Annotated in this window: 364 protein-coding genes, 1 tRNA gene, 19 other RNA genes, 5 pseudogenes and 1 riboswitch (2 of these 390 only partly in view); of the genes and pseudogenes, 197 read left to right on the top strand and 192 right to left on the bottom strand. The window is 64.7% G+C overall.

Annotated features, from left to right (window positions below; translation table 11 throughout):
• The 5 genes from ACCQ06_RS16550 to ACCQ06_RS16530 form a co-directional block, all read right to left on the bottom strand.
• Positions 1–74: the beginning of a hypothetical protein gene (locus tag ACCQ06_RS16550; RefSeq protein WP_316687718.1), read on the bottom strand. Its footprint begins 685 nt before the window's first position; the window shows 74 of its 759 coding nt (coding positions 1–74); the start codon lies at positions 72–74; its stop codon lies beyond the left edge, outside the window.
• Positions 75–231: 157 nt separating this feature from the next.
• Entirely contained in the window at positions 232–636 is a 405-nt protein-coding gene (locus ACCQ06_RS16545; RefSeq protein WP_104616104.1) for a response regulator, read from the bottom strand.
• Positions 637–714: 78 nt separating this feature from the next.
• Positions 715–1,197: a hypothetical protein gene (locus ACCQ06_RS16540; RefSeq protein WP_104616105.1), complete on the bottom strand. Its 483-nt coding sequence runs from the start codon at positions 1,195–1,197 to the stop codon at positions 715–717.
• A gap of 136 nt (positions 1,198–1,333) precedes the next feature.
• Positions 1,334–3,130 carry a DNA helicase RecQ gene (recQ, locus tag ACCQ06_RS16535; RefSeq protein WP_104616106.1) on the bottom strand — a complete coding sequence of 599 codons (1,797 nt, stop codon included), beginning with the start codon at positions 3,128–3,130 and terminating at the stop codon, positions 1,334–1,336.
• A 436-nt stretch (positions 3,131–3,566) separates the two neighbouring features.
• Complete coding sequence (locus ACCQ06_RS16530) at positions 3,567–4,115, bottom strand: Dps family protein (protein WP_104616107.1); 549 nt, start codon at positions 4,113–4,115, stop codon at positions 3,567–3,569.
• Between the two features lie 105 nt (positions 4,116–4,220).
• Between ACCQ06_RS16530 and hrpA the strand changes: the two genes are divergently transcribed.
• Complete coding sequence (gene hrpA / locus ACCQ06_RS16525; protein ID WP_316687711.1) at positions 4,221–8,336, top strand: ATP-dependent RNA helicase HrpA; 4,116 nt, start codon at positions 4,221–4,223, stop codon at positions 8,334–8,336.
• Positions 8,337–8,613: 277 nt separating this feature from the next.
• Here hrpA and ACCQ06_RS16520 read toward each other — a convergent pair whose 3' ends face one another.
• Positions 8,614–11,250: a TonB-dependent receptor gene (locus ACCQ06_RS16520; RefSeq protein ID WP_316687708.1), complete on the bottom strand. Its 2,637-nt coding sequence runs from the start codon at positions 11,248–11,250 to the stop codon at positions 8,614–8,616.
• 127 nt (positions 11,251–11,377) lie between these two features.
• Here ACCQ06_RS16520 and ACCQ06_RS16515 point away from each other — a divergent pair.
• A non-coding RNA gene (locus ACCQ06_RS16515) (sX9 sRNA) lies at positions 11,378–11,454 on the top strand.
• 43 nt (positions 11,455–11,497) lie between these two features.
• Here the strand turns inward: ACCQ06_RS16515 and ACCQ06_RS16510 are convergent.
• The 9 genes from ACCQ06_RS16510 to pqqA (ACCQ06_RS16470) form a co-directional block, all read right to left on the bottom strand.
• Positions 11,498–12,529, bottom strand: a complete 1,032-nt coding sequence (locus ACCQ06_RS16510) for a glucokinase family protein (RefSeq protein WP_316687706.1) — start codon at positions 12,527–12,529, stop codon at positions 11,498–11,500.
• Positions 12,530–13,028: 499 nt separating this feature from the next.
• Entirely contained in the window at positions 13,029–14,519 is a 1,491-nt protein-coding gene (locus ACCQ06_RS16505; protein WP_316687704.1) for a PhoPQ-activated pathogenicity-related family protein, read from the bottom strand.
• Between the two features lie 345 nt (positions 14,520–14,864).
• Positions 14,865–14,940, bottom strand: a non-coding RNA gene (locus tag ACCQ06_RS16500) — sX9 sRNA.
• Positions 14,941–15,008: 68 nt separating this feature from the next.
• Entirely contained in the window at positions 15,009–15,521 is a 513-nt protein-coding gene (locus ACCQ06_RS16495) for a hypothetical protein (protein ID WP_316687702.1), read from the bottom strand.
• A gap of 68 nt (positions 15,522–15,589) precedes the next feature.
• Positions 15,590–16,717 carry a pyrroloquinoline quinone biosynthesis protein PqqE gene (gene pqqE, locus ACCQ06_RS16490; RefSeq protein WP_211287700.1) on the bottom strand — a complete coding sequence of 376 codons (1,128 nt, stop codon included), beginning with the start codon at positions 16,715–16,717 and terminating at the stop codon, positions 15,590–15,592.
• A complete protein-coding gene (pqqD, locus tag ACCQ06_RS16485) occupies positions 16,714–17,103 on the bottom strand; it encodes a pyrroloquinoline quinone biosynthesis peptide chaperone PqqD (protein ID WP_503296794.1) in 390 nt (129 codons plus the stop codon). Before pqqD ends, pqqE begins: the two co-directional genes overlap by 4 nt.
• Positions 16,989–17,741 carry a pyrroloquinoline-quinone synthase PqqC gene (gene pqqC, locus ACCQ06_RS16480; RefSeq protein WP_316687695.1) on the bottom strand — a complete coding sequence of 251 codons (753 nt, stop codon included), beginning with the start codon at positions 17,739–17,741 and terminating at the stop codon, positions 16,989–16,991. The genes pqqD and pqqC overlap by 115 nt, the downstream gene beginning before the upstream one ends.
• Positions 17,738–18,637, bottom strand: coding sequence for a pyrroloquinoline quinone biosynthesis protein PqqB (gene pqqB, locus ACCQ06_RS16475; RefSeq protein ID WP_104616113.1), 900 nt, complete (start codon positions 18,635–18,637; stop codon positions 17,738–17,740). The genes pqqC and pqqB (ACCQ06_RS16475) overlap by 4 nt, the downstream gene beginning before the upstream one ends.
• A gap of 81 nt (positions 18,638–18,718) precedes the next feature.
• Complete coding sequence (gene pqqA / locus ACCQ06_RS16470) at positions 18,719–18,799, bottom strand: pyrroloquinoline quinone precursor peptide PqqA (RefSeq protein ID WP_002812057.1); 81 nt, start codon at positions 18,797–18,799, stop codon at positions 18,719–18,721.
• Between the two features lie 304 nt (positions 18,800–19,103).
• Between pqqA (ACCQ06_RS16470) and ACCQ06_RS16465 the strand changes: the two are divergent.
• Positions 19,104–20,081 (top strand): annotated as a pseudogene (locus ACCQ06_RS16465) (RelA/SpoT-related domain-containing protein); the annotation flags it as partial.
• Here ACCQ06_RS16465 and pqqB (ACCQ06_RS16460) read toward each other — a convergent pair.
• Both pqqB (ACCQ06_RS16460) and pqqA (ACCQ06_RS16455) read right to left on the bottom strand, forming a co-directional pair.
• Entirely contained in the window at positions 20,036–20,977 is a 942-nt protein-coding gene (gene pqqB / locus ACCQ06_RS16460) for a pyrroloquinoline quinone biosynthesis protein PqqB (protein WP_372364397.1), read from the bottom strand. The pseudogene ACCQ06_RS16465 and the gene pqqB (ACCQ06_RS16460) overlap by 46 nt on opposite strands.
• An 81-nt stretch (positions 20,978–21,058) precedes the next feature.
• The gene (pqqA, locus tag ACCQ06_RS16455; protein WP_002812057.1) at positions 21,059–21,139 is read right to left on the bottom strand and encodes a pyrroloquinoline quinone precursor peptide PqqA; all 81 of its coding nucleotides are present in this window, start codon (positions 21,137–21,139) and stop codon (positions 21,059–21,061) included.
• Between the two features lie 304 nt (positions 21,140–21,443).
• On the opposite strand from pqqA (ACCQ06_RS16455), the gene ACCQ06_RS16450 reads away from it, so the two are divergent.
• Both ACCQ06_RS16450 and ACCQ06_RS16445 read left to right on the top strand, forming a co-directional pair.
• Entirely contained in the window at positions 21,444–23,615 is a 2,172-nt protein-coding gene (locus ACCQ06_RS16450) for a RelA/SpoT family protein (RefSeq protein WP_316687691.1), read from the top strand.
• Between the two features lie 374 nt (positions 23,616–23,989).
• A complete protein-coding gene (locus ACCQ06_RS16445) occupies positions 23,990–25,504 on the top strand; it encodes a hypothetical protein (RefSeq protein WP_316687689.1) in 1,515 nt (504 codons plus the stop codon).
• Positions 25,505–25,907: 403 nt separating this feature from the next.
• Here the strand turns inward: ACCQ06_RS16445 and ACCQ06_RS16440 are convergent, their stop codons facing one another.
• On the bottom strand, positions 25,908–28,013 hold the full coding sequence (locus tag ACCQ06_RS16440; protein WP_316687687.1) for a glycosyltransferase: 2,106 nt from the start codon (positions 28,011–28,013) through the stop codon (positions 25,908–25,910).
• Positions 28,014–28,250: 237 nt separating this feature from the next.
• Here ACCQ06_RS16440 and mrcB point away from each other — a divergent pair, with 237 nt between their 5' ends.
• From mrcB to ACCQ06_RS16415, 5 genes are all read left to right on the top strand, one after another.
• Positions 28,251–30,695: a penicillin-binding protein 1B gene (gene mrcB / locus ACCQ06_RS16435; protein ID WP_228323954.1), complete on the top strand. Its 2,445-nt coding sequence runs from the start codon at positions 28,251–28,253 to the stop codon at positions 30,693–30,695.
• Between the two features lie 13 nt (positions 30,696–30,708).
• Positions 30,709–31,233, top strand: coding sequence for a tetratricopeptide repeat protein (locus ACCQ06_RS16430; protein WP_104616118.1), 525 nt, complete (start codon positions 30,709–30,711; stop codon positions 31,231–31,233).
• A 606-nt stretch (positions 31,234–31,839) separates the two neighbouring features.
• A complete protein-coding gene (yoaA, locus tag ACCQ06_RS16425; RefSeq protein ID WP_228323955.1) occupies positions 31,840–33,849 on the top strand; it encodes a DNA repair helicase YoaA in 2,010 nt (669 codons plus the stop codon).
• A 32-nt stretch (positions 33,850–33,881) separates the two neighbouring features.
• Positions 33,882–34,601 carry a tRNA (adenosine(37)-N6)-threonylcarbamoyltransferase complex dimerization subunit type 1 TsaB gene (gene tsaB, locus ACCQ06_RS16420; RefSeq protein ID WP_228323956.1) on the top strand — a complete coding sequence of 240 codons (720 nt, stop codon included), beginning with the start codon at positions 33,882–33,884 and terminating at the stop codon, positions 34,599–34,601.
• Complete coding sequence (locus tag ACCQ06_RS16415) at positions 34,598–35,515, top strand: ADP-ribosylglycohydrolase family protein (RefSeq protein WP_316687682.1); 918 nt, start codon at positions 34,598–34,600, stop codon at positions 35,513–35,515. Before tsaB ends, ACCQ06_RS16415 begins: the two co-directional genes overlap by 4 nt.
• Before the next feature lie 204 nt (positions 35,516–35,719).
• Here ACCQ06_RS16415 and ACCQ06_RS16410 read toward each other — a convergent pair whose 3' ends face one another.
• Both ACCQ06_RS16410 and gshB read right to left on the bottom strand, forming a co-directional pair.
• Positions 35,720–36,595, bottom strand: a complete 876-nt coding sequence (locus ACCQ06_RS16410) for an energy transducer TonB family protein (RefSeq protein ID WP_104616122.1) — start codon at positions 36,593–36,595, stop codon at positions 35,720–35,722.
• Positions 36,592–37,542 (bottom strand): glutathione synthase, encoded by a 951-nt coding sequence (gene gshB, locus ACCQ06_RS16405; protein WP_104616123.1) that lies wholly within the window; start codon positions 37,540–37,542, stop codon positions 36,592–36,594. The genes ACCQ06_RS16410 and gshB overlap by 4 nt, the downstream gene beginning before the upstream one ends.
• A 236-nt stretch (positions 37,543–37,778) precedes the next feature.
• On the opposite strand from gshB, the gene pilG reads away from it, so the two are divergent.
• The 9 genes from pilG (at position 37,779) to ACCQ06_RS16360 (ending at position 50,899) form a co-directional block, all read left to right on the top strand.
• Positions 37,779–38,180 (top strand): twitching motility response regulator PilG, encoded by a 402-nt coding sequence (gene pilG / locus ACCQ06_RS16400; protein WP_005913706.1) that lies wholly within the window; start codon positions 37,779–37,781, stop codon positions 38,178–38,180.
• A gap of 17 nt (positions 38,181–38,197) precedes the next feature.
• Positions 38,198–38,560: a response regulator gene (locus tag ACCQ06_RS16395; RefSeq protein ID WP_006450735.1), complete on the top strand. Its 363-nt coding sequence runs from the start codon at positions 38,198–38,200 to the stop codon at positions 38,558–38,560.
• Positions 38,560–39,090 (top strand): chemotaxis protein CheW, encoded by a 531-nt coding sequence (locus ACCQ06_RS16390; RefSeq protein WP_228323959.1) that lies wholly within the window; start codon positions 38,560–38,562, stop codon positions 39,088–39,090. Before ACCQ06_RS16395 ends, ACCQ06_RS16390 begins: the two co-directional genes overlap by 1 nt.
• Before the next feature lie 39 nt (positions 39,091–39,129).
• Positions 39,130–41,166 carry a methyl-accepting chemotaxis protein gene (locus ACCQ06_RS16385; protein ID WP_228323960.1) on the top strand — a complete coding sequence of 679 codons (2,037 nt, stop codon included), beginning with the start codon at positions 39,130–39,132 and terminating at the stop codon, positions 41,164–41,166.
• A 113-nt stretch (positions 41,167–41,279) separates the two neighbouring features.
• The gene (locus ACCQ06_RS16380) at positions 41,280–48,164 is read left to right on the top strand and encodes an Hpt domain-containing protein (RefSeq protein ID WP_316687318.1); all 6,885 of its coding nucleotides are present in this window, start codon (positions 41,280–41,282) and stop codon (positions 48,162–48,164) included.
• Between the two features lie 7 nt (positions 48,165–48,171).
• Positions 48,172–49,359, top strand: coding sequence for a chemotaxis protein CheB (locus ACCQ06_RS16375; protein WP_316692626.1), 1,188 nt, complete (start codon positions 48,172–48,174; stop codon positions 49,357–49,359).
• 34 nt (positions 49,360–49,393) lie between these two features.
• Entirely contained in the window at positions 49,394–49,873 is a 480-nt protein-coding gene (locus ACCQ06_RS16370) for a chemotaxis protein CheW (RefSeq protein WP_104616127.1), read from the top strand.
• 297 nt (positions 49,874–50,170) lie between these two features.
• Complete coding sequence (locus tag ACCQ06_RS16365) at positions 50,171–50,743, top strand: GNAT family N-acetyltransferase (protein ID WP_316687316.1); 573 nt, start codon at positions 50,171–50,173, stop codon at positions 50,741–50,743.
• A gap of 80 nt (positions 50,744–50,823) precedes the next feature.
• Positions 50,824–50,899, top strand: a non-coding RNA gene (locus ACCQ06_RS16360) — sX9 sRNA.
• A gap of 4 nt (positions 50,900–50,903) precedes the next feature.
• Here the strand turns inward: ACCQ06_RS16360 and ACCQ06_RS16355 are convergent.
• The 3 genes from ACCQ06_RS16355 to ACCQ06_RS16345 are packed head-to-tail and all read right to left on the bottom strand — an operon-like array spanning position 50,904 to position 55,065.
• Positions 50,904–52,682 (bottom strand): hypothetical protein, encoded by a 1,779-nt coding sequence (locus ACCQ06_RS16355; RefSeq protein ID WP_316687314.1) that lies wholly within the window; start codon positions 52,680–52,682, stop codon positions 50,904–50,906.
• Positions 52,679–53,251, bottom strand: coding sequence for a sigma-70 family RNA polymerase sigma factor (locus ACCQ06_RS16350; RefSeq protein WP_316687312.1), 573 nt, complete (start codon positions 53,249–53,251; stop codon positions 52,679–52,681). The genes ACCQ06_RS16355 and ACCQ06_RS16350 overlap by 4 nt, the downstream gene beginning before the upstream one ends.
• A 29-nt stretch (positions 53,252–53,280) precedes the next feature.
• Positions 53,281–55,065: a vWA domain-containing protein gene (locus tag ACCQ06_RS16345; protein WP_316687310.1), complete on the bottom strand. Its 1,785-nt coding sequence runs from the start codon at positions 55,063–55,065 to the stop codon at positions 53,281–53,283.
• 415 nt (positions 55,066–55,480) lie between these two features.
• On the opposite strand from ACCQ06_RS16345, the gene ACCQ06_RS16340 reads away from it, so the two are divergent.
• From ACCQ06_RS16340 to ACCQ06_RS16330, 3 genes are all read left to right on the top strand, one after another.
• Positions 55,481–55,555, top strand: a non-coding RNA gene (locus ACCQ06_RS16340) — sX9 sRNA.
• 139 nt (positions 55,556–55,694) lie between these two features.
• Positions 55,695–56,759, top strand: coding sequence for a glycosylasparaginase (locus tag ACCQ06_RS16335; protein ID WP_228323966.1), 1,065 nt, complete (start codon positions 55,695–55,697; stop codon positions 56,757–56,759).
• Positions 56,756–57,487 carry a copper homeostasis protein CutC gene (locus ACCQ06_RS16330; RefSeq protein WP_316687307.1) on the top strand — a complete coding sequence of 244 codons (732 nt, stop codon included), beginning with the start codon at positions 56,756–56,758 and terminating at the stop codon, positions 57,485–57,487. Before ACCQ06_RS16335 ends, ACCQ06_RS16330 begins: the two co-directional genes overlap by 4 nt.
• Before the next feature lie 134 nt (positions 57,488–57,621).
• Here ACCQ06_RS16330 and xopL read toward each other — a convergent pair whose 3' ends face one another.
• Together xopL and ACCQ06_RS16320 are read right to left on the bottom strand one after the other, a co-directional pair.
• Positions 57,622–59,304, bottom strand: coding sequence for a type III secretion system leucine-rich repeat domain-containing effector XopL (xopL, locus tag ACCQ06_RS16325; protein WP_316687305.1), 1,683 nt, complete (start codon positions 59,302–59,304; stop codon positions 57,622–57,624).
• A 351-nt stretch (positions 59,305–59,655) separates the two neighbouring features.
• Positions 59,656–60,795, bottom strand: coding sequence for a sialidase family protein (locus ACCQ06_RS16320; RefSeq protein WP_316687303.1), 1,140 nt, complete (start codon positions 60,793–60,795; stop codon positions 59,656–59,658).
• Positions 60,796–60,906: 111 nt separating this feature from the next.
• On the opposite strand from ACCQ06_RS16320, the gene ACCQ06_RS16315 reads away from it, so the two are divergent.
• Positions 60,907–62,286, top strand: a complete 1,380-nt coding sequence (locus ACCQ06_RS16315) for an alpha-L-fucosidase (RefSeq protein ID WP_228323969.1) — start codon at positions 60,907–60,909, stop codon at positions 62,284–62,286.
• A gap of 358 nt (positions 62,287–62,644) precedes the next feature.
• Here the strand turns inward: ACCQ06_RS16315 and ACCQ06_RS16310 are convergent, their stop codons facing one another.
• Positions 62,645–62,848 (bottom strand): hypothetical protein, encoded by a 204-nt coding sequence (locus ACCQ06_RS16310; RefSeq protein WP_104616136.1) that lies wholly within the window; start codon positions 62,846–62,848, stop codon positions 62,645–62,647.
• Positions 62,849–63,253: 405 nt separating this feature from the next.
• Here ACCQ06_RS16310 and ACCQ06_RS16305 point away from each other — a divergent pair, with 405 nt between their 5' ends.
• Positions 63,254–63,433 carry an XAC0095 family protein gene (locus tag ACCQ06_RS16305; protein ID WP_372365844.1) on the top strand — a complete coding sequence of 60 codons (180 nt, stop codon included), beginning with the start codon at positions 63,254–63,256 and terminating at the stop codon, positions 63,431–63,433.
• A 175-nt stretch (positions 63,434–63,608) separates the two neighbouring features.
• Here ACCQ06_RS16305 and xopAU read toward each other — a convergent pair whose 3' ends face one another.
• Positions 63,609–65,156, bottom strand: coding sequence for a XopAU family type III secretion system effector serine/threonine kinase (xopAU, locus tag ACCQ06_RS16300; protein ID WP_228323970.1), 1,548 nt, complete (start codon positions 65,154–65,156; stop codon positions 63,609–63,611).
• Positions 65,157–65,636: 480 nt separating this feature from the next.
• Between xopAU and xopK the strand changes: the two genes are divergently transcribed.
• Complete coding sequence (gene xopK / locus ACCQ06_RS16295) at positions 65,637–68,168, top strand: type III secretion system effector XopK (RefSeq protein ID WP_316687295.1); 2,532 nt, start codon at positions 65,637–65,639, stop codon at positions 68,166–68,168.
• Positions 68,169–68,248: 80 nt separating this feature from the next.
• A non-coding RNA gene (locus ACCQ06_RS16290) (sX9 sRNA) lies at positions 68,249–68,325 on the top strand.
• Between the two features lie 224 nt (positions 68,326–68,549).
• Here ACCQ06_RS16290 and ACCQ06_RS16285 read toward each other — a convergent pair.
• The 8 genes from ACCQ06_RS16285 to ACCQ06_RS16250 form a co-directional block, all read right to left on the bottom strand.
• Positions 68,550–70,391: a glycoside hydrolase family 35 protein gene (locus tag ACCQ06_RS16285; RefSeq protein ID WP_228323971.1), complete on the bottom strand. Its 1,842-nt coding sequence runs from the start codon at positions 70,389–70,391 to the stop codon at positions 68,550–68,552.
• A 265-nt stretch (positions 70,392–70,656) separates the two neighbouring features.
• Positions 70,657–72,999, bottom strand: a complete 2,343-nt coding sequence (locus ACCQ06_RS16280; protein ID WP_316687292.1) for a GH92 family glycosyl hydrolase — start codon at positions 72,997–72,999, stop codon at positions 70,657–70,659.
• A gap of 168 nt (positions 73,000–73,167) precedes the next feature.
• Positions 73,168–74,631: a glycoside hydrolase family 125 protein gene (locus ACCQ06_RS16275; RefSeq protein ID WP_316687290.1), complete on the bottom strand. Its 1,464-nt coding sequence runs from the start codon at positions 74,629–74,631 to the stop codon at positions 73,168–73,170.
• 422 nt (positions 74,632–75,053) lie between these two features.
• Complete coding sequence (locus ACCQ06_RS16270) at positions 75,054–76,478, bottom strand: 6-phospho-beta-glucosidase (RefSeq protein ID WP_316687288.1); 1,425 nt, start codon at positions 76,476–76,478, stop codon at positions 75,054–75,056.
• Positions 76,475–77,398 (bottom strand): carbohydrate kinase family protein, encoded by a 924-nt coding sequence (locus tag ACCQ06_RS16265; RefSeq protein WP_316687286.1) that lies wholly within the window; start codon positions 77,396–77,398, stop codon positions 76,475–76,477. The genes ACCQ06_RS16270 and ACCQ06_RS16265 overlap by 4 nt, the downstream gene beginning before the upstream one ends.
• Positions 77,395–78,762: an APC family permease gene (locus ACCQ06_RS16260; RefSeq protein WP_193552462.1), complete on the bottom strand. Its 1,368-nt coding sequence runs from the start codon at positions 78,760–78,762 to the stop codon at positions 77,395–77,397. The genes ACCQ06_RS16265 and ACCQ06_RS16260 overlap by 4 nt, the downstream gene beginning before the upstream one ends.
• Positions 78,756–80,681 carry a beta-galactosidase gene (locus tag ACCQ06_RS16255; RefSeq protein WP_316687282.1) on the bottom strand — a complete coding sequence of 642 codons (1,926 nt, stop codon included), beginning with the start codon at positions 80,679–80,681 and terminating at the stop codon, positions 78,756–78,758. Before ACCQ06_RS16255 ends, ACCQ06_RS16260 begins: the two co-directional genes overlap by 7 nt.
• Before the next feature lie 69 nt (positions 80,682–80,750).
• On the bottom strand, positions 80,751–83,660 hold the full coding sequence (locus ACCQ06_RS16250; RefSeq protein WP_316692624.1) for a TonB-dependent receptor: 2,910 nt from the start codon (positions 83,658–83,660) through the stop codon (positions 80,751–80,753).
• Positions 83,661–84,512: 852 nt separating this feature from the next.
• Here ACCQ06_RS16250 and ACCQ06_RS16245 point away from each other — a divergent pair.
• From ACCQ06_RS16245 to ACCQ06_RS16230, 4 genes are all read left to right on the top strand, one after another.
• A complete protein-coding gene (locus tag ACCQ06_RS16245) occupies positions 84,513–85,154 on the top strand; it encodes a DUF1629 domain-containing protein (RefSeq protein WP_316687280.1) in 642 nt (213 codons plus the stop codon).
• A 35-nt stretch (positions 85,155–85,189) separates the two neighbouring features.
• Positions 85,190–87,772: an XVIPCD domain-containing protein gene (locus ACCQ06_RS16240; RefSeq protein WP_316687277.1), complete on the top strand. Its 2,583-nt coding sequence runs from the start codon at positions 85,190–85,192 to the stop codon at positions 87,770–87,772.
• Between the two features lie 318 nt (positions 87,773–88,090).
• Entirely contained in the window at positions 88,091–89,632 is a 1,542-nt protein-coding gene (locus ACCQ06_RS16235; protein WP_316687275.1) for a DNA cytosine methyltransferase, read from the top strand.
• Between the two features lie 400 nt (positions 89,633–90,032).
• Positions 90,033–91,135 (top strand): IS3 family transposase gene (locus ACCQ06_RS16230; RefSeq protein ID WP_316687273.1). Its coding sequence is split into 2 segments (ribosomal slippage): positions 90,033–90,291 and positions 90,291–91,135, totalling 1,104 coding nucleotides; the frame shifts between segments, so codons are not numbered across the junction.
• Between the two features lie 13 nt (positions 91,136–91,148).
• Here ACCQ06_RS16230 and ACCQ06_RS16225 read toward each other — a convergent pair.
• The 7 genes from ACCQ06_RS16225 to ACCQ06_RS16195 form a co-directional block, all read right to left on the bottom strand.
• Positions 91,149–92,780 carry a hypothetical protein gene (locus ACCQ06_RS16225; protein ID WP_316687271.1) on the bottom strand — a complete coding sequence of 544 codons (1,632 nt, stop codon included), beginning with the start codon at positions 92,778–92,780 and terminating at the stop codon, positions 91,149–91,151.
• Positions 92,781–92,783: 3 nt separating this feature from the next.
• The gene (locus ACCQ06_RS16220) at positions 92,784–93,242 is read right to left on the bottom strand and encodes a very short patch repair endonuclease (RefSeq protein ID WP_316687269.1); all 459 of its coding nucleotides are present in this window, start codon (positions 93,240–93,242) and stop codon (positions 92,784–92,786) included.
• 50 nt (positions 93,243–93,292) lie between these two features.
• Positions 93,293–95,062, bottom strand: a complete 1,770-nt coding sequence (locus ACCQ06_RS16215) for an AIPR family protein (RefSeq protein WP_316687267.1) — start codon at positions 95,060–95,062, stop codon at positions 93,293–93,295.
• Positions 95,059–96,048 carry a PD-(D/E)XK motif protein gene (locus ACCQ06_RS16210; protein WP_316687265.1) on the bottom strand — a complete coding sequence of 330 codons (990 nt, stop codon included), beginning with the start codon at positions 96,046–96,048 and terminating at the stop codon, positions 95,059–95,061. Before ACCQ06_RS16210 ends, ACCQ06_RS16215 begins: the two co-directional genes overlap by 4 nt.
• Positions 96,049–96,058: 10 nt before the next feature.
• A complete protein-coding gene (locus ACCQ06_RS16205) occupies positions 96,059–98,977 on the bottom strand; it encodes a Z1 domain-containing protein (RefSeq protein ID WP_316687263.1) in 2,919 nt (972 codons plus the stop codon).
• Complete coding sequence (locus ACCQ06_RS16200; protein WP_316687261.1) at positions 98,974–100,380, bottom strand: ATP-binding protein; 1,407 nt, start codon at positions 100,378–100,380, stop codon at positions 98,974–98,976. The genes ACCQ06_RS16205 and ACCQ06_RS16200 overlap by 4 nt, the downstream gene beginning before the upstream one ends.
• 256 nt (positions 100,381–100,636) lie before the next feature.
• Positions 100,637–102,979 (bottom strand): sigma-70 family RNA polymerase sigma factor, encoded by a 2,343-nt coding sequence (locus ACCQ06_RS16195; protein ID WP_316687259.1) that lies wholly within the window; start codon positions 102,977–102,979, stop codon positions 100,637–100,639.
• 591 nt (positions 102,980–103,570) lie between these two features.
• Here ACCQ06_RS16195 and ACCQ06_RS16190 point away from each other — a divergent pair.
• A pseudogene (locus ACCQ06_RS16190) lies at positions 103,571–104,679 on the top strand (IS3 family transposase).
• Positions 104,680–104,939: 260 nt separating this feature from the next.
• On the opposite strand, the gene ACCQ06_RS16185 reads toward ACCQ06_RS16190, so the two are convergent.
• The 6 genes from ACCQ06_RS16185 to ACCQ06_RS16160 all read right to left on the bottom strand — a co-directional run bounded on the left by ACCQ06_RS16185 (position 104,940) and on the right by ACCQ06_RS16160 (position 119,030).
• Positions 104,940–107,600 (bottom strand): glycoside hydrolase family 3 C-terminal domain-containing protein, encoded by a 2,661-nt coding sequence (locus ACCQ06_RS16185; protein WP_316687257.1) that lies wholly within the window; start codon positions 107,598–107,600, stop codon positions 104,940–104,942.
• 373 nt (positions 107,601–107,973) lie between these two features.
• The gene (locus ACCQ06_RS16180) at positions 107,974–110,667 is read right to left on the bottom strand and encodes a beta-mannosidase (protein ID WP_316687255.1); all 2,694 of its coding nucleotides are present in this window, start codon (positions 110,665–110,667) and stop codon (positions 107,974–107,976) included.
• Positions 110,668–110,688: 21 nt separating this feature from the next.
• Complete coding sequence (locus tag ACCQ06_RS16175) at positions 110,689–113,178, bottom strand: family 20 glycosylhydrolase (RefSeq protein ID WP_372364395.1); 2,490 nt, start codon at positions 113,176–113,178, stop codon at positions 110,689–110,691.
• Between the two features lie 208 nt (positions 113,179–113,386).
• A complete protein-coding gene (locus tag ACCQ06_RS16170; RefSeq protein WP_228324216.1) occupies positions 113,387–114,454 on the bottom strand; it encodes a glycosyl hydrolase family 18 protein in 1,068 nt (355 codons plus the stop codon).
• A gap of 3 nt (positions 114,455–114,457) precedes the next feature.
• A complete protein-coding gene (locus ACCQ06_RS16165) occupies positions 114,458–116,140 on the bottom strand; it encodes an alpha-L-fucosidase (protein WP_316687251.1) in 1,683 nt (560 codons plus the stop codon).
• Between the two features lie 208 nt (positions 116,141–116,348).
• Positions 116,349–119,030, bottom strand: a complete 2,682-nt coding sequence (locus ACCQ06_RS16160) for a TonB-dependent receptor (RefSeq protein WP_104616717.1) — start codon at positions 119,028–119,030, stop codon at positions 116,349–116,351.
• 716 nt (positions 119,031–119,746) lie between these two features.
• On the opposite strand from ACCQ06_RS16160, the gene ACCQ06_RS16155 reads away from it, so the two are divergent.
• The gene (locus ACCQ06_RS16155; RefSeq protein WP_228324270.1) at positions 119,747–120,745 is read left to right on the top strand and encodes a glucokinase family protein; all 999 of its coding nucleotides are present in this window, start codon (positions 119,747–119,749) and stop codon (positions 120,743–120,745) included.
• A gap of 337 nt (positions 120,746–121,082) precedes the next feature.
• Here the strand turns inward: ACCQ06_RS16155 and ACCQ06_RS16150 are convergent, their stop codons facing one another.
• Together ACCQ06_RS16150 and bioA are read right to left on the bottom strand one after the other, a co-directional pair.
• The gene (locus ACCQ06_RS16150; RefSeq protein WP_228324218.1) at positions 121,083–121,817 is read right to left on the bottom strand and encodes a 16S rRNA (uracil(1498)-N(3))-methyltransferase; all 735 of its coding nucleotides are present in this window, start codon (positions 121,815–121,817) and stop codon (positions 121,083–121,085) included.
• Positions 121,808–123,226: an adenosylmethionine--8-amino-7-oxononanoate transaminase gene (gene bioA / locus ACCQ06_RS16145; RefSeq protein WP_228324219.1), complete on the bottom strand. Its 1,419-nt coding sequence runs from the start codon at positions 123,224–123,226 to the stop codon at positions 121,808–121,810. The genes ACCQ06_RS16150 and bioA overlap by 10 nt, the downstream gene beginning before the upstream one ends.
• Before the next feature lie 41 nt (positions 123,227–123,267).
• Between bioA and nudE the strand changes: the two genes are divergently transcribed.
• The 8 genes from nudE to gcvH all read left to right on the top strand — a co-directional run bounded on the left by nudE (position 123,268) and on the right by gcvH (position 129,357).
• Positions 123,268–123,816, top strand: coding sequence for an ADP compounds hydrolase NudE (gene nudE / locus ACCQ06_RS16140; protein ID WP_055849296.1), 549 nt, complete (start codon positions 123,268–123,270; stop codon positions 123,814–123,816).
• Positions 123,813–124,613, top strand: coding sequence for a 3'(2'),5'-bisphosphate nucleotidase CysQ (cysQ, locus tag ACCQ06_RS16135; RefSeq protein ID WP_104616722.1), 801 nt, complete (start codon positions 123,813–123,815; stop codon positions 124,611–124,613). The genes nudE and cysQ overlap by 4 nt, the downstream gene beginning before the upstream one ends.
• Positions 124,614–124,806: 193 nt before the next feature.
• Complete coding sequence (gene mazG, locus ACCQ06_RS16130; protein ID WP_316687242.1) at positions 124,807–125,661, top strand: nucleoside triphosphate pyrophosphohydrolase; 855 nt, start codon at positions 124,807–124,809, stop codon at positions 125,659–125,661.
• Positions 125,658–125,993, top strand: coding sequence for a YnfA family protein (locus ACCQ06_RS16125; RefSeq protein WP_104616724.1), 336 nt, complete (start codon positions 125,658–125,660; stop codon positions 125,991–125,993). The genes mazG and ACCQ06_RS16125 overlap by 4 nt, the downstream gene beginning before the upstream one ends.
• A gap of 156 nt (positions 125,994–126,149) precedes the next feature.
• Positions 126,150–127,115 (top strand): SPFH domain-containing protein, encoded by a 966-nt coding sequence (locus ACCQ06_RS16120; protein WP_316687239.1) that lies wholly within the window; start codon positions 126,150–126,152, stop codon positions 127,113–127,115.
• Positions 127,116–127,118: 3 nt separating this feature from the next.
• The gene (locus ACCQ06_RS16115; protein WP_104616725.1) at positions 127,119–127,553 is read left to right on the top strand and encodes an NfeD family protein; all 435 of its coding nucleotides are present in this window, start codon (positions 127,119–127,121) and stop codon (positions 127,551–127,553) included.
• 161 nt (positions 127,554–127,714) lie between these two features.
• Complete coding sequence (gene gcvT, locus ACCQ06_RS16110) at positions 127,715–128,824, top strand: glycine cleavage system aminomethyltransferase GcvT (protein ID WP_316687236.1); 1,110 nt, start codon at positions 127,715–127,717, stop codon at positions 128,822–128,824.
• Positions 128,825–128,961: 137 nt separating this feature from the next.
• Positions 128,962–129,357, top strand: a complete 396-nt coding sequence (gene gcvH / locus ACCQ06_RS16105; protein WP_104616727.1) for a glycine cleavage system protein GcvH — start codon at positions 128,962–128,964, stop codon at positions 129,355–129,357.
• Between the two features lie 527 nt (positions 129,358–129,884).
• On the opposite strand, the gene ACCQ06_RS16100 is transcribed toward gcvH, so the two are convergent.
• A complete protein-coding gene (locus ACCQ06_RS16100) occupies positions 129,885–130,142 on the bottom strand; it encodes a hypothetical protein (protein ID WP_316687233.1) in 258 nt (85 codons plus the stop codon).
• 223 nt (positions 130,143–130,365) lie between these two features.
• Between ACCQ06_RS16100 and ACCQ06_RS16095 the strand changes: the two genes are divergently transcribed.
• Positions 130,366–130,845, top strand: a complete 480-nt coding sequence (locus ACCQ06_RS16095) for a hypothetical protein (protein WP_316687231.1) — start codon at positions 130,366–130,368, stop codon at positions 130,843–130,845.
• Between the two features lie 505 nt (positions 130,846–131,350).
• A non-coding RNA gene (locus tag ACCQ06_RS16090) (sX9 sRNA) lies at positions 131,351–131,427 on the top strand.
• A 327-nt stretch (positions 131,428–131,754) separates the two neighbouring features.
• On the opposite strand, the gene ACCQ06_RS16085 is transcribed toward ACCQ06_RS16090, so the two are convergent.
• Positions 131,755–133,134 (bottom strand): serine hydrolase domain-containing protein, encoded by a 1,380-nt coding sequence (locus tag ACCQ06_RS16085; RefSeq protein ID WP_104616730.1) that lies wholly within the window; start codon positions 133,132–133,134, stop codon positions 131,755–131,757.
• A 334-nt stretch (positions 133,135–133,468) separates the two neighbouring features.
• Between ACCQ06_RS16085 and ACCQ06_RS16080 the strand changes: the two are divergent.
• Both ACCQ06_RS16080 and ACCQ06_RS16075 read left to right on the top strand, forming a co-directional pair.
• Positions 133,469–134,844: pseudogene (locus ACCQ06_RS16080) on the top strand (NTP/NDP exchange transporter).
• A 320-nt stretch (positions 134,845–135,164) separates the two neighbouring features.
• Positions 135,165–135,515: a DUF1304 domain-containing protein gene (locus ACCQ06_RS16075; protein WP_104616750.1), complete on the top strand. Its 351-nt coding sequence runs from the start codon at positions 135,165–135,167 to the stop codon at positions 135,513–135,515.
• Positions 135,516–135,749: 234 nt separating this feature from the next.
• Here the strand turns inward: ACCQ06_RS16075 and ACCQ06_RS16070 are convergent, their stop codons facing one another.
• Both ACCQ06_RS16070 and ACCQ06_RS16065 read right to left on the bottom strand, forming a co-directional pair.
• Positions 135,750–138,224, bottom strand: a complete 2,475-nt coding sequence (locus ACCQ06_RS16070; protein WP_104616732.1) for an acyl-CoA dehydrogenase — start codon at positions 138,222–138,224, stop codon at positions 135,750–135,752.
• Positions 138,221–139,144: an alpha/beta fold hydrolase gene (locus ACCQ06_RS16065; RefSeq protein WP_316687228.1), complete on the bottom strand. Its 924-nt coding sequence runs from the start codon at positions 139,142–139,144 to the stop codon at positions 138,221–138,223. The genes ACCQ06_RS16070 and ACCQ06_RS16065 overlap by 4 nt, the downstream gene beginning before the upstream one ends.
• A gap of 136 nt (positions 139,145–139,280) precedes the next feature.
• On the opposite strand from ACCQ06_RS16065, the gene ACCQ06_RS16060 reads away from it, so the two are divergent.
• Positions 139,281–139,889 (top strand): TetR/AcrR family transcriptional regulator, encoded by a 609-nt coding sequence (locus ACCQ06_RS16060; RefSeq protein ID WP_104616733.1) that lies wholly within the window; start codon positions 139,281–139,283, stop codon positions 139,887–139,889.
• A gap of 105 nt (positions 139,890–139,994) precedes the next feature.
• Here ACCQ06_RS16060 and ACCQ06_RS16055 read toward each other — a convergent pair whose 3' ends face one another.
• From ACCQ06_RS16055 to hslO, 3 genes are all read right to left on the bottom strand, one after another.
• Positions 139,995–142,847 carry a TonB-dependent receptor domain-containing protein gene (locus tag ACCQ06_RS16055; RefSeq protein ID WP_316687223.1) on the bottom strand — a complete coding sequence of 951 codons (2,853 nt, stop codon included), beginning with the start codon at positions 142,845–142,847 and terminating at the stop codon, positions 139,995–139,997.
• A 242-nt stretch (positions 142,848–143,089) separates the two neighbouring features.
• Positions 143,090–143,926 (bottom strand): XOO1806 family protein, encoded by an 837-nt coding sequence (locus tag ACCQ06_RS16050; RefSeq protein WP_046964878.1) that lies wholly within the window; start codon positions 143,924–143,926, stop codon positions 143,090–143,092.
• 152 nt (positions 143,927–144,078) lie between these two features.
• The gene (gene hslO / locus ACCQ06_RS16045) at positions 144,079–144,969 is read right to left on the bottom strand and encodes an Hsp33 family molecular chaperone HslO (protein WP_104616735.1); all 891 of its coding nucleotides are present in this window, start codon (positions 144,967–144,969) and stop codon (positions 144,079–144,081) included.
• Positions 144,970–145,044: 75 nt separating this feature from the next.
• On the opposite strand from hslO, the gene mtgA reads away from it, so the two are divergent.
• Genes mtgA through ACCQ06_RS16030 form a run of 3 tightly spaced genes read left to right on the top strand, consistent with a single transcriptional unit; the run spans position 145,045 to position 147,218 of the window.
• Entirely contained in the window at positions 145,045–145,782 is a 738-nt protein-coding gene (gene mtgA / locus ACCQ06_RS16040) for a monofunctional biosynthetic peptidoglycan transglycosylase (RefSeq protein ID WP_228324226.1), read from the top strand.
• Between the two features lies 1 nt (position 145,783).
• Positions 145,784–146,830, top strand: coding sequence for a glycosyltransferase family 2 protein (locus ACCQ06_RS16035; protein ID WP_316687217.1), 1,047 nt, complete (start codon positions 145,784–145,786; stop codon positions 146,828–146,830).
• Positions 146,790–147,218 carry a CBS domain-containing protein gene (locus ACCQ06_RS16030; RefSeq protein WP_104616738.1) on the top strand — a complete coding sequence of 143 codons (429 nt, stop codon included), beginning with the start codon at positions 146,790–146,792 and terminating at the stop codon, positions 147,216–147,218. Before ACCQ06_RS16035 ends, ACCQ06_RS16030 begins: the two co-directional genes overlap by 41 nt.
• Positions 147,219–147,317: 99 nt before the next feature.
• Here the strand turns inward: ACCQ06_RS16030 and ACCQ06_RS16025 are convergent.
• The 5 genes from ACCQ06_RS16025 to ACCQ06_RS16005 form a co-directional block, all read right to left on the bottom strand.
• Positions 147,318–147,392: non-coding RNA, sX9 sRNA (locus tag ACCQ06_RS16025), on the bottom strand.
• A gap of 88 nt (positions 147,393–147,480) precedes the next feature.
• Complete coding sequence (locus ACCQ06_RS16020) at positions 147,481–149,445, bottom strand: AsmA family protein (protein WP_372364393.1); 1,965 nt, start codon at positions 149,443–149,445, stop codon at positions 147,481–147,483.
• Positions 149,446–149,487: 42 nt separating this feature from the next.
• Positions 149,488–150,132, bottom strand: coding sequence for a PAQR family membrane homeostasis protein TrhA (gene trhA / locus ACCQ06_RS16015; RefSeq protein ID WP_005988548.1), 645 nt, complete (start codon positions 150,130–150,132; stop codon positions 149,488–149,490).
• Positions 150,133–150,205: 73 nt separating this feature from the next.
• Entirely contained in the window at positions 150,206–151,810 is a 1,605-nt protein-coding gene (locus ACCQ06_RS16010; RefSeq protein WP_316687207.1) for a peptide chain release factor 3, read from the bottom strand.
• A gap of 128 nt (positions 151,811–151,938) precedes the next feature.
• Positions 151,939–152,850 carry a M23 family metallopeptidase gene (locus ACCQ06_RS16005; RefSeq protein ID WP_372364392.1) on the bottom strand — a complete coding sequence of 304 codons (912 nt, stop codon included), beginning with the start codon at positions 152,848–152,850 and terminating at the stop codon, positions 151,939–151,941.
• 129 nt (positions 152,851–152,979) lie between these two features.
• Positions 152,980–153,099: riboswitch (SAM riboswitch) on the top strand.
• A gap of 71 nt (positions 153,100–153,170) precedes the next feature.
• Between ACCQ06_RS16005 and metX the strand changes: the two genes are divergently transcribed.
• The 3 genes from metX to ACCQ06_RS15990 are packed head-to-tail and all read left to right on the top strand — an operon-like array spanning position 153,171 to position 156,501.
• Entirely contained in the window at positions 153,171–154,202 is a 1,032-nt protein-coding gene (gene metX, locus ACCQ06_RS16000) for a homoserine O-succinyltransferase MetX (protein WP_104616743.1), read from the top strand.
• The gene (locus tag ACCQ06_RS15995; RefSeq protein ID WP_316687201.1) at positions 154,199–155,416 is read left to right on the top strand and encodes an O-succinylhomoserine (thiol)-lyase; all 1,218 of its coding nucleotides are present in this window, start codon (positions 154,199–154,201) and stop codon (positions 155,414–155,416) included. The genes metX and ACCQ06_RS15995 overlap by 4 nt, the downstream gene beginning before the upstream one ends.
• Positions 155,413–156,501 carry a homoserine dehydrogenase family protein gene (locus ACCQ06_RS15990; protein WP_316687198.1) on the top strand — a complete coding sequence of 363 codons (1,089 nt, stop codon included), beginning with the start codon at positions 155,413–155,415 and terminating at the stop codon, positions 156,499–156,501. The genes ACCQ06_RS15995 and ACCQ06_RS15990 overlap by 4 nt, the downstream gene beginning before the upstream one ends.
• A 332-nt stretch (positions 156,502–156,833) precedes the next feature.
• Here ACCQ06_RS15990 and ACCQ06_RS15985 read toward each other — a convergent pair whose 3' ends face one another.
• Together ACCQ06_RS15985 and ACCQ06_RS15980 are read right to left on the bottom strand one after the other, a co-directional pair.
• Positions 156,834–157,841 carry an alpha/beta fold hydrolase gene (locus ACCQ06_RS15985; protein ID WP_372364391.1) on the bottom strand — a complete coding sequence of 336 codons (1,008 nt, stop codon included), beginning with the start codon at positions 157,839–157,841 and terminating at the stop codon, positions 156,834–156,836.
• Between the two features lie 289 nt (positions 157,842–158,130).
• On the bottom strand, positions 158,131–159,513 hold the full coding sequence (locus tag ACCQ06_RS15980) for an L-serine ammonia-lyase (protein ID WP_104616746.1): 1,383 nt from the start codon (positions 159,511–159,513) through the stop codon (positions 158,131–158,133).
• Positions 159,514–159,599: 86 nt separating this feature from the next.
• Between ACCQ06_RS15980 and ACCQ06_RS15975 the strand changes: the two genes are divergently transcribed.
• The gene (locus tag ACCQ06_RS15975; RefSeq protein WP_104616747.1) at positions 159,600–159,833 is read left to right on the top strand and encodes a glutaredoxin family protein; all 234 of its coding nucleotides are present in this window, start codon (positions 159,600–159,602) and stop codon (positions 159,831–159,833) included.
• A 279-nt stretch (positions 159,834–160,112) separates the two neighbouring features.
• On the opposite strand, the gene ACCQ06_RS15970 is transcribed toward ACCQ06_RS15975, so the two are convergent.
• From ACCQ06_RS15970 to purM, 7 genes are all read right to left on the bottom strand, one after another.
• Positions 160,113–161,036 carry an IS110 family RNA-guided transposase gene (locus ACCQ06_RS15970; protein WP_316687192.1) on the bottom strand — a complete coding sequence of 308 codons (924 nt, stop codon included), beginning with the start codon at positions 161,034–161,036 and terminating at the stop codon, positions 160,113–160,115.
• A gap of 537 nt (positions 161,037–161,573) precedes the next feature.
• Complete coding sequence (locus tag ACCQ06_RS15965) at positions 161,574–162,257, bottom strand: DUF3108 domain-containing protein (RefSeq protein ID WP_228323194.1); 684 nt, start codon at positions 162,255–162,257, stop codon at positions 161,574–161,576.
• Between the two features lie 2 nt (positions 162,258–162,259).
• A complete protein-coding gene (locus ACCQ06_RS15960) occupies positions 162,260–163,090 on the bottom strand; it encodes a DUF3108 domain-containing protein (RefSeq protein WP_316687183.1) in 831 nt (276 codons plus the stop codon).
• A 65-nt stretch (positions 163,091–163,155) separates the two neighbouring features.
• Positions 163,156–163,827, bottom strand: coding sequence for a phosphoribosylglycinamide formyltransferase (gene purN, locus ACCQ06_RS15955; RefSeq protein WP_316687182.1), 672 nt, complete (start codon positions 163,825–163,827; stop codon positions 163,156–163,158).
• Positions 163,814–164,431, bottom strand: coding sequence for a DUF2238 domain-containing protein (locus tag ACCQ06_RS15950; protein ID WP_316692621.1), 618 nt, complete (start codon positions 164,429–164,431; stop codon positions 163,814–163,816). The genes purN and ACCQ06_RS15950 overlap by 14 nt, the downstream gene beginning before the upstream one ends.
• Before the next feature lie 22 nt (positions 164,432–164,453).
• Positions 164,454–164,912 (bottom strand): hypothetical protein, encoded by a 459-nt coding sequence (locus ACCQ06_RS15945; protein ID WP_228323191.1) that lies wholly within the window; start codon positions 164,910–164,912, stop codon positions 164,454–164,456.
• 15 nt (positions 164,913–164,927) lie between these two features.
• Positions 164,928–166,061 (bottom strand): phosphoribosylformylglycinamidine cyclo-ligase, encoded by a 1,134-nt coding sequence (purM, locus tag ACCQ06_RS15940; protein ID WP_316687180.1) that lies wholly within the window; start codon positions 166,059–166,061, stop codon positions 164,928–164,930.
• A 22-nt stretch (positions 166,062–166,083) separates the two neighbouring features.
• Between purM and ACCQ06_RS15935 the strand changes: the two genes are divergently transcribed.
• Genes ACCQ06_RS15935 through hda form a run of 3 tightly spaced genes read left to right on the top strand, consistent with a single transcriptional unit; the run spans position 166,084 to position 169,060 of the window.
• Positions 166,084–167,196, top strand: a complete 1,113-nt coding sequence (locus tag ACCQ06_RS15935; protein WP_228323189.1) for a DUF2066 domain-containing protein — start codon at positions 166,084–166,086, stop codon at positions 167,194–167,196.
• The gene (locus ACCQ06_RS15930; RefSeq protein ID WP_104614525.1) at positions 167,193–168,362 is read left to right on the top strand and encodes an AI-2E family transporter; all 1,170 of its coding nucleotides are present in this window, start codon (positions 167,193–167,195) and stop codon (positions 168,360–168,362) included. The genes ACCQ06_RS15935 and ACCQ06_RS15930 overlap by 4 nt, the downstream gene beginning before the upstream one ends.
• Positions 168,359–169,060: a DnaA regulatory inactivator Hda gene (gene hda, locus ACCQ06_RS15925; RefSeq protein ID WP_316687179.1), complete on the top strand. Its 702-nt coding sequence runs from the start codon at positions 168,359–168,361 to the stop codon at positions 169,058–169,060. The genes ACCQ06_RS15930 and hda overlap by 4 nt, the downstream gene beginning before the upstream one ends.
• 697 nt (positions 169,061–169,757) lie before the next feature.
• Here hda and murU read toward each other — a convergent pair.
• The 4 genes from murU to ACCQ06_RS15905 all read right to left on the bottom strand — a co-directional run bounded on the left by murU (position 169,758) and on the right by ACCQ06_RS15905 (position 173,624).
• Positions 169,758–170,468, bottom strand: a complete 711-nt coding sequence (gene murU / locus ACCQ06_RS15920) for an N-acetylmuramate alpha-1-phosphate uridylyltransferase MurU (RefSeq protein ID WP_228323187.1) — start codon at positions 170,466–170,468, stop codon at positions 169,758–169,760.
• Positions 170,465–171,484, bottom strand: coding sequence for an aminoglycoside phosphotransferase family protein (locus tag ACCQ06_RS15915; RefSeq protein WP_228323186.1), 1,020 nt, complete (start codon positions 171,482–171,484; stop codon positions 170,465–170,467). The genes murU and ACCQ06_RS15915 overlap by 4 nt, the downstream gene beginning before the upstream one ends.
• Before the next feature lie 48 nt (positions 171,485–171,532).
• On the bottom strand, positions 171,533–171,805 hold the full coding sequence (locus ACCQ06_RS15910; RefSeq protein WP_005993264.1) for a GlsB/YeaQ/YmgE family stress response membrane protein: 273 nt from the start codon (positions 171,803–171,805) through the stop codon (positions 171,533–171,535).
• Positions 171,806–172,130: 325 nt separating this feature from the next.
• Positions 172,131–173,624: a M20 family metallopeptidase gene (locus ACCQ06_RS15905; protein ID WP_316687178.1), complete on the bottom strand. Its 1,494-nt coding sequence runs from the start codon at positions 173,622–173,624 to the stop codon at positions 172,131–172,133.
• 157 nt (positions 173,625–173,781) lie between these two features.
• Here ACCQ06_RS15905 and ACCQ06_RS15900 point away from each other — a divergent pair, with 157 nt between their 5' ends.
• Together ACCQ06_RS15900 and ACCQ06_RS15895 are read left to right on the top strand one after the other, a co-directional pair.
• Positions 173,782–174,156, top strand: coding sequence for a ComEA family DNA-binding protein (locus tag ACCQ06_RS15900; RefSeq protein WP_005993268.1), 375 nt, complete (start codon positions 173,782–173,784; stop codon positions 174,154–174,156).
• Positions 174,157–174,369: 213 nt separating this feature from the next.
• On the top strand, positions 174,370–175,074 hold the full coding sequence (locus ACCQ06_RS15895; protein ID WP_228323184.1) for a HutD/Ves family protein: 705 nt from the start codon (positions 174,370–174,372) through the stop codon (positions 175,072–175,074).
• A gap of 149 nt (positions 175,075–175,223) precedes the next feature.
• Here ACCQ06_RS15895 and ACCQ06_RS15890 read toward each other — a convergent pair.
• From ACCQ06_RS15890 to ACCQ06_RS15815, 16 genes are all read right to left on the bottom strand, one after another.
• A non-coding RNA gene (locus ACCQ06_RS15890) (sX9 sRNA) lies at positions 175,224–175,299 on the bottom strand.
• 231 nt (positions 175,300–175,530) lie between these two features.
• On the bottom strand, positions 175,531–177,159 hold the full coding sequence (locus tag ACCQ06_RS15885) for a sulfite reductase subunit alpha (protein WP_228323183.1): 1,629 nt from the start codon (positions 177,157–177,159) through the stop codon (positions 175,531–175,533).
• On the bottom strand, positions 177,156–178,130 hold the full coding sequence (locus ACCQ06_RS15880) for an FAD:protein FMN transferase (RefSeq protein WP_228323182.1): 975 nt from the start codon (positions 178,128–178,130) through the stop codon (positions 177,156–177,158). The genes ACCQ06_RS15885 and ACCQ06_RS15880 overlap by 4 nt, the downstream gene beginning before the upstream one ends.
• A gap of 247 nt (positions 178,131–178,377) precedes the next feature.
• Positions 178,378–179,181, bottom strand: a complete 804-nt coding sequence (locus ACCQ06_RS15875) for a DUF4198 domain-containing protein (protein ID WP_228323181.1) — start codon at positions 179,179–179,181, stop codon at positions 178,378–178,380.
• A gap of 169 nt (positions 179,182–179,350) precedes the next feature.
• Positions 179,351–179,866, bottom strand: coding sequence for a DUF2271 domain-containing protein (locus tag ACCQ06_RS15870; protein ID WP_115562549.1), 516 nt, complete (start codon positions 179,864–179,866; stop codon positions 179,351–179,353).
• Positions 179,867–179,887: 21 nt separating this feature from the next.
• Positions 179,888–180,526: a PepSY-associated TM helix domain-containing protein gene (locus ACCQ06_RS15865; protein WP_228323180.1), complete on the bottom strand. Its 639-nt coding sequence runs from the start codon at positions 180,524–180,526 to the stop codon at positions 179,888–179,890.
• 6 nt (positions 180,527–180,532) lie between these two features.
• Positions 180,533–181,291: a tetratricopeptide repeat protein gene (locus ACCQ06_RS15860; protein WP_316687176.1), complete on the bottom strand. Its 759-nt coding sequence runs from the start codon at positions 181,289–181,291 to the stop codon at positions 180,533–180,535.
• Positions 181,284–181,970, bottom strand: coding sequence for a Fe2+-dependent dioxygenase (locus ACCQ06_RS15855; RefSeq protein WP_316687175.1), 687 nt, complete (start codon positions 181,968–181,970; stop codon positions 181,284–181,286). Before ACCQ06_RS15855 ends, ACCQ06_RS15860 begins: the two co-directional genes overlap by 8 nt.
• 48 nt (positions 181,971–182,018) lie before the next feature.
• A complete protein-coding gene (locus ACCQ06_RS15850; protein WP_228323178.1) occupies positions 182,019–184,337 on the bottom strand; it encodes a TonB-dependent receptor in 2,319 nt (772 codons plus the stop codon).
• A 337-nt stretch (positions 184,338–184,674) separates the two neighbouring features.
• A complete protein-coding gene (locus ACCQ06_RS15845; RefSeq protein WP_064632529.1) occupies positions 184,675–185,004 on the bottom strand; it encodes a non-heme iron oxygenase ferredoxin subunit in 330 nt (109 codons plus the stop codon).
• Positions 185,001–185,540 carry a GNAT family N-acetyltransferase gene (locus ACCQ06_RS15840; protein WP_228323177.1) on the bottom strand — a complete coding sequence of 180 codons (540 nt, stop codon included), beginning with the start codon at positions 185,538–185,540 and terminating at the stop codon, positions 185,001–185,003. The genes ACCQ06_RS15845 and ACCQ06_RS15840 overlap by 4 nt, the downstream gene beginning before the upstream one ends.
• Positions 185,541–185,732: 192 nt before the next feature.
• On the bottom strand, positions 185,733–186,977 hold the full coding sequence (locus ACCQ06_RS15835; RefSeq protein ID WP_316687173.1) for a cysteine desulfurase: 1,245 nt from the start codon (positions 186,975–186,977) through the stop codon (positions 185,733–185,735).
• Positions 186,974–188,236, bottom strand: a complete 1,263-nt coding sequence (gene sufD / locus ACCQ06_RS15830) for a Fe-S cluster assembly protein SufD (RefSeq protein WP_316687172.1) — start codon at positions 188,234–188,236, stop codon at positions 186,974–186,976. Before sufD ends, ACCQ06_RS15835 begins: the two co-directional genes overlap by 4 nt.
• The gene (sufC, locus tag ACCQ06_RS15825) at positions 188,236–189,000 is read right to left on the bottom strand and encodes a Fe-S cluster assembly ATPase SufC (protein ID WP_104614542.1); all 765 of its coding nucleotides are present in this window, start codon (positions 188,998–189,000) and stop codon (positions 188,236–188,238) included. Before sufC ends, sufD begins: the two co-directional genes overlap by 1 nt.
• Before the next feature lie 271 nt (positions 189,001–189,271).
• A complete protein-coding gene (gene sufB / locus ACCQ06_RS15820) occupies positions 189,272–190,729 on the bottom strand; it encodes a Fe-S cluster assembly protein SufB (protein WP_104614543.1) in 1,458 nt (485 codons plus the stop codon).
• Positions 190,730–190,744: 15 nt separating this feature from the next.
• Entirely contained in the window at positions 190,745–191,203 is a 459-nt protein-coding gene (locus ACCQ06_RS15815) for an SUF system Fe-S cluster assembly regulator (protein WP_005990420.1), read from the bottom strand.
• Between the two features lie 173 nt (positions 191,204–191,376).
• On the opposite strand from ACCQ06_RS15815, the gene ACCQ06_RS15810 reads away from it, so the two are divergent.
• Together ACCQ06_RS15810 and ACCQ06_RS15805 are read left to right on the top strand one after the other, a co-directional pair.
• Positions 191,377–191,844: an SET domain-containing protein gene (locus ACCQ06_RS15810; protein ID WP_039420039.1), complete on the top strand. Its 468-nt coding sequence runs from the start codon at positions 191,377–191,379 to the stop codon at positions 191,842–191,844.
• A 105-nt stretch (positions 191,845–191,949) separates the two neighbouring features.
• Positions 191,950–192,492: a type 1 glutamine amidotransferase domain-containing protein gene (locus ACCQ06_RS15805; protein ID WP_104614544.1), complete on the top strand. Its 543-nt coding sequence runs from the start codon at positions 191,950–191,952 to the stop codon at positions 192,490–192,492.
• A gap of 133 nt (positions 192,493–192,625) precedes the next feature.
• Here the strand turns inward: ACCQ06_RS15805 and ACCQ06_RS15800 are convergent, their stop codons facing one another.
• From ACCQ06_RS15800 to ACCQ06_RS15770, 7 genes are all read right to left on the bottom strand, one after another.
• A complete protein-coding gene (locus ACCQ06_RS15800) occupies positions 192,626–193,222 on the bottom strand; it encodes a YceB family lipoprotein (protein WP_104614545.1) in 597 nt (198 codons plus the stop codon).
• Between the two features lie 55 nt (positions 193,223–193,277).
• A complete protein-coding gene (locus tag ACCQ06_RS15795) occupies positions 193,278–193,664 on the bottom strand; it encodes a hypothetical protein (RefSeq protein WP_372365839.1) in 387 nt (128 codons plus the stop codon).
• 211 nt (positions 193,665–193,875) lie between these two features.
• Entirely contained in the window at positions 193,876–194,178 is a 303-nt protein-coding gene (locus tag ACCQ06_RS15790; RefSeq protein ID WP_170068505.1) for a DUF3861 family protein, read from the bottom strand.
• 91 nt (positions 194,179–194,269) lie between these two features.
• Positions 194,270–194,926: a M23 family metallopeptidase gene (locus ACCQ06_RS15785; RefSeq protein ID WP_372364389.1), complete on the bottom strand. Its 657-nt coding sequence runs from the start codon at positions 194,924–194,926 to the stop codon at positions 194,270–194,272.
• A 76-nt stretch (positions 194,927–195,002) separates the two neighbouring features.
• Positions 195,003–195,425: an HU family DNA-binding protein gene (locus tag ACCQ06_RS15780; RefSeq protein WP_104614547.1), complete on the bottom strand. Its 423-nt coding sequence runs from the start codon at positions 195,423–195,425 to the stop codon at positions 195,003–195,005.
• A gap of 527 nt (positions 195,426–195,952) precedes the next feature.
• Complete coding sequence (proC, locus tag ACCQ06_RS15775) at positions 195,953–196,807, bottom strand: pyrroline-5-carboxylate reductase (protein ID WP_316687168.1); 855 nt, start codon at positions 196,805–196,807, stop codon at positions 195,953–195,955.
• Between the two features lie 54 nt (positions 196,808–196,861).
• Positions 196,862–197,554 carry a YggS family pyridoxal phosphate-dependent enzyme gene (locus tag ACCQ06_RS15770; RefSeq protein WP_104614549.1) on the bottom strand — a complete coding sequence of 231 codons (693 nt, stop codon included), beginning with the start codon at positions 197,552–197,554 and terminating at the stop codon, positions 196,862–196,864.
• Positions 197,555–197,880: 326 nt separating this feature from the next.
• On the opposite strand from ACCQ06_RS15770, the gene ACCQ06_RS15765 reads away from it, so the two are divergent.
• The 3 genes from ACCQ06_RS15765 (at position 197,881) to ACCQ06_RS15755 (ending at position 201,122) form a co-directional block, all read left to right on the top strand.
• Complete coding sequence (locus ACCQ06_RS15765; protein ID WP_104614550.1) at positions 197,881–198,918, top strand: type IV pilus twitching motility protein PilT; 1,038 nt, start codon at positions 197,881–197,883, stop codon at positions 198,916–198,918.
• A 127-nt stretch (positions 198,919–199,045) separates the two neighbouring features.
• Complete coding sequence (locus ACCQ06_RS15760; RefSeq protein WP_104614551.1) at positions 199,046–200,176, top strand: PilT/PilU family type 4a pilus ATPase; 1,131 nt, start codon at positions 199,046–199,048, stop codon at positions 200,174–200,176.
• 271 nt (positions 200,177–200,447) lie between these two features.
• Positions 200,448–201,122 (top strand): YitT family protein, encoded by a 675-nt coding sequence (locus ACCQ06_RS15755; protein ID WP_228323207.1) that lies wholly within the window; start codon positions 200,448–200,450, stop codon positions 201,120–201,122.
• A gap of 429 nt (positions 201,123–201,551) precedes the next feature.
• On the opposite strand, the gene ACCQ06_RS15750 is transcribed toward ACCQ06_RS15755, so the two are convergent.
• From ACCQ06_RS15750 to ACCQ06_RS15740, 3 genes are all read right to left on the bottom strand, one after another.
• Positions 201,552–202,688 (bottom strand): hypothetical protein, encoded by a 1,137-nt coding sequence (locus ACCQ06_RS15750; protein WP_372364388.1) that lies wholly within the window; start codon positions 202,686–202,688, stop codon positions 201,552–201,554.
• 89 nt (positions 202,689–202,777) lie between these two features.
• Positions 202,778–203,317, bottom strand: a complete 540-nt coding sequence (locus tag ACCQ06_RS15745; protein WP_316687165.1) for a DNA-3-methyladenine glycosylase I — start codon at positions 203,315–203,317, stop codon at positions 202,778–202,780.
• Positions 203,314–205,158 (bottom strand): DUF4153 domain-containing protein, encoded by a 1,845-nt coding sequence (locus tag ACCQ06_RS15740; protein ID WP_316687163.1) that lies wholly within the window; start codon positions 205,156–205,158, stop codon positions 203,314–203,316. The genes ACCQ06_RS15745 and ACCQ06_RS15740 overlap by 4 nt, the downstream gene beginning before the upstream one ends.
• 79 nt (positions 205,159–205,237) lie before the next feature.
• Between ACCQ06_RS15740 and ACCQ06_RS15735 the strand changes: the two genes are divergently transcribed.
• The 6 genes from ACCQ06_RS15735 to ACCQ06_RS15710 all read left to right on the top strand — a co-directional run bounded on the left by ACCQ06_RS15735 (position 205,238) and on the right by ACCQ06_RS15710 (position 210,091).
• A complete protein-coding gene (locus ACCQ06_RS15735) occupies positions 205,238–205,804 on the top strand; it encodes a YqgE/AlgH family protein (RefSeq protein ID WP_046962721.1) in 567 nt (188 codons plus the stop codon).
• The gene (gene ruvX, locus ACCQ06_RS15730; RefSeq protein ID WP_316687160.1) at positions 205,797–206,264 is read left to right on the top strand and encodes a Holliday junction resolvase RuvX; all 468 of its coding nucleotides are present in this window, start codon (positions 205,797–205,799) and stop codon (positions 206,262–206,264) included. Before ACCQ06_RS15735 ends, ruvX begins: the two co-directional genes overlap by 8 nt.
• Positions 206,265–206,277: 13 nt before the next feature.
• A complete protein-coding gene (locus ACCQ06_RS15725; RefSeq protein ID WP_104614556.1) occupies positions 206,278–207,225 on the top strand; it encodes an aspartate carbamoyltransferase catalytic subunit in 948 nt (315 codons plus the stop codon).
• A gap of 426 nt (positions 207,226–207,651) precedes the next feature.
• Entirely contained in the window at positions 207,652–208,086 is a 435-nt protein-coding gene (locus ACCQ06_RS15720) for an OsmC family protein (protein ID WP_005992502.1), read from the top strand.
• A gap of 152 nt (positions 208,087–208,238) precedes the next feature.
• A complete protein-coding gene (locus tag ACCQ06_RS15715; protein ID WP_316687155.1) occupies positions 208,239–208,841 on the top strand; it encodes a glycine zipper 2TM domain-containing protein in 603 nt (200 codons plus the stop codon).
• A gap of 269 nt (positions 208,842–209,110) precedes the next feature.
• Positions 209,111–210,091, top strand: a complete 981-nt coding sequence (locus ACCQ06_RS15710) for an IS5 family transposase (RefSeq protein WP_316687153.1) — start codon at positions 209,111–209,113, stop codon at positions 210,089–210,091.
• Between the two features lie 189 nt (positions 210,092–210,280).
• Here the strand turns inward: ACCQ06_RS15710 and ACCQ06_RS15705 are convergent, their stop codons facing one another.
• Together ACCQ06_RS15705 and ACCQ06_RS15700 are read right to left on the bottom strand one after the other, a co-directional pair.
• Positions 210,281–211,162, bottom strand: coding sequence for a PhzF family phenazine biosynthesis protein (locus ACCQ06_RS15705; protein ID WP_316687152.1), 882 nt, complete (start codon positions 211,160–211,162; stop codon positions 210,281–210,283).
• 31 nt (positions 211,163–211,193) lie between these two features.
• Positions 211,194–212,072, bottom strand: a complete 879-nt coding sequence (locus tag ACCQ06_RS15700) for a PhzF family phenazine biosynthesis protein (protein ID WP_228323166.1) — start codon at positions 212,070–212,072, stop codon at positions 211,194–211,196.
• A gap of 180 nt (positions 212,073–212,252) precedes the next feature.
• Here ACCQ06_RS15700 and ACCQ06_RS15695 point away from each other — a divergent pair, with 180 nt between their 5' ends.
• The 5 genes from ACCQ06_RS15695 (at position 212,253) to ACCQ06_RS15675 (ending at position 219,058) form a co-directional block, all read left to right on the top strand.
• A complete protein-coding gene (locus ACCQ06_RS15695; protein ID WP_316687150.1) occupies positions 212,253–214,862 on the top strand; it encodes a bifunctional aspartate kinase/diaminopimelate decarboxylase in 2,610 nt (869 codons plus the stop codon).
• On the top strand, positions 214,846–215,310 hold the full coding sequence (locus ACCQ06_RS15690) for a hypothetical protein (RefSeq protein WP_228323164.1): 465 nt from the start codon (positions 214,846–214,848) through the stop codon (positions 215,308–215,310). Before ACCQ06_RS15695 ends, ACCQ06_RS15690 begins: the two co-directional genes overlap by 17 nt.
• Positions 215,307–216,662 carry a UDP-N-acetyl-alpha-D-muramoyl-L-alanyl-L-glutamate epimerase gene (murL, locus tag ACCQ06_RS15685; RefSeq protein WP_228323163.1) on the top strand — a complete coding sequence of 452 codons (1,356 nt, stop codon included), beginning with the start codon at positions 215,307–215,309 and terminating at the stop codon, positions 216,660–216,662. The genes ACCQ06_RS15690 and murL overlap by 4 nt, the downstream gene beginning before the upstream one ends.
• Positions 216,643–218,052, top strand: coding sequence for a UDP-N-acetylmuramoyl-L-alanine--D-glutamate ligase (gene murD, locus ACCQ06_RS15680; protein ID WP_316687147.1), 1,410 nt, complete (start codon positions 216,643–216,645; stop codon positions 218,050–218,052). The genes murL and murD overlap by 20 nt, the downstream gene beginning before the upstream one ends.
• Before the next feature lie 205 nt (positions 218,053–218,257).
• On the top strand, positions 218,258–219,058 hold the full coding sequence (locus tag ACCQ06_RS15675; protein WP_316687145.1) for a dienelactone hydrolase family protein: 801 nt from the start codon (positions 218,258–218,260) through the stop codon (positions 219,056–219,058).
• A gap of 204 nt (positions 219,059–219,262) precedes the next feature.
• Here ACCQ06_RS15675 and ACCQ06_RS15670 read toward each other — a convergent pair whose 3' ends face one another.
• The gene (locus ACCQ06_RS15670) at positions 219,263–220,261 is read right to left on the bottom strand and encodes a polyprenyl synthetase family protein (protein WP_228323160.1); all 999 of its coding nucleotides are present in this window, start codon (positions 220,259–220,261) and stop codon (positions 219,263–219,265) included.
• 273 nt (positions 220,262–220,534) lie between these two features.
• On the opposite strand from ACCQ06_RS15670, the gene ssb reads away from it, so the two are divergent.
• Entirely contained in the window at positions 220,535–221,056 is a 522-nt protein-coding gene (gene ssb / locus ACCQ06_RS15665; protein WP_228323159.1) for a single-stranded DNA-binding protein, read from the top strand.
• A gap of 160 nt (positions 221,057–221,216) precedes the next feature.
• Here the strand turns inward: ssb and ACCQ06_RS15660 are convergent, their stop codons facing one another.
• Entirely contained in the window at positions 221,217–222,701 is a 1,485-nt protein-coding gene (locus ACCQ06_RS15660) for a sensor domain-containing diguanylate cyclase (protein ID WP_316687142.1), read from the bottom strand.
• Between the two features lie 312 nt (positions 222,702–223,013).
• Between ACCQ06_RS15660 and ACCQ06_RS15655 the strand changes: the two genes are divergently transcribed.
• The 9 genes from ACCQ06_RS15655 (at position 223,014) to ACCQ06_RS15615 (ending at position 232,817) form a co-directional block, all read left to right on the top strand.
• Positions 223,014–224,021 (top strand): zinc-dependent alcohol dehydrogenase family protein, encoded by a 1,008-nt coding sequence (locus ACCQ06_RS15655; RefSeq protein ID WP_316687140.1) that lies wholly within the window; start codon positions 223,014–223,016, stop codon positions 224,019–224,021.
• Between the two features lie 404 nt (positions 224,022–224,425).
• On the top strand, positions 224,426–225,067 hold the full coding sequence (paoA, locus tag ACCQ06_RS15650) for an aldehyde dehydrogenase iron-sulfur subunit PaoA (RefSeq protein WP_316687138.1): 642 nt from the start codon (positions 224,426–224,428) through the stop codon (positions 225,065–225,067).
• Complete coding sequence (locus tag ACCQ06_RS15645) at positions 225,064–226,014, top strand: FAD binding domain-containing protein (protein WP_316687136.1); 951 nt, start codon at positions 225,064–225,066, stop codon at positions 226,012–226,014. The genes paoA and ACCQ06_RS15645 overlap by 4 nt, the downstream gene beginning before the upstream one ends.
• Before the next feature lies 1 nt (position 226,015).
• Positions 226,016–228,223 carry an aldehyde oxidoreductase molybdenum-binding subunit PaoC gene (gene paoC / locus ACCQ06_RS15640; protein ID WP_316687134.1) on the top strand — a complete coding sequence of 736 codons (2,208 nt, stop codon included), beginning with the start codon at positions 226,016–226,018 and terminating at the stop codon, positions 228,221–228,223.
• Entirely contained in the window at positions 228,220–229,233 is a 1,014-nt protein-coding gene (locus tag ACCQ06_RS15635) for an XdhC family protein (protein WP_316687132.1), read from the top strand. The genes paoC and ACCQ06_RS15635 overlap by 4 nt, the downstream gene beginning before the upstream one ends.
• Before the next feature lie 59 nt (positions 229,234–229,292).
• Positions 229,293–229,368, top strand: a non-coding RNA gene (locus ACCQ06_RS15630) — sX9 sRNA.
• Between the two features lie 504 nt (positions 229,369–229,872).
• The gene (locus ACCQ06_RS15625; RefSeq protein ID WP_316687130.1) at positions 229,873–230,481 is read left to right on the top strand and encodes a nucleotidyltransferase family protein; all 609 of its coding nucleotides are present in this window, start codon (positions 229,873–229,875) and stop codon (positions 230,479–230,481) included.
• Positions 230,482–231,004: 523 nt separating this feature from the next.
• On the top strand, positions 231,005–231,220 hold the full coding sequence (locus ACCQ06_RS15620; RefSeq protein ID WP_104614574.1) for a hypothetical protein: 216 nt from the start codon (positions 231,005–231,007) through the stop codon (positions 231,218–231,220).
• A gap of 346 nt (positions 231,221–231,566) precedes the next feature.
• On the top strand, positions 231,567–232,817 hold the full coding sequence (locus tag ACCQ06_RS15615; RefSeq protein WP_316687129.1) for a DUF819 family protein: 1,251 nt from the start codon (positions 231,567–231,569) through the stop codon (positions 232,815–232,817).
• A gap of 168 nt (positions 232,818–232,985) precedes the next feature.
• On the opposite strand, the gene ACCQ06_RS15610 is transcribed toward ACCQ06_RS15615, so the two are convergent.
• A complete protein-coding gene (locus ACCQ06_RS15610; protein WP_104614576.1) occupies positions 232,986–234,182 on the bottom strand; it encodes a Tle-like phospholipase domain-containing protein in 1,197 nt (398 codons plus the stop codon).
• A 36-nt stretch (positions 234,183–234,218) separates the two neighbouring features.
• Positions 234,219–235,028, bottom strand: a complete 810-nt coding sequence (locus ACCQ06_RS15605) for an ankyrin repeat domain-containing protein (protein ID WP_211287638.1) — start codon at positions 235,026–235,028, stop codon at positions 234,219–234,221.
• 190 nt (positions 235,029–235,218) lie between these two features.
• Between ACCQ06_RS15605 and ACCQ06_RS15600 the strand changes: the two genes are divergently transcribed.
• Entirely contained in the window at positions 235,219–235,923 is a 705-nt protein-coding gene (locus tag ACCQ06_RS15600; protein WP_316687123.1) for an HAD family hydrolase, read from the top strand.
• Positions 235,924–236,525: 602 nt separating this feature from the next.
• Here ACCQ06_RS15600 and ACCQ06_RS15595 read toward each other — a convergent pair.
• Positions 236,526–236,750, bottom strand: coding sequence for a YbdD/YjiX family protein (locus ACCQ06_RS15595; protein ID WP_316687122.1), 225 nt, complete (start codon positions 236,748–236,750; stop codon positions 236,526–236,528).
• The gene (locus ACCQ06_RS15590; RefSeq protein WP_228323148.1) at positions 236,750–238,822 is read right to left on the bottom strand and encodes a carbon starvation CstA family protein; all 2,073 of its coding nucleotides are present in this window, start codon (positions 238,820–238,822) and stop codon (positions 236,750–236,752) included. Before ACCQ06_RS15590 ends, ACCQ06_RS15595 begins: the two co-directional genes overlap by 1 nt.
• A 232-nt stretch (positions 238,823–239,054) precedes the next feature.
• Between ACCQ06_RS15590 and ACCQ06_RS15585 the strand changes: the two genes are divergently transcribed.
• On the top strand, positions 239,055–239,912 hold the full coding sequence (locus ACCQ06_RS15585; protein ID WP_055849776.1) for a pirin family protein: 858 nt from the start codon (positions 239,055–239,057) through the stop codon (positions 239,910–239,912).
• A 33-nt stretch (positions 239,913–239,945) separates the two neighbouring features.
• Positions 239,946–240,371 (top strand): OsmC family protein, encoded by a 426-nt coding sequence (locus tag ACCQ06_RS15580; protein WP_055849778.1) that lies wholly within the window; start codon positions 239,946–239,948, stop codon positions 240,369–240,371.
• A 143-nt stretch (positions 240,372–240,514) separates the two neighbouring features.
• Here ACCQ06_RS15580 and ACCQ06_RS15575 read toward each other — a convergent pair whose 3' ends face one another.
• From ACCQ06_RS15575 to nfi, 3 genes are all read right to left on the bottom strand, one after another.
• Positions 240,515–240,976 (bottom strand): hypothetical protein, encoded by a 462-nt coding sequence (locus tag ACCQ06_RS15575; RefSeq protein WP_104614579.1) that lies wholly within the window; start codon positions 240,974–240,976, stop codon positions 240,515–240,517.
• Positions 240,977–241,224: 248 nt separating this feature from the next.
• Positions 241,225–242,115, bottom strand: coding sequence for a pirin family protein (locus ACCQ06_RS15570; protein WP_316687119.1), 891 nt, complete (start codon positions 242,113–242,115; stop codon positions 241,225–241,227).
• A 152-nt stretch (positions 242,116–242,267) separates the two neighbouring features.
• A complete protein-coding gene (gene nfi / locus ACCQ06_RS15565; RefSeq protein WP_316687118.1) occupies positions 242,268–242,975 on the bottom strand; it encodes a deoxyribonuclease V in 708 nt (235 codons plus the stop codon).
• A gap of 103 nt (positions 242,976–243,078) precedes the next feature.
• Here nfi and gpmA point away from each other — a divergent pair, with 103 nt between their 5' ends.
• From gpmA to ACCQ06_RS15545, 4 genes are all read left to right on the top strand, one after another.
• Complete coding sequence (gene gpmA / locus ACCQ06_RS15560) at positions 243,079–243,828, top strand: 2,3-diphosphoglycerate-dependent phosphoglycerate mutase (RefSeq protein WP_316687116.1); 750 nt, start codon at positions 243,079–243,081, stop codon at positions 243,826–243,828.
• A 137-nt stretch (positions 243,829–243,965) separates the two neighbouring features.
• Complete coding sequence (locus ACCQ06_RS15555) at positions 243,966–244,283, top strand: hypothetical protein (RefSeq protein WP_104614582.1); 318 nt, start codon at positions 243,966–243,968, stop codon at positions 244,281–244,283.
• A gap of 269 nt (positions 244,284–244,552) precedes the next feature.
• Positions 244,553–246,655, top strand: coding sequence for a M13 family metallopeptidase (locus ACCQ06_RS15550; protein ID WP_316687113.1), 2,103 nt, complete (start codon positions 244,553–244,555; stop codon positions 246,653–246,655).
• Positions 246,656–246,959: 304 nt separating this feature from the next.
• A complete protein-coding gene (locus ACCQ06_RS15545; RefSeq protein ID WP_316692619.1) occupies positions 246,960–248,522 on the top strand; it encodes a phospholipase D family protein in 1,563 nt (520 codons plus the stop codon).
• A gap of 184 nt (positions 248,523–248,706) precedes the next feature.
• On the opposite strand, the gene ACCQ06_RS15540 is transcribed toward ACCQ06_RS15545, so the two are convergent.
• From ACCQ06_RS15540 to ACCQ06_RS15490, 11 genes are all read right to left on the bottom strand, one after another.
• Positions 248,707–249,027 (bottom strand): hypothetical protein, encoded by a 321-nt coding sequence (locus ACCQ06_RS15540; RefSeq protein ID WP_228323143.1) that lies wholly within the window; start codon positions 249,025–249,027, stop codon positions 248,707–248,709.
• 272 nt (positions 249,028–249,299) lie between these two features.
• Complete coding sequence (locus ACCQ06_RS15535; protein ID WP_316692618.1) at positions 249,300–250,427, bottom strand: protein-glutamate methylesterase/protein-glutamine glutaminase; 1,128 nt, start codon at positions 250,425–250,427, stop codon at positions 249,300–249,302.
• Complete coding sequence (locus ACCQ06_RS15530) at positions 250,424–251,230, bottom strand: CheR family methyltransferase (RefSeq protein ID WP_104614586.1); 807 nt, start codon at positions 251,228–251,230, stop codon at positions 250,424–250,426. Before ACCQ06_RS15530 ends, ACCQ06_RS15535 begins: the two co-directional genes overlap by 4 nt.
• A gap of 4 nt (positions 251,231–251,234) precedes the next feature.
• Entirely contained in the window at positions 251,235–252,518 is a 1,284-nt protein-coding gene (locus tag ACCQ06_RS15525; RefSeq protein ID WP_228323142.1) for an EAL domain-containing response regulator, read from the bottom strand.
• Between the two features lie 26 nt (positions 252,519–252,544).
• The gene (locus ACCQ06_RS15520; RefSeq protein ID WP_228323141.1) at positions 252,545–253,060 is read right to left on the bottom strand and encodes a chemotaxis protein CheW; all 516 of its coding nucleotides are present in this window, start codon (positions 253,058–253,060) and stop codon (positions 252,545–252,547) included.
• 10 nt (positions 253,061–253,070) lie between these two features.
• Positions 253,071–255,206: a methyl-accepting chemotaxis protein gene (locus ACCQ06_RS15515; protein ID WP_228323140.1), complete on the bottom strand. Its 2,136-nt coding sequence runs from the start codon at positions 255,204–255,206 to the stop codon at positions 253,071–253,073.
• A 66-nt stretch (positions 255,207–255,272) separates the two neighbouring features.
• Positions 255,273–257,291: a chemotaxis protein CheA gene (locus ACCQ06_RS15510; protein ID WP_316687105.1), complete on the bottom strand. Its 2,019-nt coding sequence runs from the start codon at positions 257,289–257,291 to the stop codon at positions 255,273–255,275.
• Between the two features lie 18 nt (positions 257,292–257,309).
• Positions 257,310–257,639, bottom strand: coding sequence for an STAS domain-containing protein (locus ACCQ06_RS15505; RefSeq protein WP_228323138.1), 330 nt, complete (start codon positions 257,637–257,639; stop codon positions 257,310–257,312).
• Between the two features lie 452 nt (positions 257,640–258,091).
• A complete protein-coding gene (gene mfd, locus ACCQ06_RS15500; protein ID WP_228323137.1) occupies positions 258,092–261,559 on the bottom strand; it encodes a transcription-repair coupling factor in 3,468 nt (1,155 codons plus the stop codon).
• 543 nt (positions 261,560–262,102) lie between these two features.
• Positions 262,103–262,645 (bottom strand): GNAT family N-acetyltransferase, encoded by a 543-nt coding sequence (locus tag ACCQ06_RS15495; RefSeq protein WP_055849802.1) that lies wholly within the window; start codon positions 262,643–262,645, stop codon positions 262,103–262,105.
• 400 nt (positions 262,646–263,045) lie between these two features.
• Positions 263,046–263,954 carry a 23S rRNA (adenine(2030)-N(6))-methyltransferase RlmJ gene (locus tag ACCQ06_RS15490; protein WP_316692616.1) on the bottom strand — a complete coding sequence of 303 codons (909 nt, stop codon included), beginning with the start codon at positions 263,952–263,954 and terminating at the stop codon, positions 263,046–263,048.
• A gap of 204 nt (positions 263,955–264,158) precedes the next feature.
• Between ACCQ06_RS15490 and creB the strand changes: the two genes are divergently transcribed.
• Together creB and creC are read left to right on the top strand one after the other, a co-directional pair.
• Entirely contained in the window at positions 264,159–264,863 is a 705-nt protein-coding gene (gene creB, locus ACCQ06_RS15485) for a two-component system response regulator CreB (protein ID WP_193552459.1), read from the top strand.
• A 49-nt stretch (positions 264,864–264,912) separates the two neighbouring features.
• Complete coding sequence (creC, locus tag ACCQ06_RS15480; RefSeq protein WP_316687098.1) at positions 264,913–266,361, top strand: two-component system sensor histidine kinase CreC; 1,449 nt, start codon at positions 264,913–264,915, stop codon at positions 266,359–266,361.
• A gap of 4 nt (positions 266,362–266,365) precedes the next feature.
• On the opposite strand, the gene ACCQ06_RS15475 is transcribed toward creC, so the two are convergent.
• Positions 266,366–266,436: non-coding RNA, sX9 sRNA (locus tag ACCQ06_RS15475), on the bottom strand.
• A gap of 194 nt (positions 266,437–266,630) precedes the next feature.
• On the opposite strand from ACCQ06_RS15475, the gene creD reads away from it, so the two are divergent.
• The 7 genes and pseudogenes from creD (at position 266,631) to ACCQ06_RS15440 (ending at position 273,427) form a co-directional block, all read left to right on the top strand.
• Positions 266,631–267,950 (top strand): cell envelope integrity protein CreD, encoded by a 1,320-nt coding sequence (gene creD, locus ACCQ06_RS15470; protein ID WP_316687096.1) that lies wholly within the window; start codon positions 266,631–266,633, stop codon positions 267,948–267,950.
• A 7-nt stretch (positions 267,951–267,957) separates the two neighbouring features.
• Positions 267,958–268,376 (top strand): annotated as a pseudogene (locus ACCQ06_RS15465) (hypothetical protein).
• A gap of 51 nt (positions 268,377–268,427) precedes the next feature.
• Positions 268,428–269,030 carry a GNAT family N-acetyltransferase gene (locus ACCQ06_RS15460; protein WP_316687094.1) on the top strand — a complete coding sequence of 201 codons (603 nt, stop codon included), beginning with the start codon at positions 268,428–268,430 and terminating at the stop codon, positions 269,028–269,030.
• Positions 269,031–269,100: 70 nt separating this feature from the next.
• Positions 269,101–269,997 (top strand): carbon-nitrogen hydrolase family protein, encoded by an 897-nt coding sequence (locus ACCQ06_RS15455; protein WP_316687092.1) that lies wholly within the window; start codon positions 269,101–269,103, stop codon positions 269,995–269,997.
• Positions 269,998–270,153: 156 nt separating this feature from the next.
• On the top strand, positions 270,154–271,245 hold the full coding sequence (locus tag ACCQ06_RS15450; RefSeq protein WP_316687090.1) for a DUF3616 domain-containing protein: 1,092 nt from the start codon (positions 270,154–270,156) through the stop codon (positions 271,243–271,245).
• 246 nt (positions 271,246–271,491) lie between these two features.
• A complete protein-coding gene (gltX, locus tag ACCQ06_RS15445; protein WP_228323131.1) occupies positions 271,492–272,895 on the top strand; it encodes a glutamate--tRNA ligase in 1,404 nt (467 codons plus the stop codon).
• Between the two features lie 13 nt (positions 272,896–272,908).
• Entirely contained in the window at positions 272,909–273,427 is a 519-nt protein-coding gene (locus ACCQ06_RS15440; RefSeq protein WP_104616814.1) for a transcriptional repressor, read from the top strand.
• 502 nt (positions 273,428–273,929) lie between these two features.
• Here the strand turns inward: ACCQ06_RS15440 and ACCQ06_RS15435 are convergent.
• Positions 273,930–274,550, bottom strand: coding sequence for a TetR/AcrR family transcriptional regulator (locus ACCQ06_RS15435; RefSeq protein ID WP_104616813.1), 621 nt, complete (start codon positions 274,548–274,550; stop codon positions 273,930–273,932).
• A gap of 125 nt (positions 274,551–274,675) precedes the next feature.
• On the opposite strand from ACCQ06_RS15435, the gene ACCQ06_RS15430 reads away from it, so the two are divergent.
• From ACCQ06_RS15430 to ACCQ06_RS15405, 6 genes are all read left to right on the top strand, one after another.
• The gene (locus ACCQ06_RS15430; RefSeq protein WP_316687083.1) at positions 274,676–275,875 is read left to right on the top strand and encodes an efflux RND transporter periplasmic adaptor subunit; all 1,200 of its coding nucleotides are present in this window, start codon (positions 274,676–274,678) and stop codon (positions 275,873–275,875) included.
• Positions 275,876–275,890: 15 nt separating this feature from the next.
• Positions 275,891–279,037 (top strand): efflux RND transporter permease subunit, encoded by a 3,147-nt coding sequence (locus tag ACCQ06_RS15425; protein ID WP_316687081.1) that lies wholly within the window; start codon positions 275,891–275,893, stop codon positions 279,035–279,037.
• A 1-nt stretch (position 279,038) separates the two neighbouring features.
• Positions 279,039–280,526 carry an efflux transporter outer membrane subunit gene (locus tag ACCQ06_RS15420; RefSeq protein WP_316687078.1) on the top strand — a complete coding sequence of 496 codons (1,488 nt, stop codon included), beginning with the start codon at positions 279,039–279,041 and terminating at the stop codon, positions 280,524–280,526.
• On the top strand, positions 280,519–281,205 hold the full coding sequence (locus ACCQ06_RS15415) for a TetR/AcrR family transcriptional regulator (protein ID WP_316687076.1): 687 nt from the start codon (positions 280,519–280,521) through the stop codon (positions 281,203–281,205). The genes ACCQ06_RS15420 and ACCQ06_RS15415 overlap by 8 nt, the downstream gene beginning before the upstream one ends.
• A 243-nt stretch (positions 281,206–281,448) precedes the next feature.
• Entirely contained in the window at positions 281,449–282,432 is a 984-nt protein-coding gene (locus ACCQ06_RS15410) for an aldo/keto reductase (RefSeq protein ID WP_316687074.1), read from the top strand.
• A 61-nt stretch (positions 282,433–282,493) separates the two neighbouring features.
• Positions 282,494–282,569: non-coding RNA, sX9 sRNA (locus tag ACCQ06_RS15405), on the top strand.
• A gap of 117 nt (positions 282,570–282,686) precedes the next feature.
• Here the strand turns inward: ACCQ06_RS15405 and ACCQ06_RS15400 are convergent.
• Positions 282,687–283,583 (bottom strand): LysR family transcriptional regulator, encoded by an 897-nt coding sequence (locus ACCQ06_RS15400; RefSeq protein WP_316687072.1) that lies wholly within the window; start codon positions 283,581–283,583, stop codon positions 282,687–282,689.
• Between the two features lie 342 nt (positions 283,584–283,925).
• On the opposite strand from ACCQ06_RS15400, the gene ACCQ06_RS15395 reads away from it, so the two are divergent.
• Complete coding sequence (locus ACCQ06_RS15395; RefSeq protein WP_170068700.1) at positions 283,926–284,417, top strand: (R)-mandelonitrile lyase; 492 nt, start codon at positions 283,926–283,928, stop codon at positions 284,415–284,417.
• 145 nt (positions 284,418–284,562) lie between these two features.
• On the opposite strand, the gene ACCQ06_RS15390 is transcribed toward ACCQ06_RS15395, so the two are convergent.
• Positions 284,563–285,474 carry an AraC family transcriptional regulator gene (locus ACCQ06_RS15390; protein ID WP_228323126.1) on the bottom strand — a complete coding sequence of 304 codons (912 nt, stop codon included), beginning with the start codon at positions 285,472–285,474 and terminating at the stop codon, positions 284,563–284,565.
• Positions 285,475–285,684: 210 nt separating this feature from the next.
• Between ACCQ06_RS15390 and ACCQ06_RS15385 the strand changes: the two genes are divergently transcribed.
• Positions 285,685–285,888 carry a hypothetical protein gene (locus ACCQ06_RS15385; protein WP_228323125.1) on the top strand — a complete coding sequence of 68 codons (204 nt, stop codon included), beginning with the start codon at positions 285,685–285,687 and terminating at the stop codon, positions 285,886–285,888.
• A 264-nt stretch (positions 285,889–286,152) separates the two neighbouring features.
• Here ACCQ06_RS15385 and ACCQ06_RS15380 read toward each other — a convergent pair whose 3' ends face one another.
• The gene (locus ACCQ06_RS15380; protein WP_316687069.1) at positions 286,153–287,073 is read right to left on the bottom strand and encodes a LysR family transcriptional regulator; all 921 of its coding nucleotides are present in this window, start codon (positions 287,071–287,073) and stop codon (positions 286,153–286,155) included.
• A 98-nt stretch (positions 287,074–287,171) separates the two neighbouring features.
• Here ACCQ06_RS15380 and ACCQ06_RS15375 point away from each other — a divergent pair, with 98 nt between their 5' ends.
• On the top strand, positions 287,172–288,380 hold the full coding sequence (locus tag ACCQ06_RS15375) for an MFS transporter (RefSeq protein WP_316687068.1): 1,209 nt from the start codon (positions 287,172–287,174) through the stop codon (positions 288,378–288,380).
• A gap of 156 nt (positions 288,381–288,536) precedes the next feature.
• Positions 288,537–289,568, top strand: a complete 1,032-nt coding sequence (locus ACCQ06_RS15370) for an aldo/keto reductase (protein WP_316687065.1) — start codon at positions 288,537–288,539, stop codon at positions 289,566–289,568.
• A gap of 111 nt (positions 289,569–289,679) precedes the next feature.
• Here ACCQ06_RS15370 and ACCQ06_RS15365 read toward each other — a convergent pair whose 3' ends face one another.
• From ACCQ06_RS15365 to ACCQ06_RS15320, 10 genes are all read right to left on the bottom strand, one after another.
• On the bottom strand, positions 289,680–290,276 hold the full coding sequence (locus ACCQ06_RS15365; protein ID WP_228323121.1) for a hypothetical protein: 597 nt from the start codon (positions 290,274–290,276) through the stop codon (positions 289,680–289,682).
• A gap of 1 nt (position 290,277) precedes the next feature.
• The gene (locus tag ACCQ06_RS15360) at positions 290,278–292,104 is read right to left on the bottom strand and encodes a S8 family serine peptidase (RefSeq protein ID WP_372364385.1); all 1,827 of its coding nucleotides are present in this window, start codon (positions 292,102–292,104) and stop codon (positions 290,278–290,280) included.
• A gap of 93 nt (positions 292,105–292,197) precedes the next feature.
• Positions 292,198–292,665, bottom strand: coding sequence for a hypothetical protein (locus ACCQ06_RS15355; RefSeq protein WP_316687061.1), 468 nt, complete (start codon positions 292,663–292,665; stop codon positions 292,198–292,200).
• Positions 292,666–292,810: 145 nt separating this feature from the next.
• On the bottom strand, positions 292,811–294,595 hold the full coding sequence (locus ACCQ06_RS15350; RefSeq protein WP_228323202.1) for a S8 family peptidase: 1,785 nt from the start codon (positions 294,593–294,595) through the stop codon (positions 292,811–292,813).
• 182 nt (positions 294,596–294,777) lie between these two features.
• Positions 294,778–295,404, bottom strand: a complete 627-nt coding sequence (locus ACCQ06_RS15345; protein ID WP_104617111.1) for a hypothetical protein — start codon at positions 295,402–295,404, stop codon at positions 294,778–294,780.
• Position 295,405: 1 nt separating this feature from the next.
• On the bottom strand, positions 295,406–297,190 hold the full coding sequence (locus ACCQ06_RS15340) for a S8 family serine peptidase (RefSeq protein WP_316687058.1): 1,785 nt from the start codon (positions 297,188–297,190) through the stop codon (positions 295,406–295,408).
• A gap of 796 nt (positions 297,191–297,986) precedes the next feature.
• Positions 297,987–300,365, bottom strand: a complete 2,379-nt coding sequence (locus ACCQ06_RS15335) for a TonB-dependent receptor (protein WP_316687055.1) — start codon at positions 300,363–300,365, stop codon at positions 297,987–297,989.
• A gap of 326 nt (positions 300,366–300,691) precedes the next feature.
• Positions 300,692–301,921: an MFS transporter gene (locus tag ACCQ06_RS15330; RefSeq protein ID WP_316687053.1), complete on the bottom strand. Its 1,230-nt coding sequence runs from the start codon at positions 301,919–301,921 to the stop codon at positions 300,692–300,694.
• Positions 301,918–302,340: a MarR family winged helix-turn-helix transcriptional regulator gene (locus ACCQ06_RS15325; RefSeq protein ID WP_104617115.1), complete on the bottom strand. Its 423-nt coding sequence runs from the start codon at positions 302,338–302,340 to the stop codon at positions 301,918–301,920. The genes ACCQ06_RS15330 and ACCQ06_RS15325 overlap by 4 nt, the downstream gene beginning before the upstream one ends.
• A 449-nt stretch (positions 302,341–302,789) precedes the next feature.
• Entirely contained in the window at positions 302,790–304,847 is a 2,058-nt protein-coding gene (locus tag ACCQ06_RS15320; RefSeq protein ID WP_316687048.1) for a TonB-dependent receptor, read from the bottom strand.
• 159 nt (positions 304,848–305,006) lie between these two features.
• Between ACCQ06_RS15320 and ACCQ06_RS15315 the strand changes: the two genes are divergently transcribed.
• Both ACCQ06_RS15315 and ACCQ06_RS15310 read left to right on the top strand, forming a co-directional pair.
• Positions 305,007–305,423 carry a MerC domain-containing protein gene (locus ACCQ06_RS15315; RefSeq protein ID WP_055849856.1) on the top strand — a complete coding sequence of 139 codons (417 nt, stop codon included), beginning with the start codon at positions 305,007–305,009 and terminating at the stop codon, positions 305,421–305,423.
• A gap of 287 nt (positions 305,424–305,710) precedes the next feature.
• On the top strand, positions 305,711–305,893 hold the full coding sequence (locus ACCQ06_RS15310) for a 30S ribosomal protein THX (RefSeq protein WP_003487537.1): 183 nt from the start codon (positions 305,711–305,713) through the stop codon (positions 305,891–305,893).
• Between the two features lie 262 nt (positions 305,894–306,155).
• Here the strand turns inward: ACCQ06_RS15310 and ACCQ06_RS15305 are convergent, their stop codons facing one another.
• The 4 genes from ACCQ06_RS15305 to ACCQ06_RS15290 are packed head-to-tail and all read right to left on the bottom strand — an operon-like array spanning position 306,156 to position 310,885.
• Positions 306,156–307,493: a chloride channel protein gene (locus ACCQ06_RS15305; RefSeq protein ID WP_316686980.1), complete on the bottom strand. Its 1,338-nt coding sequence runs from the start codon at positions 307,491–307,493 to the stop codon at positions 306,156–306,158.
• Between the two features lie 45 nt (positions 307,494–307,538).
• Positions 307,539–308,843, bottom strand: a complete 1,305-nt coding sequence (locus ACCQ06_RS15300; protein ID WP_316686978.1) for an alkaline phosphatase family protein — start codon at positions 308,841–308,843, stop codon at positions 307,539–307,541.
• A gap of 36 nt (positions 308,844–308,879) precedes the next feature.
• Entirely contained in the window at positions 308,880–309,425 is a 546-nt protein-coding gene (locus ACCQ06_RS15295; protein WP_316686976.1) for a methylated-DNA--[protein]-cysteine S-methyltransferase, read from the bottom strand.
• On the bottom strand, positions 309,422–310,885 hold the full coding sequence (locus ACCQ06_RS15290; protein WP_316686973.1) for an AlkA N-terminal domain-containing protein: 1,464 nt from the start codon (positions 310,883–310,885) through the stop codon (positions 309,422–309,424). The genes ACCQ06_RS15295 and ACCQ06_RS15290 overlap by 4 nt, the downstream gene beginning before the upstream one ends.
• Before the next feature lie 145 nt (positions 310,886–311,030).
• On the opposite strand from ACCQ06_RS15290, the gene ACCQ06_RS15285 reads away from it, so the two are divergent.
• The 4 genes from ACCQ06_RS15285 to ACCQ06_RS15270 all read left to right on the top strand — a co-directional run bounded on the left by ACCQ06_RS15285 (position 311,031) and on the right by ACCQ06_RS15270 (position 313,773).
• Positions 311,031–312,215: a COG3904 family protein gene (locus ACCQ06_RS15285; protein WP_316686970.1), complete on the top strand. Its 1,185-nt coding sequence runs from the start codon at positions 311,031–311,033 to the stop codon at positions 312,213–312,215.
• Positions 312,216–312,291: 76 nt separating this feature from the next.
• Complete coding sequence (locus tag ACCQ06_RS15280) at positions 312,292–312,546, top strand: hypothetical protein (protein ID WP_055849871.1); 255 nt, start codon at positions 312,292–312,294, stop codon at positions 312,544–312,546.
• 260 nt (positions 312,547–312,806) lie between these two features.
• Positions 312,807–313,346, top strand: coding sequence for a DUF4019 domain-containing protein (locus ACCQ06_RS15275; protein ID WP_316686967.1), 540 nt, complete (start codon positions 312,807–312,809; stop codon positions 313,344–313,346).
• A gap of 25 nt (positions 313,347–313,371) precedes the next feature.
• Entirely contained in the window at positions 313,372–313,773 is a 402-nt protein-coding gene (locus ACCQ06_RS15270; RefSeq protein WP_316686965.1) for an MAPEG family protein, read from the top strand.
• Positions 313,774–313,982: 209 nt separating this feature from the next.
• Here ACCQ06_RS15270 and ACCQ06_RS15265 read toward each other — a convergent pair whose 3' ends face one another.
• Positions 313,983–314,297 (bottom strand): hypothetical protein, encoded by a 315-nt coding sequence (locus tag ACCQ06_RS15265; RefSeq protein ID WP_316686964.1) that lies wholly within the window; start codon positions 314,295–314,297, stop codon positions 313,983–313,985.
• Positions 314,294–314,569 carry an RNA-binding S4 domain-containing protein gene (locus ACCQ06_RS15260; protein ID WP_228323109.1) on the bottom strand — a complete coding sequence of 92 codons (276 nt, stop codon included), beginning with the start codon at positions 314,567–314,569 and terminating at the stop codon, positions 314,294–314,296. Before ACCQ06_RS15260 ends, ACCQ06_RS15265 begins: the two co-directional genes overlap by 4 nt.
• A 429-nt stretch (positions 314,570–314,998) precedes the next feature.
• On the opposite strand from ACCQ06_RS15260, the gene ACCQ06_RS15255 reads away from it, so the two are divergent.
• The 3 genes from ACCQ06_RS15255 to ACCQ06_RS15245 all read left to right on the top strand — a co-directional run bounded on the left by ACCQ06_RS15255 (position 314,999) and on the right by ACCQ06_RS15245 (position 320,391).
• A complete protein-coding gene (locus tag ACCQ06_RS15255; protein WP_316686959.1) occupies positions 314,999–316,918 on the top strand; it encodes a DEAD/DEAH box helicase in 1,920 nt (639 codons plus the stop codon).
• Positions 316,919–317,182: 264 nt separating this feature from the next.
• Positions 317,183–319,588 carry a putative bifunctional diguanylate cyclase/phosphodiesterase gene (locus ACCQ06_RS15250; RefSeq protein WP_316686958.1) on the top strand — a complete coding sequence of 802 codons (2,406 nt, stop codon included), beginning with the start codon at positions 317,183–317,185 and terminating at the stop codon, positions 319,586–319,588.
• A gap of 80 nt (positions 319,589–319,668) precedes the next feature.
• Positions 319,669–320,391: a pseudouridine synthase gene (locus tag ACCQ06_RS15245; RefSeq protein WP_104617127.1), complete on the top strand. Its 723-nt coding sequence runs from the start codon at positions 319,669–319,671 to the stop codon at positions 320,389–320,391.
• Positions 320,392–320,659: 268 nt separating this feature from the next.
• Here the strand turns inward: ACCQ06_RS15245 and ACCQ06_RS15240 are convergent, their stop codons facing one another.
• From ACCQ06_RS15240 to ACCQ06_RS15230, 3 genes are all read right to left on the bottom strand, one after another.
• Complete coding sequence (locus tag ACCQ06_RS15240; protein ID WP_104617128.1) at positions 320,660–321,607, bottom strand: DMT family transporter; 948 nt, start codon at positions 321,605–321,607, stop codon at positions 320,660–320,662.
• A 57-nt stretch (positions 321,608–321,664) separates the two neighbouring features.
• Positions 321,665–321,741, bottom strand: a non-coding RNA gene (locus ACCQ06_RS15235) — sX9 sRNA.
• 142 nt (positions 321,742–321,883) lie between these two features.
• Positions 321,884–322,717, bottom strand: coding sequence for a DUF72 domain-containing protein (locus ACCQ06_RS15230; RefSeq protein ID WP_228323104.1), 834 nt, complete (start codon positions 322,715–322,717; stop codon positions 321,884–321,886).
• A gap of 268 nt (positions 322,718–322,985) precedes the next feature.
• Here ACCQ06_RS15230 and rraA point away from each other — a divergent pair, with 268 nt between their 5' ends.
• The 6 genes from rraA to ACCQ06_RS15200 all read left to right on the top strand — a co-directional run bounded on the left by rraA (position 322,986) and on the right by ACCQ06_RS15200 (position 329,611).
• Positions 322,986–323,480, top strand: a complete 495-nt coding sequence (gene rraA / locus ACCQ06_RS15225; protein ID WP_104616517.1) for a ribonuclease E activity regulator RraA — start codon at positions 322,986–322,988, stop codon at positions 323,478–323,480.
• A 23-nt stretch (positions 323,481–323,503) separates the two neighbouring features.
• On the top strand, positions 323,504–325,099 hold the full coding sequence (locus ACCQ06_RS15220) for a serine hydrolase (RefSeq protein WP_316692614.1): 1,596 nt from the start codon (positions 323,504–323,506) through the stop codon (positions 325,097–325,099).
• Between the two features lie 210 nt (positions 325,100–325,309).
• Entirely contained in the window at positions 325,310–326,575 is a 1,266-nt protein-coding gene (locus ACCQ06_RS15215) for a cation:proton antiporter (protein WP_228323102.1), read from the top strand.
• A gap of 288 nt (positions 326,576–326,863) precedes the next feature.
• Positions 326,864–327,460: a plasmid pRiA4b ORF-3 family protein gene (locus tag ACCQ06_RS15210; RefSeq protein ID WP_316686952.1), complete on the top strand. Its 597-nt coding sequence runs from the start codon at positions 326,864–326,866 to the stop codon at positions 327,458–327,460.
• A 68-nt stretch (positions 327,461–327,528) separates the two neighbouring features.
• Positions 327,529–327,604: non-coding RNA, sX9 sRNA (locus ACCQ06_RS15205), on the top strand.
• A 174-nt stretch (positions 327,605–327,778) separates the two neighbouring features.
• A complete protein-coding gene (locus ACCQ06_RS15200) occupies positions 327,779–329,611 on the top strand; it encodes an ABC transporter ATP-binding protein (protein WP_104616471.1) in 1,833 nt (610 codons plus the stop codon).
• Positions 329,612–329,876: 265 nt separating this feature from the next.
• On the opposite strand, the gene ACCQ06_RS15195 is transcribed toward ACCQ06_RS15200, so the two are convergent.
• Positions 329,877–331,685, bottom strand: a complete 1,809-nt coding sequence (locus ACCQ06_RS15195) for a DUF885 domain-containing protein (RefSeq protein ID WP_316686950.1) — start codon at positions 331,683–331,685, stop codon at positions 329,877–329,879.
• A 232-nt stretch (positions 331,686–331,917) separates the two neighbouring features.
• Between ACCQ06_RS15195 and ACCQ06_RS15190 the strand changes: the two genes are divergently transcribed.
• Both ACCQ06_RS15190 and ACCQ06_RS15185 read left to right on the top strand, forming a co-directional pair.
• Positions 331,918–332,274 carry a GFA family protein gene (locus tag ACCQ06_RS15190; protein ID WP_316686948.1) on the top strand — a complete coding sequence of 119 codons (357 nt, stop codon included), beginning with the start codon at positions 331,918–331,920 and terminating at the stop codon, positions 332,272–332,274.
• Positions 332,271–333,074: a DUF4349 domain-containing protein gene (locus tag ACCQ06_RS15185; RefSeq protein ID WP_316686945.1), complete on the top strand. Its 804-nt coding sequence runs from the start codon at positions 332,271–332,273 to the stop codon at positions 333,072–333,074. The genes ACCQ06_RS15190 and ACCQ06_RS15185 overlap by 4 nt, the downstream gene beginning before the upstream one ends.
• Before the next feature lie 305 nt (positions 333,075–333,379).
• Here ACCQ06_RS15185 and ACCQ06_RS15180 read toward each other — a convergent pair whose 3' ends face one another.
• From ACCQ06_RS15180 to ACCQ06_RS15165, 4 genes are all read right to left on the bottom strand, one after another.
• Positions 333,380–333,673: a hypothetical protein gene (locus ACCQ06_RS15180; protein WP_104616475.1), complete on the bottom strand. Its 294-nt coding sequence runs from the start codon at positions 333,671–333,673 to the stop codon at positions 333,380–333,382.
• 81 nt (positions 333,674–333,754) lie between these two features.
• On the bottom strand, positions 333,755–335,194 hold the full coding sequence (locus tag ACCQ06_RS15175; RefSeq protein WP_425611858.1) for a DUF2867 domain-containing protein: 1,440 nt from the start codon (positions 335,192–335,194) through the stop codon (positions 333,755–333,757).
• Between the two features lie 24 nt (positions 335,195–335,218).
• Complete coding sequence (locus tag ACCQ06_RS15170; protein WP_104616477.1) at positions 335,219–335,533, bottom strand: metalloregulator ArsR/SmtB family transcription factor; 315 nt, start codon at positions 335,531–335,533, stop codon at positions 335,219–335,221.
• Positions 335,534–335,875: 342 nt separating this feature from the next.
• A complete protein-coding gene (locus ACCQ06_RS15165) occupies positions 335,876–336,811 on the bottom strand; it encodes a LysR substrate-binding domain-containing protein (RefSeq protein ID WP_316686941.1) in 936 nt (311 codons plus the stop codon).
• A gap of 170 nt (positions 336,812–336,981) precedes the next feature.
• On the opposite strand from ACCQ06_RS15165, the gene ACCQ06_RS15160 reads away from it, so the two are divergent.
• A complete protein-coding gene (locus ACCQ06_RS15160; RefSeq protein ID WP_228323094.1) occupies positions 336,982–337,869 on the top strand; it encodes a DMT family transporter in 888 nt (295 codons plus the stop codon).
• A 38-nt stretch (positions 337,870–337,907) separates the two neighbouring features.
• Here ACCQ06_RS15160 and ACCQ06_RS15155 read toward each other — a convergent pair whose 3' ends face one another.
• The 3 genes from ACCQ06_RS15155 to trxA all read right to left on the bottom strand — a co-directional run bounded on the left by ACCQ06_RS15155 (position 337,908) and on the right by trxA (position 341,105).
• Positions 337,908–338,879 carry a peptidylprolyl isomerase gene (locus tag ACCQ06_RS15155; protein WP_316692613.1) on the bottom strand — a complete coding sequence of 324 codons (972 nt, stop codon included), beginning with the start codon at positions 338,877–338,879 and terminating at the stop codon, positions 337,908–337,910.
• Positions 338,880–339,051: 172 nt separating this feature from the next.
• Positions 339,052–339,501 (bottom strand): DUF4442 domain-containing protein, encoded by a 450-nt coding sequence (locus ACCQ06_RS15150; protein WP_316686939.1) that lies wholly within the window; start codon positions 339,499–339,501, stop codon positions 339,052–339,054.
• A 743-nt stretch (positions 339,502–340,244) separates the two neighbouring features.
• Complete coding sequence (trxA, locus tag ACCQ06_RS15145; RefSeq protein WP_228323092.1) at positions 340,245–341,105, bottom strand: thioredoxin; 861 nt, start codon at positions 341,103–341,105, stop codon at positions 340,245–340,247.
• Positions 341,106–341,265: 160 nt separating this feature from the next.
• Here trxA and ACCQ06_RS15140 point away from each other — a divergent pair, with 160 nt between their 5' ends.
• The 8 genes from ACCQ06_RS15140 (at position 341,266) to ACCQ06_RS15105 (ending at position 349,433) form a co-directional block, all read left to right on the top strand.
• Entirely contained in the window at positions 341,266–341,877 is a 612-nt protein-coding gene (locus ACCQ06_RS15140) for a DUF998 domain-containing protein (RefSeq protein WP_316686936.1), read from the top strand.
• Between the two features lie 72 nt (positions 341,878–341,949).
• Entirely contained in the window at positions 341,950–344,592 is a 2,643-nt protein-coding gene (gene leuS, locus ACCQ06_RS15135) for a leucine--tRNA ligase (protein ID WP_316686934.1), read from the top strand.
• A gap of 391 nt (positions 344,593–344,983) precedes the next feature.
• On the top strand, positions 344,984–345,631 hold the full coding sequence (locus ACCQ06_RS15130; RefSeq protein WP_316686932.1) for an LPS-assembly lipoprotein LptE: 648 nt from the start codon (positions 344,984–344,986) through the stop codon (positions 345,629–345,631).
• A 15-nt stretch (positions 345,632–345,646) separates the two neighbouring features.
• Complete coding sequence (gene holA, locus ACCQ06_RS15125; RefSeq protein ID WP_228323088.1) at positions 345,647–346,675, top strand: DNA polymerase III subunit delta; 1,029 nt, start codon at positions 345,647–345,649, stop codon at positions 346,673–346,675.
• The gene (gene nadD / locus ACCQ06_RS15120; protein ID WP_228323087.1) at positions 346,672–347,592 is read left to right on the top strand and encodes a nicotinate-nucleotide adenylyltransferase; all 921 of its coding nucleotides are present in this window, start codon (positions 346,672–346,674) and stop codon (positions 347,590–347,592) included. Before holA ends, nadD begins: the two co-directional genes overlap by 4 nt.
• 57 nt (positions 347,593–347,649) lie before the next feature.
• Positions 347,650–348,060 carry a ribosome silencing factor gene (gene rsfS / locus ACCQ06_RS15115; RefSeq protein WP_104616487.1) on the top strand — a complete coding sequence of 137 codons (411 nt, stop codon included), beginning with the start codon at positions 347,650–347,652 and terminating at the stop codon, positions 348,058–348,060.
• Positions 348,061–348,071: 11 nt separating this feature from the next.
• Positions 348,072–349,187 (top strand): J domain-containing protein, encoded by a 1,116-nt coding sequence (locus ACCQ06_RS15110; RefSeq protein ID WP_316686927.1) that lies wholly within the window; start codon positions 348,072–348,074, stop codon positions 349,185–349,187.
• A 169-nt stretch (positions 349,188–349,356) separates the two neighbouring features.
• Positions 349,357–349,433: non-coding RNA, sX9 sRNA (locus ACCQ06_RS15105), on the top strand.
• A 213-nt stretch (positions 349,434–349,646) separates the two neighbouring features.
• Here ACCQ06_RS15105 and ACCQ06_RS15100 read toward each other — a convergent pair.
• The gene (locus tag ACCQ06_RS15100; RefSeq protein WP_104616489.1) at positions 349,647–351,182 is read right to left on the bottom strand and encodes an alkaline phosphatase PhoX; all 1,536 of its coding nucleotides are present in this window, start codon (positions 351,180–351,182) and stop codon (positions 349,647–349,649) included.
• A 121-nt stretch (positions 351,183–351,303) separates the two neighbouring features.
• Between ACCQ06_RS15100 and rlmH the strand changes: the two genes are divergently transcribed.
• Together rlmH and ACCQ06_RS15090 are read left to right on the top strand one after the other, a co-directional pair.
• The gene (gene rlmH, locus ACCQ06_RS15095) at positions 351,304–351,774 is read left to right on the top strand and encodes a 23S rRNA (pseudouridine(1915)-N(3))-methyltransferase RlmH (protein ID WP_055849938.1); all 471 of its coding nucleotides are present in this window, start codon (positions 351,304–351,306) and stop codon (positions 351,772–351,774) included.
• A 104-nt stretch (positions 351,775–351,878) separates the two neighbouring features.
• Positions 351,879–351,983: pseudogene (locus tag ACCQ06_RS15090) on the top strand (23S rRNA (pseudouridine(1915)-N(3))-methyltransferase RlmH); the annotation flags it as partial.
• Between the two features lie 387 nt (positions 351,984–352,370).
• Here ACCQ06_RS15090 and ACCQ06_RS15085 read toward each other — a convergent pair.
• The 3 genes from ACCQ06_RS15085 to ACCQ06_RS15075 all read right to left on the bottom strand — a co-directional run bounded on the left by ACCQ06_RS15085 (position 352,371) and on the right by ACCQ06_RS15075 (position 357,540).
• Positions 352,371–353,045: an energy transducer TonB gene (locus ACCQ06_RS15085; RefSeq protein WP_228323084.1), complete on the bottom strand. Its 675-nt coding sequence runs from the start codon at positions 353,043–353,045 to the stop codon at positions 352,371–352,373.
• Between the two features lie 307 nt (positions 353,046–353,352).
• Positions 353,353–356,472: a TonB-dependent receptor domain-containing protein gene (locus ACCQ06_RS15080; RefSeq protein WP_316692611.1), complete on the bottom strand. Its 3,120-nt coding sequence runs from the start codon at positions 356,470–356,472 to the stop codon at positions 353,353–353,355.
• A 330-nt stretch (positions 356,473–356,802) separates the two neighbouring features.
• Positions 356,803–357,540 (bottom strand): SIMPL domain-containing protein, encoded by a 738-nt coding sequence (locus ACCQ06_RS15075; protein WP_228323083.1) that lies wholly within the window; start codon positions 357,538–357,540, stop codon positions 356,803–356,805.
• Positions 357,541–357,671: 131 nt separating this feature from the next.
• On the opposite strand from ACCQ06_RS15075, the gene ACCQ06_RS15070 reads away from it, so the two are divergent.
• The 3 genes from ACCQ06_RS15070 to ACCQ06_RS15060 all read left to right on the top strand — a co-directional run bounded on the left by ACCQ06_RS15070 (position 357,672) and on the right by ACCQ06_RS15060 (position 363,818).
• Positions 357,672–358,244: a Maf-like protein gene (locus ACCQ06_RS15070; protein ID WP_228323082.1), complete on the top strand. Its 573-nt coding sequence runs from the start codon at positions 357,672–357,674 to the stop codon at positions 358,242–358,244.
• Positions 358,244–359,743 carry a ribonuclease G gene (rng, locus tag ACCQ06_RS15065; protein ID WP_104616520.1) on the top strand — a complete coding sequence of 500 codons (1,500 nt, stop codon included), beginning with the start codon at positions 358,244–358,246 and terminating at the stop codon, positions 359,741–359,743. The genes ACCQ06_RS15070 and rng overlap by 1 nt, the downstream gene beginning before the upstream one ends.
• Positions 359,744–359,912: 169 nt before the next feature.
• Positions 359,913–363,818 carry a YhdP family protein gene (locus ACCQ06_RS15060; RefSeq protein ID WP_349810169.1) on the top strand — a complete coding sequence of 1,302 codons (3,906 nt, stop codon included), beginning with the start codon at positions 359,913–359,915 and terminating at the stop codon, positions 363,816–363,818.
• 5 nt (positions 363,819–363,823) lie between these two features.
• Here ACCQ06_RS15060 and ACCQ06_RS15055 read toward each other — a convergent pair whose 3' ends face one another.
• The gene (locus ACCQ06_RS15055; protein WP_316686919.1) at positions 363,824–364,579 is read right to left on the bottom strand and encodes a DUF6065 family protein; all 756 of its coding nucleotides are present in this window, start codon (positions 364,577–364,579) and stop codon (positions 363,824–363,826) included.
• Between the two features lie 99 nt (positions 364,580–364,678).
• On the opposite strand from ACCQ06_RS15055, the gene tldD reads away from it, so the two are divergent.
• Complete coding sequence (tldD, locus tag ACCQ06_RS15050) at positions 364,679–366,124, top strand: metalloprotease TldD (RefSeq protein WP_104616497.1); 1,446 nt, start codon at positions 364,679–364,681, stop codon at positions 366,122–366,124.
• A 107-nt stretch (positions 366,125–366,231) separates the two neighbouring features.
• Here tldD and yjgA read toward each other — a convergent pair whose 3' ends face one another.
• A complete protein-coding gene (gene yjgA / locus ACCQ06_RS15045) occupies positions 366,232–366,855 on the bottom strand; it encodes a ribosome biogenesis factor YjgA (protein ID WP_316686916.1) in 624 nt (207 codons plus the stop codon).
• Between the two features lie 199 nt (positions 366,856–367,054).
• On the opposite strand from yjgA, the gene pmbA reads away from it, so the two are divergent.
• Both pmbA and ACCQ06_RS15035 read left to right on the top strand, forming a co-directional pair.
• Complete coding sequence (gene pmbA, locus ACCQ06_RS15040) at positions 367,055–368,422, top strand: metalloprotease PmbA (RefSeq protein WP_316686913.1); 1,368 nt, start codon at positions 367,055–367,057, stop codon at positions 368,420–368,422.
• Positions 368,423–368,764: 342 nt separating this feature from the next.
• Complete coding sequence (locus ACCQ06_RS15035) at positions 368,765–369,154, top strand: DUF4870 domain-containing protein (RefSeq protein ID WP_228323076.1); 390 nt, start codon at positions 368,765–368,767, stop codon at positions 369,152–369,154.
• A 67-nt stretch (positions 369,155–369,221) separates the two neighbouring features.
• On the opposite strand, the gene ACCQ06_RS15030 is transcribed toward ACCQ06_RS15035, so the two are convergent.
• The 5 genes from ACCQ06_RS15030 to ACCQ06_RS15010 all read right to left on the bottom strand — a co-directional run bounded on the left by ACCQ06_RS15030 (position 369,222) and on the right by ACCQ06_RS15010 (position 375,694).
• Positions 369,222–370,310: a M35 family metalloendopeptidase gene (locus ACCQ06_RS15030; RefSeq protein WP_104616500.1), complete on the bottom strand. Its 1,089-nt coding sequence runs from the start codon at positions 370,308–370,310 to the stop codon at positions 369,222–369,224.
• Between the two features lie 883 nt (positions 370,311–371,193).
• A complete protein-coding gene (locus ACCQ06_RS15025; protein ID WP_316686909.1) occupies positions 371,194–372,069 on the bottom strand; it encodes a polyprenyl synthetase family protein in 876 nt (291 codons plus the stop codon).
• Between the two features lies 1 nt (position 372,070).
• Positions 372,071–372,334 (bottom strand): exodeoxyribonuclease VII small subunit, encoded by a 264-nt coding sequence (locus ACCQ06_RS15020; protein WP_005995187.1) that lies wholly within the window; start codon positions 372,332–372,334, stop codon positions 372,071–372,073.
• 31 nt (positions 372,335–372,365) lie between these two features.
• A complete protein-coding gene (tilS, locus tag ACCQ06_RS15015) occupies positions 372,366–373,667 on the bottom strand; it encodes a tRNA lysidine(34) synthetase TilS (RefSeq protein ID WP_316686906.1) in 1,302 nt (433 codons plus the stop codon).
• A 293-nt stretch (positions 373,668–373,960) separates the two neighbouring features.
• Positions 373,961–375,694 (bottom strand): alkaline phosphatase, encoded by a 1,734-nt coding sequence (locus ACCQ06_RS15010; protein WP_316686904.1) that lies wholly within the window; start codon positions 375,692–375,694, stop codon positions 373,961–373,963.
• Positions 375,695–375,809: 115 nt separating this feature from the next.
• On the opposite strand from ACCQ06_RS15010, the gene ACCQ06_RS15005 reads away from it, so the two are divergent.
• Positions 375,810–377,150 (top strand): dicarboxylate/amino acid:cation symporter, encoded by a 1,341-nt coding sequence (locus ACCQ06_RS15005; protein ID WP_316686902.1) that lies wholly within the window; start codon positions 375,810–375,812, stop codon positions 377,148–377,150.
• Positions 377,151–377,159: 9 nt separating this feature from the next.
• The gene (locus ACCQ06_RS15000; protein WP_316686900.1) at positions 377,160–377,999 is read left to right on the top strand and encodes a class I SAM-dependent methyltransferase; all 840 of its coding nucleotides are present in this window, start codon (positions 377,160–377,162) and stop codon (positions 377,997–377,999) included.
• Positions 378,000–378,009: 10 nt separating this feature from the next.
• On the opposite strand, the gene ACCQ06_RS14995 is transcribed toward ACCQ06_RS15000, so the two are convergent.
• Positions 378,010–378,666, bottom strand: a complete 657-nt coding sequence (locus ACCQ06_RS14995) for a hypothetical protein (RefSeq protein ID WP_316692610.1) — start codon at positions 378,664–378,666, stop codon at positions 378,010–378,012.
• A gap of 413 nt (positions 378,667–379,079) precedes the next feature.
• On the opposite strand from ACCQ06_RS14995, the gene ACCQ06_RS14990 reads away from it, so the two are divergent.
• Positions 379,080–379,571: an acyl-CoA thioesterase gene (locus ACCQ06_RS14990; protein ID WP_055849978.1), complete on the top strand. Its 492-nt coding sequence runs from the start codon at positions 379,080–379,082 to the stop codon at positions 379,569–379,571.
• Positions 379,572–379,916: 345 nt separating this feature from the next.
• Here ACCQ06_RS14990 and ACCQ06_RS14985 read toward each other — a convergent pair whose 3' ends face one another.
• Positions 379,917–380,666 (bottom strand): C40 family peptidase, encoded by a 750-nt coding sequence (locus ACCQ06_RS14985; protein ID WP_055849980.1) that lies wholly within the window; start codon positions 380,664–380,666, stop codon positions 379,917–379,919.
• A 109-nt stretch (positions 380,667–380,775) separates the two neighbouring features.
• Entirely contained in the window at positions 380,776–381,429 is a 654-nt protein-coding gene (locus ACCQ06_RS14980) for a C40 family peptidase (RefSeq protein WP_211287716.1), read from the bottom strand.
• Between ACCQ06_RS14980 and ACCQ06_RS14975 the strand changes: the two genes are divergently transcribed.
• From ACCQ06_RS14975 to gorA, 5 genes are all read left to right on the top strand, one after another.
• The gene (locus ACCQ06_RS14975) at positions 381,428–381,907 is read left to right on the top strand and encodes an FKBP-type peptidyl-prolyl cis-trans isomerase (RefSeq protein WP_104616508.1); all 480 of its coding nucleotides are present in this window, start codon (positions 381,428–381,430) and stop codon (positions 381,905–381,907) included. The genes ACCQ06_RS14980 and ACCQ06_RS14975 overlap by 2 nt on opposite strands.
• A 233-nt stretch (positions 381,908–382,140) precedes the next feature.
• Positions 382,141–383,385, top strand: a complete 1,245-nt coding sequence (locus ACCQ06_RS14970; protein ID WP_316686894.1) for a DUF418 domain-containing protein — start codon at positions 382,141–382,143, stop codon at positions 383,383–383,385.
• Positions 383,358–383,960 (top strand): hypothetical protein, encoded by a 603-nt coding sequence (locus ACCQ06_RS14965; RefSeq protein ID WP_316686892.1) that lies wholly within the window; start codon positions 383,358–383,360, stop codon positions 383,958–383,960. The genes ACCQ06_RS14970 and ACCQ06_RS14965 overlap by 28 nt, the downstream gene beginning before the upstream one ends.
• A 135-nt stretch (positions 383,961–384,095) precedes the next feature.
• Positions 384,096–384,248, top strand: a complete 153-nt coding sequence (locus ACCQ06_RS14960) for a hypothetical protein (RefSeq protein ID WP_316686890.1) — start codon at positions 384,096–384,098, stop codon at positions 384,246–384,248.
• Positions 384,249–384,369: 121 nt separating this feature from the next.
• Positions 384,370–385,740, top strand: a complete 1,371-nt coding sequence (gene gorA / locus ACCQ06_RS14955; RefSeq protein WP_316686887.1) for a glutathione-disulfide reductase — start codon at positions 384,370–384,372, stop codon at positions 385,738–385,740.
• 428 nt (positions 385,741–386,168) lie between these two features.
• Here gorA and ACCQ06_RS14950 read toward each other — a convergent pair.
• A non-coding RNA gene (locus ACCQ06_RS14950) (sX9 sRNA) lies at positions 386,169–386,246 on the bottom strand.
• A gap of 90 nt (positions 386,247–386,336) precedes the next feature.
• Here ACCQ06_RS14950 and ACCQ06_RS14945 point away from each other — a divergent pair.
• Positions 386,337–386,750, top strand: coding sequence for an MGMT family protein (locus ACCQ06_RS14945; RefSeq protein ID WP_228323065.1), 414 nt, complete (start codon positions 386,337–386,339; stop codon positions 386,748–386,750).
• 41 nt (positions 386,751–386,791) lie between these two features.
• Positions 386,792–387,493 (top strand): rhomboid family intramembrane serine protease, encoded by a 702-nt coding sequence (locus tag ACCQ06_RS14940; protein WP_104616514.1) that lies wholly within the window; start codon positions 386,792–386,794, stop codon positions 387,491–387,493.
• Between the two features lie 456 nt (positions 387,494–387,949).
• Here ACCQ06_RS14940 and ACCQ06_RS14935 read toward each other — a convergent pair whose 3' ends face one another.
• The 4 genes from ACCQ06_RS14935 to ACCQ06_RS14920 all read right to left on the bottom strand — a co-directional run bounded on the left by ACCQ06_RS14935 (position 387,950) and on the right by ACCQ06_RS14920 (position 397,128).
• On the bottom strand, positions 387,950–389,962 hold the full coding sequence (locus ACCQ06_RS14935) for a M13 family metallopeptidase (protein WP_316686883.1): 2,013 nt from the start codon (positions 389,960–389,962) through the stop codon (positions 387,950–387,952).
• 183 nt (positions 389,963–390,145) lie between these two features.
• Positions 390,146–392,248 carry a M13 family metallopeptidase gene (locus ACCQ06_RS14930; RefSeq protein WP_104616516.1) on the bottom strand — a complete coding sequence of 701 codons (2,103 nt, stop codon included), beginning with the start codon at positions 392,246–392,248 and terminating at the stop codon, positions 390,146–390,148.
• Between the two features lie 407 nt (positions 392,249–392,655).
• Complete coding sequence (locus ACCQ06_RS14925) at positions 392,656–394,761, bottom strand: M13 family metallopeptidase (protein WP_316686880.1); 2,106 nt, start codon at positions 394,759–394,761, stop codon at positions 392,656–392,658.
• Positions 394,762–395,025: 264 nt separating this feature from the next.
• On the bottom strand, positions 395,026–397,128 hold the full coding sequence (locus ACCQ06_RS14920) for a M13 family metallopeptidase (RefSeq protein WP_316692608.1): 2,103 nt from the start codon (positions 397,126–397,128) through the stop codon (positions 395,026–395,028).
• Positions 397,129–397,484: 356 nt separating this feature from the next.
• On the opposite strand from ACCQ06_RS14920, the gene ACCQ06_RS14915 reads away from it, so the two are divergent.
• On the top strand, positions 397,485–399,080 hold the full coding sequence (locus ACCQ06_RS14915) for a phytoene desaturase family protein (RefSeq protein WP_228323060.1): 1,596 nt from the start codon (positions 397,485–397,487) through the stop codon (positions 399,078–399,080).
• Between the two features lie 114 nt (positions 399,081–399,194).
• Here ACCQ06_RS14915 and ACCQ06_RS14910 read toward each other — a convergent pair whose 3' ends face one another.
• Both ACCQ06_RS14910 and ACCQ06_RS14905 read right to left on the bottom strand, forming a co-directional pair.
• On the bottom strand, positions 399,195–402,269 hold the full coding sequence (locus tag ACCQ06_RS14910; RefSeq protein ID WP_104615866.1) for a TonB-dependent receptor: 3,075 nt from the start codon (positions 402,267–402,269) through the stop codon (positions 399,195–399,197).
• A gap of 369 nt (positions 402,270–402,638) precedes the next feature.
• The gene (locus ACCQ06_RS14905) at positions 402,639–405,629 is read right to left on the bottom strand and encodes a TonB-dependent receptor plug domain-containing protein (RefSeq protein WP_316686872.1); all 2,991 of its coding nucleotides are present in this window, start codon (positions 405,627–405,629) and stop codon (positions 402,639–402,641) included.
• A 333-nt stretch (positions 405,630–405,962) separates the two neighbouring features.
• Between ACCQ06_RS14905 and apbC the strand changes: the two genes are divergently transcribed.
• Positions 405,963–406,814 carry an iron-sulfur cluster carrier protein ApbC gene (gene apbC / locus ACCQ06_RS14900; protein WP_055850004.1) on the top strand — a complete coding sequence of 284 codons (852 nt, stop codon included), beginning with the start codon at positions 405,963–405,965 and terminating at the stop codon, positions 406,812–406,814.
• A gap of 96 nt (positions 406,815–406,910) precedes the next feature.
• Positions 406,911–407,480, top strand: a complete 570-nt coding sequence (dcd, locus tag ACCQ06_RS14895; protein WP_055850006.1) for a dCTP deaminase — start codon at positions 406,911–406,913, stop codon at positions 407,478–407,480.
• Between the two features lie 161 nt (positions 407,481–407,641).
• Here the strand turns inward: dcd and ACCQ06_RS14890 are convergent, their stop codons facing one another.
• The 4 genes from ACCQ06_RS14890 to ACCQ06_RS14875 form a co-directional block, all read right to left on the bottom strand.
• Complete coding sequence (locus tag ACCQ06_RS14890; protein WP_055850008.1) at positions 407,642–407,827, bottom strand: LiaF transmembrane domain-containing protein; 186 nt, start codon at positions 407,825–407,827, stop codon at positions 407,642–407,644.
• A 395-nt stretch (positions 407,828–408,222) separates the two neighbouring features.
• Entirely contained in the window at positions 408,223–408,390 is a 168-nt protein-coding gene (locus ACCQ06_RS14885) for a LiaI-LiaF-like domain-containing protein (RefSeq protein ID WP_005994260.1), read from the bottom strand.
• A 28-nt stretch (positions 408,391–408,418) separates the two neighbouring features.
• Positions 408,419–408,856 (bottom strand): HIT domain-containing protein, encoded by a 438-nt coding sequence (locus tag ACCQ06_RS14880; protein ID WP_316686863.1) that lies wholly within the window; start codon positions 408,854–408,856, stop codon positions 408,419–408,421.
• On the bottom strand, positions 408,853–409,515 hold the full coding sequence (locus ACCQ06_RS14875) for a dienelactone hydrolase family protein (protein WP_055850012.1): 663 nt from the start codon (positions 409,513–409,515) through the stop codon (positions 408,853–408,855). The genes ACCQ06_RS14880 and ACCQ06_RS14875 overlap by 4 nt, the downstream gene beginning before the upstream one ends.
• 183 nt (positions 409,516–409,698) lie before the next feature.
• On the opposite strand from ACCQ06_RS14875, the gene rimO reads away from it, so the two are divergent.
• A complete protein-coding gene (gene rimO, locus ACCQ06_RS14870) occupies positions 409,699–411,072 on the top strand; it encodes a 30S ribosomal protein S12 methylthiotransferase RimO (RefSeq protein ID WP_316686859.1) in 1,374 nt (457 codons plus the stop codon).
• A 281-nt stretch (positions 411,073–411,353) separates the two neighbouring features.
• Here rimO and greB read toward each other — a convergent pair whose 3' ends face one another.
• Entirely contained in the window at positions 411,354–411,860 is a 507-nt protein-coding gene (gene greB, locus ACCQ06_RS14865; protein ID WP_228323056.1) for a transcription elongation factor GreB, read from the bottom strand.
• A gap of 111 nt (positions 411,861–411,971) precedes the next feature.
• Here greB and ACCQ06_RS14860 point away from each other — a divergent pair, with 111 nt between their 5' ends.
• Positions 411,972–413,438, top strand: a complete 1,467-nt coding sequence (locus ACCQ06_RS14860) for a rhomboid family intramembrane serine protease (RefSeq protein WP_316686856.1) — start codon at positions 411,972–411,974, stop codon at positions 413,436–413,438.
• A 260-nt stretch (positions 413,439–413,698) separates the two neighbouring features.
• On the opposite strand, the gene ACCQ06_RS14855 is transcribed toward ACCQ06_RS14860, so the two are convergent.
• Both ACCQ06_RS14855 and ACCQ06_RS14850 read right to left on the bottom strand, forming a co-directional pair.
• Positions 413,699–413,774, bottom strand: a non-coding RNA gene (locus ACCQ06_RS14855) — sX9 sRNA.
• 60 nt (positions 413,775–413,834) lie between these two features.
• Positions 413,835–415,109, bottom strand: coding sequence for a hypothetical protein (locus ACCQ06_RS14850; RefSeq protein WP_228323054.1), 1,275 nt, complete (start codon positions 415,107–415,109; stop codon positions 413,835–413,837).
• A gap of 433 nt (positions 415,110–415,542) precedes the next feature.
• On the opposite strand from ACCQ06_RS14850, the gene nudK reads away from it, so the two are divergent.
• Positions 415,543–416,142, top strand: a complete 600-nt coding sequence (gene nudK / locus ACCQ06_RS14845) for a GDP-mannose pyrophosphatase NudK (protein WP_316686853.1) — start codon at positions 415,543–415,545, stop codon at positions 416,140–416,142.
• 70 nt (positions 416,143–416,212) lie between these two features.
• Here nudK and ACCQ06_RS14840 read toward each other — a convergent pair whose 3' ends face one another.
• Together ACCQ06_RS14840 and ACCQ06_RS14835 are read right to left on the bottom strand one after the other, a co-directional pair.
• Positions 416,213–416,770: a hypothetical protein gene (locus tag ACCQ06_RS14840; protein ID WP_316686850.1), complete on the bottom strand. Its 558-nt coding sequence runs from the start codon at positions 416,768–416,770 to the stop codon at positions 416,213–416,215.
• Positions 416,771–416,800: 30 nt separating this feature from the next.
• Positions 416,801–418,306, bottom strand: coding sequence for a helicase HerA-like domain-containing protein (locus ACCQ06_RS14835; RefSeq protein ID WP_316686848.1), 1,506 nt, complete (start codon positions 418,304–418,306; stop codon positions 416,801–416,803).
• 283 nt (positions 418,307–418,589) lie between these two features.
• On the opposite strand from ACCQ06_RS14835, the gene ACCQ06_RS14830 reads away from it, so the two are divergent.
• Entirely contained in the window at positions 418,590–420,170 is a 1,581-nt protein-coding gene (locus ACCQ06_RS14830) for a transglycosylase SLT domain-containing protein (RefSeq protein ID WP_316686846.1), read from the top strand.
• A 44-nt stretch (positions 420,171–420,214) separates the two neighbouring features.
• Here ACCQ06_RS14830 and ACCQ06_RS14825 read toward each other — a convergent pair.
• From ACCQ06_RS14825 to ACCQ06_RS14810, 4 genes are all read right to left on the bottom strand, one after another.
• Positions 420,215–420,291: non-coding RNA, sX9 sRNA (locus ACCQ06_RS14825), on the bottom strand.
• A 59-nt stretch (positions 420,292–420,350) separates the two neighbouring features.
• Positions 420,351–421,334 (bottom strand): hypothetical protein, encoded by a 984-nt coding sequence (locus tag ACCQ06_RS14820; protein WP_316686844.1) that lies wholly within the window; start codon positions 421,332–421,334, stop codon positions 420,351–420,353.
• A gap of 160 nt (positions 421,335–421,494) precedes the next feature.
• On the bottom strand, positions 421,495–422,343 hold the full coding sequence (asd, locus tag ACCQ06_RS14815) for an archaetidylserine decarboxylase (RefSeq protein ID WP_316686842.1): 849 nt from the start codon (positions 422,341–422,343) through the stop codon (positions 421,495–421,497).
• Entirely contained in the window at positions 422,340–422,990 is a 651-nt protein-coding gene (locus ACCQ06_RS14810) for an SCO family protein (protein ID WP_104615879.1), read from the bottom strand. Before ACCQ06_RS14810 ends, asd begins: the two co-directional genes overlap by 4 nt.
• Positions 422,991–423,070: 80 nt before the next feature.
• Between ACCQ06_RS14810 and prmB the strand changes: the two genes are divergently transcribed.
• The 9 genes from prmB to ACCQ06_RS14765 all read left to right on the top strand — a co-directional run bounded on the left by prmB (position 423,071) and on the right by ACCQ06_RS14765 (position 432,441).
• Positions 423,071–423,997, top strand: coding sequence for a 50S ribosomal protein L3 N(5)-glutamine methyltransferase (prmB, locus tag ACCQ06_RS14805; RefSeq protein WP_316686839.1), 927 nt, complete (start codon positions 423,071–423,073; stop codon positions 423,995–423,997).
• A complete protein-coding gene (locus ACCQ06_RS14800; protein WP_316686838.1) occupies positions 423,987–424,475 on the top strand; it encodes a hypothetical protein in 489 nt (162 codons plus the stop codon). The genes prmB and ACCQ06_RS14800 overlap by 11 nt, the downstream gene beginning before the upstream one ends.
• A complete protein-coding gene (aroC, locus tag ACCQ06_RS14795; RefSeq protein WP_316686836.1) occupies positions 424,465–425,568 on the top strand; it encodes a chorismate synthase in 1,104 nt (367 codons plus the stop codon). Before ACCQ06_RS14800 ends, aroC begins: the two co-directional genes overlap by 11 nt.
• A complete protein-coding gene (locus tag ACCQ06_RS14790; RefSeq protein WP_316686834.1) occupies positions 425,561–426,619 on the top strand; it encodes a 2-hydroxyacid dehydrogenase in 1,059 nt (352 codons plus the stop codon). The genes aroC and ACCQ06_RS14790 overlap by 8 nt, the downstream gene beginning before the upstream one ends.
• Positions 426,620–426,703: 84 nt before the next feature.
• Positions 426,704–427,729: an aspartate-semialdehyde dehydrogenase gene (locus tag ACCQ06_RS14785; RefSeq protein ID WP_104615884.1), complete on the top strand. Its 1,026-nt coding sequence runs from the start codon at positions 426,704–426,706 to the stop codon at positions 427,727–427,729.
• Positions 427,730–428,465: 736 nt separating this feature from the next.
• Entirely contained in the window at positions 428,466–430,448 is a 1,983-nt protein-coding gene (locus ACCQ06_RS14780; RefSeq protein WP_316686831.1) for a motility hub landmark protein FimV, read from the top strand.
• Positions 430,449–430,456: 8 nt separating this feature from the next.
• On the top strand, positions 430,457–430,828 hold the full coding sequence (locus tag ACCQ06_RS14775; protein ID WP_372365825.1) for a VOC family protein: 372 nt from the start codon (positions 430,457–430,459) through the stop codon (positions 430,826–430,828).
• A gap of 174 nt (positions 430,829–431,002) precedes the next feature.
• Complete coding sequence (gene truA / locus ACCQ06_RS14770; RefSeq protein ID WP_316686827.1) at positions 431,003–431,776, top strand: tRNA pseudouridine(38-40) synthase TruA; 774 nt, start codon at positions 431,003–431,005, stop codon at positions 431,774–431,776.
• Positions 431,773–432,441: a phosphoribosylanthranilate isomerase gene (locus ACCQ06_RS14765; protein WP_104615888.1), complete on the top strand. Its 669-nt coding sequence runs from the start codon at positions 431,773–431,775 to the stop codon at positions 432,439–432,441. Before truA ends, ACCQ06_RS14765 begins: the two co-directional genes overlap by 4 nt.
• 400 nt (positions 432,442–432,841) lie before the next feature.
• On the opposite strand, the gene ACCQ06_RS14760 is transcribed toward ACCQ06_RS14765, so the two are convergent.
• Positions 432,842–433,768 (bottom strand): LysR family transcriptional regulator, encoded by a 927-nt coding sequence (locus tag ACCQ06_RS14760; protein WP_316686825.1) that lies wholly within the window; start codon positions 433,766–433,768, stop codon positions 432,842–432,844.
• Between the two features lie 108 nt (positions 433,769–433,876).
• Here ACCQ06_RS14760 and trpB point away from each other — a divergent pair, with 108 nt between their 5' ends.
• From trpB to trpA, 3 genes are read left to right on the top strand one after another with little or no spacing between them, the layout of a single operon-like run.
• Entirely contained in the window at positions 433,877–435,094 is a 1,218-nt protein-coding gene (trpB, locus tag ACCQ06_RS14755) for a tryptophan synthase subunit beta (RefSeq protein ID WP_104615890.1), read from the top strand.
• On the top strand, positions 435,091–435,609 hold the full coding sequence (locus tag ACCQ06_RS14750) for a hypothetical protein (protein WP_228323042.1): 519 nt from the start codon (positions 435,091–435,093) through the stop codon (positions 435,607–435,609). Before trpB ends, ACCQ06_RS14750 begins: the two co-directional genes overlap by 4 nt.
• The gene (gene trpA / locus ACCQ06_RS14745) at positions 435,606–436,421 is read left to right on the top strand and encodes a tryptophan synthase subunit alpha (protein WP_316686821.1); all 816 of its coding nucleotides are present in this window, start codon (positions 435,606–435,608) and stop codon (positions 436,419–436,421) included. Before ACCQ06_RS14750 ends, trpA begins: the two co-directional genes overlap by 4 nt.
• A gap of 12 nt (positions 436,422–436,433) precedes the next feature.
• Here the strand turns inward: trpA and ACCQ06_RS14740 are convergent, their stop codons facing one another.
• Positions 436,434–437,186, bottom strand: a complete 753-nt coding sequence (locus ACCQ06_RS14740; RefSeq protein ID WP_146091669.1) for a hypothetical protein — start codon at positions 437,184–437,186, stop codon at positions 436,434–436,436.
• 280 nt (positions 437,187–437,466) lie between these two features.
• Between ACCQ06_RS14740 and accD the strand changes: the two genes are divergently transcribed.
• From accD to ACCQ06_RS14695, 9 genes are all read left to right on the top strand, one after another.
• Complete coding sequence (accD, locus tag ACCQ06_RS14735) at positions 437,467–438,351, top strand: acetyl-CoA carboxylase, carboxyltransferase subunit beta (RefSeq protein ID WP_104615893.1); 885 nt, start codon at positions 437,467–437,469, stop codon at positions 438,349–438,351.
• A gap of 76 nt (positions 438,352–438,427) precedes the next feature.
• Positions 438,428–439,777: a phosphoglucosamine mutase gene (gene glmM / locus ACCQ06_RS14730; protein ID WP_104615894.1), complete on the top strand. Its 1,350-nt coding sequence runs from the start codon at positions 438,428–438,430 to the stop codon at positions 439,775–439,777.
• Between the two features lie 113 nt (positions 439,778–439,890).
• Positions 439,891–440,829, top strand: coding sequence for an isopenicillin N synthase family dioxygenase (locus ACCQ06_RS14725; RefSeq protein WP_104615895.1), 939 nt, complete (start codon positions 439,891–439,893; stop codon positions 440,827–440,829).
• A 133-nt stretch (positions 440,830–440,962) separates the two neighbouring features.
• A non-coding RNA gene (locus tag ACCQ06_RS14720) (sX9 sRNA) lies at positions 440,963–441,039 on the top strand.
• Positions 441,040–441,230: 191 nt separating this feature from the next.
• The gene (locus ACCQ06_RS14715) at positions 441,231–441,914 is read left to right on the top strand and encodes a methylamine utilization protein (protein WP_104615896.1); all 684 of its coding nucleotides are present in this window, start codon (positions 441,231–441,233) and stop codon (positions 441,912–441,914) included.
• A complete protein-coding gene (locus tag ACCQ06_RS14710) occupies positions 441,911–444,277 on the top strand; it encodes a putative bifunctional diguanylate cyclase/phosphodiesterase (protein ID WP_104615897.1) in 2,367 nt (788 codons plus the stop codon). Before ACCQ06_RS14715 ends, ACCQ06_RS14710 begins: the two co-directional genes overlap by 4 nt.
• Before the next feature lie 50 nt (positions 444,278–444,327).
• A complete protein-coding gene (locus tag ACCQ06_RS14705; protein ID WP_372365822.1) occupies positions 444,328–445,146 on the top strand; it encodes a DUF3034 family protein in 819 nt (272 codons plus the stop codon).
• A complete protein-coding gene (locus ACCQ06_RS14700) occupies positions 445,146–445,571 on the top strand; it encodes a group I truncated hemoglobin (RefSeq protein ID WP_104615899.1) in 426 nt (141 codons plus the stop codon). The genes ACCQ06_RS14705 and ACCQ06_RS14700 overlap by 1 nt, the downstream gene beginning before the upstream one ends.
• A gap of 61 nt (positions 445,572–445,632) precedes the next feature.
• Positions 445,633–445,709: non-coding RNA, sX9 sRNA (locus tag ACCQ06_RS14695), on the top strand.
• 87 nt (positions 445,710–445,796) lie between these two features.
• Here the strand turns inward: ACCQ06_RS14695 and ACCQ06_RS14690 are convergent.
• On the bottom strand, positions 445,797–446,597 hold the full coding sequence (locus tag ACCQ06_RS14690; protein WP_316686812.1) for an SDR family NAD(P)-dependent oxidoreductase: 801 nt from the start codon (positions 446,595–446,597) through the stop codon (positions 445,797–445,799).
• 112 nt (positions 446,598–446,709) lie between these two features.
• On the opposite strand from ACCQ06_RS14690, the gene tpiA reads away from it, so the two are divergent.
• From tpiA to ACCQ06_RS14610, 16 genes are all read left to right on the top strand, one after another.
• Positions 446,710–447,465 carry a triose-phosphate isomerase gene (gene tpiA, locus ACCQ06_RS14685; RefSeq protein WP_316686811.1) on the top strand — a complete coding sequence of 252 codons (756 nt, stop codon included), beginning with the start codon at positions 446,710–446,712 and terminating at the stop codon, positions 447,463–447,465.
• Between the two features lie 33 nt (positions 447,466–447,498).
• On the top strand, positions 447,499–447,972 hold the full coding sequence (secG, locus tag ACCQ06_RS14680) for a preprotein translocase subunit SecG (RefSeq protein ID WP_104615902.1): 474 nt from the start codon (positions 447,499–447,501) through the stop codon (positions 447,970–447,972).
• 49 nt (positions 447,973–448,021) lie between these two features.
• Positions 448,022–448,106: transfer RNA gene (locus tag ACCQ06_RS14675), tRNA-Leu, on the top strand.
• A gap of 105 nt (positions 448,107–448,211) precedes the next feature.
• Complete coding sequence (locus ACCQ06_RS14670) at positions 448,212–448,568, top strand: NADH-quinone oxidoreductase subunit A (protein WP_005991364.1); 357 nt, start codon at positions 448,212–448,214, stop codon at positions 448,566–448,568.
• A complete protein-coding gene (locus ACCQ06_RS14665; RefSeq protein ID WP_316686807.1) occupies positions 448,559–449,113 on the top strand; it encodes a NuoB/complex I 20 kDa subunit family protein in 555 nt (184 codons plus the stop codon). Before ACCQ06_RS14670 ends, ACCQ06_RS14665 begins: the two co-directional genes overlap by 10 nt.
• 36 nt (positions 449,114–449,149) lie before the next feature.
• Positions 449,150–449,902: an NADH-quinone oxidoreductase subunit C gene (locus ACCQ06_RS14660; RefSeq protein WP_316686804.1), complete on the top strand. Its 753-nt coding sequence runs from the start codon at positions 449,150–449,152 to the stop codon at positions 449,900–449,902.
• On the top strand, positions 449,899–451,206 hold the full coding sequence (locus tag ACCQ06_RS14655) for an NADH-quinone oxidoreductase subunit D (protein ID WP_104615904.1): 1,308 nt from the start codon (positions 449,899–449,901) through the stop codon (positions 451,204–451,206). The genes ACCQ06_RS14660 and ACCQ06_RS14655 overlap by 4 nt, the downstream gene beginning before the upstream one ends.
• The gene (gene nuoE, locus ACCQ06_RS14650) at positions 451,203–451,730 is read left to right on the top strand and encodes an NADH-quinone oxidoreductase subunit NuoE (protein WP_005991372.1); all 528 of its coding nucleotides are present in this window, start codon (positions 451,203–451,205) and stop codon (positions 451,728–451,730) included. Before ACCQ06_RS14655 ends, nuoE begins: the two co-directional genes overlap by 4 nt.
• A 3-nt stretch (positions 451,731–451,733) precedes the next feature.
• Positions 451,734–453,068 (top strand): NADH-quinone oxidoreductase subunit NuoF, encoded by a 1,335-nt coding sequence (gene nuoF, locus ACCQ06_RS14645; RefSeq protein WP_104615905.1) that lies wholly within the window; start codon positions 451,734–451,736, stop codon positions 453,066–453,068.
• Positions 453,065–455,299, top strand: a complete 2,235-nt coding sequence (gene nuoG / locus ACCQ06_RS14640) for an NADH-quinone oxidoreductase subunit NuoG (RefSeq protein WP_316686794.1) — start codon at positions 453,065–453,067, stop codon at positions 455,297–455,299. Before nuoF ends, nuoG begins: the two co-directional genes overlap by 4 nt.
• A complete protein-coding gene (gene nuoH / locus ACCQ06_RS14635; RefSeq protein ID WP_316686793.1) occupies positions 455,296–456,387 on the top strand; it encodes an NADH-quinone oxidoreductase subunit NuoH in 1,092 nt (363 codons plus the stop codon). The genes nuoG and nuoH overlap by 4 nt, the downstream gene beginning before the upstream one ends.
• A 3-nt stretch (positions 456,388–456,390) precedes the next feature.
• Positions 456,391–456,879, top strand: a complete 489-nt coding sequence (gene nuoI, locus ACCQ06_RS14630) for an NADH-quinone oxidoreductase subunit NuoI (protein WP_104615908.1) — start codon at positions 456,391–456,393, stop codon at positions 456,877–456,879.
• Between the two features lie 4 nt (positions 456,880–456,883).
• On the top strand, positions 456,884–457,546 hold the full coding sequence (locus tag ACCQ06_RS14625; RefSeq protein WP_211287690.1) for an NADH-quinone oxidoreductase subunit J: 663 nt from the start codon (positions 456,884–456,886) through the stop codon (positions 457,544–457,546).
• Positions 457,543–457,848 carry an NADH-quinone oxidoreductase subunit NuoK gene (gene nuoK / locus ACCQ06_RS14620; RefSeq protein WP_005914274.1) on the top strand — a complete coding sequence of 102 codons (306 nt, stop codon included), beginning with the start codon at positions 457,543–457,545 and terminating at the stop codon, positions 457,846–457,848. Before ACCQ06_RS14625 ends, nuoK begins: the two co-directional genes overlap by 4 nt.
• Positions 457,849–457,855: 7 nt before the next feature.
• A complete protein-coding gene (nuoL, locus tag ACCQ06_RS14615; RefSeq protein WP_228323034.1) occupies positions 457,856–459,988 on the top strand; it encodes an NADH-quinone oxidoreductase subunit L in 2,133 nt (710 codons plus the stop codon).
• A 20-nt stretch (positions 459,989–460,008) separates the two neighbouring features.
• Positions 460,009–461,373: the 5' portion of an NADH-quinone oxidoreductase subunit M gene (locus ACCQ06_RS14610; protein WP_046963947.1), read on the top strand. 138 nt of this gene lie beyond the right edge of the window; only the first 1,365 of its 1,503 coding nucleotides appear in the window; its start codon is at positions 460,009–460,011; the stop codon falls past the right edge of the window.

Genomic DNA, 461,373 nt, shown 5'->3' with positions numbered 1-461,373 from the left:
GTCGCGTCGTTCATCACCGTTGCGCACCCACTCAACGCAGCCATGGCAATGGCTGCGGTCACTAGCTGTTTCATGTTGTCCCCTGGCGTAAAGCACAGCGGCACCAGGCGGGCATTGCGCCGCGGCCTGGGGACAGCTGTGTCGTGATCAATCCCCGTTGCCGCCGCATCGCGCGACGGCTGGCATTTCATACCGGGATTGTGGGCCGCCGTCCAGTTGCGGCCGTGCGCGTCAGACGCCCGGGGTGGCGAGCACGCGGCGTTTGGCCATCACGCTGCGGATGGCAGTGAGCAGTTGTTCGGGGGTGTAGGGCTTTTCCAGGAAGGCCACGCCATCGGGCAGGATCTCTTCCACGTATTCCACCGCCAGGCCGGAGGTCAGCAGCACGGGCAGGTTGTATGGCGCATGCGCGGTTTTCAGCGCAAGGTCCACGCCGGTCAGGCCGCCGGGGAAATGGATATCGGAAAACAGCACATCCACGCGCGGGTCGCTGTCGATCAGGGCGAGCGCTTCTTCGACCGATCCGGCGCTGCGGCAGGTAAAGCCGTAACTTTCCAGGACAAGGCAGCTGAGTTGTCGGGTGCCGTCTCCGTCTTCGACGACGAATACAACTGGCCGTTCCTTGTTCTGTGACATGAGCACGTCTCGTAAGGCAAGCCACATTCTCGGCGATGCGGCAGTGAACCCCCCGTCAACGCAGACGCAGCCGTATGGTTACCAGCCGAACGGGCCCGGACCATAGCCGCCGGGTGCGTAGCGGGGGCCAAAGACCGGGCCTTCGCCGCGGCCGACGCTGATGCTGACGCCGATCTGATGCGCCTTGCCGTCGTCGTCGTAATAGGTCTTGCAGGAGTTCAAATTGACTGCCTGCCAGTTGCTGTTTCCGCCACGGTTGGAATAGCCCATGCCGGTCTCGACCGCACCATGCAGCTTGCCCTGGCATTGCTCGGCACGTTCGGCGGCGATCGAGGCAGCGCTGGGGCGTGTGAGGGCCGGACGGGGGCCGCTCTTGTCGCCGTAAAACGTTCCCGGCGGGTCGGTGCTGTATTCCGGGTCGGAGCGGTACTGCAGTGGCGCCTGCGGGACGCTCAGGTCCAGCGAACGCGCGCTGGCTGGCTCGGCGCTGACATCGCCGGTCTGGGCGAGCGCGCCACCGGCGGCAAATAGAGTGGCCAGGAGAAGCAGGCTGCGTTTCATCGGTTCAACTCTAAGAGGGACTGGCAGCGCGTGCCAGCTCGCCTTGTGAAACTAGCAATGGCTGATTGAATGCGCGCTGTCGATTCCCGCCAATTGTTGTGTCGAAGCAGGCATGGCGCTGGCACACGCTGTTGCATCAGCCCTGCTCGCGCACGATGTCGATCAGCTGCGCGCCATAGCGGGCCAGTTTGCCGCCACCAATGCCGCCCACGCGCGACAACGCATCGATGCTGGTCGGCCGCTGCTCGGCGATATTGCGCAATGTGCTGTCATGGAAGATCACGAACGCCGGCACGTTCTGTTCCTTGGCCAGCTCCGCGCGCAGCCCGCGCAAGGCGTTGAACAACACCAGGTCCTGCGGCTGCACCGGCAAGCCGGTGCGCTGCGCGCCGCGCTCCCGTCCGGCGGCCGGATTCTCGCGTCGCATCATTACCTGACGCTCGCCCTTGAGGACCTGGCGGCTGGCGTCGGTCAGGCGCAGGCCGCCGTGGCCCTCGCTGTCGACTTCCAGCAGGCTGGCGGCCACCAGCTGGCGGAACACGCCGCGCCAGGTGCGCTCGTCCAGGTCGCGGCCGATGCCGTAGGTGCTCAGTTGATCGTGGCCGAGCTGTTTGATGCGCTCGTTCTCGCTGCCGCGCAGGATGTCGATCAGATGACCCACACCGAAGCGCTGGCCGCTGCGGTAGACGCAACTCAAGGCCTTTTGCGAGGCCACCGTGGCATCCCAGGCGGCCGCCGGGGTCAGGCAGTTGTCGCAATTACCGCAGGGTTTGGGATAGGTCTCGCCGAAGCCGGCCAGCAGTACCTGGCGGCGGCACTGCATGGATTCGCAGTAACCGAGCAGGTGATCGAGCTTGGCGCGTTCCAGGCGCTTGCGCTCTTCGGCTGCTTCGCCCTGTTCGATCATCTGCTTGAGCAGCACCACATCGCCCAGGCCGTAGCAGAGCCAGGCTTCGGCCGGGTCGCCATCGCGGCCGGCGCGGCCGGTTTCCTGGTAGTAGCCTTCCAGCGATTTGGGCAGGTCCACATGCGCGACGAAGCGCACGTCCGGCTTGTCGATACCCATGCCGAAGGCGATGGTGGCGGCCATGATGATGCCGTCCTCGCGCAGGAAGCGACGCTGGTTTTCTGCGCGCACCTCGGCCGGCAGGCCGGCGTGATAGGGCAGGGCATTGAAGCCTTGCGCACACAGCTGCTGGGCGGTTTCTTCGACCTTGCGCCGCGACATCGCATAGACGATGCCGGCGCAGCCGCGATAACGGGTGAGGAACTCCTGCAGCTGCTTGCGCGCGTTGTCCTTCTGCACCACGGTGTAACGGATGTTGGGGCGGTCGAACGAGCTGACGAAGTGGCGTGCGTCCACCAGATCCAGACGCTCGGCGATCTCGCGCTGGGTGGGCGGGTCGGCGGTGGCGGTCAAGGCCATGCGCGGGATGTGCGGCCAGCGCTCGTGCAGCACGGTGAGCTGACGGTATTCCGGGCGGAAGTCGTGGCCCCATTGGGACACGCAATGCGCTTCGTCGATGGCGAACAGCGCGATGCGGCTGCGCTCCAGCAACGACAGGAAGCGCTGGGTCAACAGGCGCTCCGGTGCGACGTAGAGCAGATCCAGATCGCCTGACAGCAGGGCGCGTTCGACCCGTTGCGCGTTTTCTGCATCCAGCGTGGAATTGAGGAATTCGGCGCGCACGCCGAGCTGGCGCAGGGCTTCGACCTGGTCCTGCATCAGCGCGATCAATGGCGACACCACGATGCCGATGCCATCGCGCAACAGCGCTGGCACCTGGTAGCACAGCGACTTGCCGCCGCCGGTGGGCATCAGTACCAGGGCGTCGTTGCCGGCAGCGACGTGTTCGACAATGGCTTGTTGCGGGCCGCGGAAGTCGTCGTAACCGAAGACGCGGCTGAGCAGTTCGTGGGCGGGCGAAGACATCCACCTAGGATACCGTGCGGGTCAAGCCCTGGTCGGTGTCATGCCTGCACCATTGCGTGCCGACTGGTCGGGGAACGCCGTGATGTGAGGGCGTTGGATCAGCTGTGTGTGAGGTCTTGTGAGGTTGAGCTGGATGAGGCTTCGCACCGTACCCTCACCCAACCCCTCTCCCGCAGGAGAGGGGCTCAACAACCGACAGCACACACAGCCCCCTGAGTCAGGGGGCGCGCCGAAGGCGGGGGGTGTGGGGATGCGTAGTGGGGCCCGACGTTTGCAGAGCAAACGTTGGGGGACCTGTCCGCGAAGCGGAGATGGCCGCAGCCCCCTGAGTCAGGGGGCGCGCCGAAGGCGCAGGGTGTGGCAGGCAGTGAGCAGGCGCCCAAGGCTTCGACGCAGCGAAACCTTGGACAAACCCGCAGGGGCGAAGCCCAACGGGTTACTGCAGCAGCGAGCGCAGCATCCAGGCGTACTTTTCGTGGGTCTGCAGGCGCTGGGTCAGCAGGTCCACGGTCGGGTCGTCGCCGGCGTCGTCGGCCGTGCCCAGTACCTTGCGGGCGGTGCGGCACACCGCCTCGTTGCCGCTGACCAGCTGACGCACCATCTCCCGCCAGTCGGCGCTGTCGCTCAGGCCCGGCTCTTCCGGGATCGAGGTCAGGGCGACGAACTCGCGGTACGAGCCCGGTGCGTTGTAGCCCAGGGCGCGGATGCGCTCGGCCACTTCGTCCAGCGCGGCCCACTGCTCGGTGTATTGGGTTTCGAACATGGTGTGCAGCGAGTTGAACATCGACCCGGTGACGTTCCAATGGAAGTTATGGGTCTTCAGATACAACGTGAAGGCGTCAGCCATGTAGCGGGCCAGACCGTCGGAGATCTTCTTGCGATCGCCGTCCTTGATCCCGATATCGATATGCGGCGCCGACGCGGCAGCGACCGGCAGGGCATCGTTGATGACGACGGGCTTGTTGGCGTTCTTTTTCTTGGACATGGGATGGCCCTTCTGAGGAAGTGGATGTCTGATGGAACAGATATGGCGTCACAATAGACAGGCTAAAGGATCAAACGTCATTCAATCTTTCACATTTCTCGATCAATGAGCGCTATCGACACCGACCTTGCCACGCTGCTGCGTGAGCGCCGCAACGCCGTGGATGGCGCAATGAGCCGAGACCGGGGCCGTTTGCTTGGCCTATGGTCGCGCTGGCAGGGCAAACCCGGCAACCCGCAGCTGCGCGAGGCGTTCGAGCAGGCGTTGGCAGCGTCGCTGGCGCAGCGCCAGGCGCGTGCCGAGCAGCAGCCGGCGATCACGCTGGACACGCACCTGCCGATCGCACGCGAAGCCGAGCGCATCATCGGGTTGATCCGCGATCATCAGGTGGTGGTCATCGCTGGCGAAACCGGCTCCGGCAAGACCACCCAGCTGCCCAAGTTGTGTCTGGCCGCCGGGCGCGGCGCCGCGGGCATGATCGGTTGCACCCAGCCGCGCCGGATTGCCGCGCGTGCGGTGGCCGCGCGGGTGGCCGACGAGCTGAAGACGCCGTTGGGCACCGTGGTGGGCTTCCAGGTGCGCTTCACCGACCGGGTGAGCGAGCAGTCGCGCATCAAGTTCATGACCGACGGCATCCTGTTGGCGGAGATCGCCAGCGACCGCTGGTTGTCGGCCTACGACACCATCATCGTGGACGAGGCGCACGAGCGCAGCCTCAACATCGACTTCCTGCTCGGCTACCTCAAGCAGCTGCTGAAAAAACGCCCCGATCTCAAGTTGATCGTGACCTCGGCCACCATCGATACCGAGCGCTTTGCGCAGCATTTCGACAATGCGCCGGTGATCAATGTGGAAGGGCGAACTTTCCCGGTCGAAGTGCGCTACCGCCCGCTCGAAGGCGAAAGCGGCGGCGACGATGCGCAGGATGCCGGCCGCGACGGCGAGCGCAGCGTCAACGATGCGATCGTGGCGGCAATCGACGAGATTACCCGCATCGACCCGCGCGGCGATGTGCTGATGTTCCTGCCGGGCGAGCGCGAGATCCGCGATGCGCATCATTCGCTGGAACGGCGCAAATACCGCGAGACCGAAGTGGTGCCGCTGTATGCGCGGCTGTCGGCGGCCGACCAGGACCGCGTGTTCAACCCTGGCCCGCGCCGGCGTCTGGTGCTGGCCACCAACGTGGCCGAAACCTCGTTGACGGTGCCGCGCATCCGCTATGTGGTGGACCCGGGCTTTGCGCGCGTCAAGCGCTACAGCCCGCGGCAGAAGCTGGACCGCCTGCATATCGAGCCGATCTCGCAGGCCAGCGCCAATCAGCGCATGGGCCGTTGCGGGCGGATCGCCGAAGGGATTTGCTACCGGCTGTATGCCGAAGCGGACTTCGCCGCGCGGCCGGCGTTTACCGACCCGGAAATCCGGCGCGCGTCGTTGTCGGGCGTGATCCTGCGCATGCTGCAACTGGGGCTGGGGCGGATCGAAGACTTCCCGTTTCTGGAAGCGCCCGACGAGCGCGCGGTGGCCGATGGGTGGCAGCAGCTGCTGGAGCTGGGCGCGATCGACGCCGAGCGCCGTCTGACCGCCATCGGTCGGCAGATGGCGCGCCTGCCGGTGGACGTCAAGCTGGCGCGCATGCTGGTGGCCGCGCAGCAGCGCGGCTGCCTGCGCGAGATGATCGTCATCGCCGCGTTCCTGGGCATCCAGGACCCGCGCGAACGCCCGCCGGAAGCGCGCGAGGCGGCCGACAATGCGCATGCAGTGTTTGCCGATGCGCGCTCGGAATTCGTCGGCATCCTGCGCCTATGGGATGCGTACCGGCAGGTGCACGAAGACCTCACCCAGTCCAAGTTGCGCGACTGGTGCAACCGGCATTTTCTGGGCTTTTTGCGCATGCGCGAATGGCGCGAGCTGCATCGGCAGTTGCGCCTGTTGTGCGAAGAACTCGGCTGGAGCGAAGAGCCGGCCAACGTGATGCTGGCGCCGCTGCTGGCGGGCGCCAGTGCGCCTGCGCGCGAGGATGGCCATAACGCCAACCGGCCGACGCGCGGGCAGCTGCATCGCGCCGCGCGTCTTGCGCGCGAAGGCAAACCCGATCCGACTGCGCCACCGACGCAATCCGCTGCGGCGGCGTCGAACAAACAGGCCGAGACCGCGGAAGGCTCGGCGCGTGCGAGCGAGCGCGAACGCGCTGCCGCGTACCAATCGCTGCATCGCGCACTGTTGGCGGGCCTGCCCACGCAGATCGGCCATCGCACCGAAAAGGGCGACTTCCTGGCGGCGCGGCAACGCCGGTTCGTGCCGTTCCCGGGTTCGGCATTGGCGCGCAAGCCACCGCCGTGGATGCTTGCGGCGACCTTGCTGGACACGCAAAAAGTGTGGGGCATGACCAACGCCGCGATCGAGCCGGATTGGGCCATCGCCGAGTTGCCGCACCTGCTGGCACGCAAGCATTTCGACCCGCATTGGTCGCGCGCCCAAGGGCAGGTGGTGGCCTCGGAGCAGATCAGCCTGTTCGGGCTGGTGCTGGCGCCGAAGAAGCCGGTGCATTTCGGCAAGATCGACCCGGCCGCCGCGCACGATCTGTTCGTGCGGCAAGCCCTGGTGACCGGCGAAATCAATACGCGTGCGGCGTTTGTGGCCGACAACCTCAAGGTGCTGGAACAGGCGCGCGAGGAAGAGGCCAAGCTGCGCCGTGCCGGTATCGTGGCCGACGAAGGCTGGCAGGCGCGCTGGTATCTGGACCGCATTCCGGCCGAGCTGCATTCGGCCAGCGGGCTGGATGCGTGGTGGAAAACCTTGCCGCCGGACAAACGCCGCAGCCTGCGCTGGACCTTGAACGATCTGCTGCCCGGCGAAGGCAGCGAAGCCGATCGTTTCCCGAAGTATTTCCCGCTTGGCGATGCGCGGCTGCCGTTGCAGTACCGCTTCGAGCCGGGTGCGATCGATGACGGCGTCACCCTGGACGTGCCGCTGCACCTGCTCAATGCGCTGGACCCTGCGCGCCTGTCATGGCTGGCGCCCGGCTTTGTCGCCGACAAGGCATCGGCGCTGATCCGCAGCCTGCCCAAGGTGCAGCGGCGCAATTTTGTGCCGGCGCCGGATTTCGGGCGTGCGTTCTACGAGGCCTACAGCCTGCCGTCGGCCGACGATATCCGTGGCGAGCTGGCGCGCTTTCTGTCCAAGGCCACCGGGGTGCAGGTCGCCGCGCTGGATTTCGATGAAGAATCGCTGGACACGCATCTGCTGATGAACCTGCGTCTGCGCGACGACGACGGCAAGGTGCTGGCCGAATCGCGCGATCTGGACGGGCTGCGTGCGCACTTTGGCGAACGCGCCGGGCAGGCGTTTGCTGCGCGTGCCGGGCGCGCACTGGCTGCAGAAGGACTGCGCGATTTCCCCGCCACGCCGATTCCCGAACAGGTCGCCGGCGAGGCCGGTGTGCCGGCGTACCCGGCCCTGGTAGATCAGGGCGAGGATGCTGCCTTGCGCATCTTTGCCGACCGCAACGACGCCGCGCAGGCGCATCCGCGCGGCGTGCGTCGCCTGCTGGAAATCGCGCTGGCCGACAAGATCAAACACGCGCGCAAACAGTTGCCGGTCTCTCCCAAAACCGGTCTGCTGTATGCGGCGATCGAATCGCAGGAGCGCCTGCGTGGCGATCTGGTCGATGCCGCGCTCAATGCGGTGCTGGCCGATGGGCTGGGCGCGATCCGCGACCCGGGTGCGTTTGCGCAACGTCGCGACGATGCGACCAAGCGCCTGTTCGGCGAAGCGATGGAGCGGCTCAAATTGGCCGAGAGCATCCTGGGCGCCGTGGCCGAGCTCAAACCGTTGCTGGAAGCGCCACTGATGGGCTGGGCACGCGGCAATCTGGACGATATGGAGCAGCAGTTGCGCGCGCTGGTGCATGCGGGCTTTCTGCGCGAGACACCTGCCGAGGCGCTGGCCAATTATCCGCGCTATCTCAAGGCGATGATCCTGCGGACCGAGCGTGCCAAGCGCGACCCGGCGCGCGATCAGTCGCGCATGCTTGAGCTCAAGCCGTTTGTGGATGCGTTGGGCGATGCGGCTGCGCGTGGCTTGCAGCAGCGTGCCGACTGGCAGGCGCTGCGCTGGGATCTGGAAGAGTTGCGGGTTTCGGTGTTCGCGCAGGAGCTCGGTGCCAGGTCCGGCGTGTCGGCAAAGAAATTGTCGCAGCGGGTGGCGGCGTTGCGCGGCTGAGTTGTCGGCGGATTGCCTGCGGCTGCTTGCAGCCCGCTGTAGCGTGAGCCGTTCGCGCTTACCTGCCGACGAGTGATGGGCCATGCGCTTGGCCGCCGCAATGGCATGTCGGTCGCCTGCCGTGCCTAGATCATGTTGCATGGATGGGCGATGCGTGGCGTACGCCGACGCATCGCCAAGCACTACTGGCCGACGCAGGTTCCCAACGCGCCCCGCGCGTGCGGCCACATGGCAGTGACCGCACCCACGAAGACGCCAGCGTCAGAACGTCGCAGCCTCAGAACTTCACGTGCAGGCTCGCCATATAGCGCCGCCCGCTTTTGTAGCGGCCAGCCAGATGATCCTTGTCGCCCAGATACTGCAGATACTCTTCATCCAGCAGGTTCTGCCCATCGATCTGCAGCGACCAGTTCGGGCTGAATGCATAGCCGATGCTGGCGCCGAGTTCGGCGTAGTCGTCCACGCTGGCCGGCGCCGCACCGGCCACATAGCCGCCGGCGAGATAGCTGTCGCGCCAGTTGTAGGTCAGTCGCGCGTTGAGCGGGCCTTTCTCAAAGTAAGGGCTGAAGGCCACGCTGTTGCGTGACTGGTACGGCAGCGCATCGCCGTTGTTGTTTTCGCCGTTGGCGTAGGTGTAGTTGGCGGTCAGGCCAAAGCCGCTGTCGCCGAAGGGTTGCTGGAACGAGAGGTTGAAGCCCTTGACCTTGCCGTCGCCGGCGTTGCGCGGCCGCTGCACGCTGTAGTCGCAGTAGCCGTCGGCGGTACAGCCGTTGCTTCCGAGCAACTGCGCCCAGCTCTGCGGTGCGGTGTCGCGCAGCGCGTTGTACTGACGCTCAACGCTGGCGCTGGTGTCGATGTAGTTGTCTATCTTTTTGTAGAACACCGACCATGCCACCACCGATTGCTGCGCGAAGTAATACTCGGCCGAGAGATTGAAATTCCAAGATTCGTACGGCGACAACTCGACGTTGCCGCCGCTGCCGGTCAGCGTGGTGTCGTTGAGGAAGGTGTTGTTGACCATCTGGTTGTAGGGTGCCCAGGCGATCACCTTGGCCGCCGCAAAGCGGAACACCCAGTCCTCGCTGGTGTCGTAGGACACGGTCAGCGACGGCAGCAGAAGGTCCTCTTTGCGGGTGCGCGTCTGCCACAGGCTGTCGGCGTTGGCCAGCGACGGCGTGCCGCTGTAGACAAAGCCGCTGCCCTCGGTCTTGGAGTCCACGTAGCGCACGCCCAGATTGCCGCGCAGACCGCCGGCGGAGAAATTAAACTGCGCGTAGGCGGCGTTATTGGTCTGCTCCAGCGCCCAGCTGTTGTTGAGATAACTGGCCGGATCCGGCGCGTTGTAATCGACCGGGCTGTTGCGGATCCAGTTAAGCACATTATTGCGCCCGGCCTGCACGTGCTGGCCGTGGTCGGGATAGAAATCCTGCAGGTCGGTCAGGCCGATCGTGCCGACATCGGCCAATGTGCCAGGAGTTACTCCGCCGTAGACGTTGAGCTCGAAACGTTCCTCATGTTTGCCATGACGCACGCCCAGCAGTAACTGGTTGAACACGCCATCGAACTGCACATCCAGATCCAGTTGGCCGTAGGTGTCCTTGCTCTCGGTGGAGAAGATGCCGTTGTTGCCGAACCAGCCGCCGGCCGAGCCCCAATTGACCGGGTCGCGTGCGCGCGCAGGGTCATCGAACTGGATGCCGCGGCGCGTGTCCCAACGGAAGCCGCCGTTGTAGAACGGCTCGATGAAGTATTGCGACAGATCCTTGTTTTCGGATTTGCTCTGGCCCACTTGGCCCTTCACACCCCAGCCATCGCTGCGGAACGCGCCGCGCAGATCCAGGCCTTTGGTGGTGACTTCCGATTCGCGCACGTTGTTGTCGTAGATCACCGTGCCGCCAAGCGGATCGGCGTTGGCGCTGGAATGGCCGCTTGTCACTACGCCGTTGCGCACATCGCCGAGCTGGTCCACCGCGGCCACCGTGCCGGCATTCCAGGTCAAAAAGCTGTACATCGACTGGTTGTAGTTGTCGAACTTCTCGTTGATGTACACGCCGCTTAGATTGAATTCCAACGCGTCGCTGGGCTTGAGTTGCAGGTTGACCACTGCGCTGTCGCGCTCGCGGTCCTGCTGAAACCACGCAGCGTTGATCGAGTTGGGTACGTCTGCATCGGCCGGTACCGTGCCTGCGGCGTTGGCGAAGGTGCTGGCAGGCGCATAGCCGAATACTTCCATGCCACGGCGGTCCACGCGTTCTTCGTAGTGCTGCGCGGACACGGCAATGCCGAAGGTTTCTGCGGGATTTTTCCAGCTATAGAGCAGGGCCGCATTGGGATTGCCCTTGCTGGCCTGGTCGCTGTAGCTGTAGCCGATGGAGCCGGCGATCTCGTTGGCCTTCAGATCCAGCGGTTGGCGCGTGTGCATCAGCACCGTGCCGCCGAGGCTGCCTTCGGTCAGCCGCGCTTCGGAGGACTTGAGGATCTCCACGCGGCCCAGGATCTGCGGCGCCAGCAAGGTGTAATCGAATCCGCGGCTGGGCTGCTCGCCGTACAACCAGATCGCCTGCGCCACCGGGTGGCCATCCAGGAACGACAGGTTCAAGCTCGGGTCGGTGCCGTCGATGCTGACGCGCTCGCCCTGGCCGAAGCGTCGGTCCAGGGTGACGCCGGGAATCTGCGACAGCGCTTCGGCCACATTGGTGCTGGGAAACTTGCCGATGTCCTCGGCAGTGATCGCTTCGGAAATGCCGGTGTTGTTACGTTTGGTATCCAGCGATTTTTCCAGGCTGGCACGGATGCCGACCACCTGGACGGCGTCCAGCTCGGTGGCTTGCCGGCCAGTGCTGTCCTGGGCTTGCGCGGTGACCGCCAACGACAACGCAATCGCACTGCACAGCAGGGTGGTGCTGTATTTCATGATGTCTCTCCTCATCACGCACAGGGATGGATGGCGGGCCGTGGCTCGCCGGATGCGGGGACTGAAAGTAGCTAACAAAACGACTGTGCTCACCGCCAGGCGGGCGCGGCCGGTGCTCGGAATCGGCATGTACCCCTCGTACACTCCGGTTCTGAGCGCGCCGTCCACACCCACCTGACGACTGCTCGCTACGTTTTGTTAGCCACTTTTAGTAACCGCACGTTCGGGAAAACGCGCGGTGGAACGCTTACGACACGTCAGCGTGGTGTTGCAGATACCAGTTGGCTGCACCGAGCACGCCCAGCTGCCCGTGCTCGACCAGCTTGACCGGGATGCGTTCGAGCACCGCGCGCATGTTGCCCTTGTCCAGAAAACGCGAGCCGAAGGTGCTCGATGCCAGAAAGTGTCCGATCGTCGGCAGGATGCCGCCGGCCAGATAGATGCCGCCGGCAGCGCCGTAGGCCAGCGCCATGTCGCCGACTGCGTGGCCGAGCAGGGCGCAGAACACGTGCAGGGTTTCGCGTGCCAGTGCGTCGTCTTCATGCAATGCCGCATGCGTGATTGCCGCAGGCTGCTGATGACGTTGCGGCGAACCGTGCAGCGCACACACCGCGGCATACAGCCGCAACAGTCCAGGGCCGGACAGCACGTACTCGAGCGGCAGATAGTGTTGGTCGCGCAGCAGGATGCGCAGCAACTGCTGTTCGTGCGCGTGCGTGCTGGCCAATGCGACCTGGCCTGCTTCGGTCGCCAGCACGATGGGGCGCGGCTTGGCATCGATCCACACCGCCGCGCCCAATCCGGTACCGGGGCCGACCACCAGCATCGGCCCGGCGCTGCGTGCATGCCGCGGCGTAGGCCCGCTCAGTTGCAGCACCGCGCGCGGTTCCATCTGCGGCGCCGCATAGGCGACCGCTTCGAAGTCGTTGACCAGATGCACGTTGCGCAGTTCCAACGCGGCGCGCAGGCGGTTGGGCGAGATGCTCCATGGCAGGTTGTTGCTGATGAAGCTGCCGTCGTCCAGCGCAACGCCCGCGCTGGCGATCACGACCGTCTCGACACCGCTCACCTGCGGCAGGAAGTCGGCCAGGATGGCGTCCAGGCTGGCGTAGTCGCCGCAGCGATAGGTGCGGTAATGGGCAACCGCGATGGCGTTATCTGTCTGCACCACGTGGCCAAGACGCACATGCGTGCCGCCGACATCGGCCGCGATAAACCCGGCGGCGACAGGAACAGCGGGCATGGCAGAAACGTGAGCAGAACGCGAAGTCGCAGCCACATGCAGTCCTTTGGTCCGTCTGATCGGCCGATGCCATCAGCGTGTAGCGGCCTGTTTAGGAGTTGGTGACAACGATGTCAATGGTCCAGTCGGGTTGGATCGATCTTGTTGGCAGGCTCAAGTGCAAAAGCCGCTCTCTGGACCGGTTCTATGCGGACTTCATTGCGCAAAGTGGACAAGACGGTGCAGTTGCGAGTTTGCAGTTGGCGCGGTGAAGGTGTGCAGGCGTGCTCAGCTGGCGCGGATGCATGCGGTGGCCGTGAGGTACTAGTCCACCGACCACCTGTCTTTATTTGGGAGCGCTACACGACATCGCGAACTACTGCCTCGTAAAGCCGAAGCCATTGGCATGCCCAGCGTCACGCAGCATCACTGCCGTTTGCGGGTCAAGGTTGGCTATGGAAGATGCCGAACGGCGCGCCGCGCGATGCGTTGTCCGCGCTCATTGCAACAGCAATCACCGTGCGTTGTCCGCCCTCATTGCAACAGCAATCACCGTTCAACCCGCAGCAGCGCGACTCGCAATGCCGGGCAACGTGCTGCACGCGGCATTGTCGGTGGGCGGTGCTGTAGAGGGATATTGCTGCTTGCCAAGCACATAGGTCTGGCTGGTAGCGACGAATCCATCGGCATAGGTGGCTTCGACGAAATAGGCGCTCCAACCAGTATCTGGAGTCTGCACCGGCACCGAGACGCTGTTGCCGCGTGCAAGCGCAATCGGGGTGGCGTGGTAGCGGATGCCGCAGGCATAGCGGAAGTCGCGCGCCTGCGGATTGGTGGCCGCCCATAGCCGCACTTGCGTCGGTCGCTCCGACGAGCGGAAGCGAATGTGCGGTGCGTCGCCTGCGCGCAATGTGTCGCTCACATTGGGGAGCGAGCGCTGCTGCTGCAGCCGCGTGATAAACGGCACCAAGCTGTCGACGATCGATGCGCGGATGCCGTTGTGCGCGCTGTTGGGCACCATGCGCAAGGCCTTGCTGCCAGGCAACGCGTCATAGAAAAACTGCGTATTGTCCGGCAGGAAAAAATCATCGCCGCTGGCGTTGACGATGTACTTGGGAACCCTCACGCGCTTGCGGTAGGGCGTGCGCAGATAACTCAGCGGGTCCTGCAGTTGCACCAGTTGCGCAAACGCCGGGGTCTGCAACTGCGCGGTGATTCCCTGCTTCGCATAGGCGTTGAATGCAATCGGCCAGTTGCCGCCGTACGCCCGATACATGTGGTCCAGCACGGCCGGCATATTGAGGATGTCGATCACGAACGGCACCACAGCGTCCACGCGTGGGTCGGCGATGGTGGCGTGCCAGCTGGCCCAACCGCGCTTGGATGCACCGGCAAGAATGAAGCGATGGATCTGCAGCGGTGCCAGCTCGCGCTCGGCCAGAGTCATGGTGCGCGCGATCGCCGCGGCCATCGGTACATGCAGTGGCATGGTCTTGCGCTGCTGCGGCGCTTGCAGAAACAGCGACCAGCTGTAGGCGACGCTGTCGTCCTCGCGGCGCGGGGCGGCATCGCCCTGATACTGCAGCGCCTGATTGGGGATATCGCTCAGCGCGATGACCACGGCGCGGCTGCGTTGCGCCAGCGCCGCCAGCGCTTCCGGCGGCAACTCGCTGGCCGGCTGCGCCGCACTGCCTGCGATCGGATGACGCGTGCCATTGGTGGAGATCAATAAGGCGCGCGTTGGCAGCGCATTGGCGGGTACATACATCGCAACGTCATGCTGCCAGGTGGCCGGGGTGACGAGCCCTTCAGGCGACCACGTCTGCGAGGTCAACAGATACTCGCGCCGCTCGACACCGACGATGCGGCTGGTGGCACCTCGCGTGTAGACCAGCGGCTGTTGTTCCACCGCATCGCGATAGCAGACCAGGGCCTGATCAAACCCGACCTCGGGCGCGGTGGCGCAGCGTTCGGCAGCGGTGGATGCCAGTGCAGGCCCTGCGATCAAGCCCAGCAGTGCAATCCCGCAGCGTGTCGTCAGGCGCATCGGCGTTCTCCGTCAGCGGCGCTGGGTGGCAGCGCGATCAATTGCCCGGCCCGCGCCAGACGCGCAGATCAAGCCCATTGTCGATGGCTAGTGTGGCACGTAGGACGCATCCATCCTTTGCAGTGCCCACACCAGATGCCGGCGAAAACGAAGTCGGGGTTGTCGGCGAACAGAGGTCGCTGCATTGAGGTGCTAGCTTCCCGCAGAAGCGCGCTTGCATGCGATTGGACAGTGCCGGCCAGTCTTCATCGCACATCCGCGCGCGCCGACGAGGGGGCTGCGCTTCTCTGCTTCTGCAGCAGCTTTCCGCCATCCGCGCTGCTTGTACGGGCTAACACTTGGAAGGGCTAAAAAACGCAGCGAGCGGTCGTCAGGGATGCATTGACGGCGTACTCAGCACCGAAGCGTACGACTGGCCCATGCCGCACTGAGCACTGAGCATCGGCTACGCCCGCCTGACGGCGAGCGCAGTCGTTTTGTTGGGTGCTGTTACTTGATCCGCCGCACCTTGGCCGGGGTGTTGTACCCCTCGATCTGCAGATACCACACGCCGACCAGGCCGGGCTTGATCTTGACCTTGGGAGCGTCCTTGCGCACGCCGGAGAGGCTGGCCACATCGGTCTGTTCCCATTCCTGACCATTGGCCAGCGTATAGACGCGGCCCTTGGAGAAGCCCTTGAACTCGCCGACGATGTTGCTCTCGATCGGCTCCTTGCTACCGAAGTCGAAGAAACCACGGTTCTTGACGATGATTTCCTGGCGGCCGGCTTCCTTGGCCTGTTCGACCACGACGGCGGCTTCCTTGGCGACCTTGCCCTGCAGCCAGTCGTTGAGCGCGGCCAGTTCGCTGGCATCGAGCTTGTCCAGGCCGGCGGCCTTGAACTGTTCGGCGCTCATCTGCGACTGCAGATCGCCGTGGACTGCGCGCTGCGCCAGGGCCGGGGTGGCGGTCAATGCAAGAGACAGGCAGACCAGCAGGGGAATGCGGCGCACGAGCGACATGGAAGCCATCCGACAGGAAAGAGGTAGCTAGTGTAGACGCTGTGCTGTGCCGTGCCAGCCGACGCCGGTCAGTCCACGCGGTCGGCAGTGGCCGATGGCGCCTGCGCGGAGCGGGCGGGGCGGCGATAGATGAATTCCGGCGCCGACGCAGCCGCCTCGGTGTCGGCAATCGCGCGCACCTGCGCATGGTCGGGCGAGCGTTCGCAGACCGGGTCCAGCGTGGCCGCATCGCCGCTGAGCGCCAGCGCCTGGCAGCGGCAACCGCCCCAGTCGATCTCGCGTTTGGGACACTCCTGGCAGACCTCGGGCATCCAGGCGGTGCCGCGAAACCGCACGAACGCCTCGCCGTTGTTCCAGATATCGGCCAGCGAGCGCTCGCGCAGGTTGTCGAAGCGCATGCCGTCGATGGTTTCGGCCGCGTGGCAGGGCAGTACGTCGCCGCGCGGAGAAATATTGACGAAGCGCTGGCCCCAGCCACCCATGCAGGGCTTTGGCAGGCGCGCGTAATAGTCAGGGGTGACGAAGTCGATCGCCAGACGGTCGCCGAGCTCGCGCCGCGCGGTTTCCACCGCGGTAATGGTGGCCATCAGCTGCTCGCGGCTGGGCATCAGCGCCGCACGATTGCGCAGGCCCCAGCCGTAGTACTGGGTGTGCGCCACTTCGATGCGCTCTGCCTGCCATTCCAGCGCCAGCGCAATCATGCCGGGCACGCGCTCGGCGTTGTGCCGGTGCAGCACCGCGTTGATCGTTAATGGCAGGCCGCGTGCGCGTACGGCGGCGGCAAAATCGCGCTTCTTCGACAGGCTATTGCGATACCCGGCGATGCGGTCGGCGCCGGCCGGGTCGACGTCCTGCACGCTCAGCTGCACATGCTCCAGTCCGGCGGCTTGCAGTTGGTCCAGCATCGGTTCGCCGCCGGCCACACCGGAGGTGATCAGGTTGCTGTACAGCCCGAGCTCACGCGCATGCGCCACCAGCTCGGGCAGATCCTTGCGCAACATCGGTTCGCCGCCGGAAAAATGCGCCTGCAGCACCCCCATGTCGGCGGCCTGCTGCAGCAGCGAGCGCCAGCCGGCGGTGTCCATTTCTTCGCGCAGCGCTGCCAGTGCAATCGGGTTGGAGCAATACGGGCATGCCAGCGGGCAGCGATGGGTCAGCTCCAGCAACACCGACAGCGGCGGCGGTGCAGTGTTCATAGCCGCAACAGACGTTTCTGGTGCAGGGTGGTGGTCAGTTCGATCACATCCACTTCGATCTCGGCGGCGTCGGCATCGAACTCTGCAGCCAATTCCTGCGCAATCTGCGCCAGCGAACGCGCGCCATCGAAGCGCTGCGCCACCACCTGAGCGATCTCGTCGAGTTCGACCACGCGTTCGGGCGCAAGCAGTACCCACTGGTCGCGTGTGCGGTCGTGCTGCAGACGCACGCCTGCGCGCAGTGCTGGCTGACTCTCGCGGGTAATGTCGCTCACGCAGCGGCCCGGCGGGCGTCGCGGTCGGGCACGAACGCGTCCGGCCACACGATGCCCGGCGTGACATAGGCCACGTGCAAGGCATCCAGCTGCGCCCACAACACCGAACATTTGAAATGCAGTGCGGCCTTGACCAGCTGCTGTTTTTCGACCGTATCGGCATGCTGCTTGACGTAATCGAGCGCGAAATCCGAATCGCGCGGCGCCTCGGTCAGGCGATGCTCGAAGTACGCCAACGCCTCGGACGAGACAAAGTCATAGTGCTTGAGCATGCCGGCCACGCGCTGGCCGATGATGTTGGGCGCGAACAGTTCGGTGAGCGAGGAGGCAATCGCCTCGAGCAGGCTTTTTTCGCGGACGAAGTGCAGATAGGCCTGCACCGCAAACCGCGTACCGGGCAGCAAGGCGCGCCCGGATTCGACCAGGTCGCGATCCAGGCCCAGCGCGTCGGTCAGATGCAGCCAACGTGCGATGCCGCCATCGGTGGCGCTATTGCCATCGTGGTCGAGGATGCGCTGGCGCCAGATCCGCCGCAGCGCCGGGTCTTCCATGCGCGCCAGAATCGCCGCATCTTTCAGCGGAATGCAGCGCTGGTACTCGAAGCGATTCAGCGCCCAGGCCCGCACCTGGCCGCGATCGAGCTTGCCGTCGTGCAGTAGCGCATGAAACGGGTGCTGATCGTGATACAGACGTGCGCCGATCGCGCGCAGATCCGCTTCCAGTTGGTCGGTGGTGAGCAGGGCGGTCACAGCGTGATCTCCAGGCCGTCGTGTGCAACGTCCCAGCCGCTGGTACGCGCACTGGCGTATTGCGGCGAGTGGATGTCGAGCACGGGATTGGTGGTGTTGAGATGGATGAAAATCTTGCGCGCTACATTCAACGGGGCGAACGCAGCGATGGTGCCGTCGGGTCCGTCGATGCTCATGTGGCCCATGCGTTGGCCGGTTTTCTGGCTGACGCCGAGCGTCACCATCTCGTCGTCGCTCCACAGCGTGCCATCGAAGAACACCAGCTCGGCTCCTTGCAGGCGCGCGCGCAGTGCGTCGGTCATCGCCGCGCAGCCGGGGATGTAATGCACGCGGTGTTGGCCATCGTCGATGGTGAGCCCGAGGGTTTCTTCGTTGGAGCCGGCCAGATTGCCTCCACTACGCGATTCCATGAACAGCGGCACCTTGCCCGGTACCGAGAAGGGCGTCAGTTGCAGGCCGAGCAGCGACACCGGCGTGTCCAGCGCAAATGGCTGGCGCGTCACGTAGTTTGGATTCACCGCGTCGAAGATGGGGTTTTGCGCCAGCAGGTCTAGCACGCGACTGCTGGCATGCAGCGAGAAGGCCTGGCTTTCGCGCATCGACAACAATCCGGCGATATGGTCGATCTCGCCGCTGGTCAGCAGCACCGCTTCAATCGGCGAATGGCGCAGGCCGTGCTGCGGCCATAACGCCGGTGTGGCGAGAATCTGCTGACGGAAATCGGGGGACGCGTTGATCAGAACCCAACGCTCGCCATCGGCGCTGACCGCGATGCTGGCCTGGGTACGACGTTGGGCACCGTCTGCTTGTTGCCAGGCCCGCTGACTTGCGGGCGTATGGCAGTTCCACTGCGGGTGCCCACCGCCGGCCGCCGATCCCAGAACAATGATGCGCATGCAAACTGTTACCTACTCTGCCGGCAGTTGCCGGTCATGCATCAAAAGGGAGGGCGGCTGGTGCGATTGAGACGTGCCGGATCAAAACTCGCCAGAGACGTAGCAGTTGATTTCGGCGCCACAGTTGACTTCACGAACGACAGGCTTCTTCCAGGTCTTCATCGGCTATCTCCTAGTGGGTGGAAAAACGCCGCCGCCGCGCAATGCAACGATGACGTGGCCCGAGCATAGGGAGCCGGTTTACTCCAATTGTAAAGGACTTGTAAAAAGTCGTCGTTGCATCGCAATTCTTACTTCGCGCTGACGCGGATCCATCGCAGAGCGGTTGCGAATCAAGACCTTGGCTGGTGAACCGACCATAAGCACAGGCATGCAACCGGCAGGCGTTTACGCCGAGATTGCGCGTTGTGGAGAGGGTGACGCGCACGTTACCGTAGCTGTCAGACCCCAATGATCGTCGGCCGCCGTGTCCTCCGTTGTGACCAGTTCCTCAGTTGAACGCCTGTACGTCTTGCTGCAGCGCCCGGCCGTTGCGTCGATCGCACCGGCATTACGCGATGCATTGGCGCAGGCCTGGCAGGAGGCGCCGCCTGCGCAGGCCGACAGCGTGCCGTGGGCGCTGCTGGCCGACACGTTAGACGTGCTGGCATCGCTGGCAGCCGATGAGGCGACGTTGATTGCGGCCTTGCTGTTCGACCTGCCGGCCTTGCGCGGCGCGGTGGCCGGCTTGCCGTGGCAACCGGCGGAGCGGCGGGTGGCGGTAGAAGGGCTGCTGGATGGCCTGGATGCGGCCGATCAGGTCTGGGCGCTGCATGCCGGGCGCGAGGCCGGGCGCAACAGCGAGGGCTTGCGGCGGCTGCTGTTGTCGATCATCCACGACCTGCGCGTGGTGCCGATCCTGCTGGCGCGGCAGCTGGCGCGCATGCGCGTGGCCGACCGCCTCAGCGAGGAGCAGCGCCGCGCGCTGGCGCAGCTCACCCGCGACATCCATGCGCCGCTGGCCAACCGTCTGGGCATCTGGCAGGTGAAATGGGAGCTGGAAGACCTGGCGTTCCGGCACCTGGAACCGGATACCTATCGCCGCATCGCGCGCGAAGTGGACGAAACCCGGGTGGCGCGCGAGCGTTATATCGAGGCGGTCAAGCGCACCTTGTCGAGCGCATTGGCAGGGCAGGGCCTGCGCGCAGAGGTGAGCGGGCGGCCGAAGCACATCTACAGCATCTGGCGGAAGATGCAGAAAAAGCGGCTGTCGTTCGACCAGCTCTACGACGTGCGCGCGGTGCGCGTCATGGTCGACGACGTGGCGGCCTGCTATGCGGCGTTGGGCGCGGTGCATTCGCTGTGGGCACCGGTGCCCAGCGAGTTCGACGATTACATCGCCCGGCCCAAGGCCAACGACTACCGTTCGCTGCATACTGCGGTGGTCGGCCCGGAAGGGCGCACGATCGAGATCCAGATCCGCACCCACGAGATGCATGCCCAGGCCGAACTCGGCGTGGCCGCTTGCGGCGAGTGGATGTCGAGCACGGGATTGGTGGTGTTGAGATGGATGAAAATCTTGCGCGCTACATTCAACGGGGCGAACGCAGCGATGGTGCCGTCGGGTCCGTCGATGCTCATGTGGCCCATGCGTTGGCCGGTTTTCTGGCTGACGCCGAGCGTCACCATCTCGTCGTCGCTCCACAGCGTGCCATCGAAGAACACCAGCTCGGCTCCTTGCAGGCGCGCGCGCAGTGCGTCGGTCATCGCCGCGCAGCCGGGGATGTAATGCACGCGGTGTTGGCCATCGTCGATGGTGAGCCCGAGGGTTTCTTCGTTGGAGCCGGCCAGATTGCCTCCACTACGCGATTCCATGAACAGCGGCACCTTGCCCGGTACCGAGAAGGGCGTCAGTTGCAGGCCGAGCAGCGACACCGGCGTGTCCAGCGCAAATGGCTGGCGCGTCACGTAGTTTGGATTCACCGCGTCGAAGATGGGGTTTTGCGCCAGCAGGTCTAGCACGCGACTGCTGGCATGCAGCGAGAAGGCCTGGCTTTCGCGCATCGACAACAATCCGGCGATATGGTCGATCTCGCCGCTGGTCAGCAGCACCGCTTCAATCGGCGAATGGCGCAGGCCGTGCTGCGGCCATAACGCCGGTGTGGCGAGAATCTGCTGACGGAAATCGGGGGACGCGTTGATCAGAACCCAACGCTCGCCATCGGCGCTGACCGCGATGCTGGCCTGGGTACGACGTTGGGCACCGTCTGCTTGTTGCCAGGCCCGCTGACTTGCGGGCGTATGGCAGTTCCACTGCGGGTGCCCACCGCCGGCCGCCGATCCCAGAACAATGATGCGCATGCAAACTGTTACCTACTCTGCCGGCAGTTGCCGGTCATGCATCAAAAGGGAGGGCGGCTGGTGCGATTGAGACGTGCCGGATCAAAACTCGCCAGAGACGTAGCAGTTGATTTCGGCGCCACAGTTGACTTCACGAACGACAGGCTTCTTCCAGGTCTTCATCGGCTATCTCCTAGTGGGTGGAAAAACGCCGCCGCCGCGCAATGCAACGATGACGTGGCCCGAGCATAGGGAGCCGGTTTACTCCAATTGTAAAGGACTTGTAAAAAGTCGTCGTTGCATCGCAATTCTTACTTCGCGCTGACGCGGATCCATCGCAGAGCGGTTGCGAATCAAGACCTTGGCTGGTGAACCGACCATAAGCACAGGCATGCAACCGGCAGGCGTTTACGCCGAGATTGCGCGTTGTGGAGAGGGTGACGCGCACGTTACCGTAGCTGTCAGACCCCAATGATCGTCGGCCGCCGTGTCCTCCGTTGTGACCAGTTCCTCAGTTGAACGCCTGTACGTCTTGCTGCAGCGCCCGGCCGTTGCGTCGATCGCACCGGCATTACGCGATGCATTGGCGCAGGCCTGGCAGGAGGCGCCGCCTGCGCAGGCCGACAGCGTGCCGTGGGCGCTGCTGGCCGACACGTTAGACGTGCTGGCATCGCTGGCAGCCGATGAGGCGACGTTGATTGCGGCCTTGCTGTTCGACCTGCCGGCCTTGCGCGGCGCGGTGGCCGGCTTGCCGTGGCAACCGGCGGAGCGGCGGGTGGCGGTAGAAGGGCTGCTGGATGGCCTGGATGCGGCCGATCAGGTCTGGGCGCTGCATGCCGGGCGCGAGGCCGGGCGCAACAGCGAGGGCTTGCGGCGGCTGCTGTTGTCGATCATCCACGACCTGCGCGTGGTGCCGATCCTGCTGGCGCGGCAGCTGGCGCGCATGCGCGTGGCCGACCGCCTCAGCGAGGAGCAGCGCCGCGCGCTGGCGCAGCTCACCCGCGACATCCATGCGCCGCTGGCCAACCGTCTGGGCATCTGGCAGGTGAAATGGGAGCTGGAAGACCTGGCGTTCCGGCACCTGGAACCGGATACCTATCGCCGCATCGCGCGCGAAGTGGACGAAACCCGGGTGGCGCGCGAGCGTTATATCGAGGCGGTCAAGCGCACCTTGTCGAGCGCATTGGCAGGGCAGGGCCTGCGCGCAGAGGTGAGCGGGCGGCCGAAGCACATCTACAGCATCTGGCGGAAGATGCAGAAAAAGCGGCTGTCGTTCGACCAGCTCTACGACGTGCGCGCGGTGCGCGTCATGGTCGACGACGTGGCGGCCTGCTATGCGGCGTTGGGCGCGGTGCATTCGCTGTGGGCACCGGTGCCCAGCGAGTTCGACGATTACATCGCCCGGCCCAAGGCCAACGACTACCGTTCGCTGCATACTGCGGTGGTCGGCCCGGAAGGGCGCACGATCGAGATCCAGATCCGCACCCACGAGATGCATGCCCAGGCCGAACTCGGCGTGGCCGCGCACTGGAAGTACAAGGAAGGCGGCAAGGGCGCCGAAAAAGCCTTCGACCGTAAGATCCTGTGGATGCGCCAATTGCTGGAACAGGTGCAGGAAGGCGACCACGGCGAGTTGGCCGGTGCGCTGGATGCCGAGCTGATCGAAGACCGCGTGTATGCGCTGACGCCCAAGGGCGAGGTCATCGATCTGCCGCAGGGCGCCACCCCGCTGGATTTTGCGTACCACGTGCACACCATGGTCGGCCACCGCTGCCGTGGCGCGCGCGTCAACGACCGCATCGTGCCGCTGACCTACCGGCTGCGCAGCGGCGACCGCGTGGAGATCATGACCGCCAAGGAAGCCGACCCGCGTCGCGACTGGCTGCTGGCATCCAACGGCTTTCTGGCCAGCGGGCGTTCGCGCGACAAGGTGCGCGCCTGGTTTCACAAGCTCGACCGCGCGCGCAATGTGCAGGCGGGCAAGGAGTTGCTCGATCGCGAGCTCAAGCGTCTGGGCCTGCAGCATGCCGATCTGAGTGTGGCGACGCGCAAATTCCACGCCGAAAACGTCGACGATCTGTATATCCAGGTGGCGCTGGGTGATACCGGACCAAACCAGGTGAGCCGTGCGCTGCTGGAAGCCGAGCGCACGGCCTCGCAACCTGCGGTGCCGGCGCCGCCACGCCCCACTGCGCGCCGCGAGGGCCTGGGGAAATCCAAATTCACCGTGCAGGGCGTGGGCAATTTGCTGGTGCAACTGGCGCGGTGTTGCCAGCCGGTGGCCGGCGAACCGATTGCCGGTTACCTCACTCGCGGCCGCGGCATCACCGTGCACCGCACCGACTGCGCGGCATTGGCACGGCTGGCGGCCGCCCACCCGCAACGCGTGTTGCCGGTGGAGTGGGGCAAGGCCGGTAGCGGGTACGAAGTGGATGTGCAGGTGCGTGCGGTGGACCGCCGCTGGCTGCTCAAGGACATCACCAACCTGATCGCGCAGGAAGATGCCCACGTGCTGGAAATCAACAGCGACAACGTGCGCGACACCGGCAGGGCGCAGCTGCGACTGCGGCTCAAGGTCAGCGACTACGACCAGCTGTCCGCGCTGCTCGGCAAACTGGATGCCTTGCCCGGCGTGAACGAGGTGCGGCGGCTGGGCTGAGCGCAATCAACCGGCGTCGCGTGCTTTTGCGAGCGCTGCCGCTGGTTGGGATGGCGCAGATCATCTTGGTGTGGCGCAGATGATCGGCGGACGTTCGGTGTGCTGCGCTTCGGGGGTGGCTTGCGCGGCCGCTGTGCTGCGGCACCCACGTGTCAGCCACCCCAGGCGCCGTGCAACTGTCACGACGATGCATCGATTCACCAGACCAGTCCGGACGGCGCGCCAGCACCTGCAGCGCTTGCCTTGACCAATCCCGACTCCCGACACCCCATTCCACTAAATCCGCTCGCCCACACCGTCTTCGCCACCCAGCCGGCTACCATATGCATGTGAACGCGTCCCCGTCAGGTCGCGCCAAGGATGGACGCGACCGCATGTTTTCCCTGCCGCGCTGGGTCAGGTCGCCGCGCCTCTGGGCGCCGTTGCGTAGCCGTGCGCTGTGGCGCGTGGTGCTGGTGCTGGCCGCCTGTCTGCTGTTGAGCGTCATCGCGCTGCGCAAGCCGCTGGGCGATGTGCTGTGGCCGGATACCCGCATTCAGCAACTGCTGCAACGTGGCGATGCGGCGCTGTCGCGCGGCAAGCTCAGTGCCGCCGACGGCAGCGGTGCCCGCGAACTGTTCACCGCAGCGCTTGCGTTGGATAACGATCGCAGCGAGGCGCGGGTCGGGTTGGCGCGCACCGGCGTGGCCGCGGTGGTGCAGGCGCGTGCCGCTATCGCGGCCGGCGATGCAGCCGCTGCGCAGCGCACGCTGGCACTGGCAACCGCACTGGAGGTGCCGCAGGCGCAGATCGCGCCGGTCGCGCTGCGGCTGCGTCAATTGCAGGCGCGCCGCGTCGGACTGGATGCCTTGCTGGTGCAAGCTATTGCCGCCCAGCAGCAAGGTCGCCTGGATGGCACGCCCGACAGCGCGCTGCCGCTGTATCAGCGCATCCTGACCCTGGCGCCCGACCGCACCGACGCGCTGGAAGGGCGCGAGGACGCCCTGACCGATCTCTTGGCGCAGGCGCGTCATGCGTTGGCGCGCGACGCACTCGGCGAGGCGGCGCGCCTGCTGGCCGCGGTCAAACGCTACGATGCCGGGCATGCCGATGTGCCGTCGACCGAAGGGCACTATCACCGCGTGCTGGATCAGCGCCGGCAACGTGCCGAGGCATTGTTGCGGCGCGGTCGGTTGGCCCCGGCTGCACGCGATTTCAACGCGGTGCTGGCGGCCGAGCCGGCCGATGTGGGGGCGCAGCGCGGGCTGGAACGGGTGGCCAGCGAATATGCCGCGCAGGCGGGCCGGCAGGCTGCGGACTTCCAGTTCGACGCGGCGATGCAGTCGCTGCAACAGGCGCAGTCGTTGGTACCGGGCGCCGCATCGATCGCCCAGGCCGAGCAGGCCATCGCCCGCGCCCGCGACGCCCAGCGCAGCCCGGAAACCGGTCTGTCGCGCGGCGTGCGGGAGCGCCGTTTGCGGCTGCTGTTGCAACGCGTCGCCGACGCCGAAGCGCGACAGCAATGGATGACGCCGCCCGGTGCCAGCGCCTACGACGCGGTGCGCGCGGCACAGGCGCTGGCGCCGCGCGATCCACGCGTGCTGCAGGCCGCCGCACGCGTGGTGCCGGCCAGCCAGCGTTGTTTCGAAGACGAGCTGCGCAATAACCGGCTGCGTGCTGCGCGCGGCTGCCTGGATGCCTGGCAGGCGCTGACCCCGAATGGCGATGCGTTGGCCGGCGCGCGTCGACGTCTTGCGCAGCGCTGGGTCGCGGTCGGCAGCGAGCGCCTGGGCCAGGAGGATGCGGCGTTCGCGCGCCGTGCGCAGGAACAAGCGCACCAACTGGACCCCGGCTTGCCGGAGCTGGCCGAATTCACGCGCCGGGTCAGGGCGGTGGCCGAACAGCGCTGAGGCGTGCGCTGTTTTTGTCGGCGTTTGGCCTGTGCATGCCGGTAGTGGATGTTGATCAGACCGGAGACATCCAGGAGCGCCTCGACGTCATCTTCGCTGCAGGCAATGGCCGACCGGCCGAGTACCGGACGCGCTCGCTCGGCGCAGCAAAGTAGTTTTGTTAGTTGCTCGCAGTCCGCACCGGTTGTTGCTCCCTTCTCCCACCGGGAGAAGGTGCCCGAAGGGCGGATGAGGGTACGCGCGAAGCGTCGCAATCCATGCGCGTGTTGGTCGTCGCAGTGAGCGAACTCTGCGAAGTCTCGCGTCCTGCGCGCCAAGACATCGATGCAGCCCGCAATGATCTGCGTGGTACGACGACAACCGCTCGATCCGCAACGCACCCGTGAGTCATCAACGGCACCACTCACCCCGCGATAAACAGCTCGCGGACCGTCGCGCGCGCTGCGTCCAGCGAGAAGTGCTCGGCCACGTTGCGCAGCCCGTTGTCGGCCAGCTTCTGCCATAGCGCCGCATCCTGATACAGCCGCACGATGGCGCTGGCAAAGGCATCGGCTTCGTCGGCCACGCAGACATCGTCGCCATCGCGCAGATGCATGCCTTCCACCGCGCAAGTGGTGCCGACCACCGGTTGACCATGCGCCATGCTCAGATTGATCTTGCCTTTGACGCCGGCGCCGAAGCGCAGCGGTGCGACCGCAATGCGGGCACTGTCCATGAACGGCACCAGATCCGGTACATGGCCATGCAGGCGCACGCCGGGGCATTGGTCTGCAAGCAGCTTCAGCGCTTCCGGCAGATCCGCACCGATGCAATGAAATTCCACATCGGGCAGTTGCGCGCGCACCTGCGGGAAGATCGCGCTGATGAACCACTGCACCGCATCCACATTGGGCGGATGGCGGAAGCCGCCCACGAACACCAGGTCGCGGCGTTGCACGAAGCTATGGCCGCTGCCGGCGACCTCGTGCAGGTTGGAGAGCAAGGCAGTGCGGATCTGCGGCGCGTCCGTGCGTAATTGCGCCTGTTCGGCCGCAGACACCAGCAGGGTGACGTCGGTGGCCGCCATGATCTCCAGCTCGCGTACCCGGGTGCGTTCGGCGCTGCGCAGCAGATTGGCATCGCCGGCGAGCTCGGCGCCGCGGCGCTCGCGCAGGTAATGCAGGTCGACGGTGTCGAACAGGGTGCGTGCCTGCGGCGCGTACTGTTTCAACAGCGGCAGGCAGGCGTGGGCAACGTGATGGCGCACCAGCAGCACCACCGCAAAACGCGGGCCGTGCGTGCGCAGCCAGCTGCCGATGCCGTCCAGGAACGGCGCGTACCAGACCTCCACCCCCAGTTGCTGCAGCGCCTGGGTGTGGCGTCCGGCATGTTCGCGCCGGGTCGGCACGAACACCACATGGGCGCCTTCTTCGCGCAATAGCCGGATCAGATTGAATTGCCGCAACGAGCCGGAATCGCGATCCGGTTGCGGCACGCATTCGTCCAGGATCAGCACCTGGCGTTGCCCGCGATGCAGTTGCGCCGGGCCAGGCACCGTGCCGACCGGCAACTGCGTTGCCAGCGCCTGCTGCCATTTCTCCGCGAAAACGGCCTGATTGCGCACCTGATAGGCCTTCACTCCGGTGCGCGTGTCGGTGCCGTTGCTGGTGCCTTCGTCGTGCACCACCACGCTGGCCGGCTGCACCAGGACCTGATGCCCGGCGGCGCGCACCGCAAAGGCCAGGTCGGTGTCTTCGTAATAGGCCGGCATGTAGCGGCGATCCAGCCCCCCCAAGGTCTGCAGCAACAGCGCTCGCGGCAGCGCGATCGCTGCACCCGAGCAATAGTCCATCGCGCGGACATAGGCATAGCGCGGGTCGTCGGCCGACTCGAAGCGGCCGTAGCTCCAGGCGCTGCCGTCGCCGAAGACCACACCGCCGGATTCCTGCAGGCGCCCGTCCGGGTACACCAATTGCGCGCCGACCAGGCCGGCGTTCGGATGCGCGGTGAAGGTGTCGATCAGTCGATCCAGCCAGCCGGGCTGCGGGATGGTGTCGTTGTTGAGCAACACCACGTACTTGCCACGCGCCAGCGCGATCCCGTCGTTGCAGGCAGCGATGAAGCCGCCGTTGCTGGCGCGCAGGTGGTAGTGCAGGCCGGCAATCTGCGGCAGCTGCACGGCGCTGGCATCGCTGCTGCCGTCGTCCACCACGACGATCTCCACCTCCAGCGTTGGTGGATGCGCAGCCAGCGCACGCAGACAGGCCAGCGTATGGGCGATGTGGTTGTAGACCGGGATCACCACCGTCACGCGCGGCGCGGCGCTGTGCGGCACCGCAAATGCGGTAAATGGCGCGGCATCGGGCAGCCATAGCGATGTGCCGAGCGCCACCGGTGGTGCCTGCGTGTGTACGCGAATGCGCTGCCAGGTGGCCCGCCACCCGCGTGTGCGCATGCTGGCCACGCTGCGGTGGATCAGGCCGAGCACGCGATTGAACAGATAGCGCGCGTCGGCCAGGGACATCGACATTGCGTTGAAACTCCAGCGGAGAGACGGGTGAATGGAGTCAGCAGGGAGTGCGATGGCGCAGCCGGCAGACAACCGCCGCCAGTGTACCGAGGAGCACTGTCCGCGCCGAGCACAGGCCGCAGCGGCGCGGCGGTGAGCGCGTGCGTTTGTTAGCCGCGCTTAAGTCGGCGGGGCCGGCGCGCCGCAACCATGACAGCGCTGCGCTAGACTCGCCCGACTCTACATTCTCGCATTCCCGTGCCCCGACGCTACGACCACGACGATTCCGACGACTTTCAGGACGACTCAAACGCGCAAGGCTCCCGCTGGCAACGCAGGCTGATTGTCTGGGGATTTGCCGCGATCGCGCTGGCGCTCGGTTTCCTGATCCCCTATACGGTGTATCTGAACAAGCAGGTCACGCAACGCTTTGGCGAGCTGCGTTGGCAGATCCCGACCCGCGTGTACGGGCGCCCGCTGGTGCTGGTGCCCGGCAATGCGCTGGATGCGGCCACGCTGAAGACCGAACTCGATGCTGCCTCCTACCGCGACGACGGCCAGGCCAAGCTGGCCGGCACCTATCAGCAGGATGGCAGCCGCTTCACCATCGCCAGCCGCGGCTATAATGATGTGGACGGGCGCGTGCCTGCCCGACGTATCGAGGTCAGCCTGACCGGTGGCCGTGTGGCGAGCCTGCGCGATGCGGCCGACCGCAAGACGCTCAAGAGCGCGCGGCTGGACCCGGCGCGTATCGCCACGCTGTATGGGCAGAAGCAGGAAGAGCGCCGCCTGGTACGCATGGAAGAAGTGCCGGAACTGCTGGTCACCGGCTTGCAGGCAGTGGAAGACCGCGACTTCAACAGCCACCACGGCATCGATCTGAGCGGCATGGTGCGGGCGGCATGGATCATGGTGCGCTCCGGCGGCCAGGTCCGTCAGGGCGCCAGCACCTTGACCCAGCAGCTGGCGCGCAGCGGGCTGCTCGGCATCGGCAAGGAACAGACGGTCACGCGCAAATTCAACGAAATTCTGTACGCGGTGATCATGGAGGCGCGCTACGACAAGCGCACCATCCTGGAGGCCTATCTCAACCAGGTCTATCTGGGTCAGCGCGGCGGGCAGGCCATCCACGGCGTGTCATCGGGTGCGGAACTGTGGTTCGGCCGCGAGCTCACTTCGATGACCACCGAGCAGATCGCACTGCTGATCGGGCTGGTGAAGGGTCCGTCTTATTACGATCCGCGGCGCAATCCGGAGCGCGCGCTGGATCGGCGTAACTTCGTGCTGGGCAAGCTGCGCGACAACCAACTGATCGACGATGCCGAATACAAGCGCGCGCTGGCTGCGCCGCTGGGCGTGCCTACCGAACCAGGCCTGGTCGCTGCCAACCGCTTCCCGGCCTATGTGGATCTGGTGCGCCGGCAGCTGGCCCACGATTACCCCGAAGGCGTGCTGCAAGGCGCCGGCATGAGCGTGCTCACCGGCATGTCGCCGTCAGCGCAGGCCTATGCCGAAGGCGCGGTGACCGGCACCATCAAGCGGCTGGACAACAAGAAGCGCCCGCCGCTGCAGGCTGGCCTGGTGATGACTGACGTGCATAACGGCGATGTGCTGGCGGTGGTCGGCAGCCGCGATGTGGCCAAGCCGGGCTTCAATCGCGCGGTGGAGGCGCAGCGGCAGGTGGGCTCGTTGCTCAAGCCGTTCGTCTACCTGCTGGCGCTGGCCTCGCCGGACCGTTGGGCGTTGTCCAGTTGGGTCGACGATGCGCCGGTGACCGTGCAGCTCAGCCGGGGCAAGACCTGGTCGCCGGGCAATTCCGACAACCGCAGCCACGGCACGGTGCGGCTGGTCGATGCGCTGGCGCATTCCTATAACCAGGCCACGGTGCGGGTGGGCATGCAGGTCGGCGCGGACCGTGTCGCGCAATTGATCCAGGTGCTGGCCGGCATCAAGGCCGATCCCAACCCCTCGTTGATCCTGGGCGCCACCGATCAGAGCCCGTACGGTATGGCGCAGCTGTACCAGTTCCTGGCCGCCGGTGGCGAGATTCAGCCGCTGCACGCGGTGCGTGGCGTGCTCGACCCGCAGGGCAAGTTGCTCAAGCGCTACGACAAGACCCCGGCACCGGCGCAGGAAGGCGATTCTGTGGCGGCCAACCTGATCAGCGTCGCCCTGCAGCAGGTGGTCAGTGGCGGGACCGCGCGGCAGCTGCTGGGCGATGGCCTCGGGCGGCTGTCGCCGGCCGGCAAGACCGGCACCTCCAACGACGGCCGCGACAGCTGGTACGCCGGCTACACCGGCGACCATTTGGCGGTGATCTGGATGGGCAACGACCAGAACGAAGAGACCGGCCTGTACGGCGCCACCGGCGCGATGCGGGTGTGGTCGAGCATCTTCGCGCGTCTGCCCAGCGCACCGTTGAAGGTGAACGGCAAGGGCCTGGATTGGCAGTGGGTAGATGCAGCCGGCACCGGCGTCACCGATGCCGGCTGCCCGGGCGCGCGCCAGTTCCCGTTCGTGGTCGGCTTCACGCCGGCCTATGCGCCGTGTGCCGGTAATGCGCCCTCCATCGAAGGCGTGCCGGACGATGGATCCGCACCCGCCGAGCAATCCAGCGGTGGCGGCTGGCGGCGTTTCTTCGGGTTGGAAAAGAAGCCGGAAGCACCCGCACCGGCGCCTGCGTCGGCGCCCCCTGCACATTGAGTGGAGTGACCCCATGATCCGATTGCATCGTCTTGTTGCCCTGATCGGCGTGCTCGCCGCCGTCACTGCCTGCGTCAGTGCGCCGCCCGCGCCGCCGCCGACCCCGGTGGACCCGACCACGCCCACCCAACGGCTATTGTTGATCGAACGCGAAGCTGGCGTCGACGACACCGAGTTGTCGGTGCAGCCGCTGCGCGACCCGCAGGTGGACGACCTGCGCGAGAGCGCCAAGGCCAAGCGCCAGGCCGGCGACCTGCCCGGTGCGGCGGCGGCGCTGGATCAGGCGCTGGGGCTGGTGTCCGGCGACCCGGCGATCCTGCAGGAACGTGCCGAAGTGGCCGTGTTGCAAGCCGATTGGCCGGCGGCCGAACGCTTTGCCAACCAGGCGGTGGAACTGGGCTCCAAGACCGGCCCGCTGTGCCGGCGCCATTGGGCCACCATCGAGCAATCGCGGCTGGCGCGTGGCGAAAAGGACAACGCCGCCTCGGCCAAGGCGCAGATCGCCGGCTGCACCGTGCCGGGCGTGAAACGGTACTGAGTGCGTGCCATACCGGTTGCGCTGCCAGCAGCGCGGCCGGTTCGGCTGGCTGTGTCATGCGCGATTGGGCGAGTAGTTTCGTAAGTGGGCCTCTTATAGGTCACTCGATAACAGCACCCTCCGCCTCGTCCGCAGCAGGTCTGGTGTTCGAGTGGTATGCGTCCGTGGTTGCGTGCTTTGAGCCGCTTCTGGGTGATGTGTGACCGCGCGCGTGGCATGGGCAATCTGCCTTGTTGTCTGCAAGTCGCCGATGCATGCCAACCAGACTGCTATGTGACGACGTTTGCATCGCCGATCGGGATGCAATCTGTGTCCGGATGGAGCAGGGCATCTGTAGCGACAAAAACGCAACAGCGCGTTGGACCGCACGGATGACGCAGCGATTACCGCGCGCCAACTGCATCCAAGGCACCTGGGCCTCGCTGGCAATCAGCATCAGTCACGGATGGCACAGCGCAGCCGTAAAATCGATGCATCACCCTCTCACGTCCGCCGCAGTCGCCTTACCGCGATGAAGTGATTGCTGACTGCCACAGACCCGATCCAGGCAGCATGACCGCCCACGCGCTAGGCTGTCGAGCTTCTTCTTCGGCATCCGTCGGTCTCATGTCCCAACTTGCCACTGCCAGCATCGAGGCGCTCAGCGAGGGCGGGGCGCTTGCGCGTCAGCTCGATGCGTTTGCGCCGCGCGATGCGCAGTTGCGCCTGACCGGCGCCATCGCCGAGGCGTTCGAGCAGCGCGACGTGCTGCTGGCCGAGGCCGGCACCGGCACCGGCAAGACCTATGCGTATCTGGTGCCGGCATTGTTGTCCGGGCTCAAGACCATCGTCTCGACCGGCACACGCGCGCTGCAGGATCAGCTGTTCCACCGCGATCTGCCGCGCGTGCGCGCCGCGTTGGGCATCGGGTTGCGCAGTGCGCTGTTGAAAGGCCGCGCCAATTACCTGTGCAAATACCGCACTCAGCAGGCACGCGGCGAGCCGCGCTTCGCCACGCCCGAACAGGTATCGCAATTCCAGCGCATCGTAGCCTGGAGCGGACGCACTCAGTACGGCGACATGGCCGAGATGGACGCCTTGCCGGACGATTCGCCGCTGTTGCCGATGGTGACTTCCACCGTCGACAACTGCCTGGGCACCGAGTGCCCGTTCTACAGCGAGTGCTTTGTGGTGCAGGCACGCCAGCGTGCGCAGGCCGCCGATCTGGTGGTGGTCAATCACCATCTGCTGTTGGCCGACCTGGCGCTCAAGCAGGAAGGCTTTGGCGAGATCCTTCCAGGCGCGCAGGCCTTTGTCATCGACGAAGCGCACCAGCTGCCGGAGCTGGCGGCCAATTTCTTCGGCGAAAGTTTCGGCATGCGGCCGTGGCAGGAGCTGGCCCGCGATTGCATGGTCGAAGCGCGTCTGGTCGCCGGTGCGCAAGCCAGTCTGCAAGAGCCGATCCTCGCCCTGGACGAAGCCTTGCGCGGCTTGCGTGCCGGCATGGAAGGCCTGCCGCCGCGCGGTACGCAATGGCGTGCGCTGGCCAAACCGCAGGTGCGCGAAGGGTTCGACGCGGTGCTGTCGGCGTTGGCGCGCTTGGGCGAATCTCTGCTGCCGTTGCGCGAGGCCTCACCGGGATTCGATGGCTGCACCGCACGTGCGCAGGAAGCGCTGAACCGCTTGTCGCGCTGGCTGGGCGAAGACGTGCCGGTGGCGGATTTTGCCGAGGATATGCCGGAACAGGGCATCGACAACGATGTGCTCTGGTATGAGCTCAGCCCGCGCGGATTCCGCTGCCAGCGCACGCCGCTGGACGTGTCCGGGCCGCTGCGCGAGCACCGCGAAAAATCGCAGGCGGCCTGGGTATTCACCTCGGCCACGCTGGCGGTGGGCGGCGAGTTCGACCATATCGCGCTGCGATTGGGCTTGAACGACCCGGTGACCTTGCTGCAGCCCAGTCCCTTCGACTGGGAACGTCAGGCGTTGTGCTACCTGCCACCCAATCTGCCCGATCCGGCCGCGCGCGGTTTCGGTACCGCCTTGATCGCGGCGTTGACCCCGGTGCTGGACGCCTCCAACGGCCGCGCGTTCTTGTTGTTCGCCTCGCACCGCGCGCTGCGCGAAGCGGCCGACGCATTGCGTGGTGCGCCATGGCCGTTGTTCGTACAGGGCGAAGCGCCGCGCGCCACGCTGCTGCAGCGCTTTCGCGATTCCGGTAATGGCGTGCTGCTGGGCTCGGCCAGTTTCCGCGAGGGCGTGGACGTGGTCGGCGATGCATTGAGCGTGGTGGTGATCGACAAATTGCCGTTTGCCGCGCCCGACGACCCGGTGTTCGAAGCGCGCCTGGATGCGATCCGCCGCGAGGGCGGCAACCCGTTTCGCGACGAGCAATTGCCGCAGGCGGTCATCGCGCTCAAGCAGGGTGTTGGGCGGCTGATTCGCAGCGAGACCGACCGTGGCGTGCTGGTGCTGTGCGACCCGCGCTTGGTCAACAAGAGCTACGGACGCACTTTCATGAAGTCGCTGCCACCGTTTACGCGCACGCGCGAGATTGCCGATGTGCGGGCGTTTTTTGGCGTCGCCGCGCCGCTGGGCGACAATGGCGTGCCGACGTTGCCGTTCGGCGACGGCTGATCTTTCTCCTTACTTTCTGTCGCGGTCCTGCCATGAACGTTCTCGCATTCGAAACCTCTACCGAAGCCTGTTCCGTCGCGCTGTCCGTAGAGGGGCGCGTCATCGAGCGTTTCGAACTGGCGCCACGTCGCCATGCGGAACTGGCGTTGCCCTGGGCCGAGCAGTTGCTGGCCGAAGCCGGCATCACGCGGCGTCAGCTCGATGCGATTGCGGTCAGCCGTGGGCCCGGCGCGTTTACCGGCGTGCGCCTGGCCATCGGCATCGCGCAGGGCATTGCATTGGGTCTGGATCGACCGGTGCTGGCGGTCTCCACGCTGAAGGTGCTGGCGCTGCGTGCGCCTGCCGATACCACGCATGTGCTGGCCTGCATCGATGCGCGCATGGGCGAGGTGTATGCCGGCGTCTTCGCGCGTCATGGCAATGGGTTTTTGGAACTGGCGCCGGAAGTGGTATGCACGCCCGATACGCTGGTCGTGCCCGAAACACTGCACCGCTTCGCCGGGGTGGGCACCGGGTTCGCTGCCGCCGATGGTCTGCTGCAGCGGCGTTTCGCAACGCAGTTGAGCAGCGTCGATGCCAGCGCCTTGCCGCACGCCGCCGACCTGCTCACGCTGGCGGTACCGGCGTTGCAGCGCGGCGAAGGCGTGGCGCCGGAACGCGTGGAACCGGCCTACCTGCGCGATAACGTCGCACTGACGCTGGTCGAGCAACAGGCCGCACGCGCAGCCAAGGCGGCTGCAGCCGCGCCATGACCCAAGGCGATCTCGAGCGCGCGCGGTTTCGCGGCTGTCTGCTGGGTCTGGCGGTTGGCGATGCGCTTGGCACCACACTGGAATTCTGCGCGCCCGGCAGCTTTACCCCGATCGACGACATGCGTGGCGGTGGCCCGTTCGCGCTGCGTGCCGGGCAATGGACCGACGACACCTCGATGGCCTTGTGCCTGGCGCACAGCCTGCTGTATCGGCACGGATTCGATGCCGCCGATCAGATGAATCGCTATTGCAATTGGTACCTGCACGGCTATCTCAGCAGCACCGGCAGCTGTTTCGACATCGGCGCCACCGTGCGGCAGGCGCTGGAGCGCTATCTCGATGGCGGCCCGGCCTTCAGCGGCAGCGAAGACCCGCGCACGGCCGGTAACGGCGCGTTGATGCGGCTGGCGCCGGTGGCGATGTATTACGCGCATCGCCTCGATGAATTGTGCGCGCGTGCTGCGGACAGTTCGCGCACCACGCATGCCGCCGCCGAAGCGCTGGATGCCTGCCAGCTGTTTGCGCTGCAATTACGCGCTGCGCTGCTCGGTGGCGATCGTAAGACAGTGCTGCAAACGCAGTGCGAGAGTTTGGTCACGCCGGCAGTGCGCGCATTGGCCACGCGCGACCACGCGGCGGTGCCCGCGGCACAGATCCGCGGCACCGGCTATGTGGTCGATTCGCTGTCGGCCGCGCTTTGGTGTTTTGCCAGCACCGGGACGTTCGCCGATGCGGTGCTGCGCGCGGCCAACCTGGGCGACGATGCCGATACGACCGCAGCAATCTGCGGTCAGCTCGCGGGTGGGTTCTACGGCGTCGATGGCATCCCCGCCGCCTGGCGCGAGCGGGTGCAGGACGCGGACGAGATACTGGCATTGGCCGATCGCTTGCACGCCGCAGCGCAGCTTGCCTGATTCACGCCTTGGTGGGATGGGCTGACAGCTGCGGCAGACCGCGACCGGTTTGAAGGTTGAACGCGCGCGGCTCAGTCGACGCCGGGCGAGGTAGGCTTGCCGGCCTGCAGGCCGTGCAAGCGCGAAGAAACAACACACCGGCATCGCGCCGAATCGCAAACCATCGAATGACCCGGCACAGATCGGTCGCGCCCCACCGCACCCTCAGCGATCGTCGTGCAGCTCGCCGCCGGGCAGGAACAGCCAGGTGCGGGTGACTTCCAGAATGTCCACGTCGTCCTTGGTCCTGGGCAGGGGCGGGAACGGCTGAGCCAACTGCACCACGCGCAGCGCGGCATCGTCCAGCGCCGGCACGCCGCTGGAGATCAGGACGCGGCTGCTTTCCACGCTGCCGTCGCGGCGTACGCCCACGCTGATGACCACCTTGCCGCCCAGCCGGCGCCGACGCGCCTCGTCCGGATAATTCAGGTTGCCCACGCGCTCGGCCCGATCCACCCAGGCGCGCAGATAGTTGGCGTAGGCGTATTCGCGGGTGCTGGCAGAGACGAACTTGCGGTTGGGACGCTTGGCGTATTGCTCCGAGCGCAGATGCACCTCGGCCGCAAGCCGGGCCATTTCCGCGTCGCGCTGCACGCGTTGCGCATCGGCCGGGGTGAGCGGGTCGGTCTGCGGATTGGGTTGCGGCGTCGGCACCGCCTGCTCGCCACGACGGCTGCTCACCACGCGGGTCTGGGTCGGCTCCGGGGCCTGCACACTGGTTGCGCGCTGGGCCTGCGGGGCGAGCCCGGTGCGGTCCTGCGGCACCACGCCGGGCTGGCTGTCGCGCGGGCGCTGGGCGGTGTCGTGGTTGCCGCCACCCTGCTGATTGGCCTGGGCCAGGAAGTCGGCCTGCTTGGGCGTCAACGGCGTGCTGGTCTGGCTGAAGATCACGTCCAGCGTCGGCACCAGCGGTGCGTCTTCGCTGACCGTGAAGCCCACGCCCAGGATCAGCGCGGCGTGCAACAACAACGAAATCACCAGCATCGCGCTCATGCGCTGGCGTTCGTCCATCGCTGCAGGCTGCGCCGCGGCCGTGCTCATTGCGCAGCGCCGGCCTCGATCGCGTCGAACAGCAGCCCGGCGATGTTCAGGCCGAACTGCGCATCCAGCTCGCGCACGCAGGTGGGGCTGGTGACGTTGACCTCGGTCAGGTAATCGCCGATCACGTCCAGGCCGACAAAGCGCATGCCGCGCCGGCGCATTTCCGGGCCCACCTGCGCAGCGATCCAGCGGTCGCGCTCGGACAGGGGCCGGCCTTCGCCCCGCCCGCCGGCGGCCAGATTGCCGCGGAATTCATCGCCCTGCGGAATCCGCGCCAGGCAGTAGTCCACCGGCTCGCCATCCACCAGCAGGATGCGCTTGTCGCCGGCGGTGATGTCGGGGATGAAGCGCTGCGCCAGGGTCAGCTTGCGGTTGCCGTCGGTCAGCGTCTCCAGGATCACGTTGAGATTGGGGTCGCCGGTGCCGCTGCGGAAGATCGAACGCCCGCCCATGCCATCCAGCGGCTTGAGCACCGCCTGACCGTGTTCCAGCACGAAGGCCTTCAGCGCGGCCGCATCGCGGCTGACCAGGGTCGGCGGGCAGCACTGCGGGAACAGCAGCGCCGCCAGTTTCTCGTTGTAGTCGCGCAGACCCTGCGGGTCGTTGACGATCTGCGCGCCGGCGCGCTGCGCCACGCTCAACACCTGGGTGTCGTAGACGAACTCGGCATCCACCGGCGGGTCCTTGCGCATCAGCACCACCTGGCCGGGCCCGAACGTCAGTTCGGCGAACTCGCCCAGGGTGAACCAGCCGGCCTTGTCCTCACGTACGCTCAGTGGCGCGACCTGCGCCACCGCGCGGCCTTCGCGCAGGCTGAGCCCGCCCGGACGTACATAATGCAAACGATGACCACGGCGCTGGGCTTCCAGCAGCATGGCGAAGGTGGTGTCTTTGGCGATCTTGATGGAGGCGATGGGATCCATCACCACAACGACGTCGAGTGACATGGGGCTAAACCTTTCGAACAAGCTGCCGATGGTAACTTCAAGCGGTGGGCGATGGCGTGCCCGGCGGGTCGTAGTGCGCGACTTGCCGGTCCGGAGGCACCCAGACGCGGTCGGAACGTCCGCCTGGCGGGGCCCCGGCAATGCGCCCTTGACAGTCAATGCGGGTCTTGGGATATACATGCAGTTTCGTAGCGACGTCGGAAGGGATGAAGCGTTGCGCGTCCGGGGATATTTGCATGAGTGAAAACATTGCTGCGGGTGGGGAACTCGCAGGACTGAAGGTGATGGTGATCGATGATTCGAAGACCATTCGCCGCACCGCCGAAACGCTGCTGAAGCGGGAAGGTTGTGAAGTAGTGACAGCGACGGATGGTTTCGAGGCACTGGCCAAAATTGCGGACCAGCAACCTCAGATCATTTTTGTCGACATCATGATGCCGCGCCTGGATGGGTACCAGACGTGTGCGTTGATCAAGGGCAACCAGCTCTTCAAGTCGACGCCGGTGATCATGTTGTCTTCCAAGGATGGCCTGTTCGACAAGGCACGCGGCCGCATCGTCGGCTCCGAGCAATATCTGACCAAGCCATTCACCCGTGAAGAACTACTGAGCGCGATCCGCACGTACGTCCACGCCTGACCAGGGGGAAAGGCAACATGGCTCGAATTATATTGATCGAGGACTCGCCCACCGATCGGGCAGTCTTCAGTCAATGGCTGGAAAAAGCTGGCCATACGGTCGTCGCCACCGACAACGCCGAAGCGGGACTTGAGCTGATTCGCAGCCAGGCGCCCGATCTGGTGCTGATGGATGTGGTGCTGCCAGGTATGAGCGGCTTCCAGGCAACGCGTGCACTTGCACGCGACCAGGCCACCAAGGACATCCCCGTGCTGCTGGTCAGCACCAAGGGCATGGAAACCGACAAGGCATGGGGTTTGCGACAAGGTGCCAGCGACTACATCGTCAAGCCACCGCGCGAAGACGATCTGATCGCTCGCATCAAACAACTGGTGCGTTGATGCGCTCTCCATTCGATATTCTTGAAGACTACGAGCGTCGTAGTCTTGCGCACGCCACGCCGCTGCCGGAACGTCAGTTCTCGGTCGATATCTGGCGTGGCGTCGGTTATCGCGTCGGTACCCGGCGACTGGTGTCGGATTTCCGCGAGGTGGCGGAAATCGTGCCAATGCCGCCGGTGACGCCGGTGCCCGGCGGGCAGCCCTGGTTGCTGGGTGTGGGCAACCTGCGTGGCAACCTGTTTCCGGTGATCGACCTGAAGCAGTTCCTGGAGGGCCGTCGCACGGTGCTGCAGGAAGGCCAGCGTGTGCTGATCATGCGGCAGAGCGGCGGCGACGTCGCGCTGACCATCGATGAGCTGTACGGCCAGCGCAGCTTCGAACAGTCCCAGGCGGTCGAACCCGGCGAGTTGGCCCAGGGCCGCTACGCGCACTTCATCGATCGTGCCTTCCGCAACGAGACGCAGGACTGGGGTGTGTTCTCCCTGGCGTTGCTGTCGCGCACTCCTGAATTCCGGCATGCCGCGGCCTAAGCCGCGACCCCGCCACGTCATACAGATCGAGGTCGAACCATGAGTACCGCCCCGGACGCCCGCAAGACCAACAAGCTCGGCAGCGTCAGCACCAGCTTCTGGCTTGGCTTGCTGGTGTTGTCGATGATCGTGTTTGGCGCCAATACCGGCGTCGCGACCTGGCAAGGCAGTCGTCTTGCCGGTGCCGGCACCGGCGCAGCCGACTTGCAGGTGCTCTCGCAGCAGCTGGCCAACTACGGCCGCGAAGCGGTGTCCGGCGATGCCAAGGCGTTTGCGGCCTTCAAGGAAACCAAGGGCCGCATCGACAGCACGGTGAGCGAACTGGATGGCCGCTACGGCCAGGAAGGCTCGGTAGCCAGTTCGATGGCGCAGCTCAAGGCGACCTGGGTGCCGCTCAGCAAGAACGCCGACCAGGTCATCGCCAGCGAACCGGCGGTGCTCGGTCTGGCCGGCAACGCGGAACGCTTTTCCGGCAACGTGCCGCAGCTGCAGGCGCAGTTGAATGAAGTGGTGCGCGCGATGACGGTCAGTGGCGCACCCGCATCGCAGATCTACAACACGCTGCAGCAGGTGGTGGTTGCCGGCACCATGGCGCGCCGGGTCACTGAAATGCGCGCCGGTGGCGCCAATGCCGCTGCCTCGGGCGACGCGCTGGCGCGCGACTCGGTGGTGTTCACGCAGATGCTGGAAGGCCTGCGCGCAGGTAACGACGAACTCGGCATCGCCGCGGTGCGCAACCCGGCCGCGCTGTCGGCGCTGGAGCAATCGCAGGCGCAGTGGACGACGATGAAGAAGGACGTCGACGCCATCCTCGCCAGCTCGCGCAACCTGTTCGCTGCGCAGTCGTCGGCCGCGGCGCTGACCGCCGGCTCCAACAAGATGCTCGACGACAGCAAGAAGCTGTTCGATGCGTTTTCCGCGTTCGGTTCGGTGCGCGATACGCGCCTGTTTCCGAACTTCTGGCTCGGCGTGGTCTCCGGCCTGATCGCGTTGCTGGCCATCATCGGTTTCGTATGGAGCTCGGTGCGCGTGCGGACCCGCGAGCAGGACGTGCGCTACCAGGCACAAGTGGAATTCAACAGCCGCAACCAGCAGGCGATTATGCGGTTGCTGGACGAAATCAGCTCGCTCGGTGAAGGCGATCTGACCGTCAAGGCCTCGGTGACCGAAGACATGACCGGCGCCATCGCAGACGCCATCAACTACGCCGTGGACGAGCTGCGCCACCTGGTGACCACCATCAACGACACCTCGGCCAAGGTGGCCGTGTCCACCCAGGAAACCCAGGCCACTGCGATGCAGCTGGCCGAAGCCGCCGGCCAGCAGGCCAACCAGATCACCACCGCGTCAGAGCGCATCAGCGAAATCGCTGCCAGCATCGAACAGGTGTCGCGCAACTCCACCGAGTCGGCCGAAGTGGCGCAGCGCTCGGTGGTCATCGCCGCCGAAGGTGCCGGGGTGGTGCGCGAGACGATTCAGGGCATGGACCAGATTCGCGACCAGATCCAGGAAACCTCCAAGCGCATCAAGCGCCTGGGCGAATCGACCCAGGAAATCGGCTCGATCGTGGAACTGATCAACGACATTTCCGAGCAGACCAACATCCTGGCGCTCAACGCCGCGGTGCAGGCAGCCTCGGCAGGCGAAGCCGGTCGCGGTTTCGCCGTGGTGGCCGACGAAGTGCAACGCCTGGCCGAACGCACCTCCGGTGCGACGCGCCGGATCGAAGGTCTGGTGCAGACCATTCAGGCCGATACCAACGAGGCGGTCAGTTCGATGGAGCAGACCACCTCCGAAGTGGTGTCCGGTGCACGCCTGGCCGAAGATGCCGGCACCGCGCTGACCGAAATCGAGCGCGTGTCCAACGCACTGAACAACCTCATCAAGAACATCTCCATCGCCGCACACCAGCAGTCGGCGGCGGCGACCGATATCACACAGACCATGGGCGTGATCCGTCAGATCACCAGCCAGACATCGCAGGGTGCGGAACAGACGGCCGAGTCGATCGGCAACCTGGCTCAGCTCGCTGCCGATCTGCGCCGTTCGGTCGCCGACTTCAAGCTGCCGGCGTGACCACGACGCGGAACGGGAAAGGATCAGCAGATGGCGCGTAGTCGCATTACGTCGATGCAGGAAGTGACCGGTGACCGCGCAAGCGGTGAGCCGGCCGTTGTCAGGGGGCTGCAATGAGTGCGCTTCGCGATGCGATGAGCCACGCCGCGCTGGGCTGGGTCAAGCCGGAGTTGGACGAAACGTTGCGCCAGGCGCGCAACGAGATCGAATACTTTGCCGAAGAACCGTCCGACACCAGTCGGATGCGTTTCTGCGCCGGTTACCTGCACCAGGTGCAGGGCACCTTGCGCATGGTCGAGCTGTACGCGCCGGCGATGGTGGCCGAAGAACTGGAGTTGCTCGCCAACGCGGTGCAGGCCGGTGAGGTCAGCGACCGAGACGAAGCCTGCGCCATGCTGATGCGCGGCACCGTGCTGCTGCCCGACTATCTGGAGCGTCTGCAGAACGGCCATCGCGATATTCCGATCGTGCTGCTGCCGTTGCTCAATGAAATTCGCGCCACCCGTGGCCAGCCGGGTCTCAACGAGAGCGTGCTGTTCGCGTTCGACCCGCAGGCCGGTGTTGCCACCGAAGCCGAGCTGGATCACGCACGCGGCAGCCTGTCCGGCCGCAACCGCGAACTGCTCGACACTGTCGGCAGTGCGGTCAAGGAAGAATTGCTGCGCGTGAAAGACGCGCTGGATCTGCACCTGCGCACCGGCGGCGACATCGCCGAGCTGCAGACCCAGGTCAAGGACCTCGGCAGTGTTGCCGACACCCTGGGCATGATGGGCTTGGGCGTGGCGCGCAATGTCGTCGTGCAGCAGCGCGATGCGCTGGCGCGCGTGGTCGATGGCCAGGTGCAGATGGACGAAGGCGTGCTGCTGGATATCGCTGGCGCGCTGTTGTACGTGGATGCATCGCTGGACGATCAGGTCGCCAGCCTGGGCGCCGACATCGGCGACGGCAACGAGGCCGGCAACAGCGCCACCTCGGCGGAAGTGCGTCGCACGGTGGATGTGCTGGCGCAGGAAGCGATCGCCAACTTCGGTGCGGCGCGCGAACACTTCGTCGCCTTCATCGAAACCAATTGGGATCACGCGCGTCTGGCCGATGTACCGCATCTGCTGGGCGAAGTGGGCGGTGCCTTGCGCATCCTCGAACTGCCGCAGGCGGCCGATTACCTGGAAGGCGTGCGCCGTTATGTCGATCTGGAACTGATCGGCAAGCAGCGCGTGCCCAGCGGCCGCCAGCTGGATACGCTGGCCGACGCGATGGCCAGCCTGGAGTACTACCTGGAAGCCTTGCGCGAGCGCCGTCCCGGCCGCGAGGAAATTCTGGACATCACCCGCAACAGCCTGGAAACGCTGCGCTACTGGCCGCTGCCGTCGGGCCAGCCGTCCGAATTGCCGGTCGGTGCCGACCAGCCGGGCAGCGTTGCCGAGGTGCAGCCGGTGGCCGTGTCGCTCGCTCCGCAGGCTTCCACGCCGGAAGCGGCGGCCAACGATGCGGCGCCTGTCGCGTCGCTGGAATGGGCCAACGAAACCGTGGTCGAAATGCCGTTTGCGGCCAGCGTGGTGCACGACACCGGCGCTGCAGCCACCGATACGGTGTTCTCGTTCGACCCGGTGGCGGCGGAAGAAACCGTCTCAGGACAGACGCACGTGCCGTTTACGGTTGCGCCGCTGGAATTGTCCGACGACGGTGCGCAGGCGCCCGGCGATTGGCAGCTGCAAACCACCGAACAGGCTGCACCGATCGCCAGCTCCGCGTTCGACCCGGTGTCGGCCGAGCAGGACAGCCATGCGCCGAGCGAGGCCGCGCAGGTCAGCTACACCGTGGATCTGAGCGCGCTGGAACAGGAGCAGTCCGCCGCGCCTGTCGTGGCCGAAACCACGCCGCTGCACATCGAGCAGATCGATCTGCCGGGCGATGCGGATCAGGTCGACGCGCCGCTGGACTTCATTGCCGAGAACGAAGCGCGCCGCGCGCAGGTCAGCATCGACGATGCGTTCTCGCCGCCTCCGGCTCCGCCGCAGGAACTGGACGATCCGTTCGTCGAGTCCGCGCCCGACGACGCGCAGGATGCGCCGACCGACGCCACTGCCGAGCAGACCGCTGCGCGTGTGCAGCAGGCCACGGTCAGCGAGTTCGAACTGGACGATGCATCGGCTGCGTTCCTGGCACAGCTCGACGCGGCCGCGGCGCAATTCGATGTGGCGCATCCGCAGGATGCGTCGGCAGCGAGCGATGCAGCATCCGAGACCACGCCGGTGCAGGCAGCGAGCGAACCGGCGCCGGTCGTTGCCGCCGATGCCGGCATTTTTGGCGGCTTTGGCGACAGCGATATCGATGACGACATCCGCGATGTCTTCCTCGAAGAATTCGACGAAGAACTGGTCAACCTCGGGCAGTTGTTGCCAGCCTGGCGCGCCGCGCCCAATAGCCCGGACCATCTGCGCCCGATCCGCCGCGTCTTCCACACCCTGAAGGGCAGTGGGCGTCTGGTCGGTGCCCACGTGCTCGGCGAGTTCAGCTGGAAGATTGAGAGCATGCTCAACCGCGTGCTCGACAGTTCGCGCCCGGCCAGCCCCGCGGTCGTGGCGATGGTCGAGCTGGCCTACGAGGTGCTGCCGCAATTCAACGCAGCACTGCGCGACCAGGGCCGCATCAGTGCCGATCTGCCGGAAATCCAGGCAGTTGCCGAGCGGGTTGCCGCCGGCGAAGAGATCTATTACGTGCCCGCACCGGCAACACCGGTGGCAGTCGAAACTCCTGCGATTCCTGCGGTTGCCGGGGCGCTTGTCGCCGGTGGTGGCACGCCGGCATCGGTGGATAGCGTGCTGCGCGAGATCCTGGAGGCCGAGGTCGCCACGCATCTGGAAACGGTCAACGCCTGGTTGCAGGCCACCCAGGTCGAGCCGCAACTGGCAACCGAAGAGTTGTTGCGCGCTGTGCACACCATGAGTGGCGCGTTCGCGATGACCGATGTGCCGGAAATCACCTTGGTGACCACCCCGGCCGAGAGCTATGTCAAGCGTCTGCTGGCGGCGTCGCAAACGCCGTCGCAGGAAGGCATCGATGCGATCACCGCCACGGCCGCAGCGATCGCTATCACGGTCACCGCGCTACGCGCCGATGCGCCGCTGATTCCATCCTTTGCGCCCCTGACCGAGCGCTTGCGCGCGTTGGTGGATACGCTGCCTGAAGCGCAATGGCCGCCGCAGGTGGCCCTGGACGAGCTGGACGATCTCGACGCTGCCAGCGATGACGTTGCCGGCAGCGAAGCGGTCGAACTCACCGGCGTGGAAGATCTGTCGCAGTACCTGGACTCCAGCGCACTGCCAGCCGATACCGCCGCACCGACGCATCCGGTCGACCAGCCGCAAGACGCCGACGCGCACGCCGAAGCACCGCGTGCGGTGGACGAGCTGGCCGAGGCCGAAGAGTCGCTGCATGCGCTTGCCGCGACCGACGCGCACGACAGCTCGGTCGATGAGCCGGCGGTCGAAGCCGACGCCTGGGATGCCACCGAGCTGCAACACGCCGAGACAGCGGAAGCCGCGTCGCAGCCTGCAGACCACGCCGAAGCTGCAGCAACGGAAGCACACCTCGCATCCGATGCATCGCCGTCTGCGCACGACGCTGCAGACCAAGGCACGCACGCAGACGACAACGTTGCGGTAGATGAGCTGGCCGAGGTAGAAGCCACGCTGGGCGAAACGCAGACGCTTGCACCCGCGGCCGATACCGATACCGTCGCAGACGAAGCGACTGTCGAAACCATTGATGCATTGGAAGCAGTGCACGCCGATGCGCCGGTCGCCGACGAGGCGCCTGCCGCGATCGCCGAAGACTGGACGCCGGAAACTGCGGCGCTGGACAGCGTCTCGACCGATCAGGAGGGTCAGTACGTCGATCAGGGCCACGTCGACCACGTCGCTGCGTCGTCCGAACACGACACTGGCGCGCAGGACCAGCTCGCCGAGCACGGGGCCGACCAGGCCGCGGAGCACGCCGAGTCGGTGCAGGCGCACGACGCCGATGCACAGGCGAGCGAACAGGAACAGCACGCCGCGCACGCGGACGAGCACGCAGGGTCGCAAGACCATGCGGACGCCGAGCAGCTGGTGCATTCCGAAGTGCAGGCAGCGGACGACGCGCCGTCGCAGTCGCACGCGCAGGGCGAATCGAGCGAGCAGTTGGACGCGACCGAACCAGCGCAGCCTTACGAGCAATCGCACGACGACGCGGCGAATGCCGAGACTGTCGACGAAGCCGCGCAGGCCGATGTCGAACACGGTGACGCAGCGCATGCAGATGCCGAGCATGCCGAGACGCCGCACGCCGATGAGGCAGTGTCGGAGCAGACCATCGAGTCGGTGCAGGCGTTCGAAATGGCGCATGCGGCCGATCAGGTCGAAGAATCGGGCGATCCGCAGTCCGAGACCGCGCCCGAGTTGCAGGACCCGATCGCGACGACCGACGCCGATGCGCAGCATCACGACGCGACTGCAACGCACGATCGGCTTGAGCAGGCAGAGCACACCGACGCCGCTGAACTCGCGGCCGCCGAGCACGCAGCGACCGAGCACGAAGCTGCCGCAGCCGCGGCCTTCAGTGCACCGGTGGAAGACGCCGCGCCGGTCGAAACTGCAACCAACGAGGTAGGCACCGCGTTCGATATCGGCCCGCTCAACTTCGATCAGCTCGATGGCGAACTGGTCGATATCTTTGTCGAAGAAGGCCGCGACCTGCTGGATCATTGCGATGGTCTGATCGCCCGCATGCGCGAAGTGCCGGAAGACCGCGATGTCCTCAACGGATTGCAGCGCGACCTGCACACGCTCAAGGGCGGCGCGCGCATGGCCGGCATCAACGCCATCGGCGACCTTGGCCATGCGATCGAATCGCTGCTCGAAGCGGTGGCGGCCAACCGCACCGACATCGACCGCGATGACGTGCGCTTGTTCGAGCGCGGCTTCGACCGCTTGCATCAGTTGCTGACCCGCACCGGCATGCACCGCGCGGTGTCGATGCCGACCGACCTGGTGGAAGCGTTCGAAACCCGTACCCGCGGCCGCAATGCCGCTCCGCCCAGCGACGCCGATGTCCGCGCGATCGCCAAGGCGTCGGTGGAACCGGCACCGTTGTCGGCGCCGATCCCGGTCGAAGGCCAGGTCGAAGAAGAACTGATGCCGCGCGCACAGCAGGAACAGGTGCGCGTGCGTGCCGACCTGCTGGACCGCCTGGTCAATCACGCCGGCGAAGTGGCGATTTACCGCTCGCGTCTGGAACAGCAGATGGGCGCCTTCCGCGGCGCCATGGGCGAACTGGACCGCACCAACGCCCGTTTGCGCGACCAGCTGCGGCGTCTGGACCTGGAAACCGAAGCGCAGATCGTGGCGCGTTATCAGCGCGAACAGGACCAGGGCGATCGCACCTTCGATCCGCTGGAACTGGACCGCTTCTCCACCCTGCAGCAGCTCAGCCGCGCACTGAACGAATCGGCGGCCGACTTGGGCGGTTTGCAGGGCGTTCTGGAAGATCTCTCGCGTCAGTACGACGGCCTGCTGCAACAGCAGTCGCGCGTCAGCTCCGAACTGCAGGACGGTCTGATGCGTGCGCGCATGGTGCCGTTCGACGGTCTGGTGCCGCGTCTGCGCCGTGTGGTGCGCCAGGCGGCCACCGATACCGGCAAGCAGGTGCATCTGGTGCTGGAAGGCACCCAGGGCGAACTGGATCGCAACGTGCTCGATCGCATGGTCGCGCCGTTGGAACACATGCTGCGCAACTCGGTCGCGCATGGACTGGAAACGCCGGAACAACGCCGCGACGCGGGCAAGCCGGAAGAAGGCAGCATCGCGATCCGGCTGCGCCGCGAAGGCTCGGAAATCGTGCTGGAAGTGGCCGACGACGGCGCCGGGCTGGACCGCGAGGCGATCCGTCGCCGCGGCGAGCAGCGCGGCCTGATCGAACCGGGCCAGGAGCTCAGCGAGGCCGAACTGGATGGCCTGATCTTCGCCTCCGGCTTCAGCACCTCCGAACAGGTCAGCCAGCTGTCCGGCCGTGGTGTGGGCATGGACGTGGTGCGCAACGAAGTGCGTCAGCTCGGCGGCTCGGTGGACATCCACTCGGTGCGCGGGCAGGGCGCCACCTTCACCCTGCGCCTGCCGCAGACGCTGGCGGTCACCCAGGCGGTGTTCGTGCGCATCGGCGAGACGACGTTCGCGGTGCCGGTGGGTTCGGTCAGCGGTATCGGCCGCATCTCGCGCACCCGTTACGAGTCGGGCGAGGGCGGTTACCACTACGCCGGCGAAGAGTACGTGCTGCACGATCTGGGCTCGCTGGTCGGCCAGCCGGTTGCGCGTGCCGATGGTCAGGCGCAGGTGCCGTTGCTGCTGGTGCGTGCGGGCGACCTGCGCGCGGCAGTGGCGATCGATCAGGTGCTGGGCAACCGCGAAATCGTGGTCAAGCCGGTGGGTCTGCAGATCGCGTCGGTGCCGGGTATCTACGGCGCCACCATCACCGGCGACGGCCGCGTGGTGGTGATCCTGGACGTGGCCCCGCTGGTCCGTCGTTACCTCAGCCAGCCGGCGCGTCCGACGCTGGAAACCCCTGCCGAGGCGCAGCGCCAGGTGCCGTTGGTGATGGTGGTCGACGACTCGCTGACCATGCGCAAGGTCACCAGCCGCGTGCTGGAACGCCACAACCTGGACGTCACCACCGCCCGCGACGGCGTCGAGGCTCTGGAACTGCTCGAAGAGCGCGTGCCCGACCTGATGTTGCTGGATATCGAAATGCCGCGCATGGACGGTTACGAGCTGGCCACCGCGATGCGTGCCGACCCACGCTTCAAGGCGGTGCCGATCGTGATGATCACCTCGCGCAGCGGCGAGAAGCATCGCCAGCGCGCCTTCGAGATCGGCGTGCAGCGCTACCTGGGCAAGCCTTACCAAGAGTTGGATCTGATGCGCAACGTGTATGACCTGCTGGGGATCGCCCGTGTCCGAGACTAATGGCGCAATGGGAACTCCGGTCGCCCTGCTGGGCCGGCCGGGTGAGGCGCGCGAGCGTCTGCGCGAAGCGCTCGGCCTGGCCGGCGCGCAGGTCGTGCTGGAAGACGAGCCGTCGGCAGTCGACGTGCAGATGCTGCGCGATGCCGAGCTGGTGGCGGTGCTGGTCGCGCTGGAGCCGTCGATCGAAGATGCGCTGGAAGCGTTGGAGCCTGCCTTCAACATGCCCGGTGTGACGGTGATCTTCGACGAAGCCGAACTCACGGTGCGCCGCGAGGGCTGGGAAGCGCAGCGTTGGGTACGTCATCTGGCCGCCAAGCTGCACGGCCATGCCGATGTGTTGCCGCCGGGCACCGAAAGCGAACCCTCGCTGCAACCCGAGCCGGGCCTGACGCTCGCACCGCGCCAGCATTCGGACCTGCAACTCGATCAACATCTGGAAGCGGCCGCGCATGCCTTCGAAAGCATGCCGGGCGATGCGATGTTTACGCGTGCGGTCGATCATGCCCAGGCGCCAGCCGCTGCCGACACGCCGAGCCTGACGCTGGGCGATTCCAGTACCTGGGGCCTGGTGGACGAGGTGGCCGTGGTGGTGCGTCCGCGTACCGAAGTGGACGTGGAAGCGCTGTCGACCGGCGGTTTGTCGCTGGTGGATCTGGAACACAGCGGCGAAGTGACCGGTGCGGTGCTGGTGATGGCCGGCATCGGTGGGCCGGATGCGATCCGCCGGCTGCTGGCGGCGCTGCCGCCTAACTTCCCGCGTGCGGTACTGGTGCGCATGACCCTCGATGGCGGCCAGTACGGCAACCTGGTGCGGCAGATGGGGCGCGTGTCTGCGTTGCCGGTCGAACTGGGCGAGCCGGGACAGGTCGTTTCGCCGGGCAAGGTCTACGTGTTGTCCGATGAAATTGGCGTGCAGCAACACGCAGGTGCGCTGGCTTTCGTGGCGCACAGCGATCCTGCGGCGCTGATCGCGGCGCTGCCGGCCACCGACAGTGCAGTGCTGATGCTCAGCGGCGCCAACGAGACGCTGGTGGATGCATCGCTGGCATTGGCCGAGCAGGGTGGCTGGTTGGCCGGTCAGTCCGCCGACGGTTGCTACGACCCGGCCGCTGCGGCGCGCCTGGCACGACAAGGCATTTTGACCGGCGATCCCGCGCAGTTGGCGCAGGCGTTGGCACAGCGTTGGCCGGCGTAAGCCGGGCGCTCCCTCTCAGATTCGGAATGGTGCGATGAGCTACGCCAACAATGACGAAATCCGCGGCGTCCTGATTCAGGCCGGTACCGAGCGTGTGCTGCTGCCGAACGCCACGGTGGCCGAGGTGATGTCGCGCGTGGCAGTCGAAGCGCTGCCGGACATGCCGCGCTGGGTGGTTGGGCGCATCGACTGGTACGGCTGGAAGGTGCCGTTGCTGTCGTTCGCACGCCTCAGCGGCTTGGGCGACGAACCTACGGCCGTCAACAACAAGGTGATCGTGTTGAAGGCGCTGGGCGGCAATCCCGCACTGCCGTACTTCGCCTTGCTCACTGCCTCGTTCCCGCAACTGATCTCGGTGCCGCGCGACGGCTTGCTGGCCGACGCCTCGGAAGACGCGCTGCCGGACGGCGTGCACATGCGTGTGCTGCTCGGCGAGCAGAGCGCGCTGCTGCCGAATCTGGACGCCATCGAGTCGCAGGTGGCGCAGGCGCTTGCCTCGGCTGCCGCCGCCTAGAGCAGCCGGCACAGCGACACCGCAGCCGTCGGACCGGCGTGTGCGGTGCTCTCCTTCGGCAGGGCGTGCGCGCAGAGTGCAGTCCCCGTGTGATCTCCAGATCCAAGCGGGACATGCACGCAGCGCGTGGTGCGCCGCGTTTGAAACGACTGAAATCCAGGCGATGCGTCTGTGGTCACGCGCATGCGTGAGCCCGGCGGGTGGCCGGTTCGGTGCCAGCGTTGCGCCTCTCGCATCGCGCTGCGCAGCTGGCGCCGATCGATACGATGCGCGATATCGCGATTGTAAAGTGACGTCATGAGCCTGCCCGCCTTCAAGCCCGTGTGCCATGCGGACGGTGTGGTGTTGTCCGATCTGGCCAACGCCGACCCCGCCGCAGTGGCCGACTATCACACGCGCAACCGCGGCCATCTGATCGAGGCGATGCCGCTGCGGCCGCCTGCGTTCTACACCGTCGAAGGCTGGCGCCGGTTGTGCATCGCCTACCGCGCGTCGGTGCCCGGTGAGCGCGAACTGCAACTGGTGCTGTGTGCCGGGCAAGACGTGATCGGCACGGTGGGCTTCACCCAGATTCAGCGCGGCGCGTTTCAGGGCTGTCATCTCGGCTACGGGCTGGATGCGTCCCATCAGGGGCGCGGGTTGATGCAGTGGGCCGCCACGCAGGGCATCGCGTTCGTGTTCGGGCCGCTCGGGTTGCATCGGGTCATGGCGCAATACGTGCCGGAGAATGTGCGCAGCGCGCAGGTGCTGGCGCGGCTGGGCTTCCAGATCGAGGGCCGCGCGCGACGCTATCTGCAGTTGAACGGTGTCTGGCGCGATCATGTGCTGACCAGCCTGTTGCGCGAGGATACGGAGTTTGGCGCGGAGTGAGGCGCGCCGCGTTCTGCTGGCGATAGCGGATGCTGGCGATAGTGCGGCATCGACCGGCGCGACCGGTGGTCGTAGTCGACATGGACCACCTTGACACTCCGATTCCTGTGCGCCGTCCAGAGCCGCCTGACGTCTGTTCGCTACGTTTTGTTGGCGGCACTCACTTCGGTTGCGTTGGGCTCACCGTTTCGACGCGCACGCGGTCGGTTGGCAGCCGTGGGTCGCGGGCGATGTCCAGCTGCGCCGGTACATTGCGCTGGCTGGATGCCTTGCGCAGTTGATCGAGCCACTGTCGGAACGCGTTCGCCGCGGGATCTGCCGTCCAGATACGCAGCTGCACCGGCCCACGTTGTCCGGCAGGCAGCGCGTGGTCGAGCCACGTATCCGGCGAGGTCGTCAACGCAAGCAAGTGCACCGGCGTGGAGGATCTTGCGGCATCGTCTGCGGCGCTGGCTTGCGGAGCAGCCACTGTCGATACCGGCCCGGGAGCCTGCGCTGCGGTGTGTTGTTGCACGCGTTGTTGCGTGGCAGCGTCTTTCTGCAATGGTGCGCGTTTGATCGAGGCGCGCGACAGTTGCGCATCCTGAGGCGCCCGGGAGACCACTGCAGCGGCTGGCGTGGAGTGCGCAGGGTTCCCCGTGTCCAATTGCCCGAATGGCTGCATGTCGTTTGCCGGTGTCGCAGCGGCAAACGCAGGCGCAGCTGCCGGCTTCGGTTTGCTGCGTACGCGTGCCTGCGCGGCAATGGCGGTATCCGGCACAGTGGCGTTGCGATTTGCGGACGAAGACGGCATCTCGGCGACTGATGCGCTGACGGACGGCGCAACCGGTGCAGGTAGCGCCGGCAGCGCGAGGTCGGCGGCAGGTGCTGCTGCGATTGGCGCGGGTTCGGAAGGTGCTGCGGGCGGCGCCGGGGGAGCCGGAACGACAACCAACGACTCCACAGGTTGCGCGGGCGCGGGCATCGGCGGTGGCGCAAACGCTGGCGGCGGCGGGGCAGAAGCGGGTTGACGCATGCGTTCTTCGACAGTGCCATCAGAATCTGTTGACGTTGACGTTGACGTTGATGCGGGCGCGGGCGCGGGCGCGGGCTCTGGCTGCGGGATCTGAGGCAGCGGTGTCTGATTGTCCGGGGCCGATCTTGTTAGCTTTTCTGCGTCCGCCTGGGCTCGATCGGCTGGCGCAGCCGTCGCCGGTGCGGCTTCCATTGACGCTGCTGGCGGCGTAGTCGCCTGCCATTGCAGGCCGACGCCGACCGCCAGGGTGACCGAGGCCGCCAGCGCCAATGCCGGCATCCAGCGCTGGCGGCGTGCGCGACGCGCGACAGGGGGATGCGCACGCGTTGCATCGTTTGCTTGCGCTGCATCGCCGGTCTGCGCGGCATGCGAGGTGATCGGTGACGTCGCTGCAACCAGCACTGGAGCCGGCGACGTATCACCTGGTGCAACGCCGGAGGACGAGCGACTCGCCGTCTGCGTCGCCTCCACTGGCGCAGTGCCATCACCCACAGGCGCTCCGGCGCCATCGTTCTCCCGCAACGCAGGCGCGCCTGTGCTCGGGACCTGCTGCTGCTGCTGCAACCAGGCACGCGTGCTGTCGTGTATCGGCGCACCCAGTGCCTGCGCCGCGTCGTCGCCGTCTGCCAGTCGTGCGTGGATGGCGGCGCGCTGTGCGGCCTGCGCTTGCTCCGCCTGCGCGGCAGCGGCAGCGAAGATGGCGCCCATCGTTGCTGGTGGTTCGAACTGTAAGGTGTCTGCTGCGTCTGCCGATGTTGCCTGCGCCGATGCAGGCGCAGCGGCATTGCGCGTGCTGTCGGCCTGCGCAGCGGCCTGCGCAAACCACGCTTGCATGCGGTCGGGCGGTACATAGGCCGGCAAGGCACGCAGCAACGCGGCCAGGCCATCTTCGCCAGCAATAAAGCGCTCGAATAGTCTGCTCATTGCGCGGCGTCCAGGCTCAGGCGCAACTTGGCAAACGCATAACGCAGCCGGCTTTTGACGGTCTCGAAGCCTTCGCCGACCACCTGTGCGATGTCTTCGATGGCCAAACCTGAGAAGAACCGCAGCACGACCACTTCGCGTTGTGCATCGGGCAAGGCCATCACCGCGCTGCGCACCCGATGTTGCTGCTGGCCCAGCATTGCCAGCTGCTCGGTGGACAGGTCGTCGTCGGGCAGGTGCAGATGGCTGTCGTCCAACGGCACCGAGGTGGCGACGTAAGCACTACGACGCGTGTCGATCCACGCATTGCGCGCGATCTGGAATAGAAAACTGCTGAAGGCGGCTTGCTCGGGGCGGTAGTCGCTGCAGCGGGTCATCAGCTTGAGCCAGGTCTTCTGTGCCAGGTCTTCGGCCTCGCCGACATTGCCCTCGCATTGCCACGCCAGAAAATTGAACAAGGCACGGTTATGCCGCTTGAACAGCTCGGTGGCCGGCTGTTCGACAAAGCCATTGGCGACGAGGAGCATGAGCTCCTCGTCGGGGAGATGCGCAAGATCGGGAGGATGCATGCGCGCAGTATAGGCAACCGCTGCGCGCATCAGTCGGTGGTGGCGACCGGCCGGCTGCTCAGCGTTTCGGCCTGCTGCACCATGCGCAGGAAGTCGGCGCGATAGCCGAAGCGGTCCTTGCCGATGCTGCCTGCTGCCAAGGCGCGCAGCTGCGGATAATCCCAACCGTGCAACTGGTTGCCGCCGCGCAGACGTTGGCCGAAACCAGCGACCGCTGCCGCAAACCGGAACGCGTCGCTGGAGGCGTTCAGTGCAACCTGCTGGTCGCTGCGGATGACGGTGTCCATCAGGCGGCTGCGGTGCGCGTCCGGCAATTTGTAGCGCAGCTTGAGATGGGCAAGCTCGTTGCCGTTGTCTGCGGCCGGGCGTTTGGCTTTAGTGGCATAACGTAGCGGGTCGACCGAGGCTTCACCGCGCGCTGGGGTGATTTCATACAGCGCGGTGACGCTGTGGCCTGCGCCGATGTCGCCAGCGTCGACCTGGTCGTTTTTGAAATCTTCGCGGCGCAGTGCGCGGTTTTCATAGCCGATCAGGCGGTATTCCTGCACGGTGGCCGGGTTGAACTCGACCTGGATCTTGACGTCGCGCGCGATGGTTTCCAGCGTGGCGCCCAGTTCGTGGGTCAATACCTTGCGCGCTTCCAGCGGCGAATCGATGTAGGCGTAGGCACCGTCGCCGGCGTCGGCCAATTGCTCCATCAAGGTGTCGTTGTAGTTGCCGGTGCCAAAGCCGAGCGTGGACAACGCCACGCCGGAACGGCGCTTTTCGGCCACCATGCCCTTGAGCGTATCGAAGTCGGTGACGCCCACATTGAAGTCGCCATCGGTGGCCAGCAGGATGCGGTTGATGCCGCCACGCAGATAGCTCTGCTGCGCTGCCTTGTACGCCAGCTCGATCCCGCTGGCGCCGGCAGTGCCGCCGCCCGATTGCAGGCTGTCGATGGCTTCGACGATGCGTGCTTGCTGATTGCCGGATGTCGGCGGCAACACCACGGCGGTGTTGCCGGCGTAGGTCACCAAGGTGATGCGGTCCTGCGCGCGCAGTTGACGTGTCAGCAGCTTGAGCGAGGACTGCAACAGCGGCAGCTTGTCGGGCGCATCCATCGAGCCGGAGACGTCGACCAGGAACACCAGGTTGGCTGCCGGCATGGCAGACGCGGCGACATCGCGCCCGGTAATGCCGATGCGCAACAGCACGCTGCTCTTGTTCCAGGGTGTGGGCGCCAGTTCGGTACGCACGGCAAACGGTTGGCTGTCGCGGGGTGTGGGGTCGTCGTAACGGAAGTAGTTGATCATCTCTTCCACGCGCACTGCATCGACCGGCGGCAGGCTGCCACTGGTGAGATAGCGCCGCACATTGCTGTAGCTGCCGGTGTCGACATCGATGCTGAAGGTAGACACCGGATTGTCTGCGGCCTGCACGACCGGGTTGTCGTTGAGGGTCTGGTAGGTTTCGCGATTCTCGGCCGGTGTTATCGACGCAATGGGTGGTGCGGGCATGGACCGATCCGGCAGTGCGCGCTTGGCCATCAGCGTGGCCGCAGGTGCTTGCCGCGCAAGTGCGCCATTGGCACTCTGCGGCGCCGCGGGTGCTGGCGGGCTGGGCGCATAGACCATGTCAGCCTGGCTTGGTTGTATCGGTGCAGGATCCGCGAGCACGGGTGGATGCGCAGGTTCGGGTTCGGCTGCGGGCGTATACGCGATCTCGCCGGTGTAGGGGGGCGATGACGGCGGGTCGCCAACGACGGGTGCGGTGGGTTCGTGCGAGCAGGCGCTCAGCAACAGGGCGAGCGCGAGAAGGCTGTGACGTGGCATGGGAATCCTTTGCGTGGCGATGACGAAGTGGGTAACAACCAGACAGCCCGAGGTCGCCGTGCACTGCGCCTCTGTAGGTAAAACGGGCCAGCGCGGGAAATGGGGTTAACTGAAGAAAGATTTTTTGCGATGGGCTTGCGATTGGGTTTGGCGATAGCTGGTGCTGCTTCGTGGCTGCCGCCTGCGGGCACCTGGTCCGCCCACCGCAATCCCTTTCCCGTGGGCAGAAGTTCGTACCTCTGCATGATTGCCGGGAGGTGAGGAGTTCTGCTGGGAGGCTGGAGTCTCTACCTGCCGGACGTCGGCGTACCGCACCGGATAGGACGCGCAACAACTGCACGCCAGCCAGAGAGAAGAGCGGCTAACACAACCACTTCGCTCACCACCAGGCGGCTACGACCGATGCCCGGTGCGGCTGCCACTCGTTCACTCCGGCTCTGAGCGCGCCATCCACGCCTACCTGACGACCACTCGCTACTTTTGGCCAGCCGCGCTAAGCCAGGCGCGGTTGTGCATGGATCCGCACCGGTTGCGCACGGCAATGCGGTTTATCCGCAGCCAGCGCTGTCGCATGATGGGAGGCTGCGGCGCGGTGCGCGGCATCTGTTTCCGTCATGGAGTTCGCCTGGATGATTCAACGTCGTCATTTCCTCAAGAGCGCCACGCTGGGCGCCATTGCTTCCGGCCTGGCCGGCTGGGGCGCGCGTGCGCAGGCCGCAGCGAAATCCACCGCAGCGGGGCGCCCTGCGGCCTTGCCGGCGGGCGCGCCACGGGTGATCTCGACCTGGGATTTCGGCGTGGCCGCCAATCAGGCCGCGTGGAAGATCCTGAGTGCCGGCGGCATCGCGCTGGATGCGGTGGAAGCGGGCGTGCGCGTGCCCGAAGCGGACCCGACCAATCCCACCGTCGGCCTGGGCGGGTATCCGGATCGCGATGGTCGGGTAACGCTGGATGCCTGCATCATGGATCACCTGGGCAATTGCGGCGCAGTGGCATCGCTGGAAGATGTGGTGCATGCCATTTCGGTGGCGCGCGCGGTGATGGAAAAAACCCCGCACGTGATGCTGGTCGGCGATGGCGCGCGGCAGTTCGCGCTTGAGCAGGGATTTGCGCCAACCAAGTTGCTGACGCCAAGTTCGGAAGCGGCGTGGAAGCAGTGGCTGAAGACGTCCAAGTATTCGCCCGAGGCCAATGTGGAAAACCGCGCGTGGCGCGACGCCAAATTGCCCGGCGGTAAAGACAATCACGACACCATCGGCATGTTGGCACTGGATGCGCACGGCAATCTGTCCGGTGCCTGCACCACCAGCGGCATGGCGTGGAAGATGCACGGCCGGGTTGGCGATAGCCCGATCATCGGTGCCGGCTTGTACGTGGATAACGAGGTGGGCGGCGCGACCTCCACCGGCGTGGGCGAAGAAGTGATTCGCAATGTCGGCAGTTTTGCGGTGGTGGAAATGATGCGCCAGGGCAAGTCGCCGGCCGACGCCTGCCGCGAGGTGGTGATGCGGTTGATCCGCCGCAAGCCGGAACTGACGCGCACGTTGCAGGTCGGGTTCTTGGCGATGAACAAACGTGGCGAAGTGGGCGCGTTTGCGATCCAGAAAGGCTTTAGTTACGCGGTGTGCGATGCAACCCGGCAGGACCTGCTGGTGCCCGGCGAAAGTCACTACAGCCAGGAGCCTGCTGCGTGAGCGCGCCAGGTCTGGAGGTTGCCGCCGACTCGGTGGGCTCGGCGTTGGCCGCGCAAGACGGCGGTGCGATGCGCGTGGAACTGTGTGGCGGGCTGGATGGCGGCGGGTTGACGCCCTCTTACGGCACGCTGGCGGTGGTGCGTGAGCGTTTGCAGATTCCGCTGTATGTGTTGATCCGCCCGCGCGTGGGCGACTTTGTGTTCGATGCGGACGAAGTCGAGGCGATGCGCAGCGATGTAGAGCAGTGCGTACGACTAGGGTGCGATGGCGTGGTGTTGGGCGCGCTGGATCGGCATGGCCAGGTCGATATGGCCACGATGCGTGTGTTGATCGACGCCGCCGGATCGCTGGGGGTGACCTTCCATCGCGCGATCGATGTGAGCGCCGACCCGGTACGCGCACTGGAGGACGCGATTGCGCTGGGCTGCGAGCGCGTGCTGACCTCGGGGGCGCGAGCCAGCGCTCTTGAAGGTGTCGACACCATTGCCGCCCTGGTGCGTCAAGCGGGCGAGCGGATCAGCGTCATGCCCGGTGCCGGACTCTCCGAGAGCAACCTTCGCACCGTGCGGCAGCAAACCGGCGCCCACGAATTCCATGCCTCGGCGCGTAGCGTGATTGCCGCGCAGGTGCCGGCGCCGCATCCGTATATCCGCGATCTGGGAGGCGACTACCAGCGCACCGATATCGTGCGGGTAAAGCAGATGGTGGATGCGTTGCAGCACGGTTGAGAAACGTGCAACGCGCAGTGTCGCCGGGGCAGCCGCTGCCTGACTTGCTCAAGCACGATGCCAGTGACGCCCGATTCTTTCCATGCCTGTCACGCTTGGCGCCACGGATGGCGTGGATGTTCTGAGGTTATTCGCTACTCGCTATCCGAGTCTTCGTGCGCGCGCTCGGGAATATGCAGCGTGAAAGCGGGAAAGCGTGCCCGGTCCTCCGGGTGCGCCGCGACAAGCAACTCGCGGGTCTTCCACATCTGGACCGCCTTGGCCAGCGCCGCTGCGTCGATGTGGGTTCCTTCGTCATAAACGTGCTTGCCGAGATGATCGACAATGCCCAGGTGTGCGCTTTTTTGCGCCTTCCAGTTGCTGACGTTCATGTAGTGGCGGCTTAGGCCTTCCTGCGTCGGGTCTTCGACTCTGGGGGATGGGCCTGCCATGTTGTTCACCCTTGTCAGGAAATGGCGATCCCTGCTTTCTTCCAGCATTTTCTTCAGTGCCGGGATCTGGCCAAACGTGGTGGGAGTTGCGTCAAGTCGTTTTTCTGGAAGATAGGATGGAGCGTTTTCGAGAAACGGGTTTCTTTCATCGTCGATGACTGCGCTCAGCATGGCCTGTGCGGTCTCGTCGATACGTTTGAGCGCATCCTCGTTTCGCAGGTCGGCTGCAACGACCGAGGACGATGCGCTGGCTCCATCGCCTGCGACGGCAGTCGAGGGGCCGGCGGCAGCTGCGCCAGTCCGCTGAGGTTCGGCTGGGCGCGCAATCAGGCGATAAAGGTTGAGCTGCTCCTGTAAATGTGCAGGAGCCAGGATGAGGCAGCTGGCAGGCAATCTGGCGATCGACGAGGGCAGTCTGGTCAGATTGTCGCAACCTTGCAGATCGAGTTCTTCGAGTTGCGTGAGTTTGTGAATGTCCAGTGGCAGTGTGGCCAAGTTGCTGCAGTCTTGCAGGTTGAGTTTCTTCAACGGCGCATTGCCGCCGAAAATCGGAGGATAGTTGCGTAGTGCTGTGCAGCCTTGTAAATCCAGTTTTTCCAACTTGGGCATGTGATGGATGGCTACGGCAATGGTGGACAACGGCGCATTGCGTACCCGTAGCGTTCTGAGATTTTCAAGGCCGGTGATGGAAGCCGGAAGCGATTTAATTCCGGTATTTATCAACTGCAATGTCTGCAGGTTGACCAACCCCTCGCGCTGGCCGGATGCATTGGCGCTCCCAAACTGCTGGGGGAGTTCCTTGAGCTCTGGGCAATTGAGGATGGATAGCTCGCGTAATCGGTTCAGGCTTGAGATGGATGCAGGCAGCGAGCGAATCGGATTGTGCGCAAGCGTCAAGATCTCCAGACCCGCAAGCTCCCGCATCGACTCCGGAAGCTCAATCAACCCGGTTGCGTTGATGGTCATGCGCTGCAGCCGAGAAAGACGGTATGTCTGCTCGGGGAATCGTGGAAGGGGCACCGAGTGCAGCTCCAGCGATGTGCACCCCGGTTGGGTTGCATCCGCCAGCATCTTGGCTGTCGCTTTCAATGCCCGCGCTGTTCTTGTCTTGATCGCCGAGTTGTTCCTGTTGGCCTGGCGCCACGCGCCATGCCATCGGCTGCGATCTGCGTTGCAGTGTTTTTGCCATTGCAACAAGACGTCTTGATAAGGGCCAAGCGCTGGGCTGCCCTGTAATCGCGAAGCGTCGTCGGTAGGTGCCACCGGGAGGCGCATCGGCCACGAGCTTGGCGAAGCTGTCGCCACGGACTGAAAACGGCGGCGTTCTGCGTCGCTGAGCCGTGGCAGGTCCGGTGCCTGTAAAGGATCTGCAGGCTGCTCGTTCATCGGCACGGAGCTGCCGGATCCGCCCGGAGGGGACGCAACGTCGAAGGTGGCCGGCTGGCTGGAGGTCTCAGCGGAGGCGAACGTGGCTGGCCGACGACCAGGCCGGTAGCCGGGCACATACCGGAGCAGACCACCGAGCGGGCCTGCAGGCTGCGCGGGCGAAGGGGGAACGGTTGGGTGGTCGCGTGGGATCGCCGCTGGATCGGACGCCTCCTCCGGCAGTCTCGCTTGGGTGTCAGGTGGCCGTGCTTGATCGACGCGTCTCATCGCATTCCTCGTCTCGTCCGTCGTGCTCGCCGGAAATGATCAGCATGCAACGCACTGCGCGAACACCGGGGCGCGAAGCCATCGTCAGCGGGACGAAGTGGCGGTGGCGTGGCTGCATGCGGTTGTGCGGTGCTCAGACAGCACTGCGGCGGCGGGCGTCGCTGCGACAAGCCGCGCCGGATCGACCACGACATGCTTGATGCGCTGCCGCTTCCAGGTGTAGCTGATGTGCACCAGCCCGTCGCGGGTCTGGATCACTGCCGGATACGAGAATTCGTCCTTTGCGCTGTCTTCCAGCGTCAACACGCGTTGCCAATGCAGGCCATCGTCGGACGCCGCCACGGCCAGGGTGCCGCGCCCGTCCCACCAATCCTTGCCGGCAATGCCCGGGTTGTAGACCAAGAGCGAGCGACCATCGCGCAGGGTCACCGCATCGGTGCCGGAGTTGGGATTGTCTACATCGAGCAACTGCATCGGTTGCCAATGCAGGCCGCCATCGTGCGAAAAGGTGCTGAAAAGTTTGTTCTGCTGGCTGCGGCCCAGCGCCTGCAAGCGGCCATCGGCGTGCAGCAACAGACTGGGCTGGATCGCACCGATCACGCGGGGGGCGTTGAGCGGCATGCCGCGCTGCCAATGCTCGCCGTCGTCGTCGCTCCACTCGAGATGCGCGCGCCAACCGCGGTCTTCGCTGCTGCTCGGTGCCAGGATGCGCCCACTCGGTAGTTGCAGCGGTTTGTTCTTGATCGGCCCAAGGATGCCGTTGGGCAGCGGCTGCGGCGCAGACCAATGCGCTCCATCATCGGCCGAGGTCATGCGCAGCCCCCACCACTGCCGGGGGTTGTGGCCGAGCTTGTAATACAGCTGCACCGGGCCGGTGGTCGATTGAAACAGCACCGGGTTCCAGGCCGGCACGGTCGCGCCCTGCGTGCCGGCACGCGTGCCATCGGCGATGCGGCGCGGTGGCTGCCAATGCTGCGCATCGCGCTGGGTCAGCCAGATGCCGACGTCGGCTGCGCCTTCGTGCGCGCCCCCGAACCAGGCCGCCAATAGGTGACCATCGCGGGTTTCAAGCAAGGTGGACGCGTGCGCCTGCGGGGTGGGTGCCGGGTCGGCGATGAACTCGCTGAGCACGATTGGCGAGGGCGGCGATGCGGGTGTTTGTGCCCCCGCGATACCGGTGGCGAGGCTGGCAACAAGGCCGATCAGCAGGCGTGGCGAATGCATCGTGGTCCAGTCCTGTGCGGATTTTAAAGATACCTATTTATCATCTATTAAATACCATATGCTTTGGTCATCCCAGGCGGCCGTGGTCGCCGACCACTGCGAGGACCCGCGATGTCATCACACCCGCTCTCCCCGTTGCGCTGGCTGGCCGCACTTGGCCTCACCGCGCTGACCCTGCCTTCGGCCATGGCGCAAAACTTTGCCGAGGTCAAACCATCGCCGCAGCAGGTTGCCTGGCAGGATCTGGAGTTCGGCGTGATCGTGCATTTCAATCCCAATACCTGGCTCGACCAGGAATGGGGCGACGGCACCGCCAGCGCAAAGACCTTCAACCCGTCCAACGTGGACCCGGGGCAATGGGCGCGTGCGGCCAAATCTGCCGGTGCCAGTTACGTGATTCTGGTGGCCAAGCACCATGACGGTTTCGCGTTGTGGCCGACCGCCGAAAGCAATTACTCGGTGAAGAACAGCCCGTGGATGGGTGGCAAGGGCGACCTGGTCAAGCTCACCAGCGACGCGGTGCGCAAGGAAGGCATGGGCTTTGGCGTGTACCTGTCGCCGTGGGACCGCCACGAGCCCAAGTACGCCGATTCCAAGGCCTACGACAAGTTCTATGCGGCGCAATTAGTGGAGCTGGCCTCGCATTACGGCCCCATCACCGAATGGTGGCTGGATGGCGCCGGCAGCGCGGGCCACGTGTACAACTTCGACAAGTACATGGAAGAGCTGCGCACCTATCAAGCCAATGCGATGGTGTTTGCCGACACCGCCTTGTTCGAATACGGTGACGTGCGCTGGGTGGGTAACGAAGCGGGCTTTATCGAAGGCGAAAACTGGAATGTGATCGATCGCCACGGCTATCTGCGCTGGCGCCCGGTGGAAGTGGATACGCCGCTGCACAAGCTGCAATGGTTCTGGCATCCCAACAGCGATCAGACGCTCAAGAGCGTGGATGAGCTGATGGAAATCTGGGAAAAGAGTGTGGGTCTGGGCGGTCAGCTGGTGCTGGGTATCGCACCGGACAAGCGCGGCTTGCTGCCCGATGCCGATGTCGTGCGGCTGCAGGAGCTTGGTCAGGCGATCAAGGCACGCTACGGCGCCGACAAGAATCTGGTAGCCGGCAATCTCAAGAAAACCGACGGCATCGACGCCGCGGTGGATGGCGACCGCGACAGCTTCTGGAGCGCGCCGGCCGGCTCGCATCACGCGGTGCTGGAGCTGCAATTCAAGCAGCCGGTGACCTTCGACAGCGCCATGAGCATGGAGTGGATCAACGGCGGCCAGCAGGTGCAGAAGTACGCGGTAGAAGCATGGCAGGACGGTAAGTGGGTGCCGGTGGCCAAGGCGCAGGCGATCGGCCGGATGAAGATCGACCATTTCGCCCCGGTGACCGCATCACGCGTGCGCTTGAACATCCAGTCCAGTGCCGATGCGGTGCATATTCGCGAGTTTCAGCTGTTCAATACCGGCAAGGGTGCGGCCACGCGCTGAGCATCGGGACGGCGGTCATCGGCAGGGCGGCGCTTGCTGCAATGGGAGTGCAGCCCTGCCTGATACGCAGGGGCTGGCGATGACGCTGCTGCGCAAGTGGTCAGCGTGTTGCCGACGCGTGCTTGCGTTGTTGCCGCGGTTGATGGCGTGCTGGTGATGCTCGATCGCTGAAGGCCCATGCTCACGCCAACGCCAACGCATGACGATATGCGCTGCGTTGCGGCCCGCATTCTGGTGTTCGCATGCGGTGTCTGCGCGCGATCGCGGCAGTGCTGCCAAGCGAGTTCAAATAACGCTGCGGGCCTTACGTTCGCAAGCGTCCAAGACCATGACCCGCGTTAGACGCGTTTGGCTGCGCTCAGGCGGCGTTCTCGTCGCGCACCTGCGGTGGCAACAGCGTCTGCGGCTTCTTGGCCGACTGGGTCTGGCACAGGAACGTCATCATGTGCGCCGCTTCGGTGCTGCCCATGGGCTTGTTGTGGAGCTGCTCTGCAAACGCGTGCTGGGTGTGCTCCGGGGCAACGGAGGTGGAATCTTGCGCAACAACGGTGGACGACGACATGCAACGCTCCTGGAACCTGCAATCAGGCCGTCTACGTAGCAACCAAAGCGCCCCCGTAACGGTGTCAGCCGGTGATCTTGCCTGGAATATGGTCCGTCCGATACCAGGGCGGCAGCGGGCGGTACAGGTGCACCGGACGTTCTGATAACGGCGGGGGATGCGGTGTCTGAAGGGCGGCCAAGATATTGCCTGGCGGCGTGTTAGGTATTGCCTCAGACGCGCATCGCCCGCTGCCGGGAAATCTGAACGTTGTCGCCAGCGTCGCGCGTCAGGCCATTGCGGGTCACTTTGCGGCCAGTTGTCGTTTCGGTCGATGCACCGGAGTGCGCGGGAGAACGGTTGTCCGGGCTCTCACCGCAACGCCAGTTCAGCCAGGGCATCCAGGCGGCCCTTCACTGCTCGCCAATCCGGCATGTGCATGTCGAGCAGGCGGTAGAAGGGCTTCGGTTTCTGGCGCGCCTGGCCGCCCCACGCACGCGGGCCGAAGAGCAGGCACCGCAACCAGCCATTCGTATGGACGAGCTGGCGTTCTGTCTGGAACTGCTGGCAGACCAAGTACGGCTTGTCCTGGATGAAATCGGTTGAGCAGCGACCGTGGGCGTGCCTGTTTGAAACATTCCTGCGGGCGATGTGTGCGATCGGTGACGGCGCCGGATTGCGTCACAGGCTGCCTGGATAGGCGCGATGGTGTGGCGTTCTCCAAGTCCTGCGCATCGTTCGTTATGGGCGATCGGGGTTTGATAGGCGTTTCAGGGGCGACTCATCCGATCAATTTTTCGAAGGTTGCATGGACCCTCTCCCGGGGCAGCATCGCCGTGTCTTTTATGAACGGGTCCAGCAACAGCTCCTCAGCCGTCGCGCGATCACGTGTGACTTGAATAATCATGCGATTCAGAAAACGGACGATTTCTTTCTTGCGGTCGGGTTGCAGCGTTTTCAGCGCATCTATGAACGGAAATGTTTCTTCTGACGTCGCATTCGAAATTCCGATATAGCCCATGTGGTAATCCGGGCGCTTGAGAAAATGCACCAGCAGTTGAGCGGCGCTGTACACATCCCGGCGATGACTCGCTTCTGGATGCATGTCGATATAGCCGGGTGTGCCGATACGGGCGGAATCACCCTCTTCTGCCCCAAGGCCCACATCGATCAGCCGGAACATTTTCCTGGATCGGTCGTACATGACGTTGTTGTGTGAAACGTCCTGGTGCACCACACCCACGTCTTCACAACAGGATAAGGCAATCAGGACATCGGTCATCAGTTGCTGCGCGATGGCAAGGTACTCCGGCGCGGTGATCGTTCCCTGCTGCAATGCCGGGCGCGCGCGCTCGACCAGGTTGCCGACAGTGGTGCCGTCGATTTTTTCGAGCAGCATGCCGAATACGTTGTCGATCTGCACCAGACCGTAGGCACGCATGACGCGAGACCCGGTGTCCAGCGACACCGTCATCTGGTACTCCCTGTAGATGTTGGCTTTTTCCAACGAGACCAGCTCCTTCGGATCGGACGCATCCTCCTGGAAGCGCGGGGCATACAAGTTGCGCGGAATCGGATCTTGTGGGTCGGGGTTCAACATCGCCTTGAAGACGAAGTCCCGTCCGCAATTCTCTTCGCCACGCCAGAAATCCTCCGCCAGCTGGACAGTGTAGATTTTCCCCGACGCGCCCCTGCCGATCGGCTGCATACCCTTGAGGCTTTGGGAATCGCTGTCGTGCGCTCCCTCCAGCCGCACCGTGAGGAAACCGTTCTCGATTTCCAGCGCACCGGGTCTCAATAATGACAGTCTCCTGATCAATTCAGGACGCCGAGACTTGGTGGCGAGATCCTTGATTGTGCGCGGACTAAGCACGACATCCTGTCGACCATAACGCATGTCCCGCGTTTGCATTCTTTCATGTCGCAAGATGCCCGAAGCACTCGAAGGACTCGGCGTCAGGGTAAGAGACGTCGGCGTGGGCGGATCGAGCAGGGATGCCAGTGCCGGTAGATCGGTGTACGGCGTCGACCTGCGGCTGGAATCGGAGGTTGGCGTCGTTGGCGTTCTACTGCCGCTGGACAGCGAGCGCGAAAGGGACCGCGGCGTGAATATCTGGGCAGGTGGAACTTCGATGGCCAGACTCACGTCCGCTGCAGAGAGCTCCCCGCTTATGCGGCTTCTTCTTTGCGGCAGGTTGAGCAGGTGGTCCTGGCCGGGAGCGACGGGGTTCTGTTGTTCGGAGACGGGATGCGCTGAGGTCTGGGCGTGATCGTCCTGCGCTTGCGTATCAAGCTGAACAATCGGAAAAGTGTGCGGGATTTTTGTCATGACGAGAGGCCTGAGCCGAAATCGTTGACGGACGCGGCTAGCGGATCGCAGCGAGTCGGTGGACGCGAGTTGCTGCAGTGCATTGCAGCAGTGCAGTCACTGCCGCCACCGGGGTGCCATTGCCAGCCGTGGGAAGGGCGCTTGTGCGAGCTTTTACCAAGCCCTGCAGCGCATACGGTGCTGTCGTGCGAAGTCGTGTAATGCTCGGCGAGGCGGTATGCATGGGTGAGATTGCATTCCCGAAACGCGTGTGATGGATGCGGCAACATGATGCGTCGCACCTGATCGTAGCTGGGACGCTGGACGCCATCGATGCAGGCGACGATCAAGGCCTTCCCGGGCGAATTCCTTAATGGCGTTGCACCTCAGCCTTGAATCCTTCTTCTCGGTTTTCGTCTGCGGACGCCTGCATTCGTGGGTGCAGCGGGCCCCTTGGACAGGAGGGGTAGGATTTCCGCGCCACACTATGCGGAGTCTGATATGCGCATCCAGCAACACGAACACAGTCATGCTCGCCCGTCTGATTCGTCCACTCCCGAGACACCTGTTTCAGCAAAGGATTTGCCAGTCTCCGACGGCTGGCCCATGGGTCTGGAATCGTTGAGAAGAAAGTCGCCGCAGAGAAAGTTGGGGTCAGGGCGTCACCTCGGCGAAGAGGCCATGGCCGAAATTCAGGAGGCCGAAGCGGCTAACGATCTGTTGGTCGTCGCACGGTATCTGGCCGATCCATTGCATGGAACGATGGATAAGACAGCGGAGCTGATCAGCGAGGTGCCAGGCTCGGATGAACAGCAGCATTCCCCTGAGGCAGACCAGCCTGCTCATCCGCACGATCACACGTCGGTGTCGGCAGACCATCACGCTCAGCAGCCTGGTCTCGAGGGGGGGCACTCCCTGGATCCGCATCCGATCGAGCCGGCAGGGCATGCGAGCATCTTGCACACGCTGGCCGAAGAGGGAGCGCCAGGAGGTGTTGTCGACCTGGCAATGAGTTTGGGCATCGGTGGTGCAATGCTGCCGCTTTCGGGCCTTGCGATCTACGCCGCTTATAGCGAAACCCGCGAAGTGGCAGAGCAACGCAGCTCCCTGCGGCGCCGCGAGCGGCAACTGCGGTCGGAGAGGGCGTTGCTGCAAGCTGTACCGGTGAGCGACCCGCTGGCCGCTGCGGCGCGCGCTCAGCGCCATGCCTTGAGCGAGGCGATCGATACCCTCGCTTATCAGCAACAGCGCAATGCACGCGATGGCGCTATCGCGGTAACCTCGATGGCATCGGCCAGCGTGATCTTTACTAAAGCCGCGACCGATCTCGGCTCCCAGGGTGGTTTGGCAATCGGCGCCAATAGCGCAAATGCCGCTGGTTTGATCGGCCACAGCGCCGCAGCCGCGGGCGTCGCTTCAGCGGCCGGTATTGCCGGGACATTTGTGTTGGCGCCGGTAGCAAGTGTCGCGGCCACCGCACTGGGCGGTACGTTCCTGCATCAGTCACGCAAAGAGAAAACGCGTGTCGACGCCGATGTGGCGCGGGTGGAAAACTTCTTGCGGCAGCTGGAACCGGCCGATCTGAGCCCTGGCGCACAACGCTACCAGCACTTCTTGAGCGTCAAGCTGAGCCAGCGCAGCGGTTTCGCCGGCAGCTTCAACAGCTGGAACAAAGGCTTTGTCCTTGGCGGGATCACCTACACCGCCAGCACCTTGACCAAAGCCGGAGTCAGTACCGCCGTTTTGCTGGGTGCGGCTACCGTGACGGGGCCGGTGGGCATCGGCTTGGTTGTCGGTGCCGGCCTGCTGGGCGCGGTCACGATGGGCGTTGGCGGCCATCAGTTCGTGCTGGCGCATGGCAAACAGAAACGCTATCGCAGCTACGAGAGTGAGGACCTGCCCAGCGTGGACCGTGCATTGCTGGCCGTGGCCGACCTTGATCCCACTGCGGTGATGGATATCGCCGCCGCAGACGGTGAAGGGGGTCCGCACCGCACCCCGCGCATCGGTCACGGCTACCCGGAAAAAGCATCCGGTTCTGTCGTCACGCACGCCAATGGCGACGACATGGCGCCTGACCACCAGATGGGCGACTCCGCCGAACACGCCCCGGCTACTCCATCGTCAGCGGCGAATCAGTCATCACCGTTGGCCGACGACACCCGGGCCGCTACGCAGGTGGCAGTTCCGCAGCAGGGATTTGAACTGCGCAGCGCGCTCTACGCGTGTATCGACGCCCAGGAAAAAGCACGGGAGGATCTGCTGCTGAGCTGCGCCAACGAAATGAAAAAGCGCTATCGCGCAGTACCTCGGTCCAGCGATCAACGCACGGCCATCGGTCAAGCGTCGCAGCACGCCTCGCTCGCCAAGCGAGCCAAGGCAGTGCTGCTTGCAGGGGCGACCTACGGCGGCGCGGTACTTTCCGGCAAGCCTCGATTAGCTGGTAAAAAAGCCGCGCGAAGCTATGCCAAACATACGGATATGTTGACCGAAACGGCGCTGAGCCAATGGCTGCAGGCGCCAGACTCGTTCAAGCCGCAGCTTGCGTACATGCAATGTTGCCTTGAGTTGCAGAAGAAATATCTCGACGCAAAACTGCGGATGCGGGTGACGCTGCCGGCGACTGGTGCTGCCGGTGATGCGATCCCCGACGCAACGACCACAATCGGCACGGCGGAGCAGTCACAAGCGCTTCTGACCACGCAACTGCATGAAGCGCGCGAGCGCGACGAATTCCGGCTGCGATCGGTCAACCTGATGTTGGAGGAGCTGGGCATGGCACAAGAGGAGTTGCAAAGTTCGGATACGAGAAAGCGCCAGCGAGCAAAAGACAGGATGCCAGGGTTGCAGCAACGTCTGATCGGGATCTTGACCGCGAACGCCATTACGCCCCAAGCGGGGAGTGCGGGTTTTGCGCATTTCTGCATGAAACAGGCACGTCAGCATACGACCAACGTGCGCGGCACCCTGCTGGCCACCGAAATGCAGGCTGCCCGTATTCGCGAAGACGCTGCGGTTACCGCCATGTCCTAGGAGTTAGTACGAGAGCTTGGAGCGGCTAACAAAACGACCGTGCTTACCGCCAGGCGGGCGCGGCAGGTGCTCGATGCGGCATGGACCGCGCGTACACGCCGGTTCTGAGCGCGCCGTCCACATCTGCCTGACGACGGCTCGCTACGGTTTGTTAGCTGCTCTTAGATAGGGGCTTGGCGAAGACGCGCGTTGCAGAGTTGTGCGCGCGCCGCGCGCGCTGGTGACTTTTAAGGAAATGAAGGAGGTAACGCGTGCGGCGCGCTGTGATCTGATACAGGCCGATTGCGCCGTACCCTCACCCCAATTCCTCTCCCGGGGGGAGAGGGGAGTTGAGCATTGCAGTTGCGTATCACCCTATGAACCTGTGCGATGGTGCCGCGATCAATTCGTGGGCTTGATCCACATCTGCTGTTTCAGGCCGCGCACGCTGGGGTTGGCGGTGCTGTCCAGGTCGAACACCACCACGCTGTTCTCGCCCTTGCGCTGGAAGGGGGCGGGGAAATACAGCGCGGTCTGTGGGCCGATGGACCAATGCCGGCCGAGATTGACGCCGTTGGCCCAGGCGATACCCTTGCCGAAGGCGCGCATGTCCAGATAGGTGTCGGTGGGCGTGCCGATGCGCAGGGTGCCGCGGTGGAAAGCCGGGCCGTCAACGTGATTGCGGGTCCAGCCGCGGAGGCTGTCGGGCGAGCGCATCGGCAGCGGGAAGGCCTGCCAGCCGGTGAGTTGTTGGTTGTCCAGCAACACCGGGTCGACCAGACCGGCGCGGCCGTCGGCCATGCGCGGGCCGTAGTTGATGCGGCCGCTGTTTTCGACCAAAACGTCCAGGGTGTGTTCGCCCGCCGGGATGTCCACGTCGGTGGCGACCTGCTGCAGCCGGCGTTCGACACTGCCGACCGGCTTCTGATCGACATATACCCGCGCCACGTCGCGTACCTCGCCCAGATATAGCGGACCTTTGCGCGGGCCGGTGATGGTGGTGCGGTAGAGGATGTAGCCGTAGTCCTGGCCGAAATGCTCCATCGGCTGCGGAGTGTCGATGGCGATTGGTGCGGGCAGGTTGTCCCACAGCGACGCCGATTCGCGCAGTTGGGTGTTCGGCAGTGCGGCCATGGCGATCGGTGCCGGCAACGCGGGCGGTTGCACGCCGGTGACGCGCGCGATGGCATCGCGCATCAATGCGAACTTGGGTGTGGGCTGGCCGGCTTCGTCGAGGATGGCGTCGTAGTCGTAGCTGGTGGTCTGCGGCGCGTAATGGTCGCTGGGATTGCCCTGGAAATTGGCGCCATTCATGAAGCCGAAACTGGTGCCGCCGATGAACATGTAGAGGTTGGCCGAGTGGCCCTGACGCAGGATCCACTCCAGTTCTTCGGTCTGCTGTTTGGCATCGGTGCTGGCGTGCGGCGTGCCCCAATGGTCGAACCAGCCGGCCCAGTATTCGCCGACCATGCGCGGTTGTTCGGGACGGAACCTGATCAGTTTGTCGAACGCGCTCTTGGCTTCGCCTGGCGCAAAATTCACCACCGCCAAGGTGTCGGGCAGGGTGCCGTTGGCGAGCATGTCGGCACCGTCGGAGGTGAACAGCAGCGCCTTGTCGAAGCCGGCCTTGACGAACATGGCGCGGTTGTCGGCCATGTAGGCATGGTCGTCGTCGTAGGAGCCGTATTCGTTTTCTACCTGCACGGCGATGATGGGGCCGCCGTTGTGGTTGAGCAGCGGTTGGACCTGTTTTGCCAGCGCATCCAGGTATGCCTGGCTGGCGCCGAGAAAGCGCGGGTCGCGGCTGCGCACGCGGATGTTGTCCTTGCCGAACAACCACGCGGGATAACCGCCGGCCTCCCATTCGGCGCAGACGTAAGGGCCGGGGCGCAGGATGACGTTGAGGCCTTGCGCGGCGGCTTCGCGTACGAAGGCGGCCACATCGTTGTTGCCAGCAAAATCGAACCGGCCTTGCTGCGGTTCGACCAGGTTCCAGAACACGTAGGTCTCCACCGTGTTCAAGCCGAGCGCACGTGCCTTTTGCAGGCGGTCCTTCCAGTACGCGCGTGGAATGCGCTGAAAATGGATGGCGCCGGACAGGATCTGATACGGCTTGCCGTCGCGCACGAACTGCGTGCCTTGCGTGCCGACGCTGGGCCAGCGCTCGGTGTCGGCGGCAATGGCGGTGACGGGAAGCGCGAACGCGAGGGCCAGGACGAGCGGTGCAAAAGTGGTGCGCAACATGGGCGATTCTCGGCGGTGACGAGTGACGAGTGACGAGTGGAGATGGCGGCAGCGATGTTTTTTTGCGTGAGGCCACTTGCGTGTTGGCCCTCATCCGCCCTTCGGGCACCTTCTCCCGCTTACGGGAGAAGGGAGAAGCAAGCCTCCCGCTTGCGAGGGAGAACGAACCTTCCGCTTGCGGGAGAAGGGAAGAGCAAGCTGCCCGCTTGCGGGAGAAGGGAAGGGCATGCTCCCGCTGCGGTGAGCGTGATGCCAGGGAAGTGCGTTATGCGAACGACGGCGGCAAATCCTCCTTGTTCGCACCGAAGGCTGGATTCGGCTTGGCACCCATGGTGAATTCCAGCGTGCCGCCGGCAGCCAGATCGGCGTGGCGCAGCCAGGCGCGATTGATCGGCTGGCCATTCCAGCTCAGCGATTGCACATAGACGTTCTGCGCGCTGGTGTTGTTGGCCACGATGCGCAGCGTGCGGCCCTTGCCCACATCCAGTTCCGCGCGTTTGAATAACGGGCTGCCGACGATGTAGTTGCCGCTGACCGGATCCACCGCATACAGGCCCAGCGCGCTGAGGACGAACCACGCGCTCATCTGCCCACAATCTTCATTGCCGGACAGGCCATTGCGCGCGTCGTGGTATTGCTCGCGCAGCAAGCGGCGCACCATCGCCTGGGTTTTATACGGTTGGCCTGCATAGGCGAACAGATAGGCCACGTGGTGGCTGGGCTCGTTGCCGTGCGCGTATTGGCCGACCAGGCCATCGATATCCGGCGGCGCATCGGCCGGCAGTTCGGAACTGGTGGAAAACAGTTCGTCGAGCTTGGCGACGAAGCCATCGCGGCCGCCGTACAGCTCCATGTAACCGTACAGGTCGTGCTGATTGAGGAAGGTGGCCTGCCAGGCGTTGGATTCGGTGAAATCGCGCCACTTGGCGATGTGGCCCATGCCGCGCGGGTCGAACGGTTTGGCCCAGCTGCCGTCTTCCAGGCGCGCCTGCACAAAGCCGCTGTCGCGGTTGAACACGTTGCGGTAGTTGCGCGAGCGTGCGCGCAACGCGCGTGCATCGTCCACCGCGCCGGCGGCCTGCGCCAGGTGCGCGCAGGCCCAGTCGTCATAGGCATATTCGAGGGTGCGGCTGACCGCTTCGTCCACCTTGTCGGCAGGGATGTAGCCCAGCGTGCGGTAGTACGCCAGGCCGTGGGTGGTGTCGTCCATCGCACGCTTGCGGTAGGCCGGCCAGGCGGCTTTGTAGTCGATGCCGGTAAAGCCCTTGGCGTGCGCTTCGGCCAGCACCACGGCGGAGTGGTAGCCGATCATGCAGCCGGTTTCCACGCCTTGCAGCGGCCAGATGCCGACGCCGTCCGGGCATTCGTTGGCGCCGCGCACCAGGCATTGCACCAGGTCGGGCACGCGCTCGGGCTGCACCAGGGTGAGCAGCGGATGCGCGGCGCGGTAGGTGTCCCACAACGAGTAAGTGCTGTAGTTGTTGTAGCCCTTGGGCGCGGTGTGGATCTGCAGATCCATGCCGCGGTACCGGTTGTCCACATCGCTGAAGAGCGTGGGTGCGAGCAGGCTGTGATACAGGCCGGTGTAGAAGATGCGGCGTTGCGCATCGTCATCGCTGTCGATGCGCACGCGGCCCAGTTCCTTTTCCCAGGTTGCCACGGCTTGCGCATGCACGCGTGCGAAGTCGAAGTCCGGTAGCTCGGCGTCGAGATTGGCCAGCGCGTTGTCGGCGCTGACGGCGGAGATGCCGACCTTGATCAGCAGTGGCGCATCGGCGGCATCGGAGAAGTGCAGTGCGGCCTTGAGATGCGTGCCATCGAGGCTGCTGGTGTCGGCTGCCAGCGGCTGGTCTTCGTTGTACAGCTGCACGCGTGCGAACGGCCGCGACAGCCGCATCGCGAAGTAGATGTAGCGCCCCTGCGCCCACTGGTAGACGCGGCGCCCGCCGGTGAGGGTTTGCGCGTCGACCACGCGCAGCTGTGCATCGCTGACGCGTGTGGGAATGCCCGGTTTGTCCTGCATGCCGTGGCACAGGTCGAGCAGCACGTGCGCCGGCTTGCCCTTGGGGAAGTGGTAACGGTGCAGGCCTGCACGCGCGGTGGCGGTGAGCTCGGCATGCACGCCGCTGTCCTTGAGCCGCACGCGGTAATAGCCGGGCGAGGCGGCTTCGTCGCTGTGATCGAAGCGCGAGCGGTAACCGGCATCCGGGTTATCCAGCGAGCCAGGCACCAGCTTGACCTCGCCGGTGGCCGGCACCAGCAGGAAATCGAGCATGTCGCCGATACCGGTGCCAGACAGATGCGTGTGCGAAAAGCCCATGATCGAGCCGTCGGATTCGTGATAGCCCGAGCACGAATCCCACACCGCGTTGTAGGTGTCCGGGCTCAGCTGCACCATGCCGAACGGCAGCGTGGCGCCAGGGAAGGTATGGCCATGACCACCGGTGCCGATGAACACATCGACATGGCGGGTGAGCTCGGCACGCGTGCGCGCATCGGCGGGCAGCGCGTAGTTGCCGGCGCGTGCGCGCGCTGCGCCGGGCAGGCCCACGCTGCCGAACAATGCTGCAGCGATGGCGCCTTGGAGAAAACCGCGTCGTGTTGCCATGGGGTGTTGTCTCTGAATGTGCGGGCCGATGCCGGGGCACCCTCATCCGCCCTTCGGGCACCTTCTCCCGCAGGCGGGAGAAGGAAGGAATCCAGCGCTTTGGATAGCAATCCAGCGCTTCGAGTAGCAATCAAACGCTTCGGATAGCAATCAAGCGCCGCGCGGTGTTCAGGCGCTGCGCAGCAGTTGGGGTTTGCGTTGGTGGAGGTCGATGATCAGCTCGCCGAACAAGGTATTGGCCCAGGCGAACCAGTCGCGGGTGAACGTGCTCGGGGTGTCCTTGTCGAACGCTTCGTGCATGAAGCCGGTGCCGGCGTGGGTGGTCTTGAGCCATTGCAGGCATTGGCGCAGCTGCGTGTCGTCGTCGCTGACCAGCGCGTATTGCACGATCGACATCTGCCAGATGGTGCCCATGCCGCTGTGCGGGCTGCCGACGCCTTCGGCCGCGGTACCGCGCGAAAAATACGGGTTGCGTTCGCTCCAGGCCAGCTGGCGCGTGCGCAGGAATACCGGGTCGCGTCGATCGCAGCAGCCCAGGTACGCCAGGCTGAGCAGGCCGGGGGCGTTGGCGTCGTCGATAAACAGCTGGTTGCCGAAGCCGTCCACTTCGAAGGCCCAATAGGCTTGCCCATCGGTATCGCGCAGCTGCCCGAACTGGCGCGTTGCGGTTTCCACTTCATCGGCCAGTGCGGTGCACTCGGCGGCGAAGGCGGTGTCGCGATGCAACGCGGTGCTCATCGTCGCCAACTGCCGCAGCGAGGCCACCGCAAACAGGTTGGCCGGTACGAACAACGGAAACACGCAGGCGTCGTCGGACGGGCGGAACATCGAGTGGATCATGCCGTTGGGTTTGGTCGGCTGGCCGTAGCCTTCCAGCACCAGGGTTTCGGTGGCCAGCGGGGAGGGGCGCTGGAACACGTACGGGCCGCGGTTGTCCTTGCGCTGTTGTTCGCGGAAGGTCTTGACCACCACGTGCATCGCCTCTCGCCAGTCGTCGTCGAACGGAGCGGTGTCGCCGGTGGCGCGCCAGTATTCGTGCGCGATGCGGATGGGGTAGCACAGCGAATCGATTTCCCACTTGCGCTCGCCCACGCCGGGCTTCATTTCGGTGATGTCGTTGAGCGACCACTTCAGGCGCTGGGTCTGGCCATCGGGCAGGAAGGCGTTGGCATACGGGTCCAGCCGGATGCACGCGGCCTGGCGTTGGATCAGGCCATGGAACATGCGCCGTAACGCGGGGTCGCGCTTGGCCAGCGGCACGTACGGATGCACCTGTGCGGACGAATCGCGCAGCCACATCGCATGGATGTCGCCGGTGATGACGAAGGTGTCCGGCTTGCCGTTGCGGGTGCCGGTTTCCACCGTGGTGTCGAGCGTGTTGGGGTAGCAGTTCTCGAACAGCCAGGCCAGTTCCGGGTCGGCGATCTGCGCCTTGATCTGCACGATCTGCTGCTCGACCGCCTTGCTGACGAAGCGGCGCTGCGCCTTGGGCGGGCGCTTGCTGACGAAGGCACCACCGGCCGTGGAAGCGCCGACGGCAGGCGCAGCCGCGAACGCGGGCAGGGCGCTGGCCAGCAGGCCGGCACCGGCGCTGGCGCCGAGCAGCTGAAGGATGTCGCGGCGGGTATGCATGACCTCAAGACTCCATGGATTCGACCTGCGATCCGCATGACGGTGCTCCCTGCGCTGGCGGCTGCGAGACGGCAGCCTGGGCGATGAGACCTATGCATGACCAATTCCCGATGACCATACAACGTGTGCGTCGAAACTGCATAGTGCGCTCGCACAATTTTTGGCGTGCGCGCGCCGCCGGATGCCCACGCCAGTGCGCCGGGCCGGCGCACTGGCCGTCGTGGTGGTCGTGCCCAAACAAAGGCGTCCAGCGTCGGCGTAGTGCCTGCCACGCCGATATCCGCAGGCCGGCTCCATCAACCGGCCGCATGCCCGCGCCCGTTTGCCGGGCTGGCGCAGTGGCCGTCGTGGTAGTCGTGCCCGAACAAGGCGTCCAACGTCGGCGTGGTGCCTGCCACGCCGACATCCGCAGGCCGGCTCCATCACCCGGCCGCATGCCCGCGCCAGTGCGCCGGGCCGGCGCAGTGGCCGTCGTCGTGGTCGTGCCCGAACAAGGCGTCCAGCAGGCGCTGCGATGGGCCCCACTCGCCGATCGCCGGATGGATCAGCATGGCCTTGCAGGCATCCCGATGGCTGCCGCTGAGTGCGGCGTCGATCGCGGCGTGCTCGTAGGCCTTGAACGCACGCACCAGGCCTTGCACCGCATCCGGCAGGGGCGCGGTGGGAATCGGCACGATACGGTCGCGGTCGATGTCTGCGGCGATTTCCACCACGTCGTCGTCGGCCAGCTCGGCCATTGCGCCGCGGTTGCGCACGTTGACCACGTGCCGGCCCGGGCGTGCGCCGGTCAATGCGCTCATCACGTCCACCGCGATGCGGTGATAGCCGGTGCTGGCGCGGAACGGGTCCGGCTGCGGCGCCAGATCCGGTGCGAACGCCGAGCCGGCTTCGGCTTCCAGCTTCATGTACGAGCCGGAGCGCTGCGCCAGGTAGGCGGCATAGGTCTGCACCGCGCCGGTGGTGTCGCCAGCCTCCAGGCGGCTGCGCAGGTCGGCGATCAGGCTGCGGTTGAGCCGCTCGATCTCGCCACCGCGGCTGGCCCCGCTGGCGCGCTGGTTGTCCAGGGCGCGGCGGCGTTCGTAGAAGAAATACAGGTACTCGGTGGGGATCAGCCGCAACGCGCGCAGCATCTCGACATCGAACAGCGGCGCCAGATACAGCTGACGCAGGATGGCGTCGTCGTCGAGGATGCGGTCCATGATGTCCTGCCCGCGCAAACGCACCGCGCGGATCCAGCCCAGGTGATTGAGGCCGACGTAGTCGCACTCCACATCGGCGGCCGGCTCGCCCAAGGCGCGCGCGATGTTGTGGAACAGCTCCACCGGCGTGTCGCAGATGCCGACCACCCGCGCGCGGGTATGTGCGGTGATGGCCTGGGTGATCAGCCCGGCCGGGTTGGTGAAGCTGACCAGCCATGCGTCCGGACTCAGCCGCTCGATCATGCGCGCCTGCTCGATCGCCACCGGCACCGTGCGCAGCGCCTTGGCCACGCCGCCGGGGCCGGTGGTTTCCTGGCCGGAATAACCGTGGTCGATGATGGTTTTTTCATCGGAGGCACGCTGGGCGATGCCGCCGATGCGGATGCTGTTGAGTACGAAGTGCGCGCCTTCGATGGCCGCTTCCAGCGACGTTGCGGCATGCACCTGCAGGCTGCCGCCGGATTCGGCCACGATGGCGCGGCCCATCGCCACCATCAAGGCCAGCCGCTCCTGGTCCGGGTCGTACAGCACGATCTCGCGGGCGCCGAGTGCTTCGGCGGCTTCGTTGACGCCGTACACCACCAATGGTGTGCGCACGCCGCCGCCGCCGATCAGGGTCAGCTTGCGATTGTCGACAGAACTGCTCATGGAACGTCCTCAGTGGGGGAGAAAAGGGGAGAGAGGGAAACCAGACCGTCCAGTGCGCCCAGCGCGCTGCAACACGCCGCGCCGCAGCGGCAGCCCTGTTGGGCGGCGGCGTCCAATGACCGCCCTTGCAGGGACGCGGCGATGAAGCCGGCATCGAAGGCATCGCCGGCGCCGGTGCTGTCGCGCAGCTGCACCTGGGGTGCTGCAATCAGACGCGCACCGTCGGCATCGACCACCATCGCGCCGGCAGCGCCGTGCTTGATCACCGTCTGTTGCAGGCCTTGCGCCTGTGCCCAGGCCACGCAGGCGTCGGCGCCGTCGCCGCAGCCCATCAATGCGGCTTCCTTCTGGTTGGGCAGGAACCAGGTCACCGCGCGACAGGTGGCGCGGTTGGCCGGGTCGGCGAGCCATTGCGGGCTGAAGCCGACATCCAGCGAGGTGCTGCAGCCGGCGCGCGCCAGCTGCGGCAGCAACGTGCGCGCCACCGTGGCCGGCAACGGCAGCGCGAAATGCACATGCGTGGCCGCGCACAGGGCGGCGATGGTGTCTTCCCGCAGCAGCAACGCGGGTAGCTGCGCATTGGCGCCGGCATAGGTGAAGAACGAACGGTCGTCCTGCAGCGACACGCTGGTGGTCACGCCGGTACCGCTGGGCGAGTCGATCAGCCCGTCGGCCGTAACGCCGAAGTCGCCCAGGCGCTGCACGAACAGCGCACGGTCCTGCGCGCCGATCGCACCGATCACGCGCACGCTGCAGCCCAGCTGCGCCAGCGCGCAGGCGGTGATGACGGTGCCGCCGCCGAGTTCGCGCCGGTAGTGCTGCGCGAACGCTTCTTCGCCCGGTGCCGGCCAGTGTGCGAAGCCGCTGAAGATATGGTCGAGATACACCTCGCCGACCACCGCGATCTGCACAGTGCTCATTGCAGCTGGAACGGCCATGCGCGCTCCCTCCGTGCCTGGATCAGATACACCGCACTACCCACGCACAGCGCCAACACTGCCGCGAGCAGGCGCCGTCCCGGGCTGGTGGCCAGCAGGTAGAGCCAGCCCACGACGCTGATCAGCAGCGGCCAGGGATACAGCGGCATCGCAAACGCACGCCTGCGACGCTTGCGCCGCAGCAGCACTACCGCCAGGCATTGCGCCAGAAACTGAAACAGGATCTGGATGATCATCAAGGTGGCGATCAAATCTTCCAGCGACAGCAGGCAGGCCAGTGTCGAGGTTGCGCCGACGAACAGAAGCGACACCGTAGGAAATCCACCACGCGGATGCAGCCGCGCGAATACCGCGAAGAACTGCCCGGCCGCAGCGGCCGCATACGGCACCCGCGAATAGCCCAGCAGCACCACTAGCGCCGAGCCCCATGCCGCCAGCGCGATCAGTGCCACCGCCACCGTGGCGCCGGTGGGGCCGTAGATGGTCTGCATGAAGTCGGCCATTACCGCCTTCGACTGCGCGGCCTGTTGCCACGGCAGCACGCCGAGCAGGGTGATGTTGAGGCCCAGGTACAGCAGCGCCACGATCGGGATCGAGAGCAGTACCGCGCGCGGAATCGTGCGCCGCGGCTTGCGGATTTCGCCGCCGAGCATGCACACGTTGTTGTAGCCGCCGTAGTCGTAGACCGCGATCAGCGCCACCGCGCCGAAGCCCAACCAGAACCCATGCGGCGACGCAGGGCGTGCGTGCAGAAACTCTGCCGCGATGCCGGCATCGAAATGCAGCACACCGCTGCCGATGATCCAAACGCAAGCGCCGATCACCACCGCGCTGACCAGCAGCGACAGCACCTGCACCGAGCGCACCTTGCGATACAGCAGCAGCGTGTTGAACGCGCACAGCGTCATCGCGATCGCGGTGAGCTGGGCATGGCCCAACCCCGGCATCAGGAAGGCCAGGTACTGCGCGCAGCCCACTGCCGCCGAGCCCACCGACAGCGGTGCGGTCAACAGCGTCTGCCACAGATACAGAAAGCCGAACAGCCGCCCCCAGCGTTCGCGCCCATAGGCCTCGCGCAGGTAGTGATATGGCCCGCCCGAGCGCGGAATCGCCGCGCCCAGCTCGGCCCACACCAGTCCATCGCACAGGCACAGCAGCGCACCGGCGACCCAGCCCAGCAACACCGCCGGCCCGGCCAGCGCCGACAACGCCAGCGGAATGGTGATGAACGGGCCGATGCCGATCATGTTGAGCAGGTTGGCCGACAGCGCGCTCCACACGCCGAGCGTGCGCGGCGGTGCAGCGACGGGCGTGGCTGATAGTGGCGCGATGGGGGCGGTCAACATGCGCAGCGCTCTGGGTGTGCGAGTGTCGCGACAGGGGGCGAGTTGTGTGCCGAGGTCAGCCCATCGGCGCAGTGGATGGCGGCGGGTTCCAGTTGGTGCAGATCCAGCACCAGCACTGCGTTGTTGCCCGGCTGCAGCCACGCGCCAGGGCAGAACAGACACTGCTGCGGGCCGATGTTCCAGTAACGCCCGAGCAGGCGGCCGTTGATCCATAGATAGCCTTTGCGCCACTGACCCATGTCCAGGTAGATGTCGCCGACCGTCTTCAACGCGATGTCGGCAGCGAAGAACAGGCCGGGCCGGGTGGGTGCTGCGTGCAGCGGGCGGAGCGTCGGCGCGTGGTCGCCGTCCAGCGGCAGGCCCTGCACCTGCCAATCGTGCAGCTCCTTGCCATCAAGCTGCACCGGGCCGAGCAAGCCCTTTGCATCGCCCAAGGCCGGGCCGAAATTGATATGCCCGAAGCTGTCGACCAACACCTCCAATGTGCGCTCGGTCGCGGTGGACGGCGGCAATGCCAGCTGCGGGTCGCTGTGCAGGCGTGCGTGCCGCATGCGCGACACATGCCCAAGTTCGGCACCGTCCAGCTGCACCACCGCGTAGTCGTGCACTTGCCCCAGGTGCAGGTGCGCGCCGGCCGCGATGCGGCGCCGGTACACCACCAGCCCCAGATTTTGCCGGAGCAGGGTCTGGTTGTCGGTGGGCCGCTCGGTGTGTACAGGATCGACACGCAAGTTGTCCCACAGCGCGGCCACCGGGCGGGCAATGACTGATGCAAAACGCGCGCGCGGCGGTGCAGCCGGTATCGGCGGCAGCGATGTGCCGAGATGCGTTGCGATGATCCTGCGCAGCGCCATGTAGGCGGGTGTGGCACGTCCACCTTCGTCGATGGGAGCGCTGTAGTCGTAGCTGGTCAGCGCCGGCTGGAATTGCGAGCCGTCGTCTTCGGCATTGGCACCGGCGCTCAGGCCGAAGTTGCTGCCGCCGTGCACCACGTACAGATTGAACGAGTCGCCGGCGGCCATCAGTTGCCGCAGCATCGGCGCGTAATCGCGCCGCGCAACGTCGTCGTCGCCCCAATGCGTCAACCAGCCCGGATAGCCTTCGGCCACCCAGACCGGCGCATTGCCTGCGAACTGCGTGGCGGCCTGCAGGTCTGCCATGTCCGCACCATCCAGGCCCAGCGCAGCACCAGGCAGATACGCCTTGCGGCGACGCAGATCCTTCAGACCCTCGGCCAGGGAGAATGGGCCGGCGATGCCGTGCGCGCGCCAGAGCGCGGCCAAGGCCTGCAGATAGCCCACATCGGCGCCGTGCATGTTGTATTCGTTTTCGATCTGCAGCATCAGCACCGGGCCGCCCGCGCTGGCCATCAGCGGTGCGATCCGTGGCGCCACCGCGTCGATGTAGCGCTGCACCGCCGCCATGTAGCGCGCGTCGGTGGCATCGCGCAGGCGCATGCCCGGCTCGCGCAGCAGGTACGGCGGCAGCCCGCCCAGCGTCCACTCGGCGCAGACGTACGGGCCGGGCCGTAGATACACCCACATCCCCTCCTGCTGGCATAGCCGGATGAAGGCGACGAAGTCGCGCTCGCCGGTGTCCAGATCGAACTGCCCCGGTTCGCGTTCCAGCGCGTTCCACATCAGGTACAACGCGATGGTGTTCAACCCCATCGCCTTGGCCATGCGGATGCGGTGCAGCCAATCGGCGCGCGCGATGCGCAGCGGATGCATTTCGCCGCTGCGCAATTGCCAGGGCTGCCCGTCCAGGGTGAACTGGCCGTGCGCGAATCCGAACGCATGCGCCTGCCCATCCGGTAGCGGTGCCGGCAGCGCGCTGCGCGCCGGCGATCGCAGCGCTGGTTTGGCCGCCAAGCCCAACGGGGCGAACAGGCCGAACGTGCACAAGGTCCTGCGCTTCATCGTCTCTCCAGCCGAAAGGGAAGGCGTTGCCACGCCGGCACCGGCGACACGGCGTCGTGCACCGCTGCGCTAGAACGCGTACTTCACCGTCAACAATGCCGTGCTGCCGGCATCGACGATGTCGGAGATCGCCAGATTCCTGCGGCCCACATGCGCCCAGTAGCTGTATTCCTTGGTCAGGTTGGAGATCGATACGTCCATGCTCACGCCGTTGTCGAAACGGTAGCCGGTGTGCAGATCCACGCGCCGGGTCGGGCGTGCCCACAGGTCGTTCCACGGCGCGCCTTCATGCAGGAAGTCGTAGCCGAGCAGATACGAGCTGCTGAAGTGATAGCTCAGGTTCAACGAAAAACCGCTGTGTTCGTAGAACAGTTCCAGGTTGGCCATCGCCGATGGCGCCGATTGCATGTGTTCGTTGTCGAAGCCGTCCAGCCCGAGGTCGGCGCGCGCATGTTGGCGGGTGGCATTGGCACTGATGCCCAGGCCGTCGAACGGCGCCGGCAGGTCCTGGAACTTTTGCCGCGCACTGAGTTCCACCCCGTAGATTTTGCCGTCGCCGCCATTGGTGGGCATGTGGTACAGCACCGTTCCGCTGCCGGTGGTGCTGCCGTTGGCCTGGGCCGAGCCGGCGTCGTAGATGTAGTTGCGCAGCTGCTTGTAGAAGCCGGCCAATGAAAAGAACCCACCGCGTTCGGTAGACCATTCGCCGGATAGATCCAGGTTGGTCGATTCGATCGGCTTCAGATCCGGATTGCCTTGCGTGATGGTGGTGACGCCATTGGAGATGTCGATCTGGCTGCCGCCGCCCAATTGCACGAACGCCGGGCGCGTGTAGCTGGTCCAGAGCGACGCACGGTAGGCGGTGCGCAGATTCGGCCGCCAGGTCAGGAACACGCTGGGCAGCGGTTCGTTGTAGGAGGTGCTGTTGTGGTCGAAGTAACCGACGATCTGGTTACCGTCCGCATCCACCGGGCTCACCCAGAACGTGTTGTCGATGCCGGTATGTTCGAAGCGCACGCCCGGCACGATATCCAGGTTGCCCACAGTGAAGGTGGCGGTGGCATAGGCGGCGCTGACCGCCTCGGTGCCGCGCATGGTATTGCAGTTGAAGTTGTTGACGTAGAACGCGCTGCCGCAGGTGTCCAGGTCGTCGTCGGTCAGGTGCTGCGCGATCACGCCGGCCACCGCCGCTTCGCGCGCGCGCGGTGTGTTCCAGGCGTATTTACCGGGAAAGATCGACGCATAGGTGCCGGTGAAGATGCCCAGGTCGCCCAGCGTGGTGGCGCCATCCACGCCGCCGGTATACCAGTCGCGATTGGTGTAGCGGCGGCTGCTCTTGCTGTACTTCACCCCGAACTGCACCGACCGCAGCGCGCCATCTTCAAAGTCGTAGCGAGTATCGAAACGCGCGCCGCCTTTCTTCTGGCCGGAGTAGATGTTGGTCTGCTCGCCATAGCTGCTGGCAAACAACGCCGGGATATTGTTGACCTGCGCCAGCAGTGCGGGCGTGAGCTGTGGGTACGGGAACGCACCGCCGCCGTAGCGCACGAACGTGTTGCCGGAATAGGCGTAGTTGTCCTGAGTGAACTTGTCTTGCCGCCCGTCGATTTCGACATGGTCGGGGCGGTCGTTGTCACCGAAGCTGTAGAACAGGTTGGGCATGAAGGTCCAGCCGCCTGCCGTTTTTTTTGCGCCGATCTGGAAGGTCGCCAGGTCGGCGATTTCCGGATTGGTTTCGTACCAGAAGCGCGCCGCGATGCGGCCGATGTCGGGCATGAAACCTCCCGGCGTACCGCTCGGTACGTAGCGCACATCCTGCGGTAGCAACTGGACGAAGGTGGTGCCTTGCTCGGTCTTGGCGTAGGCGTAAGTCATGCGCGCGTACAGCGACAGACTGTCGTCCACATGCCAGTCGAACGAGGCATTGCCGCCGTAACGGCGCTCCCATCCCGCGGCGATACCGACATTCATGCCGGTGCTGGTGAGGTTGTGTTGCGGATCGAAGCCGGACGCGTTGCCGCCGCTGGCATCGGTGTTCAAGTACTCCCACGAGCCATCGTTGAGCGCGCTGGTGGCGGCGGCCACTTCGCTGTTGGTGGTGGTGCGGTAGTCGTAGTAGGCGCTGGCATACACGCCGAACTGCTGCGCGTTGCCGAACTTGTGCTGGAACTCGCCGCCAAACCCGCCACCCAATCCATCGCCGCCGTAATCGCGCGCACGGCTTTCCACCCGGCCGCTACCGGTAACGCTGCCGCTGCTCACGTCCTTGAAGTCGTAGGCGGTGGGGGTGCGGAAATCCAGCGTGCCGCCGATCGCATCGCCGTCCATGTCGGCGGTGGAGGTCTTGTTGGCCACGATGGTCTGCAGGCCGGTGGGCGGCAACAAACTCAGTTGCACGCTGCGGCTATACGGCATGCCTTGCGCCACGGTGACGCCGTCGATCATGTTGACGTTGTATTCGGACGGCAGCCCACGCACCGAGGCGAACATGCCTTCGCCGCGTGCGGCGCCATCGATGCCGCCGAAGTATCCCGAGCCGGTACTGGTGATGTTGATGCCGGCGATCAGGCCTAGCGCTTCGGCCACGTTGTGCACAGCGGTGCGCTGCAGATCGTTGGCGGACAGCACATCGACGGTGTTGGCCGCATTGATCTTCAGATCGCTGGCGTCGTAGCGGTTGCTCACCACGCTGATCGCCTTCAATTGCTTGACCTCGTCCAGTGCGATGGTGACCGCAGCGGTGCCGCTGTCGCCGACCTGGATGCTGGTCTCTACCGCGCTGAAACCGGGGTAGTCCAGATTCAGTGCGTACTGCCCGGCAGGTACGTCGTGGATGACAAAGTGCCCGCCCGCATCGGCCACCGCGCTGTACGCGGTGCCGGCGATGCGTACCTTCGCATTGGCAGCCGGTTTGCCGCTGCTGCGTTCCTTGAGGGTTCCCTCCACCGTGCCCGCCAACGCAGTTGCGGCAGAGGCCATGCCGGTCACGGCCAGGATCGCCACGATCAATTGCTTACGGGTCAAACGCTCATGCTTGTGCACATGCCACCTCGCCAGATGCTGGGCCGCGTTACCAGGGGGTAACGGCCTTGCGATGCCTTGTGTCAGGGCAGACGATCTGCACGGCGGTACGCGCGCACGGCATTCAACGCCACGCGCGATGCGTGTGCGAAAGACCGAACGGGAAGTGCGCCGGAGCGTCTGCCAGCTAGAACAGCGTTGCAGGCGTCAGTGGCGTGGCGGCGAGTAGCCGGCGATACATTTGGAACGCGAGCGCATGGCGCTCAATTTGTAGTGCTTGGTCATGCGCGCTGCACCCTCGGGGCAGCGATCACGGCAACACGGATACGCGAGTGGATACGACGCTGCTGCATGCAATCCTCTCCCAGTGCGCGTGCGGTGTGGAAATGTTGTTGCTGTCCAAGTGCGTCGTGCTTGTTGCCGGTTGCCGGTTGCCAATGGCATCGGTTGCCGACCGCAGCCAGTGATAGACCTCATGCTTGAGTCTGTCAAGCAGGTGTGAAGTCTGTGCGGACATCATCGTGTTGCTTGCCGATTGCGCACCAATTCGGCTGCGCACAGCAGCGATATGGCGGTCGTGCGATGCAGCGCAACACGTGTCAATAACCCAGCAGGCGCCGGTAACGGCATCCGACTCCTGTTGCAGATCATGCGTACAAAATACTTATAAAGACATTGTTCAAGGAGGGGGTGTCAACCGTTCTAGATCCAGTCGCTATCCAGGACGGTGGGCGTCGCACGGACAAGGTTAGAGCAGTAAACTCTTGCGCAGATAAATGGGGTGGCAGCTACATGGAGGAGACCGGATACATGGAAACGAAGACGATCAACGAACCCAAGGTCGGTGAGTTCTTCCAGTTGCGTCCCGATGCCCGCCGAGGTGGAAAAGGTCACGGCGTGGTCTTCGAGAACGAGAAGGCATTGCTGTCGCCTCCGCGGCTCATCTTGAAGCCAGACGAGGGTGGGTTTCCTCCACTGCACGAGACTCCGCGCCTGGTCTATATCCCCAGCGAAGGAGGATTGCCGCAGGATCTGGAGGGTGGCTTCAGTGGCTACTGGTTGGTCTCCCAACGGCTTCGCGAGGTGATGGAGTCTGTGGACGCAGATGCCTTCGTTTTCGCTGACGCCGACTATCGCCTGGCCGATGGCTCCAAGGGGCCGATGGTCTTCCTCTGCGATGTCGTTCGCAGGTTGGATGCCTTGGACGAGGACGCCTCCGAACTCGATATCAAGATCAGCGATGACTATGAGGACGGAAAGTATTACAGCTTGGCCGGTGGGAGTCGTTTGGCTTTTAAACGGGACGTGCTTGGAGAGGCCCACGTTTTCAGGCTTCCCTTCCATGGCGGTGTTTTCTGCGATCGGGTGTTCAAGGACGCTGTTGAGGCAGCCGGGATTGGCACTGAAGGCCAATCAGACGGCCTCTGGTTCTACGACGTAGTGAACCGTTGACGCGAGCCGCAAGCCAACAGGAAGGAGCCTGAGTCATGCCGAACTATCGGACGCTTTTTCAAGATCATCACAACATCGAACAGCAGACGCTCAAGAACAGCGAGTTGCTTGCGAAGCTTCAAGAGACGGGCCGGTTCGACATTCACGCCTCAGAGAATCGCCTGTTCTTGCCCTCCGATCCGCAATTCGCTCAGGCGTTGGACATTACGCCGCACAGCGGCGGTCCTCTTGGTGCTTACCAAGATGGCGTGATTGAGCGCTTGGATGACCTCCAGGCGACTCGGGATGGTCGCGCCGCTTTGCGTGGTGACCCCGAAGCGCTGGACCGCGTCGCCCAACGCGTGGACCAATTGCGCGACACCATCAAGATCGGCTTGATCAATGGCGACTTGAACACAAACACGCCAGTGGGGCTTACGCCCTCGCAGGCGAGCGCGAAAGTCCAGAACTTTTTCCGTGACACCCCGGGCTACCACCAAACCCACGCTCAGCAAATCGACGCCCTGAAAGGTTTCACGGGAGTGGATCACGGCTGGGGAGGCGTGGCGAACTCCGAGTCCCGCATTGTCACGGCGCTCGATCAGATCCAGGTCAGCAGCACGGCCATTGCGCGTGGCGGGAATCCAACGCTTCAACGAAGTGGGCTATCGCTCGCTATTGCCAATGCCCATCACGACGGGCGCGTGGTGCTGTCAGAGCAGGGCATCCTAAAGGTTGAGCAAACTTTGGGTGAGAAAGCTGCACAGAACCTCCGTGTGCCGCGCGGACAACGCGGTGATGTCGCCATGCAGCTGTTGATGGGCGAGGCCTCTGCTCGGGGCCTGACGCGTGCGGGCGGACTTTTGACCACGGGCACGGATGCCGTCATGACCGCGCGCACGGCGTCCGCGCTGATGGAGCAGGGCAACACCACAGCGGCGCAGTCAGAAGTTCAGCACGCCATTGCCCGCAACGCAGGCGGCTGGGCTGGCGGTGCGTCCACGGCAGCGGCGCTGGGCAGCAGCGGAGGGTTCGTTCCAGCGGCCTTGGTGGTTGGTGACGCGATCCTGATGAGCAAGGCCTTCGACAAAGGCGCAGATTTGCTGGACAACCGGGCGATCTACCAACAGACCGACAAGTCGGGAACCGATTGGCAGTTCAACGGCCGGGATTGGCAGCGCCAAGGCGCTTTCGAGCGTGGTGCGGAAGGGCAAGACACGCCTAGCCAGGCACCTGTGGGTGCCAGCTACGCGAAATCCCAAGAACTGGGCGCGATGGCGAATGCCAAAGCAGCCGAGTTGGCGCTGGGTAGGACGCCGCCGCCGCAGGATCCGTTCAACCTCCCGGCCAAGCCGGGTGACCAGACAGGTCTGGACAACCAGAATTGGCAGCGCAACCCGACCACCGAGTCCTGGGAGCGCCAGGTCAAGACCAGCGTGGCGGGTGCCAACGACCAGGCTATTTACGAGCCTCAGACCGCAACTCCGGCGCAGGCGCAGCGGTTGAACCAGGAATCCCTGGCTCGCATCGAGAACAACATCTCCACCGGACGGGAGGCCATCGCCCAGGCCTACCTGGAGAACCATGCCGCCCAGCGGGGACAGGACTACGGGGTGGCGGTGCCGGAAGCAGTGGAGAGCGCCCGGGCCAAGCAGGATCAAGTGCAAGGCCATAACGGCCAGCTCTACCAGCGAAACGACGTCGGGCAATGGGCGGGCAGGGACGAGGTAGCTAGCGGCAACTTGGCAGTGGAGTTGGAACTAACCAACCAGATGCGCCAGCCCTCGCTGGAGCGCGCCCAGGAAGCCCTGTCGGCCATTGAGGCTCGCCCCGCGCCCACGCCGGCGCAGATGGAGCACAACGAGCTCCTGCATCGCTACCGGGCTGCGGGAGTGGACCTCAACGCCCAAGAGAACAACCTTCAGGCGGTGGAGCTGGCCACCCAGCGCACCAAGCAGACCGAAGGCCTTGCCGGCCCGACGATGCAGCAACTGAAGCCGAACGAGCAGGGGCAATACGGTTACGACAGTCCCATCGCCCATTACCAGACCGGACCCGATGGCGTTGCCCACCAAGTCGCGGTGACCACATCCGAAGAGTTGCGCCAGGCAAAGGCGGAGGTGGGCCAGCCCGCCATGGCGCATGTGCCGACGCTGGGCGCGGTGTCGGTGACCGCGCCGGGCCGCAGCAAGGAACAGGATGCCGAACCGACGCGGGAGAAGGTGGCGTCTGGTCCGCTGCTGGCCGACAACCCCGCGCACCCTGACCACTCCACCTACCAGCAGATCCATTCCTGGGTGCGGGGCACAGGCAACTGGAACGACGAAGAGAGCAAGAACGTCACCGCCTCGCTCTACAAGCAGCAGACCGAAGACCCGTTACTGCAACGGGTCGACAAGGTCACCGGCGGTCTGGGCAAAGACGGGGCGGAGAACGTGTTTGCCGTCTATGCGCCCTTTGGCGAAAAGGGTCCTTTTTTTCATGCCCACGTGGATGGGCGAGAGGCGTCCCAGCAGCCGGCAGAGCAGAATCTGCAACAGGCGGAGGTCATCAAGCAGGATCAGGTGCGACAGCAGCAGATGGAGCAGACCCAGCAACAGACAACGCAGCAGGAGCAAGGTCCACGGATGACCCTCTAATAGGCTTCGGCCGTCTTGCTTTTGATGATCAAGGCAGTTCGGTCGAGAAGGTCACCACGGCGTGTTCCAGGAAAATCCGGTGGTCAGGCGCGCCGGCAGATGCCCAGGCGGTGGAATCGGCGCTCCCGAATGCCTCGCGGCGGCTTGATCTGTTCGCCCCTCCCCGCTGCGGGCGATAAATTTTGCTTGGACCTGGTAAAATCAGGGCCACGCGCACCGCTGACGAGCTGCCTTGTCACTCCATAGGTCGCATCTGCAACGACGTCATGAATTGAACACGAGAAAAGAGAACTGATGTCGGGAAGCAGAGCTATTCCGGTGATCGACCTGTTCGCCGGGCCAGGGGGGCTGTGCGAAGGCTTTTCCTCCATCTTCGATAAGGCTGGTGGGCGGCGCTTTGCTGTCAAGGTCTCCGTAGAGAAAGACCCCATTGCTCACCGGACGCTTCTGTTGCGGGCGATCTTCCGCAAATTTCCGAAAGGCAAAGTTCCAAGCTGCTACTACGAATACGTCCGCGGAGAAATCACCCGGGACGAGCTCCTCTCGCACCCGGATGTGAAGGAGGCTGCTGAGCACGCTGCTCAGGAAGCGCGCTGCGCGGAGCTCGGCGTGACTCCGCCGAAGGAAATAGATGGTTGGATTCGAGAGGCCCTAGGTGATGAGACCGACTGGGTGCTTATCGGTGGACCGCCGTGCCAAGCCTACTCGCTGGCAGGGCGCTCGCGCCTGCGTAGCAAAGACCCAGAGAAGTTCGAGGCTGACGCCAAGCATTTCCTTTACACAGAGTATTTGCGGATCATTCAAGAGTTCGCTCCAGCCGTTTTCGTTATGGAAAACGTCAAGGGGATGCTCAATTCCATGAACTCCGGCAAGCGCATTTTCGAGAAAATTCTTTCTGATCTCAAAACACCGCGTGATGGACTGAGCTACGAAATCAGATCTCTCGTAGTCCAAAAAAAGGAAGGGGAATTAGAACCAAACGACTACGTAATCGAGGCCGATGATCATGGCATCCCGCAGAGTCGCCATCGGGTCATCCTGTTTGGCATCCGCTCCGACGTGGTCGACGCCACACCTGCGTTGGTCAAGGACCCCGAACGTTTCCTGCTCACAAAGGTGGGGAAGAAAGTGGGTGTGAGTGCCGCGCTTGCCGGTCTGCCAGCGCTGCGCAGCCGCCTCTCCAGAGAGCCAGACTCGCAAGAGGCCTGGATTAAAGCGTTGCGGGAGGCACCGCAGTCGCTTAAAGGATGGCACCGCCCTGTGCGTAGCGACATCGAGTCGGCTATGGAGAAATTCATTAAAAAAGCTGAGAAGCAGACGACTTTCGGCGCAAACTTCATCTCTGCGGAAGTTAGTCCAGGTGGGCACATGCCCGAGCCGTTGCAAGAGTGGTATCTGGACTCCAAGGTCGGCGGCGTTCTGCAGCACCAGACGCGCAGCCACATGCGATCTGACTTGCACCGTTACATGTTTGCGGCGTGTTTCGCTGCCACGCAAGAATACGCACCGGACCTACGCAACTTCCCGCCGAAGCTCCTCCCAGACCATTTGAACGTGGACCAGGAAACGATTCCCTTCAAGGATCGCTTCCGGGTCCAGATGGGTAAATATCCTTCGTCTACGGTGGTGGCCCACATCAAGAAGGATGGGCATTACTACATTCACCCGGATCCCGCGCAGTGTCGAAGTTTGACGGTGCGTGAGGCTGCACGCCTGCAGACCTTTCCTGACAACTACTTTTTTGAAGGGAATCGAACCGAGCAATACGGGCAGATCGGCAACGCGGTCCCGCCACTGCTTGCCAAGCAGATTGCCGAGATTATCTATGCCTTCATGTCTTCACCTCGGCGACGGCGGTAGCGCCAAGAGACACTCAGCTAATCTGCTCTTACAAAGATCCCGGTTGGGGCTGGTGTGGTGCTGGACAGTAGCCAGCGTCGAAGCTTCAGCAAGATCGCCCCTTGCAGCAATTAGCCAAATAACTTCGGGACGCCGCTCCTACAAGTCGGCCCCATCACCGCTGTCGGTTCGATTCCAAAAATCGTGAACGTGGAGTGTCGCACCGGTTACCTTTAGAGTTGCTGGCATTGGGCGATTGTTGGGCACATATTCGAGCTCTTTAAGCAGCTGTGTGTGCATATCACGCAAGGAGCGTTTTGAAGGGCCAACTTCCATGCGTGTGCGAACAAACTCGACGTCCCCCCAATTTTGAGTAGCGCCTCAGTTTGGAGTCCAATTCCCTATCCCGAGGAGATTGGACGTGAAGAAGCGTTTTTCCGAAGAGCAGATCATTGGCTTCCTGCGCGAGGCTGAAGCGGGCGTGGCCATCAAGGACCTTTGCCGGCGGCATGGCTTCAGTGAGGCCTCGTACTACCTGTGGCGCAGCAAGTTCGGCGGGATGAGCGTGCCCGATGCCAAGCGGCTCAAGGACCTTGAGGCCGAGAACACGCGACTGAAGAAGTTGCTGGCCGAGCAGTTGTTCGAGAACGACCTGATCAAGGATGCGTTGCGAAAAAAGTGGTGAGCGCACCGGCGCGTCGTGCGCTGGTGTGCGAGTGGATCGGGCGTGGTGCCAGCGAGCGTCGTGCCTTGGCGGCGATCGGCATGAGCGCCAGCGCGCTGCGCTATTGCCCACGCCAAGACCGCAACGGCGAACTGCGCGATCGCATTCTTGCGTTGGCGCATCGCCATCGCCGCTACGGTGTGGGGATGATCTATCTCAAGCTGCGACAGGAAGGACGCCTGGTGAACTACAAGCGCGTGGAGCGGCTTTATCGCGAGCAGCAGCTACAAGTCCGGCGCCGCAAGCGCAAGAGGGTACCGGTTGGCGAGCGTCAGCCGCTGCTTCGGCCGGCGCGGGCCAACCAGGTGTGGTCGATGGACTTCGTGTTCGACCGCTCCGCCGAAGGCCGGGCGATCAAGTGTCTGGTGATCGTGGACGACGCAACGCACGAAGCGGTCGCCATCGAGGTGGAGCGCGCGATCTCCGGGCACGGTGTTGCACGCGTGCTGGATCGGTTGGCAGAGAGTCGCGGCCTGCCGCAGGTGATCCGCACCGACAACGGCAAGGAGTTTTGCGGTAAGGCCATGGTCGTCTGGGCGCATGCCCGTGGCGTGCAGTTGCGGCTCATCCAGCCAGGCAAACCGAACCAGAACGCCTACGTCGAATCCTTCAACGGCCGGCTACGCGACGAATGCCTCAACGAGCACTGGTTCCCGACGTTGCTGCACGCGCGCACCGAGATCGAACGCTGGCGACGCGAATACAACGAGGACCGACCCAAGAAAGCAATTGGCGGCATGACGCCGTCCGCTTATGCCCAACATCTGGCAAACACCGATATCATCAACCCCGGACTCTAAACCCGATCGCTACTCAGGGCGGGGGGACGTCGAACTGAGGCCAGGTCGCCATCGCCAAATCTGGCATTTCAGTCTTGAATCCGTAGCCTTTTGTGCGAACAGACGACCTTGAAATTGCGAAGAGCAGAACGCTCCTGACGGCCTCGCGGCGTTTTTGTTTGAGTCGTAGTGATTGATTGAGGGCCGAGACGCCGTTCTCTTCGATCCACAATTTGACCTTGCTGGACCAGTCAATCAACTCTGCGGAGAGGTTTGATGCCTTGCTTTGGAGCTGGCGCACATCGTTGGTGGAGTAGTCCTGCCACTTCAGCTGGAAGAGCCCAACGTCGCCAGTGGCACGGTCATAAATGATTGCATCAACGTCCGTCAAAACCGCACCCGCACGACGCAGTTTGAGGTTGCCGGGAAAGCGGATATATCGCTTGCCGCCGAACATTCCGTATAACTGTGCGCGCATCCAGTCCTCACGGTGTGCAGCGACCGCGTGTTCGGTGCGTTGGTCCAACCATTGATGCTGAATTCTGGCAGCAGTGAAAGGATTTCTGGTCAGGGAAGATACTGGACGCAAAATGAATCCATTTCCCAAGTCGAAAAGTAGGGGAATCAAAGGCGTCGAGTGATCTGCGAGCCTCTTTGCGTGCTCGGATGACATTGCCAAAGTATTGAAGACCGCGTTGACGACAACTTTTGAGCTGCCGCTCATAAGTGAGATCGATTCTTCCAGGTCGGCTCTGGGTCCCCAGATTGTAAGGCTTTGGGCGACCGATACTTGGTCAAACAGCTTTTTGGCCACCGCCACACAGCCGAAGTGTTTGACATGAAGACTGATGAGCGCAGCACCTACGCCCGCGATATCGGCACCGGAAATGGAGCCTAATTTTGCTTTGACGTGGATGCCCGAATCATCCAGCCAAGGCGCGGCTAGCGCCAGGGCTTCGGCCATGTAGTGCTTGTCCACCTCTAAGCGGGCGTCGTAGGACACCATGATTCCGCGCCCAGTGTCCCAAGGCTTTACGAGCGGCTTGATGAGATCCTGGATGTCTGGCCTCAGCCAACGTTTGACCGGTGCGCCAGCGAAGGCAATGTAGTTTCCCTGCATGTTTGGGAAGCGCAAGGCGTCGCGCATTGATACTAACGACCAACCCGAGGTGGCCGATGAAAATCCGGCTTCGGCGGTCTTGAGGCGGTGCCACTCGACGGCGTCCGCTAATTGTGCCCCTGCATCGGCGCTCATACGAATTTGGAACTGATCACCATCCCTTGCGATTTCAATCATTTTTCGCTCACCCATGTCGGCAAAGCGACGCAGCAAAGAAACTTTGCCAAATTCTTGCAAGAGAACGATGGCGAATTCGCGCGATGCTTGTGTGCTCTCCATCAAGCGAAATGCCCCCGGTTGATCCAAGGACTCGAATAGTTCGGCAACAGCTCTGTTCCAGCCCCAATACATCAAATCAAAAGATTGCAGGGCCATCTCGCTGTCACAGCTTATGGATGGTGCGTGAATTGCCCAATAGTCCATCACTCGGACGACTTCAACGAACAAAGCGAACCTGTCCAGCCGATCGACTGGCAGTCTTTTAACGGTAGCTGCGAGATGGGCTTCGGCGACCTCTCGCAGAGCTTTAGCGTTCGAATGGTCCATAGCTCAGTTTCTTGGCGGAAGGCCGATTTCGCCGAGCGGCTCACCACCCTCGATCCAAGAGTTTATAGCCACCTGCAATCCTGCAGCAGATTCGGCATTACGAGTTGCGCATTCCCAAACACACAGAATTCTCCAGCCTAATAATCGAAGCCTCTCGACTGCGCGACGGTCACGCGCAACGTTAGCTTCAAGCTTGGCTTTCCAGAATTCGGGGCGCGTGGCGGGCATCTTTGCGTATTTGCATCCCTGGTGAAGGTGCCAGAAACAGCCGTGGACAAAGATGGCGACCTTGCGACCTGGCATGACAATGTCGGGAGTGCCAGGCAGGTCGCGTCTGTGAAGTCGGAAGCGATAGCCGGAAGCGAACAGCAGCCGACGGACAAGAACCTCTGGCTGCGAGTTCTTGCCCTTGATGCCTGCCATCATCCGGCTGCGGTCGGCGGGGGAGACAACATCAACCATGGGCTATTTTGAGAAATCAGTGCGGTACATGTAGTTCGGTGCCCAGGTGTCTACTTCACTTCGGGGATGTTGGTTGCTGGAGCAGAGTAGCTTGCGCCCATCACGGCCTCTTTGCATTCCGGTCGCTTCGCCCATTCGGAAACCATCCTTCCGCCGGATGAGGAATGCAGCACGTCGTTGACCTCTCTGGCCCATACGGCGATTTGAGCGAGTAGCTCAGGCGATGCGGTCTGCTTGGCCCAGACACGATCAAAATCGAAACGGTCGCCAAGCTTTTCGGCCACCAGCGAAACCGTATAGGCAGTGACATTGGCTTGAAAGGCCTGGAACATCGGCCGCAGGAGCTTCTGGGCGTCCAGATAAATCTTGGCTTTGGCAATCATGGCCTTGAAGTCTGCGACCGTCGGCAGTGGCGCCTCTTGCCCATCGGCGGGTGTCAGCCCAGCCATGAACCTATCAAAATTTTTCTGGGAGCCGAGACTAACGATGTCAGGCTTTTTCTCCCAAGCGGTGATGTATTTTGCCAAGTCCGTCTTTGTGAGGCGGCGTGCTGGCGGAATGGCATCCTTCAAGGCCTTGAGCTTTGCCGGGGTGGTTCCCTCGCGTGCCAGTAGGGTGTTGTAGCTGCCTGAGGCACGTTCGTAGAACCACTGGCTCACGCCATCGGGACAGTAGACCGTGCGCGAGAGCTTTTCGATCTCAACGTGGAAGGGCTTGTTGGCGGACAGGTCCGATTGCCGCACAGCGTTCTGGCTATTGGCAAAACGTGAAATGTCGGAGACCAGTGCTTCCTCCTTGGCAGAGTCCTGGGCACGCATGACGATGATCTTGGCAGGCACCCGAACGCGGCTGAGGTCAGTGTCGGCGTGTTTCTTCTTTGCGAAGTAGATCGACGCGGTGGTCTGACCTCCGTTGACGATTTGCAGACCCTTGAGCCAAGCGATGCCGGTGGATCCATCGCCGGGCTTACCCAGGTGCATTTCGTCTGCCACGATCACGATGCCGTTGTTGTAGGCCATGAATCGCTCTGGTGCATACCGCAAGGTGTTTTGAATGCCAGCGTTGACGCCCTTACCCTTGACGCTCAGGAAGGAGCGAACATTGGCCTCAAGCAAGCGTGCGCCGAACTTCTCGTAAAGCAGCCGCAGTGCCTCTGCAGGTATCGCCGTGAGCGCATAGTCGTAATCATCGTTCTCGCCTGGCACGAAGACGCAGGGGAGGGGAGCACCAGACACTTCGGTGAAGTCGACTACCAGTTCGTCACGCGGCTTGCCTTCAGACCAGTGTCGGTGTAGCCGCTCGATGTCCATGACCTCCAGACGAACCGCCTTGCCGCCGATATCGCGCGTCTTGAAACTCTTTGATTTGGCAACGCGGTCGGTGATGACGTAGACGCGAACCTGCTCCAGATCGTTGTAGATTGCATGTAGTGTCTCGGCCAGCGAGCGCACATCACTTGACGGGTCCAGCTTGGGCGCCATCTTGCCTTCGGCGCACAACGTCAGAAAGCGCAGGCATTGTTCGACAGCAGTCTTGGTTTCCGCATCCGGGACCGGTGTGGGCACATCGACGTTGGCGTAGAGGCTCACAAACAGGTCAAGCTGCTCGTTTTCATCCGAGAGCGAATAGCCGCTCAAGCGAAGGTTTGCAGAGCCTACCCTCCCCTCGAAATGGCACTCGACCGGCTCGAAGGTCATGCCGATGTCCGACATGTGGTCCATCACGATGCCTGAAAAGATCAGTTCTTCATACAGCGCACCATCTCGCATCTGCGAGCGGACGGTGGCCTGCGTTTCACGCAGGAATTCAGGCAGATTCATTCTTGGATTGCTCCCAGTTTTTTCAGTGCTGTCTCGATGCTGATGTTCTCCCCGGATGCCTTGTCGAGGTCGATCTCATACATGGCCTTCATGATGCCTGCCGGGACCGTGCCTGAAGTCACGCGAGGGAAGTTACCTGTTACTTCAAAGATCCTTGTGCCGGCTGACTCAAACTTACGTGAATAGTGGTCAAGGTTAGAGTCAATGTAGCCGGCGGCCAGCAGGCGCTCAGAAAGTAGCCTCTCTGCCTCAGCGCTGCCCTTGATGTTCTGCCGTATTGCCTCAATGATGCCTGGCAAGTTCTGGCCGCTCTCTGTTTGCCGCAGCCGAACTCCAGCTAGAAAGAGAGGCTGACGAGTGGAGTTATCGAGCTGCTCCAACGAGCCGATCCTTGCTGGGAATCCTGTCACCGAAAGCGTAGTCTTCACTTCTATAGCGCCACCGCCAATCTCAAAGTCCTGAACGCCGTTGAGCGGTCCCACCCAGGATTCAGTGGTCGAAGCCTCCGGCGCCCCGACTTCGAAGATCGCTTTCAACAAAGTGAGCTCGCCAATCAAGCCGATTTCGGATTCGGGGCTGAGCGCCTGCGCGCCCTTTCGCATGAACTCCTGCCAAGCTCCTACCCGTCCGATAAACGCTCGCAAAATTTTGGCTTCATCAAGGCCGGCCGCAACTGCGTCGTCGAGTGCGCCGACGACATCGCATGCCATCGAAGTGAATACCTCTGAACTGCCCGCTGACTTACGGGTCAACGCTAGCCAGAGCTTGCCGTGGCCTTCAGGGTCTGCACGCTCAATCGCAAAACCCTGGCCTTCGGGCAGCTTGCCCGCAGAGGCAGGCTTCGCGGTAGGAAAGCAGACCAATACTGCCTCTGCGTTGTCCGGAGATCGTCGGCCGGCGCGCAGCTGAAGAAGCCCGGCTGAGGGCAGTGCAATGGCTTGCCATCCAGGCTCGGCCTCGGCACTGGAGAGCGAGGACCAAGCCATGAGGAATTCGTTACTCGGACGGGCCATATTCCTGCTCCCAGTAGAGAAGATTCACTTTATATTCGACGCGAATCGCGTTCTCGGCTGAAGGAAAAGCGATGGCGAAAGCCATGATGGGTTTGTCCCATCCTGGCACAATCAGGTTTTCCACTAGCTTTTCTTTGCCTTTGTATGGAGCAAGCGTGTAAAGCAGCAGCAAGCCCCGATCTGCATCGCCTCCAAGCCTGTCCCGCGCTTCCCGGATACCTCTGCCGCTGGGACTCTTGGGTGGATCCTTCCGCTCGCGCGCCGGGTCGGGCTTCCAGGCTGCCTGTGTTCGGGCGAGGGCATCGCGCCAAATTTCGTCATTTATATCAATGCCCTCGTCCTTCGGGTCGGTGAGAACGCCGATGGTGAACATTGTCGGGTCTTTCATACCTGACTCGTGGTCATCCGTCTTACGAGTTTGCAGCGTGTCCGTCTTGAATCCACCCGGGAACGAGTGAGGCTCACCAACGCCTTGGCCGCCGGACAACAACGCGACGCTCCATTGCTTCAGCTTGCCGATATCGATCATCTTGGAGATGAAATCCGATAGCACCGCAGCCTTGGCGCTGGTGGCATTTGGGTGGGTTGTGTAGGTGCCGAGAAACGCAAGCACCTTGGAGGCGTCCACGTCCCGCCAAAGGCGCGCTCCTGGCCAGGATTCAGCCTCGCCGTCACGCAGATACCTGGGTTCATACTCGAACTCTGTATCGAGTGATGCGATCAGTGAGTCGGTCGCGGCGAGATTTGCCTCCTGGATGGCCGCATTACGGTGAAAGAGAATCGTCTGAGGGCGAGTGCCGCTGTAGCTTAGAGACAGCGTCTGGGCGTTACGCATCTTCAGGGGCGATGTGACCGTGAGAATTTCGTGCGACATGACCTTGAGGCCGTATAGCTCTGGAGTGAGCTTGGCCTTCGCCATGAAGTCGAACTCTTCGCGCAGTTCTTCTGATGCGTCGGCGATGTGGCCGAACCACTCCACAAGATCTGGCGAAGTGTAAAGCCGGCAAAGGTCGAGGTAGCCCGGCCGGTAGCCGAACCAGCGGCCCATCTGCATCAGCGTGTCATACATCTTCGTCGTGCGGACGAAGTAGCTCACGCAAAGGCCCTCAAGGGTCAAGCCCCGAGCGAGCTTGTCGCCGCCGACCGCGATGACCTTGAGGGCCGCGCCAGGCGTTGCGTAGTCCAGCGCGTCCTTGGCGGTGCCATTGATCGATCGCACCACAATATCGCCGAGAATGTCGGGCAGCTTTGCGACAACTTCTTCCCAGGAAGGGAGCTCGTGAGGTCGCTCTTCGGCCGGCGAGAGCTCGGCGACCGTATCGCGGGTTGGCATGAAGTCCTCGTCCCAAAGCTTGCGCATTTGCGCGAGTAACCTTTCTGTGTCGCTACTCCGGGTGATCTTCTGGCGCATGCGTCGCACGACTTCTTCGACCTGCTCCCGCACATGGTTCTGCACTGCCACATAGCGGGTGACGTGGATCAGCATGGAACTATGTTCGTTGCCTTGGCCGCGTAGGTCGCGCACAGCGCAGACGATAGCGAAGGACTGGACGGCATCGCGCAGGGATTCAGGAATTGTCTCCTGGCCGTCATAGACCGGAATGTGCGTTTTCTTGTGCTTGGGCGGCATCCACCCTGATTGAGCCTCGGGGTCGTAGTGATCGCGGATGCTGCGCGACAAAGGCAGGGCGCCCACGCGGCCATCCTTGGTCAGCATGCCGAACATGCGGGCGGGGCCAACATAGTTGGATGGAGCTGCCAGATTGATGATGAAGGCCCTCGGAAATAAGTCCGGCCCCTCCAGGGCGGTGGTCCCCTTGTGGTGGATATAGATGTTGGCGAAAGGCGTTGCGGTATAGCCGACATAGGCCTTCCGAGAAAAGGAGTGCAGCAACTGCCGAATCAGTCGGTTGATAGTCTTGGGCGAGTGCTCCTCATCCGGCGTTCCGTCCTCGTTGAAGAGTTGCTCGCCTGTATCCACGGATGCGTTGTCTGCTTCGTCGTCGATCATCAAAAGCGGCAGCTTGGTTACGAGCTTCCAGTCGAGGGCTTTGGGCAGCAACGGGCTTGGCGTGTCGGCGACGCGCGCCTGAATCCATTTCAGCAACTCGGTAAGAACTGTCTTTTGCTTTTTCACCACGAAAACCCAGGGTCGCTCTTCAGGCGAGATGCCGTGGAAATGCTTGGCGATGGCTTTGCTGAAATCGCCGTTTTCAGCCCGCGTCGTTGCCGAGTTGGTTTTGAGGTCTTCGCCGAAAGCGGCCACGCCAATGGGAACACCCGCGTCGCGTTCCGCTGTCGTCTCGTAGCCCAGGAAGCCCTCTTCAAGGCGTATCTGTGTTTGCGAGCGCAAGTTGTTGTGCATGCCTGCCAGCACGATGATGATCTTGTAGCCCGCATCGGCCGCCTTGTTGATCAGACCCGTGTAGTTGCTGGTTTTTCCCGACTGCACGTGTCCGACAACGAGTCCTCGACGGTCCCAGGGATCCGCGCGGAAGGGGTCTTCGAGGAGTCCCAGGATGTCGTCAGTTGCTTCGTCAAGACCATCGACGACCACGTCCGACAATTTCGATTCCTGATAATCGCGGTAGCGACGCCAGTAGTGCCAGTCCTTCTTGCGCGCGGCGTTGAGCCAGTCAAAATGCCCCGTGGTGTCCTTGAGGGTGGTGGCCTTGCCCATTCGATGACTGAATCGCTGGATCAGCGTGGAGACCGCCTTGGCCTCGTCTAATGGGACGGGCGGATCGCTGGCAAACATTGCGGCGGCGAGCTTTACCCTTTCCGCGATGTAGGCGGGCGTGATCTTGGACGAATCTTTCTCAGCCTTGACCAGACGCTGCGCTGTGGCGATGACATCTTCAAGCAACTGGACCTGAGCGGCTGCCTCTTCTGCTGTAGTCATTTCTTTTCCCCTAGGCTTGCAACCAGCGCCGGATACTTCTGGAAAGGTTCCGTGCGTAACATTGACTTCCGCGCTTCTTCAACGCTTAGGCCCTTGCGTTCAAGAAGGTCGTCAAAGAGCACGCTGGCGACCTCGATAACCGCCGAGTTTGGTTCTCCCTCAAACCCCGTGCGTGGCGTCTCCTTGTTCTCAGCAGTGTCCAGCCAAATGCGCTGCACGGGCACGGTCTCTTCGATCACCCTAAGCATCGACTTCACCAGGGGCGCGAGCGTTCCTGCGCTTTCCAGGACTGCCGTTACTGATGGATGTGCCTCGTCGATGCGGTAACGCGTGCCTACCTTGAGCCTTTCTACTCGCCAGGCTTGTTCGATAGGGACGTTCCCCTTTGCGGGCATTGGAGTTCCGCGGTAAGCGAAGACACGCCGAGCACGTTCGCGTGTGTTCTCGGCTAGAAGAGTCAGCCAGGGGCGAAGCGACAAAGGAGGACGGGCCGTCGATTTACGAACATCTATCTTCCAGTCAGCATCGGCGGTGTTGGGTATGTCCAGGCGTATGCGTGCCAGGCGATGAGATTCCTCGCGATTCCATGCCCGCGAATTGCCAAGTCCCAGCCATCCGCCTGCGACTAGAAGCCGCTCGTTGCGGTAGACGTAGAACCCTTGCTGCGCCGTCCATCCGGCAGGGCCTGCGTTGTCTTCAAACTCAGCAGCGGTCAGTTTTTCTCGGTGTGGCAGGACGTGGGCCTGCACCGTTACCGTGCCGTAGCTGGTGTTGTTGTTGGTTGGTGGCGAAACCCAAGGCTTCGCCGGGTGTCCCGTCATGAATGGGTCCCATGGGCACACTGAGCGGCCATTAATGAGTAACTTGAGCTTGGCTCTGGGTCCTTGAAGTAAGCGGTGGAAGACCATCGCTAAGTGCGACTCCACTGTGTCAATGAGGTTGTGGAAGTCTTCGGAGGCGTAACCGACGGTGACTATGCGGTCCATCGCTTCCCACAACACTAGGGTCCCGTCCTTCTTGCCATGCAAGCCAGCAAAAAACTGATCGGAGCCTTCTGCGGCACCTTCGAACAGGAGCCAACCGCTATCGGGATTTGCAGCGAGCTCGTCGAGGTCCCATCGCAGGCAGCTCTTGGTGCCTGCCTTCACGGTGGCGACGGTGAGTCGGCGACATTGCGAGAAGGATGCAGTTTTCAGCCCCATTCCGAAGCGCCCGAGGTCGTGCGCTGAGCGAGCATCCAAAGGGTTTTTGTCGCCCAGCCGCATGGCGCTTTCAAGCTCGGCATCACTCATGCCGTATCCATTGTCTAAGATCGTGATCCGGCTGCTTTCGCCGTCCCAAGCGAAATCAAGCCGGACCTCGGTTGCACCGGCTGACACACTGTTATCGATAACGTCTGCCAACGCTGCTCCGGTTGAGTATCCAAGACCCCGTAAGGACTCAAGCATTGCCATCGCGCGCGGTGGAGCACTTCGTGTCCCTTGTTTCATCGCCAATAGCCTTTCCTTGATCGGTAAAAAAAGCGAATTTCGATTGGCTGCTGGACTGACTGGTATGAACGGCCGTTCGTCGTGTTCGTGATAGATGCCCGTGGTATACCAGCCCCGTCCTTCAGGGCCTCCCATACAGAACAAATCTGGTCCATAAGATCGTGGAGCATTACGGGTTCATGGGTCCATCCGTCTCCCAATGCGTTTGGCCTGTTGTCTCCTTGGATTTGGATACCGCACCCTTGGCCGTCCTGGTTGAGGAAGTTTCGGGTTTTGGAGCCCAAGTAAGGCCGAGCTCGATCAGTAGCTTGTCCAGGCGTGTGGGATGCCGCAGTTGCCGAAGACCCTTGGCCTCGATTTGCCTGATGCGCTCGCGCGTCACGTCGAACTTCCTGCCGACCTCTTCCAGTGTCATGGATTCTAGGGTGCCAAGACCGATGCCGAAGCGCATGCGCATTACGCTTTGCTCTCTGGCTTTAAGCGTGCTCAAGAAGGTGTCAACCGACCGGACGAACTGATAGTCCTCGACCACTTCTACGGGGTCAGGGGCAAGCCACTGATCTTTTGCATGAATGGCGATGATTTCATCAATGCCTGTCATCTCATGAAGAGGCAGTGGCTCCGGCGCGATGCGGGATAGTGCTTCGACCTCTTGGACGCGGAGCTCCGCGGCTTCCGATATTTCTTCTGACGTTGGGGCGCGGCCGTAACGACGCTCGAGAGCGCGGACTGCCTGTGCAATGCGCCGGGTCTTCTCGTAGACGTGGACGGGAATGCGGATGGTTCTGCTCTTATCAGCTACATTGCGGGTGATCCCTTGACGAATCCACCATGTTGCATACGTCGAGAACTTAAACCCCCTCCGCCAATCGTATTTGTCCACTGCCTTCATGAGGCCAAGGTTTCCTTCCTGCACCAAGTCGTCGAGTTGCAGTCCGCTGAAGAGGTATTTGGGGGCGATGGAGTAAACAAGCTTCAAGTTAGCGACAGTCATCTGGTCGCGCGCGTTCCGGTAAGACTGCATTGCTTGGACAAACACAAGTGCGGTTTCAGGCTCTCCAACGATCCTGGAGGCGGCAAGTTCCATGAGGAAACCACGACTCAGACCTAGCGAAGTGAGGATGCTTCGGCACCTTTCCCATTCTGGCCCGTCCTGTCTCGTTCCGATGCTCAGGCCCGACAAGAGTTCCGAGTTGGTGCAAAATTCCGCGAAGTCATCGCTAGACTCTTTAACCTCGGAAACAAACTGCGGAAAGGACTCCTCTTCTAAAACATCGGCTTCGTCTTCTGTCACGGTCTGCTCCAACCCGACGGCCGCCTCCATTTCGGGATCGAGCACAGGCTTTGCCTCCTGGAGTTCGGCTTGCGGACCAGAAGAGATCCAGCGTAGGGGCCTGGCTCCACTGGAAACTTGGCGGGCCGCATCCAGCGTGGCGCTGACTCCCCAAGGCCAGGCAGCCAGAGCGTCGAGCGCTTTTTCTATACCGAGCTCCATTGCTTGACTCAAGGCGACTTCTGCTTCCGCAGTGATCAGTGTTCCCCGCTGGAGTTCTCGCTGATAGAGCCGCAAGGGCTCATTGCGCCGGGCTGCAAGGTCGTCAACGAATGCCAACGCCTCTGCAACTGTATCCTCCTCGCCAAGACTTTCTTCTGGATCTATGAAGACCTCAAAGCTTTCGTAAGGTGTTGAATATTCGAATCGCTCGTCGGTTTCCGCGCCAAGGTCGTTAATGACCATGCTCAGCAGCGCGCAGGCTTCGGCGTCGGACTCGCGATCAGCACCTTGCGTCAAATCCTCAACGGCCAAGTGTGGAACGCTACCTTCGCGAAGTGCGCGGAGCAGAGTCAGCCTCAGCAGCTCGCGTGCCTCAGCGTCTTCTTTGCGACGTAAGGGTGTGGCGCGGTCGGGCAGGAATGCATCCAAGTCGCCCCAGTCTGCGGACGTATCAAGGGGCTGATGCTCATTGATCGCTGTTTGAATACCGATCGCTACCACGGCGACGGTGAAGTCGTCTGGAGGAGGCTCTTGCTCCTCTTCGGCTTCCCATCCGCTCAAATCGAACTCACGAACATCGTCAGCAGTCACTGAAATCAGCGTCACACTAGCTTCTGGCGCCTTAGTTTCGCCCGGGGCAGGAATATTGTTGAGTCCGGTGTTACCAGCCTCCCTAGCTGAAGGGTCGTTTCCTGGCTGTTCGGGCTTATCAGGGGCTGAGCAAACGCTATCATTGCTGGGCCGCAGACAAGCCGCTTCGATAGCTAATGCGGCCTCTACCGATCCGGTCGCCTTGGCGATGGTCAGAGCATCCCGCCCCATCGGATCTAGCAAGCCGGCATCCGCACCCGAGGCCAAGAGCAACCTGCAAATGGCAGCCCTGTTCCGCGCGGCCGAGAGCATTAAGGGGGTCTGGCCCTTCTCGTCGCGTGCGTTGAGATTGTCCCCGCGGTCAACGTGGATCTGAACGGCGCTCTCCACGCCAGACACCACTGCGATCTTGAGAAATCGACTCATTGGTGACGCATCTTGTACCGTCACCGCCACCACCCGTGTGCCTTTGCCATATCGGCAACATCTGGATTCGGGTGAGTGCCTGTTTTTCTATGATCAGTCGGCTTGCTGCGTCCGAGCAGCATTTTCATTACTGTGGGCACTACGTCTCGACTAATTTGAACTGATACAAAATTCTACACTCTGCACACAGCAGAGATGAGCTCGGCTCCTCCCGTTTAGGGGGGGGGATATTGCGCTAGAGTACGCTTGCCTTAAATAGTAGCTCTCACGGCTTGGACAGGCCGTGAGAGTTGCACCTTGCATTGATCTTGAAATCAGTAGTTTAAGACGTTTGACATATCACTATCGAAGACCCGGCGCCTTGTTGAGTAGCGTTGATGGTTTCGTTGACCGACGTATCTCTATCGCCAAGAATACCGCGCAGGTGCTGGCGTTGTTTGTGCTGTCGAATCTGTTGATGACGCGAAAGCAGTTGATACCTGCCTTGGGGAAGGTGTGCCTGTAACAGATTGACCCACCCCCTGAAAACTGAGCCACAGTAAAGTAGAGACTTCGGCAGCATGGGCCCCCGTAGCAACGAGGATTCAAGCGATGAAGAAGTCACGATTTACTGAAGAGCAGATGGCCTACGCGCTCAAGCAGGCCGAGCTTGGGATGGCGGTCGGGGAGATCTGCCGGAAGATCGGCATAGCCGAGGCCACGTTCTAAGTGTGGCGCAAGAAATACGGTGGGCTGGGCCCGTCCGAGCTCAAGCGCCTGCTGCTGCTGGAAGAGGAGAATCGCAAGCTCAAGCAACTGGTGGCCGACCTGAGCCTGGACAAGGCGATGCTGCAGGAGGTGGTCACAAAAAAGCGCTGAGGCCTGCCCAGCGACGTTCCTGGGTAGGCCAGCTGCGTGAGCGTTTTGGGGTCAGCCTGCGCCGCGCGTTGCAAATGATGTCGATGTCCCAGTCCAGCTACTCCTACAAAGCCAAGGCGCGGGACTGCAGCGCGGTGCGCATGCGAATGCGGGAGATCGCCTTGAGCCGTGTTCATTACGGGTGCGAGCGGGTTTTCGTAATGCTGCGCCGGGAAGGCTGGCGGGACAACCACAAGCGCATCCATCGCATTTACAAGGAGGAAGGCCTGTCTTTAAGGCATTGTCGGCCTCGTCGCAGTCGCAGTGCACGCCGACGGCAACCGATCAAAGTGGCCACTGCACCCAATACCCTGTGGGGCATGGACTTCGTCAGTGATGCGCTGTTCGATGGCCGTCGCTTCCGGTTGTTGCCGGTATTGGATCACTTCACGCATGAGTGCCTGGCCATCGTCGTAGACCAGTCCTTGCGGGCCGACGATGTGGCCGAGGCAGTGACACGGTTGGCCGCTCAACGCGGCAAGCCGGAGGCGATCAAGGTGGATAACGGCAGCGAGTTTGCCGGCAAGGTGATGGACCGCTGGGCGTATGAAAACGGCGTGGAGCTGGACTTCTCCCGCAGAGGGACACCGACCGACAACGCGCTGGTGGAAAGCTTCAACGGGCGCCTGCGGCAGGAGTGCCTGAATGAGCACTGGTTCTTGTCACTGGCCGACGCGCGGAGCAAAATCGAAGCGTGGCGGCGCTTCTATAACGAGGAGCGACCCCACAGTGCACTGGCATGGAAAACCCCTGAGGAATTCGCCCGAAATTGCGGGTCCCAAGCGAATTCCCAGGCGCCGTAGAAGGTCGAATTCTCTACTTTCGAATGGCAAGGTAATCGGGGGTGGGTCACATCAACTCTGAACTCTAAACCCGACCACTACTCAGAGCGGGGGGCGTCGCCACCCTGGACACAACTGACGCCGGGTTGAATGGCCTGCGCAACCGTACCACGCTTGAACTCCGCGTTGAACTTTCTTCGCTTGGACATGAGCACTCATCAGGGCCGCGATCGGCTTTCTTGTAAGGTCCGTGATAGCCAGGGTAAACCCGTTAGAAACTCTTACTTCGGCAACGGCGAACGTCCTGTAATCGACAATGCCGCCGTTTCGCCCGCGGCGCCCGTGCCGGGCTGGCCACCGCCGACGAACACGCGGTAATCGCCGGCCTCCACCGCGCGCTGACCGCTGCGGTCCACATCGCTGAGTGCACGCGCATCCAGCGTAAAGGTGAGTTCGCGTTGTTCGCCGGGCGCGAGGTGCACGCGTTGAAAACCGACCAGGCTGCGCAGCGGCGATTGCGGGCGGTCCGGATACTTCAGATACACCTGGGCCACTTCATCGCCGGCGCGGCTGCCGGTGTTGCGCACGGTGGTGGTCACCTGCAGCGTGTTGCCGGCTTGCAGCGTGCTGGTGGACAGGCGCGGTGCGCCGTAGGCAAAACTCGTATAGCTCAGCCCATAGCCGAACGGAAACAGCGGCTCGCCCTTGAAGTAGCGATAGGTGCGGCCCTTCATGTCGTAGCTGACATACGGCGGCAGGTCCTTGGTGGAGCGGTAGAACGTCACCGGCAGGCGCCCGCCGGGGTTGTCGTCGCCGGCCAGTGCGCGCGCGATGGCAGTGCCACCGGACTGGCCCGGATACCACGCCGCCACGATGGCGTCGGCGTTGGCCTTGGCCCAGTTCAGCGCCACCGCGCTGCCGCTCATCAACACCACCACCAGCGGCTTGCCCGAGGCCTTGGCGCGTTCCAGCAAGGCTTGCTGCGGGGCGGGCAGGGCGATGTCGTTGCGGTCGCCACCGTCGAAGCCGGGCACATCGATGCGCAGTTCCTCGCCTTCCACATCCGGCGATAAACCGACGAAGGCGACCACAGCATCGGACTGCGCCAACGCCTGTTCGGCTTCGGCCAGTTGCGCGGCGGCCGGTGCCAGCCACTCCAGGCGCAGGCCCTGGTCCTGGCCGCGATGCTCCATTTCCAGACGGATCTTGCGCGGGCGGGTGTCGTCGAAATGCAGCACGGTCTCCACACTGCGGCCGTCGGCGTTGTGCATGCCGGCCGGCACGTGCTTGTCTTCGGCGTTGCCGGCCACCACCAGCTTGTCGTCGATGTAGAGCCGCACCGGGTCATGCCCGGCGCAATCGAAGCAGCGCGCCACGCGCACCGCCAAGGTGTAATCGCCGGTGCCCGGCGGCAACAGCTCGCCGCTCCAGCGCACCGCGTAGCGATCGGCCGGCACGCCCTTGGCCGGGCTGACCTGATCCCAGTTGAAGCTGATGGTGCGGTCCTGCCGCACCACGCGCGGGCTACCGTCCAGATCGACATTGTCGAAGTATTCGCCGCGCAATCCCGGCTTGCCATCGCTGCGCAATGCGGTTTCCGGAATCATGCCCGGCACGCCGGCGGCCAGCGGCGCGCCTTGTGCGTAGCGCACCTGCTGCGCACCGAAGTGCTGGCGCAGGCCGAGCAGCGGGGTGATCGGTGTGGAGGAAGTGCCCTGATAGTTGGATTCCAGTGCGGCCAGCGCATCGGCATTGGGGCCGATCACCGCCAGCCGTGTGCCTGCTTTCAACGGTAGGGTATTGGCGTTATTTTTCAGCAGTACGATCGATTCGGCAGCGGCCTGCAAGGCCAGTGCGCGGTTGGCGGTGTTGTCGATGTCCTTGGCGCCCAGGCGCGCATACGGGTCCTTGCGCGGTGCCTCAAGCTCGCCCAGCCGATAGCGCGCGGCAAACAGGCGTACCAACGATTGATCCAGCAGCGCTTCGTCGACTTCGCCACGTTCGATGGCAGTGCCGAGGTCGCGATAGGCGTACCCGCAATTGAGGTCGTGGCCGGCCTTGAGCGCTGCGGCGGACGAGCCGGCATTGTCCGGGCGGAAGTAATGGAACTGGGTCATATCGTCCACCGCATCGCAGTCGGACACCACAAACCCCTTGAAGCCCCAATCGCCGCGCACGCGGCCATTGAGCAACCAGTCGGCCGCGCAGGCCGGTGTGCCATGCAGAGAGTTGTAGGCGCACATCACCGACCAGGCCTGTCCATCGACCAGTGCCGCGCGGAAGGCGGGGGTATAGGTGGCTTCCACATCGCGCGGCGACACGTCCACATCGAAACCATGCCGGCCCGGTTCCGGGCCGCTGTGCACGGCGATGTGCTTGGGCGTGGCAATGGTGCGCGGATGATTCAGATCATCGCCTTGCAGGCCGCGAATGAAACCCACTGCCAGCTGCCCGGTGAGGAAGGGATCCTCGCCATAGGTTTCCATGCCGCGGCCCCAGCGCGGGTCGCGGAAGATGTTGATATTGGGCGACCAGATGGTCAGCCCGGCGTAGCGCGTGTGGTCCTTGCCGGGGCCGCCGGCCAGATTGAACTTGGCGCGCGCCTCGGTGGACACCACCGTGCCCACCTGCTGCATCAGCGCGGTGTTCCAGCTGGCGGCCAGGCCGATCGCCTGCGGAAATACCGTGGCATAGCCATTGCGCGCGATGCCGTGCAGTCCTTCGCTCCACCATTCGTAGGCAGGGATGCCCAGGCGCGGAATGGCCGGCGCATCGTTCATGGCCTGCGCCACTTTTTCGTCGCGGCTCATCTGCGCCACCAGTGCGGCGGCGCGTTGTTCGGGGCTGGCGCTGCGGTCGGCGGTGGCGGCGTGCGCGATGCACGGCAGCCCAAGGCTCAAACCCAGCGCAATGGCCAGGCGCGATACAAACACGGGTGACATCGATGCACTCCTGCGCAGTGGTGTTGCCGCCATGCGCTGTTTTGATGTTGTTGTTGATGAGGGACTAAAAAGGGGAATCATTTTTCTACGGACAGCGTTGCCCTCATCCGCCCCTACGGGGCACCTTCTCCCGCAGGTGAGAGAATGAGATGCTCGCGGTCTCCCGCAGGTGAGAGAAGGAGATGATCGCGGTCTCCCGCAGGTGGGAGAAGGAGATGCTTGCGATGCTCGGGTGGCAAGGTGTTCGGGTGTCAATGGGAAACGCGATCCACTCGTTCTGTTGATCGTCCTGCAGTTGATCGCCCTGCAATCGCCAGAGATTCCTTCTCCCGCCCTGCGGGAGAAGGTGCCCGCAGGGCGGATGAGGGCCGCATTATTTGGATTCGGCCGGCTCCGGCGGCGCACCGGCCAGCGTGCTGGCCAGGTCGCGCACCTGCAGCGCGGCCTGCACCTGCGCCAGCGGCAGCTTGCTGGAGACGTGCACCGTCAGCGGCTCGCCCGGCAACAGGTCGAAGGCGTTGTCGGCCACGTTCACTTCCAGATCGCCGAACGACAACCACACCTCGCGCGCCAGCGTGTCGCTGCGCACGGTCAGCGCGTAGCCATCGCCATCGGCGCGCCATTGGCTGTCGATCTTGGCGGTCGGCAACGCCAGCTGCTTGGCCGGCGCGAAGAACACCACTTCGCGCGACAACAGCTTCTCGCCATCGAACAACTCGAACACCGCATAGCTGCGCTTCGGGTCTGACTTGCCCAGCAATTGCGCATCGCTGAAGTTGCCCACCTGCAGGCTGCTCAGTGGTTTGACGCTGGCCTTTTGCTCGCGCTTGCTCAGCACCTTGCCGTCCATGCTCATCACCCGCATGCGCCAACGCGCATCCAGCGGCGTGGTGCGGTCCGACACCAACGACACTTCCGTCTGACCCTTGTCGTTACGCAGCGCGGCGATCATCTCCGGCGCATAGAAGCGACGCGCGTGGTAGTGCAGCGCCTTCCAGCGGCCGTAGTAGTCCACGCTGGACCACGACGCACCCGGCCACACATCGTTGAGCTGCCAATACAGCGAGCCCATCGATTGCGGACGCGAGGCGCGCAGATGCGAGGCGGCCAGGTTGATGCCTTCGGCCTGCATCAACTGGCTCAGATACACGAAGCTTTCGAAGTCCTTGGGCTCGCCGAACTCGCGGCGGATGTACAGCATCAGCCGCTTGTTGCCATTGCCCTTGTCGAACTTCTGATGCGCGCGCATCACCGGCGATTCCGGGTCCATGTCGGCGGCATCGGCAAACACACGCACGGTGCGCATGTCCGGGAACGACTGCAGGCCGTATTCGGACATGAAACGCGGGGTGACGTTGAGGTATTCGGTCACCGGCAGGGCCGGGCCGCCCCACACTTTCCAGTAATGCATGTCGCCATCGTTAGCCTGGTCGGCGCCGCCGTCGAAATCGGTGCCCGGCGAGGTGGCCCAGTACGGCACATCGTTATCGTAGGTGGCCACCACTTCGCGAAACACGGTGCCGAACAGCGTGGTCATGCCGCGCTCGATGCGGGTGCGTTCTTCCGGATCCACCGACTGCTTGAACTTGACCCGATCGCCCCAGTTTTCCCAGCCGGTCTGCACTTCGTTGTTGCCGCACCACAACACGATGCTGGGGTGGTCGCGCAGGCGCTTGACCTGTTCGATCGCCTCCTGCCGCGTGTTTTCGCGGAACTCCACGTCGTATGGCGGCACCGCGCCACCGAACATGAAGTCCTGCCAGATCATGATGCCCAGCTCGTCGGCCACCTCGTAGAAGTGATCGTCCTGGTAATGCCCGCCGCCCCACATGCGCAGCATATTCATGTTGGCATCGCGCGCATCCTGCAAGGTGCTGCGCATGCGCTCCTGGCTGACGCGCGAGGGAAACGCATCCAGCGGGATCAGGTTGGCGCCCTTGGCGAAGATCGGGATACCGTTGATCACGATCTCCATGCTCTTGCCCCACGTGTCCTTTTCGCGGCGCAGCTCCACCGAACGCAGGCCGGTGACGCGCTTGATCTGCTGGCTGTCGCCATCGGCATCGCGCACGGTGGCCACGAAGGTGTAGCGGTCCTGTGCGCCGTAGCCGGCCGGGAACCAACGCTTGGGCTTGGCAATCCGCACTGCGAGATCGATGCGGTTCTGGCCCGGGTCGATCACCGCGTCTTGCATGAACTGGCCGACCTTTTGTCCATCCGGACCCAGCACATCCAGCGCCACCTGCACCGGGCCGCTGCGGCCGGCCTGCAGTTCCAGCTGCGCCTGCAATTGCGCGCTGTCGGCGTCCACGCGCTGCTGGGCGATATGCAAGCCGTCCACGCGCACGGCATCCCATGCTTCCACGCGCACGTCTTTCCAGATGCCGGCATTGACCATGCGCGGGCCCCAGTCCCAGCCGTAGCTATACGGCGCCTTGCGCACGTAGGTGGAACTGTGGCGTCCATCCGGCTCATCGCCGAACGCCGAATCGTAGGCGCCCGGCAGCGCATATGGCTGCTTGGCCAGCCACGGCTGGATCTTCTTGATCGGCGAGAAGAAGGTGATTTCCAGCACGTTGTCGCCGCGCTTGAGCAGCGATTTGGCGTCCACGCGCCACTGCCGGAACATGTTGTCGGCGCTGAGCTGCTTCTTGCCGTTGAGGGTGACCTCGGCCAGCGTGTCCAGGCCATCGAACACCAGTTCCACATGCGCGCGCTTGAGCGTGGCCGCATCCACGTTGAAGCGGGTCTGGTATTGCCAATCGCTCAAGCCGGCCCACTGGATCTTGCCCTCGTTGTCGCGCAGGAACGGGTCCGGCACCACCTTGGCGGCGATCAGATCGGTCTGCACCACGCCCGGCACCTGCGCCGGCATCCAGCTGGCCGCCTTGGGATAGGTCTTGGCCTGTTCCTGCCCCGGTGCCAGGCGCACCTGCCAGCCGCTGTCCAGGGTCACTGCCGTGGGCGGTGCCGCCCAGGCCTGCGAAAGTGCAAAGGTCAGGGCAAGCCCGAGCCGGGCGGGGGTGAGCGGGGACAGTGCGGGGGCAGTGCGGTGCGACAGGGGCATGGGTGAGTCTCCTTGGATGGATCAGCGCGTGGCGGCGGGGGGCGCCTGCGCGGTGGTTTCAATCAGTTGGACGGCGCCGATGGCATACAACGGGCCGCGAATCGGCGCAGTGAAGCGCAGGCACAGATCGTGGGTGCCGGTGCGTGCAGGCAACGGCGTTTCCAGGGTGAATTGTTCGCCCAGGGTGTCGCTCTTGGGCAGTTGCACGCTGGCGATCAGTTCGCCGTCGCAACCCTGGCGCACTTCCAGCTCGCCGCCGCGGGTCTTGGCCGGGTACTGCACCACCTTGGATTGCTCATGCGCCAGGCCGAAGTTGTTGGGCAGGCGCGCGGCCTCGATGCGGATCGCGCCGATGCCATCCAGGCGTGCCTGCGGATACAGCCGGCAGGCATGGAACAGATCGACGTTGTAAACCGGTGTATCGGCGCCGGTCATCTCCGGCAGCAACGGCAGGCGCAGGCCGAGCGCGCCGGTCTCCACGCAATCGCGCAGGCCTTGCGTGTCCACGCGCAACAGCGATGCACGGTCGAAGGTGCGGCTGCGCGTGGCCGCCAGCGGCGCGCCGTCGGCGGTGAAAGCGGTGGCCTTGACCGTGGTCGGCAGGTTGATCGTAAACGGCGCCTCATAGCGCGGCGATGCGGGGCTAGGGTCGCTGCCGTCCACGGTGTAGTGCAGTGCGCCTGCGCCAGTCTGCGTGCTCAGCGCTACCTTGGCCGGGCTGCCGGCGAGCACCGGGTTGGGGCCGTTTTCCAGCGCGATATCGGCAGCAAATGCGCCGTCGCTGTAGGCGATGTCCAGTGCCTTGTAGCGCTGCAATTGCGCCGGCAACCGCACCAGAAAGTTTTTCCACTCGCGTGCGTTCGGCGGCGACCAGGTCATCTCCGCTACCGCCGACAGACGCGGGAACAGCGCGTGATCCACGTGCAAGCGCGAGGGGAGGTATTCGGACCACAACGCGCCTTGCGCGCCCAACACATGCCTGGCCTGCTCGGCGGTGAGGTCGCTCGGGACCGGATCGAACGCGTACACCTTCGACAATGGCAACACCGTCAGACGGCCATTGGGCTCGTCGCTACGCGTGGTCTGCAGGTTATCCAGATACAGCCAGTTGCCGGGCGCAAGCACCACATCGTGTCCCTGTCTGGCGGCGGTGACCGCACCTTCGACGCCACGCCACGACATCACCGACGCACTGGCCGGCACGCCGCCTTCCAGAATCTCGTCCCAGCCGATCATGCGCCGGCCGTGCGCAGTCAGATACTGCGCCAGCTGTTCGTTGAACCAGCCTTGCATGGCATGGGCATCCTTGACGCCCAGCTTGCGCATCTGCGCGCGCACCGCCGGCGAGGCCTCCCATTGATCCTTGACCGCCTCATCGCCACCGATGTGGATGTAGCTGGACGGGAACAACGTCAGCACTTCATCCAGCACATTGGTGATGAAACTCAGGCTGCGTTCGCTGGTGTTGAACAGATACGGGTTGACGCCCCAGTCCACGCCCACCTGGGTGCGCACGCCGGGGACGCCCACCTCTTCCGGGTAGGCGGCAACCGCCGCCTGCGCATGGCCGGGCATGTCCAGCTCGGGCAGCACGGTGATGTGCAGGCGCGCCGCATACGCGACGATTTCGCTGATCTGCTCTTGCGTGTAAAAGCCGCCGGAACGCTCCGGTGTGCCGTGTCTGCCGGCACCCGGTGGCGTGCGCCAAGCACCGACCTCGGTGAGTTTGGGGTAACGCTTGATTTCGATGCGCCAGCCCTGGTCATCGGTGAGATGCCAATGCAGCACATTGAGCTTGTGCACCGCCATCGCATCGAGCACATGCTTGACGGTATCCACGTCGTGGAAGTGGCGCGCCACGTCCAGATGTTGACCACGCCAGCCAAAGCGCGGCCAGTCGCGGATACTGACGCCGGGCACCGCCACCGCGCCCTTGCGCGCATCCGGGGTCATCAATTGCCAGGCGCTGATTGCGCCATAAAACAGGCCGGCGCCATCGCGCGCGGCAATGTGGATACCGGTGGCGTCCACATCCAGGCGATAGCCTTCTTTCTGCGTCACCGCTGCCTGCGCATTGCGTTCCAGGCGGATGCTGGCCGGCGAGGGCGTGGCTTCTGCACGCACTTCCAGTGCAAGCCCACGTGTGCGCTTGAGCAGGCCGGCAAGATACTCGGCGCTGCGACGCGCATCGGCGTCGCCTGCAACGATCGAGATCACCGTGCCGGTGCCCACGCTGAAACTGCCGGCGTTGCGCTTGGCCTCCACCGGAGCGGGAATCAGCGGCAGCGGCGCAGTTGTGGAAGGTGATGCCGCATTAGCGCCTGCACTGACCGCTGCCGCTGCCGTGCCTAAGTCGCGTTTGCCGCAACCGGTGAGCGCCAGTGCGGCCAACGACAGTGCAAGCAACCGCGACGGCAACTGCATCGATAACGGCTTCTCGCCTGACGGCATGTCCAACAACAGCGCCCTCGACAACAACATGCGTGGCGTACGGCTGGTGTTGGACATCATGCAATCACATCCCGAAATAGCGGAGAGCGTGTCGCTGCGCGGTTGCATGCGCGCAGCCAAATGGAACACCACCATATCGCATCGACACCATCGCTCGGTCATACCGATGAGCGCGATGCGCGGCAGCCACGCACAGTAGCAAAGCCGCAGCGACTCACACAGGCACTGGCGCACGCTTCATCGGCGTGCGCCAGGCATGCAACAGGGATCAGCGCTGCGCGGTCGGCAGCTCGTCCCACACCTTCGGGTCTTCGGCGCCCAGCACCCAGCAGCTGAAGCCTTCCAGACCGTATTGCTTGGCCATCTCGTAGCGTGCCTTGAAGCTGCGCGCGTCCGGGCGGAACACCCACTCGCGCATATCGTCGCGGTAGAAGTAGAACCACGATTCCTGTTCGACCGGATCCCATTGCACGGTGGCGTTCTGTTCGATCGCCAGCGGGAAGGATTCGTCGGCATCGATATAGGTCGCGGAAATGTTCGACGCCTCGGTGCCGTCTTCCTTCACCGGGTTGCCGGTGAACCAGCGGTAGCCATAGGTGGCGATGCCCAGCGAGAGCTTTTCTTTCGGTACCTGGGTGATTGCGTAATCCAGATGCTTCTTCATCCACACCATGCCATCGACCGGGCCGGGCGTGGTCCAGCGGGTGTGCTGGTCGTAGGTCATGATGCTGATCAGATCCGCCGCCTGGCCCAGCGCCTTCAGGTCATACGCACCGCGCCAGTATTCCCACATCCACTTGGAAAACTGGCCGCCTTCGGCGTGGCCCGGTGCATTGGGCACCACCGCCACCGACATTTTGAAACCGGCCTTGTGCAGCGCATCGGCGGTCTGCTTCACCATCAAGGTGTAGGCGTCGCGATCGGTCCAGGCGATGTTCTCGAAATCGAACTGGAAGCCGTAGTACTTGTGCTGCTTGCCGTGGATCAGCAGCGATTCGATCATGCGCTTCTTGGCCGCCTCGTCGTGCATCAGCTTGTGGAAGCCGTCGCGGCCGGTGGTCATCGACAGGATCGGCATCACCCGCAGCTTCTTCTGCTTGGCGATGTCGTACAGGTACATATTGGGCGTGCCGTTGACCAGGCCATTCTGATCCACGCCATACCAGGTCGGCACCACCACATCGATTTTGTCGACGTTGGCAATGAACGAGTTGGTCGATTTCTGCGTGTTCATCAGATAGAACAACGCCGTGGGGTTCTTGGCCAGGGCCGGGGCGCAGGCCAGTGCCAGCGCAAGCAACATCCAGGTCAATCGTTTGCTCATGGAGGACAACATCCGTCAGGGAGTAGGGGAAGAAAGGTCGATGCGGAACACGTACGCGCTCTCGCCAACCGGCTTTACGGGGAGACGCAGATGCAGGCCATCGGCGCGTTGTTCGAACGGGATCTTCTTGCCGTTGGCCAGCAAAGTGACCCCGCGCACGCCATCGGTGGGCGTGAGCGAGCGGATCACCGCCTCGCCATCGGTCGGCCAACCCAGCTCGATCGCATACAGCGCGCCAGCGCGGGTGGTGAAGCGGAAATCGTCGGACGTATACGGCTTGGTCTTGACGTCCTGGAAGGTGCCGCCCACCACTTCGGTCGGGCCTTCGCCATATACGCGCCACGGCTTGCTGTCGTAGATCGCGCCGCCGTTGGTCTTGAGCCACTTGCCGATCGCCAGCAGGATGCCGCGCTCGGTGTCGGGGATCGAGCCATCGGCACGCGGGCCGATGTTGAGCATCAGGTTGCCGTTCTTGGCCACCACATCGGCCAGCATGTGGATGATGAAAGTGGGCGATTTATAGGTGTCGTTTTCGATGTAGCCCCACGATGCATTGCTGACCGAGGTATCGGTCTGCCAATGGGTGGGGTGGATGCCGGTGAGCTGGCCGCGTTCGATATCCAGCGTGCCGGCGCCTTCGGGGAAGGCGCCCAGCTTGTAGTTGACCACCACGCCACGATCGGCCTCGGTGCGTGCCGCGCCCTGGTTGTAGTAGTACGCCAGCATCGTTGGCAGGCTGCGCCGGAACGTTGGGTGGGCAATCCACCAATCGAAATAGATCAGGTCCGGTTGATAGGTATCGATCAACTCGGTGGTGCGCGCCAGCCAGTCGTCCAGCCAGGCCTGCGACACCGGCGTCCAGTCGTTGGCGACATCGCCATCGTCCTTGCCCGGAAGGCGCACCTGCGCCGGGCCGTACAGCGCTGCATAGCGCGGGTCGTTGACGTCCGAATCGAAGGTGCGCCCGCCATCGAAGAACCAGTTGTGTTCGGCGCGGTGCGACGACAAACCGAAGTGCAGGCCTTGCGCACGGATTGCGGTGGACAGCTCGCCCAGCAGGTCGCGCTTGGGCCCCATCTTCATTGCGGTCCAGTCCGACAACTTGGAGTCGTACAGCGCAAAGCCGTCGTGGTGTTCGGCCACCGGCACCACGTAGCGCGCGCCGGATTGCCGGAACAGCTTGGCCCAGCCAGTGGGGTCGAACTTGGGTGCGGTGAACTTGGGAATCAGATCCTTGTAGCCGCTGGTCGCTTGCGGGCCGTAGGTCGCCACGTGATGGGCGAATTCCTTCGAGCCTTGCAGATACATGTTGCGCGAATACCACTCGCTGCCGAACGCCGGCACCGAGAACACGCCCCAATGGATGAAGATGCCGAACTTGGCATTGTCGTACCACGCAGGCGATTGATACGCCTTCAGCGCAGCCCAATCGGGGCGGAACGGGCCCTTGCGCGCGCCGGCTTCGGCTTCGCGCACCAGCCGCTCGCGTTCGGGCGCGTACTTGGCGGTGGCATCGAGCCACTGCTGGTCGATGACCTCGGGGCTGAGTGTGGTGGCCGTGGCCGCAGTGGGCGATTGCGCGCTGAGCGTGGCAGCAGGCAACGCCAGCAGCAGACCGAGCGCGAGCATTCGCGTTCTGGGTGCAGCTCCGGTGTGGCGGCGGGATGGAGCCGCATGGATGCGGCTATCGGTCGTCATGGGAACTGCACTCCTTCAAGCGAGACATGCCGGTTGCAGCGCAGCCGGCACGTGGATGGCAAAAGCGGGCCTGGCCATGCTCCCTCACCCGCGAAGGGGCGTGGCCAGTACCACTCCCTGGTACAACATCGAGCTGTGTATTGCATGCAACGCACAGGTCAAAAAAAAGCGCGCCGCCGTGGAGGGTCGGTGGCGCGCCGGTGCTACATCAGAACTTGAAGTTGAGCTGGGCCTGATAGCCGCGGCCGTTCTTGTAGAACGCCGTTGGGGTATCGCGGGTGTTGCTGAAGACCCGGTAGGTGGAATCCAGCAGGTTGGTCGCGCCGAAAGTGATGCCCATGTAGTCGGTGATCTGGTACGAGGCGTTCAAATCCAGCTGCTTGTAGGCATCTGCAAAGTCACGCGACTCCAGCCGACCGATCTGGGTGAAGTACTTCGAGCGGTAGCTGTAGTTCACACGCACCGTCCAGTCGCCGTGTTCCCAGTACGGGATCACGTTGTAGGTATCGCGCGACAGATACGGCAGATTCAGACCAGAGCTGGAATCGGACTCGGCAAACGTGTAGTTGGCCTGCAAACCGAAGCCCAGCCCGAAGCTCTGCTGGTAATTGACCGACACACCCTTGACCTTGGCATCGGACACATTGACCGGTGTGGTCACCTGGTACAGGCCAGCGATGGCCGGCGGTGCCGGATTCAGCTGCTGGGTGACCGTGGTGTTGACGATGTAGGAACTGATGTCGCGGTAGAACACTTCCCCGGACAGCATGCTGGACGGCGCGAAGTACCATTCGGCCGCCAGATCGTAGTTGGTGGACTCGTACGGCTTCAGATCCGGGTTGCCGCCGTTGGCGGTCAGGTTGCCGTTACCGCTGTTGACAGTGAACGTACCTGCCAGATCGGCGTAACGCGGACGGGCGATGACCTTGGCGGCCGAGAAGCGCAGCACGGTGTCGTCGGTGATGTCGTAGGCTAGGTTGAAGCTCGGCAGCGCCTTGCGGTAGTCATTGGTTTCGGCCACGCGCTGGAAGCTGGTGCCGCCGTCATTGCTCTGCCAGAACTGCGACTTGTCGGTGGTGTCGACCAAGCGCACGCCGACGTTACCGCGCCACTTGCCGGTCTCGTAGTTCAACTGCGTGTAGACGTTCTGAGTGATTTCCTTGACGTCGAACGACGCGCCAAAATCGGTGCGGTACGGGCCCTGCGGCTGCGACAGCAAGTAGCTGCGCACGGCGCCCAGGTTGGCGGTTGGCCAGGTGGTCAAGTCGCCGCTGGCACCCAGGCCGTCGTACAGGCTGCTGGGTGTGGTGCCTGGGTTGAACTGCGTCAGCGACACCGGGTCGGTGGTGTTGATGCGGTTACCGCGCGCGTCGACGCCGTTGTTGTGGTTGATGTACTTGTAGCCGAACTGCAGCTTGGTGAACGGGCCCCATTCCAGGTCGCGCGCGGCATCCCACTGGAAGTACTTTTCGTCGTCCTTGCTCTTCTGGTAAGCGATACCGCCGGCCTGCATGATGCCGGTGGTGGTGCCCGGGATATTGCCTTCCTGGCCCGGCGCCAGGCCGGCGGGGTTGCCCGGCAGTGCCCAGTTGGAGGCGCCGCCGTTGTCGTAGTTGACCGACGTATTGCGGCCGTCGAACGCGTAGTTGTAGCCACCGTCCTGCATCAGGTACTTCATCAGGTATTCGGGGTTCTTGCCGCCTGTGGCCTCGGTGTAGCCGGCCTGGGTGGTGAATACCCACTTCTCGCCGGACCAGTCGTGACGCAGGTTCAGGCTCTTGGTGGTGACGGTGCTCTCGCGGTAGTTGGCATCCAGCTGCGCGTACGGCTGACCGGCTGCGCCATCGCTGACCGTGGCCGAGGTCACCACGCCGTTCTGCACATTGGCCTGGGTGATCTTCTGGCGGTCGTCGTTACAGGCCGGGCACACATAACGCGCCTGGCTGAAGTTGTTGTACTTGCCCTTGATGTACAGACCGGTCAGGTTGAACTCGTTCTGCTCGTTGGGCTTCCACTGCAACGCACCCTGCAGGCCGCTGCGCTCGCGGGTCTGCTGGAAGAACGCGCTGCTGATACCGGCCGGCACACGTGCGGTGGCCACATCGCTGCCGTCGCCGGTGATGGTGGCCGTCGGCGGAATGCCGGCGCCGGTGGTGTAGCCGAAGTACTCGATACCGGCACGTGCCAGGTCCTGCTTGTCGTGCGTGGCGGAGATCAACGCGCCGAAGGTTTCGTCGTCGTTCTTCCAGCTCCACAGCGCCGAACCGCGCGGATTGCCTTCTTCGGACCGGTCGTTGTAGTTGTAGCCGACCGAACCGCGAATGGTGTTCTTGGGCAGGTCCAGTGGCTTGCGGGTGTGCACGATCACGGTGCCGCCGATCGAGCCTTCGTCGATGCGCGCTTCAGGGGTCTTGTAGACCTCCATCAGGCCGATGATTTCCGGCGACAGCAGGGTGTAGTTGAAGGTACGGCCGCTGGTGTCGGTGGGGTTGCCGCCCCAGTCGCCCGACGCGATGGTCTGGCCGTTGAGCAGCACGCGGTTCAACGCCGGGTCGGTGCCGTTGATGCTGACCTTTTCGCCTTCGCCGAACTGGCGGTCGACGCTGATGCCCGGCAGGTGCGACAGCGATTCGGCCGCATTGATGTCCGGGAACTTGCCGATGTCTTCGGCGCTGATCGCATCGACGATGGAGTTGGCCGAGCGCTTGACCGCCTGGCTCTTTTCCAGCGAGGCGCGGTAACCGGTGACGGTGATCGTATCCAACTCGGTGGTGGCCGACGGCGTGCTGCCAGCCGGGGCTTGTTGTTCTTGTCCGGCAGCCATTGCAGAGCCGGAGCAGTACAGAGCGGCGGTGATACAGAGTGCTAACGTCGTGGTGCGGCTGTGCATGGCTAAACCTCATTGGTTAGTGCTGTGAGCGCGCCGCCATCAATGGCGTCACGCGCTCGGCGTGGCCGGCAAAACAACACGCCCTGACCGATCGCGGTGATCGCACTCCGTCGCTCCGCAATGGCAGCAGGTGGCGTCGATTCGCGTGGTAGAGGAGGTGTCCCCCGTGTGGTGAAGCGGTGAAGCGAATGCGACATCGGCGAGTCGAACGTCTGGCGACGGACGACTCGCGAATCTGGGCCGACAGGCGAGGGAAGCGCCGTTCTTCAGTACCGAACAGTTGCTGGCCCCTCCTGCCAGAACCTCGATTTGGATCGAGTCTCGCGTAGCGCTGACAGCGTTGTCAACACATCGTCACAGATCTCTGATGTGGCTGCGATTGCGTTGCAATGCAGCATTTCTGCGACGTGGTTGCGGAAGTAATTGGGAGCATGCGCACACATGGGGGTGTGCTACGCATCCGCAATTGGCGCCCTCAATGGCTGGGCGGCGTTTCGCCAGCGGGCGCTCGGATTTTGTGCGGAAATCTCCGTGATGCGTGCGGATTTTTCGTGGATGATGGGCAGTGCGGGAGAATGCCCTGAGCGTCGTCGCCAGAGTTGCGTTACAGGGCGATTACTGACAACGTTGTCTACCCGCTGCCGTTCGTCGGACAACGGGACATGATGCCAGCCCGCTGCCACTTATCAGGAGAATGCGTGAGCGCAAGCAGCCCAATGGAAGCGGTGGCCTTTCCGCGCCCCGACACCTTCGTTGCCGCAGACGTGGGAGGGACGCATGTGCGCCTGGCGCTGGTCTGCGCAAGTACCGATACGCGCAAGCCGGTCACGGTGCTGGACTATCGCAAGTACCGCTGCGCCGATTACCCGGGCCTGGCCGAGATCATGTCCGCGTTCTTTGCCGAGATGGGATGCGCGCCGGTACGTCGCGGCGTGATCGCCAGTGCCGGGTATGCGCTGGAAGACGGTAGCGTGATCACCGCGAACCTGCCGTGGGTGCTGGCGCCGGAACAGATTCGCCGCCAGCTCGGCATGCAGGCGCTGCATCTGGTCAACGATTTCGAAGCGGTCGCTTACGCGGCCAATTACATGACCGGCAATCAGGTCATGCAGCTGTCCGGCCCCGCTCAGGGCGCGCCCGGCCCGGCCTTGGTCCTCGGTCCGGGAACCGGGCTGGGTGCGGCGGTGTGGATTCCCAACGGCGCCCACCCGATGGTGCTGCCGACCGAAGCCGGCCACGCCGCGCTTGCCGCCGCCAGCGATCTGGAAGTGGCCTTGCTGCAGGAACTGCGTCGCACGCGCACGCATGTGGGCACCGAAACCTTGTTGTCCGGTCCTGGCCTGTTGAACCTCTACACCGCATTGGCCGCGCTGCGTGGCGAGCCTGCCGTGCATCACGGCCCGGCCGATGTCACCGCCGCCGCATTGGCCGCTAACGACGTGCTCGCGCGCGACGCGTTGCAGGCGTTCTGCGGGTTCATGGGCAGCGTGGTCGGCGACATGATGCTGCTCTACGGCATCCGTAGCGGTGTCTATCTGGCTGGCGGATTCCTGCCGCAGATTGCCGAATTCATTGCCGCCAGCGACTTCACCGCCCGCCTGCTCGACAAGGGCACGCTGCGGCCCGCGCTGGAGCAGGTGCCGGTCAGCATCGTCGAACACGGCCAGCTCGGCGTCATCGGCGCAGCCAGCTGGTTTCTGCAACACGGTCGCTGACGCACGACACACCGTAGGAGCGCACCTGGGCGCAATAGGGCTTTACCGGTAAGGCACCCTCGCGCCCGGGTGCGCTCCTACGCCTTGGTCGGGCGTCGTGCGTTTTTGCAGTAACTCCAGTCGTGCTGTCTCGGGCCTCTATCGGCAATCGCATCGCCGCACACCGTAGGAGCGCACCTGGGCGCGACAGGGCGTTACCGGTAACGCTTCTCGCGCCCGGGTGCACTCCTACGTGGGTTGCTGACCACCGTGCGGGTCGCCAATCGTCCGGTCACACGAGGCGCGACACTACCTGCACTGCGCATCAGCAGCCGCGATGTCCTGCAAGTCCTCGAACCTACAGGTCCCCGAACCGCGCCTGCAATGCCGCGATGGCGGCCAGGCCGGCGGTCTCGGTGCGCAGGATGCGTGGGCCTAATTGCAGGCCGGTGAAACCGGCAGCGGCCAGCGTGGCGCGGTCGCGTGGCGACCAGCCGCCTTCCGGCCCGATCGCCACGATGAGCCCCTGCTCGACATCGGCACTCAGGGTGGACAGGCGATGCTCGCCCTGCGGGTCCAGGGTCAGCCGTCGCGCCTGCGGGTCGCTGGCCTGCGCGGCCTCTTGCAAGCCCTGCGGCGCGGCGACGGTCGGCACGCGTGCGCGGCCGGATTGTTCGCAGGCCGACACCACCACACTGCGCCAATGCGCGATGCGTTTTTCCGTGCGCGCTGCATCGAGCTTGACCTCGGTGCGCTCGGCGTTGACCGGCACGATGGCGGTCACGCCCAACTCGGTGGCTTTCTGCAGGATCAAGTCCATTTTTTCGCCGCGTGCGATGCCCTGGAGCAGCGTGATGCGTAAGGGCGATTCGTTGGACAGCGCTTCCGCACGCTCGACCAGCGCACGCGCTTCGCGCTTGCCAGCCACGGTGATCCGCGCGTGGTAGTCGCTGCCATCGCCGTTGAACAGGATGCAGGCATCGCCCTCGCGCAGGCGCAACACGCGCAGCAGATGATTGGCGGACTCTTCGGGCAGGGTCACTTCCTGGTCGCACTGCAGCGGCAACGCAACATGGGACCGGGTCAGGCGCATGCGACGGCCTCGTCGATGGCGTGACGGGTGGTCGCGGCAAGCAAGGCCAGTTGCGCCTCATCCACACAATACGGCGGCATCCAGTACAGCACGTCGCCCAGCGGGCGCAGCACCACGCCGCGTTCCAGCGCCGCGCGATACGCCTTCAATCCAACCCGTGCCGCGGCGGGGAAGGGGGTGCGTTTGTCGCCGCCCTGGGTCAGCTCGAAGGCCACGATCATGCCGGCCTGGCGCACGTCCGCCACCGCGCTATGCTCGCCGATCTGCGCAGCGAGGGCGTTCATGCGCGCGGCGGTGTGCTGGTTGCGCGCAATCACGTCGTCGTCCGCGAAGATCTGCAACGTCGCCAATGCCGCCGCGCACGCCAGCGGGTTGCCGGTATAGCTGTGCGAATGCAGAAACGCACGCTCGCGCGAATCGTCCAGAAACGCGTCGTACAACTGCTGCGTGGCCAGTACCGCCGACAGCGGCAGGAAGCCGCCAGTCAGTCCCTTGGACAGGCACAGCAGATCGGGCATCACGCCAGCCTGTTCGCACGCGAACAGGGTGCCGGTGCGTCCGAAGCCGGTGGCGATCTCGTCGGCGATCAGAAACGCGCCATGCGCATCGCACAATGCGCGTGCGCGGCGCAGATACGCCGGGTGATACATGCGCATGCCGCCGGCGCATTGCACACGTGGCTCCAGAATCAAGGCGCAGATTTCGCCGGGCGATTGTTCGAACAATGCCTGCAGCGCGTCGGCCGCCTGCAGTGCGTAGTCCTCCGCACTTTGGCCCGGCTCGGCCAGGTAGGCGTCGGGCGACGGTGCAAACAGCGATTGCAACAACAGCGGTGCATACACGCGCCGATACAACGGAATGTCGCCCACCGACAGCGCGCCGATGGTTTCGCCGTGATACCCGTTTTCCAATGCGATGAAGCGCGTGCGGCGATGCTCGCCACGGTTGTGGAAATAATGGAAGGCCATCTTCAAGGCCACTTCGACGCCGGCCGAGCCGTTGTCGGCATAGAACACCTTGGACAGCGGTGCGCGGTCGGGCTGGCGCGGCGCAATGGCCAGCAGGCGCTCGGCCAGCTGCACTGCCGGCGCGTGGGTGAAGCCGGCCAGCATCACCTGCTCCAGGGTACCGGCCTGCTGCGCGATGGCCGCGCCGATACGCGGCTCGGCATGGCCGAACAGGTTGGTCCACCAGCTGCTGACCGCGTCCAGATAGCGACGGCCATCGTGACCGATCAGCCACGCCCCCTGGCCACCGGCGATTGGGACCAGCGGAAGCGTGTGCGGATGCTCGCGCATCTGCGTGCACGGGTGCCACAGCACCGCAAGATCGCGTTGCCGCCAATGTTCGGCAGCTTCGGAGGCTGCAGGGTCTGCTAGGATTTCGGGCTCATGAACATGTCGATGCATCTGCCTATTCTATCGGTCCGCTCCGCGGCTGCGTGCCACGCATGAGCCCGCGTCTGCCGACCATCCACAAGATCACCGATCTGGGCGACGGGCCGTTCCGTCGCCAGCAACTGGATCTGGAGTTTTCCAACGGGCAGCGCCGTCTCTACGAACGGCAACTCAGCCAGGGCCACGGTGCCGTGGTCGTGGTGCCGATGCTCGACGCGACCACCGTGCTGCTGGTGCGCGAGTACGCCGCCGGCGTGCACCGCTACGAGCTGGGTCTGGTCAAGGGGCGCATCGATGCCGGCGAGACGCCGGAGCAGGCGGCCGACCGCGAACTCAAGGAAGAAGCCGGCTACGGCGCGCGCCAGGTTCAGGTGCTGCGCGCGATGACGCTCGCTCCTACTTATATGAGTCACCAATCCTGGTTGGTGCTGGCACGCGACCTCTACCCCGAGCGCCTGGTCGGCGATGAGCCGGAAGAGATGGAAGTGGTGCCCTGGCCAATCGCCCGTCTGGACGAATTGATGTTGCGCGACGATTTCTCCGAAGGCCGCTCGCTGGCCGCCTTGTTCATTGCGCGCGAGTGGCTGGAGCGCAACCCATGATCCGTATCCCGATGGAACTGCGCGAAACCGTGATCGCTATTGCTCGCGAAGCGGGTGAGGCCATCATGCAGGTGTACGCGCAGGACTTCGCGGTGGAGATCAAGGACGACGCCAGTCCGTTGACCCAGGCCGACCTGGCCGCCAATCGCGTCATCGTCGATGGCCTGCGCCGGGTCACGCCCGACGTGCCGGTGCTGTCGGAAGAATCCGCGCACGTGGCCTGGGAAGAGCGGCAGTACTGGACCAGCTACTGGCTGGTCGATCCGCTGGATGGCACCCGCGAGTTCGTCAAACGCAACGGCGAGTTCAGCGTCAACATCGCCCTCATCCACATGGGCGCGCCGGTGCTGGGCGTGGTGCAGGCGCCGGTCGATGGCCGGGTCTGGTACGCCGCACGCGGCGAGAACGCATTCCGCCGCGACGGCGACCGCGACGAGATGCTGCACACCCGCACACCGGCCGCCACACCCTTGCGGGTCGCTGCCAGCCGCTCGCATCGCGACGCGCGCACTGCGGCCGCGCTGGAGCGCATGGGGGAGATCGATGTGGTGGCGCAGGGCTCGTCGTTGAAGTTCTGCCGCATCGCCGAAGGCGACCTGGATGTCTATCCGCGCTTCGGCCCCACCTCCGAATGGGACACCGCGGCCGGCCAGTGCGTGCTGCACGCCGCCGGCGGTGTGCTGCTGGCCGGCGGTTCCGGCAAGCCGTTCCGCTACAACCGCCGCGACACCTTGCTCAATGGCGATTTCATCGCGCTGGGCGATCCCAGCCTGCCTTGGCGCGATTGGCTGGCCTGAGCATGCCCGCCTGCCGTGTGCTGCCTGCCGTTTGCGTGTCGCACGCCGGGCAACGCGGATGCGCAAGGTGCTGATTGGCTGACCGGTACACTGCAGCGGCATCGCGTGCGTTGTCTGCTGCCATGCGCAATGCCGCCATGCGTCAGCGCTCTCGCCGGGGATGCGCCTTCCAACATCGCTCCAGGAACACACCATGCTCCAGACTCCGCCCACCGGCGATATCCACCGCCTGCTGCAGTTGATGGCGCGCCTGCGCGACCGTGAGCACGGTTGCCCCTGGGATGTGGAGCAGAGCTTCGCCACCATCGCGCCGTACACCATCGAAGAAGCCTACGAGGTCGCCGACGCGATCGATCGCAATGACCTGCCCGGGCTGCGCGACGAGTTGGGCGACCTGCTGCTGCAGGTGGTCTTCCATGCGCAGATGGCGTCCGAACAGGGTGCGTTCGACTTCGCCGACGTGGTCGCCACACTCAGCGACAAGCTTGTGCGTCGGCACCCGCATGTGTTCGCGGCGCAGGCGGCGGACGATGCGCAGGCGGTGAGCGCCAACTGGGACCAGATCAAACGCGAAGAACGCCGCGCCGCGGGACACCAGGACGACTCTGCACTGGCCGGCATCGCGCGCGGGCTGCCCGAGTGGCAGCGCTCCACCAAGTTGCAGTCGCGCGCGGCGCGGGTGGGCTTTGATTGGCCTGGTCCGGCGCCGGTGCTGGAAAAACTGCAGGAAGAAATCGAAGAGCTGCGGGTGGAATTCGCCCGCGGCCCGGTAGCCGACAATCAGGCGCGCCTCGAAGACGAACTGGGCGATGTACTGTTCGTCTGCGCCAATCTCGCCCGACACGCCAAGGTCGATGTGGGCGCCGCGCTCCGGCATGCCAATCTGAAATTCGAACGGCGCTTCCGTGCGATGGAAGCCCATGCGCACTCGCAGGGCACCACCCTGGATGGGTTGTCGCTGAGCGCCCAGGAAGCGCTGTGGCAACAGGTCAAGCGCGACGAATCCGCCGCCGCGGTGCCGGATGCCGGCGCCGTGCCCGGCGCATGAGCGCCGCGCTGACCACACTGTTGCTGTTCGTCGCCACCGCCGTGGCCGAACTGGTCGGCTGCTACCTTCCTTATCTATGGCTACGCAAAGGCGGCAGCGCGTGGCTGCTGCTGCCCAGCGCACTGAGCCTTGCGATCTTCGTGTGGCTGTTGAGTCTGCATCCGGCTGCCAGCGGACGCGTGTATGCCGCCTATGGCGGGGTCTATATCGCCAGCGCCTTACTGTGGTTGTGGTGGGTGGACCGCATCACTCCGACGCGGTGGGATCTGCTCGGCGCCGCCTGCTGTCTGCTCGGCATGGCCGTCATCATGTTCGCCCCGCGCAACGTCTGAGCCTGGCGGTCGTGTGATCCGCGTGCGCCAAGGCGCTTGCCGCCCGATACGGCAATGGATGCGAGCGCATTCCTGCACGGCATCCCCGAGCCGGCGACGGGCAGTGCGGGTGCATACTGCTGCAAGGATCGACTCGTCACATGCAAGGGGATGCACATGTTTCCGACTTCGTTTTTGGCCATGGCCGTTCTGGTCGCTGGCGTCATCGTGTTGTTCAAGACCGTGCGCATGGTGCCGCAGGGATTTCAGTGGACGGTGGAGCGCTTCGGCCGCTATACCCACACCCTGAGTCCGGGTCTGCACTTTCTGGTGCCGGTGGTCTACGGCGTGGGCCGCAAAATCAACATGATGGAACAGGTGCTGGACGTCCCCAGCCAGGACGTCATCACCAAGGACAATGCGGTGGTGCGCGTGGACGGCGTGGTGTTCTTCCAGGTGCTGGATGCCGCCAAGGCCGCCTATGAAGTCTCCAATCTGGAGATCGCCAGCATCGCGCTGGTGCAAACCAATATCCGTACCGTGATCGGCTCGATGGATCTGGACGAATCGCTGAGCCAGCGCGAAACCATCAATGCGCAGTTGCTGAGCGTGGTGGACCAGGCCACCAACCCATGGGGCATCAAGGTCACGCGAATCGAAATCCGCGACATCCAGCCGCCGCGCGATCTGATCGACTCGATGGCGCGGCAGATGAAGGCCGAGCGCGAAAAGCGCGCGCAGATTCTGGAAGCCGAAGGCTCGCGTCAATCGGAGATCCTGCGCGCCGAGGGCGAAAAGCAGGCCGCCGTGCTCGAAGCCGAAGGCCGCAGGGAAGCCGCCTTCCGCGACGCCGAGGCGCGCGAGCGTCTGGCCGAGGCCGAAGCCCGCGCCACCCAGGTAGTGTCCGATGCGATCGCCAACGGCAGCGTGCAGGCAATCAATTACTTCGTCGCACAAAAGTATGTGGAGGCGTTCAAGGCACTGGCCACCGCGCCCAACCAGAAGTTCGTGCTGATGCCGATGGAGTCCAGCGGCATCATCGGCTCGCTCGCCGGCATCGCCGAACTGGCCAAGGAAGCGATGGGCAAGCCCGACGCGCCAGCCGTACGCGTGCCGCCGATGCCGCCGCGCGCGGGGGGCTGAGCCATGCGCTGGGACGTTGTGATCTGGGCGGTGCTGGCGCTGCTATTGATCGCCGCAGAGACGCTGGCGCCCGGTGCGTTCCTGCTGTGGATGGGGATTGCCGCCGCCGCCGTCTGCGTGCTCGTGCTGGCGTTGCCGGGCATGTCGCTGCTGGTACAGATCGTGGCGTTCGTCGTGCTCAGCTTTGTGTCGGTGCAGGTCTATCGCACCTGGTTCCGCGGCAAGGGGCGGCAGAGCGATCGCCCCTTGCTCAACAGACGTGCCGAGCAATTGATCGGCCGTCGCGTGCTGCTCGATCAAGCCATCCATGACGGCCGAGGTCGTGCCAAGGTCGACGATGCGTTCTGGGTGGTCAGCGGTCCGGATCTGCCCGCCGGTGCACCGGTGCGCATCGTCGGCGTCGATGGCATGACCTTGCTGGTGCAAGCCAGCAGCTGATCGGCAGGGCAGGGCGTGCGATTCGGTCGCTCATTGCTGCAGCGCGGCGTGCGTTGGCCGGTGCGCGTCGTTCGGTCAGCGCTGTGTCTGCGCAGCGATGCGGTTACCCGCAACGACGGCCGGGCAGCGATAATGGGCATCTTTTCCTTGGACCGGCGCCCATGACCCAGAAGACCATCCTCAACGACACCCATCGTGCGCTCGGCGCCAAGATGGTCGACTTCGGCGGTTGGGACATGCCGATCCACTATGGCTCGCAGCTGGACGAACACCATCAGGTGCGTCGCGACGCCGGCATGTTCGACGTCAGCCACATGACCGTGGTCGACCTGCACGGCGCGCGCGCGCGCGAGTTCCTGCTCTACCTGCTCGCCAACTCGGTGGACAAGCTCAAGGTGTCCGGCAAGGCGCTGTACACCTGCATGCTCAATCCGCAGGGCGGGGTGATCGACGACCTCATCGTCTATTTCATGACTGAAGACTTCTTCCGTCTGGTGGTCAACGCCGCCACCCGCGAAAAGGATCTGCAGTGGATCGGCGAACAGGCCACACGCTTCGAGGTGCGCGTGGAAGAGCGCGCCGACTTCGCGATGATCGCCGTGCAGGGCCCCAACGCGCGCGCCAAGGTCATCGAACTGCTGGATCCGGCCGACGTCACGGCAGCGAGCAAGCTCGGCCGTTTCGCCGCGCTGCAGACGCGCTCGCGCGATGGCATCGACCTGTTTGTTGCGCGCACCGGTTACACCGGCGAAGACGGTTTCGAAATCGTGTTGCCGCAGGACGCGGCGGTCGCGTTCTGGAATGCGTTGCTCGCGCAGGGCGTCAAGCCGGCCGGTCTGGGCGCGCGCGACACGCTGCGTCTGGAAGCGGGCATGAATCTCTATGGGCAGGACATGGACGACGCGGTCACTCCTTATGAGGCTGCGTTGGCGTGGACGATCACCCTGGACGAAGGCCGCGACTTCATCGGCCGCGCCGTGCTCGAAGCGCAAAAGGCGCAGGGCGCGCCGCGTCAACTGATCGGCGTGGTGATGGACGAGAAGGGCGTGCTGCGCCACGGCCAGCGCGTGTTCACCGCCAGCGGCGAAGGCGAGATTCTGTCCGGCACCTTCTCGCCGACGCTGGGCAAGGCGATCGCATTCGCACGCGTGCCGGCCGGCAGCATCGACGACCTGCGCGTGGATATTCGCGGCAAGCAGGTGCCGTTGCGCGCGGTGAAGTTTCCGTTCGTGCGCGACGGCCAGGCGCAGCCCGGCGTCCTTGGCGAATGAATCGCAGGATGCCGGTCGTAGTGGCCGGCATCCTGTCACCGCATGCAACCCAGCCATACCGACACGCGTTCACCTGTCTTGTCGCGCGGTCTAAACTAACCACCTGTCCCCAACCCCAGTTTCCCCGGAGCACACCCATGAGCGAGATTCCTGGCGACCTCAAGTTCCTCAAATCCCACGAGTGGGCCCGCGTCGAAAGCAGCGGCCGCGTGACTGTCGGTATTTCCGACCACGCGCAGGGCTTGCTGGGCGACCTGGTCTACGTCGAGCTGCCGAGCGTCGGCGACACCGTGCAGGTCGGCAACGGCGCGGCGGTGGTCGAGTCGGTCAAGGCCGCGTCCGATGTCTATAGCCCGGTCAGCGGCACCGTGGTCGAGGTCAACAGCGCGTTGAGCGACAAGCCGGAGACCATCAATGAAGACGCCTACGGCGAGGGCTGGATCTTCGTCGTCGAACTCGACGACAAGGAACAGCTCAACGATCTACTGTCGCCCGACGACTACGCCGAGCTGCTGGAAGACGACGACCACTGAGTCCGTCGTCCCTGCTGCGCACCGATGGCCGCTCTCAGAGCGGCCATTTTTTTGCTGCGCTGCCGGCGACGCGGTTTGGTGTGCGCAGGAGATTGTGATCGGATGGGCGAGGGCAGTCGCTTGCACCTGCTGACGATCTCACGCCTGCAAGGTGGTTGGCGGTGACGTGATGCGATGCGCGCGGTGGCGTCCGTGTCCGGCTGATCGCCACGCGACACCACCTGCATGCCGGTGCGTCGGATTTCTGACGTGAGTCGCTCGTGAGGGTCTGGCGCGTGCTCGGTGAAAAAAATCGACGCGCGCAACGTGCGCCGACGACCGATCGACGTCGTGCGACATGCGCTCGGCGATGCGCAAGCGCACGTGCATGGCGATCAAAGAGCGCAATAAGTTTGCGCATTTCTGCTTGTGCGACGCCGGAAGTGGAGTTGCCGGATAAAAAATTTTCAGCTGGCGGACAGGCGGCAGACGATGCCGCAACGCGTAGCGCCTCGTCGCAGCGTGATCGCAATCGTCGGCTTGCGGATCTAGAGTGTTTTAAAAAAACAGCGGAAAAGAAGTGCTTTTTCGAAAACGCTGTTGTGCGCGCGTGCGCGACGAGCCCGCGCAACTGCCCTCGCGCGGTGTGCTTGCCGGACCTCGATGGCGAACATGGCGATGGTCGACTGAAAAAAAATTGCAAAAGAGTGTTGACAGTAAAAAAAAGCGTGATTAGGTTTCGCCCAGCAGACATCGCTGCGAAAGAGAGTGAGCAGAATCGACATCGAGCCGACACGCTTGTTCAAGACGTCCACCGAAGTACGCTCAATGGTGGAGTCGGGTTCGCTTCTCTCCAGAAAAGCAGTTGTCGTTTCGACTACGCACCCGTGTCGCCGTTCGATGCGGGTGTTTCTGTATCCGTCCCGTCGCGCATTACCTGCGGACGGTACCCGACGACGGCATGCCGGCGCGGGGTTTGGTTCAACTGGGCGTTTCACCTCCATAGTTCACTGACGAGGAGCCAATTACATGGCCACTAAAAAAGCTGCGAAAAAGAAACCCACCGCCAAAAAGGCAGTGAAGAAGACCGCCGCCAAGAAGGCGACCAAGAAGGTCGCTAAGAAGGCAACGGCCAAGAAGGCAGTGAAGAAGACTGCTGCCAAGAAGGCCGTCAAGAAGACCGCAAAGAAGGCAACCGCCAAGAAAGCAGTGAAGAAGACTGCCAAGAAGGCAACCAAGAAGACTGCCGCCAAGAAGGCAGTGAAGAAGACCGCAAAGAAGGCGACCAAGAAGACTGCCGCCAAAAAGGCCGTCAAGAAAGCCGCCAAGAAAGCAGTGAAGAAGACTGCCAAAAAGGCAGTCGCGAAGAAGGCGACCAAGAAGTCCGCCACCAAGAAGGCTGCTACCAAGAAGACTGCTGTGAAGAAGGTCGCCAAGAAGAAGCCGGCCGCTCGCAAGAAGAAGGCCGCTCCGGTCGCGCTGCCTGCAACTCCGGCACCGCTGATCTGATCTGCAACACCCGATCGCCGTAAACATCGAGCTCTCTCCCCGACGCCCAGCGGGGAGGGAGCTTTTTTATTGCGCGACACCGCGACCACGTCCGATGCAGTGCGCGGATACCGGCCGCCATCGAGGCGACGCGGTTCGCGAGGTGGCACGGTCTGGAGCTGTAGCCTTGCCGATAACGCCAGCGCCAATGGCGAGAGCTTCTCAAGAAGGCAGTCTTGCACGACGCATTGACGCGTCCGATGCATCACCCAAGGCTGCACTTTCGTCGAGGCGGCGATGCTTCCAATCCGTACCGATATCGGTATCGGCGTTCCCGAAGGATTGTTCGGCCACCACTTGTCCAGTCCGATTCCCTGCGCCGTCGGTTTGCCGGATGCAACGACAGTTCGCCGCCGTCGCAGTGCCCGGCTCCGGTCTCTCGACCACGCGACAGCCAGATGATTTAGAGCAGCGAACAAAACGATTGTGCTCATCGCACGGCGAACGCGGCCGGTACTGATGCGGCATGGGCCACGCTTACACTGCGGTTCTGAGTGCGCCGTCCACACCCACCCGACGACGGTTCGCTGCGTGTTGTCAGCCGCTCTTGGTCCGACACGTTGTGGTGCAGGGTGCCGCGGATCCAGCAATGACGCCTGCAGCAGCCTGACGGCGGCTGCACCTCTCGCGTCGATCCGCTGTCCAGCCACCGCATCCGCCCGTCACCTGCAACGACGACGGATGCAGCCCAACAGTGCTGCCCAGATGCAGTAGCCCGCTGCAGCGTTGGTGCCATGCACGCTGCCAAGCACACGCCTGGCGCCAGGGCGTTCAAACCAGCCACAGACCTCAGTGTTCAGAAACGACACAGGCGGCCTTGGCCGCCTGTGTTGATGCATGCACCGAGGAGTCGGTACCGGCGCGCCGAACTCAGCGCGGCGATGCCACCGACTTGCCGGACGACGCACCCTTGCCAGCCGGGTCGGCCTTCTCTGCCAGCATGTTCTCGCTGCCGAAATCGCCGTCCACATCGACATCCAGCCAACGCTTGGCCGGCAAACCGAGTGCGCGGTCCAGGATGGTCGGCAGCATGCCCGACGGCAGGCCGCTTTCGCCATTCCACAGGATGGCGATGCCGACATCGCGCTCGGGCAGCAACGCAACCAGGCCGCGGTAGCCCTGCACCGCACCTGCATGGAAGATCACCTGATGACCCGCGTAGTCGAATACGCGCCAGCCCAGCGCATAGCTGGCCGCGTCCACGCGCTCATGGCGCCAGCCCGAACGCATTTCGCCCGGCGTGGAGATCAGCGGTGCATGCAGTGTCGCCAGCAGTGGCGCAGGCAACACGTCGGTGCGATGGCCGGTGTGTGCGAGCAGCCACTGCGCCATGTCGCTGGCGCTGGCATTGACGCCGGCAGCAGGCGCAAGCCGGTAGTAGGTGGGCTTGGGCGTCAGCGACACCCAGCCGTTGCGGCTGCGCACGTGCGGGCGCGCCCAATGCGGGCTGGCCTGGATGCCGGCCAGCCCCATGCTGGCATCGTTCATGCCGAGCGGCTTGAAGATGCGGCGTTCTACCGATTGCTCGTAGAAACTGCCTGAGGCGGCGAAGACCACGTCACCGACCAGACTGAAGGCGACGTTCTGATACGCATAGCAATCGCCCGGCGCGCACCGCAGCGGCGCGGCGGCCAGCTTGTGGCTCAGCGAGTAGTAGTCGACATTGGATTCGATATCGCGGTCGTAGGCATTGCGGGTCAGGCCGACACGATGACTGAGCACCTCGGCGACGGTGAGCTGCCGTGTGGCGACGTTGTCGCTCAGCTGGAAGCCGGGCACGTAGTCGACCACCTTGCTGTCCCAACGCAATACGCCATCGTTGACCAGCAGGCCAGCCATGGTGCCGGCGAAGGCCTTGGACAGCGACGCCAGGCGGAACACGGTATGCGCATCGACCGGTTGCGGGTGATTGACGTCGGTGACGCCATAGCCGCGCGCGCTGAGCACCTTGCCGCCCTGCACGATGGCCATCGCCATGCCGGGCACGCGGTTGCCGTAGGTCAACTGGTCGGCCATCGATTCGAACGCCGCCACGTCGAAGCCGGCGGCCGGCGCCAACACGCTGCTGGCCGGCAACGCGGTGCGATACGGAAGCGGGGCGGTGGGCGACTGCGCGACGGTCGCCGGCTGCAGCGCGTAAGCGGTGGGCGCGGGCGTCTGTGCCGTGGAAGAGAGGGCCAGAGGCAATAACGCCCCGAGCAGCCCGATGGCCAACGGACGGAACCGTCGGCGCCTGCGCATTACTGTCATGGTTGTCCCGCCTGTTCCACTGCTGCTTGGAGCGATTCTAGCCCCGCGCTTCGCAATAGCACAAACTGCCGGAAGATGAATGGGCATCATATTGATCCTATTGACGATTTGGGTTCAGAAATCGGGCTGATCAGGGCCGTGGCGACGCCACGCAGGGTGCATGCGAAGAGGGTTGCAAGCGCCGTGCCGGGGCAGCTCACGCGCGCGCCGCAGCGTCCTGCCTCCGCCGCTGGTGGTGCTGCGCCGCATCGGCTAACTTGCGCGCTACTTCGTCAGGTGCTGCCGCCGCCATGTTCTTGCTGTCGGGCTCGTTCGCACGGGCGATGTTGACGCCATGACCCGTCCCTCTGCGCCGCGCTCGGCGGCTGGCCGTCTGGGCGCTGCGCTGCGCAGTTCGCCACCCCTGGCGTGGTCGTTCCTGTATTTCTTCTGCCTGCTCAGCGGTTACTACGTGCTGCGTCCGGTGCGCGAGGCGATGGGTGCATCCTCCGATGTGGCCGCGTTGTTTCCGGCCAGCATGATCGGCTTCTTCGCCACGCACGGCATGCCGCTCAAGGACTTCACCTTGCAGGTGTTGTTTACCTGCACCTTCCTGATCATGCTGCTACTGCAGCCGGTGTACGGCGCGGTGGTCAGCCGCTATCCGCGGCGCGTGTTCCTGCCGCTGGTCTACGGTTTCTTCATTGCGACCCTGCTGCTGTTCTACGTGCTGTTCGACAGCGGTGTGCCAGGGCGCGGGATGGCGTTCTTTTTGTGGCTCACGGTCTTCAACCTGTTTGCCGTGGCGGTGTTCTGGAGCTTCATGGCCGATGTCTTCAGCAATGCCGAAGCGCGCAACTACTACGGCTATATCGGCGCGGCCGGCACCCTGGGCGCGTTTCTCGGGCCGATCCTCACCCGCACCTTGGTCGAGCGTATCGGCATTGCGCACCTGATGCTGGTGTCGGCCGGGTTCCTGACGGTCTGCGTGGTCTGCGTATTGCGGCTGCGGCTGTGGGCGGTGGCGCGCGAACAGGAGCGCCAACTGGAGTCCGGCGAGGTGCCGATGGGCGGCGACGTGCTAGGCGGCCTCAAGCTGATCGTGCGCGAGCCGTTGCTGCGCTGGCTGGCGTTGATGACGTTATTCGGCGTGGGCGTGGGCACCTTGCTCTATAACGAGCAGGCGGCGTTGGTACGGCGGCTCTACACCGATGCGGCGACCAGCACGGCGTACTACGCCAGTATATCGACCTGGCGGTCAACGCGCTCGCCCTGGTGCTGCAATTGCTGGTGACGCGCGCGCTGTTGTCGCGCTTCGGCATCGCACCGGCGCTGCTGATTCCGGGCGTGGCCATCACCTTGGGGTACGCGGTGCTGGCAGCCTCGCCATTGCCGCTGATGATCGCCATCGTGCAGGTGATCACGCGCTCCAGCGAGTTTGCACTGGCCAAGCCGGCGCGCGAAACCTTGTACACGCGGGTCAGCCGCGAATGGCGCTACAAGGCCGGTGCGGCGATCGACACGGTGGTCTATCGCGGCGGCGACCTGAGCTTTGTGTGGATCCACAAGCTGGTGTCGGGCTTGGGGTCCACCGCGGTGTTCGGGGTTGGTCTATTGGCGGCAGTGGGCATGACGCTGGGCACGCTCGGCCTGCTGCGCGAAGCACGTAAGTTGCCTGCAGAGCGCGATGGTGTGGCGGACGGGCGCGCAGCGGAGTCGCAGGGCGAGTAACGCCTTTGCTTGCGGATGCGTTGTGGCTGCGCTTGGCGACCTTGCCTGGATATCCATGGAGCGATAACGCACACGGCGCGTGCGATCAAGCGCTGACGCGTGGTGTCGCTTGCAGGCGATGCGTCCATCCCGCGCGATGCGCGACATCGGCGGCTACCTGATGAGGTCCCGCATGCGCCGCCGATCACCATGCAGCGACCATTGCTGCCTCGGTGACGCCATCTCGTCGCGAGGCACCGGTCACGCGCTGCGCGTATTGCCGGACAGCCGGCGCGGCATCGCGGCTATGCTTGCGGCCACGTCCCTACGACTTTTTCGCCATGTCCCTGTTCGCGATCATCGCCGGCACCCTCGTCGGCCTGCTGCATGTCTACATCCTGGTGCTGGAGATGGCGCTGTGGACGCACCCCTTGGGCCTGAAGACCTTCCGCAACACACCGGAAAAGGCACAGGCCACACGCGTGCTGGCGGCCAACCAGGGCCTCTACAACGGCTTTCTCGCCGCAGGCCTGCTCTGGGGCGCGCTGGCAGCACGGGTCGATGTGCTGAGCTTCTTCTTAGGGTGCGTGGTGGTGGCGGGGTGCTACGGCGCCTATAGCGTCAATCGCCGCATCTTCTTTGTGCAGGCCTTGCCGGCGTTGATCGCACTCGGGTTGGTGTGGCTGCCGTAGTGAGGCAGCGTCGGCAGCGTGTTCGCCACACGTAACAAAGGGATTACCCGCGATGTGGCATCGCCGGTAACCCCCGCATCGCGTGCAGGCCCACGCTTGCGAAAGAGCTACTTGAAGTTGACTGGTCGGCAGCTCAACGCCGCACATGGCGTCGCTGGGCGATGGGCGAGACCCGCAAACAACGACGGCGGGCTTGAAAGCCCGCCGTCGTGGCGAATCACCTTGACCTGACTCTTATGCCGCTTCGCGCGGCTGCTGTGCCTGCGGCTTGTCGTAGAAGCTCGCCGCACGCAGCTCGTGCGGATCGAAGTCGTCCACGGTGATGGTATCCATCATGATCTCGCGCAGCTCTTCCAGCAGCTTGCGCTCGTCCAGGGTGAGCACGCCCTCGGCCACGGCTTCGTCCAGCTGCGCCGGGAAATCCAGCGCTTCGATGCCCTTGGTCTTGAGCGCCTTGAGGAACTTGCGCTCCACCGGCTCGGCCATCACCGCCTTGGTCAGGTAGCTGGCGATACGGCCACCCGGGTTGTTGGCGCACGGGGTCAGGAACACCCCCTGGGCCAGGCGATCGCGCGCTTCGTTCGGAGCCATCAGGATCGATGCCACGCGATGGCCCAGGCGGTCGCCCGGCGCTTCGGCACGACGGCCCAGCGGGAAGATCAGCACCCACATCAGCCAACCCACCGGGCGGATCGGGAAGTTACGCAGCGCTGCCGACAGCGCGGTTTCGATCTTGTGCACGCTGTCGTGGAACGCCCAGGCCAGCAGCGGCTGGTCGGCCGCCGGCGCACCTTCGTCGTGGTAGCGCTTGAGTATCGCGCTGGTCATGTAGATATGGCTCAGCACATCGCCCAAACGACCGGACAACGACTCCTTGAACTTCAACTTGCCGCCCAGCATCAGCATCGACACGTCGGCCATCAGGGCCAGGTTGGCCGAGTAACGATCCAGCTTGCGGAAGAAGCGACGCGTGTATGCATCGCCCGGCGCCGCACCGATGCGCGCACCGGTCAGGCCGAACCAGAACGAACGCACGGCGTTGGAAATACCGAAGCGGATGTGACCGAACAGGCTCTGGTCGAACTCTTCCAGACCGCGGCGCGTATCCGGATCCTGCGCCGCCTTCATTTCCTTCATCACCCACGGATGGCACAGGATGGCGCCCTGGCCGAAGATCAGCAGGCTGCGGGTCATGATGTTGGCGCCTTCCACGGTCACGCCGATCGGCGCGGCCTGCCAGGCGCGGCCGGCGAAGTTGCGCGGCCCCAGGATGATGCCCTTGCCGCCGATCACATCCATCATGTCGCTGACCACTTCGCGGCCCATGGTGGTGCAGTGGTACTTGGCAATCGCCGACGGCACCGACGGCACGTCGCCGCGGTCTACCGCAGCTGCAGTGGCCTGCGCCAGCGCGCTGATCGCATAGGCCTTGCCGCCGATCCGCGCGAGCGCTTCTTCCACGCCCTCGAAGCGACCGACCGACAGGCCGAACTGCTTGCGAATGCGTGCATACGCACCGGTCACCACCGCGGCGTACTTGCCGCCGCCGCTGGCGGTGGAGGGCAGGGTGATCGAACGACCCACTGCCAGACACTCGTTGAGCATGTTCCAGCCCTTGCCCACCATCTCCACGCCGCCGATCAGCTGGCTGAGCGGAATGAACACCTCGGTGCCACGGATCGGGCCGTTCTGGAAGGTGGAATTCAGCGGGAAATGACGGCGGCCGATTTCCACTCCCGGGGTCTCGCGCGGCAGCAGCGCCAGGGTGATGCCGATGTCCTTCTTGTCGCCGATCAGGCCGTCCGGGTCGTAGGCGCGGAACGCCAGACCAATCAACGACGCCACCGGCGCCAGGGTGATGTAACGCTTGTCGAAGGTGAGCTTGACGCCGAGCACGTTGGCGCCATTCCACTCGCCCTTGCAGACGATGCCGTAGTCGGGGATCGAGGTCGCATCCGAGCCCGCAAACGGACCGGTCAGACCGAAACACGGCACTTCCGCACCGACGGCCAGACGCGGCAGGTAATAGTCTTTTTGTTCCGGGGTGCCGTAATGCAGCAGCAGCTCACCCGGCCCGAGCGAGTTCGGCACACCGACGGTGGAGCTGACCACGCTGGAGATCGACGACAGCTTCTGGATCACCTTGTGGTGCGCCAGCGCGCTGAAACCCAGGCCACCGTATTGCTTGGGGATGATCATGCCGAAGAACTTGTTCTTCTTGATGTAGTCCCACAACTCCGGCGGCAGGTCGGCATGGACGTGGGTGATTTCCCAGTCGTTGACCATCTTGCATAGCTCTTCCACCGGGCCATCCAGGAACGCCTGCTCTTCGGCGGTCAACTGCGGCTTTGGGTAGCTGAGCAGCTTCTGCCAATCCGGGTCGCCGGTGAATAGCTCGCCCTCGAAACCGACCGAGCCGGTTTCCAGCGCGATGCGCTCGGTCTGCGACAGCGGCGGCAGCACCTTGCGGAAAAACGCCATCAACGGCGTGGTCAGCAACGGCTTGCGCAGGAACGGCAACAGCACCGGAGCGGATACCAGCACCACCAGTGCGGCGGCGACGATGGTGGCGGTGAGATTGGCACCCAACAGCCAGCATGCCACCAGCACGCAGGCGCTGATCGCAACCCAGGTGGCAAGGCGCATGCGGTGATAGGCAGCGATACCCGCCGCCAGGATGACGAGGAGGAACGGTGCAACGATGCTCATGGTCTTGCTCCAGTGACATGCTCGGTGATGTTGGACGCTGCAATGGTGCCAACCGAGGGCAGTGCGTCCAGATAATGCAACACGGTGGCGGTAAAGGTGGTGTTGTCGTCGCCGGCCAGCATGTGCGTGGCGTCGGCCAGCTGCACGTGCTGCGCGTGCGGGGCGATCGACAGGAATTCGGTGATGTTGTCCGGTGTGACCAGATCGCTGCGCTCGCCGCTGATCAACAGCATCGGGCAGTGCACCTGCGCTGCGGCTTCCAGCAAGGCATGCTGCTGCAACTGCGCGTCCTGGCCGGCCAGTTCGTCGACCAGGCGCGGGTCCCAGTGCCAGTGCCAACGGCCATCTGCGCGCTGACGCAGCAATGCGTGTAACTGGCGCCCAGTCTTGCGCGGGCGATGCGGCAGATACGCGGCAATCGCATCGGCCGCGGCATCCAGCGAAGCGAATCCATCCGGATGCGCGGTCATGAAGCGCAGGATGCGCTCCACGCCCGTGGTGTCCCAGCGCGGCGTGATGTCGACCAGCACGATCGCGCGGAACAGCCCCGGCCAACGCGCCTCGGCGAGCAGCCCGAACAGGCCGCCCATCGAGGCAGCCACCAGGACCGGCGGCTCGGGCTGCTCGCCTGCCAGCACGATCAGGTCGTCGGTGAACTGCGTGGGCGAATAGGGCAGTTCGACCGCATTGAAGCTCGAATCGCCATGGCCGCGCGCATCGTAGGAAAGTGCACGGTAGCCAGCCTGCGCCAAGGCGGTTGCCGTCGCTTCCCAGGCATGCCGCGTCTGCCCAAACCCATGCGCCAGCAGCACTGTTTGTGCGTGCTGCGCACCCCGTACCGACACGGCCAGCTCCACGTCGCCAGCGCTAACGCGCGACATGGTCGCAATGGGGGCAAGCGTAGAGGGAGAAGTAACCATACCTAATGGTATGGATGCAGAGCACCTGCTGTCAATACTCCCTCGTATGGAGCGTTAAGCCCTTGAATCATGGCGGTTGTCTGTCATTTTTGTGATGCATACTGCAACTGACTCAGGCGTATGGTTAAATCGCGCCATGAACGACACCACCGAATCCAGCCCCACCCCACCCCGTGCCAGTTCCGGTCGCGGCAACCGCCTCAGCGCGGACGACTGGGCACAGGCCGCGCTGGACCTGATCGCCGAACAAGGCGTCGGAGCCGTCGCTGTCGAGCCATTGGCGCGCCGCCTCGGCGTCACCAAGGGCAGCTTCTACTGGCATTTCCCCTCGCGCGACGCGCTGTTGCAAGCCGCCCTGGAGCGCTGGGAAATCTTCGAACAGAAGGAAGTGTTCGGCAGCCTGGAAGACGTGCCCGACCCCAGCGCCCGCCTGCGCGCGCTGTTTCAGTTGGTCGCCCACGAAGTCACGCCGCACGTGATCTATAGCGAACTGCTCAAGGCACTCGACCACCCCGCCGTGCGCCCGGTCATCGACCGTGTCTCGCAACGCCGCCTCGACTACCTGATCGCCTCGTTCCGCCAGGCCGGCCTGTCCCGCACCGACGCCCAGCATCGCGCCCGCCTCGCCTACGCGGCTTACGTCGGCTTCCTGCAGTTATCGCTGCAACTGCAGCAACCCAAGCAGGCCCGCGAAGAATTCGAATCCTACGTCGAGCATGTGATTCAGACGTTGATTCCTGGGTAGAGCCATGCCGAACTGCCGCTAGATGTACCGAAGCGACAGCCAATAAAAAAAGCCGCGATTCTTTCGAATCGCGGCTTTTTGTTTACGGTCTACGCAAACTGCCTATCAGAACTTCTGGGTGTAGCGCATGTAATAGAAACGACCCGGAATTTCGTACTGCGAGTCGAAGCTATTGGCAAACGCGGTCGCAGCTTGCGGCGGATCGCGGTCGAAAGCGTTGTTCACGCCAACGGTCACGCGAGCATTCCACGGAGCCTTCCAGTAAGCGGCCAGATCGGTGTAGGTCACGCTCGGAACATGGTTACGCGGAGCAGCGCCAGCGCTGGTCCTGCGATTCGGATCCGAGCACAGCAGTGCCACGTTGGCCGGGGTCGCGACATTGGCGCCGGTGCAGTTTTCAACCTGCGAGCTGTAGTAACGCATCGAGGCCGAGCCGCCGATATCGCCCAGTTCCCAGTTCAGCATCAGGTTGGAGCGGATACGCCAGTTGTTGTCACGTGCCGAACCGCCGCGGTACAGACCAACGCGGTTTTCCGGATCCTGCAGCGGTTTTTCGACCACGAACTTGCTCATGTAGGTCGAATCCCACACCACATTGAAGCTGCCCCAAGCGGTGTCCGGCAGGCGGTAGCCCACGGTCAGGTCGTAGCCTTCGGCTTCGATCCTGGCGATGTTGTTGGGTACGGCCAACAGGTTGGAGACTTCGCCGGTCGGCTCGCGCTGAATCAGCGAGCAGGCATTGGCGATACCGCCCACGTAGCAGCTGTCCAGGGTTTCCTGCACGGTCTGCGTGTCGATCGCGTCTTCGATCTCGATGTTCCACCAGTCGAGCGAGACATCCAGGCCGGTGACCCAGCCCGGGCTGTAGACGAAGCCCAACGTCTTGGACGTCGAGGTTTCCGGCTGCAGGTTCGGGTTGCCGCCGGTCGCGGTGCGCACCTGCGGGTTGGCCTGTGCATAAGCCGGCACCGCGCCGCACGAGCCCGGGCGGGTTGCGTTGACCGAACCATCGCTGAAAGTGCCTGCGCACGGATCGCGTACGTCTTCGAAGGTGTCGCTCACGCCCTGGAACAGTTCGTTGATCGACGGGGCGCGGAAGCCCTGCGACCAGTTACCACGAATCATCAGGTCGCTGATCGGCTTCCAGCGGAAACCGAACTTGCTGTTGGTGGTATCGCCGAAGTTGCTGTAATCCGAATAACGCGTCGCCAGGCTGAAGTCGAGCAACTGGGCGCCAGGCAGGTCGGCCAGCAGCGGCACGGCGAGTTCGAGGTAGGCTTCGTCCAGCTTGTAGCCGCCGTTGGTGGCGGTACGCGCATTGCCGGTGGTGTCGCCGGAGTTGATCAGCGCGTCCGGATCATCAAAGCCCGACTCTTCGCGGTGTTCAGCGCCCAAGGAGAAGGCAAACGCGCCTCCCTGCAGATCGAACAGTTCGCCGCCGATGTTGCCGAAGTAAGTCTTCTGCTCATATCCGTACAGGTCATGCGCATTGAAACCGGCATAGCTCAGCATTTCCGGGGTCAACGAACCCGGGCCGCTCAGCATGTTCATCGGGACGCAGCCGTCGATGGTGCTGGCAGCGGTGCCGCAACGTGCGACGCCACCTGCGTCAACAAACGACGGGCCAAGTGCATTGCGCAGCGCGGAGATGTTGAACAGGCCAGTGGTGCGATCGGTCTGGTCGTTCTTGCCGTAGAACATACCGGCTTCCCAGCTGAAGAAGCGCTGACCAACTTCGAAGTCACCTTCGAATGCACCGCTGAAACCGAACGTCTTGACGTTCTGGCTGAAAATGCGACCGCCGGTTTCTTCAGCACGGTACTGGATGTAATCGATATCGCGGCCAGTGTTGTTGTAGATGTTGTTGGCAGAGATGACGATGTCTGCACCATTGGTGCCAGGTGCGGAGCGACCCAGCACGATCGGCATCGGCGCGAGGATCTGGCTCGACTCACGCTCGTTGTAGGTCACCGTGGTCTTGAAGCGCACGTTGTCGGTGATCGACAGGCCAGCGTCGGCAAACACCGACTTACGCTCCTGCGGGGTCACCAGATAGTTGGCCGGTGCGAAGTTGTAGCTGTCGGCAGCCGTGTAATTGCGCGAGGTCGTACCACCGTTGTTGGTGATGGAGAACCCCGGCGTTCCATTGAAACGGGTTGCGCCGAATGTCGGAGCGCCGGTGGTGGGATCAGGGCCGGTCGGTCCGAAGATGCCGAAACGTCCACCCGGAATCGTGGTGCTATTTCCCGTGCCCCGAACCGCGCCGAAGACCGGCACTGCGGAAATCTCGCGATCGCCCGCCCACACTTGCTCTTCCTTGACGTAGCCGACACCCAGCGTGGCGTGCCAACGATCGCCGGTCGAGCCGATGGTGAAGTCGTAGGACTCGCGGCTGCCATCGCCCTTGTCGTACTGACCGAAATACGCATTCGCTTCGGCGCCATCGAAGTTCTGACGCAGGATGATGTTGACAACGCCGGAGATAGCGTCGGAGCCGTAAATCGTGGAGGCGCCGTCCTTCAGCACTTCGATGCGCTCGACGGCAGCAGTCGGAATCGTGTTGAGGTCGACTGCGCCGCCCAGGCCTGTACCGCCGACCCAACGACGACCATTGACCAGCACCAGGGTGCGGTTGGAGCCGAGATTGCGGAGGTTGACGCGTGTTTCGCCGTTGCCGCCATTGTTGACGTTGCTGTTGAGCGCCGAACCGCCCGAGCTGATGTTCTGGATCACGTCACCGATCGAGGTCAGACCCTGCGATTCGATCTGCTGACGGCTCATGCTGAAGACCGGCTGCGATGTTTCGACGTCGGCGCGCTTGATGCGCGAACCGGTGACTTCGATCTTGTCAAGGTTGGTGGTGCCGGCTTCCTGAGCGATGGCGGTACCAGTACCGCCCACACCCACGACAAGCGCGAGGACAACTGCATCGCGCAGCTTGTTGGACTTGCAATTCATTAGCTCTCTCTCCAAGTGATCTTGGGTACTGCCAAGGGTTGTTTGCCTGTCGGGGGTTCCGAAGAAGCGGATCCAAAACGTCAGGGTGAACCGATGGTATATGCGTTGCGCCAGGAATTAAAGTCCCGTTAACGAAAAAGAAGGAAGTTGTGAAAAAGTGCCGTTTCAGGTATTCCTGAACGAAAAACGCCACCGATTTTGTGATCGGTGGCGCTCTTGGAATTTCGTTTCAGGTCAGTGGCTTACAGGTCTTGCTCATACCTGACATAAGGAATCGTGCCGTCGCTGTTGCTCTCGTTGTTCGGAGCAAACGGGTTCTTGCCGCGGGAGATGACGTTCTCTGCGCCGACCGTCAACTGGCCGCTCCAGGGGGTGCGCCAGGTCAGGCCAAGGCCCAGGCCTTCCCATTTTTCCGGCTGGCCGGGGACGTCGACAACGCGGCCGATGACATTGGCGCTGAAGGCGCCATAGCCACCGCCGACGCTGAGGGTCTTGCTGTCCCACTGGTCGGCGATGGCCGGGGAGACGTCAGCCAGCGGGACCAGGCGCGCACGGGCGTAGGTGCCGCCGATCGAGACAAAGCCTTCGCGGCCGATGTTTTTCTGGCCGAAGACAGTCAGGTCGTTCTGCTCGACGCGGGTCAGCGGTGCCTTGCCGGCGCCGATCAGCCAGGCGGGCAGGGTGTCGCGACCGGCACCTGCGGTGACGCCGACGCGGCCACTGCCACGGTTGAAGCCCAGCGTGCCGGAGACACGGCGCGATGCGGCGGCGCTGTCTTCTTCATCGTCGCCGATGCCGGCGAGCAGGCAGTGACTGGCAAGACCGCTGATGTTGGTGCCACGGCTGCTGTTACAGAGCAGACCCAGCGAATCGCCCGAGGTCAGGCCGAACGCGGCATCCAGCGAATTACGGCCGAAATGCCAGCGCGCGCCGGCCTTCTGCTCGCCAGTGGGTTCCAGGTACAGAAAGGCTTCCACCTTGCCGCTCCCCTTGTTCCACACCGGCAGGATGGTGCTTTCGCGCAGCTGCTGGGACGCCGACTGCGCATGCACACCCGTCGCTGCCGCAAGGGCAACCAGCAAAGCGAGCGGAAGGCGCAGAAGGTGTCGCATACCAGAGTTCAGACCCAGGGGCAGTTGTTAAGTTCCCGAGAGCGGGCGATGAGAATGCTAGGGCGTTTATGATTATTTAACAAGTGGTCGCGTTCCCCAGAACGCACCCCCGATGCTATCTATTGCAACCGTTCCGGCGCCTGCTGAGAGGGCTGCGCCGTGCTGAAAAGTACGGCCAACTCGGTCAACGGAAAGTGATACTCGCGGCCACAGAACTCGCACCGCACTTCCACCTCGCCGGTCTCTTCAGCGGCTGCGCGCGCCTCTTCTTCACCCAGCGATTCCAGCATCGACGCGACCCGCTCGCGCGAGCAGGAGCAACCGAAGCTGAGCGGTTTGCCGCCCAGCAGCTGCGGGTCTTCTTCGTGGAACAGGCGGTGCAGCAGATCTTCGCTGGCCACCGACAACAGCTCAGGCGCGCCGAGGGTGTCGAACAGGGCACCGATGCGGGTCCAGCCGTCGTTGTCGCCTTCGTCGCCGGGCAGTTTCTGCAGCAGCAGTCCAGCGGCCTGATCCGGGCCGGCGGCCAGCAGCAGGCGGGTCGGCAACTGCTCGGACTGCTGGAAATAGGTTTCGAAGGCTTCGGCCAGATCCGGAGCCTGCATGCCGACCAGGCTCTGGTAGCGCTGCGGTTCGCGCGGGTCCAGGCCGGGATTTTCGATGGTGATCGCCAGCAGCGCGGCCTCGCCCAGCTCGCGCAGGTCGGTGGGCGCGTCGGCACCCTCGGCCAGTTGCACGATGCCGCGCAAAGTGCCTGCGGCGGTGCATTCGGCAAACAGGGTGCGCATTGTGTCGTTGCCGCGCAACTGCACCGACAGACGTCCGTCGACCTTGGTATGGCCGGTGAACAGGGCGGCCGCCACCGCCGCTTCGCCCAGCAGCTGGCGCGCGGCCGGCGGGTACTCGGCTGCGCCCTGGACGTCGTGCCAGGCCTTGGTCAGACGCACATGGACACCGCGCACGCCGGCGGCAGGCAGCAGGAAACGGGAAAGCTGATCGTGATCGGTCATGGAGACATCGGACGTAAGGGACGCTGGTTGCCGGATAATGCGGCAGGCGTCGGGATTGAAGGTCGAAGCGAACTAATGGGGACGGATGCATTGGATGGCAAGCAGGTGACACCGCCACGGCGCAGGCGCTGGCTGCGCTGGATTCTGGCCGCGCCGCTGCTGTTCGCCGCGGCCAGCGTGCTGCAGGTGTTAGTGCTGCGGGTGGTCGACCCGCCGATCAGCAGCATGATGGTTGGGCGCTACCTGGAGGCCTGGGGCGAGGGGGACGGGAGTTTTTCGCTGCACCAGCAGTGGCGCGATTACGATCAGATCGCCGCCAGCCTGCCGATTTCGGTGGTCGCTGCCGAGGATCAGCAGTTTCCGATGCATCACGGGTTCGATCTGCAGGCCATCGAGAAGGCGCGCGATCACAATGCACGCGGCGGGCGCGTGCGTGGCGCCAGCACGATCAGTCAGCAGGTCGCCAAGAATGTCTTTCTGTGGCAAGGCCGCAGTTGGGTGCGCAAAGGCCTGGAAGCCTGGTACACCGTGCTGATCGAGCTGTTCTGGCCCAAACAGCGGATTCTGGAGATGTACCTCAACGTGGCCGAATTTGGCGACGGGGTGTACGGCGCGCAGGCGGCTGCGCGGCAGTTCTGGGGGAAGGATGCGGCGGGCTTGTCGCCGACCGAGTCGGCGCGTCTGGCCGCGGTATTGCCATCGCCAAGACGCTACGACGCACGTCGGCCGGGTGCATATGTGCAGCGGCGCACCGCCTGGATTCAACGGCAGGCACGCCAGTTGGGCGGCGCTGCTTATCTGCAGGCGCCGTGAGGTGAATACGATCGATACCGCCCAATTGCCTGCCGCCACCGAGCGCCTCACGGTGGTCATCGCCGCCTTCAATGAAGAAACCAGCATTGCGCTGTTGCATCCGCGCCTGTGTGCGGTGCTGGCGGACCTGCAGGGTTTGCAGACGCGTGTGCTGTATGTCGACGACGGTAGCACCGACGGCACCTGGAACGTCCTGCAGTCACTTGCACAGGACGATGCGCAGGTCAGCGCGCTGCGGTTGTCGCGCAATTTCGGCAAGGAGGTGGCCATTTCTGCAGGCCTGGATCATGTGCTGCCGGGCGCGGTGGTGCTGCTCGATGCCGATGGCCAGGATCCGCCGGAGTTGATTCCCGAATTCGTCGCGCTCTGGCGCGGCGGCTACGACAATATCTTTGGGACCCGGGTCTTTCGCGAGGGCGAGAGCTGGCTCAAGCGCGGCGCCGCACATGCGTTTTATAGGGTGATTCGGCGTTTGTCGCGCACCCCGATTCCAGCCGATACCGGCGACTTTCGACTGCTCTCGCCCCGCGTCGTGCAGGCCTTGCAGCAGCTGCGCGAGCGCCACCGGTTCATGAAAGGCCTGTTCGGCTGGGTGGGGTTTCGACAGGTGGCATTGCCGTATCGGCGCGCGCCGCGTTTGTCCGGGCGTAGCAAGTTCAGCGTATGGCGGTTGTGGAATTTCGCGCTCGACGGTATCACCAGTTTTTCCACGGTTCCGCTGCGCGCAGCGACCTACCTAGGCCTGATGACCGCGCTTGCTGCCTTCCTGTTCGGCGCCTGGGTGGTGGTCAAGGCGGCGCTGATCGGCGACCCGGTGGCCGGCTGGCCGACCATGATGTCGGTGATCCTGTTTCTGGGCGGCATCCAGTTGATTGCATTGGGGTTGATCGGCGAATACCTGGGTCGGTTGTATGACGAGGCCAAGCAGCGCCCGCTGTATCTGGTCGATACCCACCGCGGCGCGGTGGGAGTAGTCTGCGACGACCAGACCAAGCGCGGAGCGGGCCATGCAGACCGTACGACAGCTGTTGGGGACCAAACAGGTTGAGGTATTTGCGGTTGCGGCCGATGCCGCAGTGATCGAGGCGATCCGGCTGATGGCCGACAAGGGCATCGGTGCGGTGTTGGTGATGGACGGGGAGCGACTCGTCGGCATCGTGTCCGAGCGCGATTACGCGCGCAAGGTGGTGCTGCGCGATCGCTCTTCAGCGACCACCAGCGTGGCGGAGATCATGAGTTCGCAGGTGGTGACGGTGTCGCCATCGGAGAGCGTGGAGCGCTGCATGCAATTGATGACCGACGGCCGCTTCCGGCATCTTCCAGTGGTCGAAAACGGCCGCGTGCACGGCGTGATCTCGATCGGCGATCTGGTCAAGGCGGTGATCGAAGCGCAGCAGCAGGATATCGACCAGTTGCAGCGCTACATCGCCAGTTGAGCGTGTTCCCGGCTGGCGGTTGATGGCGGGTGTTGATCTGCCAGCCGGCTGATCGTGCCACTGGTGTCGGCACATGCACGTCGATTGCAACCTAAGAGCGGCTAATCAAACGTAGCGAGCAGTCGTCAGTCGGGTGTGGGCGGCGTACTCAGAACCGGAGTGTACGAGTTGTATGCGCCCCACCCGGCACTTGCTGCCCCCGCCTGGCGATGAATACAGTCGCCTGGTTAGCCGCTCTGAGCGTCATTCAATGCCGGCACGGTCACTGCGCGTACTTGCCACCGCAATCGCTGTCCTTGCCCGGGCCAGGTTCGAAGGTGGCAAGCAGCGCTGCGGGCGGCGCGATGGTGCCGAGTGCAACGGCAATCGCGCCGCGCAGTCCGAGTGCCTTGAAATCCGGGTGGAAGCTCGGGTCCTTGAAGGTTCCGCCAATCCGCAATGGCGAACGCAGGCTCAGGATGCTGTGATCCTTCGGGCGTGGACGCAGCAGCAAATCGAGCGTTTCGTTCTTGAGGCTGATGTTGCCTTCGCCAACGATGATGGTGTCGGTGCTGTCGAAGGCCAGGGCGCGCGACTGCATCAGGCCGTCCTGCACGCCAAAGTCGCCGAACATGCAGCGCACCGGGATCTGACGGTCCTTGGTGAACAGATATTTCAGCGATTCTGCGATGTCCAGGCCGGCCAGTTCCATGATCAGGTTGCCGACATGACCGCGGCCCATGCCGACGCCGATCGAGCCATCCGCACTACCGAGCATTGCGGCAATCGAGTTGCCGCGGCCACGCAGATCCAGCTCGCCGCCGATTGCGCCTGAGGCCTGCTTGGCGAGCGTTGCGTCGGGAAATAGCCGATCCAACCGAATGCCGCGAATGCCGGCTTTCAGCTGCGTGACGATGACGGGGTTGCGCGCATCCATGCGGATGGTCGAGCGGATGTCTCCGCCGGCCACACCGAAGTTCAGCGGGTCCAATTGCAGCAGGCCGTCTTTCAACGTCAGCGACGCATCCATGTCGTCCAGCGGCCAGGACGGTGCATTGATGCGCTGCGCGCGCCAACGCACCTGTGCATCCATCGCGCGCAGCTTGGACAGGTCGTAGGGCGTTGTCGGCAGGACGCGTGCGCTGGCGGCAAGCTGTGCTGCCTGCTTTTTCTGCTCCGCGTTGGCCGACTCGTCGGCACCGGTCTTTGGCGGCGCACCGATAAAGCCGGCTAGATCGTCGAAGTCCAGCCGCTTGGATGCCAGATCGGCACGTAGGAATGGGCGTTTATTGCGCAGGTCCACCTCGGCCGTGCCGGATAGATCGCTGTCGCCGGCGGTGCCGGTGAACTTTTCGTAGCGCCACACGTCGCCATCGCGGCGCAGCCGGCCATCGAGTGTGTACGGCGGCGTGGAGGGCATGGCGACGCCGGTCAGCGGGTAGAGGTCTTCCATGTCCTGGCCACTGAGCGCCATCTGCAGATCGAAGACGCGGAACTGAAACGGATTGGTCAGCGTGCCGCGCACATGCGTGCGGGTGGCACCGGCACTGCCGCGCAGATCGATGCGGAAGGGATGTTCGCTCTGGCTCAACTCGAGCGGCGAGGCGGTGTCGCCTTTCAGCGTGAACGGGTAGCCCCTCCAGCGGCCTTTGCCGGCGATGCCGATCGGTGCTGCGCGTTGATCGCTAGGCGGCGGTGCCAGGCTGTTGATGGCCACATCGATATCCGAACGTGCGGCGTCGTCGATGTATTGCAGCCGTCCCTTGGTCACCAGCAGCCGGCCAAGCCGCGGCATGCTGCCATCGCCATTCTGAGGATCGAACACCCAGTTGCCCGGATGCGTGTCGTTGCCGGCTTCCAGCAGAACGGTGGGCTGATCGAGGCGGATTTCCGGCAGCCGCACCTTGCCCCGCAGCAGGGGCCACAGCTCGACATCGATCTCGGCAGCGTTCAGTTCTGCCATTGCGCCGCGCTTGGACCACGCGGCGTTGCCCAATTGCAGGCGCTCGCCGCGCACGGTGGTGGTGCGGCCCAGGTCCACGTCCAGATGCCCCAGATGAAAAACGCGGCCGGTCTTGGCGCTGACGATGCGTTCGACCGGGCCACGTAGCCAGTTCCAGTCGAACAACAGCACAAAGATCACCAGGACGGCTGCAACACTGCCGAGCCCGATCAGCCAGCGTCGACGACGCGGCAGACGGGAGGCGGGGGAATCGGCGGCATGGGTCACGTTGTTCACGCGGCCCATGGTTGGCGATGGCTCGTGACCGGCGCGCGAACGCGACGACGATCACACCACTTGTTCGATCACCGCAACGAAGTGGCAGGCGCTACCGGCGAGCACGAACAGGTGCCAGATCGCATGGAAGTAGCGTTGCGTGTCGCGTTGATAGAAGTAGGTGCCCAAGGTGTAGAACAGCCCGCCAGCGAGCAGCCAGCACAGCGACCAGGTGTCCACCGAGCGGAGTAGCGGCTGGATCGCCACGATGATCAACCACCCCATGGCCAGATAGAGGACCGTGGACAGCAAGCGAAAGCGGCCGGTGAAGAACAGTTTGAAGATGACCCCGGCGGCGGCGATCGTCCAGATGGCGGCGAACAATCCCCAACCCCATGTGCCACGCAGATTGATCAGCGTAAATGGCGTGTAGGTGCCGGCGATCAACAGATAGATTGCGCAATGATCCAGCACCTGCAGGCGCGCCTTGGCGCCCGGATGCGGGATGGCGTGGAACAGCGTGGAGGCGACGTAGAGCAACACCAGCGTGGCACTGAACACGATGGAGGTAGCCAACTGCCAGCCATCGCCATAGATGGCGGCCAGCGTAATCAGCACCGAACCACCGGCCAGGGCGGCAATGGCACCCAGGCCGTGGGTCACGGCGCTGGCGATTTCGTCGCGCAGGTCGGTCGAGGGGGAGGCGTCTGCGTTCATGCCAAAAAGGTACCGCAACTGCACGAAAATCGCATCGCCAGCCGTTGCGCTGCCTTGTCGATCCTGGTCGTTCTCAGTCGATGGCCTTGGCGTGCGCATGCTCGCGCGTTGCCGAGAAACGCACATCCGGCGCACGTTCCTGCGCCAGCTGCAGGTTGACGCGCGTGGGTGCGAGATAGACCAGCTGGCCGGCCGCATCGACGCCCAGATTACCGGCGTTCTTTTCGCGGAATTCCTCCAGCTTCTTGGCGTTGTCGCAATGCACCCAGCGCGCGGTGGTGACGCTCACCGGCTCGAAGATCGCATCCACGCCGTATTCGTCTTTGAGCCGGTAGGCCACCACGTCGAACTGCAGCACGCCCACCGCGCCCAGAATCAGATCGTTGCTCATCAACGGGCGGAAGAACTGTGTGGCGCCTTCTTCGGACAGCTGCGCCAGGCCTTTCTGCAGCTGCTTGAGCTTGAGCGGGTCGCGCAGGCGCGCGCGGCGGAACAGTTCCGGCGCGAAGTTGGGGATGCCGGTGAACGACAGCGATTCGCCTTCGGTGAAGGTGTCGCCGATGGAAATGGTGCCGTGGTTGTGGATGCCGATGACATCGCCCGGCCACGCTTCGGCGGCGATCTCGCGGTCGCTGGCCATGAAGGTCAGCGCGTTGGCGAGTTTGAGGTCCTTGCCGCTGCGCACATGCAACGCTTTCATGCCGGCGGTGAACTTGCCCGAGCACACGCGCATGAACGCCACGCGGTCGCGATGCTGCGGGTCCATGTTGGCCTGGATCTTGAACACGAAGCCGCTGAGCTTGGCCTCGGTGGCCGCGACGCGGCGGCCGGTGGTGTCGCGCGCCTGCGGCGGCGGGGCGTGTTCGATGAAGAAGTCCAGCAGCGGCTGCACGCCGAAGTTGTTGACGCCGGAGCCAAAGAACACTGGTGTCTGCTGGCCGGCGCGGTAGGCATCCACATCGAACGCGTTGCTGGCGCCTTGCACCAGTTCCAGCTCGTCGCGCAGTTCGGCCAGCATCTGCTCGCCGATCTTGGCGGCAAGGCCGGGTGCGTCCAGCGACGGGAAGATGGTCGAATCCTGGCGGGTGAAGTTGCGGCCTTGTTCGTACAGATGCACCTCGCCGGTGATCAGATGCACCACGCCCTTCAGGCGCTGGCCCATGCCGATCGGCCAGGTCACCGGCGCGCACTGGATGCCGAGCACGGTTTCCACTTCATCCAGCAGGTCGATCGGGTTCTTGCCCTCGCGATCGAGCTTGTTGATGAAGGTCATGATGGGCGTGTCGCGCAGGCGGCAGACTTCCATCAACTTGATGGTGCGTTCTTCCACGCCCTTGGCCACGTCGATCACCATCAGCGCCGAGTCCACCGCGGTGAGCACGCGATAGGTGTCCTCGCCGAAGTCGGCGTGGCCGGGGGTGTCGAGCAGGTTGATCACCTTGCCCTCGTACGGGAATTGCATCACCGAGGAGGTCACCGAGATGCCGCGCTCCTTTTCCAGCGCCATCCAGTCCGAGGTGGCATGGCGCGCGGCCTTGCGGCCCTTCACCGAGCCGGCCATCTGGATCGCACCGCCGAACAACAGCAGCTTTTCGGTCAGCGTGGTCTTGCCGGCGTCGGGGTGGGAAATGATCGCGAAGGTGCGGCGGCGCGCGGCTTCGTTGGAGACTTCGGACATGGGCGGGGCGCGCCCGGTCGGACGCCTGCGGAAACTGAGGAAGCCGATGATTATAGCGGCTTCGGCGCAGTGGGCTTTTACGGACCCGCAGCCAGGCGGCATCGGGCCGCTGTGCCGGCGGCGGCCCGCTAAGGGGCCGGCGAGGGGAAGTGCAGCTCGCCGTGCGGGCCCAGCATGCGGAACGGCACCGACACCAGCTGCAGATCGGCGTTGCGTTGCACCGAAAAATGCAGGTGCGCGGCAGTGCTGTAGCCGGTATTTCCGGAGGCACCCAGCGGCTCGCCGGTGCCGACGCGCTGGCCGGGGCGGACCGCTACCCCGTTCGGGGCCAGATGGGCATACAGCGCCATGCTGCCGTCGGCGTGCAGCACCCGCACCAGATTGCCGCCGCCGGCGCTGGGGTCGTGGGCGCTGCCTTCGGCAACATCCTGGCGTATTTCCATGACCACGCCCTCGCGCGCCGCCAGCACCGGCGTGCCCTGCGGCAGGGCGAAGTCCACTGCATACCAATTGGGCAGGTCGGCATGGCTGAACTGGCCGCCGAAGCCCTGATCCACCTGCACCGGTGCGTCGCGGAACGGCAACTGGTAGCGCACCGGCTGCGACTGCGCCAGCGGATCGCCGGGCACCACGTCGAGTTTGAGTCCCAGCCCGCCCAACGTGCGCTGGTTGCTGGCCGGGTACAGCCGCGCCAGCAGGCGCCGCTCGTGCGCCGCCAGCAACATCGTCAGCGGCAACTGCGGCACGGCGCGGTAATCCTCGCTGGGCGGCGCACTCAGCCGGACCTGGGCGGGCCCGGCCAGCGGGTTGGTCACCCACGCCAGATAGACCGGCGCCTGCCATTCCAGTTGCAGGGCCGGCCCGGTGCCGGTTGCGGCACTAGCGGTTTGCGCTGGCGTGGTGGCAGGTGAGGCGGGTGCCGCGCCGCCGTTCCAATGCCAGCGTTGTTGCGCAGCGGCGGGCGGCGCACCTGCCAGCAGGGCGGCGACCAGCACCGAAACACGTGCGGGCGAAAGAGGGCGAAAGACGCGGTAGTGCACGCGATTGGCTTGAGCGAGCGGGGGCGCAAGTATGCGGCCCATCACGGTACCCGGTGGTATCGAATGAAAATATATCTTTCCATCCGCATGAAGCGATTGACATCGCAAAAGTACGGTGGCATCTTAGCCTCACCATCGAGACCGGCGGAGGGACAGGCCCTTTGATGCCGGGGCAGCCAGCGGAGCGCGCAAGCGCCCGCGTTTGGTGCCAAATCCTGCGGGGACTCCGCGTCCGCCGAAAGATGGTTCGAATCGTGCCTTGCGCACGTCGAACGCGAGCTCCCGCGAAGCTCGATGGCCGATCCACCCCGGATATCGCCATGAGCCTCGTGACCACAGCATCGCCAACTATCACTGATTATCTGGATCCACCTGCTGCCGACATCGACGGTGCCATCGCGTTGCGCGGCGACATTGCCGTGTCGTTGCCGATGCGCCATGCCGGTATGCGCGAGGTGCGCCTGCGCTACGAGTTGATCGGCGCTGCCAATGCGCCGGTGGTGTTCGTTGCCGGCGGCATCTCTGCCCATCGGCATCTTGCGGTCAGCGATGTGTTCACCGAAAAAGGCTGGGTGGATGGCCTGGTCGGTGCGGGCCGCGCGCTGGATCCTGCATCGCGCCGTCTGTTGGCATTCGACTTTCTCGGTGCCGATGGCACGCTGGATGCGCCGATCGATACCGCCGACCAGGCCGATGCGATTGCAGCGCTGCTGGACGCGCTGGGAATCGCCCGTCTGCACGGTTTTGTCGGTTACTCGTATGGCGCGCTGGTCGGGCTGCAGTTCGCCACCCGTCATGCCGGCCGCGTGGGCACCTTGATTGCGGTGAGCGGGGCGCATCGCGCGCATCCGTATGCCGCAGCATGGCGCGCACTGCAGCGCCGTGCGGTGGCGCTGGGCCAGCTGCAATGCGCGGAAAATCACGGGCTGGCGCTGGCGCGGCAGTTCGCGATGCTCAGCTATCGCACGCCGGAAGAATTCAGCGAGCGCTTCGATGCGCCGCCGGAAGTGATCAATGGCCGCGTGCGTGTGGCCGCCGAAGACTATCTGGATGCCGCCGGTGCGCAGTACGTGGCGCGTACCCCGGTCACCGCATACCTGCGCCTGTCCGAATCCATCGACCTGCACCGTATCGACCCGGCGCAGGTGAGCGTGCCCACCGTCGTGGTGGCGGTGGAAGGCGATCGCCTGGTGCCGTTGGCCGACATGGTCAGCCTGGTCGAAGGTCTTGGCCCGCGCGGCAGCCTGCGTGTGTTGCGCTCGCCATATGGCCACGACGCCTTTCTGAAAGAAATCGATCGCATCGACGCGATCCTCACTACTGCCCTTCGCATCACCGGAGAAACCGCATGAGCTATCGTGACCCCGCCGACGCCCCTTGTACCGCCGCCACTGCCGCCGTGCGCGCAGGCATCGACCGCGATACCGCCTACGGTGCGGTGACCCCGCCGATCGTGCTGTCGTCGAACTTCTCCTTCGACGGGTTCGGCAACAAGCGCCAGTACGACTACACCCGCAGCGGCAACCCCACCCGCGATCTGCTCGGCGAGGCGTTGGCCGAGCTGGAAGGCGGCGCAGGCGGCGTCATCACCTCCACCGGCATGGGCGCGATCAACCTGGTGCTCAACGCCGTGTTGCAACCCGGCGATACGCTGGTGGTGCCGCACGACGCCTACGGCGGCAGCTGGCGGCTGTTCAATGCGCTGGCCAAGAAGGGCCATTTCGCGCTGATCACTGCAGACCTCACCGACCCGCGCTCGCTGGCCGATGCCTTGGCGCAGTCGCCCAAGCTGGTGTTGATCGAAACCCCGTCCAACCCGCTGCTGCGCATCACCGATCTGCGCTTTGTCATCGAAGCGGCGAAGAAAGTAGGTGCGTTGACCGTGGTCGACAACACCTTCCTGTCGCCAGCGCTGCAAAAACCGCTGGAATTCGGCGCCGATCTGGTGCTGCACTCCACCACCAAGTACATCAACGGCCATAGCGATGTGGTGGGCGGTGCGGTGGTGGCGCGCGATGCCGAGCTGCATCAGCAACTGGTGTGGTGGGCCAATGCGCTGGGCCTGACCGGCTCGCCGTTCGATGCTTTCCTCACCTTGCGTGGCTTGCGCACGCTGGATGCGCGTCTGCGCGTGCATCAGGAAAATGCCGATGCGATCGCAGCGTTGCTGGACGGGCACGCGGTGGTCAACCAGGTGTATTTCCCGGGACTGGCATCGCATCCGGGCCATGCGCTGGCGGCGCGTCAGCAGAAGGGCTTCGGCGCGATGATGAGTTTTGAATTGAATGGGGGCGAAGCGGCGGTGCGCGCCTTCGTCGATGGGCTGCGCTACTTCACGCTGGCCGAGTCGCTGGGCGGCGTGGAAAGCCTGATTGCGCATCCGGCTTCGATGACGCATGCGGCGATGACCGCCGAGGCACGTGCGGCGGCCGGCATTTCCGATGGGTTGCTGCGGTTGTCGATCGGGATCGAATCGGCCGAAGACTTGCTGATCGACCTGCGCGCCGGGCTGGCGCGTGCCGAGGCGACCCTGACCACCACCAACCGCAAACAGGTCGACGCGTGAGCAGCGTGCTGCCTGTGTCGCGACGTGCATCCGCGGCGACGGTCGCACCCACGCCACGTCTGGCATTGCTGGGCACCGGCACCGTGGGCCGCGCTTTCGTGACGCGCTACACCGCGTTGCAACAGCGTCAGCTGCGCTTGCCGCGCTTCGATTGGCTGGCCAACTCGCGGATCGCCCAGGATTGTGGCGTGAGCGCGGAGCAGGCATTGCTGCAGGCCAACGCCGCGCCGCGTGGCCAGGCCGTATTGCAGCCGTGGGCCGAGACCGTGGCGCTGCGTGCCGGCGATGTGCTGGTGGACGCCACGGCCAGCGATGTGGTGGCCGATTGGCATGTGGAGTGGTTGGGGCGCGGCGTGCATGTGGTGACCGCCAACAAGCTGGGCCAGGGCACGGCGTTGTCGCGTGCGCAGGCGCTGCTTGCCGCCCGCCATGCCAGCGGTGCGCAGTACGGAGACAGCGCCACCGTGGGCGCCGGCTTGCCGGTGTTGAGCAGCGTGCGCGCACTGGTGGCAGGGGGCGACCATATCCATTCGATCGAGGGCGTGCTGTCGGGATCGTTGGCATGGCTGTTTCATCGCTACGACGGCAGCGGCGCGTTTTCGCAGTGCGTGCGTGAGGCGGTGGCGTCGGGGTATACCGAGCCGGATCCGCGGATCGATCTGTCCGGCGAGGATGTGCGGCGCAAGCTGTTGATCCTGGCGCGTGCGGCTGGTTGGCAACTGGAGGCCGAGCAAGTGCATGTGGAGTCGCTGGTGCCTGCCAGCCTCACCGGCGTGCCGATTGGCCAACTGGATGCCCGCCTGGGCGAAATTGATGCCGAAGTGAGCGCGCGCTGGCAGCAGGCACGCGCAGCAGGGCGGTGTCTGCGCTTTGTCGGCCGTGTTGATGCGCATGGCGCAAGCGTGGGTCTGCGCGAGCTTGCGCTGGACCACCCCTTGGCTGGCGGCGCTGGAACCGACAACCGTGTCGCCATCAGCAGCGACCGTTATCGCGAGCAGCCGTTGTTGATCCAGGGCCCGGGTGCGGGTGCGGAGGTCACGGCGGCCGCATTGCTGGACGATGTACTGCGGATCGTGGCTGGTTGATGCAATTGTTGGTTGGGGATGCATTGCATCTCCCGCGGGTTTGCCGCTGGTTTGTGCAGACGTCTTGGTTGGTGGCGGTCGGGCCAAGAGACCATCTGCGCGTTGCGCGCGCGTTATCGTTTGGCAGGCGTTGGTGCGGTTATCCATGCGGCATGTGCTTGCTCACTCGCGTGATGGTTATTGCGAATGTGCGACTGATGGTTGCGGCTTGTGCTGCCGTTGCCTGCCGTGGTCATCTTCAAACGCTGCGAGACGACCGCAGCCGGAAATGCCCCGGCTGCGGTTCGCATCAGAAACAAACCACGGCATCGTGTTGCTGAGTGCTGCCGCCGTTACTGCGCGATTGCCTTCAACAGCGCGGCGTTGAAACGCGCCGGGTCCTGCACCTGCGGCGAGTGACCCAAGTCGGCAAATTCGATCAAGCTCGCATTCGGAATGGCCGCGGCTGCCTGCTTGCCCAGTTTGGTGTAGTCGCCGACGCGCGCCTTGACCTCTGGCGGAGCGGTGTCCTTGCCGATTGCGGTGCGGTCCTTGAGGCCGATGAATAGCGTGGTCGGCACCGCCAGCTTGGGCAGCTCATAGACGACCGGTTGGTTGAAGACCATGTCGTAGGTCAGGGCCTGATTCCAGGCGACCGCCTGTTTGCCGTTGCCCAGCGACATGCCGGCCTGCATGCGCGCCCAGCGTTCGAATTCGGGCTTCCATTGACCGGCGTAGTACACGTCCATCTGGTACTTCTTGATACGGTCGAAGCTGATCTTGAGTTCGTTGTCGTACCAGGCATCCACGCTGCGCCACGGAATGCCGGCGGCCTTCCAGTCTTCCAGGCCGATCGGGTCGACCAGGGCGAGGTGTTCGGTGGCCTGCGGGTACATCAGCGCGTAGCGGATCGCGAGCATGCCGCCCATCGAATGGCCGACGACCACGGCGCGGTCGATCCCCAGCTTTTGCAGTAGTGCGTGTGTGTTGTCGGCGAGCTGCGCAAACGAGAACTGGTAGGCCGCCGGCTTGCTCGATTTGCAGAAGCCCACCTGATCCGGCGCGATCACGCGATAGCCGGCCTTGGTCAGGGCTGCGATGCTGGATTCCCAGGTGGCCGCGCAGAAATTCTTGCCGTGCAGCAGCACGGCGGTGCGTCCGTTCGGCTTGCCAGTGGGCGCGACATCCAGATACGCCATTTCCAGCGGCTGCTGCTGCGAGGTGAACGCGTAGGTCTTGACCGGGTAGGGGTAATCGAAGCCTTCCAGACGCGGGCCATAGCTGGCTTCCTGCGCCATCAGCGGGCCGCAGGCCAGGGTGAGTGCGAGTGCACAGGCGAGATGTCGCATCGTGTTCTCCATCCGGGATCCGTGCGGGAAGGCTACACGGCGCACCGTGGTGGAGGCGTGGATCCGGGCGGTGCCGCGGCGAGCGGGTGTGGCGGGCTGGCTAATCCTCATTCGCCCTTCGGGCACCTTCTCTCGCAGGTGGGAGAAGGTGGGGGCTTTCTGCGGAAATGGCCTTGCGCTGTGGGGTTGTTTTCCGCCGCAGGCGCCGGCCGGTTGGGTGCCGCAGTAGCGGGGCGAATTGCTGGATCAATCCCACGTGATGCGATGCGTTTTGACCACTGGCGTCATGCCATCGGCAGGCTCAGCACTCGATGACGTTCACCGCCAGGCCGCCGCGGCTGGTTTCCTTGTACTTGTCCTGCATGTCGCGGCCGGTGTCGCGCATGGTCTTGATGACCTTGTCCAGCGAGACCTTGTGTTTGCCGTCGCCGCGCATGGCCATGCGGCTGGCGTTGATGGCTTTCACTGCGCCCATGGCATTGCGTTCGATGCACGGGATCTGCACCAGCCCGCCGATCGGGTCGCAGGTCAGGCCAAGGTTGTGTTCCATGCCGATTTCCGCGGCGTTTTCGATCTGGCCGGGGTTGCCGCCGAGTGCGGCCACCAGGCCGCCGGCCGCCATCGAGCAGGCCACGCCCACTTCGCCCTGGCAGCCGACTTCGGCCCCGGAAATTGAGGCGTTTTCCTTGTAGAGAATGCCGATGGCCGCTGCGGTAAGCAGGAAATCGAAGATGCGCTGTTCGGACGCGCCAGGACAAAAACGATCGAAGTAATGCAGCACCGAGGGAATGATGCCAGCCGCGCCGTTGGTCGGTGCGGTGACCACGCGGCCGCCGGCTGCGTTTTCTTCGTTGACCGCGAGTGCGTACAGGTTGACCCAATCCAGCGTGGTCAGCGGGTCGCGCATGGCCGCTTCGGGTTTGGACGATAGTTCGCGGTACAACGCCGGTGCGCGCCGCGACACATTCAAACCGCCCGGCAGCGTGCCTTCCTGGCGGATACCGCGCTCCACGCAGGATTGCATCGCCACCCACAGTTCGCGCAGGCCGGCGCGGATCTCGTCTTCGCTGCGCCAGCTCTTTTCGTTTTCGAACATCAGCGCGGCGATGCTCAAACCACTGCGTGCGCATTGGGCCAGCAGTTCGTCGCCACTGAGAAACGGATACGGCAGCGGCGTTTCGTCGGCCACGATGCGGTCGTCGGCGGCGTCGTCCTGATTGACCACAAATCCGCCGCCCACCGAGTAGTAATCGCGGGTGGCGATCACGCCTTCATCGGCATCGTAGGCAGTGAAGCGCATGCCGTTGGTGTGGTACGGCAACTTCTGCCGCTTGTTCATCGGCAAGTCGCGCTTTTCGTCGAAGCCGATCGCGTGCTGCCCCATCAGGTTGATGCGCTTGCTACTGCGGATACGATCGAGCGTGGCGGGAATGACGTCCGGGTCGATCAGGTTGGGGCGATGGCCTTCCAGCCCGAGCAACACGGCCTTGTCGGTGCCGTGGCCGCGGCCGGTCAGCGCCAGCGAGCCGAACACCTCGGCGCGGATGCGCACCACATCCTGTAGGCGGCCGGCGTCGAGCAACCAGCGATGCACGAAACGCTCGGCGGCGCGCATCGGCCCCACGGTGTGCGAGGAACTGGGACCGATGCCGATCTTGAACAGGTCGAACGTGCTGACAGCCATGCGTGCCGGAGAGGTGAGCGTAAAGACGGCTATTCTAGTCGTTCGACGATTGCGGCACGGCTGCAGCGCAGCATGAGACCTGTTCGATGGCCCTGACCCTGTACCAGCGCGACGATTGCCACCTCTGCGACCAAGCCTTGGAAGTGCTGGCGCAGGTCCGTGCTGGCGAGTTCAGCAGCGTGTTTATCGACGACGATGTGGCGCTTGAGGCGGCTTATGGCGCACGTGTGCCGGTGTTGCGCGACGTGCACGGACGCGAGCTGGACTGGCCGTTTGACAGCCTGCGGTTGCGCGCGTGGTTGAATGCCGGTACCCACTGATGCGGGGTGTGCGCATGCCATACGCGCCAGCTTATGGATTTGGAGCGGCTGAAAACGACGTCACGCCGGTCTGGTGCGCAGCTGCGGGTCTGCGACTTGGCTGCAGGGCCCTTGCCCGCCCACCCTCGCGGGACACGCCGTGAATCCGTCCATGGAGCAACTGTGTTGGTCAGGACCTCAATCCGCGACCTTTGATCAGTTTCCTTCGGGCGTGTTCATCGGTAGGTGCCGGCCGCTGGCTAGCACGCTTTTGCGTTTACTCACGGCCGCCGAGCGCGCTCAGGTGGGCTGCAGAGCGGCTCTTTGATCGCGCACGCGCGCATTGAGGATGACCAGCATCTTGCGCATCACCGCCACGAGGGCGACCTTGCCTTCCTTGCCGCGTGTGCGCAGCGATCTGTAAAAATCGCGCAGACCTGGCTCGTGCCGAGCCGAGGACATCGCCGCCATATACAGCGCCTGCCGGATATCGGCTCGGCCTCCGCCGATCCCCCGTTTACCACGCATCGCGCCGCTGTCGCGCGAGAGCGGGGCAACGCCAACCAATCGGGAGATTTGCTTTCCGCTGAGCGTCCCAAGCTCCGGTAACCGGGACACCAGCACGGCCAGCAGCACCGGACCGACCCCTTTGAGCGTCTTCAACGCGGCCAGGTGCGGTTGCTCGATGAGCAGCGTCTTCAGCTGCCCGGCGATCAGGTTGTCTAGCCGCGCCACGCTGCGCACAAGCTGGTTCACGTTGCCCTGCAGGATCTTTCGTAGCGCTTTTTCCGCAACCTGCAGCAACTGCTGCCTTGCTGCTTTCAGCAGTTCGACCAGTTGCCGACGGGCACGTACATGCTCGCCCAGATCGCGCTGCCAGGGTTCCAGTGGAACATACCGATGGAGTTCCATCTTCTCGGCCATGCAGGCCAACATGGCCGCGTCCAGCCGGTCAGTCTTGGCCAGTCCCAAACCGTTGGCCAGGTTGCGTGCCCGTTGTGCATTGACGCGCGCTACCGGCAGTGCGGCGTGATGCAAGGCATCCAGCGCTGCCAGCTCGTAGCCCCCGGTCGCCTCCAGCACCACCTGCCGCACCGACAGCGTCTTCAGCCAATCGACACGCTTCCGATGACCGCCTGCGGTGTTGGTGAACTGACGGGTTTGGCCTCGAAAAACCGCAACGTCCAGAAAGTGTTTGCACACATCGATCCCGATTCCGCTCATGGGAAATCTCCGCTAGGCTAAAAATGTCGAGAGCTCCCTCGCTTGCCCAGTCTTATCGTTTCGAGTGTCAGCTCGGGCAACTGTTCGGGCGAATCAAGGGAGAATCCGGCGTGGGTACCAAACTGCATGGCGATCGCTGAGATCCAGGCTCTGACGGCAGCCCACGCCGGCTCTCGACACCTAAACTGCCAGATTCCGAACAGATAAGGCTCTTACGCGGCATCCATGCCGCGTAAGGTCCCGCGACGGTGAGCGGGCAATGGCCCGTCGAGATGATCGGTGTGGATGTTTTCAACAAAACAACCGACTAACTCTCTGGCGCGGTGTCCTCACCGATTGCGGGACCGTGTGGCGGCATGGATGCCGCTACCGAGCTTCCAAGGAAGGATTTACGGCGTGTCCCGCGAGCGGTGAGGGCATCGCGCCCTCGACTCAGTAAGCGTTTGACTGCACTAAAACGACTTTACGACTGCACTAAATGACTTTACGACCGGGACTATGGTGGCAATCAGTCCTTTGGTCGACGGTTTGACGCGCTTAACGCAGCGACTTGATGGTCAGGTCCAGCGCGTCCTGGCCCTTTTCCTTCTGCAGCAGACGCGCCGGCACCGGCAGGTCCTTGACCACCCAGGCGATCAATTCCTTGTCGCCATCCACGCGTGAGACCTTGGTGGCTTGTTCCTGCTTGCCGTTGACGGTGATGTTCTCCTTGCCGATCACCTTGTAGCTCATCGGCTTGATGCGGCCTTCGTCCACCATGCGATAGTTGAGCGGCTTGCCGGCGGCCACATCGCGGGTGATCGCCAGGTTGATCAGTAACGCGTCCATGTCGCCGGGCTGCAGTTTGACCGGGCCGCGACGGTCCGGCTTGATGTCGCCGCCCCAGGTCGCCTGGCTGGTTTTCCAGTCGTAATTGGCGGTGACGTTGCGGCGCTTGATCATCATCGACGAGGTGTCGTTGCTGCTCACCGGGCGCAGCTGGCCACCGGCTTCTTCGAACACCGTGCTCTGGGTCAGGTTGGCCAGCTGGTTCTGGATGGTCAGCGTGTAGCGCCACTGGTTGGCGCCGGCCGCGGCCAGGGTCATGGTGCCGTTGGCCTGCATGCCCATGTAATTGGCGGAGTAATCGGCCTGGAACGGCTGCACGGCGAGCGCCGGCAGGCTGGCCACGGCCAGTGCGGCGGCGGCGATCAAGGCGCTGGTGCGAGAGAAGGTTTTCATGGTCAGACTCCTTGGTATTCGACCAGGCGGAGATCGACCTGATCCTCACCTTTGTCACGTTGCAGGATGCGCACCGGAGTCGGAACTCCGTTGGCGATCCAGAGGATGGTTTCGTTGTCGCCGCTGTTGACGCGGTACACGCGCAACGCGTCGTAGCTCAGGTCGCCGACCTGCACCACCTCGGTGGTGTCGGCGGCGCGGTAATCGTATTTGCGTACCCGGCCCACATCGACATAGCGGTAGCTCAGGCTGCGGCCGGGCTGCGCATCGCGCATCAGCGACAGATTCAACGACAGTGCGCTTTGATCGCCGTGCTGTAGCGGAATGGGGTGCTGACGCTCTTCCTTCAGGTCGCCGTCCCACTGCGCGGTGCCGGCTTGCCAGTTGTAGACGCCGGTGACTTTTTTGCCGAAGAACATCGCCTTGCGCACGGTGCTCTGGCTCAACGGCGTATAGGTGTCGCCATCGACGCGAAACACCGTGCTCTGTTCCAGATTCAGGCCCAGGATGCTGGCAAAGCCCTTGCGGCCGCGGACCGACATGTCGATGCGCCACTGGCTGCCGTCGCCGTGGCTGACCTGCATGGTGGCGTCGCCGGCCTCCTTGCCACGATAGAACGCCTGGTAAGTCGCCACGAACGGCTCCAGCGGCGGCGGCGTCCAGGTGCTTGCCGGCAGCGCGGCCGCAGCCGCAGGGGCAACCGGCGGAGCAGGCGTGGCAGGTGTTTGCGCGGCAGCTGCCGGCGGGGCTGCTGGCTGTTGTGCACGGCTCGGGCTGGCCTGGCAAAGCAGGGCCGTGGTCAACAGCGCGGCGGCGATCGGGATGGCGTTCATGCGCGAGAGCTGAGGCACGGGGCCACAAGGATGTCTGAGACGGGATGAGGGGGGCGTATCCGCATTCAGGCGAGCGCGGCGTCAGCGGACTCTAGTCGTAGTGGCGTAAACAGGCACTGACCGTCGACATGCACCGCATCGCCGTCCACCACCTGCAGGCGTCCGCTGGCCAGCAGGTCCAGTGTGGCGAGCAGCAGCGGGTGCTCGCGGGCCAGAACGCGTGCGGCCAATTGCTCGGCGCTATCGCCGGGGAGGACCGGTACGCGGGCCTGCGCGATCACGCTGCCGGCATCCAGTTCGGGTACTACCAGATGCACGCTGGCGCCGTGCTCGGTATCGCCGGCCTCCAGCGCGCGGGCATGCGTGTGCAAGCCACGGTACTTGGGCAGCAGGGACGGGTGGATATTGAGCATCCGCCCGGCAAAGCGCCGCACCAATGGCTCGCCCAGAATGCGCATGTAGCCGGCGCAGATGACCCAGTCCGGCTGTACGACGGCGATGGCATCGCCCAGCGCGGCGTCGAAGGCGTTGCGGTCGGCGAAGTCGCGCGGGCTGGCGCTCCAACGGCGCGCTGCGTCCATTTTTTGAAGTGCCGGCGCCTGCGGACGGTCGGAAAATACCCCGACCACTTCTGCGTGCAAGCGCCCGCTGGCGATCGCGTCAAGGATGGCCTGCAGATTGCTGCCGCGGCCGGAGGCCAGCACGGCCAGGCGCAGGCGGGGATCAGTTGCGAGCATTGAACAGTGTCCTCACCGCGGGGTAGGCCGCCAGGCTGCCGAGGGTTGCCAGCAGCATGTCGGTATGTGCGTCCCAGGGGTCGCCTTGCTGGCCGTTGTAGGCTTCGGTGGCCTGTGGCGACAGCAACAGCGCAATGCCCCACTCGAACCACTCGTAGACCAGGCTGACGCACATGATGCTCATCACCGTCAGCGCAAAGGCCTGCCGCAGCGTTAGGCGGGGCCACAGCCGCAACGCCAGTTGCGCAATGGCCGGCGTGAAGCACAGCCCGAACAGCAGGTGGATCAAACGGTCGAAATGATTGCGCGTCCAGCCGAACGTGGCGCTGGGCGACCAGTGCACTAACTGCATGCTCCATTGCTCGTAGGGCACGTTGGAATACAGCCAGCGCGCGCCGATGCAGTGCAATCCGATAAACACGCAGATCGCCACGAAGGCGGCGTTCTCCAGCGGCCAGCGACGGTCGGCCCACACCAGTGCGATCAAGCCGATCACGGTCAACGAACTATGCAAGGCCTGTTCGACCGGCCATAGCGGTGCGATCCAGCTCGCCAGGAACACCGCGATGGTGACGGTCAACGCAGCCGGTTTGGCGCGGCGCAGGGTCCTGATGATCACGTGGCTCTCAGGCGGCGGTTGCGGCAGGGCCGAACAGTGCCTTGACCTGGGGGCGCAACAATGTGATCAGCGTAAAGACGCCAAGCACGGTGCCGAACGGCATGAAGGAGCACGAGATGCCGGCCACGACCAGGCACAGCAGATGCCGCCGGCGCTGGGCGATGCAACGGCCGGCATAGGCCATGAAGCCGGCCAGGGTCAGGCCGCAGGTGATGATCGCGGCCGCAAACACCACGAAGATCCAGCCGAACATCCGCATCTGGTCCGGTGCCGCTTCGCCATTGCTGCCCTGCATCGGCAAGTGCCCGGTGACGATGGCCAGCCCCATGAACAGATGGATCAGCGGAAACAGCGAAAACAGCCCGGTGATGCCGGCCAGCACGTAATGAAAGATCGACAGCAGCTTGAGGTGCTGCAGGTCATCGGCGCTGGCCGGCGTCGGCAGGGCAGGAGGGGAAGCGTCCATGCAGGTCTCCTTGGCTCAGCCAATCCGCACGCGTTCGTCGCCATGCGCGGCGACCACGTGGCCGATGCGCCAATGCGCAAGCGATTGCGCGTCCAGTGCCTGTTCCAGCGTGGCGGCCTGATCGGGTGAAGCGATCAGCACAAAGCCGATGCCGCAGTTGAAGGTGCGCCACATTTCGGCATCGGCCACCGCGCCTTCGCGCTGCAGCCAGGCGAACACCGGCGGCAAGGTCCAGGCGGTGGCATCGATGTCCAGGCCCAGGCCGTCGGGAATCACGCGGATGATGTTTTCGGTGAGCCCGCCGCCGGTGATGTGCGCCATGGCATGGATCGCTTCGCCGTGCGACTTGAGCAGCGCCAGCACCGGCTTGACGTACAGCGCGGTCGGTGCCATCAGTGCGTCGATCAGCTTGGTGCCGTCGTCCAGTACATGCTCTGCCGGCGCGCCGGCACGTTCGTAGATCTTGCGGATCAGCGAATACCCGTTGGAATGCGGGCCGGAGGACGCGATGCCGATCAGCACATCGCCCTCGCGCACCTGCGCGCCGTCCAGCAGCTGCGATTTTTCCACCGCACCCACGGTGAAGCCGGCCAGGTCGTATTCGCCGGGCGGGTACATGTCGGGCATTTCGGCGGTTTCGCCACCGATCAAGGCGCAACCGGACAGCTCGCAGCCGCGCGCGATGCCGCCGACCACCGCTGCGGCGGTGTCCACGTCGAGCTTGCCGGTGGCGAAGTAGTCCAGGAAGAACAGCGGTTCGGCGCCCTGCACCAGCACGTCGTTGACGCACATGCCGACCAGGTCGATGCCGATGGTGTCGTGGCGGCCGAGCTGCTGCGCCAGCTTGAGTTTGGTGCCCACGCCGTCGGTGCCGGAGACCAGCACCGGCTCCTTGTACTTGCCGGACAGGTCGAACAGCGCGCCAAAACCGCCCAGGCCACCCATCACCTCCGGCCGGAAGCTGCGCTTGACCAGCGGCTTGATGCGTTCGACCAGGGCATTGCCGGCATCGATGTCGACACCCGCGTCGCGGTAGGTCATGGGCGAGGGAGTGGAAGGCGTTGGGCTGGTCACGGGCGTGGGTGGCTCGGCAGTAAAGGCGGCGATTTTAACAGCCACGTTGGCGCTAGCGCCCCATTCGGGCAACAATTCACCTGGATACGCTTATGCCATGGAACCGTCGATGCGCCGCAGTCTCGTTTTCTTTCTCGCCCTCGTGGTCGCCATGCCTGTGGCTCCGGCCTTTGCGCAAGCCGATCTGCGCACCGAAGGCGACGTCGCCAAGGCGCAAAGTGCCTACGATGCCGAAGTGCCGGTCAACAGCCAGGGCGAATCCGATCGCCCCGGCGCCCTGGCGCGCGCGCTGGGCGCGGTGCTCGGCAAAGTCTCCGGCGATCGCTCGGTGATGAGCCGCCCCGGTGTGCCGCAGGCGCTGCGCAATGCGCCCAACTACGTCGAACACTACGACTACCGCCAGGATCAGGGCACCTCGCGCGCCGGTGCGCCGACCTTCCGCACCACCCTGGTCGCGCGTTTTCGCCAGTCCGATGTGGATGGCTTGATCGCCGCGCTCGGCCTGCCGGTGTGGCCGCTGCCGCGCCCAAAGCCGGTGTTGTGGCTGGCCATCGATGACGGCAGCGGCCCGCGCCTGGTCGGCGTTGCCCAGGCCAACGCCGCACGCAGCGTGCTCGACCGCGCGATCGAGCGCGGCTACCGGCTCGGCCTGCCGGGCGGTGCGGCGGCCGAGCAGGCGCTGGCCGGTGCGATCTGGCGCAAGGACACCGCCGCGGTGTCGCGCGCGTCGGCCAAGTACAGCCCGCCGATGCAGCTGATTGGCAAGCTCTACCGCAATGATGCCGGCTGGACCGCCGACTGGGTTTTCGTGGACAACGGCAATGTGCTGTCGAGCTGGACCAGCAGCGACGGCGATGCGCGCCGCGCGATGGCCGCCGGTGCCGATGGCGCCGCCGATGCCTTGGTCAAGCGCTATGCCAAGCGGGTGGATTCGGGCGTGCCCGGGGTGTACCGCGCAGTGATTACCGGCATCCACAGCGCCGACGATTACCTGCGGGTCGCCGCCGCACTGCAGAGCGTGTCGGTGGTACGCAGCATTCGCCCGGTCAGCGCCAACGGCGATCGCATGGAAGTGGATCTGGAACTGCTCACGGGCATTTCGGGGCTTAACCGTATGCTCGGCGACAACAGCCCGCTGGTCTCGGTCTCTGTACCGACCGAGGGCCCGATCATTCTCGACAACGAGCACGCCGAGTACCGCCTGAAATGACGTTGACGCCCGAAGCCGAAATCGCTTTATTCCTGCGCCGCCTCAAATGGGTGGCGGTCATTGTCGGCGTGCTGTGGGTGGTCTCGCTGCTGTCCCCGATCCTGACGCCGTTCGTGCTTGCGCTGTTGCTGGCCTGGCTGGGCGACCCGCTGGTGGACCGCATCGAACGCGCCGGCCGCTCGCGCAACATGGCAGTGTCGCTGGTGTTCGTGCTGGCGCTGCTGTTGGTCGTGCTGGCGCTGATGATTCTGGTGCCGATGATCGAACGCCAGATCATGACCCTGATCGATGCCTTGCCGCAGATGCGCACCTGGGCGATCAGCACGGCCATTCCGTGGCTGGAAGCCAAGACCGGCGTGGAGCTGATGGGCTGGCTGGACCCGGAGCGCTTGATCGACTGGATCCGCAGCCACTGGGAGCAGGCCGGCGGCGCCGCCAAGACCTTCTTCGGTTACGTGCAGCGCTCGGGCTTTGCGATGGTGACCTGGGTGATCAACCTGGCGTTGCTGCCGATCCTGGCGTTCTATTTCCTGCGCGACTGGGACCGCCTGGTCGAGCGTGTGGCGGCGGTCATCCCGCGTGCCTACATCGGCACCGTGAGCCGGCTGGCGCTGGAGTCCAACGACGTGCTGGGTGGCTTCATCCGCGGCCAGTTCCTGGTGATGCTGGCGCTGGGCGCGATCTACGCCACCGGCCTGTCCATCATCGGGCTCAATCTGGGGTTGTTGATCGGCATCATTGCAGGTTTCATCAGTTTCATTCCGTATCTGGGGGCAACCACCGGCATCGTGCTGGCGTTGCTGGCGGCCATCGTGCAGGCGCAGGGGCTGGATCTGAAACTGCTGATCGGCGTGGGCGTGGTGTTCACCGTCGGCCAGTTGCTGGAAAGTTATTTGCTCACTCCGCGCATCGTCGGTGACAAGATCGGCCTGCATCCGGTGGCGGTGATCTTTGCGGTGATGGCCGGCGGCCAGTTGTTCGGCTTCCTCGGCATGCTGCTGGCGTTGCCGGTGGCAGCGGTGGCCAACGTGCTGCTGCGGTATGCGCATGAGCAGTACACCCGCAGCGACCTGTATGCCGGCGAGCGTGCGGGCATCGTGCTGCAGTCCACCACGGCCGAGCGCAGCGTCATCATCGACCCGAGCAAGGACGCAGATCGGTCGTGAGCGTGCCGCAGTTGCCATTGGCGTTGCGCGCGCCATCCGATCAGCGTTTCGATAGTTACATTGCCGCGCCCGAGGGCCTGCTTGCGCAATTGCAGGCGCTGGCTGCCGGTCAGCTGAGCGATTGGCTCTATCTTGCCGGACCCGCCGGTACCGGCAAGACGCATCTGGTGCTGGCGGTGTGCGCAGCGGCCGAGCAGGCCGGGCGGGCAACCGCGTATCTGCCGCTGCACGCAGCAGCCGGCCGCCTGCGCGATGCGCTCGAAGCGCTGGAGGGCCGCAGCCTGGTGGCACTGGATGGCGTTGACAGTATTGCCGGGCAGCGCGACGACGAAGTGGCGCTGTTCGATTTCCATAATCGCGCACGCGCCGCCGGCATCAGCCTGCTCTACACCGCACGGCAGATGCCCGATGGCCTATCGTTGGCGCTGCCGGATCTGCGTTCGCGGCTGTCGCAATGCATCCGGATCGGATTGCCGGTGCTCGACGATGCGGCGCGCGCGGCAGTGCTGCGCGATCGTGCGCAGCGGCGCGGGCTGGCGCTGGACGATGCGGCGATCGACTGGCTACTGACGCATAGCGAACGCGAACTTGCCACCTTGGTAGCCTTGCTGGATCGGCTGGATCGCGAATCGTTGGCGGCCAAACGCCGCATCACGGTGCCGTTCCTGCGCCGTGTGCTTGAGGATCGCGGGGCGTAAGGCAGCGGGTCTGCGGCGTTCTTGCAGGGCCCCCTTGCCCGCCCACCATCGCCGGACACGCTGCAAGTACGTCTATCTAAGTTCTTACGCGGCATCCAGGTCGCGTAAGGCCTGGCAAAGGTGGGTAGCCAAAGACCAGCCGAGGTGGTCGGTGCGTCGAGTTTTCAGCAAGCAACCAGCAACGCTCTAGCGCGGTGTCCTCGTTCTTCAAAAAAACGCAGCCAACCGTCTGGTGCGGTGTCCTCGCCGCTTGCGGGACCGTTGGCGGCATGGATGCCGCCAACGAGCCCCCAGGGATGGGTTTACGGCGTGTCCTGCAAGTGGCGAGGGCACCGCGCGCTCGATGCTGCGAGTTTGCTGCTGAAGTCTTGCCCGCCCACCATCGCGGGACACGCTACAAGTACCTACATGCAGGCTATTGTCCGGCATCCATGCCACGTAAGGTCCGTCAACGGTTGGCGTGCAAGGACCAGTCGAGATGGTCGCTGCGTGGTTGCGAGCGGTACACGCGATGCTGCCTGCCGCTAACGTGCGGTGTGATCAGCTCCTTTCGTCCCAGCGATGTCATTGCCAGTCCGGACATTCCCTCACCCGTCGGCGAAGGCGCATGTGGCAGACACGTTGCAACCAGTGAGCCAGCGCTCGAAGGTTTTTAGTCGATGCGCTTGATGACGAGCCTTGCAGCAACGAGTTGCGATCAGCCGCCGTTGCGCAGTAACTGTGCATCCAATTCTGCCAGGCGCTGCGGCGTGCCGACATCGGTCCAGCGCCCGGCATGGTGGATGCCATCGATCAGGCCTGCCGCCATCTGCGCGCGCAGGATCGGCGCCAAGGCAAACCGCGGCGCCGCGCCGGCCTGCTCTGGCAACGGACCAATCACCGATTGCCAATCGTGCAGCAGCGTCGGTCGATACATGCCGATGCCGGAGTAGGTAAGCGTTGCAGGCAGATCTGCGCGCACCTTGCCGTCCGCATCCAGCGCAAAGTCAGCGCGCTCTGCATACGCGGGGCGATCCACCAGCACCAGCTGCGCCAGTCCTTCCGGTGCATGCGACAGCCGGGCAAAGTCCAAATCGGTCCAGATATCGCCATTGACCAACAGAAACGGTGCATCGCCCAACAGCGGCAGTGCATGCAACATGCCGCCGCCGGTTTCCAGCGGCGTTGCGCCTTCATAGGAATAGGTCAGACGCAGCCCGAACGCGCTGCCGTCTCCCAGCGTTTGCGCAAACTGCTCGGCCAGCCACGAGGTATTGATCACTACCTCGTCCACGCCCAACGCTGCCAGTTTGCGCAAATGCCAGACGATCAACGGCGTGCCGCCGACAGACAGTAAGGGTTTGGGCGTGTGCTCGGTCAACGGCCGCATGCGCTCGCCAAAGCCTGCTGCAAAAATCAACGCCTTCATACGTCCGCCTGCACTGCGCGTGTTGCCAATGCGGGTTTGACCACCTCGTCCAGCAACGCGATCAGCGGCGCCAGCTCGGCATAGCGCGGCAGTACTTCGTCCAGATAAGCGATGAAGCGCGGCACGTTGTCCAGATACCAATGCTTGCCATCGCGATGGCTCAGACGCGAAAAAATACCCAGGTTTTTCAGATGCCGCTGCACGCCCATCCAGTCCGCATCGCGCAGAAACTGCTGCAGTGGCGGCACCGGCAATCCGGCGGCCTGCGCACGTGCGTGATAACGCGCCAGCCAGCCGTCGACGCGTGCGATCGGCCAACTTACCGAGGTGTCCTTGAACAGACTGATCGGGTCGTAGGCGATCGGCCCGATCACGCAATCCTGAAAGTCCAATACTGCTGGGCCATCGGGCACCGGCATCAGATTGCGCGGCATGAAGTCGCGATGGGTGAACACGCGTGGCTGCGCTAGCGCGTTGTCCATCAAGCGCCGCTGCACCAGCTGCAACTGCTCGGCCTGGCCGCAGTCCAGCTGCACGCCAAGATGGCGACCCAGAAACCATTCCTCGAACAAACCGGCATCGCGTTGCAGCAGCGCCTCACCGAACACGCCGCTGTCGGCAGGTGGCGGGATCTGTTGCAGCAACAGTAATTGCGCGATGGCGCCATCCAGCAGGGCGTCGGCATTGGCGTCGGTCAGGACCTGCGCCAGCGTCGGTACGCCCAGATCCTCCAGCAGCAGGAAGCCGATCTCCAGGTCCTGTGCCAGCACCTGCGGCACGCGGACTCCATGCGCGCCCAACACGGCGTGCATGCGCAACCACGGCGCCACATTTTCGAGCTGCGGTGGCGCATCCATCAGGATGCGATCGGTGCCGCGTCCCTGCGTGCGCCAGTAACTGCGAAACCCCGCGTCGACCGACGCGCGTTGCAACACCGTAGAGGGGTCATCCAGTGCGTGTCGCGCCCATTGCAGGCGCAGCGCGTCGCGCGCAGGGTCAGAAGGCGATACCGTCATGTGTCGTGGTTGCGTAGTGAAGTGAGGACGAAGCGTGCAATGCAGTGGTCAGCGTTTGCTGCCGCTGAACAAGCGCAGCAGTGCAAGGATGGCGATGGCACCCAGCAACGCGCCGAGGAAACCGGCAGGCTCGCCTGCGTGGTACCAGCCCATGTAGCGGCCAAACCAGCTTGCCACCACCGCCCCGGCGATGCCCAGCACGATGGTCAGCAGGCAACCCAGGCGCTGCGTGCCGGGCGTGATGAAACGCGCCAGCAGCCCGACCACAAATCCCACCAGCAAAATGTAGAGCCAGCTGTCGCTACCAAACAAAGTGTTCATTGCAGCACCGAAGGCAAACGGGATCGGCAGACTAGCATTTCGGATGTCGGCGACTCGCGCTGCACGCACAGTGCGAATGGCGCTGATGGGGTGCCTTCAGCAAATCGTTGCGTTGGGTATTGCCACAGAAACCCTGTCATGGAGTGACTGCCCAGACAGCCGCCGCCTTCAATCGCATGATCGAACACCCAGCCTCTGTCCCTGCGGGAGAGGAGCTGGGTGAGAAGACGCTGACCAAGTTGCCGATGCCGTGTCCTTTGCGCCAAATGCAACGCAATGCTTCACGTCAGGGCACGCCCTCAACCCGCAGTCGTCTCTCGTCGACTCAACAGCAACCGTGTCCACCATGACGGGTGCCGCTATCGGCAGCCACCGGCGAGCCGCTGGTTTCGCCGCGCAGGCAGGCCGCATGATGCTCGGCGATCACCTTCGACACGCAGGCGGTGACGCGCTTACCCATCGGGATGTGCAAAAACTCGTTCGGGCCATGCGCATTGGAATGCGGCCCCAGCACGCCGGTGATCATGAACTGCGCGCCGGGGAACTTTTCGCCCAGCATGCCCATGAACGGGATCGAGCCGCCTTCGCCCATGTACATCGCCGGCTTGTCGAAGAAGGCCTGGCTGGCGGCGTCGATGGCCTTCTCCAGCCACGGCGCCATGGCCGGGGCATTCCAACCGGACGATGCCTTTTCCAGCTCCAGCGTGACCTGCGCGCCATTGGGCGGATCGCGCAGCAACGCCTGCTTGAGCAGTTCGCCACAGGCCTTGCCGTCGGCGGTTGGCGGCAGACGCAGCGACAGCTTCACCGCGGTCTGCGGACGCAACACATTGCCGGCCGAGGCCAGCGGCGGCATGCCATCCACGCCGGTGATCGACAGCGCCGGGCGCCAGGTCCGGTTCAAGACCAGCTCGGTGAGGTCGTCATGCATCGGCACCAGGCCATCGACCATCGGGAATTTATCGAAGATGGCGGTATCCAGCGTCGCCGCTGCAGCCTTGGCCTGGGTCAGGCGCTCGGCCGGCACCTCCACATGCAACCCCTCCAGCAGGATGCGGCCCGTGGCCTCGTCTTCGATGCGCGACAGCAACTGGCGCAGCAGCCGGAAGCTGGACGGCACCACGCCGGACGCATCGCCGGAATGCACGCCTTCTTCCAGCACCTTCACGCTGAGGTTGCCGCCGGTCAGGCCGCGCAGCGAAGTGGTGCACCACAACTGCTCGTAATTGCCGCATCCCGAATCCAGGCACACCACCAACGACGGCTTGCCGATACGCTCGGCCAGATGGTCCACGTAAGCGGGCAGATCGTAGCTGCCCGACTCTTCGCAGGCTTCGATCAGCACCACGCACCGCGCATGCGACAGACCCTGGGTGCGCAGCGCCAGAATCGCCGCCAGCGAGCCGAAGATCGCGTAACCGTCGTCGGCGCCGCCCCGGCCATACAACTTGTCGTCGCGCAGCACCGGCTCCCAGGGGCCCAGGTCGGCATCCCAACCGGTCATCTCCGGCTGCTTGTCCAGATGGCCGTACAGCAACACGGTGTCGTCGCCGGACTCCGGGCCGGTGGCCGGGATCTCGATGAAGATCAGCGGCGTGCGGCCGTCCAGGCGCACCACCTCCACTTGCATGCCATCGATGGCCTGTGCGCGCGCCCAGGTTTCCATCAGCGTGACGGCCTGCTCCATATAGCCATGGGCCACCCAATCGGCGTCGAACATCGGCGACTTGTTGGGGATACGGATGTAATCGACCAGCTGCGGGACGATTTCGCGGTCCCAGGTTTCGCTGATGAATTGGTCGATCTTGGCGCTGTCCATGAAGGCTCCGAATGCGTGACGTAATGACACATTCTACGCCCGGGGCCAGGGGTAGGTATTTCCCTACAAGGCGGCGCGCAGTTCACCTGCTGTGTGAAAAGTTCGTTGGCGATAGGATTGCTGCATGTGGCGCGGGACACTGGCTCCGCCGGCAGGAATGCTGGCTAGGACCATCACCCAAGCCACAAGGAGCGTTGCAATGAAGTCATTTACCGTAGTCCTGAAGTCCCTGCTACTGGCGTTGTTGTTGTCCTCGAATGCGTACGCGCTTGAGAAGGTCGATATCAACACCGCGTCTGCTGAGGAATTGGACAAGGTGCTGACGAATGTCGGGCGATCAAAAGCCGAGGCAATCGTTGAGCACCGTCAGGCAAACGGTCCCTTCAAAAGTGCCGAGGAACTGGCGCTGGTCAAGGGCATCGGACTCAAGACGGTCGAACGGAATCGTGACCTGATCGAAGTAGGAGCCACGATGGCTCCCGCCAAGAAGGCTGCCAAGGGGGCGGCGGTGAAACCGGTGGGACGGCGTTAAGGGAAAGGGATCCGAGATACGGTTCGACGCGAGGATGCGTGGCCGCAACCTAACTGGACAGGATGTCCGGGGGATGGCTGGAAGCCGACAAGGACGTGGAATCGCCCGGTGTTGCACTTGGATGTGCAGCCGGGCGTTTTTCGTTTCAGGGTGTGCCGCTCTGCCACGCAGCGGCGGAGGGCTTCGGTAGCGGGCTTCGGGCACAATGCGCCGATGCAGCTGACAGACCTGAGCAGCCGGGTGATTCCGGCCACCGAGTACCGCCGCGAGCGGTGGCGCAATCAATTTGGTTGGACACGCGAGATCCTGCGGCTCGGAGAGCCTGAGGCCTGGGCATTGCGGCTGTCGATTGCCGAGATCGAACGCGACGCCGCGTTTTCCGCATTCCCGGGGATCGACCGCGAATTGGTGCTGCTGCATGGCAATGGGATGCGGCTGCAGTTTGGCGACGGTGAGCTTGATCCCGGCAATGCTTCTGCGCGTGCTGATGGCCTGATCACAGGTACACCTACTGATGACGGTGATGCTGGCGCACGCGTCGCTGGCGCCGCGCGTGTCGTCGAATTGCTGCCGCCCTATCAGCGCGTCCGATTCGCTGGTGAGGAGACGGTCGACGCGAGCTTGCTCGATGGGCCGACGCAGGACTTCAATCTGATGTGGCGCCGCGATCTGCTGCGTACCGAGCTGCTGCATCGCCCCTTGGTCGGCACCATGCTGTTCTTTGCGGACCCGGGCAGCGCCTGGGTCATCCACCTGTTGGCGGGCCAGGCCAGCTTTGGGCGCGACAGTGGGCTGCCGCCCCTGGCTGCGGGCGACACCGCATGGCTGAGTGCATCGACGCGGACCCGCTACGTGCTCGATGGCGGCGGCGAGCTGCTGGCGATCCGGGTGAGTCCGCTTGCAGGGATCCACGATTAGCTGATCCGGACAGCCAACAGTGTTCTTTCGTGCATTGAACGGCCGAGATGCAAATGCAAGTGCAAGTAACGGCGCAGCCAGTTAACCGGGTAGTTAGCAATTCGGATTGATACGTGTCACGTGCACTGTCTGCGTCGAGGAATTAAAGAGGCTGACAACAAGTAGCGAGCACTCGTCAGGTGGGCGTGAACGGCGCGCAGGGACAGGAGCGTGTGAGTGGCACACACCGATTCCGAGCAGCGGTCGCCTGGCCGCTGCACAGTCGTTTTGTAAGCTGCTCTTAGCGAACTCGCAGAACTGCAGCAACGTGCCGAAGCGTGCCGATGCAGAGCACGGTTGCCGGCAAACGAGCGTTGCTGGGTACAGGATTCGGATGCAATGTCTGCCTGCCAACGATCGTAGCTTGGCAGCACTCCACGCTGCCAAGCTGCGATCTTCAGCCTGCACGCTTGCTGTTCAATACACGTCGCGACGGTAGCGGCCGCTGCGTAGCAGTTCTTGCCTGACCTCGGTGCCCAGCAGGGTGTCGAGGGTGCGGTCCACGTCGGGTGCCATGCCGCGCAGGCTGCCGCAGAGATAGATGCAGGCGCCGCGGTCGATCCATTGCCGCAGGCGATCGCTGGCGGCAGCCAATGCATGTTGTACATAACGTACCGACGGGTTGTGGTCGCGCGAGTACACCAGGTCCAGACGCGCGATCCAGCCATCGTGTTGCCACTGCTGCAGTTCGTCGGCATACAGCGCATCGTGCGCGGCATTGCGTTCGCCAAAGATCAGCCAGTTGTCGCGCGCACCGGCTGCAATGCGTGCGCGTAGGTGGGCGCGCAAGCCGGCGATGCCGGTGCCATTGCCGATCAGCAGCATGGGCTGCGCGGGTGCGGGTGGGTGGAACCCCGGATTGCTGCGCAGGCGCAAGGCAATCGGCGTGCCGACGGGAGCATGCACGCACAGCCAGCCGCTGCCGATGCCCAGATGCCCGTCGGCCTGCCGGTGTTCGCGGATCAGCAGTTCGGCGTGGCCTTCTTCGCTGATCGAGGCCAGCGAGTATTCGCGATGCGGCAGGGTGATCAGGCTACGCACCAACGCGGTTGCATCCGCTGACGCCGTCGCCGCCGTCTGTGCATCCGTCTTTGCATCGGTCGGCAGGTGCGAGCGGCCAAGCCAGTCGCGCAGCGTACGGCCGTCGATGATGTCCGAGCCATCGCGTCGATGACGCTGCAACCAGGCGTCGACACTCTCCGGTGCGTTCTGCGGCGCGACCTCGGCGATGTCGCCAGCACGCCATGCCGGCAGTGCGCCATCGATGGGCGTGAGACGGAGCCGATGGATCGGTGCGCCGGCACTGCCTGGATTGAGGTGGACGCGCTCGCGCAGCTGCCAGGCCGTGTAGGTCGGCACGCTCCAATCCGACTGCGTCGCAAGCGCAGGCGCCAACGTCGATAGACGTTGGCGCCATTGCTGCAATGCGTGTGGGTCGGCATTGTCGACCTCGATGCGCTCGAACAGGCGGGTGCCGCCGCGCGCGTGCAGGCGGTCATCGAGATGGCGGCCGAACGCGCAGAATTGCGTATAACGACGATCGCCGAGTGCCAGCACCGCGTACTGCACGGCGGCCAGATCCTGTCCGCTGTCGGCGAGCCAGTGACGCCCCGCAGCCTGTGCGTGATCCGGTGCATCGCCTTCGCCCGTAGTGCTGACGATGCATAGCAAACGCGGCACGCGCGCGAGCTGCTCGGGAACTAACGCCTCCAGCGGGAGTGCGTAGGCACCGATACCTGCCGCTTGCAAGGCATCAGCGCTACGCTCGGCCAGTTCGCGTGCGAATCCGGTCTGGCTTGCCCATACGATCAACACGCCGCTGCTGTCGCCGTGCGACGTGTTGGCGCGTGCCCGGCGGCGCAACAAGACCGCCGTGCACAGCACGGCATACGCCGTCATCCCGACGCCTGCCCATTGCAAGCGATGCGGTGTCGGTGCGCTCCACCAGGCACCGTCATGCAGGTGGGCAAGCCATCCGACAAGCGTCGCCAGGGCGAGCAGCAGCGCCCCGTTACCTATCCAGACGCGTAGGCTTGTGGCGCTCATGACGCCGCCAGATGTTGCTCGAACGCCGGGCTCATCACTTCATGCAAGCTGCCATCGTGGCGCGTCAGAAAGCGCACTGCCAGGTCGGTCTTGGCGGCATAGGCAAGCCCGGCATCGGTTCCGAGCACGGTCATCGCGGTGGCCCAGGCATCGGCCTGCATGGCTTCGCGCGCGAGCACGGTGACGGCGGCAGGCGCATGCGGAATCGGCGCTCCAGTGCGTGGATCGAAGGTGTGCGCATAGCGCATGCCGTCGGCATCGAAGCGGTGCCAGCGATCGCCTGATGTGGCGACTGCCAAGCCATCCAGCGTGAGCACACGTGCCGGCAATGTGGCGCCGGCGTCTTCGTCGGGCGCGGATTCGACCAGCACACGCCATGCGCTGCCATCGGGTTTGCGCCCATAGCCGAACAATTCGCCACCCACATCGATCAACGCACTGACGATGCCGGCCTGTCGCAATGCGTGCTGCACGCAGTCCACCCCGAAGCCTTTTGCGATGCCGGACAGATCCAGCGCGACGGCGCCGGGTTGCAGCACCCGCTGGCCATCCAGAGCCAGGCGTTGCCAGCCGCAGCGCAGGCTGGCCAGCGCGATCTGTTCGGGCGAGGGCACACGGCGTCGGCCGCCGGAGGCGCCAAAGCCCCACAGTTCGACCATCGGGCCGACCGTGGGGTCGAACGCGCCGTCGCTGGCTTGCGCGATCTGCAGCGCGGTGCGCAGCACGGTGAAAAAGTCATCGGGCAATGTCTGCCACTGACCTGCCGCGGCACGGTTGTAGCGGCTGATATCCGAGTCCGTTTCCCAGGTACTCATTTGCGCGACCACGCGATCGAGCGCTGCTTGGATACGCGCATGCATGGGATGCAGGTCGCGCCCACGCGGCGCCACCAGCTTGACGCTCCAGGTCGTGCCCATGCTGTGCCCGCCCAGGGAGGCAATGGCGTCATCTGCGGAAGAAACTGGGTGCATGCGTGGACCGGTCGAGCAGGCGCTGCCTGAGGCAGCCATGGTGACGCGCGAGCGTGTCGTTTGCATCACGCGGTGTGGTCTTTGAAACAGCGAGGGATGCGCCGATTGGACGCTGCGCATACCGCACATACCGCGCAGGCGGCAGGCGGCAGGCGGTACACGCCGAGCGGAATGTGCCGCTTCCACATCGGCACTGCATCGCCACTGCGTTAACCGTAAGGTCAACGCAGTGGCGGGCATGCGGCGATTACTGCGGCAACACTTCCAGCGTTACCACGTAGCCCAGGCGACGTTGCTTGGCCTGTGGCAGCGAGGTCTTGCTGTCTTCGCTGGTGGTTTCCAGCCAGTACATGCCCGCTTCCGGCCAGGTCACGCTGAAGCCGCCCTTGGCGTCGGTCTTGAGTTTGATCTCGTTCTGCGCATCGCGATAGCGCGTGCCGCCACGCACGATCTCGATCTCCAGCCCGGCGGCCGGCTTGCCATCGAGCTGCAGGGTGAACTGCGCCGCTTCACCGGCGACCAGGTCGTTGGGGTGGGTCACCGGCACCAGCTCGATGCCCTTGCCGCTGGGCTTGAACGCGGTGGTGGTCGGCGCGCCGCGGGTCACGAAGGTTTCCACGCGATTGAGCGATTGGCTGACCTGCAACTCCTGCGCGTTCTTCGGCACTTCGGTGGCGAAGCTTGCCTCGTTGCCGCGCCAGCGCTTGGGCTTGCCGTCTTCCTTCCAGCTGGCGAACAGGCCGGCATTGACGATGCTGAGTTTGTAGGTGCCGGGCTGGGTGAGCTGCAGGTCGAACACGCTGCGGTACTTGCCGGTTGCAGGGTTTTCCGGCTTGAGCGCGCTGCCATCGGGCGCGGTGATGCTCAGATTATCCAGGCGCAGCGGCACGTGGTTGAAGTAGAACAGGTCGTTGGACACCGCCGCATCGACGGTGATCCACGGCGCTTCGCCGGCCAGGACGGTTTGCGATGGCAGCAGCCAGGCCTTGTGGGCGAACGCGCTGACGGGAAGTGCTGCAAGCAGGGCGATCAGGACATGCGAAGGTTTCATGGCAACTCCTTGAAGAGCGATAAGGCGGGTGGGTCACGTGTCTGATCAGCGCACTGCGGCGCTGCGTGGATGCGTGGGTAACGAAAGTCGATACGCGTCTGCGCCACGTCGCGCGCGCGTCATGGGCACGGATGCATGCACGGCGGCACCGCATCCGAGCCCATCTGCATCAGGGCTTTGCGATCAGGCTCACCGCGCCGAGCTCGCTGCTGCCGCTGGCCTTGGCAGACTGCGCCGAGGTGGCCGGCCAGGTGAAAGGCACCTTGACCAACTCGCGGCCACCGACTTCGCGCGCAGCTTCCACCACCAGGGTGTACTGGCCGGCCGGCAGCGACTTCAGCGCGCCCTTGGTGTCGGTGAACGACAGCGCATGCGCGCCGGCAGGCCGGGTGGGGCCGGTCACGCCATCGACCGGCACCTCCAGCGTGCGGCCGCTCTTGCGCCACCACTGGCGCAGATCCGGCAGCCATTTGGTGCCGTGGCCTTCGGCGGTGTCCTTGGATTGGTACCAGACCGCCAGGTTGGCGGCGACCTTCTGGTCTGCGCCTTCCAGCCAGATCGCCACGTACGGGCGGTGGTATTCGGCGACATTGAGTTTGGGGATTTCGACGTTGATGTCGAGCGTGGCCGCATACGCCGGCATGGCGAGCAGGCCGCTCAGAGCGATGGTCAGGGTGGCGCGCATGATCGTCTCCGGTGAGTCAGGTCAGTGGATCAACAGCAAGGCAAGCAGCAGCGGAATCAGCAGGCCCAGGCCGACCAACGGCCAGGTCATGCTGCGCTGACGCGCATGCAGGTGCAGCAGGAACAGGCCGGTGATGCAGAACACCAGGCAGGCGATGGCGAACACGTCGATGAACCAGCCCCATGCCGGCCCGGCGTTGCGGCCTTTGTGCAGATCGTTGAGATAGGCGATCCAGCCACGCGTGGTGCGTTCGTATTCGATCGCGCCGGTGCTGCGGTCCAGACTCAGCCAGGCATCGCCACCGGGGCGGGGCAGGGCGACATACAGCTCTTCTGGCGACCACTCTGCGTTGCGGTTGCCGACGCTGATCTCCAGTTCGCGACCCAGCCACTGCGCCACGCGCGGCGGCAGCGGTGCATCGCCGTCCTGGCGCGTGCCCAGGGTCTTCAACAGCGCTGGCGGCAAGGTGAGCGTGCGTTGCTCGGTGGACGGGCTGGCTTCGATACGCGCGGCGTGATTGAGGGTGAGCCCGGTAACCGTAAACAGCAGCATGCCGATCAGACACAGCGCCGAACTGATCCAATGCCATTGATGCAGCATGCGCAGCCAGAATCCGCGGCGTTGCTGTGCAGTGGCGATGGTGTCGTTGGAAGCGGGCATGCCGGTTTATGCCACGTCCGCGGGAACGGGTGGCTGCAGCTGCGATTGCCGCGCGGCTACATCGCTGAGTAAGGTGCGCAGGCGTGGCTGTGGCGCGTTGGCCAGCACGGGCGCGAGCTGACGCAGGAACCCGGTGTGCCCACCGTCGATGGCGCGTCGCATCCAGTGTTCGGCCTGATCGAGCGCGCCTTCATCGGCAAGCAACGTTGCATAGCTGGCCTGGCCGCGAAAATCGCCCGCCTCTGCGGCGCGGCGATACCACTCGCGTGCAGCAAGCGGATCCGCCACGCAGGCCAGGCCCTGGTCGAGATAGCGCGCCACAAAATTCATCGACTTGGCGTGACCACGTTCGGCCGCGGTGCGGTACAGCGTCAATGCGTGTGCCTGGTCCTGCGCCACGCCGCGCCCGGAGGCGTACAGATGCGCCAGGTTGTACATGCCCCATTCCAGGCCGTGCTCGGCGGCGCGGCGATACCACAACGCAGCCAGCACCTCGTTGATGGCGGTGCCAAAGCCCAGTTCGTGGCAGCGGCCCAGTTGATTCATCGCTTCCGGATGCCCGGCATTGGCGGCCACTTCGTACCACAGCATCGCCATGGCCGGATCGGCGGCAATGCCGCGGCCTTCGGCATACAGCTGTGCGAGCAGCAGTTGTGCAGTCACATCCTGACCGGCGGCGGCCTTGCGCAGCAACGCGACTGCCTGTGCCGGCTGAGTCTGCAGCAGTGCCATCAGCAGGGCCGGGTCAATCGCAGGCTCAGACATCGGCCCACTGCCGCAGCAGGTTGTGATACACGCCGGTGAGCTGGATCAACGACGGATGCCCGGGCGTGTCCTGGGTCAAACGACGGATCGACACATCCAGTTCGAACAACAGGCGGCGCTGCGCATCGTCGCGCAACATGCTTTGGATCCAGAAGAACGAGGCGACACGCGTGCCGCGCGTTACCGGCATCACTTTATGCAGGCTGGTGCCGGGATAGATCACCAGGTGCCCGGCCGGCAGCTTCACCGACTGCGTGCCGAAGGTATCTTCAATCACCAGCTCGCCGCCGTCGTAACTGTCCGGGTCGCTGAGGAACAGCGTGCCCGACACATCGGTGCGGACCGCCTCGGCACCACCGCGGCTGCGGTCGTAACGCACCGCGTTGTCGACGTGATACCCGAACGACTGCCCGCCGCTGTAGCGATTGAACAGCGGCGGATAGATTCGACGCGGCAGCACCGCCGAAAAGAACGTGCTGCTGCGCGACAGCGCCTCCAGCACCAGTGCGCTCGCCTCGCGCGCTGCGGCGCTGTCCTCGGGCAACTGCGCGTTGTCCTTGGCCTGCGCGGACTGATGGCCGGCAGTGATGCGGCCGTCTGCCCAGTCGGCCGCGTCCAGCCGCGCGCGCAACTCGCTGAGCTGCACGGGCGTCAAGACATCGGGAATGGGCAGCAGCATGCGGCGCTCTCCATGCCGTCCGCAGGATGCGGGCGGCGTGCCGGAAGGTTAGAAACTGAAGGTAGCGTTCAACACCGCCGAGCGGCCATCGCCCGGCAACGCCCAGCCACTGCCGGCGGTGACGGTGCCCGCGGCGTTGACGGTGAGGTTGTTGCGGATGCTGGTGTAGTACTCCTTGTCGAACAGGTTGTTGACGTTCAACTGCAGGCTGAGCCAGTCGTTGACGCGCAGGCCCACCATCGCACGGTGCACCCAGTACGCGTCGGTCTTGCGGTAGACCGCGGTCGAGGTGTTGTTCGGGTAGAAGCTGCCCTGGTAATTGACGCCATAGCCGAAGGTCCACTGGTTGAGCGCGTAGGTGGTCCAGAGATTGCCGGCATTGCGCGGGGTCTGCACCAGTTCGCGTCCGGCAATCGGGTCGCCGGTGAGGCTGGCGGTGCGGTTGGACACGCTCTGCAGCACTTCGCTGTCCAGGAAGGTGTAGTTGGCGAAGACCGACCAGCGCTCGGTCAGATAGCCGGCCGCGCCCAGCGCGATGCCGTCCACGCGCGCCTTGCCGTCGAGCACCTGCTCGGGAATCAGCGGGTCGCCGCTGTTGACCTTGTAGTTTTCGCGCTCGTTGCGGAATACCGCAGCGGTCAGCGCCAGGCGCTCGTTCAACACGTCCCACTTGCCGCCCAGCTCGATGTTGACCGCACTTTCCGGCTCAACATTGCAGTTGGCGCCGGCGGTGGCGGTGGCGATCGGCGTGCACGAGCCATTGACCGACGCCTTGGACGGGGTCTTGCTGTTGGCGTAGGACAGATACAGGCTGGCGTTGTCGACCGGCTTGAATACCAGACCGGCGCGGTAGGAGAACAAATCGTCCTTGCTGCCCGCCGGGAAGCCCGGGGACACGCCGGTCACGCCGCCGGTGGCATCGACGGTGTAGGTGGTGGTGTCGCCTTCGTTGTGTTCGTAACGGCCGCCCAGGTTGAGCATCCATTGCTCGTTGAACTGCAGCGTATCGAACAGGTACACCGCCTGATTGGTCAGGCTGCCCTTGCTGCGGCCGGTGCGGAAATAGTTCTGCGGGCCGGTCCAGATGTTGTACGGGTTGTCGAAGGTCTGCAGCGGGTAGGTGATGCCGGTGGTGGAGCCGTCGGCATTGCGGAAGATGCTGCCGCTGTCGAGTTCGAAGTCTTCCTTGCTGAAGGCCACGCCGGCGACCACGCGGTGCTCGATGGCGCCGGTGTGCAGGGTGGCGGTCAGGTCGGTCTGGCTGTGGGCGATGAAGTTTTCGGTGTCGCGCACCAGCCCGCGTGGGCCGCTGTTGGGACTCCAGGTGGACGGCGGCTGGCCGACGCAGGCGCGGCCGGTGTAGGCGTTGGTGTTGTTGGGCAGGCACCAGGTGCCTTCCGGCGCGGTGGCCGAGGTGGTCTGGTCCACGCGCTGCAGACGCGCCAGGCTGCGCAGCTTGACGTTGTCGTCGAAGTCCATTTCCAGCACGCCGGTCAGCATGTCCACGTCGATCTCCTGACGCGACACATTGCGATAGCCATAATAGGTTTCGCGGTCCACGCCCGGCAGCGGGCCATCGTTGAACGGGCTGAGCGCGAACGGCACGCCGTACTGCGGCAGGTTGTTGTCGTGCTGGTGCAGGTAGCTCAGCGTGAAGCGCGTATCCGAGCCCAGGCCGAAGGCGATCGATGGCGCAAAGCCCCAGCGATGGCGGAATTCTTCATCGCGGCCCGGCACGTCCTGGGTATGACCCATGGCATTCAAGCGCACGGCGGTGCCGTTTTCGAAGTCGTAGTTGCTGTCGACGGTGAGGCGACCATAACGGTCGCTGCCGCCGCCGATCAGCACGTTGGTGAAGTCGCCTTGCCCGGCGGTCTTGGTCACCAGGTTGATGTTGCCGCCGACCGAGCCGGCACCGGACATCGCCGAGTTGGCGCCGTTGATCAGCTCCACGGACTCGAGGTTGAAGGTGTCGCTGCGGCTGTACTGCGCGCTGTCGCGCACGCCATCGGTGGTGATGTCGCTGCTGGCGGTGAAGCCGCGCAGGTTGATGCTGTCGCCATACCCACCGCCGCCTTCGCCTGCGCCGAAGGTGATGCCGGGCAGCGTACTCAGCACATCGCGCAGCGACAGCAGGTTCTGCTGGTCCATGGTCTGCTTGGTGACAACCGTGATGGTCTGCGGAGTGTCGCGCAGCGCTTCGGTGTACTTGGGCGAGGACGGCTTTTGCGCACGTTCCTGCTGCACCCGGATGGCATCCAGATCCACCGCACCCGGGGGCGCTGGCGCATCGCCAGGCTGGGCGAAGGCGGGAGCGGACAGGGTCAACAGCACGGCCGAGGTGAGCGGGGAAATCCTGGGAGTCATGAGACGTCTCGAAAAGGAAAGCGATGCTCCGGCCTGGCGATGGCTCGGCGGATGCGGAAGGGTGTGCGTGCCTCGCTAGCCCGTGGCGCCCGGCTGGCGTCCACCGCACGCGCCGCCGCACCGCGCTGAAAAGCGCAGGCGAACAGGACGCAGATCGAAGGTGTCGGACAGTGCAGGGCGCATGGGATCGCAGGGCAGGTCAGATGTTAAGAAGACCTGAAGGGCTGCGATCTTAAATGCAAATCATTCTTCTTTGCAATCTTTACCGACCGGAGGCGTAAGCCGGGAACGATAGGGCGGCCTGTCGCATGGAAAATCGCCGTTCGACGCTACCGCGCTAGCGGTCGTCGCGGGTCCAGATGCCGTCGTGCTCGCGCTTGACCGGGAATTTTGGCACGGCGGTGTAGGCGGGCGCGCACAACGGGCGGCCATCGCGGATATCGAAGCGCGCGCTGTGCAATTGGCATTCGATGGTGCCGGCGACCGGATCGAAGCTGCCGGGCGATAACTCGTAGTCTTCGTGGCTGCAGCGGTCTTCCAACGCGTACAACTCGCCGTCGAGGTTGAACACCACGATGGGCGCGTCGGTGACTTCATCCCACACGGTTTGCAGTTCGCCGGGTAGCAGCGCGTCGCTTGCGCAGACGAAGGTCCAGGTCTCGCTCATGGCGCGGCGCCGTCCAGCGATTTTTCCAGCACTTCGAAGCGTAGATCCTGCCGCAGCGGTACGCCGAAGCGTTCGTCGCCATATGGGAACGGCTTGAGGATGCCGGTGCGGCGATAGCCGCGCCGTTCGTAGAAGGCGATGAGTTCGTTGCGCACATCGATCACGGTCATGCGCATCACCGGCAGCTTCCATTCGGCCGCGACGATACGCTCGGCTTCGGCCAACAGCGTCTTGCCGAGCCCGCTGCCCTGCAGCGACGGGTCCACTGCGAACATGCCGAAATACCCCGCGCCGTCGTCGTCGGCGATATGCGCGCACGCCAGCAGGCGCCCATCCTGTTCGACCAGCAACACCAGGCTGCGCTCGCGCAGGATGTCCTGACGTAGCACGGCCGGGTCGATGCGGGCGCCGTCGAGAATGTCGGCCTCGGTAGTCCACCCCACGCGACTGCTGTCGCCGCGATAGGCCGAGGTCACCAACTGGACAAGGGCGTCGATGTCATCGACGGTGGCAGTGCGGAACGTGGTGGTCTGCATGAGGGCGGGGATTTGGGAGTGGGGATTGGGCATTCGTAACAGCGTAGCGGAGTCTGGCGCTTTTGAATTCCTACGTGAATAGTCGGTAACAGGAGAGCGATGGAAGTCCGCCGTCACTCGATGACATGCTTTTGCGATTCCCGATTCCCGATTCCCGATTCCCGATTCCCGATTCCCGATTCCCGATTCCAATCAGCCCAGTAGGCGACGCACCTTCACCAACGCGGCAACAAAACGCTCGATCTCGTCATGCGTGTTGTAGAACGCCAGCGATGCGCGACAGGTTGCTGCAACGCCGTAGAACTGCAGCAGCGGGTGCGCGCAGTGCTGGCCGGAGCGCACTGCCACACCTTCCAGATCGAGCAGGGTGGCAAGGTCGTGCGAATGCGCGCCTTCGATCAGGAACGACACCACGGCGGCTTTGTCGGGCGTGGTGCCGAAGATGCGCAGGCCATCGATCCGCTGCAGCTCTTCGGTGAAGTGCACCAGCAGCTCGGCTTCGCGCGCTTCCACGTGCTCCAGGCCGATCGACTCCAGATAATCCACCGCCGCGCCCAGGCCGATGAAGCCGGCGATGTTGGGCGTGCCGGCTTCGAACTTGTGCGGGACATCGTTGTACACGGTGCCTTCGAAGCTGACTTCCTTGATCATTTCGCCACCGCCCAGAAACGGCGGCATGGACTGCAGATGTTCGCGGCGCGCCCACAGCGCGCCGGTGCCGGTGGGGCCGCACATCTTGTGGCCGGTGATGGCGTAGAAATCGCAGCCGATTGCGGCCACGTCGATGCGCCGATGCGGTGCGGCCTGCGAGCCGTCCACCATGGTGACGATGCCGCGCTTGCGCGCGTCGCGGCAGATCTCGCGCACCGGGTTGACCGTGCCCAGTACGTTGGACACATGGGTGATCGCCAGCAGTTTGACGTCCGGCGTCATCGCCTTGCGTAAGGCATCCAGATCCAGCGCGCCCTCGGGGGTGATCTCGGCTACGCGGATGCTGGCACCGGTGCGCTGGGCCACCAGCTGCCACGGCACGATGTTGGCGTGGTGCTCCATGCGCGTGATCAGGATGACATCGCCTGGTCCCAGACGCGGCAATGCCCACGAGTACGCCACCAGATTGATCGCAAAGGTGGTGCCGCTGCACAGCACCAGTTCGTCGGCGCGCACATTGAGAAAGCGCGCGAGTTTGCTGCGTGCGCCTTCGAAGGCATCCGTGGCTTCGCTCCCCAGCGCATGTACTGCGCGGCTGACGTTGGCGTTCTGGCGCCGATAGAACTCGTCGGTCGCGGCAATCACCTGCAGCGGCTTCTGCCCGGTGTTGGCGTTGTCGAAATAGATCAGCGGCTTGCCATGCACCTGCCGCATCAGCAGCGGGAAATCCGAACGGACGCGTTCCCAATCCGGAGCGCTGCCCTGAGTGACGGCAGGTGCATTCATGCCACGCCCGCCGAATTCAGGGCGCGGTCCAGCTGCAAGGCCAGCACGGCGCTCAACGCAGCCGGCAGGACCCGCAACGGCTCGTGGCAGAACGCCGCGCTCAACAGACGCTGCGCCTCCGCTTGCGGCAGGCCGCGCGAGCGCAGATAGAACAAGGCGTTGTCGTCGAGCTGACCGACAGTGGCGCCATGCGCTGCCTGCACTTCGTCGGCATCGATCACCAGCACCGGCTGGGTATCGATTTCGGCATTGGAAGAGAGCAGCAGATTCTTGTTGGACAACCGCGCGTCGGTGCCGTCGGCGCCCTGGCGGATATGGATGCCGCCATGGAACACCACACGGCTGCGGTCCGCACCGACGCCGCGCCAGACCAGCTCGCAGGCGGTGTCGCGGGCGATGTGTTCGATGCCCAGGCGGGTATCGACATGGCGGCGGCCATTGCCCAGCAGCACGCCATTGGCGGTGAGCTGGGCGTTGCTGCCCTCCAGGCGCACGTTGAGTTCGTGCCGCGACAGGCCGGCGCCCAGTTCCAGATCCACGCGCTGGTAGCGCGCATTGCGTGCCAGCACGGCATCGGTGCGCAGCAGTGCGGTGGCATGCGCGCTATCGGCCTGCACGCGCGCATGCGACAACACCGCGTCCTGTGCCAGATGGACATGCATCACGCTGTTGTCCAGATGCGCCGCATCGCCGACATGCAGATGATGCTCGACCACATTGAGCGCTGCGCCGGCACGGACTTCGATCAAATGCCGGTAATGCCAGGACAGATCGTGCTCGCTGGCCGCGCTGACGAAGACGATGTGCAGTGGCAGCTCGATCTTCGCGCCGTCTTGCACGCGCACCAGCACGCCTTCGTCGGCCAGCGCGGCATTGAGGCGGGCAAAGATCTCGTCGCTGCCTTCGAAACGGCGGCCGAGCAAGTGCTTTGCGTCATCGCCTGCGGCCAGTGCGGCCGACAAGGTGTCCAGCTGCACGCCGTCCGGCAAGGTCGAGACATCGCTCAGCGCTGCGGAAGGGCGTCCGTTGACGAACACCAGCCGCGGCGCGGGGATCTCGTCCAATACGGCGGCATCGAGCAGCGTCGGCACCAGCGGTGCCGGCTGAAAACTGCGCCGTTCCAGCTGACGCAGCGAGGTGTATTTCCACGCTTCGGCGCGCGGGCCGGGCAGGCCGGTCTGCAGCGCGGCGTCGAGCTCGGCGCGGCGCGCATCGTCGCCGCTGAAGCCGCGGGCCAGGGAGTCGAGCAGGGCGCTCATCAGGCGGCAACCTCGGGCACCACACGATCCTTCAGGAAGTGGTAACCGTGTTTTTCCAGCTCCAGCGCCAGTTCCGGCCCGCCGCTCTGCACGATGCGTCCTTCGGACAGCACATGCACCACGTCCGGCTTGATGTAGTCGAGCAGGCGCTGGTAGTGGGTGATCACCAGGAACGAACGCTCCGGCGAACGCAGCGCGTTGACGCCGTCGGCCACGCTCTTGAGCGCATCGATATCCAGGCCGGAGTCGGTTTCATCCAGGATGGCGAGCTTGGGTTCGAGCACGGCCAGCTGGAAGATTTCGTTGCGCTTCTTCTCGCCGCCGGAAAACCCCTCGTTGACGCCGCGATGCAGCAGCTCGTCCTTCAGATGCAGCACCGCCAGCTTCTGCCGCACCAGCTTGAGGAACTGCATCGAATCCAGCTCTTCTTCGCCACGCGCCTTGCGCTGCGCATTGAGCGCGGCGCGCAGGAAATAGGTGTTGTTGACGCCGGGGATTTCCACCGGGTACTGGAACGCCAGGAACAGGCCGGCGGCGGCGCGTTCTTCCGGCGGCAGGTCGAGCAGGTTCTTGCCTTCGAACTGCACGCTGCCTTCGTTGACTTCGTAGCCATCGCGACCGGCCAGCACATTGCCCAGCGTGGACTTGCCCGCGCCATTGGGCCCCATCAGGGCGTGCACCTGACCGGGCTGGATGTCCAGCGACAGGCCTTTGAGAATGTCTTTGCCGGCGATGCTGGCGTGGAGGTTTTTAATGTTGAGCATGCTGATGGTCCGTCAGAATTCTTATGTAGCCCCTCTCCCGCCGGGAGAGGGGTTGGGGTGAGGGTTGGCGCCGCAAACAACTTCAAAGGCATCAGCGATTGATGAACGCGTCGCCACGCGCCATTGAAGTGAACATCCAGGAGCTCTTCGATTATTCACTTGAGTGGCGCGTTGCGACGCGTTCGTCATAGCTAATCTTTTCGAGATTCTCCTGGCGCCCCTCATCCGGCGCGGCGCGCCACCTTCTCCCGAAGGGAGAAGGGAAAGGGCGTCAGCCGACGCTGCCTTCCAGCGAGACTTCCAGCAGCTTCTTGGCTTCCACGGCGAACTCCATCGGCAGCTCGCGGAACACCTGCTTGCAGAAACCGTCGACGATCAGCGACACCGCATCTTCCTGGCTGATGCCACGCGCGCGGCAATAGAACAGCTGGTCGTCGCTGATCTTGGAGGTGGTGGCCTCGTGCTCGACGGTGGCGCCAGGATTCTTCACCTCGATATAGGGGAAGGTGTGCGCGCCGCATTGCTTGCCGATCAACAGCGAATCGCACTGGGTGTAATTGCGCGCGCCATCGGCGTTGCGGTCCACCTTGACCAGGCCGCGATAGGTGTTCTGCCCACGCCCGGCGCTGATGCCCTTGCTGACGATCTTGCTCTTGGTGCGTTTGCCGATGTGGATCATCTTGGTGCCGGTGTCGGCCTGCTGACGATGGTGGGTGAGTGCCACCGAGTGGAACTCGCCCACCGAATCGTCGCCGAGCAGCACGCACGACGGATACTTCCAGGTGATCGCCGAGCCGGTTTCGACCTGGGTCCAGGTCACCTTGCTGCGGTCGCCACGGCATTCGGCACGCTTGGTGACGAAGTTGTAGATGCCGCCAACGCCGTTTTCATCGCCCGGGTACCAGTTCTGCACCGTCGAGTACTTGATCTCTGCGTCTTCCAGGGTCACCAGTTCCACCACCGCGGCGTGCAGCTGGTTTTCATCGCGCATCGGCGCGGTGCAGCCTTCCAGATACGACACGTAGGACTTGTCTTCGCACACGATCAAGGTGCGCTCGAACTGGCCGGTATGACCGGCATTGATGCGGAAATAGGTGCTCAGTTCCATCGGGCAACGCACGCCCTTGGGGATGAACACGAAGCTGCCGTCGGAGAACACCGCCGAGTTGAGCGCGGCGAAGTAGTTGTCGCCCACCGGCACCACGCTGCCCAGGTATTGCTTGACGATCTCCGGATGCTCTTTGATCGCCTCGGACATCGAGCAGAAGATCACGCCCTTTTCGGCCAGTTCCTTGCGGAAGGTGGTACCGACCGAGACCGAATCGAACACCGCATCCACCGCAACGCCGGCCAGCCGGGCGCGCTCGTGCAACGGCACGCCGAGCTTGTCGTAGGTGTCGAGCAGTTCCTTGGGCACATCGTCCAGCGTGGCGTACTTGGGGCCTTTGGGCGCGGAGTAGTAGCTCAATGCCTGGAAATCGATCGGCGCGATCTTGAGCTTGGCCCATTCGGGCATCGGCATTTTCAGCCAATGGCGGTAGGCCTCAAGACGCCAGTCGGTCATCCATTGCGGCTCGTCTTTCTTGGCCGACAACGCACGGATGGTGTCTTCGTCCAGACCGGGTGGGAGCGAATCGGATTCGATCTCGGTGATGAAGCCGGCGTCGTAGCGTCGGCCCAGCCGTTCGAGGATCTGCGCATTCTGCGGGGGAGCAAGTTCGGTGGCCATCGGGCTGCCTACAGGTCAGGTGGTCGCGACGCGTGCGGCGATGGAACGCCGACGGCTGTCGCCAGGGAGAGAGAGGGGCTGCAACATCTGCGCAAGCGTGACCCGACGCAATGCATCGCCGACCACGTCGTTGATTAGGCGCCAGTTGGAGCGCACGCCGCATGTCTGCGCGATGCCGCACTGGCTGTGGTCCTGGCTGCATTCGGTGATCGCCAACGGGCCTTCCATTGCCTCGACGATCTCCACCAGGGTGATCTGGCCGGCATCGCGCGCGAGCCGGTAACCGCCGTGCACACCGCGCAGGCCTTCCACCAGCCCGGCTTGCGACAACGGCTTGAGGATCTTGCTCACGGTCGGCGCTTCCAGGCCCGCCTGTTCGGCCAGTTCGCTGGCGCTGAGCACTTCACCGCTGCGCGCGGCAAGCACGGTCAGCACGACGGTGGCGTAATCGGTGAGTTTGGTGACGCGCAACATGAGCGAGCAGGAAACCTTAAAGCGGACCGAAATTGTACTCTTTCCGGACGGACAGGGCCAACCGCCCGGTTCAGCCGCCGGCAAGCGCAGGCCGTTGCGAGTGGCGCAGCGCTTGTGCTTGGCGCATGGGCGCGCTGCGGTCACAATGAGCGGCCCCATCACTGGACCCTTACATGTCGCGCAAAGTTGCCGCCCGCAAGTCACGTATCCACGGCAATGGCATGTTCGCCCTCGCCCCGCTCCGCAAGGGCGAGCGCATCATCCAGTACAAGGGGCGCCTGCGCACGCACGCCGAAGTGGATGCCGACGACACCGGTGACGTGGAAAGCGGCCATACCTTCCTGTTTACGCTCAGCGACGATTACGTGCTGGATGCCAACTACGAAGGCAATGTCGCGCGCTGGATCAACCACAGCTGCAATCCCAATTGCGAAGCGGTGATCGAGGAAGCCGAAGGCGACGACCGCAGCAAGGACAAGATCTTCATCGAGGCCAAACGCGCCATCAAGGCCGGCGAAGAGCTGACCTATAACTACGGCATCACCCTGAGCGAGCGCCACACGCCGCGTCTGAAAAAGATCTGGGAATGCCGTTGCGGCTCCAAGAACTGCACCGGTACGATGCTGCAGCCCAAACGCTAAGCATGTGCAAGCGCGTTGTGCGCTGACGCGACGCACACATCGGTTCACGGCTGCGCAACAGCGCGCTGCCTAGGGTGCGGGCTTCTTTCATCGAGGAGCCCTCACATGCCGTATTCGCTTTCCGGCAAGACCATCGCGGTTCTGGCCACCGATGGCTTCGAGCAATCCGAACTGACAGAACCCAAGCGCCTGCTGGAATCGTGGGGTGCCAAGGTCGATGTGATCGCGCCTGGCGATAGCGCAAAAATCCGCGCCTGGAATCACACCGATTGGGGCGATTCGGTTGCGGTCGACCAGCATCTTGAGCAGGCAACGCCTGAGGGCTACGACGCACTGGTGTTGCCCGGTGGCGTGCTCAATCCCGATACGCTGCGCACGGACAAACAGGCGATCGCCTTCATCCGCGCGTTCGCCACAGCGCAGAAGCCGGTGGCTGCCATCTGCCACGGGCCATGGTTGTTGCTGGAAAGCGACTTGGTGCGCGACCGTAACGTCACCTCGTGGCCGTCGGTCAAAACCGATCTGACCAATGCCGGCGCGCGCTGGCGAGATGCCGAAGTGGTGGTCGATGGTCAGTTGATCACCAGCCGCAAGCCGGATGATATTCCAGCGTTCAGTGCGGCGGTGGCCAAGGCGTTGGCTGCATAAGCGCACCGGTTCCACCCAGCACCAATCAAAAAGGCCCGGCGCTATTGCGTCGGGCCTTTTTATTCTGGCGTTGTGCGTGGTGTGCAGAGGATGAGGACTGCAGTTGCGCAGGCTGCCGACAAGCGTGCAGGACCTACTTCCCCGACAGCGCCGCCGCCGGCACCATCTGCTCGATGTTTTGATTGAAGTTGACCGCCACGCGACCGTTCTGGATGCCGACCGACTCCACCTGCACGGCGCCCATCACTGCGGCAATCGACGGGTCGATGCGATAGATGGGTTCCTTGCGCGCGTAGTCGGCCAGCCAGGTATTGAGCAGCTGCCGGGTGCTGTGGTCGAGCTTTGCGCCGGAATTGGCCGGGCGGAAATCGTCGATGCTGGGCTGGTCGAGATAGAAGCCTTGCTTGGCGACGTCGTAACGCAGCGCGCTGGTCAGCGTCACATTGCCCACCGGAGCGGGCGCACCACCGGCAGTTGCCACCGCCAGATCGAAGGCCATCTTGATCCGGTCGCCGGGCGGCAGCGACAACGCCGGATTGCTGACCGTCATTGCGATCAAGCCACCGAGCGTGTTGTGCGTTTGCGGGAAGCGGCCTCCCAAAAACTGCTGCAGGTCGCTGGCTTGCACGCTGATCTGATGGCCCTGGATCTGCGGCGCCGCCCAGGCGCTGGTCATGGGGAGCGCCAAGGCAAGGGCAAGCACGGATCCGGCAAGCGAACGCAGTTTCATCGGGTGACTCCGGCAACAGGTGACACAACCTTAGTCAGTGCCGGTGAACCACGGGTTAGCGCAGCACCGGTTGCAGGGTGGCCGAGTAGATTTCCCAGCGGCTGCTGCCGGCGCGCGGCTGCAGGCGATAGGCGCCGACCAGTTGCAGTGTGCCCGAGCCCGTGCGCACGGTGATACGTACCGGTACCTCGATGCGCCGCGGTGGATGTTCTTGATCCAGCGACACCGGCGGGTCGTTGTTGATGCGCATCGAGCGGATATCGCCGATGCCGCGCAGTACCGCATCGTCCGGCACCGGCGATGGCCGACCGCCGGTCCACATCGCATCGGCATCGGCGCGTGCGCCGCCGGGCAGTGCACCCAGATACCGCTGCACGGTTGCGCTTGCTTCGGCAAAGCTGGCGCGCGCTTGCGCATCGCTGGGGGCGTCGGCGAGAGGCAGCGTGGATGCTTGGTTGGCAGTTGCTGCAGCGGATGCTGCCGGCGCCGGTGCTGTGGGCAAGCGGGTTGTCGCAGCCGTGTCTTGATCTGCACTGCGATGACAGCTGCAGCCTGCGAGTGCGGCTAGCGATATGGCAATTGCGATCCAGCGCATGGCGCGTCTCCGTCCCCCGAGGCGCGCAGTGTAGCCGGCGTGTGCGCCGCGAGGTGGCTCAGGCGGCAGGGTGTACGCGTTGCAGGCGGTCGAGCAGCAACTGCAGCTTGGGCCGTAATGCATCCAGCGCATCGCTGGGTTGCGCGCGTGGACGGGCGGCCAGGTCTTCCAGCAATTGCGAGCCGACGGTGAGTGCGGCGCATTCGTCGCTGCTCAGATCGCGGCGCAGATGCAACTCTTCGAGCAGGCGCATCCAGTCGGCGCGGGAGCGCTGTTCGAACTCGATGGTGCAGCGGTTGTCGCATGGGCGCCCATCGTTCTCGATGGGCGTGACCGTAATGCGATAGCGTTTTCGGGACATGGTGGTCGCGTCACTCCTGGACTGCATCCACCATAGGCGCAGGCTGCCGCGCGCTCGATAGCGCAGGCCATGACGCAGTGTTCCAACGTGCTCAGTCGGGTTGCTTTGGCGTGGTTTTACGCAGGAGCGGCAGCGGATCGTACGCACCGTTGCGCCCATAGACACCGTAATGCAGGTGCGGCGGCGTGCCGCGCGCGTTGCCGGTGGTCCCCACCATGCCCAGCGCGGTGCCTGGTTCGACAACATCGCCAACGGCCAGCCCGGGTGCCCAGTCGTCCAGGTGCGCATAGTAATGCCGCTCCATCGCTGGCCCGAGCACCCAGACCTGTTTCCCACCCAGCCCGGCATCGCGAATGGCGCTGACCACGCCGCGGGTGGTGGCGATCACAGGGGTGCCGCGCGGCGCGAAAATATCCACGCCGGCATGGCTGCGGTCGCGTCCGCGTGGTGCGCCGAAGGTGTCGGCAATCTGGCGCGCACGGACGTTTTTCACCGGAATCTGCAGGGTCTGCGGCGGCGGCATCCGCGACAGCTCCCAACTGGTGCGCAGGCGTTCGCCCATCGGCGACTGCCAGGCCCAGCGCGCGGTCACGCCCAACGCGCACAGCAGGGCAATCGAAACCAGCAGGCGACGCACACGTCGGGCGGGGCTGCGAGGTGCTGGCGCGGTCATGGACACTCTCTGTTGCGAACTCACCAACAGGGTAGACGGGCTGCCATGACTGCGATGTGGTGTGTCGACACGCATCGCCAACAAGACGCGGGAAAAGCGTAAAAAAAAGACGGCCCGCAGGCCGTCTCGATAACACAGGATGCAGGCGAGATTACAGCGCTGCGTCTTTCAGCCGCTTCATCGCGCGCACCTTGATCTTGCAGGTTGCCGGCTTGGCGGCAAACATCTGCTCTTCCTTGGTGAAGGGATTGATGCCCTTACGCTTCGGCTTGGCCGGCACGTTGACCGAGGTGATCTTCAGCATGCCCGGCAGGGTGAAGGTGCCGGCGCCCTTCTTGCTCAGTGAGGCGTGTGCGGTGGCTTCCAGCGACGCCAGCACGGCGCGGACGTCCTTCGGAGCCAGCTGGGTGGATTCGGCGATGTGCGCGACCAGGCCGGTCTTGCTCAGGGCTTCCTTGATCGGCTTCGGTGCGGCGGTCTTGGTGGCGGCCTTGGCCGGCTTCGCGGTCTTGGTAGCGGCGACTTTTTTCACTGCCTTCTTGGGGGCAGCCTTCTTAGCGGCGGTTTTTGCCATGAGGTATTCGTTCCGTATTCGTTGGTGGTGTTGGGTCTGCCGACCCAGTCGGCAACGCGAAATGTAGGGCAACTGCTGCGCGCCGCCAATAGGCAAACGATGAAACAACACAAAAAAGCGTCTTTCGACGGGGATTCGTTCACCAGCAGCGCAAAACGCGCGTAAAAACCAGTGCGGAACGCGTGCAGCGCGCAGACATGTGCCGTATCTGACGCAGAGCAGCAGGTCGTTGCGCAAGGCTGCGGTCGGAATGCGCATGCCAAAAGACTCTGCATTACGCAATCCGCTCTGCTGCCAACGGCGGATGCATCGCCGCGCGATGTCGAAGAAGTCGCGCGCGATCGTCTGATTGGCGCGTATTGGCATCGATTGCAACGCGCGCGACGTTGCGCGGAAGGTCGCTTGACGTCTGAAACTGGATGCCGTGCGGCGAGCGGCAACTGCTTGCGAGGCAGGTCATCGATCATCGCTACACGTCGCTGATTGCCCCACGCAGCCAGCAACGCGTTTGGGCGAGCCGCGGCGCGCTAATCGTTGGCCGCCGACAAACTGCGGCCGCGCTCGGTCGCCGCAGCGATTGCTTGCGCTGTCAGCGCTTCGAATCCGCCCGCCTGGAATGTTTCGATGGCCGCTTGCGTTGTGCCATTGGGCGAGGTTACGCGACCGCGCAGGACCTGCGGTGCTTCGCCCGATTCGGTGAGCATGCGGGATGCGCCCAGCAGGGTTTGCAGGACCAGCGTGCGCGCGGTATCGGCCGGCAGTCCCTGCGCCTGTGCCGCCGCTTCCATCGCTTCGGCCAGTAAAAACAGGTACGCCGGCCCGCTACCGGAAACGGCAGTCACCGCGTCCATCTGCGCTTCGTCGTCGATCCACACCGTCACCCCGGCGCTTTCCAGCAATTGGGTTGCCTGCATGCGCTGTGCATCGGAGACGCGTGCAGTGGCATACAGCCCGGTGACGCCGGCGCCGAGCAGCGCGGGGGTGTTGGGCATTGCGCGGACCACCGCCATGTCGCCACCGCACCAACGCTGTAACTGTGTGGCAGTGATGCCGGCTGCAATCGACAGCACTAGCGGCTGCTGCACTTGTGCGAGCCCGGCCAGTTGCGCGCACACGCTTGGCATGACCTGCGGTTTGACCGCCAGCACCCAGGTGGCCGCGCCATCGGCCGCGTCACGTGCGCCTTCGACCACATGCACGCCAAAGTCGCGCGACAATCCGCTGCGCAACTCGGCCACCGGCTCGGCGACGCGCAGGCTGGCAGCCGGCACGCCTTGCCGGATCAGCCCGGCGATCAGGCTGCGCGCCATGTTGCCCCCACCAATAAAGGCGATCAGCCCGGTATGGGCGGACGATGGCGCAGGCGGCGTGGGCAGGGTCATTGCGGCACCTCTAGTAACTAAGTAGGAGTGGTTCGGAGCGATGCGCGAGGCAGATCAGGCGGAAGCGGCAGGCGAGGGCGCACGCGCACCGAACAGCGCCGTCCCCACGCGCACCATGGTGGCACCGGCCGCGATCGCTTCGGCAAAGTCCGCGCTCATGCCCATCGACAAGGTATCCACCTGCCGATGGCGCTGCTGCAGCTGCGCGAACAGGTCCTGCATGCGCGCGAACGCCGCAGCCCGACGCGCCTGGTCCGGGAACGGCGCCGGGATCGCCATCAGCCCGCGCAATTGCAGCCGCGGTTGCAGTGCGATGGCGTCGGCCAGGCGGTCGATGGCGTCGGGCGCGCAACCGTACTTGCTGTCCTCATCATCGATATTGACCTGGATCAGCACATTCAACGGCGCGCGATCGTCCGGGCGGTGGCGCGCCAGCAGCGGAATCAACTTGGCGCGGTCCACCGTCTGCACCCAGTCGAAGCATTGGCTGGCGATATCGGCCTTGTTGGACTGCAGGTGGCCGATCAGGTGCCATTCCAGCCCCAGCTCGTGCAGCGCGGCGATCTTGGCCTGCGCCTCTTGCACGTAGTTTTCGCCGAAGGCACGCTGGCCCTGCGCCGCCAATGCGGCGACGGCATCGGCCGGTTTGGTCTTGGACACCGCCAGTAACCGGACGTCGGTACGCGCATGCTCGGCTGCTGCGGCATGGATGGCATCGAGAATCTGCTGCAGCGACGAAGCCGGCACGTGGCGATCCAGAAAGAGACAGGAGCGCTAGTGTGCCGCCGCCGCTGGCTTCCTTCCAGCGCGCCGTGACCGCGCTGACGGCGGTAGCGCTTGAAGGCAGTAGCGCTGCGGTGAGGTGGAAGGGGCAGCTGCTGCATGCGCAAGCCAGCCTGGCTGTAGCCGAGACAGGCAAGCGCCGTGCCCGGCCACGCCCGAAAACAACGCCTTCAGCCCCGCGCGGCGCTGCCGACCTGAACCGGCGCAACGCCGCTTCCCGCCAGCAGCCAGAACGCTATACTGCCGGCCGGGGAGTACCTTCCAATCGCAGCCTAGGGGAAAAGCAGCGCATGGATATCGCTGAACTATTGGCGTTTTCTGTCAAGAACAAGGCATCGGACCTGCACCTGTCTGCAGGACTGCCGCCGATGATCCGTGTCGATGGCGATGTCCGTCGCATCAATATTCCGGCGTTGGACCATAAGCAGGTGCACGCGCTGGTGTACGACATCATGTCGGACAAGCAGCGGCGCGATTACGAAGAATTCCTCGAGGTCGACTTCTCGTTCGAGATTCCCTCGCTGGCGCGCTTCCGCGTCAACGCATTCAACCAGAACCGTGGCGCCGGTGCGGTGTTCCGCACCATTCCCTCCGAAGTGCTGACGCTGGAAGACCTGGGCTGCCCGCCGATCTTCCGCCAGCTGATCGACCAGCCGCAGGGTCTGATCCTGGTCACCGGCCCGACCGGTTCGGGCAAGTCGACCACGCTGGCCGGCATGATCGACTACATCAACAAGAACGAATACGGCCACATTCTCACCGTCGAGGATCCGATCGAATTCGTGCACACCTCACAGAAGTGCCTGATCAATCAGCGCGAAGTGCACCGCGATACGCACGGTTTCAACGAAGCGCTGCGCTCGGCCTTGCGCGAAGACCCGGACATCATCCTGGTCGGTGAGTTGCGCGACCTGGAAACCATCCGCCTGGCGCTCACCGCCGCAGAAACCGGCCACCTGGTGTTCGGCACCCTGCACACCAGCTCGGCGGCCAAGACCATCGACCGCATCATCGACGTGTTCCCGGCTGGCGAAAAGCCCATGGTGCGCTCGATGCTGTCCGAATCCCTGCGCGCGGTGATTTCGCAGGCATTGCTCAAGAAAGTGGGCGGCGGGCGCACCGCAGCCTGGGAAATCATGGTCGGCACCCCGGCGATCCGTAACCTGATCCGCGAAGACAAGGTGGCGCAGATGTATTCGTCGATCCAGACCGGCCAGCAGTACGGCATGCAGACGCTGGATCAGCATCTGCAGGACCTGGTCAAGCGCAGCCTGATCACGCGCAATCAGGCCCGCGATTACGCCAAGGACAAGCGGGTATTCGAGTGATTCGGGAATCGGGAATCGGGAATGGGGAATCGCAAGAGCGCGCCCCTGACTGGTTCCGGCTCCTGGCTTGCAGATTTTCCAATTCCCGATTCTCGATTCCCAATTCCCGGCTCCAAGGGAGCACGCCATGAGCACCATCGACTTCACCTCCTTCCTCAAGCTGATGGCGCATCAGAAGGCGTCGGATCTGTTCATCACCTCCGGCATGCCGCCGGCGATCAAGGTAAACGGCAAGATCAGCCCGATCACGCAGACGCCGTTGACCGCGCAGCAGAGCCGCGATCTGGTGTTGAACGTGATGACGCCGTCGCAGCGCGAAGAGTTCGAAAAGACCCACGAGTGCAACTTCGCCATCGGCGTGTCCGGGGTCGGGCGTTTCCGTGTGAGCTGCTTCTATCAGCGCAATCAGGTGGGCATGGTGCTGCGTCGGATCGAGACGCGCATTCCCACCGTGGAAGAGCTGAGCCTGCCGCCGGTGATCAAGACGCTGGCGATGACCAAGCGCGGCATCATCATTTTCGTGGGCGCCACCGGTACCGGTAAGTCGACCTCGCTGGCGGCGATGATCGGTTACCGCAACCAGAATTCCACCGGGCACATCATCACCATCGAAGACCCGATCGAATTCGTGCACAAGCACGAAGGCTGCATCATCACCCAGCGCGAAGTCGGCATCGATACCGATAGCTGGGAAAACGCGCTGAAAAACACCCTGCGCCAGGCGCCGGACGTGATCATGATCGGCGAGGTGCGCACCCGCGAGGGCATGGACCACGCGATCGCCTTCGCCGAAACCGGTCACCTGGTGCTGTGCACGCTGCACGCCAACAATGCCAACCAGGCGATGGACCGCATCATCAACTTCTTCCCGGAAGACCGCCGCAATCAGCTGCTGATGGATCTGTCGCTGAACCTCAAGGGTGTGGTGGCGCAGCAACTGATTCCGACCCCGGATGGGCGCAGCCGCCGCGTGGCGATGGAGATCATGCTCGGCACGCCGCTGGTGCAGGACTACATCCGCGACGGCGAGATCCACAAGCTCAAGGAGATCATGAAGGAGTCCACCAACCTGGGCATGCGCACCTTCGACCAGAGCCTGTTCGAGCTGTATCAGGCCGGCGAAATCAGCTACGAAGACGCGCTGCGCTATGCCGACTCGCAGAACGAAGTGCGCCTGCGCATCAAGCTCTCGCAGGGCGGCGATGCCAAGACCCTGTCGCAGGGGATGGATGGCGTGGAGATTGCCGAAGTTCGGTAATGCGTCGTCTGTTGCCGCAGCGCTTGCACCGGCTGCGGCCAACGCCTGGCGCGGTGGTCTGCAGTGCTTGATCAAAACGGCGCCCCGCATCGGGCGCTTTTTTTGTAGACGCGATTCCCCTGTGGTAACGCACGCGTCCCGCACTGGAGAGGCGGTATCGCTGCTGTTTCAGATGTAACCAGGGTGGCCGATAGTGTCTAATATCGCACCTCATTGCACCCCCAAACCCGTGAGCCTTCCCGATTCCGATCTCCGTCCGGAGCAAGAACCGTTGCCCGACGACGGCACCGTGGTCACCTCCGGGCCGTTGACGCCACCGCCGGATTCGGCGGGAACCACGGCCGACGACCATGCGTATCACCATTCGGTGGCCGAGGACGTGCAGGGCATGGTGCTCGCCACGCTGGTGGCCTCGCTCGGCCTGGCGATCTTCGCCAAGGGCGGGCTGATGATCGGCGGCATGGCCGGTGTCGCCTTCCTGCTGCACTACGCGTTGCATTGGAATTTTGGCCTGGTGTTCGTACTGGTCAACCTGCCGTTCTACTGGTTGAGCGTGCGCCGCATGGGCTGGGAATTCACCCTGAAGACCTTCGCTGCGGTCGGTGCCTGCGGCGCCTTGACCGACCTGCTGCCGCGCTGGGCCGAATACGCGCACATGCGCACCGCGTTTGCGGCCATTGTCGGCGGCGCGCTGGCCGGGCTGGGTATCCTGTTCTTCATTCGCCACCGCGGCAGCCTGGGCGGAATCGGCATCCTGGCGGTGTATTTGCAGCGCGAACGCGGCTGGAGCGCAGGCAAGGTGCAGATGAGCTTCGATGCCATGCTGATGCTGGTCGCCTTCTTCGTGCTGACACCGGACAAGGTGCTGTATTCGGCGCTAGGCGCGCTGATGCTGAGCCTGGTGCTGATGTTCAACCACCGCCCGCACCGTTACATGGGCGTGTGATCTGCCAGGCGACGTCGTCGCTCACCACGTAGGAGCGCACCTGGGCGCGATGCAGCTTTACCGATAACCCGTGGTGCCCGGGTTCCACCGGCAATCGGTGTGCAAGTTCAAGCGTTGCATCAGCCTGCGTGCGCCGAAGAGCGCATGCACGTCATGCCGTTGTCGACGTAGCACTGCGCACTGCGTGTTTGGGTGCGCATGCGCCCATGCGGGCCAGATCGTCCGGTTCCTCGCCACGTGCCAGGCCTCGATGCAGGTTGCCTCGCGACCCAGCGCGGCGTCGCTATCACTGCTGGCGTAGCGTTGCGCATCGCCATGCAGGCCTGGAGAGACGAAGTCAGCGCTGACATTGGACGCATCGCTATCGCGTGGCAGCTGGCCTGGACAGCATCAAGCAGCGCTCGCAGTCTCTACGGCCACGTTCGGTGGCTACTCTGGCTGCGTAGTCGCGGTTACCACCGCCACGCTGGCTCGCTCGCGTCTTGAGTCCAGCGGCAGGGTCGCGACTTGAGTGCCGGGAGCGTCGTACAACCACAGCGCACAACACCCTTCGGGGGAGGTCAGATAGCTGCTGCGAAAGGCCACAATGCTGGCGCTGTAGCACGCCTGGCCGCGCCGCACACGAAAGTCGGCGACATAGTCGAAGGTGTAGTGGCCCGCATCGTGCCAGGGCCATTGATCGGCTTCGTCGGGATCGCCGCTGGTCTGCGCCGGGCAGCGTGCAGCAGGGTCCGGTGCACGCTGCGTGCCGTCCGGTGCGAACGCAAGCTGCTGCAGCTGCGCGTTGACGGCTGCCTGCAGTTGCGGGTGTTGCGCCAGCCAGTGCGATGCCTGTTGTTCTTCGGCGGTGGCACTGGCTGCTTGGCGCGATGGTGTCGCCAGCGTGTGCCGGTAGCGATAGCGCACCTGCAGTACCTGCGTCTCCACGCGTTCGCCGGGCGAGGACAATGGGCGCGATACCGTCACCGTGTCCTGAAAATAATCGCCATCGCGGTAGGCCGCGTAGCTTTTGCCATCGATGCGCAGCCAGTACAAGGCCTGATCGCTGCCGCGGCCGTTGATGCTGAAGCTGCCGGGCGTGCCATCTGCGTCAACTGCGGTGGCGACTGCCGGGCGGAAGCCCTGCGCGCGGTCGTAGCGCAGCACGGAGATGTCGTTGAAGAGTCCGGTGCCGCCGACATATGCATCGTCTATCAGATCGCGCTGACCGTCTTCGTCCAGGTCGGCCAATGTGTAGTGGTGATTGCCATTTTCAGCGATGTCGTTCTCTGCACTGGCACTGGTGGTGCGGTAAGCCTGCACTGCCAGCCACTCCGCATCTGTCACACCCACTGGCTGCACGGCTGGGGGTGCTTCGGTATCGTCGCTGTCGTCCGGCCTGCCGAGATCGAAGCTGAGCCCGGTGGTGTCGGCATGGCGCTGCAGCACGGTATCGATCGGGATGGGGTTGCCGATTGGCTCGGCGACGATTTCGCGCCGCAATTGTTCCAGTACCTGCGAGACCGTCGCGGTGGTTGGCGGGGCCGCATGTGCCTGGAAAACCAGCCCGGCATGGGCGACGAGCACGAGCAGGCAGCCGTTGCGTGTCCTTGCCGACACAGGCGATGGCAGCATGCCGAAAGCGTGTCTGCCTCCGTGCTTGAACATCCGCGCGCTCATGCTGCCTGCATCCAGGCCGGTTTGAGTTTGGCGATGCGTTTGAACGCCGGGCATTGCGCGTGATGTGCGCCGGGCAGGTAGCCCAGACTCATCAGGAATTCGCCGGTGATTTCGCCGCCGGTGAAGCGGAACGTCTTCTTGAACAGTTTGACCCAGGCCGGCTTGTCGAGCGGATGCTGCGCATCCAGCCATTGCGCAAAACCGCCATGCGAACGGCGCAAGGTCTGGATGACCTGCGCGTTGTGGATGGCCGCCAGGATTTTCAGACGGTTGCGGATGATGCCGGCGTCGCTCATCAAGCGCGCAATCTCGGCGTCGCCATACGCCGCGACCGTATCCACGTCGAATCGGTCATACGCGTGCTGAAAATTGCCGCGTTTGCGCAGGATGGTTTCCCAACTCAGGCCGGCCTGATTGATTTCCAGCACCAGGCGCTCGAACAGTTCGCGTTCTTCGCGCTGCGGGAACCCATATTCGTGGTCGTGGTAATGCCCGTGCACCGGGTGGCCGGGCGCGATGCTGCAGTAGCCGCTCATGGGTGAGGTTCCGGCCGGATGCCTACTTCGTTGGGTGTGATGTGGATGCGTCGGCCTCCAGGCAGCGCCAGGTCCGGCCAGCGATTGGGCCGCGTCTGTAGCTGACCATTGCGCAGCGCCTGGCTCACTTCGCTCATGGCCGCGCCGTCCAGGGAGTAGAGCTTTGCCGTACCGGCTTGATACCAACCACCGCCGTTGCGGGTCTGCAGCTCGCAGGCAACCACATAGTCGGCGCCGAGATTGCACAACAGCACATCGAGCTCGCCGTCGCCATCGAGGTCGCTGCTGCTGACAACGCAGTTGCTGTTGCCCTGCGTGCAGGCGCCCCAGAGCATCTTGGACCGCACCAGGTAGTGCCACCAGTCCGCTGGCGGCTCTGCCTGGCCGGCGGCTACGGTGACGTGCTTGCGGATTTGGGTCAGGTCGGTCAGCTGTTTGTCCTTCTGGTCTTCTACTGTCTCACTGCCTGCCCAGCGGCTGGTGCGTGCCAGTAACTGCTCCAGCTTCTGCTTGCGCTCCGGGCTGCCGGCAAAGGGGGGCGTCGTGCGCAGCGACTGCACGGCCAGATAGCCGCGGCGGCCATTGTCGAAACGCAGAAATTCCAGATTCTGTTGCAGGGTCTCGGGCGTGTCGTTGGCAAGGCGCTGCATCTGGCTCTGCACGGTGATGCGATACGGGTCGAGCAGCGGTGTATTGAACAGCACTGCCAGCCCGATCACCACCCACGATAGCTCCATGTTGCCGCCAGCCAGCTGCGGTAGCCAACGATCGGCGCGCGGCCGCAGCACCGCGAACGCATAGGCCATGGCATATGCCAGCGCCAGCGCGGCCAGCAACGCCGCGCAGATGCGTTCGCTGGTCCAGCCGTGCTGCGCAATGCGCAGACCCACCGCATAGGCGGCCAGCGCCGCATGCAGCGGCAGGCTGAGCAAGCCGGCCTCGATCATCCGGCGCAACCAGCGCGGATACGGCGGCAGCCCGCTGCCATCCTGGTACACCGCGTTGGTAAACAGCACCAGCCCGAACACCAGGCTCAGCAGGATCGACGCCGCCGAACGGGTCTGCCAGAGCGCTTGCAGCCCGGTAAACGGCAGCACCAGCAGGAACAGCAGCGCGATGCCGGCCAGCAGCGGGAGCAGCCCGGTGCAGAGGGCGAACAGGATCTGCCGCATCACCTGCACCGCGCGGTGCTGGGTCCGCCCGATCAGGATGCCCAGCCCGGTGATGGCGCTGGTCGCCAGGTAGGCGAACGCCTGTTCGTGGAACAGTTCGGTAAAAAACCTGATCTTGACCAGCGCGAACAGGCTGGCCCATAGCCCCAGCACCATCCAGCACACGCCCACGAACAACAGCGCCAGTGCCAGGGTCAGGCCGTTCTGCCAGGCGTATTCGAACAGGTCGTGGTAGCCCGCCCGCCAATGGCCGTGCAGCTGCCGATGTTGCATCCAGGGCAGCGCAACGAACCAGCCGACCGTGATGGTGAAGCCGAACGGACCAAGCACCCGCGCGACCTGCAGGGCCGGCGCGCCAGTGCTGCTCCACGCCGCCCAGCTGCCCAGGGCAGCCAACACCAGCGTACTTGCTGCCACGTGCTGCCACAGGCGCCAGTCGCGAAGATCCTGCACGCTCAGCAGTACCAGGCTGGGTACGATCGCCACCACGGTGTACCAGCAGATTCGGGCGCCCAGTTCGGTGAAGGGCCACACGCCCTGTTGTTGCCCCGCTGCGGCCAGATACAGCAGGCCGCCCTGCAAGAGCGCCACCAGTACGATCAAGACGCGGGTCTGGCGGGGCAGTGGCGTGTCGGAGCGCGCGGGTAGGGTTCCAGGTGTGGGCAGCATCGTCGGTCCTTGGCATGCAATAGGCGGCAAGTATGGCAGCGGCCCTGCGCGCGGCGGAACGAACGGCTAGAATGCGGCCATGTCTGTTTTGCCCACGCCTCTGGCCAACCAACTGCTGATCGCGCTCCCGGCGCTGTCCGATCCCACCTTTTCGCGCAGCGTCGCGCTGATTTGTCAGCACGACGAAAACGGCGCGATGGGCGTGCTGGTCAACCGGCCGTCCGAGTACACATTGGGCGAAGTGCTGTCGCAAATGGGCATCGACACCGACGATGCGCAGCTGCGCGAGCAGATCGTGCTCAGCGGAGGGCCGGTGCACCCGGAGCGCGGTTTTGTGATCCACGACGATGCGCGCGAATGGGATTCCAGCCTGGAAGTGGGGCAGGGCGTGTTCCTGACCACGTCGCGCGACATTCTCGAAGCCATGGCCGCCGGCGAAGGCCCGCGCAATGCGCTGGTGGCGCTGGGCTGCGCGGGCTGGGGCGCGGGCCAACTGGAGTTCGAACTGGGCGAGAACAGCTGGCTGACCGCGCCGTCGGATGCCAATGTGTTGTTCGCCACCGCGCTGGAAGATCGCTGGCAGACCGCTGCCGGGCGCATCGGCGTGGACCTGTTCCGGCTCACGGATTATTCCGGGCATGCCTGAGGCGGGCGCACTCCGCCCCGATGGCACGGTGCTGGGCTTCGACGTGGGGTCGCGCCGGATCGGTGTGGCGGTCGGTACCCCGCTCGGCGCCGGTGCGCGTGCGGTCGCGGTCATCAATGTGCATGCCAACGGCCCGGACTGGGTCGCGCTGGATCGCGTGCACAAGGAATGGCGGCCGAACGGCCTGGTGGTCGGCGACCCGCTCACCCTGGACGACAAGGACCAACCTGCACGCAAACGCGCGCATGTCTTCGCCCGGCAATTGCGCGCGCGCTATGCGCTGCCGGTCGTGCTGATCGACGAGCGCTCCAGTTCGGTCGAAGCCGCGCAGCGGTTTGCGCGCGAACGCGCCGATGGGCGCAAGCGCCGCCGCGATGCCGATGCGCTGGACGCCATGGCGGCGGCCGTGATCGTCGAACGCTGGTTGGCCGCGCCCGACCAAGCCACTCTTCTCCCTTGATTCCCGACCTGCGATGACCACCATGCAACTCGATTCGGACGGACGCCTGCGTCACCTGCTCACCCTGGAAGGACTGCCGCGCACCACGCTGCTGCAACTGCTCGACCGTGCCGGCCAGATCCGCGATGCCGCGGTCGGCCGGGTCGGCAAGCGCAGCGTGCTGGCCGGCACTGCGGTGTGCACGCTGTTTTTTGAACCGTCCACGCGCACGCGCAGTTCATTCCATCTCGCCGCGCAGCGCTTGGGCGCGGACGTGCTCAATTTCGATGCGTCCACCTCCTCCACCCGCAAGGGCGAGACCGCGCGCGACACCTTGAAGAATCTCGAAGCGATGGGCGTGCGTGGCTTTGTCGTGCGCCACCCGGATGACGGTGCGGTGGAAGCGCTGGCCGCTGCCGCAGGCGAGGGCACCGCGTTGATCAACGCCGGCGACGGCCGCAGTTCGCATCCCACCCAGGGCTTGCTCGACATGCTGACTCTGCGCCAGGCCAAGGGCACCGATTTTTCCAAGCTCAAGGTCGTGATCGTCGGCGACGTGAAGCACTCGCGTGTGGCGCGCTCGGACCTGCATGCACTGCGCACGCTGGGCGCTGGCGAGATCCGCGTGTGCGGCCCGGCCAGCCTGCTGCCCGATGACGACATGCTGGACGGCTGCGTGGTCGGCCAGGATTTCGACGCCATGCTGGAAGGTGCCGACGCCCTGATGATGCTGCGCCTGCAACGCGAGCGCATGGAAGAAGGCCTGGTGCCGTCGCTGGAGCACTACCACAGCGACTACGGGCTGACCCGCGAGCGTCTGGCGCGCGCCGGCCGCGATGCCGCGGTGCTGCATCCGGGTCCGATCAACCGCGGGGTGGAAATCACCGACGAGGTCGCCGACGGCGCGCAATCGTGCGTGCTGCGCCAGGTAGCCAACGGCGTCGCCGTGCGCATGGCGGTGCTGGAAACCCTGCTGGGCTGATTGCCCGCACGTTCGCTCGCAGGCACCGCGTGAGCGCAGTGCCTGCGAAAGATCCACCGAACACTGAACACCGGGCGCAGCGACAGCCGTCGCAGCGCCCGCTCTTTTTCTGCACGCAGGCACGTATCCCGGCGCTGTCATGTCTTCGAGCATAGGCGCCCGCCAGCATCGCTGCGCAGCCACCAGCCGCACGTGGCCTATCGTCCAAATCGAGCTCCGCCGTACCGATGCAGCGCCTCCTTCGCGATGCATCCCGTTGCCGCTGCTCGTCGCTTGTCTTCAGTCGCCGCCAACCTGACGTTAGCCGCGCGACCAAATGCGTGTGGCAGTGCACGCTCTTGCGATTCCCGATTCCCCACAACAAGCACCAAGCCCTAACACCCGCTGGCCTAAGGTGGCGGTCCCTTTCAATCGCAGGAGATCGCAATGGGTATTTCGCGTCACGCCACCGCTCACTGGGAAGGCGACCTCAAGACCGGCAAGGGTCAGCTCAGCACGCCGCAGAGCGGTTTGATGGACAACACCCGCTACGCCTTCAGCAGCCGTTTCGGCGACGAGAAGGGCACCAATCCGGAAGAACTCATCGCGGCCGCGCACGCGGGCTGCTTCACCATGGCGCTGTCGGCGCAGCTGACCGAAGCCGGCTTTCCGCCGACCTCGCTGGATACCCGCGCAGACGTCGATCTGTCGATGGAAGGCGGCCCGCAGCTGTCGCAGATCCGTCTGAAGCTCAAGGCGGTGGTGCCGGGGATCGACGAAGCCAAGTTCCGCGAGCTGGCCGATACCGCCAAGAAGAATTGCCCGGTGTCCAAGGCGCTGAGCGCGGTGCCGATCAGCCTGGAAAGCGAATTTTCCAACTGATGCGTGTCAAGGCTGCGGAGCGTCGGCGGGCATGCCGGCGCGCGCAGCTGGCGGCAACCTGAATAGGCCTTTGTACGGCCTGTTCGGTTCAGGGCGGTTTCACCGCAACAGGCCGAGCATCGGCTGCGTGTCCTCCCTGTGAAGCTGCCGCAATGAAAACTCTTGTGCTTGGTGCTCTGGTAATGGGTCTGGCCGTGGCGGGCAATGCAACGGCGCAGCGCTACGACAGCGGCTACCGCGACAGTGGTCGTGGCAGCTACGAGGACGGTCGTTACGAATACGCACGCGTCGTACGCGTGGACCCGATCATCGTGTCCGACTCCTACAATGAACGCAGCAGCGAGCGCTGCTACAACCGCCCGTCCGACGGCTACTACACCAGCAATGATGGCTACTACCGCGATGGCGGCAGTTATAGCTCGCCCAATGCGTCCAACCGCGGCGTTGCCAGCGTCATCGGCGGTATCGCCGGTGCGGTGCTCGGCAGCCAGGTCGGTGGCGGTAACGGACGTCTGGTCGGCACCGCTGTCGGCACCATGGCCGGCGTGGCGGCGGGCCGCTCGATCTACGAGGCCAACCACCGCACCTATCAAGGCAACGTCAGCGTCTGCGAGCCGGTGGCGTACCGCACCACGCGCGAGCGTGTGGATGGCTACGATGTGACGTACGAATACGCGGGCCGTACTTACCACACGCGCAGCGATTACAACCCGGGTGACCGGATCCGTGTGCGCGTGGATGTCCGCCCCGACTGATTGATTGCGTCTGGGCTGGTTTTAAAAGAAACGCTGCGGGAGACCGCAGCGTTTTTTGTGTTGTGCGCCATGCAGTAGGCGAATATTTTGCGGATCGTGCTTGATGGCACCTCGCATTCAACAGACTGCAAATACGTCTGGGTTGTGCCGCCAAACGCAGGTGCGCCGTGCGTTGGGTGGTGATCGGGCCGAGTTCGCAGCGCTAAGGAACCTCTGAACAAAGCACGGCAGATGCGCGACACTACCCGCCTCGTGTTGAGGAATCATCCATGCAACTGACGTTCGGTGACGCTGAGGGCCTGGGCAAGCGCAAGCAGACCCGGCGCGAGATCTTCCTGGCCGAGATGGAGCAGGTCGTTCCGTGGCAGCAATTGCTCGGTCTGATCGCGCCGCACTATCCGGTGTCGGGACGGCCAGGTCGGCAGCCGTACGCACTGGCGACGATGTTGCGGATTCATCTGCTGCAGCAGTGGTATGCGTTGAGCGATCCGGCGATGGAAGAAGCGCTGCACGAGATTCCGACCTTGCGGCGCTTTGCCCAGCTCGGTGGGTTGGACGACATTCCGGATGAGACCACGATTCTCAACTTTCGGCGCCTGCTGGAGACCCATGGCCTTGCCGCACGGATGCTGGAAGCGGTCAACGCGCATCTGGCGCGCAAGGGCCAGAGCCTGCGCTCCGGCACGATCGTCGATGCGACCCTGATCGCTGCACCCAGCTCGACCAAGAATGCCCACCATGCGCGCGATCCTGAGATGCATCAGACCAGGAAGGGCAATCAGTGGTATTTCGGGATGAAGGCGCACATCGGCGTGGATGAGTTTTCCGGGTTGGTGCACCACGTCCATTGCACAGCGGCCAATGTCGCCGATGTCACGGTGATGCACACGTTGCTGCATGGCAAAGAAGACAGCGTGTTCGGCGACAGCGGTTACACCGGCGCGGACAAACGCGACGAACTGCAGGACTGCGACGCTGCATTCTTCATCGCCGCCAGGCCCTGGACGATCCACGCCATCGGCAACAAGCGCGAGCGTGCTCGGGCACAGCGTTGGGAACACGTCAAGGCCAGCGTGCGCGCGAAGGTGGAGCATCCGTTCCGGGTGATCAAGCGCCAGTTCGGTTACACCAAGGTCCGCTATCGCGGCCTGGCCAAGAACACGGCACACGTGCTGACCTTGTTTGCGCTGTCAAACCTGTGGATGAAGCGAAAGCAGTTACTGCCTGCGATGGGGGGCGTGCGCCTGTGATCCGTGGAATTCCCACGGGAAGCGCCAGAAATGGCGAAACTCCGAAGATCCAAACGCGACTCTCCGGAACGATGCGGACATTCTGCCCTCTTAGGCCTCGTTGTTCAGACCTTCCCTAAAGAAGTTTCCCGGTTTTACCTTGGAATACCTGCATCAGGCTCCGCGTGGACCGTGATGCTCTCTCAATGCTTAACCCCAGTCCAAGGTCCCGCGAATCACCGTCTGTACCTGGCCGCCCGACCACACGTCGCCGTTGTTGTCGATGCGCAGTTCCAGCAAGGCATCGAAGCCGATCTCGCGGCCCTGGTTGACCACGTAGCGCCGCTCCTTGCCGGGCAGCGCGTGGCGGCTGTCCAGCCAGGCCGCGAGCACGGCATTGGCCGCACCGGACGCGGCGTCTTCAAAACGTCGGCCATTGCCAACAAAGGCGCGCACCGCCAGATCGTAGCTGCCGGCGTTGGCAGCACGCGCGTAGGCGAAGACGCCCATGCTGCCGGTGGATTCGGCCAGTGCGGCGATCGCGTCCCAGCTCGGCTGCAGGCTGCGCAATGCCGCTTCGCTGGCCAGCTCCACGACCCACCAGGTGCGGCCGCCATCCATCAGCGCGGGCGGCAGGGTGCCGAGCGACCAGCCATGCAGTGCATCGCGCAGGCGCGAGTCGTCGGCGTCCACCTGTTCGGCAACGCGCGCGCGCGGCGTGCGGATGGCGATGCTGCGGTGGCCATCGATCTGCTCCACGCGCAGCGGCAACTGGCCGGCAATGCCATCCTGCACCAGCAGGCCATCGTCTGGCGCGGCCAGCCCGGCGTCGAGCACCGCATGCGCTGTGCCCACGCTGGGGTGGCCGGCGAAGGGAACCTCTTTTTGCGGCGAAAACATCCGTAGCCGGTAGCTGCTGTGCGCATCGGCTGCGGGAAACACAAAAGTGGTTTCCGGCAACTTGGTCCAGCGGGCGATCGCCTGCATCGCCCCGTCGTCCAGACCCTGCGCATCCAGCACCACCGCCAGCGGATTGCCGCTGCCGGGGCGGGCGGAGAACACATCCAGTTGCAGGAAACGGCGGGTGGTCATGGTGGCGGATCCGCGAACAGGGCGCGGCAGCTTACCAATCGATGCGGCCGTCGATCACCTGCAGCGTCGTTCCGCCAATCCAGACCTCGCCTGTGTCGTCCACTTCCATCTGGATGCGGCCATCGCGGCCGACCTCGCGGCCCTGGCTGGCGATGTAACGCGAGGCCTCGCCGGGCAGGCGGTTCTCGCCATGCAGGCGCGCGGCGATGCAGGCATTGGCGCTACCGGTGACCGGATCTTCGGGGATGCCGTCGCCAGGGCAGAACGCGCGCACCACCAGATCTTCATCGCCGTCCCGCACAGGGGCATAAATCGCCAGCCCGGTGGCGGCGCTGGCCTGGGTCAGGCGGGTAATTGCGGCAAGATCCGGCGCGGCCTGGCGCACCGCCGCGGCGTCGGCCAGCTCCAGTAGCCACCAGTTCGGGCCGTTGTTCCAGAGCGCTGCCGGATGCTGTGCCACCTGTAATCCGGCGCAGGCAGCCTGTACTGCAGCCGCGTGGGCATCGCCGGTTGCGATCACGCCTGCACGTGGCGCGCGCAGCCGCACCTGCAAGGCACCGTGGCGGTCGAACACGTCCACCGGCAGCACGCCGGCCGCGCATTGCTGGTGCAGCCGGCCGTCGGCCTTGTACGCGGTCAGCCCGTGCGTTGCGGCGGCCCACGCCGCGCCGACGCTTGGATGGCCGGCAAACGGCAGCTCTGCGCGCGGGGTGAAAATGCGGATGTGATAGTCGGCATCCGGCACGCTGACCGGCACGAAAAAGATCGTCTCAGACAGGTTCAGCCATGCGGCGATCTGCTGCATCTGCTCAGTTGACAACGCGCCCGCGTCGAACACCACGCCCAGCGGGTTGCCGGAGCCGGTGCGGCTGGCGAAGACATCCAGTTGCAGGTAGCGGTGCTTGCTCATGCGCGGTGCGATCTCGGTGGTAGGAACATTGCGGATGGTTGCAGCGCAAACCGGTGCCGCGATGCAGAGCGGCGCTGCGGAGTGCGACCGCACGCGGGGCCAGAGGCGCGCCATTGGCAGTAGAATCGGAGGTTCCGCCCGGCATCCCGGCTTCTTTCCCCCATCATAAACGCCTACTCCATGTCAGCTCCCCACTCTACCGATCGTTGGATCGTCCTCAAGTTCGGCGGCACCTCGGTGTCGCGTCGTCATCGCTGGGACACGATTGGAAAACTGGCGAGCAAACGGGCGAACGAAACCGGCGGCCGCGTGCTGGTGGTGGTGTCCGCGCTCTCGGGCGTGACCAACGAACTCACCGCCATTGCCGATGGCGCCGCCGATAGCGCACAGCGCGTGGCAGCGCTGGAACACCGCCATCGCGAGTTTCTTGCCGAGCTTGAGCTCGATGCGGATGCGGTCCTCGGCGAGCGGCTGGCCGCCTTGCATGCCTTGGTTGCTGATGCGCGCGCTGCCACGCGCACGCTCGATTGGCAGGCCGAGGTGCTGGGGCAGGGCGAATTGCTGTCTTCCACCATCGGTGCGGCGTATCTGCATGCCAACGGCCTGGATATGGGCTGGCTGGACGCGCGGCAGTGGTTGTCGGCATTGCCGCCGCAGCCCAATCAGAGCGAATGGTCCAAGCGCTTGTCGGTGTCGTGCCAGTGGCAGTCCGATGCGGACTGGCGCACGCGCTTCGATGCGCAGCCCACGCGCTTGCTGATCACCCAAGGGTTCATTTCGCGGCACGCCGATGGCGGTACTGCGATTCTCGGTCGTGGCGGCTCGGATACGTCGGCGGCGTACTTCGGTGCGCTGCTCGGTGCCAGCCGCGTGGAAATCTGGACCGATGTGCCTGGCATGTTCAGTGCCAACCCGAAGGAAGTGCCGGACGCGCGCCTGCTGACCCGTCTGGACTATTACGAAGCGCAGGAAATTGCCACCACCGGCGCCAAGGTGCTGCATCCGCGCTCGATCAAGCCATGCCGCGATTCCGGCGTGCCGATGGCGATCCTGGATACCGAGCGCCCGGAGTTGCCCGGCACCAGCATCGACGGCAATGCCGAGCCGGTGCTGGGCGTCAAGGCGATCAGCCGCCGCAACGGCATCGTGCTGGTGTCGATGGAAGGCATCGGCATGTGGCAGCAGGTGGGCTTTCTGGCCGACGTGTTTACCTTGTTCAAGAAGCATGGGTTGTCGGTGGATTTGATCGGCTCGGCCGAAACCAACGTCACCGTGTCGCTGGACCCGTCCGAGAATCTGGTCAACACCGATGTGCTGGCGGCGTTGTCGGCGGACTTGTCCCAGATCTGCAAGGTCAAGATTATTGTTCCTTGCGCGGCGATCACCCTGGTCGGCCGCGGCATGCGCTCGTTGCTGCACAAACTGTCGGACGTGTGGGCCACGTTCGGGCAGGAACGTGTGCACATGATTTCGCAGTCGTCCAACGACTTGAACCTGACCTTCGTCATCGACGAAGCCGACGCCGATGGCTTGTTGCCGATTTTGCATGCCGAGTTGATCGACAGCGGCGCGATGCCGGTGAGCGAAGGCGAGGTGTTCGGCCCGCGCTGGCGCGAGATCATCGGCTCGGTGCGTCCGCGTCCCACGCCGTGGTGGCATGCCGAGCGTGCGCATCTGCTGTCGCTGGCCAAGGCCGGCACGCCGCGCTATGCGTATCACCTGCCCACCGTGCGTGCGCGCGCACATGCGCTTGCGCAGATCGCGGCGGTGGATCAACGCTATTACGCAATCAAGGCCAATGCGCATCCGGCGATTCTGATCGCGCTGGAACAGGCCGGTTTCGGGTTGGAATGCGTGTCTCACGGCGAATTGCGCCGTGTGTTCCAGACGCTGCCGGAGCTGTCGCCGCGCCGCGTGCTGTTCACCCCGAGCTTTGCGCCCAAGGCCGAATACGAGGCCGCATTCGCATTGGGCGTGACCGTCACCGTGGACAACGTCGAAGCGTTGCGCAACTGGCCGGAGGTATTCCGCGGCCGCAATGTCTGGCTGCGGATCGACCTGGGGCATGGCGATGGCCATCACGAGAAGGTCAACACCGGCGGCAAGGCGTCCAAGTTCGGTCTGTCGTCCACGCGCGTGGACGAGTTCGTTGAAGTGGCGCGCACGCTGGAAGTCACCATCACCGGTGTGCATGCGCACCTGGGCAGTGGCGTGGAGACCGGCGAGCACTGGCGCATGATGTACGACGAACTGGCCGGCTTCGCGCGCCGCATCGGCACGGTGGACACCATCGATATCGGCGGCGGCCTGCCGATTCCGTACAGCGCCGAAGACGAGCCGTTCGATCTGGACGTGTGGGCCAAGGGGCTGGCCGAGGTCAAGGCGGTGCATCCGGGCTACCGCCTGGCGATCGAGCCGGGCCGGTATCTGGTGGCCGAAGCCGGCGTGTTGCTGGCCAGCGTCACCCAGGTGATCGAAAAGGATGGCGTGCAGCGCGTAGGTCTGGATGCGGGCATGAACACCTTGATCCGCCCGGCGCTCTACGACGCCTGGCACGACATCGAAAACCTCAGCCGGCTCGATGCCGTGGCCGATGGCGGTTTCGATATCGTCGGCCCGATCTGCGAGTCGTCGGATGTGTTCGGCAAGCGCCGCCGTCTGCCGTCTGCCACCGCGCCCGGCGATGTCGTGCTGGTGGCCGATGCCGGCGCGTACGGCTATTCGATGGCCAGCACCTACAACCAGCGCGAACTGCCGCGCGAAGAGGTGATCGATGCGCCCGCTGGCTGAGTTCGTCTTGCTCAGCACGCTGGCCGGTGGCGTGTCGATGGTGTTTTCCACTGTCATCGACATGGCCGGCCAGCGGGTGCAGTGGGCCGACAGCCTGAAGTGGGTGCTGCCGGCGCTGGTAGCGGCGGGCGTTGGCGCATGGAGCGCGGCGTTCTGGCAGCGTCGGCGCGATAGGCGAGCTTCCGCGCCCGCGCAGCATGCCGGCGGCATGGCAGTGCGTACGGTGGTGTTGAGCGCGCTCAGCTATCTGCCGGCGTTGCTGCTGTATCTGCTGGTGGCGTTGGCGGCCACTGGCGATGCGCGGGTGATTGGCTCGCAAGTGCTGCTGCTGTTGTTCGTCATCGGCTGCCTGCCGCTGCTGTGGGCTGCGGTGCCGTTTTCCATGATTGAATATGCCCTGTGCCGACGCTATCTGCGTCGGCAACGGGTTCTTGCAGGTAGTCCATGAGCGCTTTCGACAAACACCAGATTTCCACCTTCCGTTTCGTGCGCTGCGCACTCGACGCGCAGACCGGCGTGGCGACGCTGGTGTATGCCTTCGACCAGGGTCCGGAACTGGTGGAAACCGTTGCCGTTCCCGGTGCGCCGTTCGTGCTGGATGGCGCGCGTGCCGCTGCCGTGCAACAGGCTTTGCAGCTGCTACATCTCATTGCGGGCGTGAGTTACTACAAGGCCGCGGTGCCGCCGGCCATCGCCATCGACAGTTACAGCATCGATGCCGACACCGCCGCGCTGGTGGAAAGCGTGTATCTGCACGGCTTGGGCGAATTCGCCTACCGCAATGGCTTGAATCTGCACGGCAAGATCACCTTTCCGGTGGCTGCGCCGGCAACTGCGCAAGCGCCTGCGTTGGGTCTGCGCGAGCATGCATTGGTGGCCATCGGTGGCGGCAAGGATTCGCTGGTCAGCATCGAAGCATTACGGCATGCCGGCATCGCGCAGACCGTCAGCTGGATCGGCGGCTCGCAACTGATCCGCGCCTGTGCCGAGCGCACCGGCTTGCCGGTGCTCAACATCGGCCGCGTGCTGGCGCCGGAGTTATTCGAGCTCAACCGCCAGGGTGCGTGGAACGGGCATATCCCGGTGACGGCCGTGAATTCGGCCATTTTGGTGTTGTCGGCGCTGCTGACCGGCGTGGATCAGGTGGTGTTCTCCAACGAACGCTCGGCCAGCTACGGCAGCCAGATTCCCGGCACCGGCGAGGTCAATCACCAGTGGTCCAAGGGCTGGGCATTCGAGCAGGCCTTCGGTGCGTATGTGCAGCGCCACGTGGCGGCCGATCTGCGTTACTACTCGTTGCTGCGGCCGTTGTCGGAGCTGGCGGTGGCACGGCAGTTCGCCAAGACCGATCACTACGACGCGCATTTTTCCAGCTGCAATCGCAACTTCCACATCATGGGCGAGCGCCCGGTGCACCGCTGGTGCGGCGTGTGCCCCAAATGCCATTTCGTGTTCCTGGCGCTGGCGCCGTTCATGCCCAAGACGCGTTTGGTCAGAATCTTCGGGCGCAATCTGCTCGACGATGCCAGCCAGGCCGGCGGCTACGATGCGCTGCTGGAATTTCAGGACCACAAGCCATTCGAATGCGTGGGCGAAGGCCGCGAATCGCGTGCGGCAATGGCGCTGCTGGCAACGCGCGCGGAGTGGAAAGAAGACGCGTTGGTGACGCGTTTCATCCGTGAGATCCAGCCGCAGCTGGATGCGCAGGACCTGCAACTTGATCCGCTGATGGCCATCGATGGCGAGCACCGCATTCCTTCGGCGCTGTGGGAGCGCGTGCGTGCGAATTTCGCAGCTTGAGGGCAGGGCGGTTGCGTTGTGGGGGTGGGGGCGTGAGGGACGCGCTGCCTATCGCGCGCTGCGCAGTGCCTTACCCACGCTACCGCTGACGGTCTTTTGCAACGCCGAAGAAGCGCGCGAGCTGGATGCATTGGCCGATGCGGCGCTGCAAGTGGAAACCGACGCCAGCGCGCAGGCGCTGGGCCGTTTCGAGGTCGTGGTGAAGTCGCCGGGCATCAGTCCGTATCGCGCCGAAGCACTGACTGCCGCTGCCGCACACGGCACGCAGTTCGTCGGCGGCACCGCGTTGTGGTTTGCCGAACATGCGCAGGCCGACGGAAGTGTGACCGGCACCATCTGCGTGACCGGCACCAAGGGCAAGAGCACCACCACCGCATTGCTGGCGCACCTGTTGCGCAGCGCCGGGCATCGCACCGCCCTGGTCGGCAATATCGGCCAACCGTTGCTGGAAGTGCTGGCACCGCAACCGCCGCCGGTGTACTGGGCGATCGAGTTGTCCAGCTACCAGACCGGCGAGGTCGGGCGCAGTGGCGCGCGACCGCAACTGGCGCTGGTCTTGAACCTGTTTCCCGAACATCTGGACTGGCACGGCGATGAGGCGCGCTATGTGCGCGACAAGCTGTCGCTGGTGACCGAAGGCCGGCCGCGGATCGCCTTGCTCAACGCCGCCGATCCGCTGTTGCGCGCATTGCAGCTGCCCGATAGCGAAGTGCGCTGGTTCAATCACGCCGATGGCTGGCATCTGCGCGGCGAGGTGGTGTATCGCGGCGAGCAGGCCATCTTCGATACCGCCAACGTGCCGCTGCCTGGCGAACACAATCGCCGCAATCTGTGCGCGGTGCTGGCCGCCATCGAAGCGCTGGGTCTGGATGCCGCAGCGCTGGCACCGGCGGCGCTGAGCTTTCGTCCGTTGCCCAACCGGCTGCAGTTGCTCGGCAGCGTGGACGGCATCAGCTATGTCAACGACTCGATCAGCACCACGCCGCATGCCTCGTTGGCCGCGCTGGCCTGTTTTGCGCAGCGGCGCGTCGCCTTGCTGGTCGGCGGGCACGACCGCGGGCTGGATTGGCAGGAGTTTGCCGCGCACATGGCGCAGCAGGCGCCGCTGGAAATTATCACCATGGGTGCCAACGGCCCGCGTATCCATGCGTTGCTGGAACCGCTGGCCGATGCCGACCGTTTCGGCTTGCACGCCGCCACCGATCTGGAACACGCCATGCAGCTGGCACGCGACGCGCTGGGCACGCAGGGCGGTGTGGTGCTGCTGTCGCCGGGCGCGCCCAGCTTCGGTGTCTACCGCGATTACGTCGCACGCGGCCGACATTTCGCGCAATTGGCCGGATTCGACCCGGCGGCGATCAGTGCCATCCCCGGGCTGGGCGTGCAGTAAGCCCTCTGGCTGTCACGCCATCGCGCGCGCGATCGCCTCAACGCAGGAGCAGGGCCACGAGAGCGTACGGACACGCGATCGCCTCGGCGGCGGACACAAGCGACATCGGTGGGCGGTCCATCTGCTGGTGGCTGTCTTCCGTGCGCCGCGACCACTCCTGCACGCCGGCTAGGCCTACACTCGCGCAAATCCCGGGAGCAAGCGCATGCACAAGCAATGGTCGTGGAGCGGTGTGGGTCTGGTCGGCGTGTTGGCGTCGTTGGCATTTCCGGCGATGGCCGCGATGCAAGCCAAGCCGCTGGAATGGAAGGTCGGCAAGGACACCTATAGCGGCGTGCTGGTCTACGACGATGCCGGCGATGCCAAGCGCCCCGGCCTGGTGATGGTGCCGAACTGGCGCGGCGTCAACGACTCGGCGGTGGCCAAGGCCAAGCAATTGGCCGGCGACGATTACGTGGTGCTGGTGGCCGATGTGTACGGCAAGGGCAAGCGTCCGGCCAACGACAGCGAGGCCGGGCAGTTCGCCGGCGCGTTGAAGAAAGACCCGCCGACCCTGCGCGCACGCGCGCTGAAAGCGGTCGACGTGCTCAAGGCGCAAGCCGGCAAGGCGCCGCTGGATGCCACGCGCATCGGTGCGGTGGGTTTCTGCTTCGGCGGGACGACGGTGCTGGAACTGGTGCGTGCCGGTGCGCAGCTGGCCGGCGTGGTCAGCCTGCACGGCGGCATCGCCACGCCTAGCCCGGCCGCTGCCGGCTCGGCCAAAACCCCGCTGCTGGTGCTCAACGGCGCCGACGACAAGAGCGTGACCAAGGCGGACATCGCCGCGTTCGAAACCGAGATGAATGCTGCGGGCGCCGACTGGCAGTTCGTCAACTTCAGTGGCGCGGTGCATTGCTTTGCCGAAGCCGATGCCAACAGCCCGCCCGGTTGCCTGTACAACCCGCGCGCGGCCAAGCGTGCGTACCGCATGCTGGGCGACTTCTTCGATGAGCGGTTTGCGCGATAGCCGGGATGGGGAATTGGGGATTCGGGATTTGCAAAGCGGGGTCCCGTTCTTCAACGAACCAATCCACTGAGTTTGTGCTCAGTGATGTCCGCCGATCAATTGTTCGGCGATCGCACGCCGGGATGCGTAAAAGCGCGAGCGACGCTGCTTTTGCGCATCCCCAACCCCAACTGCCCAATCCCGTCCGGAGCCCAGCGCTTCGGATCAGTGCGTGCGTTCGACCGCGTAACGCGCCAGGCCGCGCAATGCGGCCACCGCCGGGCTGGCGGGCAGGGTGTCCAGCGCCTGTTCGGCAGCGGTGGCGTATTCGGCGGCGCGCTGACGGCTGTAGTCCAGTCCGCCGGTGGCGTTGATGGCGGCCAACACTTCCGGCATTGCAGCGGCATCGCCTTGTTCGACGATCTGCCGCAGGCGTTGCTGCGTGGCCGCGTCCGAATGCGCCATCGCATGGATCAGCGGCAGGGTGGCCTTGCCTTCGGCCAGGTCGTCGCCCAGGTTCTTGCCCAGGTCGGTGGCGTCTGCGGCGTAATCGAGCACGTCGTCGGCAATCTGGAACGCAAAACCCAGCTGCATGCCGTAGTCGTACAGGTGCTGCTGCACATCGGCATCTGCGCCCGAGGCCAGCGCGCCCAGACGGGTGCCGGCGGCGAACAGCACGGCAGTCTTGCGCTCGATCACGCGCAGGTAGGCGGCTTCGTCGGTGTCGGGGTTATGCACGTGCAACAGCTGCAGTACTTCGCCCTCAGCGATGCGGTTGGTGGTATCGGCTAGGATCTGCATGACTTCCATGCGGTTCAGCTCGACCATCAACTGGAAGCTGCGCGAATACAGAAAGTCGCCCACCAGCACGCTGGGTGCATTGCCCCACAACGCGTTGGCGGTGCTGCGACCGCGGCGCAGATCCGACTCGTCCACCACGTCGTCGTGCAGCAAGGTGGAGGTGTGGATGAATTCGATGATCGCCGCCAGCTGGTGGTGCTCCGGGCCGGAGCCGCCGGCGGCGTGGCCGGCCAGCATCACCAGCATCGGGCGCAGGCGTTTGCCGCCGGCGGAGATGATGTGATCGGCAATCTGATTGATCAGCACGACGTCCGAGGCCAGGCGGCGACGGATCAGCGCATCCACCGCGGCCATGTCGGGCGCGGCGAGGGACTGGATCTGGGGCAGGCCCAGGACGGTGGGGAGGTCTTCGGCGATGGTCATGCGCAGGCGTTCGTGATGTACGCCGATTATAGTTGCCTGGGCCGGATCCGTCCCGCCGGGCGCAACCGGCGCCTTCACATTCGCCGCCGCATGCGGCCGGTAAGGGCCGCAAAGGCCCGCGCGGGCTGGATTTCCGACCCGGGGCTGGGCGCTTGCCCGGCAGCGGAGCGCGGTAACCCGCCAGGACCGCTGACGGGCAGGTGCGGTAACATTGCCGCACAGACATTCATCGCTGCGCGCCTCCGGCGCCAGCGCATCATCTCGGAAGCACCTATGGCCCGCGGCATCAACAAAGTCATCCTCGTCGGCAACCTCGGCAACGATCCCGACACCAAGTACACCCAGGCCGGCATGGCGATCACCCGCGTGAGCCTGGCGACCACCAGCATGCGCAAGGATCGCGAAGGCAATAACCAGGAGCGCACCGAGTGGCATCGGGTGGTGTTCTTCGGAAAGCTGGGCGAAATTGCCGGTGAGTACCTGCGCAAGGGTTCGCAGGTGTATGTCGAAGGCGAACTGCGCTACGACAAGTACACCGGTCAGGATGGCGTGGAAAAGTACAGCACCGACATCGTCGCCAATGAGATGCAGATGCTTGGCGGCCGTGGTGAAGGCGGCGGCGGTGGCATGAGCGGCGATCGCCCGCAGCGCGCACAGGCCCCGCGCCAGCAGCAGGGCGGTGGTGGTGGCGGACAGGGCGGCGGCCAGGACTACGCCCCGCGTCGCCAGCAGCCGGCCCAGCAGCAATCGGCGCCGCCGATGGACGATTTTGCGGACGACGATATTCCGTTCTGATCGACGTCCCAGCGCTCGTGTCATCCAGGAAGGCCCGCAGATGCGGGCCTTCTGCGTTTTGCGTTGCTGGACCTTACGCAGGGCTGGTGACGGCGTGCGTTGGCTCCCGATCAGTCAATGTGGAGTGAGGCCGGCCAACGCGGCGGAGCCGGAATCTGGATCACGCCGACGTGCGATCTCGCCCGCTCTGCTTGGCGCGATACAGCGCCGAATCGGCGTCGTGCACGATGGCGTCGGCTGTCAGCGGGGCTTCGCCCGGCTCGAAGGTGGCGGCCCCGACGCTGACGGTGACGTGTGCGCTGGTCGGGCTGGGCAGATGCATCAGGCCGAGCTCAGCCACGGCGCTGCGCACGGTGTCGGCCAGGCGCAGCGCCCCGACGGCATCGGTGTGCGGCAGGATCATGCCGAACTCTTCGCCGCCGTAGCGCGCCGCCACGTCGCTGCTGCGCCGCGAGCAGCCGGCGATGGCGCCGGCAATCAGCCGCAGGCAGGCATCGCCATTCACATGCCCATAGGTGTCGTTGTAGAGCTTGAAGTGATCGACATCGATCATCAGTACCGATAACGGCGATTGCAGACGGACCGCGTCCTGCAAGGTTTGCGATAAGCGGTAGTCGAACGCGCGCCGGTTGGCGATGCCGGTCAATGCATCCACCCAGGCCTCGGAATTGAGCTTGGCTTCGTTGCGCTGCATGCGGCGCAGCTGCAGGTCCAGCCAGGTACCCACGCCCAGCAGCAGGGTGCAGCCAAGCGTGGCGATCACGATGCGCTGTCCCGCTGCCTGCCGCCAATTGGCCAGCGCGTCGTCCACCGACACGCCGGTGAGCACGGTCAGCGGATACGACCGTGCCGGGGCGAAGCTGGAGATACGCTCCATGCCATCGATCGGCGAGCGATAGGTCGCCGTGCCATGTCGGCGTGCACGCATGTTGATGTAGATCGAGGTGCCGGCAATCGAGCTGCCGATCACGCCCTGCGTGTCGGGCCTGCGTACCAGCACGATGCCGTCGTCGTTGATCATGCCGATGGTGCCGTGCGGGCCGACGTCGAAGGTGCTGTAGTAATGCTGGAAATACTTCAGCTGCAGCGTCACCAGCACCACGCCGGCAAAATCGCCGTCCGGACCGTTGAGCCGGCGGCTCAGCGTCACCACCCAGCTGCCATCGGAGCGGCTTTTGACCGGTGGGCCGACCAGCGACAACGCATCGCGATGGTCGCGGTGATATTTGAAGTAGGCGCGGTCGGCGTTGTTATGCGTTCTGGGCGCGCTGTCCAGCGACGAGCTGACCCAACTGCCATCTGCCGCGTAAATGAAGATGCCATGCAGCCGGTCCGAGCGCCTTGCCTCACGCACCAGAAATTCGTGCATTGCCGCCCGCGCGCTGGTGTTGCCCTGGTCGTGCTCGACGCGCGCAACCAGGCCGGACAGCACCGCATCGGCGATCGACATGGTGTCGCTGGCATGCTGCGCCAACGAGTTGGCAAGGTTCAACGACTGCGCTTCGGCGCTGCGCAGCGCCGAAGCACGTTCTTCGTGGATGGACCAATATTCCGAACCGAGCAGTAGCATGCAGGCCACAGCCAGCACGAAGTGCAGTGCAATACGTTGTGCACGTTGCCGCCGCCGCTTGGTGGGTGATGTCACTGTGGCTACCTGTCCAGACACCAGGGCGATGCAACCGATGTGCCAAGCCTATGCATCGCTGCGGTCGCAGTCGCGTGCAAACGCGGTGTCGCACGACGGTTCTGTGATTGCCAGCTCACTGCAGCGCGGCGAGCCGATGCACTACAACGCAGCGCAGCATCCCGATAACGCTGCTGGTCGCGTCAGTGCGCTGCCGACAGCGTGCCACCCGGCACCTGCCTCACGCCGCGTTTTCAAGCCAGCTCGGCTGCATTTGCCTAACGTCGCGCATGCTATCCCTGAGCCCAAATCATCACCTGAGGAACTCACTCCATGCGCGCTATTCGTCTCTCGCATCCTGCCGGTCTGAACGCACTGACGTCGGTCGAATTGCCCGATCCGGGCCAGCCTGCACGCGGTCAGATCCGTGTGCGTCTGCATGCGAGCTCGCTCAATTTCCATGATCTGGGCGTTGTGCTCGGGCAGATGCCGACGGCCGATGGACGCATCCCGATGTCCGATGGTGCCGGTGTGGTCGAAGCGATCGGTGCGGAGGTCAGCGAGTTCGCCGTCGGCGACCACGTGGTGTCTACTTTCTTCCCGCAGTGGCTGGACGGCGAACCGCTGCATGCCGGCTTTGCGACCACGCCAGGCGATGGCATCGATGGGTATGCACGTACTGCGGTTGTGGCCGCTGCGCAGGCATTTACGCACGCGCCGGCCGGTTACAGCCACGCAGAGGCGGCCACCTTGACCACTGCCGGCGTCACTGCCTGGCGCGCGCTGGTTGCCAATGGCGGCTTGAAGGCGGGCGATACCGTGCTGGTGCTGGGCACCGGCGGTGTGTCGATCTTTGCGCTGCAGTTCGCCAAGGCGATGGGCGCGAGCGTGATCGCCACGTCCTCGTCCGACGAGAAGTTGGAAAAGGCGCGCGCGCTCGGTGCCGATCACCTCATCAATTATCGGCAGCACGCCGAGTGGTCGCGGCAGGTACTGGAGATCACCAACGGGCGCGGTGTTGACCATGTGGTCGAGGTCGGTGGACCCGGCACGTTGGTGCAATCGATCCGTTCTGCGCGGGTAGGCGGGCACATTGCCTTGATCGGCGTGTTGACCGGTGCGGCCGGCCCGGTGCCGACCGCCGAGATGATGGGGCGCCAGCAGCGTCTGCAAGGCCTGGTGGTCGGCAGTCGTCGGCATCAACAGGAACTGGTGCGCGCCTTGGACGGGCTGCCGCTGCGCCCGGTCATCGACCGCAGCTATGCGCTGGAACAGATCGGCGAGGCGTTCGCATTGCAGAAGGCCGGTGGGCATCTGGGCAAGATCGTGCTGGAGTTCTGATACCCGTGTGGCTGACTGAGCGCGCTGGCCTCGCGTCGGTGGCCGGCGCGCTTCGCTGCGCAGGTTTGCACAGGTAATTGCCGCTGCACTCGCAACATGCGGCTGATCTGCGATGTTGCGTTGCAGCGGCGTGTTGATTTGCGCGTCGCAGTCGGCATGTGAGCGCGCCCGCAGTCGGCGCATAGTCCGCCGTATCGCAATGGCGCTCTCCAATGACGCCGCACAGTAATGAGCATGTTTCATAGACGCATGCCACCTCCAACGCCAATGCATGCGCAGGCGACAACTAGAATCGGGTGACCACCGATTGCCTCGTGCTCACCGCCGCACTCACGCGCTTGTGACTGCCGGCCCTGCACATTGATAAAAAACTGTATTAGCCAGCATTGTTGGAGATGCCAGCCATGAGAGACATCAAGATGACCCGTCGCGAAGTACTGATCGCTGGCACGGCGTCGGCAGCGAGCGTTGCCGCAACCCAATCTATGGCGGCCACTGCCGTGATGCAACGGCAGGCGGTGGAGCCGGCCAATGCGTCCAGCCAGGTCGCGTTCGAGGTCAACGGCAAGCCGGTGACGCTGACACTGGATAATCGCACCACCTTGCTCGACGCGTTGCGCGAGCACTTGCAGTTGACCGGCACCAAAAAGGGCTGCGATCACGGCCAATGCGGCGCGTGTACGGTCATCGTCGACGGGCAGCGCATGAATTCCTGCCTGTCGCTGGCAGTGATGCATCAGGGCGCAAAGGTCACCACCATCGAAGGCCTGGGTACACCGGAAAAACTGCATCCGATGCAGGCGGCCTTCGTCAAACACGATGGCTATCAGTGCGGCTATTGCACGCCGGGGCAGATCTGTTCGGCAGTGGCCGTGCTGGATGAAGTCAAACGCGGCATTCCCAGCCATGTGACCGAGGATCTGACGGCAAAGACCCGACTCACCACGCCGGAACTGCAGGAGCGCATGAGCGGCAACATCTGCCGCTGCGGTGCGTATTCCAACATCGTCGAAGCGATCAACGAAGTTGCCGGAGAACGCGCATGAAGGCTTTCAGCTACGAGCGCGCCACCTCGCCAGCGGATGCCGCGGCCAAAGCCGCGCGTCAGCCGGGTGCCAAGTTCATTGCCGGCGGCACCAATCTGCTGGATCTGATGAAGTTGCAGATCGAAACGCCGTCGCATCTGATCGACGTCAACGGATTGAGTCTGGACACCATCGACGCAACGCCGGACGGCGGCTTGCGAATCGGCGCGCTGGTGCGCAATACCGATCTTGCGGCCGATGCGCGTGTTCGTCGCGATTACGCGGTGCTGTCGCGCGCACTGCTGGCGGGTGCGTCCGGTCAGCTGCGCAATCGCGCGACTACGGCGGGCAATCTGCTGCAGCGCACGCGTTGCCCGTATTTTTACGACACCAATCAGCCGTGCAACAAGCGCTTGCCTGGCAGTGGCTGTGCGGCGATTGGCGGCTTCAACCGTCAGCTAGCCGTCATCGGCACCAGCGAAGCCTGCATCGCCACCCATCCCAGCGACATGGCGATCGCCATGCGCGTGCTGGACGCCACGGTGGAAACCGTGCGGCCGGATGGACAGACGCGCGCTGTGCCACTGGCCGACTTTTATCGTGCGCCCGGGACCACGCCGCATCTGGAAACCGTGCTGGAGCGTGGCGAGCTGATCACCGCCGTCACCTTGCCCAAGCCGCTTGGCGGAACGCATGTCTATCGCAAGGTGCGCGACCGTGCGTCTTACGCGTTTGCGTTGGTCTCGGTTGCGGCTGTCGTGCAGCGCGACGGCACCGCGCGCATCGGCGTCGGTGGCGTGGCGCACAAGCCGTGGCGCAGCGAAGCTGCCGAAGCGCAATCGCGCCAGAGCGCACGCGCCATCGCTTCTGTGCTGCTGGACGGCGCACAGCCCACCGAACACAACGCATTCAAAGTGCCGCTGGTGGAACGCACCTTGACTGCGATCCTGGCCGACGCGAGGGCCTGATATGAAATTCGACACTCCTGCCGGTACCAATCCCATCGATCAAGGCAAGGTCGTCGGCAAGCCCGTCGATCGCATCGACGGGCCGCTCAAGACCACCGGCAAAGCGCCGTATGCCTACGAACATCACGATCTGCCAGGCCGCGCTGCCTACGGCCACGTCGTGGGGGCGGGGATCGCCAAGGGCACGATTCGCAGCATCGACCTGAGCGCCGCACGCAATGCGCCCGGCGTGCTCGGGATCGTTTCTGCGCAGAACGCCGGCAAACTGCACAAGGGCAAGCTCAATACCGCCAAGTTGCTGGGCGGCCCGGAGATCCAGCACTACCATCAGGCGATTGCGGTGGTGGTTGCCGAGACCTTCGAGCAGGCACGCGCGGCGGGTCAGTTGATCAAGGTCGATTACGGCCGCCAGGTCGGCGCATACGATCTGAAGAAAGCGCGCGATGGCGCCAAGGTCACCAAGGAGGGCGGTGCCCCCAACAGTGCCGTCGGCGACTTCAATGGTGCCTTCGCCGCAGCGCCGGTGCAGCTGGACGCCGAATACACCACGCCCGATCACTCGCACGCCATGATGGAACCGCACGCATCGACCGCGATGTGGGACGGCGACAAGCTCAGCGTGTGGACGTCCAACCAGATGATCAACTGGGGCGCGCGCGACCTTGCGGTGACGTTGGGCATCCCGCGCGAAAACGTGCGGATCATGTCGCCCTACGTCGGTGGCGGTTTTGGCAGCAAGCTGTTTCTGCGTGCCGATGCGGTGCTGGCCGCGCTGGCTGCGCGCGAAGTCAAACGGCCGGTCAAGGTCATGCTGCCGCGCCCGCTGATCGCCAACAACACCACCCATCGCCCGGCCACCGTGCAACGCATCCGCATCGGTGCGCAGCGCGATGGCAAGATCACCGCGATCGCACATGAGAGCTGGTCGGGCGATCTCGCTGGCGGCGCGCCGGAGATTGCTGCCTCGCAAACGCAATTGTTGTATGCCGGGGCCAATCGCCTGATCGCAACGCGTCTGGCGGTGATGGATCTGCCCGAGGGTAACGCCATGCGTGCGCCTGGCGAAGCACCTGGATTGATGGCGCTGGAAGTGGCGATGGACGAAATGGCCGAGAAGCTGGAGATGGACCCGGTCAAATTCCGCATCGTCAACGACACCCAGGTGGACCCGGAAAATCCGCAGCGGCCGTTTTCGCAACGGCAGCTGGTCAAGTGTCTGGAAGATGGGGCAAAGCAGTTTGGTTGGTCCAAGCGCAAGCCCACGCCTGCCAGTACCCGCGATGGACGTTGGCTGGTCGGCATGGGCGTGGCCGCTGCATTCCGCAATGCCATCGCCATGACCTCCGGTGCGCGCATGCGCCTGGAGCAGGGTGGCCGCGTGGTGGTGGAAACCGACATGACCGACATCGGGACCGGCTCCTACACCATCATTGCGCAGACCGCAGCCGAGATGCTCGGCGTGCCGCTGAACTGGGTCGACGTGCGGTTGGGCGATTCGAGCTTCCCCGCATCTGCCGGTTCCGGTGGACAGTGGGGCGCCAATAGTTCCACCGCCGGCGTATACGCGGCCGCAGTCAAACTGCGCGAAGCGATCGCCAGCCGGCTGGGGCTGGACCCGGCGCAGGCCGAGTTTGCCGACGGTCACGTGCGTGCCGGCGGCAAGCGCATCCCACTCGGCGATGCCGCAGCGAACGGTGCCTTGGTGGTGGAGGACAAGATCGAGTTCGGTGACCTGTCCAAGACCCATCAGCTGTCGACCTTCGGCGCGCACTTTGTCGAAGTCGGCGTGGATACCACCACGGGCGAGGTGCGCGTCCGCCGCATGCTCGCGGTGTGCGCGGCCGGACGCATTCTCAACCCCAAATCGGCACGCAGTCAGGTGATCGGCGGCATGACCATGGGCGCGGGCGCAGCGTTGATGGAAGAACTGGCGGTGGACAAGCGCTTCGGGTTCTTCGTCAATCACGATCTGGCCGGCTACGAAGTGCCGGTGCATGCGGACATTCCGCACCAGGAAGTGCTGTTTCTGGAAGAAAGCGACCCGATGTCCTCGCCGATGAAAGCCAAGGGCGTGGGCGAGTTGGGCATTTGCGGCGTTGCTGCGGCGATTGCCAACGCGGTCTACAACGCCACCGGCGTGCGCGTGCGCGACTACCCGGTGACATTGGAAAAACTGCTGCCGCATCTGCCCGAGCAGCTGCGCGCGTGAGTGCAGTCGTCGCTCCGGCCACGCATGCAGCGCCGGCCGAGCCGGCATGGCCGGCATGGCCAGGCTATGCATTGCATGAGGATCTGCTGCCGGTGCTGACCGCCTGGCACCGCGCCGGCCAACGGGTTGCGATTGCGACATTGATCGACGTGCAGGGCTCCTCGCCGCGCCCTGTGGGCAGCGAAATGGCGATCGGGGCCGACGGCCGTGTTGCCGGTTACGTATCCGGCGGCTGCGTCGAGGCGGCGGTGGCGCATGAGGCCATGGCCGCGTTGCGCGATGGGCAGCCGCGGTGGCTGGACTATGGCGAAGGCAGCGAGGTGCTGGACATCCAGCTCAGCTGTGGCGGTCGCATCGGCGTGCTGGTCTGGCCGGTGCCGGATCTGGCCGAATATCTGGCGCGCTGGCGCAATGCGCGTCAGCACCGCCGCGCGTTTCATGTGGCGCTGGATCGCAGTACCGGAAGCGTGCGCTACCCATCTACCGTCCACGACGCACGTCCAGGCGAATTTGTGCGCGTCCATCGCCCGCCATTGCGACTGGTCCTGGTCGGCGCAGACCCGGCATTGCTAGTGCTTGTTGCGTTAGCCAATCAAATGGGCATCGAAACGAGCGTGCTCCGCCCACACGGCCCCAGCGAGCCACCGCCCGGTCTTGCGCCGGAACACTACGATCGTCGCGGTTTGCACGATGCGTTGCGCGATCTGCAGCTGGACGCTGGCACAGCCCTGTATAGCCTGGCGCACGACAGCGAGATCGATCTGCAGGTCGCCTGTCGCGGCCTGGCATCCGATGCGGCATGCATCGGCATCCTGGGCAGCCGGAACAAGCGCGACACCCGTCTGCAGGCATTGCGCGCGCTGGGGCACGACGATGTCGCGCTTGCGCGTCTGCGCTTGCCTGCAGGTTGGCGGATGGGTCGCTCATCGCCGCACACCATCGCCCTGGGCATCATCGCCGAAGCCTCGCAGGCTGTGGCGGATCTGCAGATCGGTGCGGCTACGGCTTAGAGCAGCTAACAAAACTACTGTGCAGCCACTAGCGGGCGCCGCCGGTGCTCGGAATCGGTATGTAGCACTTGTACGCTCCGGTTTCTTCGCGCCGTCCACACTCACCTGCCGACGGCTCGCTATGTTTTTTTAGCCGCTCTTAGGCCGTTGTGTGTCTGCTGTCTGGTTTGTTGCGTCGCGCTGTGTGCGTCTTTGGTTTTCGCCAGCAGTTGTGCTTCGTGCAAGCGATGCTTCTGGAAAGAGCCATGCGCGGGCGCGCGATTCATACGAATTTGCACTACGCATAGCGCGTCGGTCATCTCGACAAGGTCGATGCGATCTCGCTGATGCATCTATCGCGCGTTACTACCTGCTCTGCATGAAGGCATGGAGCGTCCGCTGCACGCAGTCGCTGCGTCGCGTAGTCACTCCGCACGCACAGCGCGGCCTCTACGCTGAGGCGGTCTCCATTACGCACGACGTCGCCATGTCTCCTGATCTCTTCTCTGATGACGCCGTGTTTTGCGACATGCCCCTTGTCGAATCGCCACGGATTGCTCGCTGTCTGCGCGCAGTGATTAGCGATATACGCAGGTTGCATCCGGCCTGTAGTCACGGCGGTACCTGCGGCAGGTGTCACGCGCTGACCAGGCCCTGCGGATGAGCAGCGACCATGCGGCATTGGTGTTGGCAGCAGGCGCGGGGAGCCGGCTCGGGCGCTCCAAACAATTGCTGATGCGCGACGGCGAGCCATTGCTGCGGCGTGCCGCACGCATCGCATTGCAGACCGCACCACGTCGCTGCGTCGTCGTACTCGGCGCCGATGCCGACAGGCTGGCCGATGTGCTGCACGGGCTGGACGTGGAAGTGCTGCGGCACGCCGACTGGTCTGCCGGGATGGGCTCCAGCCTGTCCGCGCTGCGCCGGCATGTGCAGGACGATGCGACGTTGCGACGTAGCCTGATTCTGGGGTGCGACCAACCGGCACTGGAGGTGCCGCACTTGCGTGCCTTGCTGGACGAAGCCGACCGTGCCACCTCGCGGTGTGCCACCAGTGGCTACGCTGGCGTGCGCGGCATTCCCGCAGTGGTGACGCACACCGCCTGGGCGGACGTCGCGCTGCAGGGCGATAGCGGTCTGCGCGCGCTGTTCGCCAGTCTTGATGTGCAGACGCTGGGCTGCGTCAGCGCACCGGCGCTGGCGCTGGACGTGGACACGCCCGCCGATCTGGCGGCAGCGCAGCAACGCGGGTGGGTAGACCTGGATTGAGACGCAATGACGGGTATCGGCCAGCGATCTCCTACAGCCTGTCAGGCAAATCGCCGACGCCGATCAGGACCAGAGCACCAAGGCTTCCCTGACCACCAGAACGTAGCCCACCACCATCGCAGTCTTGACCGGAAACTGGAACTTTCTGAGCAGATACATGCCAACCCTCCCCAAGGTCTCGTGCGAGCGCGCCCTGATCCCCTGCGAGCCGTCTGCGCTCTGGCGGCGGCTGCTTGTGAAAATTTCTTCACTCCTTGTACCGGAATGTAGCGCCCGGCGTGAACTGTGTCACGTAAGAATTTTCCTACTCGGATGCCAGTGTCCGCCCGACAGCATCGCCATGCATAAAAAAGCATGCTCGCTATGCCAAACGCGGGGCCATCGGCCACTCTCCCGCGGCCCCTTGAGTAAGGGCATGTTGGCTCCCCGACGCGGCATGGCTTGCTTCAATTCTTCGCGTGATGCGCCTGTTCGGCGCACTCGCACCTGTGTTTGACCGCTGTACTCACCGGCCGGAGGCCACATGGACCAATCCCGCTATGTCGTACGCATTCATCCCGAGCAAGGCGGCTGGTGGGTGACCCGTCCGGAATGGTCGCCGCTGCGCTACCTGCGCGAGCAGGGCGCGCTGGAAAATGCCGAACTCATGGCCAAACTGCACTGCCTGATCACTGGCCAGCCCAGCGGTGTGGTGCTGGATACCGCCGACGGCGAACGCGTGGTGCGGCGCTACGGCTGAGGGTTGGGTTTATGCCCGGCGTCGATCGCGATGCCAGGGCAGCCTGATCGGTGTGGATGAAGCGAAGCGATTGCAACGTTGTGTTGGCTTTTAATTGTTGATTTTTCGCGGCGTGAATCCGCTGGCTGTAACAGCTGCGCGCTCGATTGAACGCGCAATGTAACCAGATCCGTCACGCCTGGCGATGCAGCGCGCTAGCGCTCAGGCCTGCCGCAGAGGCCATGGCTGCCACACTCGCAATTGTCAGCAGGGTTTGCGCCACAGACGCGGTCGGCTAGATTCGTTGTTATCGGCCGCTCTTGGTTCGATCCGCGTTGGCGGCCCTCTGTCCGGATGACCGCCTGCGGTGAATGCGCCTGCGTCTGCACTGATTCAAAACGATATCGTCGTCTTCGGCCTGATCGCCGCCACGCTTGGTGCGGTGTTCTGGACCTCATCGCGCGAGCAAGGCCCGTGGCGGCGTTTCTATGCCGTGGTGCCGGCCCTGTTGCTGTGCTACCTGCTGCCCGGCATCTACAACACCGTCGGGTTGATCGACGGTGCCAACACGCGCTTGTACAACCCGATCGCCCGCGACGTGCTGTTGCCGGCCGCATTGATCCTGCTCACCCTGAGCATCGATCTGCGCGCGATCCTTGGGCTGGGGCCCAAACTGGTCGCCATGTATCTGGGCGCATCGGCGAGCATCATGCTGGGCGCGGTGGTCGCCTTCTGGGTCATGCGATGGCTGCACCCGGCCACCGTTGCGGGCGACACCTGGGCGGGCATGGCGGCATTGGCCGGCAGCTGGATCGGCGGCGGCGCCAACATGCTGGCAATGCGCGAAGTGTTCAATGTCGATGCGACCACGTTCGGGCAGTTTGCCGTGGTCGATGTCGGCGTCGGCTACGTGTGGATGGCGGCGCTGATCTTCCTGGCCGGACGCGCGCGCAAGATCGATGCGCGCAGCGGTGCAGACACCCGTGCGCTGGACGCCTTGCAGGAGCGCATGGCGCGCTTCCAGGCCGAACATGCGCGCATCCCCAGCCTGGCCGATCTGATGGTGATCGTGGCAGTGGCATTCGGCGGCGTCGGCCTGGCCCACGCGCTGGCTAACCCATTGGCGGCCTGGTGCAAGGCGCACCTGAGTTGGGCCGGCCAGTTCAGTCTGGATGCGCCGTTCGTGTGGGTGGTGGTGCTGGCGACCAGCCTGGGATTGCTGTTGAGCTTTAGCCGTGCACGGACCCTGGAAGGCGCAGGCGCGTCCAAGATCGGCTCGTTGCTGCTGTATTTCCTGATCGCCTGCATCGGCATGCAGATGGACCTGCTGGCGCTGCTGGACCGGCCGTGGCTATTCCTGCTCGGGCTGATCTGGATCGCCGTGCACATCGCCTTGCTGTGGGCGCTGGGGCGCTGGTTGCGGGTGCCGTTCTTCTATTTCGCGATCGGCTCGCAGTCCAACATCGGCGGCCCGGCGTCCGCGCCGGTCGTCGCTGCGGCGTTCCACCCGGCGTTGGCCCCGGTGGGCGTGTTGCTGGGCACGATGGGCTACGCCACCGGCACCTATCTGGCGTATCTGGTCGGCATCATCTTGCGGGCGATGGCCGGGGCTGGCTAGTGCCGCGTTGTACCGTGGTGGCCGACGTCATGGAGCTGCTGTTTGGAACAGCTCCACGGCCTCTCCGGTCGGTTTACTGCAACAACGAGATTGTCACTTGCGCGACCCTCCCGCACCGCACGCGTCCACCTGACGAAGACGGCGTGTGGGCACGGGTTGCCGCGTGCGTTATTGCTGGATCACGCGGCGCTGCTCTTCCTGCTGCTGGGCAGGCTGATGCGCGTGCTGCTGGTTCTGCTGCTGCAGCTGACTGACATTGCCTTGCGCCGGCTCATTGGCAGCGGACGCGGTCTGCACATGGCTGCGCAGATGCGCCGGGTCGTCCATGCGGCCTTGCACCGCAATCAGGCTGTCGCCATCGCGGTTAGGGACCAAGTGATCGATCCGCTGCAGGCCGTCGTTGCCTGCACGCGCGGCCACGCTGGCGGCGGTATTGATAAACGCCGTGTCATCGTGCAACCCCAGCCGCTCGCGTTGGCCGTCCAGCTGCATTACCGCGTCGTTGAACAACCGGCTGCCCGGCTGTAGCGCCGCGCCGCGTGCCTGATCGGGCGATTGCATGTCCTGTGCCTTGATCACCGAGTCCATCCCGTGCAGGTCCAGACGATGCTTCAGCATCATGCCGGGCACCAGGCGTTGCCCGAACGACAGCGGGTCCGGCTCTGGCAATTCGATCTGATGGCCGGCCGCGTTGGGCATCGTCCACTTCAGCGGAATGCTGTCTTCCTGCAGGTGGGTGAGGATTTCGTTCTTGACGTGGTAGCCGCGAATCAGCTCCTCGCTGGCGTACTGCTTGGCTGCCGACGCGTCCAGGCCCTGGCGTTCGAGGGTGCGGTCGTTGACGCCGGCGGCGTTGTACGTCACTGCGGGAATGTCGTTGATCATCGCCGACGCCGACGCCAGACCACCGCCCAACGAGTGACCGGAGATCACCACCTGGTCGCCGAACGCCTGCTTGGCCTGGCTGCCGAGCTGGATGGCCGATGCATATTGCGCATCGTCGAAGCCCAGGCCCTGGCCGATATTGTGCTTCCAGTCCTTGCCTTCGTCGGTGCCGCAAAAACCGAGCACCACCTGGCCTTGATCGTTGCGATAAAACGCGGCATCGAAGCCGCTTTTGGCGTCGTGCAGCAGTGCCGGATCGATACCGGCCTGCTGCAGCGCGCTGTCGTCCATGCGCGACCAGCCGTTGGACAGCGGCGCAAAGGTTTCGGCGCCGCCTTCGCGGCGTTGATTGGCAGTGGCGTAGAGATCTTGCAGCAGCTCCGGAAACTGCCGGTCCTGTGGTTGCGGTTGTTGTCCGCGCATCGACTCTGCGAACGGAGTGGATGCAGCAGTGGATGAAGTGGATTCTGACGGGGGCATGCGCGGCTCCTTGCGTGCGTCGTATGGAAAGCGCGCTTAGCGGCTGCTTTCCACGGGAATGGTGTGGGCGCTCAACCACGCGCGCACATCCGATCTGACCTGTTGTCCGGTGGCGTTGAGCAGCCGATCCGGCGTGGTGAAGAAATACGCCTGGAAGGTTTTCTGCTGCGCATTGCGCACCGTGGGGTCCACGCCGGCCTCGAGCAATTGCAGCACTGCAGGACTGGCGGCGCCGCTCTGCGCGGCCAGATGCAGCAGGCTGTTGCCGGTCTGGTCGACCCGCTGAACGTCGGCGCCTGCATCGAGCAACAGGCCGATCTGCGCATCGCGCTTGCTCTGTACGGCGCGAAACAGCGGCGTCCAGCCGGCACGCGTGCTGATCACATCGATCGGCGCCTTGTGCTGCAGCAGAATCTTCAGGTACTCCGGGTCCTGCGCCATGGCGGCCATGTGCACGACCGTTTCCTGGTCCATGCCCGGCAACGATGGGTCCGCGCCTGCGTCGAGCAGGGCGTCCAATGCGCGTGGTTGTTCGTTCCAGATTGCCCATTCCAGCAAGGTCACGTTCTGATCGCCATGTGCGGCCAGATCGACGGTGGGGGCGAGTGTTTTGATCCGTGCAACGTCGCCGTGCGCGATGGCGTTGGCGATGTCGGTCAGACCGGGGTCGCGGAAAGCGACGGTGTGGTCCTGCAGCGTAGCTGACATGGTGGTTTGCTCCTTGGCACCGGGCGATGCGGTGCATGAGACCGCGAAAAACGAGGTCGCAAGAACGAGCAGGGTGGGGAATCGCGTCTGCATCGAAATCTCCTTCTCCTGATCGCATTCCTGGTGGCGCTGCGGCAAGTCCGGCCGTAGCGAGGCCGATCCTACCAGCTGTAAAAATCGCAAGCGGTAAGATTTCGTGACATGGCGCGGAGGCCCGACGTCTGGTCGGGTCTGCTTTGATGACGGGCTTTTTTGAGGAGCGTACGCGCGTTTCCATCACCTGCGCGGGTAATGCGCCACAGCCGACGGTCACGACACGGCCGGCATAATGGCGCTTTGCGAGCAGATGGGTGCAATGGCGTACGAGCTACTGATCAGTGACTGCGATGGGGTTCTTGTCGACAGCGAAATACTGGCCGACCGGGTGATGCGCGAGGCGCTGGCGGCGTTTGTGCCGGCCGAACCGGTGGAACATCTACTGGAAACCACCTTTGGGCAGACCACGCGCGAGGTGTTGCGGCGGGTGGAAGAGCACTTTGCGCTGCAGTTGCCCGAGGCCTTGCTGGCGCAGATCCAGGCACGCAGCGAGGCCTTGATCAGCGCCGAGGTGCAGCCGATTCCCGGCGTGCGCGAGGCGCTGGAGCAGATTCCGCTGCCGCTGGCAGTGGCCTCCAACAGCCGCCGCCACAACGTGATCGCATCGGTGGAGCGGGCCGGACTCACGGCGCGTGCGGCAGGGCGAGTCTTCAGTGCCGACATGGTGGAGCGGCCCAAGCCGGCGCCGGATGTGTATTTGCTGGCCGCCCGCACGGCCGGTGTGGCGCCGGAGCGGTGCCTGGTGATCGAAGACAGCCCCACCGGTGCGACCGCTGCGCTGGCGGCAGGCATGCAGGTGCTGGGTTTTACCGGTGCCAGCCATATTCCGCAGGGGCACGGCGACACCTTGCGTCGGATCGGCGTGCGCGAGGTGTTCGACGATATGCGCGATTTGCCCGCGTTGTTCGAGCGGCTCGCGCAAACGCGCGCTGGTTGAGGATGTCGGGTCGCAGCATCGTTTGGCTGCGGTCACATGCTTGGATCGAAAGCCTAGTTGGTCGAGCGTGCGATGCCCTCACCGCTTGCGAGACACGCCGTGAACCCGTCCCTGGGGGCTCGGTGGCGGCATCCATGCCGCCACACGGTCCCGCAATCGGTGAGGACACCGCACCAGAGAGTTGGTCGGTCGCTAGGTGAAAAGCGGGCCATCTGGCTAGTTGCATTGGCTTGCTGCTGCGGGGTCGTAACGACATGAGCGTTAGCGAATTAGAAGTACCGCATGCATTGATTGCATCTTGCACACCGACAATCTCGACCGGTCCTTGCCCGCTCACCGTCGCGGGACCTTACGCGGCATGGATGCCGCGTAAGAGCTTACAAGGACGTACTTGCAGCGTGTCCCGCGATGGTGAGCGGGCAAGGGGCCTTGCAGCCAAGCCGCATATCAGCCGCTTTACCTTGCTGCCTGTCCCGCGACGGTGGGCGGGCAGGGACCCTGCAGCCAAGCCGTAGATGCGCCGATCGAAAACTCAAGCCATCAACGCAACAGGGCGCGATTCGCATCGCGCCCTGTTGCATTTGCATCGGTCGATCCACCGGTCAGCAGCAGCGAAACCCGCTCTTGCCGCCGTAGCGTGCGTCCTGCCGCTCGCGGAAGAACGCGGAGTAATCCATCACCGGTTTGTCGGGGTGTTTTTCCAGCATGTGCCGCACGTAGTTGTCGTAGTCGGGAATGCCGCAGCACAGGCGCGCGGTTTGGATGAGCCGCCGCCAAATGCGGCGATGCACCTGATATTGGCTGGCAAGAACGAGTTGGGTGCCCATTACAGATCCGCCATCTGATGTGGCTGCAAGGCCACGTAAGGGGTTTCGCGGTCGCTGCGCTGCGGGTTGCGGCGCGCAATCACGATCGTCTTGACCGCATAGATCAGGACCGAGCCGACCACGAACAGAAACAGCACGGTCAGCCCGGTGTTGACGTAGGCATTGGTGACGATCTGCTGCATCTGCGGCACGGTCTTGGCCGGTGCGGTGATGGTGTTGCTGGCGATGGCGGCCTGGTACTTGTGCGCCTGCGCCAGGAAGCCCTGCGCCGGGTTGCTGTCGAAGATCTTGATCAGCCCGGCGTAGGTCGTGCACAGCAACAGCCACAGCGCCGGCACGATGGTGACCCACGCATAGCGGTCGCGCTTCATCTTGAACAGCACCACGGTGCCGAGCATCAACGCGATACCCGCCAGCATCTGGTTGGAGATTCCGAACAACGGCCACAGCGTCTGGATGCCGCCGAACGGATCGATCACGCCGGTGTAGAGCAGATAGCCCCACAGCGCCACGCAGCCAGCGGTGGCGATGATGTTGGCGGTCCACGATTCGGTTTTCTTCAGCGCCGGGATGAAGTTGCCCAGCAGGTCCTGCAGCATGAAGCGGCCCGCACGCGTGCCCGCATCCACCGCGGTCAGGATGAACAGGGCTTCGAACAGGATGGCGAAGTGGTACCAGAACGCCATGGTGTCCTCGCCCGGCAATAGCTGGTGCAGGATCTGCGCGATGCCCACCGCCAACGTGGGTGCGCCGCCGGCGCGGGCCAGGATGCTGTGCTCGCCGATGTCCCTGGCGGTGGCTTCCAGCACGTCCGGGGTGATCGCAAAGCCCCATTCGGAGACCTTGGCCGCAACCGCAATGGTGTCGGTACCGACCAGCGAAGCGGGGCTGTTCATGGCGAAGTAGATACCGGGCTCGATGATCGAGGCCGCCACCAGCGCCATCACTGCCACGAACGATTCCATCAGCATGCCGCCGTAGCCGATGTAGCGCATGTGGCCTTCGTTAGCGAGCAGCTTGGGCGTGGTGCCGGAGGCGATCAACGCATGGAAGCCGGAGACCGCACCGCAGGCGATGGTGATGAACAGGAACGGGAAGATGCCGCCTTTCCAGACCGGGCCGTCGCCGGTGGAGGCGAACTGGGTCAGGGCCGGCATCTTGAGATCGGGCATGACCACCAGGATGCCGATGGCCAGCGCCAGAATCGTGCCGATCTTGAGGAAGGTGGACAGGTAATCGCGCGGTGCCAGCAGCAGCCATACCGGCAGCACCGAGGCGACGAAACCGTAGCCGATCAGCATCCAGGTGATCTGCTTGGCGGTAAAGGTGAAGGCCGGCCCCCAGGTCGGGTCGGCGGCGACCTTGCCGCCCAGCCAGATTGCGCCCAGCAACAGGATCAGCCCGACCACCGAAATCTCGCCGATCTTGCCGACGCGGATGTAGCGCATGTACACGCCCATCATGATCGCGATGGGCATGGTGGCGATCACCGTGAACATGCCCCACGGGCTCTCGGCCAACGCCTTGACCACCACCATCGCCAGCACCGCCAGGATGATGATCATGATCAGGAAGGCGCCGAACAGCGCGATGGTGCCGGGCACCTGGCCCATCTCTTCGCGCACCAGATCGCCCAGCGAGCGGCCGTTGCGGCGCGAGGACAGGAACAGCACCACAAAGTCCTGCACCGCGCCGGCAAACACCACGCCGACTACCAGCCACAGCAGGCCGGGCAGGTAGCCCATCTGCGCGGCGAGCACCGGGCCGACCAACGGCCCGGCGCCGGCAATGGCGGCAAAGTGGTGGCCGAACAGCACGTGCTTGTTGGTGGGCACGTAGTCCAGACCGTCGTTGTTGGACACCGCCGGCGTGGCGCGGGTGGGGTCGAGCTGCATCACCTTGTCGGCGATGAACAGGCTGTAGAACCGGTAGGCGATCAGATAGATCGACACCGCCGCCACCACGATCCATAGCGCATTGATGTGCTCGCCACGCCGCAGCGCCACGGTACCCAGACAGAACGCAGCCAGCAGCGCGAGTGCGCCCCAGGCCAGCTTCGAGAACCCTTTCATGCATGCCCCTCAGGAACGATTCGCTCAAGGGTCCCCCCGTGCCCGGCTGCGGTCAATGGCAGCGTTTCGCGGCAGGGTAAAACTTTGGTCGTAGAGTGTTCGGGCAGATGGTGCGCTAGCGCCCGCCGCACGGGGCCGACGTTTGGAACGATCGGTTGCAACGGCCGTGGTTGGGCGCTGCAGCATGCGCACCCATCATTGGCGCACCGACACACTGCACAGGGACAACGCAATGAGCACCACCACCACGACCGCGGCGCATGTGCTGCGCACCATCCGCGGCATGCCGACCTCCGACGGCGCCGGCGTCAAGCTGACCCGCGTCATCGGCACCCAGCAGCTGCCGGATCTGGACCCGTTTCTGATGCTCGACGAGTTCGGCACCGAAAAGGCCGAGGACTACATCGGCGGTTTTCCGAGCCACCCGCATCGCGGCTTCGAGACGGTGACCTACATGCTCGACGGGCGCATGCGCCACAAGGACAACCACGGCAACGAAGGCCTGCTGACACCGGGCAGCGTGCAGTGGATGACCGCCGGCCGCGGGCTGATCCATTCGGAAATGCCGGAGCAGGAATCCGGGCGCATGCGCGGCTTTCAGCTATGGGTGAACCTGCCTGCGCGCGACAAGATGACCGAGCCCAAGTACCAGGAATACGCGCCCGACCATATCCCGGTGGCGCAGCCTGCGCCCGGCGTGACGGTCAAGGTGATTGCCGGCGCCGTGGGCGAGGTGATCGGCCCGATCGTGCAACCTGCGACCAGCCCGGTGTATCTGGATATCGCCCTGGCACCGGATACGGCGTGGGATTACCTGCTGCCCGGCGGACACAACGCGTTTGCGTATGCGTTTGAAGGCGACGTTGCAGTGGGCGAAGGCGATGCTTCGCGCACGCTGCCTGCGCAGGAACTGGCAGTGCTGGGCGGTGGCGAGCGGTTGACGCTGCGCGCTGGTGGGCAGGGCGCGCAGCTGATTCTGGTGGCCGGCCGCCCGCTCAACGAACCGGTGATGCGGCATGGCCCGTTCGTGATGAACACCAAGCAGGAATTGATGCAGGCGTTCGTCGATTTCCAGGAAGGGCGGTTCTAACCGTGTCCACGTCATACAGCGCAGGAGAGTGTCATGAGTGACCGCCCCGTCCATGTCAGTACCGAAGCGGTGCCGTACACCGTCACCATTCACGACGGGCAGCACCGCTGGGTGGGCGACACCCAGCCGGCAAACGGCGGCACCGATGCCGGGCCGGATCCGGAGTCGCAAGTGCTCGGGGCGTTGGGCGCGTGCACCGCCATCACGGTGTCGATGGTGGCGGCACGCAAACAGTGGCCGTTGACGGCGGTGCACGTGCATCTGCATTACACCCAACGTGGTGCAGCAGGCACCGACATCAGCCGTGAGATCGTGCTCGAAGGCGCACTGGATGACGCGCAACGCGCGCGCTTGATGGAAGTGGCCGATAAATGCCCGATCCATCGGCTCTTGACTGGCGAGGTGCGTATTTCCAGTCGCTTGCAGGCGGCGGAAGCTGCCGGCAACCCCGCGGCCTGAGTGTGTCGAGCGTCACCGCATCTCGTCTGGATGCGGTGACTCGCGGCCATTAGTCAGGCCATCAGCACGGCAGGCGCTAAACTGCCGCGCAGCTACTGCGCGATGCACGCGCGGCATCACGCCACGCAGCGACCCGCGTTGCCTCAGCGCTGCAACGCAAGACTGGCCGGCTGCAGGTCCATCGCCTGCACCAGCGATTGCATCGAGGCGAGTTCTTCGCTGCTGGCGCCGTCGATCCAGAGTTGTGCGTAGCGCTTCTTGCCCAGCTCCACCACGGTGACGCGGCGCGATTCCATGCCCGGCATCTCACGGCCGCCCAGATCGAGCTTGTACCAGTAGAAGTCTTCCTGCTGGAGCTGGCCTTTTTCGGCACGGCGGTCGCGGGCCAGGGTCATGGCCGGGTCGCGGGTGGTGAGCATCACGCCCACCACCTGGCGGCCGTCGGCGGTGACCGCCTTGCAGACCAGATAGTCGGCACCGGCCAGCTCGTTCCATTGCAGTCCCGATGCGGGCGGCAAGGGCGGGCAGACCGGCGAGGTCTGGGCGTGGGCGGTTGCGGCGGCCAGCAGCAATGACAGGCCGAACAGGCAGGATGCGGACTTCATTCAAGTGTTCCCCGGCGATGGATGACAATGCAGGGCGACGTCGTCTTTCGTGCCGCTGCACCGTCCCAAGCTCCCCGCTCGAGCGTGCCGTCCACGCGACGTGCTCCGACTACGCGGTATCACTACCACAGATGTGTGGGCGTGCTCAAGATGGGTCGCATCGATGCCTGGCATCGCTTGTGTGACGCGGCACTCCCGTTGCGAGACCTGGTGCGGTTGTGTTCGCCATGCCGAATTCGCGCATGGTTTCAGGGGTAATTGACCGGATGGGGTGCCGGCGCTTCCGGCAGCGGGATGCATTCCTTGTCGTCGCCGGGAATGCTGCCGAAGCGCCCGGCCTGCCAGTCTTCCTTGGCCTGTTCGATACGCTCCTTGGAGCTGGACACGAAGTTCCACCACAGATGACGCGGGCCATCCAGCGGCTCGCCGCCGAGCAGCATGGCCTTGAGGGGGGTCTTGGCGCGCAGGCGCCCGCGCGCGCCGGGCGAGGGCACGATCAGGTGGCGCGCCGGCACGTCGGCGCCATCCAGCTGCGCCTCGCCTTCCAGGATGTACAACGCGCGTTCGGCGTGGCCGGTGTCCAGATCGATTTCGGCATCCGGGGCCAGATCCAGCGCCACATTGAGGGTGCCGCTGAACACCTGCACCGGCGATTCTTCGCCATAGGCGCGGCCGGCGATCACCCGCAGCCACACGCCATCGCGGCGCTGCTGCGGCAGGCTGGCGGCGGCATGGTGGTGGAAGGCCGGCGCGGTTTCTTCGGCCGAGCGCGGCAGCGCGATCCAGGTCTGCATGCCATGCAGTGCATGTTCGCGTGCGCGCTCGGGGCCGGGCGTGCGTTCGGAATGGGCAATGCCGCGGCCGGCAGTCATCCAGTTGACGTCGCCGGGGCGGATTACCTGATCGGAGCCGAGCGTGTCGCGGTGGCCGATCTCGCCCGCCCACAGGAAGGTCACGGTGGCCAGGCCGATATGCGGATGCGGGCGCACGTCGATGCCATGGTCCGGCTCCAGCACCGCCGGGCCCATATGATCGACGAACACGAACGGGCCCACGCTGCGCGCCTGCAAGGTGGGCACCGCGCGACGCACTTGCAGCCCGCCGATGTCGTGGACGCGTGGAGCGATCAGAGTGGTCATGGCGGTGGCTCGTGACGAATGGGAGCCAAAGCTTCGCATGCACGCCACGCCGTCGCAGCGCCGTCGATCAAAATGGAATGTTCTGCGTGCGCCGCGGCGATAGTGCGGCGGTGCCGAGGTCGACCGCATGGCGCTGGCGCGCTGGATCGGTGTTACAGCAGGCTCGCCTGTACAGGCAGATCGATCTCGCCACGCCGCGACGCCAGCCGATCGGCCAGACGCGTGGGTTCGGGCAGGCGATAGCCACGCAGCGTGCGCAGGGTCCAGTCGAGCGCGCCTTGCATCGAGACGCGATGCCCGGGCGAGACGATCAGCGGATTGCAGCGCGGCTTGCTGCGCAATGCCCAGCCGATCTGCATGCCGCCGAGCAGGATGCGGCTATGCGCGCCGCGCTCCGGGCCGGGGTCGACAAAGTTGCCGACCAGCCGTTGCTTGGCCACGCCGATGCTCGGCAAGCCCGTGACCACGCCGAAGTGCGCAGCAATGCCCAACTTGCGCGGATGCGCGATGCCCTGACCATCGACGAACACCAGATCCGGCGTGCGCGACAGCAGTGCCAGCGCCTGCAGTAATGCCGGCAATTCGCGGAAGCTGAGCAGGCCCGGCACATACGGCATCGAGGTGGGCGCGCGCGCCACATGCGTTTCCAACGGAAGCAGGGTCTGCGCATCCAGCAGCACGGCGGCGGCACGCGTGGTCTGCCCGTCGTCTTCGAAGCCGACATCGAAGCCGGCCAGCCACTGCGGCGTTGCGACGACTTCGTCCTGCAACACCACGCGCTGTGCCAGTTGCTGCTGCAACTGTCGCGCCTGTGCGGCGCTGCCGTCCCAATCGGCGAATACGGGAGCGATGTTCGACATGGCCGCAGCATCGCGCGCCGCACGTGGGCGGCTCGTGCACGCCAGCGATGCGCTGGCTGCCGCTACAATCCCAGGCTGATCGGCCCCCAATCGGAGAACCGTAGTGACCCGCAAACTCGTACTGCTGCGCCATGGCCAGAGCCAATGGAACCTGGACAACCGTTTCACCGGCTGGGTGGATGTGGACCTCACCGAGCAGGGCCGCCAGGAAGCTACCGCGGCCGGCAAGCTGATGAAGGACGAAGGGCTGCAGTTCGATGTCGCCCACACCTCGGTGCTCAAGCGCGCCATCCACACGTTGCAGGGCGCGTTGAAGGAGCTCGATCAGGACTGGCTGCCGGTGTCCAAGAGTTGGCGCCTCAACGAGCGCCATTACGGCGGCCTGCAGGGGCTGGACAAGGCCGAAACCGCGGCCAAGCACGGCGAAGAGCAGGTCAAGATCTGGCGCCGTTCGTATGACATCCCGCCGCCGGCAATGGACGTCAACGATCCGGGGCACCCGTGCCACGACCGTCGCTACGCCACGCTGGATCGCAATGCATTGCCGGGCACCGAGTCGCTGGCGACCACGCTGGTGCGCGTGTTGCCGTACTGGCACGACGCGATCGCGCCGCAGTTGAAGGCCGGGCAGACCGTACTGGTGACCGCGCACGGCAACTCGCTGCGCGCGCTGTACAAATACCTCAACGCTGTCTCCAACGAGCAGATCCTGGAGCTCAACATCCCCACCGGCATTCCGTTGCTGTTCGAGCTGGACGACGATCTGCAGGTGCGCAGCTTCCGTTACCTGGGCGACCCGGAAGCGGCCAAGCGCGCTGCCGAAGCAGTGGCCAATCAGGGCAAGGCGAAGTAGGCCTGTTCCTAATGTCGCGCATCCATGCGCGGCGTGGAGTGTCCACAGCGCGGCGAGCGCGCTGCGGCGATTCGACTCGGTACGCCGGGTGCTGCGTGGTTCAGCGCCCGGCGTGCCATGCATGCAGGGACGACAGGATGTCCGCCAGACGACGACACCAAAAAATGAGCTCCACCTACTGCCGCGCCTATCTGGTCACGGTGGGGATAGTGCTGGCAGGCGCCAGCGCTGCATTCGGGACGTTGGCCGCTGGCAGCGTCTCCAGCGAGGCCTTGCTGGTGGCGCTGCTGATCTGTGTGATTGGTGTGGCGGTGCTGGCATTCGGGTTGTTCGGGCCATCGTCGCAGATGGAGGCATGGGCCAATGCCGCGTCCGGGCACGAGGTTGCGCTGGTGCTCATGCTGCTGGCGTATCCGGTGTACCTGTTGATGGCGCCGTTCTACGCGCGGCGTTGACGGCATGCGATGGCGCTCGATGCTTGAAGCAGCGTGTTGCGGCGTTGGTGACGGACGCGCACGCAGTGTGTGGTTGCAATGACTTTCGATCAGGCGCGGCAGCGGACGTTAGGGCGTTGCGGTGCCGCTGCAGTGAGCTGGTGCGGCCGGTTAGGGAGTGACTGACGATGATGCGAGCGCCGTTTGATGCGCCGCGCTTCGCCAGCGATTCCTGGCGGGCTGTCGACTTTTTTCGACCGCGCATGCGCGGTCATGCCTTGGAGAATTGAATGAAGTTGAGCAAGTTCGCACCGCTGTCGCTTGCGGTGGCCATTGCGGTCACGCTGTCGGCCTGTGGTGCCTCCGAGGACACCGCCAAGGCAGCGCCGGAGACCAACCGGGCTGCGCCGGCGCGTGTGGATGTCTCCAAACTGGACGCGCCGATCGTGGCGTTCGGCAGCAACGATCTGGATTCGTCCATCAATGCGTGCCAGGACCTCAACGGCTTCGTCAACGCCAAGTGGCTCAAGGCGAACCCGGTGCCGTCCGATCGCAGCAGCTGGGGCAGCTTCGAAGTGCTTGCCGAGCGCTCGTTGACCATCCAGCACGCGCTGGTGGAGCAGTTGGCGCGCGGCAATCTGTCGGCCGGCTCGGTGGATGCCAAGATCGCCGACCTGTGGCGGACCGGATCGGACGAGGCGGCCATCGATAAGGCCGGCATTACGCCGTTGCAGCCGCAATTGAAGGCCATCGATGCGCTGACCGATGCGCCTGCCATCGCAGCGTGGCTGCGCGACAGCTACGCGCAGGGCCAGGGCTTCATGTTCTCGTTCGGTGCCAATGCCGACTACAAGAATTCCGAACAGATGATCGCCTATGCAGGGCAGGGCGGTCTGGGCCTGCCGGAGAAGGGCTATTACACCGATCCGGCGCAGGCCAAGATCCGCGAGCAGTACGTGGCCTACATCGCGCGCGTGCTGGAGCTGTCCGGCATTCCCGCCGCGCAGGCGGCCACGCAGGCCAAGGCGGTGATGGCATTCGAGACCCGGCTGGCTGCCGCCTCGCTGTCGCGTATCGAGTTGCGCGACCCGGCCAAGCGCTACAACCCGGTCGATGTCGCCGGTGCCAACGCAGTGACGCCGCACTTCGACTGGCAGGTGTTCTTCAAAGCGCTCAAGGTGCCGGCCGGCACCTTCTCGCTGAGCCAGCCGGGCTACTTCGCCGAGCTCGATGCGATGCTTGCCGACACGCCGGTGGAGACCTGGAAGGCGTACCTGCGTTTCCACAGCATCGACGAGGCGGCGCCGTATCTGGCCAAGCCGTTCGAGCAGGCCAACTTCGATTTCTATGCGAAGACGCTGCGTGGCCAGCAGGACATGCTGCCGCGCTGGAAGCGCACCTTGAATGCGGTCAACGACGCGATGGGCGAGGCGCTGGGCCAGCTGTATGTGCAGTCCGCATTTCCCGCCGAATCGAAGGAGCAGATGCAGCAGCTGGTGCAGAACCTGTCGGCCGCCTTGAAGGCACGGCTGGAAAAGCTCGACTGGATGAGCGCGGACACCAAGCAACGCGCGTTGGAAAAATGGGCCAGCTTCACGCCCAAGATCGGCTATCCGGATCAATGGCGCGACTGGTCGGGCCTGGAGACGCGTGGCGATGGATTCCTGGCAAATATGCAGGCCGCGCAGGCATTCAACTATCGCTACATGCTGGACAAGATCGGCAAGCCGGTCGACAAGCGCGAGTGGCATATGACCCCGCAGACGGTCAACGCGTACTACAACGCCACCCGCAACGAGATCGTGTTCCCCGCAGCGATCCTGCAGCCGCCGTTCTTCGATCCCAAGGCCGACCCGGCGCTCAATTACGGCGGTATCGGCGCGGTGATCGGCCACGAGATGATGCATGGCTACGACGACTCCGGCAGCCAGTTCGATGCCAAGGGCAACTTTGACACCTGGTGGACCGACGCGGACCGCAAGCTGTTTACCCAGCGCACCGATCAGTTGGTGGCGCAGTTCGATGGCTATGAAGCGATTCCCGGTGAGCACGTCAAAGGCAAGCTGACGCTTGGCGAAAACATCGGCGACCTGGGCGGCCTGACCGTCGCCTACGATGCCTTGCAGATGGCGCTGAAGGCGCAGCCGGAAGCCAACAAGGACGTCGATGGCCATACCCAGGATCAGCGCTTTTTCATGAACTGGGCAACGGTGTGGCGTCGCAACTTCACCGATGGCGAACTGCGTGTGCGCTTGAACACCGATCCGCATGCGCCGGCGAATTTCCGCGCCAATGGCGCGCCGTCGAACATGCCGGCGTTTGCGCAGGCGTTTCAGTGCAAGCCAGGCGATGCGATGGTGCGCGCGGAGAAGGATCGCGTGGCGATCTGGTAAACGCGGGTATTTTAACGAGTGCGCTCGCCGTTGTGGGCGCAATCGTTTCCTGATCGCGGCAGAGGTCAAGCGGCCGCTTGTTTGCCGTGCCGACATCAACCGTCAAGGTGGGCGGCCGAATACGTCGGTGGAATCGGTGCTTGCTCGTCGATGCAGAGGTGGCGTGCGAGCAATCGTAGCGATGGCCGCCAACGCAAAACCGCTTGTTTTGCAGGGTTGTTGAGCTCGCTTGCGTGGCAGCCTCTGCACACGCAGCTCGCTGCGCAGCATCTACACTGCCGCGCTGGCAATTCCGGGCCCGGCAGTGACCAAGCGTAACGTCTTCAAATGGACCGGCATCGGCATGCTGGTGTTTGTGCTGGGCAGCGCGCTGTCGTTGTACGGCTACGGCCGTTTTGCCGATCGCCAACGCGGCCCGGTGAGTCACGCGTTACCGGCGACTGCCGTGGCGACACCGATCGACCGGGTGGTTGCGCCATTGCAGCACGCGCATGCCGACCAGACGGGCATGGTGATCCTGTCCGACAATATCGATGCGTTTGCGGTGCGTGCGCTCACCGCGCGTGCGGCCGGTCGCAGCCTGGACCTGCAGTACTACATCTGGCATGCCGATTTCACCGGCAACCTGTTGCACAACGAGCTGCTGCGCGCGGCCGACCGCGGTGTGCGGGTGCGGTTGCTGCTGGACGACATGAATATCCACGGCAGCGATTCGGTATTGGCGGCGCTCGACAGCCACCCGATGATCGAGATCCGACTGTTCAATCCCACCCGCGCGCGCGAAGGCACGCTGATGCGCGGCGTAGAGATGGTGCTGCGTATGTTCAGCATCAACCGGCGCATGCACAACAAGGCCTGGATTGCCGATGGACGCATTGCGGTGGTGGGTGGGCGCAATGTGGGCGACGAATATTTCGATGCCGCGCGCGATACCAATTTCATGGACATGGACGCGGCCGTGATGGGGCCGACGGTGCAGCAGGCCGAACGCAACTTCGATGCGTACTGGAATAGCCCGAATGCCTTGCCGCTGGCCGCGCTGGTGGCCGCAACGCCTCAGGCGCTGGAAGCGCTGCGCGGCAGCCTGGATGCCGGCATGGCCTCGGCACGCGCGCATCCGTATGTGGAGCGCTTGCGCCGTTCGCCCAGCGTACAAGCCTTGATGCAGGGCGACCGCCCGGTGCATTGGCTCGCCCATGCGCGCATCGTGTCCGACCCGCCGCAAAAGGCCGACGGCGCCGAGCCGCAAGCGGACTGGATGACGCCGGTGTTGATCGGCGAGATGGCGCATGCGCAGCGCGAGTTGAAGGTGATCTCGCCGTACTTCGTGCCGGGCGATGAGGGCATGCGCTGGATCGGCGATCTGCGTGGGCACAAGGTGCGCGTGAACATCCTGACCAATTCGCTGGCGGCCAACGATGTGGTGGCCGTGCACAGCGGCTATGCCGATTACCGCGTACCGCTGCTGCAGCAGGGCGTGCGCCTGCATGAGCTCAAGCCGATGGGCAAGCCGGGCGGGAGTCTGTTCGGGTCCAGCGGTGCCAGCCTGCACACCAAGGCGTTTGTGGTGGACGACACGCGCGGTTTCATCGGCTCGTTCAATCTCGACCCGCGCTCGATGAATCTCAATACCGAGATGGGCTTGCTGTTCGAAGATCGCACCGTCACCGCCGAGCTCGAGCGCTTGTACAACCACAAGGTCAGTGCGCCGGTGAGTTACCGGGTCACCCTGGAACAGTGCGCGTTGCGCTGGCACGACGATGCCGCGCAGCCGCCGCGGATCTGGACGCACGAGCCGGAAGCCAGTGTCTGGCGCCGGAGTGCGGCGAAGGTGCTTGGGTGGCTGCCGTTGGATTCGCAGCTGTAAGACTTGCCGGCGCATGCGCAAGTAGCGCATGTCGAACGCTTACGGTGACGTGTTGCGGCTGACAACAACGACGGCGCTCATCGCCAGGCAGGCGCGTCCGCTGCTCGCTACGGCATGTACCACGCGTACATGCCGGTTGTGAGCGCACGTTGCAAACCCGGCTGACTACCTGGTGTTGCCGCTGTTAGTGCAGGCGGTGACGTAGAGCGTTGTATTCCACGCTCGCCTGCGCATCGCCAGCGGCGCGATGCGAGTCGGGCGGCGCGAGCAAAGCTGCACGCGCCTGTGCCCAGTCGGGGCGAAGCTCTGCTTGTGGGCAATGCATGGCCGGCAGCTGTTGGAGCTGTGGCTGGTCGCAGTGTGCGTCCTCGGTGCCATCGGCAGCGGGTGCTACCAATCCAGCACAGCCGATATTGGCGCCTGCTTCGATCACGGGGTCGACAATGACCGAGTCCACACTGACCGGATCGATAAACAGACCGTCGTTGAGATCGCGCGTCGTCATGGTGCACCTCCGGTCCCGGGGCGGGGATACCACCGCCTCGGGTGACCCGCGCAATGCTGGGTCTTCAATCAGGTTAGCGGCAGCGACGGCGAATCTTTAGGTTGCCTTGCACGCCGATACAGCGGCGGTGCGGCCTGTGGTTGGAAGACATGGCCTGTGTGGCGGACACCGGGATGCCGCGTTTGCCGCAGTCTCCGTGCGCTGTGAGGTGGTGCCTGCGCACGTTCGTCTGCCACATCGATGGCGGTGCCGGTGCGCTTGCGGGGCGGCGCCTACTGCAGCTGCGTCACGATCTCCCGCGCCATTGCGCCCAGCGGCAGGATGCGGTCCGCACCGCCACGTTTGATCGCTTCCTTGGGCATGCCGAACACGATGCTGGTGTGTTCGTCCTGCGCCACCGTGCGCGCGCCGGCCTGGCGCATTTCCAGCAGGCCGGCGGCGCCGTCGTCGCCCATGCCGGTCATGATGATGCCGAGCGCATTGCTGCCGGCCGCACGCGCGGCAGAGCGGAACAGCACATCCACCGACGGGCGGTGCCGGTTGACCGGCGGGCCTTCCACCACCTCGACGAAATATTGCGCGCCACTGCGGCGCAACAGCAGATGTTTGCCGCCCGGTGCGATCAACGCGCGCCCCGGCATCACGCGGTCGTTGTTGGCGGCCTCTTTCACTGCGATCTGGCACAGACTGTTGAGGCGTGCGGCGAAGGCGGCGGTGAATTTCTCCGGCATGTGCTGCACGATCACGATGCCCGGGCACACGCGCGGCAGGGCGGTGAGCACTTCTTCCAGCGCCTGGGTGCCGCCGGTGGAGGTGCCGATGGCGACGATGCGCTCGGTGGTCTGCGCCAACGCACGCCCGGTCTGCGCCGGCAGGATCACGTCGGCAGTGTGTTTGACCTCCGCTTCCAGCGGCACGGCAGTGACGCGCGCGGCCAGGCGCTTGACGTTGGCGCGTGCAGCGCTGCGCACGGTGGCGACCAGCTCGTCGGCCGAATCGGTGAGGAACTGCTTCAAGCCCAGGTGCGGTTTTGTCACCACTGCCACCGCGCCGGCGGCCAGCGCATCCATGGTCACGCGCGCGCCTTTTTCGGTGAGCGTGGAGCAGATCACCACCGGGGTGGGGCGCTCGCTCATGATCTTGCGCAGGAAGGTGATGCCGTCCATGCGTGGCATTTCCACGTCCAGCACGATGACATCCGGCCACTGCTGGCGCATCTTTTCGATGGCCAGCAACGGATCTGCGGCAGTGGCGATCACCTCGATGCCGGGCGCCTCGTTGAGCACCCCCACCAGGACCTGGCGTACCACCGCCGAATCGTCGACCACCATGGCCTTGATGGTCTTGGGATTGGTGACGGGGCGATTGAACGCTGTGGACACAGGAGATCCCTGACTCAGGCTTTGCGGAAGATCGACGGTGCCACCTGGGTGAGATCGATATCGAGCTCGCTCAAGCTTTCCGAATGGCCGATGCAGAAGTGTCCGCCCGGTTTTAGGTTGGCCAGCACCCGCAAGATCACTTCGCGCTTGGTCTGGCCATTGAAATAGATCATCACGTTGCGCAGGAAGATCACATCGAAGCTGCCCAGCATCGGGAGGGCAGCGTTGAGATTGGCATGCACGAACTTGACCCGCTCGCGCAGGCGGCGCTCCACCAGCAGGGTGCCGGCGTATTCACCCTGGCCGCGCAGGCAGTAACGCTTGAGATAGGCCTGCGGAATGCCGTCGATGCGCTGCAGGGCGTAATGCCCGCTGCGGGCCTTGGCTACCACACGGCTGCTGATATCGGTGCCGACCACCTCGAATGCACGGCCTTGCAGGGTGTCGTCCAGCACCATCGCCATGCTGTAAGCCTCTTCGCCGCTGGAACTGGCCGCGCTCCAGCAACGGAACGGCAAGCCGCCGCGGTGCTCGCCGGCCAGTTTGCGTAGCAGGTCGAAGTGCTTGGGCTCGCGGAAGAAATAGGTTTCGTTGGTGGTGAGCAGATCGATCGCGGTCTGGATTTCCTCGCGGTCCTGGCGGCTTTCCAGCAACTGCAGATACTGCGTGTAGCTACTGAACTGATGTTCGCGCAGACGCTTGCCCAGGCGGCCGCACAACATGGCTTTTTTGCCCGACGAAATGCTGATGCCGGCAGCTTCGAAGATGAAACGCTGGAAGCGCCCGAACTCCTGTTCGGTGATGGCGGTAGCGGTATCCATCGGCTCAGGCCACATCCGCATTGCTGGGGAGCATGTTGTCGCTCAATCGGGCGATGCGCACGGCATGTTCGCGCCACCACTCCGACAGCATCGGCCCGGGCATCGGTGATCCCATCAGATAGCCTTGCGCCAGATCGCAGCCCAGCTCACGCAGCAGGCGCCAATCGTCCTGGGTTTCCACGCCTTCGGCCACGGCGGTCAGGTTCAGGCGATGGGCCAGCTCCAGCGTGGATTCGAGCACGGTGCGCTGGCTGCGGCTGCGATGCGCGGCCTGCACGAAGCTGCGGTCCAGCTTGAGTTCGGTGAACGGGATGCTGGCCAGCCGCTGCAACGAGGAAAAGCCGGTGCCGTAATCGTCGATGGACAATCCGAAGCCATGCAGGCGCAGGCGCGCGAGCATGCTCAATGCATTGGCCGGCTCCACGATGGCGCTTTCGGTGAGCTCAAGCACCAGATCGCCCGGCGTTAGTCCGTTGTCGGCCAGCTTGCCGCACAGGTGCTCCAGGAAATCCTCTTCGCCCAGTAGATTGGGCGACAGGTTCAAGGCCAGCGTGAGTTGCAGGCCTTCTGCGCGCCAATCCACCAACTGCGCAACCGCCTTGTCGATCACCTGTTGGGTGAGTGCATGAATCAGACCTTCGCGCTCGGCCAGCGGAATGAAACGGTCCGGTCCGATCATGTCGCCTTGCGGGCGACGCCACCGTGCCAACGCTTCCACGCCGCGCAGGCGGCCATCGCGCAGATCCAGCTTGGGCTGATAAGCCACGCGAATTTCGCCGCGCCGCATCGCACGATCCAGCCGCGAGGCCGCGGCGCTGCCGCTGGACAACAGAGGCGAGGTCGGTACCGCGAGCGTGGCGGGCGTTTCGGTAGGCGATGCCGGGACGCAGTCCAGCGTGGTGGCCAGGTCCTGCAGCCGCAACGGTTTTTCCAGTCCTGCCAACACCCGGACACCGGCGCTGCGGCTGAGCTGCATCACTGCATCGATCAATGCGCCGCCGCGTTGGGAGACCACCACCACCGGGACGCTGTGCTGGCCACGTGCCAGTGCGTCGAGCAGTTGCACGCCGTCCATGCCCGGCATTTCCAGGTCGATCAACAGCAAAGAGGGCGCCGCGGCACGACTCAACCAGGCGAGCGCGGCATGGCCATCGCTGGCGCCTTCCACCAGGCTGGCGCCCAGTTGACGGCAGAGTGCCATCGCGTGTTCGCGCTGGACCATGCTGTCGTCAACCACCAACACCGGACCGGCCAGCGCGCAGTTGCAGGAGAGAAGCGGAGAATGCATGGGAATCCTGGCGTGCACGGGAAAAGTCAGGCCGCCAGGGCGGCGGTGGGTAGCTGCGCCAACGTGTCGTTGGCCAGCACGGCGTCGGCATCCAGCAGGATCACGAAGCGCTCTTCGCGCTTGGCCATGCCCTGGATGAAATCGCGATGGATGCCAGCGCCGAAGCTGGGCGCGTCGGCGATATCGGCTGGCGCAATCTCCACCACTTCGCTGACCGCATCCACCAGCAGGCCCAGCACCTGGTGCTCACCGCCACGTGCGATCTCCACGATCACGATGCAGCTGCGTTTGGTGATGGCGCTTGCGCTACGACCGAAGCGCTCCTGCACGTCCATCACCGGCACGACTGCGCCGCGCAGGTTGATCACCCCGCGCAAGGCAGGCGGCATCATTGGTACCTCGGTCGGGATGCGGTATTCGATGATTTCCTTGATGCCCAGGATGCCAAGTCCGAACATGTCCCCGCCTAGCGAAAAGGTGAGGTATTGCTGAGGGACGGACGGTGGTGGCGTCCCATCGGTGTCTGCATTGCGCTGTTGCATCGTCGATTCCTCAAAAGGTGACGAACTGCGACTCATCCACCACATCGGCGGCGACCGCTGCATTGATCGGACGCACGTTGGCGCGACGCAGTTGGAAGCTGGCGGCCGGCGTAACGCGACGCGGGGACTGCTTGGCAACCGCCGCGGTGCCGCGACTGCTGGCTCCCAGCCGGAAGAAGCCCATCAACTGCTGCAGCTGCTCGGCCTGCGCACTCATTTCCTCGGACGTGGCGGCCAGTTCTTCGGCATTGGCCGCGGCCGACTGGGTGGTCTGGTTCAACTGGCCCACCGCGGTGTTGATCTGGCTGACGCCTGCAGTCTGTTCTTCGGAGGCTGCAGCGATTTCCTGCACCAGGTCGGAAGTGCGCCGGATCGAGGGCACCATTTCACCCAAGACGCGGCCGGCGCTTTCCGCCAACTCGACGCTGGACTCGGCCACTTCGCCGATCTCGTGCGCGGCGATCTGGCTACGCTCGGCCAGCTTGCGCACTTCCGCAGCCACTACCGCAAAGCCCTTGCCGTGCTCGCCGGCGCGCGCCGCTTCGATGGCCGCATTGAGCGCGAGCAGATTGGTTTGATAGGCAATGTCGTCGATGATGCTGATCTTCTTGGCGATGTCCTTCATCGCCACCACGGTGGCGCGCACGGTGTCGCCACCGTCGGCCGCTTCGCTGGCGGCCTTGGCGGCCATGCTGTCGGTGACGCGGGCGTTCTCGGTGTTCTGCGCGATGGAAGCGGTCATCTGCTCCAGCGAGGCGCTGGTCTGCTCCACGCCGGCAGCCTGCTCGCTGGCGGCCTGGGCCAGGGCCTGCGCGGTGGCGCTGACTTCTTCCGATGCGCTGGCGAGGTTTTCGGCGTTGCGATTGACCTCGTCGACGATCTCGGTGAGGCGGGTCATGGTGGTGTTGACGTAGCGCTGCATGTCGGCGAATGCGCCGTCGTAACGGCCTTCCACGGTGTGAGTGAGGTCGCCCTCGGCCATCGCGCCCATCACCTGGATCACCTCGGAGATGCTGCGCAGGTTGCCGCGTGCACACTCGATGGTGTCATTGATAAAGGCCTTTTTACCGGGCAGCCGCGCCAGCGGCGCATCGAAGTTGCCGCGGCCGAACTCGGCCACCACCCCCATCGCCAACTTCTTGACCGCGATATGTGCGCCAACCATCTCGTTGATGCCGGTGGCCATGCTGCGGAAGTCGCCATCGAAGCGGGTGGCGTCGATCACCACGTCGATGTCGCCGGCTTCATGCTCGGCGGACATGTGATTGATCTCGGCGATCAGCCCGGTGAGGTTGCCGCGCACCTGATCGATGGTCTCGTTGATGAAGCGCTTCTTGCCCGGCAGCAACGGCAGCTGTGCGGTGAAGTTGCCGCGGCCGAACTCGCCGACGCAGGCGATGGCCTGCTTCTTGACCGCGATATGGCCGGCCACCATCGCATTGATGCCTTCGGCCATGCGACGGAAGTCGCCGGTGAAGCGCTGCGTGTCGATCACCACGTCGATATCGCCTGCATCGTGCTCGGTGGACATGCGGTTGACCTCGGCGACGAGGCCGGTCAGATTGCCGCGGATCTGGTCCACCACCTCGTTGATGAAGGCTTTCTTGCCCGGCAGGCGTTCCAGCTCGGCGACAAAGTTGCCGCGGCCGAACTCGGCCACGCAGGCCATGGCCTGCTTGTTCACCGTCAGGTGGCTGGCAACCATGCGGTTGATGCCATCGCCCATGGTGCGGAAGTCGCCGTCGAAGCGCGCCACATCGATGCGTGCGTCGATTTCGCCGGCATCGTGTTCGCGCGAGACCCGATTGATCTCGTCGTTGACGTGGCGGATGCCGCTTTGCACCTTGCGCAAGCCGCGCAGCACGTCGCCGGCATGCTCCTCGCGTGTCTGCGGCAGGGCGACATCGAAATTGCCGCGCGAAAAAGCGTCCAGCGTGGTGGTGGCCAGGTCCAGCGCGCCGCCGGCAATGCGGATCGCCCACGCCAGCAGGACGCCACTGATGAGGGCTGCAACGATGCTGCCGCCGAGCAGGGCTGCATGCGGCAGCGTCAGCGCAAAGCCGGCGACGATCACGAGGACGGGCAGGGCCACCGCAAGCGCGGCGGTGAACCATAATTGGGTAGTGATCGGAAGGCGGTGTGACATGGCGATGGTTCCTGGGCTCAGGTAACGACGAACGACGCGGGTTGTAGGCTGCGAGACTGCAAATGCTCAGGCCGCCAACGCGTCCTGATTGGGGTGCAACTGTTGAAGCAAGCTGGGCACATCCAGGATCAGCGCGACATCGCCGCTGCCCAGGATGCTGGAACCACTGATGCCTTTGACCTGTGCGAACACCTTGGACAACGGCTTGATCACCGTCTGCCATTCGCCCAGCAACGTGTCCACGACCAGGCCGAAGCGCTGTGCGCCTTGCCGGATCACCACGATGCTTTCGCGTGCTGGCGTCCTGCCGCCGAGGGCGAACAGTTCACGCAGGCGCACATACGGCAGCACGGTGCCGCGCAGGTCGATGTAATCGCTGGCGTAGTCGGGGGTGAACTCCACGCATTCCTCCACCACATCCAGCGGCACCACGAACACGGATTTGCCCACACCCACCTGGAAGCCGTTGATGATGGCCAGCGTCAGCGGCAGGCGCACCGAAATGGTGGTGCCCAGCCCGGCGGCGCTGTCGATCTCGACCGTGCCGCGCAGGGCGGTGATGTTGCGTTTGACCACGTCCATGCCGACGCCGCGGCCGGACAGGTTGGTGACTTTTTCTGCGGTGGAAAAACCCGGCTCGAAGATCATCGCGAACACTTCGCGGTCGCTGAGTTGGCGGCCGGGTTCGATCAAGCCGCGTTCCAGCGCCTTGGCCAGGATCCGGTCGCGGTTCAAGCCACCGCCGTCGTCGGTGATCTGGATGACGATGCTGCCGGAGTCGTGATAGGCGTTGAGGCCCACGGTGCCGCGTGCGGGTTTGCCGCGCGCCACGCGCACGTCTGCCGGTTCGATGCCGTGATCCATCGCGTTGCGCACCAGATGGGTCAGCGGGTCGCCGATCTTTTCCACCACCGACTTGTCCAGTTCGGTGTCTTCGCCTGCGACCACGAGCGCGATGTCCTTGCCCAGCTCGCGTGCCACATCGTGCACCACGCGCTGGAAGCGGCTGAAGGTGCCGCCGATCTTGACCATGCGCAGCTGCAGCGCGCTTTCGCGTACGTCTTCCACCAGGCCGGCCAGAATCGAGACCGATTCCAGCAGTTGCGCATCGCCGGTGCGCTGCGCATTGGCATTGGTGCTGCTGACCGCAATGATGAGTTCGCCGACCAGATCGATCATGCGATCGAGCTTGTCGGCATCCACGCGGATCGAGCGCGCATCGCTGTTGCGGCCGCCGGCGTCCGGTGCGTTGCGGGCCGGCGCCGATGCGGCGTTTGCGCCATTTGGCACGGCGGCAAATCCGCTGACCGACGTAGCGGCCACCACCGGCTCGTTGACGAGCAGCGTGGCGGTATCGGCTGGCGCAGGCACGGCGGCGATATCCAGATCGCAATCGTCGCGGACGAATTCGAACACTTCTTCGATCGCGGCGCGGTCGGCATCGCTGCGCAGCAGGATCTGGAAACCGAGGTAATTGGCTTCCGGGTCGAGGTCTTCGAACTTTGGCAATTGGCTGTAGTCGGTGCCGATCGATTCCACCGAACCCAGGCTGCGCAGGTTGCGGATCAGCTTGAGCGGCGAGTTGCCGAAGCGCAGCGCGTCGGCGAAAAGTTTGAGCGAGATGCGCCAGTAACCGCTCTGTTTTTCAGGCGTGCTGTACTGGATGGCGGCGGCGGTGACGCCGCAGGCGCTGGTTTGCAGGTAGGTCTGCAATTGCGCCAGCAGCGGCTCGGCTTCGGCCGCCAGCGCAGCTGCATCGGCATGGCTGGGGTCGGCGGCGGTCTCCACCAATGCATGGATATGATCGCAGCACACCAGCAGCAGTCCGATCAGGTCCGAGCTCAACGTCAGCGCTTCTTCGCGCACCAGATCGAGCACGCTTTCCACCACATGGGTGAAGCCGACCAGCTGCGGCAGATCGAATAATCCGCCCGAGCCCTTGATGGTGTGCGCGGCACGGAAGATCGCATTGACCGCATCCGGCGACGACGTGCCACGCTCGGCTTCGAGCAGATGCCGTTCCATGTCTTCGAGCAGATCCCGGCTCTCGGCCAGGAAGGTCTGCATCAGCTGGTTCATGTCCATGCGCGCGTCACCCGTCCGTTAGTGAATGTGTTCGCCGAGGCCGGCAACCGCATGCGGGTACAGCGCTTCGAGCAGGCCGAGCAGTTCGATCACATCGACCACCGCACGGCTGGAATCGGTCAGCGAAAACGGCCGTCCATCGGTCTGGATCGCCTGCTTGGTGGCCAGCAACAATTGCAGGCCGGTGGTGTCGATTTCGCTCACCGCCGCCAGATCCAGATGCACTCCACCCGGATGCGCCAACGCCGGCTGCAACAGCGGCTTGAGTTCTGCGGCGCGACGAATGGTCATCTCGCCCTCAAGGGTAAGCGTCAACGGGGCGGGCAGATCGGGAGATGCAGCGTTCATGGGTGCCTCAAGCGATGGCGCACATTGGGTGCGATGACGCGGGGAGAAGGTCGCGGTGGCATGGATCTGTGTGGCAGTGCGTTGCACACGGAGTCATGCCGGTCTATGCAGGTATCGGCGCCTAGCTGAAATATTTAGACCAAATTCAGTCGAATGACGTAAATGTGAAATCTTCTAGCAGTTCTGAAATTAACTGCTCAGGTTTGTCGCAAGCAGGCTCATGGGGCGTTTGTCCTGGACAGTCCCGGGACAATGCGCGCGTGTTTCAAACACGGCGCAGCGGTGCGGATCGAGCAAGGGCAAGGGCTGCGAGCCCATTGCGTGTGACGCACATCGGCGCGAGATCGGAGACCTCTCGCGCACGCAGCATGCACGCAGGTGATGCTCACCTGCGTGCATGACGTGTAGTGCTGTCGAGTCTGCTGCGACGCCATCAAACGCGGCGTTGCGCTTCAGCCCGGTGTCAGCGCGGCCAGCAAACCGCGTGCGGCGTTGAAGCGGTCTGCGCCGTCGGGCATCGGCAATTTGATGCGCAGTTTGTCCGGGCCATCCATGGTGTAGATCTTCGGCTGCTTCTGGATCATCTGGATGACGGTCATCGGGTCGATCGACGGCTTGGCTTCGAACACCAAACGCCCGCCGTTTTCGCCCAGATCCAGCTTGCGGATCCCCAACGCGTTGGCCTGCAGCTTGAGCTCGGCAATCGCGAACAGGTGCTTGACCGGATCCGGCAGCAAGCCGAAGCGGTCGATCATCTCCACCTGCAATTCGCGCAATGCATCGGTGTCGCGTGCACTGGAAATACGCTTGTACAGCGTCAGGCGCGTATGCACATCGGGCAGGTAATCCTCGGGGATCAGCGAGGCCACGTGCAGCTCCACTTCGGCGCCACGCGCTTCTTCGCCGGCATCCAGATCGGGCAGTTTGCCTTGGCGAATACTGCGCACCGCGCGCTCCAGCAGCTCGGTGTACAGGCTGAAACCGACCTCGGCCATCTGGCCGCTCTGGTCTTCGCCGAGCAATTCGCCGGCGCCGCGGATTTCAAGATCGTGCGTGGCCAGGGTAAAGCCCGCACCCAGCTCGTCCATCGAGGCTATGGCTTCCAGGCGTTTTTCCGCATCGGAGGTCATCGAGCGCCGGTCCGGCACTACCAGATACGCGTAAGCGCGGTGATGCGAACGGCCCACGCGGCCGCGCAGCTGATGCAGCTGCGCAAGACCGAAGCGATCGGCGCGGTTGATGATGATGGTGTTGGCGTTGGGAATGTCGATGCCCGATTCGATGATCGTGGTCGACAACAACACGTTGAAGCGCTGCTTCTGGAAATCCAGCATCACCCGTTCCAGCTCGCGCTCGGGCATCTGCCCGTGCGCGATGCCGATACGCGCTTCGGGCACCAGTTCGGACAGGTCGCGTTGCATGCGCACGATGCTTTCCACATCGTTGTGCAGGAAGTACAGCTGGCCGCCACGGCTGAGCTCGCGCTGGAATGCTTCGCGCAGCAGCGTGTTGTCCCAGGCGGTGATGAAGGTCTGCACCGCCAGCCGGTTGGGCGGCGGGGTAGCGATGATGGACAGATCGCGCAAGCCGGCCATGGCCATATTGAGCGTGCGCGGGATCGGCGTGGCGGTCAGCGTGAGCAGATGCACATTGGCGCGCATCGCCTTGAGCGCTTCTTTTTGCCGCACACCGAACCGTTGTTCCTCGTCGACCACGACCAGGCCCAGGTCCTTGAACTTCACATCGGGCTGCAACAAGCGGTGCGTGCCGATGATGACGTCGATATCGCCACTGGCGACCTTCTCCAGCTCGGCCTTGATTTCCTTGGTGCTCTTGAAGCGCGACAGCACTTCCACCTTCATCGGGTAATCGGCAAAGCGGTCGCGGAAATTGCGGTAATGCTGTTCGGCCAACAGGGTGGTCGGCACCAGCACGGCGACCTGCTTGCCGGCGCTGGCCGCAGCAAATGCCGCGCGCACCGCGACCTCGGTCTTGCCGAAACCGACATCGCCGCAGACCACGCGGTCCATCGGCTGGCTGCTGCCCAGATCGCGCAGCGTGGCGTCGATGGCGGCAAGCTGGTCGGTGGTTTCTTCGAACGGGAACCCGGCCGCAAACGGCTCGTACATCGCACGGTCCACCTGCAGCGCCAGGCCGGCGCGCGCGCGGCGCCGGGCCTGGATTTCCAGCAGCTCGGCAGCCACGTCGCGTACCTTCTCGGCGGCTCTGCGCTTGGCCTTGGTCCATTGCTCGCCGCCCAGCGAATGCAGCGGCGCGGTCTCGGCCGATGCACCGGAATAACGGCTGATCAAATGCAACTGCGCCACCGGCACATACAGCCGGTCGCCCTTGGCGTATTCGATTTCCAGAAACTCACCGGGCATGCCGCCGGCATCGAGCACGATCAGCCCGCGGTAGCGGCCCACACCGTGATCCTCGTGCACGATCGGCGCGCCTTCGGACAGCTCGCCCAGGTCGCGAATGATCGCTTCCGGCTCACGCCCGACCCGGCGCGTGCGGCGCGGTTGGTTGGCCCGCTCGGGAAACAGCTGGCGCTCGGTCAGCACCGCAATCTGCGGGTCGTCCAGCGCAAAGCCGTCTTCCAGCGCCGCCACGGTGATGCCGAAGCGCAGCGTGGTCGCCGCCAGGAAGGCCGGCACATCGGCCACGACATCCGGCTTGAGCTGGGCGGCGGCCAGCACTTCCATCAAGGCTTCGCGGCGGCCGGCCGAATCGGCAGCGACCAGCACACGGCCCGGGTAGTGGCTCAGGAACGAGGCCAGTGCCTGGCCAGCCGGCGCGTCTTTTGCGGCGACCGGCAGCGGCGGCAACGGTTGGTCGCCGAGCGCGGCGGCCTCGTCGATGCGCGCATGATCGCTGGCCCACACCTCGATGCGCGCCAGCTTGTTGAGCCGCTCGCGCAGCGCATCCGGCGATTGATACAACTCGTCCGGCGACAACAGCGGGCGTTCCACATCGTGGCGGCGCTGCTCGTAGCGGTTTTGCGCCTGCGTCCAGAACGTATCGGCGGCGTTGGACACGCCAGTGGCCACCAGCGGCAGCACACGCGTGTCCAGATAGTCGAACAAGGTGGCGGTCTTGGCGAAGAACATCGGCAGGTAATACTCGACGCCGGACGGTGCGATGCCGGACTTGAGATCCTGATACAGCGCGCTGCGCCGGGTATCCACGTCGAAGCGTTCGCGCAGGCAGGCCAGCACGCGTTCGACGCTGGCATCGTCCATCGGCACTTCGCGGCCGGGCAACATCTTGACCGCGTCCACCTTGTCCAGCGAACGCTGCGATTCCGGGTCGAACACGCGGATCGAATCGATGTCTTCGTCCAGCAACTCCACGCGCAGCGGCGTGGTTTCGCCCATCGGAAACACATCGAGCAAGCCGCCGCGCACCGCAAAATCGCCTGGGTCCATCACCTGCGGCACATTGCGGTAACCAGCGCTTTCCAGGCGGCGTTTTTCCGCATCCAGATCCAGCCGCTGGCCGACCTTGAGATCGAAACTGCCGCCGACGATGTAGCTCAGCGGTGCCAGCTGCTGCATCAGGGTCTGCACCGGCACGATCACCACGCCCTTGCTCAGGCCGGGCAGGCGATGCAGCGCAGCCAGGCGCTGGCTGATGATTTCCGGGTGCGGGCTGAACTGGTCGTAGGGTAGGGTTTCCCAATCGGGAAACGGCACCACCGGCAGCGTCGCGTGCTCACCGAGCAAGGCGTGCAGATCGGCCTCGATCTGGTGCGCGCTTTGGTTGTCGCGGGCGATCACCAGCAACGGGCCGGCATGCGCTTCGGCAGCGCGGGCAATCGACCAGGCCAGTGCAGTCGGGGAAGACGGAGAGCGCCAGTAGGCGCGGAGCTGGCCAGACTTGGGCAGCGGCGGCGAGGGATAGGTAGGCTGCGGCATCAGCCCGCGATTTTATCAGAGCGCCCGCAGTGCCCGGTCCATCTGGTGTGAAAGCTTGTGTTGGCTCGTGCGCGACGAGCTCGCCAAGTTCTGCTGGGCTTGTCGCTGCCGCTGCCGCTGCCGTTCTGGGGACCGGCCGACTTCAGGAGCAACAGCTGAGCGGGTCGAAGGCGCGGTGCCCTCACCGTTTGCGGGACACGCCGTGAATCCGTCCGTGGAGGCTCGGTGGCGGCATCCATGCCGCCACACGGTCCCGCAAGCGGTGAGGACACCGCGCCAGCACGTTGGTCGGTTGTCAGAGGAGGGTCATCAGACCGCAGGCGGTTTCTTGGGCCCTGTATTGGTTCGGTAGGCCGTCAATAGGACCGCTCACCGCGCCTGGCTTGAACCATGCACACCGACCTTCTTGACTGGTCCTTGCCCGCCTACCGGCGCGGGACCTTGCGTGTCCCGCGCCGGTAGGCGGGCAAGGGCCTCCGCACCAACTTAGGACAGCTAACGCTTCAAGCGACTCCCCAATCCCGACTCCCCAATCCCAGCCCCTCAGGCATCTAGCTCCAGCACCATCCGCACCAGTTCCGGCGAATCCGGATGCGCCTGCGGCTTGAAGCCCAGCGATTCGGCCAGCTGCAGCATCGGGACGTTGCTCTGCAGCACGTCGCCGAACAGACAGTCCAGATACTTGCGGCGCGCCCACTTCACCAGCTTGCGCATCAATTGCCGTCCCAGGCCCTGGCCGGCGACGAAGCTGCTGACCAGGATGGTGTATTCGGCCTGGCGGGTGCCCGGCACCAATGCTGCGCGCGCCACCGCGCCCACCAGGGCTTCGCCCGGGGGCAACTGCTCGGCGGCGACCAGCACGATCTCGGTCTTGGGGTTGGGATGGGTCAGGCGCTGCACCATCTCCGGGGTGATTTCGGCGGAGGAGCGCACGAAGCGCGCGCGGATCTCCTCCGGTCCCAGCAGGCTGAAAGCCCCTTGCAGCGGCGGGCCATCCTCGGGACGGATCGGGCGAAGCAACAGGGTGCGGCCATTGGGCAGGCTGAAGTTTTCATGCCAGGGAGGCATGCGATTGCGAATGGCCATGACCGATGTTCCTTAAAGATCGGAAGATTCTGGCACCAGCCCGGCGCGCAACCGTGAATGAATCCGGTGCGCCGCTGGGGGCCATCAAGAGGTGGCAGTGCTTCCCACGCAACTGTAACGAGCGGAGCCGTGAGCCGGTCGTGAGCTTGCTCGCGCGCCATCGCCTGGCAGTTGCCCGTGATTCGCTGGCGACCGGAGGGCAGCCTGCTGCGGATCGGGACGGTTTGAGGCCAGGGGGCCGGCTATCGCGCCAAGGCCAAGCATCAGCCCGACGCCAGGTTGCCGCGCCTGTCAGCCAGCCGGCAGCGGATGCGCGCCACCGCGAGTGCACGACACGGCCTGCAGCGTGCGCAGTCGCCGCAAAGGCGGCCAGCCACACGCTGCACGCATCACCGGTGTATCAGGCGTCCTGGCGCAGCCATTCCAGGCGCGTGGAGGCGCCCAGCTCGCCAAGATGCTTCTTGAGCACCGGCAATGCCGGTGCCAGCACCTTGTCGAATTGCCAGGGCGCATTGACGATCAACAGCCCGCTGCCGGTCAGGCGCAGCGGCGAGTAGTCCGGGCGCACCTGCAGCTCGGCCACCAGCACCGACTTGGCCGGCAACGTGGCCGCCTTGCGCATGAACGGCTGCAGGCTGCGGCGCAGCTTGATCGGGTACCACACCATGCAGATCGCCTGCGGCCAGCGTGCCAACGCCTCGCGCACGCTGTGGATGATCTGCTGGTATTCGGCGTCCTGCGACTCGTACGGGGGGTCGACCAGCACCAGCCCGCGGCCGATCTTGGTGTCGCCGGCACGCGGCGGCAAAAATGCGCGGATGGCCGCATAGCCGTCGCCGGCATGCACGCGCACGCGGCTGTCCTTGGCGAACAGGCCCTTGAGCGCCTCCGCCTCGTCCGGCTGCAACTCGCAGAACGCCATGCGGTCCTGCTCGCGCAGGGCCTGGGCGGCCAGCAGCGGCGAGCCGGGGTAATGATTGAGCTGGATGCCGGCGGTGGGGCGGGCCGGCTTTTGCCCCGGGACGGCGGGGCGGGCGACGGTCTGGTTGTCGGCCTGCACCGCACGCAGATAGCGCTCGACCACCTCCGGCAAGGTGGACTCGGCCATCAGCCGCATCACGCCGGCATCGGCTTCGTTGGTCTTGCGGCTTTCTTCGCCACCGAGCTGGTAGCGGCCTCGCCCGGCGTGGGTGTCGAGCACGAAGAACGGGGTGTCCTTGCGCTTGAGGGTGTCGATCAGCGCCAGCAAGGCGATGTGCTTGAGCACGTCGGCATGGTTGCCGGCATGGAAGGCATGGCGATAGTTCATCGGGGAAGTGTAGAGCGTGCGCGGCCCTTTGCGCTGCGCGCGGGTGCGCGGCGTGGCCGGATGCACCAGCGGCATGGACTTGAGGACGTGGCGCCGGGAGCGCGCAGCTGCCCGGACCATCTGTCGCCAACGTCTGTTGCCGAGGCTTGCCTGCGTGCCGCGGCCTGGCAGCGTGCGCGCTATGGGCCGCGCCGGCATGCGGCTATGCTGCGCGCCATGTCCGACTCTCCCGCCCGCGTACTCGTCGTCGAAGACGAAGCCGCCATCGCCGATACCGTGCTCTACGCGCTGCGTAGCGAAGGCTATGCGGCGGAACATTGCCTGTTGGGCCGCGACGCGCTGGCGCGGCTGCGTGCCGACCCGGCCGATGTGGTGGTGCTGGACGTGGGCCTGCCGGACATCAACGGCTTCGAGGTGTGCCGCAGCCTGCGCAGTTTCAGCGAGGTGCCGGTGATTTTCCTGACCGCGCGCAACGACGAGATCGACCGTGTGCTCGGGCTGGAGTTGGGCGCCGACGATTACATGGCCAAGCCGTTCTCCCCGCGCGAGCTGGTGGCGCGGGTGCGCGCACGTCTGCGCCGCCGCAGCGTGGCAGCGGCGGCCGAACCGGGCTGGCAACCGCATGGCGCGTTCGCGATCGACCGCGATGGCAGCCGCATCCGCTACGGCGATGCCTTGTTGCCGCTGACCCGTTACGAATACGCGCTGCTGGCTGCGTTGCTGCAACGCCCCGGTGCGATCCTGAGCCGTGCGCAGTTGATGGATCGCGGCTGGGATGCCAGCGCCGACAGCGCCGATCGCACCGTCGACACCCATATCAAGACGCTACGCGGCAAGCTGCGCCTGGCCGGCGTGCCGGCCGACCCGATCCGCACCCATCGTGGCCTTGGCTACGCCCTGGAGCTGTAGCCGATGGATGGGCATGTGTGTGGTGCGTTGAACGGGGTGGGGCGCTGATATGCGCCTCGGTCTCAAGCTGTTTCTGGGCTTCTTCCTGATCGTGGGCCTGGCCGCGTTCTTCGTGATGCGGGTGTTCGTCAACGAAGTCAAACCGGGTGTGCGTCAAGCGATGGAATCCACCCTGGTGGATGCGGCCAACGTGCTGGCGGAAATGGCCAGCAGCGACCTGGCCACCGGGCACTTCGTCGACGGCCGCTTCGCGCGCAATCTGGCGCAGGCGCAGCAGCGCGACCCCAAGGCCTGGGTGTGGCGCTTCCGCAAGAACAATGTGGATTACCGCGTAACCGTGACCGATGCCCGCGGCGTGGTGGTATTCGATTCGCTGGGCCGCGACGTGGGCCGCGACAACTCGCGCTGGAACGATGTCTACCGCACCTTGCGTGGCGAATACGGCGCGCGTTCCAGCCCGGAACTCGATGGCGACCCTAAAGCCACCGTCATGCATGTGGCCGCACCGATCTACGCGCCCGATCAACCCGGCAAGTTGATCGGCGTGCTGACCCTGGCCCAGCCCAATCGCAGCATCGACCCGTTTATCGAAGCCAGCCAACGCAACATCCTGCAGCGCGGGGCCTGGTTGATCGGTATTTCCGCGTTGATCGGCATCCTGATGACCTGGTGGCTGATGCGCGGCATCGGCCGGCTCAACCGCTATGCGCAGGCCGTGAGCGCCGGCATCCCGGTGCCGCCGCCCAAACCGCGCGGCGATGAAATCGGTGACCTCGGCCAGGCGCTGGAAACCATGCGCCGCAAGCTGGAAGGCAAGGCCTACGTCGAGCATTACGTGCAGTCGCTGACGCATGAAATGAAAAGCCCGCTGGCAGCGATCCGTGGCGCATCGGAGTTGTTGACAGAGCCGTTGCCGGAAGCCGATCGCCAGCATTTTGTCGCCAGCATCCGCGCGCAGGAGCAGCGGTTGACCGAGACCATCGACAAGCTGCTCGCGCTGGCCGAGGTGGAACAACACGGCTGGCTGCAGACGCGCGAGCGCATCGCCGTGGCCGGCGTGCTCCGGGCGGCGTTAGAGGCGGTGGCGCCGCGTGCTGCTGCGGCGGGCGTGCAACTGGAGCTTGCCGTGCCGTCCGATTCGGCCAGTGAGCAGTACGTGTCCGGTGACGTGTTTCTGCTGCGTCAGGCACTGATCAATCTGCTGGAAAATGCAATTGCGTTTTCGCCACAGGGCAGTAGCGTGCTGCTGCGTGCGCACAGACAGGCCGGGCAATGGCAGCTGTCTGTCGAAGACAGCGGCAGTGGGGTGCCCGATTACGCCATCGAACGCGTCTTCGAGCGCTTTTATTCGTTGGCGCGCCCACAGACCGGACAACGCAGCTCCGGCCTCGGCTTGCCGTTCGTGCGCGAGGTGGCGCGTCTGCACGGTGGCGATGCGGCGCTGGGCAATCGCGAGGGTGGCGGCGCGATTGCGACCTTGCGGTTGCCGATCGGCTAAGCGCGGCTGACACAACGTCGCGAGCCTCGTCAGATGGGGGCGGTGCGCAGGAGTCAGATGGTGCACGTGGTGCCTACTGATTTTGAGCGCGGACTCTACAGTCGTTTTGATCGCGGCTAGTAGCGGTTTTCTCGAACTCATGCAGCGGCGGGTCGCCGAGAAGGGCGCCGCGCGCGCAGATGCGGCACTTCACATTCGCTTCAAATTCACCTCAAACCCCCGACACCGGGGCCTTGCACCCTGGCCACCTCCCAGAACGAGGATGACCGATGAAATCCCTGAAACTGTTGTTGCGGTTCGCCACCATCGGTGGATTGATCCTGTTGTTGCTGATTCCCTTGTTGCTGATTCGCGGCACCGTACAGGACCGCGCGCAATACCGCGACCAGGCGGTGGAGCGGGTGGCGCAGAGCAAGGCCGCCGAGCAGCAATTCATCGCACCGGTGCGGGTGCTGCCGTACACCGAAGACGTGCAGGTGACCGAGCCGGACGAGGAGGGCAAGTCGCACAAGGTCTGGCGCAAGCGCGATGGGCAACTGCTGCAGACCCCGCGCACGCTCAACCTGAGCGGCGAGTTGATGCCGTCCGAGCGCAAGATCGGCCTGTTCCGCGTGCAGGTGTATTCGTGGAAGGCCAAGCTCAAGGCCGAATTCGACCCGTTCGAGTATCCGGCCGTGGCCGGGCGCAGCTATGGCCAACCGCATCTGGCCGTGGGCATTTCGGACGTGCGCGGCCTGGTGGGCACGCCAAGGCTGCAGGTGGACGGCCGCACCCTGACGCTGGAAAGCGGCGCTGGCGGCCTGGCACCGCGCTCGGCCGGCATTCACGCCGATCTGCAGCCCTTGGGCGATCCGCTGGCCGGCAAGCTGGTCGATGGCAATGCGGTGGAGATGGCATTCGTGCTGGATGGCACGCGCAGTCTGGCCATCGCGCCGATTGCCGACAATAACGACATCGCGCTGCGCTCGGCCTGGCCGCATCCGTTGTTCGGTGGGCGCTTTCTGCCGAATGCGCCGACCATCAGCGAGCGCGGCTTCGATGCGAGCTGGTCGCTGTCGTCGCTGGCGACCGGTGCGCAGACGCAGTTGCAGTCGTCGCAGTCGTCGCTGGATACGTTGGAAGTGCGTCTGGTCGACCCGGTGGATGTGTACACCCAGGCCGATCGCGCCAGCAAGTACGGCATCTTGTTCGTGGTGCTGACCTTTGTGGCGTTCGTGTTGTTCGAGCTGATCAAGCGCTTGCCGATCCATCCGTTGCAATACCTGCTGGTCGGCCTGGCGCTGGCGATCTTCTTCCTGTTGCTGCTGAGCCTTTCCGAGCACATCGCATTCTGGCAGGCGTATCTGGTGTCGGCGGCGGCATGTATCGGCCTGCAGTTCTTCTATCTGTCCGGCGTGTTGCGGAGCTGGGTACGCGCTGCCGGGTTCTCGGTGATGCTGACGGCGTTGTATGGCGTGCTTTATAGCCTGCTGGTCTCGGAAGACAACTCGCTGCTGATGGGGTCGTTGCTGCTGTTCGGCATCCTGGCCAGCATCATGTGGGTGACGCGTAAGGTCGATTGGTACGAGCTTGGAAACAGCCTGCGCTGAGGTCGACATGCGCGCGCATGCACAGGTGTACCGGCGGGCGCAGCGTTTGCTGCCCGCCGGAATCGACACGGTGGCGCTGCTTCCCGCAGCGCCACTGTCGCAATGGGAAGGCTCGCCGCTGTCGGCATTGCCGCTGGCGCGCGAGGGCCGCCGTGGGGTGATCGGCCTGCGCCTGCATGCGCGCACGGCGCAGGCGTTGCGTGTGGATGCAGTTTTTTGCAGGCGTCGCGGCAGCAGCAGGCGCCGCCACCGGACGCACGTGTGCGCGGCTACGGGCCTTGGCAGCGCTTGAGTAACGGCAGTTACTGGGCGCGCAGTACCGATGCGCTGCTTGGGGTGCTGGTGGCCCAGGAAGAAGCGGCGGTGTGGCTGATGTGGCAACAGCCCGGCAACGCGGCCCAACGCCATGACGGCTGGCTGCGGTGAGCAATGGCAGCGCAGCCGCGCAACGCGGCCAGGCTCGCTTACCATGGCCGCATGACCGGCACCTCCCTGATCGTTGGAACAGTCCACGGCAACGCGGTGTTGCCGTATCTGGATGCGGTAGCGCAGTTGCGCATCGCGGTGTTCCGCGCATGGCCGTATCTGTACGACGGCGATGCCAGCTACGAACGCGACTATCTGGCTGCCTATGCCGCTTCGCCCGATAGCGTGTTCGTCCTGGCGCGCGACGGCGATGCGGTCATCGGCGCGTCTACTGGTTTGCCGTTACTCGACGACAGCGACGCCTTCCACGCGCCATTCATCGCCGCCGGCATCGACCCGGCCAGCGTGTTTTATTTCGGCGAATCGGTGTTGTTGCCGGCATATCGCGGGCAGGGCATCGGCCATGCCTTCTTCGACAGGCGCGAGGCGCATGCCCGCGCATTGGGCCGCTTTACGCTCGCCGCGTTCTGCTCGGTGGAACGTGCAGCGGACGACCCGCGCAAACCTGCCGACTATCGCCCCAACGATGTGTTCTGGCGCAAGCGCGGTTACGCGCCGCAGCCGGGCATGCAGGTGCGGCTGGAGTGGGCGGAGTTGCAACAGGGGCAGATCGACCACAGTTTGAGTGTGTGGACGCGCGCGCTGAAACCTTGAACGTGGTGCAGTCGATTGCGTTGCTGCGCACGTTGTGCGTCGCTATAGAGCCGTTAAAGGAAGCTTGCCGATGAATGCTCCGCTCACCATCGCCGTTGCCAAATATCCGATCGGCAAACCCGTGGATTTCTCAGCCTTCGCCGCGCGCATGTCGGCACTGATCGGCGAGGCTGCGGCTGCCGGCGCGCGGGTGGCGGTGCTGCCGGAATATCTGTCGTTGGAGCTGGCTGCCACGTTCGGCGCGCAGGTTTCGGCCGGCCTGCCCGGATCGTTGGCGGCCATCCAGGCGCTGCGAACGGCGTGGCTGGAGCTGTTTGCCGGCCTGGCGCGGCAGCACCGGTTGCATCTGATTGCCGGGAGTTTTCTGCTGGATCTGGGCCAGGGCCGCTATCGCAATCGCAGCGACTGGTTCACGCCCGACGGCGGCCATGGTTGGCAGGACAAGCTGCAACTGACCGGGTTCGAAAAAGCCACCGGGCTGATCGAGCCGGGCGATGCATTGAAGGTGTTCGCGCTGGACGGCGTGCGTGCGGCGATTGCGATCTGCTACGACAGCGAATTTCCATTGCCGGTGCGCGCGCAGTACGAAGCAGGCGCGCGCCTGTTGATCGTGCCCAGTTGTACCGACACTGCCGCCGGCGCCACCCGCGTGCGGGTCGGGTGTCTGGCGCGCGCACTGGAAAACCGCCTGTTCGTGGCGCAATCGGTCACCGCCGGCGAGGCGCCCTGGAGCCCCGCGCTGGACATCAACACCGGCGAGGCGGCGGTGTTTGCACCGATGGATGTGGGCTTTCCCGCCGACGGCGTGCTGGCGCAGACCGATGCAGACACCGTCTGGGCGTATGCCGCGCTGGACTTCGATGCGTTCGAAGCCAGCCGCGCCCACGCGCAGGTGGCCAACGACCGCGATTGGTCGGGGCAGTTGGCGCCGGAAGTGGCGCGTGCCAAGCTGGCCGCGTTCGATTGACCAAGAACGATTGATCCCCTGCTCGCATCGTGCGCAGGTGCGGAGGTTGCAAACGCGGCGGGTGCGCTCAGCACCTGCCGCCGCATGCAGCGACCGCGCAGCTACGTGCGCAGGCCTTCAATCGCCCAACTTCGCAACACCACCCACCAGGTTCCCATGGCCAAGAAAACCCTGATTCCGCACAGCGTCCGGCTGGAGTTCGCACCCGGCGCGCTGGTGCACAGCAATCTGTCCGGCGCGGCGTTTACCGACGACTGGCTGTGGGTGGCCGGCGACGAAGCCTGCGCGGTGGATCGCCTGCGCAAGCTGCAGCCCACTCAGCGCGAGACGCTGCGCTTCGGCGAGGGCCTGAGTTTCCCCCTGGCCGAGCTGCTGGATCTTCCGGGGGAGGACGCAGAAGAAGCCGATCTGGAAGGCATGGGCCTGTCGGACGGCTATCTCTGGGTGATCGGCTCGCATGGCTTGAAGCGCAAGAACGCCAAGCCTGGCCGCGACGATGCCGACAACGCCAAACGCCTGACCAAACTCAAGCTCGACGCCAACCGCCGCCTGCTGGCCTGCCTGCCGATCGAGTCCGATGCCGACGGCACCCCACGCCTGGTGCGCGAGGCGGCCGATGGCCGCCGTGCGCTGCGGCTCAAGGGCGACGCCAAGCACAACCAGCTCACCGAGCTGCTGGCCGACGACGCGCATTTTGGCCCGTTTTTGAAGATTCCCGGCAAGGACAATGGCTTCGATATCGAAGGCATCGTGGCCGACGGCAAGCGCCTGCTGCTTGGCCTGCGCGGGCCGGTGCTACGCGGCTGGTCGGCGCTGCTGGAAATCCGGGTGGAAGCGCATGGCGACCATCTGCGCCTGGCGCCGCTGGACGACGACGGCACGCTGCTGCGCAAGCACTTCCTGCAGCTGGGCGGGCTGGGCATCCGCGATCTGCATTATTCCGGCGACGATCTGTATCTGCTGGCCGGCCCCACGATGGTGTTGAACGGCGAGATCCGCCTGTTCAAATGGCCGGATGCACGCACCGTGCTGGCCGCCAACCGCGAGCCGGTGCGCTTTCAGCATGCCGTGCTGGAATCGGCGGTGCTGCCGCATGGCACCGACAGCGACCGCGCCGAAGCCATCTGCAATCTGCCGCCGCAGCTGGCCGGCAAGGTTCCCAGCTGGCTGGTGTTGTACGACGCGCCCGGCCCGGCGCGCAGCGATGGCGAATGCGTGGTGTACGGCGACTTGTTGCGCAATCGCTGAGCCAGGCCGACGCCGGCAGCAGCGTGCAGTGCGCAGCTGCCGGCGGTCGATCTTCAAGGTTCTGATCGCAGCGCAGACGCGAGCGGCTGAAGGCGTTGCGCGGCAAGGGCACGGGCGTGCCGGCACCGCCGTCGATACGCAACGCGGCGCCGCTACGGCCCCCGACATCACCGCCGCCGCACCCGGCCGGGCAGGGCCACGCTGCGCAAGGTAAAATCGGCACACTCCCGTTTCGCCGAGCGTTCCATGACCTGCCGCACCCGCTTTGCTCCCAGCCCCACCGGTTACCTGCACATCGGCGGCGCCCGCACCGCCCTGTATTGCTGGTTGGAGGCGCGCCACCGCGGCGGGCAGTTCGTGCTGCGCATCGAAGATACCGACCGCGAACGCAGCACCCAGGCGGCCATCGACGCCATCCTGGAGGCGATGGACTGGTTGGGCCTGGGCTACGACGAAGGCCCGATCTACCAGACCCAGCGCATCGCCCGCTATCAAGAGGTGGCCGAGCAACTGCTGGCGCAGGGCAAGGCCTATTACGCCTACGAAACCCGCGAAGAGCTCGACGCCATGCGCGAGGCCGCGATGGCCAGGCAGGAAAAACCGCGCTACAACGGCGCCGCGCGCGAGCAGCAGCTGCCGTACCGCGACGACCCCAACCGGGTGATCCGCTTCAAGAACCCGGTCGGCGGCACGGTGGTGTTCGACGACCTGATCAAGGGCCGCATCGAGATCGCCAACAGCGAGCTCGACGACATGGTGATCTTCCGCCCGGACGGCTTCCCCACCTACAACTTTGCGGTGGTGGTGGACGATTGGGACATGGGCATCACGGAGGTGATCCGCGGCGACGACCACATCAACAACACCCCGCGCCAGATCAACATCTATGAAGCGCTGGGCGCGCCGGTGCCCAAGTTCGCGCACATGCCGATGATCCTGGACGAGCAGGGCGCCAAGCTGTCCAAGCGCACCGGCGCGGCCGATGTCATGCAGTACAAGGACGCCGGCTACCTGCCGCATGCGCTGATCAATTACCTGGCGCGTCTGGGCTGGTCGCATGGCGACCAGGAGTTGTTCAGTCAGCAGGAATTGCTGGACCTGTTCGACGTCAAGGACGTCAACTCCAAGGCTGCGCGCCTGGACATGGCCAAGCTCGGTTGGGTCAACCAGCATTATCTGAAGACCGACGACCCGGCCAGCATCGCGCCGCAGCTGGAATATCAGCTCGCCAAGCTCGGTCTGGACATCGCCGCCGGCCCGGCCGCTGCCGATGTGGTGGTGGCGCTGCGCGAGCGCGTGCAGACGCTGAAGGAAATGGCCGAAAAGGCCGTGGTCTGGTACCAGCCGCTGGAAACCTACGACGAAGCGGCGGTGATCAAGCACCTGAAATTGGGTGCGGAAGTGCCGCTGGGTAAGGCGCGCGAGATGCTGGCGGCGCTGAGCGAGTGGAGCGTGGAAAGCGTGTCGGCGGCGCTGCACGAGGCCGCCGCGGCGCTGGACCTGGGCATGGGCAAGGTCGCCCAGCCGCTGCGGGTGGCCATCACCGGCACCCAGGTCAGCCCGGACATTTCGCAGACGGTGTACCTGGCCGGCCGCGAGGGTGCCTTGAAACGCATCGATGCGGCACTCATCAAGATTGGAGCGGCCTGACGCCGGAGCCTGTATGACCAAGCACACGCACACCCAACCGCACGACCAGGACCATGCCTGCACGGCCCCGCATCATCACGTGGACGATGCCAACAGCTTCGTGCGCGCGGTGGAGCGCGCCTGCAGCGAGCGCGGCCTGCGGCTGACGCCGATCCGCGCCAACGTCCTGCGGCTGATCGCCGATGCCGGCAAACCGGTCAAGGCGTACGAACTGCTGGACTGGGTGCGCGAAGGCAAGGGCGTGGGCGCCGATGCCCCGCCTACGGTGTACCGCGCGCTGGATTTCTTGATGGCCAATGGCTTTGTGCACAAGCTCGAATCGGTCAACGCCTTCGTTGCCTGTCACCACCCCAACAGCGCCCAGCACTCGGTGCCGTTCCTGATCTGCGACCGCTGCCATAGCGCCGTGGAACTGGAAGACCGCGAGGTGGTGGCGCAACTGGAAGCCCGCGCCAAGGCGTTGGGTTTCCAGCCGCAGGCGCAGACGCTGGAAGTGCATGGCCTGTGCGCCAAGTGCGCGGTGGCCGAGTAAGCGGTTGCCAGGTTGCGCAGAACGCGCGGCCTTGACGCGTGTTTCGAGCGCGATGCCCCGGTTGCAGGATGCGTCTTGAGGTAGTGAGGCGTGAGAAGCGCGCCGCTGGTTGAGCGCCGCAGATGCCGAGTTCGCGCTGCCAAGTTTCGCAGCTGCCAAGCGACTGCACACCGCGTGCCGCTGCGCAGTGCCGCAACGCGCTGATTGCACAGTGCTTTCGAGACAGCAGGTCATCCGACGGCGAACGCCTGCTTTTCCGGAGGCTGGCCTGAGCGCGATGTCACCAACGCTGCAACGCCGCTGCCGCGCATGACATGTGGTCGGTCATGGCGGGCGCGGCTGAAACAGCGCGTGCGTGGAGCCGGCGTCGTTTCATAGCGCGTTGACTGCCCGGTGATTCCATCGTTGAACGACGACGCAGGCCGACACGTGTGCAGTGCGCGCGCGCTTGCACGCATCCTCTTGCGCGAGACACCGCCTACGCATGTGCGAACGCAGCCGATCACGGCGTCTGGCCTGCATCGAGCGCATAGGCCGCCAGGAACATCTCCACCGCGCGCTGTACGGCGCCATGTAGATACTCGGGCGAAGGATCCTTGAGCGCACCGAACAGGCAGGGCATCAGCGTTTCCGATTCCAGCAGGGCGGCCAGTTGATGCGCGGCCAGTGAGGGGTCGGTACGTCGGATCAGGCCACGGTCCATCTTCACTTGCAGAAAGTCGGCAACGCGCTGCAGGCCTTCTTCCGGGCCGGCATTGAAGAACAGTGCGCCAACCTCCGAGCGGCCGGAGACGCCGATGATGGTCTGCCAGATGGCGATCGAGTCGGGCTTGCACAGGAAGCTGAGGATGTCCTGGCCAAAACGCTGCAAGGTCCCGGCAACCGGGTCGCTGCTCTGCGACAGCGCATCCAGCAAGGGGTCGATGTAGCGATCTGACATGTCTTTGGCAAACGCAACGAACAACTCTTCCTTGGACGGGAAATACCCGTACAGCGTGCGTTTTGAGCCGCCGACCCGGGCCGCGATCTGCGACATCGACGCCCCTTCGAAGCCCAGTTCAAGGAACACCTCGCTGGCCGCCTGAATGATGGCGTCGCGCTTTGCTTCGGTTCTGACCCGCATCCCATCCTCCTGCTAATTCATAAGTATACCTACTGGGCAGAAATGCTTGACGCCCACGGATGAGCTTATTAGGATACCGAACCGTACCGTTTTATTTTTAATCGCGCATCTTCGGAGATCCTCTCGTGCATTCTCAAGCCTCTTACCGCCTGCCGTTGTTTGCCGTTGCCGCCACCGTCCTGCTCAGCGCCTGCGGCAGCCCGCCGGGCGGACCACCGCCGGAAGAGGGCACGCCCGAGATGGCGGTGCTAACCGTCAAGCAGCAGCCGGTGCCGCTGACCACCGCGCTGCCGGGGCGCACCGTGCCGTACCTGATCGCCGAGATCCGCCCGCAGGTGGGCGGCATCGTGCAGTCGCGCCAGTTCACCGAGGGCGGCGACGTCAAGGCCGGGCAGACGCTGTACCAGATCGATCCGGCGACCTACCGCGCCAGCTATGCCAGCGCCCAGGCCACCCTGGCCAAGGCGCAGGCCAACCTGCGCACCGCCAGGCTCAAGGCCGAGCGCTACACCGAGCTGGCGCAGATCAAGGCGATCAGCCAGCAGGAGGGCGACGACACCGCCGCGGCGCTGGGCCAGGCCGAGGCCGACGTGGCCGCCGGCAAGGCCAGCGTGGAAACCGCGCGTATCAACCTGGCGTTCGCGCGGTTGGACGCCCCGATCTCCGGCCGCATCGGCCGCTCCAGCGTTACGCCGGGCGCGTTGGTGACCGCCAATCAGGCCAACGCGCTGACCACCATCCAGCAGCTGGACCCGATCTATATCGACGTCACCCAACCCAGTGTGGCGGTGTTGCGGCTGAAGCAGGCGATGGCGCGCGGCGACCTGGAACAGGCCGGCGAGGGCGCGGCCAAAGTGTCGCTGCTGCTGGAAGACGGCAGCCGCTATCCGTTGCAGGGCCAGCTGGCGTTCTCCGATGTCACCGTGGACCAGAACACCGGCTCGATCACCCTCCGCGCGGTGTTCCCCAACCCCAACGCGGATCTGCTGCCTGGCATGTACGTGCGCGCGGTGCTGCAGGAAGGCGTCAAGCAACAGGGCGTGCTGGTGCCGCAGCAGGCGGTCTCGCGCAATGGTGCCGGCAAGCCGACCGTCTTCGTGGTCGGCGCCGACCACAAACTGCAGCTACGCGTGCTGGACACCGACCGCGAGGTCGGCGACCAGTGGCTGGTGCGCAGCGGCCTGAAGCCCGGCGAACAAGTGGTGGTCGAAGGCGCTTCGCGCGCGCGCGACGGCATCCAGGTCAAGACCGTGCCATGGCAACCAAAGCGCACCGACGCTGCGGGCGCGCCATCGGCGCCCACCACGCCGCGTGCGGCGAATTAAGGCGGATCACACGACATGGCACGTTTTTTCATCGACCGTCCGATCTTCGCGTGGGTGTTGGCCATCATCGTGATGCTGGCCGGCATCCTGTCCATCGCCACCTTGCCGATCGCGCAATACCCCAGCATCGCGCCGCCCGCCGTCGCCATTACCGCCAACTATCCGGGCGCCTCGGCGCAGACGCTGGAAGACACCGTCACCCAGGTCATCGAGCAGAAGATGAAGGGGCTGGACCATCTCAGCTACATGGCCTCCACCAGCGAGTCCAGCGGTGCGGTGACCATCACGCTGACCTTCGACAACGGCACCGACCCGGACACCGCGCAGGTGCAGGTGCAAAACAAGTTGTCGCTGGCCACGCCGTTGCTGCCGCAGGAAGTGCAGCAGCAGGGTGTGACGGTGACCAAGTCGGCCACCAATTTCCTCAACGTGCTGGCCTTTACCTCCGAAGACGGCAGCATGAGCGACTCGGACCTGTCCGATTACGTGGCAGCCAACGTGCAGGAAACCATCAGCCGCGTCGAAGGCGTGGGCGACACCACGTTGTTCGGTTCGCAATACGCCATGCGCGTCTGGCTGGACCCGGACAAGCTGAGCAATTTCAATCTCACCCCTGTGGATGTGCGCACCGCCATCCAGGCGCAGAACGCGCAGGTGTCGGCCGGCCAGCTCGGCGCGTTGCCGGCCGTTGCCAACCAGCAGCTCAATGCCACCATCATCGCGCAGACCCGGCTCAAGACCGCCGAGCAGTTCGAGAACATCCTGCTGCGCACGCAGGCCGATGGCGCGCAGGTGCGGCTGCGCGATGTGGCACGCATCGAACTTGGCAGAGAAAGCTACAACACGGTCGGCCGCTATAACGGCAAGCCGGCCGCCGGTCTGGCGATCAAGCTGGCCACCGGTGCGAATGCGCTGGACACGGTGCGCGCCATCGACAAGAGCCTGGAGGAGCAGGAGAAATTCTTCCCGCCGGGCATGAAGGTGCAAAAGCCGTACGACACCACGCCGTTCGTGCGCATCTCCATCGAGCAGGTGGTGCACACCTTGGTCGAAGCGGTGGTGCTGGTGTTCCTGGTGATGTATCTGTTTTTGCAGAACTTTCGCGCCACCTTGATTCCGACGATTGCGGTGCCGGTGGTGTTGCTGGGCACCTTCGGCGTGCTCGCCGCGTTCGGTTTCACCATCAATACGCTGACCATGTTCGCGATGGTGCTGGCGATCGGCCTGCTGGTGGACGATGCCATCGTGGTGGTGGAAAACGTCGAGCGCGTGATGGGCGAGGAGCAGTTGTCGCCCAAGGACGCCACACGCAAATCGATGGATCAGATTTCCGGTGCGCTGGTCGGTGTGGCGCTGGTGCTGGCGGCGGTGTTCGTGCCGATGGCATTCTTCGGCGGCTCCACCGGGGTGATCTATCGCCAGTTCTCGATCACGATTGTGTCTGCAATGACCTTGTCGGTGCTGGTGGCGATGATCCTGACCCCGGCCCTGTGCGCCACCTTGCTCAAGCCGGTGCGCAAAGGCCATGGCATGGCCACCACCGGCTTTTTCGGTTTGTTCAACCGCGTGTTCGATCGCGGCAACAGCCGCTATCAAGGCGTGGTGCGGCACATGCTGGGCAAGGGCTGGCGTTACATGCTGGCCTATGCGGTGTTGCTGGCGCTGGTGGTGGTCGGTTTCATGAAGTTGCCGGTGGGCTTTTTGCCGGACGAGGACCAGGGCACGTTGTTCGTGCTGGTGCAGTTGCCGCCCGGCGCCAGCGATACGCGCACCAGCGAGGTGCTCAAGCAGGTGGAGCATCACTTCCTGGTCGATCAGAAGGATTCGGTGTCAGGCGTGTTTGCAGTGTCCGGTTTCAGTTTTGCCGGCACCGGCCAGAACGTGGGGTTTGCCTTCGTCAAATTGCGGCCGTGGGACGAGCGCACCGGCAAGGGCCAGAGCGTGACCGAGGTGGCCGGCAAGGCTGGCGCTTTTTTCGCCAGTATCCGCGATGCCAGGGTGTTTGCGTTTGCGCCGCCGGCGGTGTCGGAGTTGGGCAATGCCACCGGCTTCGATCTGATGCTGCAGGACCGCGCAAATCTGGGCCATGCCGCCTTGATGCAGGCGCGCAATCAGTTGCTCGCCGAGCTGTCGCAGGACAAGCGCCTGGTGGCGGTGCGCCCGAACGGGCAGGAAGACACGCCCGAGTTCAAGCTGGAGATCGACCCGCACCGTGCGCAGGCGATGGGGGTGTCGATCGCCGACATCAACAACACCTTCTCCAGTGCGTGGGGCAGCGTGTACGTCAACGACTTCATCGACAAGGGACGCGTCAAGAAGGTGATGCTGCAGGCCGACGCGCCGTACCGCATGAACCCGCAGGATGTCGACCGCTGGTTCGTGCGCAACAGCGCCGGCACCATGGTGCCGTTCAACGCCTTCGCAACCGCCAGCTGGCAATCGGGTTCGCCGCGGCTGGAGCGTTACAACAGCGTGCCGTCGGTGGAAATCCTGGGCATGGCGCTGCCCGGCGCGGCATCCAGTGGCGAAGCGATGCAGATCGTGGAAGCGGCGGCGGCCAAATTGCCGCCCGGTATCGGCTTCGAGTGGACCGGATTGTCGCGCCAGGAAAAATCCTCTACCGGTCAGACCGGCCTGTTGTACGGCCTGTCGATCCTGATCGTGTTCCTGTGTCTGGCTGCGTTGTACGAAAGCTGGGCGATTCCGTTCTCGGTGATTCTGGTCGTGCCGCTGGGCGTGTTCGGCACGCTGCTGGGCGCGATCCTCACCTGGAAAATGAATGACGTGTACTTCCAGGTGGGGTTGTTGACCACCATTGGCCTGGCATCGAAAAACGCGATCCTGATCGTGGAGTTTGCCAAGGAGCTGCACGAGGGCGGCAAGAGCCTGATCGAGTCGGCGCTGGAAGCGGCGCGCATGCGCTTGCGGCCGATCCTGATGACATCGCTGGCCTTCATTCTGGGCGTGGTGCCGTTGGTGCTCGGCAGCGGTGCCGGTGCCGGTGCGCAGCATGCACTGGGCACGGCAGTGATCGGCGGCATGTTGTCCGGCACGGTGCTGGCGATCTTTTTCGTACCGCTGTTCTTCGTGCTGGTCAGCGGGTTGTTCAAGCGCCGCGCGCAACCCGCAACGCCCGCTACTCCGCAACCGACAGGACACTGACATGACACCGATTCGCATGACACTTGCCGCGATCGCGGTGGCCAGCGTGCTGTCTGGCTGCACCATGATGCCGCGCTACACCCGCCCAGACGCGCCGGTGCCGGACCACTTCGCCGGTGCCGGTTCCACCACAACGCCCGATGCCGCCGAAACCGAACAGGCGCGCAACGTGGCCGATATCGGCTGGCGCGAGGTCTTCACCGACCCCGCGTTACAGCAGGTCATCGCGCTGGCGTTGCAAAACAACCGCGACCTGCGCGTGGCCGCACTCAATATCGAAGTGGCGCGTGCGCAATACCGGGTGCAGCGCGCTGCATTGGTGCCGGCCATCGATGGCACCGGTACCTCCAACAATGCGCGCACGCCGTCCGAACTGGCCATCCCCGGGCAGCCGGCGGTGTTCCGCACCTACAGCGGCAACGTCGGCATCAGCGCCTACGAACTGGATCTGTTCGGGCGCGTGCGCAGCCTCAAGGAGCAGGCGCTGCAACAATTTCTGTCCACCGCCGAAGCGCGCCGCAGCACGCATATCAGCCTGGTCGCCGAAGTCGCCACCGCCTATCTGACCCTGGCTGCCGATCAGGCATCGCTGCAATTGGCGCAGTCCACCTTGAGCAGCCAAAGCGACAGCTATCGCCTGCAGCAACGCAGTTTCGAGTTGGGCGTGGCCTCGCAGCTCACCTTGCGTCAGGCGCAAACCACGGTGGAAACCGCACGCGTGGACGTGGAGCGCTATACCGCGCAGGTGGCGCAGGATCGCAATGCCCTGGTGCTGCTGGTCGGCACGAAGTTGCCGGAATCCTTGTTGCCGCGCGCATTGCCGGACGGGGCCAGCATGGACGGCAATGTGCTGGCCAGCGTGCCGGCCGGGTTGTCGTCGCAGTTGCTGCAGCGTCGCCCGGACATCCTGGAGGCCGAGCGCAACCTGCGTGCGGCCAATGCCAACATCGGTGCAGCGCGCGCGGCATTTTTCCCCAGCATCAGCCTCACCGGCTCGGTGGGCTCATCCAGCAGCAGCCTGTCGAACCTGTTCGATTCGGGCACGCGCGCCTGGAGCTTCGTGCCGACGCTGACCTTGCCGATCTTCAATGCCGGGCGCAATCGCGCCAATCTGGATATGGCCAAGGCCAACCGCGACATCGAGGTGGCCCGCTACGAAAAATCCATCCAGAGCGCGTTCCGCGAAGTGTCCGACGCGCTTGCGCAACGCGACACGCTGGGCCGGCAATTACAGGCCCAGCAGGCATTGGTCGATGCAACTGCCGATAGCTATCGCTTGTCGCAAGCGCGTTTCGAACGCGGCATCGACAGTTATCTGCAGGCACTGGATGCGCAGCGTTCGCTGTACAGCGCCCAGCAGACCTTGATCGGCACCCAGCTGTCGCGCTTCACCAATCTGGTGACGTTCTACAAGGCGATGGGTGGCGGCTGGTTGCAGACGGCCGAGCCGGAGGTGGCCAGCGTCGCGACGGGCCAGCCGCATGGATGACGCCAACCCGGCCGACGATACTCCGCTTGCGCATGCGCCACCCGGCAAGCGCGGCGCGATTCTGGCGGCGGCGCGTGCGCTGTTTCAGCGTGACGGATTCGAGGGCACCAGCATGGACAGCATCGCCGGGCAGGCGCGGGTGTCCAAGGCCACGCTGTACGCGTACTTCGCGTCCAAGGAGGTGCTGTTCCGCACGACGCTCGAGGCATTGGCGCATGCGCCGCGCAGTCACTGGGATGTGCTGCTGCGCGCGCGCGGTCCGTTGGATCAGCGTCTGATTGCCGTGGCCAATGCGCTACTGCGCGTGGCACGCCGCAGTGCGTTGGACGATGCCGCGTACGCACTGGTGCGCCCGCCGTTATTGCCCAGCCAGATGCGCGAGGAGATGTGGATGCTGTGCTTCGAGCGCTACGACCGCATGATGCACGCCCTGCTGGCGCACGAAGTGGCCGCGGGCATGCTCGCGATCGACGACCTGCCGGAGGCGTCGGTGCAGTTCTTCGGGCTGATGACCGGGCTACCGGCCAATGCGACGCCACGTGGCGACTTGCTGCAGGCGCCGGCTGGCACGCAGCAAGCGTATGTCGCCAGTGCGGTCGCGCTGTTCCTGCGTGCGTATCGGCCGCAGCCGTTGGCGGTGACCACGGTAGGCAAGCGCCACGTGCCGAGCGGGTTCTAGCTGCGGCGGCAGGACTGCGCGATGGATGGCGGTAGTCGGTGGCGCGTTGTCTGCGGTCGCATGCGCAGATCCACCCATGCGATGCGGGCGTGCTGTGCGTTGATGAAGCGCGCTCATAAGCGTTAGCGCGGCCTGTTGTGCAATGCGCCGGCGGTACAGGACTATCGTGGCGCATCGGTGCTGCAGCGGCGTTGCCGTCCGCAGCCGACTCATTCGATGCGGCGGTTGCTGTGGGAGTAAACGATGCAACTACGGCAGTTGGGAAACAGCGGCTTGCAGGTATCGGCGCTGGGCTTGGGTTGCATGGGTCTGAGCTATGGCTACGGGCCGGCGACTGCGCGCGCACAGGCCGTGGCCTTGCTGCATGCGGCAGTGGAGCGCGGCGTCACCTTCTTCGATACGGCCGAGGCATATGGGCCCTTCGCCAACGAGGCGCTGCTGGGCGACGCGCTGGCTTCGCACCGCGACCAGTTGGTGATTGCGACCAAGTTCGGCTTCAAAGACGGACATGCCGATGCCGGGCTCGACAGTCGTCCCGAACGGATCCGTGCGGTGGCCGAGGCCAGCCTGACGCGTCTGAAGACCGACCGCATCGACCTGTTCTATCAACATCGCGTGGACCCTGCGGTGCCAATCGAGGAGGTGGCCGGCACGGTCAAGGACTTGATCGCCGAAGGCAAGGTGAAGCATTTCGGCCTGTCCGAAGCCGGTGCCGACACCATCCGGCGTGCGCATGCGGTACAGCCGGTGACGGCAGTGCAGAGCGAATACTCGTTGTGGTGGCGCGAGCCGGAGACCAGTGTGTTACCGACGCTGGAAGAACTCGGGATCGGCTTCGTGCCGTTCAGCCCGCTCGGCAAGGGTTTTTTGACCGGCGCCATCCGGGCCGACACCCAATTTTCCGCGGGCGATTTCCGCAATCAGGTGCCTCGGTTCGCGGCCGAGGCGCGTCGGGCCAATCAGGCGCTGGTAGAACGCATCCGGGCGATCGCTGCCGACAAGGGCGTCACGCCGGCGCAGGTGGCGCTGGCGTGGTTGCTGTCGCGCAAGCAGTGGATCGTGCCGATCCCCGGCACCACCAAGCTGCATCGCCTGGACGAAAATCTGGGCGGCGCTGCATTGATGTTGAGCCGCGAGGATCTTGCCCGCATCCAGCACGCGCTGGATGCGGTGGCGATTGTCGGCGAGCGCTATAGCCCGGAGCGCCAGAAGCTGGTCGGTAACTAAGAGCAGCTAACAAAACTACTGTGCAGCCGCCAGGCGGGCGCGGCCGGTGCTCGGAATCGGCATGTACCACCCGTACACTCCGGTTTCTCCGCGCCGTCCACACCCACCTGACGACTGCTCGCTACGTTTTGTTAGCCGCTCTAACCCCGGCGCTCCAATCGACCGCAGCGCGGCGCTGTCGTAGAAGCGCGCGATGGCCCATGACCGATCAGGCATGAGCGCGCGCAGCACGTTGCTACCAAACGCGCGAGCGACTAGGTCAGCCCTTGCCGTAGCGCATCGATGACCACGCGCAACGCCGCCGAGGACTGACGGCGGCTGGGGTAATAGGCGTAATAGCCCTCGAATGGCTCGCACCAGTCCTCCAGAACGCGGCGCAGTTGGCCGGCGGCGATGTGCTCCAGCACCATGGATTCCGGCAGATATGCGATACCCGCGCCGGCCAGCGCCGCGCGCAACATCGCACTGCTGCTGTTGAAGGTCCACTGCCCATCCACGCGCACCTTGACCTCTCGCCCGGCTTTTTCGAACTCCCAGGCCAGCAACCCACCATGCGTTGGCAAGCGCAGGCCGATGCAGTTGTGCTGCGCCAGATCGGCCGGAGCGGCCGGGAGGGTGTGATGCACGAAGTAGCCCGGCACCGCGACCACCGCCATGCGCTGCGGTGGGCTGATCGGCACTGCAATCATGTCCTTGGCGACCTGGTCGCCCAAGCGGATGCCGATGTCGTAGCGCTCGGCCACGATATCGGACAGACCGTAATCCACGGTGACTTCGATCCTGAGGTCCGGGTAGTCGGGCAGCACTTTCGAAAGCGCCGGCCACACGTAGGCGTCGGCGGCGTGCCCGGCGGTGGTGATGCGGATGGTGCCGGCCGGCTTGTCGCGGAAGTCGGTCAGCGCGGACAGCTCGTCGTCGATCTCCTGCAGCCGCGGCGCCACCGTTTCGAACAGGCGCGCACCGGCTTCGGTCATCGAGACGCTGCGCGTGGTGCGGGTCAGCAAGCGGATGCCCAAGCGCGTTTCCAGGGCGCGCACGGTATGGCTCAGCGCCGATTGCGAGACGCCCAGTTGCGCGGCGGCGCGGGTGAAGCTGCCTTCGCGCGCCACGGTCACGAAGACCTGCAGGTCGTTGAGGTTTTCTCGAGCCATTGCTGCCAGTGACTGCTGCAGGCATGCGATTCATGCGGCCAGCATCATGCGCGATGCTGCGTGATGACTTCAACGCCATGGCGGCTCGCCCGCAGCGGTTGCATTGATGCGCTACGTTTCTAGCTGCATGCGGATTTGCAGGGGGAGTGCGCGCGCACATGCACGCTACAGTGCAGGCCACCGGATGCAGGGCAGGGCGATGCTCTGTAGCCGACTGTCCCGCCGATGCGGTGGCTGCGCGATAACGCAGCAGCGGCTGGTCCGCTTCGACCCGGGTGGCGCCCTTCGCGCCGCGCGGCAAGCGACCGCTACGTTGTTTCACCACGCTCAAGGAGTACCGCAATGAATCTGTTCGCAACTGCAATGTCGTTATCGATGATGGCCGCGACCACCGCACCGGGTGGCGAGGGGAATGGAAGCCAGCCACAGGCGCCGATCAAGGTGAGCCGTGCCGGCGGGGCGGCGTCGGCCGTGGGCCCGGCCGATTACTTCACCGGCAAGGTGCGTATCGATGCGCCGTTTCAGGCCGATGCGCCGGCACGCGTGGGCGGTGCCACGGTGACCTTCGAGCCGGGCGCGCGCACTGCGTGGCATACCCATCCGCTGGGGCAGACGCTCATCGTCACCGCCGGTGCGGGGCGGGTGCAGGAGTGGGGCAAGCCGGCGCAGGAGATCCGCCCCGGCGACATCGTGTGGATTCCGCCGGGCGTCAAGCATTGGCATGGAGCAAACGCGACGGTGGCGATGTCGCATATCGCCATTGCCGAGTCGGTGGATGGCTCGCCGGTGACCTGGCTCGAGCAGGTGACAGAGGCGCAGTACAAGGCCGACTGACTAGGCAACTACGCTGCTGTGGTGGGTCTGCCGTTTTTCGACGGTACTTACTCACTGCATCGGCATCGCTGCCTGGGCGGCGCCCATGTCGCGCACGAGGCGATGTCTGCGTGCAGATGACTGCAGCCAGATCAGGCAGCGATTCTCACGCCGCTTCTGTCGCATCGGGCGCGCTTGCGCGCAAGCGTTGCGCATCGCGCGCGGGCGGCTCGCCGAGAATGCGCGCGTAGTCGCGGCTGAATTGCGACGCGCTTTCATAGCCCACCCGAAACCCCGCGTCGGCGGCGGTGAGCGCCTCGGCCACCATCAACCGGCGCGCCTCGTGCACGCGCAGATGCGAGCGGTATTCCAGCGGCGTCATCGAGGTCACCGCCTTGAAGTGCGCATGGAAGGTGGAGCGGCTCATCGCCGACAGATCGGCGATCTGTTCGATGCTGAAACGCTGTGCGTAGTGCTTGCGCAACCACACGATGGCCTTGGAAATCTGGTTGAGGCGGCTGTCGGCAATCGCCATCTGGCGCACCACCGCATTGGCGGGGTCGGCCATCAGGCGATAGAGCAGTTCGCGCGTGACCAGCGGGGCCAGCGCAACGATTTCCTGCGGTCGGTCGAGTAGGCCTGCCAGCCGCACCGCGGTGTCGTACAGCTGCGGCGTGCTGCGGTTGAGCAATAGCCCGGCGCGTGCGGTGTCGCGTTGCGGCTCGGCAAGTTCGGCATGGTGGATCGCCAGCTCGCTGAGCACCGCCGTGTCCAGGTTCAGGCAGAAGCACAGGTACGGATGGGTGGCGCTGGCCTCGATCACCGAACCGACGATGGGCAGGTCCACCGACGCCACCAGGTACATCTGCGGATGATAGTGATAGGCCTGCGCTCCCAGCATCGCGCGCTTGCGGCCTTGCGCCACCAGGCACAGCATCGGCGTGTAGACGGTGGGGATGGCGTCGGTGGCGACGGTGCTGCGCATGACATGCAGCCCGGCGATCGGCGTGGCGTGCATGCCGTCGGCCGGCGCGTGGCGCAGCAGGATGTCGGTCAGGTCGGCGGTGGTGGATGGCATGCGGAACGCTCGTGCGCGGGCGCTGTGCGGCACAGCCGCGGTACCACGATCCTACAAGGGCCGCCGTGGTGCGCCCATCAATGGCAGACTCGACAATGCCGCGGATCCTTCCGCGTGGCGGTGGGGCCGCAGCCATCAAGCCGCTGCCGCTGATCGATCACTCACGCACATTCCGTATTCTTGCGACCTGTCTCCGGTGCCCCGATCGTCATGCCTGCAAAACCCCGATCCCTAGCTGCTCCCTCCACCCCTGCCGACTGGAAGGCGATCGAGCAGGCGGCAACTGCCGAGCTTGCCAGGCGCATCCAACTGGCGCACCAGCAGATCATCGGCCTGCTGCGCACGCACGGACATCTACTCAGCGACGCGCAGCGCCGCGCGCTTGGCAAACGCCTGCAGCGCAGCGGGAAATAAGGCGTTATTAAGGCGTTCGCGTTGTCGCGCCGCCGGCACCCTGGCCGCGTTGCGCACGCAGGTGACTAAGTTTTCAGGCAGAAAAAGTAGCGTGCGGCATGCGCGCAACATTCCGTCGCGGCCTGACGCCACGCCGCTGCGCGGCATCGCGGCCAAGGGTCAGAGGCCGCGCAGCGGCGGGGCGCCGGATCAGGCCTCGTCGCTCATCGCCGCGCTGGAGGACGACGACGCACACGATCTTTTCGCAGGCCGTCATGGCGGCGCTCATGCCTCAGAGGCCGATTCCCACGGCGGCGTCTGGCCGAAGTGTTCGAGCAGAAACTCGACGAATGCACGCACCCGCGGCGGCTGCAGCTGACGGGCGGGCATCACGGCGCTGATATTGGAGGTGGGAGGCGGGTAATCGATCATCACTTCGACCAGGCGGCCGGCGCGCAGGTCGTCGGCGATATGCCAGTACGAATACATCGCGATGCCTTGCCCGGCGAGCACCGCATCGCGTACCAGTTCGCCGAAGTTGCTCTCGAAGCGGCTCTGCATGCGCACCCGCACCTGGCCGCCCTGCGGTGTCTGCAGCGTCCACAGGTCCTGGCGGCCATCGCGTCCCATCAGCAGCACGCCTGGGTGCTGCATCAACTCCTCGGGAGTGCGCGGTGTGCCGTGCCGCTGCAGATACGCAGGCGAGGCGGCGAGCGTGCGGCGGTTGTCGGCGATGCGCCTGGCCACCAGGCCCGAGTCGTCCAGCGCGCCGATGCGGATGGCCAGGTCGAAGCCCTGCTGGACCAGATCCACCAGGTCGTCACTCAGATGCGCGCTGATGCGCAGGCGCGGGTGGCGGGCCTGGAAGGCGGGCAGCAGCGGGGAGATGTACTGACGCCCGAACGAGGCCGATAGCGTGACCCGCAAGGTGCCGCCGACATCGTGGGCGCTCTCGCGCAGGTCGTCGGCCAGCGCTTCCAGGTCGTCCACCAGCACCCGGCCGCGTGCGGCCAGTTGCTGCCCTTCCGGGGTGGGATGCAGACGGCGGGTGGTCCGGTGCAGCAGGCGCACGCCGAGGTCGCGTTCCAGCCGCTTCAGGCGCTGGCTGGCGACCGCCACCGACAGGTCCAGGGAGTGGGCGGCGGCGGTGATCGAGCCCAGGTCCAGCACGCGCAGGAACAGCGCGATATCACCGAGACGGTCCATACATTGTCAACGTGGCATTGAAAGTGAATCAGCATAACAAGGCTTCTTGAAGAGGATCGCGCGGCGCAGGCTGTGCGCAGTCCTCCAGGGTTTCTGTCATGTCCTCTGCTGTTGCATCCCGTCTGCCGCCAGCCCTGCTGGCGTTGACCATCGGTGCCTTTGGCATCGGAACAACCGAATTCGTCATCATGGGCCTGTTGCAGCAGGTCGCCACCGACCTGGGCGTCTCGCTCACCGCGGCCGGCCTGTTGATCAGCGGCTATGCGCTGGGCGTGAGCATCGGCGCGCCGGTGCTGACGTTGCTCAGCGCCCGCTGGCCGCGCAAAGCCGTGCTGGTGAGCCTGATGATCGTCTTCACCCTGGGCAATCTCGCCTGTGCCCTGGCGCCCGACTACGCCAGCCTGATGGTCGCGCGGGTGCTGACCTCGCTGGCGCATGGCACGTTCTTCGGCGTCGGCGCGGTGGTGGCCACCTCCCTGGTGCCGCCCGAGCGGCGTGCCTCGGCCATCTCGTTGATGTTTGCCGGCCTCACCGTGGCCACCCTGCTGGGCGTGCCGGCCGGCGCATGGCTGGGCCTGCAACTGGGCTGGCGGGCCACCTTCTGGGCGGTGACGGTGATCGGGGTGCTGGCCACAGCTGCGGTTGCGCTGTGGGTACCGGCCGCCGCAGGCGCGACCGCGCCGGTGTCATGGCGGCAGGAAGTGGCGGTGTTGCGGCGCGGGCAGGTGTTGCTGGCGCTGGCGATGACGGTGCTGGGCTATGCCGGCGTATTCGCGGTGTTCACCTACATCCAGCCGCTGCTGGTGCAGGTGACCGGGTTCGCGCAGGCGGCGGTGTCGCCAGTCTTGCTGGTCTTCGGTGTCGGCATGATCGTGGGCAATCTGCTCGGCGGGCGCCTGGCCGACCGGCGCGCCACTGCCGCGTTGCTGGGCACGCTGGCCGCGCTGGTGGCGGTGCTCGCGGCGATGGGTCTGGCCCTGCACAACAAGACCGCGATGGTGGTGGTTGTCGGGCTGCTGGGCGTGGCGGCCTTCGCTACCGTGGCGCCGCTGCAATTGCGTGTGCTCGAACATTCACGCGGTGCCGGCCAGAACCTGGCCTCCAGTCTCAATATCGCCGCATTCAACCTTGGCAATGCCCTGGGCGCCTGGCTGGGCGGTGTGGCGATCGCCACGCACGCCGGTCTGGTCGCCACCCCGTGGGTCGCGACGCTGTTGAGCGCCGTCGGCCTGGGCATCGCGTTGTGGAGCGTGCAGCTGCAACGCCGTCGCGCCGCGGCGCCGGACGCATGCGCGCAGGCGGGTTGATTCGACTCTTCAGGCGTGGCGCGCAGACCGCGCAACCGGCAGGCGTGCGCGATCGGCGCGTGTGATCGGTGAGCAGAGCGTCGTGCCTGGCGTTGTGGGGTGTCGGATCGACCGGCATTGCGCGCGGATTTTCTTTCGGTTTCAAGGAGCATTGCGATGGAGACACGTTTTCTCGGCCGTTCCGGCTTCAAGGTGCCGGTGCTCGGTCTGGGCGCCGGCACGTTTGGCGGCAAGGGGCCGCTGTTTTCTGCCTGGGGCGATACCGATGCGGCGCAGGCGCGGCGCATGATCGATCTGTGCCTGGAAGCGGGCGTGAACCTGTTCGACACCGCCGATGTGTATTCCGACGGTGCCTCTGAGCAGATCCTTGGCCAGGCGCTGCAGGGCCGCCGCGATCAGGTGATTGTTTCGACCAAAACCGGTCTGCGCCTGGGCGATGGGCCAAACGATGCCGGTGCATCGCGCTTCCGTTTGCTGCGTGCGGTGGATGCGTCGCTGCGCCGTTTGCGCACCGACTACATCGACCTGCTGCAACTGCATGCATTCGATGCGATGACGCCGGTGGAAGAAACCCTGTCCACGCTCGATGAGTTGGTGCGCGCCGGCAAGGTGCGGTATCTGGGCGCCTCCAATTACGCCGGTTGGCAGTTGATGAAGTCGTTGGCCGTGGCCGACGCACAGGGCTGGAGCCGCTTTGTTGCCAACCAGACCTATTACTCGCTGGCCGGGCGCGACTACGAATGGGAGCTGATGCCGCTCGGCATCGACCAGGGCGTGGGTGCGGTGGTGTGGAGCCCGCTCGGCTGGGGCCGGCTGACCGGCAAGCTACGTCGCGGCCAACCGCTGCCGGACAACAGCCGCCTGCATGCCACCGCCGCCGCCGGCCCGGCCATCGACGATGCGCGCCTGTTCAATCTCGTCGATGTGCTCGACGGCATTGCCGCAGACACCGGTCGCAGCGTGCCGCAGATCGCCATCAACTGGCTGCTGCAACGGCCCACCGTGAGCACGGTGCTGATCGGTGCGCGCGACGAAGCCCAGCTGCGGCAAACCCTGGGTGCGGTGGGTTGGCAACTCACGCCCGAGCAGCGCACGCGCCTGGATGCGGTCAGCGCGGTGGAGCCGCCGTATCCGTATTACCCGTACTGGCGCGGCCACTTTGCCGAACGCAGCCCGCTACCGGTGTAACGCGGGCTGCGCCATCGCGCCACGCTGCCGCCGGTTGGCGACAGCGTGGCGTGCATCACCGTGGCCGCGTCACCGTAGCCGCGTCACCGTAGCCGCGTCACCGTAGCCGCGTCACAACGGCCGTGCCGCGCGTGGAATCACGTCGGGCTTGATCGCGCCTACGCCCTTGCTGCCCTGCAATTGTGCGCAGTTGTCCAATGCCGCTGCGACCGAGTCGTAGCCGATCATCGCGCTGCCATCGATGGCCGAGGCATAGATCAACTTGCCGCCTGTGCGCGTTGCCAAGGCGCGCGCGATGGCAGGCGTGGTGTCGAACAACTTGATCGCAGCGCCCAGCAATGCCAGCTGGCCGCTGCGCGTTTCCAGCGCTGCTGCGATGGTTGCCGGTTGTTCTGCATCCGTGGCGCTCAGCGTCCTGCGTGCGGGGGGCATGCTGTCGAGATAGACCGCGTAGCGATCGAAGCGTGCAACGGGCGTATCCGCGCGGGTTTGCGTGCTCTGCAGCGACTGCGTGTTTGCACTGGCGCGCGCCGCGTCGGCGACCCGTACCACCGCCCCAGGAATCAAGCGGAAATGGGCACGGCCCACCACAATGGTTTGCCCGGTCGCCGCAGCGCGCAGGCGTACGCTGTCGTTGACTTGTGCCGATGCGGGAGCGCAAACGCTGGCTGCAACAAGACCGAGTAGGGCAATCAGAGATGTTCTCATATCAGTGGCCCACCACGCGCATTTCGAATTCCTTCAATTGTTCACTGCCGTTGTCGGCGAGCATGTCGGCCACCTCCAGGGTCCAGCGCCCAGCCGAGGGCTCGTCCAGGAAGGCATTGCTTGAGGTCAGGAACACCACGATCCCTTCGTCGCTCTTGTCGAGCGTGGAAAATGGCGTCATCACGGTGCTACGGGTGCCGCTGGGCGACACCAGCACCACGCGCAGGTTGCGCGGATCCTTGTGCGTACCCAAGAAGTACAGCTGCACGCCTTCCACCTTGAAGGATTGGCTGATGTCGATCGCCAATCGTGCGGGTGAGCCGGCACCGCCGATGGTGCTGCTTTTGCCGTCGTAGGCCATCCACTCGGTGTCTTGCATCGCCGGCAGCGAGGTGAAATGCACGGCGCGTTCCACTGCTGCTGCCGCGTCCACCAGGCCGAATCCGTACCAGTTGCTGAAACGGTGGCCGGCCGCGTTGGTGATCCAGCCAGGCTCGATCACACTGCCGTTGTAGAGCACCTTGGGTTGTTGTGGATCGACCTGCACCGCGGTGGTCGCCAGGAGGTACTTGACGTCGCGCAGCGTCAGTTGCGGATTGGCGCTCAGCATCAGGGCGGCAACGCCGGCGACGGTGGGTGCCGAGGCCGAGGTGCCGTTCATGCGTGCGGTGTAATTGCACGATGCATCGATCTTGGACTTGCTGGTATCCAGCGCATTCTGCATCGCGCGCGCGCGGTCTTGATTGTTCCCGGCGGCGCAGCCGCTCAAATCGGTGGTGACGATCGCAGGCGAGAAAAATGGCTGCGGGCCCTCCGAATGGAGGATGCCGTACAGCTCCTTGAAGGTCTCCGGATGCGGGTCGAAGCGACGCTGGAAGCCAAACTCGCCAGAGAGCCCGGACACCCACAAGGAAGACCCGGGAGATGAGTAACTGGCACGCACCCCGTTGGCGTTGACTGCACCGACCACGATCATGGTCGTCAGGCTGTTGATGTTGTCGATGTTGGCACTGCTGCAGGCAACGCCAAGCTGCCGGGTCTGGTCGCTGCAACGATCGAACAGTTTGCCCTGTGCATCCGTATCGATCAGCGTATTGAACGAGTTGCCCGACGATTTGACGTAAATGCCGCCCTTGCCGCCGCGCTGGGCCCGCATCAGCTTCTCCAGGGAGCGTTGTTCGTCGAGGTCGCTGTATTGATAGTAGGCGGCCGAGACCCCGAAGCTGTTGTTGTAGACATCCATGACCCGGGCTTCCGGCCCATCGCCCCAGGAGTAACGGTTGTTGACGTACTGGGTACCGCCATCAGGCGTGTCGCTGGCGTTGAAGCCGGCCAGCTTCGCTTCCGGAGCAACCCCGCGCCCACCAATGCCGTTCCAACCCCGCGCAGCGATGATGCCTGCCACCGCGGTGCCATGGTCGCCATCGCTGTCGTCCGCACGCGGCGTGGGGTCGTTGGAGCCGTTCAAGAAATTGTGCGAACCGTTGGGCAGGATGTTGTCGACCAGGTCCGGGTGCGCAATCTCCAGGCCGTTATCGATCACCGCCACGTTGACGCCCGCACCGCGGATGCCCTGCGCGTGCAGGATCTCCACGTCCAGGTCCACGCCGGGCAGCGGGCGTACATCGCCGAACACCGACTGGCCTTGATTGAGCAGATGCCATTGGTAGCGGAACAGCGGGTCGTCGCCTTGCGTTTTCGGCCTGGCCGCGGTGCGTGCTGGGTTTTGCGCGACCACCTCATCCGCGGTGGCAGCACCGCTACACAGACACAGTGCCAGCAGTAGTGCAGACGACAGCGCACAGCGCTGCGAAGAAAGAATCATCATGACGTCTCATCGGTAAAGGGGAACTGCGGAGATGGCGCCGGTGACAGCACGCCGGTGGCAACGGCTGCAGGTGTTCGTCTGCGCCGAGGAAACTCACATCGGTTGCATGACCGCTTGCAGCACCACCGGCGATGCCTGCGCGTGACCGCTGCGGCCCTGCAGGTGGGTCGCAGCGTGTTGTGCCTGATCGATCCAGGCATCAGCGATCACCGCCTTGCCGTTCGCCTGGGAGGTATAGACGATGTTGCCGCCGCTCTCTCCGGCCAGCGCGGTCGCCGTGGCAGGTGTCGTGCCGGTCAGCTGCATCTGCGGCCTGGCCGGCAGCACCCGGTCGGTCCGCTCGTTCACTGCGGCGGCGAGTGCGCGCGCGGGCGCTGCGGATTGATTGCGTGCCGTGCCGGCAGGCGGTTCAAGCACCGGCAGGAAGCTGCCGATGCGTGCGGCCACCTTGCCGCCCGGTGGCGGCGTGGCAGATCCCGCACGCACCACGCTGCCAGGCCGCAATCTCTGCTTGGCATCGACAGCTGAGGTCTTCTGCGCGATGGCCATGGTAGGCAACATGCGGAACGTGTCCGTTCCGGAGCGGAAGCGTGCGCCAGTGGCCGCTGCCAGCAGGGTTTGTGGATCGACCGATTGCACGGCATGCATAACGCCGCTTGCGACGCTGCAGCCCATCAACGAGGAAACTACAAGCGCGATCTTCATGTCAGTGCCCCACGATGCGAAGGCTGAAGGAATTGAGCGCGGAGGTCTTGCCGGGGTCGCTCATGTCGGTGACTTCCAGTGTCCAGATGCCGAGCGAGGACTCGTCCAGAAACGCATTGCTGGAGGTGAGGTCGATGTAGAAGCCGGTCTTGGAATAGGCCGCCGGGTCCAGGGTGGAGAACGGCGTGGCCACCACGCTGCGGGTGCCGCTGGGCGAGATGAGCACCACGCGCAGATTGCTCGGCGTCCGATGCGCAGACCGCAACGACAACTGCACCGCTTCGATCTTCATCGCCTGGGTGATGCGGATGCGCAGCGTGCCAGGCCGTGCCGGCCCGCCGATCTGGCTGGGCGGATGGGTAGACACAACCCATTGCGTGTCGCGCATCGCTGGCAATGGAGTGAAGTAGATCGCCTTGTAGACGGCTGCCGCGCCATCGGCCAAGCCGAACCCGTACCAATTGCTGAAGCGGTGTCCTGCGGCATTGGTGATCCACCCCGGGTCGATCACGCTGCCCTGATACACCGCGCGCGGCTGCCAGGGATCGATCTGGCGTGCGGTGGTGGCCAGGATGTACTTCACGTCACGCGCGCTCAAGTTCGGGTTCACCCCCAGCATGAGTGCAGCAACTCCTGCCACGGTGGGTGCTGCGGCCGAGGTGCCGCTGGCCGTGGCGGTGTAATTGCACAAGGGGTCGATCTTCGAGGCGCTGGTATCCAGCGCGTTCTTGGCCGGGCCGTCATGATCCACGTTCGATCCCGCGGCGCATCCGCTCAGATCGGTCGTGACAATGGCGGGGTCGTAGAGGAAGGGTGCCGTAACGGTTCCCGGATCTTCAGCGGCGTCGGGATAGAACGCTCGCTGGTATCCTCCGTTCAACCCGCCAAGTCCGGAAATCCATAGCGCCGACCCAGGCGAAGAATACGCGGCGCGTTTGCCTACCGCGTTCACGCTCGCGACGGCGATCGTGCCGAACAGGTTATTGAAGGTGTCTTGATTGGCCAGACCGCAGCCGACACCGTTCGCGCGCGCAGCGTCGCCGCAAGCATCGACAATATTTCCGTCTTGGTCCGGGCCGAGCATGTCAAGAAAGCTGTTGCCAGCCGATTTGACGTAGATCGCACCGCGCCCACCGCGGGTTGACTGCATCAGCGCATCCCACGATTGCTGGTCTTGCAGCGGGAAGTCTTGATAGAACGGGGTGACGTTGACGAAGGAGAAATTGAAAACGTCCACGACACTGGACTGTGGCCCATCTCCCCATGCATAGCGAAGGCCTGCGTCTGTGATCGAAGACGCTTCGCCGAATGCAAACCCCACAAGCGAGGCTTCGGGTGCAATGCCCCGCCCACCGCGCCCGTTCCAACCGACTGCGGCGACGATGCCTGCTATTTTCGTGCCGTGCGCGTAACCCGGGTCCGAGGGCGTGGGATCGTTCGAACCATTGATGAAATTGTACGAGCCGTTCGGAATTACATTTGCCGCCAGGTCTTCGTGCCTGATCTCCAAGCCGCTATCCACCACGCCGATGCGGACGTGCTTGCCGCGGATATGCAGCGCGTGGAGGACGTCCACGTCCATATCCACGCCTGCAACCGGACGGCTGTCTCCGATGACCGCCTGCCCCTGATTCAGGACGTGCCACTGGTAACGCACCAGTGGATCGTCTGCCGCGCCGGTAAATGCATCGCCAGGCGGGGCCGCTTGTGCCGAAGCAAAACAGGCAATACCGATCAGCGTCGTGCCGATCGACAGCGCTGGATGTCGCCCGCGAAGCAGATGCATTGCGATGATCTCCAATCGGAAATGGGATGCTGTCGAAACGCCGCGTGCGTGCATTCGGCCCATCCATTGCTGCCAACGGCTGTTAACGCCATGCGTACATCCGAAGGCAGGCCAAATCGAGCCGTGGAGCATGTGCAAGACGCCGTGCTGGCCGCAGGCATTCGCCGGCGGCCAGCCTGCGGTCACATCGGTTGCATGACCGATTGCGCGACCACCAGCGACAGCTGCGTGCCGCCGCTGTTGGCTTGCAGACGAGCCAGCGCTTGTTGCGCCTTTTCGATCGAGGGGTAGGCGATCACCGCGCTGTTATCCACGGTCGAGGTGTAGACGATGCTTCCCCCCGAGTTGCGTGCCAGCAAGTTCGCGTTCGCCGGTGTGGTGCCGGTGAGTTTCAGCTGCGGCTGCACCAGGACCACACGTCCGTTGCGTTCGTTCACTGCTGCGGCAATGGTCCGTTCGGTACTGGATGCAGCTGCACTCAGGGAAGCGCTGCGCGCACTGCCGGCCGGCGTGTCCAGGATCACCGCGTAGGAGCCGATCCGCGCGGCAACCTTGCCATTGGGCGGTGCCGCGACGGTGCTGCTGAGGGTGTTCGCAGAGGGCGCCGGAGGGCCATCGGCGTGCTCGGCCGGAAGCCGGTCGGCGACCACCGTTGCCGGCAGCATGCGGTAGGTGTCCGTGCCGGATTTGAAACGTTCGCCGGTGGCAGCGGCGCTCAGTGCCCGAGCATCCATGTACTGCGCGGCCTGAGTGATGCCGCATGCACCGAAGCAGGCGAGGAATGCGGAAAGAACAAGCGTGGTTTTCATGTCAGTGCCCCAGGATGCGAAGTTTGAAGTTCTGCAGTGCCGCGGTGGTCTTCGGCTCGCTCATGTCGGTGACTTCCAGCATCCACACGCCTTGCGCCCTCTCATCCAGGAACGCATTGCTGGAGGTCAGGTCGATATAGAAGCCGGTTGTTGCATACGCCTCGGCATCCAGCACCGAAAACGGTGTAAGGACATAGCTGCGCGTACCGCTGGGCGATTCCAGGACCACACGCAGATTGCTGGGGTTGCGATGCGATGTGGCAAGCGATAACTGCACGCCTTCCACCTTCATTGCCTGGGTGATCCGGATGCGTTGTTTGGCCGGGTGCGCGGGCCCGCCGATCTGGCTCGCGGCCGCATTGGCGCTGACCCATTGCGTATCGCGCAATGCAGGCAGGGGCTTGAAATATCTCGCCTCATAGACTGCAGCGGCGCCGTCGGCCAATCCAAAGCCGTACCAGTTGCTGAAATGGTGCCCGGCCGCATTGGTGATCCAACCCGGGTCGATCACGCTGCCCTGGTAGACCGCAGCAGGCTGCCAGGGATCCACCTGGCGCGCGGTCTTTGCCAGGATGTATTTGACATCGCGCGCGCTCAGGCTGGGGTTGGCGCTGAGGATGAGCGCCGCAACACCGGAGACGGTGGGCGCGGCCGCAGATGTACCGTTCGTCAACGCGTTGTAGTTGCAGGATGCATCGATCTTGGACGCACTGCCGGCGAGCGCGTTTTCGACTTCTGCGCCGTCCACGTTATCGCCGGCGCTGCAGCCGCTGAGATCGGTGGTGACGATGGCCGGGTCGTAGGCGAAGGGCGCGGCATCAGGGGCAAAGCTCTTGCCCGCATTGTGATAGAACTTGCGCTGGTATCCGAACTCTCCACCCAGGCCGGAAATCCACACCGCAGAACCAGACGACGAATAGGAGGCCCGCTTGCCCGTGGCATCCACGCTGGCGACGACGATCGTGCCGGGCAGACCACTCAACGGATCGACATTTGCCAGCACGCAGCCGACATTCAAAGTGCGCGAAAGTTCGCTGCAGACATTGACCACTTTTCCATCTGTATCGCGTGCCAGAAAGCGCCTGAAGCCGTTGCCCGCAGACTTGACGTAAACGCCACCGAGTCCGCCGCGTGTCGAGCGCATCAGCGCTTCCCAGGACTGCTGCTCCTCCACCGGAAAGTCGAGGTAGAAGGGCCGTGCCGATCCCCAACTATTATTGAATACATCGATGGTGCGTGCCTCCGGCCCATCGCCCCAAGCATATCGGACGCTGGCGTCGCTGGTGGACGATGCCCGGCCCAGGAAGTCGAATCCGGCCAGCAAGGCCTCGGGTGCAACGCCGCGCCCGCCGCGCCCATTCCAGCCAACGGCCGCGATGATGCCCGCTACCGAGGTGCCGTGGCCGTTATCCGGATCGGTCGGCGTCGTGTCGTGCGATCCGTCGCCGAAGTTATGCGAGCCGTTGGGGATGATGTTGTCGGCCAGATCCTCGTGTCGCAGCTCCAGCCCGTTGTCGACCACGCCGACACGCACCCCACGGCCGCGAATCCCCAATGCATGCAGGATGTCCACATCCATATCGACGCCGGCCACCGGGCGGCTGTCGCCGATCACTTGCTGGCCCTGATTGGAGATGTGCCATTGATAGCGCAGCAATGGATCGCCTTTGGCGTCTCCGGCACTTGCAGGGCTTGCCGGCTGTGCGGCGGTGGCCAGCAGGGGGGACGTTGCAATCACCAGCGCTCCGATCGTCGATGCGAGGTATCGCCTGCGAAGTAATTTCATTCCGATTGACTCCAGTTGGGGGTGGCATAGTCGAAGTGGCACAGATACACGCCCGGCCGATCGGGAACCGGTCAGCTGATGCTCCATCGCGCAGGTGATGGCCGTCGGGCCCAAGGCGATGGAGCCGGTGTCGGTGTCATGCGATTGCGGGGTTTGCCGCGGGGGAAAGATCAGTCGCGCCTATGCGACGCCGGATCTGCTGGATGCACGCGGGGCATCCTGCGGCGTTTTCTGAAAGAAGGTGAATCCAAGGAGGCAGCAACAGGCGTCATGTCCACGTGTCCCGAAAGAGCCGGAAGAGCGCATCCGCGTGCCAAATGATGGATGCGACAGGTCGTTGATCGGCTCCCCTGTGCACAGTTGCGCAGCCGACGCTGGCGATGCGCAGGCACCGGCAGCGCCTTGATTAAAAGTGGGTCGACCCGGGTGCGCAAGGCGAGCAAACAACGCATTGCGCGTGACCGATTGCGCACTTTGTATCGGTCCTGTCGGATCGCGCATTCACTACGAAGTGCGCAGGGCCGAAATTGGGTCTTTGTTCGCCGCTTCATGCGATCGCGATATACACAAACAATCGTGATGCGCGGGATTTCTTCGCATGGCGAGCAGCTTGCGCCGGGCGCGATACGCGCAGCGGTCGGGGATGGTCGCCAACACGCGACGGCTGAAAGGTGGGCAGGACGCAGGCACGTGCAGCGCCTGCGTTGCCGCATCGGTGTTCCGAAGGCGCTGCGGGGCGTCCATGCGTAGACCACGCGGCAGCCCCGGAGTGCCCACGGGAGCTCCCCTGCCTTGATTACCAGCGATACGCTACCGACATCTGGTACTGCCGCCCGGCGATCGGCCGGCCCATGAACACACCGCCGGTCGCGGCACCCGGCACGCGCACGTTGCCTTCGGTGAGCCCCAGCGTATCGGTGACGTTGCTGCCGCTGGCGGTCACTTCCCAATGCTCGCCCACGTGCAGATTGGCGCCGATATCGACCATGTCGTAGGAAGGCAGGCGTTGGCTGTTGGCCAGATCGGCAAAGCGATCGCCGATGTAGGAGTACGTGGCAAATACCTTGAGATCGCCGAACGGCAGCATCCAGTAATAACTCGGCGTGAGCCGGAACTGCCGCTTGGGTTGGCGCATCACCTGGTTGCCGGTGAACTCGCGATAGTTGCGGTATTTCGCATCCAGCCATACCCCGGTGCCAGCCAGCTCGAAGCCGCCGAACGGGCGGATCGCGCCTTCCACCTCCAGGCCGCGCGCACGCGAATCGCCAACGGCGGTGAAGTTGGCGCCATTGGCCAGGAATGCCTGGAACGGCGAATTCTTGAACGTGTTGTAGAACGCGGTGAGATACAGGTCGTAGGCGCTGGCACCGGACTTGAGGCCAAGCTCGTACTGGTCCACTTCCTGGACGCGGTTCTGACCATCGCGCAGGTTATCGAAGCCGGGAAACTTCACACCCGAGTTGACGCGTGCGAACAGGTTGTTGCTGTCATTGAGTTTGAAGTTCAAGCCGGCCGTCCACGAGAACGCCTCGTCGTCCTGATCGATGCGGCGTGTGGTCGCCAAGGCCAGCGAGGTGGCGTTGTCGTACAAGGTTGCCGGGTTGCCATCCAGGTCCACCGTGCTGGTGTCGTGCACATTGCCGGTCACGCTCTGGCGCTCGTAGCGTGCGCCCAGGTCCAGGCGCAGCCGGTCGTTGAGTTCCCACTCGTCAGCCACGAAGGCAGCGATGTTTTCGCCGTTGTAGTTGGCGCGCAGATTCAAGAACGCGGTGCTGGTGAAGCCCTGGCGCGTGGCCTGGCGTCCATCGTCCAATGCCACGTCGATGCGACGTGCGTTGTTCTGTGCGGTGAGCAACATGGTGTTGCCCAGGTACCAGGTATCGGCCGAGGAATACTTGGCGTAGTACGCGCCCACGGTCAAGGTATTGCCGGCAAACAGCTCGCGGCTCAAGCGCAGATCGTTGGTAAAGGAATTCAGGCGCTTGTCCACCGACCACCAGCCGGCTTCGAGCACCTGTTGATTCGGGTCCACTGCGCCGCCGCCATTGGTATACGTCGCGCTACCGCTGCTGCCGTAGCCGGCAATGAAATCGCTCAACCGCAGCGGCGCATCGCCGGTGAACAATGCATAGGTCGGCGCGCTGCCGCTCATCACGTTGAAGCGGTCGGCAATGGTCCAGTCGCCGATTTCCCAGTTCAGTTCGCCGCCGAACACGTCGATGTTGACGCCGCGCCCATCGGCCAGGTCGCGTTGCACGGTCTCACCGTTCGGCCCGACCAGCAGATCCACGTTGCGGAAATCGCGACCGAGCAAGGTGCCGGTCTGCGCATTCAAGCCCGGGAAGCTGGACAAGTCGTTGCCGTTATTGCGCGAGAGCAGCGGAATGGCGGTGTAGAAGGCGTTGTTGTCGTCGGTATGCCGCGCATAGAACGACAGCTCGCCGCTGTCCCAACGCTTGCTCAAGGTGGCGCTGAACTGGCCGCCCTTGTCGGCAGAAAACTGCGGGTCGCGCACGCCATCGGTTTCACGGAAGAAACCGCCCACGCTGTAGTACCAGCCATTGCCCATCGGCCCGCTGTTGAACACGTCGATCCGGCGCAAATCATTGTTGCCGCCGGTCAGGCGCACGCTGCCCTCCGGCTCGTCCTGGCCTTTTTTTTGAATGAAGTTGACCGTCAGCCCGGGCTGGCCGTTGGAAAAGATCGGGCTGGAGCCACCACGCAACACTTCCATGCGCTCGACGGTGTCGTCGACGCGGAACAGCGTGGAGTTCTCCAGAAACGACAGGGTCGGCGGTGGAAACAGCGGTGAGCCATCCAGCTGCATGGTCACAAACGGCGCGTCGCCTTCGGAAGGCATGCCGCGCACGAAGATGTTGGCACCGGTGCCGCCGCCGCTGGGTTCGGCCCACACGCCCGGTACGATCTTCAACAGGTCGGCAGTGCTCTGCGGCACCGCTTGCTGGATCTGTTCGGGGCTGGCGGTGGTGATCGAAAAGCTGGCATCGCGCTTGGCCAATCCCTTGAAGCGCGCGGTGCCGCTGACGATCACCGCATCCAGTGTGGTGGCGTCCTGCTTGGTTGTGGCTTGCGGTGCGGTCTGCGCATGCGCCATTGGCGCAAGCAAGGTGGCGATGGTCAGCGATAACGCATAGCGGGGCATGGATGAGGGCATGGCGATTTCCTTTTGTCGCAGCAACCGGCAGATGCCGCCGCATTGAACGGCGTGTGCTGCCCGAAAAAGTGACTTGCCGCACAGGAATGCATCGATGGCGCAACAAGCCTGCACAGCGCGTGTTGCTGTTCTAACGGAGTCGCGCATAAAAGCTGTTGTGCGCCGCGTCAACGCATGCAGCGATCGACGCATGCATGGTGCGCGTGGTGTGCATGGATCGAGCGGCTCTTGGCGCGCATGCAGACGCGAACGCCTGCGGTGGCAACGCCGCGTGATCGTTGGTGCGCGCAGCGCGGCGATGACTGCTGCGTTGTCCTACGCGCGTCTCATGTCGCGGCAACAGTGCGCAGCGGCGCCGTTTCGCGAATCGGCAGGTTGATCAGCGCAGCCGCAACCGCAAGCACCATGTCTCCGTACCACATCCAGCTGTAGTCGCCGCTGTGTTCCAGCACCACTCCGCCCAGCCAGGCGCCGAAGAAACCGCCGAGCTGGTGCGAGAGCAAGGTCAGGCCGAACAAGGTGCCCATATAGCGCGGGCCGAACAGCTTGCCGATCAATCCCGCAGTCGGCGGCACCGTGGCCAGCCAGGTGAAGCCCAGCGCCGCAGCGAACAGATAGAACGTCAGCGGTGTGGGCGGTGCGAGCAGGTACACGCCGATCAGCACCGCGCGGCTGGCATACATCGCGCATAGCAACCACTTCATGCGCACGCGTTCGCCCAGCTTGCCGGCGACCAGACTGCCGGCCACGTTGAACAGGCCGATCAACGCGATCGACACCGCCGACACGCTGGCCGGCAAGCCGCACAGCGCCACCTCGCCAGGCAGATGCGTGACCAGGAAGGCGATATGCACCCCGCAGGTGAAAAAGCCCAGATGCAGGCACCAATAACTGCGGTCGCGTACCGCCAGCCGCAGTTGTGCGCGCAGGCCGATGTCGTCGGCCTCGCGCACAGATGCGCTGCCCGCTGCGGATGGCACGCGGCGTAGCGGCCAGGCCAGCGGCAAGGTCAGCAGCGACACCAACGCCAGACCGAGCATCGCCTTGGCCCAGCCGGCCGCGCCGATCATCACCTGCACCAACGGGGCGAAGACGAACTGGCCCAGCGAGCCGCCGGCATTGATCAATCCGGCCGCAAACGAACGCCGTTCCGGTGCGATGCGACTCGCGGTGGCGCCGATCAACACCGAAAAACTGCCGGCGCCGGCCCCGGCTGCCGCCAGCACGCCCAGCGACACGATCAAGCCCCATTCGCTGGCCAGCCACGGCGTCAGCGCCAATCCCAACGACAGCAGCACGCCGCCGAACAGCAGTACCGGCAGCGGCCCGCGCTGATCGGCGATTGCACCGAACACCGGTTGCACCGCGCCCCAGACCAATTGCCCGATCGCCAGCGCGAAGCTGATCGACGCGATACCGATGCCGGTCTGCCGATGGATCGGCTCGACGAACAGCCCGGTGGTCTGGCGCGCGCCCATGGTCAGCATCAGCATCGCCGAGGCGGTGAGCAGCAGGCCCCATTGCGCACTGGCGCGCGCGGTCGCCGACGCGCTCATGCGGCGGTATCCAGCACGGCGTCCAGACGGTCCAGCGTGGCATGCAACTGCGCGGTGGGCGCTGCACCGAACAGCGTCTCGATGCGCTGCTGTGCGGCGAGCCAGTGCGGTTGTGCGCGACGCAGCAGCCCACGGCCGCTGCGGCTCAGGATCAACCACGTTTGCCGGGCATCGTCGCCGCGCTGGGTGGCGATCCATCCGGCGGCAAGCAAGGGTTTGAGATTACGGGTGAGGGTGGTGCGATCCATGCCCAGCGCCTGCGCCAGCGTGCCCAGCGATTGCGCCGTCTGGAGCCGGCGCAGGATCGAATACGCGTTGAGGCTCAGCCCCACCGGTGCCAGCGCATGGTCGTACAGCTGCGACATCCGACGCGCCGCCCGGCGCAAATGAAAGCAGGTGCAGTTGGAAGTGCCTGACATGGACGCGCTCCGCAGAGATGACGGCATATTGCGTGTATATACACTTATCGACAAGTGGCAAGAATCGCTGGTGCCTGCCAAGCAAAGGCCGCGTGCCGTCGATGCTGTCATCTCCAACCAACCACGTAGGAGCGCACACGGGCGCGACCACGCATGGTCGTGACCGGTCATCGCGCAGGAGAGCGTGAACCGCCTTATCCGGTTCTGCCGGCGAACGACTCAAGGATTACGACAGAGCCAGTGCTGCTGCAATGACGCTGGCGCACAGCGATCAAGCCGTTACGAAGAGCTGGCGTTGTCCTGGCGCCGGGCCGTCCGTGCGATTCGGGGTGCGACAAGCACTACATCCCAGGCGCGGCGATCCGATCGGCAACCTATCGACAACCCCAAACAAAAGAGGCTGCCCGAAGGCAGCCTCACTTCTACTCAGCGGGGGAGAGAGACCGCTGTCAGAAGAACATCCGCACGCCGAACGAGGCGCTGCGGCCAGGCAACATCACATCGTCCTTCAGGAAGGAGGTGTGCACGCGTGCGTCCTGATTGGTCAGGTTGTTGCCGTCCAGAAACACTTCCCACGCATTGCTGCCGCGGTCCACGTGATACGCCAGATGGGCATCCACGAAGGTGTAACCGTCGGTGGGGGTTTCGTTCACCGCTACCTTGTCCTGCTTCATGGTGCGGGTGGCGCCGAGCGAGGCGCGCCATGCATCGGCATTCCAGCGCATCTGCGCACCGAAGCGGCCCGGCGCGATGCGCGGCAGATCGCCGCCGCCGTCGGTCAGGCGTGCACGCACGGTATCGCCGAACACGCGCAGGTCCCATGTGCCGGTATCGTTATTGGCCAGGTGGAAGGTCGCTTCGCCTTCGAAGCCGTGGAAGATCGCATCGGCCTGCGTCCACTGGCGGATCGGCAGGAAGTCGTTGTCTTCGGCGTTGAACCACTGATTGCCGGTGTCGACGATATAGACGAAGTCGTTGTAGCGGTTGTAGTACGCCGCCACCTTGGCATCCACCCATGCGTTGTGGAAGTTGAGCCCCAGCTCGGCCTGGTTGGCCTTTTCGGTCTTCAGATTCGCATCGCCGATCTCGAAAGCGAGCGTGGCGATATGCGGGCCGTTGGCGAACAGTTCTTCTTCGGCCGGGGCACGCTCGGCGTGGTCCAGGTTGGCGGTCAGGCGCCACTGCTCGTTGAAGCGGAAACCGCCGCTGGCCGAGAAGCTGGTCGGGGTGAAATCGCGGTCCACGCCGATGTCGGTCTGGTACTTGACCTTGTCCACGCGTGCACCGATTTCGGCGGTGACGCGCTCCCAGCTGTTGCGCGCCACGGCGAATGCGCCGAGCGAACGGGTATCGGTCTTGGGCACGAAGGATTCTTCGCCCACCGCCTGGAAGGTGGTATCGCTGCCCTGCAGGCCGAACGCGGTCTGCCAGCCGCCAGCAAAGGTGAACGAGGCTTCCACGCGGCCTTCGTTGGCGCGCTTGGTGAACACGGTGCCGACTTCGGCGCCTTCGAACTCGGTGTGCGCGTAGTCGGTATGGCCGAAGCTGTAACGCAGCGCGCTGCCTTCGCCCCACGGATCGGTCAACCCGCCCTTGAGGTCGTAGCGGTCCTGCTGCAGCTTCAACGACACGCCACGCTCGCCGAGGGACGGGTCGCCCGGCTCGCCGGGGTTGCCATAGTTGTCGCGGAAGCGCGAGGCCGACAGGCCGACAAAGCCCCAGTCGCCGGAGAGCGAGGCGCCGATCGAGCCCACCTTGGAGTCGATCCAGCTATTGCGCTGGCCGCCTTGCGGGGTGTCGTAATCGTTCTGGTTGCGGTACACGCCATCGGCGTGGATCGACAGGCCGCTGCCGTTGCCGGCATCGACGCGGAACATGTCGGTGTTGCCGTCCTTGTCGCCGCCGTCGAAGCGCACTTCGGCGCGGCCGCTGAAGCCGTCCACCGGCGTTTCGGCAATGCGGCCATCGACCACGTTGACCACGCCGCCGATCGCGCCGGAGCCGTACAGCAACGTGGACGGGCCCTTCAACACTTCGATCTGGTTGGCCAGAAACGGCTCGATGGCCGGCGAATGGTCCTGGCTGACGGTGGACACGTCCTGGGTGGACAGGCCATCGCGCAGCACCGCCACGCGCGGGCCGTCCAGGCCGCGGATGATCGGCCGGCCCACGCCGGGGCCGAAGTTGGAGCTCTGCACGCCCGGCAGGCTGGCCACGGTCTCGCCCAGGCTCGAACTGCGCACCTCATCCAGACGCTCGCCGGCCAGCACCTCGACCGGGCGGCTCAACTCGCCGGCCGCATCGCGCAGCGGGCTGGCGGTGACCACCACCTTGTCCAGGTCCTTGATGTGCCGGCCGCTGGAATGGGTGGTGTCATGTCGGGTGTCCGATGTCGGCGGCGTCTGCGGGTCGGCAATGTCCGGTGCGTCTTCGGCCATGGCCAGGGCAGGAGTCAACAGACTGGTCAGTGCCAGTGATAGAGCGGAGCGGCGCAGCGAGGGGATCATGTGGATCGGACTCTCTAATTGTTACTGTATATCAATAGGATGGCGCAGCTTGCCTGCTGTGCCGACGGCAAGACCCGTTCTGTGCGATGCAGTGGTGCGGGCCTGGAACAAGGAAGATGTTATATTATTCCACGTCGCCGCGAGTATCTGCTGGAAGTCATGCCTCTGCCCACACTTCGCCATCTGCTAGACCGTTTCGGTGCGACCGGGTCGCTGCTGTGTGCCGTGCACTGTGCGGTGCTGCCGCTGGTTCTGGCCCTGGCGCCATCGCTCGGGTTGTCGTTCTGGCTGGGCGACGGGGTCGAACTGGCGATCGTGGTGTTCGTGACCCTGCTTGGCCTTTTCAGCCTGGTGTTGGGGTATCGGCGCCACAAGGCGTTGCATGCGCTGGCGCTGCTGCTGCCTGGCCTGGCGCTGCTTTGGGTGGGCCTGTTATACGACCCGCTGCATCATTCGGTGGTGCCGCACGCGGTGGTGATGACGCTGGGCGGCGCCTTGGTCGGCATCGCGCACCTGGTCAATCTGCGCCTGAATCATGGGCATGCGCATGTCCACGACGCGAGCTGCGCGCACTGACAATGCGCTCGCTTCGCTGCCAGGCGACTGCGCGATGGTTGCAGTCGGTGAGTCGGCAACTCGTTTTACGCCGGTACCAGGCCGGCGCCGGCCGCTGACCGCCAAGCACGCGCGGCTAGTTGATCTGCTTAAACACCGTCTGGTTCACAGCCTGGCAGGCCCCGTGGCTGCGCGGCCCCGGGCCAACGTGGTAGGCTTGCCGGCCTTGCGCGAGGGCACAGCCGGTGCAAACCTCGCCAGACCCGTGCCAGCACGGGTATTTGTATTCACATTCAGGAGTCGACGAAATGGGTAAGGGTGACCGTAAGACCGCCAAGGGCAAGCGCTACAACGCCAGCTACGGCAATTCGCGTTCGCACGCGGTGAGCAAGGTTGTCGTGGGTGCAGCTGCCCCGGTTGCCAAGAAGGGCGTGGTCAAGGCGCCGGCCAAGAAGGCTGTTGCCAAGAAGACCGTCGCCAAGGCCAGCTGACCCCAGCCCGCTTTGCGATCCGAAAACGCGGCGCTTGCGCCGCGTTTTTTTATGTCCGATGTCAGCGCAAAACGCTGATCGTAATGCGTGCTCACGTGCGTAGACCGATGCGGGTCCGTGTGGACCAAGCGGCGCGTCATCACCGCCGGCATCCGTTGCGAATCGGCGCAACGCGTCCGAACAGTGGCTCGCGTCATGTCGGCAATCTGCGGCGTCCGTGATACATCGGATACAGCCTGCGCACCTCGATAACGCGGTGTCCCTAATGCGCTGCGTCTGCGGCCGGCGCCGAATTCTTTGCCGCTGGCGTCAGCAACTGCTCGGCCAATCCGCGATAGATCGGTGTCTTGCACACAAGCCCGGACACCGCGCGTGCAATCAACACGGTGGCCAGGATCGGCAGCAGCATCTGGCCGGTGTCGGTGAGTTCCAGCGAAATCACTGCCGAGGTCAGCGGTGCCTGCGTGACGCCTGTCAGGTAGGCGCACATGCCCAGCAACACGAAGGTGCGTGGGTCCACGCTCGGCATCAGCACCGACAGGTTGTGGCCGATGCCGGCACCCACCGCCAAGGCGGGCGAGAACAGGCCGCCCGGGATACCGGCCAGGTACGAGACCAGGTTGGCGATGAGCTTCATCAGGCCGAACTCATGGCCGACCACGGCATGCCCCTGCACCAGGCTGCGCGCCTGCTCGTAGCCGGTGCCGAAGGCGCCTTGCCCGAACACCATCGCCAGCCCGACCAGCGCCACGCCGCATAACGCTGCCAGCAGCACCGGGTGGCGCTGGCGCAGCGCGCCCAGCCAGCGTGGTTTGCCGCTGACGCTGGCCAGCACCAGCCGCGCGAAGATCCCGCCGAGCAGCCCGGCCACGCTGCCGCACAGCGCAATCGCCAGCCAGGCCTGGCCCAGCGGCAAGGCCACCGACACCTTGCCGAAGTAGGTGTAGTTGCCCAGCAACCCCAGCGACACCACACCGCCGACGATCACCGCGGTGAGCAAGGTGCCGGAGAAGCGGTGCTCGAAGCGCCCGCTCAATTCTTCGATCGCAAAGACCACCCCGGCGAGCGGCGTATTGAAGGCCGCGGCAATACCGGCCGCGCCGCCGGCAAGCAGAAAATGCGAGAGCTCGCGCGGATCGTGAAAGCCGAACCAGCGCCCGAACATATGCATCAGGCTGGCGCCGACATGCACGGTGGGACCTTCGCGACCCACCGAGGCGCCACCGAACAGCGACAAGGTGGTCAAGGCGAGCTTGCCGATCGACACGCGCAGCGACAGATTGGTGTCGCGAAACGCCGGGTCCGGATGCTCCAGCGCAGCGATGACCTGCGGAATGCCGCTGCCGCGGGTGGGGCGCATCGCCCCGGAGGTCAGCCAGGCGAGCAGGGCGAAGATGCCGGGCGTCAGCAGCAGCGCCCACCAGATCGAATGCGCGGTGATGCGTTGAAACAACTGGAAGGCGGCATCGCTGGCCTTGGCGAACACGATGGAGACCAGGGCCACCGCAATGGCGCCACCCCAGAGTGCAGCGCGGCGACGCCAGCCTTCGCTGGACAACAGCGGCCGCAAGCGACGCGGCGAGGGATCAGAAGCAGACATGGCCCTATTGTCGCATTCGCGCGTTGCAGCGGGTGTGCGTAGTGCTCAGTGCGCAGGGTCCGGCGGCACGCGCAAGGCCGGCAGCAGCGTGGCCGGATTGCCGTCGTTGGGCGCTGCGCTGATGCCAAGCAAACGCGTCATCAAGGCATACACATCGACGTTGTCGAACCCCGGCAAGGTCTTGCCCTGCGCCAGATCCGGGCCTTGCGCTACAAACACCGCACGCATCGAGGGCAGTGCAGGATCGAACCCGTGCGAGCCGCGCATGCCCTGTTGCGCGCGCTTGGCCAATTTGTCGGAGAACAGTGCGTCCCAGCCTTCGTGCATCTGGCACACGATCGGCGGAATGCGCGGATGGCTGCCGTAATGCCAGCGCGCCGGTAGCTCGGCCTTGCGCCAGCAGTCGTATTGCGCATGCGTGCCAAGCAACATGGCCTCGGCGCTGGCCTGTTGCCCAGGCTGCGGAGTGAAGCCGATCACCTGGCCATCGGTGACTGCGGTGGCCATCGCGGGCGGCGCGATGGCTTCCACGCTGATCGCATGCCCCGGCGCCACTTCGGCCATGCCGTGGTCGGACACCACGATGATATTGGTGCGCGCGCGGGTGCCGTCGCGCTGCATGCCGGCCAGCAGCCGGCCGATTGCGGCATCCACGGCGCGCACGCTGTCGGCGTATTCGCGCGATTCCGGGCCGTGATCGTGGCCGGCTTCATCCACGTGTTCGAAGTACAGTGTAACCAGACGATTGCGCTGCGCACCGGAGCGCGCGAGCCAGCCCAGCGTCTCGTCCACACGGGCGTCCATGCCGACGCCTTCTTCGTAGTGACGCCATTGCGTGGGGCGTACGCCCTGGATGGCCGCCTCGCTGCCCGGCCACGACCAGGTCGCTGCATGCAGGCCGGCCTGTTCTGCGCCCACCCACAGCGGCTGGCCACCCCACCAACGCGCGTCGCCCACCGCGTCCTGCTTGCTCAGCCAGAAGCTGCCCAACGCGGGGTCGCGCATGCTGTTGTGCACGATGCCGTGGTGGTCCGGGCGCAGACCGGTGACCAAGGTGTAGTGGTTGGGAAAGGTCAGCGACGGATACGACGGCGTCATCCAGCGCGCACGCACACCATCGCGCGCAAGTTGGGACAGCGTCGGGGTGATGCCGCGATTGAGCATGTCTGCGCGCAGGCCGTCGATGGAGATCAGCAGCAAGGTATGCGGCGCGTCGTCGGGTGCCACGGCCGCCGATGTTGGCGACGATGCACGGGGTTGCGCTGGGGCGTCACGTACGCCGGGCTGGGTGGAGCAGGCCGCGAGCAATGCGGTGGCTATCGCGGCAAAGACAAAACGTTGATCGATCATGCCGCCAGTTTACGGCGCAGCGATGACCTCGCGAAGTCAGGGTGCCTGGGGTGCGCGCTGGTCGCCGAACAGATCGTCAGCACGCGCGTTCTGGTGCGGCGACCAGCCTTCCAGTTGCAATAACGCCTGCTTGGTCGGCAGGCCGCCGCCGAAGCCGGTCAGGCTGCCGTTGGCGCCGATCACACGGTGGCAGGGCAGCACGATCGGCAACGGATTGCGGCCGTTGGCGGCACCCACCGCGCGGCTGGCGGCGGGGCGGCCTACCGCCTGCGCGAGCTGCGCGTAACTCCAGGTCTGGCCGAACGGAATCTGCGCCAACGTGTGCCAGACCTGCAACTGAAATGGGGTGCCTGTTGGTGCCAGCGGCAGATCGAAACTGCGTCGCCCGCCATGCAGATAATCCAGCAATTGCTCGCGCGCTTCGCGCACCAGTGCGGCATCGGGGTCACGCGCCCAACGCGCACGTCCGGGCGCGTCGTAGCGGTTCTGTGCGAACAGGATATGGTGCACGGCGGTGGAATCGGCGGCCACGGTGAGCGCGCCGATCGGCGAGGGAAAGGTGTCGTAGTACAGCGTGTTCATGGGCGGGTGTCCTTGCGATCGACGGCGAGATGCCACAGGTGCAACACGGCATACGCGCGCCATGGGCGCCATGCCTGCGAACGTGCCTCGGTGGCCCGTTCGCTTAAACGTTCCGGCGCGCCCAGAACCTGCTGCAGGATCAGATCGCCGGCCGGAAACGCATCCGGATGCGAGAGCGCGCGCATCGCGATGTAATGCGCTGTCCAAGGCCCGATCCCGGGCAGCGCGGTGCAGGCGGCAACGAAGTCCGGCAGGCGCTGGCCGGCGCCGAAATGCAGCCGGCCTTGTGCGCAGGCCGATGCCAGTGCGCGTAGCGTGGCCGCACGTGCGCGTGGTAGCCCGAGCTGTTCCAGTGGCGCGTCGGCCAGCTGTTCGGGCGTGGGGAAACTGCGGTCCAGCCCAGGCGGCATATCGGCATGATGGCCGCCGTGGCGGTCCACCAACCGCGCCGCCAGCGTTGCGGCACCGGCCACGCTGATCTGCTGGCCCAGCACCGCGCGCACCGCCACTTCAAAACCATCCCATCCCCCCGGTACGCGCAGGCCGGGCCGGCGCTGGATCGCCTCGGCCAAGCGCGGTTCGGATTCAAGCGTGGCATGGACGGCCTGCAGGTCCGCATCCAGATCGAATAAGCGGCGCACGCGACGCACGATCTGCGGAATCTGGCGCGGGTCGGTCGCCCCGATGTACAGCAGCAGCTCGGCCCGCTGCGGCGCGGCGGTCACCTCGATCAAGCTGGCGTTTCCAGGCGTGCCGATCACGCGCCGGTAACCGCTGGCATCGACCTGCTCGATCCCCGGAATCGCGCGGCGCTGCAAAAAGCCCAGCATCGCCGCCCAATCCAGCGGCGGGCGATACCCCAGACGCAGACACAATTGGCCGCCTGGTACTTCGGTGCGCTGCTTGCGTAGCGCGGACGGCGGCATGCCGCAGCCCTGCAGAAACGCAGCGTTGAAACGCCGCAGGCTGTTGAAGCCGGCGGCGAGTGCGACCTGGGTGACAGGTAACGCGGTTTCGGTGAGCAACTGCTTGGCAAGCAGTAACCGGTGCGTGCCGTGCACCTGGATCGGGGTGGCGCCAAGCTGCTGCACGAACTGTCGTTGCAGCTGCCGCGCACTCACCCCCACCGCATCGGCCAGCGTCTGCACCGGCTGCTCATGCAGCAGGCCTTCGGCAATCATCGCCAGCGCACGCTGCACGCTTTCTTCGCCCAGATGTTGCTGCGCCTGCGGCGACAGCTCCGGACGACAGCGCAGACACGGCCGGTAGCCGGCCGCACTGGCTGCCGCCGCGCTCGGGTAATAACTGACATTGCTTGGCTTGGGCGCCGGTGCCGGACACACCGGCCGGCAGTAAATGCCGGTGCTGCGCACCGCAGTGAAAAACAGTCCGTCGAAGCGCGCATCGCGCGCCAGCCGGGCGCGGTCGCATTGGATTCGATCGGGCGTCAACGTCTGCATGGCGCCAGTCTATGCCCTGGCTTCCGCCGCGGCTGGCCGTTTTCGGACAGGGCTGCTGCAGGGCGGCGTGTTCACCGTCGGGTCAAACCCGTGGCCCATTCAGCCATAGACTGACGGTGAATCCGTCGCGCTCACAATCCCCATCATGCTCAAATCGCTTTGCCTGTCAGTTGCGTGTCTGCTCTTGCTGGTGGCGTGCGAACGCAGCGCGACGTCTGCCGATGCCGGGGCGGCGCAGCAAAACAATGCAGGGCAGGCGGGCGATGGCGACCACATGGTGTCGGTGGATACGCCCGAGCCGGTGGCGCCACCGCCCCGCCCGCGCGCGCAGGCGGGCGAGGCCGGGTGGCCGGCAGCAGCGCTTGAGGCGGGCCAGGCGTGGATCAGTTGCGCCACCGATTACAGCAAGGAGGCCGGCGACGGCACGCTGTTGCCGGCACTGGATCGGGCCAGCGTGGAGGCGGCGCTGGCGCCGTGCCGCGAGACCGGGTTGGTGCGGGTGCGCTATGCGGGCAAGATCAATGCCGGTTTCGCCGCGTTGGTGTGGCGCCTGGCGGCGGTGGCCGAGCAACTGCGGTTGCCGCATCGCATTCTGGATCTGGATTCCAGCGGCGGGCAGGTGGAGGCAGCGATCCGCGCCGGCGACACCATCGGCGAATCCAATTGGACGATCTGGGTGCGCGAGGGCTCGATCTGCCACAGCGCCTGCGTGTTCGTGCTGGCGGCCGGCGATAACCGCCTGGTGGCCGGCAAGGTCGGCATCCACCGGATGATGCGGATCAGCTCCAAGGCGACGTCGCGTTCGGAACTCAATCGCGAATTGCGCGAGGTCTACGGCAACGTCAAGGATTATCTGGAGCGTAACGGCGTGGCGGTGGCGGTGGCCGATCTGATGATGACCGTGCCTAACCGCAGCCTGCGGCTGCTGACGATGGAAGAACTGCGCGAGTACGGGTTGGACGGCACCAACGCCGTGCAGGACGACCTGGAGCGCATCCGGCAGATGCGCAAATGCGGCGATGCGTTTGTGCGCCGCAAAGATGCGTTTCTGGTGGCGTTCGATCAAAAGTGCAAAGGCGAGGGCGCGGATCTGGATGCGGTCAACGCGTGTGGCCTGGCCCTGAAGCAGCGCTTCGGTTTTCCGGATGCGGCCTGCCCGGAAGAAAGCCCGCTGGCCGAGACCGATGCCGCCGCCCTGCCGGCAACCCCGGCGGCCGACACGCAGACCGGTTCCGCAGCGGAAGAGCGACCACAGGCAGAACCGAGCGCCGCCGCGGCGCCGGATGCTGCAGAGTCGGAGCCGTCGACGCCCGCGCACGCCGAGGGCTGAGCGCGGGGCAGGTTTCACGCGTATCGCACTGCGCGCTGCCTATCGTCGCCCCATCACAACCGGGCCGGGGGGCAGTATGCGAGGCAAGACCAAGGGCGTTGTACTGGCGTATCTGCCATCGGCGTTGCTGGTGCTGGTGGGCTTCGGCGTGGCCGAGCTGCTGCGCGTTGCCGCCACCGCACTGCATGCGCAATGGCCGGCCACGCTGGGGATGTGGCTGAGCCTGGCGGCGCTGGTTGCGGCCATCGCGCGCGCGTTCTGGGTCAGCTGGCGCCTGTGGCGCCCGCGCGGCGTGGCCGCCGTGCCGCCTGCTCCCGGCGGAGAGCTCTAGCGATTCGATCCAGGCCGAACGCCTCTGCTTGCGGGTGGGTGCAGCGTTGATGGCGCCGGCTGCGCAGGTTCGAGCCGCCTTTTGCTGGTGGCCCCACGGCGCGGTTACACGCCAACGCGACAGTGTCGTCCGGATCATGCAGTCAGCCGCTCCTCCCCCGATCGCGCGCCGCTTGTGTTGCGCAGGTCCGGCCATAGACTGCGTTACCCGCCGCAATGTGTGCGGTCCATCTCTTTCCAACCCGTTCAAGGTGCTGTCCCATGCTTGGTCCTCGTTTGCTTGTCGCGTTGGTGTTGGCTCCAGCGCTGGCGTTCGCTCAACAACCGCAGCCTTCCCGCGCGGCCACTGCCCAGCCGGCGCCCGCGGCACAAAAGCCGGCGGCGGGGCAGCCCGCGCCAGCGCTGAGCGCGGCCCAGCAGGCGCAGGTTGCCAAACAGGACGTGGAGATGACCCAGGCCGCCTTGCGCGTGGCGCAGATGGTCGATGCCAACAAGGCGGCCTCGCTGTGGGACGGTGCGTCCAGCGTGGCCAAGACTGCAGTCAAGCGCGATGCCTTCGTCGCCCAGCTCTCCGGCGAGCGTACGCGTCTGGGTGCGATGGTCGGGCGTGGCCAGGGCTCGGTGACGCGGGTGAAATACGGCCCCGGCGCACAGGTGCCCGAAGGGTTGTACGTCAACGTCAGCTTCCCGACCCGGTTTGCCAACGCGCCGCAGCCGGTGCGCGAGCTGGTGTCGTTCCGGCTGGACGAAGACAAGACCTGGCGCGTTGCGGGCTACAGCCTGCGCACGGCGGCCAAGTGATGCGGCAGCCCACCGGGAGACCGACATGCAACTGACCATCGAACTGCAGATGCTGGGCTGGGCCATGGTGCTCGGCCTGGTACAGCTGCTGGCTGCATCAACCAGCATGACCGCCCAGCGCGGCACCAAGTGGAATGCCAGTCCGCGCGATGGCGATGCCAAGCCGTTGACCGGCGTGGCCGCACGGCTGGATCGCGCGTTTCGCAACTATCTGGAAACCTTTGCGATCTTTGCCGCCGCGGTGCTGGCGGTAACCGTGGCCGGTCGCACCAATGCGGAAACCGCCTTGGGCGTGCAGTTGTATCTGTGGGCGCGGGTGGCCTACGTGCCGGTTTATGCGGCCGGCATCCCCTATCTGCGCAGCGCGATCTGGGTGGTGTCGTTCTGGGGCATCGTCAAGCTGGTACGCGCGCTGCTGGGTTGGTAAGGCATTACGGTTCTGGCGCGTGCACGCGTGGCGTGCATCGCGCTTGATTCCGATCGAGCACCGGCTCGCGCGTTGGCTCCAGCTTGGGCGCACCGGTCGTGGCAGGTGCGCAGCATGCAATCGGTGGATGTCGTCATCCGCCGTTGTTTAGACGGGCCTGGGCGTGCAAGCGGGCAGGCAATACGAGCATTCCGCCGCACTGGATGGCATCAGCTCGGCACCCGCGCCACGATCGCATCGATCGCTGTCTGCGTATCGCCACTGCGCATGGCGTCTTCCAGCAGCGGGATCGTCCAGGCGCACCCTGCATGGGTCAGATGCACGCGCCAGTCGCCTCGCCAGCCGTCCAGCTCGTCCAACGCCAGCATGATGCAGCCGCCACGGTCGGCATGGCCGCCATGGATGGATTGCTCCAGCCAGAACGGGCGCGCCGCGCCGAGTTCGATCGAGAACACGTAGACGTCGTGCTTCGGATCTTCGGAAGACGGCGCGATATTGCGCTGGCCGATCTCGATCACCCTCATTCGCCGGACTCGGATTCGCCGGACTCAGACTCAGACTCAGACTCGGACTCGGGGTCCATGGCCATGACGCGAATCTCCACGTCGTCCAGTTGCACGAGTTGACCGGGGCGGATCTTCGCGGTCTTGCGCAGCTCCTGCACGCCATCGACGCTGACCGCGCCGCTGGCGACGATGGCCTTGCCCTGGCCGCCGCTATCGGCAATACCGGCTAGCTTGAGTAACTGGTTGAGTTCGATGTACTCGCCGTCCAGGTCGAATTCCAGGAATTGCATGCTGCGCTCGGTCAAAAAGAAACCGATTATCCGCCCGGAGCCGCGGCCGGCACCACCATGCGCAAGCCCGCACCAGACACATGGCTGCGCGCAGGCAGCCGCAGCGCGCTGCCGCCTTGCGGGCGATGCGGTCGTCGGCATGGGGGGGGCGGCTACTCGCGGCGCAACCGCGCAATCTCCCCCAGCAGGCTCTGGGCGGCGGTCATGCTGCGGCCGGCCTGGGCATCGTCGATTTGCAGGTCTGTATCCAGGGGCATGGCTCCGAGGCATGGCGGGAGTGGGGAAGCGCGTGCCAGGATGATTCGCCGGGGCGGGCGAATCCTCACAACCTGAACAAAACGTCACAACCCTTCGACACGAAGGGGGGTAAGGGCGCACACTATGCTGCTTTGCGCCTGCCGGATCCGTGCGGCGCCTCCGGAGTTACCCATGACCCAAGAATCTTCCGCGCCGCTGCTGTTTGCAGACCTCGGCCTCTCGGACGCTGTGATGAAAGCCGTTGCCAACGTTGGCTACGAGTCGCCGTCGCCGATCCAGGCTGCCACCATTCCCGCGCTGCTTGCCGGCCGCGACGTCCTCGGCCAGGCGCAGACCGGTACCGGCAAGACCGCCGCGTTCGCGCTGCCGGTGCTGTCCAACGCCGATCTGAATCAGCTCAAGCCGCAGGCGCTGGTGCTGGCCCCGACCCGCGAACTGGCCATCCAGGTCGCCGAAGCCTTCCAGAAATATGCCGAAGCCATCCCCGGCTTCCGCGTGCTGCCCGTCTACGGCGGCCAGCCGTATGCCCAGCAGCTGAGCGCGCTCAAGCGCGGCGTGCATGTGGTGGTGGGAACCCCGGGCCGGGTGATCGATCACCTGGATCGCGGCACCCTGGATCTGTCCCAGCTCAAGACGCTGGTGCTGGACGAAGCCGACGAAATGCTGCGCATGGGCTTTATCGACGACGTCGAAGCCGTGCTGAAGAAGCTGCCGGAAAAGCGCCAGGTGGCGTTGTTCTCGGCCACCATGCCTCCGGCCATTCGCCGCATCGCGCAGACCTATCTGAAGGACCCGGCCGAAGTCACCATCGCGGCCAAGACCACCACTTCGGCCAACATCCGCCAGCGCTACTGGTGGGTGAGCGGGCTGCACAAGCTGGACGCGCTGACCCGCATCCTCGAGGTCGAGCCGTTCGACGGCATGATCATCTTCGCGCGCACCAAGGCCGGTACCGAAGAACTGGCGCAGAAGCTGCAGGCCCGTGGCCTGGCCGCGGCCGCCATCAACGGCGACATGCAGCAGGCCGCGCGTGAAAAGACCATTGCCCAGCTCAAGGACGGCAAGCTCGACATCCTGGTCGCCACCGACGTGGCCGCCCGCGGCCTGGACGTGGAGCGCGTCAGCCACGTGCTCAATTACGACATCCCGTACGACACGGAAAGCTATGTGCACCGCATCGGCCGTACCGGTCGTGCCGGCCGTAATGGCGACGCCATTCTGTTCGTGACCCCGCGCGAGAAGGGCATGCTGCGCTCGATCGAGCGCGCGACCCGTCAGCCGATCGAAGAAATGCAGCTGCCGAGCGTGGATGCCGTCAACGACACCCGCGTGGCGCGCTTCATGACGCGCATCACCGAGACGCTGGCCAGTGGCCAGATCGACATGTACCGCGATCTGCTGCAGCGCTACGAGGCCGAAAACAACGTGCCGGCGATCGAGATCGCCGCGGCGATGGCCAAGTTGCTGCAGGGCGATGCGCCGTTCCTGCTGACCCCGCCGGTGCGTGGCGCGCGCGAAGAGTTCACCCCGCAGCGCACCGAGCGTGCCGACCGTGGAGATCGCGGCGACCGTGGCGAGCGTCCGCGTTTCGAACCCAAGTTCGAGCGTGGCCCGCGTGCCAACGATGGCGAGCGCGCACCGCGTCCGCCGCGTGCCGACGATGCCGGTAGCGAGCGTCCGCGCCGTGACCCGGCCCCGCGTGGCGAGCCGGAGTTCGGCATGGAGAGCTATCGCATCGAAGTGGGCCACACCCACGGCGTGAAGCCGGCCAACATCGTCGGCGCCATCGCCAACGAGGCCGGTCTGGAAAGCCGCTATATCGGCCGGATCGATATCCAGGACGATTATTCGATCCTGGATCTGCCGGCCGATATGCCGCGCGAGCTGCTGACGCACCTGAAGAAGGTCTGGGTCTCCGGCCAGCAGCTCAACATGCGCAAGCTGGAAGAAGGCGAGGCGGCGGCGTCGCCGTCCAAGCCGCGCTTCCCGCGTGGTGGCAAGCCGTCCGGTCGTCCGAACGGCCCGGGGCGTCCGATGGATCGCGCCGGCGCGCCGCACCGCAAGGGCCCGCCCAAGCCGCGCGGCGAGTAAGCCACGCTGACAATCGGCTGCGCAGCGAAGCGCGGACGCAGCCGGTGTCAGTTCCGCTATTCCTTTCAAGGCATAGCCTGGCAATGCAAGCAAGCGTGTCCCGACAGGGGCCGCAGACGGCGGATGGTCAGCCAGGCTGACCGTTTCCGCCGGCCGTCCGGCAAACGGACGCCGCCATACAGACTCGGCCATGACGGCCGCTACTGCCTTCAGGCGCCCACTGGGCGCCTGACTCGCATTGGGTGGCGGTGGACGAGGACGGCAATGGCGCAGGCAGCACGCAGTACACGCAGTGGCCGGACCATGCACATGGTGCGCGGCTGGCTGACGCTCCCTCTGGCGCTGCTGATGGCCGTGGCTGTCGGCATGGCCGTGCTCTCTGCACTGGCGATCGAAATCCAATCCGGAGCCACCGCCTGGATCGTTGGTCAGGGCCATTGGTCCAATGCCCAGCAGGAGTCGGTGTACTGGCTGGAGCGCTACCTGACGAGCGGCGATCCGTCCGATCTGCAGGCCGCCTGCCGCGCGCTGGAGGTGCCGCTCGGCGATCGTGCGGCACGCGAGGCGGTCGAACAGCCGGTGATTGCCTGGACAGCGGTTTACGCCGGGCTCGCAGCCGGGCGCAATGCCCGCGAGGACATGCCGCAAATGGTCCGGCTGTATCGCTACGGCCAGGTTTTTCCGTATCTGGGCGATGCCATCGCGATGTGGAAGCATACCGATGCCGATCTGTTGAAGCTGAGTGCGCTGGCCGACCGTGCTGCCTCCGTGCAGGCCGCCAGTACACCGGATGCGCGCGCGCTGCAGGCGCTGCGCGACGACCTGCATCTGCTCGATGGCCGCATGCGCAGCGATGCGGGGCAGTTCCAGGCGCAGCTGATCCGCTGCGCACGCCTGCTGCACGACGTGATGGTGGCCTGCAGCCTGGCCACCTTATTCTTGGTGCTGATCACCTGCGTGCTGGCGATGCGTCGCATCCGCGATTATCTGCTGTCGCACGAGGGCCGCTTTCGCACCGCGTTTCAGCAGGCCGCGCTGGGCATGGTCAAGTTCGATCTGCGCGGCCACGTGCTCGATGCCAACGCCTCGATGGCCACCATCCTGCGCTACCGCCCGGAAGAGCTGCAGGCGTCCACGCTAGCAGAGCTGATACATCCCGACGACATCGTGCTGGACAGCCGCGGCATGATCGACTGGCCGCGGCTGATGCAGTCCGGCGAGCTGCGCTTCCTGCGTGCCGATGGCGAAGTGATGTGGGGCCGCTGGAGCGCCTCGCTGGTGGAGCCGGGCCCGGAGGAACCCACGCTGGTGCTGGCGGTGATCGAAGATGTCTCGCACGCGCACGAACTGGCCGACGAGGTCGCCTTCCACGCGCGCCACGACGCCTTGACCGGCCTGATCAACCGGCGCGAGATCGAGCGCCGCCTGCTGCATCTGATCGAGCCGCCGCAATCGCCGCAGCTGTGCCATGCGCTGTGCTTCGTGGATCTGGACCACTTCAAACTGGTCAACGACACCTTCGGGCATGCGGTCGGCGACAAGTTCCTGTGCCACTTCGCCGATGTCATCACCATGCAGCTGCGTCCGGGCGACTGGCTGGGGCGGCTGGGAGGCGACGAGTTCGCGATCCTGCTGGCCAATACCGATCTGCTGCAGGCGCAGGCAGTGCTGGAGCGCATGCATGGCGTGTTGGGGCAGCCGTGGAGCCATCAGGGCGGCCGGCCGCTGACGCCGAGTTGCAGCTTTGGCGTGGTGGAAATCCGCCAGGGCGCCAGCGATGTCAACGCCTTGATGACCGCGGCCGATCTGGCCTGTTACGCGGCCAAGGAAGAAGGGCGCAACCGGATTCGGTGTTTTGGCGAGAACGATCTGGCCTTGGCGCGGCGTCGGCATGACGGTGGCTGGATCAGCGCCGTGCAGCAGGCCATCGCCGAACAGCGGCTGCTGCTGTACGCGCAGAAGATCCAGGTGCTGAGCGACCCCGATCGTCTGCAGTACGAAGTGCTGGTGCGCATGCGCGCGCGCGATGGACGCGTGCTGAGTCCGGGCGAATTCCTGCCTGCAGTGGAGCGTTACGGGCTCGGGCGCATGGTCGATGTCTATGTGCTGGAAACCTTGTGCGCGCAATTGGCCGACAACCCGCTGCATGTGGCGACCCTGGACCTGTGTCACGTCAATCTGTCCGCGCAATCGATCGCGCAGCCGGATTTTCTCGATTTCGTCTGCGCCTTGTTCGAGCGCTACCCCACGCTGGTGTCCAAGCTGTGCATGGAGATCACCGAAACCGCCGTCATTGGCGATCTGGAACATGCGCAGCGCTTCGTGCAGAGCGTGCGTGCGCGTGGCTGCCATGTGGCGTTGGACGATTTCGGTAGCGGGCTGGCCTCGTTCGGCTACCTCAAGCAGTTCACCGTCGATGTGTTGAAGATCGATTGCGGCTTCGTGCGCAACTACGCGCATGACGCGGTGGACCGCGCCGCGGTGCATTCCATCGCCCAGGTCGGCCTGGCATTGGGCATCGAAGTGGTGGCCGAAGGGGTGGAGTCGGAGGCGGATATCCCCGGCCTGCGCGATGCCGGCGTGGGCCAGGTGCAGGGCTTCAGCCTGCACCGCCCGTGCCCGCTGCAAGACCTGATCGCGCCACAGCCATTGCTGGCGGTGACCGGGTAGGGCCTGCCGGCAGCGCTCCGCGCCAGGGCCGTGACTGCGCCAGAGTGCGTTGCCGGCTGTAAATCGCCGATAATTGGAAGATGACAATCCGACTCAACAAACATATCGCCGATACCGGCTTCTGCTCGCGCCGCGAGGCCGACCGCCTGATCGGCGAACGCCGCGTCACCGTCAACGGCGTGGTCGCCGGCACCGGCGCGGTGGTGGGCGAGGAAGACACCGTGCTGGTGGATGGCCAGCCGCTGCGCGCACGCGAGGCCAAGAAGCCCGGTGGACGCAAGCATGTCTATATCGCGCTCAACAAGCCGGTAGGCATCACTTGCACCACCGAGAGTTCGGTCAAGGGCAACATCGTCGAATTCGTCGGCCACGAGCAGCGCATCTTCCCGATCGGCCGCCTGGACAAGGAGTCCGAAGGGCTGATCCTGATGACCAGCAACGGCAACATCGTCAACGAGATCCTGCGCGCGGAAAACCGCCACCAAAAAGAGTATCTGGTGGCGGTCAACAAGGCGGTCACCGACGAATTCTTGCGTGGCATGGCGCGTGGTGTGCGCATCCACAACGAAACCACCTTGCCGTGCCGCACCGCGCGCATCGCCAAGTTCGGCTTCCGCATCGTGCTGGAGCAAGGCTTGAACCGGCAGATTCGCCTGATGGCCGCCGAATTCGGCTACCGGGTCACGCAACTGCGGCGGGTGCGCATCGACAACATCAAGCTTGCCGCGCTCAAGCCTGGGCAGTGGCGCAACCTCAGCGATGCGGAACTGCGCGGCCTGCTGCCGCAGCGCACCGAGTGGTAAACCGGCCGGCCGGCTGCGCTGCCGGATGGCAGGCGCAGTGGTCGCCATCCGGTGCTTCCGCTGCAGTCGGTATGGGCGTTCGCGTGCGGCCCGCCGGCTGCGAATAGCTGACCAAACGCTGCGCTTGGCACCTTGTGGGCTCGGTCATCGTCATCGTCGATAAGCGTCGGCCGCTCACGCGTTCGCTGCGAAGCGTCGGTCTCGGGTGTTACGCGACACTGCGGTCGCTGTCGGCCAACGCCGTGTCGCTGGATGTCGTATCACTCACTCAGTCGACGATGTTCTTGGCTTCGGCGGTGCCCAGTAACTCCGGGTGCACCACCTTGCGCCGGCGTTCCAGCACCGGATGCAGAAACACCGCGCCGAGAATGATCGCCACGCCAAGATAGAACTGCAGGGTGAGCTCGCGTTGTTCGCCCAGCAGGGCGATGGCCAGCACGATGGCGTAGACCGGCTCCAGATTGGTCACCAGCTGCACCGAGTACGCGCTGAGATGACGCAGCGCGACCAGTGCCAGCGCAAACGGCAGCAGGGTGCAGGCCAGCGACAGGACGAGCAGCAACACGCCATCGTGCAGGCTGGGAAGCATCAACAGATCGCCATGCAACGATGGCAGCAGCAGCGGCATGGCCGGTGCCAGCACGGTCAAGGTCAGCGTGCCGGCACCCAGTTCCAGTGCAGTGACGGTGAGCGGGTCGGCATGCGCCACCATGCGTTTGTTGAGAGAGCCGAACAGCCCGACGAACACGGCCGAAATCGCGCCGACCACCACCCCTGCACGCATGCCATCGGGCACGCCGCCGACCACCAGCGCCACTCCCGGCAACACGGCAAGGCCGAACAGCAACTCGCGCGGGCGGAATGGCCGCTGCGTCACCCAGGGCTCGATCACGGCAGTGAACACCGGCGCCAAGGCGATGCAGGTGGCTGCCACCGACGCGTTGGCCAGCTTGATCGCGCCATAGAAGGTCAGCCAGTGCAGCGCCACCAACGCGCCGATGCCGCAATAGCCCAGCACCACGCGCGCGGACAGGCCGCGCAGGCCGCGCCACACCCGCGGCCACAAGGCCAAGGCCACCACTACGATCAACATGCGCCACCACACCAGCGGCAACGCCTGCAGCGTGATCAACTTGCCCAGAATCGCGGTGATGCCCCAAAGCAGCACGCAGAAATGAATTTGCAGTTGCGCCTTGCGCAGGTCGGTCGTGGGCATGCGCCATTGTCGCCGAAAAGCCGCAGATCGGCGCCGTGCAATGAGCCGTATTGGAGCGGCTGACACCACCTGGCGAGCAGTCGTCAGGTGGGTAGGGACGGCGCGGTCAGAACCGCAGTGTATGCGTGGTACATACCGCATCAAGCATCAACCACGCTCGCCTGGCGGCTGCAAAGTCATCTTGTCTGCTGCTCTAAGCCCCTCTCCTGCGGGAGAGGGGTTGGGGTACGGTCTACTCCAGCCAGCTGGCCAGCGGACGCCGCTGCCAGCAACACGTCATCCAGCAGACAGCTCTTTCAACAAGGCCATCGCCGCCGCCGGATTGCGCTCCTTCGCCGCACTGATGAAAAACACGAACACCTCGCGCGGCGTGCGGACCACCGGTGAGGTGGCGTCGACATGCGGCAGATCGGCAGGGTCGTCGCCGCGTCGCCAGGCGTGGATGCGCTCGGCCCACTGTTTCAATGCCGGCGCCGGATAACCGGCATGCAGCCGTGCCTGGCTACGCATCAGACGCGCGTAAACGAAGTCGGTGGACAGATCGGCAAAGGAGGGATGTTCGTCCGAATCGGCGAAGACGGTGGCCACGCCGTGGCGGCGCACCAGCGCGAGCAGCGACGCATCCACCGCCGCGTGGTCGCGAACTTCGAGCACATGCCGCAGGCTGCGCTTGCCTACGTGTTTGGGCAGCAACGTCAAAAAGGCTTCCAGGTCGTCGGCCTGCAGCCGATGCCCTTGCTCGAATTGCCACACCAGCGGCCCCAGGGTATCGCCGAGCTCGACAATGCCGCCGACGAAGTCGTCCACTTGCGCTTTGGTGCCCGCCAGTGTGCGGGATTGGGTAATGCGTCGCGGCGCCTTGGCAGAAAACACGAAGCCAGGCGGCACGTCATCGCGCCATTTCGCATAGGTTGCCGGTTTTTGCGCGCCGTAATAGGTGCCGTTGATTTCGATGGCGGTGACCTGGCGGCTGGCGTATTCCAGCTCGCGCCGCTGCACCAGACCCTCGGGATAGAACATGCCTGCGCGCCACGGCGCATACACCCAGCTGCCGATACCGACATGGATGCCGTCCAGGGCGGGCGGCGTGGAAGCGAACAGATCAGTCATCACAGGAATACTCGCTCGCTAAGGTGGGCACGATTGGGTGCCGCGTTGGGCCGGGCGCCCGGCGGCGGTCACGAGGCTATAGCGTCGCGTACCGGGATTGGATGGGACGTGACAGCGAAGCCGCCTGCTGGCGATGTCGGCTCGGTCTCTGCACCGATGCCGGCAGGCGACGGGCCGCCCAGCTGTCAGCGCCAAGACGACATCGACCGACACCCGGACCCCGCCGCAGCCGGCTACCATGCCGGTTCAGCCGCTCGAGACCGCACCGATGACCTGGACCACGCCCGATCTGTGTGACCGTTTTCCCGAGGTGACCGTTGCCGAGCCGTTGTTACGCCACTTTGGCGGGCGCAGCGTGTTCTGCGGGTCGATTGCGACAGTGCGCTGTTTCGAAGACAACTCGCGCGTGCGCGAGCTGGCCGCCACGCCGGGCGAGGGGCGGGTGCTGGTGGTGGACGGCCAGGGCTCGCTGAAACATGCGCTGCTGGGCGACCAGATCGCGGCGCAGGCGGTGGCTCATGGTTGGGCCGGCGTGCTCATCCACGGCTGCGTACGCGATGTCGAGATCCTGGCCACGCTGCCGCTGGGCGTTCTGGCACTGGCCGCCTGCCCACGGCGCACCGAGCGGCGCGATCTGGGCGATGTGGATGTGCCGGTGAACTTTGCCGGCGTTCCGTTCGTGCCCGGTCATTGGTTGTACGCCGACACCAACGGCGTGCTGGTGACACCGCTGCCGCTGGACGGTGCAGGCGGCGCAATCTGATCGACAACAAGTAGAGCGTGACAGTGACCTTGAACCGATGGCTGACGGGAGGCGTGCTGATGCTGGCAACCCTGGTGACAACGACGCACGCGGCCGAGCTACCGGCCGGCTTGCAGCAGTTCGATGCGCAGATGGAACGCGTGCGCAAGCAGTTCGATGTGCCCGGCATTGCGGTGGCCATCGTCAAGGATGGTCAGGTGGTGCTGGAGCGCGGCTATGGCGTGCGCGAAATCGGCAAACCCGAGCCGGTGCAGGCAGACACATTGTTTGCGATCGCCTCCAATACCAAGGCGTTCACTGCCGCGTCGCTGTCGATCCTGGCCGACGAGGGCAAGCTGTCGCTCGACGACAAGGTCATCGACCACCTGCCGTGGTTTCGGATGTCCGACCCCTATGTCAGCGGCGAGATGCGCGTGCGCGACCTGCTTGCCCACCGCAGCGGGCTGAGCCTGGGAGCTGGGGATCTGTTGTTTTGGCCGACCACCAGCTACAGCACCGACGAAGTCGTGCAGCGCCTGGCCAAGGTGCCGTTGAAAGGCGGGTTTCGTGACCGTTACGCGTACGACAATATCTTGTACGCCGTCGCGCAGCAGGTGATCGAGCAGGTCTCCGGGCAGTCCTATGCCGCGTTCTTGCAGCAGCGGATCTTCGCTCCGGTGGGCATGCGTGGCACGCGCTTCAACGCCGACCATCTGCAGCCTGGCGACAACGCGGCGGTGGGGCATGCCAAGTACGACTTCACCGAGCTGCGCACGGTGGCACCGCTGACCTGGTCGAACAATTCCGGTGCCGGCGGCATCTATTCCAGTGCGCACGACATGGCGTTGTGGATGCAGGTACAGCTGGCCGGTGGGGTGTTGCCGGACGGCACGCCGTTGTTCAGTGCCAAGCGGCAACAGGAGATGTGGTCGATGATCACACCCATCGCCATTGCCGAGCCATCGGTGCCCGACCTGGCTGGCATGCGGCCCAATTTCGCCGGCTATGGCGAAGGCTGGAGCCTGAGCGACTATCGCGGCCACCGGCTAGTCTGGCATACCGGCGGCTGGCCCGGCATGGTGTCGCGCCTGACCCTGGTGCCCGACCAGCACCTGGGTGTGGTGGTGCTGACCAATCAGGAAGTGGGTGCGGCGTTCAACGCGGTGACGCTGCAGGTGCTGGATGCGTTCTTGCAGGTGCCGCCCACCGACTGGACCGATGCGTACGCCAAGGCCGTGGCCAAGGCGGACATGGATGCCGACACCAGCTGGAAGAGGCATCAGGATGCACGTACCGCACGCTCGACGCCGTCGTTGCCGCTGCGCGGTTATGCGGCCACCTATCGCGACCCGTGGTACGGCGATGTGGTGATCCGCCAGGACGGTAAGCGGCTGCGGCTGCAGTTCGCCAAGACGGCGCAGTTGATCGGCACGCTGGAGCACTGGCAGCACGACAGCTTCATCGTGCGCTGGGACGACCGTTCCTTGAACGCCGATGCCTTCGTCAACTTTTCGCTGACTGCGGACGGTGCGGTGCGCGAGATGCGCATGGAAGCGATCTCGCCGTTGACCGATTTCAGTTTCGATTTTCAGGATCTGGTGCTGACCCCGGTGTCGGCGGCATCGCCTGCATCGCGGTGACGCGTGTCTGAGGGCGGCGCCAGCGCATCCGCTGTGCTGCGGGCCACCCGGCAATCAATGAGCCGGCAATCAATGAGGGTGGCCGTGTCCATCCAGCACCGCTGAAGTGCCTGCCGATGCTGCAACAGCCGCGCTCGGCAGCCTCAGCGCTACCGCCCACCAGCGCGGCTCGCTATGATCCGCGCACTTCTCAGGGATGTCCCCATACGCATGACCACTGCGCAGATGTCGGTGTATTTTTTTCTGCAGGCTGCAGCGATCCTGCTGGTCTGTCGGTTGGTCGGCATGCTGGCCAAGCGTATCGGGCAGCCGCAGGTGGTTGGCGAGATGATCGCCGGCGTGATGCTGGGGCCGTCGCTGTTCGGCCTGCTGGCGCCGGGTGCGCAGGCAGCGTTGTTCCCCAAGCAGACCATGGACGTGCTGTACGTGTTCGCGCAGTTTGGCGTTGGCCTGTACATGTTTCTGGTCGGTACCGACTTTCGCGGCGATCACTTCCGTGCGCGCTATCGCAGCGCGATGAGCGTGTCGCTGGCCGGTATCGCAGTACCGTTTGCGCTGGCGTTTGCGATGTGCCCATGGTTGCTCAATGTGGAAGGCCTGTTCTCGGAAAAGGCCAAGCTCATGGAAGCCTCGCTGTTCCTGGGCGCGGCCATTGCGATCACCGCATTCCCGATGCTGGCGCGCATCATCCACGAGCGCGGCCTGACCAATAGCCCGTTGGGCACGTTGGCGTTGACCGCCGGTGCGTTCGACGATGCGGCGGCGTGGTGCATTCTGGCGGTGGTGCTGGCCAGCTTCGGCGGCAGCTGGGGCAGTGCGTACCTGGCCATCGGCGGCGGCGTCGCCTATGCGCTGTTCATGCTGTTTGTCGGCCGGCATCTGCTGCGTCGCCTGGCCGATCATGTCGTGCCGGATCAGCCGCTCAGCAACAGCATGCTGGCGATCGTGCTGATGCTGTTCTGCCTCAGCGCCTGGGCGATGGATGCGATCGGTATCCATGCCGTGTTCGGTGGCTTCCTGCTGGGCGTGTGCCTGCCCAGGGGCGCATTGACCGAGAAGCTGCGCGAGATGATGCAGCCGTTTGTGGTGGTGTTGCTGCTGCCGTTGTTCTTCACCTATTCGGGCCTGAAAACTCAGCTCAGCGTGTTGCTGCAGCCGCAGATCATGCTGGCCGGCGTCGCCATCCTGGCCGCATCATTCATCGGCAAGGGCGTGGCCTGCTGGGCTGCGGCGCGCGCCACCGGCGAAAATAACCGCGACGCGATGGCGATCGGCTCGCTGATGAATGCACGCGGCCTGATGGAGCTGATCATCATCAATATCGGTTTACAGGCCGGGGTGATCGAGCAGGGCCTGTTCTCGGTGCTGGTGCTGATGGCGATCCTGTCCACGCTGATGGCCACGCCGCTGTTCAACTGGATCATGCGTCGCCACGCCAACGTGACCGACGTGGTGCCGAGCCTGCAACAACGCTGAACGCCGGCAGCTGCTGCGCTGGCGGGGCAGCTGCGCTGCTGGTGAGAGGCAGCGCTTGTCGGTTGCTTGGCCGTGCGGGCAAGCCTGACGTTTGAAGGCTGTGCATTGTCTGTTGCACAGCGCGCGCGAGCGCACCGCGCCGTGCGCTGCATGCTCCGAATGAACGCACCTGCTTGACCAGGATGGAGCGATGTCGGCTCAGGTGCTGGCGCAGTCGCAGTGCATGCGCATTGAGGCGAGCATGCCACCGCCGCCATACTGGCGTCAGATATCAGTCATCGAGTCGTCATGACCAAGGCAAAAAAGAAGGCCGCCCAGCAGGCGGTGCAGGTCCCGGTGCCGATCTATCAGTTGCAGATCGCGTTGGCGGGCAGTGCGCCGCTGGTGTGGCGCAGCGTGCTGGTGGCCGGCGCCGTGCGGCTGGCGACCTTGCACCGCGTGCTGCAGCCGGTGATGGGCTGGAGCGGTGCGCACCCGTACGAATTCGATGTTGGCGGCGGGCGCTATGGCGAGTCCGGGCTGGATGTGCCCGATCGCCCGCGGCTCAAGCATGCCGCGCGGGTCACGCTGGAAAGCGCGCTGGGCGAGCTCGAGGCATTTGGCTATTTCTATGGGGCCGGCGCCGGCTGGCAGCACACCGTGCAGGTGCAGGCCGTCTTGCCGCCGGATGCCGGCCTGCGCGTGGCACGCTGCATCGATGGCGCTAATGCCTGCCCACCGGAAAGCCGCGGCGGGATCGACGACTACCAGGAATTTCTGCAGATCATCGCCGACCCGGATCACCCGCAGCATGTGCAGGAACTGGCCACGCTCGGTGGGCGTTTCGATCCGGGGCACTTCGATCTGGTCGAGATCAACCGGCTGCTTGCGCGCGTTCGCGACTGATAGCAGCGAACAAAACGACCGTGCTCGCCGTCGGGCGGGCGCGGCCGGTGCCCGGTGCTCGGTGCGGCATGGACCACGCGTCCACTCCGATTCTGAGCGCGCCGCCCGCACCCATCTGACGATTGCTCGCTAGATTTGTTAGCCGCTCTAAACGCAGGTGCTGAGACGGCTGCGCCATGCAGTGCCGGCGCCGCTGCATCCACAGCAGCACTGGGCACCCGCAGCGCGACCTCCCAGGCGGAACTTGCCGCATCACCGCACTGCGGCTTGACGCCCGATCGGCTAGCCTGACCGCCCGGTATTCGCGAAGTGCGTGCAATGTTCCGCTGGTTCGAGTCCCTGATCGATATCTTTCCGCCCATCGAGCGGGAGATGCCGCCCCGCAGCGTGTGGCGGTTTTATCTGCATTATCTGCGGCCGTTATGGCCGATTCTGCTGGCCACGCTGGTCGCAGGGCTGCTGCTGGCGCTGGTTGAAGTGGCGATGTTCGACTTCCTCGCTCGCATCGTGGATATGCTGGCCGAGCGACCGGGACCGGACTTCTTCCGTCGTCATGCGGGCGAGTTGCTATGGATGGCAGCGATCACGCTGGTGGCGCGGCCGCTGTTCACCGGGCTGCATAACCTGCTGGTCAATCAGGCGATCGTGCCGGGCCTGAGCAACCGCTCGCGCTGGTTGATGCACAACTACGTGGTGCGCCAGAGCCTGGGCTTTTTCAACAACGACTTTGCCGGCCGCATCGCCAACCGCGTGATGCAGACGGGCACCTCGTTGCGCGAATCGGCGGTGCAGATGGTCGATGCGCTCTGGTACATCGTGGTCTATACCGGCAGTGCCTTGTGGTTGTTTGCGCAGGCCGACCCGTGGCTGATGGCACCGCTGCTGATCTGGCTGGTGGTGTATGTCGCGTTGATGGCGTTCTTCGTGCCGCGCATGAAGGCGCGTGCCTGGGTGGCATCGGACGCGCGTTCCAAGGCCACCGGGCGCATCGTCGATGGCTATACCAATATTTCCACGCTCAAGTTATTCGCCCATGCAGGCCGCGAAGAAGCCTATGTGCACGACGCGCTCGATGAGCTGGCGGTCAAGCACCGCGGGCAGACACGGGTGACCACCGCCATGGATACTGCCATCGCGGTGGCCAACGGGTTCCTGATCGTGGGCACCTGCGCATTGTCGCTGTGGCTGTGGAACCGTGGGCAGATCAGCGTCGGCGCGATCACGCTGGCGACCGGTCTGGTGATCCGCATCCACAACATGTCCGGCTGGATCATGTGGACGGTCAACGGCATCTTCGAAGACATCGGCAGCGTGCAGGACGGCATGCAGACCATCGCCCAACCGCTGACCGTGCAGGACGCGCCGGATGCGGTACCGCTGCGGGTCACTCAGGGCCAGGTGCAGTTCGACCAGGTCCATTTCCACTACGGCAAGCGCGGCGGGGTGATCGCCGGGTTGGATCTGCAGGTACGCGCGGGCGAAAAGATCGGCCTGGTAGGCCCTTCCGGTGCGGGCAAATCGACGCTGGTCAACGTGCTGCTGCGGCTATACGACCTGGAGCAGGGGCGTATTTTGATCGACGGGCAGGACATCGCGCAGGTCACGCAGGAAAGCCTGCGCGGGCAGATCGGTCTGGTGACGCAGGACACCTCGCTGCTGCATCGTTCGATCCGCGACAACCTGCTGTACGGCCGGCCGCAGGCCAGCGACGCGCAGATTCTCGAAGCCGTGCGCAAGGCACGCGCGGAGAGCTTTATCGATGCCCTGGTCGATGGCGAAGGCCGCCACGGCTTCGATGCGCATGTGGGCGAGCGCGGCGTCAAACTCTCCGGCGGTCAGCGCCAGCGCATCGCCATTGCGCGCGTGCTGTTGAAAGATGCGCCGATCCTGATTCTGGACGAAGCCACCTCGGCGCTGGATTCGGAAGTGGAAGCGGCGATCCAGGACAGCCTCGACGCATTGATGGGCAACAAGACCGTCATTGCCATCGCGCACCGGCTGTCCACCATTGCGCGCATGGATCGACTGGTGGTGATGGACGCCGGCCGCATCGTCGAAACCGGCACGCATGCGCAGCTGATCGCACAGGGTGGGCTGTATGCACGCTTGTGGGCGCGGCAGACCGGCGGGTTTGTTGCGGCGGATGAGTGAGGGGAACGATGCTCCAGTACACGGTGCGAGAGAAGGGAGGTCGCACGCGGGAGTCGTAACATCGAGATCTAGCCCCTCTCCCGCGTGCGGGAGAGGGGTTGGGGTGAGGGGAGTGAAGTCTTCTGCAAGGTTGACTACATCGAGCTTCGCTCGTGCCCTCATCCGCCCCTGCGGGCACCTTCTCCCGCATGCGGGAGAAGGGAGGTAGTCAGCGCTTCATCCGTCTGTTGGAGCAAGCCCCTCTCCCGAGGGGAGAACGGAGTGCTTACTTAATCGGCTGATCCAGCATCAGCTCGCGTGCAAAGCGCACCGGCGGGGCGCCGTAGGACAGCATCTTGTCGTGGTAGGCCTTCAGGTTGAAGTCCTTGCCCAGCTTGTCCTGCATCGCCTTGCGCGTATCCAGATGTTCCTGCACGCCGACGAAGTAGGTCGGCAGTTGCGCCGACGACAGCTGCGCACGCACCCACTTGCCCGAGGCTTCGCTTTCCTGCTGGAAGGTGTCGTGGGTCATCAGGTGCATCGCCTTATCCCGGTCCCAGCCGTCCACATGCACGCCCTGGTCGAGGATGGCGTTGGCAATGGTGCGCAGGTAGAACTTGAGCTGCACCAGGTGGAACAGCGGGTCGTTATCCAGGTAGCCCTGTTCCTGCATCATGCGCTCGGTGTACACCGCCCAGCCTTCGGCGAACATGCCCGAGCGCAGCACCGCGCGCAGCGTGGAGGGGAACTTGGCCGAGTGCCAGCCTTCCAGGTAATGGCCCGGCGTGCCCTCATGGATGCTGAGCAGATGGATCATGCGGGTGTTGTATTCGCGCAGGAACGAATCGACCTGCTTGTCGTTCCAGTCGTCGGGAATCGGCGACACCGCGTAGAAGGTCTTGAGATTCTTGTCGAGCGGGCCGGGCGAATCGCAATACGCCACCGCCACGCCACGCTGGAATTCCGGCATCAGGATGATGTCCACCGGCGAATCCGGCAGCGTCATCAAATCTTTCTGACGCACGAAGTTGGTGGACTGCGTCAGCGCTGCCTTGGCTTCGTCCACCACCTTGTCGCGCGCGGGCTTGTCGGCGTAGGCAAGTTCCAGCGCAGCTTCGATCGCAGCCTGTTGCTGATCGTCGGTCGGCGAGGCGGGCAGCTTCGGTGCTCCCGGTCTGTCCTTGAACACGGTGCGCGCAATGCCGTACATCTCGCTACGCACGCGTTTGAGCTCGGACTCCGCACGCTGTTTGATGTCGGCGCGCGACAGCGACGACAGCAGCGCGAATTTCAGCTTTTGATCGTACTTTTCCGCACCGACACGGAAGTCCCCCTTGGCATTGGGCACCAGCACGGTGTCCAGCCAGGTCTGCTGCTCGGTCACCGCCTTGCGCAGGTTGTCGATGGCCGCCTGCGCGCGCGCCGCTTCGATCGGGCCGAGCTGGCCGATGTTGGGCGCGATGAAGGTATCGACAATGCTCAAGATGCCCTTGTTCTGCTTGGCCACCGTCTCGGCGTGGATCTTGGGCACGCGCGCCGGGTCCAGGTTCTCGCGCGCCTGGGCGAAGATGCTCGGGATTTTTTCCATGCGCTGCGTGGCCGACGCCAGGCGCTCGGGCAGCGGCGCGAACTCGCGCGCCATCAGACCGTACAACGCGCTACCGGCCAGGCCGTTGTAGACCTGCGGGTCCCAGGCCCAGCTCTGCAGGACCTCGGTATTCCATATTTCCGATTGCAACTGGTTACGCAAGATCGCTGCATCGACCTGGTTCTCGCGCGACAGCTTGGCGATGTCGATCGCCTCCAGCTCGGTCAGCAGCTTCTTGCCTGCCTCCAGGCTGCGCTGGCGCCCGGCGGTGCTGAGATCGTCGATCTGCGTATCGAAACGGTGATCGCCGGTCTGGGTGGCGGTGACCGGCGACAGCTGCATCCAGGTGTCCAGGGCCTGCTTGGAGAGCGCGGCAAAGCGCGCATCCGGGGTCTGCGCGTCGTGCGTGCCGACGGGCGGGGTGGTGCCGGCGCTCGGCGATGCGGGCTGCTGCTGGCAGGCGCTCAGGCCGGCGATCAGGGCGAGGACAAGCAGGCGTTGACGCATGGTGGGTCCTGGTGGAGTCAATCCGCCAGCATAGGCAACTGTGCGGTTGTCCGCATCCACCATTGGTTTAGAGTGGCGATCGAATCGGTGCGTCGCGCGCCAAGCGGCTGCGGCCGTGATGCTGAATCGGCCGGTCTCGGGCGGGCCCTGGCTGCTGCCTGGCCCGCAGCCGTGTCGCCCCGTCTGCCTGTTGCACGCCACAGTGAAGTGGCGCATTCCAAGGAGGAACACCATGTTGTATGCCGGTAGCTGTCATTGCGGACGCATCGCCTTCGAACTGGAGACCGATACGCCGATCACCGAGGTCTACGACTGCAACTGCTCGCTCTGCCGCCGCCGCGGTGGGCTGCTCTGGTTTGGCACGCGCACCCAGCTGCGCCTGCAGGCGGACCCGGAGGCGGTCGGCACCTACCGCTTCAATCGCCACCATATCGAGCATCATCATTGCCCGCAGTGCGGCATTGCGCCCTTCAGCGAGGGGGCCAACCCCAAGACCGGCGAAGCCAGCGTGGCGGTCAACGTGCGCTGCCTGCCCGCGCTGGATCTGACCACCTTGAACGTGCAACGGGTTGACGGAGCCAGCCGATGAGGCGCGGTATGCGCTGGCCCGGCATCGCGCTGCTGGTCGGCTGGGCGCTGTGCGGGTGCGCGCGGCCGCCGGGGGAGATGGCCGCAGACGGCGGTGCCCCGGCGCCGGCGCCCCCCGCCGCACAAGGCAATGCGCTGGCCTACGAACACGATGTGCGGATCGAGTTGCCGGCCGATCAGATCGGCGAGCGCATCGCGGCCGTCCGTGCTGCCTGCCAGAGCGCACAGTTCGGCACCTGCGCGCTGTTGGCGGTGGAACAGGAGGGTGGGCGCGAGCCCAGCGGCAGCGTTCGCGTGCGCACGGTGCCCGATGGCATCGAGCCACTGGTGCAACTGGCCGGCCAACATGGCGAGGTGGCGGCACGCAGCACGCGCGCCGAGGATCTGGCCCAGCAGATTGCCGATACCGGCCTGGCGCAGGCGCGCCTTCAAAAAGAACACGCGCGTCTGCTGGAGTTGCAGCAGCGTCGCGATCTGGCGGTGACCGATCTGCTTGCACTGTCCAAGCGCCTGGCCGAGATTGAGGCCGAAGCGCAACAAACGCAGCAGGAATCCGCGCAGCAGCAACGCCGTATCCGCACCCAGTTACTGACGCTCAACTTCCGCAGTACCGGCGGGGAGCAGGGCAGAAGCGAGATCGCGCAGGCAGCTGCCGAGTTCGGGCAGGTGTTTTCGTCCAGCGTGGCGTTCGTGATCCGTGCGGTCGCGGCATTGCTGCCAGTGGCCCTGGTGGCGGCGATTGCCGGCTGGCTGCTGTTGCAGGCGTGGCGCTGGCGCGCGCGGCGGCGCCGGATGTCTTGATCGGCGCGCGGCTGGTCGGTGCTGCTGCATCAGCTGCGCGTGATGGGCGCGTCGCCTGTCATTGGAAGCAGCGCTGTGTGAGGAGTGCAGGATGCAGGTGCAAAGCGCATGCAATCTGCCATGCGCATCGGCATGGCCGCGTGTAACAGCGATGTTCGACCAGTGTCGTTTCCAGCGTGCTGTACGCCTCCGGTACGAGCAACGCTTGCTCAAGCAAGACGCCAGCGCGCTGCAGGTTTCGTCGGAATAAAGGGCAGGCCGACTGCAGACATCCACCGATGTCTGCAGTCGCGCCCTGCGCAAGCTCAACCTTCGTCGAACTCGTATTCGACAAACACGTCCAGCTGCAAGGCCAGTTCCTGCACCGCTTCGCGCACCTTCTGCGCGGTGGCCTCGTTGCCGGCTTCCACTTCGAACTCGTGGCTGCCCGGACCTTCGTCGTCGGACAGGCCGGCCGAGCTGGAATCGTCGTCGTCCAGATGCGGCATCAGGTCGTCCACTTCTTCGACGTGCTCAATGCCCTCGATGCTCTGCAGCAGGTTGGCGATGGCACGTGCGTCGTCGTCGGTGCCGGTGATACGCATGCGAAGAGTCGGCATGGGAAAGCTTCCTTGGATTGGGGACCCAAAGCCTAGGCAGCCATCAGGCAAGATCGGGTGATGGCTGCGTGCGCCGGCTGCTCACGCGCGCTTGGCTGTTGCCTGTGCCGGGGCGGTATCCAGCACCGGCACCAGCAACGCCTGCGCGGCAGTGCGCAGCAGTGCCGGCGCGATGTAGCGATGATGCACGCCGTCCACCAAGGCCATGTACACGCGGCCAAACGTATTCCGGCAGGCCACCCGCGTCTCCAGGCTCAGCTCCACGCTGCCATCGTCCAGCACGTCCACGCCCACGCTGCTGCGGAAGACCAGGTGACGGTCGTCGGCGCCCAGCAAGACCTGCACGCGTCGATCCAGCGGCGCGGTGTCTTGCGCAAGCACCGGGAACCGGCCCGCGAACAGACAGTCGCGCTGTTCCGACAGCAACGACGACACCGGGCAGCCCAGCGGCGAGGTCCGCAACTGCAGCGGCGCCACCAGCGCATTGCGCAGCCGCATCAGCCAGGTCACGCCCCGCGGCGCGCGCTCGGTGAACCCTTCCAGCAGCAACGTCATCAAGGTGTGCGCACCGTGCTGACGCAACTGATGCGGCTGCAGGCGCAGCCGCACGCTGTCCTGATGATCGAAGCGGGGCAGGTGCCTGGTCAGCAGCGAGCCGGGCTTGGGGGCGGCATGCACGCTGACCTGCGCCCGCTGCGGTGCCAGCGCAACAAACCCCACCGGCCGCCGCAGCCGGCTCACTGCCTGGCGCAGCCTGCCGCTGAAGGAGCGCAGCCTGCCGCACCAGGCAAACCGGCTGCTGCCCGGCGATGCGGCCAGCGACAGGCCCACGGTAGGAATCTGCAGCGCACGCGCCTGGGCCGAGGCCAGCAGCGCAATCACGGACTCGGGCAGCGTTTCGGTGAGCGTTGCGATATCGGCGGTACCTGCCAGCACCCGTGCGCGTACCGCATCGCTCAACTCGCCGCCGGCCTCATCGCTGTGGCAGGACAGTGCGAAAAACGCCGGGTGTGCGGCCTGCGCTTTCAGCGGTGCGAACTGATGCCAGGTGCCGCCGCCAAAGCGCACGGTAAAGAGGCAATCGGCCGGCAGATCGATGTGCCGCAACGCCGCCAGAAAGTGCTGCGGATCTTGTTCGATCTGCTCCATCGAGGCGGTGCAAAAGCGCAGTTGCGCGCCACTGCTGCCGGTGATGGCGGTGAACATGCGGTGCCCGGCGTGGCGATGGAATGGGTGGCCGTTGGCACCCACCGCAAACGAGAACAGCGCGGTCGATTCGCCGCGCGCAAAGTCGGTGCCGGCCAGGCGTGCCGAGGGTTCGTCCAGCGCATCGTGAAAGCTGGGATGCGCGCGCTGGCGGCGGCAGGCCTGCTCGATCAACGGATTGCCTGCGCCCACGCCCAGTTGCGCGATCAGCGTGACCTCCACCGGCAGACCGCCGCTGTAGGACTCCAGACGGACGGACGGGAAACCTGCGTGTGCGTCGGCAGTGCGGTGCTGGCGTGTGCTGAACATCGGCATGAGTCCTTTGCGGCCGGAGGAGGGTCAGGAGGTTTTCTTGGTCAAGGCGCGCGCCTTGCGTTTCATCGGTGCCGAGGCCGGGCAGACTTCGAAGGCAAAACTGCTGAGCGTGTTGACCAGGTTGTCGGGGGTCAGCCGGTAGACCACGAACTGGCCGCGCCGCTCGCTGGACACCAGTCCGGCGGTTTCCAGTACCGATAGATGCCGCGAGATCGCCGGCGCGCTCATTTCGAACAACTGCCCGATCTGCCCGGCGGTGAGTTCCTGGTCTGCCAGGCACGCCAGCATCTTGCGGCGGGGCTGGGAGGCGAGGGCTTCGAAGATGCGGTCGATGGACATAAGGGTTTAGACAATTAACGAATTAGCTAATTAATTGATTTTATGGCGGCCGATGTCAAGCGCTTTTTCGGGGCAGCGCTGGCTGGCTGCGGCCGGCGACTGTCGCGAGCGTTTGGTGCGATTGGCCATGGGGCGCTGCTTACGTCTAGCGCAAGGCCTGTGCCAGCGTTGCGGTGCAGATCGCGGCCGGTTGGTGATGCGGGATTTTGTTGGCGCTAGCCAGCCGCACCCGTATGCCAAATCAGTCCCGCAGCCCCGTACGCACGTCGAGCACATCGCGCTCAAGTCATCCAGGCAAGCGAAAGCCCGTCCAGCAAGAACGCAGTGCTTCAACCAGCCGTCTCACGCAGCGGGCAGTGCCACCAGCTCTGCCGGCAACGCGGGCATCGGGGTGCGTTCGTCCAGCGCTTCGCGTTTGAGCCAGTCGATGAACAACGCCGCCGACGGGCTGGGCTCGCGGTGGCTGGGGTGCACGATGTAGTACGCGTAGCGGGCCTTGAGGGTAGGGCCTGGCAGCCGCACCAGTTCGTAGCGTTGCAGGTAGGGCTGGGCGATGTGCTTGCGTGCCAGCACCGCGCCCAGGCCGTACACCGCTGCGCGCATCGCATCGGTGCTGTCGTTGAAGGTATGCATCGGCGGCAGCGTGGTGCCGCGCACCTGGGCGGCGCGAAACCAGTCGCGCCAGCCTTGCGGCGACATGTCGCTCAGCAGCGGCAACCGGGCAATCTGCGCCGGTGTGCGCAGTGCCGCCACCTCCGGCAACGAGGGCGAGGCCACCGGGAACAGCGCATCGTCCATCAAATGGTGCGAGGTCAGCCCCGGCCATGCGCCTTGCCCATAACGGATGCCCAGTTCCGGGCCGCCTTCTTCGAAACGCGAGAACGCCGGGTCCGATTGCAGGTCCAGGCGGATGTGCGGATGGGCGCGACAAAAGCGCGGCAGGCGCGGCAATAGCCAGCAATACGACAGCGAGCGCAGCGTGGTGACACGCAGCGGGATGGCGTCTTCGCGCGGATGCAGGTTGCCGGCCACCGCGGCGATCTCGGCCAGCGCGGCGGTGGTGGCATCGGCCAGCTGACGGCCTTCGGCGGTGAGCTTGACCCCGCGCGGCAGCCGCTGGAACAGGGTGACCCCGAGCAGCGCTTCGAGCTTGCGCACATGGTGGCTGACCGCGCTGGCGGTGAGATGCAGTTCTTCGGCCGCATGCGCGAAATTTTGATGGCGCGCGGCGGCGGCGAACACGCCCAATGCGGGCAGCAGGGTCGGGCGCAGATTCATCGAGACATGAGTCAGATTTGTGGCTGACCGCGATACTACGCGCTTGTCGGGCCTGCGGTAGCAGCCGATGCTGCGTCATCCCGTCGCGATGATCGTGCCATGCCCAGCTGTCTGCCCGAGCTTGTCTTCTGCTGTTTCAGCGCCGCACGGCATGCCGCAGGAGCGCAGCCATGAGCGCGCATTCGTCGACGCAGCCAGTCGTTGCAACGCGCGAATGGCGGACCCCGCTCGAGCTGGGTTTTCTCGGCATCGTATGGGGGTGCTCGTTCCTGTTCATGCGTGTGGCGGCGCCCAAGTTCGGCACGGTGGCGTTGGTGGAAATTCGCCTGGCGCTGGGCGCGGCGGTCCTGCTGCCGTTTCTGTGGTTGGCGCGCGACCGCTTCCCCTTGCGCCGTTGGCCGATGCTGGCGGCGATCGGCGTGTTGAACTCCGCGTTGCCGTTCTTGCTGTTTGCCTGGGGCGCGCAACATGCACCGGCCGCCGTCGGTGCGATCTGCAATGCGATGACGGTGTTGTTCACTGCGTTGATCGCGTTCTTGTTCTTTGGCGAGCGCATCGGTACGCGGCGCGCGCTGGCTTTGCTGGTGGGATTCATCGGCGTGCTGGTGCTGGCGACCGGCAAATCGGCCGGGTTGAGCGTGGGCCCGGCGGCATTGGCCGGCGCCACCGCCTCGCTGCTGTACGGCATCGGCTACAACCTGGTGAAGCGCCACATGGGCGACCTGCCACCGGCTGCATCGGCGGCGTCCACGCTGGGGTGCAGTGCATTGCTGCTGGCACCGTTGGCCTGGCTGCAATGGCCGACCACGCCGGTGCCGGCAGTGGCCTGGGCCTGCGCGACCGCGTTGGGCGTGGTCTGCACCGGGTTGGCATTCTTGATGTATTACCGGTTGATCCAGCGCATCGGCCCGGCGCGCGCATCCACCGTGACCTACCTGGTGCCGGTATTCGGCGCGCTGCTGGCGTGGTCGCTGCTGGGCGAACCGCTGACCTGGACCATGTTGCTGGCCGCGGTGCTGATTCTGGGCAGCGTCGCCTTCAGCCAGCGCGCGCGCTAAGCACGCGCGCCCCGCTTTTGCGATTCGCGATTCGCGATTCAGCCCGCCGGCGGTGTCCGCACCGGCAGCGGCACGTTGCACAGATCGATATGCCCGGCCGGGCGCTTGTAGAAGTCGTCCTTGCGATTGCGGCGTGCTTCGGCCACGTCGCGGAAGCTCTGGCTGTCGGTGCGCAACAGTTGCAGGGGCGTGCGCTCGGCTACCGGCACATCGCTGGCCAAGCGGATCGCACGGATCGGCGAGCGTTGCGCGGCGTCTTCGTAGAAGCCCATCGGGTCCGGGCCGCGCGGGATCACGCTCAACAATTCCATGCCCTTGACCACGCGGCCGACCACGGTGATGTTGCGGTCCAGCTGTCGTGGCGATTGCCCGGTGACCACATACAACTCTGCGCCGATGCTGCTGTCTTCGTCATTGTTGCGGCCAGCACCAAGCGTGCCGTAGCAATGCGCCAGCCAGGCCTTGCCGGTGGCGCTGTCGCGGCCCGCCGGGAAGCCGTCGACAAAGCCGACCTGCGGCGCCCAGCCATCGCTGTCGGGCAGGCGCTGAAAATCCAGGCCTTGCGCGGCGCGTTCGAACTCTGCAGGCAGATGGGTCTTGGCCGAGCCCGATGATTTGGCCTTGCCCGGCGTCTCGCCATCGGGGTCGCCGAACTGCACCACGAAATTATCCTGCGAGCGATAGATGCTCAGCCCGTCCCAGAAGCGCTCGTGGGCCAGCGTGCGGATGTTGCCCACGTGCTCGGGTGCAAATTGCGGTGCAAGCTCGATGATCACCCGGCCGGTGTCCAGTTCCAGGTATAGCGTGCGATCGGGGTCGAGCACGCGCCACGCATTGGCCGGCGAGCTGTCCAGGATCTGTTGCGGGCTGCGGTAGGCCGCGTGGGCGGTAGCGGGCAATACCAGGGCGAGCAGGCAGGCAGAAACAACGGTGCGCAGCAGCATGAAGGCAACCAGCAAGGAGAGGTGCTTGATTCTTGACCAATGCGCGCAAGGACGCAAAGCGGCGATGTGCACGCCACGACGCCGACGCGCTACGCCGGCGTCGTGGCAATGATGACTGCGTGCCATTGCGCTGCACCTGGCGCAGACATGGCGTGCCCGCATCGAGCGGACGCGTCATGATCGATTGGCACATGGCTGTCGTTATTGCCTGCCTTGCAGCCGGTCGACAGGGTTGCAATCACCGCGCCGGTTTGCGCTTGACGTAGAGCTGCTTGCGCACGCGCGCAACGACGTCGCCATCGCGGTTGTGTATCGCGTTTTCGAACCAGCGCAGATGCTTCTCTCCGCCGGCGGTGGCGTCGCGCAGTTCGGCGAGCATGGCGTTGTCGATCACAAAGTCCGCGCTTACCGTGCCGCGCCCGGGTTTGACGAAGTCGATGCTGCCGGCCTTGTCCCACACGTAGTAGTCGCGCCCCAGGTTCTGCATCACCAGCAGCATCCAGAACGGGTCGGTCATTGCGAACAGGCTGCCGCCGAAATGGGTGCCCACGTAATTGCGATTCCACGGGCGTTGCCGCAGTTCCACACGCGCAAAGCGATAGTCGGCCGACAATGCGGTGACGTGGATGCCTGAAAACAGATACGGCGGCCACAGGTTGATGCCGAGCTTGAACAGTGAAGCGCGCATGCGGGCCGGGTTCCATGGCGGGTCGGGCCTGCAGCATAACATTCGCATGCGTATGGTTGGCGATGGCCGTCCATGGAAGCGACGTTGCCCGTCACGTGAGTCTGTCCAGGCGCCGCGTCATCTCCGGCCGCCCAAGCCGCGCCGCCTCGCGCAGAAGGCTCGACCACCCGCATGCTCTCGTAGGAGCGGACCTGGCCGCCACGGTGTGTCCCCGTTATCGGAGCAACGATTCATCGCGACGAGGAATGCCTCATCGCGGCCAGGTCCGCTCCTACGGGTCAGGGGGGGAGTCGTCGACGCTGCGCCGGGTGCCGTCTGCGCGATCTTGCGGGGACCGGCTTTCACGCTCTAGTGCAGGGCTGCATTACGCGTGAAGCGGCAGGGCGCCAGGACTTGTAGGAGCGGACCTGGCCGCGACGGTGCGTCACCGTTATCGCATGACGCTTCATCGCGACTGGGAATGCATCATTGCGGCCAGGTCCGCTCCTACGCGTTCATGGGGTCGGCCGTCTTCGTCGGGTCGGTCTTCAGGATGTCGGCAGTGTGCCGGTGCCCCGTTTGGAGAGGCAGGTCTGCGCGCCTTGGTAGCGGCAGGATGCAGATCTCGCACCGCACCGCGGCGCGCCGGATCCTGCGACCGACACGCTACGTGCAATGCGTGCAATGCGCGTGCAATCGACACGCTGCATGCAACCGCTCTCAGGCGTGCGAAGCCGCGTCTCGCGCCACAGTGCCCATCGCTATCAGAACACCAGCGCCGACATCTTGCGGCGGTAGCGGCCGACCAGGTCTTCGTCTTCGATCACGCGGAACGCATCGATCAGGCTGCGGCGCGGCAGGTTCTCGTCGAAGGCGCGATCCTGCCGCAGCATTTCCAGGAACTGTTCCAGCGCCGCTTCGTCGTTGCCGTCGAGCAGATGGCGCACGCCCAGCAGGTGACGCGCGCGCAGGTCGGCGCCATTGGCGTCCACGCTGGCCTGCAGCGCGCTGGCGTCCGGGGCGTCCTTGAGCACATTGGCAAAACTCAGGCGCGCCTTGGCACGCACCGCACGGTCGTCGGTGGCCAGGTTGGCGGGCAGGGCGTCGATCAACTGCTCGGCCTCGGCGGTGTCGCCGGTCTTGAGCAGCGCCAGTGCCAGATCCAGCTTGAGCTCGTCCTTGTCCGGCTCGGCGGCGATCGCCTCGCGCAACGCGGCGGCCTGCGCCTGCGGGTCCAGCGGCGCCTCGGGCAGCACCTCTTCGGCGATCTGCGGCTCGGCCGGCAGCACGCCGTGCTGGGTCAGGAATTCGCGCACCTGGCCTTCGGGCATCGCGCCGGGGAAGCCGTCGACGATCTCGCCACCTTTGACCAGGAACACCGTCGGCACCGAGCGGATCTGGAACGCCGCGGCGATCTGCTGTTCTTTGTCCACATCGACCTTGCCCAGCTCGAAGGCGCCGTTGTACTCGCCTGCCAGCTTTTCCAGGATCGGCGTCAGCGACTTGCACGGCCCGCACCAGGTGGCCCAGAAATCCACCAGTACCGGTGTCGTCAACGATTTCTGCAGGACCTCGGTCTCGAAGGTGTCGGTGGTGGCATCGAATACATGCGGCGTGTCGGACATGGGCTTCCTGTATGGGGTGACGGCAACAATGGGTGGTAATGGTGGCAAACCCGGCCGACACAAGGCCGGCCCGGGACGCCGAAGGGGGTTCACGCCGCGCCCGCCCGGCACGACAATGCCGCGTCCTGGTGGCGCGTGCGCCCCGCAGCGGAGCACCACAATGGGAACTACCGACAGCGCGCAGCGCTACCTGGGCCTGATCGCGGCAACCGTGTTCGTGCTGGCGCTGGCCGGGTTCGGGGCCACGCTGCCGGGCTATCTGCAGGCCAGCCACCCGGTCGCGTTGCTGGGCGCGCAGGGTGTGCCGCATGCGCTGGGCTTCAATCTGCTGGCGTTCGTGCTGGTCGGTGCGCTGGGCATGGTCACCGGCGTCAGCCTGCTGGCACGCATGCCGCTCAAGGCCGGCTGGACTCTGCGCGTGGGCGGGCAGCTCATCGTGCTGGCCGGGCTGGCCTTCGTCGGCATGGGCATGCTGCCGCTGGATCCCACCGATCTGGACGGCCGCGCCAGTCAGGCGCATGCCACGGCCTGGTTGCTGTGGGCGGTGGCGTTTGTGCCGGGCATGCTGTTGATTGCTGCAGCGCTGCTCAATGCCCCCGAGACCCGCACGCTGGCCTGGCTCAGCCTGGCGGCCGGGCTGCTGGTGGCGGTGCTGGCATTTGGCCCGCCCGGCCTGCTGCGGCAGGCCATCGCACAGCGCCTGGCGTTTCTGGCCTGGGTCGGCTGGCTGGCCGTGGCCGCCTGGATCTGGCCGGCAAAGCCGGCGATCTGAGCGAGCGGTTTGGAGCACCTGCTGCACTGCGGTACCCTGTCCCGCTTTGCACCGCCCGAGCATCCGCTCCCAATGTCCACCGTCGAACCCAACGCCTACGACCCGCAGCAGGTCGAATCCTCCGCCCAGCAGTTCTGGGACGCCACTCGCGCCTTCCAGGTCGACGAGAACTCGGACAAACCCAAGTTCTACTGCCTGTCGATGCTGCCGTACCCGTCCGGTGCGCTGCATATGGGCCATGTGCGCAACTACACCATCTCCGATGTGGTCAGCCGCTACAAGCGCATGACCGGCCACAACGTGATGCAGCCGATGGGCTGGGATGCGTTCGGGTTGCCGGCAGAAAACGCTGCGATCAAGAACAAGACCGCGCCGGCCAAGTGGACCTACGCCAACATCGAGCACATGCGCGGCCAGCTCAAATCGCTGGGCTACGCCATCGATTGGTCGCGCGAGTTCGCCACCTGCACGCCGGACTATTACGTGCACGAGCAGCGCATGTTCACCCGGCTGATGCGCAAGGGCCTGGCTTACCGCCGCAACGCGGTGGTGAACTGGGACCCGATCGATCAGACCGTGCTGGCCAACGAGCAGGTGATCGACGGCCGCGGCTGGCGCTCCGGTGCCCTGGTCGAAAAACGCGAAATTCCGCAGTGGTTCCTGCGCATCACCGATTACGCACAGGAACTGCTCGACGGCCTGGACCAGCTGGACGGCTGGCCGGACTCGGTCAAGACCATGCAGCGCAACTGGATCGGCCGCTCGGAAGGGCTGGAAATCCAGTTCGACGTGCGCGACACCGATGGCGCGCCGCTGGATCCGTTGCGCGTGTTCACCACCCGCCCGGACACGCTGATGGGCGTGACCTTCGTCTCGATCGCCGCCGAGCACCCGCTGGCGCTGCATGCGGCCAAATCCAATCCGGAACTGGCCGCGCTGCTGGAAACACTCAAGCATGGCGGTGTCTCCGAAGCGGAGCTGGAAACCCAGGAAAAACGCGGCATGGCCACCGGCCTGACCGCAGTGCATCCGATCAGCGGCGAGCAAGTGCCGGTGTGGGTGGCCAACTTCGTGCTGATGGGCTACGGCACTGGCGCGGTGATGGCGGTGCCCGGCCACGATCAGCGCGATTTCGAGTTCGCCAACAAGTACGCCCTGCCGATCGTGCAGGTGGTCAAGCTGCGCGAGCCGCGCAATGAAGACGAACAGACCTGGGACGCCACCCAGTGGCGCGACTGGTACACCGAAAAAAGCCGCGAGCTGGAGCTGATCAATTCGGCCGAGTTCGATGGGCTGGATTTTGGCGGCGCCTTCGAAGCCTTGGCCGAGCGCTTCGAGCGCAAGGGCCAGGGCCAGCGCCGCATCAACTACCGTCTGCGCGATTGGGGCGTCAGCCGCCAGCGTTACTGGGGCTGCCCGATTCCGGTGATCTACTGCGCCAAGTGCGGCGCGGTGCCGGTGCCGGAGGACCAGCTGCCGGTGGTGTTGCCGGAAAACGTGGAATTTGCCGGCACCGGTTCGCCGATCAAGACCGATCCGACCTGGCGCCAGACCACCTGCCCGGACTGCGGCGGCCCGGCCGAGCGCGAGACCGACACCTTCGATACCTTCATGGAATCGAGCTGGTACGTGGCGCGCTACACCAGCCCCAACGCACGCGACATGGTCGACCGCCGCGCCAATTACTGGATGCCGGCCGACCTGTACGTGGGCGGCATCGAGCACGCGATCCTGCACCTGATGTACTTCCGCTTCTATCACAAGCTCATGCGCGACGCGCGGCTGGTGGACAGCGACGAGCCGGTGACCAACCTGCTCACCCAGGGCATGGTCATCGCCGACACGTTCTATCGCGACGCCGACAACGGCGGCAAGGACTGGATCAACCCGGCCGATGTCGAAATCCAGCGCGATGAGCGCGGCCGCGTCACCGGCGCGGTGCTGATCGCCGATGGCCAGCCGGTGCACATCGGCGGCACCGAGAAGATGTCCAAGTCCAAGAACAACGGCGTGGACCCGCAGTCGATGGTGGCCAAGTACGGCGCCGACACCGTGCGGCTGTTCTCGATGTTCGCCGCACCGCCGGAGCAGTCGCTGGAGTGGAACGAAGCCGGCGTCGACGGCATGGCGCGTTTCATGCGCCGGTTGTGGGTGCAGGTGCATAAGCATGTGGGCGAAGGCGCAGCCGTTGCGCTGGACGCCGCCAGCCTGAGTGCCGAGCAGAAGGCGATCCGCCGCAAGACCCACGAAACCATCGGCAAGGTCAGCGACGACTACGGCCGCCGCCACAGCTTCAACACCGCCATCGCGGCGGTGATGGAGTTGTCCAACGCGCTGGCCAAGTTCGACGATGCCAGCGACCAGGGCAGGGCGGTGCGGCAGGAAGCACTGGAAGCGATGGTGCTGCTGCTCAACCCGATCACCCCGCATGCCAGCCACGCGTTGTGGCAGGTGCTGGGCCGTGGCGAAACACTGCTGGAAGACGTGGCGTTTCCGCAGGTCGATCCCAGCGCCTTGGTGCGTGATGCGTTGACCCTGGCAGTGCAGATCAACGGCAAGCTGCGCGGCACCATCGAGGTGGCAGCGGAGGCGACGCGCGAGCAGATCGAAGCGCTGGCTCAGGCCGAACCCAATGCCGCGAAATTCCTGGAGGGGTTGACGATCCGCAAGATCATCATCGTGCCGGGCAAGATCGTGAACATCGTGGCGGGGTGACGGCGGCGCCGGTCGGGTTGCCATTGCCGCTACGGGCAGCTTCCCGGAGCGGCATGGCGGCGCGGTGCAAGGTTGCTGCGGCGGTATTGGCAATGTGTTGCGCTGGCGCGTGGTGCTGCGCAGGTACGGGTGCTGCAGTGGTTCTCTGCGATTCACTGCGCTGGTGCGCTGCGACGCATGGGTGAAGTTGCCGCGATGGTTTCAGGTACTTCACTTCAGGCGAGATTGTTGAGGTGGCTTCTGGTCATTCGTTTCACCGGCGCGTGGCGACGCGTTTGTCATTCCCTGGGCGCTGTGTTGTTCCGCGGCGCCCTATCAAGCCCCGTTCACGCGGGCTGCGTCAGGCTAGCCGCCTGTTGCCGCCGCCGGGGCGCTCATTCAGACTGTGCCCATGATCCGATTTCCTACTGCTTTCGCTGCGTCCCTCGTGCTGGTCTCCAGCCTCACCGCCTGCGGCTTCCACCTGCGCAATTCGCTTGCGTTGCCGCCCGATACCCCGGCCGTGAAGGTGCAGTCCGCAGTGCAGTACAGCGAACTGGCCAAATTGCTGCGGCGTGGCCTCAAGGCTGCCGGCGCCACGCTGGCGGACGAAGACGCCAAGACCGGCTTTGCGCAGGTGCAGGTGTTGTCCGAGCGCTGGGGCGACTTGCCGATCGCCATCGACAGCCAGGGCCGTGCACAGGAATACAGCCTGCGCTACGCCGCCATCTTTACGGTCACCACCGCCAATGGTGCGGTGCTGGTGCCGCAACAGGTGATCGAGCTGTCGCGCGACTACGTGTCGCCGCCGGTGGATGCCACCGGTACCGCCACCGAGCGCGAGATCCTGGCCGACGAGTTGCGCAAGGACATGTCGGCCTCGATCCTGCGCCGTATCGATAGCGTGGTGCGTGCGCGCATAAAGCGCGGCGAGAGCCTGGAAAGCACGCCGACCGCGCCGCTGCCGCAAGCCACCACGCCGCCGGTGCAGCCGTCGACGCCGGAATCGAGCGTGCCGGCCGCGCTGCCGCCAGCGCCGCAGCCGTCAGGCAACAACTAAGCGCGGATTTCCGTCATGGAACTTCGCCCGGAACAGCTGGCCGGCCAGTCCAATCAGCCGTTGCAGCCGGCCTACCTGATCGCCGGCCCGGAAACCTTGCGCGTGCTCGAAGCGGCCGATGCGGTGCGCGCACGTGCGCGCGCCGAGGGCATCGGCGAGCGCGAGGTGTTCGATGCCGACGGCCGCGAGTTCGACTGGAACCAGCTCGACGCCAGCTTCAACGCGCCCAGCCTGTTCAGCCCGCGCCGCCTGGTGGAAGTGCGCCTGCCCAGCGGCAAGCCGGGCAAGGACGGCGCCGAGGTCATCACCCGCTTCTGCGCCAACCCGCCGCCGGATGTGGTGCTGCTGATCACCGCCAACGACTGGAGCAAGGCGCACCAGGGCAAGTGGGCCGAGGCGATCGGCCGCATCGGCACCATTGCCGTGGCCTGGGCGATCAAGCCGCATGAATTGTCCGACTGGATCGAGCGCCGCCTGCGCGCCCAGGGCCTGCGCGCCGACGCAGCCGCGGTGCAGCGCCTGGCCGAGCGGGTGGAAGGCAACCTGCTGGCCGCCGCGCAGGAGATCGACAAGCTGGCCTTGCTGGCCGACGGCAAGACGCTGGATCTGGAGGCGATGGAATCGCTGGTGGCCGATGCCGCGCGTTACGACGTGTTCCGCCTGGCTGAAACCACCTTCTCCGGCCAGCCCGCCGCGGTGATCCGCATGCTCGCCGGGCTGCGTGCCGAAGGCGAAGCCGTCGCCGCGCTGATGCCGATCCTGATCAAGGAACTGCTGCGCACCGCTGCACTGGCAAAGGTGCAGGCCAACGGCGGCAACCTGGCCGCGGAAATGAAATCGCAGGGCATCTGGGAATCCCGCCAGGCCCCGTTCAAGCGCGCACTGCAGCGCCACCCCGAGCCGCGCCGTTGGGAACGCTTCGTCGCCGAAGCCGGCCTGGTCGACCGCATGGCCAAGGGCCGCGCCGACGGCGATGCCTGGGTTGGCCTGGAACGCCTGCTGATCGCGGTGGCCGAAGCGCGCGCGGTGAGATTGCTGGCGTGAGAGCCGGCAAGGCCGGGACCGGGGACCGGGGACCGGGGGCCGGGGAAAGCATAGAGGCCGAGGCTGTTGACAGCGCCGCAAGCCCTGGCTCACAGCCCGAGAACCCGGCCATTGCTGTGTCCGGTTCCCCGGTCCCCGGTCCCCGGTCCCTGCAAAAAGAACAACACCCGCACCAACCCACCGACCAGGGTCCTGCGCCTCGCTCTTCCGGTTCCCCGGTCCCCGGTCCCCGGTCCCGGCTTCAAGAGTCCCGGCTCCACCTCTACTACGGCGGCACCTTCGACCCGATCCACCTGGGTCACCTGGCCATCGCCTGCGCGGCGCGCGACGAACTCGGTGCCCTCGTGCACCTGGTGCCGGCCGCCGATCCGCCGCATCGCGCCGTGCCCGGGGCCACGGCCGCGCAGCGCGCGCAGATGCTGGAGCTGGCGCTTGCCGGCCAGCCCGGGCTGCAGCTGGACAGCCGCGAGCTGCTGCGTGCCAGCCAACAGCTGGCGCCGTCCTACACTGTGGACACCTTGCGCGAGCTGCGCGAGCTACTGGGGCCCGCTACACCAATCGCCTGGCTGTTGGGTGCCGACGCCTTCGTTGGACTGCACCGCTGGCACCAGTGGGAGGCGCTGTTCGAGCTGGCGCACTTCGTCATCGCCGCGCGGCCGGGCACATCCCTGGACCTGAGCGATGCGCCGCACCTGGCCGCCGCGGTGCAGGGGCGCTGGGCCGCCAGCACCGATGCACTATTCGCCGCGCCGGCCGGCCGGTTGTGGCAATTGCACCACCCGTTGCGTGGCGAATCGGCCAGCGCGGTGCGCGCGCAGATCGCTGCCGGCAGGGCCTGGCAGGCGCTGGTGCCGGCGGCGGTGGCCGGCTTTATCGCCCGGGAAGGCTTGTACGGCTGCGCCCGCGCGGCTAGCTGAACACGCATCCGCCCGGACCGGCCTATAATTCGCGCCAATTCCATCGAGTTGCCCGCTTTGACCAGTCAAGCTCAAGTCATCAAGACCTCCCTTCCGAATCCGCCGCCGTCCGTGCCGGCCCTGTTGGCCACCGTACGCGAGGCCGTGGAGGAGCTGAAAGCCAAGGACGTGGTCGAGATCGACGTGCGCGGCAAGTCCAGCGTCTGCGATTACATGGTGGTCGCCTCTGGCACCTCGACCCGCCACGTCAAATCGATCGCCGAAGAAGTGGTCAGGTTCGCCAAGCGGCTGGACGTGATGCCGCTAGGTGTGGAAGGCGAGCGCGAAGCCGAGTGGGTGCTGGTCGACCTGGGCGACGTGGTGGTGCATGTGATGCTGCCGCGTGTGCGCGAGTTCTACGCGCTGGAGCGTTTGTGGACCGTGGGCGACCAGCGTCCGGACGATGTGGTTGCCGATTCCGAGGAGTGACTGGCCCCGGCATGGCGAGGAAATTGCAAGCCACCCCGGATGCCCCTGCTTCGCACGCACTGCAGCAGTTGCACAGTGGCGCTGCGCAGACGTCCGGCGTGGCAACGTCGCCGGCACGCAAACGCTTTGACCGGCTGCTGCGCGACCTGGAACTGCATCGCGCCCAATTGCAGGCCTGGCAAGTAGCGCTTGCGCAATGGCGCGAGCGCTATCACGGCGAGTTGCAGCCCTTGCTCGACCGTCGCCGCGATGCCGATATCGCCCTGGTCGAGGAGCTCGATCGCGCGCACGCTTCCTACAAGCTGGGAAAGGCCGATCGCGAATTTTTGTCGGATCTGCTGTGCAACATCGCCGGCCCACTCATCGAAGCCGGCCACGAGGCGCTGCGGCCGATCTACGATCGCCACAGTGTGGTCGGCTATGACCAGGACGTCTCCGAATCCGATGCGCTGATGAAGCAGATTCTCGGCCAGGCCTACGGACTGGATGCCGACGAACTGGATGCGATCGACTCGCCCGAAGAACTCTTCGAGCGCGTGAGCGAGCGCCTGGAGCAAGAGCACGCCCAGCAGCAGCAACGCCAGACGCAGCGCCGCAAACGCGCCGAGCGGAAGGCCACTGCCGCCACTGCCGAACCGCCGCCGTTGCGCGAGCTGTATCGCAAGCTGGCCGGCAATCTGCACCCGGACCGCGCCAAGAACGACGATGACCATGCCTCGCGCACGATCCTGATGCAGCGGCTCAATGCCGCCTATAAGGCCGGCGATCTGCTGGGTTTGCTCGAATTGCAGGCCGAAATCGGCCTGTTGGACGCGCAAGGTGTGGACGCGATGAACCCGGCGCGGTTGCAGGAGTACAACCGCGAACTGGATCGCCAGTGCAAGGACCTGCAGCAGCAGGTGCGGCAGCAGGCGGGCGACTTCTGCGCCGAGTATGGATTGGACCTGCCGTCGCGCCCGAAGCCGGAGCGGCTGGGCAGGTTGATGGCGCAACTCAAGCGTGAGGTCGAAGACGAGTTGATGGAGGCACGCCAGGGCCTGCGCGAACTGGGCGATCCGCAATCGTTCAAGCGCTGGTTGAAGATGCAGCGCGTCATGTCGAGCATGCCCGAAGCGCCCTGGTTCTGACCACGCGCGGCAATGACGCGAGTGGCTGCGCTGCGAGACCGAACGCGCGTGCATATGCGCGGTTCCCAACACCGGTGATGCCAGCCGGACGCCGGTAGCGAGGCTTTAGAGTCGCCAACACAACGACTGTGCTCAGCGCCAGGCGGGCGCGGCCGGTGCTTGGTGCGGCATGTACCACTCGGACACGCCGGTTCTGAGCGCGCCGTCCACACCCGCCTGACGACTGCTCGCTACGCGTTGTTAGCCGCTCTTGGCTGCAGCGACCGACCACGCTGACCGTGCGACCAGCCTGCCGCCACGCGCGACATTCGGAGTTGGCGCATCGACCGTGCGCCTGCATGCGCTACGTTTTCGTTGTCGGCCTGTGCGGGTCTTTCGGCACGCTTGAAACCTGCCGGATGAGCGGTGATACGCCCTCCGGCAGGTGTCGCGTCGACTGCTTGGCTGCAAAGAAGCGGCTTACAACGGCCCGCGTTCCCACGGCCCGGTGATGGCCAGGGTAATCCCCGGTGTCTGGATGTTGACGAACAAGGTGCGTGCCAACGGGTCCCAACAGGCGCCGCAGAACTCGGTGTCGCGATAATCGCCTTCGGCAATGGTCTTGCCGGCATCGGCAATCTGCTGCGAGGTGAGCTGCACGTTGTTCTTGGCCAGATAGAACGATTCGCCGTTGCGGGTCAGGCCCAGCAAGCGCGCGCCGGGGCCGTATTCGTCCGGGCTTTCGCCGCCGTCTTCGCACAGCACCACGCCGCCGCGCGCACTGACGGTGACGTTGTCCGGGTTGTGCGCCGCCAGCTGATTGCCGCTGACGAACAGCGCGCTCAGGCGCTGGGTGAACAGGTCCAGCACCCACACCGCGCCATTGCCGTAACCGCGCCGGCCCTGTGCATCCACACCGGTGCTGGTGTCGACGATGAAGAGCTTGCCGTAGCTGTACCAGATACCTTCGCCGCGGCTCATGCGTAGCGCACCGTCGGCCCAGGCTTGCGCGAACGGCCCGCTCAAGGTGTCGTTGGCGCCGATGTCGGCAAAGCCGGCTGGTGCGGCGATGCTGTCCAGATCGGGCTCGCTGATATCCACCCATTCCAGCTGGAACTGCTGGCCGATGCTGGCCACGGTGAGGTCGGCATTGCGACGTCCGCGCACGCGCGCGGCCTGCAGCCGGCCGCCGTTTTCCAGCGAGCCATTACGGCCGCGGCGGTCGTTGGGAATGAAGCGATACAGGCCGGCCTTGTTGCGGTCGTCTTCGGTGAGATAGACGATGCCGGTGCGCGGATCGATCGCCACCGCCTCATGGCTGAAACGGCCCAGCCCTACCAGCGGGCGGCCGGTGGTGCGGTGGTTGTCGGGGTCCACTTCGAACACATAGCCGTGCTTGCGGCCGGTGCTGGAGACCGCGTTGGTCTTGATCTCTTCGCAGCTCAGCCAGGTGCCCCAAGGGGTCGGCCCGCCGGCGCAGTTGACCAGGGTGCCGCCCAGGCTGGGCTCCAGGCTGCCCCAGCCACGGCGGCCGTAACTCAGCGTGGTGGTGCCGCCGCCGGCCTGTTGGATGCCGCTGACGATGCCGGTGTCGTACATGGCCGGTGCGCGGAACGGGCTGCCGGCGCCGCGTTCGTGGTTGCGGATCAACACGTATTCCAGGCCGCGCAGCGGGTCGCTGCCCGGGCGCCAATCCGGCCGGCGCAGGCCGACCACGGCCATGCCGTCGTGGCGGTCGGGGCAGGGCTGGCCATCGTCCATGCGATCGCCGCTCCAGCCGAACGAGCGGTAGCTGAAACCGCGCGGCAGCTGCAGCAGCGGCAGGCCGGTGCTCTGGTCGGCGACCGGGGCGAGCGGGCCGTAACGGCTGGGGACCGGTGCGAGTCGCACCGACGGGGAGGTGGCGGCCTGGGCCTGGCGCGACTGCAATGCGCCCAAGCTGCCAAGGGCGCCGGCGGCCATGACGGCGGCGCTGCCCTTGAGAACCTGGCGGCGGGCGGGATCGAAAATCGGCATCGAACGACTCCTGCGTGGCTGGGTGGTCGGGCGACACTAAGTGCCGGCTGTAACCACGCCATGACACGCAACGACAAATCGCCACGGACTGCCCAGGCTGTGACGCGGATATCATGTACGGATGAAATGCCGACTCATCGCCACCGGCGAACGCGCACCGGCCTGGGTGGCGCAAGGTTTTGCCGAGTATCAAAAACGTCTGTCGCACTGGATGCCGCTGGAGCTGGTCGAGATCGAACCCGGTCTGCGCGGCAAGGGGCGCGATGGGCAACGCGCCATCGACGACGAAGGCCGTCGCGTCATCGCCGCGCTGCCCAAGAACGCGCATGTCGTGGCGCTGGATGTGCCCGGTCGCCCGCTGAGTTCAGAGCAACTCGCCCAGCGTATGGAACACTGGCGCGGGCAGGGACGCGACCTGGCCTTCCTGATCGGCGGCCCGGAAGGTCACGCGGCCGAGGTGCTGAAAAATGCCAACGAAAGCTGGTCGATCGGCCCGCTCACCTTGCCGCACATGCTGGTGCGCCTGATCGTGGCCGAGCAGCTGTACCGCGCTGCGGCGATGCTGGCCAATCATCCGTATCACCGGGCGTAATGGCGTAATGGCGTCATGGCGTCATGGCGTCATGACGTCATGACGTCATGACGTGCGCGGTGCAGCTGGCGTCATCGGAGCGGCTGATCGCCAAAACCCGCGAGATCGGCCCGCTCACGTTGCCGCACATGCCGGTGCATTTGAGTGTGGCCGAGCAGTTGCGTCGCGCTGCGGCGATGCTGGCCAATCACTCGATTCAGCGTGCTTGACGGCGTCTGAGTCAGCACGCAACGGCTTGCTCGATAGCGCGACTGCGCAACGTCTGCTCAGCTTCCGGACGAATGCGACCCGAAGCGATGGATGAGGCGTGTCGCGCGCTGTTGCCGGTTTTGATCGCGTCGGCGGGATCCGTCGTGCTGCTCGCTCGCTTCCTTCTGTTGGCCGCCTCTCGCCCATCGATGCGGCGGGTCGTCACTGGCGCTCCCAGTGGTCATGCGGCAGGTGACGGACACTGCGGCGTGGCCGCTTCGCTTGCTGCCTGGCGCGTGCGTTCGTGGCGGAATAGTTGGCGCCAGCGTGTGCGTAGAGGTTCGCAGTGGTGCGGCGGCCGCAGTTGCAGGCCGCCGCGTCGGTCCACGCTTCAATTCAACGAAGCTTCAATTCAACGAAAAGCTCACCGGCACCAATCCGTAGGCCTGCACGGCCTGGCCATTCTGCATCGCCGGTTGGAAGCGCCAGCTGCGTAGCACCTGGCTACGCGCGGCCAGATCGAGTGCGCGATGACCGCTGCTGGTTTGCACGCTCACTTCGGCCGGGCGTCCATCGGTACCCACCAGCACGCGCAGCAGCACCGTGCCTTGCTGCCCCGCACGCAATGCAGCCACCGGGTAGCTCGGTGCGGGCGAGCTCAGATACTGCAGCTGACCCGCCTCGATCGGCCCGCTCGGTGCAGCGATGGTGGGCGCGCTGTCCATCGCAGTGTCGGCTGCCGGAAGGGCAACCGTTGCGCTGTCGACCACTGGTGTCTGGTTTATGAGAGGAGTCGGCACCTGCACCGGAACTGGCACGGTCTTCGGTGGTGTATGCGTCTTGGGCGTGAACCTCACCGTGACCGGGAGTACCAGCGGCGGCGGTGGGGCGGTCGGTATCGTGATCGGCATGACCCAGCGCGGCTCGGGTGGCGGTTGCGGAACCGCCCGATGCGACAGCGGAATCAGCAACAAGCCGCCGGCCAGCAGATGCAGCGCCACGGCCGTGCTCATCGCCAGGACGCGCGAGGTGTCGATGCCAAGGGGACGGGAAGAAACCTGCGATTGCGTGCGAACCATCATCCACCTCCAAAAACGGAACTGCGGAAAGGACCAGCGCGGCCCGGACGCACTACACCATCCGGTAGCGTAGGTTTACCGCAGCGCGCGCGGCTGCACAAGCATGGCGCGCATCTGCGAGGGACATGCCACATCGCAGAGGATGCGGGAGCGATCTCGCCATCATGTCGATCTCCATAACCAACTGGCTTTTCAAGGTGCCACTCCACACAAGCACCGGCATGCAAACGCCCAGCCGAAGCTGGGCGTTTGCGGTAGAAAAGCCCAGCCCATTGCGGGGCTGGGAAAGCGACGCTGACGGGAGAGTGCGTCAGTAGTCGTACGACACCGAGAACATCGCGTAGCGGGGCTGGGTGAAAAACGCGCCCATGTTGTAGGTGTTGGACAGGGTGAACGGGCCGTCTTCCCAGGTGGAATCGACCTGCTGCGGCTTGCGCTCGTTGAAGATGTTGAAGGCCTGCAGCGTCATGGCGAGCTTGTTGTCGGCGAACGCGGGGCGATAGGTCAGGCCGAGGTCGACGATCTTGGTCCACGGCAAACGACCGGCATCGCCTGGACGCGAGGGCTGCCCGTTGCAGATGTGGTACGACGAGCGATAACCCACCGGGTCGCCGGCATCGGAATCTTCGCTGATGCCGTTGATGCTCACATACCCCAGGCAGGATTTCGGCGTGCCGGACAGCACCCGGATGTTGCCTGCAAGCAACCACTCGGGCGCGATCTGGTAAGAACCGTAAATCTTGATCTGGTGGCGACGATCGTTGGCCAGATAGCCGCCCGAGTACCACATCAGCGCAGCGGCATCCCAGTCCTGGGTCTTGGAGACATCGGTCTGACCGATATCGGATTTGATCTGGCCTTCGGTATTGCCGAAGTTGCGCGACCAGGTGTAATCGATACGACCTTCCCACTTGCCGTCGAACGGATGTTGCAGGAACAGGTCCACCGCCAGATAGGTGCGCTTGGCCTTCTTGTCGAACCCCCAGTCCGACGGCGACATCGACACCGATGTGCGGCCGGAGCCATCCAGGTTGGCCAGGCTGAAAGAGTTGGTTTCGCCGGGATTGAAGATGATGCAGCCGGGCACGTTGACGGTGCTGGGATCCACGCCGATCGCGGTCAACTTGGTGCGCATCCGGTCGGCGTCGCAGACGTCGTCGATGGTGGCGCCCAGCGAGCGGTAAGTGGCCTTGGCACCAGTCACCCAGTTCTCGCCAAGCGTCTTGTCGAAGCCGAGCATGAACTCGTCCTGGTACATCGACTTCAGATCGGTGGCGGCGATACCGGCCGCATCCGGAGCCTGGCCGCATTCCAGCCCGGCGGAGACCACATTGCCGGAACAGGTAAAACCTGCAGAGGCATCCACCGCCACCGGTGTCAGGCCGGTCGGATTGCCTTGCGCGTCGATGCCGCTGTAAGTGAAGTACTCGTTGGTGAACGTGGACGGCGAAGCGCCACGGATCGCCACGCTGTTGGGGAGCGCCAGATAATAACGGCCAGCGTTGCCATACACCTTGAGCGATGAATCGCCGAACACGTCCCAGCTCACGCCCAGGCGCGGAGCCCATTGGTCGCCGCTGCGCACGTAGGGGACGCCAACGTCATTGAAGTTGGTGAACTTGTCGTTGCGGATGCCCAACGTCAGCAGCAAGGTGTCGGTGGCCTGCCATTTGTCTTCGAGGAAGTAGGCCTTCTGTTCCACCGACATGCTGGTGGCAGTGTTGAACACGGTCTGGTTGACGAAATAGCCATTGCCACCGGCTGGACCAACGCCGAGTGCGGCGCGAATCGGCGAGGTGGGGCGCGAGGAGCGGCCGTAGGTCCAGGTATAGCCGGGGCCGGTGGTAATGACGCCTTCGTTGCTGGCATCGAAGTGCATGTTGTCCACGCCCGCCGTCAGCGTGTGGGCGCCCAGCACATACTCCAGATCGACCCGCAGGCCGCGGGTGGTGTTTTCGCCGTCGCGTGCCTGGCTGGAGGTCTGGTTGTTGCGGATCTCGCGGCCGCCGGTGATGGCCGGGTCCTGCAGATTGGTGCTGTTGAGTTGCGGCGCGGTGCTGGGGTTGTTGCGGAAGTCGGTCTGGCGGCTCTTGCCGTACGTCGCGCTCAGGGTGAGGTCATCGGTGATGTAGCTGGTGTACTTGCCGATGTAGTAACGGTCGTTGACCTTGACGGTGTCGGCAAAGGCGCCAGCGGCGTCGCCGCCAAGATCGGGATAACCCAGAAAGTCGCTGTAGGCGCCACCTTCGCGGTAATTGTTCTTGATGCCGGTCAGTTCGAGGATATTGCTGTCGTTGATGTTCCAGTCGATCTTGGCGTAGAGCTTGGGCTCATCGATGCGGTAGTTGTTGCGGCCGATCACCGGGTCGTCGCGGCGCGAGGTCGACACGCCTTCGCTGCGCTCCTGCTCGGCGGCGACGAAGACGAACAGGCGGTCTTCGATCAACGGCCCACCGGCGTAGACGCTGTAGACCGTATTCCAGAGCTGGTCGTCCTTGCGGCTGCGGTACAAGGTACCTGGCAGGCTCTGATCGCTGTATTCATAGCCGTCCGGTGGCGTGGTCGAGGGATAGAACACGTTCTTGTTGTCGCTCGACAACGATTTCGGACGCCACAGCACCTGCGTGCCGAAATGCCACTCGTTGGTGCCGCGCTTGCCGACCTGGCTGAGTACGCCACCGGCCGAACGCCCATAACGCGCGCTGTAACCGCCGGTGTAGGTTTCCTGCTGATCGATGGCGCCGAACGGCAGGGTGACGCCGCCGATGTTGGAGAGCGGGTTGGAGGTGAGATAGCCGTTGAGGTAATAGGCGTTTTCGGTGACGCCGGCGCCGCCGAAGGAAATCGCATTGCCGAAATAGCCGCTGCCTTGCACAGCGCCTGGTGACAAGAGCGCAATGGCTTCTCCCGAGCGCGCCAGCGGCAAACGCTGCAGCTGCTCGGCGGTAATCACCGTGCGCGAGGCGGTGGCGGAGACATCCACCGGCGAGATGTTTTTGCCGGTCACCGTGATGGTGCCCAGGTTGGTGGCCTCGGACGAGGTACTGCTAGCAAACGACACATCGGTGCCCGCACCGACGCGCAGGGCGATGTTCTTGCGTGTCTCGACGGCCTGGCCGTCGCGTTGCAAGGTGACCGTGTAAGTGCCGACGGGAAGATTGCCGATGGTGTAGCGCCCGTTGGCGTCCACGCTCGCTGTGCGCGAGAAACCGGTATCGCTTTGCGCCGTGACGGTTGCACCCGCGTCAGCGGGCGCGCTGCCGTAGATCCCTGCAGTGGTGCTTTGCGCGGCGGCAGTGCCGGAGGCCAGCACACCAACGGCGCCGCTCAACGCAAGCGCAAGCACGCTGATGCGGGAATAGCGTGCACGCGAAGATGCATGACGCGATGGCGGATGGAACGTGCGCTTCGAAGCGGCGTGGCCGGTCATCATGTCTCTCTCCAGAGGAGCGCCATCACGAATATGACGGTGCGCTGACAACCGATGCTAGAGAGCTGTAGAGCCTGCTTAAAGAACGATTTCTCTAAATTTCATGTTTTTTTAAGCACAAACGTCAAAAATCGCCTATTCACATCAATCAAAGTGTGGCATTGGGCACTTGTAAGTTACCTGCTTTCAGGTGGGACAGCGAAATTTGCCGACTGATATCACGCTCAGGTTTCGCGTCTCCGCAGGAGGATTCCGCAACAGCACTCCGCAAACAACACTGCCCTCCGAGGAGGGCAGTGCGAGACATGCTTCGGGACGGTATCTGCGTCTTCAGCGACCCAGCTCGAAGGTCACATCCAGCGTGATCGACAGCGTGCTCTCGCCGGGCGCCACTTGGGTGTCCATTTCGGCCTTGGCCGAGCGCAGCGAGGCGGCCATCATCATCGGGCGTACTACGCCGCCACCGCCGCGGCCTTCGGAGATGCTGACAATGCGCCGCACCTTCAGGCCCAGCGACTTGGCATAGGTGTCGGCACGGGCCTGGGCTTTTTTCAGCGCGGCCACGCGGGCCTCGTCGTAGGCAGGTTCGGGCTGGTCGACCGAGAAGCTGGGGCCGTTGATGTCGTTGGCACCCTGGGCCACCAGTGTGTCGAGCACCTTGCCGAGCTTGGAGATGTCGCGCACCTTCAGGCTGACCGTGTTGCTGGCCTGATAGCCGATGATCTTCGGCGCTTCGTTTTCCTTGTAGGTGTATTGCGGGCTCAGGTTGATGCCGCTGGTCTGCACGTCCTTGTCGGCGATGCCGGCGGCCTTGACCGCAGTCATGACCTTGCTCATCTGTTCGGCGTTCTGGCGCATGGCGGCGTTGCTGTCAGCAGCCTGGGTGACCACGCCAGCAGACAGGGTGGCGATATCCGGCACGCGCTTGGCTTCCGCTTCGGCCGACACGTTGAGCAGGGTGCCGTCGTTGGGAATGGTGGAGTTCGACGCGGACTGGGCGTGTGCGGTCATGGCGGTTCCGGCAGCGATGGACAGGGCCAGCAACAACGGCTTGAGGGTGGTACGCATGAGATCTCCTTGTCTGTGGTGCGAGCGTGTTGGGAGCTGGATGAATATGTTGTGAGTCGAACGCCGCCGCGCACCCGCTGCCCGCGTTGCGAAGTCAGCGGGCGAGCGCGGCCAACAGGTATGCTGGGCGGATGCTCTATCTCGCCTCCCGTTCGCCACGCCGACAAGAACTGCTGCAACGCCTGGATGTGCCGTTTCAGACCCTGGAACTGGACGTGCCCGAGCTGCGCGCGCCCGCCGAATCGCCCGAACAGTACGTGCAGCGCGTTGCGCTGGACAAGGCGCGCGCCGGCCTTGCGCAGGTGCAGGCGCGCGATGCCGACGCGATCGTGCTGGGCGCCGATACCGAAGTGGTACTGGGCGAGCGCGTGTTCGGCAAGCCGGTCGATGTCGACGATGCGATCGCGATGCTGCGCGTGTTGTCCGGGCGCACCCACCAGGTACTCACGGCGGTGGTTCTAGTCTGCGCACAGCGCGCCCCGGCGCAGGCCCTGGTGGTGTCGGAGGTGACCTTCGACACGCTCGATGACGCGCAGATCGCTGCCTATGCCGCCTGTGGCGAGCCCATGGGCAAGGCCGGTGGCTATGCGATCCAGGGGCGCGCAGAACGTTTTATCAGCCATTTGTCCGGCAGCTATTCCGGCGTGATGGGATTGCCGCTGCATCACACCTCGCAGTTGCTCACAGCCTTCGGAGCGCATTGATGTCGGAAGAGATCTTGGTCAACGTCACCCCGCGCGAAACCCGCGTGGCGGTGATCGAGAACGGCATGTTGCAGGAGCTGCATATCGAGCGCGGCTGGCGCCGGGGCGTGGTCGGCAACATCTACAAGGGCAAGGTGCAGCGGGTGATGCCCGGCATGCAGGCGGCGTTCGTCGAAGTCGGGCTGGAGCGCGCAGCGTTCCTGCACGCCAACGACGTGGTGCGCCCGGCACCGGCGCCGGCCAGCGTGGTCGATACCGAAGAAACCCCGATCCCGCCGCCGCCTGCCGCGGCGGTGCCGATCGTGGAGCTTCTGCGCGATGGCCAGGACATCGTGGTGCAGGTGGTCAAGGACCCGATCGGCACCAAGGGCGCGCGGCTCACTACCCAGATCAGCATTCCCTCGCGCTACCTGGTGCTGCTGCCGCAATCCAAGATCGTCGGGGTGTCGGCGCGGATCGAGGACGAGGCCGAGCGCCTGCGTCTGAAGACCATCGTCAGCGAGGTCTCGGCTCAGCACGGTGGCTTCGGCTACATCATCCGCACCAACGCCGAAGGCCAGCCGGCCGAGGCGCTGGCCGAGGACATCGCCTATCTGTCGCGGGTCTGGACGGTGGTCGAGCGGCGCGGCCGCGAAGCGCCCCCATGCAGCATCATCTACGAAGACCTGAGTCTGCCGTTGCGGGCGGTGCGCGACCTGATCCGCAAGGACGTGGAAAAGGTCAAGGTCGACTCCAACGAAACTTTCGCGCAGTTGCAGGCGTTCGTGGCCAAGTACATGCCGGTGCTGGCCGAGCGGCTGGAGCTGTATACCGGCGACCGGCCGATCTTCGACCTGTACGGGGTCGAGGACGAGATCGGCCGCGCGTTGAACAAGCAGGTGCCGCTCAAGTCCGGCGGCTATCTGGTGATCGACCAGACCGAAGCGATGACCACCATCGACGTCAACACCGGTTCGTTCGTGGGGCAGCGCAATCTCGAAGAAACCGTGTTCCGCACCAATCTGGAAGCGGCGCAGGCGGTGGCGCGGCAGCTGCGGCTGCGCAACCTGGGCGGCATCATCATCATCGACTTCATCGATATGGACGATCCCGAGCACCGCCGCCAGGTGCTGCGTACGCTGGAAAAGGCGCTGGCCCGCGACCACGCCAAGACCACGGTGTACGAGTTCTCGCCGCTGGGTCTGGTGGAAATGACCCGCAAGCGCACCGTCGAAAGCCTGGAGCGGCAGTTGTCGGAAACCTGCGGCCAGTGCGGCGGGCGCGGCACCATCAAGACCGCCGAAACGGTGACCTACGAAATCTTCCGCGAGATCACCCGTGCGGTGCGCCAGTTCGATGCCGCGCGGCTGCTGGTGATCGCGTCCTCGAAGGTGGTCGCACGCATCACCGACGAAGAATCCGCAGCGGTGGCCGAGCTGGAAGAATTCCTGGGCAAGAGCATCCGCTTCCAGTCCGACGATCAATATTTGCAGGAGCAGTTCGACGTGGTGTTGCTGTGAGGCGGGGATTTGGGAGTCGGGAATCGGGAATGGGGGTGAAGCCAAAGGCCCTCTGCGGGATGCGACTGACATCCTTAGAATGCTGTCGCGCGCAAGCAGATGATCGTGCGCGCGGTGCGATGCTTGCTCTTCCGATTCCCGATTTCCGATTCCCGATTCCCCGCCGTTAATGTCCACGCCGCTGCGCCGCCGTCTGCGCCTGTTCCGCCGCTATGCGATCACTGCCTGCGCGCTTGCGGTGGTGGCGGTCGCGTTGCTGGTGGGCGCGGCCAGTCAGGCGTTGCCGTTTGCCGAGGAGCATCCGCAGCAGATCGCCGACTGGTTGAGCCAGCGCGCCGGGCAGCAGATTGCCTTTGATCGGCTGGACACCGAGTGGACCCGGCGTGGCCCGTTGTTGCGGCTGGATGGTTTGCGGATCGGCCCGCAGGGCGAGGTGCGCGTGGGCCAGGCGGAGATCCTGCTGGCGATGTACGCCGGCTTGTTGCCCGGGCACTCGTTGACCGAGGTGCGCCTGCGTGGGTTGGCGCTGACTTTGCAACGCAGCGACGACGGCGTGTGGTCGGTGCAGGGCCTGCCGAGCGGGAAGGGTGCCGACCCGCTGGATGCACTGCGTCGGCTTGGCGAGATCCAGCTGGCCGAGGCGCGGCTGAAGGTGAACGCGCCATCGATCGGCCTGGACACCGCCTTGCCGCGGATCGACCTGCGCCTGCGCGTAAGCGGTTCGACGGTCAAGGTTGGCAGCCGCAGCTGGATCGATCTCACGCGTGCGCCGCTGACCGCGGTGCTGGAGTTCGACCGCGACAGCGGCGACGGTAGCGCCTATGCGCAGGCCGACCCGGCCGATCTGGCGGCATGGGCGTCGCTGCTGCAACTCGGCGGCATGCGCGTGGACGGTGGCGGTGGGCGCCTGCAGGCCTGGGCACAGCTGCATGCCCGCCGCATTACCGGCGTCACCGTCGATGCCGACCTCACCCAGGTGGCGCTGTCCGGTGCACCGCTGGCGGACGAGACCGCCCGCCGCACGCTGCGCTGGGAGCGGCTGCAGGCGCGTGCGCGCTGGCAGACCATCGATGGCGGCTGGCGGCTGGACGCGCCGGTGCTACGGCTGGGACAGACAGCCGCGTTGCAGCATCTGGACGGGCTGCGCCTTGCCGGCGGGCGTCGCTATGCGGTGGCTGCCAGACAGGGCGATGTCTCCGGCCTGATTGCCGCCGCCGCCTTGAGCGATCAACTGTCGCCTGCGTTGCGCCGCTGGTTGATCCTGTCCAAACCACAGCTGCGTGTTGCAGATCTGCAGATCGCCGGCGAGCAGGGCGGCGCCGTGCGTGCGCAGGCGCAGATCGAAGACCTCGGTTTCCTGCCGGTGGGCAACTCGCCGGGGATCAGCGGTTTGCGCGGCCGCGTCGATGGCGACGCGCAGGGAGGCGAGCTGGAAACCGCGCCTCAGGCCACCGTGCGCTTCGACTGGCCCACCGGCTTTGGCGTGGTGCATGAGATTCAACTGGCCGGCAAGATCGTCGGCTGGCGCGAAGGAGCGGGTTGGCAGGTCGCCACCCCGGCGCTGCGTGTGCAGGCCAAGGATTACGGCGCCAATGTGCGCGGCGGGCTGTGGTTCCAGAACGACGGCACCCGCCCGCGCCTGCAACTTGCCGCGCAACTGGACGATGTGGCGCTGCCGGTGGCGCGCAAGTTCTGGATCCGCTCCAAGATGAGCAAGGCCGCCATCGACTGGCTGGACATGGCCGTGGCCGGCGGCGTGATCACCGGTGGCACCGGCCTGGTCAGTGGCGATCTGGACCAGTGGCCGTTCGACGATAACGACGGGCGCTTCGAAGCGTTCGGGCAGATCCGCGACGGCGTGATTCGCTTCAATCCGGAGTGGCCGGCGATGGAGCAGGTCCAGGCCGATCTGCGCTTCATCGGCAATGGGTTTTCGTTGCAGGGTAGCGGGGCTCTTGCCGGCACCCCGATCGCGCAACTGGACGCCGGCATTCCCAGCTTCAAGACGTCCGAGCTCTACGTGCGCGCCTCCACCCAGGCCGACGCGGCGCAACTGCTGGGCATGTTGCGCAAGAGCCCGCTGGAGCGCCGCTACGGCGATACCTTGAACAACCTCAGCGTGTCCGGCCCGGCGACGGTGAGCTTCGATCTGCTGCGCCCGTTGCGCACCAAGGGCGTGGGCGGGCATCTGCAGGGCACGGTGGCGTTGCAGGGCGCCAAGTTGGCCGACGCGCGCTGGAATCTGGCCTTCGACCAGGTCAGCGGTCAGGCCGAGTATCGCGATACCGGGTTTGCGGCAGAGCATCTGAGCGTGCAGCACCAGGGCCGCAGCGGCGAGTTGGCACTGCGCGCCGGTGGCTTCGTGCAGGACCCGAAACATGCTTTCGAAGCACGCTTTGGCGCCACCCTGGATGCCAAGGAATTGTTCGACCGCGCCCCGCAGATGGAATGGCTGCGCCCGTATGTGCACGGCAGCGCGCCATGGCAGGTGGGCGTGGATGTACCGCTGCCCACGCCGGGTCAAGCGGACGCGCAGGCGCTGCTGACGCTGCGCTCGGAGCTGGTGGGCACCACGCTGGATCTGCCCGCGCCGCTGGACAAGGCCGCCACCCAACCGCTGGACACGCAGGTCAAGGTGGCCCTGCCGGTCGGCGATGGCGATATCGACGTGGCCTTCGGCAAGCTGGTGGCGCTCAAGGCCAGCAGCCGTGGCGACCAGACCGGCGTACGCGTGGTCATGGGTACCGACACGGTGACCGAGCGCCCGCCCGCTAACGGGTTGGTGGTGACCGGCCGCACCGCCTCCCTGGATGCGATCGACTGGATCAGCCTGGCGCGCGGCAGCAGCGATCAGGACATGCCACCGCTGCCGGGCCAGCCGGCAACGCCCAAGAAAGACGCTGTGCCGCTGCAACAGGTGGACGTGCAGGCGGACAAGCTGCTGATGATTGGCGGGGTGTTTCCGCAGACCCGGCTGCGGCTGCGCCCGACCCGCGATGCGGTGGCGGTGACCCTGGACGGCCCCTCGCTCGCAGGCCAACTCACCGTGCCCAACGCCGACGGCGGCATCGTGCAGGGCAAGCTCAACACCGTGCGCTGGCAACCGGTGGCCGACGCGCCCGAGCCTGCGGCCCCGGAGCCCGGCGACCCACTGGCCGGTGCCCTGCCGGAACCGGCACGCCGCGCGGTCGCCGAGTTCGACCCGGTTTCCATCCCGCCGCTGGCGCTGGATATCGACGACCTGCGCGTGGGCAAGATGACCCTGGGCGCGGCCATCCTGCGCAGCAGCCGGCTCACCGACGGCATGCAGGTGGATCAGCTGCAACTGCGCTCGGACGACCAGAGCATCGGCCTGACCGGCGCCTGGCGCGGCAAGGGCGATGCCGCCAGCACGCGGCTGTCGGCGCGGGTGGACAGCCGCAACCTCGGTAACCTGTTGCAGAACCTCACCCTGGGCGGCCAGCTGCGCGGCGGCGAAGGCCAACTGGAACTCAACGCCGGCTGGCAGGGCTCGCCGACCGGCTTTGCGCTCGGCTCGCTGGACGGCAACCTGAAGGTGGATGTCCGCAACGGCCAGCTGTTGGAAGTGGATCCAGGCGCCGGCCGCGTGCTGGGCTTGCTCAGCGTGGCGCAGTTGCCGCGCCGGCTGATGTTCGACTTCCGCGATTTCTTCTCCAAGGGCCTGGCCTTCAACACCCTGGATGGCGAGGTGCGCTTCGGCGACGGTTTCGCGCGCACCGACGCCATCCGCATCGCAGGCCCCGCAGCCGAGATCGCCATCCGCGGTCAGACCGATCTGCGGGCGCAGACCTTCGACCAGACCGTGGATGTGAACCCCAAGGCCGGCAACCTGCTGACCGTGGTCGGCGCGGTGGCCGGCGGGCCGGTGGGCGCGGCAGTGGGCGCGGCCGCCAACGCGGTGCTCGGCAAACCGCTGGGCGCGATCGGCGCCAAGACCTACCACGTCACCGGGCCTTGGAAAGACCCGCAGGTTGACGTGGTCGAGCGCGAAACGCGCGAGCGTGCACCGAGCAAACCTGCGCCCGCCGGCAAACCCGCCGCGCCGCCGCGCTGACGCACTCAGTCGGCGGCAGCATCATCGTCGCTGCCGGCACGCTTGAACATCGGCAGGCGCAGTCGCGCGCGGTGGCCCGGCACCACCGGCTGCTCCGGCCCCGCAACGCCTCGGAAATACCCGCGCTGCCATTTCTCGCGCGCCGCGGCCGATTGCGTATCGGGCAGTTCATCGAGAAAGCGCGTGCGGCTGTGGGTCCAGTCGGCGTGTTGCTGCGCCAGTTCCGGTGCCTCGGAGAGCGGCATCCACTGCGGCTGCACCTGTTCGATCACCTGCCGCTGCAGCGGGAACAGATGGCAGAACGGCTCGCCTGCGTCGAAGCGCACCTGGCCGGGCCGGGTGAAGCGCCAGTTCATGGTGAAGGTGTACGGGCTCCAGTCGGTTTCCACCAGGCCGCTCAACGCGCCAATGCCGTCCTTGGGCCGGTTCAACGGGCCGGTGACGAACAGGTCGACGCCCTCGTCGGTGCGAAACAGACAGGGGACATGGAAGGTCAGCACGCCGTAGCCGAAGTGGCTGACCGCCGGCGCTGCGCTGCCGGCATCGGTCACGATCCGTAGCGCGTCCAGCCCGTCGCGGCCATCCCAACTGGCCTGAAAACCGGATTGGCACAGCAGCTCCCAGCCATGCGCGTTCGCAATCGCCAGCGGCAGGCAGCGGTACGCATAGCGTTGATCGGTGGCGTCCATCCAGTCGCGCGCATGCGGGGCAGGGCGGATGTCCAGCGTGTGACCATCCAGAACGTGGGCGATGAGCTTCATGCGCTGGCAGTGATCGAAGAACGAGCCGGCGATGATAGCCGCGCCACATGTTCAGCCGGACGACTTGTCTCCCCGGCGCGCGGGCCCCATCCTGACCGCATGACCGATAACGCTCTCACTCTGGCCGAAACCCGGCTGCTGCTTCCCTCCGGCCTGGATGCCGGCCATCTGGACCGCACCTTCGGCGCCCTGCTGGGCCCGGGCATCGACTTCGGCGATCTGTATTTCCAGCATTCGCGACGCGAGAGCTGGAGCGTGGAAGACGGCATCGTCAAGGACGGTGCGCATTCCATCGAACAAGGCGTGGGCGTGCGCGCCATTGCCGGCGAAAAAACCGGTTTTGCGTATTCCGACGACATCCAGCGCGAGACCTTGCTGGAAGCGGCGCAGTCGGCACGTGCGATCTCGCGCGACGGCGGCGCGCAATCCACCCGCGCACTGGTGCGCGGCAATGGCCGCGCGTTGTATCCGGCCACCGACCCGATCGACGACATGGACAGCGCCACCAAGGTGGACCTGCTGCGCCGCATCGACCAATACGTGCGCGCCGCCGACCCGCGCGTCAAACAGGTGATGGTGAGCCTGTCCGGCGGCGTGGACACGGTGCTGATCGCCCGCAGCGATGGCGTGCTGGCGGCCGACGTGCGCCCGTTGGTGCGGTTGAACGTGCAGGTGATTGTCGAACACGGCGGGCGTCGCGAGTCCGGCTATTCCGGCGGCGGCGGTCGTTATGGCTACGCCGAACTGTTTGCCGATGGCCGCCCGGAAGGCTTTGCGCGCGAAGCGCTGCGCCAGGCGCTGGTCAATCTGGATGCCATCCCCGCACCGGCCGGCGTGATGCCGGTGGTGCTCGGCCCCGGCTGGCCCGGCGTACTACTGCACGAAGCGGTGGGGCATGGGCTGGAAGGCGATTTCAATCGCAAGGGCACCAGCGTCTACGCCGGGCGCATGGGTGAGCGCGTCGCCTCACCGGGCGTGACCATCGTCGATGACGGCACCCTGGACGGCCGCCGCGGCTCGCTCAATATCGACGACGAGGGCACGCAGACGCAGTGCACCACGCTGATCGAAGACGGCGTGCTGGTGGGCTACATGCAGGACACCCACAACGCGCGCCTGATGGGCGTGGCGCCCACCGGCAACGGCCGCCGCGAATCGTTCGCGCACCTGACCATGCCGCGCATGACCAACACCTACATGCGCGCCGGCCAGCACGACCCGGAAGAAATGATCCGCTCGGTCAAGAAGGGCATTTACGCGGTGAACTTCGGCGGCGGCCAGGTCGACATCACCAGCGGCAAGTACGTGTTCTCCGCCACCGAGGCCTACCTGATCGAAGACGGCAAGGTCACCGCGCCGGTGAAGGGCGCCACCTTGATCGGCAACGGCCCGGAAACCATGCAGAAGGTGCGCATGATCGGCAACGATCTGGCCCTGGACGAAGGTGTGGGCGTGTGCGGCAAGGACGGGCAGAGCGTGCCGGTCGGCGTCGGCCAGCCATCGCTGTTGATCGACGGCATTACGGTGGGTGGGACCCAGGCGTGATCTCCGTAGGGACCGGGGACCGGGGACCGGGGACCCGGGAAGAGCGAGAGCTGTTGCCCGGACGGTTACTCGGGATCGAAAAAAATAAGGCGTTGTCGCTTTTGCAGTTACCCGGGTCCCCGGTCCCGGGTCCCCGGTCCCGCATTGTCGATGTCGTCGCTATCGATATCGGCATCGTCAGCGTCGTCGGTCTCGGCAGCAGCGTCTTCGCCGGTCCGGCCGGACAACTCGCGCAGCACCTGGAACAGTTCGCGGTAGGCGCGCGGCGGCTTGTTCTTGGCGCGTTCGTGGATCGCGTTGCGCACCAGTTGGCGCAGTTGCTGGCGATCGGCCGCCGGGTAGGCTTCCAGCAGCTCGGCCAGCGCCACGTCGTTCTCGGCCAGCAGGCGCTCGCGCCAGCGCTCGACGCGATGGATCGCCGCCACTTCACGGCGCGCGGTGTCGCTGTTGGCATCCAGCGCATCGCGGATGGCGGCCAGCGTCTCGTCGTCCTCGCGGCGCATGTGCTTGGCCAGAAACGCCAGCTGCCGCTTGTGCGCGATATGCGAGGTGATGCGCTTGCTCTCTTCGATATGCGGGATCAGCGACTCGGGCACCGGCAACTTGGCCAGCTGCGCCGGGGTGAGCGCCACCAGCTTTTCGCCCAGGTCGAAAATTTCCAGCGCCTCGCGCCGTTGCTGGCTGCGGCTGGTGCCACGAAATTCACCGGTATCTTCATCGCGTCCGCGCATTGCCACTACATCCCGAAACTTGGTTAGTTAAATTTCCGGCCACGAACGGCCGGACTCCGGCGGAAGACTCCGCCCTACATTCAGACACTGCGGCCATGGATAGCCGAGCTTTCTGCGGACGGATCCGCATCCACATTCAGACAGTCCGGCCATGATGGCCGGGTTTTCGCGGACGGATCCGCATCCAAAGGATAAAGCATTGAACGCACTCTCCTCCGAAACCCGTGTCGCCGACGACAGCCTGCAGCGTCTGGACGCACTGACCGATATCTCGCAACGCCTGCTCGAGCGCGCCCGTGCGGCCGGCGCCACCCAGGCCGAAGTGAGCTGCAGCGAAGAGCGCGGCCTGGACGTCAACGTGCGCCTGGGCGATGTGGAAACGGTCGAATCCACCCGCGACCGCGGCATTGCGGTGACGGTCTACTTCGGCAAGCGCAAGGGCAGTGCCAGCACCGCCGACCTGCAGGACGCCAGCCTGGAATCCACCGTGGCCCAGGCCTGCGCGATTGCGCGTTACACCGAAGACGACCCGGCGTCCGGCCTGGCCGACCCGGCGCTGATGGCGCACGACTTCCCCGACCTGGATAGCTGGCACCCGTGGGCGCTGGACGCCGACACCGCAGTGGATCTGGCGCTGGCCTGCGAGGCCGCCGGTCGCGATGCGGACGCACGCATCAGCAATTCCGATGGCGCCTCGGCCAGCACCGGGCTCAGCCTGTCGGTGTACGCCAATTCGCACGGGTTCATCGGACGCGAGCGCGGCACCCACCATTCGATCAGCTGCGCGCTGATCGCCGGGCAGGGCGACGGCATGCAGCGCGATGGCTGGTACAGCAGCGCCCTGGCCCGCGAAGACCTGGAAGCGCCGGATGCCATTGGGCGGCATGCCGCCGAACGCACCCTGGCGCGCCTGGCGCCGCGTTCGCTGCCGACCGGCTCGCTGCCGGTGCTGTTTGCGCCGGAAGTGGCGCGCTCGCTGGTCGGCCATCTGCTGGGTGCGGTCTCCGGTGGCGCGTTGTATCGCCGCGCCAGCTTCCTGCTCGACAGCGTTGGCACCAAGCTGTTCCCGGACTGGTTCAACATCGAAGAACTGCCGCATCTGCGCCGCGGGCTGCGCTCGGCCGCCTTCGATGGCGAAGGCGTCGCCACCCGACAGTCGGCACTGATCACCGACGGCGTGCTGCAGCGCTACGTGCTGGGCAGCTACTCGGCACGCAAGCTGGGCCTGCAGACCACCGCCAATGCCGGTGGCGTGCACAACCTGCAGGTCAGCGCCAACGCCGGCAACCTGGCCGCGATGATCGGCGGCATGTCGCGCGGCCTGCTGGTCACCGAACTGATGGGCAACGGCGTCAACCCGGTGACCGGCGATTACTCGCGCGGTGCCGGTGGCTTCTGGATCGAGAACGGCGCCATCGCCTATCCGGTGGACGGTCTGACCATTGCCGGCAATCTGCGCGAGATGTTCGCCGGCATCGAAGCGGTGGGCAGCGACGTCGACCCGCGCTCGCACGTCAAGATCGGCTCGGTGCTGGTCAACCGCATGACCGTGGCGGGCGATAGCTGAGCCGTCGCCCGGGCTGAGGTTTGGGCATGCCTAACGGGCATGGTCGGCGGACTGGTCCCGCCGACCATGCCGCGTTGGGCCCCCGGCTGGCCATGCGCGCGTGCTGTCCGGGCTCCCCGCCAGATGTGCACGGTGTGGGCCTCTCCAGTACGCAGGAACAACGGGGCGAACCCAACGCCGCTGCGCCATGCCGCAGCGCTCTCGCTCGCGTCATCGCCCAAACGGAGGGCGCGAGCTGTCGCCCCGGGTGGGTGACTAAAACCAGACCATGTCTTCCCGCACTGGTGGCTAGATGAATCGTTGTTATAGTCCGCCGCACCACAATCATGTTCGGGGAGATCTATGAGCGAATTCGAGACACACGCCGCGCCGCCACCGCCGCCGGTCGGCAGCAGCACGCCGTCGGAAGAGCGCACCCTCGCGCTGGCCGCACACCTGCTGGGCATCGTGACCTACTTCGTCGGCGCGCTGGTGATCTGGCTGATCAGCAAGGACGCCAACCCGTCCAAGCCGTTTGCCACCGACCAGGCCAAGGAGGCGTTGAACTTCCAGATCACGGTGACCCTGGCCATGATCGTGGCGGTGATCCTGGCCATGGTGTCGTTCGGCATCCTGTTCTTCCTTCCGACCCTGGTATGGATCGGTAGCCTGGTGTTCTGCATCCTGGCCGCGGTCAAGGCCAACAACGGCGAGCATTACCGCTACCCGTTCACGCTGCGCCTGATCAAGTAATCCGGCACGCGTAACACAAAGGCCCGGCATCGCTGCCGTGCCTTTGTCGTTTCAGACAATGATGCGATCAGTTCTGCGCCGGAGTGTTCTCGGCAAAGTACTCGTGGCTGTCGGCGTTGGTGATGGCCTGCGCCGGATTGCTTTGGGCCAGGCTGCGTGCGCCGGCCTGGCCGTAGACGCGGTCCTGGGTGCCGGCCACTACGCTGAAATGGCTCATCTCGTGCACCAGCGTGCCGGCCTTGGAGTCGGTGCCGCGCACCGGTGCGCTCCAGAACGCGTTGCAGACGTAGATTTCATACGGCGCATTCGCATACACATAGGCGTAGGAGCTGTCGGTGCAATTGCAGTTGACGGTGATCTGGCCGTTGTTCTGGTCCAGCGCGTTGTCGATGTTGACGAAGTTGGAGCTGACCCGGCTGTAGCGGGACGCGTTGTAGGCACCGAACCAGGTGGTGTAACGCGCGCCGGTGCTGCCGCCGTTGAGATAGGTGCGCGCGTTCTGCGAGTAGGTACGCGCCGCATCCACCGCCGAGGCGATCTGGCTGGTGCGGGTGGTGCTGCAGTTGAGGTAGTTGATGCCATTGACCACGGCGGTGGGGCCGACGGCCAGCTGGCGCTGCACGCCGCGGTTGACGCCGTCCAGCCAGACGGTGAGCGGGGTGCTGGTGGCCACGGCCGGCAGGCCGTTGGCGGCCTTCATCAGGCTGCCATCGGACAGCGAGGCGTATTGCAGCGAGGAGCGCACCTGGATGGTGTAGTTGCCGCTGGTGGACAGGTCATAGGCACCGGCCAGATCCACCTCGCCCTGGACGCTCTGGCCCGGCTGCAGAATGGTGAAGTCGGCTGCCTTGGGCAGGCCGCGCTTGACCAGACGCCCGGTGTAATCCACCGGCTTGCCATCGCGGCTCACCTCCAGGATGCCGTTGTCCAGCGACTTGAGCGGCAGCTGGTAGGTCGGAACGCGGGCAACCTGGCTGCCGTTGTTGGTGACGGTTACCGCGATCTTGCCTTGATGTCGCCCGGCCTGGTCGGCCACTGGCGCCAGTTCGATGGTCAACGGAACCGGGCCGCGCACAGACTGCGCCTGCGCTGAACCGAGCACGCCGACGACGGCCAGCGTGCCTGCTGCAAACGATGCGAGAAAAACATTCTTCACCAGTGACTCTCCTTGGTCGGGGGATGCCCGCAAGCGCGGGCAACCCAAACCTAGGCAGAGCGACCGGGCGCGACAAGTCGTTCAATTAGCGATATTTCTGTATGTCGTGCATTGGTCATGCGTCCTGATGTATCACCGGTGTAGATAATTCATCAATAAAGCGTGCAAGCCGTCATGAAAATTTGTCAGTTCTGTGTCGCTGGCTGACACAAAATCTGGCGAGCAATGTGTCGTTTTGTGACCAGGCTCGCCTGTTGCCTGGATGGACCCATGCAAGCGACCGTGCGGTGGCGCACGGAATGCGCAAACATGTCGCGCAAAGCGAATGAGTGCGTGCGCCACCCGCTGTGGATGCCTTGGCTGCGGGCAGTCTCGTGATGCGTCACGGAGCTATGCGTTGGATGTCGCCCAGTGGCACTGAGTACCGGCGACCGCGACACCGATAGGCTCTCGGTTACGAGGTGTCACGTGCTGGGCGACTACTTCGGCGTCGGACTCTCGGCACACCCAATCGCGCTCGTAACCACTCATTCCGCCGTCGATGCAGCGGCAATCGTCGCTCCAAGCCTGTCTGCAGGCGATGTCAGACATCCCCGGGCGTTAGGTAAATGTGGGGAGGGCTGTCGGTGGGTGCGAGATTGCCGGGAAGCGTGATCTGCGAATGGAAGGCGCTGGATCCAGGCAACGGATATGCCCGCATGGCGAGACCTGCCGTCCCTTCGTCCGTCGCGCATGGAGCGACTACCAAAGCGTCTGCGCGACCAAGCGACAGCGGTCTGGCGTAGCCGTTGCTCGAAATCGGCATGTGCGGCTGATGCACTCCGCTGCCCGCGCGTCGCTTACACGCGCCTGGCAGCGGCTCGCGACGCTTGGTTAGCCGCGCCTAGTGCGCGCGGTCCACCGCAAACCGGCCCAGGGTCGCCAGGGTCTCGCCGGGCGGACCATAGGGCTGCAGCACATCGTGCATGCGGGTTGCCAGCTCGGCCAGCTTGGCTTTGGCGCCGTCCATGCCGAGCAAGGCGGGGTAGGTGGATTTGGATTGCGCAGCGTCCTTGCCGGCGGTCTTGCCCAGCTGCGCCGAGCTCGATTCCACATCCAGGATGTCGTCGCGCACCTGGAAGGCCAGGCCCAGCGCATCGGCAAAGTCGTCCACCCCCTGTTGGTCGGCCGGCGCGGCGCTGCCGGTCAACGCGCCCATGCGCACTGCGGCGCGAATCAGCGCACCGGTCTTGAGCGCGTGCATGCGCTGCAGCGCGTGCAGCGATTGCAACTGACCGGTGGCATCGATATCCAGCGCCTGGCCGCCGCACATGCCCGCTGCACCGGCCGCAGTGGCCAGGCTCTGCAACCAGCCCACGCGCAGCTCGGCGCTGACGGGCGCGGTGGCCAGCAGTTCGAAGGCGCGTGTCTGCAGTGCATCGCCGGCCAGGATGGCGGTGGCCTCGTCGAAGGCGATGTGCACGGTGGGCTGGCCGCGACGCAGCGCGTCGTCGTCCATCGCCGGCAGGTCGTCGTGCACCAGCGAATAGGCATGGATCAGCTCGACCGCCACGGCGGGGGTGTCCAGCGTGTCTTCATCGGCGCCAAACAGCGCACCGGTGGCATACACCAGCAGCGGCCGCATGCGTTTGCCGCCGCCCAGCACCGCGTGCCGCATCGCCGCGTGCAGACGCAGCGGTGCCAGCGTGGCGCTTGGCAAGCCTGCGTCGAGGCTGCGTTCAGTGCGAGCGATCCAGTGTTCGAACAGCGCGGGACTCACCTCAGCCGCCGTCCAGCGACGGCGGCTCGAAGGCTTCGGCAAGCTCGGGGCGGGCCGGGTCGGTCAGCAGACGGACGCGCAGTTCGGCCTGTTCCAGCGCCTGTTGGCAATCGCGGTACAGGCCGATGCCGCGTTCGTAAGCGCTGAGCGATTGCTCCAGGCTCAGGTCGCCGACTTCCATTTTCTGCACCAGTTGCTCGAGTTCTTCCAACGACTGTTCGAAGCGGGCAACCGGGGATGTTTCGTTCAAGGACTTCTTGGCCATTGCGAAAGTGTGCGGCGCGCGCGCAGGCGGGTCAATTCGCGTCGGCATGCATGCGCCACTGCAGACGTGCGCCATTGGCCTGCAGCCAGTCCGTCAATGCAGCGGAGACGATGCGATCGCCGGCAGCGAGCACCTGATCGTCGGCCCACAGAATCGGCAGGCGATCGCGGTGCCATGGCGGCAGATCCACCGTTTGCAGCACATGCTTGAGCCGATGCGAGTGCGTGCGCCGCGGCAGCGCGATGCGCTCCCCACCGTGTCGGGCACGTACCAGCAGCGGGTGCGCGAAGCGCAGCCCCGCGGGTCCGTGCAGTTGCAGTTGCGCGCCATCGGGCAACTGCAGTGGCTGCGCGCCATCCCACCGCGCGGACCACTGCGCCGGCCATGCCGGTGTTGGACGAAGCAGGTACAGGCAATGCCGCCAGCGCCGCACTTCGACCTGCTGCCAGGCAAAGCAGGCGTGGCGATCCGGCGCGTGGATGTCGATTTCCCGTTCCAACGCAACCACGCCCTGCGCAGGCAGCGGCGGTGCACCGGTTGCGGTAACCCACACACGCAGCAACCGCGGCCGGCGTGCGGCGGGCTGTGCGCGTAATAGATGCAGATCCAGTGCGCCACTGTCGGTGACCAGGCCCGGAAGCACGGCCACATCGTCGTGCAGCAGCAGATCGCTGGCGTCGGCGCTCAGCTGCGCGCTGCGTGCCAAGGCATCAGTGGCTTGCGGCCAGCGTTGCTGCAGCAACGGCAGCACCTGCGTGCGCAAGAAGTTGCGGTCGTAGCGGGCATCGGCGTTGCTGGGATCGTCGATCCAGTGCAAGCCGTGCAGGCGTGCATAGGCGTGCAGGTCGGCGCGTGCATGGGTCAGCAATGGGCGCCATAACGTGCCGGCGGCAAACGGGCGCTGCGCACGCATTGCCGCCAAGCCGTCCGGGCCCGATGCACGCAGTGCGCGCAGCAGAAACGTTTCGGCCTGATCGTCGCGATGGTGGGCCAGCGCCAGCCATTCGCCAGGCGCCAGCCTGTCGGCAAACGCGGCGTGGCGCGCTTGACGCGCGGCTGCCTCCAGCCCCAGGCCGCTATCGCGCGCGACCTGCACCTGCGCGATGTGCAACGGCACCTGCAGTGCTGCGCAGGTGCGCTGGCAATGCGCGGCCCAGGCGTCGGCGTCGGCATGCAGGCCGTGATGTACGTGCAGCGCACGCAGACCGCGATCGCGGTACGCCGGCGTGGCAGCCAGCGCGTGCAGCAACACCCCCGAATCCATGCCGCCGCTGTAGGCGATCAGCACCGGGCCGGGCGGGGTGGCGGGCAGCAGGGGTGGTGTGTCGGTCACCGGGTGCTCAATCGATGCGGGTCGTTGCTGGATGGGCAAACCAACGATGTGCGCGAACGTCAGCGATCCGTGCATCGCATCGCGCGGCTTGGGAACATCGACCATCCATCGTCGTCCTCTTCCTCTTCCTCGTCATCGCAGCGCGTGGCGTACCGGGCACCACGCGCCGATGAAGCGGAACCATCGCATCGCCGCGCATCATGCGAGACGCGGTCCGCCCATGCGGCAGACGTGTCCGGCACGGTGGCGCTGATCGCCTACCCACCAGCCGCCGCTGCGCAGCCATCTGCACATCAACGCTTCGCCGCCGCCTCGAACGTGGTCGGCGTGGGCAACTGCACCGGCACGCCGGCGCTGTCGCAGGTGCCGGCCTTGCACAGGCGCTCGCGCAGACGCGGGGTCGCCTGGACGATGACGTGGTAGATCACGTTCTCTTCCAGCGTGCCGCGGAATGCCGCGCTGCCCGGGCCGGTGGCCCAGATGCCGACGTCTTCGCCGCCATGGCTTTCGGACTTGGTCGGTACCAGCGACTCCTGCATGTAGCTGGGCGCTTCGGTATCGACATGAGTGAGGTCGGGGCGGCCTTGGGCCGGCTCGCTGCTGCTGGGCTCGTGCGGGTACTTCTTCGGGCCGGCAGGCTGTGCGTTGGTCGCGCCGGTGTGGCCGGGGCCGTTGGCGTAGCTGAGGGTGGTGTAGGGCTGGCCGGCCAGGTCGGTGGCCAGCTGGCTGCGGTCGCCTTCTTCGCCGCCGGTGCCGCGGACCTTGCCCAGGATCGGGTTGCCGCGCACCGGGTAGCCGACGAAGTTGAGCGTGTGCGAGTGGTCGGCGGTGACGATGATCAGGGTGTCGGCCGGTGCAGTTTCCACTGCGGCGCGTACCGCATCGGACAGCGACACCGTCTCGTCGAGCGCGCGGTAGGCGTTGCCGGCGTGGTTGGCGTGATCGATGCGGCCGCCTTCGACCATCAGCACGAAACCATTCGGGTCGCGCGACAGCGACTGGATCGCGGTGCGGGTCATCTCGGTCAGGCTGGGCTCGCCCTGCGGGCCGCGGTTGCGGTCGTGGTCGAACTGCATATGGTCCGGCTCGAACAGGCCCAGCAGCGCGGGTGCGCCGGCAGCGGCCTGCAGCTGCTGCTCGTTCCAGACGTACGCACCTTGCGGATGCGCCTGCTTCCATTCGGCGACCAGGTCGCGGCCGTCCAGGCGCAGGCCGACCTTGTCGTCGTACTCCGGGTCGCGCTCCTGCACGGTCTGGAACTGGCTGCGGCCGCCGCCGAGCACCACTTGCGGGCCGCGCCCGTAACGGGCGGTGGACAACAGCTGCTGGGCGATGTCCTGGCAGCCGGCCGCGCGCGCCGCCTCGGGCAGGTCGGTATCGTTTTCCCAGTTGCGGTCCGGCGAATGCGCGTAGGTCGCTGCCGGGGTGGCATGGGTGAGACGGGTGGTGGTGACCACACCGGTAGCCATGCCGGCGCTGTCGGCCAACTGCAACCAGCTCAACAGCCCCTTGTTCAAACTGTCGGCGCAGTCGCTGCGGTTACCGCTGCTGACGCCGATCGCGCCCATGTGCGACTTCACGCCGGTGGTGATCGCGGTCATGGTGCCGGCCGAATCCGGCGTCTGCGAATCGGTGTTGTAGGTCTTGCTGAAGGCGGTGGCCGGGAACTGCTCCCACGACAGCAGGTTCTCTTCGCCCGGCCCGCCCTTGCGCTGCCCGTCCAGGATGCGCGCGGCTGCCACCGTGGTCAGGCTCATGCCGTCGCCCAGGAACAGGATCACGTTGCGTGCCTTGCCGGCCATGGCGCCGTTGCCGGCCGCACGCGCGGCGCCGGAGCGGTACCACCACTGCGGAGTCTCGCCGGCCGGGTGCGTCACCGGCGGCACGTCCACGCGGATGGCGGCGGGTGCGGATGCGGTGGTTCCGGCAGTGGAGGCGCAGGCGGCCACGCACAGGGTGGTCAGGGCGGCGAGGGCAGGCAGGCGGTAACGCATCGGGTTCGAACTCGTGGCTGAATCAGCGCCCATTATGCCGGCCTGTGTCCGTCGCACAGATGACACGCTGCTGTTCCAGTCGTGGCCTCGCGGGCAAGCCAGGCCTGCGCTAAGGTGCATGCACTCTCCCCCCGGATGATTCGACGACATGAGACTGGTTGCGGCCTGGTTGCGCATTCCGTTCTGGCAGCGCGTGGTGGCCGGCTTCGTTCTCGGCGCGATTGCCGGTGCGGCGATGGGCCCGGCGGCCGAGGTGTGGTTTGGCCCGCTCGGCGATCTGTACGTCACCCTGATCAAGATGATTGCGATCCCGCTGGTGTTCTTCGCGGTGATCAATGCGATTTCGTCGTTGCACGGGCAAAAGTCGGTCGCTGCGCTCGGCGGGCGCACCTTCCTGTGGTTCGTGATCACCGCTGCGCTGGCGGTCGGCGTCGGCCTTGCGGTGGGCACGCTCATGCAGCCGGGCGCCGGGCATTTCAGCCTGAGTGTGGACTCGGCGTGGAAGCCGCGCGATGTGCCCAGCCCGATCCAGGTGTTGCTGGACGTGGTGCCGTCCAACCCGTTCTACGCACTGACCGGCATCGGCAGCAAGATCAACGCGGCCGGCGAAACCGTGCTAGTGGCCGGGCGTGGGTCGATCCTGCCGGTGATCTTCTTTGCCGCATTGCTCGGCTTTGCGATGGTCAAGCTTGGCGAACGGGTGGCCGAGGCGCGCAAGCTCACCGGGCAACTGAGCGACATCATGATCCAGGTGACGCGCTTCGTGCTGGAGATGACTCCGCTCGGCACCTTCGGCCTGATTGCCGGGCTGGTCGGCACCTACGGCTTCAAAAAGCTGCTGCCGTTCGGCAGTTTCGTGCTCGCGCTGTATGTGGCCTGCGCCATCCATATCCTGGTGGTCTACAGCAGCCTGTTGCTGGCGCACGGGCTCAACCCGTGGAAGTTCTTCCGTGGCGCGGCGCCTGGCATGCAGGTGGCCTTCGTCAGTTCGTCGAGCTTTGCCGCGATGCCGGTGGCGATGCGTTCGATCACCCACAATCTGGGCGTCAGCAAGGACTACGCCGCATTTGCGGTGCCGCTGGGCGCCAGCATCAAGATGGACGGCTGCGGCGCGATCTATCCGGCGCTGTGTGCGGTGTTTATCGCCCAATACACCGGCGTGCCGTTGACTGCCAATCAATACTTCGTGGTGCTGATCGCCTCGGTGCTGGGCAGCTTCGGCACCGCCGGTGTGCCGGGCACCGCAGTCATCATGGCCACCGTGGTGCTCAGCGCGGCCAACCTGCCGCTGGAAGTGATCGGGTATCTGTATGCCATCGACCGCATCCTCGACATGATGCGCACGATGACCAACGTTACCGGACAGATGTTGGTGCCGGTGCTGGTGGCCAAGGAAACCGGTTTGCTGGACAAGACGGTCTATGAGTCGGCATCCACCAACGTGGGGCTGGAAGATCCGCCCGCCGACAGCGCCAAGCCGCTGCGCTGAGCGGCACGCATGACGGTTGCATTTCCCGTGTTGCGTGAGCGCCTGGCGCAGCTGCCCGCGCTGGACAGCGTGGATGGCGTGTTCGTTCAACGCACGCTTGCCGACGATCCGTTCGAGGATCGCTATCTGGAGGTGCGGCGCAAGGAAGGCCGGCTATATACCGATGCGCAGGTGCGTAGCCTGCCGCGCCCCAGCGGCAAGCTGGGGACAACGTTGGAATGGCGCGTGCGCGCCCTGTCCAGCAGTTTGCTCGTGCAGCATCTGCAAGCACGCGCAAGCGAGGGTGCAGGCGAGGGCGCCATTCTCGAACTGGGTTGCGGCAACGGCTGGCTATCTCAGCTACTGGCGCAGTCCCTACAGCGTGACGTGTGCGGTATCGACGTCAATCGCACGGAGCTCACGCAGGCCGCGCGCGTGTTCGGCCACGACCAACGGCTGAGTTTTGTCGCTGCCGATATCCAGACCCTGGCGCTGCCACACGATGTCTTCGATGTCATCGTGGTGCCGGCATGCATCCAGTATTTTGCCGATCCTGCGGCCTTGGTGCGTCACCTGCTTGCGCAACTGCGCGACGACGGCGAGTTGCACATCCTCGACAGCCCCCTGTATCCAGATCGGCAGCGTGCCGACCAAAGCGCTGCACGCAGCCTGCGTTATTTCACCGGCCTTGGCGTTCCTGCATTGGCCGAGCAATACCACCAGCACACCTATGCCGCCTTCGACGCGTTTGCAGTGCAATGGCTGTTCGATCCACGCCATCTGCGTGCGCGTATGCGCCGTCTGCTCAAACTGCGGCAACCGCATTTTCCGTGGTTGTGTCTTCGCAAGCAGGACAACCAGGGGCGGTAGCTTGGTGGCGTCATCGCCCTTGTAGGGCCTCCATCAACGTCGTCGCTTGCGGCGCCTTGTGCTGCGCGACCGCGCCGACCACGATAAAAAACGTCAGCACGCCGATCAGCGGCCACAACGTGTGGCGAACGCATAACCACCACCAGCCTTGCGCCTGCACGCCGCGCATGCGTCGATACAGCCCGCCTGCCAGCGCCGCGTCCACCAGAAGCTCGGCCATCAACACCGGCGCCGACCACACCACCCAAGCGGCAGCAACGATTGCGACTGCGGCGGCGGCCAGCACTGCCACTATCGCCAAGATCGGCAGTCCGGCGTCGCCATCGACGAAGTCCGGCAGTGCTCCGTCCCCCGAAACATTCGAGCTGGATCCGGATGGCGCGCTCCATGTGCCGGACCTACCCGCGCCGCTGGAGTTGCCGCCGTGGCCGGCCCATCCCGAGGCGTCCTGCGTCTGGCTGCTGGCGAGGTCGACGCAGTCGCCCGCCAGTTCATCGTCTAGGTCGTTGCGCCAGCGTAACCATACCCACATCAGCAGCAGAAACAGGCCATAGGCGACCAGCGTCGCCATCGGGTAGCGCACCACCATCGCATCGACGCCGGCATTGCGCAGCAGGAACGAGGCCAGCAGCCCGCCTGTTGCCGTGGTCAACACAATGGCGCTCATCTGCAAGCGCGGCCAACCGTCGCGTTCCAGATGCTGCCTTGCATGCTCGATGGTGAATCGTCTTCGGTCCGACATGACGCGCTGCCTCCTGCTGCGGGCAGCCTTGCCCGAATGCGGAGAGTAAGTGACTTTCGATCAGGCTTGCACGCGCTTTGCTGTAGCTGTGCGATTTGTCCAGGGACCGGTGGTCGATGAGGATCTGGCTGGTCCGGAGCGCGCAAGCGAGCACGCGCCAAGTCCTGGGGGACGCGCCTACGGTGTGTGAGTCTCGTCATCACGTGCGGCGGGTGTGAGAGACCTGCAAGGCAGGCGCAGGGCCGCGCTTTCCTGCAGCGCATCTGCGTGCGCGGGGCGAATCCCTTCAACGCGCGCGCATGGCACACTTTCAGCCCATCCCCTGGTGAGAGTGTGCAGTGATTGGCCAACAACGTGACCTGACATTTCGTTTTCTGGCCGAGCCCAGCGACGTCAACTTCGGCGGCAAGGTGCATGGCGGCGTGGTGATGAAGTGGATCGACCAGGTCGGTTTTGCTGCGGCCAGTGGCTGGAGCGGGCATTACTGCGTGACGGTGGCGGTAGGCGGCATCCGCTTTGTGGCGCCGGTACGGATCGGCGATCTGGTCGCGGTGTCGGCCAAGCTGGTCTACACCGGGCGCAGCAGCATGCATTTCGCCATCGATGTGCGTGCGCGCAGCCCGATGGGCGGCGATTCGCGCTTATGCACCCATTGCATCATCGTGTTCGTGGCGATGGATCCGGACGGCGTCACGCCGGTGGAAGTCCCCTCCTGGCGGCCGGACACGCCCGAAGATCAGCGCCTGGCCGAGTACGCACTCAAGGTGATGGAGCTGAGCAAGGGCATCGAGGACACCATGGCGCACTACCGGGCCGATACGTCCGGCTGAGCGCGGCTAACAAAATGTAGCGAGCCGTCGTCAGTGATGTGGGCGGCGCGCTCAGGAGCGGAGGGGACGCGTGGCAGATGCCCAACGGGTACCGGCAGCGCTGTCCTGGCGGCTCTGCACAGTCGTTTGCAGGCTGCTGTAAGCGTTGCAGCGCCGTCCTGACCCTATGATGCCGTGACGTAGTGCGCTGGTGTGGGCGCCTGGGCCAGCTGCGAGAACGTTGAAAGTAGCGGCTGCCACAGGGCCGTCACATGACCGTTTCGATGACGACGTCCACAAGAAAAACACAAAAAGAAAGCCGCGGGTTCGCCGCGGCTTTCTTTTAATCGTTTGCGGCACTCAGGCTTACAGCACCCGGCGCGCCTGGATGAACTTCTCGCTCCAGTAGCCACTGGCCAACGAATCCACGCGCACGTCCTTGCCGCGGCTGGGCGCGTGCAGGAACTTGCCGTCGCCGACCACCAGGCCCACATGATCGATGCGGCCGCGCTTGCCGAAGAACACCAGGTCGCCTGCCTTCAGTGCGTTCGGGTCCTTGATCAATTCGGCCGATTCGTCGCGGGCGATGTCGCGCGAGACGCGCGGCAGGTCGATGCCGAGTGCGGTCTTGAACACGTAGCCGACCAGGCCGCTGCAATCGAAGCCCTCGGTGGACTCGCCGCCCCAGACGTATGGGGTGCCCAGCAGGGCCATGGCACGCTGCAGGATCACCTGCACGCGGCTGTCGGCAACGGCGTTCTGCGCAGCATTGGCCGCGCTCTGCGAGACATCGTAATTGGCGAGCAGGCGGCTGAGGTCCCCGGCGAACATCGCCGAGCGGTCCATCAGCGGAATGGCGTCATTGGCGGCCAGATGAGGAAGCAGAGCGGCCAGCGTAGCGGTGGCAGCGGCGTCGGCGCGGCTGCGGGTTGCGGCTTTCTCGGCGGCGACGGCGCTGTCTGGCGTTGTCGTCTGTGCAGCGGATGGGGGGGTATTGGCGGTCTGCGCCAGCGCGGGCAGTGCGGCAATCCAGAGAGCGGTAGCGCATAGCAGGCGGAGCGGTTTCCGGAGCGGAAGCGGTGCGGCGCCAGTTTTGATCTGTTCGTCGTTCGTCACGCGGGAATCACAATTCTGCTGTCGATGCGGGATGATGCCTTGGTGAACGAATCGTTACGTTCAAAAAAAGTTAACTTTCCGTTTTATTACTTGTGATGCACGTCACACTTCAGTGTAAAACCCGTTTTGAACCTGAATAATGGTCACGCCAGTACGCTCCGTCGAGGAAATCCAAGCGGACCGTACCGCCGGTGGTCGGGGCATGCACGAAGCGGCCTTCACCGACATAAATGCCGACGTGGCTCACGCTTCCGCCGGAGCCGAAGAACACCAGATCCCCGGTGGCCAGCTTCTCGGGCGGGATCCGTGGGCCCTGGATCGCGGCCAGGTCGCGCGAGGTGCGCGGCAACGACAGCGCCAGCACGTCCTTGTAGACATAGGTGACCAGGCCGCTGCAGTCGAAACCGGTCTCCGGCGTATTGCCGCCGAACCGGTACGGTGTGCCGACCAGCCCAAGGGCGCGCATCAGGATGTTGTTGGCGGCGGCTGGATCAGCCGGCGGCACCTGCGGCCACACCCGTGCTGACGGTGGCGGTGCGGCGGCCGGACGTTTGACCGGGGCCTGCGCGCAACCGCCCAGCAGGAGCAGGCCCAGCAACAGACAGGCCGCGGCGCGATGCGCGTGGGCGGCGAAAACTGGCGTGATATGCATGGAGCCGGGATAATGGGCGGTTCGAAAGGTCGCCATGATGGCGGCGCACCCGGCGGCCGACAAGCCGTCTTCCACCGTCTGCCACCGGGCAGCCCATTCAGAGCCAGGCATGAAGATCGAAAAAGACAGCGTCGTCCGCTTCCACTACACCGTTTCGGAGATTGGCCAGGAGCCGATCGAGAGCTCCAAGGAGCGTGACCCGTTGGCGATCATGATCGGCCACGGCAACATCATTCCGGGCCTGGAAGCGGCCATGATGGACAAGGAAGCCGGCGAGAGCTTCGGCGTGGACGTCAAGGCCACCGAGGCCTACGGCGAATACCGCGAAGGCCTGAGTCAGCGCGTGCCCAAGAAGCACTTCGGCGCGACCAAGCTGATTCCGGGCACCCAGGTGGTGCTGCAGACCAACTTCGGCCCGCGCGCGGTCACCGTGCAGAAGGTCGGCATGAGCGTGGTCGACGTCGACCTCAATCACCCGATGGCCGGCAAGGACCTGCATTTCGATGTGGAAATCATCGAAGTGCGCGAAGCCACGCAGGAAGAGCGCGATCACGGGCACGTGCACGGCGACGGCGGTCATCACCACTAAGCGCGACAGTCAACACCGCTGCGCGGCGGCTGGCCGGGTACGCCCAGCCGTGGCAGGCAGCGCACACCGCGCGTGCATGCTGACGTCTGCATGCCACCCACAGCGGGTTGGTGACGACGCGCAAGGTGGTATTGGCCGCAGCCGGTGATGGCTGTCTTCCTGACGGCCCGCCCCCTCGGCGGGCCGTCTGCTTTTTGCGGTGCGCCACGCCGCATCCGGTTGCCTGAGCTGCGATGACCCAACGCGATCTGCTGTTCCCCATTGCCGCGAGCGAGCGCATCGTCCTATTGGACGTCCTGCGCGGCTTTGCGTTGCTCGGCATCTTGCTGATGAACATCGAAGCCTTCGTCGGCCCGCTGGATCTGGCGCTCAGCGGCGTGGAGCCGCATTGGCACGGCGCCGATCGCGTTGCCGATGCGTTGGTCTACATCTTTGTGCAGGGCAAGTTCTACACGCTGTTTTCGATGTTGTTCGGCATGGGGTTTGCGGTGATGGCGCAGCGCGCCGAACGCGCGGGGCGCGGGTTTTTCGGCATGTATGTGCGGCGCACGGCCGGCTTGCTGGTCATCGGTCTGGCGCACGCGGTGCTGCTGTGGTCGGGCGACATTCTGGTGACTTATGCATTGCTCGCGGTGTTGCTGCTGGGCGCTCGTAACGCGCCGACAGTGACGCTGCCGTGGCTTGCCGCGCTGGTGTACCTGTGCGCGCCAGCCCTAGTGCTGCTCTACGGCGCTGCCGGTGCGCTGATGCAGGCCGACCCGGCTTCGGCGGGCGAATGGAAAACGGCCATGGCCGATGTTGCGCAGCAGGCTGTGGCTAATGTGCAGGCGCAGCGCGCTGCGCTTGGGCACGGCACTTACCTGCAGGCCACTGCGCAGCGCTGGCACGATCTGCGCGACGCGATGAGCGGGCTGAGCATCAACGGCCCGGCCATGCTCGGCATGTTCTTGCTGGGCGGCTGGTTCGTGCGCAGTGGCGCGATTGCCGCGCCCGAACGTTTCCCGCGGTTGTTCCGGGTGCTGCGCTACGGCGCCTTGCCGCTTGGATTGGGCGTGATGTTGATGAGCTACGCACTGGAACCATGGATGGACCCGGCGCGGTTGAGCATGCGCCTGTCCGGCGCGTTCGCGCTGGCGTTGGTGGCCGGTCCGCTGATGAGCCTGGGCTACGCCGCATGGGTGGTGCGCTTTGCTGCGCGCCTGGCCTGGCTTGCGCCGGCCGGGCACATGGCATTGAGCAACTACCTGCTGCAATCGTTGCTGTGTACGTGGATTTTCTATGGGTACGGGCTGGGATATTTCGAGCAGCTGCCGCGCGTGTGGCAGCTGCCGTTCGCGCTAGGGTTGTTCGCCTTGCAAGTGGTGATGAGCCAGCTTTGGCTGCGCTGGTTCCGCTTCGGGCCGATTGAATGGCTGTGGCGTAGCGTGACCTATCTGCGGGTGCCGCCGATGTGGCGCGGCCACGCGCGGGCGCAATAGCGCGCAAGGTGGCGTGCGTCGGTGTGCTGGTGGTCGGTGTCGGGGCGTTCTATGGACTGTCGCGCATGATTGCGTTGTTCAACAAGAGTGTCTTCGAAAAATACAGCCAACTTATCGATACGTATGCGTGCGACGGATTCACAATCGCACCTGAGGACGTCGTGCAGGGCGAGCTGAAAGCGCATTTTTTCCTGGATTCTGGCAAGGTGAAAAAACGCGATGCGATTGTCGAGATCGGTATACAGGGCGAAAGCAAATTTGCCGACGACTTTGATTATGACGTGTTCAAAACATTTAAGAATGTCAATGCACTGACGACACAGCGAGTGTCGTTTGGACCTGTCCTGCCAACGCTCTTTCCTCAGCTGGGAGCATGGGAAAACCTTGTGTGGAACAGCAATACGCTTTGCTCGCTCAACGGTAGTTGGGCCAGGCTGCCGCGTCTTTCCATCCACGGATTTAGTGGCTCGCTTGACGTGTTCGATGAGCGGCCTATCCGAACGCTGTTCCTGATCTCGTCAGCGATCAAGAATATCGATGAGTTTGCGCGTTGCAAATCACTCGAAGTCTTGTAGTTCGTCTCCTGTCGTATTGCGGGCGACGTCTCGTCACTTTCACAACTGGCAAAGCTACGTTCGGTTCGCTTTGAAGGTAAAAACAAGCTGGAAGGTTGGGACGGGCTCAGGAGCGAAACACTACGGAATGTCTGGGTGACGCATCTGCCGTGCGAATTTCTTAAAAAAAACTTCCCGAACATCGAGAACACTGTCGTCAACACCTACCGGAGCAAGGATCCATTCCGGAAGGTTGGCGGCGATCCAGACCAGATCGAAGAGGAGTTCGCCAGCATATTCACCGGCTGATCTGCTGCGTCGAGGTAAGCTGGCGATGTACAAGCACTGAAAGCGAACAACCAATGACTGACCCGATGACGCGCCGCCTGCCGGTGCGCGAGCTGCACCCTTGCTACGCGGAGCGTCTTGCATGAGTGCGCGCTACGACTACGACGTGGTAATTCTGGGCGGCGGTTCCGGCGGCCTGGCGGCCGGATTTCGCGCGGCAAAGTACGGCGCACGTGTGGCGATCATGGAGCCCAATGCGTTGGGCGGTACCTGCGTCAATCTTGGTTGCGTGCCGAAAAAGGCGATGTGGTTGGCGGCCGATCTGGCCGGCAAGATCGAGCTCGCCAGTGCGCTCGGTTTCAATGTGCGGCGGCCGACCCTGGAATGGCAGGAATTGGTCACCCATCGGCAGGGCTACATCGCCAACATCCACGCCAGTTATCGGCGTCGACTCGATGAAGATGGCGTGGTGCTGATTCCACAACGCGGCGTGTTGCAGGACCGTCATACGATCATGGGGGGCGATGGGATCGCGGTAACAGCCGAGCACATCGTGATCGCAACCGGTGCGCACCCGTTGCGCCCGAACGTGGAAGGCGTCGAACACGGTGAAGTCTCCGACGATTTCTTCAATCTCTGTCATGCGCCTGCGCACGTGGCGATCATCGGCGGCGGTTATATCGCGGTGGAAATTGCCGGTTTGCTGCAGGCGCTGGGTAGTCGCGTGCATCTGTATGTCCAGGGCGACCGCTTGCTGGAACGCTTCGATGCAGAACTGACGCTACAGTTGGCCGACAACCTGCGCCATTTGGGTGTGCGCCTGCACTTCGGTTTCACCACCACCGGCCTTGAACGCGATGCGCAGGGCGGGCTGCGCGTGCTTGGCCGTCCGGCGCACCCGCGCGAGCAGGGCAACGACGTGTTCGACAAGGTGTTCTTCGCCGTCGGCCGGCGCGCCAACACGGCAGGTCTGGGTCTGGACGCCGTGGGTGTGGTGTTGGGCGAGAAGGGCGAGGTGGTGGTGGATGATGGTCAGACAACCACCGTGCCCAACATCCATGCGATCGGCGATGTCGGCGGCAAGGTCGGGCTGACGCCGGTGGCGATTGCAGCCGGACGTAAATTGATGGACCGGCTGTTCGGCAATCAACCGGATGCGCGCATGGACTACGAAGGCGTGCCGAGCGTGGTGTTCTCGCATCCACCGCTTGGTCATGTCGGACTTACCGAAGAACAGGCGCGTGAGCGTTACGACGGCGCGGTACGCGTGTATCGCAGCAACTTCCGCCCGATGCTGCATGCCCTGGCCGACGCGCCACAACGCAGTCTGTTCAAGCTTGTCTGCGTGGGCGACGAAGAACGCGTGGTCGGCGTGCACCTGCTGGGCGAAAGCGCCGATGAAATGCTGCAGGGCTTTGCCGTGGCAGTGAAGATGGGCGCCACCAAGCGCGACTTCGACGAGACGGTGGCGATCCATCCCACGTCGTCGGAAGAGATCGTGTTGATGCATTGATGCATTGATGCATTGGCATGTGTTGCGGAATGAACGACAGCGTCTGCAGTTGCGTGAGGGAAGAGATGGAGGCGGCGCAAAGGAGCGTAGTCAGAACGCGACTGGTAAGCAGAAGACGAAGCGTGAAGCGCAACTAGTCCCCCTCCGGCGGGAAGTGCGATTGGGGGCCCGGTTGGTCAGTAGGTGTGCTTAGGCAAAGCTGACGCTGCGTTTGGCGATACCGATCATGTGCTATGGATTGTGATGCCGCAGCTTTCAATGTTGTGCACTGCTTGATGCTTTGTTTGCTCGGCTCTGCGTGGCTTCGCCCGTACCCTCACCCCAACCCCTCTCCCAGCGGGAGAGGGGCTTTTGAGTTCTTACGTCGTGAAAGCATCGGGCAACGCGCTCGGTCGCAGAAGCCCCGTGGCCCTGCTGTCATTTAGGACGGCTCAAAGAACGTCGCGAGCCGTCGTCAGGTGGGTGCGGACGGCTCGCTTAGAACCGGAGTGTACGGAGTGGCACATGCCGCATCGAGCACCGGCCGCGCCCGCCTGGCGGTGAGCACAGTCGTTTTGTTGGCTGTCCTTAGTCGCGTCAGCTGGCATTCTTGCCGGATGTCCAAACCTCGCCAGCCCGCGTTGCGTCCATTTGCATCCGCCAAGTCCGCAGCGCCTGCTTCTCCAAAGCCAGTAGCGCTCTCAAGCGAGCAGGCACGTCTGCGCATTCTTGATGTCGTCCGTGCGATTCCTGCCGGTCAGGTGGCCGGCTACGGTGAGGTCGCTGCGCGTGCCGGGTTGCCTGGGCGTGCGCGCATGGTGGCGCGTGTGCTCAGTGGTAATGACGACCCGGATCTGCCCTGGCATCGCGTGCTTCGTAGCGATGGCCGGATTGCCTTGCCGCCGGGATCGCCCGGCTACGACGCGCAGTGCCAGCGGCTGCGTGCCGAGGGGGTGCCGGTGGTGCAGGGGCGGGTACGCCGCGCCACGGCCGCGCAGCGGCTGGATGCGGCCGTGTGGGGTCCTTCATAACGCTGCCGTTATCATCGACAGCATTCAGAAGGAATGCCGCCATGCCTCAATTGCCGCCCGTCACCAAAGCACTGTTGATCGCCAATATCGGTTTGTTCCTGCTGCAGTGGGCCCTGGGCGATCTCGGAGCCGGGGTGTTGCCATCCGACTCAACCTTGTCGTGGCTCATGCTGTGGCCAATTTCGAACGGCTTCGATGCGTTCTCCCCGGGCGCCAGCTTCATGCCGTGGCAGTTGCTGACTTATGCGTTTTTGCATGGCGGCTTCAACCATCTGTTCTTCAACATGCTGGCGCTTTTCATGTTCGGCGCGCCGCTGGAACAGACCTGGGGGCAGAAGCGTTTTCTGACCTACTACCTGGTGTGCGTGGCCGGTGCTGGTCTCTGTCAGCTGCTGATGGCCTGGTTTACCCAGAGTGGTGCGCCGGTGGTGGGCGCTTCCGGCGGTGTGTTCGGGTTGCTGCTGGCTTACGGGATGCTGTTCCCGAATCAGCGCGTGATGTTGCTGTTCCCACCCATCCCGATGAAGGCACGTACGTTTGTGATCGTGTTCGGTGCGATCGAATTGTTTCTGGGCGCCACCGGCTGGCAGCCAGGCGTGGCGCACTTCGCGCACCTGGGCGGCATGCTGTTCGGCTGGTTGATGATCCGCTACTGGCGCGGCCAGTCGCCGTTTGGCGGCAGCGGTGGCCGCAAGGGTGGCGGTGGAAAGGGACGCAAGCCGCCGCTGCGCGTGGTGCGTTAAGTCAAGCGACGGTTTGCCGGGTCGGCATGATCCGTAGCTGCGGGCCTGGCTGCGATTGAAGTTGACGGTCATGCTTTGTCGCGGCCGGGTCCGCTCCTACGGGAGCAGGGTGGCGGACGGCTTATCGCGTCGGAAGCAGATAAGGCAATCGTGCATCTAGCGATCGGCAGATCAGGCAACGAGCTGGCTGGAATGCAGGTCCGGGGAGAGGCTTGGCTAGGCAGAAAATGGATCTAGCGAAAAGCGAATCGAGCTCAAAGCGGATCGGGCGAAGGGCAGATCAAGCAACGACGGCTTGAGCAAAACGCAAATCAATCCAAATGGATCAAACGAGAAAAACAGAGCAAGCGGAAAAACAGAGCAAGCACTTTCCGGAACGAATGCCCAAAACAAAAAAGAGCGCGGAAATCCGCGCTCTTTTTTATTGCCGATCTTTCTTGCCGATCGTGCGGGGACTCAGCGCCAGATCTTGATCTGGTCTGCGTCCATGCGCTGCATCGGCTGGCCGGCCTTGCAGCTGAAGGCTGCACCGAATTCCGGCAGGTTGGACAGCGGGCCGTTGGTGCGCCACTGGCCCGGTGCGCGGATGTCGGCGCTTGCGCGCTGCACCGCTTCGTTCGGCGACAACTGCTGCGCCCACAGGCCGGCCCAGGCAGTGAAGAACGCCTGCTTGTCGGCTTCGGTGGCTGCCGGTTGCGCCTTGCTGAAGGCCTGCCAGGCCAGTTCGACGCCAGCCAGGTCGGCCAGGTTCTCTTCGGCGGTCTGCGCGCCGTTGACCTTGACGTTGGGCACGCCCGGGTACGGGTAGGCGGCGAACTGGTTGGCCACCTTGCCGGTCAGCTCGGTCCAGCCGCTCTTTTCGGCAGGCGTCCACCAGCTGCGCAGCTCGCCCTTGGCGTCGACCAGCGAGCCCTTGGCATCGATCGCGCGGGTGAGTTCGTGCGCGACCAGCGCACCGTAGGCGCCGTATTGGGACGCCGGTGTGCCGCTGGTGGTCAGCACCGGTGCCTGCAACACGGCAGCGGTGACGATCAGGCGGTTCTGCGCGATGTCGTAGGCCACTGCCGGCTGCTGCGGCAGCACGTCCCAGCGACGGTCCGCGTTGCCCTTGCCGATGCGCTTCATTTCCTCGCGGTGACGCCAGGTCGAGGCGATCAGCATGTTGCCGCCGAAGCTGCCGCGGCCCATCGGTTGCACGGTGTAATCCAGATCGCGTCGCGGTGCGCCGACTTCGATCTTCATCGCGGCCAGCTTGGCCTTGGCTTCGGCGACGGCTTCGCCATTGCCCCAGCCGGTACGCTCCAGCGCGGCCAGCTGTGCATCGCGCACCTGGTCGGCAATGGCTTCGGCCTGGCGGCGGGTGTCGCTGCTCAGGTAGCGCGCGACATATTCGCGACCCAGCATTGGGCCGGCGGCCACGTTGATGGCGTCCAGCACCTGCTGCCAGCGCTGCGGCGGCAATGCATCGCCACGCAGCAGACGGCCGCGGAACTGGTACTCGGCATCGTGGAAGCTCTTGGACAGGTACGGCGCCATCGCATCGCCCACGCGCCAGCGCAGGTAGGCCTTCCACTGCTCCGGCTTGATGCTGACGATCATGCTGTCGAGCTGCTTGAACATCGCCGGGTCGGCCATCGACACCAGGTCGTCCTTGACGCCCTGCGCTTCCAGGAAGTCGCCCAGGCGCAGGTTCTTGTACTGCTTGGTCAGTTCCTTGGTGGCGATCGGTGCGTAGTTGTTGAACGGGTTGTTGATGCCCTGTACCGACTGCGCGCTACGCGCCAGCGCGGTTTCGATCTGCAGCACGGAGGCGGCATCGGCGTCGAGCTTGTCGGCCGGGGTGCCGGTCAGCGCCAGGATCTGTTTGACGTAGGCGCGGTAGCGGCCCATCAGCGCCTGGGTGTCGGCATCGGTGCGGGTGTAGAAGGCCGGGTCCGGCAGGCCCATGCCGCCTTGCATGAAGTAGCCGATATGGCGGTCCAGCGCCTTCAGGTCCACGTCCGGGCCGAAGTTGAAGCCGACCGGGATGCCGACCTGATGCAGTGCGGCGATCGAAGCGGGCACATCCTTGGCCTTCTTGATCGCGTCGATGCGCGACAGCAAGGGGGCGATCGGGTTGGAGCCGTCCTTTTCCACCGCCGCCTCATCCAGGCCGCTGGCCCAGAAGTCGCCGAGCAGCTTCTGTACGTTACCTTGCGGGGCCTTCATCGAGGCATCCAGCAGCTCGCGCTGCTGCTGCAGGGCACGCTCGGACAGCTGGCCCAGCGCGGTGACAGCGCCGGTCTGCGGCACCGGGTTGGCCTTGAGCCAGCCGGCGTTGGCGTAGTCGTAGAAATCGGTGCAGGCCGCAGACACGGCCGGCGCCTTGGGGGCTGCCTTCTTCTTGCGAGCGGCGTCGGCGTCGGGGGCGGACAGCAGCGTGATCAGGCTGAAGCCAAGAGCGAGGGCAAGCGGGCGAATGGTGGGCATCGAGAAGAAGGGTGGCCAGAGTAAAGTCGGCGGAGTTTAGCAAGGCTGCGCCTCGCGCAGGCAGGCGCCCGCCGCCGTTGGTATCGGTACCGGCCGTTTTCATGAATGCGACAGGCCCGCGGGTGCGGGCCTGTGCAGTGGTTTTCGTAGTGGAATCGCTTGCAGCCGGCCCCCGGCCCTGGGTTACCAGATCACGACTCGGTCGTTTTCGGTGGCGACCATGGAATCGCCCGCTTTGCAGGAAAACGCTGCAGCGAACTGAGGCATGTTCGAAGGAGCGGCGATCGCGCGCAGGTGGAAGGGCGCGTGGGGGTCGCTGGCGAGATAGACCAGCAATTTTTCCTCGCGGGTCTGCCCACGCCAGTCACGTGCAAAGGCCAGGAAGAAGCGTTGCTCTGGGCTGTATCCGTCGATGCTCGTCGCACGTTCGGGATGCCGATGCAATGCGGTCTGCAGTGCGTCGTATGCCACATTGAGGCCACCCAGGTCGGCGATGTTTTCACCTAGGCTGAGCTTTCCGTTGACATGCACATCGGGGTGGCTGGCGAGCGGTACGTAGCGGTCGAACTGTTTCACCAGCCGCTCTGTCCGCTGCTCGAACCGCTTGCGATCCTGCACGGTCCACCAGTTGAGGTTATTGCCTGCGCCATCGAACTGGCTGCCCTGATCGTCGAAGCCGTGCAGCGCTTCGTGTCCGATGATCGCGCCGATGCCGCCGTAATTCAGGGCATCGTCGGCTTTGGCATCGAAGAACGGCGGTTGCAGGATGGCAGCCGGGAAATTGATGGTATTGGTGCTGGCGCTGTAATACGCGTTGACGGTTTGCGGGAGCATGTGCCAGCGCTTGCGATCGGTGGGTTTGCCGATCTGGGCGATGTCGTAGCGATAGTTGAACTTGGCGGCGGCCTGCAGGTTGCGGTAATAGGCACCAGGCACGATCTCCAGGCCCGACCAGTCGCGCCAGACATCCGGGTAGCCGATCTTGGGCAGGAAGGCACTCCATTTGGCGAGCGCCTTGGTTTTAGTGTCGGCGCTCATCCAGTCGAGGTTCTCCAAACGTGTCTTGAGCGCGGCGTGGATGGTGTCCACCAATTCGGCGGCGCGCTGCTTGGCCTCTGGCGTAAAGACCTCGGCGACATAGAGTTGGCCCAGGCCTTCGCCCATCGCATCGTTCACTGCGGTGAGGGTGCGCTTCCAACGCGGCTCCTGTTGCGGCATCCCGGCCAGGGTCTTGCCGAAGAAGGCGAAGTGATTGTCGACGAAGGCCTTGCTGAGATCGTCGGACGCTGCGGAGATGGTGTGGAAGCGCAGGTATGCCTGCCATTGCGCGATCGGCGCGCTGGCCAGCTGCCGGTCGAACTCTGCGAAAAAGCGCGGATGCGACAGCGAAAAGCCAGAGCCCGCATCAACGCCCTGGGCAGCGAAGAAGTCTTTCCACGAAAAATGTGGGGTGATCCGATCGGCTTCGGCCACGCTGACGAAGTGGTAGCTGTTCTTGGGTTGGCGCGCGTCGGTTGGCGATAGCCAAGCAGCCGCCAGGCGTGTTTCCAGTGCCATCGCATCTTTCGCCTGTGCAGTAGCCGCGTCGGTACTGCTGCCGGTCAGCTCGAAGGATTTTGCGATATGGGCCAAGTAGGCCTCACGCATGGCTGCGTATTGAGGGGCGGTGTAATACTCCTTGCTCGGCAGGCCCAGACCACCCTCCTCGGCAAATGCAATCTGCCTGTCCGCCTTGCGAAAGTCCGCACCTGCGCCGAATTTGAACACCTGACCATCGCCTTCGGCATAGCGGCGGGTGATGTAGTCGGCAACGTCCTTGCCGGATTTCAGTGCGCTTATCGCATCCAGCTGCGGACGGATCGGTTGGTCTCCAGCCGCCTCGATAGCGGCCTCATCCATCCCAGCTGCATAGAGCAGGCCCAGCTTGCGCTTGACTGGGTCGATCTGTTTGTCCGGCTGCGTTGCAACCGCTTCGAGGATCTTCTTCTGAGTCGCCAAGCTCTTCTCGACAAGCAGGTTGAACACGCCCCAGCTGGTCTGGTCTGGAGGAATTGGATTGGCCGTTTTCCACTTTCCATTGACGAACGTATCCAGGTTCTTGCAGGCCGTGGTCGTGGTATCCAGTTCACTGACGTCGAATGTCCTTGTCATCGCAGTCGCAGCTGCCGACGCAGGTAGCGATGGAGTGGCCGGTGCGGGTGCGCTAGTTTCCTCGGACGCACGCTTGCAGCCGGGCAGCACCACCAGCAGCGCCAGGGCAAGGGTGGAGATCTTGAGCAAGGGCATGCCTGCGTCTCTGTAAATTGTGGACATCGAGCATAGGCGGGCGCGCGCATCCCAACGCCAGGTGTGAGCATTGTTAAGGCTTGGCTGGCAGCCGCGGTTCATCCAATGGCGGCAGCGTGTCTGGTGCGGAGATTGCAGGCCTGGAAACGCTGGCGGTACATGGTGGCGTAATGGCCAATACTCCTAAAAAAGCGGCAAACCGATGAGGAGCGACGGTCAGCTGGCCAATGGCGGCATCAAGAACAGGAGCGGCCAACTCAAGGCGACGGACTATCAAGGCAGACTGCTGTACAGATAGCTGCGCGCTGTCGTCCGTCATCGGGATTGGGCGGTTGAACCCACTGCACAGGCCCGCGTGAGCGGGCCTGTGCAGTGGGTTCAAGCATTGGAAGGGCGTACAGCGGCGCTTACCAGATCGTTACGCGGTCCGTGTCAGGCCGCACCATCGCATCGCCGGCCTTGCACGAAAATGCCTGTGCGAACTGCGGCATATTGGATGGCGAGGCGATGGCGCGCATGCGGCTGGGTGCATGCGGGTCGCTTTCCAGTCGCGCGAGCTGCTGTTTCTCACGGATGGTGCGGCGCCAGTTGCGTGCCGAGGCGATGAAGAAGCGCTGTTCAGCGCTGTAGCCGGCGATCGGCGCTGCATCGTCAGGATGCTCGCGCAAGGCGATCTTCAGCCCGTCGTAGGCAATGTTCAATCCGCCAAGATCGGCGATGTTTTCGCCCAGCGTGAGGCGACCATTGACGTGCAGCTCCGGTCGGTTCGGCAAGGGTTGATAGGCATCGAACTGGTCGATCAGGCGTTTGCTGCGGGCTTCGAACTTTTGACGATCAACGCGAGTCCACCAGTCCACGTTATTGCCTGCGCCATCGAAGTGACTGCCCACGTCGTCGAATCCATGGGTGAGCTCATGCCCGATGATGGTGCCGATGCCGCCGTAATTCAGTGCCATATCCGCAGCGGGATCGAACAGCGGGGGTTGCAGAAAGGCCGCCGGCAAGTTGATGGTATTGGTCGACCACTCGTAATACGCATCGGCGGTCTGCGGCGTCATGGACCAGCGTTTACGATCGGTGGGCTTGCCCAGCTGGTCCATGTCGTAGCGGTGGTTGAATCGCGCAGCCGCCCGCATGTTTTCAAAATACGCGCCCTGCTTGAGGTCCAGGCCCGACCAGTCGCGCCACGTGTCCGGGTAGCCGACGTTAGGTAACAGTGCGTCCAGCTTGTTCAAGGCCCGGGTTCGGGTGGTGGCTGTCATCCAGCTCGCCTTCTCGATCCGTGCACGGAATGCGGTGCGCAGCGTATCTACCATCGCTGTTGCCTGCCGCTTGCTGTCCGGTGTGAATGTCTTGGCGACGTACAGCTGCCCCAGACCTTCGCCCATCGCAGTGTTGACGTCGGTCAATACGCGTCGCCACCGTGCTTGCTGCTCGGGCTGGCCATACAGTGCAGTGGCATGGAAGGCGAAGCTATTGTCGACAAATGGCTTGCTCAACAATCCGGCAGCGCCATCGATGGCATGGAAACGGAGATAGGCCTTCCATTGCGCAACCGGTGCGCTGGCCAGCTGCCGATCGAATTCGCCAAAGAACCGAGAGTTTGCCAGCGAGAATCCTTTATCGATCGTGACACCTTGCGTGGCGAAGAACTTCTCCCAGGAAAAATGCGGGGTGGCTTTGTCTGCATCGGCCACGCTGACGAAGCGGTACTGGTTCTTGGGGTCGTGCGCCTCGACTTTGGACAGCGATGCCGCAGCCAGGCGCGATTCCAATGCCAGCACCTGTTTGGCCTGCGCCGTTGCGGCCTCGGCCGAGGTGCCGGTCAGTTCAAAGGATTTGGCGATGTACTCCAGATAGGCCGCACGCAACGGGGCGTATTGGGCTGCGCTGTAATAGTCCTTGGTCCTGAAAATAAGGCCGCCTTGTTCGGCGTAACCGATCTGCTGCGTGGCATCGCTGAAATCGGCATGGATGGAGAAATTGAATACCTGCGGGTCACCTTGCGCATGGCGCTGCGCGATGTAATCGGCAATGTCCTTGCTCGATGTCAGCGCATCGATTTCATTTAATTGCGGCTTCAGCGGTTGGTCACCGGCCGCTTCGATTGCCGCATCGTCCATACCGGACGCATACAAGATGCCGAGCTTGGCCGCCACGCTGTGCTGGTCCAGCGTGGCCACCGATTTGGCGGCATCTTCAACGATTTGACGCTGGACCGCGGTGCTCTTTTCGTCGATTTCGTTGGCCATCTCCCAGCTGGCGCGATCGGCTGGAACCGGATTGGCCAGGCTCCATGTGCGATTGACGAAGCCATCAAGGTCCTGGCATGCACTGATGCTGCGATCCAGATCGGCGGCATTGAAGACCGTCTTCGCTTGCACGTCGGCATGACCCGCTGTGCCGGGAAGGGGTGTTTTGTCGTTCGCTTGGCGATCGTCGTGTGCGGGTTTGCAACCGGCCAGCGCGATGAACAAGGCAACCGCGAGGGTCGTGGTCTTAAGCAGGGACATGGGGGATTGTCGCGATAAGAGGCGGCAATCATAGGTTGGCACCAGGCAGCAAAGGTGCCGGTTGAGCATTGTTGAGGCTTGCCCGGGTGGAAGCCTTCAGCGAACGACTATGCGATCGCGTCATCAAAGCGTCATGCAGCGATCCGGCTGACTGCGGACGCATCTGATGCGTGACGTTCGCCGCGAATGGGGAGCGTCCAGCGCTGAAAGGTGTGCGGCGGGCGTCTCCCACCCGCCGCACACCCGGTCATCCATGTTGCAGCGTTACCAGATCACAACCTGCTGATCGCCCTGACGCACCATCGCATCGCCGGCCTTGCACGAGAACGCGGCGGCAAATGCCGGCATGTTCGACGGTGCACCGATGGCGCGGAAGTTGGCCGGCGCGTGCGGGTCGGTCTTCAGGCGCACCACCAGTTCTTCCGGGGTGAAGTTGCGACGCCACACCGTGGCCCAGTTGAGGAAGAAGCGCTGGTCGCGAGTGATGCCGTCGGTCTTGGGGTCGTCCTTGCCGGCGGTGGCGGTCTTCATGGCGTCGTAAGCGGTGTTGAGGCCGCCCAGGTCGGCGATGTTTTCGCCCAGGGTCAGGTCGCCCTTGACCTTGTCGCCAGCCGGCGTGCGATAGCCGTCGAACTGCGCGACGAGCTTGCCGGTGCGGCCCTTGAACGCATCCAGATCCTTCTGCGTCCACCAACCCGGATCGGGGATGAAGTTGCCATCGGCACCGAAGCGGCTGCCCTGGTCGTCGTAACCGTGGGTCATCTCATGCCCGATCACCGCACCGATGCCGCCGTAGTTCATTTCCTCCGGTGCATTCGGGTCGAAGAACGGCGGCTGCAGGATCGCGGCCGGGAACACGATCTCGTTCTGCAGCGGGTTGTAATAGGCGTTGACCGTCTGCGGGCTCATGCCCCATTCGGTCTTGTCCACCGGCTTGCCGATCTTGGACAGGTTCCACTTGTAGTTGAATTCCTGCGCGGCCAGCACGTTGCCCAGGTAGCTATCGCGACTGGTGGCAAGGCCAGTCCACTCGCGCCACTTGTCCGGGAAGCCGATCTTGGGGGTGAAGCTTTCCCACTTGGCGATCGCCTTGGCCTTGGTCTCCGGGCTCATCCAGTCCAGCTTTTCGATGCGCGCCTTCAAGGCGGTGCGCAGGTTGGTCACCAGCGTTTCCATCTTGGCCTTGGAATCGGCCGGGAAGGCAACCTTGACGTACATCTGGCCCAGCGTTTCGCCGGCCTGGCCGTTGATGGTGGCCAGCACGCGCTTCCAGCGCGGCTTGATTTCCTTCTGGCCACGCAGGGTCTTGTTGTAGAACGCGAAGTTCTCATCGACGAATGGCTGGCTCAGGAACGGCGAGGCGCCATCGACGGCATGGAAGCGCAAGTAAGCGCGCCAGATCGCCGGGTCGGTGTCGGCGATCATCTTGCTCACTTCCTGATGGAAGGCCGGGATCGCCAGCGAGAACATCTCCGGCGTGGCCACGCCCTGCGACTTGAAGAACTCGGTCCATGACCAGTTCGGAGTCAGCTTGTCGGCATCGGCCGGCGAGATCGGGTTGTAGGCCAGCGAGGCATCGCGCGACATCTGCGTGCTGGTCTTGGAGACCTTGGCCAGGCGGGTTTCGAACGCGACCACCTGCTTGGCCTGCGCGGCGGCATCGGCTGCCGCGACGCCGGACAGCTCCAGCACCTTGGCAATATGCGCCTGGTATGCCTCCAGCTTGGCCTTGTTGCCGGCGCTGGTGTAGTACTCCGGATCCGGCAGGCCCAGACCGCCCTGCATCGCATAAGCGATGTTCTGGCTGGACTTCTTGAAGTCTGCTTCGGCGCCGAAGCTGAAGAGATCGTTGTTGCCCTTGGCGGCGCTGCTGCGCAGATAGTCCACGAGCTTGGCCTTGTCGCTGATGGCGTCGATGGCGGCCAGTTCCGGCTTCAGCGGCTCGATGCCCTGGGCATTGATCTTGGCTTCGTCCATGCCGGTGGACCACAGGTCGCCGACGATCTTTTCCACACCGGTGGCGCCGGTGTCGGCCGCGGCCTGCACGGCCAGCTGCTGCTGGATCGCGTTGGAGCGCTCGTCGAGCATTTCGAACGCACCCCAGCTGGTGCGGTCGCCCGGCACCGGGTTGGCGGCCAGGAACTTGGCGTTGGCGTAGGCGTTCAGATCGGTACAGGCGTTGCCATTGGCATCCAGATCGGCCGCGGTGAACTGGTTCACCGCCGGCAGCTTGCTCTGGTCCAGGGTCAGGGTCTTGGGTGCAGCGGGTGCGGCCGCTGCGGTATCGCCAGCCGGTGCCGCAGGCGCGGTATCGTCGGACTTCTTGCAACCGCTCAGCGCGGCCGCCACGGCCAGGGTCAGCGTCAATAGATGAGGTGTTCGAATCACAAAGGCTCCAGGAGCAACAGTCGATTGGGGAGCTCCGTCGCCGGAGCCGTGGCCGGCACTCTACGCCTCGCCAGCCGACAGGCATGGTGTCGAAGGTCATGGGTGCGGGATGTGTAGAAGCGCTGGCTGGGCGGTGCTCTTGGGGCGCGGCAGTCTTGCGCGCATGGCGATGCGTAGCGGCAGCGAGGTGTTTTGTTGTGCCGGGCGCTGCGGCTCCAGGCCATGTGCGTGATCACTCCTTGGCCTGGCCGTCGATGTCGATATGCCGATAGCGATCGAGATAGCCGCTAAGGCCCGAATGGTCCGGCTGCGCAAGCGGTGCTATATACGTCTGCATGCCTACTGCTTCCCAACCGCTGGACGCTTTGATCCTCGGCGCCGGCCACAACGGCCTGGTGTGCGCGGCGTATCTGGCCCGGGCCGGCAAACGCGTGCTGGTACTGGAAGCGCGCGATGTGGTTGGCGGCGCCGCTGTCACCGAAGAATTTCATCCCGGGTTTCGCAACTCGGTGGCGTCCTATACGGTGTCGTTGCTGCAGCCCAAGGTCATCGACGATCTTGGGTTGGAGCGGCACGGGTTACGCGTGGTGGCGCGTCGCATCAACAACTTCTTGCCGCAGCCCAATGGCGACTATCTGTTGGCCGGCGCTGGGCGCACCGCTGTGGAAGTGGCCAAGTTCTCCGCGCGCGATGCCGCTGCACTGCCTGCGTATGAAGCGCGCCTGGAACAACTGGCCGATGTCTTGCGTGCGCTTGCCTTGCAGCCACCCCCCGATGTTACCGATGCGGGATGGCTGCGTGCGTTGCCGCAGCTGTGGCGTGCGGGCAAGGTGGGTCTGCAGCTGCAGGAATTACCGCTCGCGTTGCGGCAAGATTTGCTCGATCTATTCACCATTTCGGTCGCCGAGTATCTGGATCGTTGGTTCGAAAGCGCACCGATCAAGGCGTTATTCGGCTTCGACGGCATCGTCGGCAATTACGCCAGCCCGTACACACCGGGCACGGCGTACGTGTTGTTGCATCACGTGTTCGGGCAAAGCAACGGCGTCAAAGGCGCCTGGGGGCACGCGATCGGCGGCATGGGCGCCATCACCCAGGCGATGGCCGCCAGTGCGCGCGCATACGGCGCGCAGATTCGCACCGGCTGTGCGGTGGATCGGGTGTTGGTGGAGCAAGGGCATGCGGTGGGCGTGGTGACGGCCGATGGCGAAACGCTGCGCGCGCCTGCCGTGGTTGCGAACGTCAATCCGAAGTTGCTCTACCAGCGTTTGATGCGACCCGATGACGTGCCGGAAGCCACGCGCGAACGCATCGTCCATTACCGCTGCGGCTCGGGCACCTTTCGCATGAACGTCGCACTGTCGCGTCTTCCCGATTTCACCGCGTTGCCCGGCGCTGGCGACCATCTCACGGCCGGCATCATCCTGGCGCCGAGTCTGGATTACATGGACCGTGCCTGGCAGGACGCACGCGCATCGGGATGGTCGCGCGAACCGGTGGTCGAATTGCTTATTCCCAGCACGCTGGACGACTCGCTGGCGCCGCCCGGCCAGCATGTGGCCAGCCTGTTCTGTCAGCACGTTGCACCGCAACTTTCCGATGGCCGGCACTGGGACGATCATCGCGAGGAAGTCGCCGATCTGATGATCGCAACGGTCGAGCGTTACGCGCCAGGATTCGCCGTATCTGTAGTGGGCCGGCAGATCCTCAGCCCCCTCGATCTGGAGCGCATCTTCGGGCTGATTGGCGGCGACATCTTCCACGGCGCCCTCAGCCTCAATCAACTCTTCAGCGCACGCCCGATGCTGGGGCAGGGCGCGTATCGCGGCGCAGTGCCGGGTTTATATCTGTGTGGATCGGGCACGCATCCCGGCGGTGGGGTGACTGGAGCGCCTGGGCATAATGCTGCGCGGGTGATTTTGGGCGGCTGATGCAGCCGGCGATGGCGGCCAAAAAAAGGCCCCGGAAAAACCGGGGCCAGAGACAGTACGTCTGCATGGCGAAGGTGAGTGAACCCACCTTCGCCTTTGCACGCGATCAAACGATCAGAAATCGTATGACGCAGTCAGACGCATGTAGCGCGGCTGGTTGTAGCTCCAGGCTTCGGTGCCAAGCCCATACGTGTTGGACACGGTCCGGCGAGTGACCTCATTGGTGCTGGAGATGCGATTGACCGAGCGGTCATTCAGCACATTGAATACATTCAGCGAAAACGCAAGCTTGTGATCGGCGAAGCCTGGACGATACGTGACGCCTAGATCGAGATTTTTGATCCATGGCGTCTCGCCAGCGCCGCCCGCAGATACAGGTTGGCCATAGCAGTAGTGATATGCAGACCCATAGCCGACCGGGTCGTAATCCACCGCTGCGGCGTCAGGGCCCTCGTAGTAACCCAGGCACGACTTCGGTGTGCCGGACATGACCCGTACCGTTGCCGATGCCAGCCACTCAGGCGTGAACTGGTAGGCGCCAAATGCCTTCAACTGATGACGACGGTCGTTGGCCAGGTTGCCACCCGCGTAGTACATCAATTGTGCAGCGTCCCAATCCTGTGTCTTGGAGATGTCGGCTTGCCCAAGATCCGACTTCACCTGCCCTTCGGTATTTCCGTAGAGATGCGACCAGGTGTAGTCGATGCGGCCATACCATTTTTCATCGAATGGATGCTCGATAAACAGATCGACAGCCACGTAGTTACGCTTTGCCTTGTCCGTGAAGCCCCAATCGGACTGCGACATACGCAGCTGGGTATAGCCAGAGCCATCGGTGTTGGCAAGGTTATAGGTATTGGTTTCGCCAGGATTGAACATCACGCAACCAGGAATGGTCACGCTGCTCGGGTCACCGCCTGCTGCTTGGAGCGCATCGGACATGCGTCCTGGATCGCAGACATCGTCGATCGCGGTCTGCAATTTGCGGTAGGTGACTTTGGCGCCCGAATTCCACTTCTCGCCTAGCGTCTTTTCGAAGCCGATCAGGAACTCGTCCTGATACTGCGATTTTAGATCGCTTGGGGCGAAGGAATTCGGATCCGGCGCCTCACCATATTCTCCGTTGGAAGATACAGGACCCGGTCCGAGTGCCGCCAGGCCGGTTGGCTCACCATTGGCGTCGATCCCCGAGTAAGTAAAGTACTCATTGGTATACGTCGAGGCAGACGCTCCGCGGATGGCAACCTGATTTGGCAACGCCAAGTAGTACCGGCCAATATTGGCAAATACCTTGAAGGAAGAATCGCCAAAGACATCCCAGCTAACCCCTAGGCGCGGAGCCCACTGGTCACCACTGTCCACGTAAGCCACGTGGTCGCTGTTGTAGTTGGTGAACTTGTCGTTGCGGATACCCAGCGTGAGTAGCCAGTTATCGTTGACCTGCCAACGATCTTCCAGGTAGTAGGCCTTCTGCTCAACGGACATGCTGGTCGCCGTGGTGAAGATACGGCGGTTCACAAAGTAACCGTCACCACCAGATGGGCCAACGCCCAGCGCACCATTGATGGGTTCGCTGGGATCGTCCTGGCTGCCGTAGATCCAGCGATACCCTGGACCACTGGTAAATACGCCCTCGTCGTAGGCGTTGAAGTACATATTGTCCACGCCGGCGGTCAAGTCATGATCGCCCAGACGATAGTTCAGCTCCAGACGCAGATTGCGGCTCTTATTGATCGGATCTGCTGCCTTGACAGTCGTGGTGGCCTGCCGGTTGGTAATACGCCGGCCGCCGGTGATCGCCGGGTCTTGCAGATTAGCGCTGGCAATGTTGGGCAATGCCGATGCACCGGGGTTGAACTGCTGGTTGTGCTGAGTATCGCGTCCCCACGTTGCATTGAGGGTCAGGTCGTCCGTGATGTAGCTGGTGAACTTCACGATGTCGACACTGTCTTTGAGCTTGTACGTATCCGTGAACAGCCCGGAAGGACCTTGATCCGTAAGCGTTGCATAGTCGTAGTTGTTGTATACGCCAGAACGTCGGTCGTTGTTTTCGATACGTGTGTATTCGAGGATGTTGCTGTCGTTGATGTTCCAGTCCAGTTTGCCGTAGAACTTCGGCGAACTGTTCTCATAATGGCTGCGTCCCTGGTCGCTGGCGGCCGTCGCAATATTGGTGGTTGCTCCGTCGACCTTGTCCGTTTCGCCGGCCACGAACAGGAACAGGCGATCCTCAATCAGCGGGCCACCTGCGTACGCGCTGTAAACGGTCCTGTTCTGCACGTCGCCCTTGCCGCGGCGATAGATCGTGCCGGGCAGGTCATCATCTTCATAACCGTAATTTGCCGGAAGTTCGCTATTGGGATACCAAGCATCGCCGCGTGAGCTCGCCAGCGATTTCGGTTCCCATACCGCTTGCGCTCCGAAATGCCACTCGTTGGTGCCGCGCTTGCCCACCTGGCTGATGACACCGCCGGTCGAGCGGCCGTACTTTGCACTGTAGCCGCCTGTATAGGTTTCCTGCTGGTCGATTGCGCCGTAAGGGAGACTGAGCCCGCCGAGATTGTTGAACGGGTTGGTGACGTTAACGCCGTTGATGTAATAAGCGTTTTCCGTTACACCCGCGCCGCCAAAGGAGATGGTGGAACGCGAGCCATTATTGAACGCTCCGCTTCCGGAGATGGCACCCGGCGCCAACAACGCAATCGCTTCAGCGCTGCGCCCCAGCGGCAGGGTGGCCAGCTGCTCGGAGGTGATCACCGAACGCGAACTGGTCGAACTGACATCGATCTTCGGTGCATTGGCGGCAGTGACCGTGATCGCGCCCAGCGTGGTCGCATCGGCGTTTCCTGCGGCGCTGGCGCCTGCAAACGACACTTCGGTGCCCGAGCCAACGCGCAGCTGCACGTTCTTGCGGGTATCGACGACCTGGTCGCCGCGCTTGAGGGTGACGGTGTAGGCGCCAACCGGCAGCGAGCCGAGGTTGTAGCGGCCGTTCGCGTCGATGGTGATGGTGCGGCTCAGGCCGGTGTCGCTCTGCACGACGATCGTGCTGCCGGCTTCGGACGGGGCGCTGCCGTAGATGCTGCCGGTGGTGCTCTGCGCGTAGACCGCGCCGTTGGTTAGGCAAGCACCGAGCACGACGGCGAGAGCGGTGCGCTTGAGGACTTGGCGACGAAACTGATTGCTCATTCCTGACCTTTCAACTGGGAGTGCGGAGAAGGGACGGTCATCGGGGAGTCAGATGGCCTTAACTCGAACGTAATGAATGTCTGCGCCGCAACGCAAGCAATCGGAACGATTTGTTAATGAAATACAGGCAATCCGCATCAGAAGTGAGGAATTCAGCACAACTTCAAGCGCTGCGACACAAAGAAAGAAACAACCTCAACCACAGGGTATGTTTGGTAGTTACATTGGATACAGATAATGCAGGCTCGAGAAGCGGTCGCGACAACGGCGAGCAGGCCTGCAGCTGGAGAGCGGCACCAGGGCCGGGCGTACCACCGCGGCGAAAAAAAAGCCCCGACAAGCGGGGCTCTTCTCAAGCATCACGTTCGGTCAAAACCGCACCGTCGTCCCCAGATAGAAGAACCGGCCGACGTTGTCGTACAACGCCGAGTTGAAATCCGAGCCGAAGTAGTTGCGCGGCGGATCCTTGTCGAAGGCATTGTCGATGCCGAGGTAGACGTCGATCTTCGAGCCGGGGAATTGATAGCCGAACTGGAAGTTGTGGTACGTGTACGAGCCGTTCTTGATCGGGCTGGCCGAACCCGGGTTGCTGTTGTAGCTCTCCGGGGTCACGCGCAGATTGCCGTCCACATAGTTCATGTCCCACGAGGCGCGCCATTCGTTCCAGTTGTACTTGGTCTGGAACTGCGCGCGCCAGCGCGGGTCGGTCACGTAGGTCACGTACTCGTCGTATTCCTGCGGGAAATCCTGAAAGACCCATTCGCGGGACTGGATCAGCCGGGTGCCGACCAGCCGCAGCACCGTGTTGCCTTCGCCGATCTGGAAGCGGTAATCCATTTCCAGATCCACGCCCACACGGCGCGAGCGGGCCAGGTTTTCGTTGAGTGCCTGCCAGCCGATGATGCTGTGCTCGGGGTAGATGGCGCCCTGTGGGTCGGTAAAGCCGCCCAGCGGAGCCCGTTGCACGAAGCCGCAGAAGCTGTTGTTGATGCCGCCGGGGTTGTCCACGCAACGCGTGGCATTGGTCTCGGCCGTGACCGTGCCGATGGCATCGCGCAGATCGATGCGCCAGTAGTCGACCGACATGCCGAAGCCTTCGAAGAACTCCGGCTGCCACACCAGCCCGTAGGACAGGCTGCGCGCACGCTCGGGCTTCAGCTCGGGATTGCCGCCGCTGACGCCAGGACGGGTGGCGGTGTAGGTGTCGATCCAGCCGACCGGCACGCCCAGTGCGCTGCAGTTGGCCTGGCGCAGCGCCACATCGCCGGCCGTGCCGGGGCGGTTGGTGTTGGTGGGAAGGTAGTTGCAAGGGTCGGCGATGGTGGCGAAGTTTTCGCTCTGCGAGTCGTACAGCTCGCCGATGCTGGGCGCACGCACCGCCTGCGCCAGCGTGCCGCGCAACCGCAGCGACGGGATGATGGTCCAGTCCAGACCGATGTTCCAGGTCTTGGTCGAGCCGATGCTGTCGTAGTCCGAATAGCGCCCGGCCACATCCAGCGCCAAGCGGTCTACGCCGGGCAGGCCGGCGAGCAACGGAATGGTGCTTTCGACGAAGATTTCCTTCACGGTGTACTCGCCGCCGCTGTTGGGGATGGCGTTGAGGAAGGTCACGCCCGAGGCTGCCAACGGATCGGTGATTTCCTCGCTTTGTTCCTTGCGGTATTCCACGCCGCCGGCAATGCCGATGTCGCCGGCCGGCAGCGACAGCAGGTTGCTGTTGGCCACCGACGCACTGAACACGGTTTGCTGGATCTTGGCCTGCGCGCGCGCGGTGGTGTTGAACCAGGCGGCAGCTTCCGGCGTGACCGCGCCATTACCGAAGACGCTGAAAGGCACGCAGCCTTCGCGCGCCAGTGCCGAATACACACGATTGGTGTTGGGGTTGATCGCGTTCGGGTCCAGCGTGGTGCGGCAGACGATAGTGCCGCTGGCATCGCGCGCAGCATCGATGCCGGCCTGCCAGCGCTCGTTGATGCGGTTGTTGAGGTTGAGGCGGTCCACCGTGGTCTTGCCATAGTTGGCAGACACGTCGTAGGTCCAGTTGTCGGTGAAGTTGCCTTCGGCACCGAGCACGGCGCGGTAGGTCTTGCGCTCGATGTTTTCGCCGCGACGGCCGGCATCGACGTTGAAGCGGTTCATCAGGATCTGGGTGGCGCCGCGCGAATCCATCAGCGCGCCGAGCTGCGGGCTGACATACGGGTTCTGCCGGCGCACGCGCAGCGAGCTATCGAATGCGGGCTGGCCGAAGAATTCCGAATCGGTCTCGCTGTACTTGCCTTCGAAGAACAGGCGATGGTTTTCGCTCAGTTCGAAGTTCACCATCGTGTTGACGCTCTTGCGATCGAAGCCCGGCTGCAGGTCGGCCACGGCGTTGAGATCGACAAAATCGCAATCCACGCACGAGGTGTTGCTGACCACCGTGCCGTTATAGCGGTTGCGGCGGAAGCTGCCATCTTCACCGAACAGATAGCGGTTGCCGTAGGTGGCCGGATTGCGGAAATCGAACGTGCCCAGGTTGAAGGTGCCGCCGTAAGAGGTGCTGTGGTTGCCGCCCGGGCCGCTGAGCACGGTCTGCGGGTTGCTTTCGCTCGGTGGGCGGGTCGGATCGAAGCCGGGGTTTTGCACGTTGACCAGATACTCGCGGCCGATGGCGCGGTTGTCGCGACCGAAGCGGTCCTGCTTGCTGTACTCGCCCGAGATCGCAATGTTGCCGCGGCCTTGCGCAAAGTCGGTGCCGGCAGAAAAGCTGGCGAACGAGCGGTTGTAGTTGCCCTCATCGGCCAGGCCGGTTTGCGCCCGGGTCTCGAAGCCAGTGAAGTTCTTCTTGAGGATGAAGTTGACCACACCGGCCACCGCATCGGCGCCGTACACCGCCGACGCGCCGCCGGTGATGACCTCCACGCGCTCGACCCATTCCACCGGAATCGTGTTGACGTCCACCGCGGTCGAGCCGGGGCTGGAACCCACATGGCGGCGACCGTTGACCAGCACCAGGGTGCGGTCGGTGCCCATCCCGCGCAGGTCGAGCAGGCCCAGGCCGGCGGTGCCGATAAAGCGGGTGGAGTTGCCCAGCGTGTAGGTCGGTGCCAGGGCTGGCATGCGCGCCATCAGGTCGCTGATGGTGGTCGCGCCGGTGGCGCGGATCTCTTCGGCGGTGATCGCGGTGACCGGCGACGGGGTGACAAAGCCGGTACGCGCAATGCGCGAGCCGGTGACGGTCACCTTGTCCAGATCGGTGGTGCCGGGAGCCACACCATTTTCGGATTGCGCAGCGACGTGGCCGGCGGGGGCGACCAGCGCGACCAACAGGGCGGCGCTCAAACGATGACGGTGGTTACGTTGCGGGAGACGACTCGACATGAACGTGCGGATTCCTTGCTGGGATGAGTCCACCAGCCGTACTCACTGAGTGCGGGCTGAATTGATCCCTGAACGTAACAATTCCTTCACAATTTGTCCACAATTGTGAAATATGTCCCCGGCTGACATGTGCGTGCGCGACGCCGCTGCGTGCTTCCGGGCGAAGGCGATGGCGGAGGTAATCGACACGAGCCGGTAAACTGAGCGTCTTTCGCGCTGCGATGGGCATGGCCCGCACAGCCGCACACGATGGGCGGGACAGGTAATGGCAACGATGTGGGACAACAATACGCGCGCAATGAACGCTGCTGCCGCAGCAGCAGGCAGCCAAGCATGAGCGGCGAACGCAGGATCGCCGCGCACGCGGTGCAGGGCGCGCTGGCGCCGCACCCGCGTATCCGCAATGTCATTGCGGTGGGGTCGGGCAAGGGCGGGGTGGGCAAGTCCACCACTGCAGTGAATCTGGCGTTGGCGCTGCGGCAGCAGGGCGCGCGCGTCGGCGTGCTGGACGCGGATATCTACGGGCCGAGCGTGCCGGCGATGCTGGGGTTGAGCGGCAAGCCCGACAGCCCGGACAACAAGTCGATCGAGCCATTGCGCGCATTCGGGATCGAGGCGATGTCGATCGGCCTGCTGGTCGATCAGGACACGCCGATGATCTGGCGCGGGCCGATGGCCACCTCGGCCCTCACCCAGCTGTTCAACGACACGCTGTGGGACGACCTGGACTATTTGCTGATAGATCTGCCGCCCGGCACCGGCGATATTCAGCTGACCCTGTCGCAGAAGATTCCGGTGGCCGGCGCGGTGATCGTGACCACGCCGCAGGACATCGCCACGCTGGATGCGCGCAAGGCGCTGAAGATGTTCGAAAAGGTCGAGGTGCCGGTGTTGGGCATCATCGAGAACATGGCGGTGCATACCTGCAGCAACTGTGGCCATCGCGAGCATCTGTTCGGCGAAGGCGGCGGCGAGCGCATGGCGGCGCAGTACGGCGTGCCGTTGCTGGGGTCGTTGCCGTTGGCGATTGCGATCCGCGAGCAGGGCGATGCCGGTCAGCCGATCGTGATCGCCGCGCCGGACTCTGCTGCCGCGCAGGCCTACCTGGCGGCAGCCAGGCGGCTATCGGAAGAGTTGGGCAAGCGTCCGCGTGCCAGCATTCCGATTTCCGCCTCGCTGCTGTAATCCGCCGGCCGGCCTCTGGTGCCGGCCGCTGCTAGACTTTGCCGTCTTTCGCGCGGGCCGACCGGCCTGCCGCCTTCCGTCTTCAAGGAACACCGCATGAGCATCAAAAGCGACCGCTGGATCAAGCGCATGGCCGAGCAGCACGCGATGATCGAGCCGTTCGAGCCCGGCCAGATCAAGCACGACGCCGCAGGCCAGCGCATCGTCAGCTTCGGCACTTCCAGCTACGGCTACGACGTGCGTTGCTCGCGCGAGTTCAAGATTTTCACCAACATCAACTCGACCATTGTCGACCCCAAGCATTTCGACCCGGGCAGCTTTGTCGATGTCGAATCGGATGTCTGCATCATCCCGCCGAACAGTTTTGCGCTGGCACGTACGGTGGAATATTTCCGCATCCCGCGCGATACGTTGGTGGTGTGCCTGGGCAAGAGCACTTACGCGCGCTGCGGCATCATCGTCAACGTCACCCCGCTGGAGCCGGAGTGGGAAGGCCACGTAACGCTGGAATTCAGCAACACCACGCCGCTGCCGGCGCGCATCTATGCCAACGAAGGCGTGGCGCAGATGCTGTTTTTCCAGTCCGACGAAGTGTGCGAAACCTCGTACAAGGACCGCGGTGGCAAGTACCAGGGCCAGACCGGCGTGACCTTGCCGCGTACGTGATGCGCTGCATGGGTGTCGACGCAAGCGCGTCGGCAGCCGGCGGCAGCAGGGCCGTGACGCGCTGAGGCCATATCAAGGGTGTGCGGTGCACGGGATGCGTCGCGTGCCTGCATTGCACACAGCATGCGAGGTCGCTCTCGCCAGCGCTTCTGGCCCGCAGCTCAGTCGGTTGCCAGCACCGGTTTGCGGCGACGCATCAGCTGGTGGACGCCGGCCCAGATGATCATCAACGGCCACCACGCCGCAATCACGTCGCCCAGGTCGATGCGGCTCAGGCCAAGATTGTTGAGCAGGAACATCCCGCCCATGACGATCAAAAACAGGCCGGAAGTCAGTCGGTAATGCATGGCGGCGTCCTCGTTGGGTGTGAGGCCATGCTGCGCGCGATGGCCCCGCCAATCAGGTGCCGGAAGTCAACAGTTGCGGGTGACAGTCGTCAGGTCGCGCTGCTGCCGGGTGCGCATTGATCGTGAATTGTCATCAAGGCGCACGTGGTAACGACGACGGACGCGATGGTCATGGTCGCTGCAACATCGGAAAATGGTGTTGGATCAGAAAATAGTGCTGGATCAGAACGCTTCGTCGAATGCACTAGCTTCGCGCGTAGCCTCATCCGCCCCTTCGGGGCACCTTCTCCCGAGGGGCGAAGGAGGCCATTGCAGCTGAACTGCTACGCGAGCTACCAGCGCCGAGACACCGCTGTGACGACTCCCCAATCCCAACGCCCCAATCCCAGCCCTACCTACTTGCCGCGCCCGAACAACATGCCGATGCCGCAGGCCACCAGCGCGGCCGGCCACCAGGTGGCGATCAGCTTGCCCAGACTGAGATTGGTCCAGCCCAGGTTGTTGGCCAGAAACAGCAGGCCCACCAGGATCAGGATCAGCGCGGCGACGACATTGGATTTCATGCGAGAGGGCAGCTTGGCGAACGGGCGCCTATCGTAGCCGCTGCGCCCATGCCGCGACACGCTCCTGTAAGGCGTCGGCGGCAAACCGCTGTGCCGGGCCGCTGCCCCAGACCGGGCCCGGCCAGGCCGCATCGCCGGGATGACGGCCGACCAGGTGCACATGCAGCTGCCGCACAATATTGCCCAGCGCCCCGATGTTGAGCTTGGCCACGGCTGGCTCCACGCGCAGCAGCTGCGAGAGCTGGTTGATCTCGGCCAGCAACAGGCGCTGCTGGCCACCATCCAGATCGATCCACTCGCTGACATCGGCCACCCGCGGCACCAGCACCAGCCAGGGGAAGCGGGTGTCGTCCATCAAGCGCACCTGCGACAGCGGCCCGTCGGCGACGAACACGCTGTCGGCCGCCAGCCGCGCATCCAGCTGGAAGTCGCCTGCTGCAGGGGCGCTCGATGCCGATGCGCTCATCCCAGATGCGCCTCGAAGAAGCCCAGGGTGCGTTCGAGCGCGCGCTCGGCGCTGTCGGCGTCGTAGTGGTTGGGGTCGATGCTGCGGTTGAAGGCATGGCCGGTGGGATACACGAAGGTTTCCATCTGCGGCAGTTTTTCGCGGTGCGCCTGGATCGCTTCCGGCGGGATGCTGGCGTCCTGTTCGCCGAAGTGGAACATCACCGGCGCCTTGGGCGTTTCGTCCAGCAGCTGGGTGTTGCGGCCGCCGTAATAGCTCACCGAGGGCAGGCCCAGGCGGATGGCCGACAGCAGCGCCACCGAGCCGCCCCAGCAATACCCCACCGTGCCCACCTTGCCGGCGCGGGTCAGCAAGGTGGCGGCGGATTTGACCACCTCCACTGCGCGTTCCAGGCCCACCGCGTTGGCCAGGGCCAGGCCGCGTTGCACGCTGGGCTGGTCGTACGGCAGCTGCACGTCCTTTTCTTCCAGATCGAAGAAGGCCGGCGCCAGCACTTCATAGCCGCGTGCGGCGTAGTCGTCGGCGACCGCGCGGATATGTTCGTTGACGCCGAAGATTTCCTGGATCACCACCAGGCCGCCGCGCGGGCTGGAGGCGGGGGTGGCGTGCCAGGCGGCAACCTGGCCGTCGGGGGTGTCGAGCGTGGTCCAGTGACCCATGGGAATTCCTGATGTGCGGCGAGGGAGGTGCGCATTATCGACCGGACCGGCATGGTGAAAAGTGAGGGTTTCGCAAAGCCGGCCGGGCTGGCGCGTCTTTGCGGTTCAGAGCGTTGCCCGTACGCCGCTATAATTGGCCTTGCCCAGGCCCCAGGCCGCTCCGTTTCCCAGGCTCCTGCTTCCATGTCCCAGCTGAACCCCAAAGTCGGCTTCGTCAGCCTTGGCTGCCCGAAGGCGCTCGTCGATTCCGAACGCATCCTCACCCAGCTGCGCGTGGAGGGCTACGACATCGTGCCCAGCTACGACGCGGCCGACGTGGTGGTGGTCAACACCTGCGGCTTCATCGATTCGGCGGTGACCGAATCGCTGGATGCGATCGGTGAGGCGATGAACGCCAACGGCAAGGTGATCGTCACCGGCTGCCTGGGCAAGCGCCCCGAGCAGATCCGCGCGGCCTACCCGCAGGTGCTGGCGGTGTCCGGCCCGCAGGACTACCAAAGCGTAATGGAGGCAGTGCATGCCGCCTTGCCGCCGCGCCACGACCCGTTCGTGGACCTGGTGCCGGACTACGGCATCAAGCTGACTCCGCGCCATTACGCGTATTTGAAGATTTCCGAAGGCTGCAACCACCGTTGCAGCTTCTGCATCATTCCCTCGATGCGTGGCGATCTGGCCTCGCGACCGGTGGACGAGGTGCTGCGCGAAGCCGAGCGGCTGGTCCGCGGCGGGGTCAAGGAACTGCTGGTGGTGTCGCAGGACACCTCGGCCTATGGCGTGGACCTGAAGTACGCCGAGCGCCCGTGGCGCGACCGCATGTACCAGACCCGCATGAAGGCGCTGTGCGAAGGCTTATCGGAGCTGGGCGTGTGGACGCGCCTGCATTACGTGTATCCGTATCCGCACGTGGACGATGTGATTCCGTTGATGGCCGAAGGCAAGCTGCTGCCGTATCTGGACATCCCGTTCCAGCACGCCAGCCCGCGCATCCTCAAGCTGATGAAGCGGCCCGGCGCGGTGGAAAAAACCCTCGAGCGCGTGCAGCGCTGGAAGGCGATGTGCCCGGAGATCACGGTGCGCTCGACCTTCATCGTCGGCTTCCCCGGCGAGACCGAGGCCGAGTTCGAAGCGCTGCTGGAGTTTCTGGATCAGGCGCAGCTGGATCGCGTCGGTGCATTCGCCTACTCGCCGGTGGACGGCGCCAGTGCCAATGCGCTGCCCGACCCGGTGCCGGAAGAAGTGAAGCAGGAGCGGCTGGCGCGCTTCATGGCCAAGCAGGCGCAGATTTCCGCCATGCGGCTGGAAGCCAAGATCGGCAGCGTGCAGCAATGCCTGGTCGATCTGATCGAAGACGACATCGCCGTGGCCCGTTCGCGCGCGGACGCGCCGGAGATCGACGGCCTGGTGCATATCCAGAACGGCGGCGAGCTTGGGCTGAAGGTCGGCGATCTGATCGATGTGGAAATCACCGACAGCGATGACCACGATTTGTTCGGCGACGCATTGCCGCCCACCGGCGCTGCCCAGCAGGGGCGCGCGCTAAAACTGCAGATGGTGTAACCGGCCGCAAGCCGGCGCACGTTGCGCAACGGCAACGTGCGACACCAAGCCGCCACGCGCCCTTCGTAGGAGCGCGCCAGAGCGCGACAGGGCTGTTCCCGATCAAGCCAATCGCGCACGCCGCGCGCCTATAGCGCAGTTGATCGCATCAGTTGCCTGCGCGCGTTTCATCCGCCGAGCGCATCGCCCAGCAGGGTGGTGATCACGTCAGCGCGATGCTTCTTGCTGACAACACCATCGCATAAAGGCGCCTCTACAGCTCAGCCGCCTGCGTCACCTGCTCACTGACTGCCGTAATCCACCGACACCACCACAAAGGTGTGCTTTCCGGCCGGCAGTTGCGCTTCGAACTCATCGTCCACACGCTTTTTCAGCAGCGCGCGGGCCAGCGGCGAATCGATGCTGATCCAGCCCAGGCCGGCGTCGGTTTCGTCCGGACCGACGATGCGATAGCGCAACAGCTCGCCGCTATCTGTATCTTCCAGCTCCACCTGCGCGCCGAAAAACACCGCGTGCGGGTCGGTGGGCGCGGTATCCACCACGCGCAACGCTTCCAGGCGTTTGCTGAGATAGCGCACACGGCGGTCGATCTCGCCTAGCTGCTTCTTGCGATAGGTGTACTCGGCATTTTCCGATCGATCGCCCTCGGCAGCCGCCGCGGCCAGTGCGCGCACCACCTCGGGCCGCCGCACCCGCCACAGATCTTCCAGTTCGACCTTCAGACGGGTGTGACCTTCGGGCGTGATCAACGCGGTGCTTTTTTCGGCGGGCGGGCGCCAGCGGCTCATGTCGGGCGTGGGGTGTCGAACGGTGGGGGCGCGATGCTAGCGCGCATGGACGGCTTGCGCATCTGCCGCCGCCCGGCGAAGCTTTGCGCCATCTCGGACACGGACGTTGTCATGTTGCTCATGCCGCTGCACAAACCCTGGTCGCGCCAGAACATTCCGTGGGTGACGCTGCTGCTGGTGCTGATCAATGTCGTGGTCTATCTGGGCTATCAGCGCAAGGACGATGCGCTGGTCGAAAACGCCGTGCATTACTACGTCGCGTCCGGGCTGGGCACGCTGGAAGCGCAGGCGCACGCACGCTACCTGGCGCAGACCACCGACCCCAAACTGCGTGCCGCGCGACAGGGCAAGCTGGACAGCGTGCCGGCACCGCAGCGCATCGCGTATCTGGCCCATCTGACGCTGCACGATGTCACCTTTGCGCAGGCGTTGCGCGGCGGCGCGTTATTCAAGGACGAGGAGCAGATGCGCGAATGGCGCGGTCTGCGTGCGCCTTACGATGCCCGCCTGTCCAGGGTGTTCACGCTGCGTCATCTGCAACGCAGTTCGGAGTGGTCGCCGGCGCGCATGCTCACCGCGACCTTCTTGCACGGCGAATTCGATCATCTGCTCGGCAACATGGTGTTTCTGCTGGCGCTGGGCACCTTGCTGGAAGGGGCGATCGGCAGCGGCTGGTTTCTGCTGCTGTATCTACTGGGCGGTTTTGGGGCCAGCGCGGCGAGTCTGTGGTGGCGCTGGGGCGAGCCCGGCGGCGGGCTGGGCGCGTCCGGTGCGATCGCCGCATTGATGGGGGCGTTCTGCGTGGTGTGGGGCCGCCGTCGGGTGCGGTTTTTCTACTGGTTTTTTGTGGTCTTCAACTACGTGCGCGGGCCGGCGATCCTGCTGCTGCCACTGTGGCTGGGCTGGGAGTTGTACAGCCTGCTGGGCAGCGATAACGGCGGTGTCGCCTTCGAAGCGCATGCCGGCGGCTTGGTCAGCGGTGCGCTGCTCGGTGCGTTGCTGGTGGCGGTGCGGCAAACCCGCCCGGCCTTCATGGACGAGGACGCCGCCACGCAGGTGGACGACCGCTGGGGGCGTGCGCAGCGCCATCTGGGCCGCATGGAGAACCTTGAAGCCGAGCAGCTGCTCGCCGAGCTTGCCAGCGAGACGCCACACAGCCCGGACGTTGCGCTGGCCCGTTATCGCGTGGCCCGCAACGCCGGGCGCACGCAGGACGCCGTGCGCCACGCGCAGACGCTGTTGCACCTGCCCAGCCATAACGCACAACAGACGCGCGTCCAGCTGGGCGTGGCAGCAGAACTGAGCAAGGACACGATCGCCGTTGCGCTGCCGGCACGGATGGCCCTGGTCGGCGCGTGCCTGCGTACGGGGTTGCTGGCCGATGCCGAACGTTTGTTGAAGGAGTGCGACATCGAGGCGCCGCGCGCCGAACTGGCCCAGCAGTGGTTTGTGCTGGCGCTGCGGCACGGCGAACTGCAGGCCGGCGAACAGCGCACGCGGGTGTTGCAGCTGGTGCGCGATCAATTTCCGGAGCAGGGGCAGGCGGTCAAGGCGCGTTTTCTGCTTGAGAATGGTTGACGTAGCTGCGTGTTCGAGTGGATTTCGGAGGGTACCGGCGGCAGGCGTTTTTAAAGCCGTCTCAGCAGCGGCTAGCCGAGCCCAGCGAGCGGTCGTCGGTGCGATTGGATGGCGCGCTCACTACTCACTACATGCCGTTCTGAGAGCCGAGCGCGCGAACACTTGCGGCTGTGGAAGTGCTTTATGAGGTGCGTCAAACCGGTTTTGAGGGCGGGCAGCCACCGTCCGGCTGCGGCGATATTTGTTGGACTGCCAAGAGCGGCTAACAGAACGTAGCCAGGAGTCGTCAGGTGGGTGTGGACGGCGCGGCCGAACCGGAGTGTACGAGTGGTCCATGCCGCACCGCGCACCGGCTGCGCGCGCCTGGCGGTGAGCGCAGTCGTTTTGTTAGATGCGCTAAACCGGTTGGATCGCAACCGCCCGCAACGCCGCATCCAGCTTTGCGCGTTGTGCGGCATCGTCGCAATGCGCCGACGCGTTCTGCAGAATGGCGCGCGCCTGCTCATCGCGGCCGAAACGCTCGGCCAGCATCAGGCCGGCATCCAGCGACCAGCTCGGCAGCATCGGATCGCGTGGCCAGCCTGCGATGGCGGCCAGCAACCCATCGGTCGCGAGCTGAAACTGCCCGGCCATCTTGGCGCGCTCGGCGAGCAGCGTGGCCTGTTCGGGCAGGAGCGGGGTAAACGCGGGGTCGTTGTCCAGGGCTTCGCGCTGCAACGCAAGCGCGCGGCGCTCCTGCTTCTCCTGCAGCAAGCGATTGATGTATTGCTGGGTGTGCTCGCGCAGCTCGTCGTTGCGATGGTGCTGGCGCAGCAGGCGTTGATACAGCTCGTGCACCGCCAGGCTTACCGCGCGCGAGCGGACCGCGCCCCGCAGGGCCTGGAACGCCTCGTCGGAATGCCCGTCGCGCACGTACTGTTCGGCCTCGTCTAGCAGGCGCTGGTCCGGGTCGGCGCGTTCGTGCACATCCCCGCCGCTGGGGACGTAGCCCAGCGCTTCGTGGTACTGGTACACCAGATACCCGAGCAGATGAAAACTGGCGAACAGGGTCCAGATCGAGGTCATCATCACCGTCGCCTCGCGTACCAGCGGGGGCAGATATTTCAGTGCGACGAAGACCGCTGCCGTGCCGCTGCCCTGGATCACGTAAAGCAGGCCATAGGCGGCCAGATACGGCCAGCCGATTCGCAGCGCCATATCGATCGACACCGCCGGGTTGAGCGCGCGGCGCAGGCTGCCATCGATGGCGAGCGAGATCAGCATGCCGGGCAACAACAGCATGGTGCCCAGATAGGCGATGGTCAGCCCGAATTTACCTGCAAGCGCGGCGGCAACGCCGATCACGATGCCCAGTGCAAAGGCCAGCAGGATCAGACGCAGCACTGCGCTGTCGAAGCTGTTGTAGCCGAGCCGGGGCGCATCGGGCTGGCCATCGGCGGTATGGCGCAGGATGTCGAAGGCATAGGTGTAGGTTGCCATGCCCAGCACGCCCATGACCACCAGTTTGAGGATGCCCGGCAAGACCAGCAGCGCGCTGCACAGCGTCAGTGCGATCAACGCATACAGCGCCGAGCCGCGCAGCGGATAAGTGGCGATCGCCGGGATGCGGGTCCAGAACGGTGCGGGCGCAGCCTGCGCAGCAACCCTGTGCGCGCGAAAACGGTCTTCCATGACGCTCCCCAAGCGTGTGATGTGACGGGATTGTGCGGCGATGCGTGGCTGGGTGCAATTGGGGTATCGCGGCTGCCCGGTGACGTCGAGCTATGTGGGATCCGCTGTCTGCCGCATGCAATCCTGCGGCTGCACTGCCTGGCGCCGTGAATATCGCGGGGCTGGCAGGCGGCGTGCGCGGGACCTGCGTGGTGAGCTGCACAAAAGCGCCGATGGTGCCGCCGGCACGTGGCTGGCTCACAACGATTGAACGCAGTGCGACGGGAGAGCCATCGGGCATCAGGAACCATCGGTCGCGCACATGGACTTCTGCGTAGAACCTATGGTTCGCTACCGGTCGGCTGCCAGCCATGTGGCGATGTTGCCGCAAGCGGCACGCGCTGACGTGCAATCGCGGTGGCGCAGTCATTCCCCCTATCGCAAGGAGTTCTGCTTGAATCCATCTGTTGCCGACACCCCGCAGGTTCGCATTCGCAGCATCGATGTGCTGTCCGACAACTGGTATGTGCTGCGCAAGGTCACCTTCGACTTCCAGCGCAAGGACGGCCGCTGGCAGACGGTGTCGCGCGAGGCATATGACCGCGGTAATGGCGCCACCATCCTGCTCTACAGCCGTGCCAGGCAGACGGTGATGCTGACCCGGCAATTCCGCCTGCCGACGCTGCTCAATGGCAACCCGGATGGCATGCTGATCGAAACCTGCGCTGGGTTGCTCGACCAGGACGATGCGCTGACCTGCATCCGCAAGGAAACCGAAGAAGAAACCGGCTACCGCATCGACAACGTGCGCAAGGTATTGGAGGCCTTCATGAGCCCGGGCTCGGTCACCGAACGCCTGTACTTCTTCGTCGGCGAATACTTCGATGGCGACAAGGTGAGCGATGGTGGCGGCGTGGAAGAAGACGGCGAAGAGATCGAGGTGTTGGAGCTATCACTCGACGCTGCGCTGGCGATGATCGCCTCCGGCGAAATCGCCGACGCCAAGACCATCATGTTGCTGCAGTACGCCAAATTGCATGGCGTGCTGGAGTAATCAGAGTTCGATCAATTGTATCGTCCGGCAACTTGCGGGTTGCCGGAGCCAGTCAATAGTGGCGCTGCGCTCAGCGCACACGTTTGAGTGTTTTGTCGACATATTCGGACGCACCGCCACTCTGGCAGTCGGAGCCATCCTGCGAGAGCAGGACGCCCGTGACGGCTTTGGAATGTGTGTTTTCGTTGATACGAAAGCCATATAACGGATAGGCGAGGGGAGGGTTGCGCGCTGCGTCCGGCTCCCGTTCGAGTATCAGGCAGCTACCTGCGATCTCATCTATCCACCAGGTGCTACGCAACGTCACGGTTCGTTTGCGAGAGTCCGGATCCTTTCCCGATAAACATGTGTAACTCAATGTGTAGTGACGACTCTCTGGGCGTCCTTTGGTCGCGTCAAGGCGCAAATCTGCAGTAGCTGCAGGGCAGTCTGTTCGATCTACCGTTACCTGGATGTTTCCGTTGTAATGTCCGGCCAGCAGATGCTGTCTGCGTAATGGCCATTCGATCGAGCCATGGTAGCCAGGCGTGTCGTCGTAATCGGGATTGCGCAACTGCTGTGCGGAGCAGGTTGCTGCGATGAGCAGCAATAGGCCAAATTCCCCGCGATACCGGTAGACGCGGTGCATGATTCACGTCCTTGTCGTGTGCGAACGCCCTCAACGCTTCCCACCGAAAATACTGCCGAAAATCCCGCGCACGATCTGCTGCCCGATCTTGCTGCCGATGGTGCGCGATGTCTGTTTGGCCATGGTTTCCAGCATGCCCTGGCGTCGGCCGGTGCCGAACACCGCGTCCTTGACCGCTTTTCCGAATCCGCTGTCCTGGGTTTCCTCCTCCTCGCGCGTGCGTGCGGGCGGGGCAGCGGTCTGCGCGGCGACCTGTTCGACGCGGCGTGCCAACAGCTCGGCTGCCGATTCGCGGTTGATCGCAGTGTCGTAGCGCGTGCCCACCGGGCTGGCCGCGCGGACCTGCGCGCGTTCGGGTGCGCTGATGGCGCCCATGCGGCAGCGCGGCGGGGCGATCAGGGTCTGCTGCACCGGCGCGGGCACGCCCTTGCCCTGCAGCGGCGATACGAGCGCCTCGCCGGTGCCCAGGCTGGAGATGGCGGTGGCCACGTCGAGCTTGGGGTTGGCCACGAAGGTCTGCGCCGCGGTCTTGACCGCTTTCTGGTCGCGCGGGGTGTAGGCGCGCAGCGCATGCTGCACGCGGTTGCCGAGCTGGCCAAGAATGTTGTCGGGGATGTCATCGGGAAACTGCGAGCAGAAATAGATGCCCACGCCCTTGGAGCGGATCAATCGCACCACCTGCTCGATACGTTGCACCAGCGCCGCAGGCGCGTCTTCGAACAGCAAATGCGCCTCGTCGAAGACGAACACCAGCTTGGGCTGGTCCAGATCGCCCACTTCCGGCAGGCCTTCGAACAATTCCGACAGCAGCCATAGCAGAAAGGTCGAATACAGCCGCGGCTTGAGCACCAACTGGTTGGCCGCCAGGATGCCGATCACCCCGCGCCCGTCCGGCGCGACGCGCATCAGCTCGGCCAGCTCCAGCGCCGGTTCGCCGAAGAACTGCTCGCCGCCGTCCTGCGACAGCCGCAGCAGCGCGCGCTGGATCGCGGCCACCGATTGCGCCGAGACCAACCCGTAACTGGTCGACAGCTCCTTGCGTTCTTCCACCACCAGCGCGAGCAGGGCACGCAGATCGTCCAGATCCAGCAGCAACAGGCCGCGGTCGTCGGCCAGCTTGAACACGATGTCCAGCACGCCGGATTGGGTGTCGTTGAGTTCCAGGATGCGGGCGAGCAGGGTGGGGCCCATTTCGCTCACCGTGGTGCGCACCGGGTGGCCGAGCTGCCCGTACAAGTCCCAGAACACCACCGGGCTGGCGGCCGGTGCGTAGTCGGCGATGCCCACATCCGTGGCGCGCTGCAGCACGCCGGGCGCGCCGTCGCCGGCCACGGCCAGGCCGGCCACGTCGCCTTTCACGTCGGCCAGGAACACCGGCACCCCCAAGCGCGAGAAGCCTTCGGCCAGGGTCATCAGGGTAACGGTCTTGCCGGTCCCGGTGGCGCCGGCCACCAGGCCATGGCGGTTGCCGAAGCGGCCTTCGAGCACGACCGGGATATCGTCGGTGACGCCTTTGCCGAGCAGGAACGAGGCCATTGGGCAGATCCGGTGAGGAAAGACCGGATTCTAGCGGGCAACGTTGCCGCACAAATCGGTGGGCGACGTATGGGTTCTGACAGCCAGGCGATGCGGCGAGCCGGCGCCTGTCTCCAGCAAGGCCGACACCGTGCGCGCCGCTGCCAGACAACCGGCTCCGCCGGTTTTCACTGCAACGGGCAGGCGCGCCAAGCTAACGCGCCACTGACCTGCCGGCGGCGTCGCCTTGCCCCGGTGTCGTCCCGGCGGCTACCCTGCCTGCCTTTCCGCTGCACTGTCTCCGATGCCGCTCGCTCATTTTGGTTTGCGCCCATGGCCTGTCCTGGCTGTGGTGGCGCTGATGTCTGTCGTCCCCGCCGCCCACGCCATCTCCAAGCGCGACACGGAGAAGGCTGCCGTGCTCGATACACGCATGGCCGCGGCCGAAAAGCGCTACCGCGATGCGCTGGTGCTGGTGAACAACTCCGACCCCAAGGGCACCGCCGAAGGCGACGCCGCACTGGAGGACATGGAGGACGTCATCGACGCCTGCATCAAGCAGCGTGGCTGTTTGGTGGCCAATCAGCTGGCTACCTACAAGCGCCTGCTCAAGGCGCGCACCGATGCCGAGGCGCCGGCCGCCGAAGACCCGGAAGACGACGACACCCTGCTGCAGGCCGACCCGGATCATCTCGGCCCGGCCGCCAACGGCGTGCCCGAGGCGGCGCGGGCGGCCACCCTGCTCAACGACCAACGCCACGAGTTCGACAAGATGGTGCAGTACAACCCGGCCGTGCAGGCGGGCATCCGCCGCTGGCTGACCGATATGCGCCCGGCGTTGATGACCAGCTACGACAACTACAGCAGCCTGCGCGGGGTGATGTGGCCGGAATGGCAGAAGCGCGGCCTGCCCGAGGCGCTGCTGTTCGGCATCATGGCCAAGGAATCCAACGGCAAGGTGCACGCCAATTCGCGCGCCGGTGCGGCCGGGCTGATGCAGTTCATGCCGGCCACCGGGCGGCGCTTCGGGCTGGGCCCGGACGGCACCGGTTTCGACACGCGTTTCGATGCACGCAGCGCCGCCGAAGCCAGCGCCGCGTATCTCAACGAGCGCATGGCCGGCCTCAACCGCAGCATCGAGCTGGCGCTGGCCGCCTACAACGGTGGCGAAGGGCGTGCTGCGCGCGTTTTTTCGCAGACCGGCGGGCGCGGCTTCTGGGAGCAGGACGTCTACAACCAGTTCCCGGCCGAAACCAAGGACTACGTGCCGATGGTGATCGCTGCGGCGTGGATCTTCCTGCACCCGCGCCAGTACGGCGTCGATTTCCCCAAGCTCGACGCGCAGCCCGCCACGCTCAAGCTCGCCAAGTCCACCACGATCTATGAGCTGACGATCTGCCTGGGCGGCATGGGCGTCCGCGAGGGCTACATGCGCGCGCTGCGCAACCTCAACCCGCGCTATGAACCCGATGGCTGGATTCCGGCCGGCACCGTCATCAACGCCACCAATCGCATCGCCAGCCTGTACACGCGTTACTGCGTGAACGGTCCACGTGCGGACCTGGCGCGCACCTTGATCACTGCCGATCTCAACAGCGCCATCGTGCGCAGCAGCGCAACCGAGTACACGCCCACCGTGGCGGTGGGCGATGTCAGCCCGATGGCCGGCGTGCCGACCACCGTGGCCACCGGCCAGCCGGCGGTCGCCAAACCGAAGGCGAAGCAGGTGCGCAGCTACACCATCGCCAAGGGCGACACGCTCGGCCGCGTGGCGCAGAAGTACCAGTGCGAGGTCAAGGAGCTGGCCAAGGCCAATGGCCTGAAGGCACCGAGCTACGCGTTAAAGCCAGGGCAGAGCATCAAGCTGGCGGGCTGCGACCGCTGAGTGTGAGGTGCTGCGATCGCAGATTGCAGCACCTCACTTGGAGCGGCTGAAAAAACGTAGCGAGCAGCCGCCAGTTGGGTATCGACGGGGCGCTCAGGAACGACGTGCACGCGTGGTCCATGCCGCACCGAGTACCGGCTTCGCCGCCTGGCAGTGAGCGCAGTCGTTTGTCAGCGGCGTTTAAGCCGGCGGCGCAGCTGGTGCCGTACCTGCCTGCGAGGAGGGCGGCGAGTCGCTGTCCTCGCTCCAGCGTGCCTTGAGGCCGTCCCACCATTGCGTCCACCGCGCACGCCAGCTCTGGCGCAACGCCTCGGGACCAAAGCGCTGCGCCTGCTGCTCTGCAAACTGCATCGCCTGCTGCATCAGCGGCGAGCCGTTCTGCTTGATCGCCTGCCACATGAAACGGCTGAGGATGCGGGCGATGACCAGATTGGAATCCAGGTCGCCGCTCTCGGCTTCCACATGCAGGATCAAGGTCTGCAGTTCGGCACGCACCTCCGGCGGCACGCCGGGATTTTCGCTGAGCCGTTTCAGACGGCGTAAGCCAGCCAGATAACGGTGCTCGGCCAGGTCCAGCCCGGCGCGCGCCAGTTCGCCCAGCCACGGTGCACGCACCGCCAGCGCAATCGCATCGACATGCAACACCACGTTTTCCCAGCGTTTGTCCTGCATCGCGGCATAGGCCATCACCACGTGCAGCATCACCAAGGTGGCGAAGTCGCCTTCCGGATCGGCACTGTTTTTCCATAGGCTGTCGCTGGACTGTTGCGCCAGTTGTGGCCATTGCTTGCGTTCGTAGGCCACCGAGCGCAATGCGGTGGCGATCACGCGCCCCTGGGGAGCGCAATCTCGCTCCAGCAGGTCGGCCTCGGCGATTGCCGGCAGCAATTTGTTCGCCGATAGCGCCGTGTAGGACAGCATGGCGTGCAGCATGCAGATGTCGTCGGCGGTCAACGGCGCGGGCGGGGTGTCCAGCAGGGCACTGCCGCGCTGGTACGCCGCAAATGCGATCGGTAAGCCCTGCTCACTGAAGTGTCGGTAGCCCCGGTACTGCAGGCCACCGCGCAGGTCGTCCAGTTGTTGCTGCTCGCTCTTGTGGCCGCAACCGGTCACTGCCGTGAGCAGCGCAATCGCCAGCGGCCAGCGCAACATCCGTGTTGTCATCGAAGATCCTGAAAACCGCCGATATCCGGCGGTTTGAAGTGCAGGTGAAAAAGCGGGCGCAGCGTTCGCTGGCTGTTTCCAGCGATGCAACGTGCTTTGAAAGGATTGCGGTGACGAGTAACCACAACCAACAACACCGTAGCTGACCGCGTCGCTGCGCTCAGCCCACCTGACGATGTGCGAGCGCCTGGCCTAGACGCACCGCCGTCTCTGCAGCAAGTGCGCCATCGAGCTTGGCCACACCCGGCGGCAGCAGCACGATCACTGTCGAGCCGTAATTGAAGCGCGCCATCTCCGCAAACCGCTCCAAGACGATTCCCTTGCCACGGTAATCCTTGCGCGTGATGCGGTCGCCGTAGCGTGGGATTTCCACGCCGCTCCACACCGTTTCCACGCCGGACACCAGCAGCGCGCCCACCATCACCGAGGCCATCGGGCCGAACTCGGTGTCGAAGTGGCACACCAGGCGCTCGTTACGGGCAAACAACCGCGGCACGTTGCGCACCGCATCCGGGCCCACGCTGAACAGGCGGCCGGGCACATGCACGGTTTCGCGCAGGGTGCCGGTCCACGGCATGTGGACGCGGTGGTAGTCCTTGGGCGACAGATACACCGTCGCGAACAGGCCGTCGTTGAACGGCGCAGCCGCTGCCGCGTCGCCGAGCAATTCGGCTGCGGTGAACGACTGGCCCTTGGCCTGAAAAATGCGCCCGTTCTCGATCGGGCCGAGCTGGCTGATACGGCCATCGGCCGGCATCAATACGGTTGCCGGGTCGGCATCGGGCACGCGTGCGTCCGGCTTCAGGGCACGTGTGAAGAACGCATTGAAGGTGGGGTACGCGCGCGGGTCCGGTTCCTGCGCTTCGCTCAGGTCTACCCCGAACTTGCGTGTCACCGTGTCGATCAACCATTGCTTGGTCGAAGGCGTGTCCGAGTACGCCAGCGCGCGCGCCATGGAGGACAGCAACCGATGCGGCAGCACGTAGGTCAGGGAAGTGACGAAACTCACGGAGCGGTTACCTTGGTCAGCTGTTGGAGGTCGGCGGCAATCGCCTTGGGGTCGAGCGGCGGACGGATCAGGCCGGTCAGGCGGCCTTGCGGGTCGAGCACGGCGATGCCGGCCGAGTGATCCATGCTGTAGTCGTTGGGGTTCTGATCGAAGTTCTTGCCCGGCACCTTCTGGAATACCAAGCCCAGCGCGGTGGCAAAGCGTTCCAGCGCCGGCACGTCTGCGGTGGCCGCCAGCGTGTCCTTGTGGAAGGCATGGGCGTACTCGCCCAGCCGCGCAGGCGGGTCGCGCTGCGGGTCCACCGACACGAACAACACGCGCGGGCGCAGCCCGTCGGGGATGCTTTCCCACTGCTGCTGCGCCACCGCCAGATCGGTCAGCGTGGTCGGGCAGACATCCGGGCAGAAGGTGAAACCCAAAAACACCAGCGTCCAATGCCCTTTCAGTTCGCCAGACACTAGCTGGGTGCCATCGGACTGGCGCAGGCTGAACTGCGGCAAGGGGCGCGGCTGCGGGTAAAACGTGATGGTTTGGGTGGGCGGCCAGGGCGAGCGGGGCGCACCGCCGAAGAACTTCTGGCCCAGCAACAACCCAAGACCGGCGGCCAGCGCCACCAGCAGCACGATGCCGGTATTGCGATTGAACATGGCGGTTTCCAGTGCAACGGACGCTCATGATACCGATCCGACCTCTATAATCGTGGGCCGATTCCTTTTTAGTTGTTGCCATGACTGCCGCCGCGGCCGACGAACTGCACACCATCATCGACCTGATCCGCTACGGCACCAGCCGTTTCAACGCAGCCGGTCTCACCTTCGGTCACAGCTACGACAACGCGCTGGACGAAGCCACCCAACTGGTGCTGCACAGCCTGCATCTGCCGCACGACCTGGGCCCGGCGTATGGCCAGGCGCGGCTGCTGCGCGACGAAAAAGAACGCGTGCTGGGCCTTTTCGAGCGCCGCATCACCGAGCGCGTGCCGGCGGCCTATCTGACCGGCGAAGCCTGGTTTGCCGGCCTGAGTTTCAAGAGCGACGCGCGCGCCCTGGTGCCACGCTCGCCGATCGCCGAATTGATCGAAGCCGGCTTCGAGCCCTGGCTGGGCGGCCGCGAAGTCACCCGCGCGCTGGACCTGTGCACCGGTTCGGGCTGCATCGCCATCGCCATGGGCCACTACAACCCGCACTGGGAGGTGGATGGCGTGGATATCAGCGACGACGCGCTGTCGCTGGCCGCCGAAAACAAGGCGCGCCTGCATGCCGACAACGTCACCTTGCTCACGTCCGACCTGTTCACCGGGCTGGCGGGCCGTCAATACGATCTGATCGTCACCAATCCGCCGTACGTGACCAACGACGAGACCGACGCACTGCCGCAGGAGTATTCCTACGAGCCGGAGCTGGGCTTGCGTGCCGGCGACGATGGCCTGGACCTGGTGCTGAAGATCCTGCGCGATGCGCCGCAGCACCTGAGCGAAGACGGCCTGTTGATCTGTGAGGTAGGCGAGTCCGAGCAGCATCTGATCAAGCTGCTGCCGGAAGTGGATCTGGCCTGGGTCGAGTTCAAGGTTGGGCAGATGGGCATCTTTGCGGTGGAATGCCGCGAGTTGATCGCGCACAGCGCGCGCATCACCGAGTTGGCCGATGCGCGCTAAGGCGCCCGCATCGCGTCCGCAGCTGATCGATATCGTGCTGCTGGCGCCGGTGTCCGTCTTCGGGGCGGCCATTCCGTTCGGCCTGCTCGATGTGGTGTTTCGCTTGTTCGACCCGATGTACGGCGGCCCGGCTGCGCAGCGCTGGTTGAGCGCGGCGGCGCAGATCGGCTTTTGGTCGATGGCGTTTTTTGGCCTTGTTTCGGTCTGGATCCTGGCCGGCAGCTCTGATGCGGCATTGCGGGCGAATCGTCGTCATACCTTGATGATTGCACTCGGCTTGTTGTGCGGGATCGGCATTGCGCTCTACCTGCTTGTCGACTGGATGCTCGTTCGTGATGCCGAGCTGGACGTGTTTTTTATGGTGTTCAGCGGGTTGTTGGCAGTCGCACCGATGCTGGTGGCAGCGCGTCATCTGCCGCGCATCGTGCGCGCGCTGCCACCTGCTGCAATGTTGAGAGGATGCCGATATGGGCAGTAACAGTTTCGGCCGCCTGTTGACGGTCACCACCTTCGGCGAATCGCACGGGCCGGCGATCGGCTGCGTTGTCGATGGCTGCCCCCCGGGCCTGGAACTGGCGCCGGAAGAGTTCACCCTGGACCTGCAGCGCCGTGCCAGCGGCAAGAGCCGGCATACCTCGGCACGCCGCGAAGCCGACGAGATCGAGATCCTGTCCGGCGTGTACGAAGGCCGCACCACCGGCACGCCGATCGGGCTGCTGATCCGCAACACCGATCAGCGCAGCAAGGACTACAGCAACATCGCCCAGCAGTTCCGCCCCGGCCACGCGGACTACAGCTACTGGCAGAAATACGGCATCCGCGACCCACGCGGCGGCGGGCGCTCGTCCGCGCGCGAAACCACCATGCGCGTGGCCGCGGGCGTCATCGCCAAGAAGTGGCTCAAGCAGCGCTACGGCGTGCTGGTGCGCGGTTACCTCTCGCAGCTGGGCGAGATCCGCCCGACCGGTTTCGACTGGAATGCGGTCGAAGACAACCCGTTCTTCTGGCCGCACGCCGAGCAGGTGCCGGAGCTGGAAACCTACATGGACGCATTGCGCAAGTCCGGCGATTCGGTCGGTGCGCGCGTGGACGTGGTGGCCGGCGGTGTGCCGGCCGGCTGGGGCGAGCCGATCTACGGCAAGCTCGATGCCGAGCTGGCTGCCGCATTGATGAGCATCAATGCAGTCAAGGGCGTGGAGATCGGCGACGGCTTTGCCAGTGCCGCGCAAAAGGGCACCGAACACCGCGACCTGATCACCCCGGAAGGCTTTCTCAGCAATCACGCTGGCGGCATTCTGGGCGGCATTTCCACCGGCCAGGCGGTGACCGCGTCGATGGTGCTCAAGCCGACTTCCAGCCTGCGCCTGCCCGGTGCGACCGTGGACGCGGACGGCACCGTGGTGGATGTGATCACCACCGGGCGGCACGACCCCTGCGTGGGCATCCGCGCCACCCCGATCGCCGAAGCGATGATGGCCTTGGTGCTGATGGATCAGGCGCTGCGTCATCGCGCGCAATGCGGCGATGTCGGCGAGATCTCGCCGCGCATCCCCGGTCAGATCGATGTCTGAAGCGACACGCCCCAAGGTGTGGGTCAGCCAGCCGCTGTTCGACGACGTCGTCGAACAGCTGGGCGCGCATTTCGCGCTGACCACCACCGAGCGCGTCACCGCGTATTCGTCGCATGAGCTTGCTGCGCACCTGGCCAGCGTCGATGGCGCACTGATCACGCTCAACGAGCGCGTGGGCGCGGCCGAAATCGCATCGGCCGCGCAGCTGCGCGCCATCGCCAATGTCGGTGTGGGCTACAACAATCTGGAGATCGACGCGCTGAGCGCGGCCGGCATCCTGGTCAGCAACACGCCCGACGTGTTGACCGAAACCACCGCCGACCTCGGCTTTGCGTTGTTGATGGCCACCGCGCGCCGTATCACCGAGGCCGAGCGCTGGTTGCGCGACGGGCAATGGGGGCAGTGGTCGTTCAAGACCATGCTTGGCGCCGATATCCACGGCAGTACGCTCGGCATCCTGGGCATGGGTCGGATCGGGCAGGGCATTGCACGCCGCGGCGCGCACGGCTTCGGCATGCGCGTGCTGTATCACAACCGTAGCCGGTTGCCGGCGCAGACCGAGCAGGAGCTCAACGCGCACTACGTCGACCTCGACAGTTTGCTGGCCCAGTCCGATCACCTGGTGCTGGTGCTGCCCTACGGCAAGCAGTCGCATCACATCATCGACGCTGCTGCGTTGGGCAAGATGCGGCCCACCGCCACGCTGGTGAACATCGCGCGCGGCGGCATCGTCGATGAGCTCGCGTTGGCCGATGCGTTGGCCAACGGGCGCCTTGCCGGTGCCGGCCTGGATGTCTACGAAGGCGAGCCTGCGGTGCGCCCGGAGCTGCTGGCGCTGCACAACGTGGTGCTCACCCCGCATATCGGCAGCGCCAGCCTGGCCACGCGCCGTGCGATGGTGCAACTGGCGGTGGACAACCTGATTGCCGCGCTCGGCCATGGCCCCAACGCCGGGCATCCGCCGAGCGCGCTCAATGCCGATGCGATCGCAGCCGCCAAACGCGGCGGTACGATCGTGGACGCCAGCAAAACCGGCGCGACCAAACGATAGGGAACCTCCACAGCCAGCGTTGGAGGTTCCCCGAACCCACGCGCAGCGCGTTCCCCTCTTCACTCTTTCGATAAAGACATTCTCATGAGCAACGAAAACCGTCGTTTCAATGTCGCGGTCGTGGGCGCCACCGGCGCTGTCGGCGAAACCATGCTGAGCATCCTGGCCGAGCGCAACTTTCCGGTCGCCAACTTGTACGCGCTGGCCTCGGCGCGCTCGGCCGGTGGGCAGGTCGAGTTCAATGGCGGCAAGGTCGACGTGCTGGATCTGGCCGACTTCGACCCGACCGGCGTGGACATCGCGCTGTTCTCCGCAGGCGGCAGCGTGTCCAAGGAATACGGCCCCAAGTTCGCCGCGGCCGGCGCGGTGGTGATCGATAATTCCTCCGCGTTCCGCTACGACGACGATGTGCCGCTGGTGGTGTCGGAAGTCAATCCCGAAGCGCTCAAGCAGCGCCCGCGCGGCATCATCGCCAATCCCAATTGCTCGACCATGCAGATGCTGGTGGCGCTGGGGCCGATTCACCGCAAGTACGGCATCGAGCGCATCAACGTGGCGACCTACCAGTCGGTGTCCGGCGGCGGCCGCTCGGCGATGGAAGAACTGGGCAAGCAGACCAGCGAGCTGTTGAGCTTCCAGCAAATCGACCCGCAGCGCTTCCCGGTGCAGATCGCTTTCAATCTGATCCCGCACATCGACGACTTCCAGGACAACGGTTACACCAAGGAGGAGATGAAGCTGGTCTGGGAGACCCGCAAGATCCTGGGCGACGAGAACATCCAGGTGAATCCCACCGCGGTACGCGTGCCGGTGTTCTTCGGCCACTCCGAAGCGGTCGCCATCGAGACCCGCGAAAAGATCACCGTCGAAGCCGCGCGCGCGCTGCTGGAAGCCTCGCCGGGCGTGGAAGTGGTGGACGAGCACAAGGCGGGCGGCTACCCGACGCCGGTGACACATGCCTCGGGCAAGGATGCAGTGTTCGTCGGCCGTATTCGTGAGGACTTCTCGCACCCGCGTGGTCTCAATCTGTGGATCGTCTCCGACAATATCCGCAAGGGCGCCGCACTCAACGCCGTGCAGCTGGCTGAACTGGTCGCACAGGAAGGTTGATCCACTGCCCTGTAGGAGCGCGCCTGAGCGCGAAGGCTGTCCCTCTGACGGCTCGTCGCGCCCAGGTGCGCTCCTGCACGAGCCGGTGGTTTTGGCCGTCAACGATCTGGTGGGTTGGTAACGGAGTGTCCTGCGTAGAGGGGCACTTGTATGGGGCATGCATTCCCTGCAACTACCTTCGAAGTAACGCACCTGACCGGTCTGGTCGCACAGGAAAGCCGATCCACCTGCCGTGTAGGAGCGCGCCTGAGCGCGAGGGCTGTCCCTGTGACGGTTCATCGCGCACAGCTGCGCTCCTATACGAGCTGGTGGGTTGAAGCTTTTGACGATCTAGTGTCGGGGGAAAAAAGTGCCAGTCGTAAGAGGGTGCTTGCAGGTGACATGCATTGGCGGCGAAGACTGATCGCAGTGCACTGCACTGCACTGCACTTCGCTTTCGAATGAAGCCCGGGTTGGCCCAACTCGTGAAGGTCCGGCCGCGATCGATCTCTGCACAAGCCGATATCGATCGAGGCAGCAGTCGAAGCTGCTGCGCTCTACGCGCACCCCGCAGCAGCCGCAGCAGGTGTTCTTCCTTCTTAAGTGATGGGCTGATCGGTCTACCGATTCACCGCCCGCAGCTGCGCCGATGTCGCATTGCGGCATCGCAAGCGCGGCGCATGCGCGAGGCACGAACGACTTTTTCGCTCATTCAGCGGCTATATTGATGCCCATGACACATAGGGGCAGGGGCGCGATGCGTCCGATACAAGGGATAGGTGCGTTGCTGCTGATGGCATGCAGCGGCGCCGCCATGGCGTTGGGCTTGGGCGATATCCGGGTGCTGTCCAAACCCGGGCAACCGTTGGTGGCCGAGATTCCGGTCATTTCCAACGAGCCGGGCGAGCTCGACAACGCACGTGTGGCGCTGGCGTCGGCGACCACCTTTGCGCGCGTCGGGCTGGAGCGGCCGCAAGGACTGGTCAGCAGCCTGCAGTTCCAGTTCGCGCAGGACGCGCGCGGGCGTGCGGTAATCCGCGTGACCAGCAGTCAGCCGGTGGACCAGCCAGCGATCAATTTTTTGATCGAAGTGGAGTGGAGCCAGGGCCGTCTGGTACGCGAATATGCCGCGTTGGTCGATGCGCCCAACACCGCTGCCGCGATTGCCGAACCGGCCATCGATGCGCCGCGTGCCGGCGCCAGCAACACCATTGCACGCGAGATTGCACGCGAGCCGGCGGCGGCTCCGGCGGTGGAACGCGCTGACCGGGACGCTGGCGCTGCGCCTGCGCCGACGCGTGCCGCCGCAACCGCGCCCGCTGCCACGCAGGCCGGCGATGCATTGCCGGCCGTGCGCTCGGGCCAGACCTTGTCGGAAATTGCAGCGGGCCTGGCACGCTCCAGCGGGCATTCGCTGGATCAGACCATGCTGGCGTTGCTGCGGACCAATCCGGACGCCTTCGTCAACGGCAACATCAATCGCTTGAAACAGGGCGTCGTGTTGCGCACGCCGCAAGAAGACGCGCTGGCGCAGGTGGGTGCGGCCGAAGCGGCGGTGATGGTGCGCGAGCAGGCTGCCCAGTGGCGGCAGGTGCGCTCGGCCATTCCGCAGCCTGCCGATGCCGGTGCGGCTGCTGCAGCGACGCCTGCCCCTGCCGCACCGGCGGCATCCACCGCGGCCGGTGCCGGCGCGCGGCTCGAAATCGCCCCGGCAGTGGCGAGTCAGACCAACACCGCCGGCGCCACGTCCGGCACCAGTGCCGAAGGCGAGGGCGAGATGGCGGCCAACCAACAGTTGCAACAGGCCAAGGAAGACATCGCCACCCGCGATGCGGAATTGCAGGACCTGCGCTCGCGCGTGGCCGATCTGGAAAAGCTCAAGCAGCAACAGCAAGCCTTGATCGCCATGAAGGACACCGACCTGGCAGCCGCGCAGAAGCGTCTGGCCGATGCGCCGCAGACCACCCCGCAAGGCGGCGGCTTTCCGCTGTGGTTGATCGGAGCGCTGGTGCTGATCGTGGCGGCCGTGGTCGCATGGCTGGCGGCGCGTCGGCGCAAACCCTCGCCGCTGCCGCCGTTGCCGCGCCGGCAGTTCGACTTCGCACCGCCCCTGGCTCCAGTGGAGACCACCGAGCAGCAGGACGACCCGCAGGCCACCGAGCCCAGCGAGCACGATGTGCTGCATGAAACCGAATTCGAACAGGCCAACCTGCGCGAAGACGAGCGCGCCCATGATGCGCAAACGCCGCTGTCGGACGTGTTGCGTCGCGAACCACTGCTGTCCGAACCGGTGGCTATGGCTCCAGTGATCAACAGCGACGAATGGCGTGCGCTGCGTGCAGCCCCGCCGGCGCCGGTGGCGGAGCTCGAAGTGGCCTATCAGGAACCTGAGGTTGCTCAGGACTCTGATGTGTCGTCGCCGCAGATCGAACCGCAGTACGCCCTTGGCGAGCGCCCATCGGCGCCAGCGGCCGCCTCTGTCCAGGACGGCTTCGACTTCAATCACGTGCTGCAGCATCCCGACGATGTCGAGCAGGCCCCGGCCGTCCCGGTGGGGACGCCCAACGCGGTGAGTCAGAGGGAATTCGCCTCGGCCGGGCGTGATCGCCTGGAATTGGCGGTGGCCTACATGGACCTGGGCGACAAGGACACCGCACGCGGTCTGTTGCTCGAAGTCGCTGCCACCGGCGATGACGCCACTCGCGCCGAAGCGGCCCAGTTGCTGGAGCGGCTGACGTGAGTCCGGCCATGGATAGCATGGCGGTGCGCGAGCGCCGGATCGATTACGTGGAGTTCGCCTCCATCGATCCCGACGCCAGCCGGGCCTTCTTCGAAACCGTGTTCGGCTGGCAGTTTCAGGCCTATGGCCCGGACTACCTGGCCTTCAACGATGGCCGTCTGGACGGGGGCTTTTATCGCACCACGGTGCCCGCCCCGGCAGAAGGTGGCCCGTTGGTGGTGCTGTATGCCGACGACCTGGCCCCGATGCTGGAGCGCGTGCGCGCGGCAGGCGGCGAGATCGTCAAGCCGGTGTTCGGCTTTCCCGGTGGCAGCCGGTTTCATTTCCGCGAGCCCGGCGGCAGCACGCTGGCGGTGTGGTCCGAGCGCGCCGCGGCTTGACGCCAGCCGTCGAGGATGGCGTGTCGCCGACAAACGCTGTCGGCGAGTGGCCGGCTGTACCATGCACCGGCAGCATCCGTAGCGCGCTGTCGGCATCATTGCTTCACTGCGCGCTTAGCGGTTCGCAACAGGTGATGCAGACGCTTCACCGATTCAATCAACAGGCAGGTACCGATGCGTTACGCGCTGGGCGTGGAGTACGACGGCAGCGAGTTTCAGGGCTGGCAGCAGTTGGGCGAGCACGGCGGGCCGAGTGTGCAGGCCAGCGTGCAGGCAGCGTTGTCGTCGGTCGCCGACGCGCCGATCCAGGTGGTGTGCGCGGGTCGCACCGATGCCGGCGTCCATGGCGAATGCCAGGTGGTGCATTTCGACAGCGACGCGCGGCGCGAACCGCGTGGCTGGATGCTGGGCACCACCGCGCGCCTGCCGCCGTCGATCGCAGTGCGCTGGTGCGTGCCGGCCGCCGACGATTTTCATGCGCGGTTTTCCGCGCGTGCGCGCCGCTATCGCTACCGCCTGCTGAATCGTCAGATCCGCCCGGCGCTGTATCGACAGACGCTGAGCTGGGAGCGTCGGCCGCTCGATGCCGAGGCCATGCATACCGCCGCGCAGGCGCTATTGGGCGAAAACGACTTCAGCGCCTTCCGTAGCGTGCAGTGCCAGGCACTGCATGCGCGCCGCAACCTGCAGGCCATCACCGTGCAGCGCATCGGCGAGGTCGTGGAGGTGCAGGTACAGGCCAATGCATTCCTTCATCACATGGTGCGGAATATTGTTGGCTCGCTGATTTTGATCGGAACCGGCGAGCAACCGACCGACTGGATCGCGACGTTGCTCGCCGGGCGCGACCGCACGGTTGCCGGGCCGACAGCGCCGCCACAAGGCCTGGTGTTTATCGGGCCTCTGTATCCTGCAGAGTGGCATCTGCCTGCCGAGGTGACCCAATGAATCGATCGCTGTACCGCACCCGTATCAAGTTCTGTGGCATGACCCGGGCCGGAGACATCCGACTGGCCGGGGAGCTGGGTGTGGACGCGGTGGGTTTCATCTTCGCGCACGGCAGCCCGCGCCGCGTGGCGCCCGCCGAAGCGCGCGCAATGCGCCAGGCCACCGCGCCGATGGTCGATGTGGTGGCCTTGTTCCGCAACAACTCCAAGGAAGAAGTGCGCGAGGTGGTGCGTACCGTGCGCCCGACGCTGCTGCAATTCCACGGCGAGGAAGACGACGCGTTCTGCCGCAGCTTCAATCTGCCCTACCTCAAGGCGGTGCCGATGGGCAGCGCCGGGGTGAACGGCGAGGACGCCAACGCCCGCACCTTGCAACTGGCCTTTCCCAATACGGCCGGCTTCCTGTTCGACAGCCATGCGCCTGGCGCCGGCGGCGGCACCGGCAAGACGTTCGACTGGTCGCGCCTGCCCACCGGGTTGCATCGCCCGTTCCTGCTTGCCGGCGGCATCACGGCCGACAATGTGTTCGACGCGATCGTTGCCACGTTGCCGTGGGGCGTGGATGTGTCCAGTGGCGTGGAGCTGGCCCCCGGCATCAAGGACGGCCACAAGATGCGCAAGTTCGTGGAAGAAGTGCGGCGAGCCGATTGCCACGAGATGTCGTAGGTTGGGGATTGGTGAGTTGGGATTGGGGATTGGTAAGAGCGGGCTTGCTGCGCCGGTGTGATCGGTTGTGGACGGCTGCTGGTGGCTCGTGTTTGTTAATGGCGAGCGGTCGCACCCAGTCATTCGTTCATTCGCCACCTGGCCGTCTGCCCAGACTCTTTGATCCCTGCAAATTCCTTGAGCCGCTGCGCTCGTCTTGTAACGCGCGCAGCCGGCTTCAGTGCAGCTGATAAAGCTGCTGCGCTCACCGTCGGCAGGAGCGTCCGCTGCTCGTTGCGGCATGCAAGACGCGTGCCCTCCGGTTCAAAGCGTGCCGTCCACACCCATTCCCACGACTACTCGTTACGGTTCGTTAGCCGCGCTTGCGCATTGCTTGGCGAGGCGATTTCGTGATGGAAGCTCAGGCTTCTCCCGTACTCGGCGTCGTTGGCGTGAACTGATCCTTGGCCAATGCCTCGCCTAGCCAGCCGGCAAGGCGTTCGATGCGTGGGTCCGGATTGCGCCTGGCGGCGCACAGCACCCAGCGCCCGCGTGTGACGGTGAATCCCCACGGCGCCAGCAGGCGCCCGGCCGCCAGATCGGCAGCAACCAGCGGGTAGGGGGCGATTGCGATGCCCAGGCCGGCGGCTGCAGCTTCCAGCAAATACACCAGATGCTCGAACTCGGTGCCGAAGCGCAGCGCGTCGGGCGCCACGCCATGCGCCTGCGCCCATTCCAGCCAGGCTTGCGGTCGCGAACGCGTGTGCAGCAGGCGGTGGTCGCGCAGGGCGCCCGGAGATTTTCCGTCGATCTGCAACGCGCTGGCCAGCTGCGGACTCAGCACCGGGCCGATCCATTCCACGCCCAGCTCGTGCACCTGCCATTCGCCGGGCCACGGCGGGGTGTCCAACAGCAAGGCGGCGTCCAGGCCGTCCAGGTCCGGGCCGGGCGGTTGTTCGTTGGCCGACAGGTGCAGGCGCAGGTCGGGCAGGTCGCGCTGCAGCAGGCCGAGTCGCGGAATCACCCAGCGCGCCAGCAGGCTGCCGGAGCAGCCCAGCACCAGCGGGGCCTCGCTGGCCGGGCGTCGCAACGCGGCCCAGGTATCGGCGATCAGCGCGAAGCCCTCGCCGGTAGCATCGCGCAGGCGGGCGCCCGCAGCCGTCAGCACCAGGCCGCGACCCTGGCGGGCGAACAACGCCGCGCCCAGCGCCTGTTCCAGCGAACGGACGTGGCGGCTGATGGCGCCATGGGTGACGTGCAGTTCCTGCGCGGCGCGGCTGACGCTTTGCAGGCGTGCGGCGGCCTCGAAGGCGCGCAGCGCCGCCAACGGTGGAAGCACGGTGTTCATGTGTGAGTCCAGATCACAGGTTGCGGCAATCTTATCGATTTATCGCGCTGCCCGGCTGCGGTAAGGTGACGGCTTCGCGTATGACCGCATTCGCTGCAGAGGATCTCCATGTCGGCCCAGCCCATCAGTGACTTTTACGCCTATCCGGATGCTGCCGGCCATTTCGGCAAGTTCGGCGGCCGGTTTGTCGCCGAAACCTTGATCGGCCCGTTGCAGGAACTCTCTGCCGCCTACGATCAGGCGCGTCAGGACCCGGCGTTCATCGCCGAATACGACAAGGACCTCAAGCATTACGTCGGCCGGCCCAGCCCGATCTACCATGCCGAGCGGCTCAGTCGCGAGGTGGGCGGAGCGCAAATCCTGCTCAAGCGCGAAGACCTGAACCACACCGGCGCGCACAAGATCAACAACACCATCGGTCAGGCCCAGCTGGCCAGCCGCATGGGCAAGACCCGCATCATCGCCGAGACCGGCGCCGGCCAGCACGGCGTGGCCAGTGCCACGGTGGCGGCACGGCTGGGCCTGGAGTGCGTGGTCTACATGGGCGCCACCGACATCGAACGGCAGAAGATCAACGTCTACCGGATGCAGCTGCTGGGCGCGAAGGTGATTCCGGTGACCTCCGGCTCGGCCACGCTCAAGGACGCGCTCAACGAAGCGATGCGCGACTGGGTCACCAATGTGCGCGACACCTTCTACATCATCGGCACGGTGGCCGGCCCGGACCCGTATCCGCGCATGGTGCGCGACTTCAACGCGATCGTGGGCCGCGAAGCACGTGAGCAGATGCTGCAGGACTACGGCCGCCTGCCGGATGCGATCAGCGCCTGCGTCGGTGGCGGCAGCAATGCCATCGGCCTGTTCCACGCGTTTCTCAACGACCCCGGCGTCAAGATCTACGGCGCCGAAGCCGCCGGCGACGGCATCGCCACCGGCCGCCATGCCGCGTCCATCGCTGCCGGACGCCCCGGCGTGTTGCACGGCAACCGCACCTACGTGATCTGCGACGACGACGGCCAGATCACCGAAACCCATTCGATCTCCGCCGGCCTGGATTACCCCGGCGTCGGGCCCGAGCACGCGTTTTTGTCCGACAGTGGGCGCGCCGTGTATCAGGGCATCACCGATGACGAGGCGATGGCCGCCTTTCATCTGCTGGCGCACACCGAGGGCATTCTCGCGGCGCTGGAATCCAGCCACGCAGTGGCGCAGTCGATCAAGCTGGCGCGCGAGATGCCCAAGGACGCGCTGATCCTGTGCAACCTGTCCGGGCGTGGCGACAAGGATGTGCACACCATCGCCGCGCGCGAGGGCATGGTGCTGTGATCGCAGCGCAGATGCGCACGCTGGGCGGTGGTGTGGCACTGCTGTGCATGTCTGCGCTGGCCTGTGCTGCTCCGCCTGCGCCCGCGCTGGATCGCAGTGGTGCGGTGCGCATTGGCCAGCGCTTCAGTGAGCTGGAGCCACGTGCGCACTGGGCACTGCTCAACGCGGGGCCTCTTGGACAGTGCGGCCATGTGGAAGGTGGGCTGTTGCCCAGCGGCGTGGCGATGATGGTCGAAGCCGATCGCATCGTCCGTTTTGACATCAACGACCCCGGCGCGGTGGGCCCGTTCGGCATCCAGGTGGGCGACAGCGAAGCCGATGCGCGGGCGCGCCTGCCGGCGGGCTACAGCGTCCAACCGCATAAATACGGCCGCGACGGCGGCAACGATCTTTATCTGACGTGGCGCGACCCGCAAGGCGAGTTCGCCGTTCGCTATGAAACCGGAGAAGGCACTGTGACATCGATGTATTGGGGACGCTGGGACGCCGTGCAACTGGTGGAGGGCTGCGCATGAGCCGCGCGCCAGACCGTATCGCTGCGCGGTTTGACGCCCTGCGTCAGGCCGGCCGCAAGGCACTGATTCCTTTCATCACTGCCGGCGACCCATCGCTGGAAGCTACCGTGCCGGTGATGCACGCGCTGGTGCGCGCCGGTGCCGACGTGATCGAACTGGGCGTTCCGTTTTCCGACCCGATGGCCGATGGCCCCACTATCCAGCGCAGCTCCGAGCGTGCGCTGGGGCGTGGCGCCGGCCTGGCCTACGTGCTGGAAGCGGTGCACGAATTCCGCCGCGAAGACGTCACCACCCCGGTGGTGCTGATGGGCTACCTCAACCCGATCGAAATCCACGGCACGCGCCGCTTCGCCGAAGCCGCCGTCGCTGCCGGTGTGGATGGCGTGCTGCTGGTCGACCTGCCGCCGGAAGAGGCAGCAGAAACCCGCGAAATCTTCACCGAGGTCGGACTGGCGCTGATCGCGCTGGCCTCGCCGACCACCAGCGAGCAACGCCTGGACATGTTGTGCAGCACCGCGCAGGGCTATCTGTACTACGTCAGCTTTGCCGGCGTGACCGGCGCGTCGAATCTGCTCGATACCCACGCCGCCAGCGACCGCCTGCGCCAGCTGCGCCAACGCGCCGGCGCGCCGGTGGTGGCGGGATTCGGCATCAAGGACGCTGCCAGCGCCGCTGCGATGGCGGTCGATGCTGATGGTGTCGTGGTCGGCAGCGCGCTGGTCGCGGCCCTGGCCGAAGCCGAGGATGTGCGCAGCGCCCGCGAATGCGCCGAAGCCTTCCTGGCCCCGCTGCGGCAGGCGCTGGACCGTTGATGTGCAATGCGATCAATAAGTCATGCTGCAGGTTGCGCAGGCAGCTGCATTGCATACCTTAACCCCGAAATTGGACTCAGCCTTGCAACTTCCGCCGCTGGTGCAACTACATTTTACTGCGGCAGAAGGGACCTGAATGGATTGGCTTGCCAGCAAGCCTAGTGCCATATTCTCAGTTGCAGAGCCAGTCATGGGGATCTGATAGCCATCGGGGATATCCATCGGTGCGACATAGCCATATACGCGGATCCACACGGCATCGCGCCCGCCAGCTTCCACCGGAATGCCCAGGGTCTTTTTGAATGCAAGTAGATCCTTTCTAACATCGGGCACCGACAAAAAGCGGGCATCGACCCGCGGCAAGCGTTTGATTTCATCAGCACTGGCGAAGGTTACGCCGATTTGATCTTGCGGAACCGGATACATAGCTGTGCTTCCGCCACGGTTGCATTGTGTGCAGTCTGAGCTCATTGCGCAGAAAGTCTGGCCATTGGGAAGTAACGTGGGGCTGCATCCAGATCCTCCAGGACATGCGCAGGTCAGGACAGCGGTCGGACTGATTTCCCAGACACCTTTTTCCTGGGTAAACATGAACCAGCCAGCAGGCACCCTTATTGTCATCGAGCCATCTGGATTGATGTGCGACGTCGTCTTGCTTGGAAGCGGTGCGCTGGTCTCGGTCCCGCACATCTTTACCTGGGCTTGGCTGCTACCGGTAACGGAGACCAGGAGTAAGAGAGCTGCAATGCATGCCGGGGTTTTCATGATCGATCCTTGTTCACTGAGGCTGCTAGGAGGCTTGTTCCGTTTGTGCGATGCGCATTTAAGCAGGCGTATGGTTGCTGAAGCACTCCAGCCTCGATCCCTGGGTGCCAAGTCGCTGATACCATAATCGTGTTGCTTGTAAAAGCCTGTGCCGATGGGCGGCTGTCCGCTTGACTATCTTGTTGGTGTTTCGCCGCGTAGCTCTCTGAAAGCGTCGGGCGCCGGGCTGGTTTACACTCCGCATTCTGATGCCCCATAGGGGGTGCTTTTACGGAATCGAATGAGCTGGCTCAGCAAATTGATGCCCTCCGGCATCCGCACCGAGAACACCCCGGCCAAGAAGCGCAGCGTTCCCGAGGGTCTGTGGGAAAAGTGCAGCAACTGCGGCAGCGCGCTGTACGGCCCGGAGCTTGAGGAGAACCTGGAGGTGTGTCCGAAGTGTGACCACCACATGGCCATTCGCGCGCGCGCGCGCCTGAACTCGCTGTTCGACCCGGAAACCGCGACGACCGAAATCGCCGCCCAGCTGAGTCCGGTCGACGTGCTCAAGTTCAAGGACCAGAAGCGCTACGGCGAACGCATCAAGGCCAGCCAAAAGGCCAGCGGTGAGTACGACGCGCTGATCGCCATGCGCGGCACGCTCAAGGGCAACCCGCTGGTCGCCGCCGCCTTCGATTTTCCCTTCATGGGCGGCTCGATGGGCTCGGTGGTCGGCGAGCGCTTTGCGCGTGCGGCCGAAGTGGCGCTGGAAGTGGGCTGCCCGTTCGTGTGCTTCTCCGCCAGCGGCGGCGCGCGCATGCAGGAGGGTCTGTTTTCGCTAATGCAGATGGCCAAGACTTCCGCAGCGCTCGGTCGCCTGCGCGAAGCCGGCTTGCCGTACATCTCGGTGCTGACCCATCCCACCACCGGTGGCGTGTCTGCGTCGTTCGCGATGCTCGGCGATATCAACATCGCCGAACCGCATGCATTGATCGGCTTCGCCGGCCCGCGCGTGATCGAACAGACCGTGCGCGAAACGTTGCCGGAAGGCTTTCAGCGTTCGGAATTCCTGCTCGACCACGGCGCCATCGACCAGATCTGCGACCGTCGCGAGATGCGCGACCGCATTGCCGACCTGACCGCGATGATGATGCGTCAGGCACGTCCGCAAGAGGCGGTAGCGTGAGGGCTGTGATGACGGCAGGGCTGAGGATCTGCGCCCGGACGTTCGCCAACGGCGCGCGCTGCCGGGTGGCTGCGCTGTGAGCACCCGCAAATACTTCGGCACCGACGGCATCCGCGGTCGGGTCGGGCAGGGCGTCATTTCTGCCGATTTCGTGCTGCGCCTGGGCAATGCGCTCGGCCGCGTGCTCACGCAAGGTCGCAGCAAGCGTCCACTGGTGTTGATCGGCAAGGACACCCGCATTTCCGGCTATATGTTCGAAGCCGCGTTGGAAGCCGGCCTGGTCGCTGCAGGCGCCGATGTGCAGATGATCGGCCCGATGCCGACGCCCGCCATTGCGTTCTTGACCAGCACCTTGCGCGCCGATGCCGGCGTGGTGATCAGCGCCTCGCACAACCCGCATTACGACAACGGCATCAAGTTCTTCTCCGCCGAGGGCGAAAAGCTCGATGACGCGACCGAAGCGGCGATCGAAGCCGCGTTGGACGAGCCGTTCCATACCGTGGAATCCGAGCGCCTGGGCAAGGCGATCCGCACCCGCGATGCGATCGGCCGTTACATCGAATTCTGCAAGGCCAGCGTGGCGCGCGGCTTCACCTTGCATGGCCTGAAAATGGTGCTGGATTGCGCGCACGGCGCCACCTATCACATTGCGCCGATGCTGTTCCGCGAGCTCGGTGCCGAGGTGGTGGTGATCGGTGCGGCGCCGGACGGGCTCAATATCAATGATGGCGTCGGCTCCACGCATATCGACAATCTTGCCGCCAAGGTGCGGCAGAGCGGTGCGCATCTGGGCATCGCCTTCGATGGCGACGGCGATCGCGTGCTGATGGCCGACGACCAGGGCAACCCGGTCGATGGCGACGATCTGCTGTATCTCCTGGCGCGCTCGTGGCAGGCCAGCGGCCGGCTCACCGGCACCGTGGTCGGGACCTTGATGACCAATTACGGCCTGGAGCCGGCATTGGCCGCGCTGCAGATTCCGTTCCAGCGGGCCAAGGTGGGCGATCGCTACGTGCATCAGGCGCTGGTCGAAGGCGGCGGCACGCTGGGCGGAGAGACCTCCGGTCATTTGCTGTGCCTGGACCGCGCCAGCACCGGCGACGGCATCGTCAGCGCGCTGCAGGTGCTCGAAGCGCTGGGCCGCGATGGGCACAGCCTTCGTCAAGCGCTGAGCGGCTTGGCCAAGGTGCCGCAAAAGACCGTGAATGTGCGTCTGGATGGCGGCGCGGCCAAGGCCATCGTCGAAGCGCCCGGCGTGCAGCAGGCGCTGCAGCAGGCGCAAGCCGCCGTGCAGGGGCGTGGGCGTGCGTTCCTGCGTCCGTCCGGCACCGAGCCGGTGGTGCGCGTGACCGTGGAAGCCGACGACGCCGGTCTGATGCAGGACACGCTCGACAGACTGTCCGGAGCGGTGCGTGACGCGGCGTGAGTCGCTGATCATTGGCGTCTGCGTCGTGGTTGCCAAGGCCGCGACGTTCTACCTGTTGTATCGCCTGCTGATCTGATCGGCGGGCCTTCTCTCACTTCGACCAAGATATTCGTATGAGCGCGCGCATCCCCACCCTGGACATCACCCGTTTCGATACCGATCGCGACGCTTTCGTCGCCGAACTCGGTGCGGCCTACCGCCAGTGGGGCTTTGCCGGCATCCGCAATCACGGCATTGCGCAGACCGAGATCGACGCGGCCTACGACGTGTTCAAGGCATTTTTCGCGTTGCCCGAAGAGGTCAAGCGCCGCTATCACGTGCCGGGCAGTGGCGGCGCACGTGGCTACACCGCCTTTGGCGTGGAAACCGCCAAGGACTCCAAGCACTTCGATCTGAAGGAGTTCTGGCACATCGGTCGCGAGATTCCGGACGATTCGCCGTACCGCGACGTGATGGCGCCGAACCTGTGGCCGGAAGAAGTCCCCGGATTCCGCGAGCGTGGCTACCAGCTGTATCAGCGGCTCGATCAGCTGGGCTCGCGCGTGCTTTCGGCATTGGCGCTGCACATCGGCCTGCCGCAAAACTATTTTGTCGACAAGACCAACAACGGCAATTCGATCCTGCGGCCGATCCACTACCCGCCGATCACCAGCGACGACATTCCCAATGTGCGCGCCGGTGCGCATGGCGACATCAACTTCATCACCTTGCTGGTCGGTGCAAGCGCGGCCGGTCTGGAAGTGCGTTCCAACGACGGCGAGTGGGTGCCGTTCACCGCCGACGCCGACACCATCGTGGTCAATATCGGCGACATGCTGCAGCGCCTGACCAACCACGTGTATCCGTCCACAATTCACCGCGTGGTGAATCCGCCGGGCGAGGCGGCGCGCAAGCCACGCTATTCGGTGCCGTTTTTCCTGCACCCGAATCCGGACTTCCTGATCGACGTGCTGCCCTCGTGCATCAGCGCCGACAATCCCAGCCGCTATCCCGAGCCGATTACCGCACATGGGTTCCTGGAAGAGCGCCTGCGCGAGATCAAGTTGAAGTAGCCGGCAGCGGTGGTGACCGCTTGGCGTCTGGCGCCTCCATCGCTAGCTACGCAATGCGTGGTTGATGGTTAAGAGCAGCCAACAAAAGGACTGTGCTCACCGCCAGGTGGGCGCGGCCCTTGCTTGGTGCGGCATGGTCCATGCGTGCATTCCGGTTCTGAACGCGCCGTCCACACCCACCTGACGACTGTGCGCTGCGTTTTGTGAGCCGCTCTAAGCGGCATATGGACGCGTCCGCAGCATGTGCCATGACCAACGCCACACTTCTGTTCATAAAATTCCACTCGTGTCTGATTAAAGCTTGCGTTCACCCGCGCCGATAACCAGTCTGATCGCTAGCGCGACGTCGGATTCGCCTGGCGCCCGCTACCGATTGCACGAGGCAGGGGACGCGCATGCGGATGCGGTGGTTACAACAAAAAGGTGCGGTGTCGTTACTGGCGCTGAGTGGCGCAGTGGCACCGGCCGCAGCGACCCCGGTCAGCGTCACTGTGACCGATGCCAACGGTGTCCTGGTCGATGCGGTGGTCAGTCTGGAACTGCCGCGGCCCGCTGCAGCCAGCCCGGGCAAGATGTTGGAGATGGATCAGGTCAACTCGCAATTCGTGCCGGCGGTCTTGGTGGTGCGCACCGGCACTTCGGTACGGTTTCCGAACAACGATCAGATCCGCCATCAGGTGTATTCGTTCTCGCCCGCCAAACGCTTCGAATTGCCGCTGTTTCAGGGCACTACCGCCGCGCCGGTGCGGTTCGATCAGGCCGGTCTGGTCACGGTGGGCTGCAACATTCATGACTGGATGCTGGGCTATATCGTGGTGCTGGAGACGCCGTATTTCGGCAAGACCGGCAGCGATGGCCGTGTGCAACTCGATGCTCCGGCAGGCACCTACACGCTGCGCGTCTGGCATCCACGCATCAAGGGCGCGGCAGTGGGCGAGCCGCTGGTGATTGCGCGTGATGCCTTGCAACGCAAGGTCACCTTGCAGACCACCGGCGCCGCTCCGGTCGTCGCGCCACCGGACGAGCGCGTGCGTGCGCTGCAGGACAAGTTCCGCCACGCCGACCCCAAGAAGCCGCACCCATGAGGGCGATGCGCCTGCACACGCGCATCGCGGTCTTGCTGGTGCTGGTCGTGCTGGCCACGCAGGCGTTGACCTTCATCGCCGTGCAGCTGGCAACCGAGCGCAGCGTCAAGGCGCAACTGGGCGAAGAACTGCAGATCGGCGAGCGCGTCTGGCAGCGCATCAATCTGCGCCGCGACGAGCAGCTGCTGCAATCGGCGTCGGTGCTGGCAGACGACTTCGGCTTTCGTGCCGCGGTGGCCAGCGGCGATGTGCCTACCATGCAATCGGCGCTGCGCAATCATGCCGCGCGCATGTCTGCGCAGACCGCAGTGCTGCTCTCGCCGGATGGCGAATTTTTGACCGGGCTGGCCGACCTTCCGCAGGCCGAACAGTTGCGCGCGGTGCAGGCGTTGTTGCAACAGGCGCAACGCGATGGGCGTGCAGTTGGTGTGGTTGCCCTGGATCAACACATCGTGCGTCTGGCCGTGGTGCAGGTGCTGGCGCCCAGCCGCGTTGGCTGGATCGCCATCGGCAACGAATCCGGCGACGGCCTGGCCCAGGATTTCCGCAGCACGACGGGATTGGATGCCACGTTCTTTACCGATGGTCCGCCGGTGCGCGTGCTGGCATCCACCCTGGAGCCTGTGGCGCGTCGCGAGTTTGCGCAGCAGTTGCCTGCCGCCGAGCACACGCAGGCGGCAGCGATTCCGCTCAACCTGGGTGAGTCGCGCTACCTGGTCAAACTGCAATCGCTCCAGGGCGACAGCCACGTGCGGGTGGCCTTGCAGGCCTCGCTCGATCGCGCGGTCGCGCCCTATCGCACACTCAAATTGCGCATTCTGCTGCTGGCAGGTTTGGCGACCGCCGCCGCGCTGTGCGTGGCGATCTTTCTGGCACGCGGCGTCAGCAAACCGGTCGCGCAACTGGTGCAGGCCGCGCGACGCATCCAGCGCGGCGATTATCAGACGGCGGTGGACGTTCCGCCCGGTCGCGAGCTCGCCGAACTGGCCGATAGCTTCGGGCGCATGCAGCATCAGATCGCCAGCCGCGAGCAACACATCCTGCACCAGGCGCGGCACGACGCATTGACCGGGCTGCCCAACCGGGTCTGGTTGCTGGAACGACTGAAAGACGTGACCGCGCAGACTGTCGCCTCTGGCGGCACCGCGGCGGTGCTGATCCTGGATCTGGATCGCTTCAAGGAACTCAACGACAGCCTTGGTCATGATTTTGCCGACCAGTTGCTGGTCGAGGCCGGACGCAGGCTCGCCGAGGTGGTGCAGGAACCAAACCTGGTCGGGCGGCTGGGCAGCGATGAGTTCATGGTGATCGTGGCGCATGCCGATGCGACCACCGTGCAGCAGGACGCACAACGCCTGCTGCTGCAATTGCGTCGTCCGCTGGCGTTGCCGCAGGCACGCATCCAGCTCGAAGCCAGTATCGGCATCGCCCTGATTCCCGAACATGGCGCCGACCCGGACACCTTGTTGCGCCGCGCCGATATTGCGCGACGGCAGGTTGGAGATATCGCCACCATCGGTGCCAGCGTCTACCGCATGGGACAGGACGAACAGCATCTGCGGCGGCTGCGCCTGACCGGCGATCTGCGCCAGGCCATTGGCGGTAACGAGTTGACTCTGCGCTTCCAGCCCAAGATCTGCCTGCGCAGCGATCGCGTCGAACAGGTCGAAGTGCTGGTGCGTTGGCATCACCCGACGCTGGGCCCGATCGGGCCGGACGAATTCATTCCGCTGGCCGAGCATTCCGGCGTCATCCATCCACTGACCCGCTTCGTGCTGGACGAGGCGCTGCGCTGCCAGGCGCGCTGGCGCACGCAAGGGCTGGAGCTGGGCATGGCGATCAACCTCTCGGCGCTGGATCTCGCCGATCCAGGCTTGCCCGATTATGTGCGTGCGCGGCTGGAACAGCATGCGGTGCCGGCGCAGTCGGTCACGCTGGAATTGACCGAAAGCGCCTTGATGCGCGATGTCGAATCCGCGCTGCACATGCTGCATCAACTGCGCAGCGTCGGCGTGCGTCTGTCCATCGACGATTTCGGCACCGGCTATTCCTCGTTGGCCCAACTCAAGCGCATGCCGGTGAACGAATTGAAGATCGACAAGAGCTTCGTCATGCAGCTGGCCGAAGGTACCGACGATGCCTTCATCGTGCGCAGCACCATCGATCTGGGTCACAACCTGGGCCTGAGCGTGATCGCCGAAGGCGTCGAAAACGCCACTGCACTCGATCTGTTGCGCGGCTATGGCTGCGACATGGTGCAGGGCTATCTCTATGCACCGCCGCTGGAGCAGGCACCCTTCGTGGCGTGGTGCATGCGCCAACTCGGGATGTCCGCGCACTCGCAGATCGGAGCGCAAGGATGACGCATCGTTTCCGCGCCGCGCTCGTTTTGGCAGTGTGCAGTGTCGCGCTGATGCCAGCGCTTGCGGTTGCCGGCGACGGCCGCCTGCTCGCCACCGGCGGCGTGTCGATGATCGAAGGCAGCAGCGGTGGCGGCATCGTGCCGTGGGCCACGTTGTCCGGTTATGGCACGCGCGATGAGCTCGGCACCGTGCTGTTTGCCACGCATGTGGACAGTGGTGATTACCGGCTTGATGTGCAAGGCGCCGCGCTGACGGTCGGCAACCGGCTGGAACTGTCGCTCGCGCGCCAGCGCCTGGATCTGGGCACCTTGCAGGATCGCCTTGCATTGCCGTGGAACGCGCTTGGCCAGGATGTCTTCGGCGCCAAGCTGCGCGTGTATGGCGATCTGGTCTACGGGCGCGCCCCGCAAGTCAGCGTCGGCGTGCAGTACAAGCGTTTGCGCGACGGTACGCTGCCACTGGCCATCGGTGCGCGCGACGACCACGGCACCGATGTGTATGTCAGCGCCTGCAGGCTGCTGTTGCAGGGCGCCGGCGGCTATCAATTGCTGCTCAACGGTACGCTGCGCGCGACCCGCGCCAATCAGACCGGGTTGCTCGGCTTCGGCGGCGATCGTCGCAACAGCTATCGACTGGTCCCTGAGGCAAGCGCTGCGGTCGTGCTGTCGCCGTCGTGGGTGGTTGGTGTGGAATATCGCGACAAGCCGGACAATCTGGGCTTTGCGCGCGAACAGGCCTGGGCCGATGGTTTTGTCGCCTGGTTCCCCAACAAGCATGTCTCGCTGACTGCGGCCTGGGCCGATCTTGGCGACATCGCCACGCTGACCAACCAGCGCGGCCCGTATCTCTCCTTGCAGGTAGCGTTCTGATGAATCGATGGCTGCGGTGGTCCCTGCTATGCGCGCTGAGCTTGAGTGCCTGCGCCACCACGCAGCCGCCTCAAACGCTGTATGACGAACTCGGTGGGCAGGCCGGCATCGAGGCGCTGGTGGAAACCATGTTGTCGCGCATTGCCGACGATCAACGCATCGTCGACAAGTTCGCGCGGGTCAACATCGTCATGCTCAACGCGCGTCTGGTGCAGAAGTTCTGCCATGTCGCCGATGGCCCGTGCCCGGATACCGCCAAATCGATGCAACAGGCGCATGCGCATCTGGCCATCCGCGAGGGCGATTTCAACGCCCTGGTCGAAGATCTCAACTGGGCAATGGATCAACAAAAGATCCCGCGCCGCACCCAGAATCGCCTGTTGACACGATTGGCCGCCATGCACGGCGAGATCGTCAATCACTAAGAGCGGCTAACAAGCCGACTGTGCTCACCGCCACGCGGGCGCGGCCGGTGCTCGGTGCGGCATGGTCCACGCGTCCACGTCGTTTCTGAGGGCGCCGTCCGCACCCACCTGACGACTGCTCGCCAGGTTTTGTGAGTTGCTCCAAGTTTCGGAGTTGCATGCCGCACGCAACGGCCGTGCAGAGCCGATGCTTCGCGATGCCACTGCCAAGCGGCGGTGAGGTATTCAATCCAGGGGTCTTACCCGATGCGAGCCGCGCGCCATCAGCCGCAGCGCTACCGCATGCGGCAACAGGCGCAGGCCGGCATTGATCAGCCGATAGCGCCAGCCCGGCACCGCAAGCACCTGGCCGCGCTCCAATGCGGCGATGCCGTACTCGGCCACCGCATCGGCCTGCAGCCAGGTCCAGCCGGGCAGGGTGGACATCGCTTCGCGGGTGCCGGTGACATCGTGGAACTCCGACCATGCAAAGCCCGGACACAGCGCGCACACCTTCACTGCGCAATCGGCGTTCTCCAGCGCCAGCGACTCGCTGAAGCGCAACATGAAGCTCTTGCTGGCCGCATACAGCGTCTGCCCGTCGGCACTGGGCGTGAGTGCGGCAAACGATGCGACGTTGAGAATGCGGCCCTGGCCGCTGGCACGGATCATCGGCAACAACCGCCAGGTCAGCTCGCACACTGCGCCGATCATCACCTGCAGAAAGCGCGCATGCGTGACCCAGTCGTTGTACAGGTAACGCCCCGGCACGCCGTAGCCGGCGTTGTTGACCAGCGTGCCCACTGTCCAGCCATTGCGCTGGATCTGCGCCACCAGCGCTTCGGCCGCCGCAGGGTCGGCCAGGTCGGCCGGCAGCACCTCCACCCGCACCTGCGCGCCCAGTTCGGCAGCCAGTGCCTGTAGTCGGTCCACCCGACGTGCGGTCAGGATCAATGGCACACCCCGTTTGGCGTATGCCCGCGCAATCTCGCGGCCGATGCCGCTGGAAGCACCGGTGACCAGCGCGAAGACAGGCGAAACGGACATGGCAGGTTCCTGTTGGGGGAGGGGTGGGACAGGCGACGGACAGAAGTGTGCCGGTTGCCGACAGGGCATGGGCTATTCTGTCGCCTGTCTTCCACTCAGGAACCTGCGCCTGATGCGTCGAAAGATCGTTGCTGGAAATTGGAAGCTGCATGGCAGCCGCGCCTTCGCCACCGAACTGGTGGCCCAGGTTGCCGCGCACATGCCCCTGGCGGGTGTCGATGTCGTCATCCTGCCGCCACTGCCTTACCTCGGCGACCTGATCGAGGATTTCGAGGCGCATCACCTGTCCTTTGGAGCCCAGGACGTCAGCAGCAACGAGAAGGGCGCCTACACCGGCGAGGTCTCGGCCACGATGCTGGTGGATGTCGGCGCCGAATACGGGTTGGTCGGTCACTCCGAACGCCGCCAGTACCACCAGGAAAGCAGCGAGCTGGTGGCGCGCAAATTTGCCGCCGCCCTCCATGCCGGCTTGATCCCGGTGCTGTGCGTTGGGGAATCCCTGGAACAGCGTGAAGCCGGTCAGACGGAGGCAATCCTACGTGCCCAGTGCGAACCGGTGCTGGCATTGGTCGGCAGCGAGGGCTTTGCCCGCGCGGTGCTGGCCTATGAACCGATCTGGGCGATCGGGACCGGACGCACTGCCAGCCCGGAGCAGGCGCAGGCCGTGCACGCCTTCCTGCGTGGCGAAGTCGCGAAGGCGGATGCTAGAATTGCCGACTGTCTGCCCATCCTGTACGGGGGCAGTGTCAAGCCCGACAACGCCAGCGAGCTGTTCGCGCAGCCCGATGTCGATGGTGGGCTTGTCGGAGGCGCCTCCTTGGTGGCCGAAGATTTCCTGGCCATTGCGCGTGCGGCGGCCGCTTGTTAACCCATTAAGTTTTGTCCGGGGACGGATTTCGAAATGCTGATGTTGATCCTCAATGTGGTCTACGTGCTGGTCGCGCTGGCGATGATTGCGCTGATCCTGATGCAGCGTGGTGCGGGTGCGGCGGCCGGTTCGGGCTTCGGCGCGGGCGCCTCGGGCACGGTGTTCGGTTCGCAGGGCGCGTCGAACTTCCTGTCCAAGTCGACCAAGTGGCTGGCGGTGGTGTTTTTCAGCATCAGCCTGTTCATGGCGTGGTACGCCACCCACGGCGCCCGTCCGACCGATCAGAACCTGGGCGTGATGTCGCAGTCCGCCACCCCGGCACCGGCTGCGGCCGGTGAGCTGACCCAGCCGTTGCCGCAGTCGCCTGCCACTGGCGCGGTACCGACCGCTCCGTCGCAGCCTGCTCCTGCCGCCGCGCCCGCTGCTGCACCGGTGCAGGCCGCACCTGCGCCGTCGACGCCCGCGGCCAGCGAAGAAAACGCTTCGGAACCAGCACAAAAACGCTGAAGCCGGTTACAATACGCTGCGCACTGGGATGCCCAGCGGCGCAACGTATGCCCAGGTGGCGGAATTGGTAGACGCACTACCTTGAGGTGGTAGCGACTTAGGTCGTAGGGGTTCGAGTCCCCTCTTGGGCACCATTGTTTGGCTGCAGTTCCTGCGCATTGCGATGTGTCGCGCGCGGGGTCTGCCTATACCCCATGCCGGCACGCGGCGCGTGCGGGCAGAGGCAAGAGAGAATCGCTGTGCTGGCCGAATATTTGCCGAGTCTGCTGTTTCTGATCGTCGCCACCGGCATCGGCATCGTGCTGATGTTGATTGGTCGGTTTCTCGCTCCGCGCAGCCCGGACGCGCGCAAGCTTTCGCCGTACGAGTGTGGCTTCGAGGCATTCGAAGACGCGCGCATGAAGTTCGATGTGCGCTACTACCTCATCGCGATCCAGTTCATCGTGTTCGACCTGGAAATCATCTTCATCGTGCCGTGGACACAGGTGTTCATGGAGATCGGCGCACGTTCGCTGGTCACCATGGGGCTGTTCGTCGGCATGTTGTTCCTCGGCTTTATCTACGTGTGGAAGAAGGGAGCGCTGGAATGGGAGTGATTCAGACCCTGGATCGTCTGATGACCAACCCGATGCCGGAAGGCCGGGTGGAAGACATCCTGCGCCCGGACGGCGAAAACCTGCTGCTCGAAAAGGGCTACGTGACTACCAGCGTCGACGCATTGTTGAACTGGGCGCGGACCGGTTCGATGTGGCCGATGACCTTCGGTCTGGCCTGCTGTGCTGTGGAAATGATGCACGCCGGCGCTTCGCGTCTGGATCTGGACCGTTACGGCGTGGTGTTCCGCCCGTCGCCGCGCCAGTCCGACGTGATGATCGTGGCCGGCACCCTGGTCAACAAGATGGCCCCGGCGCTGCGCAAGGTCTACGACCAGATGCCGGACCCGAAATGGGTCATTTCGATGGGCAGCTGCGCCAACGGCGGCGGCTACTATCACTATTCGTATTCGGTGGTGCGCGGTTGCGATCGCATCGTGCCGGTGGACATCTATGTCCCGGGCTGCCCGCCGACCGCCGAGGCGCTGGTCTACGGCATCTTGCAGCTGCAGAAGAAGATCTGGCGTACCCAGACGATCGCGCGCTGACACCCGTCTTCTCCTACCGAGAGCAGCCAAGCCCCCATGGCAGAGCAAGCATCTTCCTTCACTGACCGACTTGCGGCACGTTTCGCCGGTGCGCAGATCGCCGTGGCATTGCCGCGCGGCGAGGTGACGCTGGAAGTCGCCGCGGCCGATTGGCATGCGACCTGTCTCGCACTGCGCGACGAGCTCGGTTTCGAGCAGCTCAGCGACCTGTGCGGCGTCGATTACCTGGGCTACGGCAGCGACGAGTGGGATACCGCCGATGTGTCGTCGCAGGGGTTCAGTCGTGGCGTCGAAGGCAAGGCCGTCGGTCGCTTCGGTTGGGGCGAATTTCCCAGCCAGGAAAGCTCAACCGGCGCGCATGCGCAGCACATGCCCAAACAGCGTTTTGCGGTGGTCGCCCAACTGATTTCCTACCAGCACAACCAGCGTCTGCGTGTGCGTTGCTACGCACCGGACGAGCAGGTGCCGGTGGTGGCGTCGGTCACCGATATCTGGCCGGGCGTGAACTGGTTCGAGCGCGAAGCATTCGACCTGTTCGGCATCGTGTTCGACGGTCACCCGGACCTGCGCCGCATCCTGACCGACTACGGATTCGTCGGCCACCCGTTCCGCAAGGATTTCCCGCTGATCGGCAACGTCGAAGTGCGTTACGACGAAGAGCGCAAGCGCGTGGTGTACGAACCGGTCACCTCGGTCGAGCCGCGCGTCGGTGTGCCGCGCGTGATTCGCGACGATGCCCGTTATGAGACTGCCGCCGGTGAAGTGGGCAAGTCGGAGACCGCCAAGTGAGTGAGTTCCGCCAGGCAACCGATGCCTTCGCGAGCAATCCTGTCGAAAGCAAGCAGGAAATCCGCAATTACACGATGAACTTCGGCCCGCAGCATCCTGCGGCGCACGGCGTGCTGCGCCTGATCCTGGAAATGGACGGCGAGACCGTGGTGCGCGCCGATCCGCATATCGGCCTGCTGCACCGTGGCACCGAGAAGCTGGCCGAGTCCAAACCGTTCAACCAGTCGGTTCCGTACATGGATCGCCTGGATTACGTGTCGATGATGTGCAACGAGCACGCTTACGTGCGCGCGATCGAGTCCCTGATGGGCATCGAAGCGCCCGAGCGTGCGCAGTACATCCGCACCATGTTCGACGAGATCACCCGCATCAAGAACCACCTGATGTGGGTGGGTTCCAATGCGCTCGATCTGGGTGCGATGGCAGTGATGCTGTACGCGTTCCGCGAGCGCGAAGAATTGATGGACGTGTACGAGGCGGTCAGCGGCGCGCGCATGCACGCGGCCTACTACCGTCCCGGTGGCGTCTACCGCGATCTGCCCGATCGCATGCCGCAGTACAAGGAATCCCGCTGGCACAAGGGTGGGGCGCTGAAGAAGCGCAACGCTGCGCGCGAAGGCACGATGTTGGATTTCCTCGAGGATTTCACCAACACCTTCCCGGCGCGCGTGGACGAGTACGAAACGCTGCTGACCGATAACCGCATCTGGAAGCAGCGTACCGTCGACGTCGGCATCATCAGCCCGGATCTGGCGCGCGCCTGGGGCATGACCGGCCCGATGCTGCGTGGCTCGGGCATCGAGTGGGATTTGCGCAAGAAACAGCCGTATGCCAAGTACGACGCGGTGGATTTCGATATTCCGGTCGGCACCAACGGCGACTGCTACGACCGCTATCTGGTCCGCGTGGCCGAGATGCGCGAATCCAACCGCATCATCAAACAATGCGTGAAGTGGCTGAAGGCCAATCCTGGCCCGGTCATGGTCACCAATTTCAAGGTCGCTCCGCCAAGCCGCGAAGGCATGAAAGACGACATGGAAGCGCTGATCCATCACTTCAAGCTGTTCAGTGAAGGCTATTGCGTGCCGGCCGGCGAGACCTATTGCGCGGTCGAAGCGCCCAAGGGCGAGTTCGGCTGCTACCTGATGTCCGATGGCGCCAACAAGCCGTTCCGCCTGCATCTGCGCGCGCCCGGTTTTGCGCATCTGTCGTCGATGGATGCGGTGGTGCGCGGTTATTTGCTGGCCGACGTCGTGGCGATGATCGGTACTTACGATTTGGTTTTCGGTGAGGTTGACCGATGAAGGCGACGGGTAATTTCGAAGCGGCGCGCGACGTCGATCCGCAGGTGGTGCTGAGCGACAAGACGCGCGCGCACATCGATCATTGGCTGGCCAAGTTTCCGCCCGATCGCAAGCGTTCGGCGGTGCTGCAGGGCTTGCACGCGGCGCAGGAGCAGAACCAGGGCTGGCTGACCGACGAGTTGATCGTCGGCGTGGCCAAGTATCTGGAGCTGCCGCCGGTGTGGGCCTACGAGGTCGCCAGCTTCTACTCGATGTTCGAGACCGAGAAGGTCGGCCGCCACAACGTGGCGTTCTGCACCAACATCAGCTGCTGGCTCAACGGCGCCGAAGATCTGCTGGCGCACGCGGAAAAGAAACTGGGTTGCAAGCTGGGGCAATCGACGGCCGATGGCCGCGTCTACCTCAAGCGCGAAGAAGAGTGCCTGGCGGCCTGCTCGGCAGCGCCGATGATGGTCATCAACGGCCACTACCACGAGCACCTGACGAAAGAGAAGGTCGACGCGCTGCTGGACGGGCTGGAGTAAGACATGGCACATCATCACGCACCTACAGGTCCGGTCGGTCCGGCGCCGTTGCCGCATCAGGTCGTCTATACGACCCTGCATTACGACACGCCGTGGTCGTACGAGAGCTACCTCAAGACCGGTGGCTACGCCGCGCTGCGCAAGATCCTCGAAGAGAAGATCGCGCCGGCCGACGTCATCGAGATGGTCAAGGCATCGAATCTGCGCGGCCGTGGCGGCGCGGGTTTCCCGACCGGTCTGAAGTGGTCGTTCATGCCCAAGGGGAATATGCAGAAGTACATCCTGTGCAACTCGGACGAATCCGAGCCGGGAACCTGCAAGGACCGCGACATCCTCCGCTACAACCCGCATTCGGTGGTGGAGGGCATGGCGATCGCCTGCTACGCCACCGGCTCGACCGTGGGCTACAACTACCTGCGTGGCGAGTTCCACCACGAACCGTTCGAAAACTTCGAACTGGCGTTGGCCGATGCGTATGCCAACGGCTGGCTGGGCAAGAACATTCTCGGCAGCGGCGTGGATATCGATATCTACGGTGCGCTGGGTGCTGGCGCCTACATCTGCGGCGAAGAAACCGCACTGATGGAATCGCTGGAAGGCAAGAAAGGCCAGCCGCGCTACAAGCCGCCGTTCCCGGCGAATTTCGGCCTGTACGGCAAGCCGACCACCATCAACAACACCGAGACCTACGCGTCGGTGCCGGCGATCATTCGCAACGGCCCGGAGTGGTTCCTGGGGTTGAGCAAAACCAAGAACGGCGGCCCGAAGATCTTTTCGGTGTCCGGCTGCGTGCAGAAGGGCGGCAACTTCGAAGTGCCGCTCGGCACCACCTTCGACGAACTGCTGGAAATGGCCGGTGGCCTGCGTCCAGGCCGCACCCTCAAGGGCGTGGTACCTGGTGGCGTGTCGATGCCGGTGCTGAAGGCCGATCAGGTCGCTGGTCTGCAGATGGATTACGACACCTTGCGTGCGCTGGGCACCGGTCTGGGATCGGGCGCCATCGTGGTGCTGGACGACAGCGTGTGCTGCGTGCGTTTTGCCTGCCGCATCTCGCAGTTCTTCCACAAGGAATCGTGTGGCCAGTGCACCCCGTGCCGCGAAGGCACCGGCTGGATGCACCGCGTGCTCGAGCGCATCGTCGCCGGCAAGGCCACGATGGAAGACCTGCACCAGCTGCGTACCGTGGCCGGCCAGATCGAAGGACACACCATCTGCGCGTTCGGTGAAGCGGCAGCATGGCCGATTCAAGGCTTCCTGCGCCAGTTCTGGGACGAGTTCGAGTACTACATCGTCAACGGTCGTTCGATCGTCGACACGCACGTCGGAGTGGCCGCATGAGCGCCCAACCAGTGAACCCGAACGTGCCGCCGGATCATGTCACCGTCGAAATCGACGGGCAGAGTCTGGTCGTGCCGAAGGGCTCGATGATCATCCAGGCCGCCGACAAGGCCGGCATTCCCATCCCGCGCTTCTGCTATCACGAGAAGCTGCCGATCGCCGCCAACTGCCGCATGTGTCTGGTGGATGTCGAAAAGTCGCCCAAGCCGTCGCCGGCCTGCGCAACGCCGGTGATGGATGGCATGAAGATCGCCACGCGTAGCGAAAAGGCGCTGAAGTACCAGCGCAGCGTGATGGAATTTTTGCTGATCAATCACCCGCTGGACTGCCCGATCTGCGATCAGGGCGGCGAGTGCGAGTTGCAGGACGTCTCGCTCGGCTACGGCCGGTCGGTGAGCCGCTTCAACGAGCGCAAGCGCGTGGTGCCGGACGAGGATATCGGTCCGCTGGTCGCCACCGAAATGACCCGCTGCATCCAGTGCACCCGCTGCGTGCGCTTCACTGCAGACATCGCCGGCACCTACGAGCTGGGTGGCATGTACCGCGGTGAAAACCTGCAGATCGGCACCTACGACGGCAAGCCGCTGACCACCGAAATTTCCGGCAACGTCATCGACGTCTGCCCGGTGGGCGCGTTGACCAACAAGGTGTTCCAGTTCCGCGCACGTCCGTGGGAATTGATGGCGCGTGAATCGCTGGGTTACCACGATGCGATGGGCTCGAACCTGTTCCTGCACGTGCGTCGTGGCGAAGTGCTGCGCACCGTGCCGCGCGAGAATGAAGCAGTCAACGAATGCTGGCTGTCCGATCGCGACCGTTATTCGCATCAGGGTCTGTACGCCGAAGACCGCGCGGGCAAGCCGCTGAAGAAGGTCAACGGCGAGTGGACCGAAGTGAGCTGGACCGAAGGTCTGGCCGCTGCGACCCAGATCCTGCGTGACAACGCCGGCGATCAGCTTGGCGTGCTGGTGCATCCGTCCACTTCGAACGAGGAAGGTGCGCTGCTGGCACGTCTGGCCGAAGGCCTCGGCAGCGGCAATCTGGATCACCGTCTGCTCAATCGGGATTTCTCCGACGCTGCGGTTGCCGAAGTCTTTGCAACGCCGCTGGCCGAGATCGAGCAGGCTGACGTGGTGGTGCTGTTCGGCACCAACGTGCGTCACGAGCTGCCGTTGCTGCATGCACGTCTGCGCAAGGCGCACATCCAGAACCGCACGCAGATCCATTCGGTCAACCCGGTCGATTTCGATTTCGCCTTTACCCAGGCCAGCCGTACCGTGGTCGCGCCTTCGCAGCTGGCAAGCGCACTTGACGACGCCGCGCTACGCGATGCGGTCAAGGGCGCAACGCGCGCCGTGATCGTGGTTGGTGCACTGGCTGAAAATCATCCGCAGGCGGCGGCACTGCGTGCTGCTGCACGCGACTTTGCTGCCGCAACGGGCGCCTCGCTGTGCCGTATCCCGCAGGGTGCGAACGCGATGGGTCTGGTGTCGCAAGGTGTGTTGCCCACCGCGCGTGATGTAGCCAGCATGCTGGCGCAGCCGCGTCAGGCGTATGTGTTGTACGGCATCGAGCCCGGCCTGGATTTTGCCGACGCGGCCGCTGCCCGCAGCGCGCTGGCCGGTGCCAAGGTCGTTGCCTTCAGTCAGTTCGCCTGCGCTTCAACGCGCGATGTGGCCGATGTGATCCTGCCGATCGGTGCATTGCCGGAAATCGATGCCTCGTTGACCAATCTCGACGGTCGCGTGCAGACGGCGCGTGCCGCAGGCCGCTTGCCGGTCGAAGCGCGCGAAGGCTGGCGTGTGCTGCGTGCGCTGGGTGGCGAGCTGGGTCTGGCCGGTTTCGAGTTCATCGATCTGGTCGGCCTGCGTGCCGGCATGCAGAATCGCGATGTGCGCCCGGTGGCCTCGGCTCAGCCGCAGGTGGCAAGCGACGGGCTGGAAGTCGCGGCGACCGCTGCGATCTACCGCACCGATGCGGTGGTGCGTCGCGCCGCTGCGCTGCAGTCGCATCCGCTCAACATCGCGCCGTGTGTCGCGATGCATCCGGAGCAGGCTGCCCAGTTGCAGATTGGCGACGGCCAGATGGTCAAGGTCGGCACCGACGCGGGTAAGGCGACGTTGCCGGTGGTGCTCGACAAGCGCGTTGCACCGGGGACGGTGTGGATTGAATCCGGCCATGGCGCAACCGCGCCGCTTGGTGCCGGTCGCGTAACGGTGGTGGCTGCATGAACGAATTGCTGTTGAACGTGGTCGACCCCCTGCACCAGTGGTTTCTCGGGCTGGGCGATGGCGGCATCCTGCTGTGGACCGTGTTGAAGATCCTGTTGATCGCCGTGCCGGTGATCGTCTCGGTGGCCTTCTACGTGGTTTGGGAGCGCAAGCTGATCGGCTGGATGCACGTGCGTCACGGGCCCATGTACGTGGGCATGGGCATCTTTCAGGCCTTCGCCGACGTGTTCAAGCTCCTGTTCAAGGAGATCCTGCAGCCCAGCAGCTCGCACAAGGCGATGTTCATCATCGCGCCGCTGTTGACGCTGGCGCCTGCATTCGCGGCGTGGTCAGTGGTGCCGTTCGATGCGCAGCTGGTGCTGTCCAATGCCAATGTCGGTTTGCTGTATCTGCTGGCGATGACCTCGCTGGGCGTGTACGGCATCATCCTGGCCGGCTGGGCATCCAACTCCAAATACGCGTTTCTGGGCGCGATGCGCTCTGCCGCGCAGGTCGTCAGCTACGAAATTGCGATGGGTTTTGCGTTGGTCGGCGTGATGATCGCTTCCGGCAGCGTCAACCTGAGCCAGATCGTGTTGGCACAGGGCGGTAATTCGGGCTTCTTCGACTGGTTCCTGATTCCGCTGTTCCCGCTGTTCATCGTGTACTGGGTGTCCGGCGTTGCCGAAACCAACCGCGCGCCGTTCGACGTGGTGGAAGGCGAATCGGAAATCGTCGCCGGCCACATGGTGGAATACTCGGGCGGTGCATTCGCACTGTTCTTCCTGGCCGAATACGCCAACATGATCCTGGTCAGCTTCCTGATCTCGATCTTCTTCCTCGGTGGCTGGTTGAGCCCGATCCAGGGTTGGGTCACAGCGGATATCTCGCCGTGGGTCAATTGGGTGTGGACCGGCGGTTGGCCGTGGCTGCTGATGAAGGTGTTCTTCTTCGCCAGCGCCTACATCTGGTTCCGTGCCAGCTTCCCGCGTTATCGCTACGACCAGATCATGCGTCTGGGTTGGAAGGTGTTTATTCCGCTTACGATCGTATGGATCGCAGTGACGGCGTTGATGGTGTTTTACGGCGTGATCCAGAAGGGCGTGTAACTGATGAACAAGATCACCCATTACTTCAAGAGCTTGCTCCTGCTCGAACTGCTCGCAGGCCTGTGGCTGACGTTGAAATACACGTTCAAGCCCAAGTACACCGTGCTGTACCCGATGGAGAAGTTTCCGCAGTCGCCGCGTTTCCGTGGCTTGCATGCGCTGCGTCGCTATCCCAATGGCGAAGAGCGTTGCATCGCCTGCAAGCTGTGCGAGGCGGTGTGCCCGGCGTTGGCGATCACCATCGACTCGGCCAAGCGCGAGGACGGCTCGCGCCGTACCACGCGTTACGACATCGATCTGTTCAAGTGCATCTTCTGTGGCTTCTGCGAAGAAAGCTGCCCGGTGGACTCGATCGTCGAGACGCACATCCTCGAGTACCACTTCGAGAAGCGTGGCGAGAATATTGTCAACAAGCCGCAGCTGCTGGCGATCGGAGACCGGCTAGAAGCCGAGATCGCCGAGCGTCGCGCTGCCGATGCCGCCTTCCGTTGAGGTCATGATGGACTGGGTCTCTATTGCTTTTTACGCCTTCTCCGCAATCGCGGTGGTGTCCGCCGGTGCGGTGATCAGCGTGCGTAACCCGGTGTATGCCGTGTTATGCCTGATCCTCACCTTCTTTTCGATGGCCTGCATCTGGTTGCTGGTCGGTGCCGAGTTCCTCGGCGTCACACTGGTGCTGGTCTACGTCGGCGCGGTGATGGTGCTGTTCCTGTTCGTGGTGATGATGCTGGACATCGACACCAGCCGGCTGCGCGAGGGCTGGGTCAAATACATGCCGTTGGGCGTGATCGTTGCGGTGGCCATGCTGGCGCAGATGGTCACCTTGATCGGGGTCAAGGCGCGCACTGCCACACCGTTCCCGGTCGACAATGCCGCCGCGCAGGCAGCCGACAGTTCGAACCTGACCTGGCTGGCCAAGAGTCTGTATACCGAGTTCCTGCTGCCGTTCGAATTTGCCGCCGTGATTCTGACCGTGGCCGTGGTGGCCGCAGTGATGCTGACCTTGCGCAAGCGTACCGGCATCAAACTTCAGAATGCCAGCGAGCAGTCGCGCGTGAAGGCGGGCGATCGTCTGCGCATGGTCAAGATGGCAGTCGAAAAGCCAGTACAGGCTGCGCCGCGCGTCGATGCGGCCGACGGACAGGAGGCGAAGTCTTGATTACCTTGGGCCACCTGCTTGGACTGGGTGCGGTGCTGTTCTGCATCTCCCTGGCCGGCATCTTCCTCAACCGCAAGAACGTCATCGTGTTGCTGATGTCGATCGAGTTGATGCTGCTGTCGGTCAACGTCAACTTCATCGCGTTCTCGCGCGAGCTCGGCGACACGGCCGGTCAGTTGTTCGTGTTCTTCATCCTGACCGTTGCCGCCGCGGAGGCCGCCATCGGTCTTGCGATCCTGGTGACTCTGTTCCGTACGCGCCGCACGATCAATGTGGCCGAAGTCGACACGTTGAAGGGCTGACCTGTAGATGGAAATCACTCTCTCCAAGAGTCTGTTGATTGCGGTGGTGCTTGCACCGCTGGTCGGCAGCATCATCGCCGGCCTGTTCGGTCGCCAGGTAGGGCGCAAGGGTGCCCAGTACGTCACCATCCTCGGTGTGGCGGTCAGCTGCGTGCTGTCGTGCCTGACCCTGTATCAGTTGGTGGAGCAGGGCGCCAGCCCGTTCAACCAGAACCTGTACACCTTCTTCGATGTCGGCAACTACTCCGCGCATGTCGGCTTCATGGTCGATCGCCTGACCGCGATGATGATGGTGGTGGTGACCTTCGTGTCGCTGCTGGTGCACATCTACACCATCGGCTACATGGAAGAAGACCCCGGCTACCAGCGCTTCTTCAGCTACATCTCGTTGTTTACCTTCTCCATGCTGACGCTGGTGATGAGCAACAACTTCCTGCAGCTGTTCTTCGGCTGGGAAGCGGTGGGTCTGGTGTCGTACCTGCTGATCGGCTTCTGGTTCAAGCGCCCGACTGCCGTGTTCGCCAACATGAAGGCGTTCCTGGTCAACCGCGTCGGCGACTTCGGCTTCATCCTTGGCATTGCCGGCGTTTTGTTGTGGTTCGGCTCGCTGGATTACGCCACCGTGTTTGCCAACGCCACCACCATGGCCGGTGCCAAGGTACAGCTGTTCGCGGGCCACGAGTGGAGCGTGATGACGCTGATCTGCATCTGTCTGTTCATCGGCGCGATGGGCAAGTCGGCGCAGGTGCCGCTGCATGTGTGGCTGCCTGACTCGATGGAAGGCCCAACCCCGATCTCGGCATTGATCCACGCTGCAACGATGGTCACCGCCGGCATCTTCATGGTGGCGCGCATGTCGCCGCTGTTCGAACTGTCGGAAACCGCGCTCAACTTCATCCTGTTCATCGGTGCGACCACGGCCTTCTTCACCGGCCTGATCGGCATCGTGCAGAACGACATCAAGCGCGTGGTCGCGTACTCGACGCTGTCCCAGCTCGGTTACATGACCGTGGCGCTGGGCGTGTCGGCCTATTCGGCCGCCGTGTTCCACCTGATGACGCATGCCTTTTTCAAGGCGCTGCTGTTCCTGGCGGCGGGCTCGGTCATCATCGGCATGCACCACGAGCAGGACATGCGCAAGATGGGCGGCCTGCGCAAGTACATGAAGGTGACCTACTGGACCAGCGTGATCGGTACGCTGGCACTGGTCGGTACGCCGTTCTTTTCGGGTTTCTACTCGAAGGACACCATCATCGAAGCCGCTGCGCACCACGCGCACGAATCGCATAGCTGGATCGCGACCTACGGCTACTGGTCCGTGCTCGGTGGCGTGCTGGTCACCAGCTTCTACAGCTTCCGTCTGCTGTTCCTGACCTTCCACGGCAAGGAGCGTTTTCGCGATGCTCATGCGCACGATGCGCATACACATCACGACAGCCACGCGCACGATGCGCATGCGCATGACAGCCATGGTCACGACGATCACGGTCATGGGCACCACGGAGCGCATGAGCCGCACGAGTCCAAGTGGGTGGTGACCTTGCCGCTGATCCTGCTGGCGATTCCGTCGGTGGCGATCGGTTTCTTCACCATCGGTCCGATGTTGTTCGGTACCGATTGGCAGGGCCACCACGCGGCGCATGCGCTCAAGGGGCAGGCCGTGTCGTTCTTCACCGGCATCGTCGACTTCTACGACCCGGCGCGCGATACCGTCGGTGCGCTGGCCGAAGAATTCCACGGCCCGGTCGCGTTCGCGTTGCACGGCATGATGGCGGCGCCGTTCTTCCTGACGGTCGCCGGTCTGTTGCTCGCCGCGCTGTTCTATCTGTGGAAGCCCGACCTGGCGACCAAGTCCCGCAAGGCGTTCGCGCCGATCGTGTGGTTGCTGGAAAACAAGTACGGCTTCGACAAGCTGTGGATCAATGGCTTCGCCGGTGGCGGTGTTGTCCTTGGCAAGGCGTCACGCGCAATCGACTCCCATGTGGTCGACGGCGTGGTCGTCAATGGTTCTGCCCGACTGATCGACCTGGCTGCAAATCTGCTGCGTCGCACGCAATCCGGTTTCCTCTATCACTACGCCTTCGCAATGATCATCGGTTTGATCGCCTTGTTGGCGGTACTGATGCATTTCTGGCGTTGACCTGTACGGAATAAGAAAACGTGTCGAACTGGCCTTTACTGTCTATCTTGATCTGGCTGCCGATTATCGGTGGCGCCCTGATCCTTGCGTTGCGCAACGCCGAGACTGCCCGCTGGGCGTCCTTGGCGGTGGCGGTGGCGACCTTTGTGCTGAGTCTGCCGCTGTTGGGCTACGACACCGCCAATGACGCGATGCAGTTCATCGAACTGCATGCCTGGATCCCGGCCTACAACATCGGCTACAACCTGGGCGTGGATGGCATCGCGGTCGCGTTGATCGTGCTCACCACATTGGTGACGGTGCTGGCGCTGATCGGCGCCTGGCGCTCGATCGACAAGCGCGTCAATCAGTACGTCGCCGCGTTCCTCATTCTGGAAGGTGTCACCGTCGGTATCTTCGCTGCCACCGACGCCATGCTGTTCTATGTCTTCTTCGAAGCCATGCTGATCCCGATGTTTCTGATCATCGGTGTCTGGGGCGGTCCGCGGCGTATCTATGCGGCGATGAAGTTCTTCCTCTACACCTTCCTCGGCTCGGTGCTGATGCTGGTGGGTCTGGTCTACCTGTACCTCAAGGGCGGTAGCTTCCAGCTCGCCGACCTGTATGCGCTGCAGCTGACCGCCAAGGAGCAGACCTGGATCTTCTTCGCATTCCTGATCGCCTTTGCGGTCAAGGTGCCGATGTTCCCGGTGCATACCTGGTTGCCGGACGCCCACGTCGAAGCACCGACCGCCGGTTCGGTGATCCTGGCGGCGATCGCACTGAAGATCGGCGGTTATGGTTTCCTGCGTTTCAACCTGCCGATCGTTCCCGATGCCAGCCATGAGTTTGCGTGGCTGGTGATCACGCTGTCGCTGATCGCAGTGATCTACGTCGGCCTGGTGGCGTTGGTGCAGGACGATATGAAGAAGCTGGTGGCGTATTCGTCCATCGCGCACATGGGCTTCGTTACCCTCGGCACCTTCATCGCCTTCACCCTGGTGCGCGAGTACGGCAGCACCGACGCTGCACGCCTCGGTTTGCAGGGCGCAATGGTGCAGATGATTTCGCACGGCTTCGTGTCAGGCGCAATGTTCTCCTGCATCGGTGTGTTGTACGACCGCATGCACACCCGCCGCATCGCCGATTACGGCGGCGTGGTCAACGTGATGCCGTGGTTTGCCACTTTTGCCATGCTGTTTTTCATGGCCAATGCCGGTCTGCCGGGTACCAGTGGTTTCGTCGGTGAGTTCATGGTGATCCTGGCCAGCTTCCAGAAGCATCCATTGGTTGCCTTCGCTGCCGCCACGACCTTGGTGATCACGGCCGCCTACACACTGTGGCTCTACAAGCGCGTGTTCTTCGGCGAGGTGGCCAATGCCCATGTGGCCGAGCTGAAGGACATC

It is taken from the genome of Xanthomonas sp. NCPPB 4467 (assembly GCF_041475665.2).
GTDB classification, from domain to species: Bacteria; Pseudomonadota; Gammaproteobacteria; order Xanthomonadales; family Xanthomonadaceae; genus Xanthomonas; species Xanthomonas dyei.
This window is presented reverse-complemented; position numbering and strand designations above follow the sequence as displayed.

What these genes read in the sequence shown, in the direction of transcription:
- ACCQ06_RS16545 (WP_104616104.1), bottom strand. Translation starts at nt 636, where the DNA reads ATGTCACAGAACAAGGAACGGCCAGTTGTATTCGTCGTCGAAGACGGA.
- ACCQ06_RS16540 (WP_104616105.1), bottom strand. Translation starts at nt 1,197, where the DNA reads ATGAAACGCAGCCTGCTTCTCCTGGCCACTCTATTTGCCGCCGGTGGC.
- recQ (WP_104616106.1), bottom strand. Translation starts at nt 3,130, where the DNA reads ATGTCTTCGCCCGCCCACGAACTGCTCAGCCGCGTCTTCGGTTACGAC.
- ACCQ06_RS16530 (WP_104616107.1), bottom strand. Translation starts at nt 4,115, where the DNA reads ATGTCCAAGAAAAAGAACGCCAACAAGCCCGTCGTCATCAACGATGCC.
- hrpA (WP_316687711.1), top strand. Translation starts at nt 4,221, where the DNA reads ATGAGCGCTATCGACACCGACCTTGCCACGCTGCTGCGTGAGCGCCGC.
- ACCQ06_RS16520 (WP_316687708.1), bottom strand. Translation starts at nt 11,250, where the DNA reads ATGAAATACAGCACCACCCTGCTGTGCAGTGCGATTGCGTTGTCGTTG.
- ACCQ06_RS16505 (WP_316687704.1), bottom strand. Translation starts at nt 14,519, where the DNA reads ATGCGCCTGACGACACGCTGCGGGATTGCACTGCTGGGCTTGATCGCA.
- ACCQ06_RS16495 (WP_316687702.1), bottom strand. Translation starts at nt 15,521, where the DNA reads ATGTCGCTCGTGCGCCGCATTCCCCTGCTGGTCTGCCTGTCTCTTGCA.
- pqqE (WP_211287700.1), bottom strand. Translation starts at nt 16,717, where the DNA reads ATGAACACTGCACCGCCGCCGCTGTCGGTGTTGCTGGAGCTGACCCAT.
- pqqD (WP_503296794.1), bottom strand. Translation starts at nt 17,103, where the DNA reads ATGTTCGGTGTTGTGGGCGCAGCTGGATGCCTTGCACGTGGCCTATGT.
- pqqB (WP_104616113.1), bottom strand. Translation starts at nt 18,637, where the DNA reads ATGCGCATCATTGTTCTGGGATCGGCGGCCGGCGGTGGGCACCCGCAG.
- pqqA (WP_002812057.1), bottom strand. Translation starts at nt 18,799, where the DNA reads ATGAAGACCTGGAAGAAGCCTGTCGTTCGTGAAGTCAACTGTGGCGCC.
- pqqB (WP_372364397.1), bottom strand. Translation starts at nt 20,977, where the DNA reads ATGCGCATCATTGTTCTGGGATCGGCGGCCGGCGGTGGGCACCCGCAG.
- pqqA (WP_002812057.1), bottom strand. Translation starts at nt 21,139, where the DNA reads ATGAAGACCTGGAAGAAGCCTGTCGTTCGTGAAGTCAACTGTGGCGCC.
- ACCQ06_RS16445 (WP_316687689.1), top strand. Translation starts at nt 23,990, where the DNA reads ATGTTTTCCCTGCCGCGCTGGGTCAGGTCGCCGCGCCTCTGGGCGCCG.
- ACCQ06_RS16440 (WP_316687687.1), bottom strand. Translation starts at nt 28,013, where the DNA reads ATGTCGATGTCCCTGGCCGACGCGCGCTATCTGTTCAATCGCGTGCTC.
- ACCQ06_RS16430 (WP_104616118.1), top strand. Translation starts at nt 30,709, where the DNA reads ATGATCCGATTGCATCGTCTTGTTGCCCTGATCGGCGTGCTCGCCGCC.
- yoaA (WP_228323955.1), top strand. Translation starts at nt 31,840, where the DNA reads ATGTCCCAACTTGCCACTGCCAGCATCGAGGCGCTCAGCGAGGGCGGG.
- tsaB (WP_228323956.1), top strand. Translation starts at nt 33,882, where the DNA reads ATGAACGTTCTCGCATTCGAAACCTCTACCGAAGCCTGTTCCGTCGCG.
- ACCQ06_RS16415 (WP_316687682.1), top strand. Translation starts at nt 34,598, where the DNA reads ATGACCCAAGGCGATCTCGAGCGCGCGCGGTTTCGCGGCTGTCTGCTG.
- ACCQ06_RS16410 (WP_104616122.1), bottom strand. Translation starts at nt 36,595, where the DNA reads ATGAGCACGGCCGCGGCGCAGCCTGCAGCGATGGACGAACGCCAGCGC.
- gshB (WP_104616123.1), bottom strand. Translation starts at nt 37,542, where the DNA reads ATGTCACTCGACGTCGTTGTGGTGATGGATCCCATCGCCTCCATCAAG.
- pilG (WP_005913706.1), top strand. Translation starts at nt 37,779, where the DNA reads ATGAGTGAAAACATTGCTGCGGGTGGGGAACTCGCAGGACTGAAGGTG.
- ACCQ06_RS16395 (WP_006450735.1), top strand. Translation starts at nt 38,198, where the DNA reads ATGGCTCGAATTATATTGATCGAGGACTCGCCCACCGATCGGGCAGTC.
- ACCQ06_RS16390 (WP_228323959.1), top strand. Translation starts at nt 38,560, where the DNA reads ATGCGCTCTCCATTCGATATTCTTGAAGACTACGAGCGTCGTAGTCTT.
- ACCQ06_RS16385 (WP_228323960.1), top strand. Translation starts at nt 39,130, where the DNA reads ATGAGTACCGCCCCGGACGCCCGCAAGACCAACAAGCTCGGCAGCGTC.
- ACCQ06_RS16380 (WP_316687318.1), top strand. Translation starts at nt 41,280, where the DNA reads ATGAGTGCGCTTCGCGATGCGATGAGCCACGCCGCGCTGGGCTGGGTC.
- ACCQ06_RS16375 (WP_316692626.1), top strand. Translation starts at nt 48,172, where the DNA reads ATGGGAACTCCGGTCGCCCTGCTGGGCCGGCCGGGTGAGGCGCGCGAG.
- ACCQ06_RS16370 (WP_104616127.1), top strand. Translation starts at nt 49,394, where the DNA reads ATGAGCTACGCCAACAATGACGAAATCCGCGGCGTCCTGATTCAGGCC.
- ACCQ06_RS16365 (WP_316687316.1), top strand. Translation starts at nt 50,171, where the DNA reads ATGAGCCTGCCCGCCTTCAAGCCCGTGTGCCATGCGGACGGTGTGGTG.
- ACCQ06_RS16355 (WP_316687314.1), bottom strand. Translation starts at nt 52,682, where the DNA reads ATGAGCAGACTATTCGAGCGCTTTATTGCTGGCGAAGATGGCCTGGCC.
- ACCQ06_RS16350 (WP_316687312.1), bottom strand. Translation starts at nt 53,251, where the DNA reads ATGCATCCTCCCGATCTTGCGCATCTCCCCGACGAGGAGCTCATGCTC.
- ACCQ06_RS16345 (WP_316687310.1), bottom strand. Translation starts at nt 55,065, where the DNA reads ATGCCACGTCACAGCCTTCTCGCGCTCGCCCTGTTGCTGAGCGCCTGC.
- ACCQ06_RS16335 (WP_228323966.1), top strand. Translation starts at nt 55,695, where the DNA reads ATGATTCAACGTCGTCATTTCCTCAAGAGCGCCACGCTGGGCGCCATT.
- xopL (WP_316687305.1), bottom strand. Translation starts at nt 59,304, where the DNA reads ATGAACGAGCAGCCTGCAGATCCTTTACAGGCACCGGACCTGCCACGG.
- ACCQ06_RS16320 (WP_316687303.1), bottom strand. Translation starts at nt 60,795, where the DNA reads ATGCATTCGCCACGCCTGCTGATCGGCCTTGTTGCCAGCCTCGCCACC.
- ACCQ06_RS16315 (WP_228323969.1), top strand. Translation starts at nt 60,907, where the DNA reads ATGTCATCACACCCGCTCTCCCCGTTGCGCTGGCTGGCCGCACTTGGC.
- ACCQ06_RS16310 (WP_104616136.1), bottom strand. Translation starts at nt 62,848, where the DNA reads ATGTCGTCGTCCACCGTTGTTGCGCAAGATTCCACCTCCGTTGCCCCG.
- xopAU (WP_228323970.1), bottom strand. Translation starts at nt 65,156, where the DNA reads ATGACAAAAATCCCGCACACTTTTCCGATTGTTCAGCTTGATACGCAA.
- xopK (WP_316687295.1), top strand. Translation starts at nt 65,637, where the DNA reads ATGCGCATCCAGCAACACGAACACAGTCATGCTCGCCCGTCTGATTCG.
- ACCQ06_RS16285 (WP_228323971.1), bottom strand. Translation starts at nt 70,391, where the DNA reads ATGTTGCGCACCACTTTTGCACCGCTCGTCCTGGCCCTCGCGTTCGCG.
- ACCQ06_RS16280 (WP_316687292.1), bottom strand. Translation starts at nt 72,999, where the DNA reads ATGGCAACACGACGCGGTTTTCTCCAAGGCGCCATCGCTGCAGCATTG.
- ACCQ06_RS16275 (WP_316687290.1), bottom strand. Translation starts at nt 74,631, where the DNA reads ATGCATACCCGCCGCGACATCCTTCAGCTGCTCGGCGCCAGCGCCGGT.
- ACCQ06_RS16270 (WP_316687288.1), bottom strand. Translation starts at nt 76,478, where the DNA reads ATGAGCAGTTCTGTCGACAATCGCAAGCTGACCCTGATCGGCGGCGGC.
- ACCQ06_RS16265 (WP_316687286.1), bottom strand. Translation starts at nt 77,398, where the DNA reads ATGAGCACTGTGCAGATCGCGGTGGTCGGCGAGGTGTATCTCGACCAT.
- ACCQ06_RS16260 (WP_193552462.1), bottom strand. Translation starts at nt 78,762, where the DNA reads ATGTTGACCGCCCCCATCGCGCCACTATCAGCCACGCCCGTCGCTGCA.
- ACCQ06_RS16255 (WP_316687282.1), bottom strand. Translation starts at nt 80,681, where the DNA reads ATGAAGCGCAGGACCTTGTGCACGTTCGGCCTGTTCGCCCCGTTGGGC.
- ACCQ06_RS16250 (WP_316692624.1), bottom strand. Translation starts at nt 83,660, where the DNA reads ATGGCCTCTGCCGCAACTGCGTTGGCGGGCACGGTGGAGGGAACCCTC.
- ACCQ06_RS16245 (WP_316687280.1), top strand. Translation starts at nt 84,513, where the DNA reads ATGGAAACGAAGACGATCAACGAACCCAAGGTCGGTGAGTTCTTCCAG.
- ACCQ06_RS16240 (WP_316687277.1), top strand. Translation starts at nt 85,190, where the DNA reads ATGCCGAACTATCGGACGCTTTTTCAAGATCATCACAACATCGAACAG.
- ACCQ06_RS16225 (WP_316687271.1), bottom strand. Translation starts at nt 92,780, where the DNA reads ATGGACCATTCGAACGCTAAAGCTCTGCGAGAGGTCGCCGAAGCCCAT.
- ACCQ06_RS16220 (WP_316687269.1), bottom strand. Translation starts at nt 93,242, where the DNA reads ATGGTTGATGTTGTCTCCCCCGCCGACCGCAGCCGGATGATGGCAGGC.
- ACCQ06_RS16215 (WP_316687267.1), bottom strand. Translation starts at nt 95,062, where the DNA reads ATGAATCTGCCTGAATTCCTGCGTGAAACGCAGGCCACCGTCCGCTCG.
- ACCQ06_RS16210 (WP_316687265.1), bottom strand. Translation starts at nt 96,048, where the DNA reads ATGGCTTGGTCCTCGCTCTCCAGTGCCGAGGCCGAGCCTGGATGGCAA.
- ACCQ06_RS16205 (WP_316687263.1), bottom strand. Translation starts at nt 98,977, where the DNA reads ATGACTACAGCAGAAGAGGCAGCCGCTCAGGTCCAGTTGCTTGAAGAT.
- ACCQ06_RS16195 (WP_316687259.1), bottom strand. Translation starts at nt 102,979, where the DNA reads ATGAGTCGATTTCTCAAGATCGCAGTGGTGTCTGGCGTGGAGAGCGCC.
- ACCQ06_RS16185 (WP_316687257.1), bottom strand. Translation starts at nt 107,600, where the DNA reads ATGTCACCCGTGTTTGTATCGCGCCTGGCCATTGCGCTGGGTTTGAGC.
- ACCQ06_RS16180 (WP_316687255.1), bottom strand. Translation starts at nt 110,667, where the DNA reads ATGCCCCTGTCGCACCGCACTGCCCCCGCACTGTCCCCGCTCACCCCC.
- ACCQ06_RS16175 (WP_372364395.1), bottom strand. Translation starts at nt 113,178, where the DNA reads ATGATGTCCAACACCAGCCGTACGCCACGCATGTTGTTGTCGAGGGCG.
- ACCQ06_RS16170 (WP_228324216.1), bottom strand. Translation starts at nt 114,454, where the DNA reads ATGTTGTCCTCCATGAGCAAACGATTGACCTGGATGTTGCTTGCGCTG.
- ACCQ06_RS16165 (WP_316687251.1), bottom strand. Translation starts at nt 116,140, where the DNA reads ATGACGACCGATAGCCGCATCCATGCGGCTCCATCCCGCCGCCACACC.
- ACCQ06_RS16160 (WP_104616717.1), bottom strand. Translation starts at nt 119,030, where the DNA reads ATGCACAGCCGCACCACGACGTTAGCACTCTGTATCACCGCCGCTCTG.
- ACCQ06_RS16155 (WP_228324270.1), top strand. Translation starts at nt 119,747, where the DNA reads ATGGAAGCGGTGGCCTTTCCGCGCCCCGACACCTTCGTTGCCGCAGAC.
- ACCQ06_RS16150 (WP_228324218.1), bottom strand. Translation starts at nt 121,817, where the DNA reads ATGCGCCTGACCCGGTCCCATGTTGCGTTGCCGCTGCAGTGCGACCAG.
- bioA (WP_228324219.1), bottom strand. Translation starts at nt 123,226, where the DNA reads ATGCATCGACATGTTCATGAGCCCGAAATCCTAGCAGACCCTGCAGCC.
- nudE (WP_055849296.1), top strand. Translation starts at nt 123,268, where the DNA reads ATGAGCCCGCGTCTGCCGACCATCCACAAGATCACCGATCTGGGCGAC.
- cysQ (WP_104616722.1), top strand. Translation starts at nt 123,813, where the DNA reads ATGATCCGTATCCCGATGGAACTGCGCGAAACCGTGATCGCTATTGCT.
- mazG (WP_316687242.1), top strand. Translation starts at nt 124,807, where the DNA reads ATGCTCCAGACTCCGCCCACCGGCGATATCCACCGCCTGCTGCAGTTG.
- ACCQ06_RS16125 (WP_104616724.1), top strand. Translation starts at nt 125,658, where the DNA reads ATGAGCGCCGCGCTGACCACACTGTTGCTGTTCGTCGCCACCGCCGTG.
- ACCQ06_RS16120 (WP_316687239.1), top strand. Translation starts at nt 126,150, where the DNA reads ATGTTTCCGACTTCGTTTTTGGCCATGGCCGTTCTGGTCGCTGGCGTC.
- ACCQ06_RS16115 (WP_104616725.1), top strand. Translation starts at nt 127,119, where the DNA reads ATGCGCTGGGACGTTGTGATCTGGGCGGTGCTGGCGCTGCTATTGATC.
- gcvT (WP_316687236.1), top strand. Translation starts at nt 127,715, where the DNA reads ATGACCCAGAAGACCATCCTCAACGACACCCATCGTGCGCTCGGCGCC.
- gcvH (WP_104616727.1), top strand. Translation starts at nt 128,962, where the DNA reads ATGAGCGAGATTCCTGGCGACCTCAAGTTCCTCAAATCCCACGAGTGG.
- ACCQ06_RS16095 (WP_316687231.1), top strand. Translation starts at nt 130,366, where the DNA reads ATGGCCACTAAAAAAGCTGCGAAAAAGAAACCCACCGCCAAAAAGGCA.
- ACCQ06_RS16085 (WP_104616730.1), bottom strand. Translation starts at nt 133,134, where the DNA reads ATGACAGTAATGCGCAGGCGCCGACGGTTCCGTCCGTTGGCCATCGGG.
- ACCQ06_RS16075 (WP_104616750.1), top strand. Translation starts at nt 135,165, where the DNA reads ATGTCCCTGTTCGCGATCATCGCCGGCACCCTCGTCGGCCTGCTGCAT.
- ACCQ06_RS16070 (WP_104616732.1), bottom strand. Translation starts at nt 138,224, where the DNA reads ATGAGCATCGTTGCACCGTTCCTCCTCGTCATCCTGGCGGCGGGTATC.
- ACCQ06_RS16065 (WP_316687228.1), bottom strand. Translation starts at nt 139,144, where the DNA reads ATGGTTACTTCTCCCTCTACGCTTGCCCCCATTGCGACCATGTCGCGC.
- ACCQ06_RS16060 (WP_104616733.1), top strand. Translation starts at nt 139,281, where the DNA reads ATGAACGACACCACCGAATCCAGCCCCACCCCACCCCGTGCCAGTTCC.
- ACCQ06_RS16055 (WP_316687223.1), bottom strand. Translation starts at nt 142,847, where the DNA reads ATGAATTGCAAGTCCAACAAGCTGCGCGATGCAGTTGTCCTCGCGCTT.
- hslO (WP_104616735.1), bottom strand. Translation starts at nt 144,969, where the DNA reads ATGACCGATCACGATCAGCTTTCCCGTTTCCTGCTGCCTGCCGCCGGC.
- mtgA (WP_228324226.1), top strand. Translation starts at nt 145,045, where the DNA reads ATGGGGACGGATGCATTGGATGGCAAGCAGGTGACACCGCCACGGCGC.
- ACCQ06_RS16030 (WP_104616738.1), top strand. Translation starts at nt 146,790, where the DNA reads ATGCAGACCGTACGACAGCTGTTGGGGACCAAACAGGTTGAGGTATTT.
- ACCQ06_RS16020 (WP_372364393.1), bottom strand. Translation starts at nt 149,445, where the DNA reads ATGGGCCGCGTGAACAACGTGACCCATGCCGCCGATTCCCCCGCCTCC.
- trhA (WP_005988548.1), bottom strand. Translation starts at nt 150,132, where the DNA reads ATGAACGCAGACGCCTCCCCCTCGACCGACCTGCGCGACGAAATCGCC.
- ACCQ06_RS16010 (WP_316687207.1), bottom strand. Translation starts at nt 151,810, where the DNA reads ATGTCCGAAGTCTCCAACGAAGCCGCGCGCCGCCGCACCTTCGCGATC.
- metX (WP_104616743.1), top strand. Translation starts at nt 153,171, where the DNA reads ATGAGCCTCGTGACCACAGCATCGCCAACTATCACTGATTATCTGGAT.
- ACCQ06_RS15995 (WP_316687201.1), top strand. Translation starts at nt 154,199, where the DNA reads ATGAGCTATCGTGACCCCGCCGACGCCCCTTGTACCGCCGCCACTGCC.
- ACCQ06_RS15985 (WP_372364391.1), bottom strand. Translation starts at nt 157,841, where the DNA reads ATGGAGAACACGATGCGACATCTCGCCTGTGCACTCGCACTCACCCTG.
- ACCQ06_RS15980 (WP_104616746.1), bottom strand. Translation starts at nt 159,513, where the DNA reads ATGGCTGTCAGCACGTTCGACCTGTTCAAGATCGGCATCGGTCCCAGT.
- ACCQ06_RS15975 (WP_104616747.1), top strand. Translation starts at nt 159,600, where the DNA reads ATGGCCCTGACCCTGTACCAGCGCGACGATTGCCACCTCTGCGACCAA.
- ACCQ06_RS15970 (WP_316687192.1), bottom strand. Translation starts at nt 161,036, where the DNA reads ATGAGCGGAATCGGGATCGATGTGTGCAAACACTTTCTGGACGTTGCG.
- ACCQ06_RS15965 (WP_228323194.1), bottom strand. Translation starts at nt 162,257, where the DNA reads ATGAAAACCTTCTCTCGCACCAGCGCCTTGATCGCCGCCGCCGCACTG.
- ACCQ06_RS15960 (WP_316687183.1), bottom strand. Translation starts at nt 163,090, where the DNA reads ATGAACGCCATCCCGATCGCCGCCGCGCTGTTGACCACGGCCCTGCTT.
- purN (WP_316687182.1), bottom strand. Translation starts at nt 163,827, where the DNA reads ATGCTCGCAACTGATCCCCGCCTGCGCCTGGCCGTGCTGGCCTCCGGC.
- ACCQ06_RS15945 (WP_228323191.1), bottom strand. Translation starts at nt 164,912, where the DNA reads ATGGACGCTTCCCCTCCTGCCCTGCCGACGCCGGCCAGCGCCGATGAC.
- ACCQ06_RS15935 (WP_228323189.1), top strand. Translation starts at nt 166,084, where the DNA reads ATGGAACCGTCGATGCGCCGCAGTCTCGTTTTCTTTCTCGCCCTCGTG.
- ACCQ06_RS15930 (WP_104614525.1), top strand. Translation starts at nt 167,193, where the DNA reads ATGACGTTGACGCCCGAAGCCGAAATCGCTTTATTCCTGCGCCGCCTC.
- murU (WP_228323187.1), bottom strand. Translation starts at nt 170,468, where the DNA reads ATGAAGGCGTTGATTTTTGCAGCAGGCTTTGGCGAGCGCATGCGGCCG.
- ACCQ06_RS15915 (WP_228323186.1), bottom strand. Translation starts at nt 171,484, where the DNA reads ATGACGGTATCGCCTTCTGACCCTGCGCGCGACGCGCTGCGCCTGCAA.
- ACCQ06_RS15910 (WP_005993264.1), bottom strand. Translation starts at nt 171,805, where the DNA reads ATGAACACTTTGTTTGGTAGCGACAGCTGGCTCTACATTTTGCTGGTG.
- ACCQ06_RS15905 (WP_316687178.1), bottom strand. Translation starts at nt 173,624, where the DNA reads ATGGACAGCGCCAAGATCGACCAATTCATCAGCGAAACCTGGGACCGC.
- ACCQ06_RS15900 (WP_005993268.1), top strand. Translation starts at nt 173,782, where the DNA reads ATGCTGGCTAGGACCATCACCCAAGCCACAAGGAGCGTTGCAATGAAG.
- ACCQ06_RS15895 (WP_228323184.1), top strand. Translation starts at nt 174,370, where the DNA reads ATGCAGCTGACAGACCTGAGCAGCCGGGTGATTCCGGCCACCGAGTAC.
- ACCQ06_RS15885 (WP_228323183.1), bottom strand. Translation starts at nt 177,159, where the DNA reads ATGAGCGCCACAAGCCTACGCGTCTGGATAGGTAACGGGGCGCTGCTG.
- ACCQ06_RS15880 (WP_228323182.1), bottom strand. Translation starts at nt 178,130, where the DNA reads ATGCACCCAGTTTCTTCCGCAGATGACGCCATTGCCTCCCTGGGCGGG.
- ACCQ06_RS15875 (WP_228323181.1), bottom strand. Translation starts at nt 179,181, where the DNA reads ATGAAACCTTCGCATGTCCTGATCGCCCTGCTTGCAGCACTTCCCGTC.
- ACCQ06_RS15870 (WP_115562549.1), bottom strand. Translation starts at nt 179,866, where the DNA reads ATGCGCGCCACCCTGACCATCGCTCTGAGCGGCCTGCTCGCCATGCCG.
- ACCQ06_RS15865 (WP_228323180.1), bottom strand. Translation starts at nt 180,526, where the DNA reads ATGCCCGCTTCCAACGACACCATCGCCACTGCACAGCAACGCCGCGGA.
- ACCQ06_RS15860 (WP_316687176.1), bottom strand. Translation starts at nt 181,291, where the DNA reads ATGTCTGAGCCTGCGATTGACCCGGCCCTGCTGATGGCACTGCTGCAG.
- ACCQ06_RS15855 (WP_316687175.1), bottom strand. Translation starts at nt 181,970, where the DNA reads ATGCTGCTGCCCATTCCCGATGTCTTGACGCCCGTGCAGCTCAGCGAG.
- ACCQ06_RS15850 (WP_228323178.1), bottom strand. Translation starts at nt 184,337, where the DNA reads ATGACTCCCAGGATTTCCCCGCTCACCTCGGCCGTGCTGTTGACCCTG.
- ACCQ06_RS15845 (WP_064632529.1), bottom strand. Translation starts at nt 185,004, where the DNA reads ATGAGCGAGACCTGGACCTTCGTCTGCGCAAGCGACGCGCTGCTACCC.
- ACCQ06_RS15840 (WP_228323177.1), bottom strand. Translation starts at nt 185,540, where the DNA reads ATGCAGACCACCACGTTCCGCACTGCCACCGTCGATGACATCGACGCC.
- ACCQ06_RS15835 (WP_316687173.1), bottom strand. Translation starts at nt 186,977, where the DNA reads ATGAATGCACCTGCCGTCACTCAGGGCAGCGCTCCGGATTGGGAACGC.
- sufD (WP_316687172.1), bottom strand. Translation starts at nt 188,236, where the DNA reads ATGAGCGCCCTGCTCGACTCCCTGGCCCGCGGCTTCAGCGGCGACGAT.
- sufC (WP_104614542.1), bottom strand. Translation starts at nt 189,000, where the DNA reads ATGCTCAACATTAAAAACCTCCACGCCAGCATCGCCGGCAAAGACATT.
- sufB (WP_104614543.1), bottom strand. Translation starts at nt 190,729, where the DNA reads ATGGCCACCGAACTTGCTCCCCCGCAGAATGCGCAGATCCTCGAACGG.
- ACCQ06_RS15815 (WP_005990420.1), bottom strand. Translation starts at nt 191,203, where the DNA reads ATGTTGCGCGTCACCAAACTCACCGATTACGCCACCGTCGTGCTGACC.
- ACCQ06_RS15810 (WP_039420039.1), top strand. Translation starts at nt 191,377, where the DNA reads ATGTCGCGCAAAGTTGCCGCCCGCAAGTCACGTATCCACGGCAATGGC.
- ACCQ06_RS15805 (WP_104614544.1), top strand. Translation starts at nt 191,950, where the DNA reads ATGCCGTATTCGCTTTCCGGCAAGACCATCGCGGTTCTGGCCACCGAT.
- ACCQ06_RS15800 (WP_104614545.1), bottom strand. Translation starts at nt 193,222, where the DNA reads ATGAAACTGCGTTCGCTTGCCGGATCCGTGCTTGCCCTTGCCTTGGCG.
- ACCQ06_RS15790 (WP_170068505.1), bottom strand. Translation starts at nt 194,178, where the DNA reads ATGTCCCGAAAACGCTATCGCATTACGGTCACGCCCATCGAGAACGAT.
- ACCQ06_RS15785 (WP_372364389.1), bottom strand. Translation starts at nt 194,926, where the DNA reads ATGCGTGTCGACACACCACATCGCAGTCATGGCAGCCCGTCTACCCTG.
- ACCQ06_RS15780 (WP_104614547.1), bottom strand. Translation starts at nt 195,425, where the DNA reads ATGGCAAAAACCGCCGCTAAGAAGGCTGCCCCCAAGAAGGCAGTGAAA.
- proC (WP_316687168.1), bottom strand. Translation starts at nt 196,807, where the DNA reads ATGACCCTGCCCACGCCGCCTGCGCCATCGTCCGCCCATACCGGGCTG.
- ACCQ06_RS15765 (WP_104614550.1), top strand. Translation starts at nt 197,881, where the DNA reads ATGGATATCGCTGAACTATTGGCGTTTTCTGTCAAGAACAAGGCATCG.
- ACCQ06_RS15760 (WP_104614551.1), top strand. Translation starts at nt 199,046, where the DNA reads ATGAGCACCATCGACTTCACCTCCTTCCTCAAGCTGATGGCGCATCAG.
- ACCQ06_RS15745 (WP_316687165.1), bottom strand. Translation starts at nt 203,317, where the DNA reads ATGAGCGGCTACTGCAGCATCGCGCCCGGCCACCCGGTGCACGGGCAT.
- ACCQ06_RS15740 (WP_316687163.1), bottom strand. Translation starts at nt 205,158, where the DNA reads ATGCTGCCCACACCTGGAACCCTACCCGCGCGCTCCGACACGCCACTG.
- ACCQ06_RS15735 (WP_046962721.1), top strand. Translation starts at nt 205,238, where the DNA reads ATGTCTGTTTTGCCCACGCCTCTGGCCAACCAACTGCTGATCGCGCTC.
- ruvX (WP_316687160.1), top strand. Translation starts at nt 205,797, where the DNA reads ATGCCTGAGGCGGGCGCACTCCGCCCCGATGGCACGGTGCTGGGCTTC.
- ACCQ06_RS15725 (WP_104614556.1), top strand. Translation starts at nt 206,278, where the DNA reads ATGACCACCATGCAACTCGATTCGGACGGACGCCTGCGTCACCTGCTC.
- ACCQ06_RS15720 (WP_005992502.1), top strand. Translation starts at nt 207,652, where the DNA reads ATGGGTATTTCGCGTCACGCCACCGCTCACTGGGAAGGCGACCTCAAG.
- ACCQ06_RS15715 (WP_316687155.1), top strand. Translation starts at nt 208,239, where the DNA reads ATGAAAACTCTTGTGCTTGGTGCTCTGGTAATGGGTCTGGCCGTGGCG.
- ACCQ06_RS15710 (WP_316687153.1), top strand. Translation starts at nt 209,111, where the DNA reads ATGCAACTGACGTTCGGTGACGCTGAGGGCCTGGGCAAGCGCAAGCAG.
- ACCQ06_RS15705 (WP_316687152.1), bottom strand. Translation starts at nt 211,162, where the DNA reads ATGACCACCCGCCGTTTCCTGCAACTGGATGTGTTCTCCGCCCGCCCC.
- ACCQ06_RS15700 (WP_228323166.1), bottom strand. Translation starts at nt 212,072, where the DNA reads ATGAGCAAGCACCGCTACCTGCAACTGGATGTCTTCGCCAGCCGCACC.
- ACCQ06_RS15695 (WP_316687150.1), top strand. Translation starts at nt 212,253, where the DNA reads ATGTCAGCTCCCCACTCTACCGATCGTTGGATCGTCCTCAAGTTCGGC.
- ACCQ06_RS15690 (WP_228323164.1), top strand. Translation starts at nt 214,846, where the DNA reads ATGCGCCCGCTGGCTGAGTTCGTCTTGCTCAGCACGCTGGCCGGTGGC.
- murL (WP_228323163.1), top strand. Translation starts at nt 215,307, where the DNA reads ATGAGCGCTTTCGACAAACACCAGATTTCCACCTTCCGTTTCGTGCGC.
- ACCQ06_RS15675 (WP_316687145.1), top strand. Translation starts at nt 218,258, where the DNA reads ATGCACAAGCAATGGTCGTGGAGCGGTGTGGGTCTGGTCGGCGTGTTG.
- ACCQ06_RS15670 (WP_228323160.1), bottom strand. Translation starts at nt 220,261, where the DNA reads ATGACCATCGCCGAAGACCTCCCCACCGTCCTGGGCCTGCCCCAGATC.
- ssb (WP_228323159.1), top strand. Translation starts at nt 220,535, where the DNA reads ATGGCCCGCGGCATCAACAAAGTCATCCTCGTCGGCAACCTCGGCAAC.
- ACCQ06_RS15655 (WP_316687140.1), top strand. Translation starts at nt 223,014, where the DNA reads ATGCGCGCTATTCGTCTCTCGCATCCTGCCGGTCTGAACGCACTGACG.
- paoA (WP_316687138.1), top strand. Translation starts at nt 224,426, where the DNA reads ATGAGAGACATCAAGATGACCCGTCGCGAAGTACTGATCGCTGGCACG.
- ACCQ06_RS15645 (WP_316687136.1), top strand. Translation starts at nt 225,064, where the DNA reads ATGAAGGCTTTCAGCTACGAGCGCGCCACCTCGCCAGCGGATGCCGCG.
- paoC (WP_316687134.1), top strand. Translation starts at nt 226,016, where the DNA reads ATGAAATTCGACACTCCTGCCGGTACCAATCCCATCGATCAAGGCAAG.
- ACCQ06_RS15625 (WP_316687130.1), top strand. Translation starts at nt 229,873, where the DNA reads ATGAGCAGCGACCATGCGGCATTGGTGTTGGCAGCAGGCGCGGGGAGC.
- ACCQ06_RS15620 (WP_104614574.1), top strand. Translation starts at nt 231,005, where the DNA reads ATGGACCAATCCCGCTATGTCGTACGCATTCATCCCGAGCAAGGCGGC.
- ACCQ06_RS15610 (WP_104614576.1), bottom strand. Translation starts at nt 234,182, where the DNA reads ATGCCCCCGTCAGAATCCACTTCATCCACTGCTGCATCCACTCCGTTC.
- ACCQ06_RS15600 (WP_316687123.1), top strand. Translation starts at nt 235,219, where the DNA reads ATGGCGCTTTGCGAGCAGATGGGTGCAATGGCGTACGAGCTACTGATC.
- ACCQ06_RS15595 (WP_316687122.1), bottom strand. Translation starts at nt 236,750, where the DNA reads ATGGGCACCCAACTCGTTCTTGCCAGCCAATATCAGGTGCATCGCCGC.
- ACCQ06_RS15590 (WP_228323148.1), bottom strand. Translation starts at nt 238,822, where the DNA reads ATGAAAGGGTTCTCGAAGCTGGCCTGGGGCGCACTCGCGCTGCTGGCT.
- ACCQ06_RS15585 (WP_055849776.1), top strand. Translation starts at nt 239,055, where the DNA reads ATGAGCACCACCACCACGACCGCGGCGCATGTGCTGCGCACCATCCGC.
- ACCQ06_RS15580 (WP_055849778.1), top strand. Translation starts at nt 239,946, where the DNA reads ATGAGTGACCGCCCCGTCCATGTCAGTACCGAAGCGGTGCCGTACACC.
- ACCQ06_RS15575 (WP_104614579.1), bottom strand. Translation starts at nt 240,976, where the DNA reads ATGAAGTCCGCATCCTGCCTGTTCGGCCTGTCATTGCTGCTGGCCGCC.
- ACCQ06_RS15570 (WP_316687119.1), bottom strand. Translation starts at nt 242,115, where the DNA reads ATGACCACTCTGATCGCTCCACGCGTCCACGACATCGGCGGGCTGCAA.
- nfi (WP_316687118.1), bottom strand. Translation starts at nt 242,975, where the DNA reads ATGTCGAACATCGCTCCCGTATTCGCCGATTGGGACGGCAGCGCCGCA.
- ACCQ06_RS15555 (WP_104614582.1), top strand. Translation starts at nt 243,966, where the DNA reads ATGTCCGCCAGACGACGACACCAAAAAATGAGCTCCACCTACTGCCGC.
- ACCQ06_RS15550 (WP_316687113.1), top strand. Translation starts at nt 244,553, where the DNA reads ATGAAGTTGAGCAAGTTCGCACCGCTGTCGCTTGCGGTGGCCATTGCG.
- ACCQ06_RS15540 (WP_228323143.1), bottom strand. Translation starts at nt 249,027, where the DNA reads ATGACGACGCGCGATCTCAACGACGGTCTGTTTATCGATCCGGTCAGT.
- ACCQ06_RS15530 (WP_104614586.1), bottom strand. Translation starts at nt 251,230, where the DNA reads ATGGATACCGCTACCGCCATCACCGAACAGGAGTTCGGGCGCTTCCAG.
- ACCQ06_RS15525 (WP_228323142.1), bottom strand. Translation starts at nt 252,518, where the DNA reads ATGCATTCTCCGCTTCTCTCCTGCAACTGCGCGCTGGCCGGTCCGGTG.
- ACCQ06_RS15520 (WP_228323141.1), bottom strand. Translation starts at nt 253,060, where the DNA reads ATGCAACAGCGCAATGCAGACACCGATGGGACGCCACCACCGTCCGTC.
- ACCQ06_RS15515 (WP_228323140.1), bottom strand. Translation starts at nt 255,206, where the DNA reads ATGTCACACCGCCTTCCGATCACTACCCAATTATGGTTCACCGCCGCG.
- ACCQ06_RS15510 (WP_316687105.1), bottom strand. Translation starts at nt 257,291, where the DNA reads ATGGACATGAACCAGCTGATGCAGACCTTCCTGGCCGAGAGCCGGGAT.
- ACCQ06_RS15505 (WP_228323138.1), bottom strand. Translation starts at nt 257,639, where the DNA reads ATGAACGCTGCATCTCCCGATCTGCCCGCCCCGTTGACGCTTACCCTT.
- mfd (WP_228323137.1), bottom strand. Translation starts at nt 261,559, where the DNA reads ATGCCGCAGCCTACCTATCCCTCGCCGCCGCTGCCCAAGTCTGGCCAG.
- ACCQ06_RS15495 (WP_055849802.1), bottom strand. Translation starts at nt 262,645, where the DNA reads ATGGCCATTCGCAATCGCATGCCTCCCTGGCATGAAAACTTCAGCCTG.
- ACCQ06_RS15490 (WP_316692616.1), bottom strand. Translation starts at nt 263,954, where the DNA reads ATGAACTATCGCCATGCCTTCCATGCCGGCAACCATGCCGACGTGCTC.
- creB (WP_193552459.1), top strand. Translation starts at nt 264,159, where the DNA reads ATGCTGCGCGCCATGTCCGACTCTCCCGCCCGCGTACTCGTCGTCGAA.
- creC (WP_316687098.1), top strand. Translation starts at nt 264,913, where the DNA reads ATGCGCCTCGGTCTCAAGCTGTTTCTGGGCTTCTTCCTGATCGTGGGC.
- creD (WP_316687096.1), top strand. Translation starts at nt 266,631, where the DNA reads ATGAAATCCCTGAAACTGTTGTTGCGGTTCGCCACCATCGGTGGATTG.
- ACCQ06_RS15460 (WP_316687094.1), top strand. Translation starts at nt 268,428, where the DNA reads ATGACCGGCACCTCCCTGATCGTTGGAACAGTCCACGGCAACGCGGTG.
- ACCQ06_RS15455 (WP_316687092.1), top strand. Translation starts at nt 269,101, where the DNA reads ATGAATGCTCCGCTCACCATCGCCGTTGCCAAATATCCGATCGGCAAA.
- ACCQ06_RS15450 (WP_316687090.1), top strand. Translation starts at nt 270,154, where the DNA reads ATGGCCAAGAAAACCCTGATTCCGCACAGCGTCCGGCTGGAGTTCGCA.
- gltX (WP_228323131.1), top strand. Translation starts at nt 271,492, where the DNA reads ATGACCTGCCGCACCCGCTTTGCTCCCAGCCCCACCGGTTACCTGCAC.
- ACCQ06_RS15440 (WP_104616814.1), top strand. Translation starts at nt 272,909, where the DNA reads ATGACCAAGCACACGCACACCCAACCGCACGACCAGGACCATGCCTGC.
- ACCQ06_RS15435 (WP_104616813.1), bottom strand. Translation starts at nt 274,550, where the DNA reads ATGCGGGTCAGAACCGAAGCAAAGCGCGACGCCATCATTCAGGCGGCC.
- ACCQ06_RS15425 (WP_316687081.1), top strand. Translation starts at nt 275,891, where the DNA reads ATGGCACGTTTTTTCATCGACCGTCCGATCTTCGCGTGGGTGTTGGCC.
- ACCQ06_RS15420 (WP_316687078.1), top strand. Translation starts at nt 279,039, where the DNA reads ATGACACCGATTCGCATGACACTTGCCGCGATCGCGGTGGCCAGCGTG.
- ACCQ06_RS15415 (WP_316687076.1), top strand. Translation starts at nt 280,519, where the DNA reads ATGGATGACGCCAACCCGGCCGACGATACTCCGCTTGCGCATGCGCCA.
- ACCQ06_RS15410 (WP_316687074.1), top strand. Translation starts at nt 281,449, where the DNA reads ATGCAACTACGGCAGTTGGGAAACAGCGGCTTGCAGGTATCGGCGCTG.
- ACCQ06_RS15400 (WP_316687072.1), bottom strand. Translation starts at nt 283,583, where the DNA reads ATGGCTCGAGAAAACCTCAACGACCTGCAGGTCTTCGTGACCGTGGCG.
- ACCQ06_RS15395 (WP_170068700.1), top strand. Translation starts at nt 283,926, where the DNA reads ATGAATCTGTTCGCAACTGCAATGTCGTTATCGATGATGGCCGCGACC.
- ACCQ06_RS15390 (WP_228323126.1), bottom strand. Translation starts at nt 285,474, where the DNA reads ATGCCATCCACCACCGCCGACCTGACCGACATCCTGCTGCGCCACGCG.
- ACCQ06_RS15385 (WP_228323125.1), top strand. Translation starts at nt 285,685, where the DNA reads ATGCCTGCAAAACCCCGATCCCTAGCTGCTCCCTCCACCCCTGCCGAC.
- ACCQ06_RS15380 (WP_316687069.1), bottom strand. Translation starts at nt 287,073, where the DNA reads ATGGACCGTCTCGGTGATATCGCGCTGTTCCTGCGCGTGCTGGACCTG.
- ACCQ06_RS15375 (WP_316687068.1), top strand. Translation starts at nt 287,172, where the DNA reads ATGTCCTCTGCTGTTGCATCCCGTCTGCCGCCAGCCCTGCTGGCGTTG.
- ACCQ06_RS15370 (WP_316687065.1), top strand. Translation starts at nt 288,537, where the DNA reads ATGGAGACACGTTTTCTCGGCCGTTCCGGCTTCAAGGTGCCGGTGCTC.
- ACCQ06_RS15365 (WP_228323121.1), bottom strand. Translation starts at nt 290,276, where the DNA reads ATGAGAACATCTCTGATTGCCCTACTCGGTCTTGTTGCAGCCAGCGTT.
- ACCQ06_RS15360 (WP_372364385.1), bottom strand. Translation starts at nt 292,104, where the DNA reads ATGATGATTCTTTCTTCGCAGCGCTGTGCGCTGTCGTCTGCACTACTG.
- ACCQ06_RS15355 (WP_316687061.1), bottom strand. Translation starts at nt 292,665, where the DNA reads ATGTTGCCTACCATGGCCATCGCGCAGAAGACCTCAGCTGTCGATGCC.
- ACCQ06_RS15350 (WP_228323202.1), bottom strand. Translation starts at nt 294,595, where the DNA reads ATGCATCTGCTTCGCGGGCGACATCCAGCGCTGTCGATCGGCACGACG.
- ACCQ06_RS15345 (WP_104617111.1), bottom strand. Translation starts at nt 295,404, where the DNA reads ATGAAAACCACGCTTGTTCTTTCCGCATTCCTCGCCTGCTTCGGTGCA.
- ACCQ06_RS15340 (WP_316687058.1), bottom strand. Translation starts at nt 297,190, where the DNA reads ATGAAATTACTTCGCAGGCGATACCTCGCATCGACGATCGGAGCGCTG.
- ACCQ06_RS15335 (WP_316687055.1), bottom strand. Translation starts at nt 300,365, where the DNA reads ATGCCCTCATCCATGCCCCGCTATGCGTTATCGCTGACCATCGCCACC.
- ACCQ06_RS15330 (WP_316687053.1), bottom strand. Translation starts at nt 301,921, where the DNA reads ATGAGCGCGTCGGCGACCGCGCGCGCCAGTGCGCAATGGGGCCTGCTG.
- ACCQ06_RS15325 (WP_104617115.1), bottom strand. Translation starts at nt 302,340, where the DNA reads ATGTCAGGCACTTCCAACTGCACCTGCTTTCATTTGCGCCGGGCGGCG.
- ACCQ06_RS15320 (WP_316687048.1), bottom strand. Translation starts at nt 304,847, where the DNA reads ATGATCCCCTCGCTGCGCCGCTCCGCTCTATCACTGGCACTGACCAGT.
- ACCQ06_RS15315 (WP_055849856.1), top strand. Translation starts at nt 305,007, where the DNA reads ATGCCTCTGCCCACACTTCGCCATCTGCTAGACCGTTTCGGTGCGACC.
- ACCQ06_RS15310 (WP_003487537.1), top strand. Translation starts at nt 305,711, where the DNA reads ATGGGTAAGGGTGACCGTAAGACCGCCAAGGGCAAGCGCTACAACGCC.
- ACCQ06_RS15305 (WP_316686980.1), bottom strand. Translation starts at nt 307,493, where the DNA reads ATGTCTGCTTCTGATCCCTCGCCGCGTCGCTTGCGGCCGCTGTTGTCC.
- ACCQ06_RS15300 (WP_316686978.1), bottom strand. Translation starts at nt 308,843, where the DNA reads ATGATCGATCAACGTTTTGTCTTTGCCGCGATAGCCACCGCATTGCTC.
- ACCQ06_RS15295 (WP_316686976.1), bottom strand. Translation starts at nt 309,425, where the DNA reads ATGAACACGCTGTACTACGACACCTTTCCCTCGCCGATCGGCGCGCTC.
- ACCQ06_RS15290 (WP_316686973.1), bottom strand. Translation starts at nt 310,885, where the DNA reads ATGCAGACGTTGACGCCCGATCGAATCCAATGCGACCGCGCCCGGCTG.
- ACCQ06_RS15285 (WP_316686970.1), top strand. Translation starts at nt 311,031, where the DNA reads ATGCTCAAATCGCTTTGCCTGTCAGTTGCGTGTCTGCTCTTGCTGGTG.
- ACCQ06_RS15280 (WP_055849871.1), top strand. Translation starts at nt 312,292, where the DNA reads ATGCGAGGCAAGACCAAGGGCGTTGTACTGGCGTATCTGCCATCGGCG.
- ACCQ06_RS15275 (WP_316686967.1), top strand. Translation starts at nt 312,807, where the DNA reads ATGCTTGGTCCTCGTTTGCTTGTCGCGTTGGTGTTGGCTCCAGCGCTG.
- ACCQ06_RS15270 (WP_316686965.1), top strand. Translation starts at nt 313,372, where the DNA reads ATGCAACTGACCATCGAACTGCAGATGCTGGGCTGGGCCATGGTGCTC.
- ACCQ06_RS15265 (WP_316686964.1), bottom strand. Translation starts at nt 314,297, where the DNA reads ATGAGGGTGATCGAGATCGGCCAGCGCAATATCGCGCCGTCTTCCGAA.
- ACCQ06_RS15260 (WP_228323109.1), bottom strand. Translation starts at nt 314,569, where the DNA reads ATGCAATTCCTGGAATTCGACCTGGACGGCGAGTACATCGAACTCAAC.
- ACCQ06_RS15255 (WP_316686959.1), top strand. Translation starts at nt 314,999, where the DNA reads ATGACCCAAGAATCTTCCGCGCCGCTGCTGTTTGCAGACCTCGGCCTC.
- ACCQ06_RS15250 (WP_316686958.1), top strand. Translation starts at nt 317,183, where the DNA reads ATGGCGCAGGCAGCACGCAGTACACGCAGTGGCCGGACCATGCACATG.
- ACCQ06_RS15245 (WP_104617127.1), top strand. Translation starts at nt 319,669, where the DNA reads ATGACAATCCGACTCAACAAACATATCGCCGATACCGGCTTCTGCTCG.
- ACCQ06_RS15240 (WP_104617128.1), bottom strand. Translation starts at nt 321,607, where the DNA reads ATGCCCACGACCGACCTGCGCAAGGCGCAACTGCAAATTCATTTCTGC.
- ACCQ06_RS15230 (WP_228323104.1), bottom strand. Translation starts at nt 322,717, where the DNA reads ATGACTGATCTGTTCGCTTCCACGCCGCCCGCCCTGGACGGCATCCAT.
- rraA (WP_104616517.1), top strand. Translation starts at nt 322,986, where the DNA reads ATGACCTGGACCACGCCCGATCTGTGTGACCGTTTTCCCGAGGTGACC.
- ACCQ06_RS15215 (WP_228323102.1), top strand. Translation starts at nt 325,310, where the DNA reads ATGACCACTGCGCAGATGTCGGTGTATTTTTTTCTGCAGGCTGCAGCG.
- ACCQ06_RS15210 (WP_316686952.1), top strand. Translation starts at nt 326,864, where the DNA reads ATGACCAAGGCAAAAAAGAAGGCCGCCCAGCAGGCGGTGCAGGTCCCG.
- ACCQ06_RS15200 (WP_104616471.1), top strand. Translation starts at nt 327,779, where the DNA reads ATGTTCCGCTGGTTCGAGTCCCTGATCGATATCTTTCCGCCCATCGAG.
- ACCQ06_RS15195 (WP_316686950.1), bottom strand. Translation starts at nt 331,685, where the DNA reads ATGCGTCAACGCCTGCTTGTCCTCGCCCTGATCGCCGGCCTGAGCGCC.
- ACCQ06_RS15190 (WP_316686948.1), top strand. Translation starts at nt 331,918, where the DNA reads ATGTTGTATGCCGGTAGCTGTCATTGCGGACGCATCGCCTTCGAACTG.
- ACCQ06_RS15185 (WP_316686945.1), top strand. Translation starts at nt 332,271, where the DNA reads ATGAGGCGCGGTATGCGCTGGCCCGGCATCGCGCTGCTGGTCGGCTGG.
- ACCQ06_RS15180 (WP_104616475.1), bottom strand. Translation starts at nt 333,673, where the DNA reads ATGCCGACTCTTCGCATGCGTATCACCGGCACCGACGACGACGCACGT.
- ACCQ06_RS15175 (WP_425611858.1), bottom strand. Translation starts at nt 335,194, where the DNA reads ATGCCGATGTTCAGCACACGCCAGCACCGCACTGCCGACGCACACGCA.
- ACCQ06_RS15170 (WP_104616477.1), bottom strand. Translation starts at nt 335,533, where the DNA reads ATGTCCATCGACCGCATCTTCGAAGCCCTCGCCTCCCAGCCCCGCCGC.
- ACCQ06_RS15165 (WP_316686941.1), bottom strand. Translation starts at nt 336,811, where the DNA reads ATGAATCTGCGCCCGACCCTGCTGCCCGCATTGGGCGTGTTCGCCGCC.
- ACCQ06_RS15160 (WP_228323094.1), top strand. Translation starts at nt 336,982, where the DNA reads ATGAGCGCGCATTCGTCGACGCAGCCAGTCGTTGCAACGCGCGAATGG.
- ACCQ06_RS15150 (WP_316686939.1), bottom strand. Translation starts at nt 339,501, where the DNA reads ATGCGCGCTTCACTGTTCAAGCTCGGCATCAACCTGTGGCCGCCGTAT.
- trxA (WP_228323092.1), bottom strand. Translation starts at nt 341,105, where the DNA reads ATGTCCGACACGCCGCATGTATTCGATGCCACCACCGACACCTTCGAG.
- ACCQ06_RS15140 (WP_316686936.1), top strand. Translation starts at nt 341,266, where the DNA reads ATGGGAACTACCGACAGCGCGCAGCGCTACCTGGGCCTGATCGCGGCA.
- leuS (WP_316686934.1), top strand. Translation starts at nt 341,950, where the DNA reads ATGTCCACCGTCGAACCCAACGCCTACGACCCGCAGCAGGTCGAATCC.
- ACCQ06_RS15130 (WP_316686932.1), top strand. Translation starts at nt 344,984, where the DNA reads ATGATCCGATTTCCTACTGCTTTCGCTGCGTCCCTCGTGCTGGTCTCC.
- holA (WP_228323088.1), top strand. Translation starts at nt 345,647, where the DNA reads ATGGAACTTCGCCCGGAACAGCTGGCCGGCCAGTCCAATCAGCCGTTG.
- ACCQ06_RS15110 (WP_316686927.1), top strand. Translation starts at nt 348,072, where the DNA reads ATGGCGAGGAAATTGCAAGCCACCCCGGATGCCCCTGCTTCGCACGCA.
- ACCQ06_RS15100 (WP_104616489.1), bottom strand. Translation starts at nt 351,182, where the DNA reads ATGCCGATTTTCGATCCCGCCCGCCGCCAGGTTCTCAAGGGCAGCGCC.
- rlmH (WP_055849938.1), top strand. Translation starts at nt 351,304, where the DNA reads ATGAAATGCCGACTCATCGCCACCGGCGAACGCGCACCGGCCTGGGTG.
- ACCQ06_RS15085 (WP_228323084.1), bottom strand. Translation starts at nt 353,045, where the DNA reads ATGATGGTTCGCACGCAATCGCAGGTTTCTTCCCGTCCCCTTGGCATC.
- ACCQ06_RS15080 (WP_316692611.1), bottom strand. Translation starts at nt 356,472, where the DNA reads ATGACCGGCCACGCCGCTTCGAAGCGCACGTTCCATCCGCCATCGCGT.
- ACCQ06_RS15075 (WP_228323083.1), bottom strand. Translation starts at nt 357,540, where the DNA reads ATGCGTACCACCCTCAAGCCGTTGTTGCTGGCCCTGTCCATCGCTGCC.
- ACCQ06_RS15070 (WP_228323082.1), top strand. Translation starts at nt 357,672, where the DNA reads ATGCTCTATCTCGCCTCCCGTTCGCCACGCCGACAAGAACTGCTGCAA.
- rng (WP_104616520.1), top strand. Translation starts at nt 358,244, where the DNA reads ATGTCGGAAGAGATCTTGGTCAACGTCACCCCGCGCGAAACCCGCGTG.
- ACCQ06_RS15060 (WP_349810169.1), top strand. Translation starts at nt 359,913, where the DNA reads ATGTCCACGCCGCTGCGCCGCCGTCTGCGCCTGTTCCGCCGCTATGCG.
- ACCQ06_RS15055 (WP_316686919.1), bottom strand. Translation starts at nt 364,579, where the DNA reads ATGAAGCTCATCGCCCACGTTCTGGATGGTCACACGCTGGACATCCGC.
- tldD (WP_104616497.1), top strand. Translation starts at nt 364,679, where the DNA reads ATGACCGATAACGCTCTCACTCTGGCCGAAACCCGGCTGCTGCTTCCC.
- yjgA (WP_316686916.1), bottom strand. Translation starts at nt 366,855, where the DNA reads ATGCGCGGACGCGATGAAGATACCGGTGAATTTCGTGGCACCAGCCGC.
- ACCQ06_RS15035 (WP_228323076.1), top strand. Translation starts at nt 368,765, where the DNA reads ATGAGCGAATTCGAGACACACGCCGCGCCGCCACCGCCGCCGGTCGGC.
- ACCQ06_RS15020 (WP_005995187.1), bottom strand. Translation starts at nt 372,334, where the DNA reads ATGGCCAAGAAGTCCTTGAACGAAACATCCCCGGTTGCCCGCTTCGAA.
- ACCQ06_RS15010 (WP_316686904.1), bottom strand. Translation starts at nt 375,694, where the DNA reads ATGGGCGCTGATTCAGCCACGAGTTCGAACCCGATGCGTTACCGCCTG.
- ACCQ06_RS15005 (WP_316686902.1), top strand. Translation starts at nt 375,810, where the DNA reads ATGAGACTGGTTGCGGCCTGGTTGCGCATTCCGTTCTGGCAGCGCGTG.
- ACCQ06_RS15000 (WP_316686900.1), top strand. Translation starts at nt 377,160, where the DNA reads ATGACGGTTGCATTTCCCGTGTTGCGTGAGCGCCTGGCGCAGCTGCCC.
- ACCQ06_RS14995 (WP_316692610.1), bottom strand. Translation starts at nt 378,666, where the DNA reads ATGAGCGCCATTGTGTTGACCACGGCAACAGGCGGGCTGCTGGCCTCG.
- ACCQ06_RS14975 (WP_104616508.1), top strand. Translation starts at nt 381,428, where the DNA reads ATGAAGATCGAAAAAGACAGCGTCGTCCGCTTCCACTACACCGTTTCG.
- ACCQ06_RS14980 (WP_211287716.1), bottom strand. Translation starts at nt 381,429, where the DNA reads ATGCCTGGCTCTGAATGGGCTGCCCGGTGGCAGACGGTGGAAGACGGC.
- ACCQ06_RS14970 (WP_316686894.1), top strand. Translation starts at nt 382,141, where the DNA reads ATGACCCAACGCGATCTGCTGTTCCCCATTGCCGCGAGCGAGCGCATC.
- gorA (WP_316686887.1), top strand. Translation starts at nt 384,370, where the DNA reads ATGAGTGCGCGCTACGACTACGACGTGGTAATTCTGGGCGGCGGTTCC.
- ACCQ06_RS14945 (WP_228323065.1), top strand. Translation starts at nt 386,337, where the DNA reads ATGTCCAAACCTCGCCAGCCCGCGTTGCGTCCATTTGCATCCGCCAAG.
- ACCQ06_RS14940 (WP_104616514.1), top strand. Translation starts at nt 386,792, where the DNA reads ATGCCTCAATTGCCGCCCGTCACCAAAGCACTGTTGATCGCCAATATC.
- ACCQ06_RS14935 (WP_316686883.1), bottom strand. Translation starts at nt 389,962, where the DNA reads ATGCCCACCATTCGCCCGCTTGCCCTCGCTCTTGGCTTCAGCCTGATC.
- ACCQ06_RS14930 (WP_104616516.1), bottom strand. Translation starts at nt 392,248, where the DNA reads ATGCCCTTGCTCAAGATCTCCACCCTTGCCCTGGCGCTGCTGGTGGTG.
- ACCQ06_RS14925 (WP_316686880.1), bottom strand. Translation starts at nt 394,761, where the DNA reads ATGTCCCTGCTTAAGACCACGACCCTCGCGGTTGCCTTGTTCATCGCG.
- ACCQ06_RS14915 (WP_228323060.1), top strand. Translation starts at nt 397,485, where the DNA reads ATGCCTACTGCTTCCCAACCGCTGGACGCTTTGATCCTCGGCGCCGGC.
- ACCQ06_RS14910 (WP_104615866.1), bottom strand. Translation starts at nt 402,269, where the DNA reads ATGAGCAATCAGTTTCGTCGCCAAGTCCTCAAGCGCACCGCTCTCGCC.
- ACCQ06_RS14905 (WP_316686872.1), bottom strand. Translation starts at nt 405,629, where the DNA reads ATGTCGAGTCGTCTCCCGCAACGTAACCACCGTCATCGTTTGAGCGCC.
- apbC (WP_055850004.1), top strand. Translation starts at nt 405,963, where the DNA reads ATGAGCGGCGAACGCAGGATCGCCGCGCACGCGGTGCAGGGCGCGCTG.
- dcd (WP_055850006.1), top strand. Translation starts at nt 406,911, where the DNA reads ATGAGCATCAAAAGCGACCGCTGGATCAAGCGCATGGCCGAGCAGCAC.
- ACCQ06_RS14890 (WP_055850008.1), bottom strand. Translation starts at nt 407,827, where the DNA reads ATGCATTACCGACTGACTTCCGGCCTGTTTTTGATCGTCATGGGCGGG.
- ACCQ06_RS14885 (WP_005994260.1), bottom strand. Translation starts at nt 408,390, where the DNA reads ATGAAATCCAATGTCGTCGCCGCGCTGATCCTGATCCTGGTGGGCCTG.
- ACCQ06_RS14880 (WP_316686863.1), bottom strand. Translation starts at nt 408,856, where the DNA reads ATGAGCGCATCGGCATCGAGCGCCCCTGCAGCAGGCGACTTCCAGCTG.
- ACCQ06_RS14875 (WP_055850012.1), bottom strand. Translation starts at nt 409,515, where the DNA reads ATGGGTCACTGGACCACGCTCGACACCCCCGACGGCCAGGTTGCCGCC.
- rimO (WP_316686859.1), top strand. Translation starts at nt 409,699, where the DNA reads ATGTCCCAGCTGAACCCCAAAGTCGGCTTCGTCAGCCTTGGCTGCCCG.
- greB (WP_228323056.1), bottom strand. Translation starts at nt 411,860, where the DNA reads ATGAGCCGCTGGCGCCCGCCCGCCGAAAAAAGCACCGCGTTGATCACG.
- ACCQ06_RS14860 (WP_316686856.1), top strand. Translation starts at nt 411,972, where the DNA reads ATGTTGCTCATGCCGCTGCACAAACCCTGGTCGCGCCAGAACATTCCG.
- ACCQ06_RS14850 (WP_228323054.1), bottom strand. Translation starts at nt 415,109, where the DNA reads ATGGAAGACCGTTTTCGCGCGCACAGGGTTGCTGCGCAGGCTGCGCCC.
- ACCQ06_RS14840 (WP_316686850.1), bottom strand. Translation starts at nt 416,770, where the DNA reads ATGCACCGCGTCTACCGGTATCGCGGGGAATTTGGCCTATTGCTGCTC.
- ACCQ06_RS14835 (WP_316686848.1), bottom strand. Translation starts at nt 418,306, where the DNA reads ATGGCCTCGTTCCTGCTCGGCAAAGGCGTCACCGACGATATCCCGGTC.
- ACCQ06_RS14830 (WP_316686846.1), top strand. Translation starts at nt 418,590, where the DNA reads ATGCCGCTCGCTCATTTTGGTTTGCGCCCATGGCCTGTCCTGGCTGTG.
- ACCQ06_RS14820 (WP_316686844.1), bottom strand. Translation starts at nt 421,334, where the DNA reads ATGACAACACGGATGTTGCGCTGGCCGCTGGCGATTGCGCTGCTCACG.
- ACCQ06_RS14810 (WP_104615879.1), bottom strand. Translation starts at nt 422,990, where the DNA reads ATGTTCAATCGCAATACCGGCATCGTGCTGCTGGTGGCGCTGGCCGCC.
- prmB (WP_316686839.1), top strand. Translation starts at nt 423,071, where the DNA reads ATGACTGCCGCCGCGGCCGACGAACTGCACACCATCATCGACCTGATC.
- ACCQ06_RS14800 (WP_316686838.1), top strand. Translation starts at nt 423,987, where the DNA reads ATGCGCGCTAAGGCGCCCGCATCGCGTCCGCAGCTGATCGATATCGTG.
- aroC (WP_316686836.1), top strand. Translation starts at nt 424,465, where the DNA reads ATGGGCAGTAACAGTTTCGGCCGCCTGTTGACGGTCACCACCTTCGGC.
- ACCQ06_RS14790 (WP_316686834.1), top strand. Translation starts at nt 425,561, where the DNA reads ATGTCTGAAGCGACACGCCCCAAGGTGTGGGTCAGCCAGCCGCTGTTC.
- ACCQ06_RS14785 (WP_104615884.1), top strand. Translation starts at nt 426,704, where the DNA reads ATGAGCAACGAAAACCGTCGTTTCAATGTCGCGGTCGTGGGCGCCACC.
- ACCQ06_RS14780 (WP_316686831.1), top strand. Translation starts at nt 428,466, where the DNA reads ATGCGTCCGATACAAGGGATAGGTGCGTTGCTGCTGATGGCATGCAGC.
- ACCQ06_RS14775 (WP_372365825.1), top strand. Translation starts at nt 430,457, where the DNA reads ATGGATAGCATGGCGGTGCGCGAGCGCCGGATCGATTACGTGGAGTTC.
- truA (WP_316686827.1), top strand. Translation starts at nt 431,003, where the DNA reads ATGCGTTACGCGCTGGGCGTGGAGTACGACGGCAGCGAGTTTCAGGGC.
- ACCQ06_RS14765 (WP_104615888.1), top strand. Translation starts at nt 431,773, where the DNA reads ATGAATCGATCGCTGTACCGCACCCGTATCAAGTTCTGTGGCATGACC.
- ACCQ06_RS14760 (WP_316686825.1), bottom strand. Translation starts at nt 433,768, where the DNA reads ATGAACACCGTGCTTCCACCGTTGGCGGCGCTGCGCGCCTTCGAGGCC.
- trpB (WP_104615890.1), top strand. Translation starts at nt 433,877, where the DNA reads ATGTCGGCCCAGCCCATCAGTGACTTTTACGCCTATCCGGATGCTGCC.
- trpA (WP_316686821.1), top strand. Translation starts at nt 435,606, where the DNA reads ATGAGCCGCGCGCCAGACCGTATCGCTGCGCGGTTTGACGCCCTGCGT.
- ACCQ06_RS14740 (WP_146091669.1), bottom strand. Translation starts at nt 437,186, where the DNA reads ATGAAAACCCCGGCATGCATTGCAGCTCTCTTACTCCTGGTCTCCGTT.
- accD (WP_104615893.1), top strand. Translation starts at nt 437,467, where the DNA reads ATGAGCTGGCTCAGCAAATTGATGCCCTCCGGCATCCGCACCGAGAAC.
- ACCQ06_RS14725 (WP_104615895.1), top strand. Translation starts at nt 439,891, where the DNA reads ATGAGCGCGCGCATCCCCACCCTGGACATCACCCGTTTCGATACCGAT.
- ACCQ06_RS14715 (WP_104615896.1), top strand. Translation starts at nt 441,231, where the DNA reads ATGCGGTGGTTACAACAAAAAGGTGCGGTGTCGTTACTGGCGCTGAGT.
- ACCQ06_RS14710 (WP_104615897.1), top strand. Translation starts at nt 441,911, where the DNA reads ATGAGGGCGATGCGCCTGCACACGCGCATCGCGGTCTTGCTGGTGCTG.
- ACCQ06_RS14705 (WP_372365822.1), top strand. Translation starts at nt 444,328, where the DNA reads ATGCCAGCGCTTGCGGTTGCCGGCGACGGCCGCCTGCTCGCCACCGGC.
- ACCQ06_RS14700 (WP_104615899.1), top strand. Translation starts at nt 445,146, where the DNA reads ATGAATCGATGGCTGCGGTGGTCCCTGCTATGCGCGCTGAGCTTGAGT.
- ACCQ06_RS14690 (WP_316686812.1), bottom strand. Translation starts at nt 446,597, where the DNA reads ATGTCCGTTTCGCCTGTCTTCGCGCTGGTCACCGGTGCTTCCAGCGGC.
- tpiA (WP_316686811.1), top strand. Translation starts at nt 446,710, where the DNA reads ATGCGTCGAAAGATCGTTGCTGGAAATTGGAAGCTGCATGGCAGCCGC.
- secG (WP_104615902.1), top strand. Translation starts at nt 447,499, where the DNA reads ATGCTGATGTTGATCCTCAATGTGGTCTACGTGCTGGTCGCGCTGGCG.
- ACCQ06_RS14665 (WP_316686807.1), top strand. Translation starts at nt 448,559, where the DNA reads ATGGGAGTGATTCAGACCCTGGATCGTCTGATGACCAACCCGATGCCG.
- ACCQ06_RS14660 (WP_316686804.1), top strand. Translation starts at nt 449,150, where the DNA reads ATGGCAGAGCAAGCATCTTCCTTCACTGACCGACTTGCGGCACGTTTC.
- nuoE (WP_005991372.1), top strand. Translation starts at nt 451,203, where the DNA reads ATGAAGGCGACGGGTAATTTCGAAGCGGCGCGCGACGTCGATCCGCAG.
- nuoF (WP_104615905.1), top strand. Translation starts at nt 451,734, where the DNA reads ATGGCACATCATCACGCACCTACAGGTCCGGTCGGTCCGGCGCCGTTG.
- nuoG (WP_316686794.1), top strand. Translation starts at nt 453,065, where the DNA reads ATGAGCGCCCAACCAGTGAACCCGAACGTGCCGCCGGATCATGTCACC.
- nuoH (WP_316686793.1), top strand. Translation starts at nt 455,296, where the DNA reads ATGAACGAATTGCTGTTGAACGTGGTCGACCCCCTGCACCAGTGGTTT.
- nuoI (WP_104615908.1), top strand. Translation starts at nt 456,391, where the DNA reads ATGAACAAGATCACCCATTACTTCAAGAGCTTGCTCCTGCTCGAACTG.
- ACCQ06_RS14625 (WP_211287690.1), top strand. Translation starts at nt 456,884, where the DNA reads ATGATGGACTGGGTCTCTATTGCTTTTTACGCCTTCTCCGCAATCGCG.
- nuoL (WP_228323034.1), top strand. Translation starts at nt 457,856, where the DNA reads ATGGAAATCACTCTCTCCAAGAGTCTGTTGATTGCGGTGGTGCTTGCA.